The organism is Xanthomonas cannabis (assembly GCF_040616535.1).
GTDB classification, from domain to species: Bacteria; Pseudomonadota; Gammaproteobacteria; order Xanthomonadales; family Xanthomonadaceae; genus Xanthomonas; species Xanthomonas cannabis.
On the sequence record NZ_CP136580.1, the window covers coordinates 1,432,897 to 1,894,269 of the forward strand.

Here is a 461,373-nt window from a genome sequence, read left to right on the forward strand (position 1 = left end):
GCCATGCACGACGTTGACGAAGTCGTACACCACGCGCCGCTCGCAGCCCATGATCAGGTCGAGGTTGCGCAGACCGACGTCGAAGTCGATGACGGCCACCTTCTTGCCGCGCTTTGCCAGCCCGCAGGCCAGGCTCGCGCTGGTGGTGGTCTTGCCGACGCCGCCCTTGCCGGAGGTGACTACGATGATTTCAGCCAAAGGATTTCTCCGAATGTTTCTGTGGTTGGGCCGCGTCAATCAAGCGCAGCGATCTTGATCTGATCCTGCTCCAGCCAGACCTGGACGGCCTTGCCACGCAGGTCCATGGGAACATCGTCCAGCACCTTGTAGTGGCCAGCGATGGCGACCAGTTCGGCGTGGAAGTCGCGGCAGAAGATGCGCGCGTCCGGGTTGCCCTGCGCGCCGGCCAGAGCGCGGCCACGCAGGGTACCGTAGATATGGATGCTGCCGTCGGCGATGACCTCCGCCCCCGCACCCACCGTATTGAGGACGGTCAGGTCGCAGTTCTCCGCGTACAGCTGCTGGCCCGAACGCACCGCGGTGCGCTGCATGCGGCCCGGTGCCGGGCGCGCGGCGGGTGGTGCCGGTTCGGCGCGTGCGGGCGGCGGTGGCGGTGGCGGCGGGCTGACTGCAGTCGGCTCGTACTGCGCGCGGAACTTGGCCAGCAGCGGCACGCCGAGCTGCTGCGACAGCAGGTCGATCTCGCTGGTGCCGTAGGCCAGGGCCACCGGCAGCACGCCGGCATCGCGCAGGCCGTCCAGCAGTGCCTTGGCGGTGGCCACGTCCGGCACCTGCGACAACCCGCCAAAATCCAGGATCACCGCTGCGCGCCCGAACAGCTTGGGGGCACGGTTCACGCGTTCGCGCATTTCGCGCACCAGGCGCGGCACGTCCAAGGTACGTATGCGCAGGTTGGCAATACCCACCTGGCCGATCTTCAGTTCGCCGGCCTGCTCAAAATCCACATTCACGCTCGACACGCCTCAGGCCCCCGTCGGTTGATTGGCGGTGGCGGCATGACGCGGCCGGCCGACCCACGGCAGGTCCTCGGGCAGGTTGCCGCCATAGGTCTCCTTGACCCACGGATAGCTGCACATGTCCTTCAGCAGCATGCTGGCGCGCACATCCACGTCGGGCATGGTGTTCTGGCCCACTTCGCGGAAGCCGAAGCTGCCATGGAACAGCAACGCCGCATCCGCGCCATGGTCCAGGAACACCTCGCAGGCCAGTTGCGGGTAGCGCAGCTCGGTGTAGCTCTGCACATCGGCGTAGAACGCGCGGCCCACGCCACCACCGCGGCGGCGGCTGGCGACCACGATGCGGTCGATATAGAAGAATTCCGGATGACGGTCCCGGAACCAGGCGAAATTGCTGCTGTCGTGCGCACTGCCGCTACCGAACCCGACCAGGAACCCGGCCAGGTTGCCGTCGCGCTCGGCGACGCGGAAATATTCGGCCTGCGCATAGAACCGTTGCAGCTTGTTTGAATCCAGCGGCAGGATCGCCAGTCCGGCATTGTTGTTCAGGGCCAGGACGGAATCGAGCTCGTGCTCGCGCACGTCGCGGATGACGATCGACATTGGGACTCCGTGGGGTAACGCTCTCGATCCGAAATCGGATCTGCGTCGGATTATTACATGCGTGGCCTGAAGCGGCGACCCGGAGCGCACACCGCGATGGCGCGCGGCGTCCCCGCAGGCACGCGCACGCACGCCGGGATGCCGCGCAGGCACCGCCGTCGCCAGTCCGCGCACGCCGCCGATGACGTGCAGGCATGACTTCCGGCAAGAGGGCAGCGGCGCGGCTTGGCCCTAAGATGCGGACATGTTGGGATACCTCAGTCATACGCGCGTCCTGCGCTTCGCCGGCCTGTTCACCTGGGCCATGATCGCCATGCCGCTGGTGTACACGTATTGGCCGCCGGTCGAAGAGGGCGATCATCGCAGCGTGGCCGAGGCCCTGATCATGGCGGCCTTCTTCGTCGGCTTCGGCGCCAGCTACTTCTGGTTGACCCGCGGCCTGAGCAGTGGCGGCCACGCGCACTGGTACGACCGGCTACTGCTGTTGCTGCTGACGATCTGCGCCCTGGCGGTGAGTTATCTGAGCGGCACCGGCCTGGGCAGCATCCTGATGATGGTGGCGGCCGGGGTGATCCCGTGGCTGTTGCCGCTGCGGGTGGGCGTGCTGTGGCTGGTGCTGAGCCAGCTGGCGGTGTTGCCGGTGTTCTATTACCTGCGGGCGGACTTCACCCTGCTGGCCGCACTGATGCAGTCGCTGCTCTACGGCGGCTTTTCGATGTTCATCTTCGTCACCAGCCTGGTGGCCCGTCAGCAGACCGAAGCGCGCGAAGAACAGCGCCGGCTCAATGCCGAACTGCGCGCCACCCGCGCGCTGCTGGCCGAGAGCGCGCGCATCAACGAGCGCACCCGCATTTCGCGGGAATTGCACGATCTGCTGGGCCATCACCTCACCGCGCTGAGCCTGAATCTGGAAGTGGCCGGCCATATCACCGAGGGCCAGGCACAGGAGCACGTGCGCCAGGCGCATACCCTGGCCAAGCTGCTGCTCACCGACGTGCGCGAAGCGGTCAGCCAGCTGCGCGACAGCGGCGCCATCGACCTGGAGGCGGCGCTGCGCCCCCTGGTGACCCAAGTGCCCTCGCTGGACATCCACCTGGACATCGCCCAGCCGCTGACCCTGGACGACCCCGAGCGCGCCCACGTGCTGCTGCGCTGCACCCAGGAAATCATCACCAATGCGGTCCGCCACGCCGGCGCGCGCAATCTGTGGATCCAGGTGCGCCGCGACGCCGACAGCGTGCTGATCGACGCCCGCGACGACGGCCACGGCGCCGACACGGTCGCGCCCGGCAATGGCTTGCGCGGCATGCGAGAGCGGCTCAACCAGTATGGTGGGCAGCTGGAAATCCAAACCCGGCGGGGTGACGGCTTCGGCCTGCGCATCTCCGTTCCAGGCGCGCCGGCACTGATGCCGGCGGCCGTGACTCAAGGAGTGTTTTAGATGATCCGTGTGTGCCTGGTCGACGACCAAACCCTGGTACGCCAGGGCATCCGCTCGCTGCTGGCGCTGGACAACGGCATCGAGGTGGTGGCCGAGGCCTCGGACGGCAAGCAGGCGGTGGAGCAGATTCCGCAGATCCGGCCGGACGTGGTGCTGATGGACATGCGCATGCCGGTGATGTCCGGGCTGGAGGCCCTGCAGATGCTCTCGCGCAACGGCACGCTGCCGCCGACCATCATCCTGACCACCTTCGACGACGACCAGCTGGTACTGGCCGGGCTCAAGGCCGGCGCCAAGGGCTACCTGCTCAAAGACGTCTCGCTGGAACAGCTGGTAGGCGCCATCCGCACCGTGGCCGATGGCGGTTCGCTGGTGCAGCCGGCAGTGACCCAGCGCCTGCTCTCGGGCCTGGAGCATATGCGCAACGAGTTCGTCAGCCTGGACCGGCCCGATCCGCTCACCGACCGCGAGACCGAGATCCTGCGCCTGATGGCCAGCGGCTTTTCCAACAAGGAGATCGCCAACTCGCTGGGCGTGGCCGAAGGCACCATCAAGAATCACGTCTCCAACATCCTGTCCAAACTGGGCGTGCGCGACCGTACCCGCGCGGTGCTGAAGGCGTTCGAGCTGCAACTGGTCTGATCGTGACCGCTGCTGCCGCCTGCGTGCCGCAGGTCGTGGTCCGGTTGCCGCGGCGGCCCGTTCAGACGTGGTGCCGGCGCCCATCGGCGCCTGCAACGGGCACGGCATCACGCGCACGCAGCGCACGATGTGCATGATGGCTGCGCGCGCGGCGCAAACCCTTGCGCAGGCAGGGATTGCGCAGTTCCACCACGGCGTCGCGCGCGCTGGATGACACCGCAAGACCGCGCTACCCGTCGCACAACTGAACATCTTTCTCGAAGCCTGCTAGGATGGTGGCTTCGCTTCACTCAACCCGGCCGTGGGATCGGCCCCGGAGACCTCCTGAATGACCCGTATTATCGAGTTCCTGATCGCCTTGGGGATCGTGGCTGGCTTGTTTGTCGTGGTGGGCTTGGTGTTGCCCTCGGAGCGGCAGATGTCCGAGAGTGTTGAGACCAACCGCAGGATGACGATTGTTTACGACACCGTGAACAGCTTCCGTCGTTTCAAGGATTGGAACCCGCTTGTGCTGCGTGACCCGAAGATCCAGCTGAAGCTGGCCGGCCCGGAAGAGGGCAAGGGTGCACGCGTCGAGTACAGCTCTAACGAGGGCTATATCGGCAAGGGCAGCTGGGAAATCACCAACACCGTCAAGAACGAGCGTGTTGAGATCGCGATCGAAGATCCCACCAAGGGCTACGACAAGGTCACCCATTTCACCCTGGCGCCGACCGGCAAGAACAACAAGAACGTCAAGATCACCCAGGATTACAGCGTCAAGTACGGCTGGAACCTGTTCGGTCGCTACGCCGGCTTGTATGTCAGCCGTCACGTGGGCGATGACCTGAAGCTGGGTCTGTCGCGTCTGGCAACCGCCTTGGCCACCGTGCCGAACTTCGACTACCGCGCGCAGCTGGATGGCAAGCCGGTGTTGAGCGATCTCAAGATCGTCGATGTGCCCGCCGAGGACCTGCTGGTCGTCACCGCAGGCAACATCGATCGTGACAACGAGACGATCAAGAAGTCGATCAAGGACAACCAGGAGTGGATCAAGCGCGTCATGGACGCCAATGGTCTGGAAACTGCTGGCCCGGTGCGCATCGTCACCACCGACTTCGCCACCGACAAGTACGCCTTCGACGTCGTGCAGCCGGTCCGCAAGCGTGCCGGTGGCGCGCCGAAGGCCGACGCCAAGACAGACACCGCCAAGGCCGATGCCAAGAAGGACGACGCCGCAGCCGCTGCACCGGTCGATGCAACCCCGGTTGCCGCAACGGGCGAAGAGCTGAAGGTCAACATCCCGTCCGAGGCGCCGGTGAAGTACGAGCGCACCAAGGCGCACCGTTCCGCGTTTGCCACCTACGCAGGCCATATGGCCGGCCTGGATGCAGTGCGTAGCTCGCTGCGTGCCTGGGCTGCCACCAGTGGCAACGACGTGACCGAGCGTCCGTACGAGTCGTGGAAGGGCGGCGTGGACAAGTCCTTTACGCAGGACGGCACCTACGACGTCTACTGGGCCATCAAGTAATCGTCTCACCGCGATGATCTGATCCAGACAAAAACGCGCCGCAGTCCTGCGGCGCGTTTTTTTTTGCGCCATGGCGCTGCCAGGAAGTGTCCCCTTATGTCGTTGCTCGACCGTCGCAAGAAGCACCCCTCGTTACTGGCGTTCTGCGGCGGCCTGCTGGCCGCCACCGCGGTGGGCCTGTCTGCCTACGCCTCGCATGGCGTGTCCGATGCGCTGGTGCAGTCGCGGCTGCAACTGGCGTCCCTGTATGCCTTCGGGCACGGCGCGGTGCTCACCGTGCTTGGCGCCACCGACACGCGTGCACTGGCGCGGGTCGGGCTGTCGTTGTTGTTGCTCGGCACCGTCCTGTTTTCGGGCAGTCTGGTCGGCGGCGCGCTGCTGCATTGGCCGACCAGCCTGGCGCCCGTAGGCGGCATGAGCCTGATGCTGGGCTGGGTGGTGCTGGCCATCGGTGCGTTGAGGCGCTAAGCATGCCGCGCCATACCCGCGGCTTCGATGTGGAGATGGCGTTCGCGCACCTGAGCCGGCGCGATCGCGCCCTGGGTGCGTGGATGCGGCGTATCGGCCCGATCGCCCCGCAGCCGGGATGGCGCAAGTCGTTCGACCCGGTGGATGCGTTGGCGCGCGCCATCCTGTTCCAGCAACTCAGCGGCAAGGCGGCGTCCACCATCGTGGCACGGGTGGAGGCGGCGATCGGCTCGCCGCGCCTGCATGCGGACACCCTCGGTCGCGTGGACGATGCGGCATTGCGTGGCTGCGGTGTTTCCGGCAACAAGGCGTTGGCGTTGCGCGATCTGGTACGCCGCGCGTGCGACGGCCAGATACCCTCCTTGCGCAAGCTTGCTTTCATGGACGACGAGGCGATTGTCCAGGCACTGATTCCGGTGCGTGGCATCGGCCGCTGGACGGTGGAAATGATGCTGATGTTCCGCCTGGGCCGGCCGGATCTGCTGCCGATCGATGACCTGGGCGTGCGCAAGGGCGCCCAGCGCGTGGACAAGCAGGCGCAGATGCCGACGCCAAAGGAGCTGGCAACCCGTGGCGAACGTTGGGGCCCGTACCGCACCTATGCCGCGTTCTATCTGTGGAAGATCGCCGACTTCAGCGTGGCAGCCAAGGTGCCGACGCCGCGTTCGCAGGAGTGATCCATCGCGGCCACTGCGTCTTGCATGCCGCGTCTGTCAGGGAGCATGCCAACGCCAATGCCACGGCTCGTAGACGATGCCGTGCGGGTTGTCGCGTGGGTAGCTCAGGCGATAGCCGAAATCTGCCGCATGCTCGTTCAACCAGGCAAACGCCGCGGTGGTCTCAAACGACTCTTCGGCCGGTGGCTCGCCGGGGGTGCCGATATCCAGCGCGTCGCCGCTGTGGTGTTCGCTGAAACCGGGCGCGGCGTTGACTGCCAGGATCTGTTCCAGGGTAAGCCCACGCGCAAATTTGCGCTCGAAGATTCCCAGCTGGTAGTCGTGACTGCGGTAGCCGGAGATGGCATCCAGCACGATGTCCGTTCGCAGCGCTGCCGCGCGCATGTGGTGCCAGGCGCGCGCGGCGCCTGCGCTGAGCCAGAGCGGGCGGCCGAAGCGATCGCGCCCGGCAGATTGCAAGGTCGCCGGCTCGGCGATCAGCTGCAGGCCGGTTTGTTGCTGATAGCCGTCTGCATCCAGCCCGAGTCGGCCCAGGCGGCGCTGCAGGCCGTCGACCATCAGCGTCATGCCGTGCGGCGGTCGCGTGCGGGCAGTGGCGGCCTGCAGCCGGTCCAGCGCCTCGTCCAGCCCGGGCTCACGTGCCAACCGCGGTATCAGCGGCATGAGGCCCTGTGCCAGCTGCGCGGCCAGATAGCGTCCGTCGCGCTTGCGCCGCAGCAGCCAGTCGGCCTGCGCCAGCACGCGTGCATCGGCATTGCTGCGCGCGCGCAGCAAGGCGGTAGGCAGCAACTCGATGGCAGTGGTGTTGAGCAACGTGGTGAGGAGAGGGCGCATTGCGACAGGGTAGGGTGAAGTGGTGCGCGTCACCAGTGAGCACGAGCGCATGTGGTCAGCCTGGACTGCTCCAGGCGGGCGTATGACATGCGGTCGGCCGCCGCGGTGGCTGCAGCGCTGGGGTGCACTCAGGGCTGCCTCAGGCCATCTTGCCTGCAGATGCGAGGTGACGTCACTGCGCGCGCGTTCGTGCGACGACTCCCACGCGTCGTCAGTCGTCGGCTGTCCTGTCGCCCTGGGGCTTCGGTAGCCGCCCGGCCTTGCGCAGCGCATCGCGCAGCACGTACTCGATCTGCGCGTTGAGGCTGCGCAGTTCGTCGTCGGCCCAGCGCTGCGCGGCGGCCAGAACATCGGCATTGATGCGCAGCGGGTAGGCCTTCTTTTCGCTCATTCGCCGTTCCTGCGGCTGCCGTGCCGGCGCAGGTGCATGACCATCGACACGATCAGCGTGTTGACGCCGATGATCATGCCGATCACCACCGCGTAGATGCCGGCGCGGTTGTCGCCGGCCCAGTACAGGCATGCCGCGCCGACCAGGATCACCAGGCTGATCAACGCCCAGCGCAGGCCCAGGCCGCGCGCGCGGTCGTCGTCGTCCGCCCCGATCGAGGCGGCGATCGCCAGCGCGGGCAAGCCGGACAGCGCGACGACCAGTGGCACCATGACATTCATTGCATCACCTCAATACAAGGAGCCGGCATTGACCACCGGTTGGGTACCGCGATCAGAACACAACACGGTGAGCAGGTTGCTGACCATATGCGCCTTGCGCTCTTCGTCCAGCTGTACCACGCCGTTTTTCTGCAGCTCGGCCAGCGCCATCTCCACCATGCCGACCGCGCCGGCCACGATGCGGGTGCGTGCGGCGATCACCGCATTGGCCTGCTGGCGCTGCAGCATGGCCTGGGCGATTTCCGGCGCATAGGCCAGGTGGCTGATGCGTGCTTCGATCACGTCCACACCGGCCTGGGTGAGACGCTCGTCCAGATGCCGCTTGAGCTGCTCACTGATTTCGGCCGGGTGACTGCGCAGCGAGATCTGGCCGTCTTCGTGCTGGTCGTACGGGTAGCTGGTGGCCATGGCGCGCAGCGCTGCCTCGGACTGGATGTGCACGAAGCTCTCGTAGTCGTCCACGTTGTAGACGGCTTCGGAGGCATCCAGCACCTGCCACACGATCACCGCGGCGATCTCGATCGGGCTGCCGTCCAGTTCGTTGACCTTGAGCCGCCCGCTCTCGAAGTTGCGCACGCGCTGGCTGACGCGGCGCTTGGCGTAGAACGGCACATTCCAGCGCAGGCCGGCGTCCTTGACAGTGCCGACGTACTTGCCGAACAGGCTCAGTACCGCGGCCTGGTTGGGCTCCAGCGTGTACAGGCCGGCCAGCATGAAAATGCCCGCCGCCGCGACCGCTACTGCGGTGATGAACGCGCCCGGGGTGACGCTGCCGCTGGCCAGCATCGTAAACAAGGACCAAGCCGCACCGATGAGGCCGGCGCCTGCGACCAGGACGACGGGAATGCCGGGCAACGAACCGATCTGCTTCTCTTTCATGAGGACAAGTCCTTGTGGAGTGAGTAAAAGATATCAATTTGATATCAGTTCAGGCAAGGGCCATTTGTCGGCGCAGCCGTTGGCAGCCGTTAGAATGGCGGCCCCCTCGATCTGGACTGCGCTCATGACCACTTTCGGCACGCCATTGTCGCCTTCCGCCACCCGCGTGCTGTTGCTCGGCTCGGGCGAGTTGGGTAAGGAAGTGGCGATCGAATTGCAGCGCTTCGGGGTGGAAGTCATCGCCGCCGATCGCTACGCGAACGCGCCGGCGATGCAGGTGGCGCACCGCTCGCACGTGCTGGACATGCTCGATCCCGCCGCCTTGCGCGCGCTGATCGCCACCGAGCAGCCGCATCTGATCGTGCCGGAGATCGAGGCGATCCATACCGAGACCCTGGTGGCGCTGGAGCGCGACCAGGGCCAGAAGGTGATTCCGACCGCGCGTGCCGCACGCCTGACCATGGACCGCGAAGGCATCCGCCGGCTGGCTGCCGAAACGCTGGGCCTGCCGACCTCGCCGTACCGCTTCGTCGACACCGCCGCGGAATACCGCGAGGCGATTGCCGCGGTCGGTCTGCCGTGCGTGGTCAAGCCGGTGATGTCGTCCTCGGGCAAGGGCCAGAGCACCTTGCGCAGCGAAGCGGACATCGACGCGGCGTGGGAGTACGCGCAGACCGGCGGCCGTGCCGGTGCCGGGCGCTGCATCGTCGAAGGCTTCATCGATTTCGATTACGAGATCACCTTGCTGACCGTGCGGCATGCCGGCGGCACCTCGTTCTGCGACCCGATCGGCCACTGGCAGCAGGACGGCGACTACCGCGAAAGCTGGCAGCCGCAGCCGATGTCGGAAGCCGCATTGCGTCGCTCGCAGCAGATCGCAAAGGCCATCACCGACGACCTCGGTGGCTGGGGCCTGTTCGGCGTGGAGCTGTTCGTCAAGGGCGACGAGGTGTGGTTCAGCGAAGTGTCGCCGCGTCCGCACGACACCGGACTGGTCACGCTGGTCTCGCAGGAGCTCAGCGAATTCGCACTGCATGCGCGCGCGATTCTCGGCTTGCCGGTGGGCGCAGAAGACGGAGGCGTCATCCGTCAGAGCGGCCCGTCGGCCTCCTGCGCCTTGCTTGCGCACGGCCATGGCGTGCCGTTGTTCGACAACGTGGCCGACGCCCTGCGCGACCCGGATACCGCGCTACGCCTGTTCGGCAAGCCGCGCGTGGACGGTCACCGCCGTGTGGGCGTGACGCTTGCCCGCGCGGGCAGCATCGACGACGCACGCGAGAAGGCGCGCGTGGCGGCCGCTGCACTGTCGATCCAGTTGCAGGCCTGACGCGCTGCACGTCCGACGCAATGCAGCGCACCGCCGCATTGCGTCAACGTGCCAAAGCACCAAAGCATGGCGAGGTTCGTGCGCACGTCCAGGCGCGCTGCCCGTCGCTAGGTGATTGACCACCCTTGGTGACGCCACGTATGCATCACTGCAGGCCGAGCTGCGTCGCTCGGCACGGCTGGCAGCGCATACCCACGTCCTTTACTAGCCGAGCTCCACTGACGCAGCCGGACAGGGAACCCGCTCTTCCGACTCCCCAATCCCGATTCCCCAATCCCCGCTACCAACCCACATCCACCCACACCGCATGATGGTCGCTGCCATCGGCAATCGCCGCGTCGGCGGTGGTGCCGGCCGGCCAGAAGATGCCGCTGCCGACCAGGGTGAACTGGTGGGAGGGCAATACGTAGTCCAGGCGCATGGTGCCGGCCTGTGGGCCGAAGTCGCCGGTGACCTGGTGCGGGTCGCCGGTGTGCGCGATGCCGCGCGCGGCGTATTCGGCGGTCTTTTCTGCGCCACCTTCGCTGCGCGGTGTGGGGTACTGCAGGACGCGCGGGTGATGGATCAGTGCGCGGATCGCTTCGTGGCGGCCGGCGCCATCGATCGGATCGTTGTTCAGATCGCCCAGAATCACAAAGTGCGCATCCGCCGGCAGGCCGCCGCAGGTGCCCTTGTCGTCGCAGAGCCAGCGCGTGCTGTCGGCGGCGTTGTCCAGGTACGCGCGCCACAGCGCGAGCTCGTCGTGATTGCGCGCGGCATTGCGTTTTTCCGCGCCATCGAACACCGGCGGAGTGGGGTGCGACACCAGTGCATGCACCACGCCCTGTGGCATGCGAACCGGTACGTCCCAATGCGACTTGGACGACAGCCGCAGCTGCGCCCAGATTGCGTCGCTATAAAACGAGGTCCGCGTGGTCGGATCGATCGGCCGCAGCGCCCCCGGTAATGCACTCCATTTCAGCAACTGGAAACTGCGCACGGCCTGCGCATCGATCGGATAACGCGACAGCACCAGCATGCCGTATTGCCCCGGATGCAGGCCGAATCCCCAGGCATCGTTGCCGCGGTTGCGGCCATCGCCGCCGACGTTGCCACTGTTGTCCAGATCCAGCCCGCTCGGCACACCGGTGTTGACCGGCGCCAGATACCGATACGGATAACGCAGCGGCTCGCCGCCGCCGGGCTGGGCGACCTGCAGATAGCGTTGCTGGAACAGCTCGGCAGCGCGGTGGTCGGGGTCGAAATCGAACTCGTTGAGCAGCACCAGATCCGGGCGCACGCGCTGCAGCACGGCCGCAATCTTGCGCGCGTGCGCACTGTCGCCCTGCAGCTCACGGACCAGGCCGCCGGCCTCGTCGGAGTACAGCGAGGTGTTGTAGGTGGCGATGCGCAACTGCGCGGGCGATGCCTGGCCGGACGCAGTGTCGGCGGTGGCCGCCGGTGTGGCCGTGCGATGGGTACAGGCAGCGCAGAGTGCGGTCAGTGCGAGTAGCAGCAGTGGCTTGATCATTGCGCGATTGTCGCATGCTGGATGCGACAGGCCGATGTCGCCGCTGGCACGTCAGGGCGCTGGCGCAGTGGCCGGCAGGCCACGCCAGTGGCGGCCGTCGTAGGCTTCCAGCGCGCCGAACCGCCGCTTGTAGTTCATCTTTGCGTGGCCGTCGATCCAGTAGCCCAGATAGACATGCGCGCGTCGCTCGCGGCGTGCCCATTGAATCTGCTGCAGGATCGCCAGCGTGCCCAGGCTGCGCGCGGCCGCATCCGGCGCATAGAACGTGTACACCGCCGAGAGCGCGTGCTCGGTCACGTCGGTGACCGCGACGGCCAGCAGGCGCCCGGGCACATGCGCGACAGCCGGTTCGCGGATCTCAAGAAAGCGCCCGTGCGACCAACCGCCGATCAGGAACTGATCGAACTCGGTGGCGCCATGTTCGTCCATGCCGCCACCGGGATGACGGTGTTTGAGGTACTGGCGATAGAGCGCGAGTTGTTCTTCGGTGCGTTCGGCGGCCACCACGCGCACGACCAGGTCCTGATTGCGTGCCAGGCACCGGCGTTGGCTGCGGTCGGGACGAAAGGCATCCACCGCAATGCGCACCGGCACGCAGGCACGGCACCGTTCGCAATGCGGGCGGTAGACCAGATCGCCGGAGCGGCGGAAGCCCCATGCCAGGGCTTGCGGATAGATCGCACCCAGGCGCGGGTCGTGTGGGTCCAGCACCAGGTCGCGCGCTTGCCGGTCGGACCAATAGCCGCAGGCATGCTCGCCGGTCTGGAACAGGCGCAGGTCGTCGTGGGTGTCGGCATGGATGGCCATGTACGCAGGATAGCGCCTGTGTGTCGCAGCAGCGGCGACTGTCCGCCGGATGAATGCGCCCGCTGCCGGCGTCAACGCCTGCGGCGGTAGCTCGTTGATGTGGGTGTTGGTGGCAGCGCACGGCTGATCCGGATGCGCCACCCACGCGATGCGGCCCATGCAGGTGCCGCGTGTGGTTCCCACAAATCAGGAGTTTCTCATGACGTCCCGCAAACCTTTCCTCGCACTGGCCGTGCTGGCTGCGCTGTCCACCGGCGCGGTGTTCGCTGCCACTCCGCCGGCCACCGGCGATGCTTCGCGTCCTGGCAAGCTCGACAGCAATGGCGACGGCGTCATCGATCGCAGCGAAGCGGCCGCCGACCCGAAGCTGGCCGCGCAGTTCGATACGCTGGACACCAACAAGGACGGCAAGCTGTCGCGCGACGAGCGTCCACGTCATCGCGGCCCGGGGCGCGAGGGCCGTGGCGAATGGATGGCCAAGCTCGACACCAACAAGGACGGCCGCATCAGCCGCGAGGAGGCCAAGGCCGACCCGAAGCTTGCAGCACGCTTCGATCAGATGGACCTCAACAAGGATGGCTTTGTCGATCGTGCCGACCGCGAGCTACGCATGCAGCAACACCGCGATGCATGGTTCGCCAAGGCCGACACCGACAAGGACGGCAAGCTGAGCAAGGCCGAGTTCGATGCGGCCTCGAAGCTGCGCGGCGACCACGGCAAGCATGCGATGCCGGCCAAGCCTGCTGCGGGCAACTAAGCAGTAGTGCGCATCGATGCAGCGGCCGGCGCGTGACAGGCGCGGCGGTCGCTGCATCAGCAGCAACACGTAGCATCAAAACGTAACAAGGCGCCGATCGACCGCGCCCTCTCGCCTGGCGGGAGGGCGCTTGCGTTTGGGCTAGATGCGGGGCGCGGTTGCAACGATCAGTCGTGCTTCCAGGACGTGGGAACCGGATTGGAAACGGTGTTTTTCTCCAGCGTGTAGGTTCCGTTCTGCTGTGCGATCGCTTCGCCGGTGTCGACGATGGCGTTCTGGATGAAGACATTCTGCTTGTCGCCGCGCACGAAGGTCAGCTGATGGAACGCAGTCTTGTTGCCCCAGTCTTCCGAGGGCAGGGAGATGAAACGGATCGTGTAGGTCTGGTCGTCGAACGTCCCCTGCAGGACGTAAACCCCGTAATGGTTTTCCCCTTGCGAAATGATCTTGTACATGCCGTTGCTGAAATAATAGATTTCCGCATCGGGGAACGGTTTCTTCTCGTACATCTTGTTGTAGTGAAGCACCTGTTTGAAGGTCGGCGCTCCGAAACTCACCGACAGGGTCTTGCCATCGTGGGATGTCGTCAGTCCATCCGCGTGCGCGCTCATGCTGGCCATCATCAGCAGACTGGTGAAGAGACTTGCCTTCACTTCATTGCTCCGGGGTTTGGTCGAATTCTCCCTGCTTGTAGCAGCGTGGACGCTACCCGGTGGCCGCTGAAGTCGGATATGAACGCATCACTTCGGACCATGCGACGTTGCTGCCCGCGGCGTTCACCGTTGCAGGCAGGCAGGCAGGGCCGCAGCGTGCTTCAGTGTGCGTCGTCGATAACCATGTCGCCAAGCCTGCGTAACGCAAAGCCGGTGCTGCCGCCAGCGCGGGTGGATCCGCAGCCGCATGTCCTCGTCTCGGAACAGGTTGCAACTGCCGGTGCTGCGGTGACGTCACGCCAGCCTCAGAACATTCCCAGCTGCATGTAGTGCCGCACGATCGGCAGAATGACGGCCGCTGTGCTCACCACCATCGCGCCCGGACTGAACATGCAGCGGTACAACAGCGGTGCCTGCGTGGCTCCGCGCCTGCGCGCATCGCGTTCCAGCATGGGACGCATCACGCTTGGCAGGATGCGCAGGGATTGATAGTTGAGTACCGCCATGCCTGCGCACAGCGTCAGAACCGATGCCCACGCGCCCGCCTGCAGGTATTTCAGCACCAACGTGCTGCCGCACACCAGAGCCGAGGTCAGCGTGGTGATGTGCATGAAACGACGGATCGCTGCTGCCTCGCTGGCGGTCTGTGCGAAGCGCAGCAGGTACCAGTACGACCAGTACGTGCCGATCCCGGCAACCAGCGCCGCGCACGCAGCGAACAGTGTCGGCATGCCGAGCCAGAGGCTGAGCGCGCCGGCGGCGCCGCCCCCACCAAGCGCCGAGCCGCTTAACCCGCTCGCGCCTAGTTTGCCCGCGCCTCCGATACTCGTCAGCACAACCGCCGCGCTAGCCTTGCCCGGCGCGCCCAACAGGGTGGCCGAGGTCACCGCGGTGGCAAACGCCACACTCGGCGCGCTACCGCGTGCGAATTCGCCGAAGCGGCGCAGCAACTCGCTGCGCACGCTGGCACGGGCGCGCGACAGCCGTTTGCGTACCGCCGCGTCGCTGAGCCCGAGCAGCGCGGCAACCTGTTGCGAGCTCTGGCCTTCGCGGTAATACAGCAGCAGCGTTTCGCGGCTCTCTTCCGGCAGTGCAGAAATGATATCGAGCGCGGCGATCTCTTCTTCCACCTGTAGCAGCTGGTCGGCGGGTGAGGGCGCCGGGTCGGCTGCCATCGCGATGGCAAGCTCGGCGGCCTCGCCGCTGAGCGCACGATGGCGGTTGGCACGCAGCCAGTCGCGCGCCAGGTTGCGGGTGATCTGCCGAAGCCAGGGCAGAAAGCTTGCCGGCTGATGCAGCTGCGCCAACCGCTGCCAGGCACGCAGGAAGGCCTCCTGGGCGATGTCTTCGCTGGCTGCGATGTCGCGGGTGATCGCCAGCGCGATGGCAGTCACCGTGTTCTGGCAGGCGCCCACGATGCGCCCATACGCCTGCTGGCAGCCGGCCGCGGCGTTGGGCAGTTCGCGTTGCAACATCAGCTCCAGCGTGTTGGCGTTCATCGGCGCAATCCATGTCCTGTTGCCAGCATGACGCATGCCGGCAAGGGATGTGACTGGGCTGATGACGTGCGCGCGGCTATCCCGCCATCAATTGGGCGCGCCGCGCTCTGGTCGGCCGCGCTCAGCGCGCCGGCTGGATCCGCACACGCATTTCGTCGTCTGCTGCCGGTTGGGCGGCATCTGGCGCCGGCGCCTGTTGCGACGCCGGCTGTGCCGCCGGTGCCAGTGGCGCAGGCGCGCTGCGATGGCGCATCACCACCACCATGGCCACGGCGCCGATCACCAGCAGCAGCACCAGACGGATGCGCCAGGCCCAGCTGCGCGCACTGGCACTGGAGCCGTTTTCGCCATCGCGGAAGGTGTATTCCACGTTCGGCAGATCGCGGCGGGTGGTGTCGAGCAGGCGTGCATCGCGCAGCAGTTCGCGCGCACGCGGTTGGTCGTTGGCATGCACGATCCACACGGTGGGCTGTGCCTGCGCGTTGCTTTGCTCCAGATAGCTGAACTGGCCGCCGCGCTTGCTCTGGTACGAGCGGCCATTACTGAGACGGATCTCGATGCCCGCATCGCGCAACAGATTGGCGACGCCCTCGGCGGTTTCGATACGTTGACTGCTGAAGATCTTGCGCATGCTGGAAACCGCCGTTGGGTCCGGAACAGATGGCGCCACTGCTGCGCCGGTTCAAGGTGGAAAGGAATGCCGATCAACACTGCGACTGACGGTGCACGCAATGCAGGCGTGCGACAGCAGGTCCCGGTGGCAGTACGCCGGGGGGAGTGGGACGCACGTGGTCAGTGCACGGTCGCCCACCCACTCGGCGCGACGCAACGCTGCACGCCTAGCCCTTGGCCGGCACGGCAATCGCACTGCCATCGGGCACTACGCGGATCAGCCCCTCCTGCGTGGTGCTGGCCACCAGCACGCCATCGCGGGTGAAGAACTGCCCGCGCGCCAGGCCGCGGGAGCCTTGTGCGGTCGGGCTGTCCAGCGAATACAGCAGCCAGTCGTCGGTGCGGAACGGCCGATGGAACCACAGCGCGTGATCGAGCGAGGCCATCTGCACGTTGGGCGTGTAGTAGCTGATGCCGTGCGGAAACGTGGAGGTGCCCAGCAACTGAAAGTCCGACGCGTATGCAAGCAGCACCTGATGCAGCCCCACGTCGTCGCCGATCGGGTCGTTCAGCCGCAGCCACATCTGCTGGAACGGCGGGCGCTTGGGCGGCTTGAGTTCGTCGCGCGGAAACACGTGGCGAAATTCGAACGGGCCTCCGCGCGACAGCCAGCGCTGCACTTTCGGCGGCAGGTTCGCCAGCACCTCCGGTGCCAGCGGCGCGGCCGGTTCGATGTCTTCCGGTGGCGGCACCACCGGCATCGCCGACTGATGCTCGGCGCCGTCTTCGCGTTCCTGAAACGAGGCCGCGCAGAAAAAGATCACTTTGCCGTGCTGGATCGCGGTGACCCGGCGGACCGAAAAACTGCCGCCATCGCGGGTGCGGTCGACGTCGTAGACGATGGGGTGGTCGATATTGCCGGCACGCAGAAAATAGGCATGCAGCGAATGCGCCTGGCGCCCGTTGTCGACCGTGGCCTGCGCGGCCGACAGCGCCTGGCCCAGCACCTGTCCACCAAAGACGTATTTGGTGCCGATGTCGCGGCTCTGGCCGCGGAACAGGTTGTCCTCCAGGCGCTCCAGCGACAGCAGGCTGATCAGTTCGGAGACGACGGGTTCGGCGGTGGCGGACAAGGGGCTGGCCTGGGTGCGACGGACCGCGATTATAGCGGGCCGCTTCGTGGTCACCGCGGCGGTGGAAAGCTCAGCCCTTCTGCAGGCGCGCGACCAGCCCGTGCAGTGCGGCCTGTGCATCCGGGGCGTACCAGCCGTCGACGAACCGCTCCAGCTGGATCAGCTCCGGCGCCAGGGCCGCGCGCAGGTCGGCGCGGGCCACCGCGCGCGTGGCCAGCATCGGCTGACGCGGCAGCTGCTGCAGTTCGTGCAGCCAGGCCACCGCGCGTGCGGTGACCAGCTCGCCGTCGACCAGTTCATCCACCAGGCCGATCTGCACCGCCTGTTCGGCAGGCAGCAGCTGCCCGGCGATCAGCAGGCGCTCGGCACGGTGCGCGCCGACCACCCGGCGCAACAGCCGCTGGATGCCTTCTGGTGCGGCCAGGCCGACCTGCACTTCGTTCAAGCCGATCGTGTACGGCCTGGCGGTATCGGCGCTGCGTGCCATCACCCGGTAGTCGCAGCACAGCGCCAGCACGCAGCCGCCCGCCGGCGCATGCCCGCCGATCGCCGCAACCACCGGAATCCGGCTGTTGGCCAGCGCCTGCGCAGCCTCGAAGAATGCCGTCCAGCTAGCCAGCAACGCGGCGCGGTCGGTACCGTGCGCCAGCAGCTGCGGCACATCCATGCCACCGGAGAAGATCCGCTCGCTGCCCGACAGCACGATGCCGTCGGCCTCGTCGCCGGCCTGTTGCACCGCAGCGCTCAGTGCCTGGCACAGCGCACGATCCAGCGCATTGACCGGCGGGCGCGCCAGACGGATTTCGCGAACTCGGCCATGGTCTAAGATCTGGATGCTCATTCGGGGCTCCTGGAGGTCGGGTCATGATAGACGGCAGTCGAAGCAGGTGGCAGCTGCGTGCACGCGTGTGGCTTGGTGTGATGGCGCTGCTGGCCAGCGCGGGCGCTGCGGCGCAGTGCATGCCGGAGTTCAAGGACGGCTGGATCCGCATCCCGCCACCTGGCGGCATGGGTATGGCCGCGGGATTCGGGCAATTCCACAATGGCTGCACGCAACCGTTGACGATCACCGCGGCCACGAGCAGCGCCTTCGCCGACGTGTCGCTGCACGAGACCACGCAGAGCAATGGCGTCAGCCGCATGCGTGCGGTACCCGCGCTGGCCCTGCCCGCCGGCAAGACGGTGCCCCTGGCACCTGGCGGCCTGCATCTGATGTTGATGGAGGCACGCGCCCCGCTGCAGGAAGGCGCGCAGGTGCCGGTAACGTTCGCCTTGCAGGACGGTCGCCAGATCAAGGCCACGCTGCAGGCACGCAAGCGCGCGCCGGGCGGCTGAGGAGCGCGGCGGATCACGCCCGCGCAGCCGGCCTCGTCTTTCGCATGCACGCGCGTGCGGCGTTGCCGGGTCGCTTGGGCATGCGGCCTGCGGCCATGTGCAGCGGGATTGGCTCGTGCGGCACCACTGCCAGATAAAGCACGCGTCCATGAAAAACGGCGGCTCCCGCAAGAGCCGCCGTCGATAGCGTGATTGCCCAGGCCTGGCGGCGCGCTCGCTCAGGTGCTGGCGAGGCGTACCGCGTCCGGCAGCGGCGCACTCTTGCCGGTCTGCGTATCGATCCACACCACCACCACATTGCCATCGGAATACAGCACGCTGTCGTCCTTCTGGTCGAAGATGCGGTGCCCGATGGTGACGCTGCTGTTGCCCAGCCGCTCCACGAACAGCTCCACCGTGATGTCGTTGGGCCAGATCAGCGGCTGCTTGTAGTTGACGTTGGTGGCCGCGACCACCGGTGCGATGCGGTCGGTCATCGCCACGCCTTGCACGCCCAGCATCCAGCGCACGCGTGCCTCTTCCAGATAGGAAATGTACTTGGCGTTGTTGACGTGGCCCATGCTGTCCATGTCGCGCCAGCGCACGCTGATTGGAATGCGTGCCAGGATCTTGTGTTCGCTCATCAGCTTGCCTTCTTCTTCGCGGTTTTCTTGGTGGCGGACTTGGCGACCTTGGTCACCTTCTCCGGTTTGACCTTGCGCGGCGGGCGCGCATCCGGCTTGTTGGCCATCGCGGCCGGACGCGTCTCGCGCGCCTTCACCGACGGCAGCATCTTGGCCAGAAACTGGCCGGTGTAGGACGCCTCGTGCACGGCCACATCTTCCGGCGTACCGGAGACCAGGATGGTGCCGCCGCGATGGCCACCTTCCGGGCCCAGGTCCACGATCCAGTCCGCGGTCTTGATCACGTCCAGATTGTGTTCGATCACCACCACCGTATTGCCTTCGTCGCGCAGCTTGTGCAACACGCCGAGCAGGGCTTCGATATCGTGGAAGTGCAGGCCGGTGGTCGGTTCGTCCAGGATGTACAAGGTGCGCCCGGTATCGCGACGCGAAAGTTCCTTGGACAGCTTGACGCGTTGCGCTTCACCGCCGGAGAGCGTGGTCGCGCTCTGGCCCAGCTTGATGTAGCTCAGACCCACATCGACCAGCGTTTCCAGCTTGCGCGCGATCGACGGCACCGGCTCGAACAGGCGCAGCGCATCTTCCACGGTCATCTGCAGCACGTCGCTGATGTTGAACCCCTTGTAGCGGATCTCCAGCGTCTCGCGGTTATAGCGCTTGCCATGGCAGACATCGCAGGGCACGTAGACGTCGGGCAGGAAGTGCATCTCCACCTTGATCATGCCGTCGCCCTGGCAGGCCTCGCAGCGGCCGCCGCGCACGTTGAAGCTGAAACGCCCCGGCGAGTAGCCGCGCGCGCGCGCCTCGGGCACCTGCGCAAACAACTCGCGCAACGGGGTGAACATGCCGGTGTAGGTGGCCGGGTTGGAACGTGGCGTGCGACCGATCGGCGACTGGTCGATGTCCACCACCTTGTCGAACAGATCAAGATTTTCGACTTCGCGATGTGGCGCCACCACGTGCGAGGCACCGTTGATCTCGTTGGCCGCCAGCGTGAACAAGGTATCGTTGATCAGCGTCGACTTGCCCGAGCCGGACACGCCGGTGATGCAGGTCAGCAGCCCGGCCGGAATGTCCAGGTCGACATTTTTCAGGTTGTTGCCGGTCGCCCCGCGCAGATGCAGCATCATCTTCGGGTTGGGCTTGTGGCGCTGCTTGGGGATCTCGATGCGGCGCTTGCCCGACAGGTATTGGCCGGTCAGCGAGCGCGGCGATTTCAGGATGTCCTCCAGCGTGCCCTGCGCGCAGATCTCGCCGCCATGCACGCCGGCACCGGGGCCGATGTCCAGCACATGGTCGGCCAGGCGGATCGCATCTTCGTCATGTTCGACCACGATCACCGTGTTGCCCAGATCGCGCAGCCGCGTCAGCGTGCCGAGCAGGCGTTCGTTGTCGCGCTGGTGCAGGCCGATGGACGGCTCATCCAGCACGTACATCACGCCGACCAGGCCGGCACCGATCTGGCTGGCCAGACGGATGCGCTGCGCCTCGCCGCCGGACAAGGTGTCGGCCTTGCGTTCCAGGGTGAGGTAATCCAGGCCCACATCGACCAGGAAGCCCAGCCGCTCGCCGATCTCCTTGACGATCTTGGCCGCGATCTCGCCACGCCAGCCCGGCAGCGACAAACCGCGGAAAAAGTTCAGCGCTTCGTTGACCGGCAGCACCACCAGTTCGGGCAGCGGGCGATCGGCCACGAACACATTGCGCGCAGCACGATTCAAGCGCGTGCCGTTGCAGGCCGGGCAGGGTTGCTGGCTAACGTACTTGGTCAGTTCTTCGCGCACCGCCGGCGATTCGGTTTCGCGGTAGCGGCGTTCCAGGTTCGGCAGGATGCCCTCGAAGCGATGCTTGCGCGTGGTGCGCCCGCCCGCATCGGTGAAGTAGGTGAAGCTGATCACCTCATCGCCGCTGCCGAACAGCACCGCCTGGCGCACCTTGGCCGGCAGCGTGTTCCATACCGCGTCCACATCGAATTTGTAGTGCTTGGCCAGCGAGGCGATCAGCTGGAAGTAATAGGCATTGCGTCGATCCCAGCCGCGCACCGCACCGGCCGACAGCGACAGCTCCGGATGCACCACCACACGGTCCGGGTCGAAGAACTCGGCCACGCCCAGGCCATCGCAACTCGGGCAGGCGCCGACCGGTGCATTGAACGAGAACAGCCGCGGTTCCAGCTCCGGCAGCGAGTAATCGCACACCGGGCAGCTGTACTTGGACGAGAACAGGTGCGGTGCGGCCGCCGGGTCGTCCAGCGACTGCACCGCCACCATGCCTTCGCCCAGCTTGAGCGCGGTTTCGAAACTTTCCGCCAGGCGCTGCTTGATGTCTTCGCGCGGGCGAAAACGGTCGATCACCGCTTCGATGGTGTGTTTCTGGCGCAATGCCAGCGGCGGCACCGCATCGATTTCGTACAGTTCGCCGTCCACGCGCACGCGCACGAAGCCCTGCGCACGCAGTTGTTCGAACACCTGCGCATGCTCGCCCTTGCGGTCGCGGATCACCGGGGCCAGCAGCATGTAGCGCTGTTCCTGGTCCTGGGTGAGCATGTGGTCGACCATCTGGCTGACGGTCTGCGCTTCCAGCGGGAAGCCGTGGTCCGGGCAGCGCGGCTGGCCGACGCGCGCGTACAGCAGGCGCAGGTAGTCGTAGATCTCGGTGATGGTGCCGACGGTGGAGCGCGGGTTGTGCGAAGTCGATTTCTGTTCGATCGAAATCGCCGGGGACAGGCCTTCGATATGGTCCAGGTCCGGCTTTTCCATCACGCTCAGGAACTGGCGCGCATACGCCGACAGCGACTCGACGTAGCGGCGCTGGCCTTCTGCATAGATGGTGTCGAACGCCAGCGACGACTTGCCCGAACCGGACAGGCCGGTGATCACGATCAGTTTGTCGCGGGGCAGGTCGAGGTCGATGTTCTTGAGGTTGTGCGTCCGCGCGCCGCGGATGCGGATGAAATCCATCGCCATGGGGGATCCGATGTCGGGCCGGCGAACCGGCAGTGGTGCGAGCGTGCTCAGCAGGAATGAGTGGCAGTCGATCAGCCTACCCGCCGACCTAGGTGAGGGCAATTGCCCCAAATGCCAGTCTGCCGGGGCCGTTGTGGCGGCCGGATGATGCGTTCCACCAGGCCGATTCCGGCCGGCAGCGGCGGGCCGGCTTGCGGGTTGACCCGAAACCGGCTAGGCCAGTACAATTCCGCTCCTGTCTGCCCCATGGGCAAGTCAGGCGACCATAATAACTACAGAGGAACACCTGGTCATGTACGCAGTTCTGGTAACCGGCGGTAAGCAATACCGCGTCGCGCAGGGCGAAACGCTCCGCGTGGAAAAGCTCGAAGTCGAAGCTGGCAACGAGATCAAGTTCGACACCATCCTGATGCTGGGCGATGGCGACGGCATCAAGCTGGGCGATGCGCTGAAGGGCGCCTCGGTCACCGCCAAGGTCGTGGCCCATGGCCGCGCCGACAAGGTGCGCATCATCAAGTTCCGTCGCCGCAAGCACCACATGAAGCGTCAGGGACACCGTCAGCACTACACCGAAATCGAGATCACCGGCATCGCCGGTGGCGACAAGAAGTAAGGAGAACCAGTCATGGCACATAAAAAGGGCGTAGGTTCCTCGCGCAACGGTCGCGATTCCAACCCGAAGTACCTCGGCGTGAAGATCTTCGGTGGCCAGGCCATCGATGCCGGCAACATCATCGTGCGTCAGCGCGGCACCCAGTTCCATCCGGGCGCCGGCGTCGGCCTGGGCCGTGACCACACGCTGTTTGCGCTGGTCGACGGCAAGGTGGAGTTCTCCACCAAGGGCCCGAAGAAGCGTCGCACCGTCAGCGTGGTTGCCGAGGCGTAATCGCCCGCTCCATGCAGGCCAGTTCGCCCGGCAACACTGCCGGGCGAATGAGACGGAAAGCCCCGCTTTTGCGGGGTTTTGCGTTTGAGAGCCGGGAATCGGGATTCGGGATTGGGGATTCGCAAGAGCGGGTCCCTTGGCATCCTGGCGTTCCCATCCTTCCCTGCTGACGGCTCGCCATGGTTGCGTTGCCGCGTTGTCACCAATCCCAAATCACGAATCCCGAATCCCGAATCCCATGAAATTAGTCGACGAAGCAGAAATCCTGGTCACCGCCGGTAATGGCGGCAATGGCTGTGTCGGCTTTCGCCGCGAGAAGTTCATCCCGTTGGGCGGGCCCGATGGCGGTGATGGCGGGGCAGGCGGCAGCGTCTGGATCGTGGCCGACGAGAACGTCAACACCCTGGTCGACTTCCGTCATGAGCGCACCTTCAAGGCGCAGCGCGGCGAGAACGGCATGGGCCGCCAGGCCTATGGCAAGGGCGGCGAAGATCGCGTCATCGTGGTGCCGGTCGGCACCGTGGTGATCAACGTGCAGACCGATGAAATCATTGGCGACCTGGTCCAGCACGGCGATCGCCTGCTGGTGGCCAAGGGCGGCAAGGGCGGTCTGGGCAACATGCATTTCAAGAGCTCGGTCAACCGTGCGCCGCGCCAGTCCACCACCGGTGAAGAAGGCGAGGAGCGCCTGCTCAAGCTGGAGCTCAAGCTGCTGGCCGACGTTGGCCTGCTGGGCTTCCCGAATGCCGGCAAGAGCACGCTGATCCGTGCGGTGTCTTCGGCCACGCCGAAGGTGGCGGACTATCCGTTCACCACGCTGTATCCCAATCTGGGCGTGGTCAGTGTCGAGGCGTACCGCAGCTTCGTGATCGCGGACGTGCCCGGCCTGATCGAAGGCGCAGCCGATGGTGCCGGTCTGGGCACGCAGTTCCTGCGTCACCTGCAGCGCACCCGCCTGCTGCTGCATCTGGTGGACATGGCCCCGATGGATGGTGGGGTGGACGGTGTGTCGCCGGCCGACCAGGTGCGTACCCTCGAGCGCGAGCTCGAGCGGCATGATCCCGAGTTGCTGAAGAAGCCGCGCTGGCTGGTGCTCAACAAGGCCGACCTGATGTTCGAGGACGAGGCGCGCGCCGCTGCCGAGGCCATCGTGGCCGAGCTGGGCTGGACCGCGCCGTGGTACCTGGTCTCGGCGCTGGGCCGTGACGGTACGTTCCCGATCATGAAGGACGTCATGGCCTTCTTCGACCGCCAGCGCGAGGACGAGCTCGAGGCGCGCGATGCGGGCTGAGTGCGCACACGCACACACAAAAAACCCGGCCAAGGCCGGGTTTTTCTGTGCTACCGGAAGCCAGGCTTCCGGCAACGTCGCTGCCGATCGCTTACGCGGCCTTGATGGCCTTGATGCGTGCGGTCAGGCGGCTCTTGTGGCGTGCAGCCTTGTTCTTGTGGATCAGGCCGCGGGCGCTGAAACGGTCGAGGATCGGCTGTGCAACGGCGAAAGCAGCTTCGGCGCCTGCAGCATCGTTGGCGTCAAGGGCCTTGATCACCTTCTTGACGGCGGTGCGCAGCATCGAGCGCTGACCGGTGTTGCGCTCATTGCGCACAATGGTCTGCTTGGCGCGCTTCTTGGCGGACTTGATATTGGCCACGGTGGTGGTTTCCTGAAAAATCGGTGTGGTGGAAAAAGCAAGCGCGAAAGTATGATGGACCCAGATATGTACGTCAAGTCAGTTGTCAAGAGGCAGTCCCCATGAGCACCCCCCGCATGATGAGGGGCCTGCTCTCCTTCAGCAGCATGACCATGGTGTCGCGGGTGCTGGGGCTGGTGCGCGACCAGGTCATCACCACCACCTTCGGCAGCAACGCGGTGACCGATGCGTTCTGGGTGGCCTTCCGGGTTCCCAATTTCCTGCGGCGGCTATTTGCCGAAGGCTCCTTCGCCACCGCCTTCGTGCCGGTGTTCACTGAGGTCAAGGAAACCCGGCCGCATGCCGAGCTGCGCGAGCTGATGGCGCGCGTGGCCGGGACCCTCGGCGGCGTGCTGCTGCTGGTCACCGCGCTGGCGCTGATCTTCGCCCCGCAGCTGGCCACGCTGTTTTCCAGCGGGGTGGACACCGATCCGGCCAAGCATGGCCTGCTGGTGGATCTGTTCCGTCTGACCTTCCCGTTCCTGCTGTTCGTGTCGCTGACTGCGCTGGCGGGCGGGGCGCTGAACAGTTTCCAGAAGTTCGCCATGCCGGCGCTGACCCCGGTGATCCTCAACCTGTGCATGATCGCCGGGGCGGTGTGGCTGGCGCCGCGGATGGGTGGGACGCCGGAAAGGCAGATCCTCGCGCTGGGCTGGGCGGTGCTGGCGGCGGGCATGCTGCAGTTGCTGTTCCAGCTGCCTTCGCTGAAAGGCATCAACCTGTTGACCCTGCCGCGCTGGGGCTGGCGACATCCGGGTGTGCGCAAGGTGCTGACCCTGATGGTGCCGACCCTGTTCGGCTCTTCGATCGCGCAGATCAACCTGCTGCTGGACACCGTGATCGCCGCCAAGCTGACCGATGGCTCGCAGTCGTGGCTGTCGCTGGCCGACCGGTTCCTGGAACTGCCGTTGGGCGTCTTCGGCGTGGCGCTGGGCACGGTGATCCTGCCGGCGCTGGCGCGGCATCACGTCAAGACCGACCGCGCCGCGTTTTCCAGTGCGCTGGACTGGGGCTTCCGGACGACCTTGCTGATCGCAATGCCGGCCATGCTGGGGTTGTTGTTGCTGGCCGAGCCGCTGGTGGCAACGTTGTTCCAGTATCACAAATTCACCGCCTTCGACACCCGCATGACGGCCTTGTCGGTGTACGGCCTGAGCTTCGGCCTACCGGCGTACGCCATGCTCAAGGTGGTGCTGCCGGCGTTCTATGCGCGTCAGGACACCCGCACCCCGGTGCGCGCCGGCGTGGCGGCGTTGGTAGCCAATATGGTGTTCAACTTTGCGTTCCTGGCGGTGCTGTACCAGCTCATGGTGCCGCCCGAGCTCAAGGCGCAGGGCGTGATGCAGGCGCTGGGTAAGCAGCCCGGGCTACATCTGGCGCTGGGCATCGCCAGTGCGCTGTCGAGTTATCTCAACCTGGGGCTGCTGTGGTACTGGCTGGGCAAGTCCGGCGTGTATCAGCGCCGGCCGGGCTGGGGCGGCTATGTGATGCGTCTGCTGCTGGCGTGTGCGGCCATGGTGGCGGTGCTGTTGAGTTTGCTGTGGTGGCTGCCGTCGTTCACCGGAATGGACAAGTGGCAGCGGATCGGCTGGCTGGCGGTGCTGGTCGGCAGTGGCGGGCTGACCTACGTGGTGGCGCAGCTGGCGCTGGGCTTGCGGCTGCGGGATCTGCGCGAGGGCTGAGCCTGGATGTCGGATTTTGTGATGGGGGCAGGCAGGCCTTGCCGGCCTCTGGAATGGGGAACGGCATGGCAGCATGAAAGGCGGATTTGCCCCTTGTCCACGGTGACGGCCGGCGGATTGTCGGCCGCGGGCTGCTCGGCAGGTGCGTCCCAAAAGGTGGTGTGGCGCGTCATGCCCATTGGCGCTTGAGTGATCGGTGCGGGCCGTGCGGGTTGACAGGCACGGCTATACTTACAAGTTATGTATCAGCGAGGGTCGGCCGCCAAGCCGGCATCTGTTTGGATCGAGGAATGAGCAGGCTGTTTAGAGACGTCGAGGGCGGGACGCTGTTCCCGCACGGAAGCGTGGTCTGCATCGGCGCCTTCGATGGCCTGCACCTCGGGCATCGGGCATTGGTGCAGCACGCAGTTGACCGCGCGCGCGCGCTGGGCGTACCGGCAGTGGCGTTGAGCTTTGAGCCATTGCCGCGCGAGTTCTTCGCCCCGGCCGCACCGCCGCCGCGGCTTACCCTGGCGCGCGCCAAGATCGAAGGCTTGCTCGGCTTCGGCGCCGACAGCGTAGGCCTGATCCGTTTCGATGGCCGTCTGTCGGCGATGAGCGCCGAAGACTTCGTGCGGCTGGCGCTGGTGGGCCGGCTCTGCGCCCGCGAGGTGTGGATCGGCCCGGAATTCCGTTTCGGCCATCGCCGTGGCGGCGACATCGCCTTGTTGCGCACACTCGGCGAGCAGCACGGTTTTGCGGCCGGGGAGATTGCGCCGGTGCATCTGCATGGCGAGCGCATTTCCGCCACGCGCATCCGTGAATTATTGGTGGCAGGCGAGTTTGCGCACGCCGCCGATCTGCTTGGCCGCCCGTACGCCATCGGCGGGCGGGTGGTGCGCGGCAAGCAACTGGGTCGCACGTTGGGCTACCCCACCGCGAATCTGCGGTTTTCGCGCACGCCGGCGCTGTCGGGCATCTATGCCACCTGGGTGCACGGCGTGGCCGCGCAACCGTGGCCCTCGGTGTCCAGCTTCGGCACGCGGCCGACCGTGGCTGGCGTGGAGCCGCTGCTGGAAGCGCATCTGTTCGATTTCCAGGGCGATCTGTATGGCCGGCACATCGAAGTGGAATTCGTCGCCAAGCTGCGCGACGAAGAAAAGTTCGATGGTCTGGAAGCGCTGACCGTACAGATGCATCGCGATGCCGAACAGGCGCGCGCGGTGCTTCAGGGCAGCCCGTCGCGGATGCTGGTTGGCGCTGAACGCATGGGCGGCCTGCAGCAGGCACGCGATGTTTCCGTGCATGCCAAAAGCGGTCGCGCGCAAGGCGCTGTGGCGCCCGGTGCAGACCCCAATGACGCGAGTCCTTCGCAACAGCCCGCACATCCGAGTGCGGACTCCGATGATGCGAGTCCTTCGCAACAGCCCGCACGTCCCTGTGCGGACTCTTCAATGAAAGCAGCGCAACGGTAGATTCCTGTGACCCAAGACTACAAAGCCACTCTTCATCTGCCTGCGACGGACTTTCCGATGCGCGGCGACCTGCCCAAGCGCGAGCCGGCGATGCTGGACCGCTGGGAGCGCGAGGGTCTGTATGCGCAGCTGCGCGCGAACGCGGCCGGACGCCCGCTGTTCGTGCTGCACGATGGCCCGCCGTATGCCAACGGCCAGATCCATCTCGGTCACGCGGTCAACAAGATCCTCAAGGACATCATCGTCAAGTCGAAGTATCTGGCTGGCTTCGATGCGCCCTACATCCCGGGCTGGGACTGCCACGGCTTGCCGATCGAGATCGCGATCGAGAAAAAGTACGGCAAGGTCGGCGTGAAGCTGGACGCGGCGGAATTTCGTCAGAAGTGCCGCGAGTACGCGAGCGAGCAGATCGATCTGCAGCGCCGCGACTTCAAGCGCCTGGGCGTGGTGGGCGATTGGGACAACCCGTACAAGACCCTGGATTTCCGCTTCGAGGCCAACGAGCTGCGCGCGCTGGCCAGGATCATCGAGAACGGCCATCTGACCCGTGGCGTCAAGCCGGTGCACTGGTGCTTCGATTGCGGCTCGGCGCTGGCCGAGGCCGAGATCGAGTACGCCGACAAGGTCTCGCCGACGGTGGATATCGCCTATCCGGCGCGCGATCCGGGCGCTGTCGCCGCCGCATTCGGTGCGACGCTACTGGCGGGCGTGGGCGTGGCGGTGCCGATCTGGACCACCACGCCGTGGACGCTGCCGGCGTCGCTGGCGGTGAGCCTGGGTGCGGAACTGGATTACGTGCTGGTCGAAGGCCCGGCCGATCGCGGCCAGCCGCGTTGGCTGGTGATCGCCGAAGCGTTGGCGGCCAAGGCGCTGTCGCGCTACGGCGTGGACGAGGTGGTGGTGCACGGTCGCGCCAAGGGCGCGGCGCTGGATCAGATGCTGCTGAACCACCCGTTCTACGCCGAGCGCGAGATCCCGCTGCTGCTGGGCGACCATGTGTCGGCCGAGGACGGTACCGGCGCGGTGCACACCGCCCCAGGTCACGGCCAGGAGGACTACCAGGTCTCCAAGCAGTACGGGCTGCTGGAGCGCTACGGCGCTGCGCAGATCAATCCGGTGGACGGACGTGGCGTGTATCTGCCGTCGACCCCGCCGCTGGGCGACACCGTGCTGGCCGGGCTGCATATCTGGAAGGCCAACGAGATCATCATCGACGCGCTGCGCGACACCGGCGTGCTGCTGGCGGCCAGCAAGATGGAGCACAGCTATCCGCACTGCTGGCGCCACAAGACGCCGATCGCGTTCCGTGCCACGCCGCAGTGGTTCTTTTCGATGGAGCAGGCCAACCTGCGCGCTGACGCGCTCAAGGCGGTCGAACAGGTGACCTGGTACCCGGCCTGGGGACAGGCGCGTATTGCCGGCATGGTCGAAGGACGTCCGGACTGGACCATCTCGCGCCAGCGCACCTGGGGCGTGCCGATCGCCCTGTTCGTGCATCGCGAAACCGGCGAGCCGCACCCGCGCAGCACCGAGTTGCTTCGCCAGGTGGCCGACCGGGTGGAGCAGGGCGGTGTGGACGTGTGGTACACGCTGGATGCCGCCGAGCTGCTGGGCGACGAGGCCGCCGACTACGACAAGATCACCGACATCCTGGATGTGTGGTTCGACTCGGGCGTGACCCACGAGGCGGTGCTGGTGGACCGCGGCCTGCCCACGCCGGCCGACCTGTATCTGGAAGGCTCCGATCAGCACCGCGGCTGGTTCCAGTCCTCGCTGCTGACCGGCGTGGCGATGAATAAGGCAGCGCCGTACAAGCAGTGCCTGACCCACGGCTTCACCGTGGACGAGCACGGCCGCAAGATGTCAAAGTCGCTGGGCAACGGTATCGAGCCGCAGGACATCATGAAGACGCTGGGCGCGGACATCCTGCGCCTGTGGATCGCCTCGGCCGACTACAGCAACGAGATGTCGCTGTCGCAGGAGATCCTCAAGCGCAATGCCGATGCGTATCGCCGGCTGCGCAATACCGCGCGTTTCCTGCTGGGCAACCTGCATGGCTTCGACCCACTGCAGCATCTGGTGGCGCTGGACGACATGGTGTTGCTGGACCGCTGGATCGTGCATCGCGCGCATGAGCTGCAGGAAAAGATCATGGCTGCCTACGCGCGCTACGACTTCGCCGAAATCGTGCAGGCGCTGCTGAATTTCTGCAGCGTGGATCTGGGCTCGCTGTACCTGGACGTCACCAAGGACCGTCTGTACACGATGGCCGAAGAGTCGCGCGGCCGCCGGTCTGCGCAGAGTGCGATGTATCACGTGGCCGAAGCGTTCGTGCGCTGGGTCGCGCCGGTGCTCACCTTCACCGCCGAAGAGCTGTGGGCGTATCTGCCCGGCGAGCATGTCGGCAACGTGCTGTTCGCCACCTGGTATGACGGCCTGGCGCCGTTGCCGGCCGATGCCGCCTTGACCGGCGCGGACTTCGACAAGTTGCTGGCGCTGCGTGAGCAGGTGGCCAAGGTGCTGGAGCCGATGCGCGCAAACGGCGCGATCGGCGCGGCGCTGGAAGCGGAGATCACCGTGGCTGCCGATGCGCAGACCGCCGCGCGCTGGCAGCCGCTGGCCGATGAACTGCGCTTTTTGTTCATCAGTGGCGATGTCACCGTGACAGCGGCCAGCACCGACGACATCTTTGTCAGTGCACAGCCCACGACCAAGGCCAAGTGCGTGCGCTGCTGGCATCACCAGGCCAGCGTGGGCAGCGACCCGCGGCATCCCGAGCTGTGCAGCCGCTGCGTCAGCAACATCGAAGGCCCCGGCGAGGTGCGTCGCTGGTTCTAGCGTCGCGGGTTCTGATGTGTTGATTGCTTCTCCCGCAAGCGGGAGTCCGTTCCAATATCCCTTCTCCCGCAAGCGGGAGTCCGTTCCAATATCCCTTCTCCCGCAAGCGGGAGTCCGTTCCAATATCCCTTCTCCCGCAAGCGGGAGAAGGTGGCGCGCAGCGCCGGATGAGGGCATTGCTTCGCATCCGGCACTGCTTGCCGATTTGCCCGTCGGGCAGCTTCTTCCGAACCCGGAAGTAGCAACAGCTAAGGTGATTCGATGACCGCAAGACCCAAACCCTCCGCATTGATCTGGTTGCTGCTGTCGGCCGTGGTGATCGGGCTGGACCAGTGGAGCAAGGCCTGGGTGCTGTCCAGCCTGCCCGAGTACACCCCGGTGCCGGTCATCGAGGGTTTTTGGAACTGGTACCGCACCTATAACACCGGCGCGGCCTTCAGCTTTCTGAGCGATGCCGGCGGCTGGCAGCTGTGGTTCTTCACTGCGTTGGCGGTGGGTATCAGCGGCCTGCTGGCGTTCTGGCTGTCGCGCACCGCGCGCAACGAGTGGCGCAGCGCGCTGCCGTATGCGCTGGTGATCGGCGGAGCGATCGGCAATGTGATCGACCGGCTGATGCACGGCCATGTGGTCGATTTCATCCAGTGGTACATCGGCAGCCATACCTGGCCGTCGTTCAACATCGCCGATTCGGCGATCGTGGGGGGCGCGATCGGGATTGCCGTGTTCGGCCTGTTCGACAAGTCCGGCAAGCGGGAGCCGGGAATCGGGAATCGCCGCTGAAGTTCCCGCGGACCGGCGCTGCCCGGCTCCATTCCCCAATCGCCATTCCCGTAGAATGCACCGCATGGATGTCCTGCTCGCCAATCCCCGTGGTTTTTGTGCCGGCGTCGACCGCGCGATCGAGATCGTCAAGCGTGCGATCGAGACGCTGGGCGCGCCGATCTATGTGCGGCACGAGGTGGTGCACAACCGTTTCGTGGTCGACGACCTCAAGCAGCGCGGAGCGATCTTCGTCGAAGAACTGGACGAGGTGCCCGACAACGCCACGGTGATCTTCAGTGCGCACGGCGTCTCACAGGCTGTGCGCCAGGAGGCCGAGCGCCGTGGGCTCAAGGTGTTCGATGCCACCTGCCCGCTGGTGACCAAGGTGCATTTCGAGGTGGCGCGGCACTGCCGGGCCGGCCGCGACGTGGTGCTGATCGGCCATGCCGGGCATCCGGAAGTGGAAGGCACGATGGGGCAGTGGAGCCGTGAGCGTGGCACGGGCACTATCTATCTGGTCGAGGACATCGCGCAGGTGGCCACGCTCCACATCAACCAGCCGGAAAACCTGGCCTACACCACCCAGACCACGCTGTCGGTGGACGACACCATGGGCATCATCGAGGCCCTGCGCGCACGCTACCCGGCGATGCAGGGGCCCAGGCACGACGACATCTGTTACGCCACCCAGAACCGCCAGGACGCCGTGCGCGATCTGGCGCGCCAGTGCGACCTGGTGCTGGTGGTCGGTTCGCCCAACAGTTCCAACTCCAACCGGCTGAGCGAGCTGGCCCGGCGCGATGGCGTGGAGTCGTACCTGATCGACAATGCCAGCGAGATCGACCCGGCCTGGGTCGTCGGCAAACAGCATATCGGCCTGACTGCCGGTGCCTCCGCGCCGCAGGTGCTGGTCGACGGCGTGCTGGCCCGGTTGCGCGAGCTCGGTGCGGCAGGCGTGTCCGAACTGGAAGGCGAGCCGGAATCGATGGTGTTCGCGCTGCCCAAGGAACTGCGGCTGCGTCTGGTCAGTTGAGCGCGACGGACGCCGGCAGCATCTGCGATGGCGCGACAGGCGGCATCGATTGACCGGGCTGCGTCGTGCTCCTACAATGCACGGCTCGCCGGAATAGCTCAGTTGGTAGAGCGGCGCATTCGTAATGCGTAGGTCGTAGGTTCGATTCCTATTTCCGGCACCAACGCTTCAGCACTGGGTCGGCCCTTGGCCGGCCCAGTCGCGTTTTGGGACGGCGCTCAACTGGATGCGTCTTTCAACACCGCTTTTTTGGCACGGTTGCAGCGCTTCAGTAACGGCCACGGCCGCCCACTGCACCCGCGCGCTGCGCTGCGACAACATGTCGCACACTTTTGCGCGCATTAATTGCGGCAGATCATTGCCAATGGGTTTCGTGCAGGTGCAGCAAAGATTAAAATTGGCGCGCTAACCCGTGTCTTCGGTCTGCGCGGGCCCGCCTTCACCAGGAAGGGCAGTGTCGGACATCTCCCTTGCGGAGCGACGAACGAGGCTGGCGTTCCTTCGCACTTGGATCGACCGATGATTCCGCTGAAACATCTCGGGCGTTTACTTCGTCCAGGCCTGGTGTTGCCGTTCCTGCTGCTGGCAGGCTGCAACTCGGCCATCCTCAATCCGAAAGGCCAGATCGGCCACGACGAGAAGCAACTGCTGATCACCTCGGTGGTGCTGATGCTGATCGTGGTCATCCCGGTGATCGTGATGACGATTGCGTTCGCCTGGAAATATCGCGCGTCCAACACGAAGGCACGCTACGAGCCGGATTGGTCGCACTCCACCGCCATCGAAGTGGTGGTGTGGTCGATCCCGTGCGTGATCATCCTGGTATTGGCGGTGCTGACCTGGCGCTCCTCGCACGCACTGGACCCGTACCGGCCGCTGGATTCGGACGTCAAGCCGATCAACATCGAAGCGGTGTCGCTGGACTGGAAGTGGATGTTCATCTACCCGGACCAGAACATCGCCACCGTCAACGAGATCGCGTTCCCGGTGCACACGCCGCTGAACTTCAAGATCACCTCCGACACGGTGATGAACTCGTTCTTCATCCCGCACCTGGGCACCATGATCTACGCCATGGCGGGCATGGAAACCAAGCTGCATCTGGTGGCCAACGAGCCGGGCGAATACTTCGGCCTGTCGACCAACTACAGCGGTCACGGCTTCTCGAAGATGAGCTTCAAGGCGCATGCGGTCGATCAGGCCGGCTTCGAGGCGTGGGTGGCCAAGGTCAAGGCCTCGCCGACCGCGTTGAATGCTGCCGAGTACCAGGTGCTGGCCGCCAATCGCAACGACAAGGAACAGTATCCGGTCACCTACTACTCGTCGGTGCAGGACGGCATGTTCCGCTCGCTGGTCGACAAATACATGAATGGTCCGGGCCACAGCAAGGGTCATGGCGACCATGAGGCATCGGCTGCAGAGCCGGTCGCCATGTGCACTTCTGGAGACAAGTGATGCTAGGCAAACTTACGATCGAGGCAGTTCCGTACCACGAGCCGATCATCATGGTCGCGCTGGGTGGTGCAGGGCTGCTCGGCCTGCTCATCGCGGGCGCCATCACCAAGTACAAGCTGTGGGGCTACCTGTGGAAGGAGTGGTTCACCTCGGTGGATCACAAGCGCATTGGTGTGATGTACATCATCGTGGCGCTGGTCATGCTGCTGCGCGGCTTTGCCGACGCGGCCATGATGCGTACCCAGCAGGCGCTGGCAGGTAACGGCGGCGAAGGTGTGCTGCCGCCGCACCACTACGACCAGATCTTTACCGCGCATGGCGTGATCATGATCTTCTTCATGGCCATGCCGTTCATGACCGGCCTGTTGAACCTGATCGTGCCGCTGCAGATCGGCGCACGCGACGTGGCGTTCCCGTTCCTGAACTCGCTGAGCTTCTGGCTGTTCGTGGCCGGTGCGGCGCTGATCAACATCTCGCTGGGTGTCGGTGAATTCGCGCAGACCGGCTGGCTGGCGTATCCGCCATTGTCGGGGTTGGAATACAGTCCAGGGGTCGGTGTCGATTACTACATCTGGGCGTTGCAGGTGTCCGGGTTGGGCACGTTGCTGACCGGCATCAACTTCTTCGTGACGATCATGCGGATGCGCGCGCCGGGCATGACCCTGATGCGCATGCCGATCTTCACCTGGACCGCGCTGATCACCAACATCCTGATCATCGCCGCGTTCCCGATCCTGACCGTGGCGCTGGCGCTGCTGGGTGCCGACCGTTACCTGGGCACGCACTTCTTCACCAACGACGGTGGCGGCAACGCCATGATGTACGTCAACCTGATCTGGATCTGGGGTCACCCGGAGGTCTACATCCTGATCCTGCCGGCGTTCGGCATCTTCTCCGAGTTGATTGCGACTTATAGCCGCAAGCGGTTGTTCGGCTACACCTCGATGGTCTATGCCACCTCGTGCATCGGCGTGCTGTCGTTCGTGGTGTGGTTGCACCACTTCTTCACCATGGGCTCGGGTGCCAACGTCAATGCCTTCTTCGGCATCACGACGATGATCATCTCGATTCCGACCGGCGTGAAGATCTTCAACTGGCTGTTCACCATGTTCCGCGGTCGCGTGCACATGACCTCGCCTGTGCTGTGGACGATCGGCTTCATCATCACCTTCACCATCGGCGGCATGACCGGCGTGATGCTGGCGATTCCGGCCGTGGACTTCGTGCTGCACAACAGCCTGTTCCTGATCGCGCACTTCCATAACGTGATCATCGGCGGCGTGGTGTTCGGGTATCTGGCGGGCCTGACCTACTGGTTCCCGAAGGCGTTCGGCTTCAAGCTCAACGAGAAGATCGGCAAGGCGTCGTTCTGGTGCTGGATCATCGGTTTCTTCGTGGCCTTCATGCCGCTGTACGTGCTCGGCTTCATGGGCATGACCCGTCGCATGAACACCTACAACCATCCCGAGTGGGCGCCGTGGCTGTATGTCGCCGCGGTGGGTGCTGCGATCATCGGCCTGGGTATCTTCCTGAACCTGGTGCAGATCGGCTACAGCGTGTGGAAGCGCAAGGAGCACATGGATTACACGGGCGATCCGTGGGATGGCCGTACGCTGGAATGGGCCACCTCCTCGCCGCCGCCGTTCTACAACTTCGCCGTGCTGCCGCACATCGACGACCGCGACCAGTTCTGGGCCGACAAGCAGAACGGCAAGGGCTGGGTGCGTCCGTCCAAGTACGAGCCGATCCACATGCCGCGTAACACCGGTGCAGGCGTCTATATCGGTGCCTTCAGTGTGCTGCTGGGCTTCGGTCTGATCTGGCACATCTGGTGGCTGGCCATCATCGGCCTGGCGGGCATGATCGGCAGCTTCATTGCACGCACCTTCGATGACGACATCGACTACTGGGTGCCGGCCGATGAAGTGGAGCGCATCGAAAATGCACGCTTTGCCCTGCTCGAACAGCAACAGGCGGCGCAGGCCGCGAAGGTGGTATGACCATGGCTTCCTCGACCACGCTTGACCACGCCGCCCACGCGGGCGGCCACGATCACGGCCACGACGAGCATCACGACGGCGGTGGCAACACTGTCTTTGGGTTCTGGGTCTACCTGATGAGCGACTGCCTGCTGTTTGCGGGCCTGTTCGCCACCTATGCGGTGCTCTCGGGCGCCACGGTGGACGGGCCGACAGCCAAGGAGCTGTTCGACCTGAAGTTCGTGCTGGTGGAAACCTTCCTGCTGTTGTTCAGCAGCCTGAGCTTCGGCTTTGCGATGATCTCGGCGCACAAGCGCAGCATGACCGGCCTGTATGGCTGGCTGGGCGTCACCGCGCTGCTGGGTATCGGCTTCCTGTGCATGGAAGTGTGGGAGTTCAATCACCTGATCCATGAAGGTGCCGGCCCCGGTCGCAGTGCGTTCCTGTCCGCCTTCTTCACCCTGGTGGGCACGCACGGTCTGCACGTGGCCTCCGGCCTGCTGTGGATGGCGGTGCTGGTGATCCAGATCTCCAAGAACGGCCTGACCCCGCGCAACAGTACGCGTCTGGCCTGCCTGAGCCTGTTCTGGCACTTCCTGGACATCATCTGGATCGGTGTGTTCACCGTCGTCTATCTGCTGGGAGCGCTGTAATGGCCAATCACCACCACACCGATACTGCTGCCGATGCGCATGCCGGCGGCTTGAAGTCCTACCTGATCGGCTTCGTGATGGCCGTGATCCTCACCGTCATCCCGTTTGCGATGGTGATGAGCGGCGCCTTCTCCAAGGGCGTCACCATCGTCGTCATCTCGGTCATGGCCGCGGTGCAGATGCTGGTGCACATGGTGTATTTCCTGCATATGGACCGCACGCCCGAGCAGCGCTCCAACGTGCAGGTGGGCCTGTTCTCGCTGCTGATCATCGGCATCGTGATCGTCGGCTCGCTGTGGGTGCTGCACAACATGAACGTCAACATGATGCATTGAGACGGCACCACGCCGGATTGACGCACCGTTGAAGAAAAAGCCGCCAAGCGATTGGCGGTTTTTTTTATGCGTCAATCGCGCGCAACATGACCAATGGCATACGGGGAAGCACAGGCGGGCGCTTAGCATCGTGGGCTTGCCTGTTCCAGGTCCCTGCGGAGTTGCGATGAAGATGCCCACCCTGTTGTCCGTGTCGTTGCTGGCGGCACTGTCGTTGCCTGCGGCCGCGCAAACCGCACCGCCGCAGGACGTGCCGTTCGACGGCACCTTGAAGATCGACGTGGATGCCACCGATCTGGCGCACCGCATCTTCAAGGTCAAGACCACCATGCCGGCCAAGCCCGGCCCGATGACGTTGCTGTACCCGCAATGGATTCCCGGCAACCATTCGCCGACCGGCCCGATCGACAAGCTGGCCGGTCTGGTGATCAAGGTCGATGGCAAGGTGGTGCCATGGACGCGCGACCAGTTCGACGTCTACGCGTTCAAGGTGGACGTGCCGCAGGGCGCCACCGAGCTGACCGCCGAGTTCAAGTTCCTCTCGCCGCAGGCTCCCACCCAGGGCCGGGTGATGATGACCCCGGAAATGCTCAACCTGCAGTGGAACACCACGGCGCTGTATCCGGCCGGTTATTTCGCACGCAACATCAAGGCGCAGGCCAGCGTCACCTTGCCGGCCGGCTGGAGCTATGCCACCGCGCTGGAAACCGACCGCCGCGTGGGCGACACGGTGACCTTCAAGCCGATCGATTTCGACGACCTGGTCGATTCGCCGATGTTCGCCGGCAAGTACTACAAGCGCGTGGAGCTGAGCACCGGCGAACAGCCGGTCTATCTCAATGTGTTTGCCGACGAAGCCAAGTCGCTGGACGCCAAGCCCGAGCAGATCAAGGCGCATGCGGCGCTGGTGCAGCAGATGGACAAGCTCTACGGCGCGCGGCATTTCGATCATTACGAATTCCTGCTGGCGCTGACCAAAAAGCTGGGTGGCATCGGCCTGGAGCATCACCGTTCCAGCGAAAACAGCGGTGTGCCGACCTATTTCACCGAGTGGGACAAGAGCTGGACCGGACGCGACCTGCTCGCGCACGAATTCAACCATTCCTGGAACGGCAAGTACCGCCGTGGGGCCGACCTGGCCACGCCCAATTTCAACGTGCCAATGGGCGACAGCCTGCTGTGGTTGTACGAAGGCCAGACCCAGTTCTGGGGCGAAGTGATGGCTGCGCGGTCCGGCCTGTGGACGCAGGACCAGGCGCGCGACATGCTGGCCGGCGTGGCGGCCCAGTACGAGCGTGGTCGCCCCGGCATGGCCTGGCGCACGGTGCAGGACACCACCAACGATCCGACCATGTCGATGCGCCGCCCGAAGGCGTACCGCAACTATCAGATGAGCGAGGATTACTATTCCGGCGGCCAGATGATGTGGCTGGAAGTGGACAGCAAGCTGCGCGCGCTGACCAACAACAAGCGCTCCATCGACGACTTCGGCAAGGCGTTCTTCGGCATGAAGAATGGCGATTGGGACGTCAACCCGTACACCTTCGACGACATCGTGAGCACGCTCAACGGCATTGCACCGTACGACTGGGCGAGTCTGTTGCGCGAGCGCATGGACGGGCACGGCTCGTTGAATGGCGGCATCGAGGCCAATGGCTGGAAGCTGGTCTACAACGAAGAGCCGAACCTGGCGACCAAGGCCGACGAGAGCGACGACAAGGACGTCAGCCTGACCTATTCGCTTGGCCTGTCCTTGAAAGCCTCGGGCGATATCAGCGATGTGCTGTGGGACGGTCCTGCGTTCAATGCGGGCCTGATTACCGGCAACACCATCGTGGCGGTGAATGGCCGCGCTTTCAGCAGCGAGGTGATCAAGGACGCCATCAAGGCGGCCAAGGGCACCACCGCGCCGATCGAATTGCTGGTCAAGCGCCTGGACCGCTACGACACCGTGCGCCTCGATTATCACGGTGGGCTGTTGTACCCGCATCTGGAACGCATCGCCGGCAAGCCGGATCGCCTGAGCGAGTTGTACAAGCCGCGCTAAGTCATGCACTCCCACGGCGTTCCGCACCGTGGGAGTGGTGGAGCCGAAGCTGCCTGACTGCTCATACCGGTCAGGCAGTTTTTTTGCATTGATGCGTCGATGCGTCGATGTGATCCGGGACCGGCAGCAACGGGGCGCCGGCAAGCGCATGACCATCGTCTGCGCGCACGTCATTGCATAGCGCACCAGGCCGTCTTTGACTCTGACGATTCCCGATTCCCGATTCCCGAACGCGTGCGTCGCGCATGCTGAGACCGTCAGCCACTATCCTGTCGGTTCGAGAACAACAGGCAAGAGACGATGGCGAAGGCGAAAACGGCCTATGTCTGCGGCGAGTGCGGCGCCGAGTACACCAAGTGGCAGGGGCAGTGCACCGAGTGCGGTGTCTGGAATACGCTCAGCGAGATCGTGCTCGAAAGCGCCACGCCCGGCAGCAAGGCCTCGCCGGCGGCGTCGCGGCGCAGCGGCTGGGCCGGCAAGGCCGAGGCGCCCAAGATCATGGCGCTCAAGGACGTGCAGCAGACCGAGCAGGCGCGCGTGTCCACCGGCATCGGCGAGTTCGACCGGGTGCTGGGCGGCGGGCTGGTGGAAGGGGCGGTGGTGCTGATCGGCGGCGACCCGGGCATCGGCAAGTCGACGTTGCTGCTGCAGGCGCTGGCCAGCATGGCCAGCACGCTGCCGGTGCTGTACGTCACCGGCGAGGAGTCGCTGGCGCAGGTGGCCGGACGTGCGGTGCGCCTGGATCTGCCGCTGGAAGGGCTCAACGCCCTGGCCGAAACCGGCATCGAACATATCCTGCAGCACGCCAGCGTTGCGCGGCCCAAACTCATCGTGGCCGACTCGGTGCAGACGTTATGGACCGAGTCGCTGACTGCGGCGCCGGGCTCGGTGAGCCAGGTGCGCGAGAGTGCGGCGCGGCTGGTGCGCTTTGCCAAGGAGACCGGCACCGCCGTGTTCCTGGTGGGCCATGTCACCAAGGAGGGTGGCATTGCCGGCCCGCGCGTGCTCGAGCACATGGTCGATGCGGTGCTGTATTTCGAAGGCGAGAGCGGCAGCCGGTTCCGCTTGTTGCGCGCGTTCAAGAACCGCTTCGGTGCGGTGAACGAGCTGGGCGTGTTCGCGATGGGCGAGAAGGGCCTCAAGGAGGTCTCCAACCCGTCAGCGATTTTCCTGTCCGGCGGCAGCACCCAGCAGCCGGGCAGTTGCGTGATGGTCACCCGCGAAGGCACCCGGCCGTTGATGGTGGAAGTGCAGGCGCTGGTGGATGCATCCCCCTTGTCCAATCCGCGGCGGGTCGCCGTGGGGCTGGAGCAGAACCGCCTGGCGATGTTGCTGGCAGTGCTGCATCGGCACGGCGGCATCGTGGTGGGCGATCAGGACGTATTCGTCAACGTGGTGGGCGGTATTCGCGTGCAGGAAACCGCGGCCGACCTGCCGGTGCTGCTGGCGGTGCTGTCCTCGTTGCGCGACCGGCCGTTGTCCGAGAAGACCATCGCCTTTGGCGAAGTAGGCCTGTCGGGCGAGATCCGCCCGGTGCCCAACGGCGAGGACCGGTTGAAGGAGGCCGCCACCCACGGCTTCAAGCGCGCAATCGTGCCCCGGGCCAACGCGCCCAAGACCGCCAGCATCAAGGGCATGGAGATCATCGCGGTTGAGCGGCTGAGCCAGGCGCTGGAAGCGGCGGCGGAGTAGCGGCATTCCGCTTGATTCGTGCAGGCAGCCTGCACGAGGACAACCCGGTCGGCCCGTTGCCGGGCGGGGCACCGCGAGCAGCTGCAGCAGGCGGTTGCGCTGTCGCGAGACACCGAACGCCTTGCGAGCCCAGCCTGCCGGACAGTGCGCCGTCCCGGCAGAAGCGGCCTCTACCTAGGCTGCGACCGTCTGTCGGCTGGCCCGGTGTCATCCGCATCTGTGGGGACGGAAACCGTTTTCACCCGATGTGCGCTATGGCAACATGCGCGGCCGCTGCATCGAGCAGCGGATCACAAACACCGCTGACTGCCCGTACTGGAGAAACACAATGGAATGGATGTTGTTGCCGCTCAAGCGCTATGCCGACTTCGAAGGGCGTTCGCGTCGCAAGGAATATTGGATGTTCATGCTGTTGCAGGCGATCATCCTGGTCGTCCTGACCATCATGTTCGGTATTGCGGCAGCGGTCATGGGCGGCGACGGCAACCCCGGCCCGCTGGCGTGGCTGGTGTTCGCCATCATGATCATCGTGGTATTGGCGATGATGGTGCCGAGTATCGCGGTGACCGTGCGTCGCCTGCATGACCAGGACAAGTCGGGCTGGTTCTATCTGATCAGCTTCGTGCCGTACGTCGGAGGTCTTGTCGTGCTGGTCTTCATGTGCCTGGAAGGTACGCCCGGCCCGAATCAGTACGGCGAAAACCCGAAGCTGTAAGCAGCTGGTTCAAGCGTGATCGAACGATGGCGCAGGCATCCCCTGCGCCATCGTCGTTTACGCGGCCGGTTGTCTACGGCGCGGCGCGTGGCATGGGGCACGACCTCATCGGCAGCTTGCTCAGCAGGCGGCCGAATGATGCGCAGTGGTTGCACTCAGGCTCTTGCCTGGCAAAAGCGGATCCTTGTCTGATGAGGCAAGTTCCAGCTTGTATCCGTGCGAATACACGGTCCGGATACGTACCGCACCACTGTGATTGCACAGCTGCAGTTTCTTGCGCAGCTTGTAGATGTGCTGTTCCATCGTGCGGTCGGTGAATTCGGTGTGGCTACCCCAGACCGCCTTGGCCAACTGGCAGCGGCGGAAGCACACGCCAGGGCTGGAGAACAGGAGCCAGGCAATCGAAAATTCGCGCGAGGTCAGCACGATCGGCTTGCCATGCAGGTAGACGGTGTTCTCCTCGCGCACGAGTTGGTACGGGCCGACACTCAGTTGCTGGGCTTCCTGGCAGGCCTGGGGCGCCGGGCTAACCGCCAGCGCCGCGCGCACCTGCAACTCGTGCGAGTTGAATGGGAGCGCTAACACTTCCTGTGCGCCGGACTGGTACCAGGCCAGGATGTCGTTCGGGCAGTCGAACCGACCCAGTACGATCAGTGGCGTGGGATGGCCGCTGTGGCAGCGCTGCCAGGCCAGCACCGAGCTGTCGTCCGGGGCCACGCAAGTGGCGTCGAAGATCAGCAGCTCGCAGGGCGAATGCCGCAGCGTGCGCAAGAGCTCCAGTTCATCGGAAAACACCGCAACGTGGGGCGTCAGCGGGGCGAGGCTCGCATTGACCTGCGAGGCTAGGCGCGCGTCCTGCGTTAACAGGAAAGCCGATCCCTGCTTCCCGGAGGCGTTGCCGTGCATCAGCCGGCCTTCCCATACTGGCACGCAGACAGGCCATGTACTGAATGCCGGCAACGGGCGGTTGGCGCCATGATGAAACCCACATCTCTGGATAAGTGCATCGCCATACCATCGGGCTGCCGGGGGAAGGGTCTGACCGAGGTCGGACGAATGGTATGTACCATTCCAAAGGCAGAAAGTTTCACTGCTGCGCACTTTTCTTCGGGTTCGGGTAGGCGCGCTTTAACTTGCGCTCATGTATGCGTAACGCAGCTCTTACACACAGGGCATGCGCGATACGAAAGACGCATAGGCGCGCAGTTGGCCGTGCAATCCTGGCGGTTCCAGCTGCGCAGGTGGCTGAGCGGCCGCCATGGAATTGGTCGTGAGAGGTCTAGACCAGGGTATTGCGATTAGGACGCTCGCGCATCGCACTTGGAATAGGTTTGCGGGGTCGGTAACCAGAAAGTGACTTCGGTTATGAATGGCCGACGCGCGTGCGTTGAATGCTCTGGATCGTCACACGTGCCGATGCGTAGCGACAGCTAACCGCCCAAAATCCATGTCGAGGTGATGTGTTGGCAGACGTTGTGCAATGAGCGCGCAGGAAGTGGCGCCAACGTGTCTTCGATACACGCTCGAATCGGTTGCTATGTCCTGCGCTAGACATTCTCTGGCGTACGCAAACAACCGCGGCGCTTATGCAAAACGCACGGCAGGGCCGGTGGTGGACAGAGTGAGGTTTTTTGATTTTTGCGGTGCTCCTAGGTGAGAAATTCCATTGGATCCGCTGCATACAATCGTTTGCGCCAGCGAGAGCGGCGCGCTGTTGTCATTTGCTCATCCCCCTATGAGAGAGCCCGGCATGATCCTTTCCACCTACTTCGCAGCGATTTCTGCCCTGTCGTACGCAGATCGTCTTCCTACCTATACAAGCAGGATGCTGGTTGGTGCCTGGCCGCAAGGTCTGCAACATCTTCAACAACGCCGCGATGGACAGGCCGCGCCCGAGGGAGCCGACGATGAAGTCGCGCTGCTCGGTGCCAGTGGCGATGCGTTGTTGATCCTGGAGTACCAGGAAGAGGCCGAAGACGCCTACCGCCACGCCCTGAAGGCAATGCGTGGCCATCAGCGGCAACTGCGGCTGCTCTCCTGCCGCAATACCGCATGGTTGATGCTCAGCCAGCGCCGACTCAGCGCCGCACTGAACTGCTTCGCGCAGCTGGCGATGGATCGCGACACCCCCGCCTGCCTGGGCGGCGAGAGCCTGCTGGGCAAGGCGCTGACCCATTTCCACCTTGGCCAGAGCACGCTGGCACTGCAGACCCTGGAGCGGGCGCACGAGGTGCTGGCGGAGCTGGAAAGCGGAGCCTCGGACTGGCTGCGGATCACCACCGCGTTGCGGCTGGACATGATCGCGCAGCTGCGCATCCGCCGTGCCGACCGCATGAGCGACCACGTGTTCTGGCAGGCCACGCTGCGCCAGGAAGATGCCGCGCATGCGTTCGAGCCCAGCGAACTGCGGGCCTGCATTGCCGATCTGGCCGAGAGCATGCCGGTGCTTGCACAGCGCATGCGGCATGTCCGCAACCTGCTGCGGATTGCCGGCGGCGACACGTTCGGTTTCGACGCCCAGATCGATGCATTGCCGGCGGCGGCGAACGGCTGCCCGCCGTGCGCGCGGCAGGATGCGCAGGTGGAGCTGGCGCTGGCGGCGCTGGCGGTGGGCCGGGCCGATCTGGCCGAGCGTGCGCTGGCCGGTGCCGGGCGGCATCACGCGCCACGCTGGAATCTGGAGTACGAGTATTGCCAGGCCAAGATCAGCCAGGCGCTGGGTCGTACCGAACAGGCCTTGCTGCTGTACAACCGCTACGCGCTGGGTGCGGTGCAATGCCTGCGCAGCGAAGTGCAGGCGCCGCGGCTGCTGGAAAGCGGCACGCCTGCGCATGTGAGCGACGACATCTCCGCGCGGTTGCCGGCCAAGTACCGGCGCGCGTATAGCTACATGATCACCAACGCGCACCGCTCGGATCTGTCGATCAATGAAGTCGCCGCGCAGATCGGGGTGACCGGGCGCGCGCTGCAGCAGGCGTTCAAGTCGGCCACCGGGCTGTCGCCGACCCAGGTCCTGCGGCGTTACCGCATGCAGAGCATCCGCGACGAACTGCTGGCCGACGGCGGTTGCGGCAGCGTGCTGCAGGCAGCCAGCCGCTGGGGCGTTGGCAGTCGGTCAGCGCTGGCCAAGGGGTACCGCCAGCACTTCAACGAGGCGCCGATGGAGACCTTGCAGCGTTAGTCGACCCGGCCACGGCCCGGTGCGCATGCCGGGCCGTGGCGCGTCGTTTTCGATGACCGGAGACAGGCGCCGTTGGCTGTACGCACGGTAGGGCAGGAGCCGAAGTGAGACGTGCGTACAAGATGGCCAGCGGCTATCCTTGCCGGCTCGCACTGCCATCAGGAGGCGCGTCCGAGGACGGGCGTGGCCGCCAAGGAAACGACGACGATCATGCAAGATCCTATCTCCGAGGCGACGGACGCCTCACAGATCCGCCGCGCCGGCGTCGATCTCAATGGACTGATGTCCGTGCTCAGCAAGCATCTGTATTCCACGCCGGTGGTCGCGCTGCGCGAGCTGGTGCAGAACGCGCACGATTCGATTCTGCGCCGCCGCCTGGAGCAGCCTGATTGGCATGGCGAATCGCGCATCCATGTACAGGCCGATCCGGCGCAGGGCATCGTGCGCATCATCGATACCGGTGCCGGGCTCACCCAGCAGGAAATCCACGACTATCTAGCCACCGTCGGGGTGGGATACACCCGCGGGCTGCGTCAGGGCGGGCATGAAGACAGCGGTTTGATCGGCATGTTCGGGCTGGGGTTCTTGTCTGCCTTCGTGCTGGCACGGCGCGTCACCGTGCGCACCACCTCCTACCAGAGCCCGACGTTGGGCCATTGCTACATCTCCAGCAATGCCGAGCACTACACGGTGAGCCCGATTCCGGCGCGTGCCCAGGTGGGCACCGAGGTGGTGCTGGAACTGCATGAGCAATATCTGCCATTGGCGCAGCAGGGGCGGCTGCACGAGATCCTGTCGCGTTACTGCGCATTGCTGCGCGAGCCGATCTGGGTCGGCGCCGATGCGCAGCCGATCAATCCCGAGCCGCCGCCGTGGCGCACGCACGATGCGGTGCCGCTGCATCCGGTGCAGGCGTGGCGCCGGCAACGCGAGTTCGCGGCACGCTTCGAGCGCAACTTCGAACCGCTGTGCTGCATGCCGGTACGTGCCGACGATGGCAGCGATGCGGTGGGCCTGCTGTGGGTGCAGGACGGCGCAACCTATGGCACCAGCGACAACCGCAATCTGTCGGTGTTTTTGCGTGGCATGTTGCTGGACGACAATGCGCGCGAACTGCTGCCGCCGTGGGCGGGCTTCATCGGCGGGGTGATCGAATCCAACCGCCTGACCCCGACCGCAAGCCGCGAGGATCTGCAGCGCGACACGGTTTACAGCGCGGTGCAGCATGCCTTGTCCGAAGCCCTGGTGCAGGGGCTGGCGGAGGTGGCGCGCCAGCAACCGGAGGCGTGGCGCCGCATCCTGTTGCGGCACAACGAAGCGTTGCTCGGCGCGGCGCTGTGCGATGAGCGCCTGTTCGAACTGCTGCTGGAACACGTGCGCGTACCGACCTCGCAGGGCGACCTGCCGGCGCAGCAATTGCCGGCGCGTGGCGCGGTGCATGTGATCCTCGACAGCGACGGCGGTTTCGAGGAAATGCTGTTCCGTGCGATGGGCGTGCCGGTGGCCTATGGAAACCGCTATGCGGTGGTGCCGTTCCTGCGTCGCTGGGCGCAGGCCAAGGGGGTGCGGCTGGTCGAACTGGGCACCGAGCACGGCAACCGCCAGCTGTTCCATCTGGACACGTTGCCGGCCGACGAACTGGCGTGGCTGGAACAGCACCTGGGCGATGGCGAAGCGCTGGTGCCGGCGCGCTTCAGCCCCGAAGAACTGCCGCTGGTGGTGGTGCCCGACCGCGAGGCCGAGCTCAAACGCCGGCTGGAACAGGACGAAAACGACAAGCGGGTGTCCACCGCCGCATTGCGGCTGGCGCGCCAGTTCACCGCGCGCATCGAAGCACGCCAGACCCAGCGGCTGTATCTCAATCTGGACAATCCGGCGTTGCAGGCATTGCTGGCCGCGCAGCGCGCCGGCAACCGGCAGGCAGCGGTTGCCGCGCGCCTGCTGCGCTCGCTCAAGGTGATCGTGTCGGCACAGGGGCGCACGCAGCCGCCACCCGGCGGCGGCGCATCGGGCGGTCCGGATCTCAACCAGGCGTTCGGCGATCTTGCCGGGGCCGTGACGCAATTGCTGGCGCGCTGAGCGCCGCACTGAAGGACGCACGCGATGGAAATCTGGAACTGGGTGGAAAAGCTGCAGGACGACCTGGGCGACGCCGGGCAGCCGCAGAACGCGCAGCTGCTGACGCGCCTGACCGACCATATCTGCGATCTGCAGATCGAGCGCGCCGAGGCCCTGTTGCCCGAGGCGCGTGCGCTGGGCAAGACGCTCGCCAACCCGTGGCTGGAGGTGTTCGTCGGCCACTGGGAGATGCGCAACAGGGTCGGCAATCTGTGTGAGGGCGAGCGTGCGCTGGGCGATGCGGTGGCCTTGTTCGAGCGGGCGCACCGTGCCGATGCAGTGGAGTGCCCGCAATCGGTGTGCGTGACGCAGGATCTGGCGGCGTGCTACGCCAATATCGATGGCCCGGGCTGGGTGCAGGAGCGTATCGAGGTCTGCGACGAAACCCTGGGCCGCATCGACCCGAGCTGGTCGTGCTATCAGTGCCTGAGCTGCGAAAAGGCCGATGCCCTGCTCGACGACGGTCGCGGCGACGCTGCACTGGCGTACCTGGATCAACAATCGCAGACCATCGTTGCGCACGGCGGCGAGATCTTTGATGGCGTGCCGGACATGCGCATCTCGATCCTGCTGTCGCTGGGGCGTGCAGACGAGGCGCTGGCTCTGATCGAACAACGCGAACGCGACGCGGCGCGCGAAGGCGCGGAGTGGGCCAATTGCAGCCAGCCGCGTCGCTTGCAGAAGGCGCGCGCGCTGGCCATGTTGCATCGCGATGACGAAGCGATGGAGTCGCTGCTGCCGTGGCGCGAGGTGGCGCCGCGGTATCGCCTGCACTGGCTGCGCGCGGTGGCGGTGCTGGCCGCGCGCGCGCCTGCACGCAACACCTGGGATCTGGGCAGCCGCCTGCAGCTGATGCTCGATCATTACGCGCAGGTCGGTGCGCATCGCATTCTGATCGAGGCGGCCGAGCTGGCGATCGACCTGGCACTGCAGCGCGGCGCGGTGTGGACCGCGCGCCGGCATCTGGTTCTGGCACGCGCGCATGCGTCCAAGCTGCGCCAGGACCGTGGCGCGACGCAGGCGCTGGATGGCTGGGCCGCGCGTATCGAGGCGGCCTCCACCGGCGAGGCGCCACCGGTGCCAGCCGCGCAGTTGCTGGCGTGGTTGAACGCGCAGGGCGAGGAGGTGGTGCGTAATCCGGAACGCGAAGCGCAATGGCTGTTGCAGGCGGCCGCCGAGCGCCCCGACGACGCCGAATTGGTCGACACCGCGGCATCGGCGCTGAGCGCCTGCGCGGCGGACGAGCAGGCCATCGCGCTGCTGTGGTCTTTCGTGCAGCGGCATGCCGACCACGAAACCAGTCCGACCTTCCGCCTGATGAATTTATTGCTGGGCCGTGGCGACGATGCCGGTGTGCGCCGCCTGGCGCTGCTGTATCGCCCGCAGGTGCCGGTGGTGGCGTTGTGGTGCGAGGCACAACTGGCCCAGCGGCTGGCCGACTGGCCGGCGCTGGAGCAGGCCTGCATGGCGCTGCTGGAGCTTTCTCCGGGCTCGCATGGCGCGCGCGGATTGCTGGCGCGCATGTATCTCACCACCGGCCGTTTTACCGAGGCGGCCGCGGTGTATCGCCAGTTGATCGCGGTGCTGGAGGAGCCACGTTCGGCGTACTGGGACCACATGACCGCGGCCAGCGCCGCGCAGGACTGGGACGCGGTGCGGGCCTCGGCAGCGGCGATCGGCATGGAACTGAGCAGCACCAGCGGGGCGGTCGAGGAAGACTGGGGCTGGGTGATCGTGCGTTGCGTCGACGATGGCGAAGTGGCCGAGTACTACGCGCGCCGCACCGGCCCGGTGACGGCGCGCATCATCGAAAACGCGCCCGCGCACCGCCGCCAGCATGTGGGCGATTGGGTCGTGTTCGATGCCGAGTTGCTGTACCCGGCGCCCGAAGACGACGCCGAGCGCGAGCGCTTCGTGCCGACCTATGCGCAGGTGCACGTGCTGCAGACCGGCGGCTACGGCAGCAGCTGGCTGGTGGATGGTGTGGACCCGGGAGAAGAGGTGGTCGAGGCCTTGCGTGCCGACCTGGAGATGCGTGGATGGAAGCTGTGGCGGCATAGCCGCGCGGACTACCGCGTGGTCGACCCGGAACACCCGGAGGCGTTCGACCCGGAGGACCCCGCCTCGGGTCTGCCGGGGGTGTTGTTCACGGTGGCGCTTCCGGAAAACGTCTCGCCGCAGGAATTGCATCGCGTCTTGCGCTGTACGACCTCGCGCTGGTCGCACCCGATGTGCTGGCTGCGCCTGGCCGAGGCCTGCGATCAGGATCCGCGCCCGCATCTGGATGCGGTGGAGCGCTACGGGCTGTAAGGCAGTCCGTAGATAACACGCTGCGCATGCTGCGAGGCTGCGCATCCAGCGGCACCCTTGCCGAATGCCGACGATCAACTGTGTTTGCCGTAGTGCTCCAGCCAGTGCGCGCAGGAGGCCGGCAGCACCTACGACGGGCGCCCAGTGCCAGTGCCGCCGGAGACGGCCACTGCGGGTTGGCCAGGTGCGCGCGGCCGATCATCAGCAGTGCCATCTGCCCGTCGGCCGCCACCCGGTCTGCATTGTGCGGGTCGTGGATATTCCTGGACGAGGCAACCGGTAATTGCGCCTCGCGGCTGAGGCGTTCGGCGATCTGCGCCAACAGCGCCGGCCCCCACGGAATCTGCGCACTCGGCGTGCTGAAGCCCTTGCTCACATCCAGCAGGTCCAGGCCGCTGCGTTTGACGTTGCGGGTCGGCGCGATGGCCCGGCCAGCATCTGTTCGTCGCGGCTGTCGACGTCGGGACGCGCCGATGCAAAGGACGGATGCAGGCTGGTGCGGTTCGCACCCGATGCAGCAGGGCAGAGGCACGCCGCGGTCGCGGCGGCCCGCTCCGGTGGCCATCGATGCGCCGCGCCGGCGTTGTCTGCAGGCGTGGCCCGGCGCACGTTCGGTGGTGGCGCCGCAATGTCAAACTGCCGCGGTGGCGTCCTCTGACCGCTACAGATTTGCGTGCTGGTTGCCGAATCTGAATTGCTTTACTCTGCTGCGCATCGGCGTGGGGGCGCCGCGTCGGACAGGGCGCAGTCCAGCCCGCATGCCCAGCCTCTCTACTTTTTACTTTGGCGGGTGATCTCATGGTGGCACTGCAGCAGCGCTCGATCGACGCGATTCGTGACCAGGAAGCCGCGTTGCTGGCTGCCTGGCTGGGGTCGGGCCTTGGCAACGATGCGCGCATCTCGCGGCAGGATCTGCAGGCCCAGGGCGCGGACTTCCTGCGCTTGCTAGTGGCCTCGCTGAAGGACGACGGCAGCAGTCTCGACAGTGCCGAGTGGAGCGAGGTGCGGCGCTTCCTGGAGACGCTTTCGCGCGATCGCGCCACGCGCGGCTTCGATTCGCAGGAAACCGCCAACTTCATTTTCTCGCTCAAACGCGTGCTGTTCGAGCTGGTGCAGCGCGAATACGCCAGCACGCCGGACGACCTCGGGCAGCAGCTGTGGGCGCTGTCCGAACTGCTCGACCGCCTGGGCCTGTACACCGTCAAGGCGTTCCAGAAGACCCGCGAAGACATCATCGTGCGGCAGCAGGAAGAGATGCTGGAGCTGTCCACGCCGGTGGTGAAACTGTGGGAGGGCGTGCTGGCGCTGCCGATGATCGGCACGCTGGATTCGCAGCGCACCCAGGTGGTGATGGAATCGCTGTTGCAGCGCATCGTCGACACCGGTTCGGAAATCGCCATCATCGACATCACCGGCGTGCCCACCGTGGACACGCTGGTGGCGCAGCATCTGCTCAAGACCGTCACCGCAATCCGGTTGATGGGCGCCGATGCCATCATCAGCGGCGTGCGCCCGCAGATTGCGCAGACCATCGTGCACCTGGGGCTGGATCTGCAGGGCATCGTGACCAAGGCCAACCTGGCCGATGCGTTGGCGCTGGCGCTCAAGCGCACCGGCCTGACCGTCAGCAGGGCAGACTGACATGGAGCGCATCCCGATCCTGCGGATGGGCGACCTGTTGCTGGTCACCATCCAGGTGGACATGCACGACCAACTCGCGCTGCAACTGCAGGAAGACCTGTCGGAAAAGATCAGCGCCACCTCGGCGCGTGGCGTGCTGATCGACATCTCCGCACTGGATATCGTCGATTCGTTCATCGGCCGCATGATCAGCACCATCTCCGGGCTGGCCGCGCTGATGGGCGCCAGGACGGTGGTGGTCGGCATGCAGCCGGCGGTGGCGATCACCCTGGTCGAGCTGGGCCTGACCCTGCCTTCGGTGCGCACCGCGCTCGATGTCGAACGCGGCATGCGGCTGCTGCAACAACCCGACGCATCGTCATGAGCGCCGGCTCGCAACCGGTGCGCACCGAGCAGGATGTGGTGCTGGCGCGGCAGACCGTGCGCAAGCTGGTGGTGCAGTGTGGCCTGCGCCTGGTCGACCAGACCAAGCTGGTCACCGCCGCCAGCGAGCTGGCGCGCAATACGGTGATCTACGGCGGTGGCGGCGACATGGACTGGGCGGTGGTGGAAAGCGGCATCCGCAAGGGCGTGCAGCTGACCTTCCGCGACGACGGCCCGGGCATCCCCGATCTGGAACTTGCGCTCACCGATGGCTGGACCTCCGGCAGCGGACTGGGCCTGGGCCTGTCCGGCAGCCGGCGGTTGGTGGACGACTTCGTGTTGGACAGCGCTGCGGGGAAGGGCACGCGCATCACCATCACCAAATGGAAGTGAATGTTGCCGGCGCGCTCACCCAGGTCATCCGTGTCGAGGAAGTGACCCAGGTGGGACAGGTGCGCCGCGATGCGGTGGCGCTTGCCCAGGCCAGCGGATTCGGCCAGGACGCCTGTGGACGTGTCGCGCTGGTCGCCACCGAGCTGTGCACCAACCTGCTCAATCACGGCGGCGGCGGGCAACTGCACCTGTGCACCGTGGCCGGCCGCGGTGGCCTCGGCGTGGAGCTGTGTTCGATCGACCAGGGCCCGGGCTTCGTGCTCGCCGATTGTCTGCCTGACGGCTATTCCACCGGCAGCACACCGGGCAACGGCCTGGGCGCGGTGCAGCGGCATGCGGCGGTACTGGATGCGTATTCGGATGCCACCGGCGCGGTGGTGCTGGCGCGGGTGTATGCCGATGCGCAGGCCACGCCCGATCTGCCGTATGGCGCGATCCGGCTCCCGCTGCACACCGAAGTGGTGTGCGGGGATGGCTGGCACCTGGGCGTCGATGGGTCACGTGTGACGGTCACCATGATCGATGGTCTGGGCCATGGGCCGGGCGCGGCCGATGCCGCCGATGCCGGCACCCGGGTGGCGGCGACGGCCAGCGGTGAGCCCGGCGAGCGCATCGCGCGGCTGCATGCGGGCATGTGCGGCACCCGTGGCGGTGCGGCGGCGGTCATGCAGTTCGACGGCAGCAGCGGGCAGGTGCGCTTTGCCGGCGTCGGCAATCTCGGTGCAGCGCTCTGCGATGGCGATGGCGCGCGCGGCATGCCCTCGCATCCGGGCATCGTGGGGGTGCAATTTCGCAAGGCGCAGCCGTTCGATTTTCCGCAGGCCGCCGGCAAGTTGCTGGTGATGCACAGCGACGGCCTGCAATCGCGCTGGAACCTGCGCGACCACCCTGGGCTGTTGTCGCGCCATCCACGCATCATCGCCGCCGTGCTGTTGCGCGACTACGCGCGTGGCCGCGACGATGCCTGCGTTTTCGTCATGCGCCTGGGAGGCATGCAATGAATTCATCCGATGCGGCGTCGGGCCACGCGGCTGACACCGAACTGGCGAACTTGCGCCAGCAGAACCAGGCCCTGCGCGAGGAGCTGGAAGAAACCAACCAGGGCGTGCTGGCCCTGTATGCCGAGCTCGATCAGCAGGCCGAGCAACTGCGCGAAGTGTCCGAGCTCAAGAGCCGGTTCCTGTCGTACATGAGCCACGAATTCCGCACCCCGCTGGGCTCGATCCTGAGCATCACGCGGCTGCTGGAAGACGGCATGGACGGCCCGCTCAACGACGAACAACTCAAGCAGGTGCGCTTTGTCAGCGCGTCGGCGCGCGAGCTCACCGAGATGGTGGACGACCTGCTGGACCTGGCCAAGATCGAGGCCGGCCGCATCACCATTTCGCCGGGCTGGTTCGACCTGATGGACCTGTTCGCTGCGCTGCGCGGCATGTTTCGCCCGCTCACCGATGTCGGCACCACCACGCTGATTTTCGAAGATCCGCCGGTGCTGCCGATGCTCTATACCGACGACAAGAAGCTGGCGCAGATCCTGCGCAACTTCATTTCCAATGCGCTCAAGTTCACCCCGCAAGGCCATGTGCGCGTGCTGGCGCAGCTGGAAGGCGACAGCCACGTGCGCTTCAGCGTGCAGGACACGGGCATCGGCATTGCGCCCGAGCTTCACGACGCCTTGTTCGAAGATTTCGTACAGGTGGACTCGCCGCTGCAGAAGCGCCTGACCGGGACGGGGCTGGGGCTGTCGATCTGCAAGCGCTTCGCCGAGCTGCTGGGCGGCCGGGTGGGCATCAACAGCGTGGTCGGGCAGGGCTCGGAATTTTTCGTGGTGCTGCCGGTGACGCTGGCAGCGGAGAACGCAACGTGAGCAGCAGGCAGCACATTCTGGTCGTCGACGACAACGCGGTGACGCGGTATTCGGTGCGGCGCGTGCTCGAACACCATCGGTTCGTGGTCGAGGAGGCCGGCACCGGCGCCGAGGGTCTGGCCAAGCTGGCAGCGCAGTCGTTTGCCGGGGTGGTGCTGGACGTCAACCTTCCGGACATGAGCGGCTTCGACATCGTGCGCACCTTGCGCGCCGAGCCACGCACCGCGTTGCTGCCAGTGGTGCATGTGTCGGCCGCCTCGATCGCCACCGGCGACATGATCACCGGCCTGGATGCAGGTGCCGATGCGTACCTGATCCATCCGGTCGACCCCAATGTGCTGGTCGCCACCTTGCGTACGTTGTTGCGCGCGCGCAACGCCGAGGAGGCATTGCGGGTCAGCGAGGCACGCTTTCGCGAGATGTTCGAACACATCAGCGCGCCGATCGCGGTGGTCGATGCCAACCTGCAGACGCACGAACTCAATGCGGCCTTCCAGCGCCTGATCGGCAGCGCCACGCCGGGCGAGGCGATTCGTGCGGCCGGGCTGGATCAGGCGGCCACGGTGCAGGCGCTGACCACCGCACTGGCCCGGCGTGAGCGCTGGAGCGGCGCGGTGTCGCTCCTGCGCGAGGGCAAGCTGTGCGAGACCGAATGGCGGGTGTCGCCGTACCGCGAGCCGGACCTGGGCCTGCTGCTGGTGGAAGATGTCACCGAACAACGCCTGCGCGAGCGCGAACAGCGCCAGGAGCTGGATACCGCCACCACCGAACTGGCGCACCAGATCGCCGAGCGCCAGCGCACCGAAATCCAGCTGCTGCAGGCGCAGAAGATGGAAGCGCTGGGCAAGCTCACCGGCGGCATCGCGCACGACTTCAACAACCTGCTGACCAGCATCATTTCCGGCCTGGACATGATCCAGCTGGCGGTGGAATCCAACCGCATCGAGCGGGTGCCGCGGCTGGCCGAGATCGCCACCGGATCGGCGCACCGTGCAGCGGCACTGACCCAGCGCATGCTGGCGTTTGCGCGCAAGCAATCGCTGGATGCGCAACCGTTCGACGTCAACCTGCGGGTGCGCTCGCTGGAAGACATGCTGCACCGTTCCATCGGCGAGAACATCGCCTTGGAGCTGGAGCTGGCCGACGCCTCGCTGGTGGCGGTTGCCGATGCCAACCAGCTTGAGAACGTGGTGCTCAACCTGGTGATCAACGCCCGCGACGCACTCCAGGGGCGGGGCACCATCCGTGTGCAGACGGCCGCCTACACCGCGCACCAGGACCCCGAGCTGGAGGACGGCGAATACGTGGCGGTGAACGTCATCGACAACGGCAGCGGCATCGCGCCGGCCATCCTCAACCAGGTCTTCGAGCCGTTCTTCACCACCAAGCCGATCGGCGAAGGCACCGGGCTGGGCCTGTCGATGACCTACGGGTTTGCGCGCCAGTCCGGTGGCACCGCGCGGATCAGCAGTCAGGTCGGGCAGGGCACGACGGTGGCGTTGCTGCTGCCGCGGGGGCTGTCTGCAGGCGAGGTGGCACCGGCGCCGGCGCCGAGCACACCGCGCGCGCGCAACGAGCGCATCCTGCTGGTGGACGACACCGATGTGGTGCGCATGATGGTGAGCGAGGTGCTCAGCGACGCCGGGTATCAGGTGGTCGAAGCCCAAGATGCCACCGGTGCGTTGGAGCAGCTGCGCAGCGATGTGCCGATCGACCTGGTGGTGTCCGATGTCGGTCTGCCGGGCATGAACGGGCGCGACATGGCCGATGTGGCGCGCACGTTGCGGCCCGCGTTGCCGATCCTGTTCATCACCGGCTACGCCGAAAACGCAATCACCCGGCAGGAATTTCTGGCCGACGGCATGGCCCTGCTGCCCAAGCCATTCAGCCTCAACGACCTGCTCAACACGGTCGGGCAGATGCTCGACAGCAGCGCGCAGGCACGCACGTAGGGCGCAGCGGCGCGCGCCGGTGCGGTTGCCGCGGCCTCACCGCCAATGGCGCCGCAGCGCGACGGCGCGCTTGTGCGGCTCGCATGGCGTTGTGTCTGCCGCGGGCTGCGTAGTGGCAGGCAACCGCGATGCGCGTCTATCCAACGGCCCGGATCGCCAATCCCCCGTCGTCAGCAGTGACCGCCATCAGCGCGAATACGCATACGGCCCGAACGTGGCGCCCAGAAAGCTGCCGGCGGTCTGGGTGCTGAGCAGCGTGGCATCACCCTGCTCGAGCAGCGTCTGCCACTGGCCTGCGCCAACCGCGTAGTCCACATGCACCCGCGCGGCATCCAGCGTGACGCGCAGCTGCACCGGCTGGCTTGCATCGGGCAGCGGCGCGCGCGCCAGCACGGTTCCGGGGCCCGGGTCCGGCACGCCGGCGCGGCGATACAGCACGACCGCGGCAGCGGCGTCGTCGCGCACCAGCATGGCCGCCAGAAAGTGACTTTCCTTGGCGACCACTGCCAGACCTGCCTGTTCGCCGGCTGCCAGCGCGCTGCCATCCACGTGCGCGACCAGGGTGGCATGGTGATGCTGCAGGCGATGGCCCAGATAGGCCGGCTGACCGCGGCCAAGATCGCCCAGCGCCACGTTCGACGGCGTGATGCGCAGACCCTGCGGGCCAGGGAGATACCACGGCGTGGTCGGTGGGTGGATGGTCATCCATTGCATCGGCACGTGCGCATCCTGGAAGCGCTCGCTCCACTGCATCGGGCCACTTGTCGGCATGGTCTGCGTGCCTGCCGGCAAGGGCGGACGCGTGGCTACTGCCTGCACTGCGCTGCCATGCGGCAGCACCACCGGCCAGCCATCGCGCCATTGCACCGGCAGCAAAAAGGTTTCGCGGCCCAGGGCGTAGTGGTTGCCCTGGTACGGGCGCGTAGCCAGGAACACCGCCCACCATGAGCCGTCCTTGAGTTCGACGAACTGCGCGTGCCCGGCCGAGGTGATCGGCGCGTGGCGCGTTGGGTCCAGATCGCGCTGGGTCAGCACCGGATTGCCGCTCCAGGTTTCGTAGGGCCCGCTGATCTGGCGGCTCCGGTAGATCATCTGCGCGTGCTGCTCGCCGGTGCCGCCTTCGGCGGCGGTGAGGTAGTAATAGCCATCGCGGCGGAACAGGTGCGGGCCTTCGATATGTTCCGGATTGGTCGCCGGCTGGAAGCCGGAATCCACGATCACCTGGCGCGGGCCGACCAGTTTCATGCGCGCCAGATCCAGCTGCTGCAGCCAGATGGCGCGGTGCCCGTCGTAGCGCAGCTTGCCGGCGGGCACATCGTTGTTGACCAGCCAGGCGCTGCCGTCGTCATCGAAGAACAGCGAGGGGTCGATGCCCTTGGCATCCAGCCAGATGGGGTCTGACCATGGCCCGGCCGGGTCCTTGGCGGTGACCAGGAAATTGCCGCCATCGCAGTAAAAACAGGTATTGGCGATGTAGAAGGTGCCGTCGTGGTGACTGATGCTGGCGGCGAACAGGCCGCGGGTCAGTTCGTCGTTGCCGTAGTTGATCTGGGTCGGGCGATCGATGGCGTTGCCGATCTGGGTCCAGTGCACCAGGTCGCTACTCTTGAACACCGGCAGGCCGGGAAAGTAGCCGAACGTGGAGTTGACCAGATAGAAGTCGTTGCCGACCCGGATCGCGGACGGGTCCGGATGGAAGCCGGCCAGCACCGGATTGCGGTATTGCGCCTGGGTGGGCAACGGCCCGCCGTCGTCGCCCTGATAGTCCACCTGGGTGATCAGCGCGCTGCCCGCGTAGGCCAGCGGGCAACTCATGGCGGCCATCAGGCCCATCATCCATCCGACGCGTTTCAAGACAGTTCTCCGATGCTCAGCCCTGGCGCGGCGCCAGCCCGGCCAGCATGACAGCTCGCGACCGGGCGAGGCATGAGGGTGCGAGGTGCTGCGCGCGCGTGGCATGGCGTCCGCGACCGCACCGATCTGCGTCGGTGGACGTCTGCCACGCCGCTGCAACATTGCTGACATATCGTGCGCGCGGCGCCATGCTGCGCCTCCCTCCGGCATGCCCATGCCGAACGCACTCACTTCCGCGTCTCATCCCAAGGATCCTCCCGCATGTCGTTGTACTCGTCTGTCTCCCCGTCGCTGACGTCCGCCGCCCCGCATGCCGCTGCTCGCAGCACCGCTCCGCAGCGCACGCCGCTGGCGCGTGCCTGCGCCGGTCTGCTGCTGGCCTCGATGGCGGCCGCCGCATCGGCGCAGCAAGCGCCGAGCAGCCAGGGCGAGGGCAGCCCGACCGCTTTGGATGCCGTCACCGTCACCGCCGAGCACCGCGAGCAGAACCTGCAGGAGGTGCCGGTGTCGGTGGGCGTGGTGCAGGGCGCGGCGATGCGCGAGTACACCGCCGGTGGCGACGACACGCTGCTGGCGCTGTCCGGCCGCGTGCCGGGCTTCTATGCCGAGACCACCACCGGGCGCATCTTCCCGCGCTTCTATATCCGCGGCCTGGGCAATATCGACTTCTATCTCGGCGCCTCGCAGCCGGTGTCCATCATCCAGGACGACGTGGTGCTGGAGCACGTGGTGCTCAAGTCCAACCCGGTCTACGACGTGGACCAGGTCGAAGTGCTGCGCGGCCCGCAGGGCACTCTGTTCGGCCGCAATACCACCGCCGGCATCGTCAAGTTCGACACCGTCAAACCGGGCGATACCTATACCGGCCGTCTCGATGCCAGCTACGGCAGCTACAACACCGTGTCGCTGGACGGCGGTTTCGGTGGGCCGATCAACGACGTGCTGTCGTTCCGCGTGTCGGCCCTGTACCAGCACCGCGACGATTGGGTGGACAACACCTTTGCCGGCAGCAGCGCCGATGGCACGCGTACCCCGCGCAAGGACGCCATGGGCGGCTACAACGACCGCAACGTGCGCCTGCAGGTGCTGCTCAAGCCCAGCGAAGCGTTCTCGCTGCTGGGCTCGGTGCACACGCGCGACTACGACGGCACCTCCACGCTGTTCCTGCGCAACGCGGTCACCCGCGGCAGCGACAAGGTCGATGTGCCGCGCGACCGCGTGGCCTACGATGAAGCGCACGACAACCCGCAGGCCTATCAAACCGACGGCGGCTCGATCAAGGCAGTCTACGATTTCGGCGGCGTGTCGCTGACCTCCATCACCGCCTACGAAACCACCTCCGGCTTCAGCCGTGGCGACACCGATGGCGGCGCGGCTGCCAATTTCCCGGTCAACGGCGTGCCGAACGGGTTCGGCCAGTCGATGGGCCAGATCCGCGACCTGGACCAGTACACCCAGGAATTGCGCCTGGCCAGCGAGGGCGACGCTGCGCTGCAATGGCAGATGGGCGCGTTCTATTTCGATGGCCGCGACACCACCGATTTCTATCAGCGTGCCTTCTTCCTGCAGACCGCCGCGCGCAACCCGAACAACTGGGTGCGCCTGCGCAACACCAATACCTCATGGGCCGGTTTCGGCCAGCTCAGCTACAAGGCCACCGACGCGCTGACGCTCACCGCCGGTATCCGCCAGACCAAGGACACCAAGCAAACCCGCCTGCTCAAGACCGCCGACACCGCCGCCGGTGCGGTGACCTACCGTGGCCGCCGCGACGTGCGCATGTCCGACACCCAGCCCAGCTGGGACCTGAGCGCGATGTATGCAATCGACCCGCAGCTGAGCGTGTACGCACGCGTGGCACGCGGCTTCCGTGGTCCCACCATCCAGGGCCGCAGCGCGGTGTTCAATTCGGATTTCACCACCGCCGATTCGGAAACCATCCTGTCGTGGGAGGCCGGCATCAAGAGCAGCCTGTTCGACAATCGCCTGCGTTTGAATGTCAGCGGCTTCACCTACACCGTCGATGACATCCAGCTCAACGGCAACGACTCGGACGGCAATGGTGTGCTGTTCAATGCCGACAAGGCCAAGGCCTACGGTCTGGAAGCGGACCTGGACTGGCGCCCGATCTCCAACCTGTCGCTGACCGCCGGCCTGAGCCTGCTGCACAGCGAAATCAACGACAAGCGCGTGTTCGCGCAGGCCTGCGCGCTCAATGGCGTGGTGGTGTGCACGGTCAACGACCCCACTATCCGCGTGGGCGCCAACACCTTCGCGCAGATCGACGGCAACCCGCTGCCCAACGCGCCCAAGTACAACCTCAACCTGGCTGCGCGCTACGACATCCCCATGGGCAACGATGGCGCGTTCTTCGTGTCCACCGACTGGAACAAGCAGGGCGAGACCAGCTTCGTGCTGTACGACTCCACCGAGTTCCGCGCCGACGGCAACTTCGAAGGCGGCCTCAAGCTGGGTTACACCGGCGGCTACGGTGCGTGGGAAGTGGCGGCGTTTGCGCGCAACATCACCAACGAAAAGAACGTCAAGGGTGTGATCGAAAACTACATGGCGGCGGTGTACAACGAGCCGCGCATCGTGGGCGTGTCGGTCAACGTCAACTGGCAATAATGGGTTGACACGTTAAGTGCAGTCACTGCGGCGGATGCGTCGCAGTGATAGTTGCCGTGTGTCCATAGGCCAGCTGCGTGCATGCGCAGCTGGCCTTTTTGTTGGCTCATCGATTGCTCAGGACCGACCGCACCCAGCTGACGATCTGCGCACTGCTCACTGCGCCGGAATGCCGGCCGATCTCATGCCCGCCCTGGATGACCAGCAACGTGGGGATGCTGCGGATGCCAAAGCGCGTGCCCAGCGCCGGATGCAGGTCGGTGTCCACCTTGGCCAGCCGCACTTGTGGTTCCAGCGTGGCAGCGGCTGCGGCAAATTGCGGCGCCATGCTCAGGCACGGCCCGCACCACGGTGCCCAGAAATCCACCACCAGCGGCAGCGTGCTGCGTACCGCGTGCTTGTCGAAGTCGGCCGCCGACAGGGCGACCGGCGCGCGCTGGAATAGCGGCCGGTGGCAGCTGCCGCAGTTGGGTGCCTCGTGCAGGCGCGTGGCCGCCACGCGGTTCATCGCCGCGCAGCTGGGGCAGGCGATCAGAAGCGGTGCGTCGGTCATGCAGTGATCTCCGATGGTCAGGCAGTCCAGCGGCGGCGCCCTCGCGGCGCGCGCAACGGCGCACCGCCAGTGTACCGATCACGGCGCAGGCGCTTGTGTGCAACACCGCAGGCGAGCTGGCACCGCCGATGGCAGCATGCAGCTGGCATGCCGCCATCGCCCGGCATCACTCAGGCCGGTTGGCCCAAGGCCACTACCGGCACGAAGCCGCCATAGATCATGCGCTTGCCATCGAACGGCATCGGGTTGACGGCCGGGTCCATGCGCGGGTCGTCCATCATCTTGCGCATGCCGGCATCGCGGGTGGCCTTGTCCGGCCATTCGATCCACGAGAACACCACGGTTTCGTCGTCGGTGGCATCGACCGCACGCTGGAAGTCGGTCCATTGCCCCTGCTGGACGTCGTCGCCCCAGCACTCCACCACGCGCAGTGCGCCATATTCCATGATGATTGCATCGCCCATGCGGGCGTGCGCGATAAATGCATCCTTGTTCGCTCTGGGGACTGCAAGGACGAAACCATCCACATACGACATGACCACCTCCGCTGACATGACGCACAGCGTGCGCCTGATGATGACGAGACAGATCCTGATGCTGGAACGGGGGGCGGCAGGAGTGGGGCGGCGTCATGACGCCGGTGCGCTTGCTGGCGAGCATACGGCGCATTGCGCTGCCGAGCACTGCTCGCGCTCGCATAAGACGTGTGCAATGTCGAGCTCGCCCGGCGGGCGATTGCCTGCCAATCATTGCTGGATTTAGAAACGGATCAGTCCGCCAGCGGCAGCGCACAGCCGCGCGTCAGGCGGCCCGGCCGCCGTTGCCGCCGTCGACAAATGCATCAAGCGTGGAGCTGCGTTGGCCACGCGCGATGGTGCAGGCAAGCGCGGTTTTACCCAGCGCAACACCTGCTGCGCTCACGCCGCCAGGTTGTGCCGCCGCAGCCTGGCTTCGAACACCACGTCGCCGTCCTCGTTGCGGGCCTCCAGCGTGCCGCCGTGTGCCTTGACGAACTGATCGGCAATGAACAGCCCCAGGCCCAAGCCCTGGCTGGCGTGGAAACTCGCCTTGAACGGTTCGAACAGGCGCGGCATCAGGCTGTCGGGAATGTGCCCGGCATTGCGCACCGACAGCCGCACGACGTCGCGCTCGCGGCCGTCCAGATGCACCTGCACCGGGTGGCGGCCGCCGTGCAGCACCGCGTTGCCCACCAGATTGGAGACGACCTGCGCCAGCCGGTCGCCATCGCCGTCGCCGTCCAGGTCGCCCTCGGTGCGCAGGTCGATGGTGGTATGCGGGTTGGCCTGGGCCACCTCGCCGACCACGCTGTGCGCCACCTCGCCGAGATTGCAGGGACCGAACTGCATCGACAATCCATCGGTGCGCAGGCGCGAGAAATCTAGCAACTGTTCGACCATGCGCGCCATGCGCCGTGCGCTGTTTTCCAGGTGTTCGAGGGTGCGCGCCGCCGATCCGTCGGCATCCACGTCCAGGCTCAGCTTGTCGGCGCACAGCAGGATCACCGACAGCGGCGTGCGCAGGTCGTGGGTGAGCACCGCCATCATGGTTTCATTGAGGGTGAGCGCGCGTTCCAGCGAAGCATTGCGCGCCTTGAGCAGCCGCCGCTGCTGGTACAACTCGATGAACACGTTGACCTTGCTCAGGATCACATGCGGTTCGATCGGCTTGTGCAGGAAATCCACCGCGCCGGTCTCGTACCCCTGGAAGGCGCGCATCGGATCGTTCGGCGAGGCGGTCAGGAAAATGATCGGCACATGCCGGGTGCGCTGCGAACCGCGCATCAATTCTGCCAGCGAAAACCCGTCCATCTCCGGCATGTGCACATCGAGCAGTGCCAGCGCCACATCGTGTTCGAGCAGCAACTCCAGTGCCTGCGCACCGGACGATGCGCACAGCACCTGGATGCCGTCGCGCTGCAACAGCGCCTGCATCGCCACCAGGTTCTGCGGCACGTCATCGACGATCAACAGCTTGGCGGGTTCGTCGCTGTGTGCAGCAAGGCCGGTTGCGGTGAGGTTCATGGATGAAAGGTTTCCAGTCGGCTGCAGATCGCCTGCAGGGTCAGCACCGCATCGGCACCGGCGTGGGCAAGTGCAGAGGCGGGCATCAGCGGGGAGGCGGCATCGTCGGGCAGCTGAATCCAGGCGGTGCCGCCGGCCGCGCGCACGGCGGCCACACCGGCGCTGCCGTCGCTGCTGGCGCCGGTGAGCAGGATCGCCAGCAGGCGCTCGGCAAACACGTCGGCGGCCGATTCGAACAACGGGTCGATGGCCGGGCGCGAAAACAGCACCGGCGCATCCATCGACAGCGCCAGGCTGTCGCGGCTTTCCACCAGCAGATGGTAGTCGGGCGGGGCAATGGTGACCGTGCCGGGCAGCAAGGGTTGCTTGTCTTCGGCCTCGCGCACCGGTAGCGCGCAGCGCGCATCCAGCAGTTCGGCCACGTGGCTGGCGCGGTCGCGCGGCAGATGCAGCACCACCAGGACCGGCATCGGCAGGTTGCCGGGCAGGCGCGACAACAGCGCCTGCAACGCCATCACGCCGCCGGCGGATGCGCCGATCACCGTCGCCTCGAAGGGCGGATGCGCCGCTGCAGTGCTCATGCGGCCTTCCGGTACAGGCGCTGCTCGCGTGCGCAGGTCTCGAACGCCTGTGCATGCGCGCCGAACTGCAGCGACTCCTTGCTGCCCAGCCCGAGAAACCCGCGGTGCACCAGCGCATCGAAGAACAGGCCCACTGCGCGATCCTGCAGGCTGCGGTTGAAATAGATCAGCACATTGCGGCACGACACCAGATGCACTTCGGAAAACACCGTGTCGGTGGCCAGGCTGTGATCGGCGAAGACGATGTTGCGCTTCAGGCGGCGGTCGAACACCGCACCGTCGTAAGCGGTGGTGTAGTAATCCGACAGCGAGCCACGGCCGCCGGCCTCCAGGTAGTTGCGGCTGAACTGCGCGATGCGGTCGATGCCATAGGCGCCGGCCTCGGCCATGGTCAGCGCTTCCGGATTGATGTCGGTGGCATAGATCACCGCCCGCTCCAGCAAGCCTTCCTCGTGCAGCAGGATCGCCAGCGACCAGACTTCTTCGCCGGTGCTGCATCCGGCCACCCACAGCTTGATCGAGGGATAGGTGCGCAGGACCGGCACTGCATGCTCGCGCAGCACGCGGAAGTAGGCCGGGTCGCGGAACATTTCCGAGACCTGCACGGTGAAGAACTGCATCGCCTGGGCAAACGCATCCGGCTCGTGCAGCAGCCGGTGTTGCAGATCGGCCACCCGCTCGCATTCGAAGCGCGCCATTGCGTGACGCATGCGTCGCCGCAGCGACGACACCGCGTAGTCACGGAAGTCGTAGTGATAGCGCTGGTAGACCGCTTCCAGCAGCACGCGCAGCTCCAGGTCGAACAGCTCCACCGGAGTCATTGCCGCGAGCACCACACGCGGCACAGCGACACCAGCTTGTCCACGTCGATGGGCTTGGCGATGTAGTCGTTGGCACCGGCCTCCAGGCAGCGTTCGCGGTCGTCGGCCATCGCCTTGGCGGTCAGCGCGATGATCGGCAGGTCCTGCCACTGGCGGTTGGCGCGGATCTGCCGCATCGCGGTGATGCCATCCATCTCCGGCATCATGATGTCCATCAGCACCAGGTCCACGTCGTGCTTGGCCAGATGCTCCAATGCCTCGCGGCCATTGCGTGCGATCTGCAGCGTGACGCCCAGCGGTTCGAGCACGCTGGACAGCGCAAAGATGTTGCGCACATCGTCTTCGGCCAGCAATACGGTGGCGCCATCGAGTACTGCATCGCGGCGACGCGCCTCGCGCAGCAGCCGTTGCTGGTCGCTCGGCAGCGAGGCTTCCACGCTGTGCAGGAACAGCGTCACTTCGTCGAGCAGCCGCTCCGGCGACCGCACGCCCTTGATGATGATGCTCTTGGAATACCGGCGCAGGCGCTGTTCTTCGTCGCGCGTCAAGGCACGGCCGGTGTAGACGATCACCGGCGGAAAGGCGACTGCATCGTTGCCGGCCATGCGTTCCAGCAGGTCGTAGCCGCTGCCGTCCGGCAGGGCCAGGTCGGTCACCATGCAGTCGAAGGTGGAGCCGGCCAGCTGCTCCATCGCCTCGGCAATGCTGCCGACCGCAACGATGTCCAGCTGATCGCGCGCCAGCAGCAATTGCAGGTTCGCGCGCAGCGCGCTGTCGTCTTCGACGATCAGCAGGCGCCGCACCGCGCGCGCATTGGTTTCTTCCAGCTGGCGGATCGCACCGGCCAGCCGCTCGCGCGTGGCCGGCTTGATCAGATATCCCACCGCACCCAGCTCCAGTGCAATCTGGCTGCGCTCCAGCGCCGACACCACATGCACCGGGATATGGCGCGTGGCCGGGTCGCGCTTGAGGCGTTCGAGCACGCTCAGCCCGGAAGCGTCCGGCAGGCCGATGTCCAGCAGGATGCCGCTGGGGCGCAGTTCGCCGGCAAGGCGCAGCGCTTCTTCGGCATTGGGCGCGACCACGCAGTCGAAGTCCAGTTCATGCGCCAGATCGACCAGGGCCTGCGCAAACCGGGTCTCGTCTTCCACCGCCATGATCAGCCGCCCGGGGCGCGTACGCTGGTCGCGATCGTCGTCGGCACGTTGCAGCGGCGCGGCGCTGGGCGCGGGAATCGGCAGCGGCTGCGGCGGACTGGCGATGGCGACGGCCTCGTTGACACGCGCGGGCACGCGGGCGCCGTCGTGCGGGTGCCGCTGCGCCGTGGTGACGGGGGGCGATGCGGTGGCCGCGCCGGGTGCCTGGGCCGCAGTGCCGGTCTCTGCAGGCGCGCCGTCGACGGGCAGTTCCAGCGTGAAGCAGCTGCCGCGTCCCGGTTCGCTGTCCACCGCGATGCTGCCGCCCATGCGTTGCGCAAGATCGCGCGAGATCGACAGGCCCAGCCCGGTGCCGCCATAGCGCCGCCGCGTGCTGCCGTCGGCCTGACGGAATGCCTCGAAGATCACCTCGGTCTGTTCGCGCGCGATGCCGATACCGGTGTCGTTGACCTTGAACAGCACGCGCCCTGGCGCATGCGCCTGCACCGACAGGCTCACCGTGCCATGCTCGGTGAACTTGATTGCATTGGCCAGCAGGTTCTTGAGGATCTGCTGCAGACGTTGGTTGTCCACCACCAGCTGGGTCGGCGCACCGGCGTCGGCGCCGATCTCCAGGCTCAGGCCTTTTTGCCGTGCCAACGGTTCGAAGGTCTCGCGCAGCCGCTGCAGCACCGAACTGGTCGCCACGGTTTCATCGGCCAGCTCCACGTGCCCGGCTTCGATCTTGGACAGGTCCAGGATGTCGTTGATCAGCGCAAGCAGATCGTTGTTGGACGACAGGATCGCCTGGGCGTACTTGACCTGCTCGGTGCTGAGCGTGCCGTCCTTGTTGTCGGCCAGCAGCTTGGCCAGGATCAGTGCGCTATTGAGCGGGGTGCGCAGCTCATGCGACATGTTGGCCAGAAACTCGGACTTGTAGCGCGAGGCGGTGGACAACTCGTTGCTGTTGCGCACCAGCTGATTCTGCGCGATCAACAAGGCCTGTTTCTGTGCCTCCAGCGCCTGGGTGCGTTCTTCCAGCTGCACGTTGGTCTGTTCCAGCTCGGCCTGCTGTTGCTCCAGATCGCTCTGCGATTGCTGCAGGCTGCGGCTTTGTTCTTCCAGCTCTTCGTTGGCAACGCGCAGTTCTTCCTGCTGCGTCTGCAGCTCTTCGCTCTGGCGTTGGGTCTCTTCCAGCAAGGCCACCAGCTGCGCACGCAGCAGCGCGGTGCGCAGCGCCAGGCCGATGTTTTCACCGCAACGGGCAAGCAGCTCCTGTTCGCGCGAGCCGGCCGTCTGCGCGCCGGTGACGCGGCCCAGTTCCACCAGGCCGATCACGCGGCCGTCGGCGGTGACCGGCGCCAGCAGCAGTTCCGTGCATGCGCTCTGGCCCAGCCCGGAGGCAATCTGCAGATGCCCGGCCTCCACCCCACGCACCCGGCGCACCGTGCCACGCTGCAGCACCTCGCCCCATTGGCCGGCATTGGTCGGCAGGGTCTTGGGGATATCTGCCGGCAGCGCTGCGCCGCCGGTGAGCCGCAGGCGCTCGCCTTCGATGCGATACAGCGCGCCCACCTGCGCATCCAGCGTGTCGCACAGCGCGCGCAAGGCGGCGTCGGCCAGATCTTCCGGGCTTTGATCGCCGCGCAGGCTCGCCTCGACGGTGTTCTCGGCCTGCTGCAGCCACAGCGCGAATTCGGCCTGGCGCCGGGCACGGATTGCCTGCGTCACCACCAGCGCCATCGCCAGGAACGACACGCCACCGATGCTGCGGTTGATCGAGGAAAAACTTGAATTGGTGCTCGGCGGCGCCAGCTGGAACCCGATCGCCAACAGCACGCACGACAGCACACCCACCACCAGCGGCGCCTGCGGGCGATTCTGGAAAACGGTCACGCCCACGGCCATGAAATAGGTCAACCACACCGCATAACCCAGGGGCGTCACCAACTCCACGCCCAGGGTTCCCGCCATCAAGGCCCCCGCGATGACCCACACCCAGCGGTCGCGTGTGGTCGAGATGTTCTGCATGAGGCGCACGCACCGACGAAAGGGGGGGCGGTCATGGTATCCGATAAGTTTCACGCGCCAATCGCCGGGTTTTTGACGCTTTTGCGGCCGGGTTGGCTTGCACGCACCCTTCACGGCAACGTCACTAACGTCGCGCGTTTTTCCGGGAACCTCGCGCAAAATGGGTACGGAAACGGTCATCGACAACGCGGGCCCGCTGTCGCACGACAGCCGGCAGTGCCAGCTGTTGGTGCAGAGCGTTTCCGATTACGCCATCTACATGCTCGACATCGGTGGGTATGTTCGCAGCTGGAACCCGGGCGGGGAGCGAATCAAGGGCTATTCCGCCGCTGAAGTGCTCGGCTCGCATTTTTCGCGTTTCTATCTTCCCGAAGACGTGCAGCGCGACGAGCCCACCCGCAACCTGGAAATTGCCAAGCGCCAGGGGCGCCTTGCCGCCGAAGGCTGGCGTGTGCGCAAGGACGGCAGCCGTTTCTGGGCCAGCGTGGTGATCGAGCCGGTGCTGGAATTCGGCGTGCTGGTGGGGTTTGCCAAGATCACCCGTGACATCACCGAGCGCCACGAAGCGCAGCGCCTGCTGCAACATGCCCAGGAGGCCTTGTTGCACTCGCAGAAAACCGAGGCGCTGGGCCGGCTGACGCTGGGCATGGCGCACGACTTCAACAACCTGCTGACAGTGATGGTGACCAGCCTCGACCTGATCGCGCTGCGCGCCGGCGAGGATGCGCGCACCCGCATGTTGGTGGAGGCCGCACAGACCGCCGTGGATCGCGGCACCTTGCTGACGCGCCAGCTGCTTGCGTTTGCGCGCGGCCAGCGCCTGATTCCGGAACGTCACGCGGCCAACGCGGTGGTGACGCGCTCGCTGGAATTGTTGCGCCGTGCCTGCCCGGCCGGCGTCGGGTTGTCACTGACCTTCGCCGATGCGCTGCCGGATGTGCGCGTGGACCCCGGGCAGCTGGAAGCGGCCCTGCTCAATCTTGTCTTCAACAGCTGCGATGCAATGCCCGGCGGTGGCGCGATCGAGCTGACCACTGCCGCGCAACGGCGGGTGGCGCCCTCGGATCCGCACGGCGTGCCGCGTGCATACGTCGGCATCGCGGTGCGTGACGACGGCCCCGGCATGTCGGCGCAGGTGGCGCGTTGCGCCAGCGAGCCGTTTTTCACCACCAAGGACGTCGGCAAGGGCTCCGGCCTGGGATTGAGCCAGGTGTATGGCTTTGCTTCCCAATCCGGCGGCTTTGTCGAGCTTGACACCGCACCCGGGTGCGGCACCACCGTGACCCTGTTTCTTCCGGCCATCGAGGAGGCCGAGCATGACTGAATCCCTGCGCCTGTTGATGGTGGAAGATCAAGAAGAACTGCGCGAGTTGATCGGCGAGGCGCTGCGCGATGCCGGCATCAGTGTCGATACCGCCGACGACGGGCATGCTGCATTGCGCATGCTGCGCGACAGCGGCCCTTACGATGTGGTGTTCAGCGACATCCGCATGCCCAACGGCATGTCGGGTATCGAACTGAGCGAGCAGGTGGCGCAACTGCTGCCGGACGCGCGCGTCATCCTGGCTTCGGGCTTTGCCAAGGCGCAGCTGCCGCCACTGCCGCCGCACGTGGATTTCCTGCCCAAACCCTATCGCCTGCGTCAGCTCATCGACATGCTGAAGGGCGCTGCCGCCAACGCCTGAGCGCGTACGGCAGCGTTGCAGCGGCGGCTCAGCGACTCTGGTAGTAGACCTGGTCGATGGCGATCTCCACCGGCGCTGCCGGCGCATCGGCCGCCAGCATGAAGGGCTGTCTGACCGCCTGCAGGTCCAGGTCGTGGAATGCACCGAGCGGGATCGTGACCTCGTGCCAGGCACCATCGCGCACCACGCCGTACTGATTGCCACCGGGCGCAATGGCCACCCAGCTGTCGCCGAAGCTGGTGTTGATGCCGATCCTGAAGGGAGAGGCGGTCGTGGTCTTCACCTGCAGTTTGAGCGCGCCGCCCGCGTAGGCCGCCAGATTGCGGTAATCGCTCTGGATCCCCAACCCGTACCAGGCACCGGCGTTGGCACGGTAGGCCATCACGTTGCGGCCCTCGAACGGCGCCTGCGCGATCGGGGTGAGGTTGTTCCATAGGTACAGCTCGGCATCCTGGCCAAGGGTCAGTCGTGCGCTGGTGTCGGTCTGGTCGGTGAATACGCCGAAGCGTCCCGCCGGCGCGGCATGCTGGTTGCCCACGTACAGCTGCGCCCCGGGGTTTTGATACAGCCGGATGTAGTCCACTTCCATCTTTCCCGGCAGCGGCGCGGTCACTGCGGCCGGCGAGGTCACGCCGGTATAGGTACCTCCGACAGCGAGATTGAGCAGCAGGTAGTGCTGCTGATGGAACTCGTGCAACGAGGCGCCCTCGATATTGGAGATCGCAAATTCAAAATAGTGCTGGCCATCGATCGAAATACGGATGAATTGCGGGTCCCAGGTCATGCGATACACATGGAAATCGTTGTGCAGGTTCACCGGGCTGGTGTAGCTGGTGTCGTAATCGGCTTGCGAGCCGTTGTAGTCCCAGTGCACGGCCGCGCCGATGCGGCGGTTGGCGGTGCCGTTGGCGATCGCGGCAGCCATGCCGGCTTCCATCAGATCGATTTCACCGCGCCCGGGCCACACGCCGATCGTGCCCAGCATCCAGTAGGCCGGCCAGAGCCCGTTACCCACCACCGGCGTCTTGATGCGCGCTTCCAGCGTGCCGTACTGGAAGTGCATGCGGCCTTCGGTCTTGAGCCGCGCCGACGTGAACGGCATGCCGCCGAAGGCTTCGCGACGCGCTTCGATCACCAGCCGGCCATTTTCGATGCGCGCGTTGTCGGGGCGGCTGGTGTAGTACTGCATCTCGCCATTGCCCCAACCGCACAGGCCGATCTGACAGCCATTGCCGACATCGTAGGTCCACTTGCTGCCGTCGATGCCGGGCCCGTTGAAGTTGTCTTCCCACACCAGTGTCTGCGCATGCGCACCCGGTGTCAGGGCCATGCCCAGCACAACAGCGAACTGCATGGTGACGCTACGTAAGGCGCGCATGCGTGTCTCCAACGATGGACCGGATGGTCCGTGAAGGAGCGACGCTGCGCAGTGGCTACGTCGGAGTCAACGCAATTGAACGCGGCGTTTCAGTTCCGTGGTGTTCATTCCGGAATATTTCATCATTGGCATGACGCCGGTCGCAGATGGCGCCTGCGGCATGTTGCGTGGCAGCAGCGGACGGGAGTGGGCATGCGTGTTGCGTGCCGTCGCGCAGTCGTACGCCGAGCGATGGCAGGTACATCGTGTTGAAGCGGTTGCAAGCGCATGCGGGGCAGCCGTGCGCGCTGCCTTCGTCCAGGCACGCGATCGCCGCATGCGTTCGAGGCGACACCCCCGTGGCGATAGGCAAACAGCGCGGTGCGCCTCGTCAGTGCCCTGCGTGCACGGTCCAGGCCACCAGGCGGATCACCAGCGGCCGCACCACCAGCACGCAGCAGAACGCGGTAGGCATGGCGATGCGATAGGCATCGAGCGCGCGCCACACCAGGTCCGGCGTGGGCCCGGTGGTGATGCCGGTGATGACCAGGCACATCAGCAGCGCCATGATCGCGGCCATGTAGAACGCAAACACGAAGGGCGTGGCGCGCACGCCGAGCTTCCAGCGCGGGCGCACCATCGCAGACGAAGAGGGGGACGACGACATGGCAGGACCTCGGTTGCCGCACAGCGGCGGGATGGCCGAACTCTAGGGCAGCCGTGGCGCACGGGGTAGATCGCGTAAGCTTGCGGCTTACGTAAGTAAATCTTACGAATCGCGCCGCGATACTTGCTCAACTAATGAATATTCTTCAGTCGATTCGAAGCTTTGTCGGCACGGTCGATGCCGGCAGCATTGCCGGCGGGGCCAAGTTGCTTGGCGTCAGCCCTGCGGCGGTCAGCCAGAACATCGCGCGTCTGGAGCAGCACCTGGGCGTGCGTTTGCTGCATCGAACCACCCGCAGCCTGGCACTGACCGAGCGCGGTGCGGTGTACTTCGAGCAGGTGCGGCAGCTGGAGCGTGACCTGGAGCGTGCCCGGCAACTGGTGGCCGGCCCGCAGCAGGCACCGGCAGGCCGATTGCGCGTGGCCAGCACCGCCGCGTTCGCGCGTCACGTGCTGGCCCCGATGCTGCCGGCGCTGCGCCAGCAGTACCCGCAACTGGAGATCGAGCTGCTGTGCACCGACCGGGTGGTGCAGCACGCGCAGGAAAGCGTGGATGTCAGCCTGCGCATCGAGGCGCAACTGGAAGACGGCCTGGTGGCGCGCTGTATCGCGATGGTGCCGTTCGTGGTGTGCGCCGCGCCCGAGTATCTGGCCCGCTGCGGCACACCGACGCGGCCGGATGAGCTGAAGTATCACGACTGCCTGCTGCTGCGCTATCCGGCCGATGGCCGCTTCCTGCGCTGGAACTTCATACGCGACGGCGTGCGTTTCCAGCCGCAGCTTGGCCAGGCGCTGGTCAGCGACGACGTCGATGCGCTGGCCACCATGGCCGCTGCCGGTGGCGGCATCACGCGGCTGGCCGCATTCGTCGTGCAACCGTATCTGCAGCGCGGCCAGCTGCAGCAGCTGTTCACCCCCGACAGCGCCGACACCGGCCAGGCCGCACTCGAACCATTGCGCCTGTATCTGTGCGTGGCCGACCGCCGCGACTTCACCCCGAAGGTGCGCGCCTTCATGGAGCACGTACTGCAGCGCCTGCCACCGGACTGGCGGGTCACCGAGCCGGCATTGGCGCCGGGCTCGGCGTAGAACCGCAGCAGCGCAGCGACCAGCGGCGTTGCTCCAGGCATGCCGGAGGCCAACCCGGCACTTGCAGACGCCTCGACTGCGGCACGCCTGTCGAGCGATGCCATGCGCCGCGTCATTCCAGCCTGAGCATCACCACCGCATGCGCGGGCAGCGCCACCGTCAAGGCCTTGCCCTGCACGCGTGCACCGTTGAACGGCCTCGGCTCCACCACATGCGGCTGCGCGAAGCTGTTGTGCGCGGTGATCGCCGCCGCACTGAGGATCTGTCCTTCCACACGCCGCGGCGCAAGGCTTTGCACGTCCACGCTGACGTTGGCGGGTGCGGTGGCGTCCAGGTTGGTCAGCGCGACATACACATGGCCATCCTTTGCCTTGACTGCCGAGCCGTGCACCGCCGGCACCTGCGTATTGCCGTGGCGGTAGTGCGGTGTCTGCAACTGCAGCGGCAGGTGGGTGGCGTCCTGATAGGGCTTGTACAGGGCAAACACGTGGTAGGTCGGCGTCAGCACCATCTTGTCGCCATCGGTAAGAATCATCGCCTGCAACACGTTGACCATCTGCGCGATATTGGCCATGCGCACGCGCTCGGCGTGGTTGCTGAAGATGTCGATATTCAATGCCGCCACCAGGGCATCGCGCAGGCTGTTCTGCTGATGCAGGAATCCCGGGTTTGCGCCGGGCAGGCCGGCGTACCAGGTGCCCCATTCGTCGACCACCAGCGCCACCTTCTTGCCGGGGTCGTATTTGTCCATGATCGCGCTGTGCCTGGTGATCAATTCGTCCATCACCAGCGTGCGCGACAGCGTGTCGATCCAGGCGCTTTCGTCGAAATCGGTCGAGGAGGCGCGCGGCGGCCAGCCACCGGGCACCGTGTAGTAATGCAGGCTCAGGCCGTCCATCAGCGTGCCGGCGTCGCGCATCATCACCTCGGTCCAGTGATAGTCGTCGTTGTTGGGGCCGGGCGCGATCTTGCGCAGCGTCTGATTGGCCGGCGCCTTGACGAAGGTCTGGTAGCGCCGATACACGTCGGCGGCATATTCCACCCGCATGTTGCCGCCGCAACCCCACAGCTCGTTGCCCACGCCGAAGTAGGGCACCTGCCAGGGCGCATCGCGGCCGTTGGCGCGGCGCTCGCTGGCCAGGCTGGAGCGGGTGTCGGCGGTCATGTATTCGGTCCACTGCGCGATCTCGTCCGGCGCCGCATTGCCGACATTGCCGGCGATATAGGCCTGGGTGCCGAGCAGCTCGGTGAAGTCCATGAACTCATGGGTGCCGAAGCGATTGGACTCTTCCACGCCGCCCCAGTGCGTGTTGACGCGGATCGGGCGCCTGGCCGGCGCGCCGACACCGTCGCGCCAGTGGTATTCGTCGGCAAAGCAGCCGCCCGGCCAGCGGATGTTGGGCACCGCGATGGCCTTCAACGCCGCGAGCACGTCGTTGCGGTAGCCGCGCGTGTTGGGAATGGAGGCGTCCTCGCCCACCCACACGCCGCCATAGATGCCGGTACCCAGGTGTTCGGCAAACTGCCCGAACAGCTGCCGCGACACCTGTGCACCGGGTTGGTCCGCACGCAAGCTACCGGTCACCTCGACCTCGGCAGCGCAGGCGATGCAGGCACTGGTCGCCAGGGTGACGGCAACGAGCGCGGGCAGCAGCCGCCGGCGTGAGGTCTGCAACGCGAGGGAGATCCAATGCATCGGCGGGGCGCTCCTGTAGGGGGGGCGAGGTGTTGGCGCACTGCCGGCGCAGCCGCATGCCGGTAGCGTAGTGGCAGTGGTGGTGCTGTGTCGCTGCATCGCGTTCGCCGCTGGCGAATCCTGCCGCGCCCGCGCAATGCGGTGCGGCCTGGTCGTCGTTCGGCAGGCCAGGATGTGCGCAAGGGCATGGTCGGGGCGCGCGCGACGCGGCTATGCTCGCGGGCTTCCATCCGCAGTGGGGCGATTCATGCAGCGAGTGTTCGGGCAGTTGCCAGACGGTGTCGAGGTTCACGCGCTCAGCTTGCGCAGCGACGACGGGCTGGAGGCGGACGTCCTTACCTACGGCGGCATCCTGCACGCGCTGCGGCTGACCACCGCGCAGGGCGTGGTACCGCTGCTGCTGGGTCTGCCGGACCTGCCGGCCTACGCCGCCGATGGCGACAGCCTCAACATCCTGGTGGGCCGCTTCGGCAATCGTATCGGTGGTGCACGCTATACGTTGGACGGGGTGACCCATACGCTGGCCGCCAACGAGGGGCGCAACCAGTTGCACGGCGGCGAGCGCGGTTTCGGGCGGCGGGTCTGGACGGTACTGGAGCAGGCAACCGATCAGGTGCTGCTGGGCTACGACTCGCCCGACGGCGAAGAGGGCTACCCCGGCAACCTGCAGGTGCGCGCCCGGCTTGCGCTGCAGCAGCGCAGCCTGCATCTGGACTTCGAAGCCCGTTGCGATGCGGCCACGCCGTTGAACCTGACCCATCACCCGTATTTCAATCTGTCCGGCGACCCGCAGCGGCGTGCCGCAGCGCAGGTGCTGCGGGTGCCTGCCGACCGCTATCTCCCGGTGGACGCAGAATCCATCCCGACCGGGGAGATTGCGTCGGTGGCCGGCACACCGTTCGATTTCCGCGACCCCGCCGCGCTGGCCGAGCGGATCGACCCGGCGCATCCGCAGGTCGTGCTCGGCAAGGGCTACGACCAGTGTCTGGTGCTGGCGCCAGGCGCCGACCGGGTCGCCGAGCTGTACTCGCCGCACAGTGGCGTGGCCATGCGCATCCTCAGCGACGCGCCGGCGGTGCAGGTCTACGAGGGGCAGCATCTGGACGCGCATCATCCGGGCCTGGGCCGCGGGGTGTGCCTGGAACCGCAGAGCTACCCGGACGCCCCCAACCACGCCAACTTTCCTTCGACCATCCTGCGTCCCGGCGAGGTCCATCGCCGCCGCATCGTCTATCGCTTCGCCACGCCAGGCCCGGATCAGCCGTGGGAAGCGGTCAGCGCTGCACTCGATGGCTGAGCAGCGCTGACGGGTCCAGGCAGATGCCCTGGATCCGCCGACACACGCATTACGCAACCATCGGGCAGGCGTGACCGATGTCGAGGGACGGCACGGGTTCCGCGTCCTTGCGGCTCGTCCGTGCCGTCCGCGCACCGTGCACCCGCGCGCAACCGCGTGTCAGCCGACCGCCGGCGCGGCGTGCTGGCATCTGTCGGTTCGGGCCGAATCGCCGGGGTGATCTCTGGTCAGGCGCGGTACGACACACAGGCACCGGGCCTGCAGGACACAAGCGGCCGGCCACGTGCAGGACTCGCTGCATGGCAGGCAGCGCCCGCCTGCGCGATCAGCGCGGCCCCAGCACCAGTTCGATCACGAACTTGCTGCCGAAGAACGACAGCACCAGCAGCGCCATGGCGGTCAGCGTCCAGTGCACGGCCTTGGTGCCGCGCCAGCCATTACGCCAGCGGCCGACCAGCAGCGCGCCAAACACGATCCACGACAGGATGCTGAGCACGGTCTTGTGCAGCAATCGTTGCGCCAGGAAATCCTGCACGAACAGCAGCCCGGTCAGCAGGGTCAGGCTCAGCAATACGAAGCCGACGGTGATCGTGCGGAACAGCAGGGTTTCCAGTTCGGTCAACGGCGGCAGCGCGCGCAGCCAGGGATGGAAGTCGCGCCGCCGCAACGCCCGTTCCTGCAGCCACAACATGATGGCCAGCAGGGCGGCGATGCCCAGGGTGGCGTAGGCCAGCAGCGCCATCCAGGCGTGCAGTTCCAGCCGCCAGCCCAGGTCTGCGCTCGGCTCATGGCCGTAGGCGTGGTAACAGGCCAGCAGGATGGCCGACAACGGAAACACCACCACGCCCACCGCTGCCATGCGGCCGCGCCCGCCGAACACCGCGGTCAACGCCGCCATGCCCAGGCCGGTCAGCGACAGCGCGGCAAAGAAATGCATGTCCGGCCCGCCCGCGGTGCGGAACGCCACCAGCACGTGATAGCCGGCGTGCAGCGCAACTGCAGCCAGCGCCGGCGCCAACCAGCGCGCAGGGGCCTGGTTGCCATCGCGCAGCACCGCCCGGGTGAGCAGGGCGGCAGCCAGCAGGTACAGGGCGAACGCGATGAGAACGATTGTCATCGTGGAAGTTTCGCATATTGGTGGGGCGGGGATTCGGGAATCGGGATTCGGGAATCGGGAATCGGGAATCGGGAATCGGGAATCGGGAATCGGGAATGGGGAATGGGGAATGGGGAATGGGGAATGGGGAATGGGGAATGGGGAATGGGGAATGGGGAATGGGGAATGGGGAATGGGGAATGGGGAATTGGCAAAGCCGGGCCGGGGGCGTGGGGATAGGCGGGCAGGCAAGTGTGCTGGTTGGTAGCGAGTGGGTATGGGTAAGCCTGCCTGCGGGCGTGGCCGCTGACGTCGGGCTCTGCGGTGCTGCTGCCCTGGTTGCAGGGACTGCCGAGCGCCGGAGGGATTTGCCCTGGATTGGCTCGCTTCGGCCGGCGGTCGATTGGGGCGGGGCGTTGGCTGGTGCCGCTATAATCGGTGCCCGTTTCCCCTCACGCGGTCCTTTGCGCATGTTCGAGTCCCTTACCCAACGTCTCTCCGGCACCATGGAGCGCCTGCGCGGCCGCGGCCGCCTGACCGAGGAGAACATCCGCGAAGCCACCCGTGAAGTGCGCATCGCGCTGCTGGAAGCCGACGTCGCGCTGCCGGTGGTGCAGGCGCTGATCGAACGCATCAAGGTGCGCGCGGTGGGCCAGGAAGTGCTCAAGTCGCTGACCCCCGGCCAGGCGCTGATCAAGATCGTGCGCGACGAGCTCACCGCGGTCATGGGCGCGGCGGCGGCCGACCTCAACCTCAACGTGCCGGCACCGGCGATCATCATGATGGCCGGCCTGCAGGGTGCGGGCAAGACCACCACGGTCGGCAAGCTCGCCAAGCACCTGAAGGAAAAGCGCAAGAAAAAGGTCATGGTGGTCTCTGCCGACGTCTACCGCCCGGCTGCGATCGAGCAGCTCAAGACCCTGGCCGAGCAGGTCGGCGTGCTGTTCTTCCCGTCCGACGCCTCGCAGAAGCCGGTCGACATCGTGCGCGCCGCCATCAGCGACGCACGCAAGTCGTTTGCCGACGTGCTGCTGGTCGATACCGCCGGTCGCCTGGCGATCGATCAGGCGATGATGGACGAGATCAAGGCGCTGCACGCCGCGATCACCCCCACCGAAACCCTGTTCGTGGTCGATGCGATGACCGGCCAGGACGCCGCCAACACCGCCAAGGCCTTCGGCGAGGCGCTGCCGCTGACCGGCGTGGTGCTGACCAAGACCGACGGCGACGCCCGTGGCGGTGCCGCGCTGAGCGTGCGCTACATCACCGGCAAGCCGATCAAGTTCGTCGGTACCGGCGAAAAGACCGACGGCCTGGATGTGTTCCATCCCGATCGCGTCGCCAGCCGCATCCTGGACATGGGCGACGTGCTGTCGCTGGTGGAGCAGGTCGAGCACAGCGTCGATCAGGAAAAGGCCGCCAAGCTCGCTGCCAAGGTCGCCAAAGGCAAGAAGTTCGACCTCAACGACATGAAAGAGCAGCTCGAGCAGATGCAGAACATGGGCGGCATCCATGGGCTGATGGACAAGCTGCCGGGCATGGGTCAGATCCCGGACAACGTCAAGCAGCAGGTCACCGGCAAGGAAGTGCCGCGCATGATCGCCATCATCAATTCGATGACCAAGAAGGAGCGCCGCAACCCGGCGTTGCTCAATGGCTCGCGCCGTGCCCGCATCGCACGCGGCTCGGGCATGCAGCCGGCTGACGTCAACAAGCTGATGAAGCAGTACCAGCAGATGGAAAAGATGATGGGCAAGCTGGCCGGCGGCGGCATGAAGGGCCTGATGCGCAACATGAAGGGCATGATGGGTGCCATGGGCGGCCGCGGCGGCATGCCGTTCCGTTGAGCAACCTGCGCAGGTTGCGCGCGCTGTGAGCACATCCGCAGGCGCGCACTGCGTGCATCTGGCGCTGGCCCTCGTGCTGGCGTGGCAGCTAACGGCAGGGTGGGCGTTACTGCCGGCAAGCGTTGTGTTGTGGTTGTGTATCGCACTGGTGGTCGCAGGAATCGACCGCCTGTCTGGCGCCCGCCCGGTCGCAGCACCGGCGTCGACGCCCACCTCCCAAGCGCAGGGTGGCGGCACTGGCGGCGGCATCGGCGGTACGCCGGCCATCGCTCGCCTGCCGCGACGCAACGCAGCCGCAAAACGCGTCGTCGCGCAGAACGTGCACGACACGTCGGTGCGCCAGTGGCGGCGCCATATCATGGACGTGGCGCCATACGAAGAAGAACGCTACCCGCGGCAGGACATCTGCACCACGGTCGAGGTGTTCCTGCGTGCGGGCGACCATCTCGTGCTGGCGTTCCATCCTGCCAACGATGCTGCAGGTGTGGCCGCGTGGCGCTGCGATGTGTGGCACCCGGGTGGCACGCAATCGCAGTGGTGGGAGGTGCCCGCCGATGGCGAGGTGGACGTGCCGGTCACCCGCTCCGGGGTGTATTCGATCGGCATCGGCCAGGCCTATGGAACGTGCCCCGGCATGGTCGCGCTTTGGCTGCGCGTGCCCGAGCCGGATCGGCTGGCACTGCCGCTGCAGCCCACGTTCGGGTCGGCCATGCGATACGCGCGTCGCGACGACGGTGCGGCGGTGGTGCATCTCGAAGACGACGCACAGCTGCAGTCGCAGGCGCATCTGCCGTCAGTGCCCGTGCACGGCGCGCCCGCTGGCTCGATGTTGTTGTTCGCCAGTGCCGACGATGCCTGGGATGTGTCCGCAGGTTCCGATCCGGCATCGTCGTGGCGTGCCGACAACACCCATCTTTACCGTTACTTCCTGCGCCTGAGCCAGGGCGACGTGCTGACGCTGGAACTGGCCTGGGCCGGCGAGCACTTCGATCGCCCGTTGCCGTTGCCCGATCAATGCACCGGTCGCACGCAGGGCGAGGTGCGTGTGTTCAAGCTGGTGCGTGGGCCGGATCTGGTGCATGCATGGGCGAGCGCGGCACCGGCCGCCTGCATGCAGATGACCTGTCCTGTCGATGGCGATTACTGCCTGGAACTGCGGCTGTTCGGCCCGCCGGCATGGCGCCAGCAAGCCGTTGCTGCAGTTGTCGACCTGCGCGTGTGGGGTGATTACCTGCAGCGTCCTCGGAGCTTGCGTGCATTCGCGTTGCAGGATGTCTGGGTCGAAGACTGGTACCGGCAAGTGATGCCGGTGCCGGTGGATTGAGAGAACGAAGAACGAACCCCTGTGCTCGGCGCCACATGGGGCGGCCGGAGCTCGGTGCGGCATGTAGCAGCGGTATGCACCGGCAACTGCATGTCCACCTGATCACGGTTACCACGTTTGGTGGCCGCTCCAGACGCAACGTGCGGCATGCAGTGCATGCGCGAACTACCGTCTTGCGCGTGTCGGCATCCGCATCCGTCCATCGCGGTTACCATGCTCCGTCTCGTGGCCGCCGAGGTGGTGGATGACCAGATTCTCCAACGTCGATGCCTTCCAGCAACGCTTCGGCCTGCGCCTGCCGATCCTGCTCAGCCCCATGGCCGGCGCCTGTCCGGTGCCGTTGTCGGCAGCGGTCGCCAATGCCGGTGGCATGGGCGCGATGGGTGCGGTGCTGTCGCAGCCGCAGGACATCGTGACGTGGATGGCCGCCTTTCGTGAGGCAAGTGCCGGGCCTGCGCAAGTCAATCTGTGGATTCCCGATCCGGCGCCTGTCCGCGATGCCGCTGCCGAAGCGCGCCTGCGGGTGTTTCTTGCGCAGTGGGGGCCGCCAGTGCTGGAGGCAGCAGGCGATGCAATGCCAGCCGATTTCGACGCGCAATTCGATGCATTGCTGAACGCGTGCCCGGCGGTGGCCTCATCGATCATGGGTGTGTTCCGACCCGGCCAGGTTGCGCGCCTCAAGCATGCGGGCATCGCCTGGTTCGCCTGCGCCACCACGCTGGAAGAAGCACTGGCGGCGCAGGCAGCCGGGGCCGATGCCGTGGTCGCGCAAGGCGCCGAGGCCGGCGGTCACCGCGGCGCGTTCGATGCCAGCCGCGCCGCGCAGCAGATGACCGGGCTGTTTGCCCTGCTGCCGCGGCTGGTCGATGGCCTGGAGATCCCGGTCATCGCCGCGGGCGGGATTGCCGACGCGCGCGGCATTGCCGCGGCGCTGGCGCTGGGCGCCAGTGCAGTGCAGATCGGCACCGGTCTGCTGCGCACGCCCGAGGCTGCCTTGCCCGGCGCCTGGGCCGACGCATTGGCAGCCGCCGAGCCGGAACATACCCTGCCAACCCGCGCGTTTTCAGGTCGGTTGGGGCGGGCATTGCTCACCCCTTACGTGCGCGCCGCCACTGCTGCGGATGCGCCGCCGCCTGCGCCGTATCCGGTGCAGCGCGGCCTCACCGCTGCGATGCGCCAGGCAGCGGCGCGCGACAACCGTCTGGAGGCGATGCAGGCCTGGGCAGGCCAGTCGGCCTGGATGGCGCCGGCGCAGCCGGCCGCACAATTGGTCGTGCAGTGGTGGGAGCAGACGCAGGCACTGCTGTGTCGCTGATCTTCTGTAATGGCCAGGCGGCAACGGCGCAGCAACTCGGCGCAGCCGCCCTGATCAACTACGGGCACTTCACGACGCTGCAGGTGCGCAACGCCGCCGTGCGCGGGCTGGATCTGCATCTGCAACGCCTGCAACACGACAGTGCCGCCCTGTTCGGCGCACCGATCGATGTCTCACTGGTGCGCGCGTATCTGCGCGCGGCGTTGGCCAGTGCCGGTCGCGTGGATGCGAGCGTGCGCATCACCGTGTTTTCGCAGGCGTTCGCGCTGCGCGATCCATCGCGCCAGGTGGCGCTGGACGTATTGATTTCGCTATCGCCGGCTGCGCAACTGCCCGATGCCGCGCTGCGCGTGCACGCAGTCACCCATGTGCGCGAGCAGGCGCAGTGCAAGCACGTCGGCACCTTCGCGCTGTTGCATCTGCGTCGCCAGGCGATGGCTGCCGGCGTTGACGATGCGGTGTTGGTCGATCCCCAGGGCCATGTGCTGGAAGGGGCGTTCTGGAATGTCGGGTTCTGGCAGCAGGGCAGGGTGGTCTGGCCGGCCGGGCCGGCGCTGGACGGCACCCAGCAGCGGTTGTTGCAGGCCGGACTGCAGGCGCTCGGCATCGCGCAGACCTCCCGCCCGGTCGCCCTTGACGAGCTCGCCAGCTTCGACGGTGGTTTCAGCTGCAATGCGCGGGGGCAGCAGGCCATCGTGGCCATGGGCCCGGCGCAGTGGTCGGCCGCTGCCGCGCAGCTGCCGCTGCTGGAGCGGGCGCTGCAAACCCAGGCCTGGCAAGGGATCTGAGCAAAAATACCGGCTGGCTTGGCTTCGCTGAGGGAGCCCGCTATAATCGCCGGCTTACCGCGCCACTCTGGCGACTGGGCAACTCAGGAAAACGACACCATGGTCAAGATTCGACTGACCCGCGGCGGCGCCAAGAAGCGTCCGTTCTACCACATCATCGTGACCGACGTGCGCAGCGCGCGCGACGGCCGCAACATCGAGCGCGTGGGTTACTACAACCCGGTTGCGCAGGGCGCCGAACCGCGCGTCGTGCTCGATATCGCCCGCGTCGACCATTGGGTCGGCAACGGTGCACAGCTGACCGACAAGGTGCGTAACCTGTACCGCGAAGCGTCCAAGTCCCAGGCCGCTGCGGCCTGATCTTGAGGCCGGGCGTGTTTGCCCGGCCAGAGTCGACACAGATGAAGCCGACCGAGCGCCGCATCCTGTTAGGCAGGATTGTCGGCGCTTTTGGTGTCAAGGGTGAGCTGAAGCTCGAATCCTGGACCGAACCGCGCAGTGCGATCTTCCGGTATCAGCCGTGGGTCGTGCGCACGCCATCGGGGCAGGAGTCGGTCGTGAGCGGCGTACGGGGACGTGATCAGGGCAAGAATCTGATCGCGGTGTTCCCCGAGGTGACCGACCGCGACACCGTCGAGGCCATGCATGGCACCGAAATCTACGTTGCCCGCAGCGCCTTGCCGCCGCCCAAGCCCGACGAATACTACTGGGTGGATCTGGAAGGATTGCAGGTGGAAACCGTCGAGGGCGTCAAGCTCGGGACGGTGTCGCACCTGTTTTCCACCGGCTCCAACGATGTGGTGGTCGTGCGCGGCGATCGCGAGCGGATGATTCCGTTCGTGCTGCCGGAGTTCGTCAAATCGGTGGACTTCGAGGCCAATCTGATCGTGGTCGACTGGGACCCGGATTTCTGATCGAAGCGGTGCCCCGGCGCCGCTTTTGCTCTACCCATTCTCCATTCCCGATTCCCGATTCCCGTGCGCATCGACGTCATCAGCCTGTTCCCGGAGTTCATCGCGCAGTGCGCGGCGTTCGGCGTGGTCGGGCGGGCGCAGGAGCGCGGTCTGCTGGACCTGCAGGGCTGGAATCCGCGCGACCATGCGCAGGGCAACTACCGCCGCGTGGACGATCGTCCCTTCGGTGGCGGGCCCGGCATGGTGATGCTGATCGAGCCATTGCGGGCCTGTCTGGAGGCGGTGCAGGCCGCCGACGCGCGACCGGCGCCGGTGATCTATCTCAGCCCGCAGGGACGTCCGCTCACCCAGCCCCTCGCGCGCGAGCTGGCGCAGTTGCCGCGCATGGTCTTGCTGTGCGGGCGCTATGAAGGGGTGGACGAGCGTTTCCTGGCCAACGCGGTGGATATGGAAATCTCCATCGGCGACTACGTGTTGTCCGGTGGCGAGTTGGGCGCTGCAGTCCTTGTGGATGTGGTGACGCGGCTGCAGGACGGCGTGTTGAACGACGCCGAGTCTGCCGCGCAGGACAGTTTCGAAGGCCCGCAAGGCCTGCTGGACTGCCCGCACTACAGCCACCCGTCGGCGCATGCCTGGGGCGATGTGCCCGAGGTATTGCGCTCGGGCAACCATGGCGCGATTGCGCGCTGGCGCCGGCAGCAGTCGCTGGGCCGGACCTGGCTGCGTCGTCCCGATCTGCTGGACGAGGCAGGCCTGGACAAGCACGATCGTCGTCTCCTGGAGGAGTTTCGCCGCGAACTCACCCGGGGCGACGAGAAATAAGGGCGCACCCCTAGCCCTTGAAGAATTGATTGGGGTACAATATGCGGCTTGCTGGCCAGCCTTGCGTCTGGCCCTCTTACGAACCTCGAGCAATCGCCGTGCGGCGACTGCCGGTCCAATATCACCAGACACGCGGTGCCCACCATGAGCAAACTCAACAAGACCATCCTGGCTGACTTCGAAGCCGCCCAGATTCAGCGCAAGCTGCCGGAATTCAACCAGGGCGACACCGTTGTGGTGAACGTCAAGGTGAAGGAAGGCAACCGCGAGCGCGTGCAGGCCTATGAGGGCGTGGTGATCGGTACCAAGAATGCCGGCCTGAACTCCGCCTTCACCGTGCGCAAGATCTCGCACGGTTTCGGCGTTGAGCGCGTGTTCCAGACCCACAGCGCCATCATCGACTCGGTCGAAGTGAAGCGCCGCGGTAAGGTCCGCGCCGGCAAGCTGTACTACCTGCGTGGCCTGGAAGGCAAGGCTGCCCGCATCAAGGAAGATCTGGCCGCCGCTGCGCAGGCCAAGGCCGCTCGCCAGGCTGCTGCCAAGGCCGAGTAAGCCACACTGCTGGCAGGTCTCATCGATCTGCCACTGCCAAACGGCCGCCCTTGGGCGGCCGTTTGCGTTTGTGGAACCGGAATGGCGACAGCGCTCGAAATCGGCATGGTGCCACTCGCGCACTGCGGTTCTGGCCGCGATGCCCGCAGCCACCTGACAACCGCGCGCTACGTCTTGTTAGCCGTTCTCAAGTCGCAGCTCGAGGCCGGTCAATGCAGCGCATCGCCATCGATCACGTGGCTTGGCTGCGGTCGGCATGCGCGGATCAGCGTGCACGCATCAGCGCGAGCGTGTCCGGGTTGGCTCGGTGATCGGCTCGGCAATGGGGGCGGGGTCGGCAACCGGCGATGCCGGATGTGCGGGTACCTCGGCTGCCGCTGCCAGTACGGAAGGGTGGTTCGGCGTGGTCAGCATGCGCGCCTTGCGCCAGCCGCCCCAGCGGTAGTACGCCAGCGACAGCAGCATCGAACAGGTCGAACTGATCGGGAAGCTCCACCACACCGCGTCTGCGCCCAGATGCGGCAGCAGGATATTTGCGAGAGGCACGCGTACGCCCCACAGCGAAAACGCCAGAATCAACAGCGGTGGGATCACTGCACCGGTGGAGCGCACCACGCCCGACACCACAAAGCTGACGCCAAACAACAGGAACGACCAGATCGCGATGTGGTTGAGATGCCGCGCGATCTCCAGGGTGGCGCTGCCTTCGGGCAGGAACAGGGCCAGGGTCCAGCGGTCGAACAGGATCAACAGCACGATCAGCAGGCCCGTCATCAGGAAGTTGGCGGTGATGCCGGTACGGGCGACGGCATCCACCCGCGACCACAGGCCGGCACCCACGTTCTGGGCAGCCATGGTCGAACAGGCGGCGCCGACCGCCATTGCCGGCATCTGTACGTAGTTCCACAGCTGCAGCCCCGCACCGAACGCGGCGGCGGTGTCGGTGCCGAAGCCGTTGACCAGCGACAGCATCGCAATCATCGCCAGCGAGATCATCACCATCTGCAGGCCCATCGGTACGCCCTTGACGACGAGCGCGCGCAGGATGGCAGCATCGATCCGGAACAGATGCAGGTCGCGTCGTCCCAGCCACAGCACATGTTTTTTGTGCCGCAGATAGATCAGCAGGCCGGCCAATGCGACCACCTGTGCGATCAGCGTGGCCCAGGCCGCACCGGCAATGCCCAGCGCCGGAAACGGGCCGATGCCGAACAGCAGCAACGGGTTGAACACGATATCCAGCAGCACCGACAGCAACAGGAACCGGAACGGCGTGCGTGCATCGCCGGTGCCGCGCAGGGCCGCCGATAGAAAGGCGAACAGATACAGCGTCGGCATCGCCAGGAAGATCACGCGCAGATACTCCTCGGCCAGCGTCTGCGAGGCGGCGGGCGTACCCATCGCGGTAAGCAGATGCGGCGCCAGGAACCAGCCCAGCACGGCGATCAGCGCCGACAGTCCGCCAAAGAAGCTGGCACTGGTGCCCATGACCTTGCGGGCCTGGGCAATGTTGCGCGCGCCCATTGCCTGGCCGATCAGGATGGTGGACGCCATGCCGATACCGAAGACCGATCCGATCAGGAAGAACATGATGCTGTTGGCGTTGGCTGCCGCGGTCAGCGCCTCTTCGCCGAGGTAGCGGCCGATCCAGATCGCGTTGACCGAGCCGTTGAGCGACTGGGCGATATTGCCCGCCATGATCGGCAGTGCGAAGAGCAGCAGGTTCTTGCCGATCGGGCCTTCGGTCAGGACAGCGGATTTGGGCATCGCGGTTGTATCGGTATGCGGACGTTGCGCACCCTAGCATTGCGCGGGTGAGATCCAGTGCAGTGCTCGCGTTGCGTACGCACTTCGGTTGGGGGAGCTCCACATTTACCGCCAGCGATGCAGCCTTGGCCGGGGGGCTGTGCTGCTTCTCTCAGCTGCGCAGCCGCGGTGGCCCTCATCCGGCGCTGCGCGCCACCTTCTCCCGCAGGCGGGAGAAGGGGTGTGGCCGAGCGCTTGTTTGAACTGCAGTGCGTTGATTGAACCGTAATGGGCTTGTCTGAACTGCGGTGCGTTGCTTGAACCGTAATGGGGGTGTCTGAACTGCGGTGCGTTGCTTGAACCGTAATGGGGTTGTTTGAATTGCAGCGCGTTGTTGAACTGTCATAGGCTTGTTTGAACTGCAGTGCGTTGTTGAACTGTAATGGGCTTATTTGAACTGCAGTGCGTTGTTTGAACCGTAATGGACTTGTTTGAACTGCGGTGTGTTGTTTGAACCGTAATGGGCTTGTGTGATCTGTACCGCGCTGGCAGTCCTTCCTTCTCCCGCCTGCGGGGAAGGTGCCCGTAGGGCGGATGGGGGCGAGCGTCCAGCATCGAACTGGCGATCGACCCAGATGGCCGCGGCGACGGCCCAGCTTGAGTTCCGGGTGGCTGCCCAAACATCGGTTACCAGGCAGAGCGAGACAGCAAGACGCATGAATCCGGAGCTGGAACAGGGCACGACAGTCAGGCTGGACGTGTGGCTGTGGGCCGCGCGCTTTTTCAAGACGCGCAGCCTGGCCAAAAACGCGGTCGACACCGGCAAGGTGGACGTGGGCGGGCAGCGCCCCAAGCCCTCGCGCAGCCTGCGCTGCGGCGAGCATCTGCGTATCGACCGGGGCGGTGAAATCTTCGAGATCACGGTGGCCGGGCTCAGCGACGTACGCGGACCGGCGCCGGTGGCGCAGGCCCTGTACGTGGAGGGCGAGGCATCGCGCGAGGCGCGTGCACAGTGGCGGCTGCAACGTGCTGCCGAACGCACCGGTTACCGCGCGCCGGAGGGCAAGCCCGACAAGCGCGCACGCCGCTTGATCACTGCATTGGGCGATATCGACGCGCTCTAGCGGTCTGGCACCTTATCCCTGCCGTGCCCGATGGGTCCGCACGGCGACACATGGCCGCTGCAATCGGGAAGTCGCGCAAAAAAGGAATGCCCCGGTTGTCCGGGGCATTGTCTGGTTGCCAGGGCCTGAATCAGGCCGAACGATCCAGCGGTTTACGCCAGATCGAACCGATCCAGCTGCATCACCCTGGTCCAGGCGGCGACGAAGTCGTGCACGAACTTCTGCTGCGCATCGCCGCTTGCATAGACCTCGGCCACTGCACGCAGGATGGAGTTGGAGCCGAACACCAGATCCACGCGCGTGCCGGTCCACTTGAGCTCGCCGGTGGCGCGGTCGCGGCCTTCGTAGAGGTCCTTCGCTTCGGAGGTCGCCTTCCACTCGGTGCGCATGTCGAGCAGGTTGGCGAAGAAGTCGTTGCTCAACACGCCGGGACGGGTGGTGAAGACGCCATGCTGGGTGTCGCCGGCATTGGCGCCCAGCACGCGCAGGCCGCCGACCAGCACGGTCAACTCCGGTGCGGTGAGGGTAAGCAGCTGCGCCTTGTCGATCAGCAACGCTTCGGCCGGCACCGCGTAGTTGCGTTTGGCGAAATTGCGGAAGCCATCGGCCACCGGTTCGAGCACGGCAAACGACTCGACATCGGTCTGCTCCTGCGAGGCATCGGTGCGGCCCGGTGCGAACGGCACCGTGACACTGTGGCCGGCGGCCTGCGCCGCGTGTTCCACCGCGGCGTTGCCGGCCAGCACGATCAGGTCGGCGAGCGAGATCTTCTTGCCGCCCGATTGCGCGGCGTTGAAGTCGGCCTGGATGCGCTCCAGCGTGGCCAGCACCTTGGCCAGCTGCTCAGGCTGGTTGGCCTGCCAGTCCTTCTGCGGTGCCAGGCGGATGCGGGCGCCGTTGGCACCGCCGCGCTTGTCCGAGCCACGGAAGGTGGAGGCCGAGGCCCACGCGGTGGACACCAGCTGCGCCACGCTCAGGCCCGAGGCCAGGATGGTCTGCTTCAATGCGGCCGCATCCTGCGCGTCGACCAACGCGTGGTCCACCGCCGGTACCGGGTCCTGCCACAGCAATTCTTCGGCCGGCACGTCCGGGCCCAGGTAGCGCGAGCGCGGACCCATGTCGCGGTGGGTGAGCTTGAACCAGGCGCGTGCGAAGGCGTCGGCAAACTGCTCCGGGTGCTGATGGAAACGCCGCGAGATGGCTTCGTACGCAGGGTCGAAACGCAGTGCCAGGTCGGTGGTCAGCATGGTCGGGCGGTGCTTCTTCGATGCGTCGTGCGCATCGGGGATGATGGCCTCGGCGTTCTTGGCCACCCACTGGTGCGCGCCGGCCGGGCTCTTGCCCAGCTCCCACTCGAACTTGAACAGGTGGTCGAAGAAATCGTTGCTCCACTGCGCCGGGGTGGTGGTCCAGGTCACTTCCAGGCCGCTGGTGATGGTGTCGGCGCCCTTGCCGCTGCCGTAGCGGTTGTGCCAGCCCAGGCCCTGGCTTTCCAGTTCGCCGGCTTCCGGTTCGGCGCCGACGTTGTCGGCCGGGCCGGCACCGTGGGTCTTGCCGAAGGTGTGGCCACCGGCGATCAGGGCCACGGTCTCTTCGTCGTTCATGGCCATGCGCGCGAAGGTGTCGCGGATGTCGCGCGCGGCAGCGATCGGGTCGGGGTTGCCGTCCGGACCTTCCGGGTTGACGTAGATCAGGCCCATCTGCACGGCGGCCAGCGGGTTTTCCAGATCGCGCGTGTGCGGCACTTCGCTGTCGTCGTCCTTGACCAGCACGCCGTGCGCTTCGTCTACACCGGGCGAGCCGCGCGAATAGCGGTCGTCGCCACCCAGCCACTTGGTCTCGCGACCCCAATACAGGTCCTGGTCGGGTTCCCAGGTGTCTTCGCGGCCGCCGGCAAAGCCGAACGTCTTGAAGCCCATCGACTCCAGCGCGACGTTGCCGGTAAGAATCATCAGGTCGGCCCAGGAAATGGCCTGGCCATACTTCTGCTTGATCGGCCACAGCAGCCGGCGCGCCTTGTCCAGGCTGACGTTGTCCGGCCAGCTGTTGAGCGGCGCAAACCGCTGCTGACCACGGCCGCCGCCACCACGTCCGTCGCCGATGCGGTAGGTGCCGGCGCTATGCCAGGCCATGCGCACGAACAGCGGACCGTAATGGCCGAAGTCGGCCGGCCACCAGTCCTGCGAGTCGGTCATCAGCGCACACAGTTCCTGCTTGAGCGCCTGCAGGTCGATGCGCTTGAAGGCCTCGGCGTAATTGAACGTCTCGCCCAGCGGGTTGGACTTGTTCGAATGCTGGCTCAGCAGATCCACGCGCAGTTGCTTGGGCCACCAGTCACGGTTGGTGGTACCGGTACCGACGACAGCGTGGTTGAACGGGCACTTTGCTTCGGTGGTCATGGGATTTACCTGTGTGCGTGAGCACTTGGGGAGCGGCGTGCCGGTATGCCGGCACGTGCTGGTGGAATCGAGGTGGACGGCAGCGCCCTTGTCGTGGTCATTGATGATCACGACAGGGAAACAGTCGCCCGGCCGCTGGCGGACCCGCCGATGCTAGCGCCTGCTTGTGGCAGTCGAAACCGCCTGGCTGACGGGAAAGGCAATGGGCGGGCAGGCGCATCAGGCGGACTCATCATGGCGACGTTCGCACACGATAAAGCGCATCGATCATTTGGTGAATTCGAATTATTCGAACATATCGATAGCGTATTGCTATGGATAGCACGCCGGTGCTCGTCCGGCGTGCCCAGCGGCTACGGGTCGCTCAGCGCTTGCCGAATAGGCTGCCGCCCAGCTTCATGACATCGCCCAGGCCGAGCTGGCCATCGCCGTCCTGATCCAGCACGCTGGTCAACAGGCCACCGGCGCCGGCGTTGGTGCGCACCTGCTGATGTTCCTGGGCCAGCGCGGGGCCGAGCTGGCCGGCGGCCGCGGTATCGCCGCCCAGAAAGCGCTTGGCCAGATATGCCATCACGATGGGAGCGAGCAGCTGCAGCAGCTGGCTGGCCTTGCTGGTTTCCAGCCCGGTGGCCTGGCCCAGCCCGGCAGCGGCCTGTGGCGCCTTGTCGCCGAACAGATGGCCGACGATCCCGGCGCCATTGGCCGACGCGCCGCTGGCCGAACCGCCCAGCAGCGAACCCAGCAGGCTACCGATGTCCGGGCTGGCGGCGTGGTCGCGTTGCAGGGCGCCCAGCAAGGCATCGGTGCCGCCGGCCTGCTGGCTATTGCGGCCCAGCGCGCCCATCAACAGCGGCAGCGCGGTCTGCACGGCCGATTGCGCCTGCTCGGACGCAATGCCCAGGCGGCCGGCGAGTTGCTGCAGCTGCGGGCCCTGCAACTGCGCGGCGAGCTGATCGGTCAATGAGGCGGACGTGGTCATCGGAAGGTTCCTGTTGGACGAAGCGTTGCCGCAGGGTGCGCCCGTCGCGCCGACAGAGCAATCCATGCGGCATCGCGGCAGGTCAGCCGTTACGCACTGCACTTCTGCGGCCATCGATTCCTGCAGCGCGTTGCATCCGCAAGCGCAGCAAGCATCAGCCATGCAGCTCCGCTCTTACAAATCCCAAATCCCGACTCCCCAATCCCGGCACCTCAAATCAACGCCTTCAACCGATACAAGGCCTCCAGCGCCTGCTTGGGCGTGAGCTCGTCCGGATCCAGAGCCTGCAGCGCTTCCTGCGCGGCGGAAGAGGGCGCGGTGAACAGCCCGAACTGTTGCGGCGCATCCAGCGCGGCCGGCGCCATCTGCGCGCTATGGCTTTCGCCGCCGCGTTGTTCCAGCTCTGCCAGGCGACGTCGCGCCTGGGTGACTGCCGCCTTCGGCAGTCCGGCCAACGCGGCCACCTGCAAGCCAAAGCTGCGATTGGCCGGCCCATCCTTGACCGCATGCATGAACACCAGGCGCTCGCCGTGTTCGACCGCGTCCAGATGCACATTCGCAATACCGCTGGCCCCGCCGGCATGCGATTCGTCGGCCAGCGCGGTGAGTTCGAAATAATGCGTGGCAAACAGCGTGTAGCAGCGATTGGTATGCGCCAGGTGGCGCGCCACCGCGTCGGCCAGCGCCAGGCCATCATAGGTGGAGGTGCCGCGGCCGATCTCGTCCATCAGCACCAGCGAGTGCGGGGTGGCGTGATGCAGGATGTAGCTGGTTTCGGCCATTTCCACCATGAAGGTGGATTGCCCGCGTGCCAGGTCGTCGCCGGCACCAATGCGGGTGAGGATGCGGTCGATTGGCCCGATCACCGCGCGGCTGGCAGGCACGTAGCTGCCGATATGCGCCAACAGCACGATCAAGGCGTTCTGCCGCATGTAGGTCGACTTACCGCCCATGTTCGGGCCGGTGATGACCAGCATGCGGCGGTCGGCGTGCAGCTCCAGATCGTTGGGCTCGAACGGTTGGTCGCGCACCGCTTCCACCACCGGGTGACGGCCGCGTTCGATGCGCAGGCACGGCGCGCTGTCCAGCTCCGGCTGCGACCAGTCCAGTGCCTGCGCGCGTTCGGCGAACGCGGCCAGCACATCCAGTTCGCTCAATGCACCGGCGCAGCGCTTGAGGCCTTCCAGCTCGGTGCCGAGCGCATCCAGCAGGCCTTCGTACAGCAGTTTTTCGCGCGATAGCGAACGCTCGCGCGCGGACAGCACCTTGTCTTCGAAGCTCTTGAGTTCTTCGGTGATGTAGCGCTCGGCATTGGTCAGCGTCTGCCGGCGGCTGTAGTGCAACGGCGCCTTTTCCGCCTGGCCCTTGCTGATCTCGATGTAGTAGCCGTGCACGCGGTTGTAGCCGACCTTGAGCGTGGCAATGCCGCTGCTGGCGCGTTCGCGTTGTTCCAGGTCGATCAGGAATTGATCGGCATTGGTGGACAGGCGGCGCAGCTCATCCAGATCGGCGTCGTAACCGGTGGCGATGACGCCGCCGTCGCTGAGCTTGAGCGGGGGTTGCTCGGCCACGGCGCTGATCAACAGATGCGCGGTGGCATCGTGCTCGCCGAGTTCGGCAAACAAGGTCTGCAGTCGCGGCGAATCCAGCGGTGCCAGGATCGCGCGCACCTTCGGCAACAGTGCCAGGCCATCGCGCAGGGTGGAAAAGTCGCGCGGGCGCGCCGAACGCAACGCCACGCGGGTAAGGATGCGTTCCAGGTCGCCTAGTGCGCGGAAGGCCTCGCGCACGTCGACATCGGCGCCCGCGTCGATCAGGGTGCCGACCGCGTGGTGGCGCTGTACCAGCACTTCGCGCAGGCGCAGCGGACGGTGTAGCCAACGTCGCAGCAGGCGCCCGCCCATCGGCGTGACCGTGCTGTCCAGGACGCCGAGCAAGGTATTGCGGGTGTCGCCATCGACGCGCGTATCCAGCTCCAGATGCCGGCGCGTGGCCGCGTTCATCGAAATCGCTTCGCTGGCCACTTCCATCGCAATGGAGGTCAGGTGCGGCAGCCGCTGTTTCTGGGTCTCTTCGACATACCCCAGCAAGGCGCCGGCCGCAGCGGTGGCGCAGGGCTTGTCGTCGATGCCGAAGCCGGACAAATCGTGCAACTTGAAGAACGCCAGCAACTGGCGCCGGCCACTGTCGGCATCAAACAGCCACGGCGGCCGCCGCCGCACACCGATACGCCCGCGCAGGAATTCCGGCCAGTTGTCTTCATCGGGCACCAGCAGCTCGGCCGGCTCCAGGCGCGCGATCTCAGCTTCCAACGCATCCACGCTGTCCACTTCGTTGACCAGGAAGCGCCCGCCGGCCAGATCGGCCCAGGCCAGGCCGTAGCCCTGCTTGCTGCGCGAAATCGCCATCAACAAGGTGTCGCGGCGCTCGTCCAGCAGCGCCTCGTCGGTGACCGTACCGGGCGTGACGATACGCACCACCTTGCGCTCGACCAGCCCCTTGGCCAGCGCCGGGTCGCCGATCTGCTCGCAGATTGCCACCGACTCGCCCAACGCGACCAGCCGCGCCAGGTAGCCTTCATACGCATGCACCGGCACACCCGCCATCGGAATCGGTGCACCACCGGAGTTGCCGCGCTGGGTCAGGGTGATATCCAGCAGGCGCGCCGCCTTGCGCGCATCGTCGTAGAACAGCTCGTAGAAATCGCCCATGCGGAAGAACAGCAGCAGGTCGGGGTAGTCTGACTTGGCGGCGAAGAACTGCTTCATCAGCGGCGTGTGCTCGGGGGTTCCCGTGCCTTGCTTGGCTTTGTCTTTGGTGTCGGTGGTTTGCAATTACGTCTTCCGGAATCTGGCGCGGTGAGGGGCGGGCAGGTGGTGACCCGCGGTGCCGGTGGCAGGCGTGTGGCCGGGCGCTCCGCGCGGCGGCTGAGCTGGCTGGGTCAACGGCGGCGTGCAAGTTTAAGCCGAGCCGCCCGGGATCGCGATCCGGGCGCTTGCCCATGCGCCGGCGGCTCAGTTGTTGCGGGGGCGACGCGCTTCTGCCCGGCCCGGCGCAGCGGTGGCGATGCCGAGCGATCTGCTTCATCGCAGGCAGGGGGCGCGGCCGGCGGTGACGCTGTAAGCAAGCCGATCACCGCTGATGACAGAGGTACCAGCCGAGGCGGCGGCGGTTTGTTGGCGTCTTGCGACATGCTGCATCGGGCCTCGGATTCAGGCTGCGTGGCGGCTGGAGGTCATGCCCCCTGTTGAGATGACGTCCGACGGTGCTGATCAGCCTTGCCGTTATCATGCTGAAGGCCTTCGCCTGTCTTGGCAGGTGCCGCTCAGGATCCAGGGCCGAGCCACTCCACATCGCCGTGGCGGCGGCGGGGATAGAGTGCCCAGCCACTCATCACGTACGACACGCCGCATGGATAACCGACATCAGGAATGGATGCAGGCCGTCACCGACGCGCTCAGCGACCTGCTGGCCGCGCGCGTTGCGCAGGCCACGCTGCTGGAGGCCATGCTGGTCTCGCATCCGGATCCGGTCGCCTTGAGAAAGGCATGGGACGAGCTGTCGTCTCAGCGGATTGCCGTCGTTGCACAGAACAAGGCCGCCGCTGCGGTGGAGCGGCCGATGGATGGCTACACGCTGGACCAATTCCAGGCCTGGGAAGAAAAGTTTCGCCGCTATTTTCCGCGCGATGTGGATCTGGAATAAACGGAGGCGCGATCGCGCGTTCTTGCCGGCAACCAAAGAGTCGATGTGCGGTGCGCGCCTTCAAGGCGTGCGTGCTTCGATGATGAGAGCGCTGCACAAGCGGCAATATTCCTGAAGTCCGTTGGCGCATCTCCGGCCCACCAAGCTGGCCAGAGGCATCGGGCTGAAGGTCAGACGCCCCCCATCCGCCCTTCGGGCACCTTCCCCCGCAGGCGGGAGAAGGGACCGCGGTTGCGGTGTGCCATGCACTGGCGTGTCGCATCTCCGGCGGGGGTCACGCTGTAGTTGCCTTGCGCTTGGCAGAGCGCTGCAAGACACTGATCTCGTCGAGTGCTTTGCCATTGCCGGATCGCTTAAGCATGCTTCTGCGGCAGAAGATGACTGCAGCATCCCCGCTGCCGCGTGTGTCACCGGCCAGGCTGTTCCGCTGCCGGAGAGGGTGGCCCGATCAGCCAATGCAGTTGCTGAAAGGCGGCGGCCTGTGGGCTCCCGGCAAGTCAGTGTCAGCCAAAACAAGCAGATTACGGTCACTATTGAAGCCAATACTTGGCACATGTCAGTCCGCCCCAGCTGTCGTGCGGACGATGCTGATTGTCTTTGGACAGCCATTGCTTGTCCTGTTCGCGGAGCTCGCTTGGCATGCGGAAACAGCATGGACATGCGAGCACCAACGATACGGCGCAGGCCGAGGTCATCGGCCGCCAAGCCACGAATGCGCGCAGTTGCTGGCACGCGCGTCAACGCAATCTGTGCAGGGCCTGCGTGTATATGTGCCGTGCCTTGCACCCACGCGTGTCGCTTCAGGGTTGGAACTCTTTCGTCTTTGGAAAAGCTAAGATCGAAGCTTGTGCAATGTTGGAGGCGCCAATGATCGATCGTCGTACCTTTCTTGCCACGGGTGTGGCGGCCGCTGCCGCCAGCTTCAGTACATCAGCGGCCCGGATCGCGCAGACGCCGCGCGCCAACGGGCCGGTGCCGTGGGGCGCAGTGCCCAGCGCACGCCAGCTGCGGTGGCATCGGTGGGAGCAATACGCCTTCGTGCATTTTGCGATGAACACCTTCACCGACAAGGAATGGGGCTACGGCGACGAGGATCCGCGCAAGTTCGATCCCAGCGATTTTTCAGCCGATCAAATTGTCGCAGCAGCCAAGGCCGGCAATCTGAAAGGACTCATTTTCACGGCCAAACACCACGATGGTTTCTGTCTTTGGCCGACACGCCTGACCGAGCATTGCATTCGCAACTCGCCCTACAAGAATGGCAAGGGCGACATCGTCGGCGAAATGGCAGCGGCGTGCCGACGCGCTGGCCTGGCGTTCGGACTTTACCTCTCGCCCTGGGATCGCAACCACGCCGAGTATGGGCGCCCCGGCTATATCGACTATTTCCGCAAACAGATCGTCGAACTCTGCACCGGCTATGGCGACCTGTTCGAGTTCTGGTTCGACGGTGCCAATGGCGGTGACGGCTATTACGGTGGCGTACGCGAATCACGCAAGATCGACGCGCCGGCGTACTACAACTGGCCACGGATGATCGAGCTGGTGCACCAGTACCAACCAATGGCCTGCACCTTCGACCCACTCGGCGCCGATATCCGCTGGGGCGGCAACGAGGACGGCATCGCTGGCGATCCGAGCTGGCCGACCATGCCCAATGCCCCGTACACCCAGGAAAACGGCAATTCCGGCGTGCGCGGCGGGGCGCTGTGGTGGCCAGCTGAAACCAACACGTCGATCCGCCCGGGCTGGTTCTACCATGCCGATGAAGACGGCAAGGTGCGTAGCCCGGAAAACCTGGTGCGCTATTTCGACACCTCGGTTGCGCGCGGCACCAACATGAACCTCAATCTCCCGCCCGACCGACGCGGCCGCATTTCCGACCACGACGTGGCGGTGCTGCAGAGTTTCGGCGACGCCATTCGCGCCAGCTTCGCTATCGATCTGGCCAAGGGCGCCAAGGCCAGCGCCAGTGCGTCACGCGGTGACGGGTTCGAGCCGGCGCGCGTGCTCGACCGCCAGCCGGACAGCTACTGGTCTACGCCGGACGCGGTCACCACGCCAACGCTGACGCTGGAGCTGTCGGCAGTGCACAGCTTCGATCTGATCCGGCTACGCGAATACCTGCCGCTGGGCGTGCGCGTCACCCGCTTCGCAGTCGAGGCCGAGGCCGATGGGCAATGGCGGCGGCTGGCAGAAGCGCAGTGCATCGGTGCGCAGCGCATCTTGCGGCTGGATCGCCCGATCGCTGCGCGCCGGGTGCGCCTGGTCGTGCTTGAGGCCCCGGTGTGCCCGGCGATCAGCGAATTCGCGTTGTTCCGCGCGGTTGCGCCGGTGCCGGTCGCGCGGCCGACGGCGACCGCGCCGGACGTGCTGTCCAGCGCTGGCTGGCGCATCGTCGAGGCGAGCGCGCCAGGGGCGGATACGTTGCTGGACGACGATGCCAGCACGATCTGGATCACGCCAGCTCCCACCCAGGGTCACCCCGTGCAGGTGACCATCGACTTGGGTGCGCTGCGTCAGGTTGCCGGTTTCAGCCTCACGCCCTCGCGCACGGTCATGAACGGTGCGGCGCCGCCGAAAGGCTATCGCGCCGAAACCAGTGAAGATGGCCGGCAGTGGCAGCCCGCCGGTGCCGGCGAGCTGTCCAATATCGCCTATGCGCTCTCGACCCAGCGGTTGAACTTCCCCGAAGTCCGCCAGATCCGCTACCTGCGGCTGTCGTTCGCGGAAACCGCGGTGCCTGCCGAGCGACTGGCGATTGCGGGGATTGGTGCGTTTTCGCGTTTGCGATGAGGGCTTGCGATCCCTCGCGGCCGTGCGTTGCGGGGGAGGTGCGTTGCTATGGCTAGGCTGCTTCGCAGGCTCTAGATGCATCAGGCGAAGCGCTGGAGAGAGATCACGTATTCGCGTCACGCTGTGCCCTGAGTCTTGACCCTGCCCCCTATACATGCCCGCAGCATCTGCGACTAGGCGCGGATGGCATGTCGTTGCATGAGATTGAGTTAGGGCTCGCTCAGATAGTGAGGCTGTTGGCGACGATTGAGTAAACCTGCGTACGTTCAAAGAGGGAAGCCTGCGTTGACAGGCCCGTGCTTGCTGGACTAAGCAAGCACGGGCTTCTGCGGCTTCAGTACCTGCTCACGTAAAAAATTCACAGATTCGTCGCCGGGCCTTCAAAGAAGCCCTTAAATCTTTTCGTAATCACATGTCAGATTTTCAAATTCCGGGAGATAACCGTCCTTGGTAAATGTTCCGCCCGAGTATTCGCATTGAGATATCAGAAACTTGAAGCCTGCCCTTGCAGTATGACTCCAGTGCTGCGGGCAAGTGCCATCGTGATCGTAGCGATACGGTTTTCCACCCGTTGCCTTGAGCGTACCCCAGCGCTCACCCATTAAGACCGCTGCACGGCCCTTGAACCCGGGCTTAGGCTGACACTGCGTAGTTTCACTGCGTTCGTGACATGAGCTCCAGCTATAACCTTTGCTGCCGCTCAACGAGAACGGACCCCAGCCCCCGGGTGCTGGGAGCTCATAACCAACGCCCATATCAAACGATTGCTCGTAACACTGGCTGGTACCAGATGTTAGTGATACGACAACACATTCCCCGCCCCCGTTGTTGTAGCAAGAGGCCCATCGTGATGCATCGACGAACTCCGACTTCTGATTTTTCCCTAACCATCCTTGAAAGGAAGTTGTGAGTTCGGCTGCCTGCGCCATGCCGATAGTCGTGAGAGAGGCAAGAACGACTGGTAAAAACTTATTTCGGGAAAATGACATTCTTCAGTCCTCTGAAAATATTTTGGGTGGTACCGCTTGTATGGGATGGTGTGCGAGATAAAATAAAATAAGAGGCGCGGCAAAGGTTCCGCAAGTTCAACAGCCAACTGCAAAATTATTGGGCGAGTTTTATTGCATATGAAATTGCGCGGCACCAATTGGCCAGCGCTAGAATAAGATTAGTTAATATCTGGTGCGCATTGCTAGCGGCATGGAGCAATTACATCGAAGAGGGGTGGAGCATAATTCGATCATATTCTATTATTTATTGAATGAAGTGGCTGGTCGTCATCACGTGGGGCTGAATGTCGCGCCACATTTAGGCAGTGATTCTAGTGTGCTGATATTTCAGAATTCGATCTTGGTGGCCGAGTGAAATGGTTTTATTCGGTAAAGCTCGGTTTCATGCGGATATTCTTCTGTTCGCGAAGTGGTTCGTATGCTAAAATTTTCGATCTAAGAAAATATTTGAATTGCATTGAGTTGTGCTGTGGAGCGTCCGGTTGTGGATTATCTAGCTATGGCCTGATGCCATTACCTCGTTAAATCGCTCGCGTTCTTGGTTCGACGCCGACGGCCGAGCCACCACGTTTGTTAGCGCGGATCGGAGTGGGGGTGTCAACTCGACGTCACCACTGTTGATCGAGTCAAGCGTCTGCATGACCAGAGAGGTATTCGCTGCGTGTCCCAGGAAACCCACCGCTGCATCTGCGGCGCTCTCCGGTGATGAAAGCCGATAGATCTTTTGCGCCGCCAGACCGCGTACGACTTCTTCGCTGTTGCCGACTACAATTGAGTTCAACTGAGACACCGTATTTGATCGCAACTTGCCAGCGTCGGCGGAGTCATCCTTTTCGATCGTACCGATAAAGTTCAACGCAGCTACCGCTGTGCGCGTATCGGTACTGCGGTCGTTGAGGCTTGACACTGCGTTAGCTAGAACGCTTCGCGAGGCTTGACCCGGCATGTTCGAATAGGTCTCGTACATATGCGCATACAGACTCTTGTCTTTGCTATCCCAGATTCTGTTAGCTTCATCCAGGAGCATGGACCTGCCGTCATCGCTTAGCGCTAGCATGTTTCGCATGATGTCCCGATCCATTGCATCCTTGGCGGGCATCTGACTGTAGAATTCAGCAACAGCTTTTCTTGTCTCTGGATTGGCGTCAATGGCAGCTGATAATTGTGCGGCAAATGCACTGCGCTCCGCGCGAGACATCGGCGGGTCTGCATAGAAGCGAGAAAAGAAATTCTTCAGATGGGACTGAACATCCGCTGCCGTAAATGGCTTTGTGCCTTCATGCATGGTGAAGTCACTGTCGTATGACTGTCGAATTTCTGTTCTGGACTGACCGGCTTCACGATGGTTCGTGGCCTTGTGATGATTTTCAATGCTCCTGTTGTTACTTGCGCCGGCAGCTAGTGCCACAGTGCTTTGGGAGCTGTGCTGATATGAATAGACCGCTGCACTGATCAGTGCACTCCCAAGGATGACGATTGGGAGGCGCATAATTCTCTTTGACGTTGGATTATTCATGTCGTGATAGCGCGTCTGAATAGAATTTGTTGATTATTCACTTTTAGTGATCTAGTTGGACAAGGTGTGCATTCATGCGTTTCGCGTGGGGTTAGCGTACGTCCGTGGGGAGGTCCTTATAACTGCGCCGCATGGACAACTTTGATCAGTTAAGTTGAAGATGTCGGTTCAAGAGGAGTGGGAGCGACGATGATCTTCTTGTGTGTAAAGAATTTTTCCAACTATCAGTTGGATTTGAGTTAAATGATTGAGTATTTTACTGAAATGATGTAGCGCCATTATTTCGGGGTCTAAGCGACGCAGCTTTCGCGCCGAATATTAACTGGGTCAAGTGGATGCGCATTCTTACGTGCTGCGGTGTCGAGTAAGTTTGCAGGGGCGATTCGTTGTATGGCGTTAAAATACGGCCTGCCACGCCCGGTTAAATGTCATCGCATGACACAAGGGGTAACGTATAAAGATAAATGAGGTTACTGAAGTTATATCAATTCTATAACTGGAATATTATGAGGTCGCTGGTGTGATGTGCAGTACTGAACTCGGGAAGCGACCTTGTCTTGGCGAGACATATAAAAGTGAGAAATGCGATGTCATTCGCGTTTTTACGATGTATCGGAGGTTGTCTGGATCAATTTGGCAAAGCTTGGTATGCAGAATCGAACTATATCGGATGTGTAATCGGCATGTTCGCTCGAAAGTGGCTTAGATGCCGTGCATTGAAATGCAACCGTATGAAGTTTTCGGTTGGTGTGCATTTTTTTTGGAAGAATCTTCGCAACCTTTGTTCAAGGTGTCGGCGCCACTGAAATTTGCGCAGAAAGACCCCCGCATTTGCGGACAAGCCAGTGGGAATTACGAGCTGCCCCAATTCAGCGCATGGGCATTTCGGTGACGCGGATTGGCCGTACGGTGCTGGCGGCCATTCTCGGCCGTTAGCATCGTACGGCAGTCAGACCCCGTGCCCAGTTGCTGTCACGGTTCGCATCATGCAACCGACGCGCGTGGCTCAGCCGCTTCGATATTCACGCGCAAGGTGGCCGGTGCCAGGCCTGGCGCACTGGCTTGCAACACGATGTCACCAGCCGTGCGCGTGGTCTGCACCAGCGCCGCACACAGCCCATTGAACGCCTTGCGTTGCGGCGCCTTGTCGTCCTCGTGGCTGCTGGGGTCGCCGTTGCCGACGCCGATCAGGCGTGCGGGGCCGCGCACGGTGAACTGCACGTGGTTGTCGGCGGTTGGCACCAGGCGTCCTTGCGCATCGACGATTTCCACCTTCACCACGGCTACGTCTTCCGCATCTGCGCGCAGTGCTTCGCGGTCGCAACTCAGGCAGATCGCGGCCGGCTTGCCGGCGGTCTCTCGGCGTTCGCTGAGCACCAGCTTGCCTGCACGATAGCCACGCGCTTCGATCACGCCGGGCGCATAGGCCACGCGCCATTCAACGTGGCCATAGGCGGGCACCTGCTGCAGGCCCTGGCTGACGCCGTTGACCAGCAGTTCGACCGCTTCGAGATTGCTGTGGCACCAGACCTGTACGTGGCCGTTGTCGTCGGCTTGCAGCAGGCCGTCCCAGTTCCAGTGCGGGAACAGGTGCAGCACCGGCTCGCTGGTCCATTGCGCGCAGTAGTACCAGTAGTTGTCCTTGGGAAAGCCGCAGCTGTCGAGGACGCCGAACTGCGAGGCGACATTCGGCCAGCGGTTGTAGGGCGTGGGTTCGCCGCGGTAGTCGAAGCCGGTCCAGATGAAGCCGCCGGCGATGTACGGGCGCTGCGCGACATAGCTCCACCACGCTTCGGCGGTACTGGCCCACCAGGGGTGGTCGAGGTCGTAGGCGCGGGTGTAGCCGCGTTTGTCGTCGCGCTGGTAGTTGCCGCGCACCGACACGGTGCTGCCGGTTTCGCTGCCGTAGATTGGAATGTGCGGGTATTGGGCGTGGAAGCCGTCCATCTGGCTGGTGCGGTAATTGAAGCCCACCACATCGACCACCTGGCCGACGCCATCGCCGAAGCCCTTATCCATGGCAAAGGTGGTGGGGCGTGTGGGGTCGAGCTGGCGCACGCGTTGTTGCATGCGGGCGACGATACGTGCGCCGCGCTCCGTGACCTGTTGCGGTTCTTCATTGCCCAGCGACCACAGGATGACGCTGGGATGATTGCGGCCGCGCCGTACCATCGTCTCCAGTTCGCCCATGGCTTCGGGGTCGGTGGACATGCGCCGGGTTTCTTCGATCACGAACATGCCCAGCCGGTCGCACAGCGTGAGCAATTCCGGTGTGGCCGGATTGTGCGAGCTGCGGTAGGCGTTGCAGCCCATCGATTTGAGCTGGCGCAAGCGCCATTCGTGCAAGGCGTCCGGGATGGCGGTGCCGACGCCGGCATGGTCCTGGTGATTGTTGGTGCCGTGCAGCTTGAGCGGTGCGCCATTCAATAAAAAGCCGCGCTGCGCATCGAAGGCGATGCTGCGCACGCCGAACGGTGTGACCAATGCATCGACCGCTTTGCCATCGCTGTGCACGCTGGTAGTCAAACTATAGAGCTGCGGGGTGTCGATCGACCACAGCGCAGCCTGGCCGAGCGGCAGGGTCTGTTCGACGACCTGCACCTGGCCCGGCGCAACCGTGATGGTTGCGCTGGCTGCCTGGGCAACGGTGCGTCCATCCGGTGCGGTGATGCGCGCCTGCACCACGCATTGGCGTGGCGCTGTGCCGTCGTTGTGCACCTCGGTGGAGAGCTGCGCAGTGGCGTTGCCGTCCTGCACGGTGCTGCGCACGAACACGCCATCTTGCGGCAGATGCAGCGGGTCGGTCTTCTGCAGCCACAGGTGCCGGTAGATGCCGGCGCCTTCGTAAAACCAGCCCTCGCCCAGCGTGGCATCCACGCGAATGGCGATGATGTTGGGCTTCCCATAGTCGAGCACCTCGCTGAGGTCGACTTCGAAGCCACAGTAGCCGCTGGCATTGCGGCCGACGATATGGCCGTTGCAGAACACGATGCAGTCGCGGAACACACCGTCGAACACCAGGCAGATTCGCTTGCCCAGATCGCTTGCCGGAATCTGCAGCGTGCGCCGATACCAACCCACACTGTTTTCCGGGAAGCTTGTGCCCAGTGGCTTGTAGCCATGTGCGGCGGCCGGGTCTTCCTCGGTCATGGCGGCGGAGATCGGCTCCTGCCGAAATGGCAGGCTGACGGCCCAGTCGTGTGGCAGGTCTACCTGCTGCCAGGCACTGTCGTCGAACGCCAGTTGCGCGGCGGTGGCGGTGTCCTTGCCGGCCTTGGCGAAGCTGCGCTGAAAGGTGCCGAACTCGAAATCGCGCGATGCATCACTGGCGTGGCCCAGGTGGAAGCGCCAACCGAAGTCGAACAGCAGTCGCTCACGCGGCGCCAGCGCTGCATCGCCCAACGGCACAGGTGTTGGGGTGTCTTTTGCAGCGGCCGGGGCAGCCGTAGCGCCGGCAGACACCAGTGCACCGGCCGTGCCCACCGGCAATGCGGCGCTCATGCCACTGGCCAGCATGCCGCGCAGCAACTCACGCCGATTGATGCCACTCATGGTTGCGTCCTTTTGCCGGCTTCTGCGGAACGGTCTGGTGTACTCGCAGCATGTTCGCTTGCGTTGGGCTTACGCGACGCAGGCACACCGGTGTACGGGTGGCGCATGAAGTCGATCGCCGGCAGCACCTCGTTGCCGTGCTTGAAGTCGAAGAAGCTGGCGTTTTCCCATGACGAGCCGGTGCCCCAGCGCGTCTTGCAACTGCTGCTGGTCCATGCCGGTTCCCAATACACCACGCCGGCGCCACCGGTATCGATGACCAGTTGGGTGAGATCGACCATGTACTTCGCTTGGCCCTGCGGTGTGGCCGGGTAGCCGGCAATCAGCGAGTCTTCGCCGAGCAGGTTATGCGAGGTGTCGCCGGCGTCCAGCGTCCACGGATACGCGGTTTCCACGACCACCACATCGGCGTCGTAACGCCCGCGCAGGCGCTTGATGGTCTTGCCCAGCTGCGCCATCGATTGGGTGGACCACTTGCGGTAGTAGCTGATGCCGATCAGATCGAAATCGGTGACCCCGGCCTTGGTGGCCGCGGCAAACCACGGCTCCACATTTTCCGGCTGGGCGATATGCAGCATCACCCGCGGCTTGATGGCGGAGCGCGCGCTCATGTCGCGCACTGCCTTGATGCCGGCATTGAACAGCTTGGCGTTGCGCTGCCAGTTGATCGGGCGCTTCTTGTCCCACGGCGTGCTGTCCATCAGGTCGGAATTGCTTTCGTTGCCCACCTGCACCAGCTCCGGCATCAGGCCGGCGCGGTCGAGTGCGCTGAGCGTGTCGTAGGTGAAGCCGTAGAGCGTGCGCGCCAGCTCGTCGGTGTCGGTGATGCTGGCCCAGGCCTTGGGAATCAGCTGTTTTTCGCCGTCGGCCCAATCGTCGGAGTAGTGCAGGTCCAGCAACACCTGCATGCCTTGCGCGCGCGCACGCGCAATGGTTTTCTTGACGTCGGACAGGTCGCTGTATTTGGTCCAGCGCGCATCGTTCCACAGGCGCACCCGCACCAGGTTGGCGCCATGTGCGTGGAAAAGTTCGAACGGATCGGTGACCACGCCGTTCTCGCGGTATTGCACGCCGCATTCCTCCATCTCGTTGACGTAGGACAGGTCCGCGCCGAGATACAGCGTGGCCGGCGCCCGGCCGGCGTGTGCGGAGGTGGAAATGGCCAGCGCCAGTAGCGCGGGCGTCCAGAGACGGCGTGGTGAGCGCATGCAATTCCTCGACTGATAAACGTGGAGCAGGTGACAGCATGCCGCAGGCAACCGCGCTGCTGCACGGCCGCTGTGCAGAATCCAAACGTGGATTGCAGATTGCAGTCCACACTGCGGCTGCTGCTTTGTGCAGATGCGCGTTGATCGGATTGGCTGCGTTCAAGTGCTCGCAGCCGATCTGGCAACGCATAGGGTGGCCAACAAAACTTAGCGGTCGTCAGGCCGGTGCTGGCGGTGCGCTCAGCACCTCAGTGTACGAGCGGTATCTGCCGCACCGAACATCGAGCACCGAGCACGCCCGCCTTGCGGTGAGCGCCACTGTGTTGTTGACGGCGCTTAGAACCGGTAGGTCGCTTCCAGCTGGTAACGGCGGCCGAACACCTGGTAGCCGCCATCGTCCTGGTTGGCCAGACGATTGGGCTTGTTGTCGGTGTAGGCGCGCAGCGGCTCGTTGGTGAGATTGCCGGCCTGGAAGCGGAAGCCCAGCTGCTTGCTGTACTGCCAGTTCAGGCTCAGATCCACCGTGCCTTCGCTCTGCAGGCGTGCCAGGCGCGCGGCATTCCAGCCGTACACCACGGTGTAGGGGCTGTGGTACTTGTAACCCACACGCGCTTCGAAGGTGCCGTTGCTGTACCACAGGTCGAAGGTGCCGGTCTTGCGTGCCAGGCCGCTGAGCGGCAGCGGGTTGTCTTCGGGCGAGAATTCCTTGAGGTTGGAATCCACCAACGAGAAGTTGGAGTAGACGCCGAAATTTTCCATGTGCGGGATGAAATAGAACGGCGTCTGGAAGGTGAGTTCGACACCGTTGATATGGCCGCCGCCGCCATTGAAGGGCGCGCTGACCAGGTAATCCAGGCCGTTGATGATTTCGCGGTCGGTGCGGTAGCCGATGCTGGAATCCACTTCCTTGCGGTACACCGCCAACGCCGCCAAGGCTTCCTTATGGAAGTACCACTCGTAGGACACGTCGACCTGGGTGGCCTTGAAGGGGTCCAGCTGCGGGTTGCCGCCGCTGCCGGTGAGCTGGCCGACGGTGACGCTGGGGTCGTCCAGGCGACGGCCGGTGCGCAGCTCGTCCAGCGGCGGACGCGCGATGACCTTGGCCACCGCAAAGCGCAGGATGCGCTGGTCGTCGATCAGGAAATTGAGCGTGGCGCTGGGCAGGACGTCGGTGTATTCCTTGCTGTCGGTGCTGGGCTGGATGGTGCTGCCCACCGAATCGAAACCGTCGCTGGTGGTCTTGGTGTTGACCAGGCGCACGCCTACATTGCCGGTGACATCGGTACCGAACAGTTGCGAGCTGAAGACCGCCTTGGCGAAGGCTTCGCGCACATCTTCCTTGACGTTCCAATGGTCGAGCAGTTGTTCGTCGAGCGTGCCCGGATCGAAACCGCCAAAGCCCACCCGCGCGATCTCGGCCATGTTGCCGCCGGTCAGGGTGGGCACGTTCAAGTCGGGCATGGTGACCGGATAGATCAGGTCCTGGTATGCCGCGATCGGTTGATCGAATCCGGACTGGTTGCCGATGAAGCGGCGGTTCTGTTTTTCGCGTCGTGCCGCGCGCGCACCGAACTCCAGCGAATTGAACGGACCTGCGTCCACCGCGCGGCTGGCGTTGAGCGCCAGCGCGGCGATCTTGTCGCGCAGCGCCTGCGGCTCGGTCTGGCCGTTGATGCCCCACTCGGGCGTGTCCGAGCTGGTGCTGATGGTGGGAGTGACGCTGCGGCGGAAATCGAACGAAACGGTGTCCGGGTTGCTGCCGAAGCGCACGGCCTGCCAGGTGTTGTCGCGCTTGGCCTGCGAGAACGACAGGTCGCTGCCCAGCGTCCACACATCGCCGCTCCACTTGGCGTTCAAACCGCCGGCGGTCAGCGTCTTGACCTCGTTGTAGTGGCTGACCACATGGTCGACCTGCAGGTTGGAATTGGCCAGGGTGCCGGCCACCACGTCGCCATCGACGATGGTGTAGGAGGAGCCCGGCGTGGTGTACGGATTGGCGCCGGTCGAGAAGGTGCTGAAGGCCAGGCCGTTGAACCAGTTCTGCAACTGGTCTTCGTCGATCTCGATGCGCGAATACAGGCCGTCGAACTTGAGTTCGAAGTTGCCCGAGCGCCACTGCACGGTGCCCATCGCACCGGTGCGGGTCTGCTCGGTCAGCTTGAGCTGGTCGGCTGCGCCGAAAGGGGTGGGGTCCACGGTGCCGTCGCCATCCACATCGCGCGAGGTGGCGGCATCGGTATAGCCCCAGCTGCCGATCGAGGAGTTGGCGTTTTTCTGCTTCTGATACGTGGCGCCCAGCGCCACCGCCAGGTTGTCGTTGATCTTGTGCACCCAGCTGGCGCCGAGGCGGCTGCCCCACGGGTTGTAGCCGTCCACATCCTTGGCGTGGTCGTAGAACACCGGGCCGGCGGTGCCGACGAAGCCGGGGCCGGTGTAGTCGAGCGGACTGATGGTGGAGATGTCCACGGTGGCGGCCAGGCCGCCGGCGACCAGATCCGCCGACTGGGTCTTGTAGACCTTGACGGTGGAGACGATCTCGGTGGGAAACACTTCCCAGCGCACCGCGCGGTTGGGTTCGGAGGAGGCGATCTCGCGGCCGTTGACGGTGCCCATGGTCATGCGCGGGCCCAGGCCGCGCACGGTGGCCAGGCTTTCGTTGCCGCGGTCGCGGGTGCCGTTGACGCCGGGCAGGCGCACCAGCGCTTCGGCCACGGTGACATTGGGCATCTGTCCCATGTTGTCGGCCGAGATCACTTCCATGACGTGATCGGACATCTGCTTGGTCTGCACGGCCTGGTTGAGGCTGGCGCGCTGGCCGATCACGGTGATGTTGTCCAGGGTTACCGGCGCCTGGCCGCTGGCGGCGCTGCTGCTGCCGGTGGCTGGCGGCGCGGCAGGCGCGGTGTCCTGGGCCTGCGCACTGAAGGCGGTGGCCAGGACCAGGGCGATGGTGGTGCAGAGGACGTCGCGGACCGGCGTGCGGCGCAGGCGCCGGCTGGCCGAATGGCCGGTGTGGTGAACAGGCATCGGTTGATCCCTCCCAGGACAAAGTGACCGAATGAGTGGTGGTAGCTGCCGTGGCCCACCGGCGCCGACATGGGTCTGGCGCGGCCGAGCGGGCATGGCGGAGTGGTGCGGTGCGGTGTTACTGGAGCGTTGGTTGCTGTGGCGCTGCGGCGAACGATGTCGCGCTGGCGTCCCCTTGTCCTGCATGTGTCCGCTTCAGGGTAGAAGCGCGAGTCATTCCATTCCAATGAAGCATTTTGCGGCAGCTATCTCAGCTTGGAATGCTGCACTGCAGCGCTAGCGCTTGCTTGGTCACACTTCCGCGGTGGGTGCCGGTTCGGCCAGCCGAAGTTGCCCAGGGTGCCGCCTGGCACCGTGGTCTCGCCGCTACCGTGTGCTGGCGGCGAGCCGGGGCAGTGCAGGGAAGGCGCGCTGCACGCAATCGCTGCGCTCGCAGGTCAGGCAGCCCGGGCCGATCGGCACCGCATCGTCCACCGCGCCCAGATCCCAGCCGCGCGCATACACCAACTGGTCGGCATGGCGCAGGTCGCATCCCATCGCCAGTGCGAAGGTCTTGCGCGGGCGGCCATAGCCCGGCGCGCCGCTGCTGACCTGCCGCGCCAGCCAGAAATAGCGGCGTCCGTCGGGCATGCGCGCAATCTGGGTCAGGATGCGGTCGGGCTGGTTGAATGCCTCGTACACGATCCACAGCGGGCAGGCGCCGCCGACATGCGAGAAATGGAAGTCGGTGGCCGAGTGGCGCTTGGAGACATTGCCGGCCCGATCCACCCGCATGAAGAAGATCGGCAGCCCGGCCGCCCCCCGTCGCTGCAGGGTGCTGAGCCGATGGCACACCGCCTCGAAGCCGACCCCGAAGCGGTCCGCCAGCCATTCGATGTCGTAGCGCGAGCGCTGTGCGCTGTGCAGGAACTGGCTGTACGGCATCACCAGCGCGCCGGCGAAATAATTGGACAACCCGATGCGCGAGAGCGCGATGCGCTCGGCATCGGCGAAGCCGGCATCGGCAATGCGCGCGTCCAGCAACGGTGCGCATTCCAGCAATGCCAGCTGCGCGGCCATCTGGAAAGCCTGCTGGCCGGGGCGCAGATGCGCCGGCAGCCACAGCACGCGCGCCTGCGCATCCACGGCGCGCTTGTCGCTCTGCAGGTCGGTGGCCTCCTGCACGAGCAGGCCGTGGCGGTCGGCCAGCCGTTGGCGCAGCCGCAGCGGCAGGTTTTCCGGGGTCAGCCCCAGTTCGGCATACAGCGCCTCGGCATGTTCATCCAGCTCGGGCAGGTAGTTGTGCGCGCGGTTGAAGTAGTGGCGCACCTGTTCGCCGGGCGACAGCGAGGGCAGGGCGGCGTGCTCCACCCCGATCTGCACCTCCAGCGCAGCATTGCGCTCGAGCAGCTGCTGGTGGGCGCGATGCAGGTCCAGTAGCGCCTGCGCCACCTGCGGCAGGTTGCCGGTAAGCGCCCGCAGCTCGGCCGGCGACAGCGTATGGCCCAGGCTGCGCAGCGATTCGTCCAGCGGTTCGACCAGCGCGGCCGGGTCGTCCAGGTCCAGCAGGCCGTCCAGATCGCCCAGCGTGGCCTTGAGCCGCTGCTGGATCGCCAGGGTGAGCGGGCGCTGGTTGCGCTCGATCTGGTTGAGATAGCTCGGCGACAGCCCTAGCCGGCGCGCCAGCTCGGCCTGGGTCAGGCCGTGGCGCTGACGCAGCCGCTGCAGGCGCAGGCCAAGCTGGTGGCGTAACGGAGACTGCGACTGGGGCATTCGCAAGATTCGCAAAATTGTGCCGCCAGCTTAGCGCGATTAAGCAGATGCTGGCTGGGAATGCGAGTGCGCGCTGCGAACAATGCGAAGCACTGGGCCGTCCGGCCCGATGTCTTCTTCGAGCGAGCCTGCAATGAGCGAATCCGTCCCCCGCGTGTCCCTGTTGATCGACGGCGAGTTGGTGATCTCTGCCAGCGACCGTTGGCAGGACGTGGTCAATCCGGCCGACCAGTCGGTGCTGGCGCAGGTGCCGTTCGCCACCACCGCCGAAGTGGACGCGGCAGTGGCTGCGGCCAGCCGCGCCTTCACCAGCTGGCGCAAGACGCCGATCGGCACGCGCGCGCGCATCTTTCTGAAGTACCAGCAGCTGATCCGCGAGCACATGCCCGAGCTGGCCGCGCTGCTGAGCGCCGAGCAGGGCAAGACCCTGGCCGATGCCGAAGGCGATGTGTTCCGTGGGCTGGAAGTGGTGGAGCACGCCGCGGCGATCGGCAACCTGCAGCTGGGCGAGCTGGCCAACAACGTGGCCAATGGCGTGGATACCTACAGCCTGCTGCAGCCGTTGGGCGTGTGCGCGGGCATCACCCCGTTCAACTTCCCGGCGATGATTCCGCTGTGGATGTTCCCGATGGCCATCGCGACCGGCAACACCTTCGTGCTCAAGCCCTCCGAGCAGGACCCGATGGTGACCATGCGGCTGGTGGAACTTGCGCTGGAAGCCGGCATTCCCAAGGGCGTGCTCAACGTCGTGCATGGCGGCGAGGACGTGGTCAACGCGCTGTGCGATCACCCGGACATCAAGGCGCTGTCGTTCGTCGGCTCCACCAAGGTGGGCACGCACGTCTATCGCCGCGCCTCGCTGGCCGGCAAGCGCGTGCAATGCATGATGGGCGCCAAGAACCACGCCGTGGTGCTGCCGGACGCCAACCAGGAGCAGACCCTCAATGCGATGGTCGGTGCCGCATTTGGTGCTGCCGGCCAGCGCTGCATGGCGGCGTCCACGCTGGTGCTGGTGGGTGAAGCGCGCGCGTGGATCCCGCAGCTGGTGGCCAAGGCCAAGGGCTTGAAGATCGGCGCCGGCAACGCCCCGGGCACCGAGGTTGGCCCGCTGATTTCCTGCGCCGCGCGCGAGCGGGTGGAAGGCTTGATCGCCTCCGGCGTGGAGCAGGGCGCCACGCTGGAACTGGATGGTCGCGCCCCGAGCGTGCCGGGGTTCGAGCAGGGCAACTTTGTCGGCCCGACCATCTTCTCCGGCGTCAAACCCGGCATGCGCATCTACGACGAAGAAATCTTCGGACCGGTGCTGGTGATTCTGGAAGCCGCCACGCTGGACGAAGCCATCGCCTTGGTCAACGCCAATCCCAATGGCAACGGCACGGCATTGTTCACCCAATCCGGTGCGGCCGCGCGGCGTTTCCAGGAAGACATCGATGTGGGCCAGGTCGGCATCAACGTGCCGATTCCGGTGCCGGTGCCGCTGTTTTCGTTCACCGGCTCGCGCGCCTCCAAGCTCGGCGACCTGGGCCCGTACGGCAAACAGGTGGTGATGTTCTACACCCAGACCAAGACCGTGACTGCGCGCTGGTTCGACGACGAAACGCTGGGCCACGGCGTCAACACCACCATCTCTCTCAAGTGACCCGATCGCCATGAATGCAGCCATCCAGCTACACCCCAACGCGGCCGATCTGAACGACGAGCAGGAAGCCTTCCGCGCCGCCGCGCGCGACTTCGCCGACAAGGAACTTGCCCCGCATGCCGCGCAATGGGATGCGGAAGGCCACTTCCCGCGCGAGGCGATCGCCAAGGCCGCCGAACTCGGCTTTTGCGGCCTCTATACCGACGAAGGCGTGGGCGGCCTGGGCATGCGCCGGCTCGATGCGGCAGTGGTGTTCGAGGAACTGGCCACGGTCGATCCATCCACGTCGGCCTTCATCAGCATCCACAACATGGCCACCTGGCTGATTGCCAGCTACGGCACCGACGCGGTGCGCGCGCAGTGGGGCGAGGCGATGACCAGCGGCGCCAGGCTGGGCTCGTACTGCCTGACCGAACCGGGCAGCGGTTCGGATGCAGCGTCGCTCAAGACGCGTGCGCAGCGCGACGGCGACAGCTACGTGCTCAACGGCAGCAAAGCCTTCATTTCCGGCGCGGGCGCCACCGATGTCCTGGTGGTGATGGCGCGCACCGGCGACGACGGTGCCCGCGGCATCAGCGCGTTCGTGGTGCCGGCCGACGCGCCTGGCATCAGCTACGGCCGTAAGGAAGAAAAGATGGGCTGGAACAGCCAGCCCACGCGCGGCATCACCTTCACCGACGTGCGCGTCCCCGCCAGCCATCTGCTGGGCAAGGAAGGCGAGGGCTTCAAGATGGCGATGAAGGCCCTGGACGGCGGCCGCATCAATATCGCCGCCTGCTCGCTGGGGGCCGCGCAGGGCGCATTGGACGCCGCGCGTCGCTACATGGGCGAGCGCCGCCAGTTCGGCAAGAAACTGGCCGATTTCCAGGCGCTGCAGTTCAAGCTGGCCGACATGGCAACGCAACTGGTGGCCGCGCGGCAGATGGTGCACACCGCCGCACGCAAGCTCGATGCCGGCAGCCACGATGCCACGGTGTGGTGCGCGATGGCCAAGCGCTTCGCCACCGATGCCGGCTTTGCCATCTGCGACGACGCCCTGCAGATCCATGGTGGCTACGGCTACATCCGCGAATATCCGATCGAGCGCCTGCTGCGCGACAGCCGCGTGCATCGCATTCTGGAAGGCACGAACGAAGTGATGCGCATGATCGTGGCGCGTCACCTGCTCAACGGCGAGGAGGAACTGCGATGAGCGACTGGGAAGCACACGCCCATACCGGCTTGCAGATGCAGCGCGACGGCCATGTGGCCATCGTCACGCTCAGCAATCCACCGGCCAATACCTGGACCGTGCACAGCCTGGCGGCCTTGCGCGACCTGGTGCGCGCACTGGATGCCGACCGCAGCGTGTATGCGCTGGTCATCACCGGCGAAGGCGACAAGTTCTTCAGCGCCGGTGCCGACCTCAAGCAATTTGCCGATGGCGACAAGGCCAACGCGCGTGAAGCTGCGCGCCGCTTCGGCGAAGCCTTCGAAGCCTTGAGCGCCTTCCGCGGCGTCTCGATCGCCGCCATCAACGGCTATGCCATGGGCGGCGGACTGGAGTGCGCCTTGGCCTGCGATCTGCGCATCGCCGAGCAACACGCACAGCTCGCCTTGCCCGAAGCCAGCGTCGGCCTGCTGCCATGCGCAGGCGGCACCCAGAACCTGCCGCGTCTGGTGGGCGAGGGCTGGGCCAAGCGCATGATCCTGCTCGGCGAACGCATCGATGCCCCCACCGCGCACCGGATTGGATTGGTGGAGGAGGTGGTGGGCAAGGGCGAATCGCGCGCGCTGGCCCTCGCCTGGGCGCAGCGTGCCGGCAAGCAAAGCCCGGCCAGTGTGGCGGCCTGCAAGCGGCTGGTGCAGTCCACCCGCCACGGCACGCATGCTGCCGCACTGATTGCAGAGCGCGAAGCCTTCGTCGACCTGTTCGAGCACGCCGATCAAGCCGAAGGTGTTGCAGCATTCCTGGAAAAACGCGCACCGCAATGGAGCGCGCGGTGATGGTGGAGACCGGCACGGCTGACCAGGCACCGGTCCTGTTCGAGCAACGCGAGTGCACCGACGGGCATTGCATCGGCATTGCGACCTTGAACGCACCCAGGACGCTCAATGGCCTGTCGTTGCAGATGGTGCGTTTGCTCGACACCCAATTGCGTGCGTGGGCCGATGACGCTCGGATTGCTTGCGTCGTGTTGCGCGGCGCGGGCGAAAAGGCGCTGTGTGCCGGCGGCGATCTGCATGGCTTGTACCAGAGCATGCGCGCGCATCGCGACGCGGCACCCGACGCTGCGCTGCGACAGGCAAGGCCGCAGGACAATGCGCACGCCGCGGCATTCTTCGAAGAAGAGTATCGGCTGGACTATCGCATCCACACCTATCCCAAGCCGTTGCTGTGCTGGGGCCACGGCATCGTGATGGGCGGCGGCATCGGGCTGATGTCCGGCGCCAGTCATCGCGTGGTCACCGAGCGTTCGCGCTTGGCCATGCCCGAGATCAGTGTGGGTCTATTTCCCGATGTCGGCGGCAGCTGGCTGCTGCGCCGCGTGCCGCAGGGCGCCGGGCTGTTTCTGGCGCTCACCGGCGCGCCGCTCGACGCGAGCGACGCCATCTACGCCGGGCTGGCCGATGTACGCCTGGAGCACGCGCAGTATGCGGCGGTGCTGGATGCCTTGAGCGCACATGCATGGACAGGCCATGCCGACGACGATCGCCATCAACTCAGTGCGTTTCTGCACGGCATCGCCCAATCGATGGAGCCCGGTCCGCTGCAGCTTCATGCGCAGCTGATTGCAGACCTGGTGGCTGGCGAATCGCTGGAGCAGGTTGTTGCTGCCATCGTGGCCCTGCAAAGCGAAGATGCCTGGTTGCAGGCCGCGCGCAGCACCCTGGCGGCAGGTGCGCCAGGGTCGGCGCGGCTGGCGTGGGAGCTGCATCGTCATCCCGACACCGCGGCACTGGCCGACACGTTTCGCATCGAGTACGTGGTTGCGCTGCATGCCGCCGCGCACGGCGATTTTGCCGAAGGCATCCGCGCGCTGCTGATCGACAAGGACCGCCAGCCGCACTGGCAGCCGGCCACCTTGGGCGAGGCAGACGCGCAGTGGGCTGCCGGTTTTTTCACCGCACCCTGGTCGGCGGCGCAGCATCCGCTGGCAGATCTGCGTGCACGCCAGGCTTAGCCACCGCGTGTGCTGCAGGCTTGCCACCGCGCCTGCCGCAGTCATCGCCTGCGTCGCTCCGGCGCCGCGCGCCATCGCCCTGCCTGCGCGCAACCACCCCGTTTGATAGTTGCTCCCTCCTGGAGATCGCACAATGAGCAAGATCGCCTTTATCGGCCTGGGCAATATGGGCGGCCCGATGGCCGCCAACCTGATCAAGGCCGGGCACCAGTTGCGGGTATTCGATCTGCTGCAAGGCGCACTGGACGCCGCATCCGCCGCCGGGGCCCATGTCGCCGCCTCGGCGCTCGACACCCTGGCAGAGGCCGAGATCGTCATCTCCATGCTGCCCGCCAGCCGGCATGTCGAAGGGCTGTATCTGGGCGAGGGCGGCATCCTGGCGCAGATTCCGGCCGGAGCGCTGGTCATCGACTGCAGCACCATCGCACCGGTGTCCGCACGCAAGCTGGCCGACGCTGCGCGCGCGCGCGGGCTGGCGATGCTGGATGCGCCGGTCTCCGGTGGCACCGCCGGCGCCAGCGCCGGAACGCTGACCTTCATCGTTGGTGGCGATGCCGACGTCCTGGAACGCGCGCGCCCGGTGTTGCAGGCCATGGGCAAGAACATCTTCCACGTGGGCGACAACGGCGCCGGCCAGGTGGCCAAGCTCTGCAACAACATGGCCTTGGGCGTGATCATGGCGGCGACCGGCGAGGCGCTGGCGCTCGGCGTCGCACAGGGCCTGGACCCGGCAGTGCTGTCGCAGATGATGGCGGTCAGTACCGGCCGCAGCTGGGCCACCGAAGTCTGCAATCCGTGGCCGGGCGTGCTGCCCAACGCACCGGCATCGCGCGGCTACAGCGGCGGCTTCGGCAACGACCTCATGCTCAAGGATCTGGGCCTGGTGGCCGAATCTGCGGTGCAGGCCGGCGTGTCGATTCCGCTGGGTGAGCTGGCGCGCAACCTGTATGCCATGAACAGCCGCGCCGGCAACGGCGCGCTGGATTTTTCCAGCGTGGTCAAGCTGGTGGCCAAGGTGTAGACCGGTGCAGCCTCGCAACGCGTGATGCGGGGCGGCTGCATATCGGCAGGTGATGTCATCGCATCACCTGCAGGTGTAATAGTCTCCGCCAGCGCGCGCGCCTAAGGTGCGCGCATTGCATACGGCTAGCGCACCCATGGGACACGACCACAACCACGCCCCCACCGAGATCCGTCACGAAGCACCGTTGTGGTGGGCGCTCGGCCTGACAGCCACGTTCCTGGTGGCCGAAGTCATTGGCGCGTTCGTGTCCAACAGCCTGGCCTTGCTGTCGGATGCCGCGCACATGGCTACCGACACGCTCGGTTTGATGATCGCGTTGCTGGCGGTGCGCCTGAGCCGCCGCCCGGCGGATGCGCGCCGCACCTACGGCTATGTGCGACTCGAGGCCTTGGGTGCCCTGGTCAACGGCGCGCTGCTGTTTGGCGTGGGCGGCTACATCCTGTGGGAGGCCGCGCAACGCTTCCGCGCGCCACAGGACATTTCCTCCAACGGCATGCTGCTGATCGCCGGGATGGGCCTGGTGATCAATCTGATCGCGATGAAGCTGCTGCATGCCGGCAGCGGCGAAAGCCTCAACGTCAAGGGCGCCTATCTGGAAGTCTGGAGCGACATGCTCGGCTCGGTGGCGGTGATCATCGGCGCGCTGCTTATCCGCTGGACCGGCTGGCACTGGATCGACCCGGTGCTGGCCGTACTGATCGGCCTGTGGGTGCTGCCGCGCACCTGGGTGCTGCTGCGCGAAGCGATCAACGTCCTGCTCGAAGGCGTGCCCAAGGGCATCGACCTGGCCCAGGTCCGCGATGCCCTGACCAGCTACCCCGGCGTCGACGACGTGCACGACCTGCACATCTGGGCGCTGGCCTCCAGCACCCCGGCACTCACCGCACACGTGGTGGTGGGCGAGTCCACCGACCGCGACCGCCTGCGCGATGCACTGGGCACGCTGCTGCACGACCGCTTCGACATCGCCCACGTCACCTTGCAGGTGGAAAGCGGCGACTGTGGCACCGACCCCTGCGGGTCCCCGGCCAGCGCCCCGCAGCACGGGCATGCTGCGCATGCAGGGCATGACGCCGGACACCAGCATGGGCACTCGCATGGGCATGGTGGTCATCACCACCACTGAACGGCAGGCGCTCCGCGCCAGAGTCCGCAAGTCGCTGACGTCGCACCGCCTTGTCGGTGCCATTGGGCACGAGCTGCCCCCCAACCGGTTCGTGCACGAACACTGCCGGCGCACCATCGCACGGTACGCCATGCAGGCAGCGGCGGCAGGTTGGCGGACCACCGGCTGTCGGGTTGCAGCCCAGATCGTATGATCGGAGCTGGATGAGTCCGACAGGCGGCGGGTGACATGGCAGTGAATGTCGAGCAAATCAATGTGCAGATTGCCGATCTGATGCGGGAGGCGGGCGCCGCAGCATCAGCGGGCGACTGGCCGCAAGCCGAGCGGCTATGGGGACGGGTGCGGCAGCTGGCGCCCGATCATCCGCAGGCCTTGTATAGCCTGGGCGTGCATGCCTATCAGCGGGGCGACGCCCCGGCCGCGCTCGACTATCTGGTAGCTGCGCAGGCAAGCGCCCCGTCCGATCCGATGATCGTCTTGACCACCGCCGTGGTGAAGCAGGCGCTGGGAGACATTGATGGCGAGTGGGAGGCCATCGCCGCTGCCCTGGTACTGGACCCGTACTTTCTACCCGGGCTGCTGGCGAAGGGGGCATTTCTGGAAGCGCGTGGCCGCTCCCGTGCGGCGGCCGGTGTCTATCGGGACGCCTTGACCGTTGCGCCGCCGCAACCGCAATGGCCGGCGGTTCTGCGTCGCAAACTGGCACATGCCAGCCAGGTTGTGGAGCAGGACATGCTGGAGCTGGAAGCGCAGTTGCACGCCGCGCTGCAGGCCCCGCGCGCTGCAGTCGATGCCGCACTTCACGGGCGCTGGGATGAAGCCGCGGCTATTGCAAGTGGCCGCTGCCGCCCGTTCCACTCGCAATCCAACCGTCTGCACATTCCGCGTTTGCCTGCATTGCCCTTCCATGACCCGGCAGCGTTTCCGTGGATCGACGCAGTACAGAGGCAGACAAGCGTCATCATCAAGGAGTTGCAGGCAGTGATGGAAGCGGACTCGGGCGGATTTTCCCCCTACATCGCTTACGCGCCTGGTCAGCCAGTGAACCAGTGGAAGGCGCTCAACCATTCGCCCGCATGGAGCTCGTATCCGCTCTGGCAACACGGCCAGCCCGTCCCGGCGCATTTGCAGCGCTGTCCGGCAACTGCCGCTGCCCTGGCGTCGGTCGATACGGCGCAGATCGATGGTGTCTGTCCCAACGCGATGTTTTCCGTACTGGCGCCGCACACCGTGATTCCTCCGCATTGCGGTGAAACGAACGCGCGTCTGGTGGCGCATTTGCCATTGATCGTGCCGGATGGTTGCAGCTTCAGGGTAGGCCATGACTGGCGCCGCTGGGAGGTCGGACAGGTCATGGTGTTCGATGACTCGATCGAACATGAGGCACGCAACGACAGTGCGCAGGTGCGCGTGGTCCTGATCTTCGATGTGTGGAATCCATTGCTCAGCAATGAGGAGCGTGCAATGGTCAATGCCATGGAGGTGGCCATTGCACTGCATCGTGCGGGATGAGTACACGCCTGCCGGTGATCAGTCTTCGATTGCGACGCCTGCCTGCATGAGCGCGCGACGTAGCGGCGCAAGTTGCGCGGCGTAAGCGCGCCAGCGGCCTGACGCGTCCGCATGCAGCGGGCGGCGGACTTGCCAGTAGCTTGCAGTCCTGACCGCGTTCTGCGCCCGGTGAAACTGCAGGCATTCCGGCTCCCATGGCAGTTGCAGGAAGTCGAGCAGTGCGCGCAGGGTGGGCTCTGGCGCCGTGACGAATGCGTCGTAATCGAAGGTGTGGATGCTGTCCGGGTACAGCGCCAGCCAGTGGTGCATGAGTTGCGCATAGGCGCCGTAGAAGTGGCCGATGTCTTCCAGCCTGCCGGCATAGCTGAATTGCCGAGGATTGAGTTGGTGCATGAAGATCGACAGCCCGTTGTCCAGCGGGTGACGTCGTGTGTGCACGATCCTGGCGGAGGGAAAGAGCTGCTTGATCAAGCCGATCAGTTGAAAATTGTCCGGCCGCTTGTCAGTGAGATAGCGCAGCTGCGCGTGCTGCGGAACAGCCTGTGCAAGAAGGTGTTGATAGCGCTCCGCCAGTTGCGCCCTGGTCTGCGCAGACAGATCCTGCGCGGCCTGCGGAAACGGCGACAGCGCCTGAGCCACCAGCCGAGGCAATGCGTCCAGTTCGCCGCCGGCGGCAATGGACGGGTGACGCGACAAGACCTGTTCGAGCAAGGTTGACCCGGAGCGGAACATGCCGCAGATGAAGAGCGCGGACGGGGACTGCTGCGCAGGGAGCGGGGCGGCTTGCCCGGGCGTAGCGACGCAGACGGAAAACACCGCGGATATCTGGCGGAACCGCTGCTGGGTCTGCGCTGGATCGTAGCGCCCTGCGTGCGCATGCCCGTGCCGATTGGCTGCAGCCGCACACTCGAATGCGCGCTCGTGCAACCCAAGGCGATCGTATGCCTGGGCAAGCGCATGCAGGAGGGTAGATGCCAGCAGGCTGTCCTGCCCGGGTAGCGCGGCGGCTCGGACAAGGCTGGCCAGGCGCCGGTCCGAGGGATGTGTCGGTGGATCCAAGTGGAGTAAGCGCGCGGTTGCTTGCAGCTGAAGTGGGCGGGTCGACGCATCGGCATGGGCTGTCGCCAGAAGTCGGGAATACACCGCGATCGCCTGGTCGCGTTGTCCCAACTCTTCGTGGAGATTGCCCAGGTTGAGCAGCGCCGGCGGATAGTCGGGACGGCAGCGCAAGGCAAGCTCCAACTCATGCAACGCCAGGCTGTCCAGATGCAGCTGTTCACTCAGCACTGCGGCGCGATTGAGGTGGATCTGCTCGGGAGCCGCGGCGCCACAGGCCAGGGCCTGGCCATAGGCCTCGAGTGCGCCGTTCGCTTCGCCTGTCCGGCGCAGCAGATACCCCAGGTTGTACCAGGCATCGGCACAGCGGGGTTGGATGCTCAGCACGTGGCGGTACGCATCAATGGCCTGCTGCAGGTGCCCCTGCTGCAATAGCTGCGCAGCCTGCCGCAAAGAAATGTCCAATGCACGTTTCCAGGTGGTGGCCAGGCAAGAGAGTCTCCGCAGCTTAGGTTGCCGATGCCAGGTGTTCAATCATCGCCGACAAGGACAGGCCTGCTACGGTCCACCGAACGCAATTGCCTTGTATGCTCAGCCCTCGTCGACAGCAAAGGCGCGCGATGCCTACGTGGAAGTCATGGGGAGTGATGGCGCTGGTATGCGCGCCGGGCGCAATGGCGCAGGAGCCGACGACACACCCGTGTGCGTCGGTGCTCGATCCATTGCCACGCCTGGCCTGCTACGACGCCCGCTTTCCGCCATCGCCCGCGGTGCGTGCTGCCGATGCCAGCAGAGGTCTTCGGGAGTTTGGCCGCGACGCAGCGCGTGCATCGGTGATGCCGGTGGCAGCATCGCCTGCCCAGGTGAGCGCAACCGTAGCCTCGGTCGCGTATCAGGCCGATGGCACGCGCATTGTGGCATTGGACAGCCAACAGCGCTGGGCATTGACCGAGCCCACCAGCCGCGGTCATTTGGCCGATGGCGACAAAGTGGTAATCCGCAAAGCGGCGATGGGGAGCTATATGTTGGTCACTTCAGGCGGTGTCGCACTGCGTGCACGCCGCATCGATTGACCTGGCTGGGACCAGCTGCGTAACCGGGAGAGAGTGGATTGATCGAGGTGGAGCGACAAGCCGTCCTGCGTGACGGATATCAGCTGTTGCGTCAGGGACGCTACCGCGAAGCGGTCGAGTTCGCGGAGGGCGCTTGCGCAGGACATCCGGAAGATGCGCATCTGCTTGAGCTGGCCAGCGAGGCGTGGTTGGCGAACGGCGACCCGGACACGGCCGCCAAACGTATCGCGCGTGCCGCAGCAGTGGCCGTATCGCCGGTTCCGCTTCTCATCAAGCAGGGCACGCTGTTGGTGCAGCTTCGTCGCCGGCGTGAAGCCAGGCACGTCGCGCAGCAGGCGCAGGCGCTGTCAACGGCGGACGGGGCGGCACTCTGGCAGATCGGTACGCTGTATAGCGGGTGCCAGGACGTGGTTGCGGCACGCGACGCCTACCAGCAAGCGCTGGAGCTGCTTGGCGAGCAGCCGCGGCTGATGTACGACCTTGCGACGATGCAATTTTTCAGCGGTGCCTTCGATGCGGCCGACATGGTGCTCGAGCGGCTACTGCAACTGGTCCCCAATGCCGGCGATGCGCTGTACCTGCGCGCGTGCTTGCGACGACAGAACGCACAGTACAACCACCTGGACGATCTGCGTCACAGGCTGGCAGCAGTTTCTTTCGATCCTCCGGCCAGGGCGGCAGGCCTCTTTGCACTGTCCAAGGAACTGGAAGACCTGGGCCAGCACGAGGCATCGTTCCAGACATTGACCACCGCAGCGGCAAGCCAGCGTGCGACCCTGCATTACGACGTCGCAGCCGAATGCGCGCGTATCGCGCAAGTGCGTGACACCTATTCCCATAGCGCAATCCAGGCCCTGAACCCTGGGCAGGGCGGTGAGGGCGTCATCTTCATTGTCGGCTTGCCGCGATCGGGGACCACCCTGCTCGAGCGATTGCTCGTGCAACGCGGTGATGCCCGCTCGGCCGGGGAACTGATGGACTTCGGTGCGCTATTGGGGAATGCGACGTCGCGCGTGCTGGCGCGTAATCCGGACCTGACGCCCGCCCAGGCATCGTTGCAGATTGATTTTGCCGCGCTCGGCGGCGACTACCTGCGCGGCGCTCGTGAGGTTGTCCATGGGCACCCGGTACTGATCGACAAGATGCCGATCAATTATCTGTACTGCGGAATGATCGCAAAGGCACTTCCGCAGGCGCGCATCATGCATCTGGTCCGCGACCCGCTCGATACCTGCTACGCCATGTACAAAACCCTGTTCTATAACGCGTATCCGTTCTCTTACGCGCTCGACGAACTGGCAGAGTACTACCTGGCGTACCAGCAGACCATGCGTCACTGGCATGCGGTGTTGCCCGAAACGATTCTGGATGTGCATTACGAAGACCTTGTCCGTGATACGGACGAACAGACGGCCCGAGTACTGCGGTGGTGCGGGCTTACGCCGCGTGCGACCCCGCCCGAGTTGTCGGACGTGGCCTTTGTAACCGCCAGTGCGGCGCAGGTGCGCGGAGAGGTCCATCAGCGATCGGTGCATGGCTCACGTCGCCACCTTGCTGGGCTTGAGATGCTCGTCGATCGGCTCCGGGCAGCAGGCGTCGAGGTGCCCGGTGTCATGTAACGACGCCGGATGTTCGCGAGCATGGACGTCTGCTGAGCGGCAGCGTTTTGTGATGCCTGCACCGCTTTGGGGCTTGGTTGCACCGTTTCAGAGCATTGCTGAACAGGGGTTTAATTCTCTCTGGCATCGTCTTAACATCGGCTTGGCAGCGTTATTGAGGGCGCTCGTTCGTCCTCCCGCTAGTCAATGTGGCAGCGCCGTTGCTGCGCTCGCCTGCGTCGTCGCAGTGGCCCGCACATGCCGTTACGTCAGGCATGGCTTGCACTGCGCATTCCGTTCGTACTGTCGGAGAGAGAGATGAGATTGAAGACCACCAAGTTGCGCGATGCCATCAGGGCATCGCTCACGGTTGGCGCTGCCGCCCTGGCGTTTACAGGCACGGTGATGGCCCAGGAGCAGCCATCGTTGGATGCCAAGAGCCTGGATACGGTCAATGTCACCGGCACGCGTATCAAGAGCCAGACGATGACTGCCTCCAGCCCGGTGGCTGAAATCAACAAGGAAGAATTCCAGTACACCGGCTCGACCAAGGTCGAAGATCTGATCAACCAGTACCCGCAGCTCGCTGCAAGCTTCGACAACTTTGCCAACAATGGCTCGCAGGGATACGCCACAGTCGACCTGCGTGGGTTGGGTGCGCAGCGCACCCTGACCTTGGTCAACGGCAGGCGTATTCCCAAGGGCATCGGCGAGAGTCCGGATATCAGCATCATTCCCGCAGCGCTGGTGCGCCGCGTGGATATCCTCACCGGCGGTGCTTCTGCAGTGTATGGATCGGACGCAGTGGCCGGCGTGGTGAACTTTGTGCTGGACGACGAGTTCGACGGCGTCAGTGTCGAGATGGGCTACAACGCTTATCAGCACGACAACGGCAACAAGCTGATGCGCGGCCTGATGGATGATGCCGGCTACGATTATCCGACCGGCAATTCCGGCTTCGATGGCATTTCGCGCAACGTGGATCTGGCAATCGGCGGTAGCTTCGGCGAATCCGGCCATGCTACCGCATGGGCCACCTGGCGCGAAAACGATCCACTGCTGCAAGGGCAGCGCGACTATTCGGCCTGCGCGTTGAGCAATCGCGGCACCGCGTGTGGTGGCTCGGCCACAGCCGATCCGGCCAATTTCTATGTCGTTGCGCCGTCCGCTGGCGCGTTCTATGTGCAGCCATCCGCAGGCGGCACCTGGTCCCAGGTGGCCTCTCCCAATCTCTACAACTTTGCACCGTTGAATTATTACCAGCGGCCGGATACGCGTTACACGGCAGGCAGCAGCATCAAGTACGAAGTCAACGATCACTTCAAGCCCTACCTCGAAACGCTCTTCGTCAACCGCAAGAGCTCCACCCAGATCGCGCCATCGGGCGCCTTCTTCACCGATGTCAACGTCAACTGCGCCACCTCGGTGATCGGGAGCCTATGCAACGATGTGGGCATCACCGACGACGAGTTCACCGTCTACGTCGCCAAGCGCAACGTGGAAGGTGGTCCGCGTATCACTGAGTCGGACACCAATAGCTTCAGCATCACCGCCGGTGCGCAGGGCGATATCAACGACAACTGGTCCTATGACGCGTCCTTTACCTACAACCGCAGCACCACCAAGTCAGAGAACATCAACGACTTCGTGACAACCCGGGTACGCGATGCATTGCTCGGCTGCCAGCCGGGTTCGTTTGACGGCTGCGTCCCGTACAGCGTCTGGAACGACAGCGTGACTGCCGCAGAGGCACAGGCGCTGCAAGGCGTAGGCATCGTCAACTACGAAACCTCGATGCGAGTCTTCAATGCCTACGTCACCGGCAATTTCGGCTACAGCTTGCCGTGGGCCGGCGATAACCCCATCAGTGTTGTCGGCGGCGTGGAAACCCGTACCGAAACCTTCAAGCGGGTAGCAGACAGCAACATGCAGACCGGCAACTTCACCGGCCTGGGTGGCCCGACCTCCAACGTCTCGGGCGACATCGGTGTCAAGGAGCTGTTCCTGGAAGGTGCGGTGCCGCTGCTGGCCGATGCCGGTAGCCTGGACCACCTTGATATGCAGCTCGGTTATCGCTACTCGGACTATGACATTTCCGGCGGAGTAAGCACCTACAAGGCTGGTCTGGGCGCGACGTTTGTGGATGGCAAGTATCATCTGCGTGCCGGTTGGAACCGTGCGATCCGCGCTCCAAACGTCACCGAGCTCTATAACGAAAATACGATCGGGCTATGGAGCGGTAGCGACCCGTGTGCCGGCGCCAATCCAACATTCACCCAGGCCCAATGCGCCAATACCGGCGTGACCGCGGCGCAGTACGGTCGCGTGGCAGCTAACCCGGCAGGCCAGTACAACGAAATTGGAGGCGGCAATACATCGCTGCAGCCGGAGACGGCCAATACCTGGACAGTCGGTTTTGCTGCAAGCCCCATCAAGGGGCTGGACGTGAGCGTGGACTACTACGACATCAAGATCGACGATGCCATCCGTGCCATTGGCTCTTCCAATATCCTCACCGCATGCGGCGTGACCGGCAACGCAGACCTTTGTAGCCGCATCCGCCGCAACGCAACCACAGGCGACCTGTTCCGCGGCAGCGATGCAGACATCTCCGGTTTGATCTTCAATTCCCAGGATAATTTCGGTTCATTGCACTTCCAGGGTATCGATCTGACGGCGTCCTATGCGTGGAGTGTCGGCCCGGGGCGCCTGACTGCCAGCATGATGGGCAGCTACGCGCTCAAGCAGGAGTACGAGCCGGTTCCGGGCGTGCAGGAAGTGACCTACGACTGCGCCGGCGTGGTCAACGTGGCATGCAACAGTGCCGAGTGGCGCCATGTGCTGAGCACGCGCTACAGCTTCGACCGCTATACGGTCGGCCTGCGGTGGCGCTATATCGGTGAGCTGGATTACCAGAACACCGATGGGACACGTGGCACCACGGACGTGCGCCTGGTGAACCAGGACAACAAGGTGTCGGCCTACAACTACTTCGACCTCTCCGGCTCGGTGCAGTTGGGTGATTACGTCACCTGGACGCTGGGCATCAACAACATCGCCGACAAGGAACCGCCGCTGGTGGGCGGTAGCCTGACCTTCAACGGCAACTCGCTCGGTGGTTACGACCAGGCTGGCCGTTACTTCTTCACCAGCGTTGGCCTGCGTTTCTAAGAACGCGCACTGTGTTGGACACGACAACGGCGAGCCTTGGCTCGCCGTTGTCTTTTGCTGTCGGCAATCTGCGCGATCGATGCCTGGCGGCGCCTCGCGTCACTCAGCCCATTGGCAACACGTACGCCTCACGCCACCGCCTCCCGCAACACCGGCGAGTCCCAGCCCGGGCGCGGTGCGAAGCGTTCGCCGTAGCGCGCATGCAGCGCCTGCAGGCGTTCCAGCAGGGCGTCGGCGCCGACACTGCGGATGTGCTGGATCGGGCCGCCACGGAAGGGGGCGAAGCCGGTGCCGAAGATGACGCCGGCATCGAGCAGGTCCGCGTCGGCCACCACGCCGTCGTGCAGGCACGCCACCGCTTCGTTGAGCAGCGGCAGGATCAGCCGGTCTTCCAGGTCGGCCGGCACCGCATAGCCGCTGGCCACCTCGGGTTTGACCGCGCGCCCGTTTTCCCACTTGTACAGGCCCTGGCCGTCCTTCTTGCCGCGCTTGCCTGGCTCTACGGTCGCCAGTGCGGCCGGGATCGGCAGGTGCAGGAACGGCGCCAGCTCCGCGCCGACGCCGGCAGCCACATCCAGACCCACGGTGTCGATCAGTTCGATCGGCCCCATCGGCATGCCGAACTTGACCGCGGTCTTGTCCAGCACCGGGCCGGGAATGCCTTCGGCATACGCGGTGGCCGCTTCGAGCAGGTAGGGGAACAGCACCCGGTTGACCAGGAACCCCGGCGTGCCGGCCACCGGTACCGGAAACTTGTCCAGCGCCTTGCAGAACGCCGCCAGGCGCGCCACGTTGGCTGGGTCCAGACGATCGTGCTGCACGATTTCCACCAGCGGCATCATGGCCACGGGGTTGAAGTAATGCAGGCCGGCGAACTGCGCCGGGCGCTGGATATGACCACGCAACTCGGTGAGCGGAATCGAAGAAGTATTGGTCGTCAGCAATGCATCGGGCTTGAGCTGCGGTTCGATCGATTGATACAGCTCGCGCTTGGCCTGCGGGTTCTCGATGATCGCCTCGATCACCAGATCGGCTTGCGCCACGCCTGTGCCGGACAGGTCGCCGCGCAGGCGCGCCGCCACTGCCGGCCGCTTGCTTTCGTCCTTGACGCGCTTGGCGAACAGTTCGCCGCCACGGCCCAGTGCCGTATCGATGAAGCGCTGTTCGCGGTCCTGCAGCGTGACCTCGAAGCCCTTGTAAGCCGCCCACGCGGCGATATCGCCGCCCATCACGCCGGCGCCGATCACATGCACATGGCGAATCGGCGGCAGCGCGGCGGTGCCCGCCTCCTTGCCACCGAGTGCCTTCAGGCGTTCGGTGAGGAAGAAGATGCGGATCAGGTTGCGCGCGGCCGGGGTACTGGCGAGCTTGACCACAGCCTTGCGTTCGGCCGCAAGGCGCGCCTGGATACCGCTGCCACCGGCCCGTTCCCAGACGTTGATCAAGGCGTATGGCGCCGGGTAATGCTCCTTGCGCGCCTTGCGTGCGACCTGCTTGCGCATCTGCGGCGCCAGCAGCTTGCGGGCGAGCAAGGTATTGGTGGCCCACGCGGTGGCGCGCTGTTTGAGCGGCCGCGTGGTGCCGGCGAGTGCCAGCGCAGCGGCCACATCGACCAGCACGGCAGGCGCCGCGATCTTGTCCACCAGGCCCATCGCACGCGCGGCCTTGGCCGAGACGGTGCGCCCGGTCAGCATCAGATCCATCGCCGCCGGCGCACCGATCAGGCGTGGCAAGCGGGCGCTGCCGCCCCAGCCGGGAAAGATGCCGAGCTTGGTTTCCGGCAGGCCGATGCGCGTGCTGCCGTCATCGGAGGCCACGCGGTAGCGACACGCCAACGCAATCTCGGTACCGCCGCCCATGCAGAAGCCATGGATCGCCGCCACAGTGGGGCAGGGCAGCTCGGCCAGTTTCTGGAAGACCTGCTGGCCGCGATGGATCGCATCGTTGACCGTGCCCTTGCGATCGAATTCCTGGAATTCCTTCAGGTCGGCGCCGGCGATGAAGCCGTTGGCCTTGCCCGAGCGCAGCACCACGCCCTTGGGTGGCTCCAGCGCCAGCCGCTCGACCAGTGCGCCCAGTTCGAGCAGCACCTCCTGCGAAAATGCGTTGACCGGTGCGCCCTGGCGATCAAGGCTGAGCACGACCACGCCGTCCTCGCGCAGGTCGGCCTGCCAATGGCTGAATCGGAGCCCGTCGAAACCTGGAAGCATGCGTCTGGCCGTCCGGCAATAGAAGGAAAGGCCGTTATCATCCAGAGGTTGTTTCCTTCACGTCAAATACCCATCCCTGTCGACAGGACGGCATGCGCCTGGTTCCGGGCATCGCCAGCGGCGCATCGGTGCCGCTACCCTGATGCGTGACGGTCGTACGGATCGGTATGAACTTTTCCTTTCAATGGCGGTCTCATTGCCCGACTTCGGTGGGCTGACAGGAGTGCGGCCCGACATGGCCGAAGTCGATACACCTCAGGAGCTGGACCTGGAACTGGTCCGGCGTGTGCAGCGCGGCGAAAGCGCGGCGTTCGATGTGCTGGTGCGCAAATACCAGCATCGGATCGTCGCGTTGATCGGGCGCTACATCGCCGACTGGAGCGAATGCCAGGACGTGGCCCAGGACACCTTTGTGCGCGCGTACCGCGCGATCAACAGTTTCCGCGGCGACTCCCAGTTCTATACGTGGCTGCACCGCATTGCCGTCAACACCGCCAAGAACCATCTGGTGGCGCACAACCGCCGGCCGCCTACCGACGACATCGAGATCAGCGATGCCGAGCAGTTCGACGGGGCGACCCGGTTGCGCGACACCGACACCCCGGAGCGCGAATTGATGCGACAGGAGCTGGAACAAACGGTGATGCGTGCGGTCCAAGCGTTACCGGAAGAACTGCGGTCGGCCATCACCCTGCGCGAGGTGGAAGGGCTGAGTTACGAGGAAATCGCGCGAAAGATGGATTGCCCGATCGGAACGGTGCGCTCGCGCATCTTCCGGGCGCGTGAGGCCATCGACATCGAGCTGCGGCCTCTGCTGGAGACCGAAAGCGCTACCCGTGAGCGACACCGTGTATGAGCCATAACCCCGCCATGTCCACCACCGACAAGTTCGAACTTCACTATCGCCAGCAGCTGTCTGCGCTGGTCGACGGAGAATTGAGCGCAGACGAGTCGCGCTTCCTGTTGCGCCGTCTGGCCCACGACGAAGAGCTGGCCGGCTGCCACGAGCGCTGGCAACTGTGCGGCGACGTGCTGCGCGGTGCGGCCAGCGCGCCGGCACCGCTGGATTTTGCGGCGCGTGTGCGCACAGCCATCGCCGACGAACCCGCCCCCCGGCCGCAGCAGGCTGCCCGCCCGGCGGCGCGCTGGCGCTGGGGTGGTGGTGCGGCGATTGCGGCATCGGTTGCGGCCATCGCCCTGTTCATGGCGCGCGAGCGCCTGCCGGAGACGGTGCCGCCGGCATCCCGTGTGCCGGTGTACGCCACCACCGCGCAGCTGCCCGCCGCCGCCACGCCCCCGGCTTTGCCAAAGGCGCCGGCAACCCCGGACCCGGCTGGCCCGGGCGACGGCGGCGCGCTGGTTGCGGCGGTACCGGCGGCGGCGTTGGCGTCGACCCGGCGCGGCGCTGCCACCCGCAATCAGCAGGTCGCCCGTAGTGCGGCTGCGCGTCAGCAGCAGGCGCCGACCCGCATGGTGGCAGCGGCCCCGGCGGTGCCGGCGGTCGCGGCCCCGGCGGCGTCATCCAATCCGTTTACGCATCCGGACACCACGCTGCAGGCCCGTCCGTGGCCGCGCGCGGCGCTGTCCGGCGCCGGCGACAGCCCCCTCAACGCCAGTTTCAGCCAGAGCCGCCAGGTCCCGGCGTTCTACCCGTTCGAACCTGCGCCGCAGGCGACGGGTCACCCGGCGCCGAACCGGCCCCTGCCGGCACCGCTCCCGCAAGACTGATCCGGCGGCCGCTCTTCATCCTGTCGGCTCGCGTCCTTCCGTTATCTTGCCGGGCCCGCGTCATCACGCGGGTTCCGGCCCCTGTCGCCCTGCCATCGGAGGCAACTCGATGAACCACCGCATCCGCACCCAGATGTTCGGCCTGATCGCCATGACCTTGCCGCTGGCCGCCTGTGCCCAGCAGACGGCGTCCGCGCCGGCCGCCAAGGCCAGTGCGCCGATCGCCGCCAACCGCAGCACCACGCCGGCGCCGCAGCTGGTTGCCGGCCTGCCGGATTTCACCAACTTGGTCGAACAGGTCGGCCCGGGCGTGGTCAATATCGAAACCACCATCACCCGCAAGGACGCGATGGCACGGCAGCAGCGCAGCGGCCCGGGCGGTCGCGGCGGCGCGATGCCCGACGATGAGATGCCGGAGTTCTTCAAGCGTTTCTTCGGCCCGGATTTCCAGATGCCCGGTGGCCCGCGTCAGGGGCCGGGGCAGGGTGGTGGCGACGACGATGGCGGTATCGCCGGCAAGTCGATGGGCTCGGGCTTCATCATTTCTGCCGACGGCTATGTGCTGACCAATCACCACGTGGTCGATGGCGCCAGCGAGGTCACCGTCAAGCTGACCGACCGCCGCGAGTTCAAGGCCAAGGTGGTCGGCAGCGACGAGCAGTTCGACGTGGCGCTGCTCAAGATCGAGGCCAAGGGCCTGCCGACGGTGCGCCTGGGCGATTCCAACACGCTCAAGCCGGGCCAGTGGGTGGTGGCGATCGGCTCGCCATTCGGCCTGGACCACTCGGTCACCGCCGGCATCGTCAGCGCCACCGGGCGCAGCAACCCGTACGCCGATCAGCGCTATGTGCCCTTCATCCAGACCGACGTGGCGATCAACCAGGGCAACTCCGGCGGCCCGTTGCTCAACACCCGCGGCGAGGTGGTCGGTATCAACTCGCAGATCTTCTCGGCCTCGGGTGGCTACATGGGGATCAGCTTCGCGATCCCGATCGACCTGGCCTTCAGTGCGGCCGAGCAGATCAAGGCCACTGGCCGCGTGAGCCGCGGCATGCTGGGCGTGGCGGTCGGCCCGATCGATTCGCTCAAGGCGCAGGGACTCGGGTTGCCGGATACGCGCGGCGCGCTGGTCAACGACATTCCGGCAGGGAGTCCGGCCGCGAAGGCCGGGATCGAGGTGGGCGATGTGATCCGCTCGGTCAATGGCAAGCCGATCGAGGCCGCCAGCGATCTGCCGCCGATGATCGGCCTGATGGCGCCGGGTACCAAGGTGGCGCTCGATGTGCTGCGCGACGGCAAGCCGCGCCAGGTCACCGTCACCCTGGCCCCGTTGCAGGATGGCAGCGACAGTGCCGCACCGCGCTCCGCCGCCGAGGACGCCAAGCCGGAGGCCCCGGCCAGCGTGGCCTTGCTGGGCCTGCAGGTGGCTGATCTCACCGCCGCCGAACGCAACCGCCTGGGCCTGGACGCCGGCGAGGGCGTGCGGATTGCGGCAGTCACCGGTGCCGCAGCGCGCAGCACCCAGCCGCCGCTGTCGCCGGGACTGGTCATCGCGCGTGTCGGCCGCACCAAGGTCGGCAGCGTCGCCGAGCTCAATCGCGCCCTGTCCAGCTACAAGAAGGGCGACGTGGTCATGCTGCTGGTCACCGACGGCAAGGCGACGAGCTACGTGGCCTTGAAGGCCGGCGGCTAACAGAGGCCGGGATTGGTGATTTGGGATTCGGGATTGGCAGCAGCAGGTCCGCACGACACGGCCCGCCCTGCTTTTGCGATTCCCGAATCCCGATTCCCCAATCCCCGGCCCCAAGGGGGCCGAGCATGCGATAATGCTGCGTTACCCTGACGACGGCTGCGCCGGCGCCCACCTCAATGTCCTCTGATTCAATGCGGAATATCCGCAACTTCTCCATCATTGCCCACGTCGACCACGGCAAATCCACCCTGGCCGACCGGATCATCCAGCTGTGCGGCGGCCTGCAGGCGCGCGAGATGGAGGCCCAGGTGCTCGACTCCAACCCGATCGAGCGCGAACGCGGCATCACCATCAAGGCGCAGTCGGTGTCCTTGCCGTACACGGCAAAGGACGGGCAGACCTACCACCTGAACTTCATCGACACCCCCGGGCATGTGGACTTCTCCTATGAAGTCAGCCGCTCGCTGGCCGCCTGCGAAGGCGCGCTGCTGGTGGTGGATGCCGCGCAGGGCGTGGAAGCGCAGTCGGTGGCCAACTGCTATACCGCGGTGGAGCAGGGGCTGGAAGTGGTGCCGGTGCTCAACAAGATCGACCTGCCTACCGCCGATGTCGACCGCGCCAAGGCCGAGATCGAAGCGGTGATCGGCATCGACGCCGAAGACGCCGTGGCGGTCAGCGCCAAGACCGGCCTGAACATCGATCTGGTGCTGGAAGCGATCGTGCATCGCATCCCGCCGCCCAAGCCGCGCGATACCGACAAGCTGCAGGCGCTGATCATCGATTCCTGGTTCGACAACTACCTGGGCGTGGTCTCGCTGGTGCGCGTGATGCAGGGCGAGATCAAGCCGGGCAGCAAGATCCTGGTGATGTCCACCGGCCGCACCCATCTGGTCGACAAGGTCGGCGTGTTCACGCCCAAGCGCAAGGAACTGGCCGCACTGGGCGCCGGTGAAGTGGGTTGGATCAATGCCTCGATCAAGGACGTGCACGGCGCGCCGGTCGGCGACACCCTGACCCTGGCGGCCGATCCGGCACCGCATGCGCTGCCCGGTTTCCAGGAAATGCAGCCGCGCGTGTTCGCCGGCCTGTTCCCGGTCGACGCCGAGGATTACCCGGACCTACGCGAAGCGCTGGACAAGCTGCGCCTGAACGATGCGGCGCTGCGCTTCGAACCGGAAAGCTCCGAGGCGATGGGCTTTGGCTTCCGCTGCGGCTTCCTGGGCATGCTGCACATGGAAATCGTGCAGGAACGCCTGGAGCGCGAGTACAACCTGGACCTGATCAGCACCGCGCCAACCGTGGTGTATGAAGTACTCAAGACCGATGGCTCGATCATCAACATGGACAACCCGGCCAAGCTGCCGCAGTTGAACCTGGTGGAGGAAATCCGCGAGCCGATCATCCGCGCCAACGTGCTCACTCCCGAGGAGTACATCGGCAACATCATCAAGCTGTGCGAAGAAAAGCGCGGCACCCAGATCGGCATCAATTACCTGGGCAGCCAGGTGCAGATCAGCTACGAGCTGCCGATGGCCGAGGTGGTGCTGGATTTCTTCGACAAGCTCAAGTCGGTCAGCCGTGGCTACGCGTCGCTGGATTACCACTTCGTGCGGTTCGATGCCGGCCCGTTCGTGCGCGTGGACGTGCTGATCAATGGCGACAAGGTCGATGCGTTGTCACTGATCGTGCACCGCAGCCATGCCGACCGGCGCGGCCGCGAGCTGTGCGAAAAGATGAAGGATCTGATTCCGCGGCAGATGTTCGACGTCGCCATCCAGGCCGCCGTCGGCTCGCAGATCATCTCGCGCTCCACCGTCAAGGCGATGCGCAAGAACGTGTTGGCCAAGTGCTATGGTGGCGACGTTTCGCGCAAGAAAAAGCTGCTGGAAAAGCAGAAAGAAGGCAAGAAGCGCATGAAGCAGGTCGGCCGCGTGGAGATTCCGCAGGAGGCCTTCCTGGCTGTCTTGCAGATGGATAAGTAGCTGGGATTCGGGATTCGTGATTGGGGATTGGTAAAAGCATGCCGGCTCCTGAGTTTTTACGAATCTCCAATCTCCAATCCCGAATCCCGTTCCGAAGGAACATAAATGAAATGGTTTGAAATCATCCTGGTTGTGCTGACGCTGGGCTCCGGCTTCATCTGGCTGCTGGACAAGCTGTTCCTGGCCAAGCGCCGCGCGGCACGCGCCGGGCTGCTGGACAGCGAGCCGGCGATCATCGATTACTCGCGCGCCTTCTTCCCGGTGCTGGCGGTGGTGTTGATCCTGCGCAGCTTCGTGGCCGAGCCGTACAAGATTCCGTCCAGCTCGATGATGCCCAACCTGCTGATCGGCGATTTCATCCTGGTCAACAAGTTTGCCTACGGCTTCCGTCTGCCGATCACCAATACCAAGTTCATCCCGACCGGCGAGCCCAAGCGTGGCGACGTGGTGGTGTTCAAGCCGCCGCATGCGCCGGACCAGAACTGGATCAAGCGCGTGGTCGGCCTGCCGGGCGACAAGATCGGCTTCCACGGCGATACGCTGTACATCAACGACAAGCCGATGCGCTATACGGTCAAGGGCGAGTACATCGGCAAGGGCAAGGGGTCCGAGATGACCGGCACCACGCTGCTGGTGGAAGACCTGCCGGGCCGCACGCATACCGTGCTGGAGTGGGTGGACCGCAACATGCCGGCCGGCCAGGGCGACTGGACGGTGCCGGCAGACAGCTATTTCGTGATGGGGGACAATCGCGACAACAGCGAAGACAGCCGGTTCTGGACCCAGACGCATTTCCTGCCGGAAGCCAATCTGCGCGGTAAGGCGTTTTTGATCTGGCTCAATTGCGAAGGGTGGTTCTGCAAGGGGAGTTTCGATCCATCGCGGATCGGGACTGGAATCCAGTAAATGCACGCACGGCGTGCCGGGGGAAGCACAATGAAGCGCAAGCAAAGCGGTATGACGTTGACGTCGTTCGTGGTGGTGCTGGCGGTGGTCGGGTTCGGCCTGTACATCGGGATGAAGCTGTTTCCGATGTACCAGGAGTATTACTCGGTACGCACGGCGATGAAGGGTCTGGCCAAGGAGCCGGGCAGTGCCAACATGGACCCGTCCAAGCTGCAGGATCTGTTCTTTCGTCGCCTGTACATCAACTACTCGGAAAACGTCAAAAAGGAAGACGTCAAGTTCGAGCGTGTGGATGGCGGCTGGCGCATGAAGGTCAATTACGAAGTGCGTCGCGAGCTGATCGGCAATCTGGACATTGTCGGCAAGTTCGATACCTCGCAGGACATGACCGGACGTGGTGGCGAATAGAACCTTCCAGCGCGGTGATCCAATCGGCCATGCATTCGCCGATCCGGGTCTGCTCACCCAGGCGCTGCGCCATCGCAGTGCCGGGACGCCGCATAACGAGCGCCTGGAATTTCTCGGCGACGGCATCGTCAACCTGCTGATCGCCGAGGCGCTGTATCAGCGCTGGCCCAAGGCCGACGAAGGCGCATTGACGCGCGCGCGCGCCGAACTGGTGCGCGAAGGCGCCCTGGCCGTGATCGGGCGCACCCTGAATCTTGGCGAGCGGCTGACGCTTGGACCTGGCGAATTGAAGTCCGGCGGCCATCGCCGCGATTCGATCCTGGCCGACGCGGTCGAAGCGGTCGTGGCGGCCATCTATCTGGACTGCGGGTTCGAGCGTTGCCGCGCGGTGGTGCTGCCCTGGTTCGAATCATCGCTGGCGGCATTGCCGGTGGGCAAGGCAGAAAAAGACCCCAAGACCCGGTTGCAGGAATGGCTGCAGGCGCGGCAGCTGCCGCTGCCTAATTACGCGCTGATCAGCGAAACCGGCGACGAGCACGCCAAACAGTTCCATGTCGCCTGCATCCTGGAGCAGCCGATTGCCCGTGCCGAAGGCCAGGGCACGTCGCGCCGTCTTGCCGAACAACAGGCGGCGGCTACCGTCATCGCACAACTGGATTCAAACACGTGAGCGAACCCTCTTCCCACCGTAGCGGCAGCGTTGCCGTGATCGGCCGGCCCAATGTCGGCAAATCCACCCTGACCAATGCCCTGGTGGGCGCCAAGGTCAGCATCGTCTCCAATCGCCCGCAGACCACGCGGCACCGCCTGCTCGGGATTGCCACCTTCCCGGAGGGGCAGCTGGTGCTGGTCGACACGCCCGGATTGCACCGTGAGCAGAAGCGCGCGATGAACCGGGTGATGAACCGTGCCGCACGCGGCTCGCTCGAAGGCGTGGATGCCGCGGTGCTGGTGATCGAGGCCGGGCGGTGGGACGAGGAAGACACCCTGGCGTTCCGCGTGCTCAGCGATGCCGACGTGCCGGTGGTGCTGGTGGTCAACAAGGTCGACCGGCTCAAGGACAAGACCGCGCTTTTCCCGTTCCTGGCGCAGGTCAGCGAGGGCCGCACGTTTGCCGCCGTGCACCCGGTCTCCGCGCTCAAGCGCAAGGGCCTGGAGGCGCTGGTGAGCGACCTGCTCAAGCTGGTGCCCGAAGCCGAGGCGATGTTCGGCGAAGACGAAATCACCGACCGCAGCCAACGCTTCCTGGCCGGCGAGCTGGTGCGCGAACAGCTGATGCGTCAGTTGGGCGAAGAATTGCCGTATGCCACCACCGTGGAAATCGAGCGCTTTGCCGAAGACGGTGCGCTGCTGCGCATCGGTGCGGTGATCTGGGTCGAGCGCGAAGGCCAGAAGGCGATCGTGATCGGCAAGGGCGGTACCCGCCTGAAGGAAATCGGCGGCAAGGCGCGTTTGCAGATGGAGCGCCTGTTCGGTGCCAAGGTGTTCCTGGAAACCTGGGTGCGCGTGCGCGAAGGCTGGTCGGATGACGAGGCGGCGCTGAAGGCGTTCGGCTACGAATGAGGCCGGGAAGGCCGGGACCCGGGACCCGGGACCCGGAACTCGGGAAAGGCTGGGTCAGGCAGTTGGCCGGCATATTGCCGGGAAGACGTTTTTTCGCATTTTTCAGATTCGCGTGCTGCGCTGACGGCATTGGCTCGGCCCCTGATCGCCGCGCCGCGTTGCAGGTCGACGGCCGATCCGGCGCTTTTCCCGGGTCCCCGGTCCCGGGTCCCCAGTCCCGGCTTTCCCTTCCATGCTGATCGAACACGAACACGGCTTCGTCCTGCATGTGCGTGCCTGGCGCGAGACCAGCCTGCTGGTGGAAGTGCTGACCGAGCAGCACGGGCGGGTCGGGTTGCTGGCGCGTGGCGTGCAGGGGCCGCGCAAGCAGGCGCTGCGCGCGGCGCTGCAGCCGCTGCAGCTGATCCAGTTCACCGCCGTGCAGCGCGGCGAACTTGCGCAACTGCGCCAGGCCGAAGCGCTGGACACCGCGCCCCGTTTGGTCGGCGAGACCATGTTGGCCGGCTTCTATATCAGCGAGCTGCTGCTGCGGCTTGCGCCGCGCAACGATGCGGTCCCCGAGCTCTACGCGTGCTATGCGCAGGCACGCGCGCATCTGGCGGCCGGGCTGCCGCTGGCCTGGGGGCTGCGCCAGTTCGAACGTGATGTGCTGGACGGGCTGGGGTTCGGCTTCGATCTGCAGCACGACAGCGAGGGGCAGCCGATCGACCCGGCGGCGCGCTATCGGCTCGATCCCCAGGAAGGCGCCATGCGCGTGCTGAGCGAGCGCCTGGCACAGGATCGGCGCGAGACCGTGACCGGTGCGGCCTTGCTGGCGCTGGGCGAAGATACCCTGCCGGCGTCCGAGGATATGCCCGGCCTGCGGCGCAGCATGCGCAGCGTGCTGCTGCATCATCTGAACGGACGCGGGCTCAAATCCTGGGAAATGCTCGAGGATCTGGCGCGACGCCGCTGATCGGGACAGGGCGGGCATCGATGCACGACCTGGCCCGGCGGGGCCCTGCCATCGCGCCGCGCTGCATCGCCGATGTCGACCAGGCCAACGTCGCACTTCAGGCCAGCGCCCTGGGGTGCTCGCCACAAACGCAGGCGCAACTCAGTGCAGTAACGCCGCCACCGCCGCGTGGAACTGGGTCTGTGCGGCCCGCGATTGCGGGTCGCCGCGCAACAGCCGCACCGCTCCGGCAAGCCGGGCGGCCCCGACGAAGCCGCAACTGGCCTGCAGCCGATGCAGGTGATTGCGCAGCGCCTGCTCATCGCTGACGTTCAGCGCCGAGGTCACCGCATCCCGCGTGCCCGGCAGCTCCGCCAGGAACAATTCGCGCAAGGCGTTGAGATGATGCTGCTGCCCGTTGAGGGCGCTCAGTGCCGCGGCCTCGTCCCAGTCGCTGGCCGCGATGTCCACCACGCCGACCGGCGCAACGCTGTAGCGGCCGCGCGCCAGGCCGCGGCGCACCGCCTGCAACAGGCGTTCGGTGCTCAACGGCTTGACCAGCATTTCCAGAAATCCATCGGACTGCAGGCCGCGCTGCATCGCCATGTTGCCGTCGGCGGTGTGCGCCAGCGCGGGGACGTCCGGATGCAGCAGGCGCAGCGCCCGCAGCAGCCCGCTTCCGGTGCCATCGGGAAGATTGACGTCGATCAGCCACAGGTCGTGGCGATGGCCGCGCGCGCGATCCAGCGCCGAGGACAATGAATCGGCGCAATCCACCTGGGCCGGAAGGCCCTCCAGCGCAGCCTGCAGGAAGCCACGGCTGATCGGGTCGTCTTCCACCAACAAGAGTCGTGGATGGGGTTCCTGACGTGTCGCCATATTCATGCTGCCTCCTTGTCAGCGATGCCGCGTCCTGTGCTGCCGCGCGCACATGCAGTTTGCCTGTGTTTGCGGGGCGCCACAATTGCCGCGCCAGGCGGCGCGGCCTCCGTCGATCGCATCTGCGACAATACGCACCCTTTTTGCCCGCAGCTCGTCGCCACGTGGCCAGAACCCGAAACCGTTTCGACCGTACTCCCTTCCAGACCGCCATCACCGACCTGAGCCATGACGGGCGCGGCGTTGCGCGCCGCGACGGCGAGGGCGGCAAGGTCACCTTCATCAGCGGCGCCCTGCCCGGTGAGCTGGTGCGTGCCGAACCCACCGCGCGTAGCCGCCATTTCGACGAGGCCAAGACAGTGGAGGTGCTGGAAGCCTCCCCGCAGCGCGTGACCCCGCGCTGCCCGCATTTCGGTGTCTGTGCCGGCTGCGTGTTGCAGCATCTCGAGGAATCGCAGCAGATCGTGGCCAAGCAGCGGGTGCTGATGGACAATCTTGAACGCATCGGCCACGTCAGCCCGCAGACCGTGCTGCCTGCGCTCACCGGCGACAACTGGGGCTATCGCCGCAAGGGCCGTTTCTCGGTGCGCCGGGTCGAGAAGAAAGACAAGACCCTGGTCGGCTTCCGCGAGCTCGACCCACGTTTCGTGGCCGACCTGTCGGTCTGCTACACGGTGATCCCGCAGATCGGCGACAAGATCCCGCTGCTGGCTGCGCTGGTCGAGGGCATGGATGGCAAGCGCGATATTCCGCAGATCGAATTCATCGCCGGCGACGATGCGGTGGCCCTGACCATTCGCCACATGCAGCCGCTCAGCGAGCGCGACCAACAGGCCTGGGTGGCGTTCGCGCAGGAGCACGGCTTTGCGATCTTCCTGCAGCCCGGCGGCGTGGACAGTGTGCATCCGCTGTGGCCGCAAGAGGTGCCGCTGTCGTTTCGCCTGCCGCAGTGGGATGTGGAACTGGCCTTCCGTCCGCTGGATTTCATCCAGGTCAACGCCTCGCTCAATCAGAAGATGATCGCGCACGCGCTCGCACTGCTCGATGCCAGGCCCGATGACCGCGTGCTCGATCTGTTTTGTGGGTTGGGCAACTTCACCCTGCCGCTGGCGCGCACCGTGCGCGAGGTGGTCGGGGTGGAAGGCGATGCCGGGCTGGTCGCGCGCGCCAAGGACAATGCCCAGCGCAACGGCTTGCACAATGCGCAGTTCCATGCGGCCGACCTGACCCAGGACCAGCGCAGTGCGCCCTGGATGCGCCAGGGCTTCGACAAGCTGCTGCTGGACCCGCCGCGCTCCGGTGCGCTGGAAGTGCTGCAGCAATTGCCGCTGAAGAAGTTCGAACGCATCGTCTATGTCAGCTGCCACCCGGGCTCGCTGGCGCGCGACGCCGGTTATCTGGTCAACGAGCAAGGCTTCACGCTGGTGTCGGCCGGTGCGATGGACATGTTCCCGCATACCGCCCATGTGGAGAGCATTGCGGTGTTCGAGAAGCGGTGATTGGGGATTGGGCATTGGGGATTCGCAACGGCGAGTCGTGATGTGTCCTTTCGCTAATCGCTTACCCAAGCGTCAGATCGAAGCATTGCCCCTGGTACTGCGGGGTCTTGGCAAGAGCCCCACAGACACGCAGTGCGTTGCTTTAACCAATCCCCAATTCCAAATCCCGAATCCCATGCCTCTAGAAATCGAACGCAAGTTTCTTGTCTCCGGCGATGGGTGGCGTGCTGCCGCGCATGCGGTGATCCCGATGGCGCAGGGCTACATCAATGACCAGGCGGCGTTGCGTAGCGGGGCGCAGAATGCATCGGTGCGTGTGCGTGTGCAGGGCGAGGGTGCGTTCTTGAATCTGAAGTCGCGTGAGGTGGGGCATACCCGCCAGGAGTTCGAGTACCCGATTCCCCTCGCCGATGCGCGCGCGCTGCTGGACCTGTGCGTGGGCGGGCTGATCGACAAGCGCCGGCATCTGGTCGAGTACCAGGGCCATGTGTGGGAAGTGGACGAATTTCTCGGCGACAACGCCGGGCTGGTGGTGGCCGAGATCGAGCTCGCCAGCGCCGACGAAGCCTTTGCCAAGCCCGAGTGGATCGGTGCGGAAGTGACCGACGACACGCGGTACTACAATCTGGCGCTGGCATCGCATCCGTTTTCGCGCTGGGCCGGGTGATTCAGGAGCGGGGATTCGGGAGTCGGGATTCGGGATTCGTAAGGGCAGGGTGCGGCGCCGCGCTGATCGATGCTGTCCGGGCATTGCCCTCACTTCTTTCTAATTTCCGCTGCAGCGAATGGGCTTATGCTTTGCGAATCCCAAATGCCCAATCCCAAATCCCCGCGTATGCGCATCGATATCTGGTCCGACGTAGTCTGCCCCTGGTGCTGGATCGGCAAGCGCCGGTTTGAACAGGCCGTCGCAGCGCTGGGCGCAAGGGCGCCGGTGCTGGACATCCATTACCACGCCTTCGAGCTGGATCCGGACGCTGGCGCCGAGCCGGTACCGTTGCGCGACGCGCTGGCGCGCAAGTTCGGCGGGGTCGAGCGTGTCGAGCAGATGCTGGCGCAGACCCAGGCGACGGCGCGTGCGGAGGGCCTGCCGTTCGACTTCGGGCGCGGCCAGGTGCAGGTGAGTACGCTGCGTGCGCATCGACTGTTGTGGTTGGCCACGCACGAAGGCGATGTCGGTGCAGTGATGGAAGCGCTGTTTCATGCGCACTTTGCCGAAGGCCGCAATGTGGCGGCGACCGAGACCTTGCTGCGTGCCGGTGAGGCCGGCGGTCTTGCCGCCGCGCGTGTGCAGGCGATGCTCGACTCCGACGAAGGCACCGTCGAGGTCCAGGCGCAGCTGGCGCAGGCCCGTGCGCTGGGCATTCGCGCGGTGCCCAGTTTTGTGATCGACGGGCGCAGCCTGATCCAGGGCGCGCAGCCAGCCGAGAGCTTTGCGCAGGCCTTGTTGCAGTTGGCCGCCGAGTCGGTGCCGGTCGGCGGCCCCGACGCTTGCGGGCCGGATGGCTGCCCGGTCTGATCGACCGGTTGCGCGATGCCTCTGCCAGCCAATGACCAGACAGCCGGTCCGCACCGTCCGCTCACGATTGCGGTGATCGGCGCCGGCCTGGCCGGCCTTGCCTGCGCCGACGCCCTGCACGCTGCCGGCCATGCGGTCACGGTGTACGAGCAGGGCGACGCACCCGGCGGGCGCATGCGTGGCCACGCCGGCAACCGCTGGCAATGCGATACCGGGGCACAGTATTTCACCGCACGCGATCCGGCGTTTGCGGCGGTGGTTGACGCGTGGATGGGCGCTGGCGTTGCCGCGCGCTGGCCGGTGCGCATCGCAAGTTGGGATGGCGCAGAGCGGCGCCTGTCGCAGAGCGCGCTGACGCGTTTTGTCGGCGTGCCGGACATGGCCGCCCCGGCGCGCGCGCTTGCGGCGGGCCTGGATGTGCGCATGCACGCGAAGCTGCGCACGCTGCAACGCAGCGGGCAGGGCTGGGCGGTGGATGTGCAGGACGGCGCTGCGCCGCACGGCGTCGATACGCTGCTGCTCGCGTTTCCGGCGCCCGAAGCGGCGCTATGGCTGGCCGAAATTGCGCCCGCGCTGTGCGAGATTGCCTGCAGTGCGCGGATGCAGCCTGCGTGGGCGCTGGTGCTGCGCTTCGATGCACGCATCGATCCGGGCTATGACGCGTTGTTCGTCAATGCCGGGCCATTGCGTTGGGTGGCGCGCGATTCCAGCAAACCAGGGCGAGGCGGCCCGGAGACCTGGCTGCTGCACGCCACTGCCGAGTGGAGCCGGGCCCATCGCGATGCATCGTCGGCCGAGGTCATCGCGCACCTGTTGCCGGAATTGGCGGCGCTTGGCCTGCCGCTGCCGCACGCCTGCGATGCGTTTGGATGGACGGTCGCAAGTACCGAGCCGCCACTGCAGCTTGGCTGCGTGTGGGACGCGCAGCGTGGCATCGGCATCTGCGGTGACTGGTTGGCTGGCGGCAAGGTCGAAGGCGCCTGGCAAAGCGGAACTGCGCTGGCGCAGCAGGTCTGTGCGGGTCATGCTGCCGACCGTGCCGACGCGTGACTCGGGGCTGCGTCTGCGCAACAACGAGACACAGCGGCAGCGCGTCGCTTGCAGGGTTGGCGTACTGCGCGATACAGCGCGCGGTGCCATGGCGCATGGTTGAGCGCAGCGCCGGGCGATGCACGGGCCGCGCGCACCGGCAGGGGCTGTGCTGATGCCTGACGCCGCGCCGGCCTCTGCCGACAGCACCACACAGGCGCCCGCACATACGCTGCGGCTGATCCTGGGCGACCAGCTCAACCCGCAGCACAGCTGGTTCGCGACCCGCGACCCCGGTGTGGTCTACGTGCTGATGGAAGTGCGCGAGGAAACCGACTACGTGCTGCATCACGCGCAGAAGATCCTGGCGATCTTCGCGGCGATGCGCGCGTTTGCGGCCGGGCTGCGGCAAGCCGGGCATCGGGTGCGCCATGTTGCGATCGACAACCCAAGTAATCGGCAGTCCATCCCTGCCAATCTCGATGCGCTGATGGCGCACTACCGCGCCGGCCAGCTGGACTACCAGGCGCCGGACGAGTGGCGGCTGGATCAAGCGCTGCGGCAATGGAGTGCAGGCCGTGCGTTTGCCACGCGCATGGTCGACAGCGAGCATTTCTTGACCACGCGCGAGGAGGTCGCTGCATGCTTTGGTGCGGGCAGCCAGTGGCGCATGGAAGTGTTTTACCGCTACATGCGCCGCCGCCATCGCATCCTGCTCGACGCGGCCGGAGAGCCGCAGGGCGGGCGCTGGAATTTCGATCACGACAACCGCGCGCCGTGGCCGGGCGATCCGCCCGCGCCGCAGGACTGGCGTACAGCGCACGACCACCGCGCGTTGTGGCGCAGCATCGACGCTGCCGGTGTGCGCAGTTTCGGAGCGCCCAGCGCAGAGGCATTGCCCTGGCCACTGGATCGCAACGAAGCGCTGCAGCAGCTGGATGCCTTTATTGCGCAGGCGTTACCGGACTTCGGCCGCTACGAAGATGCGATGAGTACCCGCAGCCCGCGGCTGTTCCACTCGCTGCTGTCGTTCGCGCTCAACGTCAAGATGCTGCACCCGGCCGAGGTGATTGCGCGCGCCGAGGCGGCATGGCATCACGGGCAGGCACCCCTGGCATCGGTGGAAGGCTTCATCCGCCAGATCCTGGGCTGGCGCGAATACGTGCGCGGTGTGTACTGGTCGCAGATGCCCGAGTACGCCCACACCAATCGCCTGGATCAGCATGCGCCGCTGCCGCACTGGTTCTGGGATGGACAGGTCAGCATGCGCTGCCTGGCCGATGCGGTCGGCAACTCGCTGGCCAATGCGCACGCGCACCACATCCAGCGGCTGATGGTGATCGGCAATTTTGCGCTGCTGGCGGGGCTGGACCCGCAAGCGCTGCATCGCTGGTATCTGGGCGTGTATATCGATGCGTTCGAATGGGTGGAGCTGCCCAACACGGTGGGCATGAGCCAGTTTGCCGATGGCGGCCTGCTCGGCAGCAAGCCCTACATCAGTGGCGCGGCCTACATCGACCGCATGAGCGACTACTGCGCCGGGTGCGGGTATCAGCGCAAGGCACGTACCGGCCCCAAGGCCTGCCCGTACAACGCGTTGTACTGGGATTTCCTTGCGCGGCAGCGCCCGCTGCTGGGCGGCAACGAGCGCCTGGCGATGCCGTACCGGCAGCTCGATGGCATGGCACCCGAGGTGCTGGAGGGCATCCAGGCCCAGGCCGCGCATTGGCGGGCGCACCTGGACGTGCTCTGAAGCCGTTGCTGGGCCGGGCCAGGGCGCGGTCGCCGGGCGCTCTGCACCTGCGCTCAACGCGCGTCCCGGCCAGCCTGCCGATCCAACGCCCGCCTGAATGCGCGATCTGACGCTGCAACGCGCATCTGCGACAATGCCGCGCTGCGCCCTCGTGGCGCCTGGCCCGGGAGTCCCCCAACATGCTTCTGATCGGCGTTGCCGGTACCGAACTCAGCGCACAGGAACGCGACTGGCTGCAGCACGATGCGGTTGCCGGCGTGGTGCTGTTCACGCGCAACTTCGCCTCGCGCACGCAGGTGGCCGAGTTGTCGGCGTCCATCCGCGCCGCCGCGCCGCGCCCGGTGTTGATCTGCGTGGACCAGGAGGGCGGACGCGTGCAGCGGTTTCGCGAAGGCTTCAGCGCGCTGGCGCCGTTGCAAAGCTTCGGTGCGCAGTACGCGCAGGACCCCGAGGCTGCGCTGGCCGCCGCCCGCGCGCACGCGCAGCTGATGGCCAGCGAGGTGCGTGCCAGCGGCGTTGACCTGAGCTTTGCGCCGGTGGTGGACCTGGGCCGCGGCAACCGCGCCATCGGCGACCGCGCCTTCAGCGACGACCCGCAGATCGTGGCCGCCTTCACCCGTGCCTATGTGCAGGCGCTGCACGGCGCCGGCATGGCCGCCACGCTCAAGCATTTCCCCGGCCACGGCACGGTGCTGGAAGACACCCACGTCGACCACGCCAGCGACCCGCGACCGCTCGAAGTGCTGCAGGCGGAAGACCTGGTGCCGTTCGTGGCCGGGATCGAGGCCGGCGCCGACGCGGTGATGATGGCGCACGTGGTCTACCCGCAGGTCGCGCCGGAACCGGCAGGCTACTCGCCGCGCTGGATCGAGCAGATCCTGCGTGGGCAGCTGGGCTTCCGCGGCGTGGTGTTTTCCGACGACATCGGCATGGCCGCCTCGTTCAGTGCCGGCGGCGTGGCGGGCCGGGTGCATGCGCATCTGGATGCCGGCTGCGACGTGGTGCTGGTCTGCCACCCGGAGCTGGTCGACGAATCGCTGCAGGCCGTGCAGGGCCGCAACCTCAATACTGCAGCCCTGATCGGGCTGATCGGTCGTGGCGCGCTCGGCTGGGATGGCCTGCTGGCCGGCACCGATGCTTCCTTCAACACTCCTTCTGCCTCTTTCGGAACAATTGCCTGATGTCCACGCTCACCATTTCCCAGGCCCTGGCCCAAGCCGATCTGCTGGTCGACCGCCCGGCCATCGATGCCGCCGTGTCCACCATTGCCGACGCCATCGCGCGCGACTACGCCGGTGAAGTGCCGGTGTATCTCACCATCATGCACGGCGCGCTGCCGTTCTCCGGCCAGCTGGCGCTGGAACTCGGCGCACGTGGCCAGGACCTGCAGTTCGATTACCTGCACGCCACCCGCTACCGCGGCGAAACCGTTGGCGGCGAGCTGGTGTGGAAGCACCGTCCGGCCACCGCACTGTTCGGCCGCCGGGTCATCCTGGTCGACGATATCCTCGACGAGGGCTACACCCTGCAGGGCGTGCGCCAGTGGTGCCTGGAGCAGGGCGCCACCGACGTGCGCGTGGCGGTGCTGACCGTGAAGCGGCACGACCGCTGCGTGCCCGGCGTCACCGCCGACTACGTGGGAGTGGAAGTGGCAGACCGCTACGTGTTCGGTTTCGGCATGGACGTCAACGAGCAGCTGCGTGGCATTCCCGCCATCTACGCGATGAAGCAGTAATCCACGCGGCGTGGCCGGGCGTGTCGGCTGCGCTCGGGGCTCGAAGTAGCGCGCGGACGCGGCTCAACGCCGCGTGCCGTGTCTGGGGACGCGGAGATCGCAGTCCTGCATGTTCAATAGCGACACCGACAGCCTCGTCGGCGTCGTTCGTATTGGCCCGCCACTGCGCGGGCAACCTGGCGCGCGCCGCGCGCATCCACGTCCGTACGTAGCAGAGGTCGCCCATGTCCCCCAATTCCATCGCCCTGGCCGTCATCGGCGGCACCGGTGTCTACAAGCTCGCGCAGCTCGACGACGTGCAGACGCATGAGCTCGACACCCCGTATGGCGCACCGTCCGGGCCGATCCGTGTCGGCATGTTGCTCGGCCATCGCGTGGCGTTCCTGGCCCGGCACGGCGAGGGGCATTCGTTGCCGCCGCACAAGGTCAACTACCGCGCAAACATCGCTGCGCTGCAGCAAATCGGTGCCTCGCGCGTGCTTGCGCTCAACACGGTGGGCGGAATCACCGACCAGTTCGGGCCGCGCGTGCTGGCGTGCCCCGACCAACTGATCGACTACACCTGGGGCCGCATTTCCACCTTCTGCGAAGAGCCCGGCAGCGAAGTGCAGCATGTGGATTTCGGCCACCCGTATTCGCCCATGTTTCGCAGCAAGGTGATTGCCGCCGCCAAGGTGACCGGCGTCACGCTGGTGGCCGGTGGTTGCTATGGCGCGACGCAAGGACCACGGCTGGAAACGATTGCAGAGATCGCACGCATGCGCCGCGACGGTTGCGATCTGGTCGGCATGACCGGCATGCCCGAAGCGGGGTTGGCGCGCGAAAAAGGCCTGGAATATGCGTGTCTGGCGATCGTGGCCAACTGGGCGGCCGGCTGCGGCGACGCGCAGGAGATCACCATGGCCGAAGTGTTGGCCAACGTGGATGCCGCCTCGTCCGGCCTGCCGGAGCTGATTGGCGAACTTGCACGCGGGTGATTGTCATTGGGGAATAAGCTTTGCATACTCGGCGCGTACGCACCGCCGTACACCACCCATTAATTATTGCAAAGGTCTCGCATCACCATGCCGAACGGTACCGTCAAGTGGTTCAACGACGCCAAGGGATTTGGCTTCATCTCACCGGAGGACGGCAGCGCCGATGTCTTCGCGCACTTCTCCGCGATCAATTCCAAGGGCTTCCGCAGCCTGCAGGAAGGCCAGCGCGTCAGTTATGACGTGACCCAGGGCCCCAAGGGTGCCCAGGCTTCGAACATCACGCCGGTCGAGTAATCTGTCTCGATTGTGCGGTTGAAGAACCCCGCCACGGCGGGGTTTTTTTTGCGCCGTTGTGCGTGGGCAGCAATAACGAAACAGAGCAGGGACGATGCAACGAACATTACGGATTGCGGTGGTTGGCTACGGAACGGCGGGGCAGGCGCTGGCAGTGTTGCTGGGGGCCGATGGGCATCAACTGGAGGTGTTCGAGCGCGCCGCCGCGCCCGGGCCGGTGGGTGCAGGCTTTTTGCTGCAGCCCAGCGGCCTGCAGGTGCTCTGGAACATGGGCTTGCTGCCGCAGGCGCTTGCGCATGGCGCACCGGTGCGCCGCTTGTACGGCGACACGCCCTGCGGACGCGCAGTGATGGACATGCAGTACCGTGATCTGGATGCGCGCCTGATGGGTGTGGGCATGCAGCGCGGCGCCTTGTTTACGCTGCTGCGCGAGGCCTGGCCGCAGCACGCGCAACTGCATGTGGATACGCAGATCACCGCCATCGACCATGAGGGCGTGCGCGTGCAGGATCAACGCGGGCAATGGCACGGCCCTTTCGATCTGATCATCGCCGCCGATGGCTCGGCCTCCACCTTGCGCGCGCAGGCGCAGGGAACCCGGCTGGATCGGGTGTATCCATGGGGCGCGCTGTGGTGTCTGTTGCCGCGCGAGGACTGGCCGTTCGTGGACGAATTGCGCCAACGCTATATCGGCGCGCGCAAGATGATCGGCCTGCTGCCGGTGGGCACGCGTCCGGGCGACGACACCCCGCGACTGAGTTTTTTCTGGAGCCTGCCGTGCAGCGATTTCGTTGCCTGGGAACAACGCGGCATTGCCGCCTGGCGCGATGAGGTGGCGCAGATGTGGCCGGAAGCGCACGCGCGGCTTGCCACGGTGCAGGTGCATGGCGCACTGGCGCGGGCGAGCTATCGCGATGCGGTGGTGTCGCGCTGGCATCGCGGCCGCTTCGTGCTTGCCGGCGATGCGGCGCATGCGATGAGCCCGCAATTGGGGCAGGGCGTGAACATGGCCCTGCTCGACGCGCTGGCCATGCGCGATGCATTGCGTACGGGCAGCGATCTGGACGAGGCGTTGCAGCGGTATCAACGCGAACGCCAGGCGCATGTGGCGATCTATCACCGCTGGAGCCGCTGGCTGACGCCGTTGTTCCAGTCCGAACGCGACCTCTGGGCACAGGGCCGCGATCTGCTGCTGCGCCCGATGGGACGTGTGCCGGGCGGGCGCGGGCACATGCTGCGCGTGCTCAGCGGCACCCAGCATGGCTGGTTCGGCAAGTTGGCGTTGGCGCCGGAATTCGTCGAGGCGTTATCGCAACCAGTGGTGCATGCGGCCGACGACAAGGCGGAAGTGGCCGCAGCGTCGTAGCGTTGGCCGGCGCATTCGCGGCGCTGGCTAACGCACCGGCAGTGCCATCGCGTCGCCTTCCACACAGGCGACCAGGCGCTCGCCTTCGGTGAGCGTCGGCACGATGCCTGCGGTGAACTGCGAGAACGCCGGCAGGATGGTCACGCGCTCGCGCAACCAGAAGGCGGGCCAACGTCGCGACAGCCCCGGCAGCTTGGCCAGTGGATGCAGATGCCCGCACAGCACATGGCCGGCGGGGTGCGGCACTGGGTCGTGGCGCAGCACGAACGGGCCATCTTCGACCTGTTCGCCGGCCGCTTCGATCTGCAACCCGGCACCGGCCAGTGCGCGGTCGTGATTGCCGCGGATGGCGATCACCCGCAACGCGCAATGTTGCTCGCGCCATGCGCTCCAGCGCCGATGCCAGGCGGCGCGCGGTGCCGGGCCGTGCAGCAGGTCGCCCAGGATCCACAGCGCGTCGACCTGGCGCTGGGCAAGCAACCCATCCAGCCGCTCCAGATCGTGCGCGGTGCCGCCGGCCGGCAAGCCGATGCCGGCACGTCGAAAGACATCGGCCTTGCCCAGGTGCAGGTCGGCGATCAACAGCGCGCGCTGCGCCGGGCGGTACAAGGCACGTTCGCCGAGCAATTCCACGGTTTCGCCGGCCAGCTGCAGCTGCACGCTATCGCCCATGCTTGCGCTCCAGTTGTTCGGCAGCGCGCAACACGCGTGCTTTCCAGTCCTCGGTACTCAGCTGCCCACGCACGCGTTCGGCCCACAGCGGAAACGACAACGGGGTGAGGCTGCGCGGCTTGCACAGGCGCAATTCGCGGCGGGCGCAGTCCTCCAGCGCATGTGCCAGGCGGGCGAGTTCCAGCTGGCCTTCGAACACCTCGCGCTCGGCCTGTGCCAGCAACAGGTGATCCGGGTCGAAGCGCTGCAACACGTCGTACAGCAAGCCGCTGGAGGCCTGCAGCTGACGCAGGCTGCGCGGTGCACGCCCAGGCAACGAGGGCGACAACAAGCCGGCCACGCGCGCGATCTCGCGGAACTGCCGGCGTGCCAGCTCGCCCAGGTTGAGGCTGTCGCGCAGATCGTCGAACAGCGCTACCGGCGACAACAAGCTCTGCAGCACGTCGGCATCGATCTCCACATCCTGCGCCGGCGACAGCACAAAGCCATAGTCGTTGGCAGCGAAGCTGAAGGTATTGCGCTGACGCCGGCCCCAGCGCGCCGCCAGCAACGCGGCCAGCCCTTCGTTGACCTGCCGGCCGGCGAACGGGTACACGAATACATGCCGGCCATCGCGGGCCTTGATGCTTTCCACCAGCAGATGGTCCGGCCCCGGCAGCGAAGAGAGCGAGGCCTGCAGCTGCAATAGCGGCGCCAAGGCCTGCATCTCCGGTGCGTCGCCGGGGTCGGCGAATACCGCTTCCACTTCGCGCCCCAATGCCGACGACAGCGGCATGCGTCCGCCCATCCATTTGGGCACCACGCCGCTGCCGCCCTTGGCCACACGCACGTAGGCGGTCATGTCTTCCAGCCGCACCAGCTCCAGCAGGCGGCCGGCAAACTGGAAGCGGTCGCCGCGGCGCAGACGGCCGACGAACTGTTCTTCCACCGCGCCCAGCCGCCCGCCGCGCAGGAACTGCACGCGCACGCTGCCATCGCTGGTGATGGTGCCGATGGACAACCGGTGCCGAAGCGCCACACGCCGATCGATGACGCGATACACGCCGTCGTCGTCGCGCACCACCTTATGGAAATCCGGGTAGTGCGCCAGGGCGCTGCCACCTTGCACGATGAAATCCAGCACTGCGTTCCAGGTAGTTTTCTCCAGCGCAGCGAAGGCATCGGTGCCGCGCACTTCCTCGAATAACGCATCGGCCTGGAAGCCGCCGCCAAGGGCGAGGGTGACGCAGTGTTGCGCCAGCACATCCAGCGACAGGCGCGGCGGCGGCCGTGCTTCAATATGGCCGTGGGTGAGCGCGCGTCGGGCGGCGGCGTATTCCACCAGTTCCAGCGCATGCGAGGGCACGCACACTACGTGGCCTGATTCGCCGGGACGATGGCGTGCGCGCCCGGCGCGCTGCAGCAGCCGTGCAATGCCTTTGGGGCTACCGACCTGCAACACCTGATCCACCGCCGGAAAATCCACGCCCAGATCCAGGCTGGAGGTGGCCACCACGCAGCGCAGGCTGCCATCGGCCAGGCCGCGCTCGGCGGCCGCGCGTAGCGATGGATCCAGCGAGCCGTGATGCAGCGCGAGCGTGGCCAGGTCTTCGGGCCACACCGCGCTCAAGGCCTGATGCCATAACTCGGCCTGCGCACGCGTGTTGGTAAACACCAGGCTGGTGCGCTGCTGCATGATCTTTTGCAGCACGCGCGCCAGTTGTGCCAAACCAAGATGGCCCGCCCATGGGAACCGCTCGCCACTTTCCGGTAGCAGCGTTTCCAAGGTCATCGTGCGCGGTTTGACGCCCGATACCAGCGCTGCATCGGGCAGGTGCGGCAGCAGCACATCGCGCGCCTGCGGCAGATTGCCCAGCGTTGCCGACAGCCCCCAGATGCGCAGCTGCGGCGTCCATCCGCGCAAGCGCGCCAGACACAGTTGCAGCAGCACGCCGCGCTTGTTGCCGAGCAGCTCGTGCCACTCGTCGACGATCACGCAGCGCAGCGCCGACAGCTGCGGCGCGGTGTCCGGATACGACAGCAGCAAGGCCAGCGATTCGGGCGTGGTGACCAGCACGTCGAGCTTGCCGCTGCGTGCCAGCCGCTTGTCGCGCGCGCTGGCATCGCCGGTGCGCAGTCCCACTTGCCAATCCAGCCCCAGCGCTTCCACCGGTTCGCGCAATGCGCGCGCGGTGTCGGCGGCCAATGCCCGCAACGGCGTGATCCACAGCACCTGCAGATTGCGTTGCTGCTGGCGCCGCGCAGGTGCAGCAGGTTTGCCTTGTTTAAGCGGTAACTTGCGCCCGCGCGCAGCCAATGCGTCCAGCAATGGCCCGCCGAACGCCGCCAGCGTCTTGCCGCTGCCGGTGGGCGTGTGCAGCAAGCCGGACTCGCCATCGAGATAGCGCTTCCACACATCGCGTTGAAACGGCAACGGCGCCCAGCCGCGCTGCGCGAACCAGTCGCGCCACTGCTGCAATGGCGTGCCGCGTGCCTGCTGCGCCGCCGTCACCGCGCCAGGGCCTGCAGGCTGCTCAGGTGGTCGGCCTCTGACATCGGCTTGTCCTGCCGCCAGCGCAGGATGCGCGGGAAGCGCACCGCAATACCGGATTTGTGCCGTGCGCTGCGATTCACCGCTTCAAACCCCAGCTCGAACACATGATGCGCGGTGACCGCGCGCACCGGGCCGAACCGTTCGGTGGTGTTGGCACGAATCCAGCGGTCCAGCTGCAGGATTTCCTTGTCGTCCAGGCCCGAATAGGCCTTTGCGATCGGCACCAGCTGTCCCTCATGCCACAGCCCGAAAGTGTAGTCGGTATACAGCGTGCTGCGCCGGCCGTGGCCGGCTTGCGCGTACAACAACACCGCATCGATGGTGAGCGGGTCGATCTTCCACTTCCACCAGTCGCCACGTCGGCGCCCGGCCTGATACACCGAGTTGGCGCGCTTGAGCATCAGCCCTTCCACGCCGCGTTCGCGCGCTTCCATGCGTACCTGCGCTGCGGCCTGCCAATCGCTCACCTGCACCAGCGGCGAGGCGACGATGCGCGGGTCGGCGAGTGTGGCAAGCACGCCGTCCAGCAGTGCGCGTCGCTCCTGCAGCGGGCGCTCGCGCAGGTCTTCGCCGTCCAGTTCGAGCAGGTCGTAGGCGACCACGCGCGCCGGCGCGTCGGCCAGCGTCTTGGGGCCGGGCTTGAGCCGTTGGATGCGCGTCTGCAAGGCAGTGAACGGCATCGGCAAGGGCTGCTCCGGTTTCCAGGCCAATAGCTCGCCATCGATGACGGTGCCGTCGGGCAACTGCATCGCCGCGCGTTCGATCTCCGGAAAGCGCCCGTCCAGGCGCTCTTCGCCGCGCGACCACAGCGCTGCTTCGCCGGCGCGCCGGATCAGTTGCAGCCGGATGCCGTCCCACTTCCATTCCAGCAGCCAGTCGTCGATGGGTCCCAGCGTATCGACGGCCGTTTCGAGCGGTGAAGCAAGAAAGAACGGGTAGGGCTGCTGACGATCGCCGGGCAGTTCTTCGCTGGTCAGCAGATCGGCCAGATAGGTCGGATGCGGGCGCCAACTGCCGAGCATGCGCTGCGCGATGCGCGCGATGTCCACGCCTGACAGCTCCGCCAGCGCCTGCTGCACGAGCCGCTGCGACACGCCGACCCGCAACGCGCCGGTGAGCAGCTTGTTGAACACCAGCCGCTCGTCGAAGGCCAGGCTGCGCCAGGCCTGCACGATGCACGCCTTGCGCACGGCGACGTCCCGATTGGCGATCGGCAACAGCCGGTGTTCGATCCATTCCGCCAGCGGCAGGTCGGCCGCTTCGGTGTCCGGGTCGTCCAGCAACAGGGCCAGCGTTTCAGCCAGGTCGCCGACATGGTCGTAACTGTCGGCCACCAGCCAGTCGGCGATGCCGGCGGTGTCGGTGATCCATTCGCGTAATTCGCCGCTGCTGGCAATGCGCATGCGCGTACTGGCCACCTTGCCGCCGGCAAGCAGATACAGTGCCCAGGCCGCATCCAGCGGCGCGGCATCGCGGAAATAGGCGACCAGCGCCGCACGCTTGTCCAGCGTGCCGGTGCTGCGGTCCAGGGTGCGGTACAGCGCGGCAAAACGCTTCACGGCATTGCCTCTGCCGTGGCCTGTCTGTCGGCCGCGCGCAGTTCCAGCGCGCGTCGCGTGAATGCGGCCAGCGTGCGTGGGCGACGTTGCAGACGCGGCGGGCCCATGACCGCCGCCGGCACGCTGCGGCGCACACGAAATGCCAGTGCATGCCGGCCGAACGCAAGTGCGCCGCTCAGGCGAATGCGCACGCGCGCGCGTGTATACCGGCGTGCGGGCAAGGGGTTCATTCCTCGGCTCCAAAATCAGTGCGGAAGGCTTCGGCCGCAACGCCGCGCTCGCGCAGGTGCTGGATCAGCGCATCGGTGTTGCCGTGGGTGGCGATCACGCGGCGGGCGCCGGTGTCTTCGATGGTCCGCAGCAGGTCCGGCCAGTCGGCATGATCGGAGACCACGAAGCCGCGATCGTAATTGCGTCGCCTGCGATTGCCGCGAATGCGCATCCAGCCCGATGCGAATCCTTGTTGCGCGTGTCGGAAGCGGCGGATCCAGGAGCTGCCGGCCGCCGACGGCGGTGCCAGCACCAATTGCCCGGCATAGTCCGCGCCGCGCGCATGTTCGCTGACCGGTTGCGTGTCCAGCATCGCGATCCCGGCCTGGCGGTACACCGCTACGCCGGCCGCAATCGCGCCGTGCAGCAGTGCGGGCTGGGTGTCCCAGGCGCGCAGCTCGGCCAGCACGCGCTGCGCCTTGCCCAGTGCGTAGCAATACAGGATGGCAGCCTCGCCACGCTCGGCGCACTCGCGTCGCCAGGCCACGATATCGGCCGCCACATCGGCTGTGTCGGGCCAGCGATACACCGGCAAGCCGAACGTTGCCTCGGTGATGAAGGTGTCGCATGGCACCACTTCGAACGGCGCGCAGGTGGGATCGTGCTGGCGCTTGTAATCGCCGGAGGCCACCCAGACTTCACCATCCACTTCGATGCGCACCTGCGCCGACCCCAGCACGTGTCCGGCCGGATGCAGCGACACGCGTGCGCGTCCCAGCGTAAACGCCTCGCCATCGGCATGCGGGTGATAGACCTGTTCGCCAAGCCGCCATTGCAGGATCGGCAGGCTTTCGCGGGTGCAGTGGTATTCGCCCATGCCGCCACGGGCGTGATCGCCGTGGCCATGGGTGATCACCGCACGCGGCACCGGGCGCCAGGGATCGATATGGAAGTCGCCCTGCGGGCAATACAGCCCCTCGGGGCCAAGTACCACCAGATCACCGCGTGGGTTCGTGTCGTCGTTGCCGTTGCGCATGCGGCAACTCTGGCCAAGCCGGTGTGCAGATCCTGAGAATGGGAATGGCTGCATCGGCTGGGCAACAAGACGTGGTCGCGCTGCCAACTGCAGGGCCAGCGCTGGCGCGATGTCGGTGCACGTGGCGGGTGGATGCGGGCGCGGACCGGACGCGATGCCGCGCCTGCATTGCCAACGCACAATCGCCATGGCCGGTGCCGGCGATGGTGACGCGCTACCGCAAGCAGCCCGTCAATGCCGCGTACGCCGCCCGGGAGCGCGTACTGCCATCGCCTCCACGGCGAGCGTGAACCCACGCTCCTCACCGCCCTGCATTGCGCCTACGTCGACCACGTGGCGGCGGATCTCCTCGCCCTTGCCGTTACGCACCACCACGACCACGGTGTATTCCCACGGATCGCCGTCTGCGGGGTGGCGGATGGTGCCGTCGACCTTCAACGGCACGATCGGCGCCGGCTGCGCGTGCTGTGCAGCCGCCGAGTCGAAGCGCAGGTGGTGTTTGCAGGCAGGGCAGATGATCGCGCTTTCCAGGATCGTGGCCTTGCAATGCGGACAGCTGCGCGTGGCGCCGGGCGTGCCCGGGCGCGGTGCACTCATGTGGCGTCGGTGGTGTCGCCGCCCACGCTGGCCTTGGCGGCGGCTGACGGCTTGCTGCCGGCGTCTTCGCCCCAGCCGAAGTCGGCCTGGCCACGCATGCGGGCGCCGGAGGCGACGGTGAGGTTGCCGGCCTTGACGTCGCCGACCAGCACGCCGGACGTCTGCAGTTCCACCTGCGCGGCGGACTCGATATTGCCTTCCAGCTCGCCGGCGATGATGACCTTGTTGGCGCGCACGCCTCCCGTGAGCTTGGCGCCGCGTTCGATGGTGAGATCGCCCTTGACGTTGACGTCGCCCTTGAAGCGGCCGGCCAGACGCACGTGACCGGCGCCCTCGATCTTGCCTTCGATGCTGATGTCGGCGGCGATCAGCGATTCCTTCGCTTCGCCCTGACGCTGCGATGGCGCAGCGGCCGGCACGACGCTGGGCGCGGCGGCGGCGGCCGGCACCGGCGGGGTGGGGCCGGGGTCGGCATTGAACAGCCGGCCATCGGCGGCAGGCGCCTCCGGGGCTGCGGGAGCACCGTCTTTCTTGTTGGGACCTTGATCGCGCCACATCGACATCGGACTGCCTCGCTTCGGGGGTCTGGGCCGACTATCGCTGCGTCAATCGATCTTTTGTGTGACAGAGCGCGCAATCCGAGACCGACAGCGCGCCGCCCTGGCCCTGTGCGTCAATCCGGCCTGCTCGCTCCGGCGCCATGACGCTCGACCCGGTTACGTCCGCGATGCTTGGCGGCATACAGCGCCGCGTCGGCCTTCTGGATCAGGCTGGCGCCCAGTTCGCCGTCGACCGGGAAACTGGCCACACCGATGGACGCGGTGACGCGCGGCAACGCGCGTTGCCCATCGGTGACCGCCAATGCCGCGATCTGCGCGCGGATCTGCTCGGCTACGCGCCTGGCTTCCTCGCCATCGGCCTCGGGCAGGATCACGGTGAATTCTTCGCCACCGTAGCGGCAGGCCACATCTTCGGCGCGCAGACGGGTCAGCAGCAGCTCGCCCACCGCAGCCAGCAGCAGGTCGCCGCCGGCATGCCCCTGGCTGTCGTTGAACTGCTTGAAGTGGTCCACGTCCAGCATCAGCACCGACAGCGGCAGGCCGCGTCGCGCGCAACGGGCCAACTCATGACTGAGCGATTCTTCCAGATAGCGGCGGTTGTACAGCCCGGTCAGCGCATCGCGGATCGACTGCCGGCGCAGCGATTCGCGCAGGCGCAGGTTGCTCAGCGCCAGCGACAACTGCTCGGCCGCAGCCTCAGCGATCTCCAGGCGCGGCATCGGGCCCGGACCGGGCGAGGACAGAAACAAAAATCCCAGTTGGGTGCCTTGCGCCGACATCGGCAGGCAGGCGGTGGTGATCGGCGTCTGGCCACCCGGCTCCTCGATGTGCGCACACAACGCATCGCGGGCGAGGTCGTCGATGACATGCGGCTGGCCGCGGCGCAGCGCCCAGCATTCTTCCGGCAGCAGATGCGGTGCACTCTGCACCAGCGGCTCGCCCCAGTGACTGATCGCCTCGGCGCGATCCTGCGAGGCACGCAGCAGATACACGCTGCCGGCAACGCCCGGCAGCAGGCTGGCCAGCGTGCGGCTGGTGACCACCAACGCTTCTTCTGCGCTGATGCAGCTCTGCAGCAGCCCGGTGTAACGGCTCAGCAGGTTGAGATCGGCGGTACTGCGCTGCAGCGCGCCGACACTGTCGCCCAGTTCGCGATTGGCTTGCGCCGCCAGACGCTCGGCCTGCGCGCGATGGCGCAATTCGCGCATCAGCACCGCATACACGGTGCCGACCACCGCCAGGCCGAACGGAATGCCGGCCAACGCCAGCACCAGCAACAGGGTCGCGCTCTGCCGGCTGCTTTCGGCACGTTGCGCAAGCAGCTCCTGCTCGCGCTGCACCATCGTCAGCGCCTGCTCGCGGATGGCGCTGGTGGTGCGGAACGCGCTCTGGCGGATGCTCGCACGTGCCGGCTCCAGGCCGCCCTGCGCATAGACATCGAGCACCTGCTGGATCTGCCGCAGCCGCGCCTCCACCAACGCCTGCAGCTGGGTCAGGTGCTGCTCCTGCGACGGGTTGTCGACGATCAGCCGGCGCAGGTTGCCGAGCAGGATCGGCAGGCGCTCGACGCTGGTTTGATAGTCCAGCAGGTAGGCATCGTTGCCGGTGAGCAGGAAGCCGCGCTGCGCGGATTCGGCATCCAGCAGGCGTGCCTGGATCTCGTCGACTCGGCCGATCACTTCATGGGTGTGCGAGACCAGCGCCGCATCGGCCAGCGAACGCCGCGCACCGACAAAGATGCCGACGCCGATCACGATGAAGATCAGCGCAGAGAAGATCAGCGCCAGCTGGTTGCGGCGGCGCGAGGTAAAGAATGAGGGCATGCAGGATGCTAGCCTGCCGGCCTCGACAACACGAGCACAATCGCGGCGCAAGACGTGCGCGCCGGCACGAAAGTGAAGGCAGGCAGGCGACGCGATGTGCTGTGTTCACGGTGGCGGACAGCGGGGAGCTGCGTGTCCGCATGCCTGGTGCTGCGCGGTGTCAGCGGCATGCGCGTGCCGAGCGTGGCGCGTCCTGCGCCCACCGGGGCGGTGAGCGCAGGGGACAGATGCGGCTTGAGGCAGCTGACGAATCTACTGCGCAGTAGTCAGGCGGGTGCGGCCGGTGCGCGAAAGCGGTAGGTGCCGCGTGTACACCGATGCTCTATGCGGGCCGGCGATGCCTACCTGATAACTGCTCGTGGTCTTAGTGCTGCGGATGCTCGGCGTCGTGCTTGTCGGCGTTCTGCTCGGCCTTGTTGGCCATCTCGCGGGTCTTGTCGGCGGTTGCGTCTGCGGCATTGGCAGTCGCACGGCTGGCGTCGGCGGCCAGTTCGCGTGCGGCCACGCGGGCGTCGGCGGTGGCGGCCTTGGCCTGCACTGCGGCGCGGTCGGCGGCCTGTTCGGTGGCAGCTGCGGCATGCTTTGCGGCAGAGGCAGCGTCGCGGCGCGCCTGCTCCGCATCGGGGCCCTGACAGGCAGCAAGGGTGAGGGCGGCAATGGCGCTCAACGACAGCATGCGGATCGTCTTCATGAGGTGGTCCTGTTCCTGTTCCGGTGTTGGAGAGCGGAGCTTATGCAGGGCTCGATGCAGCCTGCGTCAAGGTGCGTCCCACGCCCGCGTCGCCGGACGACAGGGCCGGGAGCGCGGCCTCCAGGCCCTCGAGCGTCGAAGCAGGCGCGTTGCCCGGCAAATCGCGGGCAAAGAAAAAGCCGCTGGAAACCAGCGGCTTTTTCCGAACTCGCTTGGAGTCAAGAAGTGATTACTTCTTGGCTTCTTCGGCGGTGTCCTTAGCAGCTTCGGCGGTGTTTTCAGCCGTCTTGGCAGCGTCGGCAGCCTGCTCAGCAGCAGCGTCGGTCGCGGCGCCGGAAGCGGACTGGGCAGCGTCAGCAGCGGTGTCGGCCGAAGCAGCGGCGGTGTTGGCAGCAGCCTGAGCGGCGTCAGCCGACTGCGAGCCCGAGGCAGCAGCCTGGTCGGCAGCGGTCTGAGCGTCGGCAGCAGCTTCGTTAGCCGAAGCAGCAGCGTCCTGAGCCTGTTCCGGCTTCGAGCAAGCGGTCAGGGCCAGGCCCAGCGCCATTGCGATCAGCAGCTTGTTGATGGTCATTGTTTCAATCCTCGTCGTTAGATTAGGCAACGCGCTATTGCGCGCCCCCGACATGATGACGGCCACAAGACGAGTGTCAAGCGTACGCGCATTCAGCTTTGCAAAATCGACGTTAATACCAATTAAATCAATTCGATAGCGATAGCGGTCGCCTCGCCGCCACCGATGCACAGCGTCGCGATCCCGCGCTTGCCTCCGCGCGTGCGCAACGCGTTCACCAATGTCACTACCAGCCGCGCACCGGACGCGCCGATGGGATGGCCCAGCGCGCAGGCACCACCGTGCACGTTGACCTTGTCGTGCGCGATGCCCAGTTCCTTGATCGGCACCATCGGCACCACGGCGAAGGCTTCATTGATTTCAAACAGGTCCACGTCGTCCAGTTGCCAGCCGATCTTGCCGACCAACGACTGGATCGCCGACACCGGTGCGGTGGTGAACCACTCCGGTGCCTGCGAGTGGGTGACGTGGCCGACGATGCGCGCCAGCGGCGTCACGCCACGCTGTTGGGCATCGTCCGCGCGCATCAGCACCGTGATTGCCGCGCCGTCGGAAATGCTCGACGAACTGGCGGCGGTGACGGTGCCGTCCTTCTTGAAGGCCGGCTTCAGGGTCGGGATCTTGGCCACGTCGGACTTGCCCGGCTGCTCGTCGCTGTCGACGACCACCGCGCCCTTGCGCGTGGTCACCGTGAACGGAACGATTTCATCGGCGAATGCGCCGCTGCGCTGCGCCGCCTGCGCGCGTTCCACCGAGGCGATCGCGAAGGCGTCCTGGTCTGCGCGGCTGAAACCGAACTTTTCCGCCGTGGCCTCACCGAACACGCCCATGGCCTGGCCGTCGTAAGGGTTGGTCAACCCGTCCCAGGCCATGTGATCCACCGCCTGGAAGTTGCCGTAGCGGTTGCCGGTGCGCGAGTTGGGCAGCAGATGCGGCGCGTTGCTCATCGACTCCATGCCACCGGCCACCACGATGCTGGCCGAACCGGCCTTGATCAGGTCGTGCCCGAACATGATCGCCTTCATGCCCGAGCCGCACACCTTGTTGATGGTGGTGGCACCGGTGGACGTGGGGATGCCGGCGGCGATCGCGGCCTGCCGCGCAGGCGCCTGGCCGAGATTGGCCGGCAGCACGCAGCCAACGATGACTTCGGACACATCGGCCGGCGCGATCTGCGATTGCGCGAGCGCCGCTTCGATGGCGGCGGCGGCGAGCGTGGGTGCCGGCACACCATTGAATTGACCGAGAAACGAGCCGATGGCAGTGCGTTTGGCAGCAACGATGACGATGTCGGACATGAGCGGATACCGTTTAAAGTGAAACGATTATCTGCCTCGCGGCTGATTCGCGCCAGCAAGCTGAAGTGCGACGACAGCGGCGCGGCCGTGGTGTATATGATGCGGTCAGGGCCCGGGATGGGGCCCATCCATGGAATGGGTTCGGGGAGAACATACGCAATGAAGAAGAGAGACGTCGCCAGGACCGTCCTGGCCTCGGCGTTGGCTGTGGCGTTGACCGCCTGTGGCGGCGGCGGTGGCGGAGGCGGAATTCGTCCCACCACCCCCAGCGCACCGCCACCGACCTCGCCGCCGCCACCGCCACCCCCTACGTCGCCGCCACCGCCACCGCCGCCGGTGACTGCACCGACACCGGAGCCTGCGATCGACGCGCATCTGGCGTTGACCAACACGCGCGCTGCGCAGGCGCTGGGCTTTACCGGCGCCGGCTACCGCATCGGCGTGGTCGATAGCGGCATCAACGCCAATCATCCGGCCCTGCAGGGGCGCGTGAGCGACAGCTTCATCCACGTCGACCCACGGACCAACAACGTCGCGGTCGGCGACGTGGTGGGCCATGGCACGGCGGTGGCCGAGCTTGCCGCCGGGCGCGCGGTTGGCCAGTGGCCTGGCGGCATCGCTCCGGGCGCCGGCCTGGTCTCGGCGCGCATCATCAACGACCGCGCGCCGGTGGACGATGGCAGTGGCCAAGGCAACGAGCTCGATGGGCCGCTCGGCCTGGCACCGGTGCACGCCGATCTGATCGGTGCCGGCGTGCGCATCATGAATAATTCGTGGGGCGGTCTGTATTGGAACAATCCAGCGGTCACCAATCAGGTCGCGCAGGAATACCGCTCCTTCGTGATCGGCAACGACGGTCTGGTGGTGTTTGCCTCGGGGAACGAGTCGCGATCCCAGCCCTCCGATACCGCAGCGTTGCCCAGTCAGGTGGGTCCCAACGGGACGCTGCCGGCAGCGGATCTGGAGCGCGGCTGGCTGGTGGTCGGCGCGCTGGACACCGCCAATCCCACCCAGCTGGCGTCGTACTCCAATGCCTGTGGCGTGGCGATGCGGTATTGCCTGGTCGCACCGGGCACCTCGCTGTTCGTCGATCCGGACGCCACCGCCGGCAACGTCAGCTATTTCTACGGTAGCGGAACTTCGTTTGCCGCACCGCTGGTATCGGGCGCAGCGGCATTGGTATGGCAGGCGTTTCCGTACTTCACCAACGATCTGGTGCGGCAGACCTTGTTGGGCACAGCCACCGATCTAGGCGCGACAGGTGCCGATCCGGTGTTCGGTTACGGCCTGCTCAACGTGGGCAAGGCGGTGCTTGGGCCGGCGCGTTTCGACTGGGGCACGGTCGATATCACGGTCAACACGCTGCGGTCCACGTGGGCCAACGACATCAGTGGCGCTGGCGGCCTGACCAAGCGCGGTACCGGCACCTTGGTGCTGGGCAGCACGGCCAATACCTACACCGGCGACACCCAGGTGCTGGGCGGCACCCTGCAAACCGCCAGTCTGCAAAGTGCGCGCGTGGGCGTTGCCAATGGCGCCACGTTGATTGGCGCCGGCCGCATCGGCGGCGCGCTCGCCAACGCAGGCACCGTGCAGGTGAACAGTGCGGTGCTGACGGTCGACGGCAACTACACGCAGGCCAGCAACGGCCGTCTGGCCGTGAACGTGGGCGACCGCTTGAACGTGACCGGCACCGCGACCATTGCCGGCGATCTGCAACTGCTCGGCCGGCGTGCGTACGTGGCCGACAATACGACCTACGCGGTCCTGCAGGCGACCAATGGCTTGCAGGGTACCTTCGACACGGTCAGCGGCGGGCCGGCAGTGACGTTCCTGACGGCCACGCGCAGCTACGACGCCAACACCGCATTCGTGTCGCTGCAACGCATGGATGTCACCGCGGTTGCCGCATCGCTGGGTGCGATCGGCCCCGCGTCGATGGACGCTGCCATCCGCGTGGAGCAGGCTTTCCAGAAAGTGGACGCGCAGCTGTTGCAGGGCAGCGCCGGCATCAGCAGCGGCTTCATTCGCGCTGCGGCGGCGTTGCAGCAGGCACCCGATGCGAAGGCGGCAGCCGATTCGTTGCGCAGTCTGTCCGGGCATGCGCATGCGGCGTCTGCGGCAATGACCTTCGACACCATCGATCTGGGGCGGCGCGCCCTGGCATCGCACTTCGATGGTCTGTCGCAGCAACCGCGCATGCTGGGCACCTGGCAGCGTGCGCTGGGCGGGCCGGGCGAGGGCGGAGTGACCACGGCAGGATTTGCCACCTCCGGCTGGATGATGGGCAACGACCTGCGTCTGTCATCAGGCGCCGTGGCCGGGTTTGCGTTTGGCGAAACGCGTTCCAACAGTCTGGGGGATCTGGATGCTGCACGCGGCCGCGACCGGCAGGTGCAGGCGCAGCTCTATTGGGGGACGACACGGGGGCCGGCGTACACGCTGGGCCAGCTGGGCGTCGGCAGCGTCGACCGGCAGATCGAACGCAGCCTGCAACTGGGCGAAGAACGCAGCAGCGCCTTCAGCGATTACAGCGCCAGCTATCTCAGCGGCAATCTGGAAGCCGGCTATCGCCTGGGCCACGCAGCGGCGTCGTTGACACCTTACATGGGCCTGGACTACGTGCATTTGCGCAGCGAAGGCTTTCGCGAAAGTGGCGGCGATGGTTTCGGCCTGCGGGCCGATGCAAGCACCTCATCGCGCACCCAGATGCTGGCCGGCCTGCGCTCTGCCTACCGCTGGCGCGGCCTCCAGCTGGGCGGTTACGCCGAGTGGCAGCAGGCATTGAGCAGCCAGGGGCTGATGCTGGATGCCAGCTTCAATGGCGTCGAGGCGTGGGCCCCCTTGCGCGGCATGCAGCCGGCACGCTCGGGCGCTGTGTTCGGGCTTGCCGCCTCTGCGCCGTTGGGGCACCAGGGCCAGCTGCGTTTCGGGTACGACCAGCGGGTGGGCGAACGTGGCGACGACCGCGCGTTGAGCCTGAAGTACAGCGCCGATTTCTGATCGGTGTCTGCGGCGCCCGGGTGCAGTGCCCGGGCGCCGTGTGCGTGGCGGCGATCGCGGACGCGCGCAGACCGTCAGGCGCGGCCCGCCCGCCGGACGCGCTTATTCGCCGCGTAATTTGTGCAGGAAGCGCGGTGCGGTGCGGCCCAGCGGCAGTTTGAGTTTGCTGATGGCCTCGATGCGCGTTTCGGCCATCTGATCGGCCGCCTGCTGCGGCGACACGTCCAGCTTGGCCGACAGGTCGAAGACCTTTTCCAGGTTGTGATAGATGCTGCGGATCAGCCGCATGGCGCGTTCGCGGTTGTAGCCATCGATTTCCAGCGACACATTCATGACGCCGCCGGCATTGACCACATAATCCGGTGCATACAGGATGCCGCGCCTGTGCAGTTCCTGGCCGATGGCCGCGCTGGCGAGCTGATTGTTCGCGGTGCCGCAGATGATCTTGGCCTTGAGCTGCGGCAACGTGTCTTCGTTGATTGCGCCTTCCAGCGCGCAGGGGGCGAACACGTCGGCGGAGACCTGGTGGATTTCATCCGGGCGCACCGCCTCGGCGCCATATTCGGCCACCGCGCGATCCACCAGCGCCTGATTCAGATCGGCCACATAGAGTTTGGCGCCGCGTTCCTTGAGCAGCTTCACCAGCTCCATGCCGATGTGGCCCAGGCCCTGGATCGCGATGCTGGCCTTGCCCACTTCCTCATGGCCGAGCTTGCGATTGAGCGAGGCCATCAGTGCCTGCAGCGCGCCATAGGCGGTGAACGGTGCCGGGTCGCCGGAGCCGCGATGCACCTGATGCACGCCGGTGACGTACTCGCTCTCCAGGTAGATCTGCTCCATGTCGTTGACGTCGGTGCCGACGTCTTCGGAGGTGATGTAGCGCCCGCCCAAGGTGTCGACAAACCGGCCGAAGGCGCGAAACAGCGCCTCGCTCTTGTCGGTCTTGGGGTCGCCGATGATCACCGCCTTGCCGCCGCCCACGTTCAGGCCGGCCAGCGCGTTCTTGTAGGTCATGGTGCGGCTGAGCCGCAATGCATCCGTGAGCGCCGCCTCGCTAGTGGGATAGGGGCGCATGCGCACGCCGCCCAGGGCTGGGCCCAGCTGCGTACTGTGCAGGGCAATGATGGCTTTCAGACCGGCGTCGCGGTTGTGGCAGAAGATCACCTGCTCGTGGCCGGTGGTATCGAGGGTTTCGAAAAGCATCGAAGGCTCCGCGGGGCTGCGTGATGTGCCTTCCCTGAGGCCGGGCGTGGACCCGAGCGATGGGAAACAAAAAACGCGACGTCTGCAGACCCTGTCCGATCACGTCGCGCTGCAACATTTTAAACCACGTCGGCAGGGGGGCGTGCATGAATCTGTTCACCAATCCCGATAGCGCTGCTGCCGCATCCATAGCGTCCCCAGCCACTTGGTGCCGGCCACGACCGGCAGGCCGGCATGCAGCGAATCGGGATCGGGGCGGCCGTCGGCGTGCAGGTTGTCGAAGCACACCACCGAACCGGCGCGCGGTTGCACGCTGACGCCGGCAACCGGGAAATCGGTCTGACCACCTGCCTCGACCGCATTGAGATACACGCAGACGGTGCGCAGGCGATTGCCGGCCGCCGGGCGATCTGCCGCGACCCTGGCCGCGGGGAGATAGTCGCGATGCGCGCGATAATGCTCGCTTGGTGCATAACACAGCACCGACAGCGGCTCGGCGTGGGTCAGGGGCAGCTGCGCGCAGGCCGCCAGCCGTGCCTGCGCCACGCGGGCGGCGAAGTCTTCCAGCACCGGGTCCAGCGTGGCGCCGCGGCTGGTGCGTATCGGCGTGCGGTGCGTCAGCGCATCATCGGGGTCGACGACCTGGGAGGCACGCAGGTGCGGCTGCGCCAGCAGGATCAGCAAGCGGCACTCGTCGGCGGACAGCACGGCCGCATGCTCTTCGATCAGCGGGGCGGCATGACGGCGCGTCGGCATCGCGCGCGGGGTGAAGCGGACACGCTCGGGGCCGCTGTCGTCGGCACGGTCCGGTGGCGCAACGTGGACGGCCGGCAGTGCCGCGACGCCGACCTGCTGCAGCTGTTGCAGCAGGCGTGCGGCGGCCTCCGGCTGGGCCGGGACGCCCTCGCCACGCAGCAGTCGCTCGGCCAGCAGGGCGGCCGCAGGCGCATCGCCGGCCGCCGCTGCGCGCTCCAGCAGGCTGACGCAGCGCTGCTGCTGGTGCGGATGATCGATGCGGCCGTGAAGCACGGCCAGGGCCCGCAGGGCGGGCGGGTAGCCGGCCGCAGCGGCGGCGTGCAGGCGTGCGACTGCCTGCGGCCCCAGCGCAAGCGGATCGTTGGTGACGGCACACGTGGCCAACAGGTACCCCGCTTGTGCGGCGCCCTGGCGCTCGGCGGCTTCCCAATGCGTCAGCGCCTGCCGCAGATCCACTGCGCAGCCGATGCCGTAGGCCAGCAGGCGGCCGGCTTCGATCCGGGCGGTGACATCGCCTGCGGCCGCACCGTGTGCGTACCAGGCCAGGGCTTGCTCTGGCTGGCCGGCGCGGACCAGTGCCTGTGCCAAGGCATTCATGGCCGCCGGCTGCCGGCTGTGTGCAGCGAGGGTGAGCTGTGCGAGAGAGGATGCAGGCATGCCTGCATCCTAAGCCCACACCCGACACTGCGCGATCAGCCGCCCGCTTCCAGCGCCAGCTGGGTCAGATACAGGCGCAGGTCGAACTCCAGTTGGTGATAGTCCGATGTCATGTGGTTGCACAGTTGATAGAAGGCCTTGTTGTGATCGGCCTCCTTCAGGTGCGCCAATTCGTGGGCCACGATCATCTGCAGGAAGGGTTCGGGCGCGTCGCGGAATACCGAGGCGATGCGGATTTCACGGCTGGCCTTGAGCCGCCCGCCGTGCACGCGCGAGATGGCGGTGTGGGTGCCCAGCGCGTGCTTCACCACCTGCAGATGATTGTCGTACACGGCCTTGTGCAAGGTGGGCGACGAGCGCATGTAGCGCTCCTTCATCGCCTTGACGTAGTCGTACAGGTGACGATCGGTGCGGACCGTGTGCCGGTCGGGGTAACGTCGCGCCAGCACTGCGGCAAGCTTGTCCTGCGCTATCAGCGCGCGCACCTGATCCAGGACGGCGGGCGGATAACCGGCGAGATAACGAAGAGTGTCCATGGCCAATGCAGGCTGCGAGAACTCCATGATCGCGCATGCGGAGGATGCTGGCTAATCCGTGTCATTGGACTGTGGCGCGCAGCTCTCCAAACGCGGTGGATGGCAACCGGTGTCGCCCGGCAACGCGGGGTGCGCCGGGCAAAGGATGCAGCCGGCGTGATGGCTGCGATGGTGCTGCGGTCACGCGCGGTGATTCGCACGGCAGCGCTCTGGCCACGTCAACGCGCGGTCAATGGCGATCCGCACGCCCCCGCATCTGCGGGGCGCCGATACTGCGCAACGCAGCAATGTGGCAGCGTGTGTCATGCGTATTCACGAATGCGGCACGCCGGAATCGGTAGCGTGCAGCGCATGTTTTGCGGCGACGCGTCGCAAGCACATGATCGAACAACGGCGCTGTGCCGGATTAGGAGACGACAACATGATCAAGTGGGCCATTATTTTCGCCATCATCGGACTGATTGCCGGTGCGCTCGGTTTCGGCGGGATGGCAGGCGCTGCGATGGGAATTGCCAAGTTCCTGTTCTGGGCCGGCATCATCATTGCCATCGTGCTGTTTGTGCTGGGCATGACGATTGCCAAGAAGGTGACCTGACGCGCAACCCGCAGCCGGACGCCATGTGCCGTCGGCTGCAGTCACGCAAAGAGCGGCCATTGGCCGCTCTTTTTTTTGGGGCGAAACTCAACTGCAAGGATCACTGCCGGGCTCGACCTTCACGTGGCGATCGGTCAGACGCCGGTGTCGTCCGCTGTGGTGTGCAGCGCGATGTTCAATTGATCGATGGTCACGATCCAGTCGGCATCGTCGAGACGCTCTTCACGCAGCAACTGTGCCTGTGCCGGCGTCCAGAAAGGCGCTTCTTCCAGGCGCATGTCGCCCGGCAACGGCGAATGCTCGGCGATGAACGTGCGAATGCTGGCTTCATCGGACGGCAAGCCGAGCTGGGCGAACAGTTCGGAGAAGGGGTGGACCGGTTGTTCCATTGCAAATCCCTCGTAGGTGCGGATGACGGGTGCGGATGAATGAATGGTAGAGCACCTGGCTTGAGGACACTGTGCACGGCTGGCTTGGATTTGCCTGTGGCCATGACCATAGTGTCTGCCTGACCAGCGAGGCGAGACGACCATGGCAACCGGATGGGCGGGTGATGGGGCGGTGCAGGACCAGATCGATGCCACCGTCGAGGACGCGATCAAGCGTGCGCGGAGCCAGTTGCACCAGGGCCCGAGCCTGACCCACTGCGAGGAATGCGAGGCGCCGATTCCCGACGCGCGTCGCAAGGCAGTGCCTGGCGTGCATCTATGTGTGCAGTGCCAGCAAGCGCATGACCAGGAGCAGGGCGCGCTAAGTGGCTTCAACCGTCGTGGCAGCAAGGACAGCCAGCTGCGTTGAACCAGCGGCGTCGAAGCTGGACCGACGGGCGACCTGGTGTGCAATGGCCCGATGCGCTACAGCGCTGGATACGCAATGCACGCGCGGGAAAACTCCGGGAATGTGCGGAGCGCAGCTGCGTCTCCTGTGCTCAGTTGGCGTTGAAGCCGCTGCTCTCGCGCCAACGGCGCGTGGTGCGCTGGAAAAACAGGCTGTTGGGCACTTGCAGCACGCTGCCGGCATGGTCGCCGGTTTCTTCGAGCGTGGTGTAGATCACGTTGATGTCGATCACGCGGCCTTTCAGGCCGGGCTTGTCGCCGCCTTCCAGCAGCTCGATGTGATCGTGCAGGCGGAACGGACGCGTGGTGATGATCAGGAAGGTGCAGAAGATATTCGACAGCACGCTCCATGCAGCGAAGAACGCCACTGCGCCGACGGCCGCGAAGCTGGTGAAGGCGGTCCACAGCACGCCGGTGGAGACACCGAGGATATGCAATGAGATCAGGACGGCACTGAGCGAGATCACGAAGCTGCCCACACGCCGGATGCCGATCGTGATCTCGACAGGCACGTTGTAATGCGCGCACAGCCGCCGGAGCAGCTGTCGCAGCAGCAGCCGCGTCAACGCGGCAGCCGCCAGGATCAGGACGATGTTGATGGTGGGCACCGCAACCGCCAGCCATTCCGGATTCCAGTGCGGCAACAGGCTTCGGATCATTGCGGGCAAGGCGTCGGGCGCGGACATCACATCATGCGAAAGCAAAAGAGCCGCCATTGTAATGGTGCGCCCTGCGTGCACCAGATGCGTGGGATGAATGCATGCTTATCCGGCACTGCGGTGGGCGTGCCGCGTGAGATGTGAGCGGCGCTGGATGCGGATGTCTTCAGTGGCGACACATCGTTCGGTGGCTGCCAGGGCGACGGCCGGGCAACCGTGCAGGCAAAGCATCTGCCTGCGACGCTCGGCGCGGCGAACGATGGCATCACACTGAAATCGCACTCCGGGTCGATACGCCCCGATGACGCCAGGAGGCCGGAAACAAACGTGCCACCTTGCGGTGGCACGTCGGTTCAACACTTCAAGGCAACCCTTGCAGTCAGCTACCGGTCTGCACGCGCAGCGGCGGGCATCGACGGCAGCCTGTCTGCCGCTCAGCCGATCTTGTCGCCATCGTTGCGCGCGGGGCCGAAGTTGGTGGTGAGCACTTCGATCCGGCCGCCGGTCTTGCGGAACGCGGCGATGTCGGCAGCGATACGCTCACGACTGAGCGGCTGCGACTTGCCTTCGCTGCGAGCGATGCTGGGCTGGGATTTCTGCTTGGTCGCGGGACGTGCCATGTGGCCTCCTGTAGCGGGGAAGTGCAAGGACACCGCATGCGGCAAGGGTGGCGCGCGCGGAAGCGGTGTCGAGAGGTGCGAGTGCGTTCGGTGCGCAATCGCGGCGGCACGGCGGGCGTGCCTTGCAGACAAGACGGCGGGGCGTCAGGCAGCAACCGCGTATTATAGGCGCTAAGTACCGATTTGTGTTAATGCTCCGACGGACGGGCGTCGCCCGCCGCGGCCCAGGCCAGGCCCTGCACCACGCCGAAGGACGGATCGCCGTGCACCATGCGCGATTCCGGAAATGCCGCCGCCACCGTGTCGCGGATGTAGCCGGCACGCGACATGCCACCGGTGAGAAACAGCGTGGCCGGAGGCGTGGGCAGGTCGGCGCGCACCTGCGCCAGCAGTCCTGCCAGTTCCTGCAGGTAGTTCGAGGCGGACGCAACCAGTGCGCTGGCCTGCACGTCTACGTGCAGGGCGCGTTCGATGAATTCAAGCGACGCCTGGTGCTGGTCGAGCTCGCTGAGCGCGATCTTGCAGGCTTCCACGGCGCGATACAGGCGCGCGGTGTTGCCGGTGTCCTGCAGGGCCTGCAGGCGGGTGTCGAACGGGGCAGGGACGTCGCGGTACGTGTGCAGGCGGAATTCGCGTTGCCGGGTCATGTCCTGCACCATCGCCGCTTCCACGTAATGGTGCGCCGGAACGCGGGTGATGCCGCGGCCGAACAGCGGCATGTAGGCGGCCAGATTGAGCGCCAGATCGATATCGGTGCCGCCGCGCGCGATCCCCCAGGCGCGATGCACCTGCGGTGGTGCGCTGCCGCCCACGCTGGCATGGGCGATATCGGTGGTGCCGCCGCCGATGTCCACCACCACGGTGTCGTGCCGGGCGTCGTGGCTGACGTGGTAGTGCATGGCGGCCGCGGCGGGCTCTTCGAGAAAGTCCACGCTGTCGAACCCGGCGGCGATGGCCGCGGTCTGCAGGATTTCCAGCGCCTGCGCATTGCCTGCTTCGCCGATCGAACTGCGAAATTGCACCGGGCGGCCGATCACGGCACTGCGGATGGTGACGTCGAACTGGCGCGAGGCAGTGAGGCGGATGTGCTCCAGCACGTGCGTGGCGATGCCGGTGATGGTCTGGCGGGCACGCGGGTGCAGGTTGTAGCCCAGCATCGATTTGGGGCTTTGCACCAGATTGCCTTCGCCTTCCAGGAAGTACGCATCCAGCGCGTCGTCGCCGTAGACCGCGTTCTGCAGCAGCGCCGCCGAACTGCGTGGCTCGCGCACCTGTTCTTCCATCCATTGGCGACGCACGATGCGCAGCGCTTCGCGGCGCAGACTGTCCTGAGTCGGCGTGCGGCCGGCGGCGGTGGCGTCGCGGCGCGCGGAGTCGATCAGCCGCTCCATCTCGTATTCCAGCGCGGGCGTGAGGCTGAAATCCTCCGGGTCGCGCATGGTCTCGGGAAAGTACACCGTAGTGCGGAACTGCAAGGCGTCGCCGAAGCGCACCGGTTCCACCTGGCCATCGACGATTGCGGCGGCGGCGGAGTTGCTGGTACCGAAGTCGATGCCGAGTTTCATGCAGACAGGCCTTCAAAGCGGGCCGCGCACTTTACTACGGCCGCCGCAGCTGCCGTCCAGACCGGCGTGCCAGGCGGCGTGCCGGCCGATGCGCCGCGCGCCGCCTGGCACGCGACGCGCCGGCTCAGGCGGCGATGTCGTCGACGTGGCCCTGATTCAACTCATCGGTGGTGGCTTCGCGCACGTCCACTACTTCCACCGCAAAGTGCAGGGTCTGGCCGGCCAGCGGGTGATTGCCATCTACGGTGACCTGTTCCGGGCCGACCTCGGTGACGGTGACCAGCACCGGGCCCTGCTGGGTGCGGGCTTCGAACTGCACGCCCGGGACCACGTCCACATCGGTGGGGAAGGCCTCGCGCGGAACGTGCTGGATCAGCTGCTCGTGGCGCGGGCCGTAGCCTTGTTCGGGCGCCACGTCGGCGGTGAGTGTGTCGCCCACGCGCCGGCCGTCCAGCGCCTGCTCCAGGCCGGGCACGATGTTGCCGGCACCGTGCAGATAGCTCAACGGGGTGTCGGGAGTGGAGCGGTCCAGGACCTGGCCGCTGTCGTCGGAAAGGGTGTAGTGAATGGTCGCAACGCGACCCTGGCTGATTTCCATCGGAAACCTCCATGCGGGTGATCGAGGGGGAAGTGCATCGGCTGATTCACGATGCCAAGAGGTGCTGCACCCACACCGTAGGCAATCGCTCCGGATCATGCAACCGCTGCGGAACCTGCGGTTGGGCGAGGATCAGGTTCGCCGTCGTCGTGCATCGCTGTGGACGTGCGGCAGGCATTACGGGGTGAGGACCGACCCTGCTGCGGCCCGATGGAGAGTGCGGCAGCGGCCCCGGCCTGACGTTGACCGCGATTGCGCGGCACTCCGCTCACCGGCAACGCCGCTGATGTCGCGACCATTGCGGCACCTGTGGTGGCCGTAGCCCGTGCACGTGGTTGCCTACTCGGTCTGCGCGCCGCGTTCGATCTGCGCGCGACGTGCGCGCCAGGTTTCCGGTGTCTGCGGTTTGACGAACAACGCGGTGAGTTCAGGATGCTGGCGCTTGGCGGCGGCTTCGATGCGCCCCACACAGGCTTCGATCTGCGGCGTGCTGCGGCTGTCTTCGAATTCCGCGCTCAATGCGGCAACGACCTGGTTGGGGCCCATCTGCATGGTCAGCACGCCGTTGGCGGCGCGCACGTCCGGGTCGCTGGCGGCAATGCGCAGCAGCGAGTCGGTGACGTGCGCATGGGCCGGCTCGCCGATCAGTAGCCCCTTGGTCTCGCGCGCCAGCAGGAAAGCGGTAAAGGCCAGCACGCCGGCGATGCCGATCGATGCGATGCCGTCGAGTTCGGGCATGTCCAACAGCTGCGCGCCGGCCAGGCCGAGCAAGGCCATGAACAGGCCGATCAATGCGGCGCTGTCTTCCAGCAACACGGTAAAGGTGCTGGGGTCCTTGCTCTGGCGAAATGCTTCGAAGTAGCCCATGCGGCCCTTTTTTGCATGGAATTCGCGCAGTGCCACGATCCAGGAAATGCCTTCGAACACGATCGAAACGCCGAGCACGCAATACGCGATGAGATGACTCTTGGCCGGCTCGGGGTGACGCAGGTGCACGATGCCCTCGTACAACGACACGCCGGCACCCATCGCAAACACCAGCAACGCGACGATGAAACTCCAGAAATACAGTTCGCGCCCGTAGCCGAAGGGATGCGTCGGCGTGGGTGCCTGCGCAGCGCGACGTAGACCATAGAGCAGCAGCACCTCGTTGATGGTGTCCACCAGCGAATGCACGCCCTCGCTGAGCATGGCCGAGCTGCCGGAAATCCCGGCGGCAATGAACTTGGCCACCGCAATGGCCAGGTTGCCGGCCAACGCGACATAGACCACCAGGTGCGCGCCCTTGGGCTTGCCGGGGCGCTCTGCGGGACTGTCGGGATGGCCTGGCACGCCAGGCGCGTTGCCGGGCGCCGGGGCGGCTGGTGCGGCGCCTGGCGCGGGGTGGACTGGCTCGTTGGACACGCGCAACCTGCAGGGCATTCGATGAGCGCTGCACTATCGCGTCGCCGCCGTGCCGGATGCGTGATCGCGCGGCCGTGGCGCTACAATCCACGCCCGTTTCGATCAAGGAATCGCATGTCTACCGTTCCCGCCTGCCCGCAATGCGGCCAGGACAACACCTATGCCGACGGCGCCTTGTCGATCTGCGCGGACTGCGGTTTCGAATGGAGCGCAGCCGAGGTCGCCGCGAACACGACCGTGGTGCGCGACAGCAACGGCAATGTGCTGCAGGCCGGCGACACGGTGACGGTGATCAAGGATCTCAAGGTCAAGGGCTCGTCGATTCCGCTCAAGCAGGGCACGGTGATCCGCAATATCCGCCTGGTCGAGGACGACGCCGACCATATCGAAGGCAACTCGGAAAAGATCAAGGGCCTGGTGCTCAAGACCTGTTTTCTGCGTAAAGCCTGAGTCCGCTCCCGTAGGAGCGCGTCTGAGCGCGACAGGCACACCGATAACGCCTCATATCGCGCGAGCATGCGCCTGCGGTTCGTGCGCAGCCCGAGCCGCCCGGCGGCAAGACGCGCGTGACGCGCCTCAACGCGATGGCGGTACCGATCGCACCACGCCACGCGCCAGCGCGTCCTGCCAGGCTGGTACTGCGCCGGGTGTGGCGGCTCAATCGCGCGGGTAGACCGCCGCCACTGTGCAGCTTTGGCGCATGCGCGAAAACTTGCCGCCGCGCGAGGTGCTGAGGTCGCCTTGCTGGCCGGCGCCGACGCCTGCGCCGGCAATGCCGATTTCGTCGAGCACGTCGACCTTGTCGCCGGGGTTGCCGCAAATCGCATTCAGGCCCATGCCGGATACGAAGCGGATCGGCGGTGCGCCGCTGAGCTCGCGGCAGCTGTCCATCAATTCGACGCGATAATGGCGGTGCGCGCCGGGATGGCGCGGCGACACTTCCACCACCAGACCCTGCGCGTCCTCCGACCACGCCCGCACCATGCCGGGCTGGAAGCAATAGCTTGCGGAGCCGGCGAAGTTGCGACGACGTGCTTGCCGCACGCTCACGCCGTCCAGGGTGGGGATGCCGTCGGCCTGCCGCTGACGGGCCATGCTGGCGTAGTCGCGTGCACTGAGCGGGGCGACCTGGCTGATCGCGCACCGTTGCTGCCCGGTGCTGACGGATGCCTGCGCACCATTGCAGACCCAACCGTGCGGTGCGAGCACGGTGGCGTCTGCGTGCGCGGCCAGGCGCGGGCAGTCCTGTGCCAATTGCAGGCGGAACAGGCGGCCGCCGCGTTCGGCAACGGCCAGTGTCCGCGCATCGGTCTGATGCAGCTCGCTCACCTGGCGGGCATCCAGGCACTCGGGACCGGGCGCGGCAGGGCGCGGGGAGTGCGCCGCTGCGCCGCCCACCGTGCAGGCCATGATGCTGGTGCCGAGCAGGACCACAGGGAGCAGGCGCATCACGCACATCCTTGGCAATGAGATGGCTGCATCATGTGCTGGCGTCGGCGCCGTGACAATCGCCCGGCAGCGGGGCGCAGGCGTGTGCGCGATCAAGCCGGCACACGCAGGCAGGCCCTACCCGGCGTGGGCGCCGTATCGGCAAGCCGAGCTTGGCGAACCCTGCGCCACGCGTGGTGCGCACGTGCGCTACGGCGTGTCGGGCGGGTCCGAATCCAGCACCTGCAGCTTGCCGCCGGTGGTCTCCGGCAGGATGCGCTGGTCGGTGGCGACCAACACCACGCCCGGCGTCAGCAGCGGCAGCAGATTGGCCAGGAATGCCGGCGGCACCTGCAGGCGCGCAATGGTGCCGGCATCCAGCGGCTGGCCTGCCGCCGCAGCGCTGCCGGGAATGCCGATGCGCATCCAGTTGGGCATGCGATGACCGGGCAGGCCGGGAATGTCGCCCGGCAGGAAACCCTGGCCGACGATGAAGGCCTGCGTGCCCAGCGGCGCTGCACCAGAGGGTGCGTGCAAGGCCACCTGCGCGCGGCCGATCTCCACGCCATTGCGGTACACCACCAATTGCTGGTCGGTGCTGCTGATCAGCATCGAGATCGGGCCGGTGGGCGCCAGCGCCGGTTGCCAGGCAAATGCCTGGCCATTGGGGAGCGGCAATACGGGGCGCTCGGCGCCGGTGGTCGGGTCGATCGGGCTGAGCGCGCGTGGATGCACCACATCGTCGGCACTGACACCGGCCTGCGCGACCACCACCACCATGCCCATGTTGGAATTGTCGAACAGCAACCGGGCAAATTCCGATGGCAGATGCACGCAGCCATGCGACTCCGGGTAGCCCGGCAGGCCGCCGGCATGCAGCGCCACGCCGTCCCAGGTGAGCCGCTGTTGATACGGCATGGGTGCGGCGTTGTAGAGATTGGAGCGGTGGTCCTTGTCCTTCTGCAGGATGGTGAACACGCCGGTGGGGGTCTCGTGCCCGGGCTTGCCGGAGCTGATGGTGGACACGCCGATCAGGATGCCGTTGCGATACGCATAGGCGCGTTGCTCGGTGAGGCTGACGATGACGGCCATCGGGCCCCAGCCTTTACTGACACCGCCCCAGATCCATTCGCCCGGTTTGAGCTGGGCCGGCAGGGTATCGGCGGGACTGGACTGGCGCGCACCCCAGAACGGCACGGCCAGCGCCTGGCCACCGATCAGCAATGTGCAGAGCAGCGCAAATGGAAGAAGGCGGCGCATGGGCGTTCCAGGATCAGGGGCTGCCTGGATGCTAGCGGGGAGCGCTGTGCGCGTCATGTGGCGACGGCGCGCAAGCGACGTGCGAAGCGAACCTGTCGGTGCGGTCCATGCGGCCAACCGGCCACTGCGATGGATGCGGAAAGAGAGGTCTCAGGCAGTGCGTGGTGCGCGGACGCGACGCGCCACCGGCCGGCCATCGCCGCGCTGGATGCGGCAATGGCCGGCCAGTGTGCCTAGAGGATCACTCCGGCAGTGCGGGGTAGTCGGTGTAGCCCTTGGCGCCGCCGCCGTACATGGTGGCCTGATCGACCTCGGCCAGCGGTGCGTTCTCGCGCAGGCGACGCACCAGATCCGGGTTGGCGATGAAGGGGCGCCCGTAGGCGATCGCATCGGCATAGCCGCTGCTGATGGCCTGTTCGGACATGGCGCGGTCGTAGCCGTTGTTGGCGATCCAGGCACCGTCGAACTTGGCGCGCAGCGCCGCGTAATCGAAGGCGATGTTGTCGCGCGGGCCACCGGTGGCGCCTTCGATCACATGCACGAAGGCCAGGCCGCCGATCAGGTTCAGCCGCTCCACCGCACGTTCGAACAACGGCTGCGGGTTGGAGTCGTGCGCGCCATAGACCGGAGTGACCGGCGACAACCGCACGCCGGTGCGCTCGGCACCGATCTCGTCGGCAATGGCCTGCACCACTTCGACCAGCAGCCGGGTGCGGTTTTCGATATCGCCACCGTAGGCATCGGTGCGCTTGTTGGCGCTGTCACGCAGGAACTGGTCGAGCAGGTAGCCATTGGCGGCATGCACTTCCACGCCATCGAAACCGGCGTCGATCGCGTTGCGTGCGGCACGGCGGTAGTCCTCGATCAGCGCGGGGATTTCGTCCAGCGCCAGTGCGCGCGGTTCGGACACATCCTCGAAGCCGTTCTGGGTGTAGGTCTTGCCTTCGGCACGAATGGCGCTGGGCGCGACCGGTACTTCGCCGGGGGGCAGTACGCTGGTGTGCGACACGCGGCCGACATGCCACAGCTGGAGCACGATCTTGCCGCCACGGCGATGCACTTCATCGGTGACGGTGCGCCAGCCGGCGACCTGTTCCGGAGTGTGGATGCCGGGCGTGTCCAGATAGCCCTGGCCGAGCGGACTGATCTGCGTGCCTTCTGCCACGATCAGGCCGGCGGTGGCGCGCTGGCCGTAATACTCGGCGGCAAGCGGCGAGGGCACCTGCCCGGCACCGGCGCGGTTACGCGTCAGCGGCGCCATGATCACGCGGTTGGCAAGATCCAGCGCGCCCAGGCGCACCGGGGAGAACAACGGAGATTCAGTGGATTTGGACATCAGCAACCAGTGTTTGGGATCACACGCAAGGCGCGGCGCCACGACGATCGCGGTGCCCCACAGCGATGGTGGCGCGGCGGGCGGGATTCGAGCAGCGTCAGTAGGACACAGCGTCTTCTGCGGGCATCCAAGCCGAGCGAACCGTGACCCGCGAGGCCTTGGCGCGGCATCGCTGTGACGTGCGGCCTTTCGTCGAATGCTGCATTGCACAATAATAAGCTGCCCCGTCATTCTGGAGTCGGGCATGTCCGATACCGAGCTGTCCGCGCCGCGCGTGCCGCGCCGCGATTACGTGCTGATCCTGCTCGCGCTGGCGATGGGCGGCTTTGCGATCGGCATCAGCGAATTTTCCACCATGGGCCTGATGACGCAGATCGCGCAGGGCCTGCAGATCAGCGAACCGCAGGTTGGCCATGTCATCAGCGCCTATGCCTTGGGCGTGGTGGTCGGCGCACCGCTGCTGGCGATCCTGGGCGCGCGCTGGCCGCGACGCACCTTGCTGTTACTGCTGATGGTGTTCTACGCACTGGGCAACCTGGCCAGTGCGTTGGCGCCCAGCTACCACGCCATGTTGGTGTGCCGCTTCATCGCCGGCTTGCCGCATGGCGCGTATTTCGGCGTCGCCTCGCTGGTGGCAGCCTCGATCAGCCCGCCCAATCAGCGCGCCACCGCCGTCGGGCGCGTGCTGCTGGGGTTGAGCGTTGCGTTGCTGGTCGGCAACCCGCTGGCGACCTGGCTGGGGCAGGTCGTCAGCTGGCGTTGGTCGTATGCCTCGGTCTCGGTCATCGCGCTGGGAACGGTGGCCGCGGTGGCCGCGCTGTTGCCGCCCGCACCGGATGAGCCGCGCCAGCAGCCGCTGCGCGAGCTGCGTGCGTTCAATCGGGCGCAGGTGTGGCTGGCCCTGGCGATCGGAGCCGTCGGGTTTTCAGGCATGTTCTGCGTTTTCAGTTATCTGGCGCCGACCCTCACTGCCGTTACCGGCGTGGCACCGGCACGCATTCCGCTGGCCATGGCGGCGTTCGGCGTCGGCGGTGTGCTCGGCAGCATTGCCGGCGGTTGGTTGTTCGACCGGATGCAGTTCCGTGCGGTGCCGGTGCTGCTGGTGTGGTCGATCGTGGTCATGTTGACTTTTCCGTTGGCCGCGCATGCGGGGCAGTGGGTGTTCGTCTCCATCGTGGCAGTCGGCACGATGGGCGCGCTGGCGCCGGCCTTGCAGACGCGCCTGATGGACGTGGCGGCCGAGGCGCAGACGCTGGCAGCGGCCTCGAACCATGCCGCATTCAACACCGCCAATGCCCTGGGCCCCTGGCTGGGCGGCATGGCGATCACCGCTGGCTGGGGCTGGACATCCACCGGCTATGTCGGTGCAGCAACCGCGCTCGGCGGACTGTTGGTGTACGCATGTGCGGTGTGGCAGGAGCAGCGCCAGCGCAGCCTGGCGACCAACTGCTGAGCAAGTGCGCCGGGCGGCCGCACGCATCGCCCGGCGTGCACGGGCGCGCATCTCGATCGATGGCCTGCGCGTTGCGTGCTGCTGCATGCCATTCATCATCCCCGGCACTCGGCTGCACACAGACACGTGGCGAAGACCTCACTGCAGTGCCGTGCCTTGACGCGCGTGCTCGCTGTCGGAGCGGCGATGCCAACCGCGCACGCCAGCCGCATCCACAGCCAACTCACGGCACGCGCCCGAGACTGCGCGCTTGACCACAAGCGAGCAGGACCGCGCCATGACCGACTTCACGCCACCGCCGTGGAAGCGCCCCAATCCGACGTCCAAACGCGCCTCGACGCCACTGACGGACGCCCAGAAGGCAGCGGCAAAACAACGCGCCGAAGCAGCCGGGCGGCCGTACCCGAACCTGGTTGACAACATGTGGGCCAGCCGGCAACCGAAAGGGTCTTGATGCGCCGTTGGCATCGATGAATCGCGATTCATCGGCCGCACGAAGGCGTGAGGATGACGCCCACATTGCTCACATGTCGATTATGGGTGCGGGCCCAGGATGAGGCCGTACACAACGCAAGGCATCGCAATCAACGCATCGATTGCGCTTCTCCCCGAAAGCCGGCGCATTGCACCCCCGTGCAGCGCGGCCCATCCAACAAGGAGCGACACATGAGCATTCAGAGCAAGACCGAGCACAGCCTCAACGACCTCATCGCCATTTCCCGCGACGGCAAGGACTTCTACGACGAAGCGGCGTCCAAGGTGGGCGATGCAGAGCTTGCAACGTTGTTCCGCCGCATTGCCGGCGTCAAGACCGACATCGTGAGCAGCCTGAGCAGCGTGGTCACCTCGGTGGGCGGCACGCCGGAGCAGCACGGCACCATGGTCGGCAGCATGCAGCAGTTCTACGGCAAGGTGCGTGCAACGCTGGGCGACACCAAGTACGGCTACGTGGCCGAGCTGGAAGAATCGGAAGATCGCCTGCTGAAGGCATTCGACGAGACCATCGCCGATGCAGACACGCCGGCCGCCGCGCGCGATGCCGCACTGCGTCTGCTGCCGGAAGTGCGCGCATGTCACGACGTGATGCGTAACCGCAAGCACGCGATGAAGAGCGCCGCATAAGAGCGCGGCGCATCCGAAGTGCATCTGGATTGATGCAGCTCCGGAGTAAATCGATACAGGCGGGAAACGGGTGGCGCAAGCTGCCCGTTTCTTTTTGTGTCCGATGCGAAGCGACAATGCGACAACGTACGATGGCGGTTCCACGTCAGTATCGCGTTCCACGTTGAAGCCGATGGCAGGCGGCGTATTCGCCGCGCGTCGTGTCTGCTAGTATCCGCCGCCCTTCTTCACCCAGGCCTGCGCAGGCGGTCGTGGACTTACCCATGAAGCAGCAGTTTCTGTATTTGTCATCGGCCGAAGCGCAGTTGTCGCTCGGTCTGGGGGAAGAAAAGACGACCGAGCGGCTGTTCTTTGCGGTGATGGCCGATGCGGACACCGCCGAACGCGCGGGTCGTATCTGTGAGGGCCTGCTGCAAGGCGGGGTCGATGGAAAGCCGCTATCACGCGACCGCCTGCATGTGACCCTGCACCATCTCGGCGACTATGCCGGGGGTTTGCCGCCGTCGCTGGTCAGCCGTGCCAGCCAGGCCGCCGACCGTGTGGCCTTGCAGGCGTTCGAGGTCGAGTTCGACCGGGTCGGTACCTTCGGTGGACGGCGGTCGCAACTGCCTTGCGTGCTGCGCGGCGAAGAGCGCGTACGCGGCCTGTACGAGTTGCAGGGCGCGCTGGGCCGTCAGCTGGCGCATGTGGGCATTGCCGGCGATGCGCAGTACACGCCGCACATGACGCTGCTGTATTGCAATCAGACCGTGCCGCAACGGCGCTGCGACGCGCTCGCGTGGACCGTGCGCGAGTTTGCGCTGGTACGCAGCTTCCTCGGCCAGTCGCGCTACCAGTTCGAAGGACGCTGGCCACTGCGCTGAGCGCCTGTGTGTGGGACGCAGGCCCGGGTGCGGTAGCCTGCACGGATGGATACTTCAACGCCCCTGCCGTTGCACGCCGATCACCTGGCCGCGCTGGAGCAGGCCTATGCCACTCCGCCGCGCGCCTATCACCACTTCGGCCACGTGCGCGCGCTGCTGCAGCACTATGCCGAGGTCGCCAGCGGGCCGGGCTGGCAGCAGCCGGCCGAGGTGTGGCTGGCGGTGCTGTTCCACGATGCGGTGTATCAACCCGGGCGCAGCGACAACGAGGCGCAATCGGCGGCGTGGGCGCTGGAATGCAGTGCGCGCTGGTGGCCGCAGGCCGCCGTGGATCTGCAGCGCGTACAGGCGCTGATCTTGCTCACTGCGCGGCACGGCCAGCTCGAGCCGCAGGACGTTGACCAGGAGGCGGCGCTGTTTCTGGATTGCGATATGGCGATCCTGGCGGCGCCGGCAGACGTCTTCGATGCCTACGACCGGGCGATTGCCGAGGAGTACTGCGGCCATGTCCCCGCGCTGCTGTTCCGGCTTAATCGCCGCCGCTTCCTGGCCGGCCTGCTCAAGCGTCCGCGCATCTTTCTCAGCGACTATTTCCACGCGCGCCTGGATGCTGCCGCGCGGGCAAACCTGCGGCGGCGCCTGGGCCGCTGAACTGTCCGCAGCAGGCGGCTCGCATCAACCGGGCGCTGCAGGTGCGCACGCTACAATGGCCGCATGCACGAGCGCGCCGTTTCCACCGCCGATCCACGTCCTCAACCGCCACAGGCGCCGGCCCCCAACGAGTGCTGCGAAAGCGGTTGCCCGTTGTGCGTGCACGATCTGTATGCCGAGGAACTGGCCCGCTACCGCCAGGCGCTGGCCGCCTGGGAAGCCCGGCAACCGCCGCAGGCGCGATAAGCGAAGCGCCACGCTTCGCGATGCCGCCTGGAACGATTATCTTTGGACCACTTTCCGCGATGGTGCGACATGCGACGACTTGAAATGTGGGGCGCGCTCTGCGGCGCGGCGGTGTTGACGCTGTCGGGATTGGCCGCCGCGCAGGCGCCTGAGCCGGTCACTCATGGCCGTTTCGAGCAGGTGCCGGTGCTGATGCCCAAGGGCGAACCGCAACGGGTGGTGATCTGGTTCGCGGGCGCCGGCAATGCCGCAACGCGCCAGGCGCAGGTCGAGGCATTGCGCGACGACGGCGCGATGGTGGCGGTGGTGGATACCGCGCACCTCTACGCGGTGGTGCGCAAGGACGGCGGCGCCTGCGCGTTTTCGGTCGGCGACGTGGAGAATTTCTCCCGCTATGTGCAGGCCTTCTATCACATCCCCACCTATCGTCTGCCGCTGCTGGTCGGCGACGGCGAAGGCGCGGCGTTGGCCTATGCCATCGGCGCGCAGGCCAAGCCGCATGTGCTGGCCGGCGTGCTCACCGATGGCCTGTGCCCGGCGGCGGTATCCGACCAGGCGATCTGCCAGCCGGGCGTGCGCCCGGGCAGCAACACGCTGGTGCCGTCGCCGTTGCAGATTCCGTGGGTGCTTGCCGGCAGCCAGGACAAACGGTGCCCTGCGGCGGCCGAGGCGGCCTTCATCAAGCAGATTCCGCAGGCGCGCACCTTCACGCGCTCTGCCAAGGGCGACATCCTGCCGGGCCTGCGCGCTGCGGCGCGCTCGCTGGGCGAGCAGAAGGGCGTGGCGTTGCCGCCGCCGCCCGGTGGCCTGGCCGACCTGCCGGTGGTCGAGTTGCCGGCCAAGCCGGACGGCGACAGCGACGACGACACCTTCGTGATCTTCGTTTCCGGCGACGGCGGCTGGGCCGGGCTGGATGAAGAGGTGGCCGACGCGCTGGCCGCGCAGGGCATTCCGGTGGTTGGCCTGGATTCGCTGCGTTATTTCTGGACCGAGCGCACCCCGCAGGGCTTTGCCACGGATCTGGACCGCATCGCGCGGGTTTATGCGCAGCGCTGGCAGCGCAAGCGCGTGGTGCTGATCGGCTTCTCGCAAGGTGCCGATGTGTTGCCGGCGGCGATCAACAAGCTGCCCGCGCAGACCAGGCAAAACATTCGTATGACCGCGCTGTTGTCGGTGGGCAAGCTGGCCGACTACGAATTCCACGTCAGCAACTGGCTGGGTTCGGACGACGAGGGCCTGCCTATCGCGCCGGAGGTACAACGCCTGCCGGCCAGTACCACGGTCTGCATCTACGGCCAGGACGACGACGACGCGCTGTGCCCCAGCCTGCCGGCGCAGGCGGCCACGCGGGTGGCGCTGCCGGGCGATCACCATTTCAAGGGCGATTACGCGACCCTGGCCAAGGTGATCATGGAGCAGTTGCACGCGCTGTCGAAGCCGTAAAAGAGCAGGGCATCTGTGAGCTGGTTCGGCCCGACGCCGGGCCGACGCAGGCCAATAACCCGGTCGTCGTCGTTCGGTTCGGCCTCCGTCCAGCCTGGCAGGCCCTCGGCGTTTCTTTCCGCAACCGACACCAATCGCTGGTGCTTGCGCGCATGCCGGTGTGGGACCTTGAGCGGCATGGATGCCGCGCCGGAGCCTGCATGGACGGACTTGCGGCGTGCCCCACGCCGGTACGCGTGCAAGCGCCGGCAGCAGACCGAAGTATTCGCGTGGAATCCTAGATGTCGTGCACAAGATTGACCGGTGTGCGGGGTCGGCAGGTAGCGCGGCGCCGCATCCGGCGGCGGGACACGCCGTAAATCCATCCGTGGGGGCGGTGGCGGCATCCATGCCGCTCCACGGTCCCGCTCCCGGACGCGGCACCGCGCTCCCAAGATTGCCACCGCTGATCGGCAAGCAATGCCTTCAGGCACACGTGCAAGCGCCCGAAGCAGAGCGAGGCATCGCCTAACCGCAGGTATCGAGCGGCCTTACTCCTGCCGGCCCGGATCCACCGAGATCAAGCGGGTGACATCCAGCAATGCGGCCGGCAGATGCATGCCGCCAGGCGCCACCAGATAGCGCGGGCGCCAGGTCGGGGCGAACTTCGACTTGAAGCGACGCAGCCCGCTAAACCCGTAGAAGCGTTCGCCATGGCGTGCCACCAGGCTGGCGAAGCGGTTCCAGCGGCCGGCCAGGCGATGCTCGGCCAACCCGGACAATGGCGCCATGCCCAGCGAGAAGCGCTTGTAGCCGTTGGCCTGGCCCCACAGGAACAGCTCGATGAACAGGAAGTCCATCGTGCCCTTGGGGGCTTCGGCGCTGTGCCGCATCAGGTCCACCGACAGCTCGCCGCCGGCCGGCGCCCACCACACGTTGGCGAAGGCCACGATCCGGCCTTCCGCCTCGGCCATCGCCACCGGAAAACGGCGCAGGTAGTCGGCATCGAAGCTGCCCAGCGAAAAGCCCTTTTCTTCGCCGGCCTTTTCGTCCAGCCACTGCTCGGACACCTCGGCCAGGCGCGGCAACACCGCATCCACCTGGTCGGGCTGCAGCATGCGGAAGGTCAGGCCACTGCGCTTGCCGCGGTTCCAGGCCTGGCGCAGATCGGCGCGGTCACGGCCCTCCAGGGTGAAGTTCTCCAGCGGCACGATCGCCTCTTCGCCCAGCTTGACCAGGGTCATGCCCATGTCCAGGTAGCTCTGCCAGTATTTCTCGCCCACCTGATAGAACACCGGACGCAGGCCCATGTGGTCGGCCTCCTCGCGGAAACGCCAGATCAGTGCGCGCGCCACTTCGGGCGGGCCCACCGGGTCGCCCATCGAAATCAGCGACCCGCCATAGCGCTGCATCATCACGAAACCGCGGTTGCCCTCATCGAACAGGAACGCCTTGTCGCCGGTCAACGCCAGGCAGGCCTGGGTGTCGGTGCTGGTCTCCAGGATCGGCGCCAGCGCCTGCAGGGCCTGCGCATCGGCCGGCGGCATCGGCCGGCGCCCGCCGCGCAGCAACCGCGCCATGCCGAACATGATCACGCCCACGCACAGGATCAGCGCCGCGCGCAGCGCACGCGGTGCATTGGCCGAGGTGGCGAACTCCCACCACAGATCGTTGCTGTATTCGACGTGGCTGTAGACGAAGAACAGCAGCCAGAACGTGGCCACCAGCACCAGGCCCAGGTTGCTCAGCCAGCGCCAGGACCAGGCTTCGTCCAGCAGCGCGCCCTGGCGGTAGAACTCGCGGCGCGCCGCCCATAGCGCCAGCGCGGCCAGTGCGGCCGACAGCGACACCGAGATATGGCTGCCGCGCAGCAAGGCCAGCGGCGGCACCAGCACGCACACGCCCAGCGCCAGCATCCAGGCCGCGTGACTGCGGCGCTGCAGGCCCTGGCCGATCAGCAGCAGCATCATGCCGCCCAGGCTGACCAGCAGATGCGAGGTTTCGATCAGCGGCAATGGCGCCACTTCCTGGCGCGCGCGCGGGGTGGGCAGGGTGCCGTCGATCATCAGCGCCGCGCCCACCGCAAACACCGCCAGGGCCAGGATCTGCGGCAACCACGGGCGCAGCGCCTTCCACACTGTGCGTGCAGTACTGGCACTGGCGCGTACCGGTGCGCCCAGCCCCGAGGCGGCGGCCATGGCCACCGAAATCAGCAGCGGCACGATGTAGTAGGTGACGCGATACGCCAGCGCCGCGGCCAACACGGCGGCAGGCGTTACATGCGGCAGCAGCTTGAGCAGGCTCCACTCGAACACGCCCAGCCCGGCCGGCACGGTGGAGATCAGGCCGGCGACCACCGCCACCAGCCAGATACCGATGAAGCCGAAGTAGCCGGTGCCCGGGTCCGGCGGCAGCAGCACGTAGAACGCCGCAGCGGCCAGGCCCAGTTCGACCACGCTCAGGGCGGTCACGCCGAGCACGGTGGTGCGGTCGGGCAGCCAGAAGCGATGGCTGCGGATGCCGAATTCGCGGCCCTGTCTGCCCACCAGCACCAGCATGGCCACATACCCCACCAGCAAGGCGATGCCGGCGATGCGGATGGCGTCGGCGGTGATCGGCAAGGCGCGCGCGGCCGCTTCCGGTTCCAGCATCAGCGCCAGCCCGAGCAGGACCCAGGCGCCGAAGATGAAGCCCAGCGTGCTCATCAGTACCACCTGGCCGATCTCGGCCAGGGTCAGCCCGACGCTGCCATAGCCGCGCAGGCGCACGGCGCCGCCGGTGAGTGCGGCAAAGCCCAGGGTCTGGCCCACCGCGTGCGCCATGAAGGCGGTGATGCCCACCCGCGCCGGATGCAGCCGCTTGCCGGTGCGCTTGAGCCCCACCCAGTCAAAGCCCACCAGGCATGCGTAGCTGCTCAACCCCAGCAGCAGCGTCAGAGCGATCTGCCCCGCACCCAGCGCACGGAACGCCTGGCGGATCTGGCGATACCCATGGTCGGTGAACTGCGCCGACAGCGCATGCAGCGCCATCGCCAGGATGGCCAGGCTGATGATGACCGGCAGGGCGCGACGCCAACCGCTGGAAGGCGCTTCGGTAGACACGGGGGTATCCGTCATGAGGGCAACGGGATCTGCATAAGAGGGAAGGAAGACGCATGCACGAGATGTGCCGCGGGCGCGGTGGGTCTGCATGGGCCGGACGGTTGGAGAAGCATGCAGCGTGATCGCGTCAGTGCCGAAACAGGGTGAACGCACGGCGCGATCGGGCCGGCACCTGTCGGCACGGGCCGGCCGCGCGCATCATAGGCCAAAGGCACACGCAGGTGCCGCAGGGGACACAGATGCACTGCACCACAGTTGGAAGGCAGACAGGCTACTGATGGGCACTCCGGACCTTGGCGCGCCGGCAGCGCCCATGTCGGCGGCAACGTCGCTGCCGCCGCACTGGAGCGGCCAGGCCGGTGCGCTTGCCGCCGGCGCCGGCAGCGCCTTCATCGGCCTGGTGGTGCTGCTGCAATGGCTGCGCGACGACCTGTGGTGGATCGATGCGCAACTGAGCTCCTATCTGCATGGATCCTACGGCCTGCTGCTGCGCACCGCGTATTGCCTGCTGGCGGCGGCAATGGCGTGGCTGGCGGCGGGCGTTTACGCGGCACTGGCGCCGGTGGCACGCAGCCGCACGGTACTGGGCCTGTTCTGGTGTGCGGCGCTTGGCCTGTGCGCGGTGTCGATCGGCGACAGCTGGATGCCGCAGCTGGCGCCGGATGCGGCACCGATGGTGCACGTGCTGTCGGCGGACGCCACGTTCCTGTGCGTGATCGCTGCGGTCTTGCTGCAATCGTGGTATTTCCGCCGCGATCGGGCGTGGCGCGCGCATTTTGTCGGCGCATTCGCGTTGGGCTGGGCGGCGTTCGCGGCCTTGCTGTTCCATGTCACGGTCAGCGGCGCGCCGCTGGGCATCAGCCAAAAGATCGCCATCGTGCTGATCGTGGTCTGGATGGTGCGGGTCGGGCTGTGGCTGCGGCGCGTCGCGCGGGATGGGGCTGCACGCCTCGCGCATTCGCGGGACAATGGCCGGGTCCACCAACCGTAGGAAGTCAGAAATGCTGCAGCGATTCGATGCGGGTCCGCGTATGTCCGAGATGACCGTCCATGGCGGCGTGTGTTACCTGGCCGGCCAGATTGCCGAAGACACCAGCGAAGACATCACCGGGCAGACCCGCCAGGTGCTGGGCGAGATCGACAAGCTGCTGGCGCTGGCCGCCAGCGACAAGACCAAGATCCTGCGCGCCGAAATCTACCTGGCCGACATTGCCGACTTCGACGGCATGAACGCCGCCTGGGACGAGTGGGTGCCGCATGGCTTCACCCCGGCGCGTGCCACCGTCGAGGCCAGGTTGGCGCGGCCGGAATGGAAAGTGGAAATCGTGATCACCGCCGCGGCGGGCTGATCGCACGATTCGCCGCGGCGATCGAGCGGCTGCACGGGGCAAAGCGCCGCCCCGTGCACGGAAGTGCATGCACTGCGGTTCCGAGTGCGTGCCGCCTCCGATGCCTGCGACGCCAGCCATCACTGCACTGCCTGTCCCAACCGCCGCGGACGATCAGCGCTTGACGAAGCGGTAGTGCGCCACGCCCCATTCGCGGCCCTGGTCGTAGCCGAACAGTTCCGCGCAGGCCAGCCAGAACATGCGCCAGCGCTGCCACCACCGCTGCGCGTCGTCGCCATAGGTCTGGCGCAGCAACGGCATGATCTGGTCGCGGTGGCGGTCCTGGTTTTCCAGCCAGGCATTGGCGGTCTTTTCGTAATGCTCGCCCGACAGCACCCAGCGCTGTTCGATGACCACGTCCTGCTGAAAATGCAGCAGCGTATCGGCTGCCGGCATCAGCCCGCCGGTGAAGAAATGCCGCCCCATCCAGTTGTCTTCGCCGGCCACTTCGAACGGGTAGGCCAGATCGCGGTGGCAGAAGATATGCACGAACAACTTGCCGCCCGGCGCCAGCCAGCTGCCCACGCGTGCCAGCAGGTCGCGGTAATTGCGCATGTGCTCGAACATCTCCACCGAGACCACGCGGTCGAAGTTGCCGGGTGGCAGCGCCAGCGCGTTGACGTCGGCGGTGATCACCTGCACGTTGCCCAGGCCGCGGATGCGGCACTGCTCCAGGATATGCGCGCGCTGCGGGCGTGAGTTGGATACCGCCGTGATGGTGGCATTGGGGTAACGCTCGGCCATCCACAGGGTCAGCGAGCCCCAGCCGCAGCCCAGCTCCAGGATGCGCTGGCCGTCGGCCAGCTCGGCGCGCTCGCCGTACAGCGCCAGCATGCGTTCTTCGGCCGCATCCAGATCCGGCGTGCTCGCGTCCCAGTAGCAACTGCTGTACTTCAGCCGCTTGCCCAGGCACAGGGTGAAGAACTGCGGTGGCAATTCGTAGTGCTGGCGATTGGCCGCATCGGTTTCGATCGCGATGGCGCTGGCGCGCAGGCTGTCGATGAAGGCACGCTGGCGCTCGCCGTTGGCATCGGCATCGTTACCGCGCTCATCGCGCAGGCGCTGCGCACACAGACGGCGGATGCCGTAGCGCAATGCGGCGTCGGGCAGCACCCCCGATTCGGCCAGGCGGGTGGCAAAGGCTTCTTCGGGCAGCGAGGAGGGCGGGGCGGTGACGGTGGACATGCAACTCTCCAGGCAACTCAGGACGAAGGGGGAAGCGGGAAAAACGCACTGGTGGTGCGCTGGTAGTGCGCGTAGTCCTCGCCACGCGAGCGCAGTGCCTGCTGCTCGGTGTAGGGAATACCGGTGAAGCGATACAGGAACACGAACATCACCACCGGCCCGAGCGCGCACAGCGCCACCGGCCAGGGCCCGGCCCCGACCGCCAGCGCCAGATAGGCAAACCAGTGCACGAACTCGAAAAAATAATTGGGGTGGCGCGAGTAGCGCCACAGCCCCTTGCGGCAGGTGGTGCCGCGATTGGCCGGGTTGGCCTTGTGCGCCGACAGCTGCCGATCGGCCAGGGCCTCGCCACCCACGGCGATCAACCACACCACGATCGCGATACCGCTCCACACGCTCCAATGCGGCTCCGGATTGCTTGCTGCAGCCAGGAACGGCACCGCAAACAGCACCACCACCACCGCCTGCGCCAGGAAGAAGCCGAGAAACTTGGCCTGGTTGCCGTTCCAATGCTCACGCAATGCGCGGTAGCGGCCGTCTTCGTGCGGGTCGCCGAACACGCGCACACCCAGGTGCCAGGCCAGGCGCGCGCCCCAGACGCCGCCGAGCACCGCCACCAGCACGCGCGGCAACGGCGCGCCGTCGGCCATCCACGCGCAATAGGGCGCGGCCAGCGCCAGGCAGCCGGCCCACAACACATCCACCGGGCCGGCATTGCCGCTGCGGCGCTGCCACAGCCAGCCCAGCACCATCACCCCCGTGGCAAATAGCGCGACATGCAGCAGCGGCCAGGCAGTCATTGCAGTTCTCCGGTCGTGGTCTGCGGCAATGGTCGCGCCAGGCGCTGTGCATACAGCGACAACACGCCGCAGGCCAGGCCCCAGCCAACACTCAGCGCGAGCGTGGCATGCAGTTGCGGCGGCAACAGCTCCACCGCATGCCAGCTGCGTTGCGCCAGCCAGTACGACACCGGCCCGAACACCGCGCCGAGCAGCACCGCCAGCCATGTCCGCTGCATCACGCTGCGCAAGGAGTGGTTGAGCGTGAGCGCAAAGCCCAGCCACAACGCCAGGATCCACGGCGGCGCCAGCACGCTCCCGGGCCAGGGCGCGGCGTAACGCAGCCAGCCGCCGGCGGCCAGGGTGGTATCCAGCAACAGCCCCAGCGACAGGCCGGTGACCATCAACTGCACATCGCCTGCAGCGCGTCGCGACGGCCACAGCTGATAAAGGGCAAACAGCGCCAGCACCAGCAGCGTGGGCCACACCCGCGCATGCGCGGCGGCGCTGACGGCTACCAGCCACAGCACCTGCAGGCCGAGATAGTTGCCGAGTTGCTTCATGCGCCCGCAAGGCCTGGCACGAACTGCGGTGGACGTGCGCCGGGCTTGCTCAGCCACAGGTGCACGTCGCCGATCGAGCGCTCCAGAAAGCCGGCCTCGCAATAGGCCAGATAGAACTCCCACATGCGGATGAAGCGCTCGTCGTAGCCCAGCGCACGCACTTGCGGCAGTTGCCCCATGAAACGCTGCCGCCAGGCGCGCAAGGTCAGCGCATAGCTGGGGCCGATGTCTTCCAGGTTGAACAGCCGCAGGTCGCTGGCGCGTGCGATGGCTCCGGTCATCGCCGCCACCGACGGGATGAAGCTGCCGGGGAAGATGTGGCGCTTGATGAAGTCCACCGAATGCAACGCCTGCTTGTAGCGATGATCTTCGATGGTGATGGCCTGGATCAGCGCTTCGCCGTCGTCGGCCAGCAGGCTGCCGACCTTGGCGAAATAAGTGTCCAGATACTGGTGGCCGATCGCCTCGATCATCTCGATCGAAACCACGCGGTCGAAGCGGCCTTGCAGGTCGCGGTAGTCGCTCAGCAACACGGTGACCCGGTCGCCCAGGCCGGCATCGGCGATGCGTTGCGTGGCCAGGTCGAACTGCTCGCGCGAAATGGTGGTGGTGGTGACGCGACAGCCGTGCTCGCGCGCGGCATGCAGGGCAAAACCGCCCCAGCCGGTGCCGATCTCCACCACGTGATGCTGCGGACCCAGGCGCAGTTTCTGGCAGATGCGTTCGAGCTTACGGGTGGCGGCGCGTTCCAGGGCCGCCTCGCCCTGCGCTTCTTCGCCATCGACGAAGATCGCCGAGGAGTACATCAGGTTCTCATCCAGGAACAGCTTGAACAGCGGGTTGCCCAGGTCGTAATGCGCGGCGATGTTGCGGCGGCTGCCGCTGCGGGTGTTGCGGGCCAGCGCGTGCAGGCTGCGCATCGCCCAGCCACCGATGCGTGCGGTGCCGGTTTCCATTGCATCGAGCCGCGCGCGGTTGCGCAGCAGCAGGCGCATCAGCGCGACCAGGTCGTCGCACTGCCACTGGCCATCCATGTACGACTCGCCGGCGCCCACGCTGCCGTTGAGCGCAGCCTGGCGATAGAAGCCGGGGTCGATGACGCGCAACTGCATCTGCAGCGCCTGCGCGCCGCTAGCGTTGCCGAGCGTGGTGACGCCGTCGGCCTCGTGCAGGTGCAGTTGCCCGTCGCGCAGCTCGCCGAGTGTGGCCAGCAGGCGCTTGCGCAACAGGCGGTCCGTCCAGGAGGCCGCGCGCGGCGCAGCGGTATCGGGCAGGGACGTGGCGTTCATCGGGGATCTCGCACAGGCGGATGGGGATGGTCGTGGACCGGGTTGCCGCGCAGCCACAGGCGCAGTGCCTGCCAGTGGATGGCGACCACCACCTGCACGGTCATCAGGGGATAAGCGAACAAGGTGCGCGCCAGGGTGCGCGCAGTCAGGGGCTGGCGTTGCAGCACCAAGGTGGCATCGAAGCGACGCACCGGGCTGTTGTCGATGGCGCCTGAGGCATCGTCGTCGAGCGCATCCAGCACGTCCATGTGCACACGCAGCTGCGCATCCGGCACGCTGAAGCGCCAGTCGTAGCGATGCTGCATGCCCATGAACGGCGACACGTGGAAGCGCTTGTCGAAGCGCCATGCGTGCACATCGCGATGGGTACGCGCCTGTGCGACGGGCAGCACGTAGGTGTGCCGTTGTTGCCACGGCGTGTTGGTGATCTCCGCCACGATCCAGCGCAGTGCATCGTGGCGATCGAAGCAGTAATAGAAGCTCACCGGGTTGAACACATGCCCGAAGTAACGCAGATGCGTCAGCAGGCGGATCGCGCCCTCCGGGCGCTCGCCGGTGTGCGCGTGCACGCACGCACGCACCGCCTCGTCCAGCGGAATCTGCGGGTCGCCGAGATAATCGCTGCGGCGAAATTGCGCCAGATTGGCCCGGCCCACCGACCACAGCCAGCGGTGCGCAAACACCTGATCCAGCTCGGACAGGTCCAGGTACATCAGGAACAGGCGATAGCGGAAATCCAGCGGCTTGGGCACGAAGCGCCGATGCCGCACCCATCCGGTATAGACCGCGCTGCGCAGTGTGCCTGCCATGCTGGCGGAGCCGCTGTCCTCACCGGGAGGCAGCGGCACGGCCCCCTGGCCGGCTTCGCGCAGCAACTGCATCACCAGCTCACTCCCAGCGCGTGCGCCACGTCCGCGCCGCTGCGCAGGCCGTCTTCATGGAAGCCGAAGCCCCATGCGGCGCCGGCAAACCAGGTGTGCTGCACGCCCTGGATCTCGGCCTTGCGGCCCTGTGCCGCGAGTGCGGCCGCGTTCTGCACCGGGTGGCGATAGCGCATGCGTCGCAGCACCTTGTCCGGGTCGATGTCGTGATCGCGATTGAGGCTGACGATGAACGGCTGCGGCGATTCGATCGACTGCAGCGCGTTCATCCAGTAACTCACCGTGCAGGGTGCCTGCGGGTCGGCCGGTACGTGCGCATTCCACGCCGCCCAGGCACGCCGGTCGCGCGGCAGCACGCGGGCATCGGTGTGCAGCACGGTGTCGTTGTCCTGGTAGGTGATTCCGCCCAGGATCTGTAGCTCGGCATCGGTCGCGTCGCTGAGCAATGCCAGCGCATCGTCGGCGTGGCAGGCCAGGACCACTTCATCGAAGTGTTCCTGGCCGCGCGAGGACGTCACCACCACGCCATCGGGCGCGCGCCGGATCGCGTGCACCGGCGTGGAGAGCCGCTCCAGCACCTGCCAGCGCCGACGCAGCGCACGCACATAGCTGTTGGAGCCGCCGCGCACCACCTGCCATTGCGGCCGGCCGCTGATCTGCAGCATGTGATGGTTGGCCATGAAGCCGATCAGCTGGCCCATCGGAAATTCAAGGATGGTCTGCGACGGCGAGGACCACAGCGCCGATGCCATCGGCACCAGGTGCTGGTCGCGGAACGCTGCCGAGTAGCCATGCCGCTGCAGATACGCTCCCAGGGTGCTGAAGCGTTCCTCGCTGTGCAGTACCGCCGGTGCCTGGCGGTAGAACCGGCGCAGGTCGGCCAGCATGCCCCAGAAGCGCGGGCTGAGCAGGTTGCGGCGCTGGCAGAACAGCCCGTCCAGCGTGCCGGCGTTGTATTCCAGCCCGCTGCCGGCATCGTGCACCGAAAAACTCATCGTGGTCGGCTGGGCGGCCACGTCCAGTTCGGCAAACAGGCGGGTGAGCAACGGGTAGTGCTGCGGGTTGAACACGATGAAGCCGCTGTCCACCGCATAGCGCTGACCGTCCAGCTGGAGGTCATGCGTATGCGTGTGACCGCCCAGGTAATCCGCCGCCTCGAACAAGGTGACTTCGTAGCGACGCGACAACAGCCACGCGGCGCCCAGGCCGGCAATCCCGCTGCCGACCACGGCAATCTGGCCCTCGCTCATCGCGACACCCGCTGCGCGCGGCGGGTGAGCATGGCCGGCATCGGCTTGAGATCCCACACCAGCCCGACCCACGACATCGCCTTGAGGCCGTACCAGGTCATGTCGTACTCCCACCAGCGCATGCCTTGCCGCGCCGAGCCGGGGAAGAAATGGTGATTGTTGTGCCAACCTTCGCCGAAGGTGATCAGCGCCAGCAGCCAGTTGTTGCGGCTGTCGTCGCGGGTGTCGAAGCGGCGGCTGCCGAAGCGGTGCGCCAGCGAGTTGATGGTGAACGTTGCATGGAACAGCGCCACGGTGGAAATGGCGAACCCCCACACCAGCAGCTGCGGCCCGGTGGTCTGCAGCGCCGGCGCCGCATCGGCCAGCCAGTCGCCAAGCAGGTACAGCCCCAGCGCCAGCAGCACCGGCATCACGATGTCGAAGCGGTCGAGAAAGCGCAGCTCGGCAAACCGGCGCAGATCCGGGATCACCTCCCAGTCGGTGCGGAAATTGCGCGGGGTCAGGAACCAGCCGGTATGGCTCCACCAGAAGCCATGCTGGGCCGGCGAATGCGGGTCGCGGCCGGTGTCGGTATGCCGATGATGGTTGCGGTGATGCGCCGCCCACCACAGCGGCCCGCGCTGCACGCAGGTGGCGCCGATGGCCGCAAACACGAACTGCAGCACGCGCGAGGTCTTGAACGCGCGATGCGAGAAATAGCGGTGATAGAACCCGGTAAGGGCGAACATGCGCAGCGCATACAGCGCCAACGCCGTGCCGACCGCAAACCACGACGCGCCCACCCAGAACACCGCCAGGCAGGCCACATGCAGCGCAATGAAGGGCAGGGCACGCAGCCAGTCGATCCGGTCGGCGCGCGCCTCGTCCAGCGGCTCATCGGTTTGCGAATCCACCCAGCGGCGCAGGCTGCCGACACGGGACGCAACCCAGCCACGGCGCTGCGTGGATGGCGGCTGGGGCGGTGCAGCGCGAGGGTCGAGTTCAGTACTCGGCACGCATGAATCTCCATCGATAGTCGTGACCCTCTACGGAAACGGCCGGCCAATAGATGCACCAGCCCGCTTGATCGTCGCATGCATGGATGAGGCCCGGTTGGCTGCGCCAGGCAATCGCGCAACGCGCACACCAATGTGTGCGCCCAGTATCACCGACGCGGATGAGGCTGCTTGTGAAAGACGCTGCGCAGACGGGGACGCATGCCAAGCAGATCGGCCCGCCATACGCAGGCCGGACGGCCCCCTGTCGACGGGAGCCGGCGCAGGCCAATGCACTGCGAAGACGGGTGGCACCCACCTGCTGCGCACCGTCATGCGACGCGCAGCAGGTGGGTGCCACGATGGATCAGGGCGCCATTGCCAGCGTGCTGATGCCGCCCTTGGCGACCACGGTGCCGGTGGCCACGCCACCCGGCGCACCGCCCGGCGGCTCCAGCGTCACGGCCAGGATCGCCTCGTTGCTCAGCATGGGCATCAGCTGATCGGGAATCTGCGCGCGACGTGCGCGCTGGTCGTCGAAGGTGCCCATCGAATGCGCCTTGCCGTCGGGAGTGATCAGCCACAGCTCCGGCACCTTGTCGGCGGTGGCGGTGCGATCCAGTGGCGTCACGGTGATGGTGTGCTTGTCGGCATCCATCAGCGCCACATACCCCGGCCGGCCGTCCTCGGTGGCGAGGGTGGACGTCATGGCGATGCCGGTGGCCGGCGGCGGCGTGACTGCAGGCGGGGTGACCGGCGTCTGCACGACAGGGCCCGAGGTGGGTGGCGGCACCGGTGCCTGCGGCGTGCGCAAGGTCAGCAGTGCGAGCACGCAGACGGCCGCAGTGGCAACGCCACCGGCGCTGGCCCAGCGCCAGAACCGCACGTTGTTCCACAACGGCGCGACCGGCGCGGTGGTCATGGCCGGCGTTGCCGAAGGCACGGCACGTAGCGGGGTGTCGAAGCCCAGGCTCCGGCGCACCTGCGCCCAGACCTGGTCGGGGGGCGTCACCGCGGCGATTTCTTCCAGCAGTGGCGCCAGATGCGCCTGCCACTGCAGCACCGCCTGCGCGAATTGACCGTCGGTGGCAATGCGCTGTTCGGCTGCCAGGCGCTCTTCGGCGCTCAGCAGACCCAGTACGTATTCGCCGGCAAGCACGTCGCGCGGCGGTTCCTGGTCGATGGGAAAGGGCGTGCTCATCGTTCCAGACATGCCTTGAGTTTGGCCAGGCCGCGGCGGATCCAGCTCTTGACCGTGCCGATCGGTGTATCGGTGCGCGCGGCGAGTTCTTCGTAGGTGATGCCTTCGAAGAACGCGGTGCGGATCAATTCGCTGCGTGGCGGCTCGAGCTCGGCCAGGCAGTGGTCGATGCGCCGCCGCGTGCTGGCACGCTCGGTGCGCTCCAGCGGCGAGACATCGCCATCGCGCAGTTCACCTGCATCGTCCAGCGCCACGTTGCGGCGCTGCGGCGCGTTGGCGCGCAGGTGATCGATCGCCTTGTTGCGCGCGATCATCGCCAGCCAGGTCAGCCCGCGCGCACGGCTGGGGTCGAACTGGCCGGCCTTGTGCCAGATCAGCGTGAACACGTCCTGCAGCACCTCTTCGGCTTCGGCACGTTGCGGGATCATGCGCAGGCAGACCCCGAACAGTTTGGGCGAGGTCTGCCGGTACAGCGCTTCGAAGGCATGCCGGTCGCCGCCCGCGGTTGCGGTCAGCAGGCGTCCGGTTTCATCGTCGTCGTGGCCAGGAATGGCACTCATGCGGTCGGGCGTTGGGTAAGGTGGGGGCGATGCTACCGGACTGGGCAGGCGCTGTCTGTCACTTGCGCAGCCAGAGCAGCACGGCAGCGAGCAGCAGCAGGATCTCCACGCCGGCAAGCGCCACGGTAGGCGCGGAGACCGGCCACAGGCGCGCCAGCGAGACGCTGCGGAACAGCACGATGGGGACGTAGAAGGCCAGTGCGACCACCAGGCCGGTGCGTGGCTGGTCGATCCAGGCGAAATAGCCGAACAGGAACGCCATGCCCAGCTGCAGGCCGCCATAGATGACCAGATATTCCGACTGGCCGGCCGGCGACAGCTGCGTGTAGCCGACCGCGTTTGCGGTCTTGGTCGGGGAAAGCGTGCACCAGATCGCCAGGACGACGTAGAGCACTGCGTTGATCCAGAGATAGGCTTTTGCCATGACGGTGGTCCTGTACGAGGAATGGGTGCCCGGGCCGTTGTACGCAACGGCGTGTGGTCGGGCGTGAAGATGTGGCGCGTGTGGCTCACGGCGCCTCGCAGCTGCGGGCCAGCGCCTGCTCGCGCGCCTGGCGCAGCTCGTCATCGGTGCTGGCACGCGCAGCGGTGTCCGGGAAAACGATGCGCACCCGCGGGTAACGCCCCTGTGCATCGCGCAGGTTGCCGACGCCGCGGAATTCGAGCAGCCGTTTGTTGGCGATGGAATAGCGCACCTCCAGCGACGGCACCGCCGCGCCGTACCACGCATCGAGCGAAATGCGCAAACGCCGCTGGCCGCCGCTGTCGCCGATGCGTTCGACCTTGAACGCCAGCTGCCGCTGCAGGCTGGGCAAAACGAAGTCCACGCGCTGCGGGGCGCCGGCGAGTGCGTCCCAGTAGGTGCGCAGATACGCATCGAAGCCGGCATCGATCACGCGCTCGTCTTCGCCGGCCGGCAGTGGCGTGTGGCGTTCGGGCTTGCCGGGCTGCTGCTGGAACATTTCGCGCACGCCATCGCGCCGACGCACGCCTTCGCGATAGCCGTCGCGTCCATCGAGCAGGCTGAAGTCGGGCGCGGTGCCGCCGCCTTCGACCTGCTTGCGCGCAAAGGGTTGCCCGTTCGGGCAGCGATACAACACCAACCGGCCGCCGTCGTCGAGCAGCCAGTGCGATTCGCGATACCGCAGTGCGCCGTTGTCGGCATCGAAGGCATCGCCATCCACGCGCGTGACCGCTGCGGCCGACAGCGGTGCACTGCCCAGCACCAGCAGCAGCAACGGCGGGATCGGCCGGCAGTGTCTGGCCAGCGCGGCAACGGCAGCAGCAAATGGACGCATCGGTGGAATCCTCGATGGGAGTGCCTAGCAATACGGGCGCGGCCGCAGCACGGATGCGCCGGCGGGGTCAGGACGTTCCTGACTGCGTGTAGGACTGGGCCACCGGTCCGGCGCCGCGCCGGGTCGCGCGGCTGGGAGCGCGCAGGGCCAGTACCGGTGCGCAGGCCGATGCCTAGCCGGCGGCGTGCAGCACGATGCAATCCACCGGGCATGCCGGCAGACACAGCTCGCAACCGGTGCACAGCGGTGCGATCACCGTGTGCATGTGCTTGGCACCGCCGACGATGGCATCCACCGGGCAGGCCTGGATGCACTTGGTGCAGCCGATGCAATCGGCTTCCACGATCCAGGCCACTTGCGGCGGTTTGTGCGCGCCGCGGCTGCGATCGAAGGGGCGTGCCGGCACATCCAGCACCCGGGCCAGCGCACGTGCGCCGGCATCGCCGCCGGGCGGGCAATGGTCCACGCCGGCGCGCCCATCGGCCATGGCCTGCGCGTACGGGCGGCAGCCGTCGTAGCCGCACTGGCCGCACTGGGTCTGCGGCAGCAGGCGGTCGAGGCGTTCGACCAGATCGGGCGCAGGTGTGATCATTGCCGCATCAGTGCAGCGGATGGCCGCGAAACCAGCGCTGTTGCGCCAGTGCGAGCATGGGTTTGTCTTCGCGGCTGTCGCCATAGGCATGCACGCACGCATAGTGCGACAGATCGTAGCGCGCGCGGATCTGCGCGGCCTTGTACGGCCCGCAATCGCCCTCGGCATAGCGCCCGCTGAGGCGGCCGCCGTGGTGCTCCAGCCGGTTGCAGATCAGCGACAGCCCGTGTTGCGCGCACCACGGTTGCAGGTACAGATCCAGCGATGCCGACACCAGCACCACTTCGTGCCCCTGCGCCTGATGCCAGTCGATACGCTGCATCATCTCGGCACGCAACACGCCCGGGAGTGCGGTGCGCGCGTAATCGGCGCCATGCGCGACCATCTCGTCCAGCGCGCGGCCACTGAACACCAGGCGCGTCACGCGGGCGCGCAGGGCCGCTGCAGACACAATGCCCATGCGATAGCCAAGCACCCAGGGACCGACCTGCCACTTTGCCGCTGCCACCTGCGCCGGCGCCGCCACCTTGCGCAGAAAGCGCGCGTAGGTGTCGCAGGTGGTGATGGTGTGGTCGAAATCGAACAGGGCCAGGTGCATGGGGGGCTGGGATTTGGGATTGGGGATTCGTGGGAGTTGGGGCGAGAGTCGGTTCGGCAGCGAGAGTCGGTAGCGAGAGTCGGGGAGGGCGCCGTATTTCTCGGGCCAATCCGTTTTCCCTTCTCCCGGTGGGAGAAGGTGCCCCGCAGGGGCGGATGAGGGTACGGGCGAAGCCACGTGCAGTCTGGCAAGACGTCAGGGCTTCGCACCGTACCCTCACCCCAACCGCTCTCCCGGCGGGAGAGGGGCTTTCAACCCGGGACGTGTGGAGACGGGTTCGGCACTCGCCGTTGAAATCTCTCAGTGGTCAGATCCTGGAGATTCACCGGCATGTCTCGCAGACCAAATCAGGTGTCGCTTCTACGAATCCCCAATCTCCAATTCCCAATCCCGCTTCACCGCACCGGCATACCCGGCTGCGCGCCATCATCGGCATCCAGCAGCGCCAGTGCGCCGCCGTCGAAGCCGGCCGACAGGATCATGCCTTCGCTGATGCCGAAGCGCATCTTGCGTGGGGCCAGGTTGGCGATGAACACCACGCTGCGGCCGACCAGCGTTTCCGGTTCGCCGTAGCTGCCGCGGATGCCCGAGAAGATCTGGCGCTTGCCCAGCTCGCCGGCATCCAGTTCGAAGCGCAGCAGCTTGTCCGAGCCTTCCACGAATTCGCAGACCAGCACCTTGCCGATGCGCAGGTCGAGCTTGGCGAAATCGTCGATACCGATGAGGCCGGGATTGGGGATTGGGGATTCGGGATTCGCAGCGGCGGGCTTTGCGTCGGCCTTGGTTGATGCCGGCTTGGCGGTTGCAGCGGGTACAGCAGGTGCGGCGAGGGTGTCTTTGGAAGCGTCGGTCATGGCGTCGATCAGTTTGGGGTCGATACGGGTGAACAGGGCGGTGTAGGGCTGGATCGTATGCGCCGTCAGCGGGCGCTCGACGTCTTCCCAGCTGGTCATCGGCGCAGACAGAAACGCTTCGGCTTCGGCGCAGGTGCGCGGCAGGATCGGCTTGAGCGCAGCCACCAGGATGCGGAACAGGTTCAGGCCCTGCGTGCACACCGACTGCAACTGCGCATCCGCACCGTCCTGCTTGGCAATGACCCACGGCTTGGTGTCGTCGATGTACTTGTTGGCCTCGTCGGCCAACGCCATGGTCTGGCGGATTGCGCTGGCCGCATCGTTGCGTTCGTAGGCCTCGCGAATCGGTGCCAACGCCGCGACGAAACGTTCGTATTGCGCGGCATCGGGCAGCGCCTCGGCCAGCTTGCCGTCGAAGCGCTTGCCGATGAAGCCGGCGCAGCGGCTGGCCAGATTGACGAACTTGCCGACCAGGTCCGCATTCACCCGCGCGATGAAATCGCCCAGGTTGAGATCCAGGTCGTCCACCCCGCCGGAGGATTTGGCCGCGAAGTAATAACGCAGCGCCTCCGGCTCCAGGCCGACATCCAGGAACGTCCGCGCCATCACGAAGGTGCCGCGCGACTTGGACATCTTGGCGCCGTCCACGGTGAGATAGCCGTTGACGTGCAGGCGCGTGGGCGCGCGGTGGCCGGTGCCGTGCAGCACCGCCGGCCAGAACAGGCCGTGGAAATTGACGATGTCCTTGCCGATGAAGTGATGCAGCTCGGTCTGCGTGCCGGCCACCAGATGCGATTCGAAGTCTTCGCCCATCTGCGCGCACAGCGTCTTGAAGCTGCACAGATACCCGATCGGCGCATCCAGCCACACGTAGAAATACTTGCCCGGCTGGCCGGGGATCTGGAAGCCGAAATACGGCGCATCGCGCGAGATGTCCCAGGCGCGCAGGCCGCCTTCGGTGTCCAGCCATTCCTTGAGCTTGGCCTTGACGCCGGGCAGTGCCACGTCGCCGGCCAGCCACTCCCGCAGGAAGCCGTCAAAATGGCCCACTTCGAAGAAGAAATGCTCCGAATCACGCAGCTCCGGCGTGGCGCCGGAAATCACCGACTTGGGCTCTTTCAGCTCGGTCGGCGCATAGGTGGCGCCGCAGACTTCGCAGTTGTCGCCATACTGGTCGGCGCTGCCGCAATTGGGGCAGATGCCCTTGATGTAGCGGTCCGGCAGGAACATGCCCTTGGCCGGGTCGTAGAACTGCGCCACCGAGCGGCGGCTGATATGGCCGGCGGCCTCGAGCCTGGTGTAGAAGGCCTCGGTCAGCTCGCGATTGACCGGCGAATTGGTCGAGTCGTAATGGTCGAAGGTCACCCCAAACGCGGCGAAATCGCGCTCATGGCTGGCCTGGACGCTGGCGATGAAGGCTTCCGGGGTCACCCCGGCCTTCTCGGCGGCCAGCATGATCGGCGTGCCATGGGTGTCGTCGGCGCAGACGAACCAGGTCTTGTCGCCGCGCAGGCGGCGCGCGCGCACCCAGATATCGGCCTGGATATAGCCGACCAGATGGCCAAGATGCAGCGGGCCGTTGGCATACGGCAGGGCAGTGGTGACGAGTGCGGTGCGGGTCATGGCAGGCGTAATGCGGGGGACACGCGATTATCGCACTAGTCGGGAATGGAGATTCGGGAATCGGGAGTCGGGAATCGGGAATCGGGAATCGGGAATCGGGAAAGGTAGGATCAGGTCGCCAGTTCTGTTGAGGCGTGAAGCGTTCGGGGAGAAGTTCCTGATTGGGTATGGGGGACGGGCTTCGTTTTGGGCAACCGGTTGCTCATCGACGGAGTGCCTTGAGAGGCAATGGTCGCCTGCCACATCGCGCCGCACAGATCGACGAGCACAAAAAAAGGCGCCCCGAAGGGCGCCCGCTTTTACGATTCCCGATTCCCGATTCCCGATTCCCGATTCCCGGCTACTCACGCACCCAGGTCTGCGTGCGGCCCAGCGCTTCGATGCCCACATAGCCGCGCATCTGCAGCTTCTTGCCGCCTTCGGTCAGGGTGATCTTGGCCTTGTAGGTCTTGCCCTTGGCCGGATCGAGCACCGAACCGCCGTCCCACACGGCGGTGCCGTCGGCCTTGAGGCCCCACAGGATGGTCATGCCCTTGATCGGCTTGCCCTTGCGCTCGCCCTCGCACTTGTCGCAAAGCGGGTTCGGGCCCTTGGCCGACTGCAGGATCTCGACGACTTTGCCGCTGAGGGTGCCGTTGGCGGCCTGTTCGATCTGCACCACCGACTTGGGCTTGCCGGTTTCATCGTCGATGGTCTTCCAGCGACCGACCGGCGAGTCGGAGGCCTGGGCCAGCAGCGAGGCGGCGGCCAGCGGCAGGGCCACCAGCAGGGTCTTGAAGGTCTTGCGCATATGTCCCCTCCCAGGGATTGCTAGGGCCGCCGTCGGCGGCCTGATCGCGAATGTATACCGTGGAGTATGGTGTGGGAAAGACGCCCCGGAAGATGCGTTCATGCGCGGCCGCTGCACGGTGCGCCACTGCCCCGGCGTTCCGAACCACGCGCGCGCGACTATGGCGATGCCGCAGCCACGCCACGTTGCTGCGTCCATCACGGCCTGCTGCACCCGGCAGGTCAGTTGGCCAGCAGACTGATCCGTTTGCGGTTGTCGTCCGGCACCCGGTCGATCAGCTTGTTGTCGGGGTCGAACCCGGCTTCGATGGGCAGGGCGTCGACGGTCAAGGTGAAGCTGGGCGTTGCGCTGGTGATGTGCTGGCGTTGCAGCGCCAGCAGTGGCGCCGTAGCGTTCTTGCCAGAGGGCAGGCCGTAGATCGCCACTTCGATCCAGTCGTCCATCGGCACCGCATGTTCCTTGCCGCGGCCATCTGCCTGCATCTTGGCCGCCTGCGCCTGCACGGTCACATCGAAGCGTCCATCCGGGCGCTTGCGGGCCTGCGCGCTCACCACGCGGTTGTCGTAGAAGGTGATCCTTTCGAACAGGTCGGTGATCATTGCCTGCTGATCGGGGCGTGCCTCGGCACGAATGGCCTGCAGCAGCTCGGCGGAGGTGGTGTAAGGCGGCTGCTGAAATGCCTTGGCCTGCAAAAAACGCTGCAATGCGCGATTGAGCGCCTGCTCGCCGATTTCCTCACGCAGGCGATAGAACACCAGCGAACCCTTGCGGTAGTGGATGTACTGCTGGTTTTCCACCCGATACAACGGCAGCTCATCGATCGTTTCGCCGCTGCGTCCTTCCAGGTAACGGTCCAGCTCGTACTTGAGGAAGCGGCGCATGTGCGCGCGGCCGTATTCGCGCTCCATTACCATCAGCGCCGAGTACTGCGCCAGTGATTCGGACAGCATCGTGGCGCCTTGCACATTCGCACCGATCACCTGATGCGCCCACCATTGGTGCGCCACTTCATGCGCGGTGACGTAGAACACGTAGTCGATGTCGTTCTTGTCGCGCAGGTCGGCGATGAAGCCAATCGATTCGGAATAAGGAATGGTGTTGGCGAACGACTGCGCAAACCCCGCATAACCCGGGAACTCGATGATGCGCACCTGATGGTGCTGGTAAGGGGTGAAATTGGCTTCGTAATAGGCCAGCGACTTCTGCACGCCTTCGATCATGCGTTGCACGTTGTATGGGTGCTTGGGGTCGTAATAGATCTCGATTGGAATCTTCTTGTAGTAGGCCTTGCGCACCTGCCAGCGCGCCGACAGGTACGCATAGAAGTTGAGCATCGGGCGATCCATCACGTAGCGGAAGCAACGCCTGCCAGCCTGCTGGAACTCCTTCTGCAGATAGCCTGGCGCCAGTGCGATCTGATCCGGGGCAGTGCAGATGGTGCTGGCGAACTGCAGCCAGTCAGCATCGTTGCTGACATACGTGTTGGCGCGGGCAGCCTGGTCTTCCAGCTTGGGCATGCGCGTCGGTTCGCCCAGGCCACGCTTGCGGCGGTCGTTGCGGTCGGTGATCTCGGTTTGCGTGTTGTAGCCGAACCAGGGCAACGACCTGCTGTTGAAGAAAGTGCCGTTGGCGACCAGATCGGTCTGTGCCTGCGCGGCGGTAAGGCCATGCGGGTGCTGGTCCACGCGGAAGCGGAACATGCGCTCTTCGCCAGGTTGCAGCGGGTGCTGCAATCGATAGATGCGGTAGCCGGCCGGAATGTCATGTGTGATCAGCGTCTGCCCGCCCAGATCCACTGTCACCAGGCTACGGTCGCCGCTGCGGCCCTGCATGCCGACGTGCACCTCGCTGATCGGTACGCTGTGGGTATTGCGCACCGTCCAGGTGGCATCGATCACGGCCGACTGCGTTTCCGGATGCAGGTCGATGTGGTTGTCCACGGCGATGATGCGCGGCTGCGGCAGGTCTTTGTACTTACGGTATTCGCGCTCGTAACGTGCTTGCAGGTCCAGCTCTTGTTCCGGAGACAGGAAGCTGTTGTAGACGTTGGTGTTCCAGTACAGCCAGCCGCCGATTGCTGCAAAGCCGAGCAGGCTGATCGCCAGTGCCGCGCCGGTGGGGCCGCGCAGGCGCCGCAGCGCCACGCACGCACGTTGGCGCAGGCCATGGCCGATGCCACGCGGCCAGAACGCCGAGGACAGCAGCAACAGGGCCAGCAGGAACACGCCCCAATACGCCTGGAACCACAGCTGCCCGGGCAGGAAGTGGCCGAAGCCGTTCATGTCCGAATACGGTGCGTTGGGCCAGCTTCCGAAGTTGTACAGGTTCTGCGTGTAGTCGAGCAGCGACAATACCGATTGCCCGATCAACACCAGCATCAGCAATGCGTAGCCGACGAACTTGTTGTTGCTCAACACCTGTAGCACCAGGGCCATGCCACCCATCAGGACATACAGCACCGAGCCGAGCGCCAGGGTCTTGAGATACAGCAATGGCTCGATCGTGGTGTAGCCACGGCCGAGTTGCAGCACGATCGAGGTCAACGCGCCAGCGAACTGGAAGCTGGCGATCACGGCCAGCAAGGCGACGAACTTGCCGAGCAGCGGAACCCAATCCGGCACCGGCATGGCATCGGTGATGCCGTCGATGCGGTTGCAGCGTTCCTTCCACACCAGTTCGCCGGCATAGAACAGCACCACGATGATCAGCAGGAAGCTGTAGCTGTTCTGCAGTGCTTGCAGCATCAGCGAAGTGACCGGCAACACGGCGGTGCCGTAAAGGCGCGCATTGAACAACGCGGTCGGGATGAAGTTGGCCAGGCCCATCATGAGCAGCACCACGAACGGTGCGCTGCGCAGCACGCCCAGCGTATCGAAACGGATCTGGCGCAGCAGCTGCCGGAAGGCGGTGGTGGCCGCGAAGGCGGGCGTCACGGTGAGGCCGGTGGCGATCACGCGCACGCTGGCTGTTTGCGCGCTGGAAGATGCCGCAGGCGTCGTGCCGCGGCGACCACGCGTGTCGCTACGTTCGGTGCGGAACAGTGCGAAGGTCGCAGCGAACAGCAGCCCGCTCATGCCCAGCCACAGCGCGCGATTTGCGAGCAGGTAGCCGGCCAACGGAGGCAACTGCAGGTTGCGTTGTTCGGCCGACCAGTAGCGCAGCGTTTGCGATAGTGCGCGGATGCCGAGTGGGTCGGACAGGGTTGCAACCCAGACGTTGTCCAGATCGGCCAGCAGTGCACGGCTCACGCCATACAGCACGAAAAACACGATGACGCCGATGTAGACCCACAGGATGCTGCGCGTGGTGACCGCCAGCAGCGACAGCAGCGCGGTGGTCAACAGCAGGTTGGGCAGCACCAGCACCAGCAGCGACCACAGGTACGGCAGTAGCGAGACCGGCCCCAGCCGCGCCGGGTCGATCCAGGGCATGAATTGCGCTACGAACATGCCCAGCGCGATCACCAGATACATCACCGTGCCGGCGATCAGCGCCGCGCCGATGCGGCCGCACAGGTAATCGCGGCGACGCACCGGCGTGGAAAACACCAGCTCTGCGGTGCCCAGTTCGAAATCACGCAACAACGCATTGCTGACGAACAGCGCAGCCACCAGCAGGCCGAGCAGGCTGAAAATCGCCAGCACGCTGGCGATCACGGTCGGCGCGTTGCGCAGCACATTGCCGATGCCGCCACCGATCTGCACCGCATCGCTGACCAGCGCGGCAAAGGCCAGCAACGCGTACAGCGCGGCCAGCAGCCACAGGAAGGGCGAGCGCAGTTGTTCGCGCAGTTCGAAGCGCAGGAAGGCCAGGATCATGGCCGCGCTCCGTCAGGCAGCCAACGCGTGCTTGCGCAGGCGCTGGAAATAGACATCCTCAAGATCGGGAGCGACCTGTTCGAAACCTGGTTCCGGGCAGTCCGCACTGAACACGTGGATGACCGGATGGCCGGCGATCAGGCGCGTGGACAACACGGTGAAGCGTGCTTCGTAGTCGGGCAGGGTGCTCTTGCTGACCTGCTTGCGCCAGACCTGTTGCTTGAGCATGTCGATGGCGTCGGACGGCCGTCCTGTCAGCAACACCTGGCCCTTGTTCATGATGGCCATCGTCGGGCACAGGTCGGTGACGTCTTCGACGATGTGGGTGGACAGGATCACCACCACGTTCTCGCCGATTTCGGCCAGCAGATTCAAAAAGCGGTTGCGCTCTTCCGGATCCAGCCCCGCGGTGGGCTCGTCGACGATGACCAACTGCGGGTTGCCCAACAGCGCCTGCGCAATACCGAAGCGCTGGCGCATGCCGCCAGAGTAGGTGCCTAGCTTGCGCTTGCGCGCATCCCACAGATTGACCTGCTGCAACAGGCGCTCGACCACCTCCTTACGCTGTGCACGGTTGGTCAGCCCTTTCAGCACCGCGAAATGATCGAGCAAGTCCAGCGCGCTGACTTTCGGGTACACGCCGAAATCCTGCGGCAGATAGCCCAGCCGGCGCCGCAATAGGTCTTTTTGCTTGAGTACGTCGATACTGCTGCCGTCGGCGCCGGTCAGCGTCACGCTGCCCGAATCCGGCTCCTGCAGGGTGGCGAGCGTGCGCATCAGCGAGGACTTGCCGGCGCCGTTGGGGCCGAGCAACCCGAACATGCCGGGGGGAATGTCGAGCGTGACACCTTGCAGCGCATGCACGCCATTGGCGTAGGTCTTGGACAACGCGCGTATCTGCAGCATGGACGGTTCCTTTGCCCTGGGTACTGACGATCTTCACGGCGTTGCCGCATTGCCGCATGCGCCGGAAGTCATGCCACATTGACGCGCAGATTCAGGGGGTGTGACCGTACCCTGCAACCGGGCTGCGAGGTCCGCAGGTTCTAATCGACCTCGTACAACTCCAGCGGCAACGCATCCGGGTCGGCGAAGAAGGTGAAGCGGCGGCCGGTGTATTCGTCGATGCGGATGTCCTCGGTGGCCACGCCGTGCGCGTTGAGATGCGCGACCGCGCTGTCCAGATCTACGACGCGAAACGCCAGGTGGCGCAGCCCTTGTGCTTCCGGGCGGCTGGGGCGTGCCGGGGCAGCGGGGAACGAGAACAGCTCGATCTGCCCGCCATCAGGCAGCGCCAGATCCAGCTTCCACGAATCGCGCGCCTGCCGGTAATGCTCGTCGAGCACGCGCAGGCCCAGGATCCCGCAGTAGAACTGTTTGGAGCGCGCGTAGTCGCCAGCAATGATGGCCACATGGTGGATGCCGGCGAGCATCATGCCGCGCTCCGACGCATTGACGTTGACCAGCCGGGCAGTGCCGGCACGCTTGGCGGCGCCGGGCATGCAGATGGCAGGCGTGTGCCCGCGATGCAGGACGCAGCAGCGTCATCGCACGCAGGGGGCTGTGACATTCGCAGCGTTGTGGGCAAGCCCACAGCAAGCAGGCAGTGCGCGGATGTTTGCGCAGATGGAAGGTAATGGCGCGGCATGTCAGAGGACCAGCAGAAACCAGTCGGCAGCATAACCGCCCGAACGTTAGCCGCAGGCCCTGTTTCGCCGCTCGCCTGCGCATGGCTGTGGCCGTCTGCGTCCGTTGGGCAGGTTGGCCGATCGACAGCGGGCGGAAGTGATGCAGTGCGCCTGACGCAGCGCTTCGCGCGTGCACATCGGGGACCACCGCACGGCTGACTCGCGCACGGCGCCAGCACGGACATGCAGCGCCAACATCCTCCGCCTGGCAGGCCGATGTCAGGGGTTTGCCGATGGGCTGCACTGTCGACGCAACCGATGCTGGACACCGATGTCGTATCGGTGCGCGTTTGCGTTGCGCCGCCGGGGCATCGTCCTTCCATGCCAGGAACTTACCCATGCCCATTCTCGCGTTCCACCCGCCGCATCTCAAATCCATCTCCAAGGGCGTACATGTGATCCAGCACCCGGCCGACACGCTGCCCGGTCGCGATGCGATCGTCGCAGCCTTGCCGCGCACCGCGCAGGACACGCCGCAGTTGCAGTACGACACGGTGTGGATCGGCGGCGGCCACGGCAATGTGGACAACCACGGCGCTCCGACCCAGTTCAACGGCTGCAGCGATGTCGCCGTGTTCCAGCGCTTCATCGCGGATCTGGTCGCCATCGGCATCCGCACGCCGGCGCTGATCGTTGATACCTGTTTTTCGCTGGCCTCGCTGCCGCAGCTGGTCCCGCTGCTCACCGAGCACGGCGTGTTCGCCGGCTGGTCGGGCATCTGCAACAGCAGTCGCATCGAATCGCTGACATCGGGCCGCTTGCCTGCGTTGGTTGAGCAGCCCGAGACCGTGCTGGCCCAGTTGACCGCGGCCGCGTCCAGCCAGGTGGTCTACACCGCACACGACCGGGTACTGATCCGCTATGCACGGTTGACCGTGAGCGAGGGAGTGATGACTGCCTGCGATATCCGCGATGCCGAGGCAACTCTCGCGCGCGTGGGCAGGGCGACCTGGCAGGACAGGCCGCTGATCGCGGCCGAACAGTGCATTGAGGACCGCGCCGGGTTCATCGAACGCCTGCACCAACTCTGACCGGCCCGGCACCGCCGCCCATCCGCGCATCCACCCAACACAAGAGGACTGTCTCCATGACCACCTACACCAACAACGGCACCGGCACGTTCAGCAGTGCCAGCAGCAAGATCCGCAAGCATGTGCTCGACGACTACCTGACGGCGAAGATCGCCAACTATGTCGGCATCGGCCGCACGAAGGTCAACGACGATACAGTGATCCAAGTCCACGCCGACTATGCCAACAGCGAAGGCGTGATCGTGGGCATGGATCTGGTCAAAGGCCTGCGTGTGGACCTGCAACGGGCCCAGACCCACGACGGCAACACCTACGCGACCTGGCAGGTGCAGTGGGGCACCGGCAGCGACGGCAAAACCGGCGGTGCCTATGCCGGCGTGTTGATGCGCGTGGCGACCGACTTCACGTTCGCCGAGTTTCGCAACGCGATGCGCGAGAGCTTTGGCTATACACCGGGTGCCTACTGCCGGCTCGATCCCTGACCGGCACGGCGAACGTCCTGCCCTCGCGCTTCCTGCGCGAGATCTCGCGCGAACTGCTGCACAACATGCGGCCGAAGGTGCGCAGGTTTCGCGCAGCGCCTCATTGGGCGCGCCGCGCAGCATGCGGCACGGCATGATCGAGGCGCCGGCGATCACGCTCGGCGCCAACGTGCAGCATCCCCGGTTCGGCGGCGTGGTCATCGACGACCAAGACAGCGGCGCGCGTGCCCGCGTGCAGGCCTAGTTGGACCCGGCACGGCCAAGGGCGCGTCATACCTACAGGGCAGGCGTGTGCCCGCGATGCAGAGCGCAGCAAGGTCATCGCATGCACGGTGCTGTGGCATTGGAAGGTTCGTGGGCAGACCGGCCGCGCGCAGAGGTTTGCGCAGCTGGATGGTGATGATGCGGCAGGTCGAGGGCCTGCGGACACCAATTGGCGGCATCGCCGCCCGTCAGTCAGCCAGAGCGCATGGCTCACGGCTCGTCCGCACGCGGCTGTGCCCGCCTGCCTGCGCGTGGCAGGATACGGCTTCCCCCCGTCCAGATGCACCCATGCCCGAATCGTCGCCGACCACCGCACCGCAGTTCCAGCGCAGCATGCAGGTGCGTCATCTGGTGATGCTGTCGCTGGGCGGGGTGATCGGTACCGGGCTGTTTTTCAACACCGGTTACATCATCGCCAGCACCGGCGCGCTGGGCACGGTGATCGCGTATCTGATCGGCGCGCTGGTGGTGTACCTGGTGATGCAATGCCTGGGCGAACTGGCAGTGGCGATGCCGCAGACCGGCGCATTCCATGTGTATGCGGCGCGTTACCTGGGCCCGGCCACCGGCTACGTGGTGGCATGGTTGTACTGGCTGACCTGGACGGTGGCATTGGGATCGAGCCTGACCGCCGCGGCGTTCTGCATGCAGTACTGGTTTCCGCACAGCCCGGCATGGCCGTGGTGCCTGCTGTTCTGCGCGCTGATCTTCGGCTTGAACACGGTGTCGGCGCGCTGGTTTGCCGAGGGCGAATTCTGGTTTTCGTTGATCAAGGTGATCACCATCGTGGTGTTCATCGTGCTGGGTGGCGCGGCAGTGATTGGTGTGCTGCCGCTGGCCGATGGTTCGCCTGCACCGGGGCTGCGCCATCTGCGCGCCGACGGCTGGTTCCCGCAGGGCAGCTTGCCGGTCCTGATGACGATGGTGGCGGTGAACTTCGCGTTTTCCGGCACTGAATTGATCGGCGTGGCCGCCGGCGAAACCGCGCAGCCGGCACGCGCGATTCCGCTGGCGATCCGCACCACGCTGGTACGGCTGGTGGTGTTGTTCGTGGGCACGGTACTGGTGCTGGCCGCCTTGCTGCCGGCCGGGCAGGCAGCGGTGGAAAAAAGCCCGTTCGTGCGCGCGTTCGAATTGCTGGGCATTCCGTATGCGGCGGATATCTTGAATGCGGTGATCCTCACCGCGATCCTGTCGGCGGCCAATTCCGGCCTGTATGCAGCCGCGCGCATGCTGTGGTCGCTGGCCAACGAGGGCACCCTGCCGGCGGGCCTGGCGCGTTTGACACGCCGCGGCATCCCCTTGCGCGCGGTGTCGCTGAGCATGCTGGGCGGCTTGCTGGCGCTGCTCACCGGCGTGTATGCGGCCGATACCGTGTTCGTCGCCATTTCGGCGGTCTCCGGCTTTGCGGTGGTGGTGGTCTGGCTGAGCATCTGCGCTGCGCATTACCGGTTTCGCCGCCAGCTGCTGCGCGATGCGGTTGCGCTGGAGACGCTGGCCTACCGTGCGCCGTGGTATCCGTGGACGCCGATTCTGGGCTTTTTGCTGTGTCTGCTGGCCTGCCTCGGGCTGGCGTTCGATCCGCAGCAGCGCATCGCGCTGTACTGCGGCATTCCCTTTGTCGCGCTGTGTTATGGCGCCTACGCATTCACCCAATGGCTTGCGGCCCGGAGACTGCACCCATGACGATTCTTCCCCGCCAGCCGCGCGCCGATGCGCCTTTCAGCCAGGTCTTGCAGCACGACGGAGTCGTCCTGCTGGATGGCGCCCTGGCCACCGAACTGGAAAAGCGCGGCTGCGATCTCAACGATGCGCTGTGGTCGGCGCGCGTGCTGATGGAGCAGCCGGAGCTGATCTACCAGGTGCACCGCGATTATTTTGCTGCCGGCGCGCAGTGCGCCATCACTGCCAGTTACCAGGCCACGCCGTTGGGTTTTGCCGCGCGCGGCCTGGACCTGGCGCAGTCGCAGGCCCTGATCGCGCGCAGCGTGGCGCTGGCCGCACAGGCGCGCGCCGATCATCTGCAGGCGCAACCGCAGGACGCGCCGTTATGGGTGGCAGGGTCGGTCGGCCCGTACGGTGCCTATCTGGCCGATGGCTCGGAATATCGCGGCGACTACGTGCTGCCGCTGGCCCAAATGATGGACTTCCACCGTCCGCGCATCGCCGCGCTGGCCGCGGCCGGGGTGGACGTGCTGGCCTGCGAGACCCTGCCTTCGGCCAGCGAGATCGACGCCTTACGCCGGGTGCTGGAAGAATTTCCGCAGCTGCATGCATGGTTCTCGTTCACCCTGCGCGACGCAGCGCATCTGAGCGATGGCACGCCGTTGGCGCAGGTGGTGCCGGCATTGGATGCCAGCCCGCAGGTGGTGGCGGTGGGGATCAACTGCATTGCGCTGGACCAGGTCACGGCAGCGTTGCAGAGCCTGGCGGCGCTGACCACGCTGCCGTTGGTGGTCTACCCCAACTCCGGCGAACACTACGACGCCAGCGACAAGCGCTGGCACGCTGGCGATGCGCCGGCGTGCAGCCTGGCCGACCAGCACACGCAGTGGCTGGCCGCCGGTGCGCGCCTGATCGGCGGCTGTTGCCGCACCACGCCGCGCGACATCGCTACGCTGGCCGCGGCGCGGGCGACCGCCCGGGGCTGACGATGGTCACGGCGGCGGTGTGCCGTGGCCGCCGCCGCGGTGATCTGGCAGGCGTGTCGCGTTTGCCGGCGAGCGATGGCACGCCCGTTCCGGGGCGCGCGCGACAGGACTATGCCGCGCGTGTCTGCCTTAGCCCTTCTGGGTGGCGATCCAGCGCTGGATCTTCTCCTGCAGGATCTCCAGCGGCACCGAGCCGTCCTTGAGCACTTCGGTGTGGAAGGCGCGCACGTCGAAGCGCGGCCCCAGCTCGCGTTGGGCCTGTTCGCGCAGCTGCGCGATCTTCATCTCGCCCACCTTGTAGGCCAGCGCCTGGCCGGGGATGGCCATGTAGCGATCGACCTCGGCTTCGGCATCGGTGCGGCTCATCGCCGAGTTGTCCAGCATGTAGTCGATGGCCTGCGTGCGGGTCCAGCCCTTGCTGTGCAAGCCGGTATCGGCCACCAGACGGATCGAGCGCCACAACGCGTTCTGCAGGTAGCCGTAGTAGTTGTACGGGTCCTGATACAGCCCAAGCTCGCGCCCCAGCGATTCGGCGTACAGCCCCCAGCCTTCGATGTACGCGGTCTCGCCGCCCAGGCGGCGGAACTTGGGCAGGTCGGTCAGTTGCTGCTGCAGGCCCAGCTGGTAGTGATGGCCGGGGATCGCCTCGTGCAGGTACAGGCTCTCCGCTTCCCAGGTTTTGCGCGAGGGCAGGTCGGAGGTGTTGACGTAGAAGATGCCCGGCGTGCTGCCCGCGCTGCCGTTGGCGCTGGGGCGCATGTACGAGCCGCTGGCCGCCGACTGCGCACGCTGCGGTTCCACCGCCCGCACTTCCAGCTCCGGCATGCCCTGGACGGTGAACAGGCGCGGCACCGCGCCCTGCACGCGCCCCTGCAGGCCCCGGTAATACCCCAGCAGCTCGGTCTCGCTGCGGGAGCTGAAGCGCCTGTCGGTCTGCATGAACTTGTAGAACTTGGGCAGGTTGCCGCGGAACTTGACCTGCTTGGCCAGCGCCTGGATCTCGCCCTGCAGGCGCGCCACCTCGTCCAGCCCGATCTGGTGAATCTGCTCCGGGCTCAGCTCCGAAGTGGTGCTCTGGCGCACGTCGTAGGCGTACCAGGCCGCGCCGTTGGGCAGCGCCGCCAGGCCGTCGGTGTCGCGACAGGCCGGCAGGTATTCGGTGGCGATGAAGCCGCGCAGCGCGCGGTAGGCCGGCAGGATGCGCACCTCGATCAGCCGCTTGTATTCGGCGGTGAGGCGCTGCTTGTCGGCTTCGGGCATGTCGGCCGGCAGGTTGCGGATCGGCCCCCAGAACAGGCTGTCTTCGGCACTGCGCGCAATGATCGCATCCAGCTGCGGCAGCACTTTCTGCATCAGCACCTTGGGCTGCACCACCCCGGCCTGCATGCCGGCGCGCATGTTGGTGATGGCCTGGTCGAACAGGTCCGGGATGCCCAGCGCACGCCGCGACCAGTTGTCGTAATCCTTGACCGTCTTGAACGGCTGCGCGCCGGTGCCCGAGCCCAGCACCACGGCGATGCTGGCGATGTTGTAGAACTGGTTGATCGGCAGCATCCAGCTGGGGAACTGCTCGGCGGCCAGCGCACTGCGCGCATCGCGCACGAAGATCTGATAGCTCAGCAGGTCCTGGCCGCTCAGACCGTCCGGCCCAAGCGCCTCGGCCTTGCCCAGCCACAGCACGGTGAAATCGTGCGACTGCTGACGGAATGCCGGCGACAGGAAGTTGGGCAACTGGTCGTTGTAGCGGCTCTCGCCCTGGAAGGTGGCCTGCAGCGGGTTGAGCTTGAGCGAGGCGTCCCAGTACTGGTCGTAGAGCAGGTTGAGTTGCTGGGCCTTGGTCAGCACCACCGGGGCGACGACGGGCCGCGGGCGCGCCTTGGCTGCCTTGCTGCCCTTGGCGGTCCTGGAGCCCTTGGCCGCGGGTTTGGTGGTCTTCTTGGCTTTGCCCGCCTTCGCGCGCGTCTGCGTGGTCTGTGCCTTGGCGGTCTTCTTTTTGGCCGCATCGGCGGGCGCTGCCACTGGCAGGCTCAACACGGCGGCGAGGGCCAGCGACAGCAGGCGGGAAAAGCTGAGGGGCATTACCGGCTCCGGAAACAAGCGAGCGGGGAGCTTGCCCGATCCGCACGGTTACGGCCACCCATCGCGGTCATACCGCCTATCGGCAATTCATGCGGCGCACTGGCTGGACGCGGTTCCGCTTCGGATGATGCAGCGCGGCAATCGGCGGATGCCTTGCAGCGCCAGGGAAGCGCGCCACCCGGCAAGCCTTGCCGCTCAATCGGCCGCGGCTTCCTGGCGCAACTGTTCGGCCCGCTCGGCACCCAGGTAGGCGCCGATGCCGCGGCGCGCCAGATACAGCAGCGGGATCAGCAGGACGGCAAAGCCCATCTTGTACACATAGTTGAGCGTGCTCACCGCGAGGAACTGATCCATCGACCAGTGCTGGGGCCCGAGCACGAAGGCGATGTAGATCACCACGAAGCTGTCCACCAGCTGCGACACCGCAGTGGAGCCGGTGGCGCGCAGCCACACGTGCCGTTCGCCGGTGAGCTTGCGGATGCGATGGAACACCGACACGTCGATCAACTGGCCGACCAGGAACGCCACCAGCGAGCCGCCGATGGTCCACAGCCCTTGCCCGAACACCGCCGCAAAGGCGGCCTGATAGTCCGGCACGCCCTGGCTCTGCGCCGCGGTCACCCACCACCCGGCCGGTGCCAGTGCGATGGCCGCAAAGGCGAACACGAAGCCGTAGCCGATCAGCGCCACCGCCACCCACGAGATGAAACGCACCCCGCGGCTGCCGAAGAACTCGTTGATGGTGTCGGTCATGATGAACACCACCGGCCACAACAAGGTGCCGGCGGTGAAGCTCAGCGAGCCGCGTTGACCGAACAGGTTCCAGTTCAACGGCGCGATGCCCAGGGTGTCTTCCAGCGCGAAGATCTTGACGCCGATGAACTCGGCCAGTGCCGCGTTGACGCAGAAGAACGCGGCCAGCGCAATGAACAGGCGTACCGCACGATCGTCGAGGGTACGCGTGTGTGTCATGGTCTCAGCGGTCCGCCGTCCGGGTGAAGGGAACCGATTCGGGTGCCACTGCGCCGCCGGAAATGATGAAACTCATCGCCTGGTCCACGCTCCAGTCGGTGGGCGTGAGCAGTTCCACCGGCACGATTTCCAGATAGCCGGAGGTCGGGTTGGGCGTGGTCGGCACATACACCGCCGCCAGCTCGCGGCCAGTGCCCTGTTCCTTGATGACGCGGGTGACCAGGCCGACCGACTTCATGTCGCGATGCGGGAAGTCGATCAGCACCACGCGTTGGGTACTGCCCGGCTGGGTCTGCAGGATGTCGAGCAACTTGCGCGCGCTGTCGTAGACCACGCTGGCCAGCGGGATGCGCCGCATGATCGCCTCGAACCAGCGCAGCAGACGCTGGCCGATCACGCGCCGACTCAGGATGCCGACAAACAGGATCGCCGCCACCGTAGCGATCAGGGCAATGGTGTTCTGCACCCAGAGCGCCTTGATCCAGCCCAGGTTATCCGGGAACGAGGCGGCGATACGCTCGGACAGCGGCACCACCCACGGGCTGCTGATGCCCGAGAGCAGCGCGAACACGAACTTCACCACCACCCAGGTCAGCCAGACCGGCAGCAAGGTCAGCAACCCGGTGAGAAACACGCGTTGCAGGGAAGGGCGGGAATGCGGAGTGGGGGATTCGGACATCTGCATAGTGTAGGCATTCGGCCGCGTCCGGTGGAGGTGGGGCCGGGATTGGGGAGTGGGCATTCGGGATTTGTAAACGCGCTCACTCACTGTTGGACTGCCGCGATCGGTAATTGCTGCGGCAACTGCAACTGCAACTGCAACTGCTGGGGCAGGGGCAGGGGCAGTTGCAGTGTCAGTGGCGCCGGCAAGGCAAGGGCAAAGGCAAAGGCCGCTCCCTTCTCCCGCCGGGAGAAGGTGGCGCGTAGCGCCGGATGAGGGCACGACCGCCACTGATGTCCGCAACCCGGCCTTCCCAACTCCGCTGCCTGAAAACCGGCAGGCTGTCGCCAGCGTCCGCCGTCCTTGCCCGGACATTGCGCGTGCGTGTCGTTCAATCGGTTGCCGCTGCTTTTGCCTGCTGAAAGAACGCAATGCCGATACGTGGACGCGTCTTCGTCTACCCGTCGCGGTGCTGCGCCGATGGCACTAAGATGCGCAGCTTCCCAGGGATGGATGTGCACATGCTTGCCAAGTTCCTCAAGACCGCCTTGCTCGGTGTTTGCATCCTGCTTGCGGTAGTGGCGGCGCTGTATGCCGTCTCCCAACGTTGGCCCATTCCCGATGCACAGCGGCAGGCGCTGGCGCAGCTGCGTCAACCGCTGCCGCCGTTGCGTGGGGCCAATATGTTCGCGGCGCTCTGGTCGCTGTCCTACGCGGTTCCGGAAGCGCAGCGAGAGACCGTGCTGGCCCGGGACGTGGAACGCCTGAATCGGCTGCCGCGGCAGGCGCAGTTTCGCAGTGCCGTCGCGGACTATCCGCGCCTGCCAAGCTGGCCAGCCACCGCGCCAGCCCTGTGCAGTGCCAGCGCAGGCGGATGTTTACGGCAGGTGCGCGAACAACCGCAGGCCTATGCCGATGCGCTGGCCGCACAAGCGCCGATGCTGAGCAGGATGCGGGCATTGGCCAACTACACCGACTACCGCAGCCCGTTCCCGCCACGCGCCGATATGACCTTGCCCGAGCTGCCGCGGATGCCGCTGTCGATGACCGCCAGCGCACTGGATTTCGTCCAGGGGCGTACCACCCAGGCCTTGAGCGATGTCTGCACCAGCGCGCAGGTTGCCCGGGTGCTGCTGCGTAGCAGCGACAACCTGGCGGTCACGATGATCGGCGCGGCGATGCTGCGCGGTAACGCGCAGCTGTTTGCGGACATGCTGGCCGAGCTGCCTGCGCAGGCGCCGTTGCCCGCGCAGTGCGCCGCGGCGTTCGCACCGGCGGCGATGGAAGAGATTTCGCTGTGCAATGCGCTGCACGGCGAATCGCGCTTGGTGTTTTCGATGCTGCAGGACGCGTCCGTCCAGGATGGCGATCGCGACTGGCTGGATCGCATCTCACCACGGCTACTGGACCGCGAGCGCACCCAGGCGCTGCTGGCACCGACCTTTACTTGGGCCTGCAGCGCCCCGGTGCGGGCATTGCTGGCGCAGGATCAGGCGCTGCCGCCCGGCATGGTGGCAACGCCCGACACGGCCACGGTGGCCTGCGTGGCCAATGCCACCGGCTGTCTGTTGGTCAGCGCGGCGCGTCCGGACTATGCCAATTATCAGCACAAGCTGCAGGACACTGCCGCGGCAGTCCATACGGTGGCAGCCCTGCTGTGGTTGCGCGATCGCCCGGCCGATACACGGCCGCTTGCGCAGCGACTTGCCGAGCTGCCGCCTGCGCTGCGCGGACAGATGCGCCCGCTGCAGGCCGGCGGCGACGGCAAACATCTGACTATCGCTCGGTATGCCAGACGTGAGGACGGTGCCGGAGACGATCGCTGGCCACTGCCGGCCAGCCGGCTTGCCGAGCGCGCGAGCACTACGATCCAGTAGTGTCGCGACGCGTCAGTGGCGTGGTGCATCCTTCAGGTCGCTAGTGGAGCCTGTGAGGCCACGACCTGGTCCGTCAGCAGCGCCTCTGGAACTTCATGGCCGCGCCGGTGCGATCAGCACGGGATTGCGAGGCATGCGCGCCGCAGTCGTGGCACCCCACTGCAGTCAGCTGCGCTGAAAAGCAACATGCCGCGTCCCTGACAGGACGCGGCATGTCGATGTGTCGCTGTGCAGACGCGCAGCAATGACGCACACCGCATCGGTGCGCGCAGGCGTACCGCCGCGTGCTTAGAACCGGAAGTTCAACCAGCCCATCACGAAGGTCGAATCGCCATAACCGGCTCTTTCCAGCGCGGGTCCCGCCATCAGGTGCTCAGCGCGGAAGGTTACCGACCAGTTCGGGTCGATGTTCCAGGTGGCATTGACGCGCGGCATGGTGCCGATGCGGCGCTCGCCGGTGTTCTGCGTGCGTGCATAGGCGCGTGCCTGGTTGTTGTAGATCGCATCGCTGGTGGTCTGGCGCCACAGGGTTTCCCACTCCAGATTCACGGTGAGCTTGGAGGTGGGCGAGAAGGTGAAGGTCGGCGCAGCGGTGACCAGATTCACCGGACCGAAGAAGGTGGCCCAGCTGAAGTAGATCGTGTTGCCGTACAGGAAGTTGTTGTTGCGCAGCGTGCCGGTACCGGAGGTGCCGCCACCGCCGGAGGCGATTTCGCTATGGAACCCCAGACGCGGCTTCCAGCCGGTTTCGCGCAGCGACCAGGCATTGGAGGTGCTGGCCATGTAGGCACGCAGGTCGCGTCCGCCAAAACTGCCGCGCTGCACGGTCACGAACGAATCGGTGCGCAGCCTGCCCACGTTGCCCCACAGGCGCAGGCCGTAGTAATTGCGGTGCTCTTCGGCGGTCTGCCGGCCCCACACCTGATTGTCGTTGCGGAACTGATAGAAGAACGGTTCCAGGTACATGGGCTTGGCGGTCGGCAGGCGGTAGCCACCGACCACACCGCGGAAGTGCCGCGAGCGGTCGATACGGTCGTCGCCCAGGCCTTCGGTGCCATCCAGGTTGAAATTGAAGTCGAACACGTCGACACGCGTTTTTTCGCCGATCGCCCAGGCGCGCGCACCGTTGAAGGTGACGAAGATGTCGGTATTGTCGCGCAGCGCCATCAAGGTGGTGGGGCCATCGACGAAGACCTGACGGCCGACCCGCAAACCGGTGTCGGCGCTGCCGATGCGGCCTTTCACGTCGAAGAACACCTGCTGCAGGATGGCGTTGTTCTCCTGCGTGCCGGTCTTGGCGCCTTCGTTGCGCCCATCCAGGCTGCCGTGCGCCAGTTCCGTGTACAGACGGAAGTGTTCGCCCACGTGCAGGTCCGCGCCGAAGAACGCGCGCAGCAGATACTGCTGTTGCGAGTGGCTGCCGGGAATCAGCCCCGGGTTGGTGATGGTGTTGCTGCGCACGCGCAGCTCGTTGCTGAGCGAAACGTAGACATCGCCGTCTTCGCTGAGCGGGATGTACTTGAGCGGATCGAACGGGCTCTTGCGCTTGGACGTGTCTTTCAAATACGACCAGTCTTCGGCCCAGCGCACCTGCCACATGTTGCCGCCCTGCTTGGCGCCCCAGCCCTGGGCTTCCTGCGGATAGCCCTTTGCGGTGGCCGGCGCGGTGGTCACCGGCGCCTTGGCCGGCTCGGCAACGGCCTGCTCGGCGTTGGCCGGTGCCGGCTGCACCTGCGCCAGCGCCAGGCCCGGCAACGCCAACCCGATCGCAAGGCACAGGCGCCGTGTGGCACCAAAGGAAGTATCAGCCATGGCCGGCTGCGCCAAGCGTGTCAATTGCATCGTCTTGCCCCATCGAAAAATGAAAACCCCTGAGCGAAGCTTATCGGCACGGGGGGCGTTGACTGTAGTAAAGCCGTGCCGGAAACGCAGTAACCCAAAGGTTCTAAGCTCATGAACGCACTGGGGTTTGCGCAGGCGGGCGCTAGTGGGGCGGGGATTGGGGATTCGGCATTGGGGATTCGCAACGGCGGCGCTGCGTTTTGCGGTGGAGCTCGCTGCGATGCCGACACTGCTCAAACAAGCTGGCGACCACGGCTTTGTTTTTGTTTTGGCGAATCCCCAATGCCGAATCCCCAATCCCCGCCCATGACTACCGGCACATTCACTATAGCTAGGTTCTACATAGCATCACCTTCGACCTAGCGGAGATGGCCGATGAGCGAGCCGGATATCCACCTACGCAAATTTCAGAAGGAGCTGAGTGCGGGCACCGTGTCGCTGGCCTTGCTGGCCGTCCTGGCACAGGCCGACGAGCCGCTGTACGGCTATCTCATCGCCAAACGGCTGGAGCGGCTGGAAGGCGTGCTCAGCGGCAAGCAGAGCGCCTTGTATCCGGTACTGCGCAATCTGGAAGGGGCAGGGCTGTTGCAGAGCCATATCGAGCCATCCGCGTCTGGGCCGCCGCGCCGTTATTACCGCATTACCGACAGCGGGCGTGACTGCCTGCGCGACTGGACCGCCGCCTGGCGTGCCACCCGAGATTCCGTTGATTCAGTGCTGCAGGGGACCCACTCATGAATACAGTTGCGCAGTCACATCCGTTGCCAACCACCATTTCCGATTACCTGGCGCAGCTACGACAGGCGCTGGCGGGGGCCGACCCGGCGATGATCCAGGACGCGCTCTACGACGCCGAAGAATATCTGCGCGCCGAGCTTGCGGAACAGCACGGCAAGAGTGAGGCCGAGGTCATTGCAGGCGTGGCTGGCAGCTATGGCGCGCCAGAGGAAGTGGCCGAGATCTACCGCGAAACCGAAGTGACCGTGACCCGCGCGTTGCGTCCTCCGGCGCCGCCCAAACGCGCATCGTGGATTGCCAACTTCTTCGGTGTGGCAGCCGACCCGCGCACCTATGGCGCACTGTTCTACATGCTGCTGTCGCTGCTTACCGGCGTGTTTTATTTCACCTGGGTCGTCACTGGCGCGAGCCTGTCGATCGGGCTGCTGATCCTGATCATCGGCGTGCCATTGCTGGTGTTGTTCTTCGGCTCGGTACGGGTGTTGTCGCTGGTGGAAGGCCGCGTGGTCGAAACGCTGCTGGGCGTGCGCATGCCGCGTCGCCCGCAACATCCGGGCCTGCAGGGCAGTTGGCTGCAACGCATCGGCGCGATGTTCACCGACGTGCGCACCTGGAGCACGATGCTGTACTTCGTGTTGATGCTGCCGCTGGGCACTCTCTACTTCACCGTGTTTTGCACGCTGCTGTCGCTGTCGCTGGGGCTGGCCGCTTCACCGCTTGTCGTGTTGTTCGACAACACGGCCGTGCTGACCTGGGATGGCGTGGACATCACCGGTTCCTGGCTGACGTTGCCGTTGTTCGCGGTGGGCGTGCTGTTGTTGTTTGTCACGCTGCATCTGGCGCGTGCCTTCGGCAAGCTGCACGGCATGTTCGCCAAGCAGCTGTTGGTCAAGAGTGGTGAAACGGCTGCGTGACGCGCGCGAGCGCTGTATCAGCATGCACGGCATCGATGATGGCGTTTGCAGGCTGGCATTGCTTGGCGTGCTGTCGCACGTAGAACAGCTGGCAACACGTGGCGAGCAGTTATCGGTCGGGTGTGGGCAGCGCACAGGAGCCGGAGTGTGCGAGCGAGATATACCGTGCTGGCCGCGGGCCGCGCGCACCTGGCGGTTGATTAGCAGGTTTGCCGGGCGACCTCAGTGGCGATACAAAAAATCCCCGGCCGTGCCGGGGATTTTATTTTTTGGTTCAGGCGCGCTTGCCGCGCTTGCGGATCGGGGTCACGGTAGCCGGGTCGCGGCTGCCGACCGGGTCGGCATCGTAGCGGGCGATGAATTCGCGTACCTGCGGATACACCACTTCACGCCAACGACGGCCACTGAAAATGCCGTAGTGACCGGCGCCTTCCACCACCAGATGACGGCGATGCGCCGCATCGATGCCGGTGCATAGATCGTGTACCGCCTCGGTCTGGCCGAGGCCGGCGATGTCGTCCAGCTCGCCTTCGATGCTCAGCAGCGCGGTATTGCGGATCGCCGATGGCTTGACCAGTTGGCCATCCACTTTCCACTTGCCCTGCGGCAGCAAAAACTCCTGAAACACCACGCGAATGGTGTCCAGGTAATACTCTGCCGGCATGTCAAGCACAGCGTTGTATTCGTCGTAGAACTGCCGGTGTGCTTGCGCATCCTGCAGGTCGCCCTTGACCAGATCGGTGTAGAAATCCCAGTGCGACATGACGTGCCGGTTGGGGTTCATCGACAGAAAGCCGGCGTGTTGCAGGAAGCCCGGGTACACCTGGCGGCCATGGCCCGGATACGGGAACGGCACGGTGTGGATCAGGTTGTTCTGGAACCACTCGATGCCGTTTTCCGTGGCCAGGTTGTTGACCTGGGTAGGGCTGCGACGCGCATCGATCGGCCCGCCCATCATCACCAGCGAGCGCGGGGTGGGTTCGTCGTTGCTGGCCATCAGCGACACCGCCGCCAGTACCGGTACCGTGGGCTGGCACACGCTCACCACATGCAAGCGCTCGGCGCCGATATGGCGGATGAACTCCTGGATATAGGTGATGTAGTCCTCGAGCCGGAACGCGCCTGCTTCCAGCGGCACCATGCGCGCGTCCACCCAGTCGGTTACATAGACCTTGTGGTTACGCAGCAGGGTGCGCACGGTGTCGCGCAGCAGCGTGGCGTGGTGACCGGACAACGGCGCCACCACCAGCACGGCCGGTTGCTCCTTCATCTTGCCGATCAGCTCGACGTGGTCGCTGAAACGCTTGAAGCGCAGCAGCCGGCAGAACGGCTTGCTCAACACTTCGCGTTCGATGATCGGCAGCGAATGGCCATCGACCTCGACATCGTCCAGCGCCCAAGCAGGCTTTTCGTATTCCTTGCCCAGCCGATGGAACAGCTCGTTGCTGGCGGCCATGCGTTCGGCACCGGGAAGCGATGCCCACAGGCTGTCGGGATCGGAGAACATCTTGGCGTTCGCCTGGGCCTGATGCACCCAGGGGGCTAGCAGATTGCGGGTCAGCTCATGCAGTTGATAAAGCATTCCACCCATCCGTGCGGTTTTGCTGCCGCGCAGCATACCGGGTTTGGCGCATTTGCACCTTAATGGGGCTCCGGGCGGTTGAGGCTGTCATGGGAGCTATGGCAGACATAGGCTGCGTTATCTGCTGCTGTCTATGCTCGTTCGGATGGTGCGCACGGACGGGAGATCGCGCTAGGCGGCCGGATGACGTTAGAAGCGATGCGACCAGCGTGTAATCGACAGTCCTGTCGAAGTGCCTGCAGAAGCAAGCCCCTCTCCTGCGGGAGAGGGGTTGGGGTGAGGGTACGTGGCGAAGCCCTCGCGGACTCAAATACGACCGGCGATACACCAACCACGTCGAGCCTGGCACGTCATCGCAATCCGTTCCTGCGAGGCGCCTTCTCCCGGCCGCCGGCCGCCGCGAACACCTGCTCAGCTGCGCTCCAATGCAGACGTCTCTCCAGCCAATTGCGGCGACAACCAGCAGTGCGACCCGAGCGCAGTAAAGCCCACGCTGGCGAAGCGGCGCCGGTACCAGCGCGATGGCCGCGCCTGAAAACCGTCATGGTCGCCTTCGAACGCATCTTCTTCGGCAAAGGTTTCCAGAAACGCCACGCCTGCGCACATGTCGGCCAATCCGGGCAGGCCCTGATTGAATTCGCGCGTGGGCACGTAATGCAGGACATCCGAGCAGATCAGCAGGTCCACCGGTGCGCAGGGGCGCAGCCAGGCGAAGTCGCCGAAGCGGGCAGGGTGGATCTGGCGGCTACGGCCGTAGCGCCGGACGGCGTAGTCGCTGCTGTCAAAGCCCAGGTAGCTGAGCTTGGGCCGCAGCGCCAGCAAGGGCGCGCGCCATGCGGCTTCGCCGCAGCCGACATCCAGCACGCTGCGGATCGGGCGTTCCAGGTAGTACTCGGCCTGTGCGACCGCGAGTGCGACCTTGCGTCGCAGGCGGACGGGGTCGGCCAGCCCGGCATCGCGATACCAGCGGCGGAAATACTGGGCGTCGTACTGTTTCTGGTCTGACTGCTGCATGGGTTCAACTGCTTTCGCGCGCGCGGATGGGTGAAAATGCGGGCCATCCTACGCGAGCCAACGGAGCCAGCGCATGACCCTGTATTTGTGGATCAAGACCTTCCATCTGTTGTTCGTGATCGCCTGGATGGCGGCGGTGTTCTATCTGCCGCGCATCCTGGTCAACATCGCCGAAGCCGGCAGCGAATCTGCAGTGCGCGCACGCCTGGTGCTGATGGGCCGGCGGCTGTACAAATTCGGCCACAGCATGCTGGGGCTGGCGCTGCTGCTGGGCGCAGTGCTGTGGCAGGGCTACCGCGTGATTCCCGATTTCCCGACCATGGTGACCGGCGGTTGGCTGCACGCCAAGCTGTTCGCGGTTGCGTTGATCCTGGCGCACTACATCGTGGCCGGGCGCTGGCTGAAGGGCGTGGACCAGGGCCGTGCCGTCCCGAGCGGGCGTGCACTGCGCTTGTTCAACGAGGTGCCGGTGATCCTGCTGGTCGGTGTGATCTGGCTGGTGCTGGCCAAGCCGTTCTGAGCGGCGTTGCGTGCAAGGCGGCATGGCGTCGCCTCGTACGCAGGAGCCGAGGCTGATGTCGCCGCGATGCCGGCCTGAAACGTCAGCAGGATCACCATCCGGTAGGACGGACCACCGCTGCGCACCACGTGCACGCAGCAGGCCCGCTGCAACACGATCGAGCGCAGCAGCGACTCAGGTTGGCTGGGACGTCCTTTCGTGCAGCGGGTTGCGCGCGCTCCGGCCCGCGGAGCGCGAAGGTTCAGTGCCCCTCGTAGGCACCGTAGCTACGCAGGCGCTCGTAGCGCTGCTGCAGCAAGGTTTCCACCGGGATCTTTTCCAGCGCGTCCAGCTCGTTGAGCAGCACGGCTTTCAGGCGCTTGCCCATCTGCTCGGGATTGCGGTGCGCGCCGCCGGTGGGCTCGCGGATCACCTTGTCCACCAGGCCCAGGCCCTTCAGACGCTTGGCGGTGAGGCCGAGCTGTTCGGCGGCGTCCTTGGCCTTGGCCGCGTCCTTCCACAGGATCGAGGCGCAGCCTTCCGGCGAAATCACCGAATAGGTGCCGTATTCCAGCATCAGGGTGCGGTCGCCCACGCCGATCGCCAGCGCGCCACCGGAGCCGCCTTCGCCGATCACCGTGCAGATCACCGGGATCTTGAGTTCGGCCATTTCCAGCAGATTGCGCGCGATCGCCTCGGACTGGCCGCGCTCTTCCGCACCGATGCCCGGGTAGGCGCCGGGGGTGTCGATGAAGGTCAGCAGCGGCAGGCGGAAACGCTCGGCCAGCTTCATCAGGCGCAGCGCCTTGCGGTAGCCCTCCGGGCGCGGCATGCCGAAGTTGCGCGCCACCTTGGTCTTGGTGTCGCGGCCCTTCTGGTGCCCGATGATCACCACCGGGCGGCCGTCGATGCGGCCCAGGCCACCGACAATCGCCTTGTCGTCGGCATAGGCGCGGTCGCCGGCCAGTTCCTGGAATTCGTCGCAGATGGTGTTGATGTAGTCCAGCGTGTACGGGCGCTGCGGATGACGCGCCAGCTGCGAGACCTGCCAGGCAGACAGGTCACGGAAGATCTGCGCGGTACGCACGCGCAGCTTGTCGCGCAGGGCGCGGACTTCGGTTTCCACGTTGACTGCAGGCCCGGTACTGGCCTTGCGCAGTTCCTGGATCTTGGCTTCCAGATCGGCGATGGGTTGCTCGAAGTCGAGGTAGTTAGGATTCATGCAATGGCGTCGTCAACGTAAGGCGGGGAGTGTAGCTGAAGCGGTGTGGCTGGCCCGTACGGGGGCGTTGGGAGCGGAATCGGGAATGGAGAATCGGGAATCAGAGCAAGGTATCCGGGCCGCCACGCTTTTGCGATTCCCCATTCCCGATTCCCGATTCACTGCGCCCACGGCGGGCTGTACTTGATCTTCACCGTCCGCACCGCCGGGTCGGCGCGCAGGCTGTCCATCAACTGCTGGTCGATGCGCACCGAATGGGTGCCGTTGAGGTCGAGCATGCCGGCCACCCCGCCGCCGGGGGCGCGCAGCAGCAGGTCCAGGCGCAGGGGGGTCTTGCCGGGGCGGTGCTTGGCCAGTAGCGCGTCGATGCGCTTGAAGGCCTGCTTCTCGCGCAGGTCCAGGCGCAGCGACAGGCGCTGCGCGTGGTCGGCACAAATCTGCTCGTAGTCCCAGCACTGGCGGATGCGCAGGCTGTAGCCGCCGTTGAATTCGTCTTCGCGCAGGCCGCCCTTGACGATCAGGATGCGGTCGCGGGTGAGCAGGTGGCCGAACTCGGCCATCGCATCGGAGAACGCGCTGCATTCGACCCGGCCACGGCCGTCTTCGAGCTGCACGAACACCTGGCTGTCGCCCTTGCGGCGCACCCCGACCACCTGGCCGGCCAGGATCGCACTGACTTCCGGGCGCCAGGCGCGTTTTTCGCCGTCGCCGCCACCGCCACCGCCACGTTGTTGCGAGGCGAGGATCTTTTCCAGCGCGCCCAGGTCGCAACCGACCAGCTCGCGCACTTCTTTGCGGTGCGGGTCGAACGGGTGGCCGCTGAGATAGAAGCCCAGCGTTTCGCGCTCGCCGGTGAGCAGCTGGCCCAACGGCCATTCCTTGCTTTCGGGCAGGTCCAGGCGCATCGCCGGCGCGCTCGGGTCCGGCCCGCCGAACAGCGAGTTCTGCCCGGAGGCACGTTCGCGCGCCATCTGCTCGGTGGCCTTCATCACCTCAGGCAACTGCAGCATCAGCGAGGCGCGGTTCTTGCCCAGCCCGTCCATCGCGCCGGCATTGATCATCGCTTCCAGCGTGCGCCGGTTGAGCTTTGCGGTGCCCACGCGCGTGCAGAAATCCAGCAGCGTAGTGTACGGGCCGCCGCGCCGGCGTTCTTCGACGATGGCCTCGCACGCGCCCTGGCCCACGCCCTTGATCGCGCCCAGCCCGTATTGAATGGTGTCCGGGCTGGCGGCCTCGAACTGGTAGGCCGATTCGTTGACGCGCGGCGGCTTGACGGTGAGGCCGAGGTTGCGCACCTCATCCAGGAAGCCCACCACCTTGTCGGTGTTGTCCATGTCCGAGGACAGCGTGGCGGCCATGAACTCGGCCGGGTAATGCCGTTTCAGCCACGCAGTCTGGTAGCTGACCAACGCGTACGCGGCGGCGTGCGATTTGTTGAAACCGTAGCCGGCGAACTTCTCCATCAAATCGAAGATTTCGTCGGCCTTGGCCGCGCTCACGCCGCCCTTGGCTGCACCTTCGCGGAAGATTTCGCGGTGCTTGGCCATTTCGGCCGGCACCTTTTTGCCCATCGCGCGACGCAGCAGGTCGGCGCCGCCCAGCGAATAATCGCCGACGATCTGCGCCATCTGCATCACCTGCTCCTGGTACACCATGATGCCGTAGGTGTCTTTCAGGATGACTTCGGTGCGCGGATCGGGATACACGATCTCCTGCTGGCCATGCTTGCGCGCGTTGAAGTCAGGGATCAGGTCCATCGGGCCGGGGCGATACAGCGACACCAGCGCGATCAGGTCTTCGAAGCGGTCAGGGCGCGCGTCCTTGAGCAGGCGGCGCATGCCCGAGGATTCGAACTGGAACACCGCACCGGTATTGCCCGAGGCGAACACGCCCTTGTAGGTGGGCACGTCGTCCAGCGGAATGGTGGTGATGTCGACCGGGTCGATGCCGGCGCGCGCATGGCGCACATTGATCGCCTTGACCGCCCAATCGATGATGGTCAGCGTGCGCAGGCCGAGGAAGTCGAACTTCACCAGGCCCACCGCTTCGACGTCGTCCTTGTCGAACTGGGTCACCGGGTTCTTGCCGCGGCCGTCTTCGTCGTGTTCGGCGAACAGCGGGCAGAACTCGGAGAGCGGCTCGGGCGCGATCACCACGCCGCCGGCGTGCTTGCCGGCGTTGCGGGTGAGGTCTTCGAGCTGGCGCGCCAGATCCATCAGGTCGCGCACATCGTCTTCGACCTGGTAGCGCTGGATCAGGTCCGGCGAGGCCATCTCCGAATCCTTGCCTTCGCCCATCGCATCCTTGAGCGTGATGCCCAGGATGTTGGGGATCAGCTTGGCGACGCTATCCACCAGACCGTAGGTGAAGCCAAGCACGCGCCCGGCATCGCGCACCACCGCCTTGGCGGCCATGGTGCCGTAGGTGATGATCTGGCTGACGCGCTCGCGGCCGTACTTGCGCGCCACGTAGTCGATGACTTCGTCGCGGCGGTCCATGCAGAAGTCGATGTCGAAGTCGGGCATCGACACGCGCTCGGGGTTCAAGAAGCGCTCGAACAGCAGGTTGTACGGCAGCGGGTCCAGGTCGGTGATCTGCAGCGCCCAGGCCACCAGCGAACCGGCACCGGAACCGCGCCCCGGGCCAATCGGAATGCCCTGGTTCTTTCCCCACTGGATGAAGTCGGCCACGATCAGGAAGTAGCCGGGGAAGCCCATCTTGATGATGGTGTCCAGCTCGAATTCGAGCCGGTCCACGTAGTCCTGGCGGGTCTTGCCCGGTGCGATCGGGCTTTTCTCCAGGCGTGCGGCCAGACCGTCGCGCGACTGGCTGCGGATCCAGCTGTCCAGCGTCTCGTCGTCCGGCACCGGATAGGCGGGCAGGAAGTAGGTGCCCAGGCGCATCTCGATGTTGCAGCGCTGCGCCAGCGCCAGCGTGTTGTCGATTGCGTCGGGGATGTCGGCGAACAGCGCCGCCATCTCCTCGCTGGACTTCATGTACTGCTGGTCGCTGTAGTCGCGCGGGCGCTTGGGGTCGTCGAGCACGCGGCCCGACGAAATGCACACGCGCGCTTCGTGCGCGTTGAAGTCGCTGGCGTACAAAAAACGCACATCGTTGCTGGCGACTACCGGCAGCCCGCGCACGCCGGCGGCATGCAGCGCGAACTGGTTGAAGCGTTCCTCGCCCTCGCGCCCGGTGCGGGTCAGTTCCAGGTGCAGGCCGTCGCCGAACACGCGCTGCCAGTCGGCCAGCTGCTGCTCGGCAAGATCCGCGCGGCCCTCGTTGAACAGGCGCCCGGCCAGGCTGTCGCGGCCGGCCAGCGCGAACAGGTTGGCGTGCCCGGCCTGCAGCCATTCCGGATGGATCGCCACGCCGCCTTCGGGGCGGTGGCCTTCCATCCAGGCGCGCGTCAGCAGCCGCGACAGGCTCAGGTAGCCTTCGCGGTCGCGGCACAGCAGGGTCATGCGCCACGGTGTCATGTCCGGGGTGGCGATCATCACGTCGGCGCCGGCGATCGGCTTGATGCCCACGCCTTCTGCAGCCTTGTAGAACTTGACCAGGGCGAACAGGTTGTTGAGGTCGGTGACTGCCAACGCGGGCATGTCGAGCTCGACCGCCCGGCTCAGCAGGTTGGCCTGCTTGGCCTTTTTCGGGTCAGCCTGATCCGGTTTCTCGGGCACACGGATGGTGGAATCCGCCAGCGAGAACTCGGTGTGGACGTGCAGATGGACGAAGCGGGAAGTGGACATGCGAGACCGGAATAATGCGCGGTCAGGGTACCGGCGGGGGCGAAGGCGAACAAGGCTTGACAGGTGGGCGGCGGGACCCGGGACCCGGGACCGGGGACCCGGAACAGCGGTGGATCACCTGGTTGAAAGCCCGCGCCTCGCTTCCTGCACGGGCGGTGGGGCGCCGGTCCGTGCCTAGACGGCGCCGGCGTGTTGCACGATCCGCAGCTGTTCCGGGTCCCCGGTCCCGGGTCCCGGGTCCCGGCCTTCCAGCGCCAACCGCACCGGCGCAAAGCTGCGCCGATGCTGCGGGCAGGGCCCGTGGCTCTGCAGCGCGGCCAGATGGATCGGAGTGCTGTAGCCCTTGTGCTGGTCGAAGCGGTATTCCGGGTGTTGCGCGTGCAATTCGTGCATCAGGCGGTCGCGGGTGACCTTGGCCACGATCGAGGCCGCCATGATGGCGCGGTCGATGGCATCCCCGCCAATCAGTGCCTCGGCGGGGCAGGGCAGCCCCTTGGGCACCCGGTTGCCGTCGATGCGCGCAAATCCGGCCACGTGCGCCACACCTTCCACCGCGCGGCGCATGCCGAGCATGGTCGCCTGGTAGATATTGATGCGGTCGATCTCTTCGCTGTCGATCAACACCACCGACCAGGCCAGCGCCCGGTCGACGATGCGCGCATACAGCTGCTCGCGCCGTTCGGCGGTGAGCTGCTTGGAATCGTCCAGCCCGTTGATGCGCGGCTTGCCGGGGTCGAACACCACCGCCGCCACCGCGACGGGACCAGCGAGCGGACCGCGGCCGGCTTCGTCGACGCCGGCGGTCAAGCGGGAATCGGGAAGCGGGAATCGGGAATCGTGGAAGAGCGCATCCTGCGTCGTCGGAACGACAATCGCACCGTGGGAGCGTGAGCGCTTCATGGCCCGGCTCCTGCCGATTCCCGATTCCCGATTCCCAATTCCGGCTGCGTCAGCAGCCCCGCTACCGCATCGGCCGCGCGCGCCGAGGCGTCGCGGCGCAGTTCGGCGTGCAGGGCCAGGTAGCGCGGTTGCAAGGCGGCGACCTTCTCAGGGTGTTTGAACCAGTCCAGCAGGGCGACGCACAGCCGCTCGGGCGTGCAGTCATCCTGCATCAGCTCCGGGGCCAGGTCGTCGTTGGCCAGGATGTTGGGCAGCGCGTAGCGGTTGACCTTGAGCAGGCCCAGCGTCTTGACGATGCGGTAGGTGAGCGGGGCCACCTTGTAGCCGACCACCATCGGGCGCTTGACCAGCATGGCTTCCAGTGTGGCGGTGCCAGAGGCCAGCAGCACCACGTCGGCGGCCAGCATCGCGGTGCGCGCCTGGCCGTCGAGCAGGTGCGAGCGCAGCACCGGCAGCGACGAACGCGAAAGCTGCTCAGCCAGCACTTGCTTGCAGCCCGGATTGGCCGCGGGCACCAGCACGTGCAGGTTGTGCAGATGCTCGGAGACCAGCCAGGCGGCCTGGAAAAAGGTGTCGCCGAGCCGGCTGATCTCGCCATGCCGGCTGCCCGGCAACACGGCCAGCACGGTGCTGGAGGCGGAGATGCCGAGCTTGGCGCGCGCGGCCTCGCGGTCGGCCTGGTAGGCGATGTCGTCGGCCATCGGGTGGCCGACGAAGCGCGCATCCACGCCGTGCCTGGCGTAGATCGGCGGCTCCATCGGGAACAGGCACAGCACCAGATCGGCACTGACGCCGATCTTCTCGGCGCGCTTCTCGCGCCACGCCCACACCGAGGGGCTGACGTAATGCACGGTCTTGATGCCGCGCTGCTTGAGCCAGCGCTCCACCGGCAGATTGAAATCCGGCGCATCGATGCCGATGAATACATCCGGCTTCCACGCCAGCACGCGCTCGCGGAACGCGCTGCGCAGCTTGAGCAGGCGCGGCAGATGGCGCAGCACTTCGGTCAGGCCCATCACCGCCAGCTCGCTGGCATCGAACCAGGTCTGGCACCCGACGCCACGCATCGCATCGCCACCGATGCCGACAAATTCGGCAGTCGGATAGCGCAGCCGCAACTGCTCGATCAGCCCCGCACCGAGGATGTCGCCGGAGGCTTCGCCGGCGATCAACGCGATACGGGGTGCGCGCTCGCGCGCACCGGGAATCGGGAGTGGGGAATTGGGAATCGGTAGCGCAGTCGGAACGCTGCCGACTGACGCGCCGTTGCGCTGCCCGTCCACGATTCCCGACTCCCGATTCCCGATTCCCGTCATCGCAACAACGGCCGTTCTGCCGCGTCGATGAACTCGAGCATCCCGCGCACGTCGTCGCTGCTCTTGGCCTGTTCGGCCAGCTGCAGTTTGGCGTCGGCCAGCGGCAGGCCGGCCACGTACAGCGTGCGGTAGGCACGCTTGATCGCGGTGATGCGTTCGGCGTCGAAGCCGCGGCGCTTGAGCCCTTCGCTGTTGATGCCGCGCGGGCGGCCCAGCGATTCGCTGCCGACCATGGTGAACGGCGGCACGTCGCCGTTGGTCAGCGCGCCCATGCCCAGGAAGGCGTGCGCACCGATGCGGCAGAACTGATGCGCGCCGGCAAAGCCGCTGATGATCACGTAGTCGCCCACGGTGACGTGGCCGGCCAGGGTGGTGTTGTTGGAGAACACGCAGTGGTTGCCGACATGGCAATCGTGCGCCACGTGGGTATAGGCCAGCATCCAGTTGTCGTTGCCGACCACGGTGATGCCGCCGCCGCCGCCGGTGCCGCGGTTGATGGTGACGAACTCGCGGATCACGTTGCCGTCGCCGATCACCAGCTCGGTGCGTTCGCCGGCGTACTTCTTGTCCTGCGGCTCGCCGCCGATGGCCGCATGCCCGATGAAGCGGTTGTTGCGGCCGATCCGGGTTGGGCCATGGATCGAGCAATGCGGCCCCACTTCGGTGCCGGCGCCGATCTCCACGTCCGCGCCGATCAGCGAGAACGCGCCGACGCGCACATCGCTGGCCAGCTGCGCCGAGGGATCGATGACGGCGGTGGGATGAATCAAGGGTGCTTGATCACGCATCGTGTCTCACCTCCAAAAACGGATTATTCCTTGGCGCCGGCGCACATGACTTCGGCACTGGCCACGATTTCGCCGTTGACCTTGGCCTCGCCGTAATAGCATCCCATGTTGCGGATCAGGCGCTTCATCTGCACCTCCAGGATCAGCACATCGCCCGGCACCACCTGCTTGTTGAAGCGCGCGTTGTCGACCTTGACCATGTAGAACAGCTTGGACAGCGCATCGCGCCCCAGGCCGAGCTGGGTCATCACGCCGCCGGCCTGCGCCAGCGCTTCGATGATCAACACGCCCGGCATCACCGGCCGGGTCGGGAAGTGGCCCTGAAAGAACGGCTCGTTGATGCTGACGTTCTTCTGCCCGACGATGCGCTTGGCCTCCAGGTCCAGCTCGATGACCCGGTCGATCAGCAGGAACGGGTAGCGGTGCGGAATCAGCGTCTGGATCTGGTTGACGTCGATCGGCAGCTCGTAAACGGGGTGACTCATGCGTTCTCCTTGCCCACAGCCAGGATGCGCCTTGCCAGCGCATCGAGCTGTTTGAAGCGCGCGGCATTCTTGCGCCACGTGCGATTGTCGGTGAGAGGGGTGCCGGACGAATACTCGCCCGGCTCGTGAATGGAATTGCGCACCACCGACTTGCCGGTGATCACCACCTTGTCGCAGATCTCCAGGTGGCCGACCACGCCGACGTGCCCGCCGAGCAGGCAGTAGCGGCCGATCTTGGCGCTGCCGGCAATGCCGGTGCAGCCGGCAATCGCGCTGTGCGCGCCGATGCGGCAGTTGTGCGCGATCTGCACCAGGTTATCCACGCGTACGTCTTCTTCCAGCACGGTGTCTTCCAGTGCGCCGCGGTCGATGCAGGTGTTGGCGCCGATCTCGCAATCGTCGCCGATCACCACCCCACCAAGCTGCGGCACCTTGATCCAGTGGCCGGCATCCATCGCCAGGCCGAAGCCGTCGGCGCCGATCACCGCGCCGGGGTGGATCCGCACGCGCTTGCCCAGCCGCACGCGGGTGACCAGGGTGACCCGGGCCAGCAGCTCGCTGCCCTCGTCCACCACGCAGTCCTCGCCGATGATGCTACCGGTGCCGATCACGCAGCCATCGCCCACGCGGCTGCGCGCACCGATGCTGACGAACGGGCCGACATGGGCACCCGGAGAAACCTGCGCGGTGGGGTCGATCACTGCCGACGCATGGATGCCGGGCGCGCGCACCGGCGCCACGTCGAACAGCGCGGCGATCTTGGCGAATGCGGTGTACGGGTCCTTGGCGACCAGGGCGGTGCCCTTGGCTGCCTCGGCATCGTCGGCGCGCACCACCACCACTGCGGCCTGGGTCTCGGCCAGCTGCGGGCGATAGCGCGGGTTGGACAGGAAGCTCAGCTGCCCCGCGCCTGCATGGGCCAGGGTGGCGACACCGGTGACTTCGGTGGTGCCGTCGCCGACGACGGTCAAGCCAAACTGTTCGGCAATCGCACTGGCGGTCAAGTGCATCAGGGTGAACCTCGCGTAAACATTAAGTGGCTGTTTTTACGAAAAAAAAACCTGACCAAAGAGTCGCCAAACAAGCGGGCGTATCTCTTCGCAGGTCGCAATCGTGCGGCGAACCTAGGAAGAAGCATATGAAAACTGCCCTCTCCATTGTCGGAAGCCTGCTCCTGCTTGGCGCCGTGACCACCGCATCGGCCGATGACTTCGCCGATCAGCGTGCCCAGGCGCATAGCTTCTGGGATCAGCAAATTGCCTGCGTCGATGCGTCCGACTGGAGCGCCACCTACACCTGCCTGAGCACCGTTTGGGATAGCTACCGCTAAAAACTGCGCAGGATCCAGCGGTTCCTAAACAAACAATGGCGGCCCGAGATATCGGGCCGCCATTGTTGTGCTCACGTCTCTTAGAACTGGCCGCCGAAGGTGAACTGCAGGCGCTCGATCTCGTCGTTGTCTTCCTTCTTCAGCGGGAATGCGTAGCTGATCGAGATGGGGCCGACCGGGGCGCGCCACAACAGCGCCACACCGGTGGAGGCGCGCAGCTCATTGGCCTTGAAGTTGTCGACGCCGCTGTAGACGTTACCGAAATCGAAGAACGCCGAAACGCGGGCCGACGGGCTGTCGAACAGCTTCGGGAAATACATTTCCACCGAGCCGACGGTCTTGAACGAGCCACCCAGCGGCTGACCGCGATTGAAGCCGTTGATCGGCTCCGAACGCGGGCCCAAGGTATTGTCTTCAAAGCCGCGCACCGAGTTGGTACCGCCGGCGTAGAAGTTCTCGTAGAACGGCAGGCCGGTCGCGGTGATGGTGCGCGAGGTGCCATTGGGGCCTGCCACCACGCGGGTACTGTCATTGCCATAGCTGTCGCCGTAGCCCAGCTCGAAGCGGGTGTTCAACACCAGCGCCGGAATGATCGGCCAGTAGTTCGAGATCTGGTAATTGAGCTTGTAATACTCGACCGTCGAGCCAGGCAGGGTGGTTTCCAGGCCCACGCGCTGGTACAGGCCGCGCGTCGGCATGAAGAAGTCGTTGCGGGTGTCGCGCGCCCAGCCCAACTCCGTACGCCAGGCGTGGAAGGTGCGCGTGCCGATTGCATCGATGTAATCGACGATGGCCTGCGGCGTGGTGCCGGGGAAGGTGGTGATCTGGTTGCTGTCGATGCCGACCATCGCCGAGACGGTATCGTTCTCGGTGATCGGCACGCCGAACACCACCTGCGCCGAGCCGTTCTTGCTGTTGAACTGCGCCGTGTTGAAGTCCGAGTAGTCCAGCGAACGCCATGACAGGTTGTAGCCCAGCGACACGCCGTCATCGGTAAAGAACGGGTTGGTATACGAGAACGCATAACGCTGCTGGAAGGTGCTGCGCGACGCTTCCACTGCCACACGATTACCACCGCCCAGGAAGTTGTTCTGCGACAACTGCACCGAGGTGGTCACACCGAAGGCCTGCGAGAAGCCCAGGCCGAACACGAAGCTGCCCGAGGTGGTTTCCTTGACGTCATAGATCACGTCGACCTGGTCGTTGCTGCCGGGCACCGCGGGGGTTTCCACGTTCACCGACTCGAAGTAGCCCAGGCGCTGCAGACGGATCTTGGAACGGTCGATCGCCGCCTGCGAGTACCAGGTGTTTTCGAACTGGCGCATCTCGCGGCGCAAGACTTCGTCCGAGGTGCGGCTATTGCCCTTGTAGAGGATGCGGCGCACGGTCACGCGCGGGCCGGGCACCACCTGCAGGTTCACCGCAACGGTGCGGTCCTCGCGGTTCGGGGTCGGGATCGGATTGACCTTGGCGAACGCGTAGCCGACGTTGCTGAGCGTGTTGGTGATCGCATCGGAGGTGTATTCGAGCAGCGCGCGCGAGAAGATGTCGCCGGCCTTGGGGATCACCAGGCGCTCGATGTCGGCCTGCGGCAGCACGGTATCGCCGGTCACCTTGATTTCGGAAATCTTGTACTGCTCGCCCTCGGTGACGCCGGCGCTGACGAACATGTCGCGCTTGTCGGGGCTGATCGACACCTGGGTGGAGTCGATGCTGAAGTCCACATAGCCGCGGTCCAGGTACCAGGAATTGAGCTTTTCCAGGTCGCCGGACATCTTTTCCTTGGAGTACTGGTCGTCGCGGCGGTACCACGAGGCCCAGTTGTGCTCCTTGGACTCCCAGTTCTCCAGGATGTCCTCGTTGGCGAACTTTTCCGTACCGATCAGGTTGACGTGGCGGATCTTGGCCGCCTTGCCTTCCTTGATCGCGATGGCCACATCGACGCGGTTGCGGTCCAGCGGGCTCACCGTTGGGGTGATCTCGACGTTGTACTTGCCGCGGTTGTTGTACTGGCGGGTCAGTTCCTGGGTCACGCGGTCCAGGCTCAGGCGGTCGAAGGTGCCGCCCTCGGTCAGGCCGATGTCGCCCAGGCCCTTGAGCAGCTCTTCGGACTTGATGTCCTTGTTGCCGGTCACGGTGAGCTTGTTGATCGCCGGGCGCTCCTTGACCGTGATCACCAGGATGTTGCCCTGGCGGTCCAGCTGCACGTCCTCGAAGAAGCCGGTGCGGTACAACGCACGGATCGAGTCGGCCACCTTGGCATCGTCCACGGTGTCGCCGCGGTTCACCGGCAGATAGGTGAACACGGTGCCCGAAGCGATGCGCTGCAGGCCGTCGACGCGGATGTCGCTGGCAACGAACGGCTCGGCGGCCAGGGCAACGGCTGGCAGGCTGAGGCCGGCGGCAAGAGCGAGGGCAAGCAGGCGGCGAGTGGGAAGACGCGTCATGTCACATCCGGTTGGAGTCGATTTCAGGTGTTGCTGGGTGCCGGCGTATGACGACGACAACAGGCGGAAAGAGTGGAGCAGTTTCATCGTGGAACCAGGCCAAGGATGTCGTTGTAGAACGCCAGTCCCATCAGCCCGGCCAGGACCGCCAGGCCGACGTATTGCCCGGCAATCATGGCCCGTTCGCTGATCGGGCTGCCCTTGACCAACTCAATAAGGTAATACAGCAGATGCCCACCGTCCAAGATCGGGATGGGCATCAGGTTGATGATCGCAAGGCTCAGCGACAGCAGGCCAAGGAAATACAGGAACCAGTCGAGCCCGCGTTCGGCCGAGGCATTGGCGGCGCGCGCGATGGTGACCGGGCCGGAGATGTTCTTGACCGAGGCCTGGCCGGTCAGCATGCGCTTCATCATGCCCAGCGAATCGGCGGTCATCCGGCCGGTTTCGCGGATCGCGGCCGGCACCGCGGCAAACAGGCCGTACTGCTGGCGGCTGTCGTACGCCGGGGCGGGCGCGGCGGCCGGGCGGATACCGATCATCCACTGGCCCTGCGGCGACTTGCGCGGGGCGATCTCCAGCGCCAGGCGGTCTTCGCCCTGTTCGCCCTTGCGCGCTACCTCGATCATGCCCTGGCCGCCGTGCTCACCCAGCGCCTGCACCTGCGGAATGATGTCCTCGGCCGAGCGGATCGGCTGACCGTCGATGGCCACGATGCGGTCGCCCGGCTTGAGCAGGCCATCGGCCACCGAGCCCTTGACCACCTCGGCGATCACCGGCGGCTGCAGCATGAACTGCCAGCCGATCCCGGCCAGCGAGGCCACGCGGCGTTCGTCGAAGCCGACCGGCAGCTGCGACAGGCGCAAGGTGTGCTCGCTGTTGCCGGCGCCCTCGGTGGCGGTGAGTATCTGGATGTCGCGCCGGTCCATTGCCGCGGTGGTGAGCTGCATGCTGGCATCGCTCCAGCTGCTCACGCCGCGGCCATCTATGCGCACGATACGCTCGCCCGGGGTCAGCCCGGCCTCGGCGGCCAGGCCGTCGACGCGGCCGACGGTGGCCGAATAATCCTGCTTGCCGACCACGAACATCGCCCACAGCATCGCCATGCACAGCAGGAGGTTGGCGATCGGGCCGGCGGCCACAATGGCGATGCGCTGCCACACGGTCTTGCGATTGAATGCCTGATCCTGCTCGGCCGGGTGCACGTCGCCTTCGCGCTCGTCGAGCATCTTGACGTAGCCGCCCAGCGGAATGGCCGCCACCACGAACTCGGTACCGTGCCGGTCGCGACGCATCCACAGCGGCTTGCCGAAGCCCACGGAGAACCGCAGCACCTTGACGCCACACCGGCGTGCGACCCAGAAGTGGCCGAATTCGTGGAAGGTCACCAGCACACCCAGGCTGACGATCATCCACCAGACCGAACCGATGAAATCACCCATGGATGCAACTCGGTTGCGTGGTTCGATCAGGCATGAAGGGCGTGGTGGGCGAGGGCGCGTTCGGTGATCTGCCGTGCTTGCGCGTCGGCAGAAAGGAGGGTGTCGAGGGTGTCGGCATTGTGCCGCGGAAGCGTTGTCAGCGTTTGTTCGACCAACGCTGGGATCGCTAGGAAACCTATCCGGCCCTGAAGAAACGCTGAAACAGCCACTTCGTTGGCCGCGTTCAGGATGGCCGGGGCGGTTCCGCCAGCACGCAAGGCCTCCCAGGCCAGCCGCAGGCAGGGGAAGGCCGCAGTGTCGGGGGCTTCGAAATCCAGCCGGCCCTGCTGCAGCAGGTCCAGCCCCGCCACCCCGGAGTCGACCCGCTCCGGCCAGGCCAGACCGACGGCCAGGGTGGTGCGCATGTCCGGCAGGCCAAGCTGGGCCAGGGTGGAGCCGTCGACGAACTCGACCAGCGAATGCACCAGGCTCTGCGGGTGCACCAGTACATCGATCTGCCCGCCGGGCAGTCCGAACAGGTGGTGCGCCTCGATGACTTCCAGGCCCTTGTTCATCAGCGTGGCCGAATCCACCGAGATCTTCGGCCCCATCGACCACTTCGGGTGGGCCACCGCCTGCGCAGGCGTCACGGCCGATAGCGCAGTGCGGTCCCAGCCCCGGAACGGGCCGCCAGAGGCGGTGAGGATCACCCGGCGTACGCCGCGGCTGGCATCGCACGAGCGCAGGCACTGGAAGATGGCGCTGTGCTCGCTATCGATCGGGATGATTTCAGCGCCGGCGGCAGCAGCGGTGCGGGTCAGCAGTTCGCCGGCCAGCACGAGCGATTCCTTGTTGGCCAGCAGCAGGCGCTTGCCGGCGCGCGCGGCTGCCAGGGTCGAGGGCAGGCCGGCGGCGCCGACGATGGCCGCCACCACGGTATCGCAGGCATCGCTGCCGGCCAGTGCGTCCAGCGCTGCGGTGCCGGCATGCGCCTGGGTAGCCAGGCCGGCGGCGCGCAGGCCGTCGCGCAGTAGCGGGTACAGCGCCTGGTCGGCGATCACCGCATGCGCGGGCCGGTGCGTGGCGCACAGCGCCAGCAGGGCATCGACCTGGCTGCCGGCCGACAGCACGCTGGCGCGCAGCCGGTCCGGATGGCGGGCGATGACGTCCAGGGCCGACGTGCCGATCGAGCCGGTCGCACCGAAGACGGCGACCTGGCGGGGAGAAGAGCCAGCCATGCTTAGAATCCGAGAATTTCCTTGCCGAGTGCGAACACCGGCAGGGCGGCGAGCACGCCATCGATACGATCCAGCACGCCGCCGTGGCCCGGGATCACCGTGCCCGAGTCCTTGGCGCCGGCATGGCGCTTGAGCAGGCTCTCGAACAGGTCGCCCAGCACCGAGGCCAGCACCGCGACGGCCGCAACCAGCACCAGCTGCGGCACATGCGCCAGGGTCAATCCGGCCAGCCAGCCGAACGCGCAGGCCACCGCGATACCGGCGACCATGCCGCCGAGCAGCCCTTCGATGGTCTTGTTGGGGCTGATGCGCGGCGCCAGCTTGTGCTTGCCGAACGCGCGCCCGGCGAAATACGCGCCCGAGTCGGCCGCCCAGACCATGGTCAGCGCGGTCAGCAGCCACAGGTTGCCCTTGTCCGGGTTGGCATGCAGCAACACCAGTGCGGCCCAGGCCGGCAGTACCGCCAGGGTGCCGGCGGCCAGTTTGAGCGCGCGTGCCTGGCCGTTGCCGTGATCGGCACCAAAGGTGAAGAAGCGCAGCCACAGCAGCGCCAGCACCCACCACACCACGCCCACCAGGGCGGCGATCTGGAACAGCACCATGGAGCCGGCCGAAGCCCACACCATCAGTACCATCAGCAGCAGGTTGAGCATCAGCAGCACGGTGCGCGGCAGGCTGTCGTCGATGCCGGAGAGCTTGAGCCATTCCCACAGCCCGGTCAGGAACAGCACCGCCGCCAGCGCCGCCAGCCACTGCGTGGGCAGCAGCACGATCGCGCAGATGGCGAGCGGCGCCATGATCAACGCGGCAATCACGCGGGTCTTGGTCATGCGGAGGAAGTCTCCGTCGCCTTCTCGGCGATCTGGGCGCTGGTCAGGCCGAAGCGACGTTCGCGCCCGGCGTAATCATCCAGCGCCTGCTGCAGGACGCCGGCATCGAACTCCGGCCACAGGGTTTCGGTGAACCACAGCTCGGTGTAGGCCAGCTGCCACAGCAGGAAATTGCTGATGCGGGTATCACCGCCGGTTCGGATGAACAGATCCGGCGCCGGCAGGTCGGCCAGGGCCACCCGGCTGGCGAGCAGGGCTTCGTCGATCTGCTGCGGTTGCAGGCGACCGGCGGCCACCTCTTCGGCCAGTGCGCGGGCAGCCGCAGCGATGTCCTGGCGGCCGCCGTAGCTGGCCGCGATGCTCAGCACCAGCCGCGCGTTGCCGGCGGTGCTGCGTTCGGCTGCCGCCATGCGGTCGCGCAACGGGGCGGCGAAGCGGCTGCGCTCGCCGATGAAACGCACCTGCACGCCGCGTCGCTGCAATTCGTCGACCTCGCGGTCCAGCGCGTGCAGGAACAGCTTCATCAGCGCATCCACTTCTTCCTGCGGGCGGCCCCAGTTTTCACTGGAGAATGCGAACAGGGTCAGCGCGCTGACGCCTTTTTCCAGGCAGAAATCGATGGTGCGGTTGACCGCCCGCGCACCGGCGCGATGGCCGATCATGCGCGGACGTCGCCGACGCTGCGCCCAACGCCCGTTGCCATCCATGATGATGGCAATGTGGCGCGGTATCGCGTCGGAGGAAGGGACTGGATGCATGGCAGGCGATGCCACGATCAGACCGTCATCAATTCCTGTTCCTTGCCCTTGACGACCTCATCCACGTCCTTGATGGCCTTGTCGGTCAGTTTCTGGATGTCCTCTTCGGCGCTGCGGGCCTCGTCTTCGGTGACGGCCTTGTCCTTGAGCAGATCCTTGACCTGCTGGTTGGCATCGCGGCGGATATTGCGGATCGCCACCTTGCTGTCTTCGCCTTCGCCATGCACCGACTTGCTGAGTTCCTTGCGGCGCTCCTCGGTCAGCGGCGGCAGGTTCAGGCGGATCACGGTGCCCACCACGGTCGGGGTCAGGCCCAGATCCGAGGCATAGATGGCTTTTTCCACGTCCTTGATCATGCCCTTGTCGAACAGGCTGATGACCAGCGAGCGGCCTTCGGAGACGCTGATGCTGGCGACCTGATTCAGGGGCGTGTCGATGCCGTAGGCCTTGACCTTGATACCGTCCAGCAGCGCCGGCGAGGCACGGCCGGTGCGGATGGTGGTGAGGGAATGGCGCAGAGCATCGATGCTCTTGGTCATGCGCGTCTGCGCGTCTTGTTTGATCTGGGTGAGCATCGCCGGAATCCGTGTGGAGCTGAATCCGGGGATTATAGCCGGGACTGGGGTTTCACGACTCGCAGGCCGTCAGGACCCGTGCAGCCGGTTCACTTGCCGCCCTGTTCCAGCCGGGCGTGCGGGGTGAAGATCGCTGCGCAGCGCTCGGCCATGCGCTCTTGCGATTCCCCAATCCCGATTCCCGATTCCCGACCTCAGCTACGGCCCTGCACCAGCGTGCCGATCTGCTCGCCGCGCAGGATGCGCAGCAGCACACCGGGCTCGCTCATGCCAAAGATGCGCAGCGGCAGGTCGCTGTCGCGTGCCAGTGCGAAGGCCGCGGTGTCCATCACTTCCAGGCCCTGCAGGATGACTTCGTCGTAGGTCAGGCTGTCGTAGCGCACCGCATCGGTGTGCTTCTTCGGGTCCTTGTCGTAGACGCCGTCGACCTTGGTTGCCTTGAGCAGCAGGTCGGCGCCGATCTCGATCGCGCGCAGCGCCGCGCCGGAGTCGGTGGTGAAAAACGGGTTGCCGGTGCCGGCAGCGAAGATCGCGATGCGTCCCTTTTCCAGGTGACGCATGGCGCGGCGGCGGATGAAGTCTTCGCAGACATCGTTGATCTTGATCGCGCTCATCACGCGCACCTTGGCGCCGAGCTTCTCCAGCGCATCCTGCATCGCCAGCGCATTGATCACCGTGGCCAGCATGCCCATGTGATCGCCGGTGACGCGGTCCATGCCGCTGGCGGCCAGACCGGCGCCGCGGAAGATGTTGCCGCCGCCGATGACCAGCGCGACCTGCGCACCGGCCTGCTGGGCTTCGATCACTTCATGGGCCAGGCGATTGATGACCTTGGGGTCGATGCCGTAGTCCCCGTCTCCCATCAGCGCCTCCCCGGAAAGTTTGAGAAGGATGCGGCGATAGGAAAGTTCGGACATGGGGGAGGCCTCGGGGGTAGGGGACGGCAAACGCCGGCAATTCTAGCGGAAGCCTGTCCCCGGGCGTGGTAAAAATTCCTTTGTCGGTGGCGACGTGACGCGTTGCTCAGTGTGCGCGCGGGTTGGGCGGCGTCGGTACATCGGTCGCATCGTAGGCGGTGACACGGTTGCGGCCGCGATGCTTGGAGCGATACAGCGTGCTGTCGGCGGCCTGCAGCAGGTGCTCGATGCTTTCGAACTGACGCTCGATACCGCCGTGCGTGGCCAGGCCTGCAGAGAAGGTGATATGCAACGGGCCGCCCTGCAATTGCGCCATCGGCGTGCGCGCAGTCTCGGCAAGAATGCGCTCGATCACCATCAGCGCCGCGTCGGCCGGTGTGTTGGGCAGGATCACGAGGAATTCTTCGCCACCGTAGCGCGCCACCAGATCGCTGGTGCGCACCATGCGTTGCAGTGTCTGCGCAAAATTGCGCAACACCTCATCGCCAACCAGATGGCCATGCGCATCGTTGACGCGCTTGAAGTCGTCCAGGTCGATGAAGGCGATCGACAGCGGCCAGCTCTGCCGCGAGGCCAGTTCGAACTCATGCGTCAGCGCGGTGCCGAGCTGATGGCGGTTGAACACGCCGGTCAATGCATCGCGGCTGGCCTGTTCGGCCAGATGGCGCATGCGGTTTTCCGATTCGTCGGCATGCCGGCGCGCTTCGGCCACGTCCTGCAATTCGCGCAGGCTGCGCAGCATCGCCAGTTCGCGCGCCTGCTCGAAGATCATCTGGATGTGCTCGGGTTGCGGCACGCGGATGTCGAACAGCGCTTCCAGCTCGGGCAGCGATTCGGCGATGCGTTCGATCACTTTCTCGAAGCGCTCGGCATCCAGTTCCAGGATGTCCTGGGCCTGGCGCTGCGCGCGTTCGGTGGCGGTGACGGCGCTTGCGGAGAGCCAGATGTCGGCCAGCCGCCCGGACAGCGCGACGCAGGCCATGAATGGCTCCAGGCTCGCCGGTTCGTCCTCGCTCTGCGCGATCGCATTCTGCAGATAGGGCGGCAATTGCCATTGATGCGCGAGCCAGGCGCCCACCTCGGCATGGGTGGCACCCAGGTGTTCGCGCTCGGCATCCAGTAGCGATGCATTGTCCGGCGCCTGGTCCAGTAGTGGCCCGTACAGCTCGGGCGCGCCTTGCAGCAGCGCCAGCTTGCCGATGTCCTGCAGCAGGCCGGCCAGCATCAATTCTTCGGGCTTGCGGATGCCATAGGCCTGGCCCAGGATGCGGCTGGCCAGCGCGCACAATCCGGCGCGACGCCAGATGTGCTCATGCAGGGGATGGGCGGTGAAGGTGTTGCGCACGCCGTGCACCATCGAAAAGCCCAACGCCAGACTCAAGGTGGCATTGAGTCCGAGCATGGTCAGCGCCTGGCCCAGGTTGTCGACGCGGCGGCGGCTGGCGTAGAGCGGCGAGTTGGCCACGCGCAGCATGCGTGCACTCAAGGCCATGTCCATGCCGATGACATTCGCCGTGGTGGTCATGTCCACGTCCGGGTCCTGCGCCAGTTCGATCACGCGCAGCGCGACGCCAGGCGGCGATGGCAGGTTGCGGCAGTAGTGCAGGGCGGCCTGAAGATCTGGTTGCATGAGTCATCGCCGACGGTGATCGCAAGCATACAGCTGCGTTCGTTGAGTAGGGCACGCCATGCCCCGCCATCACCGCGCTGCATGCGCGATGGGTGTCGAGAGCCTGGTCGGTATCTGGATTTAGCGGCACCCCGCAACCGATCTGTAGCGTCGAGCACGGTTCGCCGCGTGCCGGATGTGTTTGCTTCAGGTTCGGGCGCTGGGCCTGTCGTGCGGCAAGGACGGGCACAAAACGGGCACAAAAAAAGCCGCGGCATGCCGCGGCTCCTTCTGCAGTGTGGCGAAGATCAGGCCAGGCCGGCCTGCTTCATCACTTCGGCGGCGTAGTCTTCCACCACCTTCTCGATGCCCTCGCCAACGGCCAGGCGCTGGAAGCCGATCACGTCCGCACCGGCGGCCTTGACGGCCTGCTCGACGGTCTGATCGGTGTTCAGCACGTACGGCTGGCCGTACAGCGTGACTTCGTTGACGATCTTGCTGATCTTGCCGCTGATGATCTTTTCCAGGATCTCGGCCGGCTTGGACTTGTCCTTTTCGGACATCTTGGCCAGTTCGATTTCCTTTTCCTTGGCGACGAATTCGGCCGGAACGTCGGACGCCTTGACGTGCGGCGGGTTCATCGCAGCGATGTGCATAGCGATGCCGCGTGCCAGCTCGATGTCGCCACCCTTCAGCTCGACCAGCACGCCGATGCGGCCGCCGTGCACGTAGGCCGCGACGTTGTTGGCGCTGTCGATGCGGACCAGGCGACGCACCTGCAGGTTCTCGCCGACCTTGGCGATGACTGCGGCGCGACGCTCTTCGATGGTCTCGCCGCTGTCGAGCTTGACGCTCTTGAGCGCCTCGGCATCGGCAGCGTCCGAGTTCAGTGCGGCATTGGCCACGACCTCGGTGAAGGCCAGGAAGTTCTCGTCCTTGGCGACGAAGTCGGTCTCGGAGTTGACTTCGACCAGCACGGCCTTGCCGCCGGCCTGTGCGGTGGCGATGCGGCCTTCGGCGGCAACGCGGTCGGCCTTCTTGTCAGCCTTGGCCAGACCCGACTTGCGCAGCCATTCGGCAGCGGCGTCGATGTCGCCAGCGTTTTCGACGAGTGCCTTCTTGCACTCCATCATGCCGGCGCCGGTGCGCTCGCGCAGTTCCTTGACCAGGGAAGCAGTGATTTCCACGGGATTACCTCATTGGACGAATGCGTGCGGCGGAAAGGATTCCGCCAGTAGGAGACGGTGCAGCGTGCTGGCCGCCCCCGTTGTGTCTTCAGTGGCCCGTACGACGGGTCGCGATGGACCCGCCGGGGCTGCGGCCGCACAGCATGGTGCGGCCGCATTGCATGCCGGTTACTCGGCAGCGGCGGCGTCAGCCTTCTTGTCGCCCTTCTTGGCCGGAGCGCGACGGCCCTTGCCTTCGTCGCCGGCATCGGCCGAGAACTCTTCTTCGCGGACCGAAGCCGAGTTCGGCGCAGCAGCCTTGCCTTCCAGCACGGCATCGGCGGCGGCGCGTGCGTACAGCTGCACGGCGCGGATGGCGTCGTCGTTACCCGGGATGGCGTAGTCGACCAGGGCCGGATCGTAGTTGGTGTCGACCACGGCGATCACCGGGATGCCGAGCTTCTTGGCTTCCTTGATGGCGATGTCTTCATGGCCGATGTCGATCACGAAGATCGCGTCGGGCAGGCGGTTCATTTCCTTGATGCCGCCCAGCGAGGCGTCCAGCTTTTCGCGCTCGCGACGCAGGCCCAGCACTTCGTGCTTGACCAGCTTTTCGAACGTGCCATCGGTCTCGGCCGCTTCCAGTTCCTTCAGGCGGGCAACCGACTGCTTGACGGTGCGGAAGTTGGTCAGCGTGCCGCCCAGCCAGCGCTGGGTCATGAACGGCATGTTGCAACGCTCGGCTTCTTCCTTGATGGACTCGCGCGCGCTGCGCTTGGTGCCCAGGAACAGCACGGTGCCACGCTTCTGCGCGATCGAGGAGAGGAAGTTCATCGCGTCGTTGAAGAGCGGAACGGTCTTCTCGAGGTTGATGATGTGGATCTTGCCGCGCGCGCCGAAGATGTAAGGCGCCATCTTGGGGTTCCAGTAGCGGGTCTGGTGGCCGAAATGGACGCCGGCTTCCAGCATCTGGCGCATGGTGACTTGGGGCATTGAAGTAACTCCGTAAGAGCGGAATCGCCGTGCGCGGCCTTGACTTTTAGAGTCCGCGCATGGGTATGCGGACTGTTGCGAGGGACTCGCATCAAACGCACAAGATTCCGGGGTTGGGCTTCCCTGTTGCCTCCGCGACGAACCCCTTGTGAGGGCACCCCGGCGCGGATGGCGGCAGCAGGTGTGGATTCGTCGGTGACGTCCGACGTGAACGACGCAATGCGTGAGAGACGCAAAACAGCCGGCGGAGTATAGCCGGCTGGGTGGCGTGGTGCAATTGGTATGGTTCTGAGGCAGCTGACAGTGATCGCTGGGGGATTCGGGAGTCGGGATTAGAGATTGGTTTAGAGCGGATTGCGAATGAAATGAACGGTCGTGCCGCACATGCCGAAGGACGGCGAGGCCAGTGACGCTTTTGCGAATCCCCAATCCCGAATTTCCAATCCCAGCCCTCAGGGCTCCAGCGTCAGCGTGCTCTCGATATCGCTGTTGACGCGTGCCACGAAGCGGCCGGTACCGGGGAGCAGGCTGGCCGGCAGCGCCCATTGCCGGGTCTGGCCTGGCAGCACATAGCCGGCCAGGTCGTCACGAATGCTGCGGCGGGTGCCGCCGGCATCGATGAAGGCCAGGTCGGCTAGGCGTGCGTGACTGAGCCCGGCATTGTGCACGCGCAGCGTCCTCTCGCCGCCCTGGCCGGTCAGCGAGACCTGCAGGCGCGGATGCCCGCTTCCCGGTTCGCTGGGCAGCGCGAATACCGGGGTGGAGTACCGCAGCAGCTCGGTCTCCTGGCCGGTGGCGTGCTGGGTCACCACCAGGCGGTAGCTGTCTTCTGTGGTCGCGGGGCTGGGGCCGAGGCGGATCACCCGCAACAACTGCCGGCCTTGCGGCGGGATATCGAACTGGCTGGGGCTGACGGTGGCGCCCAGGGCCGGTTCCAGCACCTCGCGATCGCCTTGCTGGCGCCATCGGTAGAGCCTGGCATCGGCGCGCCACGGGTGGGCGTCCTGGTTGTAAAGCCAGACGGCGGTCTGATCGGTGTCGGCCGGGATGTGCGCGGTGGTCGGTGCGATGGCGATTTCGGCGCCGACGGCGCTGCCGCTGGTTGTCAGGACAGCCAGGCTCAGCACCAGCCAGACCCGACGGAAGCAGGACGTGGCCATGGTCAAAACGCAATGGTGGTGATGCGCGCCGCGCCGCTGGGCGCAGGCCCGGCGAGGGCACTGGCGTCCTGGCCGGTGCTGGCAAGCGGCGGCCTCCCGGCGCTCGGCGCTGGTTGGGCGATCGCGACCGGGGTGCCGCGCGAGCAGCTGGCGCGGGGCGGTGTGGTGCGCAGCTCGCAACCGCTGAGCACGCGCAGGCCGATGTGCAGGGTGGAGTTTTCAGGGCCGCGGTTGCCTGCCGCGCTCGCGATGGAGGCGCTGCAAGCGAGGGCAAGCAAAAGCACGCACTTCGGCAAGGTGACCGTCATCATGAAGGCAATCGTTTGCAGCGGAGACGTAACAGATAGCGACGTGCCCCAAACGAACTTTATTAACTGTCAATAAGTGATCGAGACTGTCACCGTGTCGTTGTAGGCACCTGAGATAGGCAGCTGCGGAGCCGGGGCGCGTCCGTAGACGGTGACGGTCTGTGCCACCCCGTTGCCGGTGCCGGCCAGGGTGTCGACCCCGATGGTGGTGCCCCAGCGGCTGCTGCGGCCGGGGTCCTTGTAGAGCTCGTAAGTGATGTAGTTGGCGCTGCTGGCGTGGCGCATGCGGCGGGTGCTGCCACTGGCGTTGACGCCGACATCCAGGCCGATGTTCCAGGCGGTGCGGTTGGTGCAGGCCAGGCTGATGGTGGAGCTGCGGTCGATGGCGGTGGCGATGCTGCCGGCGATGCTGCCGAAATCCAGGTCGGTGGTGACATAGGTATTGCAGCGCGCCGGGACGCTGGCCGACGCGGTGAAGGGGAATGCATTGCTGGCGGTCTTGGCGCCGCTGCCGCCGGTGGTGCAATTGGCCGGAACCGGCGGGACGCCAATGATGCTTTCGTTGTAGGCGTAGCGCAGCACGGTATCGGCACCGCCAAAGTTGCTGGTGTGATTGCCGGTCGACAGGATCTGGTTGGCGGGAATGCGCCCGTACAGCGTGATGCTGGTCGTCTGCGAGCCGCCGGTGATCACCGGAACGCCGTACGACAGCGTCAACAGGCCCGGCGACGGGCTTGCCGACCCGGTGGCTCCCCAGACCTGGGTGCGTGCGGCGTCCTTGTAGATCTGGAAGTCCAGGCTGTCGCCGGTGGCGTTGAGCATGCGGCGCGGGGCATACAGCCCATTGCTCGCGCTACCCGGGCCAAGATCCAGGCACAGGCTCACCTGCGCATACCCCAGAACGCTGAGCGCGGCGGTCGCACACGTGACGTTGAGCGTGGCGACCGCATCGGTCGTGCCATTGGCCGCGACATTGCCGAAGGCCATGGGCGTTCCCAGCGTGACCGTGCAGGTGGTGTCGGCGCGCGCGTGCTGGCTCGGTGCCAGCCACAGGCTGCAGAGCGCCAATGCAAGCAGGAGTGGCCAGCGCATCGTTGGTGTCATGGCGCGGGCTCTGTCTTACAGCGCAGCGGGCCGACCCGCGGAATGCCGCCGGCCTCGGCCGGGTACGCGAACTGCGCCACGCAACGGCCCTGCGGCAGATCGACCAGGATGCGGTTGTCGGCCTGCAGATTGTCCAAATAGGTTTCGCCGTCGTAGCCGACCACCACGCGTTCGGCGTTCCCCTCGCGCTGCGCCACGCTGCCCACCGGCAATGCAGCGCCATTGGCATCGTGCAGGACGATCACCGCAGCGCGCACGCGGGTGATGCCGAAGCGCACGGCCACACCGGACTGCTGGCGCGGGGTCACCGTGGTGTCGACGCGGTCCACGCGCAGCTCCGCGGGCAGGTTCAAGGTGTCGATCGACAACTGATTGCGCTGCCACGACTGCAGGGGCGTCACCAGCAAGGTGCCGCGTGCATCGGTGACACCGATCAGGCGGTTTTCCAGCCGGACCGGAATGCCGGCCTGGCCGTCGGTGGAGACCACCGCAAACGCATCCTGGACGTCGCGCGCCGCAAAGCTCCGTCCATCCATCCACACCAGGCTGCCGCTGGCGCTGGCATAGCCGAAGGTGCCGCCATCCTGGCTGGCCGCACCGAAGTTGTAGCGGCCGACCCGGTTCAGCCAGCCCAGTTCGGCCAGCCCGCCACTGGCATCGTCGCCGGCGCGTGCCTGCAGCCGCCAGCCAATGCCGCCCTGGTCGCCGTCGCCGGGCAGCGGCTGGCTGACATCGGCGACAAAGCCGGTGCGGTTGCCATTGCGCTGCATCGAGGCACTGGCCTGGCGCAACTGGCCGAAGGTGGTCGACAGTGACAGATACAGGCTGCGATCGCTGCGCTCGTCCAGATTCTGGTTGCCGGACAGGTTGGCGGCCCAGTTGCGCCCGAAGCTGCGCGACCAGAACACGCTGGCGTAGCGCGAGGTGTCGCCTTGCGGGTAGCTCAGGCGCACGTAGCTGGTGCCCAGCGAACCGATCGGGTCGACATTGATGCCGAACGCGGCGCGGTCGCTGACGCGCGCCGGCAGGCTGCCCTGCAGCGCCCCCAGGTCGCGGTAGTCGCCGTGGGTACGCTGGGTGCCCAGGTTGACGTTGAAGCGCCGGTTGTTCCAGGCGTAGCCCAGCACGTACTGTCCGCCGCGCAGGTCATGCATCCGGCTGTGGGCGTAGGCAGCGTTGACCACCCCGCCTGCACCCAGCAACCACACTCCGCCCGCGCCGGCATTGATCACGCCGCCGCCGGCTTCGGCATGCGCCTCGACGGTGAAATCGTCGCGCACTCCCTTGCGCAACGTGGCGCTGGCGATCGGCTGCGAGGCATAGGAAAACGAGCGCACCCCGTAGTCGCGACGCAGGTGGCCGATGCCGGCCGACCATTCGGAAATGCCGCGCGCCAGCAGTTGCGGCGTGCCGTAAAACGCGAAATTCAGCTGGCGCACGCGACCGAAGGCGTCGGTCACCACGATCTGCGCCTGGCCGGTGCCGCTGATGCCCGGTTGCGCGGCCAGCTGGAACGGACCGGCCGGCACCTGGCCGCTGTATTGACGCAGGCCATCGACGTAGAGCTCCACCGTGGAAGGCACCGCTGCTTCGCCCAGAAAACTGGGCGTCGGCGTCAGCACGCGATACGGCTGCAGCGCGTAATTGCGGCCGATCTGCACGCCCCCCAGCCGCAGCGAGCGGCTCCAGTCGACGAAGCCGCTGTAGAAGTCGCCCACCGTCAGGCTGGTGGCGCTATCGGGGAAATCCATCTGCCAGGCGCTGTCCAGACGCACCGCTTCACTGCGCCAGCGCTCGTCCTGCGGGCGGTCGTAGGCCAGAAACACCGCCGTGGTGTCGAACATGCCGCGGCCGATGCCGAAGCCACGCAGTTCGGTCGCCAGCGACACGTTGCTGGCACCGGTGGTGCGCGTGGCATACAGGTCGTAGTTGAGCAGGGCGCCGGGCGATGCAGTGGCGCTGGGCGGGGCGGCTTCTTCGGGCTTGAGCACGGTGGTGGACAGCGCCAGCTGTGCCACCGGCACCTGCAGCGCGAGCCGCTGCAGGGCGGCGTCGTAGCGCACTTCCACGTCGGGCAGGCGATCCAGATCGACCGACTGACCCGGCGCGCGGTCGGCCAGGATGAAGCCGAGCTTGCGCAATGTGTCCACCGAGGCCCGCAGATGGCCGTCGACCAGCTCGAACGGCGTCAGGCCGCGCTCGGCCTGATTCAGGGTGACCTCCAGATACAGCGTCTGCGGCTGCCCGGTGGCGGGTTGTGCGGTCTGGTCGGGCAAGGCGTCGATCTCGGCGAGGTCGCCGGCCGTCGCATCTGCCCACCCGGTGGCGGCCGCCAGCAGCGTCATCGCCAGCCGGGCCACATCACGGCGCTGTCGGCGCGGCCAACAGGGTACGTTCGTCAGCCTCACCATTGATCCTTGCGATGATGGCGCCGCGGGCGAACTGGGCCAGCGGTGCGCCCAGCGACCAGCGCATGGTCTGCCCCGGCAGCACATAGCCGACCAGCCCGTTCAAGGCGGTCTTGGTGGCGCCGTCGACCCGGTGCTGCAGATCGGCGATCTGTGCATGCCCGCTGCCGGTATTGCTGATCTGGATCTGCGCAGTGCCGTCGCTGCCGGCCACCACCTGCGCGCTCAGGGTCGGGGTGGGCGCGGCCTTGCCGGGCGGCAGCACGAAGATTGGTACCGAGTAGCGCAGCACGAACTGCATGCCCTTGCGGTCGGCATCGGCGCTGGGCAGTTCGTCGACGATGATGCGGTAGCAGGCTTCCTGGCTGCCGGGTGCGGGCCCGGCACGGATCACCCGGATCAACTGGCGCTCGCCGGCGGCCAGGGTGCGCATCGGCGGGCTGATCAGCAGCTCCTGGGTCGGGGCGAGCTGGTCCTGGCCCTCGCGCTGGGTCCAGCGGTAGGCGCGGGTCTGCACCTGTACCGGCGCGCCGCCACTATTGCTCAGCCACAGCCCATCGGCGCTCTGTTCGGCGCTCAGGGTCAGCGAGGTCGGGGCCAGCTGCAGGCTGGCCGCCTGCGCGGCGGGCAGCATCCAGGCACTGCCCAGCAACAGGCTCAGGGCCAGTCCGGTCAGGACCAGCCGTGCGCGCACAGGAAACCGCAGGGCTGACAAGGGCATGCGTGGTCTCAATAGACGATCGTGGCGGTGATCGTGTCCAGGTAACTACCGGTGGCGGCATTGGCGACCGACGGATTGGTCACGCGGCCGTAGACCGGATAGACCTGGTTGAGGCCGGTGGCGGTCCGGCTCAGGGTGTTGGTGCCGGTGGTGCTGCCCCACACCGAGCTGCGCGCCAGGTCCTGGTAGAGCTGGTAGGAAATGAAGTTGTTGGTGGTCACCAGCGGGTCGGCGTTCTTCATCCGGCGGGTGGTCACGTCATTGGCGGTGCCGGCGTTGCTGCCTGCGCTCAGCGCGATGTTGTAGGGGGTCAGTGCGGTGCACTGGGCGGTCACGCTGCCGTTGGCGTCGACATTGGCGGTCGAGGTGGACAGCACCGAGCCGAAGTCGACGTCCGTGGCAGAGGCGGCAGTGATCGTGCAGGCCTTGGTCACGGCGATCTTGACGTTGAAAGTGGTGGTGTCTGCAGCAGTCGCCATACCGATGGTCGAGAGCAGGCCGAAGGACAGCAGGACAGGGCGGACAGTACGCATGGACATTTCCTTGACCGGTCGGGTCAGCAGTGACGCGACAACATGTCGCCCTCCCTGCAATGCATCAGCTGTGCCAAACATAACGGCGATTGCGCCGGCTATCCAGCTGTTTTCGAAGGCCGATCTGACGAATGTGCGATGTCCTGCGGATGACTCCGTTCACGCCAACTTTGACGCGTTCGGGACTGCGTCACACATGAATGGGCGGGCGGCGGCGGTTTTCTGTTGCCCTGTCCGTTTGTGCGACGGCAATGCGTCTTGAAAAAAGCCGGGCATGGGTCGTTCAGATTCAGCCCGGATCGGCGATAATCCGGGCCATGAGCGTCAATCTGAAAACCAAAGAAGAAATCGAACTGATGCGTATCGCCGGCCGACTGGCCGCCGAGGTGCTCGATATCGTGGGCCCGCACGTCAAGCCAGGCGTCACCACGGCCGAGCTGGACCGCATCTGCCATGACCATATCGTCAATGTGCAGGGAACCATTCCTGCCAATGTCGGCTATCGCGGCTTCCCGAAGAGCGTGTGTACCTCGGTCAACAACGTGATCTGTCACGGCATCCCGAGCGCGGCCAAGGTCCTGAAGGATGGCGACATCGTCAATATCGATGTCACCGTCATCAAGGACGGCTGGCATGGCGACACCAGCCGCATGTACTACGTGGGCACTCCCTCGGTGATGGCCAAGCGCCTGGTGGACACCACTTACGAAGCCATGTGGCGCGGCATCCGCGCGGTCAAGCCGGGTGCGACGCTGGGCGATGTGGGCCATGCGATCCAGAAGTTCGCCGAGGCCGAGCGCTTCAGCGTGGTGCGCGACTATTGCGGCCATGGCATCGGCAAGGTCTATCACGACGAACCGCAGGTGATGCATTACGGCCGTCCGGGCGAAGGACTGGTGCTCAAGCCGGGCATGACCTTCACCATCGAGCCGATGATCAACGAAGGCACCTACCACCATAAGACCTTGCCCGATGGCTGGACCGTGGTCACCAAGGACCGCAAGCTGTCCGCGCAGTGGGAGCACATGGTGGCGGTGACCGAGGACGGCGTGGATGTGCTGACGCTGTCGGCCAACTCTCCCGCGCCGGTATGACGGCCACGCCGGCGGATCGACCCGACCCGGGCGTCGCCGGCGACGCGGACTGGGCCGCGCAGGCCCGTCCGCTGCTGGTGCACGCCGACATGCGGCTGTGCAAACGCTTCGATCAGGGCGAGCCGATCGAGCGGCTGGTGGCGCTGCGCGCACGCGCCGTCGATCAACTGATGCGCAATGCCTGGACGCGCTGCATTCCAGCCGACAGTGGCCTGTCGCTGCACGCGGTCGGCGGCTACGGGCGCGGTGAGTTGTTCCCGCGCTCGGACGTGGATGTACTGGTGCTGGGCGACACCGCTGCGCAGCAAGACCACGAGCAGGCGCTGGCGCGACTGTTCGCGCTGTTGTGGGATGTGGGCCTGCCGATCAGTCATGCGGTGCGCTCGCCTGCGCAGTGCACGGCTGCAGCGGTCGATCAGACCGTGCTCACCGCGCTGATCGAATCGCGCGCACTGGTGGCCGATGGCGCGGCGCGCGCGGCGCTGGCAGCGGCCATCGCGCCGCAACAGGTGTGGTCGCCACGCGATTTCTTCCAGGCCAAGCGCGAGGAGCTGCTGGCACGGCACGAGCGCTTCGGCGATACCGCCGACAACCTCGAACCCGACATCAAGGATGGCCCGGGTGGTCTACGCGACCTGCAGACCCTGGGCTGGATGGCGTTGCGCGCGTTCGGAGTGAAGGATCTGGACGCGCTGGTCGGGCTGGGGCATGTGGGCCTGGACGAAGCGGCGGCGCTGCGGCGCGAGCGCGAGGAACTGGCGCGGCTGCGCTTTGGCCTGCATATCGTCTCCAACCGGCCCGAGGAACGCCTGCGTTTCGATTACCAGAAGACCCTGGCGCACCGGCTGGGATTTGCCGACGACCCGGAAAGCCTGGGCGTCGAAAAGATGATGCAGCGCTTCTACCGCAGCGCGGCGCTGATCCGCCGCATCAGCGACCGGCTGCTGCAGCGTTTCGAAGAGCAGTTCGATGGCGAAGCGGTGCCGGAGCCGATCGGCGACGGGTTCAGCCTGCGCCGTGGCTATCTTGCCGCCGATGCGCAGACCTGGCCGGACGGCGACGTGCTGCAGATCTTTGCGCTGTTTGCGCAATGGGCGGCGCATCGCGAGGTGCGCGGGCTGCATTCGTTGACCGCGCGTGCGCTGGCCGAGGTCCTGCACGAGCTGCCGGCCTACGAGGTGGCCGATGCGACGGCACGCGAGCGTTTCATGGCGCTGCTGCGCGGCCCGCGTGCGGTGGAAACGCTCAATCGCATGGCGCGGCTGGGCGTGCTCGGGCAGTGGCTTCCGGCGTTTGCCAGCGTCTCCGGGCGCATGCAGTTCGACCTGTTCCATGTCTACACGGTGGATCAGCACACCTTGATGGTGCTGCGGAACATCGCGCTGTTTGCGGCCGGCCGTGCCGATGAGCGTTTTTCGATCACCCACGAAGTCTGGCCGCGCCTGCGCAAGCCCGAGCTGCTGCTGCTGGCCGGCCTGTTCCATGACATTGCCAAGGGTCGTGGCGGCGATCATTCTGAACTGGGCGCGGTCGACGCACGTGCGTTCTGCCTGGCGCATCGCCTGAGCGAAGGCGATACCGAGCTGGTGACCTGGCTGGTGGAGCAGCACCTGCGCATGTCGGTCACTGCGCAAAAGCAGGACATCTCCGACCCGGAGGTGATCCATCGCTTCGCCACGCTGGTGGGGACGCGTGAGCGGCTGGATTATCTGTACCTGTTGACCTGCGCCGACATCGCCGGCACCAGCCCCAAGCTGTGGAATGCGTGGAAGGACCGGCTGCTGGCAGACCTGTACTTTGCGGCGCGCCGCGCCTTGCGCGAAGGCCTGGAGCATCCGCCGCCGCGCGAGGAGCGTCTGCGCGAAGCGCGCGACTCCGCGCGCGCGCTGATGCAGGCGCAAGGGCACGACGATGCCACCATCGACCGCCAGTTTGCCGGCATGCCGGACGAAAACTTCCTGCGCTTCCGCCCCGAGCAACTGGCCTGGCAGGCCGCATCGCTGATTGAAGTGGAGATCGGCCAGACCCTGGTCAAGGCGCGCCGTGCGGTGCCGGACAACGACGCGCTGGAAGTGTTCGTGTACTCGCCCGACCGCGATGGCCTGTTTGCGGCGATCGTGGCCACGCTGGACCGCAAGGGCTATGGCATCCACCGCGCCCGCGTGCTGGACGCACCGCACGATGCGATCTTCGACGTGTTCGAAGTGCTGCCGCAGGAGAGTTTTGCCGACGGCGACCCGCAGCGGCTTGCTGCGGTGCTGCGCCAGGTGCTTGCCGGCGATCTGCAGAAAGTGCGCCCATCGCGGCGCGCAGTGCCGCGCCAGTTGCGGCATTTCCGTTTTGCCCCGCGCGTGGAATTCAGCGAAAGCGCCGGCGGCCGGCGCACCCGCATCAGTCTGGTCGCCCCCGATCGCCCCGGCCTGCTGGCCGATGTCGCGCATGTCCTGCGCATCCAGCACCTGCGCGTGCACGACGCGCGTATCGCCACGTTTGGCGAGCGTGCCGAAGATCAGTTCCAGATCACCGACGAGCACGATCGCCCGTTGTCCGAATCCGCCCGGCAGGCGCTGCGCGATGCGCTGTGCGCCTGTCTCGATCCCGCCTAGTCCGTCCGGAGACCCCCATGGCCACCCCCAAGAAGACCACGCGCAAGCCCGGCGCCGCCACCACCGCCAGCAAGCGTGCAGCCACGCCTGCCGGCAAACCCGCCAAGGCCGCTGCGGCGGCCAGCGCCAAGCCGCCGGCAAGCGCCGCCGCCAGGCGCGATGCCAAGACGGCCGTTGCCAGGAAAGCGCCGGCAAAGAAAGTTGCCAGTGCTGCGCGTGTGGCCAAGCAGGCCACCCGCGTGGTCTCGGCACCGGCCGCCAGGGCCGCAGCAGCCAAGAAGTTGCCGATCGCCGAGCAGGCCGTACAGCACGCAACAGCGCATGTGAGCAAGGACGAATTGAAGCTCGGTATTGAAAGCGCCTTCGAGCGCCGCGCCAGCCTGACGGTGGACGAGATCGAGGGCTCCACGCGTGCGATCGTCACGCGTGTGATCAACGGACTGGAAAGCGGCGAATTCCGCGTTGCCGAGCCGGACGGGCAGGGCGGCTGGACGGTCAACGAGTGGTTGAAGAAAGCCGTGCTGCTGTATTTCCGCGTCAACGAGATGGCGGTGATCGATGCGCAGCCGGCGCCGTTCTGGGACAAGGTGGAATCACGTTTCGCCGATTTCCACGAAGCCGACTTCCGCAAGGCCGGCGTGCGCGTGGTGCCGGGTGCGGTGGCGCGCCGCGGAAGCTATTTCGGCAAGGACGTGGTGCTGATGCCGAGCTTCACCAACATCGGCGCCTACGTGGGCGAAGGCACCATGGTCGATACCTGGGCCACGGTGGGGTCGTGCGCGCAGATCGGCGCGCACTGCCATCTGTCCGGCGGCGCCGGCATCGGCGGCGTGCTCGAACCGCTGCAGGCCAGCCCCACCATCATCGAAGATCACTGCTTCATCGGTGCGCGCTCGGAAGTGGTGGAAGGCGTGGTCATCGGCCATCACAGCGTGATCGGCATGGGCGTGTTCATCAGCCAGAGCACGCGCATCTACAATCGTGCCACCGGCGAGATTTCCTACGGCTACGTGCCGCCGTACAGCGTGGTGGTGTCCGGCCAGCTGCCGTCCAAGGACGGCTCGCACTCGTTGTACTGCGCGGTGATCGTCAAGCAGGTGGATGCGAAAACGCGCAGCAAGACCAGCGTGAATGAATTGCTGCGCGGGCTGGCGGATTGATCCATCGTGCATCGGGACGAGGCCTGCGAGTTGCTCGCGCGCTGGACGCGTGCTTCCCTTCTCCCACCGGGAGAAGGTGGCGCGAAGCGCCGGATGAGGGTAGGAGCGAAGCCTGACGCGCGTTCTGTACGAGACTTCGCCCGCACCCTCACCCCAACCCCTCTCCCGGTGGGAGAGGGAGTTTGCAAGCTGCTCGCGCTATGGGAGGGGAGGTGTGCTTCCCTTCTCCCACCGGGAGAAGGTGGCGCGAAGCGCCGGATGAGGGTAGGAGCGAAGCCTGATGCGCGTTCTGTACAAGGCTTCGCCCGTACCTCACCCCAACCCCTCTCCCGCAAGGAGAGGGGCGTTATAGGCCGATTTTCCGGGATACAGATGACGACGCTCTACGGATTGAAGAACTGCGACACCTGCAAGAAGGCCACCAAGTGGCTGGACCGCTTCAATGTCGCCTATACGTTTGTGGACTACCGGGATAACACGCCGTCGCCGGAGACGCTGCTGGAATGGGCAGGCAAGGCGGGTGGATTCGAGGCCTTGATCAACAAGTCCTCCACCACCTGGCGGCAGTTGCCCGACAACAAGAAGACGCCCGGTTCGGATGCGGAGTGGAAGCTGCTGCTGCGCGAATACCCGCAGCTAATCCGTCGCCCGCTGGTGATGACCGACGACGGCGAGTTGAGTCAGGGCTTCTCCGATAACGGCTTCAAGAAGCGGTTCGGCATCGGCTGAGCGACTGCGGTTCCGACGGCGATGCCGGAGCGTGCTGCCGCTGGTGTCGTTGCTGCCATTGGTTCGCCGATCGCCAGTTCGTCCATCCGCTCGGCAAGCCGGTCGAGGTGGCGTTGGCATGGCTTCCGGCAGCAAGGTAGTCCGACCCCGCGACTGCGACCGCGATCGAACCACACCGATCGATGCAAATCCGCTCCATTCCATCAACGCCGCTGATGCGGCTCCACTGCGGTGACGTTTCATGAGCGATGTGCTGGACCTGACCTGTGACCTCATTGCACGTGCCTCCGTAACGCCGGTGGATGCCGGATGTCAGGCACTGATCGCGCGGCGCCTGGGCGCGGCCGGATTCGCCTGCGAGCACCTGCGCCTGGGCGAGGTCGACAACCTGTGGGCCACGCATGGCAGCGGCGCGCCGGTGCTGGTCCTGCTCGGCCATACCGATGTGGTGCCGCCGGGCCCGCGCGAGGCATGGACCAGTGATCCGTTCGCGCCGCAGATCCGTGACGGCGTGCTGTACGGCCGTGGCGCGGCGGACATGAAAGGCAGCGTCGCGGCATTTGCAATCGCCGCAGAGCAGTTCGTTGCCGCTCATCCCGGGCATCCCGGCACGCTGGCAGTGTTGCTGACGTCCGATGAAGAGGGCGATGCCATCGACGGCGTGCGCCATGTCGCACGGCTGTTCGCCGAGCGCGGCCAGCAGATCGATTGGTGCATCACCGGCGAACCGTCGTCCACTGAGCGATTGGGCGATCTGCTGCGCGTGGGACGGCGCGGCAGTTTGTCCGGCATGTTGAGCGTGCGCGGTATTCAGGGGCATGTGGCGTATCCGCACAAAGCGCGCAACCCGATCCACCAGGCCGCACCTGCGCTGGCCGAACTAGTGGCGCGGCAGTGGGACGAGGGCTTTGAAAGCTTCCCGCCGACCAGCCTGCAACTCTCCAACATCCACGCCGGCACCGGTGCCAACAACGTGATCCCCGGCGAGCTGCAAGTGGCCTTCAACCTGCGCTACACACCGCACTGGGATGCGCCGCGGCTGGAAGCGGAGATCACTGCATTGCTGGACCGGCATGCGCTGGATTACACGCTGCAGTGGCATCGCAGCGGCGAACCGTTCTACACCCCGGAAGGCCGCCTGCGCAGCGTTGCGCGCGCGGTGCTGGGCGAGTTCGCCGGTGCGCCGCCAGAAGAGAGCACCGGCGGCGGCACCTCCGACGCGCGCTTCATCGCGCCGCTGGGCGCGCAGTGCATCGAAGTGGGGCCGGTGAACGCGTCCATCCATCAGGTGGACGAGCACGTTCGCGTTGCCGACCTGGAAGCCTTGCCTGCGTTGTATCGCACGCTGATCGAGCGCTTGTTGAGCGCATGAGGTGTCGGCGTCGGACCGTCGTTGCCGCTGAAACAGTTGCGCCAGCGAAAACGAACGGTTAGCGTCGACGCCATGGTCATCCACCTCGCCAACGTCAATAACGCCAACCGCAACACGCTGCGCGCGAATAATCGTGCGCGGCCGATGCGGGTCTGCGACTAGGCGAAGTTCACCCAAACGCCCAGGAATCAGAAAACCCGCATCGGCCGATGCGGGTTTTTTTTATGGGTGTCATTTTGTGCAGCACGCGTGTCCACCGGCCACCAATCCCGCAGTTCATCAGGAGTTTTCCATGTGTTCCATCTTCGGTATTTTCGGGCTGCAACCCGGTGACGATCTGCAGGCGCTACGCCGGCAGGCTCTGGAATGTTCGCAGCGTCAGCGCCATCGTGGCCCTGACTGGAGCGGCGTGTATGTCGATGGCGGTGCGATCCTGGTGCACGAGCGCCTGGCCATCGTCGACCCGGCCGGCGGCGCACAGCCGTTGCTTTCCGAAGATGGGCAACTGGTGTTGGCGGTGAATGGCGAAATCTACAACCATCGCGAAATCAAGCAGGAACTGCAGCAGGCCTACGCGTTCCAGACCGGCTCCGATTGCGAAGTGATCAATGCGCTGTATCGCGAAGATGCGCCGGCGTCCTATCTCAATCGCCTCAACGGCATCTTTGCCTTTGCGTTGTGGGACAAGGCCGCCGGCCGCGTGATCATTGCGCGTGATCCGATCGGAGTGGTGCCGCTGTACTGGGGCCACGACCGCGAGGGTCGCCTGCGGGTGGCGTCGGAACTGAAGTCGCTGGTGGACGACTGCGCCGACGCCGCGCAATTTCCGCCGGGGCACTGGTACGACAGCGCCACCGGCGAACTGAGCCGTTACTACGAGCGTGCCTGGCGCGAATACGCTGAAGTGGAAGGCGTGCAGGTGCAGCTGCAGGAATTGCGCGAAGCCTTCGAGCGTGCCGTGCACCGCCAGCTGATGACCGATGTGCCGTACGGCGTGCTGCTGTCCGGCGGCCTGGACTCGTCATTGGTCGCAGCCGTGGCTGCGCGTTATGCACGCCACCGCATCGAAGAAAACGACACCACCGAAGCATGGTGGCCGCGGCTGCATTCGTTTGCGATCGGCTTGAAGGGGTCGCCCGATCTTGCCGCCGCAGAAGTCGCGGCGGCGGCGCTGGGCACCGTGCACCACGGCTTCGAATACACCTTCGAAGAGGGGCTGGATGCGTTGCCGGAAGTGATTCGCCATATCGAGACCTACGACGTCACCACCATCCGGGCATCGACGCCGATGTTCCTGCTGGCGCGGCGGATCAAGGCGATGGGCGTCAAGATGGTGCTGTCGGGCGAAGGCAGCGACGAAATCTTCGGTGGCTACCTGTATTTCCACAAGGCACCCAATGCGCGCGAGTTCCACGAAGAACTGGTGCGCAAGCTCGATGCACTGAACAACTACGATTGCCTGCGTGCCAACAAGTCGATGATGGCCTGGGGCGTGGAGCCGCGGGTGCCGTTCCTGGACCGCGAGTTCCTGGATGTGGCCATGCGCATGGACGCCAGCTTCAAGATGATCGACAAGACCAGCACGGGCGCCACGCGCATGGAAAAGGGCGTGTTGCGCGAGGCCTTTGCCGGCTATCTGCCCGAATCGATCCTGTGGCGGCAGAAGGAGCAATTCAGCGACGGCGTCGGCTACGGCTGGATCGACGGGCTCAAGGAGCACGCCGCCTCGCACGTCAGCGACCGCGAACTGGCTGCGGCCGGCAAGCGCTTCCCGGTCAATCCGCCGCAGACCAAGGAAGCGTATTTCTATCGCAGTGTGTTCGAGCAGTTCTTCCCGAGCCAGGCGGCGGCGGAGACGGTGCCCGGCGGCAAGTCGATTGCCTGCTCGTCGCCCACCGCGATTGCCTGGGATGCGAGTTTTGCCGCGATGGCCGACCCATCCGGCCGGGCGATCGCAGGCGTGCACGCACAGGCGCTGGCCTCCTGAGGCAGTGGGCTTGCAGCGGCCGGCACGCGCCAACGCGCGGCCGGCCGCCTTGTCTTATTGCTCGTGGCGCACGCAATAACCGTAGCGTTGCGGCTCGATATCCACGCCGGCCACATCGGCCTGGTTGTTACGCCACAGGTTGGGCTTGAAGTCGGCCGCCGTGCAATTGGCCGCGCGGTCCACGCCGATGGTGTAGGTGAACGGCGTATTGGAGAAGCGATTGTTCTCGAACACGTTGTCCTGGCTCATGCTGTTGTCCCAGCACAGGATTTCCGGCGTGCGATAGCGGATGGCGCAGGCGAGGAATACGCCGGCGACCTTGTTGCCGTCGAACTGGTTGTTGCTGAAGCGATTGCGCCGCGCATCGGACAGGTAGATGCCCTGGCTGCCATTGCGCTCGAAGCGGTTGTTGCGGATCTCGCTGTCTTCCAGATGCTCGGTGGTCAGGCCTGCAGCCACATTGTCGTGGATGTAGTTGTTGACCATGGTCACCTTGGCGGTGCGGTTGAACGACACGCCATCCCAGATGGCGCCGGAGACATCGTTGTTTTCGATGGTGATCTCGCGGGTGTCGTACTCGCTCAGCAGGCAGGCACTGCGGCACTTGTTGACCTGCAGACCGGCGAGCCGGATGCCCTGGCCGGAGCGCACCACCACCGCGCTGTTGCTCAGGTACGGGCGCTCGGGCATGAACTCCTTGTCGCCGGTGCTGGCCACGATCTGCATGTCTTCGATGCTGACGTTGCGGATCACCCCGGTGGGCTGCTGGTTTTCGTAGTCGCCTACCACCAGCACAGGTTGTTGCACGCCGTCGGCCATGCGCAGCACCGTGCCCGGACCCTTGCCGCGCAGGGTCAGGTTGCCACGATGGATCGACACCAGGCCGTTGAGCGGAAATTCGCCTTTTTCCAGGCACAGCACGGCCGGCGTGTCGCCCAGCGGCAGTTTGTCGATGGCTTTTTGCAGATCCTGCCCCGGCTTCACCTTGGCGGTGCAACTGGCCACCGGCGCGGCAGGCGGGCCCGGAGTGGTTGGTGGCGCGGCCGAACAGGCGGCCGAGAACAGCAGGGGCAACAGGGCGGAAACGGAGCGGGCAAGCTGAGGCATGCGGATTCCGGTCAGTGAGGGGAGGAGGGCGATGTGCGGTAGCTCTCTACCGATCGCGACGGCCTCTAGTGTGTCCCACCGAACGTTAAGTTCCAGCCCATGCATGCCCGCGCGATTCGGCGCAGGTTCATTGCGCGGCCATCGCCACCGCCGCAACCGTGCGTTGTTGCACAGTTGCCATCGCCACACGCAGACGCGTGGCAGCGATGGCGATGGCACGAGCTGAATTACAGGATCCGCACTCTGCACTCCGCACGCATGCAGCAGTGCGCACCACTGCAAGCGGCGATCAGAAGCTGTAGGCCAGTTGCGCATAGATGCGTCGCGGCTCGCCCGGGAAGTGGCCGCCGCGCGCATTGAAGCCGCTCACCGCGTACACCTTGTCGAACAGGTTCTTGACGTTGATCTGCAGCTTCCATGCGTCCCACTGCGTCTGCCAGCTGATGTCGTAGATGGCGTACGGTTTGACCCGTTGGCCTTCGAGGCTGACCCGCTCGCCCACGTAGTCGGCGCCGAACGCGACCGCCGAGCGCCATGCCGGCAGGTCGTAGCGGGTCCATAGCCCGAAGGTGTTGCGTGGTGCGTTGGCAAAGCGATCGCCGGAGGCATTGGTGATGCCATTGGTCCCCGCGTCCAGCACGCGGGCATCGTTGTACGCATAGGTCAGGTTGAGCACCCAACGCTCGGTAAGGTCGGCCAGCAGGTCCACCTCCAGCCCTTCGCTGCGCACCAGTCCGAGTGCAGACAGCTGATTGACCCCATCGACGACGGCTCCATTGGCCTGCACGATGTTGCTGCGTTCGATGCGATACAGCGCGGTGTTGAGGGTCAACCCACCATCGTTGAGCGCGGTTTTCAGGCCAAGCTCCCACTGCGTGCTGCGTTCCGGATCGAATGGCCCGCCCACGCTGGCATCCTGATTGGCCGCATCCTGCGGCAGGAAACCGCTGGCATAACTGGCGTAGGCATTGACGCCATCGCGCAGCACCACGGTGCTGCCCACGCGCCAGCTGAGGTCGTTGCCGGTGACACGCGAATCGTCCAGCAGGTTGTCGTCCTTGAAGCCGTCCCAGCGCACGCCGGCCATTGCATGCCAGCGCGGCGTCAGCGTGAGTTCGTCCTGCAGATACGCGCCATAACGCTGGCTGCGCGTGCTGGTGGCGCGCCAGGGCAGTGTGTCCAGCCCGTAGTCGTAGAAGCCGCTGCGCCCGTACACCGGGTTGAACAGATCGATACCCGGCACCGGCCCGCGCACGCGCCCGGTATCGGCGGTGTTGGCGGTCTGTGCACGGAAATCGGCATCCAGACGGTAGTAATCGGCGCCCATCAGCAGCTTGTGTTCGATCGCGCCGGTGCTGGTGCGGAACACCGCGTTGACGTTGCTGGAAATCGCATCGTTGTCGCGGTACTGGTTGCGCAACTGGCGCGTCATCCACTCGGCCGTACCGTCGCGATCGCGGTCGATCAGGCCCATCGGCTCGTGATAGATCTGATGTTCGTCGTTCTTGAACCAGCGCACCGCCATGTCCACGTCCCACGCGCTGGACGGCGCAAACCGGTACTGCGCGAACGCCACCTTGGCGCGCATGTCCAGAAAGTCGGTGGGTTCGTTGTGGTTCCAGCGGCGGTCGGTGAGGAAGTTGCCATCGTCATCCACCGGCACCCCGCGCAGGCGGTTGCCGCCCAGGTTCTGGGTGATGTCGGTGTACTGCAGGGTGAGCTCGCCGGTGTCGCCGATATCGAAGGCCACCGACGCATCGCCGATCTGGCTTTGACTGTCGGTGTTCCAGCGAAAGCCGTCCTCGCCATCGGCATAGGTGCCGACGCGGTAGCGGATGCGGCCGTCGGCGCGCGCGGGGCCGGTGGCTTCGAACGAGGCGGCGCCGAAGGACTGATTGCCCACCTGCAACTCGATCCGGCGCTGCGCCTGATGCGCCGGCTTGCGGGTGACATAGTTGATGACGCCGCCCGGCTCGCCGCCGCCATACAGCGCGCCCGCCGGACCCTTGAGCACCTCCACGCGTTCGATGTTGAACAGCTGCGGCACCGAGAAGCCGGCGTACGGGTCGCCGCGCAGTCCGTCGTAGAGCACGTTTTCCTGGCGGAAACCGCGCAAGGTCACGCCGGCATAGCTGAAGAAACTGATGCCGCTGATGCTGCGATACAGATCGGTGATCTGACGCGCGGCCTGGTCGTCGATCAACTCGCGCGGCAGGACCTGCACCGATTGCGGCACCAGTGCCAGCGGTGTATCGGTCCGCGTGGCCACGGCGGCGTCGTCGGATTTGTAGAGGGTCTGCGCGCGGCCGACGACATTCACGCCATCCAGCTCGGTCAAGGCCGGAGGGGTGCTGTGTTGAGCGAAAGCAGGCAGGGCAGGCAGGGCGAGCGCAGCGGTGAGCGCGGTGACAAGGAGCGTGGGGCGCATTGGTTGCTAATGGGAATGGTTATCAAATGCATCTTAGCACGATGTGATCTGCCAATTGCAGAGGTCGCTGTGGAGGGGCGAAATGTGTGGGCGTGGTTGTGTGATTTGTTTGTGTGCGTGTGCGTGCGCGGATGCAGTCACGCGAGCTGCGAGCTGCGAAGGCAGAAGGCAGAAGGCAGAAGACAGAAGACGTAAGGGAGGAGACAGAAAGCAGAAAGCACAAGGCATGACTGCACGAGGACATGAGGACCAGGTCGAGGGCATAGCCTTCCTTCTCCCGCCGGGACGTTGTCCTCCTTCATGGGGGGAGAAGGTGCCCGAAGAGCGGATGAGGGTACGTGCGAAGCCACGTGTCGTTGCGTCTGCACGAGCACGTTGAGTGACGCACTAACAGCGGCGTCGATTGCTCTGCAGCATTGCTTGACGCGCCGTACCCTCACCCCAGCCCCTCTCCCGACGGGAGCGGGGCTTTGCAGCGCGGTGAGGTTTTGCGATTGTTCTGCTCGTGTGCGTTTGAGCGCTCTCGATGCAAGGGGCATTGCAGCCAACGGGCGTGCAGCATTGCGTAATGCGCCGTACCCTCACCCCAACCCCGCTCCGCACCCGGCCCGCGCTGGCGGCGCGGGAGCTCCAGGCACGCGCCTGTGCGCGCAAGCAATGCCTCATCGCCTCGCCGGGGAGCGGCTTCAGAACATGGCGGTCATGCCCGCATTCCCTTCTCCCACCGGGAGAAGGTGCCCGAAGGGCGGATGAGGGTGCGGTGCCGCGGGATGGTGCCGGTTGCGGGACTCGCGTCGGCTCTGGCTGATCCATAGGATGAAGCCCGTACCCTCACCCCAACCCCTCTCCCGACGGGAGAGGGGCTTCGCATGGCGGCGATGCTTGATGGTTCTTGTTTTTTTCCGTATCCGCTATGCAGCAGCGTTGCAGGCGCTTTTACTGCGGATGCAATTGCAGCGTGTAGCGCGTGGCAGTGGGCAGAAAAGGTGTGGGTCGTCCATGCACCCAATCGTCGTGGCCCGCGCCCCAGAACGGTGACAGCGGGTGGCCGCTCTGGCCGCCGGGCATGTGTACGATGCCGTCCTGTTCGTGCCCGGGAGAGACCACCATGCGCTCGGAGGCGCCGAAAGCCGGGCCTTGCACGCGTGGCATGTCGCGGTCGCCCGGCAGCTGGTCCGGTGGCATGCAGAGCCAGCGGCTGGCCAGCGCCGGCAACGCGCGGGCGATTGGATGGCAGATGGCAGCGGTGTTGCGCTCGCCCCAGGTGCGCTTGCCCAGTGGTTCGCCGGGCGCTGCCTGTGCGGCCAGCTCACGCTGCGCGCTACGGGCGGCGTCGCCAAGCAACTGGTCCCAGCTCGCACAGCTTGGTGGCAGCAGATGCGCCGGGCGCTGTTGCAGAAGCGGCCACACGACGCCTTCCAGTTGCGCGCGACGTGGCGGCAGAAAGTCATTGCCAAGCGCAGCTTTCCCGGGGGCAAGCAGGCCGGCTTCCACCGCAGCGATGGTGTTGCCGCGGAACTCGCGCACGATACGGTAGCTGGCCGAATCGGTGGAGGCATGGCCACTCCACCGCCGCGTTGCGACTTCGATTTGCTGCAAGGCCGGGTCGTTGCTGTGTGCGACCACGCCGCGTAGCACCTGCCACCAACGTGTCAGCAACACCGCGCGATCGTCCAGCTGGATCGCCAGCAGATCGCGCTCGGTGAAGCGCTGCCTGGCGAACAGGGCGTCGCGGATCTGCTGGGCACGTGCGCCCAGGTCGTAGCCGGCATTGCCCAGCGTGGCCAGTTGCTGCGCGTCGACAACCCGGCTGTTGGCGGTCCAGAGCCGATGCGAGGGCGGGTCGATCAGCGCGGGCGCTGCGTCGCTGCGCAGCGGCCACGGTGTGCAAGCGGCCGGCGGCGTGGTCGTCGGCGCTGGCGCGGCGGTCTGTGGCGAGGTTGCAAGGTCGGCGATGCCGGTCGGGCTGCAGCCGGGGTTGCGTGCAGGGCGCGCGCCGATCAGTCGCCAGCCGATGCGCCCGCTGCGGTCGGCGACCACCAGGTTCTGCGCGGGAATGCCGGAGCGGTCCGCTACCGCGAAGGCGTCCTGCAGGTCGCGTGCGCGGCTCATCTGCGCAAAGTCCAGGCGGATGGCGCCGGGCAACTGCGCGGCCCAGCGCAGCGCCAGCACGCTGCCATCTGCATTTTCGTGCAGGATCGGCCCCCATGCCGCTTCGCGCACCTCAAAGCGCACCGGTGCCACGCCGGCGACGCGGATCGTTTCGACATGCGTCGTCAGTGCCTGCGGGTGATCCGGCGTCGCCGGCGCGAGACGCGCGAAGTCGGCGGTGTCGATGTAGCTGTTGGTGAAGGCCCAGGCCACGTGGCCATTGCTGCCGACCACCACCGCCGGCAGGCCGGGCAGGGTGAAGCCGGTGACATCCACCTTGCCATCGGCTGCGGCCGTGTCGGGGTAGCGCAGCCGCGCGCGGAACCAGATGTTGGGCGCGCGCAGGCCCAGGTGCATGTCGTCGGCCACGATGGCGCGGCCGTCGGCGGTCAGGCGGCCATCCACTGCAAAATTGTTGCTGCCCGGCGTGGGCTGCTCGGCCTGCGGCGCGGCGGGTGGATGCGGCAGGCGGCGCAGATCCAGCGTCGCCGCATCCGGCAGCACCGCATCGCCCTGTGCGGGGCCGGACAGCGGCGCGTCCCAGCTGGAACCCTGGTGATCGAGCAAGGCCGCCAGTGCCGGTGGCACCACCGCGCGCAGACGCGCGACGGCCAGTTCGGTCTGGTTGTCGCTGTCCTGCAGGTCGGCGTACATCGCCATGCCGGTCAGGATCGAATCCTCCAGGGTCCAGGCACGCGGCGTCTGGCGCAGCAGCAGGTACGGCCAGGGGCGCACCGGCAGCGCGGTCAGCCCCGCGTTCACACCGTCGGTATATGCCTGCAGCGCGGCACGCTCGCTGCCGGCTGCAATCTGCAGGCTGGCCTGCACGCGTGCGCGCAGCCGGTGGACGCGGTTGCGCTTGTCCAGGTCCACCGCCTTGGCGCCGAACAACTCCGACAGCTCGCCGGCGGGCGCACGGCGCATCAGGTCCATCTCGAAATAGCGCTCCTGAGCATGCACGTAGCCGAGTGCGCGCATCGCATCGATCTGGCTGGCCGCATCCAGCGTGACCACGCCGTTCCGGTCGCGCTGGACGCGCACTGGCGCGTGCAGCCCGGCCAGAGCGGTGCTGCCATCCAGCTGTGGCAGGCTGCCGCGCAGCAGCAGATACAGGGCCACGCCGGCTGCCAGGGCCAGCACCACGATTGCCAGTGTCAGCCGGCCCAGCCATTTGCGCATTTTCATGTCCCTGAGTGTGGATTGCTGACAGGCCGCGATGCGGTGGCGGCGGGCTGCGCAGCGCGGGGATCGCCGATCCGCAGGCCGGCCGCGCCCGTCTTGCGGCATGCACCGTCCATCTGGTCGCCACTGTCGAGTGTGCCTGCGGCGCATGACCGCGATGGGTCTGGCCGCAAGCGCAACTGAAAGTGATTCCGATTAGATCATTGCCCGCCGGCTTAGGGCACCATGCGCGCATTGCGTCACTGGAGCACAGCATGAAAGGCCATCCCGAAGTCGTCGAATACCTCAAACAGCTGCTACGCGGCGAACTGGCGGCACGCGACCAGTATTTCCTGCACTCGCGCCGCTACGAGGATCAGGGCCTGATGGCGCTGTACGAGCGCATCAATCATGAAATGGAAGAGGAAACCGAGCACGCCGATGCGTTGCTGCGGCGCATCCTGTTCCTGGAAGGCGACCCGGACATGCGACCGGCCGAGTTTGCGCCGGGCAAGACGGTGGTGGAGATGCTCGAGCGCGATCTGGTCGTCGAATACGAAGTGCGCGCAGCATTGGCTGCCGGCATGAAGCTGTGCGAAGAGCACGGCGACTATGTCAGCCGCGACGTGCTGCTCAAGCAGCTGCAGGACACCGAAGAAGACCATGCCTGGTGGCTGGAACAGCAGCTCGGCCTGATCAAGCGGATCGGCCTGGAGTTGTACCAGACCTCGAAGATCGACAAGGGCCCTGTGGCCGGTTGATCGCCACGGCTGCAGGAACGCGCGGTGCAAGGCCGCGCGCAGCAGCCAGCGTGTGATGCGGCCAGGCGCGTGCCTGGCCGGCCGCCATCAGCCGCGTTGCAGGCGATAGACGACGGTGGACAGCGCGGTGACGCCATCGGCGCGAAAGCGCGGCTCCTGATCGAGGATGTCGCGCCGTTCCAGCACTTCCACCTGCCAGTTGGTGTCCAGCAACGCGTGTACCTGCGCGGCGCCCACCGAAAACGGCGGACCGGCTTTCTCGGCTTGCGGATACTCCAGCGTGATCAGCAGGCCGCGGCAGTCTGCCGGCAGGCGCGCGTACGTCGTATCCAGATAGCGTTGACGCAGGTCCTCCGGTAACGCGACCAGCGCTGCGCGGTCGTACACCGCCCCGCAGTCGGCGAGCAGGCTCGCCTCCAGGGCAAATGCATCGCCGCAAATGATCTCGATGGGACCGGCGACAAAATGCTCGCCGGCAGCGCTGATGCGACGCTGCGGTTGCAGGCCCGCTTCGTCGAAAAACTGCACCACTGCCAGCGGCGACAATTCCACGCCCAGCACCCGATGGCCTTGTGCGGCCAGCCAGTGCATGTCCATCGTCTTGCCGCATAGCGGCACCAGTACGCGGGTGTCAGTGGGCACCTGCAGCTTGGGCCAGTGCTTGCGCAGCAGGGGCATGACCTCCTGCTGGTGGAAGCCGATCTGTCCGTGCTGCCAGCGTTGCAGCCAGAAGTCTGTGTCCATGGAAACGTCGTGTCCTTGCGCGGCATGCGCAGCGCGCGCCGCTCGATTGATATGTCGATTACAGCGTTGGCACTACAGCTGACGCAGCTCGATCAGCCAACGCAGCGGCGCCGATCGCACCGCCGCGCAGGCATATGGCGAAGCCGCGTTACTGCACTTCCAACCGCGCCTCGGTCGCCTGAGGCGACCGCAGTCCCAGCCGCGCCGCTGCGCGCCGGATGGGTGAACACCCGTTACTGCACTTCCAACCCGCGCCTCAGTCGCCTGAGGCGCCCGCAGTTCCAGCCGCGCCGCTGCGCGCCGGATGGGTGAACAACCGTTACTGCACGTCCAGCCCGCGCCTCGGTCGCCTAAGGCGCCCGCAGTCCCAGCCGCGCCGCTGCGCGCCGGATGGGTGAACCCCCGTTACTGCACTTCCAGCCCATCCACCTTCTGCCACCCACGCGGCAACAAGGACCCACGACTAGCACGCGCGCCCACATACGTGTCCAGATCCTTGAACGACAGGCTCATGGTGCGGGCGCCGCTGCGCACCAGCAGGGTATTGCCCGGAGCGACCGCCACCACCGCCACTACACGCTCGGTGCCGAGCTTGGCCTTGGGGATCTCGATGATCTTGTTGCCCTTGCCCTTGTCCAGCTCGGGCACCTCGGTCGCCGGCACCGCCAGCAGGTTGCCGGCGCTGGTCACCGCGACAATCCGGTCGGTCTGCGGGTTGTTCACCTGCGCCGGCGTCAGCACGTGCGAGCCGGCGGTGAGGTTGAGCATCGCCTTGCCGGCCTTGTTGCGGCCGGTGAGGTTTTCGAAGCGGGTGACGAAACCGTAGCCGTGCGAGGACGCCAGCACGAAGCGGGTGGCGTTGTCGGCACTGGCCATGACCTGGAACGCGGCGCCAGAGGCCGGCGAGAAGCGCCCGGTCAGCGGTTCGCCATTGCCACGCGCGGAGGGCAGGGTGTGCACGGCGGTGGAATAGGCGCGGCCATCGGAATCCAGGAATGCCACCTGGTGGGTGCTGCGGCTGCGCACCGCCGCCCGCAGGCCATCGCCTTCGCGATACGACATGCCGGCCGGATCGACCTCGTGGCCCTTGGCGGCGCGCACCCAGCCCTTTTCCGACAGCACCACGGTCATCGGTTCGCTGGCGACCATCTCGGTTTCGTCGATGGCCTGCGCGGCGCCACGCTGCACCAGCGGCGAACGGCGCGCATCGCCGAACTTCTTGGCGTCGGCAGTGAGTTCGTCCTTGATCAGCTTCTTGAGCTTGGGCTTGCTGTCCAGGATGGCCATGATCTGCGCGCGTTCCTTGGCGAGGGCTTCCTGCTCACCGCGGATCTTCATTTCTTCCAGGCGCGCCAGCTGGCGCAGCTTGGTTTCCAGGATGTATTCGGCCTGTTCCTCGCTCAGCGCGAAGCGCGCGATCAGCACCGGCTTGGGTTCGTCTTCGCTACGGACGATGCGGATCACTTCGTCCAGGTTGAGGAAGGCGATCAACAGGCCTTCCAACAGGTGCAGACGGCGCTCGACCTTTTGCAGGCGATGGTTGAGGCGGCGGGTGACCGTGTCGCTGCGGAAGGTCAGCCATTCGCTCAGCAGGTGCTTGAGGTTCTTGACCTGCGGACGGCCATCCAGGCCGATCACGTTGAGGTTGACGCGGTAGCTGCGTTCCAGATCGGTGGTGACGAACAGGTGGCCCATCAGCTGTTCGGCATCCACGCGATTGGAGCGCGGCACCAGCACCACCCGCACCGGGCTGGTGTGGTCGGATTCGTCGCGGATGTCCTCCAGCCATGGCAGCTTCTTGGCGCGCATCTGCTGGGCGATCTGTTCGATCACCTTGGACGGCGACACCTGGTACGGCAGCGCGTCGATGACGATGTTGGCGTGTTCTTTCTTGTAGGTGGCACGTGCGCGCACGCTGCCGTGGCCGGTTTCGTAGATGTTTCGCAGATCGGCGGCCGGGGTAATGATTTCCGCGGTGGTCGGGTAGTCCGGGCCCAGCACGTGCTCGCACAGGTCGGCGACGCTGGCATCGGGGTCGTCGAGCAGGCGCAGCAGCGCGCTGACGATCTCGTTGAGATTATGCGGCGGCACGTCGGTGGCCATGCCGACCGCAATGCCGGTGGTGCCGTTGAGCAGCAGGTGCGGCAGGCGCGCCGGCAACCAGGTGGGTTCTTCCAGGGTGCCGTCGAAGTTGGCCGCCCAGTCGGTGGTGCCCTGGCTGATTTCGCCCAGCAGCACTTCGGCAATCGGGGTCAGCTTGGATTCGGTATAGCGCATCGCCGCGAACGACTTGGGGTCGTCGGTCGAGCCGAAGTTGCCCTGACCTTCGATCAGCGGGTAACGGTACGAGAACGGCTGGGCCATCAGCACCAGTGCCTCGTAGCAGGCGCTGTCGCCATGCGGGTGGTACTTACCAATCACATCGCCCACGGTGCGCGCGGATTTCTTCGGCTTGGCGGCGGCATTCAGGCCCAGCTCGCTCATGGCGAAGATGATGCGCCGCTGCACCGGCTTCAGGCCATCGCCCAGGAATGGCAGGGCGCGGTCGAGCACCACGTACATCGAATAGTCGAGATAGGCGCGTTCGGCGTACTCGCGCAGCGGCAGCTGTTCGAAGCCGTGGAAGGTGGGGCGGGTCAGATCGGTCATGTAAAGCCAGGTCCTGCGAAAGAGGAACCCGCACCAGGGCGCGGACTCGAAGAGCGCCGATTATCCGGATGCGGCGGGGGATGCCAAGCCGCGCGCATGGCCGGCGGCCAGATAACGGGTGGGCGGGGCGCCGAAATGGCGGTGGAACACACTGACGAAGGCGCTGGGACCGCTATAGCCCAGCTGGTCGGCCACCTGCGCCACCGGGCTGCCCTGGCTGAGCCGGCGCAGGCCTTCGGCCAGCCGCGCCTGCTGCCGCCATTGCGCAAAACTCAGGCCGGTCTCGGCACGGAAATGCCGGCTCAGGCTGCGCGGCGATAGCCCGCCCCAGTCGGCCCAGGCTTCGAGCGGGCGCGGGTCGGCCGGGGTGTCGAGCAGCTGGCGGGCGATGCGCAGCAGCCGGCGGTCGGCCGGCATGGGCAGGTGCAGGTGGTCGATCTGCACCTGGCACAGTTCGTCCAGCAGCACCGCGGCCAGCCGTTGCTGGGCAGCGTCCAGCGGCTGATCCAGCGGCCAGCTGGCGGCACGCATGATCGCTTCGCGTGCCAGCCCAGTCAGGCGGATCACGCCGCCCTGTGCGGGCAGGGCATGGCAGGCATCGGGCCGCACCACCACGCCCCAGCCGCGCATCGGCCCGGCCAGCTCCACGGTGTGCTGCCGGCCGGGCGGCATCCAGCCGGCGCAGCCGGGTGGCAGCGACAGCGTGCCCTGTTCGGTGTGCACGGTGAGCACCCCCTGTTCGACAAACATCAGCTGGCCGCGCACGTGGGAATGCCAGGCGGTTTCCGGTGCCCACACCGCACGCAGGTCGGCCAGGAACGCGATCAGCACTGGCCCGTGTGCCCACTCGAAACTGGCCCGGATGCCGGGTGGCAGGGCATCGATTGTGGTTGGCGGGTTTTCGATAGTCATTGGCGCAATTGTATTAGCGGGCCAGCAATCGCGGCGCGTATCGTGGCGATCCTTGAGCGCGGTTTAATACCGCATAAGATATTTGCGTTGACAAATATATTTTTCGGAACAAAATGTCTGGCATGGACCTATCGCCCACCGCCTCGCCGTCGTTCGGCCTGCTGTTGCGCCAGGTGCGCGACGCGCTGATGCGCCAACTCGACGCCGAGATGAAGGGCGAGCTGCCCGACTTCGGCTTCAGCCACTACGTGGGGCTGAAGGTCCTGGCAGTGCGTTCGCCCTGTACGGCCAACGAACTGGCGCTGGCCCTGGACCAGACCCCGAGCGCGGTCACCCGCCTGCTCGACAAGCTCGAAGCGCTCGGCGCGGTACGGCGCGAGCCGCATGCGCAGGACCGCCGCGCGCTGCAGATCGTCATGACCGACCAAGGTCTGGCGCTGTGGGAGCGGCTGCGCGCGCGTGGCGAGCGTGCCATCGAGCACGGCCTGCGCGACCTGTCGGCGCCCGAGCGCGAGCAACTCACCTCTCTTCTCATCCGTGTCCGCGATGCACTCAACTCATGAACGCTGCTAGCTCCCTTCTCCAGACGCTGCGCCCGCGCTCGACGCGCCTGGCGCGGCCGCTTGTCCTCACCGCGCTGAGCCTGGCGCTGGCTGCATGTGCCAGCAGCCGTGGCCTGGCGCCGCAAGGCACCGTGCTGCAGCCCGGCGACGTGCATGCCGAGCGCACTCTGACGCAGGCCGGGCTGAGTTCCGCCGCATGGCCGGCCAGCGACTGGTGGCGCGCGCTCGGCGATGCGCAGCTGGATGCCCTGATTGCCGAAGGCCTGCAGCACAGCCCCAGCCTTGCCGCAGCCGATGCGCGGCTGCGGCAGGCGCAGGCGCGCATCGGTTCGGCCCAGGCCGACCGTGGCCCCAGCCTGTCGGTGTCCGGCGGCTATACCGGGTTGCAGTTGCCCGAATCGATGGTCGGCGAGGAACTGGGCGGCAGTTACGGCGGCAGCGCGCAGGTGGTGCTGGATTTCCGTTATGGCGTGGATCTGTGGGGCGGCAAGCGCAGCGCCTGGGAAGCAGCGGTGGACCAGGCACATGCGGCCGAGGTGGATGCACAGGCCGCGCGCCTGAACCTGTCCGCAGCGATCGCCGAAGGCTACGCGCAGCTTGCCTATGCCTGGAGCCTGCACGACGTGGCCAACGACGAGCTGGGCCGCGCGCAGAAGACCCTGGAGCTTACCCGGCAACGCCGCAGCACCGGCATCGATAGCGAGCTGCAGGTGCGCCAGGCGCAGGCGCGCGTGCCGGCCGCGCAGCAGCAGGTGCAATCCGCGCAGCAGCAGATCGACGAGGCGCGCACTGCGCTGGCCGCGTTGGTCGGGCAGGGGCCGGATCGCGGGCTGGACATCGCACGGCCTGCCATCGCCGCATCGATCGCCATGCAGCTGCCGAGCAACCTGCCGGCCGATCTACTGGGCCGTCGCCCCGACGTAGTGGCGGCGCGCTGGCGCGTGGAGGCCGCCGACAAGGACATCGCGGTCGCCAAGACGCGCTTCTATCCCAGCCTCAACCTCACCGCGCTGGGGGGGGCGGTCAACCCGGATATCGGCAAGCTGCTGGAAAGCGGCTCGGTGTTCGGATTGGTGGCGCCGGCATTGAGCCTGCCGATCTTCGACGGCGGCAAGCTGCGCGCCAATCTGGCCGGCAGCGATGCGCAGTACGACCTGGCCGTGGCCGATTACAACCAGAAGGTGATTGCCGCGCTGCGCGAAGTGGCCGACCAGGTCAACGCGGTGCGCTCGCTGCAGCAGCGCGTGCAGGCGCAGGACGAGGCCGTGCAGACGGTCAACGCCGCGTTCGGGTTGGCGCAGCAGCGTTACCGCGCCGGCATCGGCAGCTATCTGGAAGTGCTCAGCGTGCAGGAGCAGTTGCTCGTCGCACGCCAGCGCATGGCCGGGCTGCAGTCGCAACAACTCCTGGCCTCGGTGAGGTTGCAGCGTGCGCTGGGCGGCGGATTCACGCCGGAGCCCGCACGCGACACCGCACGCACCGCGACCACCTCCGCACAACCGAATTCCTGAGACAGCGACGATGAGCCAGAGCACTCCAACTTCTTCCCAACCCGCGCCGGCTGCGCCCAGCAAGCGCCGTGCGGCGCTGCGCATCGTGGCCATTCTGGTGATCGTGGCGATCATCGGTCTGGTGGCGTGGTACTTCCTGGTCGGCCGTTGGCACGAAGACACCGACGACGCCTACGTGCAGGGCAACCAGGTGCAGATCACCCCGATGGTGGGCGGCACCGTGGTGAGCATCGGCGCCGAAGACGGCATGCGCGTGGAGCGCGGCCAGTTGCTGGTGCAGCTGGACCCGGCCGATACCGCCGTGGCACTGCAGCAGGCCGAAGCCAACCTGGCCAAGACCGTGCGCCAGGTGCGCGGTCTGTACCGCAGCGTGGAAGGTGCGCAGGCCGAAGTGTCTGCGCGCGAAGTGACGCTGCGCAGCGCCCGTGCCGACTTTGCGCGACGCAGGAATCTGGCCGCCAGCGGTGCCATTTCCAACGAAGAACTGGCGCATGCCCGCGAAGAACTGGCGGCTGCCGAGGCCGCGGTGAGCGGCTCGCGCGAGAGCTTCGAGCGTAATCGCGCGCTGGTGGACGACAGCGACCTGGCCAGCCAGCCGGACGTGCAGACCGCCGCAGCGCAGGTGCGCCAGGCCTATCTCAACCACGCACGTACCGGCGTGGTGGCACCGGTGTCCGGTTATGTCGCGCGGCGTTCGGCGCAGGTTGGCCAGCGCGTGCAGCCCGGCAGCGTGCTGATGGCGGTGGTGCCGCTGGAGCAGGTGTGGGTGGAAGCCAACTTCAAGGAAACCCAGCTCAAGCACATGCGCCTGGGCCAGGAAGTGGAACTGCACTCGGATCTGTACGGCGGTGGCGTGGACTACACCGGCCGCATTGAAAGCCTGGGCCTGGGCACCGGCAGCGCGTTCTCGCTGTTGCCGGCGCAGAACGCCAGCGGCAACTGGATCAAGATCGTGCAGCGCGTGCCGGTGCGCATTGCGGTGGACAGCAAGCAGTTGGCGGGCAATCCATTGCGCATCGGCCTGTCGATGAAGGTCGAGGTCAATCTGCACGACCAGCAGGGCAGCGTGCTGCCGACCAAGCCTGCGACCGGCGCGGTGTTCTCCACCGACGTGTATGCCCAGCAGTTGCAGGCTGCCGACGCCGACATCCATCGCATCATTCAGGACAACCTGCCGTCGCAGGCTGCCACCAAGGCGGGCTGAGCCACCATGTCTTCGCAAGCTCCCACCGCGCCCGGCGGCCCGGCGGCGCCTGCGCCCGCTGCCGGCTTTCGCCCGGCCAGCGTGGCGCTGTGCACCGTGGGCCTGGCCATGGCCTCGTTCATGCAGGTGCTGGACACCACCATCGCCAACGTCTCGCTGCCGACCATCGCCGGCAATCTCGGCGCCAGTTCGCAGCAGGCCACCTGGGTCATCACCTCGTTCGCGGTCAGCACCGCGATCGCCTTGCCGCTGACCGGCTGGCTGAGCCGTCGGTTTGGCGAGACCAAATTGTTCGTGTGGTCCACGCTGGCCTTCACCATCGCCTCGCTGCTGTGCGGCCTGGCGCAGAGCATGGGCATGCTGGTGGTGTCGCGTGCGCTGCAGGGCTTCGTGGCCGGGCCGATGTACCCGATCACCCAGAGCCTGCTGGTGTCGATCTACCCACGCGAAAAACGCGGGCAGGCGCTCGCCTTGTTGGCCATGATCACCGTGGTGGCGCCGATCGCCGGGCCAATCCTCGGCGGCTGGATCACCGACAACTACAGCTGGGAATGGATCTTCCTGATCAACGTGCCGCTGGGCATCATCGCCAGCAGTATCGTGGGCTCGCAGTTGCGCAATCGCCCCGAGCAACTCGAAAAGCCGCGCATGGACTACATCGGCCTGATCCTGCTGGTGGTCGGCGTGGGTGCGCTGCAGCTGGTGCTGGATCTGGGCAATGACGAAGACTGGTTCTCGTCCGACAAGATCGTGGTGCTGGCCTGCGTCGCTGCGGTGGCGCTGGTGGTGTTCGTGATCTGGGAACTCACCGACAAGGACCCCATCGTCGACCTCAAGCTGTTCCGGCATCGCAACTTCCGCGCCGGCACGCTGGCCATGGTGGTGGCGTATGCGGCGTTCTTCAGCGTCAGCCTGCTGATCCCGCAATGGCTGCAACGCGACATGGGCTACACCGCGATCTGGGCCGGCCTGGCCACCGCGCCGATCGGCATCCTGCCGGTATTGATGACGCCGTTCGTGGGCAAGTATGCGTTGCGTTTCGACTTGCGCATGCTGGCGACCATCGCCTTTGTCTTCATGTCGTTCACCAGCTTCTTCCGCTCCAACTTCAACCTGCAGGTGGACTTCGGCCACGTCGCGACCATTCAGCTGGTGATGGGCGTGGGCGTCGCGTTGTTCTTCATGCCGGTGCTGCAGATCCTGCTGTCGGATCTGGATGGGCGCGAGATTGCTGCGGGCTCCGGCCTGGCGACATTTCTGCGCACGCTGGGCGGCAGCTTCGCCGCATCGTTGACCACCTATTTATGGGCACGCCGCACCCAGGTGCACCACGCGCATATCACCGAACACATCTCGGTCTACACGCCGGGCATGCAGGAGCAGGTCACCGCAATGGGGCAGGGCGACCTGCAACGCGGCGCGGCCTCGCTCAACAACATGATCAACCACCAGGCCTCGCAGATGGGCTTCAACGACATCTTCTACCTGCTCGGCTGGACCTTCCTGGCGATCATCTTCTTCCTGTGGCTGGCCAAGCCGCCGTTCGGTGCGGGTGCCGGCGGCGCGGCAGCGGCTGGTGGGCACTGAGCGCTGAGCGCGGCAGCGGGTTGAGCATGAAAAACCCCGCTGAAATGCGGGGTTTTTCTTCGTTCGGGATTTAGCCAGGTTGGCCGACTGTCGCAGCGCCAAGCAGTTCGATGCGATGCATGACCTGACGCAGGCCTTGGCAAATGAAGACCTCGCAACACTGATGCCCGAAACGCAAAAAACCCCGCCGAGACGAGGTTTTTTACGATCTACCGTGAGTCGTGGTGCCCAGGAGAGGACTCGAACCTCCACGAAGTTGCCCCCGCTAGCACCTGAAGCTAGTGCGTCTACCAATTCCGCCACCTGGGCGACTCAGGGGGCGAATTGTGCAAGCTGCGCGCGTGGCTGTCAACGCATCTTTTGCAAAATTTTAGCGTCGCTTGCGATGCGCGTGACCAGGGCGGCGGCGGGGCGGCGGATGCGGGCAGCATGCGTCCGCCGCGGGGCCGCTCACGGCAACTGCGTGGCCTGCAGGGCGACCTCCACGCTTTGCACCGGTTCGCTGGCCGAACGTGCCAGCTGCACACGATACGCGCCCGCCGCGATGTTCCAGCGGCGCGCCTTGGCATCGAAGTCGGCCAAGGTCTTGGGCTCGGCCACCACCTGCACGCTGCGCTTTTCGCCCGGCTTGAGCGTGAGCTTCTGCCAGCCGATCAGGCGCAGCGGGGTGGCGTGGCCGTCGGGCAGGGTGACGTAGAGCTGCGGCACCGCGGCGCCTTCGCGCGGGCCGATGTTTTCCACCTCGAAGCTGGCGGTGAGCTGGCTGCCGTTGGCGTCCACGCGCAGCCCGCCCATGCGGAACTGGGTGTACGACAGCCCGTGGCCGAACGGGTAGCGCGGGGTGAGATTGCGTGCGGCGAACCACTTGTAGCCGACGTTGGCGCCTTCGATGGCGTAGTCGATGCTGTCTTCGCCCGGCTTGGCCGGCTTGAAGCCCAGGCCCGGAATCGAGGGGCGCGGCAGCTGCGATTCGTCCACCGGCCAGGTCACCGGCAGGTGGCCGGACGGGTTCACCGCGCCGGTCAGCAGGTTGGCGATCGCCTCGCCGCCACCGATGCCCGGGTACCACGCCTGCAGCACCGCCGGCACGCGCTCGGCCCACGGCATGCGCACCGGTCCGTTGGTTTCCAGCACCACGGTGGTCTTGGGGTTGGCCTTGGCCACCGCTTCGATCAAGGCGTCCTGGTTGTCGGGCAGGCGCATGTCCGGCAGATCCACCGATTCGGCGGCCCACTGGGTGGCGAACACGATCGCCACATCGGCAGCCTTGGCCGCGCGTGCGGCAGCTGCACGGTCCTTGCCGTCCAGGTAATCGATCTGCGCATTCGGCAACGCGGCGCGCAGCGCCTGCAACGGCGACGACGGGTGGATGATCACCGGGCCGGGCCACGTGGTCGGCGTGATGCCCGGTACCGCGTTGCCGCCGTTGATGGTGTAGTCCACGCGCGAGGAGCCGCCGCCGGACATCACGCCCTTGTCGGCGTAGCCGCCGATCACGGCAATGCGGCGCACGTCCCTGGACAGCGGCAAGGTGGCCTGCTCGTTACGCAGCAACACGCTGCCTTCCTCGGCCACATGCTGCGCAGCCAAGAGACCGGCCTTGCCGTCGATCGGCTGGCGCTGGGTCGGGTGATCGAAGGCGCCATGCGCGAACAGGCTGCGCAGCACGCGCTTGACCATGTCGTCGAAACGCGCACGCGGCACCACGCCGGCCGACACCGCCATGCGCAACGGCGCGTCGAAGAACACCGCCGCGTCGAACACTTCGCCGGCCGATTGCTGATCCAGCCCGGCCAACGCCGCCTTGGATCCGCTATGCACGCCGCCCCAGTCGGACATCACGTAACCGGGGTATTTCCATTCCTGCTTGAGTACCTGGTTGAGCAGGTAATCGTGCTCGCAGCCGTAGATGCCGTTGATCTTGTTGTACGAACACATCACCGAGGCCGGGTCGCCGACCTTCAGCGCGATCTCGAAGGCCAGCAGATCCGACTCGTGCATCGCCTGCTCGCCGATATCGGCGCTGTGGAAGTTGCGCCGCGTTTCCATGTCGTTGAGCGCGTAGTGCTTCATCGTCGACAACACATGTTCGCTCTGCACGCCGCGGATCGACTCGCCGACCATGGTGCCGGCCAGCAACGGATCTTCGCCGGCGTATTCGAAATTGCGCCCGTTGCGCGGGTCGCGCTGCAGATTGACGCTGCCGGCCAGCAACACGTTGAAGCCCTGCTGCCAGGATTCGCGGCCCATGGTCTTGCCACCGGCATACGCCAGTTGCGGGTTCCAGCTCGATGCCGTGGACGGGCCCGATGGCATCGCGGTAGCGAAGTCGCCCTTGCGGATGCCCCCCGGGTTGGTCACGCCGACACCGGCATCGGCCAGCTGCTGCGCGGGGATGCCCAGGCGCGGAACGCCGGGCACGTAACCGGCCGAGCCCAGCGCGCCTTCGGGCTTGGGAATCTTGTCCGTACCCAGGCCGAAGTAGCTGCGCAACATCTGAAATTTTTCGTCGTCGGTCATCTGCGCCAGCAAGCGGTCGGCGCGCTGGTCCGCAGTCAATGCGGTGTCCATCCACGGCTGCGACGACGGTGCGCCTTGTGCGACTGCCAGCGGTGCAGCCAGGGCAATGCCCAGGCCCATGACTACCGCCAGGACCAGGGGGCGCGGGCGGTTCTGGCGATGTGTAAACGTTTTCATATCGAGCTGTGGCACGGGGTGTCCTTGTAGTGCTGGGTCGTAACGAACGTGTGGGCACCGAAGTGCCCGAATCGGGTGGACGCGGCTATGCCGCGCTGCCGCCGCCGGAATCGGCGTGGCGGTTAGAAGCCGGTCTGCGCGGTGCGCAGGACCGGGTAGAGCTGGTAGCGCTCATCCCACGAAGAATGGCGCTTGGCGAAGAATTCCAGCCGTGCCTGCGGATCCTTGGCAAAGTCCGGGTCGCTGGCGATGCGCTGTTCGAATTGCGCCTTCAATGCGGCATCGTTGGCGAGCATGTTGCGCGCCACCTCTTCGGCGACATAGGCTTCCATGTATTCCTTGCGCTCGAACGCGGTGTTGAAAAAGCCCCACTGCAGCAGCGAATCCGGCGCCTGCGGTTCCAGCATCGCCATCACCAGGCGCGCCTTGGGTTGGGCGATCGGCACGAACAGCGAGCCGGCCGGCACGGCGCGGGTTTCATCGCGCCACTGCCCACTGACCTGCAGGTTTTGATGGCCTTCGTTGGAACGCGCTGCAGCGCTGGCCTTGTCGGCGCGGAAGGTTTGCACCTGGCGCGTGGCCGCACTGCCGATGGTCATGAAGTCGATGCCGTGCAGGCGCAGTTTTTCGCCCACCAGGGCCGCTTGCGCGGCCGGCACCAGATAGCCGCCACGCGGCGCATCCACCACCACATCGGGCGTGATCTGGTCGCGCAGCGGCACTTTCCAGATTTGCGGTGTGCGCTCGTCGTAGTGCGTCATCAACGCGCCGGAGATCGGCGACGGCGTGCGTGTGTATGCATAGCCGCGAAACGCGACCGTGCGCGCCTGCGGGCCGGCCGCAAAGCTCAACGGCTCGGATGTGCCAGCCAGCTGCATGGCGCGTTGGTCGGCAGCCAGTGCATCGGCGCGCCACTGCGTGCCATTGCGTGCAGTCTGCTGCAGCACCGACACGATGGCATTGCGGGTCACCCGCACGCGTGTGGGGTAGTCCTTCCACGAATGCGTTTCCACCAGCATGCCGAAGCGGTTGCGCAGCAGGAAATACCCGTGCGAGAAGCGTGGCGGCGAGACATCGTCGGCAAAGCCGGAGGCAGGGTCGTCTTCGTGTACGAAGGAGGGGTAGTAGGGCAGTGGCAGCGAGCCCTGTTTTTTCAGATCCGCCAGTACTGCGTCGCGCCAGCGCGTGCCGTCGCGCTGCAAGGTCGCATCGCCGGCATGCACCGGCTCCACCTGCACCGACACGTCGTGCTCGAACTTGGCGCCATCGGTGACGTGCAGGTCCACATACATCAGCGGGTCCCACTGCTGCACCAGGCGCAGCATGGCCTGCATCTCGGGCGCGTCGGCCTTGACGTAATCGCGGTTGAGATTGAGGTTCTGCGCGGTGGTGCGCCAGCCCATCTGTTCGGGGCCGCGTTGATTGGGCCGGTTCCAGGCGCCAAAGCGCTCATGACCATCGACGTTGAACACCGGCACGAATACCCACACCAGTTTGTCGAGCACGCCTTTGCCGGCCTTGCCGTCGAGCAATTCGCGCAATGCCAGGAAGCCCGCGTCCTTGCCATCGATCTCGCCGGCGTGGATGCCGCCCTGGATCAACACCACCGGCAGCTTGCGCTGCACGGCCGATTGCGCGTCGAGCGCGCCACTGGTGGAGACGACCAGGGCCTTCATCGGCCGGCCTTCCGGCGTGGTGCCGAACTGGATGCAGCGCACCGCCTGCGGGCAGCGCTGCGCAAACGCATCGCACAGCGCGATGACTTCGTCATAGCGGCCGGTCTGCACGAAGCCGCTGCGCTCGGCCTGCGTGGTCAGCGGCGCGGCGGCAAGCGCGGCAGGGGTGGAAGTCAGCAGCAACAGGCTCAGGGCCAGGCGGGTGAAGCGGGGCATCCAGCGGTCCAGTGTTCCAGGAAAACGTTTGCAATGTAGCCGAGCCGAGCGGGCAGGCCAATCTGCACTGCGGCATGGGCGGCGGCCAGCAGCGAGCGCGAGCGCCCGGTCGGCGCTGCTTTTCGCTGCGCCTCCATGCGCAATGCACAGGCGTTTGATGACATCGAACGCACCAGTGTCCTGCGCATCGGCCGTGCGGTGCGCTGTGCACGGCAGGACCGCATGGCCGGCGACGTCCTGGCGCCGGTACGATAGCGCCTGTCTACCGCTCGACCGGACCGCCTTTGACCACCTCCACCTTGCCGGGCCCTACCGCCGGTGCGCGCCTGCCGCGCCAGATTCCTTTCATCATCGGCAACGAAGCCTGCGAGCGTTTCAGCTTCTACGGGATGCGCAACATCCTGGTGCAGTTCCTGATCACCTCACTGCTGCTGCAGGAGGTTGGCGCGCCGGGCCGCGAGGCCGAAGCCAAGCACATCCTGCACAGCTTCATGATCGGGGTGTATTTCTTCCCGCTGCTGGGGGGCTGGCTGGCCGATCGCTTCTTCGGCAAATACAACACCATCCTGTGGTTCAGCCTGGTGTACTGCGCCGGGCATGCCTGTCTTGCGGCGTTCGAAGGCAGCCGCAGCGGGTTCTTTGTCGGGCTGGGCTTGATCGCGCTGGGCGCGGGCGGCATCAAGCCGCTGGTGGCCTCGTTCATGGGCGACCAGTTCGACCAGTCCAACAAGCACCTGGCCAAGGTGGTGTTCGATGCCTTTTACTGGATCATCAATTTCGGCTCGCTGTTCGCCTCGCTGCTGATTCCGTTGGCCTTGAAAAATCTTGGCCCGTCCTGGGCGTTCGGCATCCCCGGCATCCTGATGTTCGTGGCCACGCTGGTGTTCTGGCTGGGCCGCAGCCGCTACGTGCGGGTGCCGCTGCCGCCGAAAGATCCGCACGGGTTTGGCGCGGTGGTGCGGACGGCGTTGCTGGCACGCGCGCCGGGGCAGGGGCGGCCCGGCCTGGTGCTGGCCGTCCTTTCGGTGGTGGCTGCACTGGCCTGCCTGGCGCTGGTGGCCCCGCTGGGCATCGTGATCTGCCTGTGCATGGCGCTGGTGCTGCTGCTGGCCGGGATCGGCGGCGGTACCTGGTGGCAACTGGAGCGTGCACGCGGCACGCATCCGGACGCGGCCGTGGAAGGTGTGCGTGCCTTGCTGCGCGTGCTGGTGATCTTCGCGCTGGTGACGCCGTTCTTTTCCCTGTTCGACCAGAAGGCGTCCACCTGGGTGCTGCAGGGACGGGAGATGACCATGCCGGCCTGGTTCACCGCCTCGCAGATGCAGGCGCTCAACCCGTTGCTGGTGATGCTGCTGATTCCCTTCAACAACCTGGTGCTGTACCCGCTGCTGCGCCGTGGCGGCTGGGAGCCGACGCCGTTGCGTCGCATGACCAGCGGCATTGCCTTCAGTGGCGTGGCGTGGATTGCGGTCGGGGCGATCCAGGTGGTCATGGACGGCGGCGAGCCGATGCACATCGCCTGGCAGATCCTGCCCTATGCCTTGCTCACCTTCGGTGAGGTGCTGGTGTCAGCCACCGGCATCGAGTTCGCCTACAGCCAGGCACCGGCATCGATGAAGGGCGTGGTGATGAGTTTCTGGTATCTCACCACCACCGTCGGCAACCTGTGGGTGCTGCTATCGAACGTGGCGGTGCGCAACGCGACGGTGACCTCGCATATCGCCGATACTGGGCTCAGCGAGGCGGCATTCCTGATGTTCTTCTTCGCAGCGTTTGCGTTTCTGGCGGCGCTGGCCTTCGGCCTGTACGCGCGCCGTTATCGCATGGTCGACAATTACCGCTCTGCCTGAGGTCTGCATGATTACCCTGATCCTGATCGCCATCACCGGCATCGTCTCGTGGATGGCGTTCAACAACCGCAAGCTGGCCGACCGGCTGATCCTGTGGCCGCCGGCGCTGGACAAGAACCGGCAGTACGACCGGCTGGTGACCTACGGTTTCATTCATGCCGACCTGGGTCACCTGGTCTTCAACATGATCACGCTGTTCTTTTTCGGCCGGGTGATCGAGAACGTGATGACACAGCTGACCGGCAGCGTGCTGACCTATCCGCTGTTCTATCTGGCTGCGTTGGTGGTGTCGATCCTGCCCAGCTATCTGAAGAACCAGCACAACCCCAACTATTTGAGCCTGGGTGCGTCCGGTGCGGTGTCGGCGGTGTTGTTCGCCTTCATCCTGCTGCAGCCGTGGACGATCATCCTGGTGCTGTTCATTCCGGCACCGGCGATCATCTATGCGGTGTTCTATGTGGGCTACAGCCTGTGGATGGACCGCCGCGGCGGCGACCGCATCAACCACAGCGCGCATCTGGCCGGCGCGGCATTCGGGGTGATGTTCATGCTGATCATGGAGCCGCGTGTGTGGCAGGTCTTTCTGGAGCAGCTGTCCAATCCGCGCTTTGGCTGAGTGTCCGCCGGCGGCAGCGAGGCGTCCGCCAGGCAGCGATGGCCACGCACGTTGCAGCGGTGCCAATCGGCGGGTCCTGCAGACTGCGCCAGGGCCGGCACGATGGCGGCGCCAGCCCCGGCAGATGCAGCGACGCCGGCTTCAGGCCGCGTTGCGTTCCTGATCGGTGGTGCTGCCGAGCGCTGCACCCGAGGTCGCGCCATAGGCCTGCTGCAGGCGCTGGTAGACGGTATCGTTGAGTTGGGCGAAATCGGGGTTGTGGGTGTCGCCGGTGATGGCGAATTGGAACAGGCCCTCGAGCAACGAGCTGTCGCTGTCTGCGGTGTGTCCGGCCGAATCGTTGTGCATGCGGTGACTCCTCGTAGGTAAGAGGGAGCTGGCCATGCCGGAGACCGGTTGCAGCGAGCGCCTTCGAGTCAGCTATCGGCGTTGCCTGAGCGAACTTGAGAACAGGTCTGCCAGGCTGCGCGGGCGGTCACAGCGTGGGTTCATTTTCACGCAGGCGCGGCGTCGCGCTGGTCACACTTGGCAAACACTCACTGCCAGGCGCAGACCACGATGGAGGCAGCGACAGTGCACGCCGTACACGAACCGAGTCAGCAGCACTTCGTCGTAGACACCGATGGACAACGTGCCGAGCTGATCTATGACCGCGACGGTGCGCGCATGACCATCACACACACGCTGGTGCCGGACGCGATCGCAGGGCGAGGAATTGCCGCCACGCTGGTCGAGGCCGCTTTGAACTTCGCGCGCGAGCACGGGCTGACGGTGGTGCCGGCTTGCAGCTACGCCGCGGCGTACGTCCGCCGGCATCAACAATTTCAGGATCTGCTGGCCTGAGTGCCGGCAGCAGATGGTTCGATCAGGGGAGCAGGTGGGAATGGGGCGGTTGCTTGCAGTGAATGGTGTACGGGGCCTGCTGGTGCTGGCGCTGTTGGCGGGTTGTACCCAGCGCGAACCCGCCACGCCCGAACTCGCAGAACCGGCGGCCGATGCGGCCGCGAGCGCAACGCCGGCGCAGGAGCCTTTGCTGGTGCAGAGCGGCCCGCTGGAAGATGTGATCGAGCAAACGCCTGCCTACATGGTGGGCATCAGCTACCCGCGCGGGCTGGATGCGTACCCGGAACTGACCGCACTGATCCGCAACTATGCAAATGCCGCCCGCGGCGAGTTGATGGAGGCGGTGTCCGGCTTGGGTAACGACAAGCCTGCAGCGCCTTACGAGTTGTCGCTGGCTTTCGAAACGCTCGTGCAGACGGCCGATCTGATCGTCGTCTCCGCCGATGGCAGCCGCTACACCGGCGGCGCACATGGCGACCCCCTGGTGGCCCGCTTCGTGTGGTTGGTCAAGGAGCGCAGACAATTGACGGCGCAGGCCATGGTTCCCGATCCGGCGGGCTGGGAGAAGATCGGCCGCGACGTCGCCGCGCAGCTGCATGCCGCCGCAACCCAGCGCGTGGAAGCCGATCGTGTACCGGTGGAAGAACAGGCCGAGCAGGTGGCCTCTGCCGATCGCATGATTGCCGAGGGCACTGCCGCGCAGGTGGACAACTTCGCGCAGTTCGTGCCGGTGTTGAATGCCACCGGGCAGATCGCTGCAGTGCGCTTCGTGTTTCCGCCGTATCAGGTCGGCCCCTATTCGGATGGCACACAGACGGCCGAGGTGGCTGCATCCACACTCTTGCCGTGGGTCGCGCCGGAATATGCACATCTTTTCGCTCACTGAGCCGTTGCCCTGCAACCGATGTGATTGAATGGCCTGGCCATTCAGTAATGTAATCAAACGGGTGATATGAGCAGTTTCGATCAAACCGCGAACCGCGTGGACCACACCTGCGCGCGCTATCCAGCCTTTCCGCGGGAGCCGGCTGTCCTGGTGAGGTTGATCAAGCATCTCTACAAGCGTCTGCACACGCAGAGTTGCGTGCGGCTCAAGCCCTATGGGATCAGTCCGCCGGAGTACGAGATCCTGATGATGTTGTACGGCACGCCGGAGCAGGCGATCACGCCGACCGAAGTGGCCGAGGCGGCCAGCGAAAAGCCTGCCAACATCACGCGCCTGACCGACCAGCTGTGCGAGAAGGGATTGATCGCGCGCGGCAGCAGCCCGGACGATCGACGCAAGATCGTGCTGACCCTGCAGCCGGCAGGCCTGGTGCTGATCGAAAGCCTGCTGCCCGACGCATGTACGTTGTTGCATGCAGAAACCGCAGGCATGAGCGAACCCGAACAGGTACGCCTGGAAAAGCTGTTGAAGAAGTTGCTCGATGGAGTGGACGCAGTCGAGCTCTGATCAGGCAGCGTAGCGTTCGCACCCGACATCGCCTGAAACGACAACGCCGCCCGGATCGCTCCGGGCGGCGTCGTTGCCTATGCAGCGGCCATTACGGCTTGGACTGCGGCGCGTCCGGGGTGGCGCCATCGCCGCCTTGCGCGCTCAGGCCACGCTTTTCGAGCAGTGGCTCGATCTGCGGTGCATGGCCGGCAAAGTTCTGGAACAGCTCCATCGCATCCACGCTGCCGCCGCGCGAGAGCAGGGTCTTGCGGAAGCGATCGCCGTTGGCGCGGCTCAGCCCGCCGTGCTGCTTGAACCACTGCTGGGTGTTGGCATCGAGCACTTCCGACCAGATGTAGGCGTAATAGCCGGCCGCGTAACCGCCCATGATGTGGCTGAAATACGGGGTCTTGTAACGCGGCGGCACCGGCGCGTAGGCGATGCCGTCCTGCTGCAGGGCCTTGGCTTCGAACGCCATCACGCCTGCGGCATCGGGCACGTCGCTGGCGCTGACCTGGTGCCAGTTCTGGTCCAGCATTGCCGCACCCAGATACTCGGTGGTGGCAAAGCCCTGGTTGAACTTGGACGCGGCGATCACCTTGTCCAGCAGCGCCTGCGGCATCGGCGTGCCGTTCTGATAATGCTTGGCGTAGTTCTTCAGGATCGACGGCTCGTCGGCCCACATCTCGTTGACCTGCGAGGGGAACTCGACGAAGTCGCGCGGCACGCTGGTGCCGGAGAAATACGGGTATTTGACGTCGGAGAACATGCCGTGCAGCGCATGCCCGAACTCATGGAACATCGTGGTCACCTCGTCCCAGGTCAGCAGGGTCGGCTGGCCGGCCGGCGGCTTAGGAATGTTGAGGTGGTTGGCCACCACCGGCTTGAACCCGGTCAGCTCGGACTGCGACACGTAGGAGTTCATCCAGGCGCCACCACGCTTGGATTCGCGCGCATACATGTCGGCAATGAAGATCGCCAGCTGCTTGCCGTCCGCGTCGAACACATCGTAGACAGTGATGTCGTCGCGGTAGGTCGGCAGATCGGTGCGCTGCTTGAAGGTCAGGCCGTATTCCTGGTTGGCCGCATAGAACACGCCGTTTTCCAGCACGTTCTTCAGCTCGAAATACGGCTTGAGCTGCGACTCGTCGAAGTTGTACTTGGCCTGGCGCACCTTCTCGCTGTAGTAGGCCCAATCCCAGGCTTCCAGTTTGAACGTCGGCTTGCGCGCGGCCTTTTGTTCCTTGTCGATCATCGCCTGCAGATCGGCGGCTTCGCGCTTGGCGTTGGCCACTGCGGCCGGTGCCAGCTTGCCGAGCATCGCGTTGACCGCTTCGGGCGTCTTGGCGGTCTGGTTTTCCAGCGAATAGGCGGCATACGTGGGGAAGCCGAGCAGCTTGGCCTTGTCGGCACGCAGCTTCATGATGCGCGACACCAGCGCGGTGTTGTCGTACTGGCCGCCATGGCTGCCGCGCGACACCGACGCGTCGTAGATCTTCTTGCGCAGCTCGCGGTTCTTCAACTGGGTCAGCGGTGGCTGGCCGGTGGTGTTGAGCAGGGCGATCACATACTTGCCTTCGAGCTTGCGCGCCTTGGCGGCTTCGGCGGCAGCGGCAATCTGCTCATCGGACAGCCCGTCGAGCTGCTTGACGTCATCGACGACCACCGCAGCGGCATTCACCTCGGCCAGCACGTTCTGGCTGAAGGTGGTGCCCAGGTTGGCCAGCTCGGCGTTCATCGCCTTGAGCGTGGTCTTGTCCGCGTCCGACAGCTTGGCGCCATCGCGCACGAAATCGCTGTAGTACTTCTCGACCAGGCGCACGCCTTGCGCGTCCAGGCCCAGCTTGGCGCGTTGGTCGTACAGGGTCTGGATACGCGCGAACAGCTTGCCGTTGAGCGAAATCGCATCGCGGTGCGCAGCGAACTTCGCCGAATAATCGGCCTGCAACTTCTTGCGTGCGTCGTTGGTGTCGGCACCGACCAGGTTGAAGAACACCGTGGTGGCGCGGTCGAGCGTGGCGCCGCTCTTTTCCAGCGCGATGATGGTGTTGTCGAAGCTCGGCTTGGCTTTCTGGTTGGCGATCTTGTCCACTTCCTTCAGTTGCTCGGCCATGCCGGCATCGAAGGCGGGTGCGAAGTCGCTGTCGGTGATCTTGTCGAACTGCGGGTAATGCAGCGGCAGCGTGCTGTCGGCAAAGAAGGGGTTGGCCTGGGTGGCGGCCTGGGTGGCGGCCTGCGTGGTGGCGGGGGCGGCGATGCTGTAGGACGGCATGGCAAGTCCCAGGGAAGCGGCCAGGGCAAAGGCGAGGCGGGTGGTCAAGAGGGTGGCTCCAAAGTGCGAACCGCCGAGGCTACCCCAGCCGGGCAGGACAGGCGTGTGACAAAAGGCATGGCCGGCAGGGCCATTGCGCAATCACGGACGGACGCGGCCGGGTTGAGCCCGCTGGCCAGTCGACGTGATGGCGGGTTCGCTGCCTGGTTGGCGCCGCCGGACCGCGCTCGCCTGGGCGCGATGCGGGGGCGGCAATCAGCATGCACGCGCCGCAACGCGGTGCGGACCTGTGCTGGTCCGGCGATGACGTGCTGGGGGCTGTGTTCGCTCGCCGGGGTTGTCTGGCGTGGCTGCTCGGCGCCGAGGCGGATCTGCTGAAAGGCCGACACATGTGGACGGCCCCGCCATCGCGGCGCCGTGCTTCGCACTTGCACGCAAGCCTCAGCCTGCCGTGCCGCTGCCGTGCTGTACAGCCACAGCTGCGCTACGCTGCCGCTTCCCTGCGCATCCGAGCACGCCATGAGCGACCTTGCCACGTTTGAATTCACCGACCTGGACGGTCGCACCCAATCGATGCGCGACTACGTCGGCAGCGTGGTGCTGGTGGTCAATGTCGCATCCAAATGTGGGTTTACCCCGCAGTACGCGGGCTTGCAGGCGCTGTGGCAGCGGTATCGCGAACGTGGGTTGGTGGTGATCGGCTTTCCATGCGATCAGTTCGGGCATCAGGAACCTGGCGATGCGGCGCAGATCCGCCAGTTTTGTTCGCTGGATTACGCAGTGGATTTTCCGCTGTCGTCGAAGATCGAGGTCAACGGCAACGGCGCGCATCCGCTGTGGCAATGGCTCAAGCGCGAACAACGCGGCGTGCTCGGTTCCGAGGCGGTCAAGTGGAATTTCACCAAGTTCCTGATCGGCCGCGACGGCCACGTGCTGGAGCGCTATGCGCCAACCACCAAGCCGGAGGCCCTGGCTGCGGACATCGAGCGCGCGTTAGTTGAATCGTAGGAGCGCACCTGGGCGCGACGAGGCATTACCGGGAACGCTTCATCGCGCCCGGGTGCGCTCCTACGACAGTGCATGCCGGCGTCGCGGCTGCGTAAACGCCGCATCGCGCTGACGTCTCACGCGCGTCGCATCACTTCTCGACGAACGCGCGCTCGAACACGTAATGCCCCGGCGTACCGATGCGCGGCGAGGTCTGGAAACCGCGGGCGTCCAGCAGGGTACGCAGATCGGCCAGCATCTGCGGGCTGCCGCAGATCATGAAGCGGTCGTTGGCCGGATCCAGGGTCGGCAGGCCCAGGGTCTGCTGCATGCGGCCATCGGCCATCAGCTCGGTCAGGCGGCCCTGGTTGGCAAAGGTTTCGCGGGTCACCGCCGGGTAGTACAGCAGCTTGTCGCGCAGCAGGTCGCCAAGGAATTCGTGCTGCGGCAGCTCGCGTTCGAAGTAATCGCGATAGGCCAGATCCTGCACGAAGCGCACGCCCTGGGTCAGGATCACCTTGTCGAAACGCTCGTAGGTTTCCGGGTCCTTGATGATCGACAGCCACGGCGCCAGGCCGGTGCCGGTGCCCAGCAGGTACAGGTTGCGGCCAGGATGCAGGTCGCTGATCAGCAGCGTGCCGGTGGGCTTCTTGCCGACCAGCACCTTATCGCCCGGCTGGATGTGCTGCAGGCGCGAGGTCAACGGGCCGTCCGGCACCTTGATGCTGAAGAACTCCAGATGTTCTTCCCAATTGGCGCTGGCGATCGAATACGCACGCAACAGCGGGCGCGTTTCGGTCTCCAGCCCGATCATCACGAACTGCCCGTTCTCGAAACGGAAACCGGCATCGCGGGTGGTGGTGAAGCTGAAGTAGGCATCAGTCCAGTGACGGACCTCAAGCACCGTTTCGGCGCCGAAAGCGGAAGACATACCGGTAAGTGTCGTGGAAGGAGTACCTGGCAATTCTACCTCAAGCCAGCCAAATGAGAGAGGCTCTCATTTGGCTGGCCGGGATTCGGGAGTCGGGATTGGGGATTCGCAAGAGCAGATCCTGGGTTCTGGATGCAGCGGGGCTCGCGGATGAACCGGCAGCTCTTACCAATCCCCAATCCCGAATGCCCAATCCCGAAAATCACCGGTACCCCGCCGCCTGCAGCTCGAACAGCTCCGCATAACGTCCGCCCTGCGCCATCAGCTCGGCATGGGTGCCGGCCGCTTCGATGCGGCCCGCGGCCAGCACCAGGATGCGGTCGGCCATGCGCACGCTGGAAAAGCGGTGCGAGATCAGTACCGCGGTGCGGTTGTCCGACAGTTCCTTGAAGCGCTGGAACACCTCGAACTCGCTGCGCGCATCCAGTGCGGCGGTCGGTTCGTCCAGAATCATCAGCTGCGCGTCGCGCATGTAGGCGCGCGCAATCGCGATCTTCTGCCACTGGCCCCCGGACAGGTCCACGCTGTTCTTGAAACGGCGTCCGATCAGCTGCTCGTAGCGCTCGGGCAGGCTGTCGATCAGCTCGCCGGCCATCGCGCGCTGCGCAGCCGCACGGATGCGCGGCGCATCATCCATTGCCTCGACCTGACCCACGCCGATGTTCTCGCCCACGCTCAGGTGATAGCGCACGAAATCCTGGAAGATCACCCCCAGGTTGGCGCGCACATCGTCCAGGTCGTAGTCGCGCAGGTCCTGGCCATCGAGCAGGATGCGGCCCTCGTCGGGGTCGTACAGCCGCGCCAGCAGCTTGACCAGGGTGGTCTTGCCGGCGCCGTTCTCGCCGACCAGGGCCAGCACTTCGCCGGCACGCAATTCGAAATTCAGATGCCGCACCGTCCACTGCTCGGCGTCCGGGTAGCGGAAGCCCACGTCCTCGAACACGAAGCCCTGGCGGATCGGGCGCGGCACCGGCAAGGCGTTCGGGCGCGAGCGGATCTCCGGCACGATGTTGAAGAACGAGTACAGATCGTCCAGATACAGGGCCTGGCCGGCGACCTGCGAAAAGCCGATCAGCAAGCCTTCCAGCAACTGCCGCAGGCGCAGGAAGCTGCCGGCCAGAAAGGTCAGGTCGCCGATGCTGAAATCGCCGCGCACCGTGCGCCAGGCGATGTAGCCATAGGCCATGTAGTAGCCCAGCGTGCCCAGCGCTGCCAGCAGCGCACCCCACAACGCACGCTTGCGCGCCAGTGCGCGGTTGGCCTGGAAGAACTTGTCGGCCAGCCGACGGTAGCGCGCGATCAGGAAGCGGTGCAGGTTGAGGATCTTGACTTCCTTGGCCGTCTCCACGCTGGCGCCGACCTGGCGCAGGTAATCGAGCTGGCGCCGCTCCGGCGTCCACTGGAAGTTGAGCGAATAGCCCAGCGCATTGAAGTGCGCCTCGCCAATGAAGGCCGGGATCAGTGCCACCGCCAGCAGCACGATCAACCACGGCGCATACACCACCAGGCCCACCGCCAGGCTGATCACGGTGATGGCGTCCTGCACCTGGCCGAACAACTGGCTCATCAGGTTCATGCGGTTCATGGTCTGGCGCCGCGCCCGATCCAGCTTGTCCTGCCGGTCGGGGTCTTCGAAATCCTCCAGATCCAGCTGCGCGGCGTGCTCCATCAGGCGCACGCTGGCGGCGTTGTTGAACAATTCCGACAGCAGCGCATCGGCGTAGCCGACCAACCGGCCGAGCAGGTCCGAGCCGACCGCCAGTGCCAGTTCCAGCGCCAGCAGTTCCAGCAGGCGATTCAGACGGCCGCTGCCCAAGGCCTGGGCGAACGACTCGAATGCCGGCGGCTGGCCGACCAGGTGGATTGCCTCGTCGATGATCAATTTGCCGATGTACAGCGTCGCCACCGGCATCAACGCGCGCAGCACGCGCAGGCCGATGCTGCTGGCACTCAGCCAGCGGCTGGTCTGCCAGATCTGGCGCAGGAAGGGCGGGAGATTGCGCAGCGCATCCAGGCGTTCGCGCAGGGTAGGGCCGGTACGGGGAGCGGGCGCAGTGGCGCCGGAACGGGAAGCTGACATCGCGCTAGTGTGCCGCGCGCGACGTGGGCGCGGGGTGTTGGGCAATCGGGCAGGGAGGCAGCGCCTGCAGGAGAGACGTACCCATCGGGGTGCCGAGATTGCCGCCAGCCGCTGCCCGGCGATAGTCGGCCCGCCTGCCGACTGCCATCATCAGTGGCCCCGCGGCGTGCTCTGCGCGCCATCCGCTGCATCGGTCAATCGCAGCGATAGACGCCGTGCCCGGACGCGCCTGCGGTTTGCTCTAAAATGCCCGGATTGCCCCCGCCAGCCGTAGAGCCAGCCGTGACCTCGATCAAGCAGGAAGACCTCATCCAGTCCGTCGCCGATGCGCTGCAGTACATCAGCTACTACCACCCGGTCGACTACATCAAGAATCTGTCCGCCGCCTACGAGCGCGAAGAATCGCCGGCCGCCAAGGACGCCATCGCGCAGATCCTGATCAATTCGCGCATGTGCGCCGAAGGCCACCGCCCGATCTGCCAGGACACCGGCATCGTCACCGTGTTCCTGGAAATCGGCATGAACGTACGCTGGGACGACGCCACCATGGGCGTGGAAGACATGGTCAATGAAGGCGTGCGCCGCGCCTACAACCACCCCGACAACAAGCTGCGCGCCAGCGTGCTGGCCGACCCGGCCGGCAAGCGTACCAATACCAAAGACAACACCCCGGCCGTGGTCAACACCAAGATCGTGCCCGGCCACCATGTCGAGGTGATCGTCGCGGCCAAGGGCGGCGGTTCGGAGGCCAAGAGCAAGTTCGCCATGCTCAATCCGTCCGATTCCATCGTCGATTGGGTGCTCAAGACCGTGCCGACCATGGGCGCCGGCTGGTGCCCGCCGGGCATGCTGGGCATCGGCATCGGCGGCACCGCCGAAAAGGCCATGCTGCTGGCCAAGGAAGCCTTGATGGAGCCGATCGACATCGTCGACCTGCAGGCGCGTGGCGCCTCCAACCGCGCCGAAGAGCTGCGCCTGGAATTGTACGAAAAGGTCAACGCGCTCGGCATCGGCGCGCAGGGCCTGGGCGGCCTGACCACCGTGCTGGACATCAAGGTCAAGGATTACCCGACCCATGCCGCCAACCTGCCGGTGGCGCTGATCCCCAACTGCGCGGCCACCCGCCACGCGCATTTCACCCTGGACGGCAGCGGCCCGGTGATGCTGGACCCGCCGTCGCTGGAAGACTGGCCCAAGCTCACCTACAACCCGACCAATGCGCGCCGGGTGAACCTGGACACCATCACCCGCGAAGAGGTCGCCAGCTTCAAGCCGGGCGAGGTGATCCTGCTCAACGGCAAGCTGCTGACCGGCCGCGACGCCGCGCACAAGCGCATGATCGACATGCTCAACCGCGGCGAATCGCTGCCGGTGGATTTCACCAACCGCTTCATCTACTACGTCGGCCCGGTCGACCCGGTGCGCGACGAAGTGGTGGGCCCGGCCGGCCCGACCACCGCCACCCGCATGGACAAGTTCACCCGCCAGATGCTCGAACAGACCGGGTTGCTGGGCATGGTCGGCAAGTCCGAGCGTGGCGATGCGGCCATCGATGCGATCCGCGACAACAAGGCCGTGTACCTGATGGCGGTCGGTGGTTCGGCGTATCTGGTGTCAAAGGCGATCAAGGCCGCGCGCGTGCTCGCGTTCGAAGACCTCGGCATGGAGGCGATCTACGAGTTCGAAGTCAAGGACATGCCGGTCACCGTCGCGGTGGATTCCAGCGGCGAGTCGGTGCACAAGACCGGCCCGCGGCTATGGCAGTCGCGGATCGGCAAGATTCCGGTCGTGGTCGAGTAAGCACCGCCAGGAAGCGGCCATGCGCACCGCATTGCCGCTTCCGCCGGTATGCCCCCGCATGGGGCTGACTGTCGTTGCGAACATGTGTGTGTAACGCTGCGTTCGCATCGATGCGAACGCAGCGGGCATGAAGCGGATTCGCCATCACCGCAGGCGTACCGCCAGGCCGGAAGCGGCTATGCTCGACCTTCGATTGCCGATGTCCAGGGAGAACAGGAATGCTCCGACGTCTGTGCCTGATCATGGCGCTGTGCGCCAATGTTGACGCAGCCGCGCAGCAAAAGGCCGCGCCCACGGTGCTGTTTCCTTTGGGCAACTACTCGCCGCCGCCCACCGCACCGGCGCCGTTCGCCGAACCCACGCCACTCGAACCGAGCGCGACCTCGACACGCTTCAGCGGGCCGACGGCGGGCGAACGCTGCATCACCCAGTGCAACGACAGTGCCAGGCAGTGTCGTGCCAACCGCCCAAGCGAGAGCAGCTGCCGCGCGTCGATAGCGCCACGGGGAAAGCGCTGCGACGACGCGCAAAACCCGGCGCAGCGGGCCAACTGCATGGCGCAGGTCTTCGATTGCAGCCAGCAGAGCGACGACAGCCGCTGCGAACCGCGCAAGCTTGCCTGCCTGCGTGCCTGTACCGACAACAGCGGCCAATGAACATCGCAGGCGGCTGTCGTGTGCGTGTGGACGGCGCGCAGGTGTCGCCTCGAATGGACCAATCGCACCGACGGCGGACGCCGGCAACGCCTGCCCGATGATCGCCCCTTCGTTTCGTGACCTCAGCTGACCTCATCTCACCCGGGAATCCGCATGACCACCACGCTGTACCACACCCCCAGCACCGCCGCCCTGGTCGTGCATTGGCTGCTGATCGAACTGGATGTTGCCCACGTGCTGCATCCACTGGATTTCGAGCGCGGCGAGCATAAACAAGCCGGTTACCTGGCACTCAATCCCGCCGGCGTGGTGCCGACCCTGGTGCTGGATGGACAGGTCCTGACCGAGGCGGCAGCGATCGTGCTGCACCTGGCCGACCTTTATCCGCAGGCCGGGCTGGCACCGCCGGTGGGCACCCCGGAGCGTGCGGCCTACTACAAGTGGATGTTCTTCTGCGCCAACACCCTGCAGCCGGCCTACCGCGCCTGGTTCTACCCGCACGAACCGGCCGGCGCCGCCCACACCGACAGCGCGCAGGCACAGGCGCGCGAGAAGGTGGAAACCGCCTGGGCCCAGGTCGATGCGCATCTGCAGGCGGGCGGGCCTTATCTGCTCGGGAACACGCTGTCGGCTGCCGATTTCATGCTGACCATGATGATGCGCTGGTCGCGCAACATGCCGCGGCCGAGCGACACCTGGCCGGCCCTCAAAGCGCATGCGCAGCGTATGAAGGCGCGCCCCGCGTTTCAGGAAACCTATCGCCGCGAGGGCCTGGCGGACTGGACCTGAACCGGCGGCACGCGGCTGCGAACTCCGGTGCGCATAACCCCGGCCGGAGCGGTTCTGTCATGCTTGCCACATAGTACGATCGCGACACCAACCAGAGAGCAGGGGCTCGTCCATGTCGCATTCCGCATCCCGTCGAAAATTGCTGCAGGGCGCTTGTTGCGCACCGATCGCCGCCGCTGCCGGCTCGCTCCCGTTCGCGGTGCGCGCGGCGCCATCGAAAAAGACCGACCTGACCGCCGAGCAGGCACTGCAGGTCCTGCGCGACGGCAATGCCGCCTTCGTCGAGAACCGCCCCAAGAAGGTGATCTCCGACAGCAAGCGCCGGCTGGAGCTGGCCTTGGGCCAGACCCCGTTCGTGATCCTGGTGTCGTGCTCGGACTCGCGGGTTCCGCCGGAGCTGCTGTTCGGCCGTGGGCTCGGTGAAATGTTCATCGTCCGCAATGCCGGTAACACCGTGGACACCACCGCGCTGGGCTCGATCGAATACGCAGTGAGCCAGCTGGGCGTACCGCTGGTGGTGGTGATGGGGCACGAGAGCTGCGGCGCCGTGGCAGCAGCGGTATCGGTAGTGGAGCAGAACGCATTCTTCCCGGGTGCCATCGGCGCCATGATCGAGCCCATCGTCCCGGCGGTGTTGACCGCCAAGAGCAAGGGTAGCGATGATCTGCTGGGCGCGTCGGTGAAGGCCAACGTCAAGCGCACCGTCGATCGCCTGCGCGCTGCCTCCGAACCTGCGTTGCTCGAACCCCTGCGCGCCGGTGCCTGCAAGGTCGTGGGTGCCTATTACACGCTGAAAGACGGCAAGGTGGATTTCTTCGACGTCTGAGCCGCCGGCCTGTCATCGGCAATGCATGACTGCGCCATGCAGACGCAAAAAAGCCGGCAGCAATGCCGGCTTTTTGCGTTGCGCTTTGCGCCTGCGACAGGCTGCAGCCGCGCGGCCCTGCATTCAATTGCGTGCGGTGCGCCGGCCGGGCGCACCGCCAGGCCTCAGAACCACTCCAGCAACGACACGCCCAGGCCGATGTAGGTGGCCTTGTGGTTGTAGTCGATCAGGCTTTCGCCGTAGCCGTCGAACACCTGCACATGGCCACGCAGCAGGTTGGTGATCGGAAAGCCGTAATCCAGCTGCACCGAACCGTGCGAACGATCGCCGCCGCGCAGCGAATGGCGTGCGATCAAGGCGAACTCGTGGCCGTCCTTGTTGTAGACCAGGGTGGCATCGCCACGGCCCATGTAATCCTCGATGTCGGGATTATTGTCGTCGGCGCGGTCTTCCTTGATGCGGAACCACGGGCGCAGGCTGAGTGCCCAGTTCTCGCGATCCAGCCCGAAATTGAGGATCACCCGGTTCCAGGAGCGCGACAGCGGATCGGCGCGCCCGTTGGACATGTGATTGAGGCTGATGCCGCTCATGCGGCCTTTCCAGCCGAAGATGCTGTAGTTGTTGCGAAACACCAGCATCGCTTCGGGTTCGTAATTGGTTTCGCGGAACGGGCGCGAGGCATCGGAGTTGTAGGCCTGCCAGCGCGAGCTCTGGGTGTACCCCATCCAGATGTCCCCATTGTCGCCAAACAGGTCTTCGGCCACCTTGGTCTTGAAGCTGAGCTGGAACTTCAGCTCGGCGCTGTCCAGCTGTTGCGGCGTATTGACCGAGTTGGCCGGGTTGGGCGACTGCGGGGTGCGGTTGCTGTCGCTGGTCCAGAATGCCGGCAGCAGATAGACCGGCTTGTAGCCGCGCAACTGAAACGTGCCCAGCTTGGAATCCTTGGCCAGCTCCCAGCGGCGGTCCAGCAGCGAGCCACGCCCGGCATTGGCAACGGCTTCTTCCTTGGACGGGTCCTGGCCATCGGCACGGAAGAAATCGCCCACCCGGCTGAGCTTGCGGGCGTCATCCGGCTTGTCGGCCTGCTTGGCCAGTTGCGCTGCGGCATCTGCCTCCTGCACGGCCTGCGGGGTATGGCCCAGGGCCTGGTCGTAGCAGGCCAGGCGCGCCGCGTCCGAGGTCACCGAGGTGCAGGCCTGCGGCGAAGCCGGTTGCGGGGCGATTTCCTGCGCCTGCGCCAGCGGCGCAGCGGCCAGAGCAATCAGCATCAAGGGGCGGGTGCGGTGCTTGGACATAGTCAGTCGGGCCGAGGTGTTGCGCCGGGCAGGCGCAGAGATATGTAGCTTAATGGTCGCGTCTGCATACGCGATGTGTACACGGCAATAACATTCGTCGGTGCGATGTGGGCAACGCACGCGGTGTTGCGTCTTGCCACGATGCCTGGGCACGCCGCCACGGTCGGATGGACGCCGGCAGTGGGCAGCGCGGCTGCCAGCACGGCGCTTGCCAGGCATGTCATCGCCGCAGCCGGTCAGGCGTGGCAAATGCGCGTTTGCCGAACCGCTGCAGCAATCGCCAGGCGCTAGAAGAACCAGGCGATCGCAAACACGCCGAGCATGCAAAGCCCCAGTGCCAGCTTGGTCGCCGTGCCGAGCATGATGCCCAGCCAGGTCCCGATGCCGACCTTGGTGGCCTGGCCGCTCTTGCGGGTCTGGTAGTACTCGCCAAGCCAGGCCCCGGCAAAGGGCCCGACGAACAACCCGATCGGCATGAAGAAGATGCCGGCGATAGCGCCGATCACCGAGCCCCACAGCGCCGTCTTGCTGGCGCCCACGCGCTGGGCACCATAGGCGGTCGCCAGGAAATCGATCAGGAACGAGCCGGCCGTGATCAAACCCAGGATCACCAGCGCAATCCACCCCACATGGGTGAAGCCATCGGCCCAGGCGGCGACCAGCAGCCCGGCAAATACCAGCGGCAGGCCGGGCAGGGCGGGCAGGATCACCCCGGCCAGGCCGATCAGCACGAGCGCTCCGGCCAACACGTAATAGACGACGGTGGTGTCCATGATGGTTAAGAAATATCCTATTTCAGGCTTGACAAAAATGCGCAAGGGGTGCTTGAAAATTCGTTTTGCGTGGGTTAAGTTGCAGCCGCTGCTGTTTGCAAAGGTCACCGTGAATCGTGGCCTGATGCGGTAGATCGTTCGATCCGCTACATCCATGTACCTCGCTTCCTCCTTGCAATCACAGCCACCACCGCCAGTCCATCACAGTGTCGTAGGGAGTCAGTCGAGATGTCCAACATCGAACGCGAGAATGGTGTCGTGAAGTGGTTCAACGATGCCAAGGGCTTTGGGTTCATCAGCCGCGAAAATGGCGAGGACGTGTTCGTCCATTTCCGCGCGATCCAGATCCAGGGCTTCAAGAGTCTCAAGGAGGGGCAGAAGGTCAGCTTCACCGTCGTGCAGGGCCAGAAAGGTCTGCAGGCCGACGCGGTGCAGGTGGTCTAAGCGCCGCAGCGTGCCAGCACGTGGCACAGACAGCAGAAAGGCCCGTCACCGGGCCTTTCTGCTGTCTGCGGCCTGGAGACCTGCGCCGGTCAGCGCAGCACCACGCGGCCGTTGACCACGCGCACGTAGGCGTTTTCGCGGACACCCGCCAGATCGCGCTGGTTCACCACGATCACCCGGCCATCGTCCATGCGCACCTGCACGTCGAAGCTGTCGCTGGTGACGTTGTTCTGGATGGCGTTGCCGGCAAGCGCGCCGGCGGCGGCACCGGCCACGGCTGAAACGTTCTTGTTGCCCTTGCTGCCGCCGGTTTCCTTGGAAATCTGGCGGCCGGCGACGGCACCGACGATGCCGCCAAGCACGGCACCGGTGCCGGTCGGCGCGGTGCGGGTCGGGCCCACCTCGTCGATGCGGGTGACGATGCCGCAATCCACGCAGCGCGGCGCCGGCTGCGAATAGCCCTGGTCGTAACCGCGGTCGCCGCGATAGCTGCCGTACTGGGGCTGGGAGGTGGCGCAGCCGACCAGGGTTGCGGTTGCAGCCAGGCCGATAACGAGCAGTCGGGTCTTCATGAGGTGTCTCCGGATGGTTCTGAAGGCGGTCGGGGCCGCGGCGATGTCATCCTGGGATGGTCCAGGTGAACAGTCTGCCAACTGGATCACTCCAGGCTTAACGAAACCCGAGCGCCCTCTTCATCGGAAGTCACGGTGACAGGCCTCGCAGGCATCGGCGATGTGCGGTCCCGATTCCGCAACTGCCGCGCAGTCGGTGGCCGGCGCGGGTTGCACGCGGTCCAGCGTCGCGCGCAGCGCGTCGGCATGTTCGACGAAGCGGCGGTCCTCGCCGAGGTTCGCGAATGCGGGCTCAAGTTCGTCGGCAAGCAGGCGTAGCGAGCGCAGCCGCGCGCGTTGCTGCGCCAGGGTGCAGGTTGCAGTGGGCGGTGCTTGCAGGGCGCGCAGTTGGTAGGCCATGACCTGCATCAGGCTGTCCGGGACCGGGTCGCGCCTGGCCTGCAGCACACGCGCCACCATCACCGTGGCCACCAGTCCGATCAATCCCCCCAGGACCAGCATGAAGCCGTAACGCGCCGTGCGCGATTGATTGGCAGGGGAGTCGGTCATGACGCGTGCTCCGGCAGCGAGGTCTGGCGTTGGGCGGACGCGCGGTGGATGGCGCGCGTAAAATAGGGCGATGAAAGCACAATGGCGTGAACGCTTTGCCGGTATCGACCGGCTATACGGGGTCGGCACGGTAGAGCGCCTGGCCGCCTGTCGCGTGGCGGTGGTCGGCATGGGCGGGGTGGGCTCGTGGGTGGTGGAAGCGCTGGCGCGGACCGGCGTCGGCCACATCCGCCTGATCGATGCCGACGACCTGTGCGTGTCCAATACCAACCGGCAATTGCCGGCGCTGGCCGGGCAGTACGGGCGCAACAAGGCGCGCGCGATGGCCGAGCGTTGCATGGCGATCAACCCGGAGATCGAGGCCGATGCGGTGGAGGCGTTTCTCACTGCCGGCAATATCGAAACGCTGCTGGGCGATGGGTTCGATCTGGTGATCGATGCCTGCGACAGTTTCCGGGTCAAGGTGGAAACCATCGCCTGGTGCCGCCGACGCAAGCTGCCGTTGCTGACCGTCGGCGCCGCCGGCGGGCGTACCGATCCCACCCTGGTGCGCGTGCGCGATGTCTCGCGGACCGAACACGATGCGATGCTGGCGCTGATCCGCAAGAAGCTGCGCAGCGAGTTCAATTTCCCCAAGAATGCGCAGCGCTACTTCGGCGTGCCGGCGGTGTACTCGCTGGAAAACGTCAAGTACCCGCAAGCCGACGGCAGCGTGTGCGGGATTCGCCCCCAGCTCGATGCCGACGCCACCCTCAAGCTGGACTGCGGCGCCGGGCTGGGCGCGGCTACCCACATCACCGGCACCTTCGCATTCGTGGCGGTGGGCAAGGCGTTGGAGATGTTGCTCAAGCCCAGGACCACCACGTCCACGCCGGTGGCCGAGGCTGCGGCGGCGCCGTGAGCATCACCCGCGCTGCGGCAGTGCGCTGCGCGGACCAGGCCAGGCCGGCAAACCGAACAGGCGGCACGCGTTGGCCGTGGTCTGCTCGGCAATGACGGCGGCCTCTTCGCCCCGCAGCTGCGCGATGCAGTCCAGCACCGTGCGCAGCAATGCCGGCTCGTTGCGCTGGCCGCGGATGCTGGCGTCGGGCTGATCCGGTGCGTCGGTTTCCAGCAGCAGCTGTTGCAGCGGCATGCGTGCGGCAAGGCCGCGCAGGCGATTGGCGCGCGGGTAGGTGACCGGGCCGCCCAGGCCGATCAGGAAATCCAGCTTCCATAACTGCTGCGCCTGCTCGGGGCTGCCGGCAAAGCTGTGCACCACGCCACGTAGGCCACCGACTGCCTTGATGCGGGCGATGACTTCTTCGGTGGCCCGGCGTGCATGCACGATCACCGGCAGGTCGAAGCGCTTGGCCAGGCGTAATTGCCCATCGAAATAGTCGCGTTGCGCGCCTGCGTCCAGGCCGTCCAGATAGAAATCCAGACCGCACTCACCGATGGCGCAGGGGCGCTCGCGCGTGATCCACTCGGCCAGCAGCTCTAGATGGTCGGGCTGGTGCTGGTCGAGAAAGATCGGGTGCAGGCCGTAGGCCGGATGCAGTCCCGGCGCCTGGGAACAGACCTCGCGCAGGCCCGGCCAGCTGGCGGCAGTGATCGCCGGCACCACCTGCTGCAGGATGCCGGCCGCGCGTGCGCGCGCAATCACCTCGGCGCGGTCGTGATCGAATTCGCTCGCGTCCAGATGGCAGTGGCTGTCGATCAACTGCATCAGTCGCGGCGCACCGATGCCGGCAGCGGCGCCTTCCGGGTTTTCCAGTTCGCCAGCAGCAGCGTGGTCAGCCCGAACAGCAGTTCGTCCACAAATGGCACGACATCCGGCACCAGCACATCCACCACGAACAGCGTGGCTGCCAGCTTGAACAACGTGGGATAGCGCAGCTTGGCCGCCCATTCCAGGGTGCGTGCAGTGAGAGGATTTCGCATGCGAGAGCTCCGCCTGTTAGAAGTGCATGAAGTAACCGCTAGCTGAACTTAACCGAGCCGTTCATGAGCGAGGGCGTTTTCGTTCAGGGTTCACATGCTGGAATCACGCCGTCAACAACGCGGTGCGTCCGCAGGGAGCTGGTTATGAAGAGCAATACGACAACTATACTGGTCGCTGCTGGTGCCTTGCTGGTTGGAGGCGTGGCTACGGCCGCCTTCATGAATAATCGCCCGTCGTCGGGCGACTTTGTGGCGAATGGCCAGCCGGCGCCGCGCGGTCTGGAATACGCCGACGTGGTTCGGGTCGCCCCGATCACCCAGCGCGAGCCGCAGTACGCTCAGGTCATCAACAGCAACGCCATCCGCGAAACCACCACCAGCTCTTCGCCGCGCGAAGTGTGCCGCGACGTCGTGGTGCAGGAGCGCCTGCCCGAGCGCGATGGCAATGTCGGCGGCACTGTGGCCGGCGCGGTCATCGGTGGCCTGATCGGTAACCAGGTCGGTGGCGGCAACGGCCGCAAGCTGGCCACGGCCGCAGGTGCGGTGGGCGGCGGCTTCATCGGCAACCGCGTGGACCGTAACCATGTCGGCGGCCGCGTAGTGGATCGTACCGAGCGCCAGTGCCACACCGAAAATGCCAACTCCTCGTCGTCGCGCGTGGTGGGCTATGACGTGACCTACCGCAATGCCGATGGCACCACCGGCACCATGCGGATGGACAACAAGCCGGGCGAGCGCATTTCGCTGGGCGATGCCGACAACGTGGTGGCCTACGACGTGACGTATCGCTACGACGGGTTCGAAAAGACCGTGCGCATGAACGACAAGCCGGCGAGCGATCGCCTCGCGGTAGTCGATGGTCAGTTGGTGACCCAGACCGCCTCGACCGCGGGAGATGCGGGCATCCGTCAGGACGGCATGAGCAGCCGCCAGTGATGGGCTGAGCCTACTGCGTCAACAAGAGCCGGCATCGCCGGCTCTTTTTTTGCCCGCGCCCATGCGCACGAGGCCGCGTGCGCCCGGCAACTGACGGATACTTGCCCTAACTCCCTGCTTGGAAGCGGCGATGCCGGTGCGTGCCGATGATCTGTTTGATGTGCGTGCGCTGCTCACCGACGACGAGCGGGCGGTGCAGGATGCGGTGGCGCGCTTCACCGACAACCGCGTGCTGCCGGCCATCGGCGATGCCTTCGACGCCGCGCGGTTTCCACGCGAGTGGGTGCCGGAATTGGCGGGCCTGGGCGTGCTGGGCGCCAGCCTGCCGGTGGACGATGGCGGTGCGGGCCTGGGCGCGGTGGCGTATGGGCTGATCTGCCAGGAACTGGAGCGTGGCGACAGCGGGGTGCGCAGTTTTGTCAGCGTGCAGTCCTCGCTGTGCATGTATCCGATCCATGCCTATGGCAGCGAGCCGCAACGCCGGCGCTGGCTGCCGGAGATGGCCGCCGGCCGGGTGATCGGCTGCTTCGGGCTGAGCGAGGCGCAAGGTGGTTCGGACCCGGCCGCCATGACCACGCGCGTGGTGCGCGAGGGCGACGGCTGGCGCTTGAACGGTGCCAAGCTGTGGATCACCAACGGCAGCATTGCCGGCCTGGCCGTCATCTGGGCGCAGACCGATGATGGTGTGTGCGGGTTTCTGGTGGAGACCGACAGCCCCGGTTTCGGCGCGCAAGACATCTCGCACAAGATGAGCCTGCGTGCGTCGGTCACGTCGGCGTTGTTTCTGGACAACGTGTTCGTGCCAGAACCCATGCGGCTACCGAACGCGGCCGGCCTCAAGGCGCCGCTGGGCTGCCTCAACCAGGCCCGCTACGGCATCGCCTGGGGCGCGATCGGCGCGGCGGTGGCCTGCCTGCGCGAGGCGCTGGCCTACAGCGGCGAGCGCATCCTGTTCGGCCGGCCCCTGGCGGCCACCCAGAGCGCGCAGATCAAGCTGGCCGACATGGCGCGGCGCATTGCCACCGCCCAGTTGCTGGCGTTGCAGTTGGGGCGGCTGAAGGACGCCGGCACCGTGCGACCGGAGCAGATCTCGCTGGCAAAGTGGAATAATTGCCGCATGGCGCTGGACGTGGCGCGCGAATGCCGCGAGCTGCTGGGCGCGGCCGGCATCACCACCGAGCATGCGGCGATCCGGCATGCGCTGAACCTGGAATCGGTGATCACCTACGAGGGCACCGAAACCGTGCATCAGCTGGTGGTGGGGCGTGCGTTGACGGGGCTCAATGCGTTTTGACGAGGAGCGTGTGTTGATCGGCAAGGATGGGGTGGGACGCCTGCGTGGCGTGGTCTGGATGGTGTGGGTGTGGTGTGCGATTAGCGCCGGGGCGGCCGTACCGGCGCAGGCCAGCGAGGCGCCCACGATGGCGCCGGTGCCGGTATGGGTGGTGGCCGATGCGGTGCCCGAGCATGTGCCGGGCGCGAGCGGGCTGCGCTATGAGCTGGTGTCCGACCAGGTCGATCTCACCGGACGCGCGCCGCGCGCCTACCGGCGATTGAGCTACACGGTGCAACGTGCCAAGAGCCTGGACGAGGCCGGCCAGATTTCCGTCGACTATCAGCCGCAGTACCAGACGCTGGAACTCAACAGCCTGGACGTGTGGCGCGACGGCAAGCGCATCGACATGCGCGGCCGGGCCCACTACGCGCGCCTGCGCCGCGAAAGCGGGCTGGAAGATGGCCTGATCGATGGCGCGTTGACCCTGTCGATCACCCTGCCGGATCTGCGCGTGGGGGACCGGGTCGATTATGGCGTGACCATCACCGGCAGCAATCCGGTCTTCGGCAAGGGCTATCACGACGTATTCGATGCACGCTATGGGGTGCCGCTGGGCGAACGTCGGGTCCGCGTGCGTTACCCCGCCGCGATGGCGTTGCAGTGGCGCATCAGCGCGCCAGGCTTCAGCCGAAACGTCAGCACCGCGGACGGGGTCACGCTGTTGAACATCGGCGCACGCACGATCGCCGCCGTGCAGCCGGAAAAGGACGCTCCCGACGATGTCGACCCGTACGGGTTGATCGAGATCTCCACCGCCGGCAACTGGGCGGCGGTCGCGGCGTGGGCGGCGCAGCTGTATCCGGATGCATTCAAGGACGCGCAGGTGGCCGCCGGCATGGCGCAGAGCCTGCGGCTGCGCAGCGACGATCCACAGGGCGCGTTGCTGCGCGCGGTGGCATTCGCGCAGGGCGAGATCCGTTACGTCGGGCTGGACATGGGCGAGAACTCGCACGCCCCGCATGCGCCGGAAGTGACCTTGCGCAACCGCTATGGCGATTGCAAGGACAAGGCGACCTTGTTGATTGCGCTGCTGCAGTTGGCCGGCATCCGCGCCGAGCCGGTGCTGGTCAGCAGCGACAAGGGCGGCTCGCTGGACCAGCGCCTGCCCAGTCCGTACGCGTTCAACCATGTGGTGGTGCGTGCGCATCTGCCCCAGGGCGAGATCTGGGTGGATGCCACGCGTGACCGCGAGGACGGTGCGCTTGCGCAGCGCCGGCCGCTGCCGTTCGTGCGCGGATTGCCGGTGCTGGCCGGGCAGGACGCCCTGGTGGCGGTGCCGGCGCCCATGCCGACGTTGCCGCAGGTCGAAGTGGTCGAGGACGTGGTGGTATCGCTGCGCAAGCCGCAGCGCGTGGCGCGCTTTGCGGTGGACACCATCTACCGGCAGGGGCGCGGGGAGCAGGTGGCGTCGGGTTTCGAAACCAATGGTGCGCCCGCTGTGGGCGAGCACTATCTGGAGTTCATGCAGCACTACTACACCGCGCTGACCCAGGTGAGCGAGCCGACCATCGACGCTGCCGACGCGCTGAACGTGCGTACCCACGAAATCTATCGGCTGGAATGGCCGGCCAGGGAAGGCGACGAGCTCGGCTTCCCGTTGTTCCAGCTCGGCGAGTGGATGCAGGCCTTGCCCGCGCAGGCGCGCAAGAGCCCGTTGGCGCTGGGTGGACCGCAGCTGGCACGGCAGACCGTGCGCGTGCAGGCCGACCCGGCGGTGACCGTGGAGAGCGACACGCAGATCGTGGCCAACCCCTGGTTCCGCTTCTCGCGCACGATCGCAGTGCGGGATGACCGCCTGGTCATCGTGGGCGAATGGCAGCGGTTTACCGATCGCATTCCCGCCGGGGAGGTGGCACGTGCATCGGCCGACATGGAGCGTGCGCGCGACCTGCTGTACTTCAATCACGATCTCAAGCCGCGGCGGCGCTCGCAGCCACCGGACTGGCGTGCGCTGGGCGAACCGTTGGCCGGGCTGCTGGCGCTCATCGTGCTGGTATTGGCATGCCTGCCGTGGTGGCGTGCTGGCGGATTGGGCGGGATGCTGTTCAACCCGCATGGCACGGCGCAACGCATGCCGCAACAAGGCCGGTTGCGCATGAGCGCGTGGGCCGTGTTCGTCGTGACCGCGCTGGTGTCGACGTGGATGTGGCTGCACGCGCTGCCGTGGTGGATGCAGCTGGCGGGCATCGTCGCCGTCGGTGCGCTGCTGCCGCTGGGCTGCGTGCTGCTCACGTTGCTGTTGCGCTGGATGGGCAGCGCTGCGCGTTTCGATCGCCTGCTGCCGGTGATGGCCGGCAGTGTCCTGCCATGGTTGGTGTGCGTGCTCGCCGCGCTGGTGGCGCTCAAGGGCAGAGTGGGGTTGCTGCGCACCGGGGCCAGCGACCCGGCCGGCATGGCGCAGCTGTCGGTGTGCGTGCTGCTGCTGATGCTCGGGGCGGTGTGGTGGTCGATCAGCGCAATCCAGTCGGTGGCCGGCACGACCGGCTGTGCGCGCAGCCGCGCGTTCGGTGCCTGGGCGTTGACGCTGTCGCTGCTGGGCGTGCTGCTGGCGGTGCTGGGGGTGCCGGTCGCCATCGTGGCGATGGGCTGAGGCGGGATGCGGCCCACATCGGCTGCAGGCTCCTGCGCTGGCAGCGCGCACTCCGCCGGCGATGGCCGGCCAGTACCCTGCGCAGGGCTTTGCAAAGCCGCAAAGGGCTGTGACACTGCCAGCCCCTCGTTGTTGCCGCGGAGCCAGTGTGATGTCGACCGTGCGTCCCCCGTTGACCGTGCATGGCATGTCCAGCTCCGGTAATTGCTACAAGGTGCGTCTGCTGCTGGAGCAGCTGGGCAGCCGGTATCACTGGGTCGAAGTGGACAGCGTGGCCGGGCAGAGCCGCACGCCCGAGTACCTGTCCAAGAACCCCAACGGCAAGGTGCCGCTGGTGGAGCGCGACGACGGCCGCGTGCTCACCGAATCCAACGCGATCCTGTTCTGGCTGGCCGAAGGCACGCCGTACCTGCCCACCGATGCCTGGCAGCGCGCGCAGGCCCTGAGCTGGATGTTCTTCGAGCAGTACAGCCATGAGCCGTACGTGGCGGTGGCGCGTTTCATCAGCCTGTGGACCCCGCGCGATGCGTCGCGCCGCGCGGAACTGCCGCAGCTGCGCGCGCGCGGCGAACAGGCCCTGGCGGTGATGGAACAGCACCTGCAGCAGCACGCCTGGTTCACCGGCGCCGACTACGGCATAGCCGACATCGCCTTGTTTGCCTACACCCATTGCGCGGCAGATGGCGGCTTCGATCTGGAGCGTTGGCCGGCGATCGGTGCCTGGCTGCAACGCGTGCAGGCGCTGCCCGGATTCGTGCCGATGCCGACCCCTGCGGCGGTGGCGGCATGAGCGGCGCACGCTGCGTGCGGGTGGCCGGTTCTGCTGCAGCCAATTGCGGAGCAGGTGGGGGCGGGCAGGGCGCTGGATCGGCACCCGCGCACTCGCGCCAAGGCCGGCACGCCGTCAGTGCGCGGTGTGCCGGCGCTTCTCGCCCGGCCACCGTCATGTCGCAGGGGCGCTGAGGATGTGCGGATTGGCAGGATTGCTGCTGGCCTCGCCGCGCCTGCACGGCGAGCAGCTCGATGCGCTGGTGCGCCCCATGGGCGCGGCCGTGCGTCATCGCGGCCCCGACGATGCCGGCACCTGGTGCGATGCGCAGGCCGGCGTAGCGCTGGCACACCAGCGGCTGAGCATCCTGGATCTGTCGCCGCTGGGACATCAGCCGATGCGCTCGGCCGACGGCCGCTATGTGCTGGCCTACAACGGCGAGGTCTACAACTTCGCGCAGTTGCGCGCGGCACTGGCGGCGCTGGGGCATCGTTTCCGCGGTCATTCCGATACCGAGGTGCTGTTGGCGGCGGTGGTGGAGTGGGGCCTGGACGACACCTTGTCCCGCTGCAACGGCATGTTCGCCATTGCGCTGTGGGACGAGCGCGACAACTGCCTGTTTCTTGCACGCGACCGGGTGGGCAAAAAGCCCCTGTACTACGGCTGGGCCGGCGACACCCTGGTGTTCGGTTCCGAACTCAAGGCGTTGTGGCAGCACCCGGATTTCGACAATGGCGTCGATCGCAACGCGCTGACCTTGCTGCTGCGTCTGGGCTATATCCCGGCCCCGGCCTGCATCCACGAGCACACCTTCAAGCTGATGCCCGGCCGGGTGCTGCGCATGGACGCGCAGACCGTGGCGGCGGGCGCTGCCGCGCACCGGCCCGACCAGGCGCAGCAGCCGTTCTGGAATGCGCGCGAAGCGATGCAGCGCGCGCTGGCAGCGCCGTTCACCGGCACCGATGCGCAGGCCGAAGAGCAACTGGACAGCGTGTTGCGCGATGCGGTGGCGCTGCGCATGGTGGCCGACGTGCCGGTGGGCGTGTTCCTGTCCGGCGGCACCGATTCGTCGATCGTGACCGCGATGATGCAGGCGCAGAGCGCCCAGCCGGTCCACACCTTCAGCATTGGGTTCGAAGGCTCGCATCACGACGAGGCGCCGCTGGCGCGCGAAGTGGCCACCCATCTGCATACCGACCACACCGAGCTGTATGTCAGCGGCGCCGACGCGCTGGCGGTGGTGCCGACCTTGCCGGACATGTTCGACGAACCGTTTGCCGATGCCTCGCAGGTGCCGACCGCGCTGGTGGCGCGCCTGGCGCGCGGTGGGGTGACGGTGGCGCTGTCCGGCGACGGGGGCGACGAACTGTTCTTCGGCTACGGCCGCTACCAGCGCGCGCTGCGCAACTGGCGCATGCACGGCCTGGTGCCGGGCCCGCTGCGCCGGCTGATGGCGGTGGCGGCGCGCAGCAACGGCGAGTCCTCGCGCACCGGCGGGCTGGCCGCGCTGGTGGCCGAGGCCGGCGCGCGTGGCATCGGCGACATCTACCGCAACCGCATCTCGCGTTGGCGCGATCCGGCCGCAGTGGTGCTGGGCGCCACCGAGCCGGACAGTTTCTACAGCCTGGCCGACCCGCTGCACGGCTCGGGCACGCCGGCCGACGCGATGATGCTGGCCGATTTTGCCGCCTACCTGCCCGACGATCTGTTGTGCAAGGTGGATCGCACCACCATGGCGGTGGGGCTGGAAGCGCGCGCGCCGTTGCTGGACTGGCGCGTGGCCGAGTTCGCCTGGTCGTTGCCGTTGTCGCTCAAGTACCGCGATGGCGTCAGCAAGTACCTGCTCAAGCGCGTGCTGTGCCGCTACCTGCCCGACCCGATGGTGTACCGCGGCAAGCGCGGCTTCGGCGCGCCGGTCAGTGCGTGGTTGCGCGGCGATCTGCACGGCTGGGCGGACGATCTGCTGGCGCATGGCACGCTGGAGCGCGAGGGCGTGTTTGCCGCCGATACCGTGGCCGGGCTCTGGCGCGCCTTCAACGGCGGCGAGCGCAAATGGCATACGCACCTGTGGACGGTGCTGATGTTCCAGGCATGGCAGGCGCATTGGCGCGCGCAGCGGGCGGCGCTGAGCCGCTGAGGCGGCGCGGGCGTTTCACCGGGTGTGCGCGTCGGGCTGACTAGAGTCGGGCGCTGGTTTCCCCAATGGAGCGTTCCCATGAGCAAGTTCACCATCGCCGTCCTCGTCGGCAGCCTGCGCGCAGCGTCGTACAACCGTCAGCTGGCACGCGCGCTGGAGCATCTGGCCGGCGACAAGGCAGTGTTCGAGTACGTGGAAATCGGGGATATCCCGTTGTACAACCAGGATCGCGATGGCGATTTCCCGGCCGAAGGCACGCGCCTGAAACAGCAGATCCGCGCCGCCGATGCGGTGTTGTTCGTGACCCCCGAATACAACCGCTCGATCCCCGGCGTGCTCAAGAACGCGCTGGACACCGGCTCGCGCCCGTATGGCGACAGCGCGTTTTCCGGCAAGCCGGCAGCGGTGGTCGGCATCTCGGTCGGCGCTATCGGCACCGCCACCGCTCAGCAGCACCTGCGCAACGTGCTGGCCTACCTGAACATGCATGTGCTCGGCCAGCCGGAGGTGTTCCTGCAGTACAAGGACGGCCTGTTCGGACCGGACGACCAGCTCGCCAACGCCGACAGCCGCGCGTTCCTGCAGGGTTTCATCGACGCCTTCCTGGGCCTGATCGAGCGCACCAAGCGCTGAGTTGACCACAGCGATTCCCGGCCCGGCCCAGGCCTGCCGGACGGGCCGGGGGCATGCCGCAAACCCAGGCGGGGCGGGCGTCTCGGCCGCTGCGACAGCGGTGGCGTACAACGCTGATGCACCGGCTGTCCACCAGTTATCCACAGAGTTGTGCATGGTCGTCGGCGCTGCCGATGACTATGCTTCCTGCCCTCGTCTCCCCGCGTCAGGTCTGTTCGTCCATGTCTGCTCGTCCTGGTTTCCGTTCCAAGCGCAATCGCGATCGCGACGACGACGATTACGATCGTCCCGAGCCGCGTCTGGACCAGCTGCGGGTACCGCCGCATTCGGTCGAGGCCGAACAGGCGGTGCTGGGCGGGCTGATGCTGGCGCCGGACGCATTCGACCGGGTCAACGACCAGCTCACCGAAAACGACTTCTACCGGCGCGATCACCGGCTGATCTACCGCGCCATCCGCGAATTGAACGAGAAGGACCGCCCGTTCGATGCGGTGACCCTGGGCGAGTGGTTCGAGTCGCAGGGCAAGCTGGAGCAGGTGGGCGATGGCGCCTACCTGATCGAGCTGGCCAGCACCACGCCGTCGGCGGCCAACATCGCCGCCTATGCGGAAATCGTGCGCGACAAGGCGGTGCTGCGGCAGCTGATCGAGGTGGGGACCACCATCGTCAACGATGGCTTCCAGCCGGAAGGCCGCGAGAGCGTGGAATTACTGTCGGCCGCGGAAAAAGCGGTGTTCAAGATCGCCGAAGCCGGCGCGCGCGGCCGCACCGATTTCGTCGCGATGCCGGGCGCCCTGAAGGATGCCTTCGAAGAGCTGCGCAACCGGTTTGAAAACGGCGGCAACATCACCGGCCTTCCCACTGGCTACACCGATTTCGACGCGATGACCGCCGGCCTGCAGCCGACCGACCTGATCATCCTGGCGGCACGTCCGGCCATGGGCAAGACCACCTTTGCGCTGAACATCGCCGAATACGCCGCGATCAAATCCAAGAAGGGCGTGGCGGTCTTTTCGATGGAAATGTCGGCCTCGCAGCTGGCGATGCGCCTGATCTCGTCGAACGGCCGCATCAATGCGCAGCGTCTGCGCACCGGCGCGCTGGAAGACGAGGACTGGGCGCGCGTGACCGGCGCGATCAAGATGCTGAAGGAAACCAAGATCTTCATCGACGACACGCCTGGCGTGTCGCCGGAGGTGCTGCGGTCCAAGTGCCGCCGGCTCAAGCGCGAACACGATCTGGGCCTGATCGTGATCGACTACCTGCAGCTGATGTCGGTGCCGGGCAACAGCGAGAACCGTGCAACGGAGATCTCGGAAATCTCACGTGGACTCAAGGGCCTGGCCAAGGAACTCAACGTGCCGGTGATCGCGCTGTCGCAGCTCAACCGCTCGCTGGAAACGCGCACCGACAAGCGCCCGGTGATGGCCGACCTGCGCGAGTCGGGCGCCATCGAGCAGGACGCGGACATGATCGTCTTCATCTACCGCGACGATTACTACAACAAGGAAAATTCGCCGGACAAGGGCCTGGCCGAGATCATCATCGGCAAGCACCGCGGCGGGCCGACCGGTGCGTGCAAGCTCAAGTTCTTCGGCGAATACACCCGCTTCGACAATCTGGCGCACGACTCGGTGGGCAGCTTCGAGTAACGGCCGCGCGGCCGGTGCCCGTGCGCGTGGAGGGTGTTGGACGGCGGTGGCGCGGCATGCCCCGCGTCGCCCGCTACGCGCGGGCGCGTGATGGTGGCGATGTCGCTGCGCTGGCACTTGCGCAGCGATTGCGGCGCGCGGTCTGCCGGTACGCATGCGCAGCACGCTGATCGGCATGCCGGCAGTGAACGCCGCCCGGCATCGCGCCATCGTTGCGTTTGCTGGCTTATGCTGCGCAGCCTCACCGCCGCTGCCGAGTCCGCATGTCATACGCCATCGTCTGGTTCCGTCGCGATCTGCGCCTGGAGGACAACCCGGCCCTGCGTGCCGCACTCGATGCCGGGCACCAGCCGATCCCGCTGTATATCGATGCGCCGCACGAAGAAGGCGAATGGACACCCGGTGCGGCCTCGCGCAGCTGGCGGCATCACTCGCTCGCAGCGCTGGAGGCATCGTTGCGCGCGTTGGGCAGTGGGCTGGTCGTGCGGACCGGCAGCAGCGAGCAGGTGCTGGGGGAGGTGATCGCCCAGACCGGTGCGGTGGCGGTGTACTGGAACCGCAAATACGAACCGGCAACCCAGTCGCGCGATGCGCAGATCAAGCGCAACCTGCGCGAGCGCGGCATCGAGGTGCAGAGCTGCAATGCATCGTTGTTGTTCGAGCCATGGCAGCTCTCCACGCAGCAGGGCGGGCCGTACAAGGTGTTCACCCCGTTCTGGCGCAATGCGCTGACACAGCTGCAGCTGCCGGCCGCGGTGGCGGCGCCGCGTAGCCTGCCGCCATTGCCGGCAACGCTGCCGTCCGTTGCGCTGGAGTCGCTGGCGCTGCGCCCGGACGTGAAGTGGGACACCGGCTTCTGGGAGCACTGGCAGCCTGGCGAGGCGGGCGCGCACGAAATGCTGGAGATCTTCATCGACGGCGCGCTCAACGGGTATCGCGACAATCGCGACCGACCCGATCGTGTCGGTACCTCGCAGCTATCGCCGCATCTGCACTTCGGCGAGATCGCGCCGTGGCGGATTGCCGGCACCCTGGAAGCGCATCGCAACGCGCGCAACGGTGCCGAAATCGATGGCTACATCCGCCAGTTGGGTTGGCGCGATTTTGCGTATCACCTGCTGCATCATTTCCCGGACACCACCAACCGGAATCTCAATCCGCGTTTCGAAGGCTTCGCGTGGGCAAAGGCGGATCCGGTGGTCCTGCAGGCCTGGCAACGTGGCCGCACCGGCATTCCGATCGTCGATGCCGGCATGCGGCAACTCTGGCACACCGGCTGGATGCACAACCGCGTCCGCATGATCGTGGCCAGCCTGCTGTGCAAGCATCTGCGCGTGCACTGGGTCGAAGGCGCGCGTTGGTTCTGGGACACGCTGGTGGATGCAGACCTGGCCAACAACACCATGGGGTGGCAATGGGTCGCCGGCACCGGCGCCGATGCCGCGCCGTATTTCCGCGTGTTCAATCCGGTGACGCAAGCAGAAAAGTTCGATCCGCAAGCGGCCTACATCACCCGCTGGGTGCCCGAGCTCGGCAAGCTTGCAGTGAAGGAACGCTTCGCTCCGTGGCTGCATCCGCTGTCGCTGGCGCGGCTTGCGCCGGAGTATCCGCGATCGCCCATCATCGGGCTGGCCGAAGGACGTGACGCCGCACTGGCGGCGTATGCAAAAACGCGCGGCTGACGACTGACGACAGCAATGCATTTTGGCCCGCGTGCCGATGCAATGTGGCGCTTTTCAAGTACGCCACGCGTCATCCTGGTGCTGCTGCACGGCCGGTGGGCCGGCACGCAACGACTGCGTTGCCATGATGCGCGCGAGAAAACGTTTTCCTGAATGGACAACCCGCTGCGCGTCGTCGTCGCCCACTTTCATCATGCGCCAGTCGCGTTGGTCTGTTTATCCTCGCGCACACGATTGAGCGCCGGATGGTCCGGCGATAGGAGAACACCATGTCCCCAGCAGCCACCAAGAGCCTCGCCGTTGCACTGGCCAGCGCCATCGCGCTGTCAGCCTGCGCGACCGGCGGCTCGTATGTGCAGCGCGATCAATACGGCGAGCAGACGCAACAGCAGAACCGCACCGGCCGCAATGCGCTGATCGGTACCGCCATCGGTGTGGCTGCAGGTCTGCTTACCGGCGACAGCGCCACCGAGCGTCGCCAGCATGCCATGGTCGGTGCCGGCATCGGCGCGCTGAGTGGTGCAGCAGTCGGCCAGTACCAGGACCGCCAGGAACGCGCACTGCGCGAGCGCACCGCCAATACCGGTATCGAAGTGCAGCGTCAGGGCGACAACATCACCTTGAACCTGCCCGACGGGATCACCTTCGACTTCGGCAAGTCCGCGTTGAAGCCGCAGTTCTACAGCGCGCTCAACGGGGTCGCGTCCACGCTGCGCGAGTACAACCAGACCATGGTGGAAGTGGTTGGGCACACCGACAGCGTCGGTAGCGATGCGGTCAACCAGCGCTTGTCCGAAGAACGCGCCGGTGCCGTGGCGCAATACCTGACCGCGCAGGGCGTGCAGCGCGAGCGCATGGAAACCATGGGGGCCGGCAAGCGTTACCCGATTGCCGACAACAGCACCGATGCCGGCCGCGCACAGAACCGTCGCGTCGAGATTCGCCTGATCCCGTTGCGTGCCGAAGGCGCTGCCAGCAATACGGGCATGCGTTGAGGCTGATGCAGTGAATCGTGGTTGGTCGATTTGACTGGCCCGCGATGTATTGAAAACAGGCCGCGGAAGCGGCCTGTTTTTTGCACTGCATGTCTAATTGTCAAAAGCGGCTGATCTGCGTGTTGGCTGCAAGGCCCTTGCCCGCGCATCATCGCGGGACACGCTGCAAGTACGTCCTTTATAAGCTCTGGCGCGGCATCCATGCCGCTCAAGGTCTCGAGACGGTGGGCTGGCAAGGACCAGTCGAGATGGTCGGTCTGCAGGATTTTCAATAAAACAGCCAGCCAACTCTCTGGTGCGGTGTCCTCGCCGATTGCGGGACCGTTGGCGGCATGGATGCCGCCACCGAGCCCCCATGGACGGGTTAACGGCGTGTCCCGCGAGCGGTGAGGGCACCGCGCACTCGACGTCTTTGCGTTTGCTGCAGGGCCCTTGCCCGCCCACCATCGCAGGACACGCCGTGAATCCGTCCCTGGAGGCTCTGGCGCGGCATCCATGCCGCTCAAGGTCCCGCGACGGTGGGCGGGCAAGGACCAGTCGAGTTGGTCGGTGCGTAGAGCTTAAAAAACACCAGCCGACTGCCTGGCGAGGGCACCGCGCACTCGACTAACCAAGCTTCTGATCTAGATAGTCCGGGACCTGTGTTGCTCAACGGCTTGGCGCTACATCGCTTTGATGCAACACGCACCGGCATTCAACCATCGCTCGCAGACGTACCCTCATCCGCCTTTTGGGCACCTTCTCCTGAGTGGGAGAAGGATTACTCCATTGAGCGACTGCTTGAAGCGATCTTAGGCCGTGACGTTTTCCAGAATGCGCTTGCCCTCGGCGCGTAGTTCCGCTTCTGCGCCCACTTCGACTTTCGCGTCGTTGTCGGCTTTTTGCGCGGCCAGACGGGCAGGGCACTGCGCCATCATGTAGTCCGCGTCGAAGTTCATCCGCGTCACCAGAAAGTCCACGAATGCACGCACCTTCGGCGACACCAATCGACCGCCGGCGAACACGGCATTGAAGTCCACCTCCGGCCCGGTCCATCCGGCCAGCACGCGGCGCACCAGGCCCGTTTGCACGAATGGCTTGGCCATCACATCGCCGGTCAGCAACAAGCCTTCGCCGCACAGTACTGCGCCGTTGAGCGCAGCCGGGTCGTTGGCCACCATCAGCGGATTGACCGGGAAGTCGCGCACATCGCTGCCGTCGCTGAGCGACCAAAAAAAGCGGTTGTTGTGCACGTTGCGGTTCTTGCGCAGCGCCAGCGTGCGATGGAATTGCAGCTCGTCCGGATGCAGTGGCTCGCCATACCGCTCGATGTAGGACGGGCTGGCGAACACCTGCGTGCGCAGGCTGCCCAGCTTGCGCGCGACCAGGTTCGAATCGGGCAGCGCACCCACACGCAGCGCCAGATCGGCTTCGCCGCCGATCAGGTCCAGCTTCTCGTTGCCCAGATGCATGTCCAGCTGGATTTCCGGATATTGCGCGTGGAATTCACCCAGCAATGGCGCGATCCAGGTGATGCCCAGCGAATACGGCACGGTGAAACGCAACCAGCCGCGCGGGCCCGATTGCAGTTGCCCCACCGCGCTTTCGGCTTCTTCCAGCTCGCGCGCGATGCGCTGGCAATGCTCGTGGTACACCGAGCCGGCTTCGGTCAGGCCGATGCGACGCGTGGTCCGGTGCAGCAGGCGCGCACCCAGGCGCGTTTCCAGTTCCTGCACCTTGCGGCTCACGGTGGTCTTGGGCAGGCCAAGTGCGTTGGCGGCGGCAATGAAGCTGCCCTGTTCGACCACCTTGACGAAGATCAGGGTGTCGTTGAGATCGTGTGTCATGGGACTGCCTTCCGAGGGTCAGGAGGGATTAGACCGCTTGCGGGACGATTATTCCCCTAAATCCGGACTAATCAAGTGCTGCTTTGAGGCCTAGCTTATGCGGCATCCCCTCCATGCAGGAGCACGGCCATGTGGTTGTGTGATGTCTTCGGTTTGTCTTCCGCGTCCCGCAACGCCATCGAAAGCGCTTTCGATCCGGTGGTTTCCTCGGCAAAAAGCCAGCGCGCCAGCGTTTCGCGTGCATTTGCCGCATCGCCGAAACGGCAGGCCGGCGGGGCGCCCGCGCGGCGGACTGGACTGCCGGCGCGCTGGGCACAGCGTGGAATTGTCCCGATGTCGGGAGTGAAAGTCCCATGACCGGGATGGTCCAATCCGAGACGGCGGTCATAGGCGGTGCGGGCAGCGTGGGCGCGGGCATCGTCGCCGCGCTGCTCGACGCCGGCATGCCGGTGCTGGTGATTGGACGTGATGCCGCAAAGCTGGCGGCGCTGCGTGCCGAGCATGGCGATTCGCCGTTGCTGGATACCTTGCGCGGCTCGGTCGCCGACGATGCGTCCGCGCTGGCCCTGGCCACCGAGCTGGCCCAGCGCCCACGTCCGCTGGGCGCAGTGATCGCCAGCCTGGGTAGCCCGCCCAAGGCCGGGCGCCTGCTGGACCGGCCGGTGGCGGCATTGCGCCGTCGCTTGGAGCGCGACGTGCTGCCGCATCTGGCTGCTGCCCGCCACCTGCTGCCGCTGCTGGCCGAGGCCGACGGTGGCGGCCGCTATCTGTTGCTCGGCAGCCCCTGCGCGCTGCGTGCCTGGTCGGCGCATGGCGACCGCTCGGTCGCCGCCTCCGCCACCCGCATGCTGGCCCAGGTGCTGCATGAAGAAGCCAAGCCGCTGGGCGTGCGTGTGCACCTGCTCTCGGTCGAGCAACCGGTGTGTACGCCCGGCCGCGCCAAGGAGGCCTGTCCGGAATGGATTCGCGCCGTGGATGTCGGGCGCGCCGCCGTCTCCCTGATCGCCGGGCCCGGCCAGCCCGGACAACCCATCGTGACCGTCAGCCGTCGTCTGCCCTCCGCCCCGTCGGTGGACCGGCTGGCCGGTCTGCATTTGCCTATCCCCACTCGAGAGATGTCTCCATGACCCCGAACGCCACCCCGTTCCGTTTCCCCATGCGTCCCGTGCTGACGGCCGCCGTGCTCGCGGTGGTGCTTGCCGCCTGTGGCGGCGGCGCTGCGCAGACCGGCGCACCGCCACCGCCCAGCGTCAGTGTCGCCCCGGTGCTGATCAAGGAAATCAGCCAGTGGGACGAATTCAGCGGCCGGATCGAGCCGGTGGAAAGCGTCGAGCTGCGTCCGCGCGTGTCCGGCTACATCGACAAGGTCAACTACACCGAAGGTGCGGAAGTGAAGAAGGGCGATGTGCTCTTCAGCATCGACGACCGTAGCTACCGCGCCGATTTCGCCCGCGCCAATGCCGCGCTGGTGCGGGCCCGCACCCAGGCCACGCTGGCGCGCAGCGAAGCCGCGCGTGCACGCAAACTCTCCGACCAGCAGGCCATTTCCACCGAAACCTGGGAGCAGCGCCGCGCCGCCGCCGATCAGGCCGATGCCGACCTGCTGGCCGCCCAGGCCGCGGTGGACACCGCCAGGCTCAACCTGGACTGGAGCCGCGTGCGTGCGCCGATCGACGGCCGCGCCGGGCGGGCGATGGTCACCGCCGGCAACCTGGTCACCGCCGGCGACAGCGCCAGCGTGCTGACCACGCTGGTGTCGCTGGACAAGGTGTTTGTCTATTTCGATGCCGACGAAGGCACCTTCCTGCGCTATTCGCAGATGGCCCGCAACGGCGAGCGTCCGGACGAACGCGGTGGTCAATTGCCGGTGCGCATCGGCCTGGTCGGCGAGCAGGGCTTTCCGCACGAAGGGCGGGTGGATTTCCTGGACAACCAGGTGACCCGCAGCACCGGCACCATCCGCGTGCGTGCGGTGCTGGACAACGCGCAGCGGCAGTTCACGCCGGGCCTGTACGCCCATGTGCAGCTGCTGGGCAGCGGCCAGTTCAAGGCCATGCTGGTGGACGAAAAGGCCGTGCTGACCGACCAGGACCGCAAGTACGTCTACGTGGTCGACAAGGACGGCAAGGCGCAGCGGCGCGATGTGGAGCTCGGCCGCACTGCCGATGGTCTGCGCATCGTGCGCAAGGGCCTGGCGGCCGGTGACCGTGTCGTGGTCGACGGCGTGCAGAAGATCTTCATGCCCGGCATGCCGGTCGATGCCAAGGCCGTGGCCATGGCACCGGCGCCGGCAGCGGACAAACGCACCGCTTCGAACTGATTCATCGCTGCAGCGCAGCCCATGAACGCCGGCCTTTCCATCTGGCCGGCTCGGGGCCGCCGTGCCGCGCCGCCACCCGGCGGCAACCTCTTCCAGGACCACCCCAATGGACTTTTCCCGTTTTTTCATCGACCGGCCGATCTTTGCCGCGGTGCTGTCGATCATCATCTTTGCGGCCGGCCTGATCGCCATGCCGCTGTTGCCGATCAGCGAATACCCAGAAGTGGTACCGCCGAGCGTGCAGGTGCGCGCGGTGTATCCGGGCGCCAATCCCAAGGTCATCGCCGAGACCGTCGCCACGCCGCTTGAGGAAGCCATCAACGGCGTTGAAAACATGATGTACATGAAGTCGGTGGCCGGCTCGGACGGCGTGCTGATGGTCACCGTGACCTTCAAGCCGGGCACCGACCCGGACCAGGCGCAGGTGCAGGTGCAGAACCGCGTCAGCCAGGCGCAGGCGCGTCTGCCCGAAGACGTGCGCCGCCAGGGCGTGACCACGCAGAAGCAGTCGCCCACGCTGACCATGGTGGTGCATCTGACCTCGCCCAAGGGCAAGTACGACTCGCTGTACCTGAGCAACTACGCCACCCTGAAGGTCAAGGACGAGTTGTCGCGCCTGCCTGGCGTGGGCCAGATCCGCGTGTTCGGTGCCGGCGATTACGCCATGCGCATCTGGTTGAACCCGGACAAGGTGGCCGCGCGCGGCCTGACCGCCAGCGATGTGGTTGCCGCCATCCGCGAGCAGAACGTGCAGGTTTCCGCCGGCCAGCTCGGTGCCGAGCCGATGCCCAACAAGAGCGATTTCCTGCTCTCGATCAATGCGCAGGGTCGCCTCACCACCGAAGAAGAGTTCGGCAACATCGTCATCCGCAGCGGCAACAGCGGCGAGATCGTGCGGCTGAGCGATGTGGCGCGACTGGAACTGGGCGCCGGCAACTACACCCTGCGCTCGCAGCTGGACAACCAGAACGCGGTGGGCATGGGCGTGTTCCAGTCGCCCGGTGCCAACGCGATCGAACTGTCGGACGCGGTACGCGCCAAGATGGCCGAGCTGGAAAAGCAGTTCCCGCAGGACATGGCCTGGTCGGCGGCCTATGACCCCACCGTGTTCGTACGTGACTCGATCAGCGCAGTGGTGCACACCTTGCTGGAAGCGGTGCTGCTGGTGGTGCTGGTGGTGATCCTGTTCCTGCAGACCTGGCGTGCGTCGATCATTCCGTTGCTGGCGGTGCCGGTGTCGGTGGTCGGTACGTTTGCCGCGCTGTATCTGCTCGGCTTTTCGATCAATACGCTGAGCCTGTTCGGGCTGGTGCTGGCGATCGGCATCGTGGTCGACGACGCGATCGTGGTGGTGGAAAACGTCGAGCGCAATATCGAAGAAGGGCTGAGCCCGTTGGCCGCTGCGCACCAGGCGATGCGCGAAGTGTCCGGGCCGATCATCGCCATCGCGCTGGTGCTGTGCGCGGTGTTCGTGCCGATGGCGTTCCTGTCGGGCGTGACCGGCCAGTTCTACAAGCAGTTCGCGGTGACCATCGCCATTTCCACGGTGATTTCGGCGATCAACTCGCTGACCCTGTCGCCGGCACTGGCGGCCATGCTACTCAAGGCGCACGACGCGCCGAAGGACGGCCCGTCGCGATTGATCGACCGTCTGTTCGGCTGGGTGTTCCGTCCGTTCAACCGCTTTTTCAATAGCAGCTCGCACAAGTACCAGGGCGCGGTGTCGCGCACCCTGAGCAAGCGCGGCGCAGTGTTCATGGTATATCTGCTGCTGCTGGTCGGCACCGGTTTCATGTTCAAGCTGGTGCCGGGCGGATTCATTCCGACCCAGGACAAGTTGTACCTGATTGCCGGTACCAAACTGCCGGAAGGCGCCTCGCTGGAACGCACCAACGAAGTGATCCGTCAGATCAGCCAGATCGCGATGCAGACCGAAGGCGTGGATCACACCATCGCGTTCCCCGGCCTGAATCCGCTGCAGTTCACCAACACGCCCAACACCGGCACGGTGTTCATCACGCTCAAGCCGTTCAGTCAGCGCAGCCGCAGCGCGGTGCAGATCAACGCCGAGCTCAATGCACGCATCAGCCAGATCCAGCAGGGCTTTGCGTTCGCCTTCATGCCGCCGCCGATCCTGGGGTTGGGCCAGGGCTCGGGCTACTCGCTCTACATCCAGGACCGTGCGGGTCTGGGCTATGGCCAGCTGCAGAGCGCGGTCAACGCGATGTCCGGTGCGATCTCGCAGACGCCGGGCATGCAGTTCCCGATCGGTACCTACCAGGCCAACGTGCCGCAGCTCGATGCCAAGGTCGACCGCGACAAGGCCAAGGCGCAGGGCGTGCCGCTGACCAACCTGTTCGACACGCTGCAGACCTACCTGGGCTCGTCGTACATCAACGACTTCAATCGCTTCGGTCGCACCTATCAGGTGATCGCCCAGGCCGATGGACAGTTCCGCGACAGCGTCGAAGACATCGCCAACCTGCGTACCCGTAACGCCAATGGCGAAATGGTGCCGATCGGCAGCATGGTCACGCTGGGCCAGACCTACGGCCCGGACCCGGTGATCCGCTACAACGGCTACCCGGCCGCCGACCTCATCGGCGAAGCGGACCCGCGCGTGCTCTCGTCCACCGAAGCGATGCAGAAGCTGGCCGGCATGGCACCGCAGGTGTTGCCCAACGGCATGAACATCGAGTGGACCGACCTGAGTTATCAGCAGTCCACGCAGGGCAACTCGGCGTTGATCGTGTTCCCGATGGCGGTGCTGCTGGCGTTCCTGGTGCTGGCCGCGTTGTACGAAAGCTGGACCTTGCCGCTGGCGGTGATCCTGATCGTGCCGATGACTTTGCTGTCTGCCTTGTTCGGTGTGTGGCTGACCGGTGGCGACAACAACGTGTTCGTGCAGGTGGGTCTGGTGGTGTTGATGGGCCTGGCGTGCAAGAACGCGATCCTGATCGTGGAGTTCGCTCGCGAACTCGAAATGCACGGCAAGGGCATCGTGGAAGCCGCACTGGAAGCCTGCCGCCTGCGTCTGCGCCCGATCGTGATGACCTCCATCGCCTTCATCGCCGGCACCGTGCCGCTGGTGTTCGGCCATGGTGCCGGCGCCGAAGTGCGCTCGGTCACCGGCATCACCGTGTTCGCCGGCATGTTGGGTGTGACCCTGTTCGGTCTGTTCCTGACCCCGGTGTTTTATGTGGCACTGCGCAAGTGGGTGACCCGTCGCGGTCCCGCTGCACCGGCTGCCGTTTCGCATGACGCCGTCAAGGCGTAAGCCCGTCACTTCCCCCAATTAAAGAGGATTCACCACATGAGCAACACCAAGATCGCACTGGTCACCGGCGCTACCCGCGGTATCGGCCTGGAAACCGTTCGGCAACTGGCCCAGGCCGGCGTGCACACGCTGCTGGCCGGCCGCAAGCGCGACGACGCCGTCGCCGCCGCGCTCAAGCTGCAGGCCGAAGGCCTGCCGGTGGAAGCGATTCAACTGGACGTCAACGACGACATCAGCATCGCCGCTGCCGTCGGCACGGTGGAGCAGCGCCATGGCCATCTGGATATTCTGGTCAACAACGCCGGCATCATGGTCGAAGACATCCAGCGCAAGCCCTCCGAGCAGAGCCTGGATGCGTGGAAGCGGACCTTCGACACCAACCTGTTCGCGGTGGTCGGCGTGACCAAGGCGTTCCTGCCGTTGCTGCGTCGTTCGCTGGCTGGGCGCATCGTCAACGTGTCGAGCATCCTCGGCTCGTTGACCTTGCACAGCCAGCCCGGCTCGCCGATCTATGACTTCAAGGTGCCGGCCTACAACGCCTCCAAGAGCGCGTTGAACAGCTGGACCGTGCATCTGGCCTACGAACTGCGCGACACCCCGATCAAGGTCAACACCGTGCATCCGGGCTACGTCAAGACCGACATGAACGGTGGCGGCGGCGAGATCGAGGTGGAGCAGGGCGCGCACAGCAGCGTGCAGATGGCACTGCTGGACGCGCATGGCGCCACCGGCAGCTACACCCACCTGGGAGAGACCTTGCCATGGTAAGAACATTGCTCGGCGCGGCACTGGCCGCGCTGGTGCTCAGCGGTTGCGCGGTCGGGCCGGATTACCGGCCCGACCCACCCGCCTCGGTGACGCTGCAGGGCGCGCAGGACGCGGCCTTCAGCGCCGAATCGCCGGTCGGCAACTGGTGGTCGCAATTCGACGACCCGGTGCTGGAACAACTGGTGCGCGATGCGCTGTTCGCCAACCATGACCTGCGCGTTGCGGTGTCGCGGGTGAAGCAGGCACGCGCGGTGTTTGTGGAGCGCCGTCTCGACCAGGCCCCGCACATCACCGCACAAGGCAGCTTCGATCGCCGCGAGCAGCAGCAGGTGATCGCGGGCAACCAGCGCTTCCTCACCGAGCAGACCACGCTCGGTCTGGATGCGGCCTGGGAACTGGACCTGTTCGGTCGCCAGCGTCGCGCGTCGGAAGCCGCACGTGCCGATCTGGATGCGGAGCAGGCCAACCTGCAGGACGTGCAGGTCACTGTCGCCGCGGAAGTGGCGCGCAATTACTTCGAATTGCGCGGCACCCAGAAGCAGCTCGACGTCTCCAAGCGCACCCTGACCAATCTGCGCGACACCCAGAAACTCACGCAGACGCGCTGGGACCTGGGCGCCGGCAGCGAGCTGGATGTGCAGAGCAGCCTGGCGCGGTTGAAGGCGATCGAAGCGGATATTCCGTTGCTGGAAACCGCCGAAGCGCAGTACCGCCATCGTCTGGCGGTGTTGCTGGGGCAACAGCCCGATGCGCTGGATGCCACCCTGGTGGCACGCAGCATGCCAGCGTTCGCACGCCCGTTGCCGCTGGGCGACACCGCCGGCCTGCTGCGTCAGCGTCCGGATGTGCGTAGCGCCGAACGCCGGCTGGCCGCGGCCACCGCGCAGGTCGGTGTGGCCACGGCGGATCTGTTCCCGCGCATCAGCGTGAGTGGATTTGTTGGCTTCCTGTCCGGCGATGCGGCCAGGTTGACCGAGGGCAACGCCAAGGCCTGGTCGATCACCCCGTCGATCAGCTGGGCGGCGTTCGACTTCGGCACCGTGCGCGCGCGCCTGCGTGCGAGCAAGGCGCAGGCCGAGGGCGCGTTGGCGCAGTACCAGCAGGCCGTCCTGCTGGCACTGGAAGACACCGAAAACGCCTTGATCGGGTACGGCCGCCAGCAGGCACGTCTGGCGATCGTCGTGGAGCAGGCCAACGCCGCGCGGCGAGCGGAGCAGCTGGCGCAGATCCGCTATCGCGAGGGCTCGGAGGACTTTCTCACCCTGCTGGATGCACAGCGCACCCAGCTGGCGGCGGACGATGCCCTGGCGCGCGCCGAGGCGGCCGTCAATGTCGGTGTGGTCGGGGTGTACAAGGCGCTTGGCGGCTGGAAGCAGGGCGAAGCGCCCGCCGCTCCGGTGGCGATGGTCAAGCGTTGATGGACGGGCGGCGGCCAGTGGGCCGCCCTGTCGCGACCGCAGTGGGGCATCCCGCTCAGGGGGGCGCCATCGGCAGGCAGATGGCGCGCGTGCCGCCGCCCGGGTTGGCGGGCGCTGTGCTCAGTCGGCCACCCGCACGCTGTCGCGGCCACTGTTCTTGGCCAGATACAGCGCCGCATCGGCGCGCGAAAACCAGTCCTGCCAGTGGGTCTCGCCATCGTGGCGCGCGGCCCCCAGCGACACCGTGATCCGCCCGCCCGGGCCACGCAGTCCGTTACGGATCACCTTGCGCAAACGCTCGGTAGCCGCTTCCAGTTCGGCCAGCGAGCCGGCACGCAGCAGCACCACGAACTCTTCGCCACCGAAGCGGAAGACCTGATGTGGCTCGCGCACTTCGTAGCGCAGGATGGTCGCCAGGTCCGACAGCGCCGCATCGCCGGCGGCGTGCCCGTAGAGATCGTTGACCTCCTTGAAATGATCCAGGTCGAGAATGATCAGGCTGTTCAGCCGCTCCTGCGGCTGGCGCTGGTCGATCTGGTGGGAGAGCGCGCGTTCGAGCATGCGTCGGTTGGGCAACCCGGTCAGCGCGTCCAGCGAGGCCAATTCTTCCAGATGCACGCGGTCGTCCTGCATGCGCAACGAGAACGCATAGCCCACCGCCAGCGTCACCAGCGTCACCACCACCGTCGACACGCCCTGGCCGGGGCTGACGATCAGGCCGGGCAAGAACAATAGCGCTGCCATCAACGGCAGGCTCAGCAACACCGCGCGTTGTGGCCCGCACAAGAAATAATTGGTTGCCAGCACCGGAAACAGCCAGGGCAGGGCACCGTCGCCCCCGGTCCAGCAGGCCACCAGGCAGCCGGCGACATTGATCGACGCCAGCCAGACGCCGCCGGTGCCGGTGCGTTCGGCATCGCGCATCTGCCAGCCGCGCCAGATCGCCAGCACGCCCACGACCGCGGTGATCAGGCACGCAACCACCTGGCCGGTCATGGCCAGGTACACCGCATAGAGGCAAAGCAACAGCGCAGTGATTGGCCCAAGCATCTTGACGATGCCGAGGCGGAAATCCCGCCGCAGGTGGAGGATCACATGGAAGGTTCTGTAGGAGTCGGCACCATTATCGGCCCGGCCCTGCCAAAGTTGAGTATGCGAACACCACCGCAATGGGTAGGAAAATGAAGCGTTGCACGGCAGGGCTTCGCACATTCTTGACGGCCTTGCCGCAACCGTATGGCCTTTGTCGTTGGAGTCCGCCATGCCTAGCCGCGAAGAGCTCGATACCCGCCTGGATGCACTGCAGGACGAACTGCCACACTTGGCTGCCGACCACGATGCGGACTTCGACTACCTGGATTTTCAGGCGCGCGCTGAAGCGTTGCTGCGCAGTGCCGAGCCCGAGGATGCGGCGTATGTCCGCACCCGCGTCGACGGCATGCTGGCGGGCGCCGGGCTGATTCCGACCGATGAAGACGGGCACGCCTGTCGCTGAGGCTGCGCCGTAGTAGCGGGTACGCTGCGCCTGGAGTTGCTGCGGGGTGCGAGCAGGGAGCCTGCCACCAGCTGGCGTGTCGCCAGTCGCTATAACTTATGACGAATAGTTCCAGCAGGATCGGCCACCGGTCTTCCATCACCACTTGGCAGCGCTGGGCTGATCACCGCTGCCGAGCAGCTGTATCGCTCAGGGCAGCGGGGCCAGCCCTGCACGTGCGAGCGCCGCGGCGCCCACCACCTGATTGCGTCCGGCCTGCTTGGCCCGATACAGCGCCTCGTCTGCGCGCCGCAGCAGTTGCGCGGCGTTGCCCGCATGCTCGGGAAAGCTCGCCACACCGAACGATGCAGTGATCTTCGGCAGCGACACGCCATCGGCCATCACCTGCAGGGCCTCGATGCCGGCACGCAGCTTCTCGGCCATCATGCACGCCACCGGCAGGTCAGCCTCGGGGAGGATGATCGTCAATTCCTCGCCGCCGTAGCGGCAGCAGATGTCTTCGCCGCGCGTCTGCGCCAGCAACAGCTCGCCGATCGCCGCCAGCACCCGATCGCCGCCGCTGTGGCCGTGCAGGTCGTTGAACCGCTTGAAATGGTCCACATCCAGCATCAGCACCGAGAGCGGTTGCACCCGGCGTGTGCAGCGAGCCAGTTCGTGGTTGAGCGCTTCTTCCAGATAGCGTCGGTTGTACAGGCCGGTGAGCGGGTCGCGGATCGACTGCTGGCGCAGCGTCTCGCGCAGACGCAGGCTGTGCAGCACCAGCGAGAGCTGTTCGGCCGCCGCTTCGGCCACCGTCAACGTGGCCAGGCCGCCAGGGTCGTCGCTGCGCAGTGCCAGCATGCCCAACTGTGTGCCCTGGGCCGACAACGGAATGCACACCGTGCTGGCATGCGCCGGAAGATTGGCGTCGGCGTGGCGGCACAGCATGCCGGCGCTGGCGTCATCCACCACATGGGTACGGTCGCGACGCAGCGCCCAGCAGGTGTCCGGCGCAATGCTCGGGCTGTCGCCGTCGGCCATTGCGCCCCAGGCCACCACCTGCTCGGCGCGATCGCGCGATGCGCGCAGCAGGTAGACCGCCCCTGCGGCGCCGGGAATCAGTGGCGCGATCGTGCGTGCGGTGATTTCCAGCGCTTCTTCGGCGTCACGGCAGTTCTGCAGCAGGCCCGAATACCGCGCCAGCGCTTCCAGGCCGGCAGACGTGCGCTCCAGGGCCGCGAACGATTCCACCAGACGCTCGCTGGTATGGCTGGCAGCGTCTTCGGCATGCACCCGCCGCTGCAGCTCGCGCGCCAGCAGGCGGTAGGCCAGCAGCATCACCAGCAGCCCGCTGACGATACCGATCACGGTCATGCGCAGCACCCACTGCGCGCTGCTGGTGTTGGCCTCGGTGCGTTTGACCAGCTCATGGCGTTCCAGCTCGGTCATGGTCTGCACCTGCCGCCGCAGGGCCGCGGAGGTCTGGAACACGCCCCGCGCGATCGACCCGCGCGCGCCATCCAGTCCATGCGCGCGATAGCTGTGCAGCAGGTCGTTGATCTGCACCAATCGCTTGTCCACCAGCTGCCCCAGCGCACGCGCGTTGCGCCTCTGCACCGGGTTGTCCTGGACCAGGGCATCCAGCCGCACGATGCGCTCGGGCAGGCGCCCGATCGCATCGGCGTAGACCCCCAGAAATGCCTCGTTGTCGGTGAGCACGTAGCCGCGCACCGACGACTCTGCCGACAGCAGGCCCGCCTGGATCTCGTCGATGCCGGCCAACACCTCCTGCGTATGCGTCACCCAGCCGGCATCGGACAGCGAACGCTGGGTGGTGAAGTAACCGCCCACTCCGATCAGGACGAAGATGGCCCCGCCGAGCAGCAAGGCTCCGGCGGCACGGCGTTTTGCTTTTTTGGTCAACACCGTGTTCCCCAACACCGATGGTCTGGTTGAGTCCGATGCAAGCCGCGTGCCCAGGTGGGGCAGTCAGCTGGCAGACGGGGCAGCACTCGTCGCCGCCACGTCGTGCCGGTATGCTCGTGACGAATCGTCGAGCCGAGCACACATTGGTCATTTTTCTTGGACGCTACCAGTTGACCTGCCACGCATCGCGCAGTGGCGATGCCGCCGAGTCCTGGAGCGCGGACTGGAACATCGAGCAGATCGGCACCGGCAAGGCGAGCGGCGAGCTCGCAGGCGCCAGGCTGTCGCCGACATTCCCGGACCACCGCAGCGCCATGTCGGCCGCCCGCGTCGCCGGCATGGTGACGCTGGAAGCCATGCACGCCGAAGCACAGCGGCAGCTCGAATACCCCTGAGCGGCTATCGCCTCGATCCTGCTCACGGCTGGTGCTCCGCCGCATGTTGAGGGTGCCGCTGTCTTCCTGCTGCTGAGCGGAGGGCTTCTCCCGCAAGTGTCGTTGCGCGAGTTGGACCAACCGACTGAGCGCACGCGTCGCGGCTGCCGGCATCGTCACGCTGGCACGCAGTTTGCGTCGGTTGCCGCAGGGCGCTGGGGAGCGTCGTCGGAGCAATGCAGTGGAAGAGCCCAACAAGAGCGCCCTGGTCCTGCTGCAGCAGGAAGCCACCGAACTGCTCGCGCTGTTCGATCAACTCCGCGGTGAGGCGGCTCTGGATACGGACATCGAACCCTGCCCGCAGCCGCGCAGCACGGGCACCGAACCGACGGTGCGCGTCACTAACTGACACGCCTGGTGGCGAACTGTTCACCGCGGCGTCCCGCCTGCTACGCAAACGCATCGAACGCCCATGAAAAAGGCCGGGAACCCTTCATGGAAGGATTCCCGGCCTTGGTCGGTCGTCTTAGGACCGTGGTGTGGTGGAGGTGGGCGGAGCCTGTAAACGCCCTCAGATAACCCCTTGAACCTAAAGAAATTTGGGTCCAACAGATGTGCCTGCTTTGATACCTCGAATGATACCTCGAAATGGGGGGAGAAGATGCGCCCAGATGCCGCGAGGTGAGTAGACAATTCGACCGGCTCAGCAGACATCAGGTTTTTCCTACGACCCAACCGGCCAAATTGGTGGCACACTCGGGTGAATTGCCAAGGCGGAGCCTTGGGACACGGAGTCTGTGGCGTCATCCAGGGGGAGAGACGTTGGCTACATTTACGATCTATTTGCTGCGTGAGTCTGTCAAAACGGCACGAGATGCTGTCATCGATGGTGCCAAAGAACATCCCATTGAAGATGGGCTTTCAAAATATGGACAGCTGTTCGTCAAAGACACAAAGCCTAAGCCACCCAAATGGGCTGAGCTGTTCGAAAGCTACATCGATAAAAAGCTTCTTGGGACCGTCCAGTCCTCTTCGGCAGCTTTTATAATTCCAGTCGATCAGCGTCTTTTTGCCCTAACTTTTGGACAAGGGCGTTTCTTGCTTCATCCGGATGCCTATGAAGAACGGTTCGGATTGATCGTAACGCTCAATTCAATTAATTCCGATGCGCTGCGAAGCATTGATAAGCGGGCATTTGTCGAAGACCAAAATAGCAGAGTCCAAACAGCACAAGCCGCGTCAGCGTTAAGTTTTGGAGTTGATATCGAACGCGATTTAGTTCGCGGCATTGTGGGTCGCCCAGTGGATTTCAGACTTGGGAGAAGGTTGGCCGGTGCTGATGCTTTAACCGTCACCTCTGACGTCAGAGTTCCTGGCCTCAGAGCTTTATTGCGGCGTTATCTCAAAAAATTCGAGTCCAAAGACTACCAAGCCAATTTCCCGTGGATTGACCAAGTCCGCCAGCTGATCCCCAAAGGAACAATTGCCACCAAGTTAGATGCCATGCTTGTCGATAAAGTAAAAGAAGCTTGGCACAACAACGGTGTTGTTGATGGTTGCTGGCTGGCAGTTCCCGATATTGTGGATTGGGAAAAGGTCGATGGGTTTAAATTCACAAGCGCAAAGGGAGAGGGTGTTTGGAGTGATCTACGTTTTCGGGCTCTGATTGCTGCGCATCCTGGCGAAGAGCCTAGTCTTTCTTTTCTCCGTAAACATTATGCGATGTCTGTTGATGAAGACGAAAAAACAATGGACAGATGGGCGCTTTATCGCTGCATTCATTGTGAAATTGATGATGATGGGAAGTCTTACATTCTTTCAGCTGGGCGCTGGTTTGAAGTTGACAAAGACTTTGTAAGCGCAGTAGAGAGTTCCTTTAAAGACATCGCGAAATATCCCGGCTCTCTACCTGTCTATAATCATGAAGACGAAGGGCAATACAACGAGTCCGCAGTGGCTGGAAGTGGTGGCCGCTGGTGTCTGATGGATAAAAAGATGCTCCGCGTCGGAGGAATTCACGACAAGGTCGAGTTTTGCGATCTCTATGGCAGTGGAGAAATCATCCATGTCAAGCATTACGGAAGTTCTGCTGTCCTAGCCCATTTGTTCAATCAGGGCCTTGTATCTGGTGAACTACTTCGTTCGCATGAGCCGTATGTTTCCCTCGCGAACAAAGAGCTTTTAATGACTCACCAGCTTCCGCTAGATCCTGCTGGTGAGAAGTTCTCTGTTCGGGATGTAGCACCATACACCATTGTTTTTGCAATCATTAGCCAGTCGAATAAGCCAGACCTCCACCTACCTTTTTTTGCAAAGGTGATCCTCAAAAGCGTTCATGCAAGGCTAGTTGAGCTGGGATATGCAAATGTGATGTTAGCCAAGGTGGATTGCAGCACTGGTGTTTCCAGTGCAAAGGTCAAGCCTACTCCAATAAGAAAGAGGCGTGCCAAGCGATCCAGTCTACGTCGTGCAGGATAATGCTGTGAAAGAAGTAATCACTTGTGAGTTATTACGCTCGGGTTTAATTTATTTTCTACTTTCAGCCCTATCCAAAAACGACGCCATTCCATCCGCAAGGCTCTTTCGACCAGGAGCGGCGGAGGCACTTTTAGATATTTTAGCCTGAGCAGCAGTGACGTTTACAATAATTTTAGGTAAATTACTCTCAGAGAGGGCTATTTTAAAATCGTCCATTGAAGCGTAGCCCATTTTAGCAGCAAGAAAGTCTGTTGTTGCGCCCGCTACTAAGTCAGCGAGTTGAAGCCCTGGATGGTTCTTAGAGTCTTCAAATGAGAGGCTTGATACTCTAAGAGGAAGATCCATTTCTCGGCCGGGATAGCCAAAATTCGTTGGCGTTGCATCCGAATCCATTAGTAAACGAAGCATGTCCTCCTGTTTCCTAAGTGGTTTTGAAACATCATGGATAACGCTGAACCGATTAGGAGTTCGCATCATCAGATGGGAAACAAGCAAAACAAAGCTATCGACCGCAGGATCAAAGGCTGTATTGCTCTCGAACACTTGAAGACGTTCTTCAAGTGTTCCGAGGCCGGTAAGTAAAAATTTCTTGATGCTGAATCTTGGATTCTCGAACTGAACTATATCTAACAAGACTCTGTAAAATTTGTCATAGTATTCGGTGGAGTGATGAAGTAATGCATTGCCGAAAGCCCGAAGAAATTCATCCCATCTACTATCAGGGAATGCGTGGGGGCCAGCATAATGGAGCATCGCGGCTAAATTTGCGGCCATATCGTTGGCATACATGTCAATGCCATCTTTATGAAGCGAGGGTTCGATTATTTTATCTACGAACTGAGCGACAATAGTGAATCTTTTGTCCACTGCTGATACCAAAAAATTTTCTTGTGAGATAATATCCAGGTTTAGAAAGTCGATAACGGATTTTCTTCCGGATGCAGAATGTTTGAGTTTTGAATATTTTACTTCTGCCTGACTTTGCCTAAGCAAAGGCGGTGTCAGAGCTTTTGCACTGTCGGGACTAAGGGTTGTGCAGGCTAGCGCAAATATAGGCTGAGCTTGGTGTAAGAAATCCGCACCTGTGTTGCCAGATTCATCGAAAAAAGCGGTATTAATCATGGGCTCCACTAAATATTCAGAAATTAAAATTTAGATTTAGTATAATCAGGTCAAATCTTTAATGAATTTGGGTTCTACATGGACAGTATGGCAGCGTTTTTGGTAAGCCGGCCTGCCAATTTGGGCAACAACGCTCCAAACGGAATTGGCAGGTAGACCTGACTTACAGTATCATTTTTGAAATTGCTATGGACGAAATTTTTTGCCTTACCGCTGTTAAAATGAGTGGTGCAATCAATTTTGAATACTTTTTAATCACACTGGATATCAGCAAATGATTAAGCAAACCCTCGATTCAATTGCCTCAGCCAAAGCCAAGCTTGCGGAAGAGCTAAGAAAGTTGGAAGAGCAAGAGGCCAATCTGCTGCAAGAAGAAGCAGCGAACGCTTTTCAGGAAGTGTCAGATCTGCTGAGCCGCTTCGGCCAGCACTTTACCGCCAAGCAGAAAGCAGATCTCGCAGCTCAGCTTGGAGCTTCTGCTGGCGGACCTGGCCGTCCGAAGAAAGCAGCCGGCACTCGTAAGGAAGTGGCTCCCAAGTATTGGCTTCCCCACACGCAAGAAACTTGGTCTGGTCGTGGTAGGACCCCACGTGCTTTTGCAGCTTACGAAGGATCGGCGGCTTATAAAGAATGGAAGGCAAAGCATCCGGACGAAAAATTCCCGAAGTTTCCGGGATAACGAAGAGCCCCGCATCGCGGGGCTATTTTTTGAAGCATTTTCTGTCGGATAGCGCTTTTGCAAATTGCCCTGGCGTATAGATCGGGATCTCAATGCCGGGATTGAACTTGGCAAGTGTCTCCGCACACGCGCGTAACTCGGGCGGGCATTCGTTCCGATCAATATACGACTGCAAGCCCGGAACCAGAACACTTTCTGACGCAGAACCGATCACCTTGTGTCCGGTCAACGCCGCGATTTGAACTGCTCCGACTTTCTCACGAGTCAAATTTGTGGCGAAGGTGTGTCGGAAAATATGAGATCCGATGCCCGTCTTAAACCCTCGTTTTTTCAGATATCGGCCAAACTGTTGAACCATCGCGCTCCCGTAACCCTTCATGTATGCCTCGCCATCGTAGACTGAAATTGTAAGCGGCAGATGCGGGAATAAGCGGTCTTGCCCCGTGGATTTGACCTCATTGACGTAAGTAAGAATGCCGGCGTCGAGAAGCGGTTGAGCAATAGGGATGACTCGAATTGACGAAGTGTTTTTAATGCGCTGATCTTTGGTCGTCACGCGGAAACAAAAACAAGAAATGCCGTCGATGGTGACAATGTCTGAGATTTTAAGCTGTGCAATTTCGCCTGCTCTGGCACCGCTATAAAGCGCGATCATCGGTGCCCACCATCGGTGGGGCATATCCTTGCTCCATTTGGTGTAGGGTTCTAATTCGAAAATGCGGGCTAGGTCATCTCTGCTGAGAGGTCGGCGAGTTTTGACCAATGTCGAGGTATCCACCTCAACAGCAATGCCTTTCGCGGGTGAGCGTTCAATGTGTTCGGCATCAAGCTGCATATTGAAAAAGGCATTAATCCGCTTAACGTGATTGTTGTAGGTTGCAGCGTTTATGGATGAATGCTTTTCCTTTCTGCCTATTTCCAGAATTTCCTGGAAGCTTAAATATTTGTAGGCTTTTTTTCGCCTGGCATTTTTGGGCCAAAACTTATAGCTGTCCAACGCGGCACGAATATCGGTGTCTGTGACTGACGCTATTTGTTTATCGCCAATGGCCGCAAGCATGACACCAAGCGTTTGCTCATTGGATTGAATGTGTGTGAGCGTCATTTTTGTCCGTTTCAGATCGGAGATATATCCCGTGATCTCATCCGAAAGCATGCGCACTTTGAGAGTTGGCTTTTCTTCGCTGTAATCAGACTTCTTGCGCCTAGCTCTTCGCGTGAGCGTTTTCAGCACTTTGTCAAAGCACTCGGCTGCATCTACCCCCTCAACAATAATCTCACCGATGACGGTATTTCCGAGGGGCAAATTTCTAATGATGCATCTGCAAGATGTGCTTTGTTTTGTATGATCGGGCATGGAGTTTCCTTCTGCACCCGACACTAACGTCGAGCAGATGGCTGTCAATACCCATGTCGAAAACACTATTTTTGATGCAGTTTGTTTTGTTGCGCTAAATTTAAAATCCCCAGCAGTGTAAGGAGTCGCGAACAATGTTATATAAGTGGGTTAGATTTGTTGCGCTGTTCAATCACTTTGAAGTGAGAGCGTTCAAGAGCACGCTTAGCTCTTTATCGCTAATCAGGCCATCGACATAAAGCTGGGAGAGGTGCTTCACGCGCTTAGGCGGGCGGACCTTATTGGCTTTGAGGACTTGATAAGTTGTTTCTACCATTTTAGTGCGGAACGCGCGCTCTTCTTCGTCAAGAAGAGGCTCGGCGAGGTGATAATCAGTCGATGTTGTTTTTTTACCCATGCCACATTTATAATCGGGAATCAACTTCAGTCAAGGTGATTCCTGAGCCAGTATAAGAATCGCGGGGAAGCAGCACGCCCAACCTGATTCTTATGGATTAGGTATCATTTACGGCCCTCTACGGAGCTTTCAGATCTTGGATACCCCGCGCTCCCTTTATCAATTTCTTGAAGCTGCTTCCGATTGCGCAAAAGACGCAATTCAATCGAATGCAAGCGCCGTAAGGCGATGCGCTGAGCTGGACGCCTTCATTGAGAAGTCAGCAGCAGCTCGTTTGCAAGTGCCCATTGCGGCCCTTCTGCGGTTGAGTGCCAGAGGCATGTTCTGTGCATCGGTCAACACTGCTCTCATTGGATACCGTGCAGCGATCTTCCCTACTCTCAGAGCGTGTCTTGAAGCAGCCTGCTACGCACAAGTTATCGAACAGAAGCCAGAGCTTGGCGATGTGTGGGCTAAACGGCATCGAGACCAGGATGCTCGAAAAAGGTGCCGCGCTGAGTTTAGCGATGCAGTCAAGAAAACATGCAAGCGTTTCGGTAAGTTGATGCCAGAAAGTGCAGGTCTCATCACTGACATGTATGACTCAATGATCGATGACGGTGCTCATCCTAATGTCAGATCCATCATTCCTTCCATCAAAATGGAGGAAACAAACACACATTTTGAGGTTGGGCTGGGGCTAGTTTTGCCTAGTAGAGTTGAGACTTCACTCTTCTGCTGCTTTGAGATCGGTCTTTTTACATCATGGCTTATGACCGACTTGGATAAGATAGATGAGAATTTTTGGATCGAGGCTGCAAACTTGAACAAAATGAAGAACGAGTGGGAGAAGGAAATCCTAGCCGGCCGTGCGAGTTGACGACCTTGTTCAAATTAAAAGAAAGGCCCCGGCTGGGGCCAAATTTTTAATGCGTCAAATTAAATTAAAGCTTCAAGCCTTCATTGACGGCTTGTCGAATAAGCTCATACCACTTGTCCATCTCGCGCTCATTTCCAAAATGGATCGTCCAATTCGGGTGGTCGATGTCCCGGACATTCACAGTAATCGTTCCCTCATGCTTCGATCGGTGCCAATGCTTATCCCAGGAACGAACATCCGAGAACTGATAAGCCTTGGAAGCGCTGACCATTTTAAATTTAATGGACGAGCGGGCTGTGGAAATCGCGATGCCAGTGCGCTTGTTGAAATGGGTCCGCTGATAATTTTCCTTAAAGGCCGCACGCTCACCGTGCAGCTTCAAGGCCACCACAGATCCAATCACAATAAAAAGGGCACCACCAACCAACAGGAGAAGGAGGAAAGTCCAGACAGTCATCGAAGTTCCAAGGCGGAGGGGATACCAATGAGAAGAGGATTACTGGATGCGGCCAGTGACCTTCCAAACTCCGCCAATTTCCGAAAAGGTGTAGACGCCGTCCATCTCATGGCCGAACTTTCGTCCCATGGCTGTGACTTCCGCACTCACATCGCAGGCATAGCTTGGGGCGCCTTCTGCCTTCGTGCACTTGCCACTCTTGAAGTCTTCAATCCTGGCGTCGTCACTGCCGTTGTCTTTTACATATTGCAAGAACGCATGCTCTCTCTCCGTCTGAGCTGGACCGCCTCCTGAGCAGGCTGCCAGCCCGGCAATGAGCAGGATGATGAGTGCGACACGAAGCTTCGACATGGTTGGGTCCTTTGCCTTGGTTGGGTGCAGCCACGAGGGTTGCAACGAAGCAAAAGATACGCTAAACGTAAGATACGGGCAACGTAATTTACGAGCAACGTAGCTTACGTTCATCCTTGGGGCATGACCTCTCCCAACGCCCGCAGTGTTCGTGTCGTCTTCGCCGCCCGCATGAAAAAGCGGAGGAAGACGCTTCGGCTCAGTCAGAAGGCCTTAGGAGTGCTCATGGGACTACCAGAAGATGTCGCAGGCGTTCGAATAAATCGATATGAGCGGGCAGTGCATGAGTGCGACAGTGAGACCGCTCAAAAGATGGCTGACGCCCTTGGGGTCTCGCTTGCTTATCTCTACGCAGAGACAGAGGAACTAGCAGAACTCATTCAGGAGTTCATGCAGCTTCCCACCAAAGACCAGCACGCGCTTTTGGCTGATATCAAGTCTCGCTCTAAGACCAATCGAGTGCGTTAACTGGCACAAAGTTTGTCGGTGAAAGACGTGATCGATGTAAGGGTTTTCTGATAATTATCAGATTTCCACTATTTATGTGACGCACGTCACTTCATCTTCGGTTTTTGCCTTGATCTGACATAGTTGTCAGGGCATCTTGCTTGGGCTCCGTCAGTGCGTCTAAATTTTATGGATGGAAATTTTGAGTTAGCGCCCCTTGATTTGGCTTTTGCGCCACTTCCAGGACGACGCGATGCGCCTAATGCTTCTGTTTGGCTCGATGCATCGTTTTCGGTCTATACGCCAGCGTTGTTAGAGCCGCCACTTCGAACCTATGAAAAAATAGGGGATTACCAGCGGTTTGAGTCAGATGCTCAATGCGTTGGCTACCTTTCAGCTCTGTCTTCTCGGTTAGTTCATGTATGCAGAGGAACCTGGAAGTTCTCTGCCATTCCTGATTTGAGGGCAAGTCGCCACGCGGCGTTAGCCATCAATGCATCTCTCAGGGCAGGGCTTCCAGATACGCATGGTGTTTTAAACTGGTCATTAAATTTGGCCAAAAATTTAGGCAATAGCCAAGTCAGAAGTCGCACAGATAATGCATGGGTCGGTGGAAAGAAACCGTCAGAAGCCTGGCTTGTTTTACCGCAGGCAGATCAACTGCCTTATCTTCTGAGAAACCTCGAAGATTTGCTACAAGGAAAGATCGCCCAGCCGATCAACTGTGCTTTTTTCGAAGCCATTGCGTATCAGATGATCTGCATCCATCCACTTAGTGATACTAATGGACGGGTAACCCGCACTCTCCTGATAAATCTGGCGGGACGCTATCGAAATCTTTATCCGCTCTATATTGCGCATTGCCTGAGCTTTGCTAAACAGCGAACAGGTCAAACCTGGATGCAGGCATCTTCGACTGCCACAAGCCTAGACCTCAGCAATTCAGAGATGTGGTTGGATCAAATTAATTTGATCTTGCAGAAAATTTCCGATTTGGCGGCGGCTGGTTTGGATCCAAGAGTGTTGTGGTCACTTCTTTCATACGGATATGCATCCGAAGACACGCTATGTGCTGGCAAAAATGCATGCAGTCCAGCACTTGCTGCAAAAATTATGAAGCGCCCACCGACGCTATTAGAACAGGAACAGGGGATATTTTACTCAGCCGAGCTTGAAATCCTGATCATCGGAATTGATCGCTCTATTAATAAGGATAGTTATGAAATTGAATGAGTCGCAAGATGGCAAGCCCAAGCAGCTCAAAGCTGCGATCAGGCGAACCATTTATCTGACCTTGGTGCTAGCAGGGGTTGCCAGCGTCTTATCGCCATTGGCAACAGCCTCCGATACTGAGGGGACCACGACAATGCCGCCTGTCGAAGTCCCGCCTCCCTACATCCCGCCACCGATTGAAAATCCGCCACCGCCTTACTATCCAGATCCGGGTGACGGTGGTGGTGGCGATGGCGGCGGTGGTGGCGGTAGTGGGGAGGATCCAGAAGTGGTTTGCGCAAACCTGAGGGCAACCAAGCCTGCGATGTGCCCCAACCCAATACCGCTTCCATCTGGCGCGACCTACGCCCAAGACAAATTGCCCGGGGCTAGCATTAATGGAAAATCTACTGTGCTGATGGCTATTGGCTATTCGCAAGGTAGAGCATTTGGCCCCAATGGAACGACCGCTGCACCCAATGTTACGGCAGCATGGCTGATGGACTTTGTTTTAAACAAACAGACGGAAAATTATGCAAATCCCGGCATGTCTTTTAAGGACGCGACCAAGATTTTTCGAGAGGATATAAAGCAAGTTTGCGAGTTGGAAAGTATTGAGTCTAGCAAGTATCGGATCCCTGGCCAGTTGACCGTTCCTGAGTATTATTGTTTCGAAATCATGAAGGCGCTTGATATTGAAGCAGACGACCAGATGAATTTTGTGCAGTTTTTCATCGATTGGTCCAAGCGCTATGCAGTTAATCTTGAAAGCTATGTGCCAGGAGCAGTGATAAGCTCAGGAAGCTTGGATAACTCAATCGGGGTAAAATGGAAAGTCACATCTGCTGACGGTGCATGCTCAGCATGGTGGACTAACTTCCAGCAGAATCAGTGCAGTCTATAATGGATAGAACTATGAAAGCAAAAATGATCTTGTCCATGGCACTGCTTTCCGGCGCGCTTGCTGCGTGTGGAAAAGCCGACAAGCCAGCGGAAGACGCCAATACAGCGTCTTCGCAGGCTGAAACTTCTGCGACGGCAAACGCTGAGCACAGCGCAGCTGCGATTGGAGCGGAGCAAAAGGCAAAGTTAGCAACGCCTAGCGGCGTGCAAGATGCTAAGCAGTATTTGTGTCAAGGTGGCGGGAGTGCCTGCAAGGCAAGTGGCCCGCTGGTGGCTAACTCGGATGCCGAGGCAAAGTGGCTTTTGTCTAACGGCTATCCGACTGAGGCCGAACTTGCACGACTGGACAAACTGTCTTTGGATCAGCTGAAAGCAGAGTCGCAGGCAGGCAACAAGGCCGCAACTGTCATCTATGGAAAGAAGACGGCAACGAGTGGCCACTTCCAAGAAGGGCTTGGTATTTTAAGGAATGCGGCATCTGCTGGAAACTTGTATTCGTATTATGGACTGTCGGATATCTATGCCAGCGAAACAAAAGATAAAAATCTGATCGATAGTGCCGCGTATCTACGCTTGGCTTATCTGTTGGGCGATGGCAAAGCGTCTGCTGACATTGCATTAAGGGGGTTGAGTAGTGTTGAAAGTGTTGCTGCCGATGAGCGCGCAGCCTCGCTTTACAAAACATTCTCTAAGTATCAACGTCCATCCCCGAGGCCGATTGAGTAAGATTTAGCATTTGCAAATAGATGAGGAGGATTTTCCTCCTCATCTATCGCTTTATTCAAGTGTCGATGCGTTTCTACTGGCTGGTGCCTAGCTGGCGTTCTTCAAGAAGGTCTCTAAGTTTATTTGCAGAAATCAACTCTCTACATATGGTATAGAAGAGCCAGGCGCACCATAGCAAGACCGGGAATGCAAACAGTGACGCACGTTTTTGCTTAGGCACTTCTTTCGCTAAATGTGATTTAAGGACAGGGTCTTTCCACACCTCGCAAAGGATTTTAAGATCTCTCGGGTCGAATGTGGGCGGGATGACTTGTTTGTCGGCAGTGTTTTTGCACTGTTCGATAGTCAAAGTGTCGCTCCTGCTTGAAAAAAGCCCTGTCGTTTTTGCCTCAGTTTCTGAAATATATAAATCGGTCCCTGTCTCTTTCAAGCTAACCAATAAGCTATCTTTTGTTGCAATCACACCCAAGACGACAGCAAGACAAATAGATGCTGCCAGAGGGATGAATGGAAGAATCACCCACCACTTAGAGTGAACTCGCTTCGGGTGGATGACATGGCTTTTGAGGTCAAATGCCCAGCCGGCATGCCCAATGAGTTTTAGTGGAATATTGTGCAAATCCGAAAAGCCGATGAGAGCCTTAGCGTCTTTGAGCGTTTGGACGCGAATTTGATGTGCCATTCGAAATCCAGCGAGTGCGGAGTGATCCGCCAAATTCTTCCGAATGACTTCGTCTTCAATGTCGTCTTTGCTGATAAATAATCGCAGCACACGGGTGTTGATAGGATGGAGAGAGCCCGAGCGCCAGCATGCAAAGACGGCTGCCGAAAGAAAAGCAATGATAGAGCCAGCAGCGATCTCGCCCGTTAAAAATTTAAGCCATTCCATTTTTTGTAGCTGCCTTCTGGTTGTGATTGACGGTCTTTGTTTGCCGTTTGCTTGCGGCATTTAGGATAACATTATACCTAGTCCGTACAGGTTTTGTTCATATTCGCTTGATCACGGGCGCTGGCCATCTCCGCCCTGCAAAATATGTTTTAATTTCACACCTGATATTCCCTTGAAGAAATACCTAAAAAAGACAAGGTCAAGGGCCCACATATGGTTATTTGCTCCGCAAAAACCGTGGGCATCGCTTTCGCGATGAAATGCCGCTGCTTGCGCATCGAGTAGGCCTAGAAGCTCTGCTTAGAAATGACACAAACCCCGTGATTTATCTCTCAAAAACGGGTCCAGTGGTTTGATCTGGACAAACGAGAGTTTAGCCATTTTGTTATTCCCACTATCAACCAATCTCAACCGGGAAATTAATGGCAATTTATCATGTCAGCATCAAATCGTTTAGTCGTGGAAAAGGTCAATCATCAGTCGCAGCGGCTGCTTATCGTGCAGGGATCAATCTGCGGGATACAACTCACAAAACGACGCACAAATATGAGAAGAGGTCAGGCGTTGTTTCACAACAAATGCTTGCGCCCGAAGGAGCACCGAGGTGGTGTCTCGATGTTCGAAGCTTCTGGGATATTAATGAGCAACAAGAAACCAGAGCAAATGCTCGGGTGGCGAGAGAAGTCGAAGTTTCGTTACCTAACAGTCTAGACGCTCCACAGCGCAGAATGCTTGCGGTCGCACTTGGTCAGCTTCTTGTCGAGCGCTATCAAGCGGCTGTGCTGGTTGCTGTTCACTCACCTGGTCGAAGAGGGGACCAGCGCAATCATCATGTGCATCTACTCATCTCTGCCAGGAAAGTAGACGCCAACGGTCTGGGGGAGCGGGCTTGTGCTGAGTTCGACGCAAGGCAGGGAGCAGGGGCAACGGAGATTAAAGTTCTCCGTGGAGAGATCGCATCAGTGATCAATGCGCATCTCATCATGGCCGGCGTTGAAGCACGAGTGGACCACCGAACACTGAGAGCCCAAGCGCAAGATGCGTTCAAGCAAGGCGATTTTGAAAAAGCCAGAGCACTCACCAGAGCACCTAAAAAGCGCATCTCGCGGGGAGAGTTCTTCCAAGCCAAGCGCCACGCCAAAGCCGTGTCTTTTGGTGAAAAGGTGACATCAGCAGATCGACGCTTTGCTCAAATTTTAAAAGAGTGCCAGGCATCTCGCGAAGGTCGTCTAATCCATGATGTGCCTGCCGGCCACAGTCATGAAGCAGCGCTTCGTGATCGAGCAAGAGAGAAAGGACAGGTGATACGCCCAGAGTTCCGTAGACACTCAAGACCCTCGTTGCGCATAGCGCCGTTCAAACTCTACAGGGGACAGGTCACCAGTTGAACCGTGGCGGCGGTTGGGGTTGTAGAACATCTCGATGTAGTCGAATACCTCGGCGCGTGCGGCGTCCTTAGTGGGATAAATCCGTCGCCTGATCCGCTCGCGTTTGAGCAGGCCGAAGAAGCTCTCCACGGGTGCGTTGTCGTGGCAGTTGCCACGCCGACTCATGCTGCACACCAAGCCATGGGACGCCAGGAAACTCTGCCAGTCATCGCTGGTGTAGACAGACCCTTGGTCCGAGTGAACCAGGCAACCAGCGTTGGGTTTGCGCCGCCACACCGCAGACAACAAGGCCTGCACGACCAACTCGGTGTCGGCCCGATCGCGCATCGCCCAGCCGACGACCTGCCTGGAAAACAGATCGATCACCACAGCCAGGTACATCCAGCCTTCGTGCGTGCGAATGAAGGTGAAATCACTCGCCCAGGCCATGTCCGGCTCAGTCACGTCGAACTGTCGGTCCAGCAGGTTGGCCGCCGCCTTGCACGGCATTCCGCCATGGAAGCGCGGTTTGCGACCATAGCCTACCTGGGCACGCAATCCCGCGGCGCGCATCAATCGATGCACACGATGGCGACTGCAACGCTCACCCAGATCGCGTAGGTCCTTGGCGATCTTGCGATGCCCATACACACTGCCGCTGGCCAGCCAGTGGTGCTTGATTAGTCCAAACAACCGATCATCTTCCTTGGCGCGCTCACTGTCGGGCGCCTTTAGCCACGCGTAGTATCCAGCCCGGTTCACCCGCAACACCCGGCACATCGCACACACCCTGAACTCCCCGCAGTGGGCTTGCATGAAGGCGTACTTTGCCTTTACCCCTTGGCAAAGTACGCGGCGGCCTTTTTTAGGATGTCGCGCTCCTCGGTCACTCGACGCAACTCGGCCTTCAGGCGCCGAACCTCGGCGCTCTGGTCCACCTCGGCGCGCTGTACCACGCCGGGCTTGCCGAACTTGCGCAACCAGGCGTACAGGCTGTGCGTCGTGACACCCACCCGCTCGGCGACTTCTGCCACCTTGAACCCACGATCAGTCACTTGCCGGACCGCCTCGATCTTGAACTCATCCGTATACCGCTTGCTGCTCATAGACACCTCCGAATCGACCATTTTCCATGGCCATGAGATGTCTAGGAAACCCTGGGCGTATCAAGGGGAGCTTTGTTCCGCAAGAGAATCGTCGCTTCGATGACCAACTGTATCCTCATGGCCAAAGGCCAAGTCAGCAGGTTCTAAACCGCATCCATATTCGATACAGCCCATTGACCAGACAAGCCAGTAAAGTCACACGCTTGGCGAGAGCGACCGGAAAAGATGCAGAGGTTTTAAATCAACAAGCAGAACTGATTGAGCAATGGTTGGAAGCTCAGCATGAGATTGCGAAGCAAGCCTTGGATGTCCTCAATAGTCTTCCGGGTATCCAGATTGAAGAGTGCTTTAACCAAGCGTATGACGCTTTGATGTGCCGGAGAGTGGATCATTATGCGACCAAGCCATTTCTGTTCGAGGATACGGAGCAGTTGGGTAGATCCATGCTGCGATACGCACGCATGCTTGTGAGTCCCTACCGTGCGCAGTGTGATTATCTCGCTGCAAAAGCCAAACTTGCGGATTTTGAAAGTGAGACACCAACGGCTGAGTCGACTCTGGCTGCACGTCAAGCTCAGAAAGCAAAGCATATGGTCTCAAAGCGAGTGATGAAGCTAAGGGAGTGGCGAATTAAGAAAGCACGAGGTGCCATGAATGACGCGAGAGAAAGTTTCGAGAAAAACTTCAAGATTGATTTGCCAATCGCGGTTAGTCCGCGCCAGGATCCAGCGGACGAGATCTTAAAGCCTAGCGAGTCCGGCCAGTGGCAACTTAGGTTTAAGCCACCGAGATTGTGAGGATATATGTTAATGAGATTGGCGAGGCAGGAATACCTCGCCAATCAGTTCTGGGTTGTGGCCCAGGAGCTTGACACACTCGTATTGCGGCCTAGTTTCAAGGGGGGCTGTGGAGCGGTTTATGAAAAAAAACAAGTGCGAAGAGATTATATGGAGGGCTGCGTTTGTCCGCGCCTTGTCAATGTATGAGCTAAAGATCTCAATAGGTTTAGCTGATGAAGCGCTGGCATATTATTTAGATCGTTGGAGTGGTCTGGATATGAATAATGAAGATATGGGTGGTCTTTCACGCGAGGAGTATGCAGCTTTTTTGAAAGCAGCTGATGAGTCTGAGAGAAGAGTTTCCAGTGGCTTCTATTGAAATTTTACTTTTCTTCTTATAGCCAGGGCTTCTGACAGTGGCCTCAAATGGGGGTGTGCATTTCCAATTGGTTCGGCATAAAATGATGTCCCATTCTTGATTTGGAGATCAGTGCGTGGCGCAGACTCAGATGAATAGCTGTTAATCATTTTCTTCAGCTGGTCTGTATGGAAAACTTCTTGGAAGATAGTCCCGCTGTCGGACATTACTAACGCATGCATTTTGAAACTTTTATTGCCGCATAGCCAGTTAATATAACCTTGAAAATCTTCGAGGTCTAGCCCAGTGTCAATGAAGAACCTCTGTTCTTCTCCTTGTGTATCCTTAAATTTTTTGATCACCTTGGCGGAATTTTCTTGGATCATTGCAGGGGTGAAATAAGGGGCGTTTGAGAAAATAGAGGGGCCTTCCGTATTTTCTTGGTAATTGGCGATGTAAGCTAAGTCGAATGTTTTAAGGTATCCAGAGATTTTATCCAACAACGATTGTTCGTAGTCCATTTTATGCAATGGCCCCGAATTGAAACCGCCTTTATCGTTTGCGCCAATTAGATAGGGCTTAATGGCGAAGTCTTTCTTTACTGGATCCCAATATAAAAAATGGTGACATCCAAGCGAGTTGTAAATTTCGTTAGGGCATGAAATGGCCATTGAGTAGAAATCGATTTCACCCTGTCTCGGCTCAAGGTTTTGGATTTCCGATAGTTTTTGGGCAAGCGCCATGTATGCGCGCTTCGGATTAGGACGTGTGACAGTAACTTCCTTAGCTTCTGCTGGCGCATCCTCAATTGCACCATTGGACTCGATAGATGCTTTTATCTCTTTGGTTGTTATCGTGGCTTTCCATTCCTCATTTATTGTTTCACTAGTTGACTTTACTTCAAATAAATAAAGTCGTTCACCAAATTTAACCTTCGCATCACCAGCATAAGATTCAGTGGTTCCTTCCAAACTGATAAAGAAGTCAGGAAATTGATTGCGGGCGATCCCGACCTTCCATTGCCAGTCTCTAAAAGCGATCACCACAGAGCTTTCCGCAAGACGTGCCATGTTATAAGCCTCGATTCTGAGCAGCGAATTAGGGTCTGCTCCACCATGTGGAGCGATAGAGCTTCTTAACTTCGTCTAGCGGTGCAGTTTTCCAATTGCATTCCTCCCACATGCTTTGTCCATCGTGCGCAATTTTCCCATCTTGGGCCAGCGCGTCGTAGACGGGCTTAGTCATAAAGGAAGTTAGGCGGTCTTGCCTGATGGCTGCAAGCTTTGCCGCGATATTTGGACTACGACCCACCCAAATGAGATCGTTATTGTCTCGTATACCTGATCGAGTGACGAGAACTTCGCTCTTATCAATACCTACGGCGTGCTTCAATCGATAGCCGCCTTCTGCAAGTGATGGATACTGGGCTTCAATCTTTGGTCGCAGAATATGGATAACGGCGTAATTGATTTGGAGTGCCGTAAGTGCTGCCTTGGTATGCATTCTTTCGCCTAGAAACACCCCCATTACGCGATCACCGTCGAAGCTCCTAATGTCGCCACCGTTATAGCGAATAATGCGGCAAGCGGCCGACAAAAATGCCTTAATGACCTTTGATGCAACTTGACGATTAAAATTTGATGCTAGAAGCGTTGAATCCGCGAGGTCAGCATACAGCATTACGGGGGTAAGCTTTACGCCTCCTCCTGCCAACAGAACGGTTCCTGTAGTAGGCACAACCGAACCATCTCTAAGGCTCCATTGCTGATTTAAAATCCGATCTGTCTCGTTGGTCAAATCATCAACAATTGCCATTCTTATTTAAACTCCGTGAGAGACATTAGGGTGACCGCCCAGGGCAGAACAGCCCATGCCATGTAGATATAAGAGCTTTTGAGGCGATCGAACTTCATCGTCAATATTTTAGAATTTCTCCATGCTTGACCAAGGTAGTCTTCTGCCAAAGCTTCGGCTGATGTCTCTCGATATGCTTTGAGAAATTCTGTTTCGCTTTTCTTCTGAATTTCTCTGAAAAAGACGATTGATGCGTGTCCTCCTTCCAGGTTTGGAAAGGAGCCACGATAGAGCTGCACAAAACTTGCGATGAGCAACATGCCAAAGATTGCTGCTCCGCAAATCGAGATCAAGGTCGGCTTGTCGGTGGCGACGACCTTTGTCGATAGGACTCCAAGCATCGCTAGGTCGATGCCTAAGACGACGGAAAGCTTCGTGTCTACTCGACTGAAAAAGCCAAGCACAAGATTGAGTTGGCTTTGAGCTGCTGAAAGTTTAGCTGACGGCTCCATCCTGGATCTGGTCCCAAAGTTGAGAGGAATGATAATTTTCTATTGGTTTAGGTTGCACTCAGTCGCAACCAATCAGTGATGCCGCAAAAATAATCGTGTGTGCTCAATCGAGTCTCCAACCAGTTCTATTTTTTACCGCAACTGCCTCCTGCTTTGCAATCTTCCGTCGCCGTTCCATGTGGCGAACCTGTTTAAACGAAAGATCAAATTGCTTAGGCTGATAGGCTGGCAAATCAAGCGGTGGACCAAACTTTTCCAAGGCTTGCAAACGGGCTGGGACCGTGGGCGGATCAACATAATGTTTAAGCCCCGGTGGGAGCGTCAGATCATGCCCTGTGATCTGCTGAGCTGTCATCACCGAAACGCCATGCTCATTGATCAACGAGTTGGACAAGGTATGGCGGAAGCAGTGGAAGCTTTTAAGTCGTTGCGTTAATCCACATTTCTTGGCGTAGGTCCGGAATTGGTCGCCCAATGCATCCCCATAGCCATGTTCACTGTGATACGGCAGATGTGGAAACAGTCTGTCAAAGCCAGCTGCCTTGACCTCATCGCGATAGACCAAAATTCCTGCTTCAATCAATGCTGAGGGAAGCGGCACAAAGCGGGAAGAATGTGGATTTTTCAATCGCTGATCGGCTCGTGCTGCACGAATGTGGATCCCCCAACATCCTCCGACTTGATCAAGATCATCCACATAAAGTTGCGCAACTTCATTGATGCGGGCGCCTGTGGTTAATCCCAACAAAGTGCCGAACCAGCGATGGGGATACTTCGAAGCCCACATTTTAAATTTTGAAGGCTCGAACAAGGCATTGAGTTCTTCTTTGGAAAATGGATTGCGGCTCGGCTCATCGGTGGTTGCCTTCGATCGATTAATAATAGCCTTATGAGGGGCTTTGCTAATCAGATCTTCGCTGGCCAACGCATTAAAAAATGCAGCCAAACGATCTCGATGCTTTTCCTTCGTGCGCATTCCAAGTTTGGCGTAACTGCCTTTTTTGGCTTTCTTCAAAATGTCAGCGGGAGCCAATCCTGCAAACTCTGCCTTCTTGCTCGCATTGCTGGGGTAGTGCTCGATGGCTTCAAGGAAGCTCCGCACATCATCGGCCTTGTAGTCTTCAACAGGCTTGTCGCCGACCAACGCAACGAACAGCCCCAAGCTGTATTCGGTGTCGAAGATGTTGGTCGCACTTCGCCCAACGCGCTTCATCTCACGAACATGGATGGCTGCGCGTTCAGAAAACAACGGCCCGGCCTTCTTCCTCACTTCGGTGGAAGAGGGCAGCGGGAGATTTTTCAACGCTTCGAGCAGCCGAGCATGGTCTTCGGCTCCGTCAGCAGACAGTTCCATCCCACCCACCTTGATGGTGTAGGGCTGAGCTTCGTTGCCTTGCAATGCGGCCAAAGCCTGGCTCAGCAAATCGTCCTTCATGCTGCTTGCTCCCTGCCGCATCTGACCGAATGCTTCCGAGAGTGCCACAGCAGTTCGTGCCACGGCCAGACGGGCGGCATCACCCAGGGACAAGCGAACGGGACGGACAAGATAGCGCGCGCCAATGATGGCTTGCAGGTCGGTCGGGACGAAGAAGCGCACATAGAGCCCAGCAGGGCGGCGCAGAAAATAAGGCTTCGGCACGGGGTTTGATACCTCGTTTGATACCTAACGCAGGCTCAAACTGAACATCAAACCCCGGGCCTAACCTTCGCAGAATCAAGCATTTACTGCTCTTTTCCGCGATCAGATGGTGGAGGTGGGCGGAATCGAACCGCCGTCCGGAAGCACTCCATCCCCGGCACTACATGCTTATCCCTCCGTTAGATCTCGTTCCCAGGCAGCACGGCGGGCAAAGCGCACCTGGAAACCAGCCTGCTTGATCTAGCCGGCAGCTGACAGGCAGCCACTACCGGCGGTTCCGTGATAATGACCCTACATCTACGAGCACGGGCACAAGTAGGTTCGGGGGTTCGCCTTAGGCGGCTGTAGAACTAACAACTAAAGCCAATTAAGCGGCGATAGCGTAGTCCGAACCGTAGTTGTCGTCGTTGGCAACTAAAAGTTTGCTGCTGGATTAACGAGGAAAGCTGCCCCCTCGGCATGCGCCAAGCGACTTCGCGACCCCCGTCGAAACCAGTGCACCCCCGGGGAAAGCATCAAACGCTGACCACACCAGTGTAGGGATCGGCGCGCCCTGTCACAAGTGTTGAGATGGGCTGCGCTTACAGTGGCTTCAGGCGGTACCGAACCGAACAGTCTGCAAGCGAAGGAGCGAAGCGATGGCGACAGGCAAGCCCCCACGTTCACGCACGCGGCGCGCCATGTCGCGCACGGCCGGCGACACCGAACCCGCACCGTCGCGCCAGCGAGTGCAACGCACCCGGCAGGCGAATGAACCGGCTGTCGCCGCCACGCGCGTGCAGGGCAAGGCGCGCACCGTGATCTATATCCATGGCATCGGTAACAAGCCGCCGGCCGAGGTGTTGCGGTGCCAGTGGGACAAGGCGCTGTTCGGGCGGCCGATGGGGGAGCGCACCCGGCTTGCGTACTGGGTCAATCGCGAGCGCTATCCGGTTGCTGAGCCGGGCACTTGCGATGCACGCGATGTGGGGCCGGCGCTCAACCAGGGCGTGCAACGCGCATTGAGCACGCTGGGGGTGGTGCCGGGCGAGCAGGATCTGCACCTGCTTGCAGACGCCCTGGCGCAGGGCGAACAGGAGCGGTCGGATCTGCATCGCCTGCTCGACGAGCTGGATGGCAAAAGCGGCGCGGGCAGCGTGCAGGCCAAGGGGCCGGTCGATGCGGTCAATCGGGTCCTGCTGCGGCTGATCTCCGCAGCGCTGCTGCAGGATGTGCATGACTTTTTTTTCGTACCGGCGCGTGCCGCATTGATGCGCGACAGCCTGGTGCAGCGGTTGCGCTCGGGCGGCGGGCCGTTTGTGGTGGTCGCCCATAGCCAGGGCTCGATGATTGCCTACGACGTGTTGCGGCAACTGCGCGCCGCCGACTGCGAGGTGACGCTATTTTTAACCCTGGGATCGCCGCTTGGGTTGCCGCAGGTGCGCAGCATGTTCAAGCGCTGGACCGGCACCCGCAAGCTGCCGTTTCCCGACTGCGTCCAGCAGTGGATCAACGTGGCCGAAACGCGCGACCCGATCGCGCTGGACCCGGATCTCACCGATGACATCGCCAATGCCAAGGGACGTTTTGACAACCTGGCCGGCGCGCGGCTGAATCCGGACTGGCAGCACAACGCCCACTCGGGCTCGGGCTATCTGTCGATCCCGCAGGTGCGCGCTGCCGTGCGTCAGGCGGTTGGCGTCGGCTTCGATCAACCGGTGTCCAACGCGGTGTTGATCAAGGATCTCAGTGAGCAGCTCGAAGCGCATGGCCCCGACCATCGGCACGAGGTACTGATCGAGCTGGATCGGCGGCTGTCGGGGCACGACCCGGGCAGCGTGCGTGCGCTGCTGCTGCGCCAGCTGCGTGAGACCGCCGCACGCAGCACCGGCCTGACAGGCGATGCCCTGGATGAAGCGATCGAACTGGAAGATGGCCTGCAGCGGTTCGTCTCGGCCCGGTTGACCCGTTTCGAAATCGAATCGCTGCAGGACCGCTATCGCGCATTGGGCTTTCGCCGGGTGTGGCGTGATGCCGGCAAGCGCGCGCTGATTCACGTCTCCGGCAACGTGCTGCACGCCGATGCCGCGCGCACGGCGTATCGCGCGCGCGGGCAGGAGATCGGCTGGGCAGTCCTGGATACCGGCATCGCGGCCGGGCATCCGCATTTCTTCGCCAAGGGGCAGCGCGACAACGTGGTGGCGCAATGGGATTGCACGCGGCGCGGCGCGCCCAGGCAACTGACGCGCGCCGATGGCGAAGCGTTCACCCGGCTCGATCGGCATGGGCACGGCACGCACATTGCCGGCATCATCGCCGGCCGGTGTCAGGCGGTGATTGCCGATGCGCACGGCATGCCCGGTCGCCCGCTCGAGTTTGCAGGCATGGCGCCGGACGCCCGGCTGTATGGTTTCAAGGTGCTCGACGATGCCGGCAACGGCCGCGATTCGTGGATGATCAAGGCGGTGCAGCAGGTGGCCGCGATCAACGAACGCGCTGGCGAACTGGTCATCCACGGTGTCAATCTGAGCCTGGGCGGCTATTTCGACCCGGAAAGCTACGGCTGCGGTTTTACGCCGCTATGCAACGAGCTGCGGCGGTTATGGCGGCAAGGCGTGCTGGTGGTGGTGGCCGCCGGTAACGAAGGGCTGGCGTGGTTGATGGGCAAGGATGGCGATGCCTATCCGGCCAACATGGACCTGTCGATCAGCGATCCGGGAAATCTGGAAGACGCCATCGTGGTGGGCTCGGTGCACAAGAGCAGCCCGCACAACTATGGCGTGTCGTATTTCTCTTCGCGCGGGCCCACCGCCGATGGCCGCGGCAAACCCGACGTGGTGGCCCCGGGCGAAAAGATCGTCTCGGCCTACTACGACTTCGACCCGAAAGACCCGGCCAGCCTGATGGTGGAAATGAGCGGCACCAGCATGGCCGCACCGCATGTCTCGGGCGTGCTGGCCGGGTTTTTATCGGCGCGCCGCGAGTTCATCGGCTTCCCCGACCGGGTCAAGCAACTGCTGCTGGACACCAGCACCGACCTGCAGCGCGACCGCTACGTACAGGGCAGGGGAGTGCCGAATTTGATGCGCATGCTTGGAAAGACGTGAATCGCGAGTTGGGAATCGGGAATCGGGAATCGGGGATCGTAAAAGCGTGCCTGGTCGTGCGATGCGGCAGCTAGACTCGCGGCAAGTCAGAAGCAGCCCCCGCTGTTGCGATTCCCAATTCCCAATTCCCGATTCCCGGCACCTCAGGCATCACGATTATGCCGGCGCATCACGCGCTGCTTGTCGCGTTGCCAGTCGCGGTCCTTGGCGGCGTCGCGCTTGTCGTGATTCTGCTTGCCCTTGGCCAGGGCAATTTCCAGCTTGACCTTGTTGCTGCTCCAGTACAGCGCGGTGGGCACCAGGGTATAGCCCTCGCGCTCGACGCGGGTAAGCACCTTGTCGATCTCGGCCCGGTGCAGCAGCAGTTTGCGGTCGCGTCGTTCCACCGGCACCGTGTGCGTGGAGGCCTGGATCAACGGGGTGATCTGGGCGCCGATCAGGTAGATCTCGCCGGAACGGACATACGCGTAACCGTCGACGATGTTGGCGCGGCCGGCGCGGATCGCCTTGATCTCCCAGCCCTGCAGCGCCAGACCGGCTTCGTAGCGTTCTTCCAGGTGGTATTCGTGGCGCGCACGCTTGTTCAGGGCGATGGTTTTCGTGGCCTTCGCGCCGTTTGCTTTATCCTTGGATGGTTTCTTGCTCATGCCGCCATTGTCGCCGATTCGGTGTCGTCAAACGATCTTCCGTCTTTCACAAGTTAGCGAATGCCTATCATCCGTCGCAGCGCCCTGGTCGAACACAGCGCCTCCCGCATGTTTGATCTGGTCAATGATGTCGCCGCCTATCCGCGCCGCTTCGGCTGGTGCGACGCTGCCCACGTGCTCGAGCAGGACGATGCGCACATCGTGGCGCGCCTGGATCTGGGCTTGGGCTCGTTCCGTACCTGGTTCACCACCGAGAACATTCTCGAACGCCCCGAGCGCATCGTGATGCATCTGCGCGACGGGCCGTTCAAGCGCCTGGAAGGCCTGTGGGAATTTCAGGCCCTGGGCGAGAACGCGTGCAAGGTCAGCCTGACCCTCGAAGTGGAGACCAGCTCGCGTCTGCTGGGCCCGGCGCTGGCGCTGGGCTTCCAGGGTCTGGCCGATCGCATGGTCAACGACTTCGTGCGCGTCGCCGACCGCGACGACGTATGACGGTGCAGGTCGAGGTCGTCCTGGCCTGGCCTGACCGCTACAGCAGCGTGCAGCTGGAGGTGCCGCAGGGCACGACGGTTGCCGAGGCGGTGGCCTCCTCCGGGCTGACGCGGGACTGCACGCCCGCCGCGCTGGCGATTCACGGTGTGGTGGTGCGGCCGGAGCAGGCACTGTGCGCGGGCGACCGGATCGAATTGCTCAGGCCGCTGCTGCTGGACCCCAAGGAAGCGCGTCGTCGACGGGCTGCGCCCGACCGGAAGAGCGGATCCGGCACGTAGTTGCACGGTTGTCCCTCGTCGTCAGGCGAAGTGTTGTTGAGCGAACTGTTCCGCACAGATGGAACAAAAAAACCGGCATCACTGGCCGGTTTTCAAGGCGCTGCATAGGGCCGGGCAATCGCCCGACCTGCAACCGGGCCATCAACGGCCGCGTTGCTTCTTCTTGTCGCGGGCCAGGTTGCGGCCGAACTGCTTGGGCGCGGACTTGGCCAGCTGCTCGTCCTGCGACGGGAAATAATCGCCTTCCCAACGCGTCACCTGATCGTTCTCGAAGAACACGGTGAAATTCTTGACTTCGGTATGCGCCAGGCGGTCGACGCGCTGGGTGGACGTGTAGTCCCAACGCTGCGCATGGAACGGGTCGGGAATGGACGGCGTCCCCAGCAACGCGCTGACCTGCTGCTTGCTCTGGCCTACCTGCAGTTGCTCCACGGCGTTCTGCTTGATCAGGTTGCCCTGGTAGATCGGCTGCTTGTAGATGATGCCGCAGCCAGCGGTGGAAAGAGCAATGGCGGCGACCAGCAGGAGATTGCGCATCGGGGAGTAAGTGCTGAGGAAATCACGCCGATGATACACTCCCGCCGGTCGCCGCGACCCGTTTGATGGCAGCTGGCGCTAAATCGCCAATGAACGGAGAACATATGGAAACCCACGACCTGCGCAAAGTCGGGCTCAAGGTGACCCATCCGCGCATGCGGATCCTGGAGTTGCTCGAACAGAAGAGCAACCAGCATCACCTCAGCGCAGAAGACATCTACCGGCAGCTGCTCGATCACGGCGACGAGATCGGGCTGGCCACGGTGTACCGCGTGCTGACGCAGTTCGAAGCCGCCGGCCTGGTGCTCAAGCACAATTTCGAGGGCGGGCAGGCCGTATACGAGCTCGATCGCGGCGGCCACCACGACCATATGGTCGATGTGGATACCGGCCACGTGATCGAGTTCGAAAGCGAAGAGATCGAAGCGCTGCAGCGCCAGATTGCAGCCAAGCACGGCTACGAGCTGGAAGAGCATTCGCTGGTGCTGTACGTGCGCAAGAAGCGTCCGCGCTGAACCCGGCGTATCGCAGGGGCGAATGACAAGGCGGCTTCGGCCGCCTTGTGCGTTGTGGGGTGTGTTGGTGGATTTGATGGACGGGCTTGCCCCCATCCGCCCTTCGGGCACCTTCCCCCGCGGGCGGGGGAAGGGAGCAGGTGGGTGGTCAGTTGCGGTGCAACCGGCAGATCGCGCGTAGCCAGGCATCCCTTCTCCCGCTGGCGGGAGAAGGTGGCGCGCAGCGCCGGATGAGGGGCGACACCGTGTACGGCTGTCGCGCCTGTCGTGGTCGCGTCGCCGCGATGTCGCCCCCATCCGCCCTTCGGGCACCTTCCCCCGCAGGCGGGAGAAGGGAGTAGGTGGGTCGTCAGTTGCCGTGCAACCGGCAGATCACGTGCAGCCAGGCATCCCTTCTCCCGCTGGCGGGAGAAGGTGGCGCGCAGCGCCGGATGAGGGGCGACACCGTGTACGGCTGTCGCGCCTGTCGTGGTCGTGTTGCGGCGATGTCGCCTCCATCCGTCCTTCGGGCGCCTTCCCCCGCAGGCGGGGGAAGGGAGCCTCGTCAGCGGAGCAAGGGCGTCTTGCTGACGAGGGTAGGGAGTCTCCTCAGTGGAAAGGAACTCTCGCAAGCGCGCGACGGTCGTGCTGCCACGCGTCATCACTGCCGCCGCCTTCGCACCGGCGTGGCGGCACCACGCGCGCTGCCGGCCCCGATCAGGCGCTCTGCAACAGCTTGCGGGCAGCCGCACGGGCTTCCTTGCTCACTTCCACGCCGCCGAGCATGCGCGCCAGTTCTTCCTGGCGGGCCTGCGGGCCGAGCAGTTCGACCGCGCTCTGGGTCATGCCGTCCACCGGTGCCTTGCTGACCCGGTAATGCGCGTGGCCCTTGGCCGCAACCTGCGGCAGGTGGGTCACGCACAGCACCTGGCGTTCTTCGCCCAGGGCGCGCAGCTTTTGCCCGACGATATCGGCCACCGCGCCGCCGATGCCCGAATCCACTTCGTCGAACACCATGGTCGGCACGCTGTCCAGGCCGAGCGCGGCCACCTCGATGGCCAGCGAGATACGCGATAGCTCGCCGCCGGAGGCGACCTTGCGCAGGGCGCGCGGCGGTTGCCCGGCGTTGGCGGCTACCAGGAATTCCACCCGCTCGGCGCCGTTGGGGTCCGGCCGGGCGCTGTCGTGTGGCTGCAGCTGGATCAGGAATTGCCCACCGCCCATGCCCAGTTCGCCGATCAGGGTGGTGGTGGCGGCCGACAGGGCCTCGGCGGCGCTCTGGCGGCTTGCGCTGAGCACGCTGGCCGCACTGCGCCAGACGCCGGTGGCAGTGTCGATGTGCTTGTCCAGCTGCTGCAGGCGCTCGTCGGCGCCGCGCAGGCTCTCCACCTCGGCGCTCAGGTGGTCGCGGTGGGCGGCCAGCTCGTCCGGGGCAACGCGATGTTTGCGCGCCAGGTCGTGCAGCCGGCCTAGGCGGCGTTCCATGGCCTCGAACTGGGCCGGGTCGGCGTCCAGGTCGTCGCGCACGCGGTCGAGCAGGGCCAGTGCCTCTTCGATCTGGATCACGGCGCTGTCCAGCAGTGCGTCCACCTCACCCAGGCGCGGTTCGTGCTCGGCCACGCGGGCCAGATCGTGTCGACTGTCCTGCAACAGGCCCAGCGCGCTGGCGCCGTCGTCGCCGTTGAGCTGTTGGGCCACGCTGTCGCAGGCGCCGATCAGCGCGGTTGCATGGGCCTGGCGGCGGTGATTGACGTCCAGGGCGGCGATCGCGGCCGGGTCCAGGTCCTCGCGTTCCAGTTCGGCAAGTTGGTGCTCGAGGAAGCCGATGCGGTCGGAGACATCGCCCTGCGCCGACAGCGCGTCGCGCTCGTCCAGCAGTGCCTGCCAGCGCTGGCTGGCCTGGCGCACCTGCTCGCGCTGGGCGCTGTTGCGGGCATAGGCGTCGAGCAGGGCGAGCTGGCTGTGGCGGGCCATCAGGGCCTGGTGTTCGTGCTGGCCATGGATTTCCACCAGCCGGGAGGCCAGCTCGGCCAGTTGCGAGGAGGTGACCGGGCGGCCGTTGATCCAGGCACGCGAGCCGCCGTCGGCGCGGATGATCCGGCGCAGCTGGCACTGGGCATCGTCATCCAGTTCGTTGTCGGCCAGCCAGGCCAGGCCGGGGTGCTCGGCCGGCAGCTGGAATTCGGCCGACAGTTCGGCGCGGTCGGCGCCGTGGCGCACCACGCCGCTGTCGGCGCGCAGGCCGGACAGAAAGCCCAGCGCGTCCACCATCAGCGACTTGCCGGCGCCGGTTTCGCCCGACACCACGGTCATGCCCGGCCCGAATTCCAGTTCGGTGGCACGGACAACGGCGAAATCCTTGATCGAGAGGTGTCTGAGCATGGGGTCGAGTGTGAACGCTTTGGGGAAGCTTAGGGTGGGAGGGGCAGACGGGGAATCAGGCGCTTGCCATCCCCGGGGCCAGACATTATCTATGCCCAGTCTCACCGGATGATCCCATGCGCGCGTCCCAGTCCCCAATGCTCGATCCCCGCGCCCGCCAGTTGCTGCGCACGCTGATTGCGCGCTATATCCGCGACGGCGAGCCCGTGGGGTCCAAGACCCTGGCCCAGCATGCCGGGCTGGATGTCAGCCCGGCCACCATCCGCAACATTCTTGCCGACCTGGAAGACGTGGGCTTGCTCAGCTCCCCGCACACCTCGGCCGGGCGCATTCCGACTGCACATGGCTACCGGGTCTTCGTTGACAGCCTGGTGCAGATGCAGCCGCCCGGCGAAGACGAAGTGCGCCGCCTGCGCGCGGAGCTGGCCAGCGGCAACGGCACCCAATCGTTGCTGGGCAGCGCCTCGCAGATGCTGTCGGCGATGAGTCACTTCGTCGGGGTGGTCAGTGCGCCGCGGCGCGAGCAGTTTGCGTTCCGGCATATCGATTTCGTGGCGCTGGACGCGCGCCGGGTGCTGGCGATCCTGGTGTTTGCCGACAACGAGGTGCAGAACCGGGTGATCGAGCCGCGCCGCGCCTACGAGCCCGCCGAGCTGGAACGGGTGGCCAATTACCTCAATGCGCAGTTCGCCGGGCGCGCGCTGTCGGACATCCGCGTCAGCCTGCTGCGCGAGCTGCGCATGGCCAAGAGCGAGATGGAGCAGCTGCTGGCGCACAGCGTGGACCTGGCCAGCGAGGCGCTGGTGCCGGCCGATGCCGACGACATGGTGATGGCCGGGCAGACCCGCCTGATGGGCGTGCAGGACCTGTCGGACCTGGACCGGCTGCGCGAGCTGTTCGAGGCCTTCGCCAGCAAGCGCGAGATCCTGCAGTTGCTCGAACGCACCATCCAGGCGCCGGGCGTGCGCATCTTCATCGGCGAGGAAACCGGCATGGTGTCGCTGGACGATGTCTCGCTGGTCACCGCGCCATACACCGCCAACGGCCAGGTGCTGGGCGTGCTGGGCGTGATCGGTCCCAAACGCATGGCCTATGACCGGGTGATTCCGCTGGTGCAGACCGCCGCCGAGGTGCTGGGCGCGGCCATGGAGCCGCCCGGCGCGCGATAACCGGCGGCGATCGGCGCGATTGTTTGCTTGAAACGCGCGCGAGCGCCCACATACGGGGTGACGTTGGGGCGGGCGTTCCGCTTGCCCGGGAACTGCACATGAACCAAGACCACCCCGAATTCGACTCCGAAGACCTGTCCCAGAACCCACCCGAGACCGATCCGCTCAAGGCCGAGATCGAGTCGCTGCGCAGCGAGATCGCGTTGGTCAAGGCCGACGCCCTGCGCGAGCGCGCCGACCTGGAAAACCAGCGCAAGCGCATCGCCCGCGATGTCGAGAACGCCCGCAAGTTCGCCAACGAGAAGCTGCTGGGCGAGCTGCTGCCGGTGTTCGACAGCCTGGACGCCGGGTTGACCGCCGCCGGCAGCGAGCCCAGCCCGCTGCGCGATGGCCTGGACATGACCTACAAGCAATTGCTCAAGGTCGCTGCCGACAATGGCCTGACCCTGCTCGACCCGGTCGGCCAGCCGTTCAACCCCGACCAGCACCAGGCGATCAGCCAGGGCGAGGCCGAAGGCATCGCGCCCGGCCACATCGTGCAGGTGTTCCAGAAGGGCTACCTGCTCAACGACCGCCTGCTGCGTCCGGCCCTGGTGGTCGTGGCCAAGCACGACTGACCGGCAGCGCCCGGCTGAACTGCCAGGCGCGCCGGTGAAACACAGATGCGCACGGATGGCTTGAACACCTGCGCACCACCCCCACATCTCAGCCAGACCCGGCGTCGCCGGACACAGCTACAGAATCATCAGGAGCGTATCCATGGGCAAGATCATTGGTATTGACCTCGGCACCACGAACTCGTGCGTGGCGATCATGGACGGCGGCAAGGCCCGCGTCATCGAAAATTCCGAGGGCGACCGCACCACGCCCTCGATCGTCGCCTACACCAAGGACGGCGAAGTGCTGGTCGGTGCCTCGGCCAAGCGCCAGGCGGTGACCAACCCGAAGAACACCTTCTACGCAGTGAAGCGCCTGATCGGCCGCAAGTTCACCGACGGCGAAGTGCAGAAGGACATCTCGCACGTGCCGTACGGCATCCTGGCGCACGACAACGGCGATGCCTGGGTGCAGACCAGCGATGGCAAGCGCATGGCGCCGCAGGAAATCTCCGCGCGCGTGCTGGAAAAGATGAAGAAGACCGCCGAAGACTTCCTCGGCGAGAAGGTCACCGAAGCGGTCATCACCGTGCCGGCGTATTTCAACGACAGCCAGCGTCAGGCCACCAAGGACGCCGGCCGCATCGCCGGTCTGGACGTCAAGCGCATCATCAACGAGCCGACTGCGGCAGCGCTGGCCTATGGCCTGGACAAGAACGGCGGCGACCGCAAGATTGCCGTGTACGACCTGGGCGGCGGTACCTTCGACGTCTCGATCATTGAAATTGCCGAAGTCGATGGCGAGAAGCAGTTCGAAGTGCTGGCCACCAACGGCGACACCTTCCTGGGCGGCGAAGACTTCGACAACCGCGTCATCGAGTACCTGGTCGACGAATTCAACAAGGACCAGGGCATCGACCTGCGCAAGGATCCGTTGGCGCTGCAGCGCCTGAAGGACGCCGCAGAGCGCGCCAAGATCGAGTTGTCGTCCAGCCAGCAGACCGAAGTGAACCTGCCGTACGTCACTGCCGACGCCTCGGGCCCGAAGCACCTCAACATCAAGTTGACCCGTGCCAAGCTCGAAGCGCTGGTGGAAGACCTGGTCAAGAAGTCGATCGAGCCGTGCCGCACCGCGTTGAACGACGCCGGGCTGCGCGCCAGCGACATCAACGAAGTGATCCTGGTCGGTGGTCAGACCCGCATGCCGAAGGTGCAGCAGGCGGTTGCCGATTTCTTCGGCAAGGAACCGCGCAAGGACGTCAACCCGGACGAAGCCGTGGCCGTGGGCGCGGCGATCCAGGGCGGCGTGCTGGCCGGCGACGTCAAGGACGTGCTGCTGCTGGACGTGACCCCGCTGTCGCTGGGTATCGAAACCATGGGCGGCGTGTTCACCAAGATCATCGAAAAGAACACCACCATCCCGACCAAGGCGTCGCAGACCTTCTCCACCGCCGAAGACAACCAGTCGGCCGTGACCGTGCATGTGTTGCAGGGTGAGCGCGAACAGGCCCGCTTCAACAAGTCGCTGGCCAAGTTCGACCTGTCCGGCATCGAGCCGGCGCCGCGCGGCATGCCGCAGGTGGAGGTGTCCTTCGACATCGATGCCAACGGCATCCTGCACGTGTCGGCCAAGGACAAGAAGACTAACAAGGAACAGAAGGTCGAGATCAAGGCCGGTTCGGGCCTGTCGGACGAAGAGATCCAGCGCATGGTCGCCGACGCGGAAGCCAACCGCGAAGAAGACAAGAAGTTCCAGGAGCTGGTGCAGACCCGCAACCAGGCCGATGGCCTGATCCACGCCACCCGCACCGCGATCACCGAGCATGGCAGCAAGGTCGGTGGCGATGTGATCGGCAAGGTGGAAGCGGCGCTGTCGGATCTGGAAACCGCCATGAAGGGCGACGACAAGGCGCAGATCGAAGCGCGCAGCAAGACGCTGGAAGAAGCCGGCCAGTCGCTGTACGCCGCGGCTGCCGCAGCAGAGCAGGGCGGCAACGCCGATGCGGCCAACGGCAATGCGCAGGCCTCCAAGGCCGCCGACGACGTGGTGGACGCCGAGTTCACCGAGGTCAAGGACGACAAGAAGTAAGCCGTGATTTGGGAGTCGGGAGTGGGGATTCGCACGCCGCCGTGCGGGTGAGTCCCCACCCCGATATCCTCTACGCGTCGCGTCGCCAGGGCGGAACAGCACATGCTGTCCGCTTTCGCGTTTCAACGAATCTCAAATCACGAATCCCGAATCCCGGCTTATGAGCAAACGCGATTATTACGAAGTGCTGGGCGTGGCCCGTGGCGCCAGCGACGAAGAGCTGAAGAAGGCGTATCGGCGTTGTGCAATGAAGCACCACCCGGACCGCAACCCCGGCGACGCTGCTGCCGAAGCGGCGTTCAAGGAATGCAAGGAAGCCTACGAAGTGCTGTCCGATGGCAATAAGCGTCGTGCCTATGACGCGCACGGCCATGCGGCGTTCGAGCACGGCATGGGCGGTGGTGGCGGGCCTGGTGGCCCGGACATGGGAGATATCTTTGGCGATATCTTCGGCAATATTTTTGGCGGTGGCGCCGCCGGTCCGCGCGCTGCGCGACGTGGTGCCGACGTCGGTTACGTCCTGGAACTGGATCTGGAAGAAGCCGTCGCCGGCATCGAGCGACGCATCGAGATCCCAACCCTGATCGAGTGCACGCCATGCCATGGCAGCGGCTCGGAAGACGGCAAGGTCGAGACCTGTGGTACCTGCCATGGACGCGGCCAGGTCCGCATCCAGCGCGGCATCTTCGCGATGCAGCAGAGCTGCCCGCATTGCGACGGGCGCGGCACGTTGATCCAGAACCCGTGCAAGACCTGCCACGGGGCAGGGCGCGTGGAAGAGGACAAGGTGCTGTCGATCAAGGTGCCGGCCGGCGTGGATACCGGCGACCGGATTCGTCTGGCAGGCGAGGGCGAGGCCGGTCCGGCCGGTACACCGCCGGGCGATCTGTATGTGGAAGTGCGCGTGCGTGAGCATGCGATCTTCCAGCGCGATGGCGACGACCTGCACTGCGAAGTGCCGATCCGCATCTCGCAGGCGGCGCTCGGCGATACCGTCCGCGTGGCGACCCTGGGCGGCGAGGCGGAAATTCGCATCCCGGCCGAAACCCAGACCGGCAAGCTGTTCCGCCTGCGCGGCAAGGGCGTGCGCTCGGTGCGCAGCCGCAGCGAAGGCGATCTGTATTGCCGCGTGGTGGTGGAAACCCCGGTCAACCTCACCGCCGATCAACGTGAGCTGCTGCAACAGTTCGAGGCCACGTTCACCGGTGAGGATGCGCGCAAGCATTCGCCCAAGTCGGCCACCTTCATCGATGGCGTCAAGGGTTTCTGGGACCGTATGACGTCGTAAGCGACGTCTGTCTCGCGGGGAGCGACAGGAGACGCCATGCGTCTCCCTTCTCGCGGCAAGACCTCATTCCTTCTCCCATCGGGAGAAGGTGCCCGAAGGGCGGATGAGGGCGAGCCTGCAGGGCATCCGTAGCTCGCGGTCGATGACGCAATCGTGTCCTCTGCACTGCCAGAACGCGGCAGAAAAACGATCTTCCTTCTCCCAACGGGAGAAGGTGCCCGAAGGGCGGATGAGGGTGCGCATGCACGGCATCCGTCGCTCGCGGTCGATGACGTAATCGTGTCCTTCGCAACGCCAGAAAACGGCAGAAAAACGATCTTCCTTCTCCCATCGGGAGAAGGTGCCCGAAGGGCGGATGAGGGTGAGCCTGCAGGGGCATCAGCCGCTCGTCCCTCAATCGATGGCCAAACGTGGCAGCCACTCACCTCGCATTACCATGGACACGCCAGGCGCGGTCGTGGCAACGCTCAACGGCGTTCGGTATGGCAATGCATCGAGCAGCTGCCATCTCGTGCCATCCCTACACGCCGGATCACACTGATCCACTACCCGCATATCCGCTCACGCGTTGCGGAGGATAATGGCGTCATCTCTACGAAGACGGCCACCCCATGAGCGATGCAACCGACAGCCACCTCGTCCACGGTCGCCGCCAGCGCCCCGACGGTCCTTCGCCGATCGATGTGATCTCGGTGCAGTCGCAACTGGTCTACGGGCACGCCGGAAATAGCGCTGCGGTGCCGCCGCTGCGCGCGCTGGGGCTGCGTGTGGCCGAAGTGCCGACGACGCTGCTGAGCAATGCGCCGTTTTACGCCACGTTGCGCGGCCGCATCCTGCCGGCGGACTGGCTGGCCGACCTCCTGCTCGGCGCCACCGAACGCGGCCTGCCGCAGCGTGCACGCATATTGGTGTCCGGCTATTTCGGCAGCCTGGCCAACGGCCAAGCCTTCGCCGATTGGCTGGAGCAGACCTTTCCGCAGGCGCCGCAGCTGCGTTATTGCCTGGACCCGGTGATTGGCGACACGCACACCGGTCCCTACGTCGAACCGGGACTGGAGCGCGTCTTTGCCGAACGCCTGCTGCCGCACGCCTGGCTGGTGACGCCCAATGCCTTCGAACTGGGGCGTTTGACCGGCATGCCCAGCCTGGAGCAGGGCGATGCCATCGCCGCCGCACGTGCCTTGCTGGCACGCGGGCCGCAGTGGGTGCTCGCCCACAGTGTGGCCGGTGCAGCAGGCGAGCTGGTCACCCTGGCGGTCAGCACGGAAGCGGTCTATCGCTGGGCCAGCCCGCATCTGCCGGTGGACGTGGCCGGCACCGGCGATGTGCTGATGGCCTTGCTGATCGGCTTGTTGCTGCGCGATGTACCGTTCGAGCAGGCGGTGGGCCATGCGCTCAGTGGCGTGCACAGCGCACTGGAAGCGACTTTGGCCGCGGGGTACGAAGAGTTCGACGTGCTGGCTGCCGCGCCGGCTGCGCTTGCGGCATCGCCGCGTTTTGCCGTCGAGCGCCTGGCATGATTCCCCAGCCGGTCGTCGGCATCGTCGGCATTGCCGGCGCGTACGGACGCTGGCTGGCGCAGTTCCTGCGCACGCGCATGCAGCTGGAAGTGATCGGCTTCGATCCTGCCGACAGTGGCGGCATCGACGAAGCCACCCTGGCGCAGCGGGCGGACGTGCTGATTTTTTCCGCGCCCATTCGCCACACCGCCGCCTTGATCGAGCGCTATGTCGCGCTTGCCGGCGCGCGCGCGGCATCGCAGCTGTGGATGGATGTCACCTCGATCAAGCAGGCGCCGGTGGCGGCGATGCTGGCATCGCCGGCCGAGGTGGTCGGCCTGCATCCGATGACTGCGCCACCCAAGTCGCCCACGCTGAAGGGGCGGGTGATGGTGGTATGCGAAGCGCGCCTGCAGCGCTGGTCCACGTGGGTACAGGCCTTGTGCACGGCCCTGCAGGCCGAATGCGTCTACGCCACGCCCGAGCACCATGACCGGGTAATGGCGCTGGTGCAGGCGATGGTGCATGCCACCCATCTGGCACAGGCCGGCACCTTGCGCGATTACGCGCCGCTGCTGGGCCAGTTGCAGACCTTGATGCCGTATCGCTCGGCATCGTTCGAGCTGGACACGGCGGTGATCGCGCGCATTCTCTCGCTCAACCCCGCGATCTACGAAGACATCCAGTTCGGCAACCCGTACGTGGGCGAAATGCTCGACCGCTTGGTTTTGCAGCTGCAACAGCTGCGTGCACTCGTCGCGCAGGGCGACGATGCCGCACGCGTGCAGTTCCGGGCCCGGTTCCTGTACGACAACGCGCAGGCCCTGCAACACGACGCGTTGGCCGCCGGCAACTACACCTACGAACGGGTGGGCTATCTGCTGGCAGATCTCACCGAGCCGTTGACCCTGAGCGTGTACCTGCCGGAAGACCAGCCTGGTTCGCTGCGCGCGCTGTTGCATGTGTTCGAGCAGCATGGGGTGAATCTGTCGTCGATCCATTCCTCGCGTACGCCGGTGGGCGAGTTGCACTTCCGGATCGGCTTCGAGCCCGACAGCGACCGGGTGGCGCTCACCCAGGCCGCGAGCGAGATCGACCGCAGTGGCATCGGGCGCGTGTTGGAACGGTCGGATCGCGCCATCGGTTGAAGCACTGTCGGTTCACGGTCCGACGTTTGTGGCAATCACCGTAGCGCACTCGAGCGTGCACATGCGCCGCGCAGTTGTTCGGTGCGCTAAGACAGCGCCTACGCGAGGTAACAGGGGCCGGCAACGGTTTCATCCACACAGGGTGTGGATGAATGCTGCACAAGCATGTGGATAACCGGGCGCAGCCCTTGCACAGCAAGGGCTGCCGGTTGGCTGGTCAAAAAATGATCAACACCGTCTCAAGGCATGGAAAGCTGCAGCTCGCCGCCTTCGGTCACGAAACGCTGGCCTTGCCGCTGCAGATGGCGGCCATCGGGCAGCTCATACCGCGGCGCGGCGTGCGTTTCGGATGTGGATGCGTGCTCGTCGCGGAACTCGATGATGACGTACGGCTCGCCATCTGCACCAATCGCGGGAAATTGCCGGAAAGACATAGGCACCTCCGAAAGAGTCGAGGGTTGCAATGCGGATCATCGGCCCGCACCACCAGCGCGTGCTGGCATGCCGAGCATGCGTAGCCACGTGTTACCCAGGCGTCATTGCGCAATCCGGTGACGGCGGGAAGGTCGAGCCCGCTGGGCGCGCTGCTATGTCATGCGCGCGCGGCAACGCTGCAGCGGACGATGTGCACCTTCACACCACCGCCGGTCGCGGCAATGACGCGGGACCGCCAATAGCGATGGCGCGGAAACTGGGTGTCTGCAGCACGCGGCTATGCGGGCGCTTGCCAAGGCCGCGCACACAATCGCTTGCGCGAAAGAACCTCAAGACCCGGGTGGGCAGGGGCGCCATGCAGTGCCTGGCGCCCCTGCCAAAGCGCCACGCGTCAACGGCTCAGTTGCAGCGCGTCCCGGTCGGCCGTTGCCGCGGCCAGTTCGGCGCGTGCCGACGCGATGCGCGCCTGCGCATCGATCAGGCGCACGCGCGCGTCGTTGGCGGTTTCCTCGCGCTGATTGACCAGGAAGAAATCGCCCGAGCCCAGCTCGAAGCGGCGTCGCTCCGCGGCAGCGAGGCGGTCGGCCAGGCCGCGTTCTTCGTCGGCGATCTTGGCCAGGCGCTCGGCGGCATTGAGCGAGATGACGATGGATTCCACCTCCACCGAGATCTGGTCGCGCAGGAAACGGCTGCGTTGGTCCAGCGACTCGATCTCGGCGCGCGCTTCGGCCACGCGGCCCTTGGCGGAGCGATTTTCCAACGGCACGCTGAAACGGAACCCGATGATCGCATCGGTCTGCGAGCGGTTGGGGCCACCCACGCCCGGGTCGCCCAGATCCTTGCTGACCTCGAAACTGACATCCAGCCGTGGCTTCAGATCGTTCTGCGCCAGCATCAGTCGTGCGGTGGCCTGATCGATGCGGGTCAGCACGGCGCGGTAATCCGGGCGTTCCACCGGCGCGGTGATCTTGCTGGCACCGGCCAGCCCTTCCAGCGCGGAGGTGTCGGCCGGCAGACGCTCGGTGGAGACGATCAGCGGCATGCCGGCCTCGTCGCGCAGATACAGCGACAACGCGTTGGCGGCGTTGGCAAAGTCCTGCTCCGAGCGCACCACCAGGGCGCGACGGCGAACCAGGTTCTGGTCGTTCTCGGTCAGCAGGATGGTTGGGCGCGCGCCCAGCGTGACCTGCCGCGAAATCGCGTTGCGTCGCCGCTCGGCCAACTCCAGCAGGTCCTTGTAGGCGCGCAACTTCAGCCCGGCTGCCACCCAGCTCTGGTAGGCATCCACGGCGCGGCGCTGCACGCCGATCGCCACCATTTCAGCTTCGTACTGGGCCACATCGATGTCGGCGCTGGCGACGCTGCGACGGGTGCGGCGTTCGTCGACCACGCGGTCGCGCAGCAAGGCATACAGCGCCCCGACCTTCACTTCGCCGCCGCGGTCGGTATAGGACTTGTCTTCGTAGACAGGAAACGACCCACGCGACGAGCGGTAGCCACCGTAGTAATAGCCGCCGTTGTTCTCGAACGGCCGCTTGACGCCGGTTTCGATGGTGCTGCCGTCGTAATAGCCGGCCTCGCGTGAGCGGCCCTCGATATCGAACACGGTGTCGAACGCACCGTCGGCGGAGATGCCCTTGCCTTCGGCCTGGCGCACCTTTGCCAGCGCTTCGACGATCTGCGGTGCGGAACGGGCAGACGATTGCAGCACCTCGTCCAGGCTCAGCGGCGCGGCCTGGGCGAATGCCGCACCGGGGCACAGTGCGATCAGCAGGACAAGCAGACGGTGCCTCATTTCTTGCCCGTCTCCTCGTCTTCGGACTTGGAGGCGGCGGGCTTGGCCTTGCCATCCTCCTGCGTGGTCGCGGCGGGGCGGCGGCCAAATTCCAGCGGGAAGTTGTTGAGCTGGCGCCACAGTTCGTAGCCCACCCGCACCGTTTCGCCCTGCACCCAGCCGCGCACCTTGCCGCCCTGGCGGGCGAATTCCTGCGCCGGCCATGCCGGTTTGCCAGGCTGCGGTTCGACCAGGATGCGGAACAGGCCGTCGGGCGCGGCGTTGGGGTCGATGGCGCGCACGCGGCCGTCGAACATGCCGTGCGCCACCGACGGCCAGCCGCTGAACTGGATCGCCGGCCAGCCTTCGAACTCCAGCCGCACCGGGCGGCCGGGACGGATCAGCGGCACATCGCGGCCGTCGATATACAGCTCCACCGCGCGCTCCACGCGCTCCGGCGCGATCACCGCCAGCACCGTGCCGGGCGAGACCATGGCGCTGCCGCTGGCGGCGTTGAGTTGCTGCACGCGGCCATCGCGCGGCGCGCGCACCAGCTGCGCGGACTGGCGGTTCAACTGGATGTCGATGCGGGTCAGCTTGGCGCGCGACTCGGCCAGCTTGGCGTCGGCCTCGGCCACCTTGATCTGGGTCAGCTCGTAGTCGCGGCGGCCGGCCAGCCCTTCGTCCAGCAACTGCTTGCTGCGCGCGACATCAATGCTGGCAACCGCGCGTGACTGCTGGATGGCGGTGATCTCCGCCGCCACCTGCGCGCGCTCGCTGGCCAGGCGGGCGAGCAGATCCGGGTCCAGGTCGCCGACGCGGGCGATCGGGTCGCCCTTGGACACATGCTGGCCATCGTGCACGTACCAGCGCTCGACCCGGCCGGGCACGAAGGCGGTGACCTGTTGCTGGCGATCGCCGGGATCGAGCGAGACCACCTGGCCCTTGCCGCTGGCAGTCTGCACCCAGGGGGCGAACGCCAGGATGGACGCAGCGATGGCAACGCCGATCAGCAGCATCCACGCCAGCACCTTGGCGATGCTGGGCGGCCGCATGGACGCCAGGGTAGGGAAGTGCGCGATCCGGTCAGGGGCGTGCTGCATTGTCTGCCTCCTGGGTGGATGCGATCAGTTCGGCGCGGGTGGCGTAACGTTGCTGGCGCTCGGGCTCCAGCCGGAACCAGCCATCCAGGGTGATGTCCTCCGGCCGGCCGGTGCACAGCAGGACGGTGGTTCCGGCCTCCTTCAAGCGGCGCAGCACCCGGGTCAGGCGCTCGGCGGGCAACAGGTCGTACAGCTGCGACAACATCAGCACGCGCGGGCGCACCAGCAGCGCATTGGCCAGCTTCAGCGCCATCACCTCGCCGATCCACAGCGGGAAGCCGGAAGCAGCAAGCCGGGTGTCCAGGCCCTGCGGCAGCGCGGCGATGCGCGCGCGCAGCCCCACCGTGTCGATGGCTTCGAGCATCGCTTCGGACGTCACATCGGCCGAGGCCATCGCCAGGTATTCGCGGATGGTGACCTCCACGATGGTCGGGCGATCGAGCACGGTCACTTCCGAACGCAGCAGGTACATGTCGAAGGTGGCCATGTCGGCGCCGCCCACCATCACCAGGCCGCGATCGGGTACCACGTGCCGCTTGAGCACCATCGCCAGCAAGCGCTCGGCGCCGCCGTCGGCCAGCGTCACCAGCTGCTCGCCGGCGTCCAGGGCGAAATCGAACCGCGCCCCTTCGATCACCACGCCATCCAGCCGCACCGCGCTGTTGCCGGGCGTCTTGCCGGCCGCGGCCACCGCGCGTTCCTGGGGGATGGCGTACAGCAACGACAGTTCTTCTGCGCTGGCGACCAGGTCGTAAAACACGTCCAGGTACGAGCCCAGCTGCGCAATGCCGTAGAACACTGCGCTGAGGATCAGCTCGGCCGCCACCAGCTGGCCGATCGACAATTCGCCGCGCAGGATCAGGCTGCCGCCCAGCGCCAGCAGCGCCGCGCTGGCCACCGCATAGGTCAGCAGGAACGCCACGGTCTGGGTGAAGGTGTAGCGGAAATGACGCCGATGCTGTGCGACGTAGGCAGCGGTGACCGCCTCGGAGCGGTCCATCGCGAAATTGAGGTGGCGGCTGGATTTGTAGAAACCGTTGGAGCCGCCGACGCTTTCCAGCCAGTGCGCGGCATTGTGCTTGGCGTGGCTCAGCTCGACCGCGGTGCGGATCGAGCCGCGCGACCAGATCATCCAGATCGAGAAGATGGTGAGCAGCAGCAACGCGTTGAAGCCCAGGAAAAACGGGTGGTAGAAGCTGGTGACGATCAGGCCCACCGCCGATTGCAGCACGATGGTGAAGGCGCCGACCGCCAGGCTGGGCACGGCCTTCTGCACCACCACCAGATCGAAGTAGCGGTTGAACACGTCGCCACGGTTCTGGTCGGCGAAGAACGGGTTCTGCGCGTGCACCGCACGCACGGTGATCTCGGCCACCACCCGCGCGAACAGGCGGCGCTCGAACAACGCCATCATCCACACCCGCATGGCGCTCAGGCAGGTCACCAGCAGCAGCAACCCCAGCAACAGGCCCGACAGCGTCCACAGCGGGGTGGGCAGCGCGGTGTTGGCAACGCTGTTGATCAGCAACTGCACCGAGATGGGCGTGGCCAGCGACAGCAAGCTGATCGCAACGCCGTACACCATGGCAAGACGCACATACGGCATGTCCGGCCCGACGATTTCCGCCAGCCAGCCCACCGCTTCCCGCCATCCGATCCGCTTGGCCGCCATTCGCTATCCGTTGATGAGTTCAGTAAAACATTGACGAGTTGCCGGCCCTGGAACAAGGCCGCAGCGCTTATTCAGCGCATAGGATTTTCCTATGCGGCTACGGCACGCAGCAGATCGGCGATCAAACCGAAGGCGGGCGCGCGACCGGCACCCTGCCGCCAGAGCAAACCGATCTCCCTATAGTAGCGCCCGCCTTTGACCGGCCGAACCACCACGTCGTCGCCTTCGCGGATTTCCTGGCGTACGTACAGGTCCGGGAGCAATGCAAGGCCCATGCCCATGCCGGCCATCTGGCGGATCGCATCCAGACTGGTGCCTTCGTAATCGCGCAGGACATGGGCACCGACCTCCATCGCAATGGCGGCCACCTGTTCGGCCAGGCGGTACTCCGGCATCAGGGTGAGCAGGTTGGCGCCGCACAGGTCGGCCGGGGTGATCCAGCGCTTGCTGCGCAGCGGGTGATCGGCGGCCATGGTGACGTGCAGCGGTTCGCGGAACAGCCGCTCGCTGTGCAGGCTGCGTCCGGCCACCGGCAATTGCGCCAGGATCAGGTCGTGCACGCCGTTGGCCAGGTCGCTGGCCAGCACCGTCGGCAGACCCTCGCGCACATGCACGCGCAGCGCCGGGTGCTCGCGGTGCAGGCGCGCGACCAGGCTGGGCATCAGATAGGCGCCCAGGGTCGGCGAGACACCGAGGCGGATGGTGCCGATCAACGGGTCGGCCGAGGTGGCGCGCACTTCCTCCAGATCGGTGACGTCGAGCAGGATGCTGCGCGCGCGGTCGAGCAGGTCGCGGCCCAGCGGGGTCAGGATGGCCGGCACGCCGCGCTCGAACAGCGGCGCACCGATGATGGTTTCCAGTGCACGGATCTGCTGCGACAGCGACGGCTGCGAGACGCCCATCTGGTCGGCGGCACGGGTGAAGCTGCCGGTATCGGCCAGCGCGACGAAATAACTGAGCTGGCGGAGGGTGGTCTTGGGGCGGGGCATGGGCACGTCGGTCGGGGCAGTTTGCCCGGGGGCGCTGCGCCGGCTCGGCCGACACGCATCGCCCCACGGGTCGGGATCAAGCCGGGGTCATTGATCGATGAACTGCAAGCGCGCCAGCTCGGCATACAGGCCACCTTCGGCGATCAGCTGCGCATGCGTGCCCTGTGCCACGATGCGGCCGGCATCCATGACCACGATGCGGTCGGCCTTGAGCACGGTGGCCAGGCGGTGCGCGATGACCAGGGTAGTGCGGCCCTGCATCAGCCGGTCCAGTGCCTGTTGCACGGCGCGCTCGCTCTGCGCGTCCAGTGCGCTGGTGGCCTCGTCCAGCAACAGGATCGGCGCGTCCTTGAGCAGCGCACGCGCGATCGCCACGCGTTGCTGCTGGCCACCGGACAGACGCGTGCCACGCTCACCGAGTTCGCTGGCGTAGCCCTGCGGCAGTGCCTGCAGGAAGCCATCGGCCTCCGCAGCGGTGGCCGCGGCTTCCACGTCGGCGGCGCTGGCCTCCAGGCGGCCGTAGCGGATGTTGTCGGCTGCACTGGCAGCAAACAGGGTGGGTTGCTGCGGGACCAGGGCGATGTGTTCGCGCAGCCGCACCGGGTCGGTCTGGCGCAGGTCCACCCCGTCGATGCGCACGCTGCCACTGGCGGGGTCATGGAAGCGCAGCAGCATCGACAGCACGGTGCTCTTGCCGGCTCCCGAGGGACCGACCAGGGCTACGGTTTCGCCGGGGCTGACCTGCAGGTCGAAGCCATCCAGCGCCGGCGCGTCGGGACGCTGCGGGTAATGGAACACCACCTGGTCGAAATGGATCGCGCCACGCAGGGGGTGCGGCAGCGGCGTGGGCACGGGCGGCGCCACGATCGCCGGTTGTTCTTCGAGCAGTTCGCCGACCCGGCCCATGCCGCCGGCAGCACGTTGCAACTCATTCCAGACCTCGGCCAGCGCGCCGACCGAGCCGCCACCAATCAAGGCATACAGCACGAACTGCCCCAGCGTGCCCGGCGTCATGCGCCCGGCCACCACGTCGTGCGCGCCCAGCCACAGCACCGCGACGATGGCGCCGAAGATCAGCACGATCGCCACCGCCGTGACGCCGGCCTGGGTGCGGATCCGCAGCCGGGCGGTGTCGATGGCGGCAAACAGCGCCTGGCTGAAGCGCTGGCTTTCGTAGCGCTCGCGCGCATGCGCCTGCACGGTGCGCACTGCGCCCAGCGTTTCGGCCGCCAGGGTATTGGCATCGGCCACGCGGTCCTGGCTGGCACGCGAGATCTTCTGCAGCCGGCGTGCGCCCAGCACGATCGGCAGCACCGCCAGCGGAATGCCGATCAGGGTGAAGCCGGCCAGGCGCGGGCTGGTGACGAACAACATCACCATGCTGCCGATCACCGTCACCGAGCTGCGCAGCGCCACCGACATGGTGGTGCCGATCAGCCCACGCAGCAGCTCGCTGTCTGCCGACAGCCGCGACACCAGCTCGCCGCTGCGGCTGCGGTCGTGAAACCCGGCATCCAGTCCGATCAGGTGCGCGTACAGCCGCCCGCGCAGGTCGGCGACTACCTTTTCGCCCAGCAGTGAAACGAAGTAGAAGCGCGCCGCCGTGGCCAACGCCAGCACCACCGCCACTGCAAACAGCAGCGCGAATGCCTGGTTGATCTGTGCGCCACCGGAGAAGCCGTGGTCGATCATGCGCTTGACCGCGGCCGGCAGGCTCAGCGTGGCCGCCGACGACACCGCCAGCGCAATCAGCCATGCCGCGAACAGGCCGCGCTGGCGTTGCACGAATGGCCACAAGGTGCGCAGGCTGCCAAGCTTCCGCAACGGACTGGGCCTGGCGGCTGGCTGATTCATGCGGTTTCCGGAAGTGAGAGATGGACACGATTGCGAGTGGCGTCGCATAGGCGCGTTTTCAAGCCGGCAAGCTGATCTGCAGGCAGTTGCACGCGCAGCGCTGCGCCTGTCGCGTCGAACTGTTCGTCCAGTTTGTCGGCGTGGAAGGCGGCAAGCGCGGCGTGCACCAGGCCCAGATCGTCGAACTGGCAGTGCAGGTCGAGCAGCGTGACTGCGATCAACGGCCGCCGTGTTGCCAGGCGCAGGCATTCGGCAGCGGTACCACCGTAGGCGCGGACCAGTCCTCCGGCACCAAGCTTGATGCCGCCATACCAGCGCGTGACGATCACCACCACCCGATCGAATCCCTGGCCGTCGATGGCCGCCAGGATCGGCCGGCCGGCAGTGCCGCTGGGCTCGCCATCGTCGCTGGAGCGGTAATCCTGCCCAAAGCGATAGGCCCAGCAGTTGTGCGTGGCATCGGGCGTGGAGACGCGCTGCACAATCTCCAGCGCCTGGGCCGCAGTGTCGAGCGCACAGGCATGGGCCAGAAAGCGGCTGTGCTTGATGTCCAGGCTGTGGTGCGCGTCAGCGGCAAGGGTATCGAGCATCGCTGCCATTCTAAGCGAGGCAGCGATGCCGGTTGCCGCAGTCATGGTGGCCGACTGGCAGACCCTGGCTGTCGGATTGGCGCCGCGGCCGCGGGGCGCAGTCATGGCGGATTGAATGGTGCCGAGCGATCTCACCCTCGGTGGATCGGCGAGTTGACGCGGGTGCCGGCCAGTTTCACCGCACGTCGTCGCAGGCACGGCGCGCGATGAACCAGGTGAGCTTGAAGTGTCGTCGACTACACCAGCGTCGCGCGACGCTTTTCGTCGATCCACTTGGACGCCTGCGCCGGCGTGTAGTGCTGCATCCACTCCAGCATCTGCTCGATATCGGCGCCGTACCACAGGTCGGTGCGCTGATCCGGGTGCAGGAACCGTTCTTCCACCATGCGATCGATCATGCCGATCAGCGGCGCATAGAAATTTTCGATATCCAGGAACGCGCAGGGCTTGTTGCCGATGCCGAGCTGGCGCCAGGTCAGCATTTCGAAAATCTCTTCCATGGTGCCGAAACCGCCGGGCAGGGCGACGAAGGCATCGGACAGCTCGAACATGCGCATCTTGCGCTCGTGCATCGAGCCGACGATCTCAAGCTCGGTCAGTCCGCGGTGCGCCACTTCCCAGTCGGCCAGCTGCTTGGGGATCACCCCTGTGACCTGGCCGCCGGCGGCGAGTACCGCGTTGGCCACCGTGCCCATCAGGCCGACGTTGCCACCGCCGTAAACCAACCGCAGGCCTTGCTCGGCGATGCGCGTGCCCAGGGCGGTGGCGCGTTCGGCATAGGCCGGTTTGTTACCGGCGTTGGAACCGCAGTAGACGCAGATGCTTTTCATGGGATTCGGGAATGGGGAGTGGGGAATTGGGAATGGTTAAAGCAAGAGCAAAAGCGGAAGCCGGAACGCATGACGCCGGACCTAGGTCCGGCGTCAGCACAAGAGTGAGCAAGGGAGCGCTTCTACGATTCCCGATTCCCCACTCCCGATTCCCGGCCTCAGTTCGCCTTATGGATCGCGCGCTTGCTCACGGCCATCGCGGCATCGTGAATCGCCTCGGACAGGGTCGGATGCGCGTGGCAGATGCGGGCCAGATCATCCGCCGAGCCATTGAACTCCATCGTCAGCACACCTTCGTGCACCAGCTCGGACACACCCACGCCCACCAGATGCATGCCCAGCACGCGGTCGGTCTCGGCATCGGCAATCACCTTGACGAAGCCGGCCGGCTCGCCCATGGCGACCGCACGCCCGATTGCCGCGAACGGGAAGCTGCCAGCCTTGTAGGCGACACCTTCGTCCTTGAGCTGCTGCTCGGTCTTGCCGACCCAGGCAATCTCCGGTTCGGTGTAGATGACCCACGGAATGGTGTCGAAGTTGACGTGGCCCGGCAGGCCGGCGATCAGTTCGGCCACCGCAATGCCTTCTTCGAAACCCTTGTGCGCCAGCATCGGGCCACGCACGCAGTCGCCGATCGCCCACACGCCGTCCACGCCGGTGTGGCAATGCCCGTCGACCTCGATCTGGCCACGGTCGGTGACCTTGACCCCGGTGCCGTCGGCCAGCAGGTTCTTGGTCGCGGCCTTGCGGCCCACGGCCACCAGCAGCTTGTCCACGGTCAGGGTCTGCTCGCCCGCGGCGTCGGTGTAGCTGAGCACCACCTGCTTGGCATCGCCGCTGCCGGTGATCTCGGTCTTGCTGACCTTGGCGCCGAGCTTGATGTCCAGGCCCTGCTTCTTGAATTCCTTCAACGCGGTCTTGGCCACTTCGGCATCGGCCAGCGACAGGAAGTCGGGCAGCGCTTCGAGGATGGTGACCTCGGCGCCCAGGCGCTTCCACACGCTGCCCAGCTCCAGGCCGATGACGCCAGCGCCGATGACGGCCAGACGCTTGGGAACGGCGGTGAAATCCAGGCCGCCGACGTTGTCGACGATGGTGTCGCCGTCGAACTTGGCGAACGGCAGTTCGATCGATTCCGAACCGGCCGCCAGGATCACGTTGGTGCCCTTCAGCTCGATTTCGCCGCCTTCGTGCTGGGTCACCTTGACGATATTGCCCGGCTGCAGCTGGCCGAAGCCGTAGTACGGGGTGATCTTGTTGGCCTTGAACAGCATCGCGATGCCGCCGGTGAACTGCTTCACGATCTTGTCCTTGCGGCCGATCATGGTGGGCACGTCCATCTTGGCGTCGTTGAAGCTGATGCCGTGGTCGCCGAACAGGTGGCCCATGTTCCAGAACTGGCGCGAAGAATCCAGCAGCGCCTTGGACGGGATGCAGCCCACGCGCAGGCAGGTACCGCCCAGGGCGGGCTTGCCGTCCTTGCCGAGTGCGGCGTCGATGCAGGCGACCTTCATGCCCAGCTGGGCCGCGCGGATGGCGGCGTGATAACCGGCCGGACCGGCACCGATGACGACGACGTCGAATTGTTCGCTCATTTCATTTGCTCACGGGAATGGGGAATAGGGAATGGGGAATCGCAACAGCGCATGCGCCTGTCGCGTGCCATCCAGGTCCAGGCGGGAATGGAGCGGGCGGTGGGCGCTTGTCCCATTCCCGACTCTCCATTCCCGATTCCCGGCTCTTAAAGGCCGAACAGCATGCGGCCCGGGTTTTCCAGCTGGTTCTTGATGTCGACCAGGAACTGCACCGAGTCCTTGCCGTCGATGATGCGGTGGTCGTAGGACAGTGCCAGATACATCATCGGCGCGATCACGACCTGGCCGTTCTCGGCGATCGGACGTTCCTTGATCGCGTGCATGCCCAGGATGGCGCTCTGCGGCGGGTTGATGATCGGGGTGGACAGCAGCGAGCCGAAGGTGCCGCCATTGGTGATGGTGAAGGTGCCGCCCTGCAGATCGTCCAGGCCCAGCTTGCCGGCGCGCGCCTTGGCGGCGTAATCGGCGATGCCCTGTTCGACCTCTGCAAACGACTGGCGCTCGACGTTACGCAGCACCGGCGTGACCAGGCCCTTGTCGGTGGAGACGGCAATCGAGATGTCGCTGTAGCCGTGATAGATGATGTCGTCGCCGTCGATCGAGGCGTTGACCAGCGGGAAGCGCTGCAGCGCGTTGGCGGCGGCCTTGACGAAGAAGCTCATGAAACCGAGCTTGATGCCGTGCGCCTTCTGGAACTCGTCCTGCAGCTCCTTGCGTGCGGCCGACACCTTGGCCAGGTTGACCTCGTTGAAGGTAGTCAGCATCGCGGTGGAGTTCTTCGACTCCATCAGGCGCTTGGCGATGGTCTTGCGCACGCGGGTCATCGCCACGCGCTCTTCCGGACGGGCGCCCGAGGCCTTGCCCACGCCGCCGGCCTTGGCGAAGTTGACGATGTCTTCCTTGGTCACCGCGCCGCGACGGCCGGTGCCCTCGACCTGCGACGGATCCACGCCCTGGGTGATCGCGGCAAAGCGTGCACCCGGCGGCAGCGAATCTGCAGCGGACTTGGACGCCGGTGCAGGTGCCGCGGCAGCAGCCGGGGCCGGCGCAGCAGCAGGCACTGCCGCAGCGGCCGGTGCATCGGCCTTCTTCTCTTCGGCCGGTGCAGCCGCAGCCACGGCGCCTTCTTCGATGATCGCCAGAATCTGGTTGCTGGTGACCGTGCTGCCGGTCTCGAACTTGATTTCCTTCAACACGCCGTCGACCGGCGAAGGAACTTCCAACACGACCTTGTCGGTTTCCAGGTCGACCAGATTCTCGTCGCGCTTGACCGCTTCACCGGCCTTCTTGTGCCAGCTGGCGATGGTGGCGTCGGAAACGGATTCGGGCAGTACCGGAACTTTGACTTCGGTGGCCATTCGGGGAGCGTCCTAGGGTTTTCGTTCTTTGGGGAAGGAGTTATTCAGCGACTTGGTCGTTGAACGGATTGAGCAACGCATCGGCGACCAGCTTCTGCTGTTCGGCGATGTGGTCGGCCATGTGGCCGGCGGCAGGCGAGGGCGAACGGGCGCGGCCGGCGTAATGCAGGCTCTGGCCACCGGCCAGGCAGAAGTTCAGGTGATGGCGGATCTGGTACCACGCACCCTGGTTCTGCGGTTCTTCCTGGCACCACACCACGTCGGTGGCATTGGCATAGCCCTTGAGCTCGGCTGCCAGCTGCGCCCGCGGGAACGGGTACAGCTGCTCGATACGCACGATGGCGACATCGTCCTGGCCACGCTTGGTCTGGTCTTCGAGCAGGTCGTAATAGACCTTGCCCGAGCACAACACCACGCGCTTGACCTTGGCCGCGTCGGCCTTGGCATCCGGGATCAGATGCTGGAACTGCCCGTCGGCCAGTTCTTCCAGGCTGGACACCGCCAGCTTGTGGCGCAGCAGCGACTTGGGCGTCATCACCACCAGCGGCTTGCGGGTGGTCATGCGCATCTGGCGACGGATCATGTGGAAGCACTGCGCCGGCGTGGTCGGCACGCAGACCAGCATGTTCTCCAGCGCGCACAGTTGCAGGAAGCGCTCCAGACGCGCAGAGCTGTGCTCCGGGCCTTGCCCTTCGTAACCATGCGGCAGGAACAGCGACAGGCCCGCGATACGGCCCCACTTGGCTTCGCCGGCGGCGATGAACTGGTCGATCACCACCTGCGCGCCGTTGGCGAAGTCGCCGAACTGCGCTTCCCAGATGCACAGCGCATTCGGGTCGGTGGTGGAATAGCCGTACTCGAAGCCCATCACCGCTTCTTCGCTGAGCAGCGAATCGATGATGGTGGCGTCTTCCGGGTTCTCGACCAGCTGGCGCAGCGGCAGATAGTAGTTGTCGTTCTTCTGGTCATGCAGGATCGCGTGTCGGTGGAAGAACGTGCCACGACCAGCATCCTGGCCCACCAGGCGCAGCTTGTGGCCTTCGGCCAGCAAGGTGGCGTAGGCGAGGTTTTCGGCAAAGCCCCAGTCGCCGAGCTGATCGCCAGCGGCCATCTTGACGCGGTCGTCGTAGATCTTGGCAACGCGGGCGTGCAGCTCCACGCCCTCGGGGATGGTGGTGATCAGCTTGGCCAGACGGTCCAGCTGATCGCGCTTGACGCGCGTGTCCACCGGATCGGCGGCGGTGCCGACCAGATACTTGGACCAATCGATGGCGAATTCGTCCGGCTTGCGCTTGGCCAGTTCGGTGGTGTACTCGCCCGAATCCAGCTTGTTGCGGTAGCCGTCCACCAGCGCCTTGGCCTCGTCGGCGCTCAGCACGCCCTCGCTTTCCAGCTTGGCGGCGTAGAGCTCGCGGGTGGTCTTGTGCTTGCGGATGGTCTGGTACATCACCGGCTGGGTCGCTGCCGGCTCGTCGGCTTCGTTATGGCCCCAGCGGCGGTAGCAGACCAGGTCGATGACCACGTCCTTCTTGAACTGCTGGCGGAATTCGTAGGCCAGCTTGGACACGAACATCACCGCGTCCGGGTCGTCGCCGTTCACGTGGAAGACCGGCGCGCCGATCATCTTGGCGACGTCCGTGCAGTACAGCGTGGAGCGGGCGTCGTCGCGGGTACTGGTGGTGAAGCCGATCTGGTTGTTGACGACAATGTGCACCGTGCCGCCGACCGCGAAACCGCGTGCCTGCGACATCTGGAACAGCTCCATCACCACGCCCTGGCCGGCAAACGCGGCATCGCCGTGGATCAGGATCGGCAGCACGCTCTTGCGCTCGGCATCGCCGAAACGCTCCTGGCGGGAGCGCACGCTGCCCACCACGACCGGGTCGACGATTTCCAGGTGCGAGGGATTGAACGCCAGCGCCAGATGCACCTGCTTGTCGGTGCCGACGGCGATGTCGGCCGAGAAGCCCATGTGGTACTTGACGTCGCCGGTGTGCGCGCGGTCGTCATGGGCATGCTCGAACTTGCCTTCGAATTCGTCGAACAGCTTGCGCGGGTTCTTGCCCAGCGTATTGACCAGCACGTTGAGGCGGCCGCGGTGGGCCATGCCGATCACGATGTCCTTGACCTGATCGTTGCCGGACTGGCGAATGATCTCGTCCATCATCGGAATCAGCGAGTCGCCGCCTTCCAGCGAAAAACGCTTCTGGCCGACGTACTTGGTGTGCAGGTAGCGCTCCAGGCCTTCGGCGGCGGTGAGCCGCTCCAGGGTGCGCTTGCGGCTGGCCGCATCGCCGGCAATCCGGCCGCCCGCATCTTCCAGGCGCCGGTAAATCCACTGGCGCTGGTCGAACTCCTGGATGTGCATGAACTCTGCGCCGATGGTGCTGGCGTAGGTCGCCTTCAGGCGGGCCAGCAGATCCTTCAGCTTCATCCGCGGCTGGCCGCCGACGCCACCGGTGCTGAACTCGCTGTCCATGTCCGCCTGCGAGAGGCTGTGGAACGGCAGGTCCAGATCGGGCGGGTTGACCGGCGGGGTGAGCCCGAGCGGATCGAGCTGTGCGCCCAGGTGACCGCGCGCACGGTAGGCAGTGATCAAGCGGCCGACATTGCGCTCGCGCTCGTCGCTGGCGCCCGCGCCGGTCCCGGCATGGGCGGCCTGCTTGGAGGCGCTGAGGATGTGGGCAATGGCCGCCGAGTGCGGCACATCACCGGCATCGCGACCATTGAAGCCGTCGAAATAACTCTTCCACTTCGGATCGACACTGTCCGGGGCGACGAGGTACTGCTCGTACAGATCCTCGATATAGGCGGCGTTGCCGCCGGCGAGCTGCGATGACTGCGCGAACTGCTTTAGGAGATTATCCACGATGGTAAGTCGGGTCTGCTGTGGGGATGACTGTTCGGAAGCGGCAGGGCGAGATGCCCTATCGGTCGGTATCGAATCTCGAAAAATTATACCCCCTTGCGCTGGTGAGGGGGCGTCTGCGAGCTGACCGGCCGGGTAGACCAATCGGCATCGCGCCTACGTGGCAAGGGCGTTGCGGCGTCAGATGCCGAGTGCGCGCGGCTCGTTCCAGAGCGCGCTGCGCTCCCATATCTGCGCGAATTCGCGCTCCAGCTGGCGACTGCGGGCCGCGCCGGACAGCCAGGTTTCGCCGTCGTCGAAACGATGGCCTGTTGGACGAAAGTAGTAGGCGTCATCGCCGACCACATATGCCGATGCATAACTGGTATCGACAGGATCGCTGACGGCGCGGAACCGGAACACGCTGGGCAGGCGCTGGGCCAGACGCAACATCGCGCTGCTGCTGGCCGCGGCGCTGGCGGTGTCCTGCACCAGCACCTGCACGCGCTTGTCGTGGCGTGCAGTGGCGAAGCGTCGCAGTGCATCCAGTACCCCGGGATTGTCGAACAGGGGCGGGTCCAGGGCGCGGGTGTAGATCAGCAATTGCCGCCGCGCGCTGCACAGCAGGCCGGTGGTGGCGGCCAGGGCCGCACCGAGGGTATCCACCGCCATGGGGCCGTCGAGCCGGCGATGGACCGGCGTGCCGGGTGGATCGACGGCATCGGCGCTGCCGTCGGGTGACAGGTTGGCAGGGCCGTCGGGAAGAAAGCCCTGGCGTGCGAAGGCCGCCCCGGCGTTTGCAGTCACACGGGCCTGCAGGCTGGGCCAGCCACGCTGGGCGGCGCTGGCCACGGCGGCGGCAAGCAGTTGATCCGACAGGCCGCAGCGGCGCCAGTCCGGCACCAAGCCGAGCCGGTCGACGCGCCGGTCCGGGGTCAGCCGGACCGAGGCGACCAGTTGGCCCTCCTCGGTGCGCGCGGCCAGGTGCAGGCTGAGCGGGTCCAGCGCGTCCCACTCGGCCCCGGCCGAAGCGCCCGGGGCCGCGCCGCAGGCCAGGCGCAGCGTACGCAGGGCGGCGGCGTCGGTGGCCGGGTCCAGCGAAACGATCTGTGGCCTGCCGTGTGGGCTCATGGGCGAGGAGAGCTGCCTTGGTCTTCGTCGATGTCCGAGGCATCTTCGTCGTCGTCCCCGTTCTCGTCCTCGCCGAGCTCCGCTTCGGCGGAATCGACGCGCTCTTCCGGGGTATCCGCGTCGTCAGCGACCTCCTCGACATCCGCAGCGTCGTCGATGGCATCGTCGGCGTCCACGGTATCGGCATCGTCATGCGCGTCGTCGTGATCGGCCGACACGCTCAGCGCTGCTGCCTGCGCGTCCTCGATGTCCTCGTGCGTATCCTCATGGGCGCGCTGGTAATGGCCCTGGGCCAGCAGCTCCAGCACTACCTCGCGGCCGCGTCCCGTCAGCTGGCCGTACAGCGCGCCATCGACTTCCTCGGCGGCCGCCAGGCGTGCGGCGTCCTTGGCGGAGAGCGCAAATTCCAGGCCGCTGCAGAACAGCGTGGCGCCGCGCTTTGCGCGCCGCCAGGCCAAGCGCGACCACGGGTGGCGGTACAGCACCACGCCTTCGTCCAGGGCCTGTTCCACCGCTTCGCGCGGGATCGGCTCGGGCGCGGGCACCACGTCGCCGGAGGCGCGGTAGGTGGTCATGAACCGGCCGAACCAGTCGCCCAGGCGGTCCGGGTCGTTCATGCGCAGCGCGTTGAGCGCGGCGACCACGCGGTTCATCGCGGTGACGTCGATCTCGTACGGGTCGGTCGGCACCTTGAGGTCTTCATCGTGGTAACGCACCGCTTCGTCGGCATCGGCGATCAAGGTGTCCAGGTAATCGCCGATCAGCTCGGCCGAGGACGGGGCGCGGGTGCCGATGGAGAACGTCAGGCAGGCGTCTTCGGCCACACCGTGATGCGGGACCAGCGGCGGCAGATACAGCATGTCGCCCGGGCCCAGCACCCACTCGTGGGTGGGCTTGAACTCGCGCAGCAGCTTGAGGTCGACATCGTCACGGAACGCGAGCGGCGTGGGCTTGCGGCCCTGCGAGGTGCGTGCGTCGATCTGCCAGCGGCGCTGGCCCTGGCCCTGCAGCAGGAACACGTCGTAATGGTCGACATGCGCGCCGACCGAGCCACCGGTGGCGGCGAAGCTGATCATGATGTCGTCGATGCGCCAGCGCGGCAGGAAGCGGAAGTGCTCCAGCAGTGCGCGCACGTCGGCGTCCCACTTGTCCACGTCCTGCACCAGCAGGGTCCAGTCATGGTCGGGCAGGCCCGGGAAGTCGGTTTCCTGGAATGGGCCGGTGCGCACGTCCCAGCCGTCGGTGGCGCGGTCGTGGCTGATCAGGCGTGCCAGCACGCCGTCTTCGCAGGCCAGGCCGGCCAGATCTTCCGGCTGCAGCGGCGAGGCGAAGTCCGCGAAGGCATTGCGGATCAGCAGCGGGTGCTTGTGCCAGTAATTGCGCAGAAAGCGCTCCACCGGCATGCCCAACGGCTGACCCGGGCGGGCCTGGACTTCGATGACGGGAGGGGTTGCCTTGCGTGCAGCCATGTGGGGTTCCTTGCAGGGTATCGATGGAAGACTGGGGCGCGGGCAGGGCCGGCGCGAATGCCGCTATTGTCCGATGCTTGCGCCGGATCTGCACCTGCGCGCTAGGGCGGCAACAGGCAAGGCTTCAGGGAGGTGGTGATTCGGCCTGTGCGGTGCGGATGACTGTGGTCGGCTGTACAACGCTGCGGCGCCATGCAGCCCGCACGGAGATCGGCGCCCGCCGTGTTGTGACGCAAGGGCGGGTGTCCGATGGCACATGAGCGCGCCGCATCAGGAGCCCGATACTGGGTCACCGCAGCGGGGTATGCGCTGCTTTCGACAAAGGACTGACCGATGCGTCGTTGGACAGCGGGTGCGCTGTTGCTGACCGCCATGCTGAGCATCAGCGGCGCGGTGCAGGCAGCGGAAGAGAAGGGGTGGTTCGGTCTGAGTTTTGCCGTGGAAAGCGAGGGGTTTTCGTTCAACCCCACCCTCACGTCGGTCAAGATCGATGGCATCAAGCCGGCATCGCCGGCCGCCGCGGCCGGTCTGCAGGTAGGCGATGCAATCGTGTCGGCGCAGGGCGTCCCGGTGGCAGGCAGCAAGGCCGATGTGCTGAAAGCGGCGGTCACTCGCAAGGTCGGCGAAACCTTGCGGTTCGTGATCGTGCGGGGCGCTGCCAAGCCGCGTGAAGTGACCCTGGTGGCGGCGCGGCGGCCCTGATCGGCCGGCGCCGATCGCTATGCTCACGCAATTCGCGCTGGAATGCAGCGCCTGGGTGTCTCGCCGATCGGCTTGATGCTGTGGCAGCAAGGGCACCTGCATGACATCACCACTGGTCGGCAGTGTGGCCCAGGCGGCTGCGCGTGCTGCACCGGCAACCACGTGCAGCGCGGCTTACATCACTTTGTTGCCGCTGCCGCGATCATCCAGGCTGGGCTTGCTGGACGGATTGACGGTGTTGTCGTTGCCGGAAAACCGCACCTGCTTCACGTCGTGCGCCAGCACCAGGTTCTTGTTGCCCTGGATGTCGACGCTGTCGACATTGGTCAGATTGAGCGTGTTGTCGTGGCCGATCACGCTGAGCTCGCCCAGCTGCGCATTGAGCACGGTGAAGTTGCTGCCTTCCACGCGAATGGCGCGGGCCTTGTCCAGATTCATTGCGCCGCGCGAGGCGGTGATGGTGACCGTGCCGCAGTCGCCGTGCAGGATCCACTCGCTGTCGTTACGGGTCAGCCGCACGTCCTTGCCGCCGCAATCGGCGCCGCTGGCCGGATCGGTCAGCGTGGACGACATGGCCGACATGGCCTGGCCGGCGGGGCCCTCGGCGCCGCAGCCACTCAAGGCGGCCATGCCGGTCAATGCAAACAGCACAGGGGTAATCCGGACTGCGCGCATGGGAAATCCTTTGCTTGGATGAGGCCGGCACCATACCAGCCGCGATGCGGCAGGCCGTCGACGCCGCTCTTGCAACCGGCGCCAAGGCATGCGCCGGTTGCGCGGCTGGCGAGCGCGGCCGGCGCCGCCGCCGGACTACGGTCGCGTCCGGCTGTTGCCATCACGCCGGTCCCGCAGGCGATCAGACCGCGCGTGCCAGCTGCTCGGCCAGGCCGGTGTAGCCGCCCGGGGTGAGCGCACGCAGGCGCTGCTTGTCGTCTTCCGGCAGCTGCAGGCTTTCCACGAACGCCTGCATCGAGGCGGCAGTGATGCCCTGGCCACGCGTCAGTGCCTTCAATTGCTCGTACGGGTTAGGCAGGCCGTGGCGGCGCATCACCGTCTGCACGGCTTCGGCCAGCACTTCCCAGGCCGCGTCGAGGTCGGCATCCAGGCGCTCGGGATTGACGGTCAGCTTGCCCAGGCCCTTGGCCAGCGAATCCAGCGCCACCTGGGTGTGGCCGAACGCGGTGCCCAGTGCACGCAGGACGGTGGAATCGGTGAGGTCGCGCTGCCAGCGGCTGATCGGCAACTTGGCCGAGAAGTGCTCGAACAGTGCGTTGGCGATGCCGAAATTGCCTTCGGCATTTTCGAAGTCGATCGGGTTGACCTTGTGCGGCATCGTGGACGAGCCGACTTCGCCTTCCTTGAGCTTCTGCTTGAAATAGCCCAGCGAGATGTAGCCCCAGATGTCGCGCGACAGGTCGATCAGGATGGTGTTGGCGCGGCGGCTGGCGTCGCCGATTTCGGCCACGTTGTCGTGCGGCTCGATCTGGGTGGTGTACGGGTTGAACACCAGGCCCAGGCTCTCGACGAAGCGCTGCGCGAATTCGGCCCAATCCAGCTGCGGATACGACACCAGGTGCGCGTTGTAGTTGCCGACCGCGCCGTTGATCTTGCCGGTCAGTTCCACGGCGGCAATCTGCCTGCGCTGGCGCTCCAGGCGCGCGACCACATTGGCGATTTCCTTGCCAAGCGTGGTCGGCGATGCGGTCTGGCCGTGCGTGCGCGAGAGCATCGGCTGGGCAGCCTGGGCATGCGCCAGCGTGCGCAGCGAGGCGGCGATGCCGTCGAGCGCGGGCAGCAGGACCTCGCGGCGCGCCTGCTCCAGCATCAGGCCGTAGCTGAGGTTGTTGATGTCCTCGCTGGTGCAGGCAAAGTGCACGAATTCCAGCGCCGGGCCCAGCTCGGCGTCGCCGGCGAGCTGTTCCTTGATGAAGTACTCCACCGCCTTGACGTCGTGGTTGGTGGTGCGCTCGATCTCCTTGACCCGCGCGGCGTGCGTCACGCTGAAATCGTCGGCCAGCGCACGCAGGCGCTGGCTGGCGGCGGCGGAAAACGGCGCCAGCTCGGCGATGCCCGGCTCGGCGGCCAGGGCCAGCAGCCACTCGATCTCCACCTTCACCCGCGCCCTGATCAGGCCGTATTCGGAAAAGATCGGGCGCAGCGCGTCCACTTTGGAGGCATAGCGGCCGTCGAGCGGGGACAGGGCGAGCAGGGCGGAATCCGACATGGGCAGGGGCACTGGGAAGCTGGCGGGGCCGGTATTCTACGCCGCCCCGGCGCCGGCTTCGCCCACCGGCCGCACCGTCACTGCCTGGATGCGGTGGCCGGCCATGCGCCGCACGGTCAGCGCGTGGCCGTCCAGCTCCAGGGTTTCGCCTTCTTCGGGCAGCCGCTGCAGCTGATGCACGATCAGCCCGCCGACCGAATTGACATGGTCCGGAGCGCTCAGGTCCTGGCCGAGCAGGCGTTCCAGGCGGAAGATCGAGGTGCTGCCGGCCACCAGCAGCGAGCCGTCCTGACCGCGCACCGGCGCGTCGCGCACCACATGGCGGTGCTCGTCCTCGATCTCGCCGACCACCACCTCCAACAGGTCTTCCAGGGTGAAGAAGCCCAGGATGCGGCCTTCGTCTTCCACGCAAAGCGCCAGATGGGTGGTGCCGGTGCGGAACTGCTCCAGCGCGCTGGGGATCGGGGTTTCCAGGGGTAGCAGCGCCGGTGGGCGCAGCAGCGGGCGCAGATCGTCCAGGTCCTGGCCGCGCGCCATCGCCACCAGCAGATCCTTGGTGTACAGGATGCCCAGCACCTGCTCGCCATCGGCGTCGAACCAGGGGTAGCGGCTGTAGCGCGATTCGCTGAATTCGGCGAGTACCGCCTCCAGTGTCATGCCTTCGCGCAGGCTGCGCAGGTGCTCGCGCGGGCGCATCAGGTCGCCGGCCACCAAATCCGGCAGGTCCAGCGCATGGCTCATTAGGGCCAACCCATGGTCCGGCGTGGGCGCGTTGGGGTCCTGGCGTCCCACGATCAGTTTCAGTTCTTCGCGCGAATAGCGGTGCGATTGATGCTCCACATCGCCCCAGCCCAGCAGCCGCAACAATCGGTTGGCGCTGGTATTGAGCAGCCAGATCGCCGGAAACATGACCCAGTAGAAGACGTACAGTGGCGCTGCGGTCCACAGCGACATGCGCTCCGGGCGCCGGATCGCCATGGTCTTTGGGGCGAGCTCGCCCAGCACGATGTGCAGGAAGGAAATCAGGCTGAAGGCGATGGCCAGGGCGGTGAACTGCGCCGCCTCGGGCGACATGCCCAACATATCGAACACCGGCGCCAGCAGATGCGCGAAGGCCGGCTCGCCGACCCAGCCCAGCCCGAGCGAGGCCAGGGTGATGCCGAGCTGGCAGGCCGACAGGTACGCATCCAGATGCGCATGCACGCCCAGCAGCAGGCGGCCGCGCCACCCGTTGGTCTGCGCCAGGCCAACGGCCTGGGTATGACGCAGCTTGACCAGCGCAAACTCGGCAGCAACGAAAAATCCGTTCAACAGCACCAGCAACAGCGCGACGAATAGCAGCAGCACGTTAGCGAGCATGTTCGCCTCCGCATGCTGCGGCGCCGCTGCGTGCCGGCGTCAACCGATGGGCGTGCACCGTGGTGGGCGATGTCGCAAAAAAGAACGCAGGGCCTGCGTGTCTACAGTCAGGGTCGTCGCCCATGGCAGCGTGGTACCTCGTGTGGATCGATGCTCAGTCTAGTGCACGTGTTGCGATGACACCGTCGCAACGTTGCCAGCGGGTATCGTAGTGGGCCTCGCCAGCGTGGGTGCGCCCGCGGCCAGCCATTGCGTCACCACCACCACTACGTGCGGAGAGTGCAGATGAGCGAACGTTTCAGGACCGAACACGACAGCATGGGGCAATTGCAGGTGCCCGCAGATGCGTTGTGGGGCGCGCAGACCCAGCGTGCGGTACAGAATTTCCCGGTGTCCGGCCAGCCGATGCCGCGCGGTTTCATTCGCGCGCTGGGGCTGATCAAGGCCGCTGCCGCAGGCGTCAATGCCGACCTCGGGCTGTTGCCGAAGTCGATCGGCAAGACCGTACAGGATGCGGCATTGCAGGTGGCCGATGGCACGCACGATGCGCAGTTTCCGATCGATGTGTACCAGACCGGCTCGGGTACCTCGTCCAACATGAATGCCAACGAGGTGATCGCCACACTGGCCACGCGCGCCGGCAAGGATGCGGTGCATCCCAACGACCACGTCAATCTTGGCCAGAGTTCCAACGATGTGATCCCCACTGCCATCCGCGTCTCTGCGTTGCTTGCGGTGCAAGACCATCTGCAGCCGGCACTCAAGCACCTGCGCAAGACCATCGACAAGCGCGCCAAATCGCTGGACAAGATCGTCAAGACCGGGCGCACGCACTTGATGGATGCGATGCCGCTGACGTTCGGGCAGGAATTCGGCACCTGGTCGGCGCAGCTGAGTTCGGCGCAGGAGCGCATTGACGATGCGCTCAAGCGGTTGCGGCGGCTGCCGCTGGGCGGCACCGCGATCGGCACCGGCATCAATGCCGATCCGCGTTTCGGCGGCAAGGTGGCCAAGGCCTTGTCGAGCCTGAGCGGGGCCAAGTTTGAAAGTGCGCAGAACAAGTTCGAAGGCCTGGCCGCGCAGGACGATGCGGTGGAGTTGTCGGGCCAGCTCAATGCACTGGCCGTTGCACTCATCAAGATCGCCAACGACCTGCGCTGGATGAATGCCGGCCCGTTGGCGGGCCTGGGCGAGATCGAATTGCCGGCGTTGCAGCCCGGCAGCTCGATCATGCCCGGCAAGGTCAATCCGGTGATTCCCGAGGCCACGGTCATGGCATGCGCGCAGGTCATCGGCCACCACACCGCGATCACCGTGGCCGGGCAGACCGGCAATTTCCAGTTGAACGTGACCTTGCCGCTGATCGCCTACAACCTGCTGGATTCGATCACCTTGTTGGGCAACGTCGCGCGCCTGCTGGCCGATAGCGCCATCGCCGGATTGAAGGTGCGCCAGGAGCGCGTGCGCGAGGCACTGGACCGCAATCCGATCCTGGTGACCGCGCTCAACCCGATCATCGGCTACGAGAAGGCCGCCGCGATCGCCAAACGTGCCTACAAGGAACAGCGCCCGGTGCTGGACGTGGCGCTGGAAGACAGCGGGCTCGGCGAAGCGGATCTGCGCCGTTTGCTGGATCCGGCCGCGCTGACGCGTGGTGGCATCCAGGCCGGCAGCAGTGGTGGCGGTGGCTGACCACTGAACGCGTGTGCATATGTAGGAGCGCACCTGGGCGCGATGAAGCCTTCCCGATAAAGCTTCATCGCGCACCAGTGCGCTCCTACACGGTCTCGCGCCAATCCACGGCTTTGCGCGGACTTGGCCGGCGACTCAGTGCCGCTCGGCCTGGATGTTGCCAAAGCTTTCGCGATACGGCTGCAGCGACGGAATCTCATCCAGCAATTGGATGCTGAGCGTCTGGATCTCGGGTGTGGCGGTCAGCTTGATCGACTTGTATTCCGGGTCCGGGCCGGCGTCGTTGACCGCCTGCTGGCGCAGCATCTGCAGGTGCCCGAACAGCAGTTGCAGCTTGGCGCGGGTCGGCTCCTTCTGCGGTAGCGCGATATCGTCGATCTTGAGGGTGCCGTCCGGGGTGATCTCCGCGTTGGCGGCAGGCGGGCGACGGATCATCACCGACTGCGTGGTGATGGCGACGCGCGGCTTGCCACGTTCGGCACGCCGGGACGACTGATCGCCGCAGGCGGCGAGTGTGCACAGCAACAGCGCCATGCAGAGCATCACGAACTTGTTCATGGGATCGGTGGGTCGAGAGGAGCGCACTAGTGTAATCCCGCCGCGGTCAGTGTAATCCCGCCGCGGTCTACGGGTGCCGGCGCGGGTGGTCGGCAGAGCTGACAAAACGTCGCAGGTGTGCGCCAACCAGCGGTTGCAACACGATCATCGTGCGCCGCTGACCCATTGCATGTTCACCCGTGCGCAGGGTGCCGGCCAGTGGCTGCGGCGATGTCCGACCAGTCCGATGCAGTGGCCGCAAGCACGACGGCGACCGCCACGGAGCCGAGCCGCTGCCTCAATCCGCACGCCGCGCTCAATCGCGGCAGTCGGCAACATCCTTCTGGGTGAGATTGGCATAGGGGCCAAATTCGGGCACGGCACTGGCTGCGGCATCCTGCGCGCCGCGTAGCGTGTCCAGCTGATCGCAGATCAGCCTGGCCTTCTGTTTGAAGGTCTCCGCTTCGGCTTCGATCTTGTCGCCGATCTGGTCCGTGTTGCCGCTCAGCACGCCTTTGAGCGCTTCACCGGCGGCATGCGCGCCGAATGCCGCGCCCTGCGTACCGATATCGATGCCCTTGGCAGCAACGCCCTGGATCTGTGCGTAGTAATTGCGCATCGCCTGATGCTGCATGTCGTTCAAGTTCACCGCCTTGCCGTCGATGCTGAGCGCACCGTCGGCACTGATGGTCGCCGCCGGCAAGCCGCTGCGCTTGAGCGTCACGCTCTTGCCGTTGAAGGTCACGCCGCCGCCGCTGTCGTTCTCGCCCGACACCACCACCTTCGGCTCGGACTTGCCGCAGCCCACCAGCAGCACGCTGGCCATTACCGTAGAAATAAGCAGTTTCATAAGCTATCCCCCAAATGAAGAGTTACCTGTCCGCCGGCACACGCATGGCGCCGCCCACATCGCTGGCACTGATGTCGCCGCTGCCCTTGCGCGCAAGGCTCACATCGCCACTGACCTTGCGCACATGGATCGAGCCGGAGCTGACCGCCTCGACCCGAACGCTTCCCCGCACGTCCTCGATCTCCATCTCGCCCGACCCCACGGTGCCGACGGTGACGTTGCCTTCCACGTCGCGCAGTTTGACGTCGCCGGAGCCGACCGTACGGACGTCGGTTGCGCCATGGATCTGCTTTGCCTTCAGATCGCCCGAGCCCACCGCCAGCACACGCAGCGCACCGATATCCTCCAGCTCGATGTCGCCGGAGCCCACCTTGGCGGTGACACGTCCCTTGCTGCGGCGGACGGTCATATCGCCCGAACCGACATCGGCGCTGACGGATGCGGCACCGCTGATCTCGGCATCACCGGAGCCCACATCGAACTGCACCAGCACAGTGTTCGGCACGCTGCCGCGCAGGTCCAGATACGAATAGTTTTCGCCGATGGACATGCGGATCAGGCGGTCTTCGGCCAGGGTCACCACCAGCTTGTCGCCAACCCGCTTCTGGGTCACGGTCAGGTGCTTGAGCAGCTCGGCCTTGGCCGCACAGGCGCGGCCTTGCAGGCGTCCGCCGGTACCGGGCGCGGCGTCCAGACGCAGGTCGTTGGAACCGACTTCGAACAACACCGTCTTCACTCCCGCCAGTTGCAGCTCCAGGCTGCGCGGCTCGGAGTACTTGCATTGCTCTTCGGCAGCCGCGGCGCCGGGCAATGCGAACAGAAGGGCCAGGGTCAGGGGCAGGCGCATGGAATGTCCTTCAGGCTTCGGAGCGCCGGCGGCGCAGGTAGATGGAGGCGACGATCAGGGCCACACCGATGGCGGCGCCGATCCAGATGTCGGCATTGCCGTAGACGCGTGCGCTGTCGGTGTGCTGCAGGGCCCACTGCACCAGGTCGCTGGGGTTCTGCATGGCGCTGCTGTCCAGATTGCCGCTGACCGCACGCGGCGACCAGGTGCCGGGCAGCACGCTGAGCAGGCCGCGGTAGCCGACGATGTACCAGATCCAGCCGATCGGCAGCGACACGCCGGGCATCGCCGCAAGGATGCTCAGCATCACGCAGGCCAGCAGCGGGAACAGCACCGCCCACAGGAACGGCTTGCTCGAGGCCCAGGCCGAGCAGAACATCAGCCAGCCGATGGTGGGCAACGACCACAGCAGGCTCATCGGCACGGTTTTGAGCAGCAACCAAAGTAGCGCGAACGGATGCGAGTGCGTGGCCATGGCCCAGGGGCTGGGCGCACCGGCGATCAACGCGCCGCCGATGGCGATCAGCCACAGCGCCAGCCCCACCACCAGACCGATCGCAATGGCGATCAGCGGCGCCAGCAACAGCGCCCAGGCGGCCTTGGACAGCACGGTCTGCACGTCGGAGACCGGCAGCGATTTCCAGAACAGCACGCTGCGGTCGCGGCGGTCGTCGTACAGGCTGCCCAGCGCATAGAAGAACACCACGAAGGCCAGTACCACCGAGGCGATGCCGATCCCGCCCAGCAGCAGGCCGTCGCCCACCTGGCCCAGGGTGCGGGTGTACTCGGCCATGTCGTCCAGGTTGACGCTGTCGCCGACCATGTTGCGGCGCGCGGTGATCGCACCGATCACCGCGCCCAGCAGCGCGAAGAACACTGCAATGCCGCCGGTGATCAGCTGCGCCCACACGAAGCCGCCACGGTGTTCCCAGTATTCGCGTTTGAGCAGCCAGCCGAAGGTGCGGGCAGGCGATGCGTGGTTGGTCATGACATTCATGCGTAGGTCCCCTTCATGACGGCAACAAACAGGTCGGCCAGGCCGGGATTGCGGGTCTCGCCGAAGTGGGCGAGCTGCGCTTTGGGCACGCCGTCGAACAACATCACCGTCTTGCCGAAGGGCAGGGCGCGTTCGTCGATCGGCGTCAGTGTTCGCGCGGCATCGAGGTGCTCGGCACCGACCAGCACTTCGGTGTAGCGCCGCGCCACGTCCTCCATGTCGGCGGTCAGCACGATGCGGCCGTCGCGGATGAACATCACATCGGTAAGGATGTGTTCGATCTCCTCGACCTGGTGCGTGGTCACGATGATGGTCTTCTGCTCGTCGAAGTAATCCTCCAGCAGGCGCTGGTAGAACTGCTTGCGGTAGAGGATGTCCAGGCCCAGGGTGGGCTCGTCCAGCACCAGGATGCGCGCGTCGATGGCCATCACCAGCGCCAGGTGCAACTGCACGATCATGCCCTTGGACAATTCGCGCACCCGCGATTTGCGGTTGAGCTGGGTGTTGGCCAGGAAGCGCTCGCACTTTGCGCGATCGAAGCGCGGATGCACGCCGGCCACGAAGTCGATCGCCTCGCCAACCCGCAGCCAGCGCGGCAGCACCGCCACGTCGGCGATGAAGCAGACCTCGTTCATCAGCGCGTTGCGCTGGGTGCGCGGGTCCAGGCCCAGCACGCGCAGCTCGCCGTCGAAGTCGGTCAGGCCCAGTACCGCCTTCAGTGCAGTGGTCTTGCCGGCACCGTTGGGGCCGATCAGGCCGACGATGCGGCCGGCGGCGATGGTGAAGCTGGTGTTGTCCAGCGCCAGGCGATGTTTGTAGGCCTTGCGCAGGCCGCGGGCGTCGACGACATGGTCGGTGGAGACGGCGGTCATGGTGTTTTCCCCTGTGGCAACAGATCGTCGATGGACAGGCCCAGGCGCTGGATGCGTTCCAGCACCGCCGGCCATTCTTCATTCAAGAAACGCTCGCGTTCGCTGCCGCGCAGCTTCTGTGCGGCTTCCGGGGTCATGAACATGCCCAGGCCGCGGCGTTTTTCCACCAGGTTCTCGTCGGCCAGTTCCTGATAGGCGCGCGAGACGGTGATCGGATTCAACTGATAGTCCGCCGCCACCTGGCGCACCGAGGGCAGGGCATCGCCCGGCTTGAGGATTCCATCGAGCATCATGGCAATGACCCGTTCCTTGAGTTGGCGGTAGATGGGAGCGCCGTCGCTCCATTGGATGTCGTTCATGATCAGCTCCGTGGGCGCAGAACCTGCGCGAAGGAGAAATAGGGCATCGACAGCGAGGCACGCGGATGCCGGCCAGGCCGGGTGCGTGCTTCGGGGGGAGTTGTCGCGTTTTCCGTAACCGCTTCCGACACGCCATAATCGGCGCCGGACTCCGTCACCTGACTGGAAGCGGCTCCCAGCCAACCAATGGCAAACAGGGTGCTGCCGAACAGCAACAGCGGAACTGGTCGCGTGACACGTGTGCTGTTCATGCTTTCCCCCTGCGTTGGATGACTGGTGTTGTATTCAACTATAACACCGACACGCAGGCAGTCAACCATCTGTCACACCCAACTGATGGCACCCCGCCAGATTCGGGATGCCGATCCCTCGCCGAGGTCTTGCCCATGTTGCTGAAACGTCTGTTAGTGATTGTATTTTCTGGATTTTTCGCGGGCTCGGCGCTGGCCGCCGGCGCTGCGCTGCTGGATCTGGACTACCGCCCGCTCGCCGGAAAGGCCCCAATCAACCTGAACCGTAGTTACGGCGGCAAGGTAGTGATGGTGGTCAACACCGCCAGCAAGTGCGGCTACACCCCGCAGTACGAAGGCCTGGAAGCGCTCAACAAGCGCTACGCCAGCCGTGGATTTGCGGTGCTGGGCTTTCCGTCCAACGATTTTCAGGGGCAGGAGCCCGGATCCGAGAAACAGATCCAGGAATTCTGCACGCTGACTTATGGCGTCAAGTTCCCGATGTTCGAGAAGGTGCATGTGCTTGGCAAGGAGGCCACGCCGTTGTACCAGCGGCTGACCCAGGCGACGGGCGTGGCGCCGGGGTGGAACTTCCACAAGTATCTGATTGGTCGCGATGGGCGCGTGGTGGCGCAGTTCCCCAGCAAGATCAAACCGGACGATCCGCGCGTTGTGGCGGCGATCGAACGCGAGCTCAATGCGCCCTCGCGCTGAGCACGGCTCTCGCAACGCCGCGCGCGCATGCGACAATGCGTGTTCAGCGCCGTCGGCGGCGTGTCTTTTCACTTTCGGGAAGTGCATCGAATGAAGATGGGAAAGCGCGGCGCGGCGGCGTCGCTACTGATGGTGGCAATGGCGGCTTCGGTGCCGGCGATGTCGCAGCAACCGGCCGCAGCGGCCACCAAGGAGAAGCCAGTTTTGAATGCATCATCTGAGAAAAGCACGCGCGACAACGTCAGCTACGCCATCGGGATGGACGTGGCCCGCTCGTTCGAGCCGATCGCCCAGGACATCGATCTGAGCGCCATGCAACGCGCCATCGAAAATGCGTTCAAGGGTGGCAAGCCGCTGTTGTCCGACGAGCAGACCCAGGCCACCGATACCGCCCTGCGCACCGCGCTGGCGGCCCGTAACGGCCAGCAGGTGCCGGGCATGGCGCCGGGTTCCGCGCCGGCTGCCCCGTCCAAGGAAAACGTCGGCCTGATGCTCGGCGATCGTGCAGTTGGTCCGTCGCTGGCCGGCATCAAGGACGAGATCGACCTGTCGATCCTGATGGAAGCGGTGCGTACCGTGTTCGCCAAGGGCACCACACGCCTGACCCAGCAGGAAGCGGCCGCCACCATGCAGGCGTTCGCCTCGGCCAAGCAGGGCGCTGCCGGTGCCAAGAATCGCGAAGAAGGCAATGCCTTCCTTGCCAAGAACAAGACCGAGAAGGGCGTGATCACCACCGCATCCGGCCTGCAGTACATGGTGCTGCGCCAGGGCAGCGGCGAGCGTCCGATGCGGACCAACAAGGTGCGCGTCAATTACGAAGGCAAGCTGCTCAATGGCCAGGTGTTCGATAGTTCCTACCAGCGCGGCCAGCCGGCCGAGTTCGGTCTGGATCAGGTCATTCCCGGTTGGACCGAGGGCGTTGCGTTGATGCCGGTCGGTTCGAAATATCGTTTCTGGATTCCATCCAACCTGGCCTATGGCCCGAACGGGACGCAGGGTGGGCCGATCGGACCGGACGCAACCTTGACGTTCGATGTCGAACTGATGGGCATCCTTCCCTGATCTTTCGCAGGACTTCCGCCCCCATGCGCGTTGCGATTTCTGGCACCGGCGACGTTGGTCCAACACCGATGACATGCGTGCTGCGTCCAGCTATTGCCTGATAGCGCAGCCGTCGAAAGCCGCTGCCACCGTGCGAGCCTCCGACCCGGAGGCCACTCGTGAAGCTAGGCGCATCTTCGGCGGGCGCGATGACCTGACCTTCTGCGACGGAGCGTTCGCGGTACCGGAAGGCGCCGACGCATTGGTTCTGGTCACCGGGTGGAAGCAGCTCCGCAGCCCGGACTTCGGCAAGATCAGGCAGGCAGTGAAGGACGAGGTCGTGTTCGACGGCCGCAACCTGTATGACCGGCAAGAGACCGACGCCGCTGGTCTGGCTTACTACGCTATCGGACGAGGCCGTTCGTTACATGCATGAGCAACTCTCGCCGCGCGACCAGGACCTGGAAGCGCGATTGGTGGAACTGGAAACGCGCCTCTCCTTTCAGGAGCAGGCGCTCAACGAACTGAGTGAAGCGCTCGCGGACGCCCGCTTGACCGGCGCCCGCAATGCCGAACTGATCCGCCACCTGCTCGAAGATCTGGGCAAGGTGCGCTCCACGTTGTTTGCCGATGCGGCGGATGAACCGCCGCCTCCGCACTATTAATTGCAGATTGCCGCCGCCATGAGCGATACCCTACGTGACCAGCTGCTTGGCCTGGGCTTCAAGTCCGCGCCCAAGCCAGAACGCAAACCCGACGCGCGGCCTGCCGCGCGTCCGCACGGCAAGGGCGGCAAGCCCGCACCCGGCGGCCACCGGCCGGATGGCCAGGGCAGGGGGCCTCAGCGGTCGTCTGCCGCCGCGGCCACCGATGGCAGCGGCGAACCCAAGCACGGAGGCAGGCCCGATCGTCGTAACGACGGCCGGCCGGCGGGGTCGCCACGTCCGACGCAGGCCGACGCAGGCCGGCGCGGTCCCAGGCCGCCGCGCACGCGCGAAGACATCGATCTGGCCAAGGCCTATGCGATCCGGGCGCAGCGCGAGAAGGACGAACGCATCGAAGCCGAGCGTATCAAGCAGGAAGAAGCACGCCTGCGCCGCGAAGCCAAGGCTAAGCTGGAAGAACTGCTCAAGGACAAGGGACTGAATCACGCCGATGCCGATATTGCCCGGCATTTTCCGTACGGCGGCAAGATCAAGCGCATCTATGTCACCGCCGACCAGCTCAAGGCACTCAACGCAGGCGAGCTCGGCGTGCTGCAGCTCAACGGGCGCTATCTGCTGGTGACGGCCGAAGTGCTGGCCGAAGCCGAGGCGGTGTTCGCGCCATCGGTCGCCCTGAAGGTGGACCCGAACGCACCTGCGGGCGAGGATCCCTATGCCGATCCCAAGTACCAGGTGCCTGACGATCTGGTCTGGTAAGACGGCATCACGCGGCTGTTTTGCAAGGGCACCTGAGGGTGCCCTTGTCGTTGGCGGGCGAGCTCGCCAATGGTTGTGACTGGGCAGGGCGGCGGGATGCTGACCCACCGGATCGGGCTTGCCCGCCGGCCTGGCGATCGTCAGTGCCGGAGCAGTTGCTCGTTGACGTCACCGCGTGTCGGCTAGTGCGCCTGTTGTAGCTGTCGCCGCAGCGTGCTGTTTTGCCGCGCCGCGGCCTGCCACGCGTACAACGCTGGCTGCGCCGCTGGCGAGAGCGGCGCGGTATACAAACCGGTCACGGCCGGCGCGGCACCATGCGCGCCGTTGCTGGTCGACGCAGCCATCCCGATGATTGCTGCGTTGTCGCTCACTTCCTGCCGATGGTGCCGCCCATGTCCGTGTTTTCTGTTCCCGTGCAATCGCGTGCCGATGCACCGTCGGTGCCGGCCTCTTCCTTCGTGAGCGAGCGGTTGCAGCTGCGCGCAGGGCGACCTCTGCTGTTGGCCGGGTCGCTGCTGGTGTTGTGCCTGAGCAGCCGGCCGGCCGCGGCGCAGGCGGAGGATCCACCGGCGTTCGACCGGCCCGGCATCCCGTTTGCCGCCGAGGTGTTGCAGCCCGGCGCATTCGCCTGGGAGCAGGGTTTGCCGGATGCGAGCACCGATCGCACCGATGGCCAGCGGACCACGCTGTATACCGCCGACACCGTGCTGCGTCTGGGCCTGTCGCAACAGGTGGAGCTGCAACTGGGCAGCGACAGTTACAACTGGCAGCACGGGGGCGGCCAACGCGTGCGCGGCGGTGGCGATAGCCACATCGGCTTGAAGGTGGCCCTGCCATCGCGCTCCGACAGTTTTCACTGGGCGGCGCTGGGCACCTACAGCGTCCCGACGGGCAGCCCTGCCTTCAGCGACGGCTATGCCCGCGAACTCGGCGTCACCGCCTCCTGGGACCTCGCGCAGCAGCGTGCGTTTGCGCTGTACGTCAACTACGCGCGCGACGACGAGGGCCACACCTGGACCTTTGCGCCTAATTACACGTTTTTTTCTGGCGAGCATTTCAGCAGCTACGTCGAAGCCGGGTTCGATACCGGCAGCGAGCATTCGCGCGTGGCGGGTGCGGGCGGCGCCTGGCAACTGCCGCACGCGATGCAGCTGGATGTCTCGGTGCTGCGCGGGTTGACCTCGAAGAGCCCGGACTGGCAGGGCGGGATTGGCTTATCGATCGCGTTTCAGTAACGACTATGGGTAGGCCAGGGCGTCTGCGTCGCGGTGCCCGACGACGCTAGCCGCGCGCTGCGTGGCTGCCAGTGGTGGCCCGGAGGATCGTGGCGGCGTCGCAATGCAGGGATGCATTCTCGAGCTGGCAGTGGCAGTGGCAGTGGCAGAGGCGGTGGCGGTCACGGGCAAAAAGTTTTAGATGCCAGGTGGGTGCAGGGCGAAGATGGCGTCACGTTGGCGGCAGCCGCTCTTGCAGCAAGGAGCCGTGCGCTGCTTGATCGCCCCGACCGACCAGTCGGCACGCACTGAGTGGACTATCCCGCCTGATTTGCTGCACTGCCGCATGCATTGGGAACAAGGAAAAGGCCTAATTGGATCGATCCAATGAACGCTACGGGCATGCGCATTTTTCTCAACGCCAGGTCTGCAACTTGACGCGTGCCACGCCTACATCCGCAATGGAAGAGGACGGCGACGCGCGCCGTCTGCGCCGTGGCGCAGTGACGTTGCGCGATATCGCGGTCGCCATCGGCGTGTCGCGTGCCACCGTCTCGCTGGTACTGCGCGGCAGCCCCTTGGTGCATGCGAGCACGCGGGCACGTGTCGAGGCCGAGCTGGATCGACAGAACTATGTGTACAACCGCGCCGCAGCCAATCTGCGCCGGCGCACCTCGTCCAGCATCGCGTTGGTCATCAACGACCTGTCCAATCCATTTTTTGCCGAGTTCGCCGCAGGCGTCGATGAAGCGCTGGGCGCGGCCGGCTATGTGACGCTGCTGGGCAGCACCGGTGAATCGACGCAGCGCCAGCAGGCGGTGCTGACCTCGTTGATGGAGCACACGCCGGCCGGAATCATCCTGTCGCCAGCCGAAGGCAGCCAGGCGCAGGCTCTGACCCAGGTGCTCGGCCGCCAGCGCAACGTCGTGCTGTTCAACCGTGAAGTGGAGGGTGCCGGTTGGGATCTGCTGGCGCTCGACAACGAGCAGGGCGCGTTTCTGGCCTGCACGCACCTCATCGCGCAAGGTCACCGGCACATCGTGTTCTTCGGTGGCCATGCCGAATCCAGTTCGTGCCGTCAGCGCCGTGCCGGCTATACGCGTGCAATGACGGATGCGGGGCTGGCCGTGCAGTACGTCGAGTCGGCACCCAATCGCCAGGATGCCGCGCTGTGTGGCGCACGCATGTTGGGCAGCGCGGGCCAGCGCGTGAGTGCGGCGGTCTGCTACAACGACAGCGTGGCGCTGGGCCTGATGGCCGCGCTGGCGATGCAGGGCCGTGTGCCCGGCCGCGATTTTGCGGTGACCGGCTTCGACGATATCGCCGAAGCCGCGTTGTTCACCCCGGCCCTGACCACGCTGGCCGCCGATCCGCGCGCGCGTGGCCGGCAGGCCGCGCAACTGGTGCTGCAGCGTATCGGCAGCCCTGAACTGGCGGCGCAACGGCTCACCGCCGCCGTCGCCTTGAAGATCCGTGCAAGCAGTGCATGCGCGCCGACCGCAGCGCCTGCGCCGTAATGCGCAAGCATTCCCCCAACCGTTCCCCCACCAAGGCCTCAGGCCGCTGACCAGGCAACTCCTATGGTTTCCCTTTCCACGCAATCCACTGTGCCAAGCGGCAACAAGGCGCCCGTCAACAACGGCGTCGCGTTGTCGGTGGTCACCACGATCTTCTTCATGTGGGGCTTTCTCACCTGCCTCAACGACATCCTGATCCCGCATCTCAAAGCGGTGTTCGAGCTCAACTTCGCCCAGGCGATGCTGGTGCAGTTCACCTTCTTCGGTGCGTATTTCCTGATGTCGCTGCCGGCCGGTTGGCTGGTGAACCGGTTGGGCTACAAGCAGGGCATCGTGGCCGGGCTGGCAGTGGCGGCGGTCGGCGCACTGGGCTTCTGGCCGGCGGCGGAGTTGCGTGTCTACGGCGCCTTCCTGGGCGCGCTGTTCGTGCTGGCGACCGGCATCACCATCCTGCAGGTGGCGGCCAATCCGTATGTCGCATTGCTGGGTCCGGAGCGCAGTGCGTCCAGCCGGCTGACCCTGGCGCAGGCGCTCAATTCACTGGGTACCGCGATCGCGCCGTTGCTGGGCGGTTGGTTGATCCTGTCCAACACGGTGATGAGCAGCGATGCGCTCAAGGCGCTGCCGGAGGCCGAGCAGCTGGCCTATCGCGTGCAGGAAGCGCAGGCAGTGCAGGGCCCGTACATCGGCCTGGGCGTGGTGCTGTTCCTGCTGGCGATCTTCGTGTTCCTGTTCCGCCTGCCGGCATTGACCGACGCTGGCGCGCAGAAGGAAGAAAGCAAGCATTCGCTGCTGGATGCGCTGCGCCACCCGCATGTGCGCTTCGGTGTGCTGGCGATCTTCTTCTATGTTGGTGCGGAAGTGGCGATCGGCAGCTTGATGGTCAATTACTTCTCGTTGCCGGAGATCGGCGGTTTCACCGAGCGCGAAGCGACCAAGTACGTCTCGGCCTACTGGACGCTGGCGATGATCGGCCGTTTCATCGGCTCGGCACTGCTGGCCAAACTGTCGCCCCGCGTCCTGTTGTCGGCGTTCGCAGCGATCAACGCACTGCTGCTGGGCGCCACCATGGTCAGCGGCGGCATGCTGGCGGTGTACGCACTGGTGGCGATCGGCCTGTTCAACTCGATCATGTTCCCGACCATCTTCACCCTGGGCATCGAGCGCCTCGGCCCGCTGACCGGGCGGGCGTCGAGCCTGTTGATCATGGCCATTGTCGGCGGTGCGATCGTGCCGTATCTGCAGGGCCTGCTCGCAGACCGGATCGGCCTGCATGAGTCGTTCGTGCTGCCGCTGGTGTGCTACCTGTACATCGTGTTCTACGGTATCTGGGGCTCGCGTCTGCGTGGCGCATTGGCGGAGGCGCACGCATGAGCGCTGCCAAGAACCAGGTGATCTGCTTTGGCGAGGCCCTGATCGACATGCTGGCGCTGCCACAGGCTGGCAGCGACGACGCGCGCACGTTTGCGCAATATGCGGGCGGCGCACCGGCCAACGTGGCTGTCGCTGTCGCCAAGCTCGGCGGTGCGTCCCATTTTGTCGGCATGCTTGGGCGCGACATGTTCGGCGACTTCCTGCTGCAGAGCCTGCAGCAGGCCGGTGTAGCCACTGGCGGCATCGTGCGCACCGATCAGGCCAAGACGGCGCTGGCGTTCGTCGCGTTGGACGAGGCGGGCGAGCGCAGTTTCAGTTTCTACCGGCCGCCTGCAGCGGATCTGCTGTTCCGTCCCGAACATTTTGCTGCCGATGGCTTCGCGCAGGCGGCGGTGCTGCATGTCTGCTCCAACAGCATGACCGAGCCGGAGATTGCGCAATGCACGCTGGACGGCATGCGCCGCGCGCGCGCCGATGGCGCCATCGTCAGCCTCGATCTCAACCTGCGCCCGATGCTGTGGCCGCAGGACGTGAACCCGGCGCCGGTATTGTGGGAGGCGTTGGCTCTGGCCGATGTGGTCAAGCTCTCGCGCGAAGAGCTCGACTATCTGGCCGGCACGCTGGACGGCGATGCCAGCGCAGTGACGCAGAAGCTGTGGCAGGGCAACGCGACCTGGCTGCTGGTCACCGATGGTGGCGGCCCGGTGCACTGGCAGACCCGTACCGATTCCGGCCAGGTGCCGGCGTTCACCGTCCAGGTGCGCGATAGCACTGCTGCGGGCGATGCGTTCGTGGGTGGGCTGCTCTTCCAGCTGGCTGCGCGCGGCACCACGCTGGCGCAATTGTGCGGCGATACCTCGGCGATGACCGAGGTGATCCGGTTTGCTGCCGCCGTCGGCGCATTGGCGGTCACGCGCAAGGGTGCGTTCGCCGCAATGCCCGGCATTGATGACGTCTATTCTCTGATCCAGGAACAAGCATGAGCCCGTTGCCCGCATCCCCCGCACCCGATTTCCGCTCGGCCGATGTCCTGCGCCAGCACATCGCCGACACCATGGCGTTCTACCACCCGCGCGCGATCGACCCGGCCGGTGGCTTTTTTCAGTATTTTCGCGATGACGGCTCCATCTACGACGCCGGCCACCGGCATCTGGTGAGTAGCACGCGCTTCGTCTTCAATTACGCGATGGCCTACCGCGAGTTCGGCAACGCCGAGTACCTGGAAGCGGTGCACCACGGCCTGGATTACCTGCGCAACGTGCATCGCAATGCGGCGACCGGCGGTTATGCCTGGACGCTGCGCGATGGCGTGGTGGAAGACGACATGAACCACTGCTACGGCGTTGCGTTCGTGCTGCTGGCGTATTCGTGCGGGCTGAAGGCCGGCATCGCCGAAGCCCGCACGTGGATGGACGAAACCTGGCAGCTGCTGGAGAAACACTTCTGGGAGCCGGAATTTGGTTTATACCGCGATGAAGCGGACGCCCAATTCAACTTCACCACGTATCGCGGCCAGAACGCCAACATGCATATGTGCGAGGCGATGATCGCCGCGTATGAGGCCAGTGGCGAGCAACGTTATCTCGACCGTGCGCTGCAGTTGGCCGACAACATGACGCGCCGTCAGGCCGCCAAGGCCGATGGCCTGGTATGGGAGCACTACGACCCGCAGTGGAACATCGATTGGGACTACAACCGCGATGACCCCAAGCACCTGTTCCGCCCCTGGGGCTTCCAGCCAGGCCATCAGACCGAATGGGCCAAGCTGCTGATGCTGCTGGACCGCTACGCGCCGGCCGACTGGTTGTTGCCGACCGCGCAACATCTGTTCGATGTGGCGGTGGAACGCTCCTGGGATGCCCAACGCGGCGGGCTGTATTACGGCTTCGCACCGGACGGGCAGGTCTGCGACGACGACAAGTACTTCTGGGTGCAGGCCGAATCGCTCGCTGCCGCCGCATTACTGGCCCAGCGCAGTGGCGAGGATCGCTACTGGCAGTGGTACGACAAGCTGTGGGACTACGCCTGGAAGCACATGATCGATCACCGCTACGGCGCGTGGTATCGCATCCTGGACGCGGACAACCGCAAGTACAGCGACGAGAAGAGCCCGGCCGGCAAGACCGATTACCACACCATGGGCGCATGCCACGAAGTGTTGAACGTGCTGCGGCCAACAGCTTGATGCTGGTGTAATCCGGCAGCGCGGTCGAAGGTTGGCGGCTGCACCGTAGGAGCGCACCCGGGCGCGACAGGGCTTTACTGGTAACGCCCTGTCGCACCCGGGCGCGCTCTTACGGTGTTTGCGGCGGCCCTTACTCCGGGTCGTAATCCAGGTTCGATGCCAGCCAGCGTTCGGCCAAGGCCAGCGTGATCCCCTTGCGCTTGGCGTAGTCGGCGACCTGTTCCTTGCCCAGGCGCCCGACCACGAAATACTGGCTCTTGGGATGGCTGAAGTAATAGCCGGACACCGCGGCGGTAGGCAGCATCGCGAAACTTTCGGTCAGCGTCATCGTGGTGTTCTGCTCTGCATCGAGCAGGTCGAACAGCGTGCGTTTTTCGCTGTGTTCCGGGCAGGCAGGGTAACCGGGGGCAGGACGAATGCCGCGATAGCGCTCGGCGATCAAGGCGTCGTTGTCCAGGCTCTCGTCGTCCGCGTAGCCCCAGAACTCAGTGCGCACCCGCTGATGCAAGCGTTCTGCCAGTGCTTCGGCCAGGCGATCGGCCAGCGCCTTGAGCAGGATCGAATTGTAGTCGTCGTGCGCGGCTTCAAAGCGGGCCACATGCGGGTCGATGCCGATGCCCGCGGTGACCGCGAAGGCCCCGATCCAGTCCTGCACACCGCTGTCCTCGGGCGCGATGAAATCGGCCAGGCAGAAATCCGGGCGGTCGATGGGTTTGTCGACTTGCTGGCGCAAAAAATGCAGGGAATGGGGAATGGAGAATCGGGAATGGTCGAGCGCGGGAGCATCGCTTTGCGATTCCCGACTCCCGATTCCCGATTCCGCCGCTTCGGTCAGGACGACGACGTCATCGCCCACGCTATTGGCCGGCCATAGCCCAAACACGGCTTTCGCCGTCAGCCACTTCTCGTCGACGATCTGCTTGAGCATGCGGCGTGCGTCGCGATACAGCTCGCTGGCCTGGGTGCCGACGATCTCGTCGCTGAGGATGGCCGGGAACTTGCCGGCCAGCTCCCAGGCCTGGAAGAACGGGGTCCAGTCGATCAGCTCGACCAACTCCTGCAGCGGGTAGTCGTCGAAGACGTGCAGGCCCGGCTGGCGTGGCGCGGGCGGCACGTAGCTGTCCCATCCGCCATCGAAGCGTTGCGCACGCGCCTTTTCCAGCGACACCAGTCGCTTGGCATCGCCACGGTTGCGATGGCGGGCACGGATCTCGGCGTAGTCGGCGTCGTTGGCGGCCACGAACGCCTGACGCAGGTCGCGCGAGATCAGCGATTGCGCAACGCCGACCGCACGCGAGGCATCTTTGACCCACACGGTGGGCGCGGTGTAGTGCGGGTCGATCTTCAGCGCGGTATGCGCGCGCGAGGTGGTGGCACCGCCGATCAGGAGCGGGATCTCGAACCCCTGGCGCTGCATCTCGCGCGCCACATGCGACATCTCTTCCAGCGACGGCGTGATCAGGCCCGACAGGCCGATCAGGTCGGCATTTTCTGCGCGTGCACGATCCAGGATCACCTGCGCCGACACCATCACGCCCAGGTCCACCACATCGAAGTTGTTGCAGGCCAACACCACTCCGACAATGTTCTTGCCGATGTCGTGCACATCGCCCTTGACGGTGGCCATGATGATCTTGCCATTGGACCTGCCGACATCGCCGGTGCGCAGTTTTTCCGCTTCGATGTAGGGCAACAGATACGCCACGGCCTTTTTCATCACGCGTGCGGACTTGACCACCTGCGGCAGGAACATCTTGCCTGCGCCGAACAGGTCGCCGACCACGTTCATGCCGTCCATCAGCGGGCCTTCGATCACATCCAGCGGGCGGGTGGACTGCTGACGCGCTTCTTCGGTATCGGTGTCCACGTACGCATCGATGCCGTGTACCAATGCATGCGCCAGGCGCGCGCGTACCGGCTTGTCGCGCCAGGCCAGGTCCTCGGCTTTCGCCGCACCCTTGGTGCCCTTGTAACGCTCGGCGATCTCCAGCAGGCGCTCGGTGCCGTCCTTGCGCCGGTTGAGGATCACATCCTCCACGCGCTCGCGTAGCTCAGGGTCCAGATCGTCGTAGATCGGCATGCCGCCCGCGTTGACGATGCCCATGTCCATGCCGGCCTTGATCGCATGGAACAGGAACACCGAGTGGATAGCCTGGCGCACGCTTTCGTTGCCGCGGAACGAGAACGACACATTCGACACGCCGCCGGAGATATGGCAGTGCGGCAAGGTGCGTTTGATTTCACGGGTGGCTTCGATGAAGTCCACTGCGTAGTTGTCGTGTTCTTCGATGCCGGTGGCGACGGCAAAGATGTTCGGGTCGAAGATGATGTCTTCCGGCGGGAAGCCGACCTGCTCGGTCAGCATCTTGTAGGCACGCGTGCAGATTGCCACCTTGCGTGCGCAGGTGTCCGCCTGACCCACCTCATCGAAGGCCATCACCACTGCGGCGGCGCCATAGCGCAGCACCTTGCGTGCCTGCTCGATGAAGACCGCTTCGCCCTCCTTGAGCGAGATCGAATTGACCACGCTCTTGCCTTGCAGGCATTTCAGGCCCGCTTCGATCACCGTCCACTTGGACGAATCGACCATCACCGGGATGCGCGCGATATCCGGTTCGGACATGATCAGATTGAGAAAGCGGGTCATCGCCTTCTCGGAATCGATCAGGCCCTCGTCCATGTTGACGTCGAGGATCTGCGCACCATTGGCCACCTGCTGGCGCGCCACTTCCACCGCTTCTTCGTAGCGCTCTTCCTTGATCAGCTTGCGGAACTGGGCGCTACCGGTGACGTTGGTGCGCTCGCCGACGTTGATAAACAGCAGGTCCGGGGTGATGACCAGCGGTTCCAGGCCGGACAGGCGGGTGTAGCGGGGAGTGCTCATGCACGGCTCTGCTGGAGGTTGGCGCCGCGATCAGTCTGGGTGTGTTGGTGTTCGTGACCAAATGAGGGGGCGCGATGGAATGCGGCCCTCATCCGGCGCTGCGCGCCACCTTCTCCCGCAGGCGGGAGAAGGGGACGGCGCTGCGCCTGGAGTGTCTCCGTACCAAGCCACGCCATGCTGTGTCCTTCTCCCGCCTGCGGGAGAAGGTGCCCGAAGGGCGGATGAGGGCACGCCTGCCGCATCACGCCGCCAGCTCCTGCGCGCCAGGCAATTGCCGCGGTGGCAGATCGGCCACCGCTTCGGCGATGGCGCGGATGTGATCGGGCGAGGTGCCGCAGCAGCCGCCGACCAGATTGAGCAGGCCGGCCTGCGCGAATTCGCGCAAGGTGTGCGCCATCTCTTCCGGCGTTTCGTCGTACTCGCCGAACGCATTCGGCAAGCCGGCATTGGGGTGCGCGCTGACGTAGGCATCGGCAATCCGCGCCAGCGTCTCCACATGCGGGCGCAGGTCCTTCGCGCCGAGCGCGCAGTTCAGGCCCACCGACAACGGCCGCCCATGCGCAACCGACGCATAAAACGCCTCGGCCGTCTGGCCGGACAAGGTGCGGCCGGAGGCGTCGGTGATGGTGCCGGAGATCATCACCGGCAAGCGCCCGCCGCGTGCTTCGAAGACTTCCTCGATCGCGTACAGCGCGGCCTTGGCATTGAGCGTGTCGAAGATGGTTTCCACCATCAGCGTGTCGGCGCCGCCGTCGATCAGGCCTTCGATCGCCTCGCGGTAGGTCTGCCGCAGCGCATCGAAGCTGGTATTGCGATACCCGGGGTCGTTGACGTCCGGGCTGATCGACGCGGTGCGGCTGGTGGGGCCGAGCACGCCGATGACAAAGCGCGGCTTGTGCGGTGTCAGCGCCTCGACGGCATCGCAGCATGCGCGCGCCACCTGCGCGCCGGCCTTGTTCAATTCGTACACCAGATGTTCCAGGTGATAGTCGGCCTGGCTCACCGAGGTGGCGTTGAAGGTGTTGGTTTCCAGCAGGTCGGCGCCGGCGTCCAGATAGGCGCGGTGAATGCCGGCAATGATCTCCGGGCGCGTCAGCAGCAGGAGATCATTGTTGCCTTTCAGGTCATGCCCTTCCGGCGCGTGCGCGTGATCGCATCCCGGGCCATGCACGTGCGCGCTGTCGTAGCCGTCGGCAAAACGCGTGCCGCGGTAATCCGGTTCCTGCAGGTCGTGGCGCTGGATCATGGTGCCCATCGCGCCGTCGATGATGAGGATGCGCGCGCGCAATGCGGCCGTGAGCGAGGCAGCGCGCTCGGGGTGCAGCCACGGCAATGCAAACGGGATTGGGGATTCGGAATTGGGGATTCGCGCGTGCGTCATGGCCCCGTTCTCCTCGCCGCAGTGTCGTTGTTTTCCACCAATCCCGAATCCCGAATCCCGATTCCCGGCTTCACCGCAATCAACGAGATCACCTCGAAATGCGGCGGACGTTTTTCGCGCGTCACCGTCTCCAGGCTGGACACCTCCAGGTCGGCCTTCTCGACGAACCTGCGCAGTTCCTTGGCGGCAAAACCGAGATTGACGTGGCCGTAGGCATGCACTGCGGCGCGATGTTCGTGCTTGGCCAGGCTGCACAGCAGCAGGCGGCCGCCGGGGCGCAGCACGCGCGCCGATTCGGCCACCGCTTGCGCAGGCTTTGCGGCGTAGGTGAGTGCATGCATCAGCACCACCAGGTCGAAGCTGGCATCGGGGAACGGCAGCGCATGCATGTCGCCCTCGCGCACTTCCACGTTGCGCAGCTTGCGCAGGCGTTCGCTGGCGGCGGCGACCACGCGGGCGCTGGTGTCGATGCAGATGTAGCGGGTGGCGTGCGGGGCCACCAGTTCGGCCAGTACGCCGTCGCCGGAAGCGATGTCCAGCACGTCGCCGGTTTCCAGCAGGGGCAGGGCGGTGCGCGCCAGTGCCTCCCAGGTGCGGCCGGGCGAGTAGTGGCGCTCCATGTCACCGGCGACCGAATCGGCCCAGTTCTGGTCGGCGGCGCGGTTGGCCAGCACCGCTGCCACGCGCTCGGCGTCCTGGCGCAGCAGCGGATCGTCGCTGCCGGTGCTCAGCGCCAGCCACAGCGCCCGTTGCGCCGGGTCCAGCGACACTTCGTCGAAGCGGTAGTACGCCGACACGCCGGCGCGGCGGTCGCGCACCAGCCCGGCTTCCTTGAGCTTGGCAAGGTGGGTGGACACGCGCGGCTGGGCCAGTCGGGTAATGGCCGACAGCTCGGCCACGGTGAGTTCTTCCTGTTCCAGCAAGGCCAGCAGGCGGACTCGGGTAGCGTCGGCGAATACTTTCAGGCGGGCCGACCAGTCTTCCAGATCCATGAATATCTCTATATCGCGATATGGAGATATTTTCGGCCGGGCAAGGTGTGGGGTCAACTACATACGCATGCGAATGGTTGTGGCTACAATGGTCGCTCAGCCAATACCCGGGAGGGGTCGAACGTGGATTTCAGCTTTACCGAAGAACAACTGATGATCCAGGACGTGGCCCGCCGGATCGCCCAGGAAAAGATCGCCCCCAGCGCCGAGCAGTTCGACCGCAGCGGCGAATTCCCGCTGGAAAACATCCAACTGCTGGGTGAGAACGGCCTGATGGGCATCGAGGTACCGGCCGAGTACGGCGGCGCCGGCATGGACCCGATCAGCTACGCACTGGCGATGATCGAAATTGCCGCCGCCGACGGTGCGCACTCCACCATCATGTCGGTCAACAATTCGCTGTTCTGCACCGGCATCCTGAAGAACGGCACCGAGGCGCAGAAGCAGCTGTACGTGCGCGCGATTGCCGAAGGCACGCACATCGGTGCCTTCGCGCTGACCGAGCCGCAGTCTGGTTCGGATGCCTCGGCGATGCGTTGCCGCGCGGTCAGGCAGGCCGATGGCAGCTTCGTCATCAATGGTAAGAAGAGCTGGATCACCTCCGGCCCGGTGGCCAGGTACATCGTGCTGTTCGCGGTGACCGAACCGGACAAGGGCTCGCGCGGCATCACCGCGTTCATGGTCGATACCGAGCGTGCCGGCTTTCACCGCGGCAAGACCGAGCCCAAGCTCGGCATTCGCGCCTCGGCCACCTGCGAGATCGAGTTCGCCGACTACGTCGCGCAGCCTGACGAGGTGCTGGGCCAGGAGGGAGCGGGCTTCAAGACCGCGATGAGCGTGCTCGATGCCGGGCGTATCGGGATCGCGTCGCAGGCCGTGGGCATCGCGCGCGCCGCCTATGAAGCCACGCTGGCGTATGCGAAGGAGCGTAAGGCCTTCGGCGCGGCGATCGGCACTTTCCAGATGACCCAGGCCAAGATTGCCGACATGAAGTGCAAGCTGGATGCAGCCTTGTTGCTGACGCTGCGCGCGGCCTGGCTCAAGGGGCAGGGCAAGTCATTCGGCACCGAAGCGGCGGTCGCCAAGCTCACCGCCTCCGAGGCAGCGATGTGGATCACCCACCAGGCCGTGCAGATTCACGGCGGCATGGGGTATTCCAAGGAAATGCCGCTGGAGCGCTACTTCCGCGATGCCAAGATCACCGAAATCTACGAAGGCACCTCGGAGATCCAGCGTCTGGTGATCGCACGCAGCGAAACCGGCCTGCGCTGAGCGGCCGGTTCCGGCAGCGCGCCGCCGGTTGCCGACTCCATTGGCCCGAGGTGCGCAGCGCTCGATCCAGTGCTTGATTTAGGCGATTGCTTCCCACTGCCAGGTAGGAGCGCGCTCGCGCGCGATGAAGCGTTATCGATAACGCTTCATCGCGCGCAAGCGCGCTCCTACGCCAACGTGAGCGGTCTGCGATCAGAGATGTGTCGTGCCAGTGGCCTGGCGTCGACACATCACAAGCACTCGCAGCCTTACATGGCGGTGGCTGTGTCCACGCTTGTGGTGCGCGGCGCGCGCGGATCACAATCGTGGCTTCTCCAGCCTCTGGTGCGCGCATGCTCCGGTCCTTGCACGCTGTGTTTCCTCGCCTTTCGCTATCCGCCATCGCGCCCGCACTGGTGTGTTGGGGGCTGCTGCTGGTCTGCCCCGCGGCGAGCGCGCAGACGCCGCCGCCGTCGATCATCCCCACCGATCGCCTGCAGGAGCCCTGGTGGGCGCAGCGGCATGCGCAGGTGCTGGAGCAGGTCAGGCAGCATCCGGAAACCAAGCTGCTACTGGTCGGCGACTCGATCACCCAGAACTACGAAAAATCCAAGGCGCCGGACGAAGACTTCCAGCCGACCTGGCAGACCTTCTACGGCAGCCGCGGCGCGCTCAATCTGGGCTTCAGCGGTGACGGCACCGAAAACGTGCTGTGGCGGCTGGCCAATGGCGAAGTCGACGGGCTGCAGCCCAAGGTCGCGCTGGTGCTGATCGGCACCAACAACACCGGCCATCTCGGCCAGGGCGCGGAGCAGGCTCAGCTCGGCATCGATGCGGTGGTTGCCGCGCTCGAACAGAAGCTGCCGCGTACCCACATCCTGTTGTTGAGTGTGCTGCCCAGCGGGGTTTCTGCGGAAAAATCGCGTCGCGACGCCCAGGTCAACCAGGGTCTGGCAGTGCGTTACGGCGACAACCCGCGTGTGACCTACCTGGATGTGAGCGCGGTGTTTCAACGTGCCGGCACGCTGCGCACCGAGCTGTTCTACGACACGCGCTTCCATCCTGCCGCCGGTGCCCTGCATCCGGACACCCAGGGCCAACGCATGCTGGCCGAGGCGATCGAACCCACGCTGGCGCGGCTGTTGGGGGAGGCGCCGGTCAAGCCGGTGGCCGAGCTCGGCCGCGACGTGGCGACCTCGCTGCTGCCGGTCGATTGGCTGGAACAGGACTCCTACGACTGGTACGCACGCCACCATGCCGCACTGGCTGCCGCGCGTACGCTCAAGCCGGAGGTGGTGATGATCGGTGATTCGATCACCCACTTCTGGGCGGGCCCGCCGCAAGCCACGCGCGTCAGCGGGCCGGCGTCGTGGCAGTGGTTGTATGGCAAGCGGCCGGTGCTCAACCTGGGCTTCGGCTGGGATCGCACCCAGAACGTGTTGTGGCGTATCCGCCAGGGCGAACTCGACGGCCTGGATCCGCGCTGGGTGGTTGTGCATATCGGCACCAACAACCTCACCGGCACCGCGCAATCGCGCGCCAGCACGCCTGCCGAGGCAGCACAAGGCGTCGAAGCGGTGGTGGGCGAAGTGCGCCGTCGTCTACCCAACAGCAAGCTCATCCTGATGGCCATCATGCCGCGTGGCCGCTCTGCCGGCGACCCGCAGCGTGCTCCGATTGCCGAAACCAACCGCTTGCTGCGCACGCGGTATGCCAGTGACCCGGCGGTGCGCCTGGTCGATATCGGCCCACAGCTGCTGCAGCCCGACGGCAGCCTGCCCGACGCCCTGATGCCCGACGGCACCCATCCCAGCGAGGCCGGCTACCGGATCTGGGCACAGGCACTGCGCGCGGCGGGGGTGACAGCGGTTCCGTGATCGGACGAGCGGCAGCTGGCGCGCTGCGGGCGTTGCCGGCGTTGACGCGGATGGCGGCAGCGGGCGTGAACGATCGCCCGCGGTGACGTGCCGGTTGAGTGGTTGCGCTGCGCAAGGTGATTGCGATGACCTGGTCAACCGCGGTGCCGGGCCTCAGAACAGCGAGCGGCGCGGCAGCGACCAGGGCCCGGCGTTTTCCGTGGCCCAGAAACCAGAAGACCCCCGATCGCTCGGAGGTCTTTTTAAACTGGTGCCCAGAAGAGGACTCGAACCTCCACGAAGTTGCCCCCGCTAGCACCTGAAGCTAGTGCGTCTACCAATTCCGCCACCTGGGCAGGTGAGCCGCGAATTTTGCAGACTCGCGGCGGGCTTGTCAACAACTTGCCTGCATCGATTGCCATGGACGGGCCGCCGTTGCCGCCCACGTCAGGACCGCAAGGGGTACCATTAGGGCAATGACAAAGAAAAACACTCCAGATTCCGATCGGCCGAGTCGCCGCAAATCCACCGGCGCAGCCGACTCCAGCACCGCCGAACAGCAGAAGTTGCCAGGCTGGATGCCGGACTTCCTGGTTCGCGCTGCCGCCGGTGCATCGACCAAGGCCGCCAACAAGCGCGCTGCCGATAAAGCCTCCGGCGTAGCCTCGCAGCCGTCGGACGCGCTGCCCATGCCGGCGGCTCCCCGCGCACCGCATCCGCGCAAGAGCGGGCCTGCCGCGCCGCTGCCGGAACGTTTCCAGAACGAGGCCGCCCAGCAGAAAGAAGTCCAGGCCGGCAATGCCGGGTTCAAGGACCCGCATGCCGATCGTGAGGCGCTGCGCTACGCCGAGCCCATTGCCAGCCGCGAGGCCATCCTGCAGTTGCTCGATGCCTGCGACGGCCCGCAGACCGCTGAAGAGATCGCCGACAAGCTCAACCTGAGCGATCGCATCGACGCGCTGGGCAAGCGCCTGGCCGCAATGGTGCGCGAGGCGCAGCTGGTGCAGAACCGCCGTGGCGGCTACGCGCCGGTGCAGCAGACCAGCCTGATTGCCGGTGTGGTGATCGCCAATCCGGAAGGCTTCGGCTTCCTCAAACCGGACGAGGGCGGCGACGATCTGTTCCTGCCGCCGTTCGAGATGCGCAAGGTCATGCACGGCGACCGCGCGCTGGCCAACGTCACCGGCATCGACCGCCGCGGCCGTCGCGAAGGCGCGATTGCGCGCGTGCTCGAGCGCGGCATGTCGCGCATGCTCGGGCGTTTTTTCTACGAACATGGCGTGGCGTACGTCGACCCGGACGACAAGCGCATCCAGCGCAACGTGCAGATCGCGCCGGATGGTATCGGCGAGGCGCGCGAAGGGCAGTTGGTGGTGTGCGAGCTGATCGCGCCGCCGGACGCGCGCCGCCCGGCGATCGGCAAGATCATCGCGGTGCTCGGCGACAAGCTCACCCCGTCGCTGGTGGTGGAAATGGCCATCCACGGCCATGAGCTGCCGCACGAATTTCCGCAGGAAGTGCTGGACGAAGCGGCCGCCGTGCCGTTGGTGGTCGAGCCGCAGATGATCGGCGGGCGGGTGGATCTGCGGCAGATGCCGCTGGTCACCATCGATGGCGAGGATGCCAAGGACTTCGACGACGCGGTGTATTGCGAACCCAATGCCGACGGCTTCCGTCTGGTGGTGGCGATCGCCGACGTGTCCAACTATGTGCGTCCTGGCACGCCGCTGGACGACGAGGCGCAAAAACGCGCCACCTCGGTGTACTTCCCGGGATTCGTGGTGCCGATGCTGCCGGAGACATTGTCCAACGGCATCTGCTCGCTGATGCCCAAGGTCGACCGCATGTGCTTCGTCTGCGACATGCAGGTGGGGCGCGATGGCGAGGTGACCGGCTCGCGGTTCTACGAAGCGGTGATGAACTCGCACGCACGCCTGACCTATAACCAGGTTTGGAAGGCGGTCGGCGAAGACGACGCCGATACCAAGGCCTTCATCGGCCCGTTGCTGCCGCAGGTGCAGCGCCTGCATCAGCTGTACCGCGTGCTGTCCAAGGCCCGCACGCAGCGCGGCGCGATCGAGTTCGAAACCTCCGAAGTACGCTTCGTGCTCGACAACACCGGTGAGGTGACCCAGGCCGGCATGCTGGTGCGCAACGATGCGCACAAGCTGATCGAAGAGTGCATGATCGCCGCCAACGTCGAGGCGGCGCGCTATCTGCTGAGCATGCATGTGCCCGCGCCGTATCGCGTGCATGAGCGCCCGCCGGAGAGCAAATTCGAAGACCTGCTGGAGTTCCTCAAGGAGTTCCAGCTCAGCCTGCCGGCGTGGAGCAAGGTGCGCCCGGGCGACTACACCAAGCTGCTCAAGAAGGTGCGCGCGCGCCCGGACGCGGCGTTGCTGGAGTCGGTGCTGCTGCGCAGCCAGAGCCTGGCGGTGTATTCGCCGGAGAACAACGGTCACTTCGGTCTGGCGTTGGAGGCGTACGCGCACTTCACCTCGCCGATCCGCCGTTACCCCGATCTGCTGGTGCACCGCGCGATCAAGCATGCCTTGACCGGGGCCAGCCCGGACAAGTTCATCTACGCCCCGCGGCAGATGTCGGCGCTGGCGCTGCAGTGCTCCGAACGCGGACGCCGTGCCGACGAAGCCGAGCGCGAAGTGGATGAGCGGTATCGCGCCGCCTGGATGGAAAAGCACGTCGGTGGCCAGTTCGACGGCGTCATCAGTGGCGTGACCGGTTTTGGTCTGTTCGTGGAATTGACCCAGTCCAAGGTCAATGGCCTGGTGCACGTCACCCAGTTGCCGCAGGACTATTACCAGTTCGACCCGATCCGCAAGACGCTCAGCGGCGAGCGCCGCGGCCGCGAGTTCCGCCTGGGCGATCCGGTACGCGTGCTGGTGCTCAAGGCCAGCATGGAAGAGCGCAAGATCGACTTCCGTCTGGCCGAGGATGGCGCAGCACCCGAAGCGCCGCTGCCGCCACGCGAGAAACCGGCCAAGCGCAGGAAAAAGGCCAATTGAAGTCGGCGTTGCGGGCGGTCAAGTGGGCCGCTCGCAAGGTGCCGACGCGGTAGTGCAGGCTGGTGGCTCGCGGCGAGCGCTGGGGCTGCCGTGACATCCGTTGCAAGCTGACAAGCGGGGCGCAGGATGAACAGCTCTTCCGAATACAGCGGTGGTTGCCAATGCGGCGCCGTGCGTTTCCACGTGCGCGGCGTGCTCGACGACGCGTCGATCTGCCATTGCCGGATGTGCCAGAAAGCCTTCGGGGCGTATTACGCGCCATTGGTGTCGGTGCGCGGCAGCGCGTTCCGCTGGACCCGCGGCGAGCCCAAGCGCTTCGCCTCATCGTCGATGGTACAGCGCGGTTTCTGCGCCGATTGCGGCACGCCGCTGACCTATGAAGCACCCGACGGCGTGGCGATCGCAGCCGGCGCATTCGACACGCCGGAGCGGTTGCCTCCGCACATTCAGTACGGCCTGGAGCGCAAGCTGCCGTTTGTCGATGCGTTGGCGCAGTTGCCGACACGACGCACGGAAGATGATGCCGCCGCAGAAGCATTCCAGGCTTCGCTGGTCTCGCGGCAGCATCCGGACCACGACACCGAGCGGTGGCCGGTGTAAGTAACGGCCCAAGGTCAACTTGCATCCAGGTGCCATTCCACGTTGCCGGCAACGTGGCGCGGTTCGCTGCCAGTCGTTGGCACTGCGCGAGCTGCAAACCTTGCAAGGACATGCGGAGCACCGATGTGTTGGCGTGCCGTAGCCAACCCGCCGCAACGGTTGCCGAGCCTTCCGTTGCGGGGGGCAGGGGCGCGGCTCACCAGTAACAGCTGCGGCAGCGCGACAGTCAACAGCCATCACCGTGGTTCGCGCTGCGGCAGACGTGCAGGGGTTGATGTAGTTGCCCTCCGCGTGTTGTCGCCAGCCTCGCGCCACCGCAACCGGCATCAGCGGCATCGCCGCCCGGCGTTTGGCCATCGTGTGCAGGCGATCCACGTCCGGCCGTGACGTGGCAGGCCGCAGGCCCTACCATTCCCCCACATTTCTTCGTATGCCCGCGCAATGAGCAAGCAGAACCAGTGGATCGTCGGCGTCAACGCTGTCGCCTCGTCCGTCGAGAACGACGCCGACAATGTGCGCGAGGTCTTGATCGAGGCCGGCAGCAAGAACCCGCGCCTGACCGAGATCGAGGAACAGGCGCGCCGCAAGGGCATCGACGTGCGCCGGGTCAATACCCAGGCGTTGGACGGCGTGGGTGGGCAGGTCCGTCACCAGGGGGTGGCGGCACGCTACGCCGCCGCGCGCCTGTGGGCCGAGAACGAGCTGGAAGGGCTGGTCGAAGCGGCGCAGGGGCGTGCGCTGGTGCTGGTGCTCGATGGTGTGCAGGACCCGCATAACCTGGGCGCCTGCCTGCGCAGCGCCGCGGCAGCCGGTGTCACTGCGGTGGTCATCCCCAAGGACAAGTCGGCTACGGTGAACGCCACCGTGCGCAAGACCTCGGCCGGCGCTGCCGACCGCATTCCGGTGGTGGCGGTGACCAACCTGGCGCGCTGCCTGCGCGATCTGCAGAAGCAGGGCGTGTGGCTGTACGGATTGGCGGGCGAGGCCGATGCTTCGTTGTACAGCGTGGACCTGCGCGGCAATGTCGGGCTGGTGCTCGGTGGCGAGGCCGATGGCCTGCGCCGTCTCACCCGCGAGCACTGCGATGGCCTGGTCAAGATTCCGATGCCGGGCGATATCGAGAGCCTGAACGTGTCGGTGGCAGCCGGCGTGACCCTGTTCGAGGCCGTGCGCCAGCGGCTGGGCGCCTGAAGGCAAGCGGCAAGGTGAGCCAACGGCACCCTGTGGCTTCTGCCGCAATCGCTGCCGGCGGCAGCTGACACCATCGCGTAGCTGCGTGGTCCGACGCCGCGATCTGCGCAGATTGCGGCGTTCCCGTGACTGGCGCAGCGACAAAGGAGGCGCGGCAACGCCGTCATAGCAGGCGTTTCGGCACCAGGCCGGTGACCCGCTCAGCGCGCCGGGCGCTTTTTGCCTACCATATCGTCAGTAAACGGTATGTCATGTCTGATGAATCTTGGGGTGGGCGCCCGCGGCAAGGGCGAGAACGGGGACGCCGACCTGGCGTCGGCACGACGGTATTGCCAGTGGCGGCACTGGCTTGGTGTCGGCCTCTGCCTGTTGTTCGCAGTGTCTTGTGCCGCAGCGATCGCCGCGCCGGCCGGCACGGCGTCCTTGCGCAACTACGCGATCGACAGCTGGAGTTCGCGCAACGGCCTGCCGCACAACTCGCTGCGCGACATCGCCCAGACCCGCGACGGTTATCTGTGGTTCGCCACCTGGGAAGGCCTGGTGCGCTACAACGGCCTGGAATTCAGTGTGATCGATCGCAGCACGCGTCCGGGGCTACCCGATAACGGCGTCGGTGCGCTGTATGTGGATCGCGATGGCGCGCTCTGGCTCAGCGATGCGCGCGGCAATCTGGTGCGTCACGGTGCCGACGGGCAGTGGCGGCAATGGCAACGCACGGGGCAATGGCCGCAGGCGCTGATCCATGCGATGACGATGGATCCGGATGGCCGCATGTGGCTGTTGTTCGAAGGCCATGGGCTGGGATGTCTGTGGCCGGGTGGACGCTTCGACTATTTCCCGCCGCGTGACGGCGTGCCGCTGCAGAGCAGTTTTCCGCGCATGCTGTTCGACGGCCAGGGCCGCTTGTTGATCGGCACGCTGGATGGCTTGATCTATCGCGAGCCGGATGGACGCATGCACCGCGCGCCGGCGGCCTTCGGTCTGCCGCCGGGCCTGGCGTGGCCTTATCGCGCGCCGGACGGCACGGTGTGGGTGGTTGCCGGCGAGCAGCTGTTCCGCCTGCACGACGAGCGGGCAGTGCTGGTGCACCGGCTGCCGGGGCAGGGCCATTTCACCGCGATGCTGCAGGACCGCAATGGCGACCTCTGGCTGGGCAGCGAAAACCAGGGCCTGCTGCGGATCGGCAGTCATGGCGTGGAGCATCTGGCAGCAGGCCGCAGTCTGCCCACCGGGCGGATCGTCAGCCTGCGCGAAGATGCCGAAGGCAGCATCTGGGTGGGTGCCAACGGTGGCCTGTTTCGGCTACGCGAGACCTTGTTCAGCAGCTACAGCCAGCGCGATGGGCTGAGCGGCGACTATGCGCGCGCGGTGCTGGAAGACCGCGATGGCAGCCTGTGGATCGCCAGTACCGCTGGTCTGGACCGCATGCTGCCAGATGGCCGCGTCGTGCCGGTGCCGGTTGCCACGCCGTCGGGGCGGCGGCTGTCGGTGCTCAGCCTGGCGCTGGACCGGCACGGCGACCTGTGGGTCGGGACCTACGCCGACGGGGTCTTCGTGCTGCGCGATGGTCGCGTCTTACGGCATTACGGCGACGCCGAAGGCATTCCCAGCGGCCATATCCGGGCCATCGCGGTCGATGCGCGGGATGTGGTGTGGCTGGCGACGCAACGCGGCGTCGTGCGATTGGTGGAGGGCAAGCGCGTACCGGTGACGGTCCAGGGCCTGCCCGACGGCGTGGTGACCGCGTTGGCCAGTATCGATGGCGCGCTGTGGATCGGATCGGTCGATGGCGCGGCAGTGTTGCGCGACGGCATGCTGCGGCAACTGGACCTGGAACGCCTGGGCGGCGCGCGCAGCGTGTTCGGCTTTCAGTCCATTGGCGATGCGGTGTGGATCTCCACCGATCGCGGCCTGTACCGCGCACGCGGCGGCAGCCTCGCACGCGTGGGTCTGGAGCAGGGCATGCCGGTGGACACGGTGTTTCAGCTCGTCGAGGACCGCGTCGGCAACGCCTGGATCAGCAGCAACCGTGGCATGTTGCGGACCGGATTTGCCGCGCTCGATGCAGTTGCCGATGGGCACGGCACGCTCGCCATCGAGCGTTATGGCGAGATCGATGGCATGGGCAATGCGCAGGTCAACGGCAGTTCCGGCCCAAGCATGATCGAACGTGCGGACGGGTCGGTCTGGGTGGTCACCGCTGGTGGCGTGAGCACGGTCGATCCCGCGCGCCTGCAGCGGTTTCGCGAACGTCGCCCGCCGCCGGCGTTGATCGAAAGCGTGCAACAGGATGGCCGCCCGCTGGCATGGCGCCAGCAGGCGCAACTGCCTGGCGGTTACCGGCTCAATGTCTCCTATGTGGGCATGAGCTTTCTGCTGTCCGAGCGCATCGAATACCGCACCCGTCTGGACGGCCTGGACAATGTCTGGATCGCGCGCGGCCGGCAGCGCAGCGTGGAATTCATCGGCCTGCCGCCGGGCCACTACACCTTGCGTGTGGCCGCACGTCACCCGGGCGGCGCGTGGAGCCCGCAGGAGGCGCGCTGGACTTTCGACGTGCTGCCGCTGTGGTGGCAGCGCCACGATGTGCGTATTGGTGCGGCGCTGGGCGCGATTCTAGTGCTGACCCTGCTGTACCGGGTGCTGTTGCATCGCTACAAGACCCACAACGCGCGCCTGGCCGAACTGGTGCGCAAGCGCACCCAGGATTTGCAGATGCAGGCCCAGCGTCTGCTGCAGGCCAATCAGGAAAAGAGCGAATTGCTGACCCGCCTGCGCATCAAGTCCGACGTGTTCGAGCGCCAGGCGCACGAGGATGTACTGACCGGGTTGCCCAACCGCCGCCACTTCGACGAAGCACTGGCGCGCGACATCAGCCGCGCACGGCGCAGCGGGCGTCCATTGGTGCTGGCGATCCTGGATATCGATCATTTCAAGCGCATCAACGACCGGCATTCGCATGCCAGTGGCGATGCGGTGCTACACGAGGTGGGTGCATTGCTCACCGCCGCCGCACGCGCCTCGGATCTGCCCGCCCGTCTTGGTGGCGAAGAGTTTGCGCTGTTGCTGGCCGACACCGCATTGCACGATGCACAGGCGCTGTGCGAACGCATTCGCACGCGCTTCCATGCGCGCAGCGACTGGGGTGGCGTGGAAGGGCTGCAGGTGACCTTCAGTGCCGGGCTGACCGCACTGCGCGATGACGACACCGGCTCATCGTTGATGCAACGCGCCGACCAGGCGCTTTACCAGGCCAAGAGCGCGGGGCGCGACCAGATCTGGGTGGGTTAGAGGCCGGGATTGGGGATTGGGTATTGGGGCTTCGTGAGGCGCTGCGTCGGCGCTTCTGTGTCGCGGGCGGAAGACCTGAGCCTTGCAGGGAGCGAGGCCTCCCATCCGACGGCGAGTGCATGCCTGCATGAGACGCCGCGAACTGCATGTCGGCAACTGGTCGTAGCGCAAGCGGGAACGATCGCGCAGCCCGAGGACGGCGCGCTCCTGCCAATCCCGAATCCCGAATCCCGAATCCCGACCTAAACAGGCCCCGGCCAGGCATTGGCAATCGTGCAGAACAGCCGCGCGGTCTGCTCGGTGTCGTAGACCGCGCTGTGTGCATCGGCCGTGTTCCAGTCCAGACCCGCAGCCTGCGCGGCACGCGCCAGCACGGTCTGGCCATACGCCACGCCGGCCAGCGTCACCGTATCGAACACGCTGAAAGGATGAAACGGATTGCGTTTATGCCCCACGCGCGCCACTGCCGCGTTGAGGAAATTCAGATCGAAATGCGCGTTGTGGCCGACCAGGATCGCGCGCTGGCAGCCGTACCTCTTCACCGCGGCGCGTACCGGGGCGAAGACGTGGTCCAAGGCGTCCTTTTCCTGCTTGGCGAAGCGGAAGGGATGGTCGAGCACGATGCCGGTGATTTCCAGCGACTTGGGGTCGATCTCCAGCCCGGGCGCCGGCACCAGATGCGCGCTGGCGGTCTGCCCCGGGAAGAAGCGGCCCTCGTCGTCCATTTCGATCGGCACGCAGGCAATTTCCAGCAAGGCGTGCCGGTTCCAGTCGAAGCCGCCGGTCTCCACGTCCACCACGACAGGCAGATAGCCGCGGAAGCGCCGCGACATGGGCAGGATGGCGCGGGCAGGCTGTGGGTCGACCGGTTCGTTCATCCGCATAGCCTAGCAGGTCACACCCCGGGGCTCGACGGCGCGAGGCGCGCCTTGCGTGCGCCTTTGGTCTGGCGCGTCGGCGACTGGCCTGCCATTGCAGCTCACAAGGCGTTCCGGCAGCTGCCGCCAGCAAGTGGCCGCTGCCGCGCAGCGCCGCCAGCGCTCAGATGACGCCCGTACTGCTGGTGTCGTCACGCTTGAGGCGTGGCGGCAACGGCTGTTCGCCATGCACCAGAAACCAGACGTTTTCCGCGATATTGGTGGCGTGGTCGCCGATGCGTTCCAGGTTCTTGGCCATGAACAGCAGATGCGTGCACGGGGTGATGTTGCGCGGGTCTTCCATCATGTAGGTCAGCAACTCGCGGAACAGCGCGGTGTACTGTGCATCCAGCCGTGCGTCTTCGTCGCGCACGCGGATCGCGGCATTGGCGTCCTTGTCGCGGTACGCCTGCACCGCCGCGCGCACCGCATCGGCCGCCATCTGCCCGAGCGCGCGCAACCCCACCGTCTGCGGCAGCGGTGGCGCCGAGTTCAGCGCGATCGAGCGCTTGGCCACGTTGGCCGCGTAATCGCCGATGCGTTCGATATCGGCCGGGATGCGCAGGCCGGCCAGGATCTCGCGCAGGTCGCGCGCCATCGGCCCGCGCAATGCCAGCCGCATCACGTCGTGGCTGATGGCATGTTCCAGCGCGTCGATCGCCTCGTCGTTGACCACGATGCGGTGTGCGGCGTGGTCGTCGCGCCGTTCCACCACGTCCAGCGCCGCCTCCAGCTGCGCCACCGCCGTGTCGCCCATGCGCACGATCTCGGCGACAAGACGGTGCTGCTCCTCGTCGTAGCTTTTGACGATATGGTCGTTGAGGTGCTGGTTCATCGTGATCTCGATTACATGGCCGTGGTGGATGTCTGCCACCCTGTCGAATGCGCCGGGCACGGCAGGTGACGGAGCTGCTTCAATGCGGGCGTTACGGTGCGTCGCCTTGCATCACCCGAACCGGCCGGTGATGTAGTCCTCGGTCTGCTGCTTGGAGGGCTGCGAAAAAATGGTCTCGGTGCGGTCGTGCTCGATCAGGTCGCCCAGATACATGAAGGCGGTGTAGTCGGACACGCGAGCGGCCTGCTGCATGTTGTGGGTGACGATCACGATGGTGTAGTCGCGCTTGAGCTCTTCCACCAGTTGCTCGATACGGCTGGTGGAGATCGGATCCAGCGCCGAGGTCGGTTCGTCCAGCAGCAGCACGTCCGGGCGCAATGCCACCGCGCGTGCGATGCACAGGCGCTGCTGCTGGCCGCCGGACAACCCCAGCGCGCTCTGTCCCAGCTTGTCCTTGACCTCGTCCCACAGCGCGCCCTGGCGCAACGCCTGCTCGACGCGGTCCTGCATGTCGGCCTTTGACAGTTTTTCGTGGTGGCGGATGCCGTAGGCCACGTTCTCGAAGATGGTCATCGGGAACGGCACCGGCTTCTGGAACACCATGCCCACCTTGCTGCGCAGGCGGTTCATCGGGTACTTCGGCGACAGGATGTTTTCGTTGTCCAGCAGCACCTCGCCGCGCGCTTCCATCTTCGGGTACAGCGCGTAGATGCGGTTGAAGATGCGCAGCAGGGTCGATTTGCCGCAGCCGGAAGGGCCGATCAGCGCGGTGACGCGCTTTTCCGGGATTTCGATGTTGATGCCCTTCAACGCGTGATACTTGTCGTAATAGAAATCCAGATTGCGTGCGGCCACCTTCACCGGCGCCTGCGCCGTTGGCGCCCCCTTTGCGGCCGGAACAGCGATGCGGTGCATCGGCGTGGCGTTTTGGAGATCGTTCATGTCGGGTGTCCGGAAAGATAGGTCAGTCATTGGAAATCTTGTTGCGCAGTAGCAGGGCACGTGCGCCCAGGCTCACCAACAACACGAACACGGTCAGCACCAGCGCACCGGACCAGGCCAGGGTCTGCCAGGATTCGTACGGGCTGCCGGCAAACTGGTTCATGATCACCGGCACGCTGGCCATCGGCTGGAAGATGTTGCTGTTCCAGTACTGATTGCCGAAGGCGGTGAACAGCAGCGGTGCGGTTTCGCCGCTGATGCGCGCCAGCGCCAGCAACACGCCGGTGACGATGCCGGCCGAGGCGCTGCGATACAGCACCTGCACGGTCACCTTCCACTGCGGAATGCCCAGCGACAATGCCGCTTCGCGCATCTGCGCCGGCACCAGTCGCAGCATTTCGTCGGTGGTGCGTACCACCACCGGCAGCACGATGAAGGCCAGCGACAGGGCGCCGGCAAACGCTGAAAACCGCCCGCCGGTCTGCATCACGTACAAGGTGTAGACGAACAGGCCCAGCACGATCGACGGCGCCGAGAGCAGGATGTCGTTGACGAAACGCACCACGATGCCAGCCTTGCGCGCATTGCCGTACTCGGCCAGCCAGGTGCCGGCGGCCACGCCCAGCGGGGTGCCGATCGCCAGCGCCAGCCCGCACATCACCGCACTGCCGAAGAAGGCATTGAGCAAGCCACCTTCCTGCATCGGCGGCGGCGTCATCTTGGTAAACAGGTTGAGGTCGATGCCCGGCACGCCCTTGGACAACAGCGTCCACAGGATCCAGGCCAGAAAGAACAGACCGAACAACGCAGTGACGCACGACAGCAGCAACGCAATCGCGTTGGTCACCCGGCGACGGTTGTAGAGGGATTGCGACACCGAAGACGCAGACATCAGTTGCCCTCCCGACGCGACAGCTGCATCAGCATGAAGCGTGCAATGGCCAGCACGATGAAAGTCACGATGAACAACACGAAGCCCAGCAACAACAGGGCCGAACGATAGGTTTCGGTAGCCTCGCCGAAGTCATTGGCGATCAACGCGGCGATGGTGGTGCCCGGTTCCAGCAGCGAGGGCGACAGGCGCACCGTGTTGCCGACCACGAAGGCCACCGCCATGGTTTCGCCCAGCGCACGGCCCAGTCCCAGGAACACGCCGCCGATCACCGCCGAGCGGGTGTAGGGCAGCACGATGTCCCAGCTCACCTCCCACTTGGTGGAGCCCAGCGCGTATGCCGATTCCTTCAGGCGCGTGGGCACGGTCAGGAATACTTCGCGCATCACCGAGGAAATGAAGGGAATCACCATGATCGCCAGCACGAAGCCGGCCGTCAGCAGGCCGATGCCCAGCGGAGGGCCCTGAAACAACGGGCCGATCAGCGGCAGCGTGCCCAGGTGGTCGTTGAGCCATGGTGTGACGTGTTCGGTCATCACCGGCACCAGCACGAACAGGCCCCACATGCCGTAGATGATCGACGGGATGCCGGCCAGCAGTTCGATGGCGGTGCCCACCGGGCCACGCAACCAACGCGGTGCCACTTCGGTCAGGAAGAACGCGATACCGAAACTCACAGGTACCGCAATCAGCATCGCGATGACTGCGGTGACCAGGGTGCCGTAGATCGGCGCCAGCGCACCGTATTTGTTTTCGACCGGATTCCAGTCGGCCGAATAGAAGAAACTCAGGCCCTGCATCTGCAAGGCATGGCGTCCGCCCCACAGCATCGACAGTGCCGCGCTGCCGAGCGCCAACAGGACGAAAACGACCGTAGCGGCCAGCGCAAGCTTGAACAGGCGATCGGCGCGCGCATCGCGCAGGTCGCGGCCGCGGGGTGCGGTCATCGCTTCGGGAAGTGCGGTGGCATTCATTCGATTGAACTCGTCACCCGCGCAGTGCGGGAGCGTGAGACAGCAGGAACGGCGAGGCGCCGTCAGGCACCTCGCCGCCGCGCAGCCCGCCATGCAGGCGGGATGCAGGCATTACTTGAACTCGCTGCCCCAATAGGCCTGGATCTGCTTCACCAGCTCCGGCGGCAACGGCACGTAATGCAGTTCGCTGGCCTGGGTCTGGCCGTTTTCCAGCGCCCATTTGAAGAAGTCCAGGGTCGCCTTGCTGCGCGCAGCATCCTTGGCCTGCTTGTGCATCAGCATGAAGTTGGTGGCGGTGATCGGCCACGCCTTCTCGCCGGGTGCATTGGTGATCACCAGGTTGAAGTCGCGGGCGTTGGCCCAGTCGGCGCTGGCGGCTGCGGCGGCGAAGCTGTCGGCATTGGGTTCGACCCACTGGCCGGCGGCGTTCTGCAGCGAGGTGTACGGCATCTTGTTCTGCAGCGCATAGGCCAGTTCGACATAGCCGATCGAGCCCTTGATCTGCTGCACGTACGAGGCCACGCCTTCATTGCCCTTGCCACCCACGCCACCCGGCCATTGCACGGAGGTGCCTTCGCCGACCTTGCTCTTCCACTCCGGGTTGACCTTGGACAGGTAGTTGGAGAAGTTGAAGGTGGTGCCCGAACCATCCGAACGATGAACCAGGTTGATCTTGGCGGCCGGCAAGGTGACGCCCGGGTTGGCCGCGACAATGGCCTTGTCGTTCCACATCGTGACCTTGCCCAGGAAGATGTCGCCCAGCAGCGCGCCGGTCAGGCGCAGCTTGCCCGGGGCGATGCCTTCCAGATTGACCACCGGCACCACGCCGCCGATCGCGGACGGGAACTGGCCCAGGCCGGCCTGCTGCAGCTCGGCGCTGTCCAGCGGCTTGTCGGTCGAACCGAAATCCACCGTGCCGGCCTTGATCTGGGCAATGCCGCCGCCGGAGCCGATCGACTGGTAGTTCACCTTGTTGCCGGTGGCGGCGTTGTAGTCGGCCGACCACTTGGACACCAGCGGGTAGATGAAGGAAGCGCCGGCGCCGGAGATTTCAGCGCCCTTGCTGTCGCTGGCAGCGGCGCCTGCGGTCGGCGCGCCCTTGGCGGCATCGCCGGACTGCGCGTCCTTGCCCGGCGAGCATGCGGCCAGGGCAAGGGCGATGGTGAGGGACAGGGCGGTCAGGCTGGCCGACTGCAATTTCATGGAAGCTCCGAGGCTGGATTGGCCGGGTGTCCGGCAGACCACGCTATGAAATGATGTTTTTGTTACACGTGCATGACAGTGCCTTCTGGCCAACGCATCACAAAAAAAGACGCGGACCACGGAGGGCATCGCACCCTCCGGGATCCGCGTCCCGGTCCCGACGCCGGGGAGAGAGACGGCGCCGTTCCTGTGACAGGTTGTTGCCTTGCTCAGTAGTCTGGCGAGCGATGGGACTGCTGCCCGCCGATGCCTTGGCTGCGCTTAGCGGGGCAGGGTCTTGGCCCAATAGGCCTCGATCTGGCTCACCAGGCTGTCCGGCAGCGGCACATAGTCCAGTTGCTTGGCCTGTGCGTCGCCCTTGCTGTAGACCCAGCGGAAGAACTCCAGCGTGTTCTTCAGGCCGGCCGGATTCTTCGGCTTCTTCTGCACCAGGATGAAGTTGGTCGCCGTGATCGGCCAGGCGTTGTCGCCCGCGGCATTGGTCATCACCAGGTAGAAATCCTTGGAGGTGGCCCAGTCGGCGCTGTTGGCGGCAGCGGCGAAGGTTTCATCGGACGGCTGCACGAACTTGCCGGCGGCGTTCTTCATCGCGGTGTAGGCCATCTTGTTCTGCAGCGCATACGACAGCTCGACATAGCCGATGCCGCCCTTGATCTGCTTCACGTACGCGGCCACACCCTCGTTGCCCTTGCCGCCGATGCCGGTCGGCCACTGCACCGCGGTGCCTTCGCCGACCTTGCCCTTCCAGTCGGCATTGACCTTGGACAGGTAATTGGTGAAGTTGAAGCTGGTGCCCGAACCATCGGAGCGATGCACCACGGTGATCTTGCCGTCCGGCAGCTTCACGCCTGGATTCAGCGCGGCGATCGCCGGGTCGTTCCAGGTGCTGACCTTGCCCAGGAAGATGTCGCCCAGGGTCTTGCCGTCCAGCTTGAGCGCACCGGCAGCGATGCCCGGTACGTTGACCACCGGCACCACGCCGCCGATCACCGACGGGAACTGTGCCAGCCCGGCAGCGGCCAGTTCTTCCGGCTTGAGCGGGGCGTCGGAAGAGCCGAAATCCACGCTGGCCGCCTTGATCTGGGCAATGCCGCCGCCCGAACCGATCGATTGATAGTTGACCTGCTTCTTGGTGGCGGCGTTGTAGTCGGCCGACCACTTGGACATCACCGGGTAAATGAACGACGCACCGGCGCCGGTGACATCGGCGGCCTGGGCACACAGTGCCAGCGACGCGGCGAGCATGCCGACGGCCAGGCGGGTCTTGAAGGAGTGGATCACGGAACAGCTCCAGATAGGGTAGGGATCGGGACGTCCCGCGGTCGTGCCATTGCAGTGCAGGGGCATGACCGCGCGATGTCGGGTAAATGACAGGCAGGTGACGCGGGCGTGCGATGGCACGCGGGGTCGGGCGGGGCAACCAGGTGGCGCCCTGCGGGCTCTGGCGAGCCGCCTGGCGCCCGGCGCGGTCGCAGGCTTACCAATAGAACTGCGCGCGCGCCTCGATGATCGACGGGTTGTCGTCCACCAGTCCGCGCGTGGCGCTGCTGTAACGGGTGCTTTCCACCTTGGCGTAGTCGAGCGCCAGCTTGAAGTTGGAGCGCCAGTACCAGTTGGCACCGATCGTCCACACATCCATCTTGCCGCCCAGCACGCCGTCCACGAACGGGGTGTTGCCGTTGGCAATCAGATGGCCATCGTTGAGGTCGAGGGTGTCGTAGCGCACCGCCAGCTGCCACATGCCCGACGCCGGTTCGTTGGGCAGCGGGGTGGTGGGCACGCCGGCCTTGTAGCCCCACGTCTCGCCGGTGATGTTCCAGACGCCGCTGACGTACCAGCCATCACTCTTGTAGTCCTGCGCGTTGGTGCCGATACGCTTGGCGGTTTCCTGGAAATATTCGCTCTGCAGCTTGAACGGCCCGGTGATCCACATCGCCTCGGCCCCCGCCACGCCCACGCGGTCCACATTGGTGATGGCGCCGCTGTCGATCAGGCGGATCGTGGTCAGGTCGGCATCCGGGCGCGCGCGCAGGCGCAGGGTGTCATCGTCGGTGTCGTACCCGAGGTAGCTGAGGCCGAAGTGCAGCACGTTGCCGGTTTCGTTGATCGGCGCCCAGGTGCCGCGCGCGCCATAGCCGCTGCCGTGGGCCTGGTTGCGGGTCAGCTCACGGCCGAACGCACTGGCCGTCACGCTCCAGTTGTTGTCGCCCATGCCGTAGGCCACGCCCAGGCGGCGCGAAATGCCATACGTATTGGTCACCGACGCCTTGGAGACGAAGTCGTTGTTCTTGGTGCTGGACAGTTCTTCCAGGCTGTTGGGCTGCTTGAACTGGCCCACCTGCAGGTAGTTGTTGGCGTTGCCGCCAAACTTGTACTTGATGTTGTTGTCCAGGAACCGCCCGGTGCTGCGGATGGTGGTGCCGCGGATGGTGACGTCCTTCAGCACGCTCGGGTCGTACCCGGCCACCCATTCGAAATTGCCCGGGCCCTTGCCCTTGAGCACCAGCTCGGCGCGGCGGATGCTGAATTCGGAATTGTCGCCATTGGCACCGATTGGACCGTTGAGGTCCTGCACATCGTTGTGAAACCAGTTGCCGTCGGCCTGGACCAGGCCTTCCAGCGAGATCTCCGAGCCACCGATCACGTCGATGGCGATCTCCGCGTGGGCGGCAGGCGCCGTCAGCACCAGCAGCACCGCGGAGCCAAGCAGGGAGGGAGCGAATTTCATATGTGCCTTGCGACCTGGGAAAGTGGGCGCAGGCTATGGCGTGAAAGTTGCGTTAATGTGACAAAACAACAGAAACGTAATAAACCATTTTTGTCAGCAAAGACAATAATTTACGCGCACTTTGATTGTGTCAGCGTGTGTCAAATAGCTGGGGGTGGTCGCGATTGTGACAGTGCCCCGGAAACCTTGGTTTCACACACTTTTGCCCCTCCCGGGCCAGGCGACCTGAACCGTAGCCGTGACCGGATGAACATATATGTCAGCTTGTGCAACGCACCACTTGCGCTGCCCGGTCCTTAATTGTTAGTTTCGAGGCCATGTTTCCTCGATTCCTCCAAACGCTGTTGGTCTGCCTGCTCGCGCTCACGGCGTGGTCGGCGGCCAACGCACACACGCGCATCCACGATGCGTTGGTGGGCGATGGTTTGGCGGTGATGGTGGATGCTGGCGAAGAACGCGATGCAGCAGAAGATCCGCAGGACGATGGCGATACGCAAAGCCAAGTCGATACACAGCCTGCAGACGATATCCCCTTGCTCTCCCAAGCTTGGCCGATGCTGGCGCGGTATTCCCCCTCGTGGCACGCGCATCATGCGCCGGCAAATCAAAAACGCGACCTGATCCCGCAACTGCGTCCTCCAAACGCACTGCTTGGCTGATCCCCGTTGTCGCTGCACCCGGCGCTTCCTGCGTCGGATTTCCGATTGATTTGTTTGTCTTTGCAATTCGCGGTTTGCGCCGCGGACGGCTATCCGTTGCCCAGAGGAATCTCCCATGGAAAGTTTGCTAGAAGGTTTTCGCCATTTCCGTAAGGAAGTGTATCCGCGCCAGAGTGCGCGCTTTCAGGAACTGGCAGGCGGCCAGAGCCCGCACACGCTGTTCATTACCTGCGCCGATTCGCGCGTCATGCCGGAGCTGATCTTCTCCGCGCAACCCGGTGAACTGTTCGTCTATCGCAATATCGGTAACGTGGTGCCGCCGTACTCGCAGCATGTCAGTGGCGTGGTGGCGGCGATCGAGTACGCCATCGCCGTGCTGGGCGTGCGTCACATCGTGATCTGTGGTCATACTGATTGCGGCGCGATGAAGGCGGTGCTCAAGCCGGAATCGCTGGAAGACGTCCCGTCCGTGGCGGCGTGGCTCAAGCACACCGATGCGGCGCGTCACGTCACCGCGCATCACGGGCACGATCCGCACAGCCAGGAAGCGCTGAGCTGCATGACCGAAGAAAACGTGGTCTCGCAGCTGGACCATCTGCGCACGCAGCCGGTGGTGGCCGCGCGCCTGGCCGCAGGCACCTTGCGCATCCACGGCTGGATCTACGACATCGCCCACGGCGAGATCCGCGCCTTCGATGCCGAGAAGGGTGGCTTCCGTCCGTTGCTGGCCGAAAGCACCCCCGAAGCCACTCCGCGTCCGCGACTGCAGCAAGTCGTCCGCGCTGAACTCGCTTGACGGAGTCGATCATGAACACATCAGGTATCGGCGGATATTTCCGTCAGGGGCTGTTCGGGCGTGATTTGTTGTCGTCCGTGGTGGTCTTTCTTGTCGCGCTGCCGTTGTGCATGGGTATTGCGATCGCGTCCGGAATGCCGCCGGCCACAGGTCTGATCACCGGCATCATCGGTGGGTTGGTCGTTGGCTTTCTGGCGGGCTCTCCCTTGCAGGTGAGCGGTCCGGCCGCCGGCCTGGCTGTGTTGGTGTTCGAACTGGTGCGAGAGCACGGCGCAGCCGCGCTCGGCCCGGTGATCCTGGTGGCCGGTGCCATCCAGCTGGTCGCCGGTCTGTGCCGTGCGGGTGTGTGGTTCCGGATGACGTCGCCGGCCGTGGTGGCCGGCATGTTGTCGGGCATCGGCATCCTGATCGTGGCTTCGCAGGCACACGTGTTGATGGACGCCGCGCCCAAGGCGCGTGGTCTGGAAAACTTCGCTGCACTGCCGGCCGTGTTGTGGCAGGCCATCAGCGAGGGCACCGGCCGTACCGCATTGTTGGTGGGTCTGGCCACGATCGGCATCATCCTGGCCTGGGACAAGCTGCGTCCGCAGCGTCTGCGCTTCCTGCCGGGGGCGTTGATCGCGGTGGTGGCGGTGACGGCAACGGTGCAGTTGCAAGGCTTGAACGTCAACAAGGTCGACGTGCCGACCAACCTGTTCTCTGCGATCAGCATCCCCAGCCTTTCCGACATCTTTGGCGTGTTCAACCACACGTTGCTGGTGTCGGCGGTGACTTTCGCCTTCATCGCCAGCGCCGAAACGCTGCTGTCGGCGGCGGCGGTGGATCGCATGCATCAGGGTGCACGCACGCAGTACGACCGTGAGCTGGCGGCGCAGGGTGTGGGCAATATGCTGTGCGGCTTCCTGGGCGCACTGCCGATGACCGGCGTGATCGTGCGCAGTGCGGCCAACGTGCAGGCTGGTGCTGCCACGCGTGCGTCGACCATCCTGCATGGCGGTTGGCTGCTGGTGTTCGCGATGCTGTTGCCGTGGCTGCTGCGGATGACGCCGGTGGCGTGTCTGGCCGGCATCCTGGTCTACACGGGCGTGAAGATGATCAAGATCGGGCAGGTCAAGGAGCTTGCGACCTACGGTCGTGGCACTGCGGCGATCTACCTGGCGACCACCTTTGCGATCGTGGCGACCGACCTGTTGACCGGCGTGTTGATCGGCTTCGGCCTGTCGCTGTTCCGTCTTGCGCTGCATTCCTCGCGTCTGAAGGTCGAAGTGCGCGAGCACGCTGACAAGAAGGACGAAATGCACCTGACCCTGCAGGGCTCGGCCACCTTCCTGAAGGTGCCGGCCATGGCGCGGACGCTGGAAAGCGTGCCGCCGAACACCGCGCTGCACCTGGACGTGGCCAAGCTGCATCACGTCGACCACGCCTGCATCGAGTTGCTGCGCGACTGGAGCCGGAATGCGGCTTCGCGTGGCTGCGAGCTGGTGGTGGACTGGAAGGAGCTGGACCGGCGCGTCGAAGGTCAACCGACCGTTGACAGCGTGTTGGTCGACAAGCGCGTCGAGCAAGCCAAGGCTGCATAACCTGCTGTACCTGCCCGGCGTACGCGCCGGGCGACCCTCTATCGTGACCGGATGATGCATGGCGCCGAAAGACGCATCATCCGGTCGCGATTTTTTTTGAGCCGGGATTGGGGAATCGGGAATCGGGAATCGGGAATCGGGAATCGGGAATCGGAAATCGGAAATCGGAAATCGGAAATCGGGAATCGGAAATCGGAAATCGGAAATCGGAAATCGGAAATCGGAAAAGCTTGCGGCCGTGCGTTTACAGCGTGGGGGATCAAGCTCTCTGTCGCGCCGCTGCTTTGCTGCAGCCTTGCTCCGATGCTGCGGCTGCATCAGCTCCTGGTTTTTGCAGGACCCTCCGGGGCTGCCTGGGTCTTGTCGCGATAGCGGCATAGATCGTGGATTACGCAGCCGGGGCAGTCGGGTTTGCGTGCCTTGCAGACGTAGCGGCCGTGCAGGATCAGCCAGTGATGCGCGTCGTGGAGAAACTCGGCAGGAATCACCTTGACCAATTTGTCTTCGACGGCGCGTACGTCCTTGCCTGGCGCAAGGCCGGTGCGGTTGGAGACGCGAAAGATATGCGTGTCCACGGCCATGGCGGGCTCGCCGAACGCGGTGTTGAGCACCACGTTTGCGGTCTTGCGGCCGACGCCGGGCAGCGCTTCGAGCGCGGCGCGGTCGTGCGGCACTTCGCCGCCGTAGCGCTCGAGCAGAATGCGGCAGGTCGCGATGACATTCTTTGCCTTGGCGTTGAATAGCCCGATGGTGGCGATGTAACGCTTCAGGCCTTCTTCGCCAAGATCCAGAATGTCGCGCGGTGTGTTGGCTACCGGATACAGCTTGCGGGTGGCCTTGTTGACGCCGACATCGGTGGCTTGCGCCGACAGCAGTACGGCGATCAATAACTCGAACGGGGTGGTGTATTCCAGCTCGGTGGTCGGGTGCGGATTAAGTTCGCGCAGGCGCTCGAACATCTCCTGTATTTCGGGCTTGCGCATGCTGCTGCCGCGGCGTGCCGGCGGGGTTGCCTGCGTCGCATTCATGGCTGCGCTCCGCCGGCGGCTTTTGCCTTGGCGCGCGCCAGGATGGCAGCGGCCAGCGGCGGCAATGCCGGTGCTGCCGGCTGGCTGGGCGCCGGGGCGGGCGCCCTGCGTGCATCGCGTTCGGCGGCGCGGCGTTGCAGGCGCGCGGTACGTGCGCGATAGCGCTCACGTGCCGCCCAGGCATCGCGCAAGCGCCGTTGTGCGGCCAGCAACGTGGCGCACACCTGCGCGCAGTTGGCGTCCAGGGCGTCGTGCTGCGGGTCGGGCAGGTACGCCATCAAGCCGAGCGCCAGCGCACGGTCGAGATCGTCGGCCACCACACAATCGAACAACTGCAAGGGCAACGGACGCGGTGCCGGGATGGGGTCGAGCGTCATGGCGATGTCAGCGGTTGCTGAAGTGGGCAGCGCGCTTGTCGAGAAAAGCGCGGGTTCCTTCGCGCATGTCCTCGCTGGCAAACAACAGCGCAAATTGCGCGGTTTCCAGTTGCAGGCCTTCTTCCATCCCGCATTCTCCGCCGAACACCACCGCGTCAAGGATGCCGCGCAATGCCAGCGGTGCGGCGGTGGCCAGCCGCTGCGCCAGTGCCAGGGTTTCGTCCTGCAAGGCGTCCGGCTCGACCACCCGGTTGACCAGCCCGAGCTGCAGCGCACGCGCTGCATCGATCGGCTGGCCGAGCAGGCACAGCTCCAGCGCTGCAGCGCGTCCGGTCAGGCGCAGCAGGCGCTGGGTGCCGCCGAAGCCGGGGATCAGGCCGAGATTGATTTCCGGTTGCCCGAGCCGTGCGGTCGCTGCGGCAATGCGCAGGTGGCAGGCCATGGCCAGCTCCAGGCCGCCGCCGAGCGCAAACCCGTTGACCATGGCGATCACCGGCTTGGGCATGCGTTCGATGCGGCGCATCAACTGCTGCCCGACCAGCGAAAACGCACGGCCTTCCATGGCCGACAGCGCACTCATCTCGGCGATGTCCGCGCCGGCCACGAACGATTTGGGGCCGGCACCGGTGAGGATCACCACGCGCACATCGTCGGCGCTCGCAGCGTCTGCGAAGGCCTGATCCAGCGCCAGCATGGTGTCGCGGTTCAAGGCGTTCAGCTTGTCCGGGCGATTGACCGTAATGGTCCGGACACTGGCGTGGTCGGCGATCAGAATGACGTGGTTGGACATCGAAAACCCTTGAGAACGTAAAAAAAAAGTAAATGCGGAACTTCCGAAAGCCTTGCTGGTCCTAGCTTTCGTGATAAGTAGCGGTTCGGTATCGCGGCCGCTATCCTAGCGCGTCATCTCAGGCGGCAGACCCGTCCTGTGCCACCACCCTGGAGAATTGTTTGATGAAGTTGCGTTCTATCGCGGTCGCTGTGGCGGCCCTGGCCCTGACGGGCAATGCACTGGCCCAGGACACGACGTCCGAAAAGGGCAAGTTGAGCTATTACTTCGGTTACGACTACGGCAATAACCTTGCCGAGCTTACCGGTCGCGGCGAGCAGCTCGACATCAACTCGGTGGTAAAGGGTCTGCAGGACGCCTATGCCAAAAAGCAGCCGGCGATCACCGCCGACCAGCTGAAGCCGGCTGTCGAAGCGTTCCAGAAGCGTGAGCAGGGCCGTGCACAGCAGGCCAAGGCCGAGTACGACAAGGCCGCTGCCGCCAACAAGACCAAGAGCGATGCGTTCCTGGCCAAGAACAAGAGCACCGCTGGCGTGCAGACGCTGCCGAGCGGCGTGCAGTACCGCGTGATCGAAGCCGGCAAGGGTGCCAAGCCGACCCAGGCCAGCACCGTGCAGCTGGAAGTGGCCGGTCCGTATCCTTTCGGCGACCGCGAGAAGGCGCGCCCGGCGCAGCAGATCCCGGCCATCAAGGTCAGCGAAGTCGAAATGAAGGCCATGCGCGAAACGCTGCTGCAGATGCCGTCCGGCTCGAAGTGGGAAGTGACGTTGCCGCCGGAGCAGGCCTATGGCGCCGATCCGCGCACGCCGTTCCCGCCGAACGTGGCAGTGCAGTTCGAGATCAAGCTGGTCAGCGTCAAGTAACTGCGTTTGCTGTTGCACTGACAACGCCGGCCATCAGGCCGGCGTTGTCGTTTTTGGCCCGGCCAAGGTGCCTGAAGAGATCGATGAACGTCCCACACCGCGTCTGCAGCAGCAAACGATGAGCGCCACCGACGCGGCCGATGGGTCTCTGCCCAGTCCATGTATCGGTGTATGTTCGTTGGACGCGCAATCGCACTGTGTCGGCTGCCTGCGCAGCCTGGATGAAATCGCCCGCTGGATGAGCATGAGTGACGTCGAACGCCAGGAGTTGCTGCACACGGTTTTGCCGGCACGTGAGCTGGTTGCCGCGTTGCCCGAGTACGCGCAGTTGCGACGCGCGCTGTACCCGTTGGATACCGCGCCCGCCGGGCCGGGCTGGAATCACGCCGAACTGATCGATCTGAGCGAAGGAGGCGCGTCTGCCGAAGCGGCGGTGCTGTGCGGCCTGGTGCCACGCGCGCAGGGCACGACAGTGCTGCTGACCCGGCGCACCGACAGCCTGCGCCATCATGCCGGGCAGGTCAGTTTCCCGGGGGGGCGGATGGAGCCGTCCGATGCCGACGCGGCCGCGGCCGCATTGCGCGAAAGTTGCGAGGAAATCGCCCTCGGCGCGCAGCAGGTGCACGCGCTGGGCTATCTGGACCCATTCCTGACCGTGAGCGGATTCCGGGTGACGCCGGTGGTGGCCGTGGTCGACCCTGCCTTTGTCGCGGTGCCGCAGCCGGACGAGGTGGCCGAGGTCTTCGAAGTGCCGCTGGCTTACCTGATGGACCCGGACAATCTGCGCAGCGTGGAGCTGGAATTTCGCGGGCGCCCACGCCGCGTGCTCGAATACGACTGGCCCGGGCAGCGCATCTGGGGCGCCACCGCGGCCATTCTTCTCAATCTTCGTCGTCGCCTGGAGCAGGTTGCATGAGTGTCGATCCGAACTGGACCACGTTGGTGGACGTCAGCACGCTGGCGGGCACGTTGGCGCACCCGCAGGTGCGCGTGCTGGATGCGCGCGCCGCGCCACCGACTGCCCCGGACCCGGAGGCCGCACGCAAGGCGTATGCGCAAGGGCATTTGCCCGGCGCGTTTCATGCCGATCTGGACCACGACCTGGCCGACCTGTCGCGTTCCGGTCAGGGACGGCATCCGTTGCCGCATGCTGCCGATTTCGCCCGCCGTCTGGGCGGGTGGGGCATCGATCCGGCGAGCCAGGTGGTGGTCTACGACGCGGGCGACGGCAGCATGGCGGCCGCGCGCGCGTGGTGGATGCTGCGCCTGATGGGACATCGGCGCGTGGCGGTGCTCGATGGCGGGCTGGCTGCGTGGCGCGCTGCCGGTTTGCCGGAAACCGGCGAGCAGCCGGAGCTGCACGAGGGGCCTGCGTACCCGGGTAGCTTCGACAGCGCTGCCGTGGTCGACGCCGAGCACATCCTGGCGCGGCTGGGGCAGGCGCCGGGATGGCTGCTGGACGCGCGCGCGGGCGAGCGCTTTCGCGGCGAGCTGGAGCCGATCGATCCGGTGGCCGGCCACGTGCCGGGCGCGGTGAGTCGTCCGTTGGGGCTGAGCCTGCGCGATGGCCGCTTCAAGCCGGCCGAGGAACTGCATGCGGAACTGTCTGCGCTGCTGGGCGCGTACCGGCCCGAGCAGGCGGTGGTGATGTGCGGCTCCGGCGTGACGGCCTGCCACCTGCTGCTGGCGCTTGAAGTGGCCGGGCTGCCCGGTGCGCGGGTGTACGCCGGTTCCTGGAGCGGTTGGCTGCAGGATCGCTCGCGTCCGGTCGCGACCGCTGCCTGATGCATGCACAATGACCGCAGGAATGGTGGTCTGTGGGGACGCAGGCTTGCTGCGCGGAGCGCAGTTTCTTGCAGGGTGGGTGGCGACATGCGGGTGCAGTTGCAGGCCGGCGCCTTGTGCGTCGCAGTGATGTCGATGACGGCGTGCTCGGCGGGTTCGACTGCCGACACCAACGGTGTGCGGGGCGCCAGCCGTGCCGAGGACGATGGGCAGCAGGTCTATCAGGTCGCTCTGGAGCAGGCACGTGCGCAGCGTCTGGCACGGTTGCGGGCGCCGGATGGTTGGCTGAGCTATACCGGCTCCGGCCGCGTCCGTGCGGGCCGGTACCAGGTGGGCAGCGATCCGCGCAGTGACCTGGTGTTGCCAGCCGGTCCTGTGCACCTGGGCCAGCTGAGCCTGGACGCCGCCGGCCACGTGCGCTTCGAGGCGGCCGCCGGCGCAGGCGTGAAGCTGCACGGTCGGCCGGTCGATGAGGTCAGCCTGGAGCCGGAGCGCGTCGATCAGCCGGGCGACCGCCTGGACGTGGACAACCGGCAGTTCTACCTGGTGCAGACCGGCGCGTTGTTCGGCTGGCGGTTTCGCGACCCGGCGGCGCCCGTAGTGGCCCGGTTCCAGGGCTTCGACTATTTTCCGATCGATCCGCACTGGCGTGTTCAGGCGCGCTGGCAGCCGTATGCCACGCCGCGGACCGTGACCTTGCTGACCTCGATCGGAACGCCAGTGACCGTGTCCGTGCCAGGCGAGGCGGTGTTCGAGCGCAATGGGCAGACCTATCGCCTGCAGCCGATCGCGCAGGAGGACGGCAGCGGGCTGTTTTTCCTGTTTGCCGATCGCACCAGCGGCAAGGAGAGCTACGGCGGCGCGCGCTATCTGTTTACCGCGCTGCCGCGCGATGGCCATGTGTTGCTGGATTTCAATCTCGCGGAAAACCCGCCCTGCGCGGTGACGCCGCATGTGGTCTGCCCGATCGCGCCGCCGGAAAACCGGCTCGCCGTGGCCGTCAATGCGGGCGAAAAAACCTATCGTGCTCCGGAGCCGTGAGGCGCCGCTGACGCGTTGCTCCAGCGCCGGGCGTGCGGTCAACGCAGGCTGTGCGACCAGCCAACGGCTGCATGGATGCGTGACCACGGAAACAACGGGCCGGGGTCGAGCTTGCGCTGGATCTTGCGGGCCGGGTCGTCACTGGCCGCTTCCTGCGTGGTATCCAGCTCCTGATGTCCGGCGATGCGGCGCACCGATGGTAGCTGCTGCTGCAGCCACTGCAGCAAGGTGATGAGTGCGCCGATCTGCGGCTCCGGGTACGCCTCGCTCATCAGTTGATGGCGCGAGTCGAGCCAGTGCGGATAGCGGCCTCGGTTGACCAGTTCGATGCCAAGTGTGTGCGGGTTGTGGCCGCGCACATGATGGGCGACGCGCTCCAGCGCGACGTACTGCTGGATGCTGCCGTTGCGGTCGATGTAGTAATGCCCGCTGTTGCCGGTGCCGCTGTCGTAGAGCACGCGCTCGCCGTAGTCGCGCGCCATCGCCATGTCCGGCAGTTCGGTGCAGTGGATGACCACCATGTCGATGTGGCCGAGCGGGCGCCGCGCCAGTCGCGATTCGTAGGGCAACGGCGCGTAGGTGATCGGCGGCGACGGCAGGACGGCATCGGACATGTGGCGAATGCTAGCATTCGACGATGGCCTTGAATCCCGACAGCCCCCTGGGCAAATTGATGGCGACGCTGCCGCAGACCGGTCAGGTGACCTGGATCGGCGTGCGTCCTGCGCGTGATGTGGACATGCTGGAGGTGGACGCCGCGCAGGCCACTACCGGTATTGGCTTGGTGGGCGACCGCTACAAGGGCGGCAGCGGCAAGCGGGGCGTGACCCTGATCCAGGCCGAGCACCTGCCGGTGATTGCGGCGCTGGCAGGGCATGCGCAGATCGCACCGGCCACGCTGCGACGCAACCTGGTGGTGTCCGGCATCCCGCTGATCGCGTTGAGAGGGCGGCGCTTTTGCATCGGCGAGGTCGAGCTGGAAGGCACCGATCCCTGCGACCCGTGCTCGCGCATGGAAGACGCGCTGGGTGCTGGCGGCTACAACGCGATGCGCGGACATGGCGGCTTGTGCGCCCGCATCCTGCGCGGCGGCGTGCTGCGCATCGGCGATACGGTGCAGGCGCTATGAGCCGCGGGCACTGCATCCTCGCGCATGGGTTCGAGAGCGGTCCCGATGCCTTGAAGGTCACCGCGTTGGCCGAGGTGGCCGAACGTCTCGGATGGACCCACGAGCGGCCGGATTTCACCGATCTGGATGCGCGCCGCGATCTGGGCCAGCTGGGCGATGTGCGCGGGCGTCTGCAACGGTTGCTGGACATCGCGCGTGCTGCGGCCGACAAGGGCCCGGTGGTGCTGGCAGGGTCCAGCCTGGGGTCGTATATCGCCGCGCAGGTCTCGCTGCAGGTGCCCACGCGTGCGCTGTTCCTGATGGTGCCGCCGACCAGAATGGGGCCGTTGCCGGCGCTGGATGCGGCGGCGGTTCCGATTTCGATCGTGCATGCCTGGCACGATGAACTGATTCCCGCCGCCGAGGTGATCGCCTGGGCACAGGCACGCGCCGCGCGGCTGTTGCTGGTCGACGACGGACATCGCCTGGCATCGCATGTCGACGCGTCGGCACGCGCGTTTGCCGAACTGCTGCAGAGCCTGTGATGCGCCATCTCGGGCACCTGCGTCGCCGGAGAACCGGGCAATAAGCATTCTGATCCGCGAAGCGTCCGAGGGCGATGCTGCGGCCATCGAGATCCTGACGATGGTGGCATTCATGCGCGACGAGCACAGCCGCCATGACGAACAGCACGTGATCGCTGCACTGCGCGAGGACGGCGCGCTGGCGTTGTCGCTGGTGGCCGACCATGACGGCTATGTGGTGGGGCACCTGGCGGTGTCGCCGGTGGCCTTGTCCGATGGATCCTCTGGCTGGTTTGCGCTGGGGCCACTGGCCGTTGGCCCGGGCCATCAGCGCCAGGGGCTGGGCACGCGCCTGGTGCGCGCCGCCCTGGCGAGCTTGCGCGAGCGTGGTGCGGCCGGCTGCGTGGTCGACGGCGAGCCCGGCTTCTTCCGTCGTTTCGGATTCGCCGTCGAGCCGGGCCTGGGCATGCCGGATGTGCCGGCATCCGTATTGCAGGCGCTGGCGTTCGGCGACCGGCTGGTGCCGCTGGCCGATGTGACCTACCACCCGGCATTCGGGCTGGGTTGAGCCGTGCGCGTGGCTTGCCCGGAGCCTTTCCGCGCAGCCTGTGGTTCCCGTTCGTTCGCCGGCATCCTGCATCGCCCTGGGCACCGTCGCGGCTTGCGTCAGCCGTCATCATGGTCGATCGATCGCGATGAACGCTAGACGAGGTGAACGATGCAAGATGACCAGCAAACGGTGTCGCCGCAGGCGCGCCTGATTTCGCACGCGGGCGACCTGCCGCAGGACGATGCGACCCTGCTCACCGCGATCAAGGCGCGACTTGGTCAGGACCCGGCGCGGCCTGCGGCGGACGTGGAGCGCCTGCTGCAGTTGCTCGATGCGCTATGGGCGGTGGAGCTGGGCCGGTTCCTGCTCCGCAACTGCGGGCTGGATGCCTATTGGACCCATCAAGTGGTAACGCACCAGCCAGGCAGTCTGGCGCCGGACACCACGCCGGCGCTGGAATACGCCCTGTTCGAGACACTCCCGGCCGTGCTCGCCACGCGCGAGCGGTTCGGCATTTTCCGTGCGCAGTTGCAGGCCTTGCTGCAGCCTGGCATGACGCTGGCCTCGGTCCCCTGCGGCTGGATGGGCGACCTGCTGAGCCTGGACTACCGGCAGTGTCCGGAGGTGCAGTTGCTTGGCATCGACCTGGACCCGCAGGCGCTGGAAGGTGCTTTGCAACTGGCGCGCCGGCACGGGTTGGAAGGGCAGTTGTCGCTACGGCTGGAAGACGCCTGGACGCAGGGCGATGCCAATAGCGTGGACGTGCTGACCAGTAACGGACTCAATCTCTACGAACCGGACGACGCACGCGTGATCGCGTTGTATGGCGCGTTCTTCCACAAGCTGCGGCCGGGCGGCACGTTGCTGACCAGTTTCCTGACGCCCCCCCCCAGCCTGTGCGCGCAGTCGCCATGGCAGATGGCATTGATCGACCCGGCGGCGCTGGCACTGCAGAGCCAGATCTTCGTCGACATCGTGCAGGCGCGCTGGGCATCGTTCCGTACACACGCGCAAACGCGTGCGCAACTGGAGAGCGCGGGCTTTACCGACATCCGTTTCATCGAGGATCGCGCCAGCCTCTTTCCCACCGTCATCGCGCACAAGCCTGCCCACGGCTGAGCGGGGCGGCCGCAGGCCTGCACGCCTGCGGCACCGACGGTAGGGGGCTGGTGCGCGGGGCCGGCGTTGGGCGGTGTGCCGCTGCCAGACCCATGCAATCCATGCGTGGCGGGGGATTGGGCCGGGTTGCAGGCAGTGCCGGACGGCGATCGCGGCCCTGGTGGCGGTGGCGTTTGCTGGTGGCCGCTGGCGCGCTGGTGAACCGTGCGGCGGGCGAAGCGGCCGGCGGGGGTGGTAATGCCGGCCCCGATGGCCGACCATTTGCGCCCGTCCACGGCCACGGCATTGCCCCTACGGGCGCCGGCCCGCCGTGCTGCTCCCACGCTCGCCGCCGCGGCCAGCGTCTTTATCGATACCTGCCTACGTGAAATTCTTCGCATCCTGTGCCAAGGGCCTGGAATACCTGCTTGCCGACGAGCTGCTCGCGCTCGGTGCCAGCAAGGCCACCGCCACCATCTCCGGCGTCAACGTCGAAGGCGAACTGCGCGATGCGCAGCGCGCCGTGTTGTGGTCGCGCCTGGCCAGCCGCGTGCTGTGGCCGCTGAGCGAGTTCGATTGCCCGGACGAAGACGCGCTGTACGCCGGCGTGGCCGAGCTGCCATGGGACGAGCACCTGTCGGTGGGGCACACGCTGTCGGTGGACGCGCATGTGTCCGGTACCGCCATCACCCATGCCCGCTACGCGGCGCAGCGCATCAAGGACGCGGTGGTGGACACCATGCGCCGGCAGGGCCTGGAGCGCCCGTCGGTGGATGTGGAAAGCCCGGACCTGCGCCTGAACCTGTCGCTGCGCAAGGGCCGCGCCACCATTTCGGTGGACCTGGGCGGCGGCCCGCTGCATCGACGCGGCTGGCGCATGGCGCAGAACGAGGCGCCATTGAAGGAAAACCTGGCTGCGGCGGTGCTGATGCGCGCAGGCTGGACGCGCGCCTATGCCGATGGCGGCGGCCTGCTGGACCCGATGTGCGGCAGCGGCACGCTGCTGATCGAAGGCACACTGATGGCCGCCGACGTCGCGCCGGGTCTGCAGCGCTATGGCAGCGATGTGCCTAGCCGTTGGCGCGGTTTCGATCGCGAGACCTGGCAACAGCTGGTCAGCGAAGCGCGCGAACGCGACAGCGTCGGCCGCGCTGCGCTCAGGCAGGTGATCCACGGCAGCGACATGGACCCGCACGCGATCCGCGCCGCGAAAGAGAATGCGCAAGTGGCCGGTGTGGCCGAGGCGATCTGGTTCGGCGTGCGTGAGGTGGGCGAGTTGCAGACCCCGCCGCAGGCCACCGGCGTGGTGGTGTGCAATCCGCCCTATGACGAGCGCCTGGCAGCCGATGCAGCGTTGTACCGCAGGCTCGGCGATACCCTGCAGCGTGTCGTGCCGCAATGGCGGGCCAGCCTGCTGTGCGGCAATGCCGAGCTGGCGTATGCCACCGGCCTGCGCGCAGCCAAGAAGTACCAGCTTTTCAATGGCGCGATCGAGTGCGCGCTGATCGTCTGCGACCCGATCGCGGTGCCGCGGCGCACCCCGCTGGCGGCGCCGACCGCGCTCAGCGAAGGCGCACAGATGGTGGCCAACCGCTTGCGCAAGAACCTGCAGAAATTCAAGAAATGGCGCGCGCGCGAAGGCATCGAATGCTTCCGTGCCTACGACGCCGACCTGCCGGAATATTCCGCTGCCATCGACGTGTACCAGCAAGCCGATGGCGACCGCCGCATCTTCCTGCATGTGCAGGAATACGCAGCGCCTGCAACGATCCCGGAAGCCGATGTACGCCGTCGTCTCAATGAATTGCTGGCTGCCGCGCGCGAGGTCTTCGAGGTGCCGGCCGAGCGCGTGGCGCTGAAGTCGCGCGAGCGCGGCAAGGGCGGCAGCAAGTACGGCCGGTTCGAACAGCGCAACGAAATCGTCCACGTGCGCGAACACGGCGCGTTGCTGCGGGTGAACCTGTTCGATTATCTGGATACCGGGCTGTTTCTGGACCATCGCCCGCTGCGCGGCACCATGGCGCAGCAGTCCAAGGGACGCCGTTTCCTTAATTTGTTCTGCTACACCGGCGTGGCCAGCGTGGAAGCGGCGGTGGCCGGCGCGGCCTCCACCACCAGCGTGGATCTGTCCGCCACCTATCTGCAGTGGTGCGCCGATAATCTTGCGTTGAACGGCCAGGCCGGCAGCAAGCACAAGCTGGTGCAGGCCGATGCATTGACGTGGCTGGAAGCCGAGCGCGCGCATTTCGATGTGATTTTTTGCGACCCGCCGACCTTTTCCAATTCCGCACGCGCCGAGGACTTCGACATCCAGCGCGAGCATGTGCGCCTGCTGCGCGCGGCGGTGGCGCGTCTGGCGCCGGGCGGCGTGCTGTATTTCTCCAACAACTTCCGCCGCTTCAAGCTGGACGAAGACGCGGTGGCCGAGTTTGCGCAGTGCGAGGAGATCAGCCCGCGCACCATCGACCCGGACTTCGAGCGGCATGCACGCATCCATCGCGCATGGCGGTTGACGGCCTGAGGCGTGCCGTGATGGGTGGTGGGCGCGGTGCCCGCGGCAAGAGGCGCAGCGGCGGCGACGCACGCGAGGGCAGGGGGGCATGGCAACAAGCCCAGCACAGGGCTGCGGTATGCTGATTCGCATGCTTTGGAGTCGACAATGACCGCACCACCCCGCATCGCCTTTCTGGCCAGCCCCACCGAGCCCGCGGCCAACGCGCGCGCGCGCCTGGTGCAGCGCTATGGCGATCATCCGCTGGAGACGGCCGATGTCGTCTGCGCCCTGGGCGGCGACGGCTTCATGCTGCAGACACTGCATCGCCACGGCGCCGCCGACAAGCCGGTGTTCGGCATGAAGCTGGGGTCGGTCGGGTTCCTGATGAACCAATATCGCGACGATGAAGACGACTTACTGGCCCGTCTGCAACGTGCCGAGCCGGCGCATCTGCGGCCGCTGGAAATGCTGGTGCAGACCGAATCCGGCAGCAGCGCCGGGTCGCTGGCGTACAACGAAGTCTCGCTGTTGCGGCAGACCCGCCAGGCCGCGCATCTGAGCGTGGATCTGAACGGCCAGACCCGCATCGCCGAGCTGATCGGCGACGGGGTGATGGTGGCCACACCGGCCGGCAGCACCGCCTACAACTACTCGGCACATGGGCCGATCCTGCCGCTGGGCTCGCATACGCTGGCACTGACGCCGATCGCGCCGTACCGCCCGCGCCGCTGGCGCGGCGCCATCCTCAAGGCCGATACCGAAGTGCGTTTTCGCGTGCTTGATCCGTACAAGCGCCCGGTCAGCGTCACCGCCGATTCGCACGAGATCCGCGACGTGGTGGAAGTGACCATCCGTGAATCCACCGAGCGCCGGGTCACGTTGCTGTTCGATCCGGAACACAACCTGGAAGAGCGCATCTTCAGCGAGCAGTTTGCGGTGTGAGGGGCGGGGATTGGGCATTGGGGATTCGGGATTGGCAACGGCGGGAGCCGCGCACGCTGGCCACCTGCGAGCACGTCGACGCGTTACGATGCGGCTCGCGCCATCGTGTTTCTGATCTCAAATCCGCACGCGCTGCTGCTCACCAATCCCGATTCCCGAATCCCGGCTCCCGGCACCCAAATGGCTGACAACTCCCCCAGGCTCCTGACCGTCGCGGTGACCTCGCGCGCGCTGTTCGATCTTGAAGAAGGTCATGCCCTGTTCGAGGCCAGCGGGGTGGAGGCGTATTCGGCGTTCCAGCGCGAGCACGAAGACGACATCCTGCAACCGGGCGTGGCGTTCCCCGTGGTGCGCAAGCTGCTGGCGCTCAATCACGATGTGCCCGAGGAGACCCCGCGGGTGGAAGTGATCCTGTTGTCGCGCAACTCCGCCGATACCGGTTTGCGCATCTTCAACTCGATCCAGCACTACAACCTGGGCATCGTGCGCGCCACCTTCACCTCCGGCGAGCCGACCTGGCCGTATGTGAAGCCGTTTGGCACCGATCTGTTCCTGTCGGCCAATCCGGAATCGGTGCGGCGCGCGCTCACCCATGGCATCGCCGCAGCGACCATCATGCCGCGTGCGCCGGGTGAGCGTGCCGAGGCGGCTGCGGCCATCGTGGACAACGACGAGAGCCGCCTGTCCACCCAGCTGCGTATCGCCTTCGATGGCGATGCGGTGATCTTTGGCGACGAGAGCGAGCGCATTTCCCGCGAGCAGGGTGTCGAGGCATTCGGGCGGCACGAGCGCGAGCGTGCCCGCGAGCCGCTATCGGTCGGGCCGTTCCGCAACTTTCTCTCTGCGCTGCATACGCTGCAGGCAGCGTTTCCGGCTGGCGAGTCGTCGCCGATCCGCACCGCGCTGGTCACCGCGCGCTCTGCACCGGCGCATGAGCGGGTGATCCGCACGCTGCGCGAATGGGGCGTGCGGCTGGACGAGGCGCTGTTTCTGGGCGGGCGGCACAAGGGGCCGTTCCTGGAAGCCTTCGGTGCAGACATCTTCTTCGACGACTCGCAACACAACATCGACAGCGCACGCCAGCATCAGCACGTGGCAGCCGGCCATGTGCCGCACGGCGTGGCCAACGATCCGCCGGGCGCATGAGCGCCCCGCCGCAGCCGCCCGGACGCGCTGCGCTGCGCCTTCGCTGGCGCACCCTGGAGCTGTGCTTCGACGAGCAGACGGTCCAGACACGCATGTCGCGCTGGGCGCCGTATCGGTTGATGCTGCCGTATACGCGCAGCATGTTGGCGGCGTTGTGGCTGCAGCCGCGGCCCGAGCGCATCGGCGTGATCGGTGTGGGCGGCGGTGCGCAGGTAAAGTTCTGCCATCGGTATCTGCGCAACACGCGCATTGAGGCGGTGGAAGCCGATGCGCAGGTGCTGGCGCTGCGCGATGCGTTCGCGCTGCCGCGCGACGATGCGCGGCTGGAGATCAGCCTGGGCGATGGCGCGCAGTGGATCGGCCCGCGTGCCGGTCGCTATGACCTGTTGCTGCTGGATGCCTACGACACCGACGGGATTCCGCCGGCCTTGTGCACGCCGGAGTTCTACGCGCAGTGCCGCGCGGCACTGACCCCTGACGGCGTGCTGGCGTTCAACCTGTACGACGTGCCCATCGCCGGGCACCTGGCGCAGCTGCGTTCGCTATTCGACGGTCTGGTGCTGGCGTTGCCCGAGCCGGACCTGCGCAATCAGGTGGTGTTTGCCTGGAACCGCCGACATACCCCGGCAATCCCGGAACAGGCCCTGGCGCAGTTGCCGTGGGCAGCACGCCGGCAGCTACGACCTTCTATGCTGCGGCTGCAGGCGGCATGGACCGAGCGCGCCTGGCGGTTTGCGTAAGGCATCAGCCTGCGTGGTGCGCCAAGCGGGGATGGCGGCAGCCACGCGGCACGCGTCCGCTAACTGCATGCACGATGTTGCAGACCATCGGTGCAGCGTGTCGACCAGCGCTTGCTCGCGCGCCCGGTCGTCCGCATCCGTACGCAACACCTATGGCGCGGGCGAACCGTCTTGGTCGCCGAGCGGTAGCTGGATGTCGGTCAGCCGCCAGCGCAGGCCCTGGCGGGTGAGCACGAACACCACCGGTGCGCCGGTGGCGGTGTACGTGGTGGCGGTGAAGCGACGGGTGGATTCGAAGCGTTGCGTCGCGCCCTGCAGCGGGCGGGCAGGAGCCGGCGCGGCATAGGTGTCGGCGCTGACGGTGTCGCCGATGACGCGGTTCCACACGCTGTGGCCCTGCAGCAGCGCACCGATACCCAAGGGCGTGATCAAGGTATCCACGCCAGCGCCGCTGATGCCGCTGGCCAACCGCAGCGCAACACCGCCCAACAGGCTCGACTGCGCGCTGCTGCCGGCCTGGCGGATCAGGTAATCGTCCAGTTGCGCCTTGAGGTTGACGCGCAGGCTGGGGAAATCGACATGGCGATCCAGCTGCCCGGCATCGCGGTCGGCGACCGCCTGACTGATGCCGCGGATGGCCAGGTACGGCCCTGCCACCACGTAGCCGGCCAGCAAGGCGACGATCAGCAAGGGCAATAACCACCAGCGTTTTTTCATCGTTCGCACTCCGTTGCCAGGGACGGCGGTGGTTGCCTGCACTCTGCGGCAAATGGTCGGCACGCGCTGATCGACTGCAGCGCATCACCCAGCGGTGGCGCTGCGTGCGCTGTCAAAATTCCAGATCCAGCGCGGCGCACAGGTAATCGACAAACGGCGCCAATGTCACCAGATCGGCCTCGATGGTCTGACGCAGGCGCGGCCCGGTCATCAGCGCATCGTCCAGGTGGCGCAGATACGCCCAGTTGCGATGCTTGAGATCGTCGATGAACTCGAAATCGGCTGGAAAACCGCGCGGTGCACGGACCAGTTTTTCACTGTCGTCCAACGCAAACTTGCGACGCAGCTTGGGTGCGTACGCGGCGGCTTTCCAGCTGCCGGGGTTTTCGAAGATGAACTGGCGCAGCTTGCGTTGCGTGTCCGGCTCCGGGTGCCACAGCCCCGCACCGACGAAACTCTCGCCCGGCTGCAGGTGGATGTAGAACGACGGCGCAGGAACCTGGCGGCGGCGCTCATGAAACAGGCGCGCGCCCTGCCAGTTCTTGTACGGCGATTTGTCGTTGGAAAAACGCGCATCGCGATAGATGCGAAACAGCGAGCCGCCCTGGGTCTTGGGATCGGCACGATAGTGCTCGCTGACTTGCGCCAACGCCGGCTGCAGGTCGGTGATCAGCTGCAGAAACGGCTGGCGCACGTGCGCTTCGTACTGGTGCCGATGGTCGTTGAACCAGGTCTTGTCGTTGTGGCGGGCCAGGGCACGCAGGAATTTGAAGCTGGCGTCGGAAAAGTAGGTGGTCATAGCGTGCGTTGGAGGTCCGAACCCCAGGCGGCGAGCTGGTCGAGTAGGGCTTGCTTGGTAGCATCGTCGGGGTGAGCGAGCCGTAAATCCGCAATCTGCGCGTCATACTGCTCCAGGGTGACTTCGCCCAACCCGCGGTCTTCCAGCAGGCGCTGGCGACGGTACACGTTCCAGCGGTCGTGTTCTTCGGGCGACAACGTCTGCGGCCAGTTGCGCGCACGGTAGCGGAACAGCAGTTCGACCAGGCGCGGATCGCGGAAACGCGCTTCCAGAGCGCCCAGCTCGTCTGGCGCACTGGCGCGCACCTGGGCCAGCAAGCGCTTGTCGCCCTCGGCCAGAAAGCCGTCGTAGAGCGAGGCGTCGGCATCGTTGACCGCTGCGGCAGCGGCGCGCTCATTGCCGTAGACCTGGCGTACCTTTTCGGCGAGCGCGGGCCCCAGCTCGCGCAGCCGTGCGGCCTTGGCCATGACCACGTCGCGGTCCACGCCCAGGCGCTGGAAGTCCGCTGCGCGCAGGTGCTGCCAGGACACCAGTGCCGGCGATTTGTTCAGATGCACTTCTTTCAGCGGAATGCGTTGCTCGCCCTCGGGCAGATCCGCGGCGCGGATATACAGCCGGTCGGCAATCTCGTCGGGGCTCAGGCGCAGCAGCACCTCCGGGTCGCCGTCCAGATCGAACACGATCACCCGGCTGTCGATGCGCGGATGCCGCGTCAGCGGCAACACTGCGGCGGCGCACAGGCGCGAGGCCGGGTAGCGCTGCGATACATGCAGCACCGGCTCCATCGCAATCACGTCGAGCAGGGTGGCGGCAAAGCGCTTGTCGCGCAGGCGCAAGGCGTAGTCCCACAGCTTGGGCTGATGCTGCTGAAATTTGCGCGCCATGCCGATGGTGGCGTACACGTCGGACAGTGCTTCGTGCGCATCCCCTTCGCGCACGGCATTGGCGTCGGCCAGATGCTCCAGCTTGAACGAAGTGGCGCCATCTTCGCGCTGCGGCCAGGCGATGCCATCCGGGCGCAGTGCGTGCACCAGGCGCAGCACGTCGAGCAGATCCCACCGCGAATTGCCGCCGCGCCATTCCCGCTCATAGGGATCGTAGAAATTGCGGAACAGGCCACAGCGCACGAACTCGTCGTCGAAGCGGATCGAGTTGTAGCCCAGCGTGCAGGTCTGCGGCCGGCTCATCTGCTCGGCGATGCGTGCAAATGCCTCGGCTTCGCTCACGCCCTCGCGCAACGCATGCTGCGGGGTGATGCCGGTGACCATGGTGGCGTACGGGGAGGGCAGCAGATCGTCGGCCGGTTTCACGAAGAAGCTGATCGGTTCTTCGATCACCCGCAGCTGCGCGTCGGTGCGCACCGCCGCGAACTGCGCGATGCGGGTGCGGCGCGGGTCCTGGCCGAAGGTTTCCAGGTCGTAGAAGAGAAAGCTGTCAGGCATGCGGGTGCAAGATCCAGATGCGCAGCGCACGGCGTACGCGCTGCCGGTGCCGCCTAGTATCCCCCATCGCAGCACTGGCACGCTGAGGCGCGGCTGTGCGGCGGGTTGGCGCACGTGAGTGGTGCGCGCGTGCAGTGGCGCGGTGGGCCGGCGATCTGCTTCGACTAGCCGACTGGCGCGCGCAGGGCAGCTGCAGCTGTCTCGCAGCTGCCGACAGCGACGCCGGAGAGATCAGCCAAGACCCGGATGACGCCACGGCATGGCCTGCAGCGCGGGCAGTGATGCCGTGGGGCACTACCGTCGCAGACGTCAGTGCGCGCCCTCCAGCGGCTCCAGGCGCGCGTGCACTCTGGTTTCCAGCGCAGCCCAGTCGATGCGCGACAGATCGCTGTGACCGCGCGTGGCATCGACCAGGATCTCGCGCTGGATTTCGCTGCGCGCCAGTGCGATCGAGTAGCGCGTGCGCAGGAAGGTCACCATGGTGTAGTGCGGCACGAAGCGGGTGGGCCAGCGCGCTTGCAATTGCTGTTCGAGTTCGCGCTGCAGCAGGAACTGCGCGTCGCCCACGCGGTCGCGCATCTCCAGATAGTTGTCCAGCGCCATTTGCTGGATTGCCGCGGCATCGTCGCGGCGTGCGGCCTCGAAGGCGGCAAATGCGCTGCCGATGTCGTCGTGCGCGTCCATCTGTTCGGCCAGCGCCACGCAGTCTTCGAACGCACAGTTCATGCCCTGGCCGTGGAACGGCACCATCGCATGTGCGGCATCGCCGATCAGCAAGGCGCGGTTGTCCAGATGCCAGCGGTCCAGGGTCAGGGTGCCGAGCAGGCCGGGCGGATGTTCTTCCCAGTGCTCCTGGAGCTGCGGAATCAGCGGCAAGGCGTCCGGGAAGTCGCGCGCAAACAGCGCGTGCGCTTCTTCGCCGGTGCGGGTGGTGGCAAAGCTGGGCTCGCCGGCGTTGGGCAAAAACAAGGTCACGGTGAAGGTGCCGCCGTCGTTGGGCAGCGCAATGCACATGTAGCGCCCACGCGGCCAGATGTGCAGTGCGTTGCGCTCGATGCGGAAGCCGCCACCGGGCAGCGGCGGGATTTCCAGCTCCTTGTAGGAGTGATCCAGGAACTCGATGCGCTCGCCCAACGGCGATTTGCGCTGCATGGCCGCGCGCAGCGCCGAGCCGGCGCCATCGCTGCCGATCAGGCTCTGGAAGTGGATCTCGTGCGGCTGATCGTCGCGGTCGTCGATGAAGCGCGCGTACCCGGCATCGAAATCGACCGTGTGCAGGCGACGGTAGAAGTGCACGGTGGCGCCGGCCTGTTCGGCCAGATCCAGCAAGGCCACGTTCAAGGCGGCGCGATGGATCGACCAGATCACTTCGCTGTCGTCGCGGCCATAGCGCTGCAGCTGCGGTTCCCCGTTGACCGGGTGCACCATGCGCCCGCGCATCATCACCGCCTTGGCCATCACCGCGTCTTCTGCGCCGGCCTGGCGCAGTGCGTGGCGGCCGCGTTCGGCCAGGGCCAGGTTGATCGAGCGGCCGGACTCGTAGCCCTTGATGCGCGGATCGCCGCGGCGTTCGTAGACGGTGACCTGCCAGCCGCGGCGCGACAGCAGGATGGCCAGCAGGCAACCGGCCAGGCCGGCGCCGATCAGGGTCAGGGAGCGGGGGGAGACTGGGCTCAATGCAATATCCGGCGGCGGCCGGACGCAGCGCCGGCGAAGAGGGGGAGACAGCGACTGGCAAGGGCGGCCGCCCGGGCATCAGCCGTGGGCGGGCTGGGAGTGTACGTGGGCCGCTGCCGGCTCCGCGTCGCGGCCCCCAGGCCCGGTGACCTTGCAGTCAGCGTGTTGCGCTCAGGCGGCGGCCCAGGTTTCCACCTGTTCCACGAAGGTGTGCAGGTCGACGAAGCGGTTGTACAGCGGCACCGGCGCAATGCGGATCACGTCCGGTTCGCGCCAGTCGCCCAGCACGCCGGCGGCATGCAGATGCTCGAATAGCGCGCGCCCCTGCGCGCGGCCGCCTTTCACCCGCAGCGACAGCTGGCAGCCGCGCTGCGCAGCGTGCGCGGGGGTGACGATCTGCAGCACCTGCGCCAGGCGCGCGTGGATCAGCTGTTCCAGATGGCCGGTGAGCTGCTCGGATTTGGCGCGGAGCGCGGCCATGCCGGCCTGGTCGAACAGGTCCAGCGATGCACGCAGCGGCGCCAGCGCCAGTACCGGCGGATTGCTCAGCTGCCAGCCTTCGGCGCCCGGCGCAGGCACGAACTGCGGATCCATGCGGAAACGGGTCTGCTGCTCGTGTCCCCACCAACCGGCCATGCGCGGCAGGTTGCTGGTGGCGTGGCGCGCATGCACGAAGCACCCACCCACCGCGCCCGGCCCGGCATTGAGATATTTGTAGTGGCACCACACCGCGAAATCGACGCCATCGTCGTGCAGGGTGAGCGGGATATTGCCCACCGCATGCGCCAGATCGAAACCCACCGCCGCGCCCTGCGCCCGCGCCAGCCGCGCGATCTCGCCCAGATCGAACGCCTGCCCGGTGCGGTACTGGATGCCCGGCCACAGCACCAGCGCCAGCCGCGGGCCGTGCTGTGCGATCGCCGCGGCAATGGCCGCCATCGACACCGTGCCATTGGGTTCGTCGGCCTCCACCTCGATCAGCTGCGTGGCCGGGTCCAGCCCATGCAGGTGCAGTTGCGACTCCACTGCGTGGCGGTCGGACGGGAACGCGCCGGCTTCGATCAGGATCGCGCCGCGCTCGGGCGTGGGGCGATAGAAGCTGGCCATCATCAGATGCAGGTTGACGCTGAGGGTGTTCATCGCCACCACTTCGCCGGGCAGCGCGCCGACCACGCGCGCCAGGCCGTCGCGCACCAGCTGGTGATAGGTGAGCCATTGGGTGGGACCGGTGAAGTGGCCTTCCACGGCAAGCGCGCCCCACTGATCGAGTACCTCGCTGACCATTGCACGGGCCTGTCGCGGTTGCAGGCCCAGCGAATTGCCGACGAAGTAGGTCTGGTCCTGGCCGTGGTGCTGCGGAAACACGAACGCCTCGCGCAGGTTGCGCAGCGGGTCGGCGGCGTCCAGTGCCGCAGCGTGGGAACGGGACAGCGGGTCGGTGGTCATCGGGCATGCAACGCTCTGGAACGATGCGGCAGTTTACCCGCCGGCACCGCGCGCGCCGTCATGCACGCCCGCTGTCTCGGCCGGGGCCGGTCGGGCAGGCCGCAGCAGGTGGGTGAGGGTGCCGATGCTGTCGGTGACGCGGTCGATGGTGTCGGCAAGCGCGGCGATGCCGGGCGTGCCGTCCGGCACGCGGCCAGCGCATCGGAAAGCTTGCGCTCGGCGCTGCGCAAGGTGGCCGCGGCCGGCGTGCCGCCATCGACCAGACAGTCGATCAATTCCGCCAGCGCCTGGTCGGCGTGGTCGGCAAAGGCGGGCAACGCGTCCAGCGCGGGCAACTGGTGGCCATCGCGCAGCACTGCCTCCAGCAGCAAGGTGGCGCGGATCAGCCGGTTGCCGTTGGCCAGCAGCGATTCGGCAAGCTTGAGTTCCTGCAGGTTGCGGCGGCTGCGTGGCTCTCCACGCAGCCGCTCGATCGAGGCCTGCGCATTGGTACGTGCCACGCGCGCGGCGGCGCGGCTGTCGCCCAGGTGGTCCATCCGGCCCAGCAGCAGGTTGCGCAGATGCTCGCGGTAGGCAGTGAGCAGGTGAGCCAATGAACTGCGGATATGCCGACGCTCGCGCGTGGGCCACAGCGCGTAGGCGACCAGGGCCAGCGCACTGCCGGCCACGGTGGCCTGCAAACGTGCAACGACCGCCTCGCCGGGCGTCACCCCTTCGAACGACAGCAGCAGCACCAGCATGCCGGTGAGGAAGGCCACGCCGATGCCGTAATTCACCTGGGTCAACAAGCGAAAGCCCAGGCAGAACAGTGCCAGCAAGGCCATGCGGACGCTGGCCCCATCCATCGCCAGATGGGCAAGCAGCGTGGCGACCAACAGGCCGACGAAGGTGCCCGCCACGCGCAGCGCGCCAAAGCTGAAGGTGCCGCCGAAATCCGGCTTCAGCACGATGGCGGTGGTCATCGGAATCCAGAACCCATGCGGGATCTGCTGCCAGCGCTGGAACGCGATCGCCAGGGCCAGGCACACGCCGCAACGCAGCGCATGCCGACACGCCACCGACGACAGATCCAGGTTTGCGCGCAGGGTGGCCCAGGTGGCGGCCGGGCGCAGCGCTGCCGGCAGGCGTGCTTCGGCCAGTTGCGCCTGGATCTCGCCACGGCTGCTGGCCCAGTGGGCATTGCGGATCAGCGCGCGCAACTGGCCGCCGAGGCCCTGCGCGCGGGCGACCGCCACGCGCACCAGCCGGCGCTCGCGGGTATCGGCGTTGTCGTGTTGGACCTGCGCCAGCGCAGCGATCAGGTCGTCGAAGCCGGTCATCGATGCGTTGGCCGCCACCGGGTCTTCGCCCACCGTCATCGCGTGGGCCAGCTGTTCCAGCACGATCGCACTGCGTTCGAGCACCCGCTCGATGGCCGGGCGTGCCTGCGATTCGGTCAGGCGGGTGTCGGCATCGGCCAGCGACAGCAGCTCCAGCCGCACGCGTTCGCACAGCTCGGCGATGATGCGAAAACTCTGCACTGCAATCGCACGCGAACGATGTTCGCCATGCAGCATCACCATCGCATCCAGCACTTCCTGCGTGGCCGGCGGTGCAGCGCTGGCTTCCGGGCGCTGGCGGGCGATGCCGGCCAGCTGGCGCATCAGCTCGGCCAGCGCGAACCGCTCCGGGCGATAGCGTTGCAGCGGCCAGGCCGCCAGCGCCAGCAACACCTGCAACAGGCCGCCGGCAAAGATCAGCGCCGCCACGCCCGGCGCTTGCGCGGCAGGCAGGCGCATATCCGCGCTGACCACCAGCAGGATCATGCTGGTCAGGCCCACCCGTGCCGCCACCGGGCCAAGCGCCACCAGCAGGCCACCGCCCAGGCCGAGCAACAAACCGGCCAGCACCAGCGCCGGCGTGTTGTGACCGACCCACACGCCAAGCAAGGCCGCCAGGCCGGCCGCCAGTGCCGCCATCAGCATGCGCTGCAGGCGCGCGCGGTAGGGGCCGGGCTGGTCGGAGAACATGGTGTTGAGCGCGCCGCTGCACACGGCCAGCCCGGCCGCGACATGCCCGGTGGCCACGCCGATCGCCAGCGGCAGCACCACCGCGGCGGTGTTGCGCAGGGCCACGCGCAGCGGCACATCGCGCGGTTTGAGGTCGATCAGGGTGCGCAGCATGGTGGCTGTTTCCGTGCAGCGGCCCGGTGCATCGCTTGCGCGCGATCGCTGCGCGCATACGGCCACGCGCGAAACGCGCTGCGCCGGATCGGGCAGGTCATGGCAGTTCTCCTGTCAGGCAGCGGGCAGGAAGAACCTGCCGGCCACGCCCATCGTCGCAGCGCTGCAGCATCATCGCGGTATGCGCAGGCAACGCCGAGTGCCCCGGCAACAGCAAACCTTGCACAGGCAATCAACCGCATCGCACTCCACGTGCTCGCCGCAATGGCATGCCATCGTCCCCTCAGGCCTCGACTGCGGCATAGCGCTCGGGCGCAGGGTGCAGGTGCCCGCACTGGGTGCAGGTGCGCAAGGCCAACGAGCGATAGAAATGATCGAATACCGGCGGAAAATCGGTTTCGATGTTGTCTAACGGAAACATCGCCTCGTAGAGCTTGTGATTGCACTGCGGGCAATACCACTGCAGGCCGTCCTGTTCGTGCGGCAGGCGCTCGCGTTCGATGACCAGGCCGATCGAGCCGGCGGCACGTTGCGGCGAATGCGGCACCTTCGGCGGCAGCAGAAAGATTTCGCCGGCGCGGATCGGGATGTCGCGTTGGACGCCCTCGTCCTGCACCTTCAGCACCATCTCGCCCTCGAGCTGGAAGAACCACTCCGGGCCTTCGTCGTAGTGATAGTCGGCGCGCGCGTTCGGCCCGCCGACGATCATGATGATGAAGCCGTCCTGCTGGATGCACTTGTTGCCGACCGGCGGCTTGAGCAGGTGGCGGTGTTGCTCGATCCAGGCATGCAGGTTGATCGGCGGGACCAGCATCGACGTTCCTCGGCAAAGAAGACGTCCAGCATAGCCAACCTATGGCGCCGGTGGGTGGCGCAGTGGCTGGCGCGATCGCGAAGGCGAGGTCCCAGCTGCCGCTGCGCAGAGCCGGCACGCACCACTGAGACCATGCCGGTTCCGGACGCCTTGTCCGGACGCGTGCGACGACTGCTCCTTGCGTCGCCGTGAACGCGTCCGGTTGGGCCTCAGCGTTCTTCGTGATCGGCCTGGATCTGCGCCAGTGCGGCGTCGTAACGCTCCTGCAGCAGCGCCGGGCGGTCGATGGACATGCCCAGGTCGTGCGCATGCCCGTCGCGCAGGCTGTACACCCAGCCATGCACGCACAGTGCCTGGCCGCGCTCCCAGGCATCGCGCACGATGGTGGTGCGGCAGACATTGACCACCTGTTCCAGCACGTTGAGCTCGCACAGGCGCGCGTGCTGCACCGGCAGATCACCGGCATCGTGCAGGCAGGCCTCGTGCTTGTCGGCCACATCGGTGACGTGACGGATCCAGTTGTCCACCAGGCCCATGCGCTTCTGGGTGAGGCTGGCAAACACGCCACCGCAACCGTAGTGGCCCACCACCAGGATGTGCTTGACCTTGAGCACGTCCACCGCGAACTGGATCACCGACAGGCAGTTCAAATCGGTATGCACCACCACGTTGGCGATGTTGCGATGGACGAACACCTCGCCCGGCGCCATGTCGATGATCTGGTTGGCCGGCACGCGCGAGTCAGAGCAGCCGATCCACAGGTATTCGGGCGTCTGCTGGGTGGACAGTTTGGAAAAGAATTCCGGGTCTTCGCGGCGGATACGCTCGGACCAGGCACGGTTGTTGTCTAGCAGATGGTTGAGCTCGTTCATGGGGGCAGTATTCCAGAAAACGCGGTCTTGGTGGCCCCTGCCGGGACCCGGAATGAATCAGCTTTCAGGCACCGTAGTATCGGTGAACGGCCGATGTCCGGCTATTGCACCGATGCGGAAACTGGCGCCACCGATCAATTCGACAGGTGGCGCCGATGGCTGACTTCAACGTGTTTTTTCCGACCCTGCTCAAGCACGAAGGCGGCTTCGTCAACGATCCCGCCGATCCGGGTGGGGCCACCAACAAGGGCATCACGCTGCTGACCTTCAAGGCCTGCGCCCAGAACCTGCTGGGCGTGGAGCCAAGCCTGGCGAACCTGCGTGCCCTGACGGATGCCCAGGCCGGGGTCATTTACAAGGCGCAGTACTGGGACCGGCTGCGCGCCGACCAGATCGCACTGCAGCCGCTGGCCAACATCCTGTTCGATTTCTATGTCAACGCCGGCGGCAACGCGATCAAGCTGCTGCAGACCGTGCTCAATGCGCAGACCGGCGGCGCGCTGGTGGCGGACGGGCGGATGGGACCGGCGACTTTCGCCGCACTGGCATCCAGCAACCAGCAGGACCTCTATGCACGCTACAAGGCCGGCCGCAGGGACTACTACCAGCGACTGGTCGCCGCGCGACCTGCGCTTGGCAGGTTCCTCAAGGGATGGCTGGCTCGCGTGGATAGCTTTCCCGACGCGGTCTGAGCCAGTACCGGCCCAGCGACATCTCCGACCAACGAGCCCAACATGGCGCAAATCTCCCTCAATGATCTGATCGAAGCGCTGGCCGGGGCGGTCATCGACGCCCAGGACCGGATCGAACAGCACCAGATGGCCAATCTGGGCGCGTTCTTCGACGAGGACAATCGTCCCAGAAGCGTTCTGATCCGCTTGCCGTCGCAGCATCCGGAAGCGGGCGAGAACGACGAAGACCTGTATCGCGCACCGCTGTTGCCGCTGGTGTCGTCCAACGTCCTGCGTATCAAGGATGTCGAGATCAGCTTCGATGCGCAACTCGGCGAGCTCAGCGAACTGGACGAAGCAGCGTTACCGGCGTCGCTGGCGGTTCCAGCCGCCGTCGATGACTGGCATCCCAAGCCGCCGGCGCTGCCCGGCCAGATCGGCATCGACCTTGGCTCCAACGCAAAAAGTGCGCGGCACAGTGCAGTACATGTCGTGTTGCGCGTGGAAGGCAGCGAGCCGACCGAAGGCGTGGCACGTCTCATCAATCGCCTTGCGCAGTCGCAAGGCGTGTTCAAGACGGTCAAGGGAGATTGATTCCCGCCGTCGTCGATTCTTCTAAACAATCACTCTTCAGGAGAGCACCATGAGCGATATTGTCAATATGTCCGACCAATTCAAGGGCCTGCCGATGGCGGACCTGATCGGCGCCCCGTTACGTGCAGCCTGCGATGCGCAGGTCATGCTGGCCCGCGCCACCGCCGACTTCATCAAGGTCATCGGTTTCCTGCCGCCGACCGACCCGGCTACCGATCCCAACGGAAACGGCGGCACGCGGACCGCGCAGTTCAAGTTCAAACGCCCGGTCGAAGACCCCAGCGGTGTCGGGATGGCCGAGGAGGAAGTCGAGATCGTTGTGCCGCTGCTGACCTTGGTCAATGTTCCCAATTTGAGCATTCAGACCGTGGACGTGACCTTCGACATGGAAGTCAAATCCTCGTTCTCGGAAAAGGAAGCCGAAGACAAGAGCCTCAAGGTGGATCTGGAGGCAAGCGTCGGCTGGGGCGTGTTCAAGGCCAAGGTCAACGTGCAGGGATCGGTGTCCAGCCACAAGGAAAACACGCGCTCTTCGGATAACTCGGCCAAGTATCACGTCGCATTGCACGCCGAAGATCGCGGTACCCCTGAAGGGCTGTCGCGCGTGCTCGACATCCTGCAGACCGCCGCAGCGCCACGCAAAGTCTCAGCGCCTGTGCAGGTACCGTAAGCGGCGCTGCTGAGTCCTACACCTGTCTATCACCCGAGTCGTTGCCGATGATCGATTTGTCAGAAGTGAGCTACATCAAGCGCATCGTCGTCGGCAGCGACAACCCGGCAAAGATGCAGACCGCTGAGCAGGTCGAGGCCGCGCAGCAACTGCTCAATCGCTGCCTCAGCGAAGCGCCCAAGGGAGCGATTCTCGGGATCGAGAAGAGCTTCAATATCCTGCAGCTGGGCGAGCACCAGGTGGTGCTGCAATGGTTGTGCTACCACGTTGGGTTCAAGCGCAAGCCGATCTGGCTGACGGAGTCGTAGATGGCACACGCGAGCTATTCCTTGGACGCCTTCGTGGAGTTGCTCGACCAGGCCGTCCGGCGAGCGCAACTGCGCTGCCACCAGCGCCACGCCGCACTGGTGGACGCTGCGGTGGCCGCCTGCGGTATGCAGGTTCGCTGCGTGGATGATGAAAGAGCGGCGCAGGGCGAAATGGAAACCATGCTGTCCATTCCAGTCTGCCAGTTGCGCGCGCTGCGGCTATCGCAAATCAGTGAGTTTTCGTTGACGCTGGAAGTGCAGATAGAGGCGGTCACGCACAGCGACGGTGCTCCCGGACTGGCGCTGCGTCTTGCGCGGCCACGCAGCCGTACGTCAGGCCACACGCTGAAAATCGGCTATCAGGGCAGCGAGTGTCCGCGTGGCGTGCTCTGGTTCGATGGCGTCGCGCTCAAGGAATGGACGCTTCATCCGTTCGTGGACGTGCCACCGTCCGACTGCGGAGCGGTGCCGTGAGATTGCTGCTGTCAGACGCCGATGCCCGCGCGCTCGCCGAGCGGCTGGGAACCGATATGGCCACCTTGCATGCAGATCTCTGTCGGCAGTCCCGGCGCAAGCCGCGATCCATCTTCATCATCTGCCTGGTTGTTGTTCTGGTCATCGCTACGCTCGGTCTGCTGATTGGCAGCGTGATCGATCTTTCCACTGTTTCCAATTTCTTATCGGAGCTTTTTCATGTCTGGTCAACATCGTCATCAACATCACATTTTGCGCATCACCTCGGCACTGGCCTTGTGTCTGTCGCTGACTACAGCACAGGCAGCTCCCGCTGAGGGGATTCCGGCCGGTGACTGGCGCGGCATCCTGTCCACCGGCGGCAGCGCAGGCCCGGTCTACGTCCGTCTGAGTGCGCGCGCGGCTGGAGCCGAGGGTACCCAGGTAGCGGATCTTCGATTCGGGCCTCCCTACAATTGCGCGCTCGAGTTACGAGCGCAGCCGGACGGTTACGCGTTGCAGTCGCGCAATGGCGGCAAGTTTTGCGAGGCGCTGACCGGCGGTCTTGCCCAACTCCAGGTGGCCGATGGGGGCGCGCCTGGGATGCAGCTCACGTTGTCTGGCAGCGCCTCGCCGTTCGTCGTCGCCCTGGATCAAGGCAATGCCGGATTGGCCGAAGCCGGGCGCTGGCGCGCGGCGGGCCTGATGTCTGCACAGCTGGAAATCGTGGCGACCACCGTTCGTCCGGGAGATGTGCTCGGTCGCCTGCGTTACGGTGCCCCGCGCGATTGCCAAGTGGAATTGCGCTATGCCGGACGTGCGGCAGGCGTGTTGAATGCCTGGGTCATGGCCAACGATAGGGGCTATTGCCGTCAGCTCAGTGATGCCCAGGCCAGTCTGCAGGTTCGTGCTGATGGCAGTGCCGAGCTTGCACTGCTGTTGAAAGGTCAGCGGGATACGACGCTGTTCCAGCGGATGCCTTGAGGTGTGGTAACTGCGTATCTGCCAGCAAGGACGTCATCTATGTGGAAGCGAGCCAGCAGGCGCGCCGGCCTACGGCGACGCGCAGTGGCCCAGCCCATCCCGCCGGCAGAATTCGGCGGGCCGGCATTTTGCAGCGTACTCGAACAACTGGAGCTTGAATGCCGGGCGATGGTGTCCTATGCACTGAAGCAAGGGATGGCAATGTCTCCCGATCTGCCCGGCCGGCTGGCAGAGCTGCGCGTGATGCCTGGCGCCTCCTTGCACGGCGAATCCGGCGCGCGCGAATTGGCCGGTCTGCACCGGCAGCTGGTGCGTGCGATCCACCCGGCAACGCCGCAGGCGGTTGTGCTGATCGAGCGCGAGCGCCTACGCGGTGGCTGGCTGCGCTGGCTCGGGCCGATTCCATTGATCCGCACCTTGACCTTGACCTCGGTCGGTTGTCTGGCTTCAGTGGTCGGACTGGCGATGTCCAGCCTTGTGAACGCGCACAACATCACGCTGGGCTTCCTCGATTCCTCGGGGAGTACGCTGGGCTGGAATGTAATGTTCATCCTGGCCTGCGCCGGACTCGGTGCAGCGTTTTCTGCCTTGTTCCAAGCCCATCGTTACGTTGCCGACGCAACATACGATCCGCGCTTCGATTCCTCCTATGCGGCGCGCATGATCCTTGGTCTCATCGCCGGCCTGATCCTGGTGGAGTTGCTGCCGGAGAATCTCTTCGCTGAAAGCAGCCTGGGCGCGTTCGGAAAGCCCGCACTGGCGATGATGGGCGGCTTCTCGGCAAGCGCGGTGTACCGCCTGCTGCAACGCATGGTCGAGGTCATGGAAACGGTCGTGCGCGGCGATTCCGGCCAACAAGCCGCTGCCGCCATCCAGTCGCAGCGTGCGTCGGCCGAATCCGAAAGCATCCGCGCGCGTGGCGAACTTGCTGCAGGTCTACTGGACCTGCAGCGTGAGATGCAGGCGGACCCGCGTCTGGATCAGGTGCGCCAGCAACTGACCGGCCTTGCCAGGCAGATGATGTCCGACGATTCGTAATCGTTCGCTCGTGAGATGCGGTAAGGCGGGCGGGCTTTTTATGCCGGCCGTAAGCAGAAACGCGTTTGGCAGAGTCTGCAGAGCAGCAGTTGGCAGCACGCTTTCGCGTCGTGCGGCATGGCTCGCTTCGGCTTCGGCGCAAATTGCCTAACACGCTTCAGGCAGGTGCACCCGTCATGGTGTCTCAGCGACGTCGGCATCGTTATCGATATCAGCATCCGATGCTCGCCAAATCAGTTCAAGACCGATGGCCCGGCGGTGAGCGTGTGACAAGCTCGCTCAAGTGCTCCTGCCGAGCATCTGCCGATTCGCTGCAGCGCGCCGCTTGAAAGCCGCTGCACATCGCGGTCCCCATTCGTGCACCAGAGGGTATGATGAAGACACGTATCGTCGTTGCTGCCGATCGCACCATCCTCGTGGAAGGGATGGTCGCTTTGCTGCAAAAGGTTCCGGGATTCGAAGTGGTAGGGCATGCGGAAGACGGGCTGGCATGTCTTCAGATCGCCGCAAGAGAACTGCCTGATATCGTCCTGGTGGATGTCTTGCTCCCCGGGCTCAATGGTATCGATCTGACGCGGCGCTTGATGCAGCGCAGCCCCAGTAGCCGGGCAATCTGTATCGCTCCGTCCGATGCCTGTATGCAGGCCAGCGCAGTCTTCGAAGCTGGCGCCAAAGCATATCTGGCGCGAACCAGCCGTTTCGCCGAATTGCTGCGTGCGATTCAATGCGTCACCCAGGATCAGACCTATATCAGTCCGCAGATGTCGCGTTCACTGATCGCAGGGCTGCGTCGACCCGCCAAGGCCGATTCTGCCTACACCCGACTGACCTCACGCGAGCGCGAGATCGTGCAGCTCTATTCGGAGGGCCTGTCCACCAGGCAGATCGCTACCCGCTTGCACCTGAGCGTGAAAACGGTGGGAACGCATCGCGAAAACTGCATGTTGAAGCTCAATATCCAAAGCATCGCTCAGCTGACCCGTTATGCGATCGCGCAGGGCCTTTCTTCGCTCGAAGCAGCAATCGACGGGAGTGGTGGGCCGCCCGATGCATGCGTAGCGCAACACATGCGCCGTGCCGGCTGAGGCATCCCAGCAACGCACAGCGGCACACCGGCCGTATGGACGCTGGTACAAGCACGCAGGTGCTAGGCGATGGCTTATGCACATCAGCATCCCGGTGACCGATGCACCACCACCGCAGCGTGTACAGCGCTAGCGCATGCTGATCAGGTTGTGAGCGTGGAGCGGGGGCGATGTCTGGCGCAGTGAGGTAGTGGTGCGACGACCCGCAGGTAGCTCGATTCCGGTGTCGCCCGAGGTACGGCCGACGCGTCCCAACCGTCTGGTGATCAGCCTTCGAGAGTGCGACCGCTGCCGTCTCAGCGCGTCGTATTGGCGTCCATGGCCGCCTGCATCAATGCTGCGACCGCTTGCGAGGCTTGGTTGGGTTGCTGCGCAAGGAATTCGCTGACACTGCGATGATTGGCAGCAGGGTGGTTCTGGCTGAGCTTGAAGGTGAGCTCGATACGGCTGGGCACGAAACGGAAGCCCACCAGACCGCGCAATTGCCGGCGATGGCTGTCGCGCGCCATTTCGAACTGCCAGTCGCTGCCGATGCGGTGTTCGAAGTGCGCGCTCATGCGCCCGATCAGGTCGCCCAGCGCCTGCTCGTCGTCCACCCGGCTGCAATGCCCATGCAGATGCGCCACCGCGTAGTTCCAGGTCGGTACGCGCGCGGCGGTTTCCTTGTCTGGATACCAGGTGGGCGACACATAGGCGTGCTGGCCGTGCACCACGATCACCGCCTCGCCAGGTGCGCGCGCCTGCGGGTTGGGGCGTGCCCAATGACCTTCGATGGTGATGTCCTCGCCATCGCGCCGGTACAGCACCGGCAGGTGCGAGATGGCCGGTTGCCTGTCTTCGTCCTGGCTGATCAGGGTGACGAACGCGTCGCGCGCCAGCAGCCAGTCCAGCAGTGCCAGATCGGTCTGTGCAAATGCGCGCGGGGCGTACATCTCAGGCGCGGCCGCCCATGCTGATGACCATGCGTTCGCGCAGGTCGGCATCGTCGTCGCCTTGCGGTGGCGAGATCTCGTGCAGCGAGAAACCGCGGATCAGCGCGTCTTCTTCGTCCAGCCCGTCCAGCGCGACGAACTCGGCATCGAACAGCGCCGCGCGTGCACTGTCTTCGCTGTCGTAGGCCAGTGTCTTGCCATCGCTGTCCAGCACCTCGGCGGTGCCGGCATCCTTGATGCGCAGGCGTGCCCAGATCAGGGTGCGACCAATGGTAGCCAGCCACCATTGGTCGTGGCCGGTGGAGGTGTCGCGGTCGTCGAGCTCGATAGTCATGGCATTACCTTGGAAAGCAGCCCGAGCAGGGCTGCCATGCCCAGGCCGAAAAAGATGGTCAGCAGCGACAGCCATGCGGGCGTCGCCAGGCCGGATAGGGCACCGTCGCGGTGGCTGCGGTAGCGGCGCGCCAGCAACCAGCGCAACGCCACGGGGCTGATGAAAGCCGGGTCGCCGAAGCTGGCCAATGCCTCGGGATGGCGGTCGCGCATATGCACCAGGGTCAGTGGCCAAAAAATCAGCAGTGCCGTCAAACCCGCGACGGCGACACCCACGAAACACAGTGCGAAGAACAGCGTCATGTGGCCACCAGCAGGAGTGCGAGTTTGGGAAGCGCTGCGCCGACCACCAGCGCAGCAATGGTCCACCACAACGGCCGCACGGCATGGCCGACAGCCTTGCGCGCCGTATCGGCCTGCCACCACGCGCCCGGGTTCGGGTGAGTAGACGCCAGCTGCGCCAGCCGCAGGCCGCGCGCCCCGGCAATGCCGGCACTCAGCAATGCCACCAGAAAGGCCAGCAATTGCAGCGTGGGGGCGACCAGCAGACTCACCTCAGAACTCCGCGCTGCCTGGCGCGCGCGGATAGGGGATGGCGTCGCGGATGTTGCTCAGCCCGCACACGTACACCACCAGCCGTTCGAAGCCCAGGCCGAAACCGGCATGCGGCACCGAGCCATAGCGACGGAAATCGCGGTACCAGCTGTAGTGCTCCTTATCCAGCCCGAACTGCGCCATGCGCGCATCCAGCACGTCCAGGCGCTCCTCGCGCTGGCTGCCGCCGATGATCTCGCCGATGCCCGGCGCCAGCACGTCCATCGCCGAGACGGTCTTGCCGTCGTCGTTCAAGCGCATGTAGAACGCCTTGATGTGCTCGGGATAATTGGTCACCACCACCGGACGGCCGATGTGTTCTTCGGTGAGCCAGCGCTCGTGCTCGGTCTGCAGGTCCAGGCCCCATTCCACCGGGAAGTCGAACTTCTTGCCGGAGTTCTGCAGCAGCTTCACCGCATCGGTGTAGTCGATCTGCTCGAACGGCGCATTGATGAAGGCCTCCAGCTTGCTGATCGCGTTCTTGTCCACGCGCTCGGCCAGGAACGCCAGATCGTCGCCACGCTCGTCCAGCACCGCGCGGAACAGGTACTTGAGGAACTGCTCGGCCAGACGTGCATCCTCGGCCAGATCGGCGAAGGCGATTTCCGGCTCGATCATCCAGAACTCGGCCAGATGACGCGTGGTGTGGCTGTTCTCCGCGCGGAAGGTCGGGCCGAAGGTGTACACCTTGCTCAGCGCCAGGCAGTACGCCTCCACGTTGAGCTGGCCGGACACGGTGAGAAAGGTTTCCTTGCCGAAGAAGTCGCGGCTGAAATCCACATTGCCGGCGGCATCGCGCGGCAGGTTGACCATGTCCAGCGTGGAAACGCGGAACATCTGCCCGGCGCCTTCGGCGTCGGAGGTGGTGATGATCGGGGTGCTGATCCAGTTGAAGCCGTTCTGATGGAAGAACCGGTGCACCGCCTGCGCCAGACAGTTGCGGATGCGGGTGACCGCGCCGAACAGGTTGGTGCGCGGGCGAAGGTGCGCCACTTCACGCAGGAACTCCGGCGTCATCGGCTTGGGCTGGATGGGGTAGGTGAGCGGGTCCTCGACCCAGCCGACGATCTCCACGCCGCTGGCCTGGATCTCGAACGACTGCCCCTTGCCCTGCGACTTCACCAGCACGCCCTTGGCAATCAGCGAGCAGCCACTGGTCAGGCGCTTGATCTCGTCGAAATTGGGCAGGGTGTCGTTGGCCACCACCTGGATCGGAGCGAAGCACGAACCATCGGTCACGTTGATGAAGGCCAGTCCGGCAGATCCGCGCAAGGTGCGCACCCACCCCCGTACCGTGACTTCGCCGCCTTCGGGGAGCTTGCCCGCAAGCGCATGTTCAACGCTGACCACCGTCATGACTTTTCCTCGCCGTAGCGACCTTGAATGGCCTGCGAGTTTACTGGCTGCGGACGCGCCGGCGCGAGCACCTGAACACGTTACGTCATGCTGCGCTTGTCGCAGGCGCGCGCTGCCCCCATGTGTTGCGGACGCCATCGCCCAGCGTGCCGCCGGGGTGTGGCGGTCTCGCTATACTTGTCACCACTGTTTTGGAGTGTCCCATGGCCATCAGCCTCACCCCCGCCGCGCTGGAGCGCGTGCAGCGTTTCGTGCAGCAGACCCCGGGTGCGCTGGGCCTGCGCTTTGGCGTGACCAAGACCGGCTGTTCCGGCTGGGGCCACATCACTGACCTGGCGCGCGAAAAGCGCGATGACGACGCGGTATTCGAGCAGGGCGGGGTGCATATCTTCGTTGACCCGGTCAGCCTGCCGCTGGTCGATGGCACCTGTATCGACTTCGGCAAGCACGGGCTGAGCGAGACCTTCACCTTTAGCAACCCCAATGCCACCGCCGAGTGCGGTTGTGGGGAGAGCTTTACCACCGCAGACGAGCACCGCTGACTGATCTCCCTTCTCCCGTCGGGAGAAGGTGCCCCGAAGGGGCGGATGAGGGTACGTGCGAAGCCTCATGCAGTTGAACGGCGCGAGTGGCTTCGCCCCGTACCCTCACCCCACCCCTCTCCCGCGGGGAGAGGGGCTTTAGCGCCTGCAAGGACGCCACGTCCGAAGCTAGCTGCCGGCGAGGTCCGGTTGCAGCTAAGCATCTGAACTGCCATACTTTCCTGCTTCCTGCCCGGTTCCAGGTGGGATCCCTTGCTCCACCGGCCGCTTGCGCGGACTTCCCGGGGAGCTGTCCGGCCCACGTGGCCACATCCGAAAGGTAAAACAACATGAGTCGTCATTACGAAGTCGTGTTCCTGGTCCATCCGGACCAGAGCGAGCAGGTCCCGGCCATGATCGAGCGCTACAAGTCGCTGATCGAGGGTGGTAACGGCACCATCCACCGTCTGGAAGACTGGGGCCGTCGTCAGCTGGCCTACCCGATCCAGAACCTGGTGAAGGCGCACTACGTGCTGCTCAACATCGAAGTCGACCAGGCCGTGCTGAGCGAGCTGGTGGAAAGCTTCCGCTTCAACGATGCGGTGCTGCGTCACCTGGTCGTCAAGCGCGATGGCCCGGACACCGAGCAGTCGCTGATCATGAAGAGCAAGGACGAGAAGGGCGACAAGCCCGAGCGTAGCGAGCGTCGTCGTCGTGACGATGAAGAGGGCGAAGCCCCCGCTGCCACCGATACCGACGGCGACAACGCCGAAGCCGCTTAAGGAGCGCTGTCATGTCCAAGTTCTTCCGTCGTCGCAAGTTCTGCAAGTTCACCGCCGAGGGCGTCAAAGAGATCGACTACAAGGATCTCAACACCCTGCGCCAGTACCTCACCGAGAACGGCAAGATCGTGCCGAGCCGCGTGACCGGTACCAAGT

The 461,373-nt window shown here is 65.3% G+C and carries 403 protein-coding genes, 3 tRNA genes, 3 other RNA genes and 5 pseudogenes (2 of these 414 cut by a window edge); 209 read left to right on the forward strand and 205 right to left on the reverse strand.

Translation table 11 applies throughout. The annotated features are described in order from the left end of the window. The 3 genes in view from minD to RZV17_RS06140 are tightly spaced (at most 35 nt apart) and all read right to left on the reverse strand, a layout consistent with a single transcriptional unit that may run on beyond the window. A protein-coding gene (minD, locus tag RZV17_RS06130) for a septum site-determining protein MinD (RefSeq protein ID WP_012444318.1) crosses the window boundary here: on the reverse strand, positions 1-198 show its 5' end (the start). It extends 612 nt beyond the left edge of the window; only the first 198 of its 810 coding nucleotides appear in the window; its start codon is at positions 196-198; its stop codon lies off the left edge, out of view. A gap of 35 nt (positions 199-233) precedes the next feature. Then, complete coding sequence (gene minC, locus RZV17_RS06135; RefSeq protein ID WP_039409811.1) at positions 234-980, reverse strand: septum site-determining protein MinC; 747 nt, start codon at positions 978-980, stop codon at positions 234-236. A gap of 3 nt (positions 981-983) precedes the next feature. After that, a complete protein-coding gene (locus RZV17_RS06140; RefSeq protein WP_039409814.1) occupies positions 984-1,580 on the reverse strand; it encodes a GNAT family N-acetyltransferase in 597 nt (198 codons plus the stop codon). A 244-nt stretch (positions 1,581-1,824) separates the two neighbouring features. Here RZV17_RS06140 and RZV17_RS06145 point away from each other — a divergent pair, with 244 nt between their 5' ends. The 5 genes from RZV17_RS06145 (at position 1,825) to RZV17_RS06165 (ending at position 6,318) form a co-directional block, all read left to right on the forward strand. After that, complete coding sequence (locus RZV17_RS06145) at positions 1,825-3,021, forward strand: sensor histidine kinase (RefSeq protein ID WP_228313777.1); 1,197 nt, start codon at positions 1,825-1,827, stop codon at positions 3,019-3,021. Next, on the forward strand, positions 3,022-3,663 hold the full coding sequence (locus RZV17_RS06150; protein ID WP_039409820.1) for a response regulator transcription factor: 642 nt from the start codon (positions 3,022-3,024) through the stop codon (positions 3,661-3,663). A 328-nt stretch (positions 3,664-3,991) separates the two neighbouring features. Further along, positions 3,992-5,173: an SRPBCC family protein gene (locus RZV17_RS06155; RefSeq protein WP_047695951.1), complete on the forward strand. Its 1,182-nt coding sequence runs from the start codon at positions 3,992-3,994 to the stop codon at positions 5,171-5,173. 96 nt (positions 5,174-5,269) lie between these two features. Beyond that, the gene (locus RZV17_RS06160) at positions 5,270-5,641 is read left to right on the forward strand and encodes a DUF423 domain-containing protein (RefSeq protein WP_047695953.1); all 372 of its coding nucleotides are present in this window, start codon (positions 5,270-5,272) and stop codon (positions 5,639-5,641) included. A gap of 2 nt (positions 5,642-5,643) precedes the next feature. Further along, complete coding sequence (locus tag RZV17_RS06165; RefSeq protein ID WP_355607960.1) at positions 5,644-6,318, forward strand: DNA-3-methyladenine glycosylase; 675 nt, start codon at positions 5,644-5,646, stop codon at positions 6,316-6,318. A gap of 36 nt (positions 6,319-6,354) precedes the next feature. Here RZV17_RS06165 and RZV17_RS06170 read toward each other — a convergent pair whose 3' ends face one another. From RZV17_RS06170 to RZV17_RS06185, 4 genes are all read right to left on the reverse strand, one after another. Next, positions 6,355-7,152: a M15 family metallopeptidase gene (locus tag RZV17_RS06170; RefSeq protein WP_355607963.1), complete on the reverse strand. Its 798-nt coding sequence runs from the start codon at positions 7,150-7,152 to the stop codon at positions 6,355-6,357. A 211-nt stretch (positions 7,153-7,363) separates the two neighbouring features. Beyond that, entirely contained in the window at positions 7,364-7,543 is a 180-nt protein-coding gene (locus RZV17_RS06175; RefSeq protein ID WP_047695959.1) for a hypothetical protein, read from the reverse strand. Then, positions 7,540-7,824, reverse strand: coding sequence for a hypothetical protein (locus RZV17_RS06180; RefSeq protein WP_039409835.1), 285 nt, complete (start codon positions 7,822-7,824; stop codon positions 7,540-7,542). The genes RZV17_RS06175 and RZV17_RS06180 overlap by 4 nt, the downstream gene beginning before the upstream one ends. 9 nt (positions 7,825-7,833) lie before the next feature. Further along, positions 7,834-8,703, reverse strand: a complete 870-nt coding sequence (locus RZV17_RS06185) for an SPFH domain-containing protein (protein ID WP_355607966.1) — start codon at positions 8,701-8,703, stop codon at positions 7,834-7,836. Between the two features lie 124 nt (positions 8,704-8,827). Here RZV17_RS06185 and purT point away from each other — a divergent pair, with 124 nt between their 5' ends. Beyond that, positions 8,828-10,030, forward strand: a complete 1,203-nt coding sequence (gene purT / locus RZV17_RS06190) for a formate-dependent phosphoribosylglycinamide formyltransferase (protein ID WP_355607969.1) — start codon at positions 8,828-8,830, stop codon at positions 10,028-10,030. A gap of 280 nt (positions 10,031-10,310) precedes the next feature. Here purT and RZV17_RS06195 read toward each other — a convergent pair whose 3' ends face one another. Next, a complete protein-coding gene (locus tag RZV17_RS06195) occupies positions 10,311-11,540 on the reverse strand; it encodes an endonuclease/exonuclease/phosphatase family protein (protein WP_355607971.1) in 1,230 nt (409 codons plus the stop codon). Positions 11,541-11,591: 51 nt separating this feature from the next. Next, on the reverse strand, positions 11,592-12,506 hold the full coding sequence (locus RZV17_RS06200) for an arginyltransferase (RefSeq protein ID WP_355607974.1): 915 nt from the start codon (positions 12,504-12,506) through the stop codon (positions 11,592-11,594). 40 nt (positions 12,507-12,546) lie between these two features. Between RZV17_RS06200 and RZV17_RS06205 the strand changes: the two genes are divergently transcribed. Further along, positions 12,547-13,104, forward strand: coding sequence for an EF-hand domain-containing protein (locus tag RZV17_RS06205; RefSeq protein WP_355607977.1), 558 nt, complete (start codon positions 12,547-12,549; stop codon positions 13,102-13,104). Between the two features lie 167 nt (positions 13,105-13,271). Here the strand turns inward: RZV17_RS06205 and RZV17_RS06210 are convergent, their stop codons facing one another. The 5 genes from RZV17_RS06210 to RZV17_RS06230 form a co-directional block, all read right to left on the reverse strand. Then, positions 13,272-13,757, reverse strand: coding sequence for a hypothetical protein (locus RZV17_RS06210; protein WP_184369646.1), 486 nt, complete (start codon positions 13,755-13,757; stop codon positions 13,272-13,274). 305 nt (positions 13,758-14,062) lie between these two features. Then, positions 14,063-15,256, reverse strand: coding sequence for a sigma-70 family RNA polymerase sigma factor (locus RZV17_RS06215; protein ID WP_355607980.1), 1,194 nt, complete (start codon positions 15,254-15,256; stop codon positions 14,063-14,065). A gap of 121 nt (positions 15,257-15,377) precedes the next feature. Beyond that, positions 15,378-15,887: a putative signal transducing protein gene (locus RZV17_RS06220; protein WP_047695967.1), complete on the reverse strand. Its 510-nt coding sequence runs from the start codon at positions 15,885-15,887 to the stop codon at positions 15,378-15,380. A gap of 208 nt (positions 15,888-16,095) precedes the next feature. After that, positions 16,096-17,001, reverse strand: coding sequence for an acyl-CoA thioesterase II (gene tesB, locus RZV17_RS06225; protein ID WP_104580995.1), 906 nt, complete (start codon positions 16,999-17,001; stop codon positions 16,096-16,098). A 70-nt stretch (positions 17,002-17,071) separates the two neighbouring features. After that, positions 17,072-17,842, reverse strand: a complete 771-nt coding sequence (locus tag RZV17_RS06230; protein WP_047695971.1) for an enoyl-CoA hydratase/isomerase family protein — start codon at positions 17,840-17,842, stop codon at positions 17,072-17,074. A 65-nt stretch (positions 17,843-17,907) separates the two neighbouring features. On the opposite strand from RZV17_RS06230, the gene RZV17_RS06235 reads away from it, so the two are divergent. Then, entirely contained in the window at positions 17,908-18,336 is a 429-nt protein-coding gene (locus RZV17_RS06235) for a copper chaperone PCu(A)C (protein WP_355609212.1), read from the forward strand. Between the two features lie 218 nt (positions 18,337-18,554). On the opposite strand, the gene RZV17_RS06240 is transcribed toward RZV17_RS06235, so the two are convergent. Beyond that, positions 18,555-18,959 carry a thioesterase family protein gene (locus RZV17_RS06240; protein WP_047695975.1) on the reverse strand — a complete coding sequence of 135 codons (405 nt, stop codon included), beginning with the start codon at positions 18,957-18,959 and terminating at the stop codon, positions 18,555-18,557. Further along, entirely contained in the window at positions 18,959-21,925 is a 2,967-nt protein-coding gene (gene uvrA / locus RZV17_RS06245; protein WP_228333193.1) for an excinuclease ABC subunit UvrA, read from the reverse strand. Before uvrA ends, RZV17_RS06240 begins: the two co-directional genes overlap by 1 nt. 292 nt (positions 21,926-22,217) lie before the next feature. Between uvrA and rplU the strand changes: the two genes are divergently transcribed. The 3 genes from rplU to obgE all read left to right on the forward strand — a co-directional run bounded on the left by rplU (position 22,218) and on the right by obgE (position 24,102). Next, on the forward strand, positions 22,218-22,538 hold the full coding sequence (rplU, locus tag RZV17_RS06250; RefSeq protein ID WP_355607985.1) for a 50S ribosomal protein L21: 321 nt from the start codon (positions 22,218-22,220) through the stop codon (positions 22,536-22,538). A gap of 12 nt (positions 22,539-22,550) precedes the next feature. Beyond that, entirely contained in the window at positions 22,551-22,811 is a 261-nt protein-coding gene (rpmA, locus tag RZV17_RS06255; protein ID WP_003484326.1) for a 50S ribosomal protein L27, read from the forward strand. A 238-nt stretch (positions 22,812-23,049) separates the two neighbouring features. Beyond that, positions 23,050-24,102: a GTPase ObgE gene (gene obgE / locus RZV17_RS06260; RefSeq protein WP_039409562.1), complete on the forward strand. Its 1,053-nt coding sequence runs from the start codon at positions 23,050-23,052 to the stop codon at positions 24,100-24,102. A 91-nt stretch (positions 24,103-24,193) separates the two neighbouring features. Here the strand turns inward: obgE and rpsT are convergent, their stop codons facing one another. After that, positions 24,194-24,463, reverse strand: coding sequence for a 30S ribosomal protein S20 (gene rpsT, locus RZV17_RS06265; protein WP_003484323.1), 270 nt, complete (start codon positions 24,461-24,463; stop codon positions 24,194-24,196). Between the two features lie 116 nt (positions 24,464-24,579). Between rpsT and murJ the strand changes: the two genes are divergently transcribed. The 13 genes from murJ (at position 24,580) to RZV17_RS06330 (ending at position 41,147) form a co-directional block, all read left to right on the forward strand. Then, complete coding sequence (gene murJ, locus RZV17_RS06270) at positions 24,580-26,184, forward strand: murein biosynthesis integral membrane protein MurJ (RefSeq protein WP_355609215.1); 1,605 nt, start codon at positions 24,580-24,582, stop codon at positions 26,182-26,184. Between the two features lie 290 nt (positions 26,185-26,474). After that, positions 26,475-27,638 carry a bifunctional riboflavin kinase/FAD synthetase gene (locus tag RZV17_RS06275; protein ID WP_355607988.1) on the forward strand — a complete coding sequence of 388 codons (1,164 nt, stop codon included), beginning with the start codon at positions 26,475-26,477 and terminating at the stop codon, positions 27,636-27,638. Between the two features lie 6 nt (positions 27,639-27,644). Then, entirely contained in the window at positions 27,645-30,476 is a 2,832-nt protein-coding gene (gene ileS, locus RZV17_RS06280) for an isoleucine--tRNA ligase (protein ID WP_355607991.1), read from the forward strand. Between the two features lie 261 nt (positions 30,477-30,737). Then, complete coding sequence (gene lspA, locus RZV17_RS06285) at positions 30,738-31,256, forward strand: signal peptidase II (RefSeq protein WP_039409539.1); 519 nt, start codon at positions 30,738-30,740, stop codon at positions 31,254-31,256. A gap of 64 nt (positions 31,257-31,320) precedes the next feature. Then, positions 31,321-32,271 carry a 4-hydroxy-3-methylbut-2-enyl diphosphate reductase gene (ispH, locus tag RZV17_RS06290; RefSeq protein ID WP_104581001.1) on the forward strand — a complete coding sequence of 317 codons (951 nt, stop codon included), beginning with the start codon at positions 31,321-31,323 and terminating at the stop codon, positions 32,269-32,271. 87 nt (positions 32,272-32,358) lie between these two features. Beyond that, positions 32,359-32,434, forward strand: a tRNA-Thr gene (locus RZV17_RS06295). A 356-nt stretch (positions 32,435-32,790) separates the two neighbouring features. Next, on the forward strand, positions 32,791-33,726 hold the full coding sequence (gene cyoA / locus RZV17_RS06300; protein WP_039409537.1) for a ubiquinol oxidase subunit II: 936 nt from the start codon (positions 32,791-32,793) through the stop codon (positions 33,724-33,726). Beyond that, positions 33,726-35,726, forward strand: coding sequence for a cytochrome o ubiquinol oxidase subunit I (cyoB, locus tag RZV17_RS06305; RefSeq protein ID WP_355607995.1), 2,001 nt, complete (start codon positions 33,726-33,728; stop codon positions 35,724-35,726). Before cyoA ends, cyoB begins: the two co-directional genes overlap by 1 nt. Next, a complete protein-coding gene (cyoC, locus tag RZV17_RS06310; RefSeq protein WP_355607998.1) occupies positions 35,723-36,358 on the forward strand; it encodes a cytochrome o ubiquinol oxidase subunit III in 636 nt (211 codons plus the stop codon). Before cyoB ends, cyoC begins: the two co-directional genes overlap by 4 nt. Next, a complete protein-coding gene (gene cyoD / locus RZV17_RS06315; RefSeq protein WP_003484294.1) occupies positions 36,358-36,693 on the forward strand; it encodes a cytochrome o ubiquinol oxidase subunit IV in 336 nt (111 codons plus the stop codon). Before cyoC ends, cyoD begins: the two co-directional genes overlap by 1 nt. Positions 36,694-36,859: 166 nt before the next feature. Further along, the gene (locus RZV17_RS06320; RefSeq protein ID WP_355608001.1) at positions 36,860-38,740 is read left to right on the forward strand and encodes a tetratricopeptide repeat protein; all 1,881 of its coding nucleotides are present in this window, start codon (positions 36,860-36,862) and stop codon (positions 38,738-38,740) included. Positions 38,741-39,040: 300 nt separating this feature from the next. Then, entirely contained in the window at positions 39,041-40,432 is a 1,392-nt protein-coding gene (gene radA, locus RZV17_RS06325) for a DNA repair protein RadA (protein WP_179454801.1), read from the forward strand. Positions 40,433-40,760: 328 nt separating this feature from the next. Then, a complete protein-coding gene (locus RZV17_RS06330; RefSeq protein WP_047695990.1) occupies positions 40,761-41,147 on the forward strand; it encodes a DUF805 domain-containing protein in 387 nt (128 codons plus the stop codon). A gap of 120 nt (positions 41,148-41,267) precedes the next feature. Here RZV17_RS06330 and RZV17_RS06335 read toward each other — a convergent pair whose 3' ends face one another. Continuing rightward, positions 41,268-42,053 (reverse strand): response regulator transcription factor, encoded by a 786-nt coding sequence (locus RZV17_RS06335; RefSeq protein ID WP_355608005.1) that lies wholly within the window; start codon positions 42,051-42,053, stop codon positions 41,268-41,270. A gap of 919 nt (positions 42,054-42,972) precedes the next feature. Here RZV17_RS06335 and RZV17_RS06340 point away from each other — a divergent pair. The 9 genes from RZV17_RS06340 (at position 42,973) to RZV17_RS06380 (ending at position 54,972) form a co-directional block, all read left to right on the forward strand. Then, positions 42,973-44,328, forward strand: coding sequence for a helix-turn-helix transcriptional regulator (locus RZV17_RS06340; protein WP_355609218.1), 1,356 nt, complete (start codon positions 42,973-42,975; stop codon positions 44,326-44,328). Between the two features lie 210 nt (positions 44,329-44,538). Beyond that, complete coding sequence (locus tag RZV17_RS06345; protein ID WP_355608008.1) at positions 44,539-46,407, forward strand: ATP-binding protein; 1,869 nt, start codon at positions 44,539-44,541, stop codon at positions 46,405-46,407. A 24-nt stretch (positions 46,408-46,431) separates the two neighbouring features. Then, entirely contained in the window at positions 46,432-48,756 is a 2,325-nt protein-coding gene (locus RZV17_RS06350) for a hypothetical protein (RefSeq protein ID WP_355608011.1), read from the forward strand. 798 nt (positions 48,757-49,554) lie between these two features. Beyond that, the gene (locus tag RZV17_RS06355; protein ID WP_184439862.1) at positions 49,555-50,397 is read left to right on the forward strand and encodes an STAS domain-containing protein; all 843 of its coding nucleotides are present in this window, start codon (positions 49,555-49,557) and stop codon (positions 50,395-50,397) included. Between the two features lies 1 nt (position 50,398). Further along, a complete protein-coding gene (locus RZV17_RS06360) occupies positions 50,399-50,761 on the forward strand; it encodes an STAS domain-containing protein (protein ID WP_047695998.1) in 363 nt (120 codons plus the stop codon). Beyond that, positions 50,758-51,153 carry an ATP-binding protein gene (locus RZV17_RS06365; RefSeq protein WP_039410100.1) on the forward strand — a complete coding sequence of 132 codons (396 nt, stop codon included), beginning with the start codon at positions 50,758-50,760 and terminating at the stop codon, positions 51,151-51,153. Before RZV17_RS06360 ends, RZV17_RS06365 begins: the two co-directional genes overlap by 4 nt. Further along, on the forward strand, positions 51,144-52,154 hold the full coding sequence (locus RZV17_RS06370) for an ATP-binding protein (protein WP_355608015.1): 1,011 nt from the start codon (positions 51,144-51,146) through the stop codon (positions 52,152-52,154). The genes RZV17_RS06365 and RZV17_RS06370 overlap by 10 nt, the downstream gene beginning before the upstream one ends. Next, a complete protein-coding gene (locus RZV17_RS06375) occupies positions 52,151-53,020 on the forward strand; it encodes an ATP-binding protein (protein WP_355608018.1) in 870 nt (289 codons plus the stop codon). Before RZV17_RS06370 ends, RZV17_RS06375 begins: the two co-directional genes overlap by 4 nt. Further along, on the forward strand, positions 53,017-54,972 hold the full coding sequence (locus RZV17_RS06380) for a response regulator (protein WP_355608021.1): 1,956 nt from the start codon (positions 53,017-53,019) through the stop codon (positions 54,970-54,972). Before RZV17_RS06375 ends, RZV17_RS06380 begins: the two co-directional genes overlap by 4 nt. Positions 54,973-55,158: 186 nt before the next feature. Here RZV17_RS06380 and RZV17_RS06385 read toward each other — a convergent pair whose 3' ends face one another. Then, positions 55,159-56,808, reverse strand: a complete 1,650-nt coding sequence (locus RZV17_RS06385) for a glycoside hydrolase family 43 protein (RefSeq protein WP_355609221.1) — start codon at positions 56,806-56,808, stop codon at positions 55,159-55,161. A 279-nt stretch (positions 56,809-57,087) separates the two neighbouring features. Here RZV17_RS06385 and RZV17_RS06390 point away from each other — a divergent pair, with 279 nt between their 5' ends. Then, positions 57,088-59,454: a TonB-dependent receptor domain-containing protein gene (locus tag RZV17_RS06390; RefSeq protein ID WP_166751311.1), complete on the forward strand. Its 2,367-nt coding sequence runs from the start codon at positions 57,088-57,090 to the stop codon at positions 59,452-59,454. A 106-nt stretch (positions 59,455-59,560) separates the two neighbouring features. On the opposite strand, the gene trxC is transcribed toward RZV17_RS06390, so the two are convergent. From trxC to RZV17_RS06420, 6 genes are all read right to left on the reverse strand, one after another. Beyond that, entirely contained in the window at positions 59,561-60,007 is a 447-nt protein-coding gene (gene trxC / locus RZV17_RS06395; RefSeq protein ID WP_047696008.1) for a thioredoxin TrxC, read from the reverse strand. A 170-nt stretch (positions 60,008-60,177) separates the two neighbouring features. Next, complete coding sequence (locus RZV17_RS06400) at positions 60,178-60,543, reverse strand: DUF1428 domain-containing protein (protein ID WP_039410146.1); 366 nt, start codon at positions 60,541-60,543, stop codon at positions 60,178-60,180. A gap of 381 nt (positions 60,544-60,924) precedes the next feature. Further along, positions 60,925-62,049: a hybrid sensor histidine kinase/response regulator gene (locus tag RZV17_RS06405; RefSeq protein ID WP_179454791.1), complete on the reverse strand. Its 1,125-nt coding sequence runs from the start codon at positions 62,047-62,049 to the stop codon at positions 60,925-60,927. Then, entirely contained in the window at positions 62,046-62,630 is a 585-nt protein-coding gene (locus tag RZV17_RS06410) for a chemotaxis protein CheB (protein WP_355608027.1), read from the reverse strand. The genes RZV17_RS06405 and RZV17_RS06410 overlap by 4 nt, the downstream gene beginning before the upstream one ends. Continuing rightward, positions 62,627-63,475 (reverse strand): protein-glutamate O-methyltransferase CheR, encoded by an 849-nt coding sequence (locus RZV17_RS06415; protein WP_179454789.1) that lies wholly within the window; start codon positions 63,473-63,475, stop codon positions 62,627-62,629. Before RZV17_RS06415 ends, RZV17_RS06410 begins: the two co-directional genes overlap by 4 nt. Next, positions 63,448-66,618: a response regulator gene (locus tag RZV17_RS06420; RefSeq protein WP_355608030.1), complete on the reverse strand. Its 3,171-nt coding sequence runs from the start codon at positions 66,616-66,618 to the stop codon at positions 63,448-63,450. The genes RZV17_RS06415 and RZV17_RS06420 overlap by 28 nt, the downstream gene beginning before the upstream one ends. A gap of 160 nt (positions 66,619-66,778) precedes the next feature. Here RZV17_RS06420 and RZV17_RS06425 point away from each other — a divergent pair, with 160 nt between their 5' ends. Together RZV17_RS06425 and RZV17_RS06430 are read left to right on the forward strand one after the other, a co-directional pair. Beyond that, positions 66,779-67,942, forward strand: coding sequence for a PAS domain-containing sensor histidine kinase (locus tag RZV17_RS06425; RefSeq protein WP_104581013.1), 1,164 nt, complete (start codon positions 66,779-66,781; stop codon positions 67,940-67,942). After that, positions 67,935-68,303, forward strand: coding sequence for a response regulator (locus tag RZV17_RS06430; protein ID WP_047696016.1), 369 nt, complete (start codon positions 67,935-67,937; stop codon positions 68,301-68,303). Before RZV17_RS06425 ends, RZV17_RS06430 begins: the two co-directional genes overlap by 8 nt. A gap of 28 nt (positions 68,304-68,331) precedes the next feature. Here the strand turns inward: RZV17_RS06430 and RZV17_RS06435 are convergent, their stop codons facing one another. Both RZV17_RS06435 and RZV17_RS06440 read right to left on the reverse strand, forming a co-directional pair. Next, positions 68,332-69,681 carry a glycoside hydrolase family 16 protein gene (locus tag RZV17_RS06435; RefSeq protein WP_355608033.1) on the reverse strand — a complete coding sequence of 450 codons (1,350 nt, stop codon included), beginning with the start codon at positions 69,679-69,681 and terminating at the stop codon, positions 68,332-68,334. A gap of 370 nt (positions 69,682-70,051) precedes the next feature. Further along, on the reverse strand, positions 70,052-70,327 hold the full coding sequence (locus tag RZV17_RS06440) for a DUF2798 domain-containing protein (protein WP_184385660.1): 276 nt from the start codon (positions 70,325-70,327) through the stop codon (positions 70,052-70,054). Between the two features lie 134 nt (positions 70,328-70,461). Here RZV17_RS06440 and RZV17_RS06445 point away from each other — a divergent pair, with 134 nt between their 5' ends. Further along, entirely contained in the window at positions 70,462-71,415 is a 954-nt protein-coding gene (locus RZV17_RS06445; RefSeq protein ID WP_355608037.1) for a LysR family transcriptional regulator, read from the forward strand. A gap of 112 nt (positions 71,416-71,527) precedes the next feature. Here RZV17_RS06445 and RZV17_RS06450 read toward each other — a convergent pair whose 3' ends face one another. Further along, on the reverse strand, positions 71,528-73,111 hold the full coding sequence (locus RZV17_RS06450; RefSeq protein WP_355608040.1) for an alpha-L-arabinofuranosidase C-terminal domain-containing protein: 1,584 nt from the start codon (positions 73,109-73,111) through the stop codon (positions 71,528-71,530). 247 nt (positions 73,112-73,358) lie between these two features. On the opposite strand from RZV17_RS06450, the gene RZV17_RS06455 reads away from it, so the two are divergent. Further along, entirely contained in the window at positions 73,359-74,408 is a 1,050-nt protein-coding gene (locus tag RZV17_RS06455; protein ID WP_355608042.1) for an aldose epimerase family protein, read from the forward strand. Positions 74,409-74,733: 325 nt separating this feature from the next. On the opposite strand, the gene ccsA is transcribed toward RZV17_RS06455, so the two are convergent. Further along, on the reverse strand, positions 74,734-75,525 hold the full coding sequence (gene ccsA / locus RZV17_RS06460) for an inner membrane protein YpjD (protein WP_047696025.1): 792 nt from the start codon (positions 75,523-75,525) through the stop codon (positions 74,734-74,736). A gap of 449 nt (positions 75,526-75,974) precedes the next feature. On the opposite strand from ccsA, the gene ffh reads away from it, so the two are divergent. The 9 genes from ffh to RZV17_RS06505 all read left to right on the forward strand — a co-directional run bounded on the left by ffh (position 75,975) and on the right by RZV17_RS06505 (position 83,249). Then, positions 75,975-77,351 carry a signal recognition particle protein gene (gene ffh, locus RZV17_RS06465; RefSeq protein ID WP_355608045.1) on the forward strand — a complete coding sequence of 459 codons (1,377 nt, stop codon included), beginning with the start codon at positions 75,975-75,977 and terminating at the stop codon, positions 77,349-77,351. A gap of 25 nt (positions 77,352-77,376) precedes the next feature. Then, positions 77,377-78,675, forward strand: a complete 1,299-nt coding sequence (locus RZV17_RS06470; RefSeq protein WP_355608048.1) for a hypothetical protein — start codon at positions 77,377-77,379, stop codon at positions 78,673-78,675. A gap of 244 nt (positions 78,676-78,919) precedes the next feature. After that, positions 78,920-79,990, forward strand: coding sequence for a nitronate monooxygenase (locus tag RZV17_RS06475; RefSeq protein WP_355608051.1), 1,071 nt, complete (start codon positions 78,920-78,922; stop codon positions 79,988-79,990). Further along, a complete protein-coding gene (locus tag RZV17_RS06480; protein WP_355608054.1) occupies positions 79,981-80,778 on the forward strand; it encodes an aminotransferase class IV family protein in 798 nt (265 codons plus the stop codon). The genes RZV17_RS06475 and RZV17_RS06480 overlap by 10 nt, the downstream gene beginning before the upstream one ends. Before the next feature lie 99 nt (positions 80,779-80,877). Then, on the forward strand, positions 80,878-81,138 hold the full coding sequence (rpsP, locus tag RZV17_RS06485) for a 30S ribosomal protein S16 (protein WP_039414145.1): 261 nt from the start codon (positions 80,878-80,880) through the stop codon (positions 81,136-81,138). Positions 81,139-81,179: 41 nt separating this feature from the next. Beyond that, positions 81,180-81,692 carry a ribosome maturation factor RimM gene (gene rimM, locus RZV17_RS06490; protein ID WP_184386865.1) on the forward strand — a complete coding sequence of 171 codons (513 nt, stop codon included), beginning with the start codon at positions 81,180-81,182 and terminating at the stop codon, positions 81,690-81,692. 63 nt (positions 81,693-81,755) lie between these two features. Beyond that, on the forward strand, positions 81,756-82,514 hold the full coding sequence (trmD, locus tag RZV17_RS06495; RefSeq protein ID WP_039566185.1) for a tRNA (guanosine(37)-N1)-methyltransferase TrmD: 759 nt from the start codon (positions 81,756-81,758) through the stop codon (positions 82,512-82,514). A gap of 144 nt (positions 82,515-82,658) precedes the next feature. Further along, the gene (rplS, locus tag RZV17_RS06500) at positions 82,659-83,066 is read left to right on the forward strand and encodes a 50S ribosomal protein L19 (RefSeq protein ID WP_005989873.1); all 408 of its coding nucleotides are present in this window, start codon (positions 82,659-82,661) and stop codon (positions 83,064-83,066) included. Between the two features lie 105 nt (positions 83,067-83,171). Then, positions 83,172-83,249, forward strand: a non-coding RNA gene (locus RZV17_RS06505) — sX9 sRNA. 96 nt (positions 83,250-83,345) lie between these two features. Here RZV17_RS06505 and RZV17_RS06510 read toward each other — a convergent pair. After that, a complete protein-coding gene (locus RZV17_RS06510) occupies positions 83,346-84,833 on the reverse strand; it encodes an MATE family efflux transporter (protein WP_355608059.1) in 1,488 nt (495 codons plus the stop codon). A gap of 695 nt (positions 84,834-85,528) precedes the next feature. Here RZV17_RS06510 and RZV17_RS06515 point away from each other — a divergent pair. Continuing rightward, positions 85,529-85,936, forward strand: coding sequence for an RNA-binding S4 domain-containing protein (locus RZV17_RS06515; RefSeq protein ID WP_104581022.1), 408 nt, complete (start codon positions 85,529-85,531; stop codon positions 85,934-85,936). 152 nt (positions 85,937-86,088) lie between these two features. On the opposite strand, the gene katG is transcribed toward RZV17_RS06515, so the two are convergent. The 3 genes from katG to mutS form a co-directional block, all read right to left on the reverse strand. Continuing rightward, entirely contained in the window at positions 86,089-88,335 is a 2,247-nt protein-coding gene (gene katG / locus RZV17_RS06520; RefSeq protein ID WP_355608063.1) for a catalase/peroxidase HPI, read from the reverse strand. A gap of 364 nt (positions 88,336-88,699) precedes the next feature. Next, positions 88,700-89,314 carry a DUF937 domain-containing protein gene (locus tag RZV17_RS06525; protein ID WP_047694285.1) on the reverse strand — a complete coding sequence of 205 codons (615 nt, stop codon included), beginning with the start codon at positions 89,312-89,314 and terminating at the stop codon, positions 88,700-88,702. Positions 89,315-89,526: 212 nt separating this feature from the next. Continuing rightward, positions 89,527-92,082: a DNA mismatch repair protein MutS gene (gene mutS, locus RZV17_RS06530; protein ID WP_355609224.1), complete on the reverse strand. Its 2,556-nt coding sequence runs from the start codon at positions 92,080-92,082 to the stop codon at positions 89,527-89,529. Between the two features lie 643 nt (positions 92,083-92,725). Here mutS and RZV17_RS06535 point away from each other — a divergent pair. After that, the gene (locus RZV17_RS06535; protein ID WP_052077005.1) at positions 92,726-93,019 is read left to right on the forward strand and encodes a hypothetical protein; all 294 of its coding nucleotides are present in this window, start codon (positions 92,726-92,728) and stop codon (positions 93,017-93,019) included. Positions 93,020-93,886: 867 nt separating this feature from the next. Next, positions 93,887-95,815, forward strand: a complete 1,929-nt coding sequence (locus RZV17_RS06540) for an alpha-L-fucosidase (RefSeq protein ID WP_355608068.1) — start codon at positions 93,887-93,889, stop codon at positions 95,813-95,815. Positions 95,816-96,207: 392 nt separating this feature from the next. On the opposite strand, the gene RZV17_RS06545 is transcribed toward RZV17_RS06540, so the two are convergent. The 6 genes from RZV17_RS06545 to RZV17_RS06570 all read right to left on the reverse strand — a co-directional run bounded on the left by RZV17_RS06545 (position 96,208) and on the right by RZV17_RS06570 (position 107,880). Further along, positions 96,208-96,804: a hypothetical protein gene (locus RZV17_RS06545; protein ID WP_184369730.1), complete on the reverse strand. Its 597-nt coding sequence runs from the start codon at positions 96,802-96,804 to the stop codon at positions 96,208-96,210. A 514-nt stretch (positions 96,805-97,318) separates the two neighbouring features. Then, a complete protein-coding gene (locus RZV17_RS06550) occupies positions 97,319-98,341 on the reverse strand; it encodes a hypothetical protein (RefSeq protein ID WP_355608072.1) in 1,023 nt (340 codons plus the stop codon). A gap of 984 nt (positions 98,342-99,325) precedes the next feature. After that, entirely contained in the window at positions 99,326-101,893 is a 2,568-nt protein-coding gene (gene galA / locus RZV17_RS06555) for a beta-galactosidase GalA (protein ID WP_355608075.1), read from the reverse strand. Then, positions 101,890-103,101, reverse strand: a complete 1,212-nt coding sequence (locus RZV17_RS06560) for an arabinogalactan endo-1,4-beta-galactosidase (protein WP_355608078.1) — start codon at positions 103,099-103,101, stop codon at positions 101,890-101,892. The genes galA and RZV17_RS06560 overlap by 4 nt, the downstream gene beginning before the upstream one ends. Before the next feature lie 336 nt (positions 103,102-103,437). Next, a complete protein-coding gene (locus RZV17_RS06565; protein WP_355608081.1) occupies positions 103,438-106,128 on the reverse strand; it encodes a TonB-dependent receptor in 2,691 nt (896 codons plus the stop codon). A gap of 366 nt (positions 106,129-106,494) precedes the next feature. Further along, positions 106,495-107,880, reverse strand: coding sequence for a short-chain fatty acyl-CoA regulator family protein (locus RZV17_RS06570; protein WP_355608083.1), 1,386 nt, complete (start codon positions 107,878-107,880; stop codon positions 106,495-106,497). A gap of 133 nt (positions 107,881-108,013) precedes the next feature. Here RZV17_RS06570 and RZV17_RS06575 point away from each other — a divergent pair, with 133 nt between their 5' ends. The 7 genes from RZV17_RS06575 (at position 108,014) to RZV17_RS06605 (ending at position 116,345) form a co-directional block, all read left to right on the forward strand. Then, on the forward strand, positions 108,014-109,519 hold the full coding sequence (locus RZV17_RS06575) for a CoA-acylating methylmalonate-semialdehyde dehydrogenase (protein ID WP_355608086.1): 1,506 nt from the start codon (positions 108,014-108,016) through the stop codon (positions 109,517-109,519). A gap of 10 nt (positions 109,520-109,529) precedes the next feature. After that, a complete protein-coding gene (locus tag RZV17_RS06580) occupies positions 109,530-110,711 on the forward strand; it encodes an acyl-CoA dehydrogenase family protein (protein WP_355608089.1) in 1,182 nt (393 codons plus the stop codon). Next, on the forward strand, positions 110,708-111,505 hold the full coding sequence (locus tag RZV17_RS06585; protein WP_184439918.1) for an enoyl-CoA hydratase: 798 nt from the start codon (positions 110,708-110,710) through the stop codon (positions 111,503-111,505). The genes RZV17_RS06580 and RZV17_RS06585 overlap by 4 nt, the downstream gene beginning before the upstream one ends. Then, complete coding sequence (locus tag RZV17_RS06590) at positions 111,490-112,683, forward strand: enoyl-CoA hydratase/isomerase family protein (RefSeq protein WP_355608092.1); 1,194 nt, start codon at positions 111,490-111,492, stop codon at positions 112,681-112,683. The genes RZV17_RS06585 and RZV17_RS06590 overlap by 16 nt, the downstream gene beginning before the upstream one ends. A 133-nt stretch (positions 112,684-112,816) precedes the next feature. Next, on the forward strand, positions 112,817-113,704 hold the full coding sequence (gene mmsB, locus RZV17_RS06595; RefSeq protein ID WP_355608095.1) for a 3-hydroxyisobutyrate dehydrogenase: 888 nt from the start codon (positions 112,817-112,819) through the stop codon (positions 113,702-113,704). Positions 113,705-113,840: 136 nt separating this feature from the next. Beyond that, positions 113,841-114,833, forward strand: a complete 993-nt coding sequence (locus tag RZV17_RS06600) for a cation diffusion facilitator family transporter (protein WP_355608098.1) — start codon at positions 113,841-113,843, stop codon at positions 114,831-114,833. A 228-nt stretch (positions 114,834-115,061) separates the two neighbouring features. After that, on the forward strand, positions 115,062-116,345 hold the full coding sequence (locus RZV17_RS06605; protein ID WP_355608101.1) for an aspartyl/asparaginyl beta-hydroxylase domain-containing protein: 1,284 nt from the start codon (positions 115,062-115,064) through the stop codon (positions 116,343-116,345). A gap of 18 nt (positions 116,346-116,363) precedes the next feature. Here RZV17_RS06605 and RZV17_RS06610 read toward each other — a convergent pair whose 3' ends face one another. Next, complete coding sequence (locus RZV17_RS06610; protein WP_355608103.1) at positions 116,364-117,866, reverse strand: sulfotransferase; 1,503 nt, start codon at positions 117,864-117,866, stop codon at positions 116,364-116,366. A 212-nt stretch (positions 117,867-118,078) separates the two neighbouring features. Here RZV17_RS06610 and RZV17_RS06615 point away from each other — a divergent pair. From RZV17_RS06615 to RZV17_RS06625, 3 genes and pseudogenes are all read left to right on the forward strand, one after another. Beyond that, positions 118,079-118,474, forward strand: a pseudogene (locus tag RZV17_RS06615) (hypothetical protein); the annotation flags it as partial. 38 nt (positions 118,475-118,512) lie between these two features. After that, positions 118,513-120,093: a sulfotransferase gene (locus tag RZV17_RS06620; RefSeq protein WP_355608106.1), complete on the forward strand. Its 1,581-nt coding sequence runs from the start codon at positions 118,513-118,515 to the stop codon at positions 120,091-120,093. 297 nt (positions 120,094-120,390) lie between these two features. Next, complete coding sequence (locus RZV17_RS06625) at positions 120,391-123,243, forward strand: TonB-dependent receptor (protein ID WP_355608109.1); 2,853 nt, start codon at positions 120,391-120,393, stop codon at positions 123,241-123,243. 128 nt (positions 123,244-123,371) lie between these two features. Here RZV17_RS06625 and RZV17_RS06630 read toward each other — a convergent pair whose 3' ends face one another. Further along, positions 123,372-125,453 carry a 3-hydroxyacyl-CoA dehydrogenase NAD-binding domain-containing protein gene (locus RZV17_RS06630; protein ID WP_047694308.1) on the reverse strand — a complete coding sequence of 694 codons (2,082 nt, stop codon included), beginning with the start codon at positions 125,451-125,453 and terminating at the stop codon, positions 123,372-123,374. Between the two features lie 235 nt (positions 125,454-125,688). Between RZV17_RS06630 and rpoE the strand changes: the two genes are divergently transcribed. From rpoE to recO, 9 genes are all read left to right on the forward strand, one after another. Then, positions 125,689-126,309 carry an RNA polymerase sigma factor RpoE gene (rpoE, locus tag RZV17_RS06635; RefSeq protein ID WP_039406677.1) on the forward strand — a complete coding sequence of 207 codons (621 nt, stop codon included), beginning with the start codon at positions 125,689-125,691 and terminating at the stop codon, positions 126,307-126,309. Further along, a complete protein-coding gene (locus tag RZV17_RS06640; protein WP_355608112.1) occupies positions 126,306-127,181 on the forward strand; it encodes a sigma-E factor negative regulatory protein in 876 nt (291 codons plus the stop codon). Before rpoE ends, RZV17_RS06640 begins: the two co-directional genes overlap by 4 nt. 109 nt (positions 127,182-127,290) lie before the next feature. Further along, positions 127,291-128,874: a DegQ family serine endoprotease gene (locus RZV17_RS06645; RefSeq protein ID WP_355608115.1), complete on the forward strand. Its 1,584-nt coding sequence runs from the start codon at positions 127,291-127,293 to the stop codon at positions 128,872-128,874. Positions 128,875-129,065: 191 nt separating this feature from the next. Continuing rightward, complete coding sequence (gene lepA / locus RZV17_RS06650) at positions 129,066-130,856, forward strand: translation elongation factor 4 (protein WP_047694313.1); 1,791 nt, start codon at positions 129,066-129,068, stop codon at positions 130,854-130,856. A gap of 105 nt (positions 130,857-130,961) precedes the next feature. Then, positions 130,962-131,762: a signal peptidase I gene (lepB, locus tag RZV17_RS06655; RefSeq protein WP_047694315.1), complete on the forward strand. Its 801-nt coding sequence runs from the start codon at positions 130,962-130,964 to the stop codon at positions 131,760-131,762. Next, on the forward strand, positions 131,763-132,170 hold the full coding sequence (locus tag RZV17_RS06660) for a DUF4845 domain-containing protein (protein WP_081419377.1): 408 nt from the start codon (positions 131,763-131,765) through the stop codon (positions 132,168-132,170). It begins immediately after the preceding gene. Next, positions 132,160-132,840, forward strand: coding sequence for a ribonuclease III (gene rnc, locus RZV17_RS06665; protein ID WP_123137475.1), 681 nt, complete (start codon positions 132,160-132,162; stop codon positions 132,838-132,840). The genes RZV17_RS06660 and rnc overlap by 11 nt, the downstream gene beginning before the upstream one ends. Further along, positions 132,837-133,733 carry a GTPase Era gene (gene era, locus RZV17_RS06670; protein ID WP_047694318.1) on the forward strand — a complete coding sequence of 299 codons (897 nt, stop codon included), beginning with the start codon at positions 132,837-132,839 and terminating at the stop codon, positions 133,731-133,733. Before rnc ends, era begins: the two co-directional genes overlap by 4 nt. Positions 133,734-133,965: 232 nt before the next feature. Next, entirely contained in the window at positions 133,966-134,688 is a 723-nt protein-coding gene (gene recO / locus RZV17_RS06675) for a DNA repair protein RecO (protein ID WP_355608118.1), read from the forward strand. 141 nt (positions 134,689-134,829) lie between these two features. Here recO and RZV17_RS06680 read toward each other — a convergent pair whose 3' ends face one another. Continuing rightward, a complete protein-coding gene (locus RZV17_RS06680; protein ID WP_039406654.1) occupies positions 134,830-135,552 on the reverse strand; it encodes a response regulator in 723 nt (240 codons plus the stop codon). 158 nt (positions 135,553-135,710) lie between these two features. Here RZV17_RS06680 and rlmD point away from each other — a divergent pair, with 158 nt between their 5' ends. The 10 genes from rlmD (at position 135,711) to RZV17_RS06730 (ending at position 145,718) form a co-directional block, all read left to right on the forward strand. Then, positions 135,711-137,045, forward strand: a complete 1,335-nt coding sequence (rlmD, locus tag RZV17_RS06685) for a 23S rRNA (uracil(1939)-C(5))-methyltransferase RlmD (protein WP_355608122.1) — start codon at positions 135,711-135,713, stop codon at positions 137,043-137,045. Between the two features lie 175 nt (positions 137,046-137,220). Beyond that, the gene (locus RZV17_RS06690; protein WP_047694324.1) at positions 137,221-137,712 is read left to right on the forward strand and encodes a CYTH domain-containing protein; all 492 of its coding nucleotides are present in this window, start codon (positions 137,221-137,223) and stop codon (positions 137,710-137,712) included. Between the two features lie 168 nt (positions 137,713-137,880). Further along, positions 137,881-138,564, forward strand: coding sequence for a DsbA family oxidoreductase (locus RZV17_RS06695; protein ID WP_123137393.1), 684 nt, complete (start codon positions 137,881-137,883; stop codon positions 138,562-138,564). A gap of 15 nt (positions 138,565-138,579) precedes the next feature. Then, positions 138,580-139,614, forward strand: a complete 1,035-nt coding sequence (locus RZV17_RS06700; RefSeq protein WP_355608125.1) for an FAD-dependent oxidoreductase — start codon at positions 138,580-138,582, stop codon at positions 139,612-139,614. Positions 139,615-139,768: 154 nt separating this feature from the next. Beyond that, entirely contained in the window at positions 139,769-141,346 is a 1,578-nt protein-coding gene (locus RZV17_RS06705) for a cryptochrome/photolyase family protein (RefSeq protein ID WP_355608128.1), read from the forward strand. A gap of 179 nt (positions 141,347-141,525) precedes the next feature. Next, a complete protein-coding gene (gene nagZ / locus RZV17_RS06710) occupies positions 141,526-142,527 on the forward strand; it encodes a beta-N-acetylhexosaminidase (protein ID WP_179454722.1) in 1,002 nt (333 codons plus the stop codon). Continuing rightward, on the forward strand, positions 142,527-143,081 hold the full coding sequence (locus tag RZV17_RS06715) for a hypoxanthine-guanine phosphoribosyltransferase (protein WP_039406636.1): 555 nt from the start codon (positions 142,527-142,529) through the stop codon (positions 143,079-143,081). Before nagZ ends, RZV17_RS06715 begins: the two co-directional genes overlap by 1 nt. A 224-nt stretch (positions 143,082-143,305) precedes the next feature. After that, complete coding sequence (locus tag RZV17_RS06720; protein ID WP_047694332.1) at positions 143,306-144,058, forward strand: S-methyl-5'-thioinosine phosphorylase; 753 nt, start codon at positions 143,306-143,308, stop codon at positions 144,056-144,058. 87 nt (positions 144,059-144,145) lie between these two features. Then, entirely contained in the window at positions 144,146-144,352 is a 207-nt protein-coding gene (locus RZV17_RS06725) for a cold-shock protein (RefSeq protein ID WP_003488188.1), read from the forward strand. A gap of 94 nt (positions 144,353-144,446) precedes the next feature. Then, on the forward strand, positions 144,447-145,718 hold the full coding sequence (locus tag RZV17_RS06730; RefSeq protein WP_355608133.1) for an NAD(P)/FAD-dependent oxidoreductase: 1,272 nt from the start codon (positions 144,447-144,449) through the stop codon (positions 145,716-145,718). A 27-nt stretch (positions 145,719-145,745) separates the two neighbouring features. Here the strand turns inward: RZV17_RS06730 and pdeM are convergent, their stop codons facing one another. The 11 genes from pdeM to RZV17_RS06785 form a co-directional block, all read right to left on the reverse strand. Continuing rightward, entirely contained in the window at positions 145,746-146,390 is a 645-nt protein-coding gene (pdeM, locus tag RZV17_RS06735; RefSeq protein ID WP_355608136.1) for a ligase-associated DNA damage response endonuclease PdeM, read from the reverse strand. Next, positions 146,380-148,881 carry a ligase-associated DNA damage response DEXH box helicase gene (locus tag RZV17_RS06740; RefSeq protein WP_355608139.1) on the reverse strand — a complete coding sequence of 834 codons (2,502 nt, stop codon included), beginning with the start codon at positions 148,879-148,881 and terminating at the stop codon, positions 146,380-146,382. Before RZV17_RS06740 ends, pdeM begins: the two co-directional genes overlap by 11 nt. Next, on the reverse strand, positions 148,878-150,482 hold the full coding sequence (locus RZV17_RS06745) for an ATP-dependent DNA ligase (RefSeq protein ID WP_355608142.1): 1,605 nt from the start codon (positions 150,480-150,482) through the stop codon (positions 148,878-148,880). Before RZV17_RS06745 ends, RZV17_RS06740 begins: the two co-directional genes overlap by 4 nt. Next, positions 150,479-150,712: a hypothetical protein gene (locus tag RZV17_RS06750; protein ID WP_104581053.1), complete on the reverse strand. Its 234-nt coding sequence runs from the start codon at positions 150,710-150,712 to the stop codon at positions 150,479-150,481. Before RZV17_RS06750 ends, RZV17_RS06745 begins: the two co-directional genes overlap by 4 nt. Next, positions 150,709-151,728, reverse strand: a complete 1,020-nt coding sequence (locus RZV17_RS06755) for a ligase-associated DNA damage response exonuclease (protein WP_047694345.1) — start codon at positions 151,726-151,728, stop codon at positions 150,709-150,711. Before RZV17_RS06755 ends, RZV17_RS06750 begins: the two co-directional genes overlap by 4 nt. A gap of 231 nt (positions 151,729-151,959) precedes the next feature. Further along, positions 151,960-152,325 carry a hypothetical protein gene (locus RZV17_RS06760; protein ID WP_104581054.1) on the reverse strand — a complete coding sequence of 122 codons (366 nt, stop codon included), beginning with the start codon at positions 152,323-152,325 and terminating at the stop codon, positions 151,960-151,962. Further along, positions 152,322-152,888, reverse strand: coding sequence for a polymer-forming cytoskeletal protein (locus RZV17_RS06765; RefSeq protein ID WP_355608146.1), 567 nt, complete (start codon positions 152,886-152,888; stop codon positions 152,322-152,324). Before RZV17_RS06765 ends, RZV17_RS06760 begins: the two co-directional genes overlap by 4 nt. A gap of 110 nt (positions 152,889-152,998) precedes the next feature. Then, positions 152,999-154,708: a diguanylate cyclase gene (locus tag RZV17_RS06770; RefSeq protein ID WP_184374028.1), complete on the reverse strand. Its 1,710-nt coding sequence runs from the start codon at positions 154,706-154,708 to the stop codon at positions 152,999-153,001. 364 nt (positions 154,709-155,072) lie between these two features. Beyond that, complete coding sequence (locus RZV17_RS06775; protein WP_047694353.1) at positions 155,073-155,399, reverse strand: hypothetical protein; 327 nt, start codon at positions 155,397-155,399, stop codon at positions 155,073-155,075. Positions 155,400-155,628: 229 nt separating this feature from the next. Further along, positions 155,629-155,970 (reverse strand): hypothetical protein, encoded by a 342-nt coding sequence (locus RZV17_RS06780; RefSeq protein ID WP_039406586.1) that lies wholly within the window; start codon positions 155,968-155,970, stop codon positions 155,629-155,631. A gap of 122 nt (positions 155,971-156,092) precedes the next feature. Then, positions 156,093-157,268, reverse strand: a complete 1,176-nt coding sequence (locus tag RZV17_RS06785; protein ID WP_039406584.1) for a thiolase family protein — start codon at positions 157,266-157,268, stop codon at positions 156,093-156,095. A gap of 159 nt (positions 157,269-157,427) precedes the next feature. Here RZV17_RS06785 and RZV17_RS06790 point away from each other — a divergent pair, with 159 nt between their 5' ends. Continuing rightward, entirely contained in the window at positions 157,428-160,271 is a 2,844-nt protein-coding gene (locus tag RZV17_RS06790) for a S8 family serine peptidase (RefSeq protein ID WP_355608150.1), read from the forward strand. A 102-nt stretch (positions 160,272-160,373) separates the two neighbouring features. Here the strand turns inward: RZV17_RS06790 and RZV17_RS06795 are convergent, their stop codons facing one another. The 3 genes from RZV17_RS06795 to RZV17_RS06805 form a co-directional block, all read right to left on the reverse strand. Beyond that, entirely contained in the window at positions 160,374-161,474 is a 1,101-nt protein-coding gene (locus RZV17_RS06795; protein WP_355608153.1) for a Glu/Leu/Phe/Val dehydrogenase dimerization domain-containing protein, read from the reverse strand. Positions 161,475-161,630: 156 nt separating this feature from the next. Beyond that, on the reverse strand, positions 161,631-162,887 hold the full coding sequence (locus RZV17_RS06800) for a 2OG-Fe(II) oxygenase (RefSeq protein WP_355608156.1): 1,257 nt from the start codon (positions 162,885-162,887) through the stop codon (positions 161,631-161,633). Between the two features lie 35 nt (positions 162,888-162,922). Then, positions 162,923-163,450 (reverse strand): M48 family metallopeptidase, encoded by a 528-nt coding sequence (locus RZV17_RS06805; RefSeq protein WP_047693730.1) that lies wholly within the window; start codon positions 163,448-163,450, stop codon positions 162,923-162,925. Positions 163,451-163,844: 394 nt separating this feature from the next. Here RZV17_RS06805 and RZV17_RS06810 point away from each other — a divergent pair, with 394 nt between their 5' ends. Continuing rightward, on the forward strand, positions 163,845-164,018 hold the full coding sequence (locus RZV17_RS06810) for a DUF1328 domain-containing protein (RefSeq protein ID WP_003489471.1): 174 nt from the start codon (positions 163,845-163,847) through the stop codon (positions 164,016-164,018). 134 nt (positions 164,019-164,152) lie between these two features. On the opposite strand, the gene RZV17_RS06815 is transcribed toward RZV17_RS06810, so the two are convergent. Beyond that, positions 164,153-164,407 (reverse strand): DUF2789 domain-containing protein, encoded by a 255-nt coding sequence (locus RZV17_RS06815; RefSeq protein ID WP_047693727.1) that lies wholly within the window; start codon positions 164,405-164,407, stop codon positions 164,153-164,155. A gap of 142 nt (positions 164,408-164,549) precedes the next feature. Between RZV17_RS06815 and RZV17_RS06820 the strand changes: the two genes are divergently transcribed. Continuing rightward, positions 164,550-164,816, forward strand: coding sequence for a DksA/TraR family C4-type zinc finger protein (locus tag RZV17_RS06820; protein ID WP_047693724.1), 267 nt, complete (start codon positions 164,550-164,552; stop codon positions 164,814-164,816). A gap of 130 nt (positions 164,817-164,946) precedes the next feature. Here the strand turns inward: RZV17_RS06820 and RZV17_RS06825 are convergent, their stop codons facing one another. The 5 genes from RZV17_RS06825 to RZV17_RS06845 form a co-directional block, all read right to left on the reverse strand. After that, complete coding sequence (locus tag RZV17_RS06825) at positions 164,947-165,540, reverse strand: mechanosensitive ion channel family protein (protein ID WP_184439968.1); 594 nt, start codon at positions 165,538-165,540, stop codon at positions 164,947-164,949. A gap of 407 nt (positions 165,541-165,947) precedes the next feature. Continuing rightward, positions 165,948-166,133 (reverse strand): hypothetical protein, encoded by a 186-nt coding sequence (locus tag RZV17_RS06830; RefSeq protein ID WP_029221706.1) that lies wholly within the window; start codon positions 166,131-166,133, stop codon positions 165,948-165,950. Positions 166,134-166,321: 188 nt separating this feature from the next. Next, positions 166,322-167,698 carry an Hsp70 family protein gene (locus RZV17_RS06835; protein ID WP_104581568.1) on the reverse strand — a complete coding sequence of 459 codons (1,377 nt, stop codon included), beginning with the start codon at positions 167,696-167,698 and terminating at the stop codon, positions 166,322-166,324. A 124-nt stretch (positions 167,699-167,822) separates the two neighbouring features. Further along, the gene (locus tag RZV17_RS06840) at positions 167,823-168,296 is read right to left on the reverse strand and encodes a peptidylprolyl isomerase (RefSeq protein WP_047693718.1); all 474 of its coding nucleotides are present in this window, start codon (positions 168,294-168,296) and stop codon (positions 167,823-167,825) included. A gap of 339 nt (positions 168,297-168,635) precedes the next feature. After that, positions 168,636-169,718 carry a cation diffusion facilitator family transporter gene (locus RZV17_RS06845; RefSeq protein WP_355608160.1) on the reverse strand — a complete coding sequence of 361 codons (1,083 nt, stop codon included), beginning with the start codon at positions 169,716-169,718 and terminating at the stop codon, positions 168,636-168,638. Between the two features lie 96 nt (positions 169,719-169,814). On the opposite strand from RZV17_RS06845, the gene RZV17_RS06850 reads away from it, so the two are divergent. After that, positions 169,815-170,150: a zinc ribbon domain-containing protein YjdM gene (locus tag RZV17_RS06850; protein WP_355608163.1), complete on the forward strand. Its 336-nt coding sequence runs from the start codon at positions 169,815-169,817 to the stop codon at positions 170,148-170,150. A 207-nt stretch (positions 170,151-170,357) separates the two neighbouring features. Here the strand turns inward: RZV17_RS06850 and RZV17_RS06855 are convergent, their stop codons facing one another. The 3 genes from RZV17_RS06855 to RZV17_RS06865 form a co-directional block, all read right to left on the reverse strand. Next, positions 170,358-171,158: a hypothetical protein gene (locus RZV17_RS06855; RefSeq protein WP_355608166.1), complete on the reverse strand. Its 801-nt coding sequence runs from the start codon at positions 171,156-171,158 to the stop codon at positions 170,358-170,360. Positions 171,159-171,338: 180 nt separating this feature from the next. Further along, positions 171,339-172,388, reverse strand: coding sequence for a L,D-transpeptidase (locus tag RZV17_RS06860; protein WP_355608169.1), 1,050 nt, complete (start codon positions 172,386-172,388; stop codon positions 171,339-171,341). A gap of 241 nt (positions 172,389-172,629) precedes the next feature. Then, positions 172,630-173,724: an alkene reductase gene (locus tag RZV17_RS06865; RefSeq protein WP_047693712.1), complete on the reverse strand. Its 1,095-nt coding sequence runs from the start codon at positions 173,722-173,724 to the stop codon at positions 172,630-172,632. A 244-nt stretch (positions 173,725-173,968) separates the two neighbouring features. On the opposite strand from RZV17_RS06865, the gene RZV17_RS06870 reads away from it, so the two are divergent. From RZV17_RS06870 to RZV17_RS06900, 7 genes are all read left to right on the forward strand, one after another. Then, complete coding sequence (locus tag RZV17_RS06870; protein ID WP_179454698.1) at positions 173,969-175,177, forward strand: MFS transporter; 1,209 nt, start codon at positions 173,969-173,971, stop codon at positions 175,175-175,177. A gap of 277 nt (positions 175,178-175,454) precedes the next feature. Then, on the forward strand, positions 175,455-175,631 hold the full coding sequence (locus RZV17_RS06875; RefSeq protein WP_104581608.1) for a hypothetical protein: 177 nt from the start codon (positions 175,455-175,457) through the stop codon (positions 175,629-175,631). A 212-nt stretch (positions 175,632-175,843) separates the two neighbouring features. Continuing rightward, positions 175,844-176,299, forward strand: coding sequence for a PA2169 family four-helix-bundle protein (locus RZV17_RS06880; RefSeq protein ID WP_047693704.1), 456 nt, complete (start codon positions 175,844-175,846; stop codon positions 176,297-176,299). 263 nt (positions 176,300-176,562) lie between these two features. Further along, positions 176,563-177,162, forward strand: a complete 600-nt coding sequence (gene thpR, locus RZV17_RS06885) for an RNA 2',3'-cyclic phosphodiesterase (protein ID WP_355608174.1) — start codon at positions 176,563-176,565, stop codon at positions 177,160-177,162. A 45-nt stretch (positions 177,163-177,207) separates the two neighbouring features. Further along, complete coding sequence (locus tag RZV17_RS06890; RefSeq protein ID WP_355608177.1) at positions 177,208-177,813, forward strand: hypothetical protein; 606 nt, start codon at positions 177,208-177,210, stop codon at positions 177,811-177,813. Between the two features lie 63 nt (positions 177,814-177,876). Then, a complete protein-coding gene (locus tag RZV17_RS06895; protein ID WP_047693696.1) occupies positions 177,877-178,059 on the forward strand; it encodes an oxidoreductase-like domain-containing protein in 183 nt (60 codons plus the stop codon). Between the two features lie 69 nt (positions 178,060-178,128). Then, the gene (locus RZV17_RS06900; protein WP_184369821.1) at positions 178,129-179,502 is read left to right on the forward strand and encodes a virulence factor; all 1,374 of its coding nucleotides are present in this window, start codon (positions 178,129-178,131) and stop codon (positions 179,500-179,502) included. A gap of 530 nt (positions 179,503-180,032) precedes the next feature. Here RZV17_RS06900 and mprF read toward each other — a convergent pair. Continuing rightward, positions 180,033-182,597 carry a bifunctional lysylphosphatidylglycerol flippase/synthetase MprF gene (mprF, locus tag RZV17_RS06905; protein ID WP_355608180.1) on the reverse strand — a complete coding sequence of 855 codons (2,565 nt, stop codon included), beginning with the start codon at positions 182,595-182,597 and terminating at the stop codon, positions 180,033-180,035. Between the two features lie 298 nt (positions 182,598-182,895). Between mprF and RZV17_RS06910 the strand changes: the two genes are divergently transcribed. After that, positions 182,896-183,573, forward strand: coding sequence for a DUF998 domain-containing protein (locus tag RZV17_RS06910; RefSeq protein WP_355608183.1), 678 nt, complete (start codon positions 182,896-182,898; stop codon positions 183,571-183,573). Positions 183,574-183,583: 10 nt separating this feature from the next. Next, positions 183,584-183,931: a RidA family protein gene (locus RZV17_RS06915; RefSeq protein WP_039412318.1), complete on the forward strand. Its 348-nt coding sequence runs from the start codon at positions 183,584-183,586 to the stop codon at positions 183,929-183,931. 153 nt (positions 183,932-184,084) lie between these two features. Here the strand turns inward: RZV17_RS06915 and RZV17_RS06920 are convergent, their stop codons facing one another. The 18 genes from RZV17_RS06920 to RZV17_RS07005 form a co-directional block, all read right to left on the reverse strand. Next, the gene (locus RZV17_RS06920) at positions 184,085-185,155 is read right to left on the reverse strand and encodes a cyclopropane-fatty-acyl-phospholipid synthase family protein (protein ID WP_166743317.1); all 1,071 of its coding nucleotides are present in this window, start codon (positions 185,153-185,155) and stop codon (positions 184,085-184,087) included. Between the two features lie 17 nt (positions 185,156-185,172). Next, positions 185,173-185,955, reverse strand: coding sequence for a DUF1295 domain-containing protein (locus RZV17_RS06925; protein WP_166750600.1), 783 nt, complete (start codon positions 185,953-185,955; stop codon positions 185,173-185,175). Then, entirely contained in the window at positions 185,952-186,497 is a 546-nt protein-coding gene (locus RZV17_RS06930; protein WP_355608186.1) for a DUF2878 domain-containing protein, read from the reverse strand. The genes RZV17_RS06925 and RZV17_RS06930 overlap by 4 nt, the downstream gene beginning before the upstream one ends. Beyond that, positions 186,494-187,786 carry a class I SAM-dependent methyltransferase gene (locus RZV17_RS06935; protein WP_355608189.1) on the reverse strand — a complete coding sequence of 431 codons (1,293 nt, stop codon included), beginning with the start codon at positions 187,784-187,786 and terminating at the stop codon, positions 186,494-186,496. The genes RZV17_RS06930 and RZV17_RS06935 overlap by 4 nt, the downstream gene beginning before the upstream one ends. Continuing rightward, complete coding sequence (locus RZV17_RS06940) at positions 187,783-188,667, reverse strand: DUF1365 domain-containing protein (protein ID WP_355609229.1); 885 nt, start codon at positions 188,665-188,667, stop codon at positions 187,783-187,785. Before RZV17_RS06940 ends, RZV17_RS06935 begins: the two co-directional genes overlap by 4 nt. Beyond that, entirely contained in the window at positions 188,667-189,917 is a 1,251-nt protein-coding gene (locus RZV17_RS06945; RefSeq protein WP_355608192.1) for an FAD-dependent oxidoreductase, read from the reverse strand. Before RZV17_RS06945 ends, RZV17_RS06940 begins: the two co-directional genes overlap by 1 nt. Continuing rightward, positions 189,914-190,912 carry an acyl-CoA desaturase gene (locus tag RZV17_RS06950; protein WP_166778154.1) on the reverse strand — a complete coding sequence of 333 codons (999 nt, stop codon included), beginning with the start codon at positions 190,910-190,912 and terminating at the stop codon, positions 189,914-189,916. The genes RZV17_RS06945 and RZV17_RS06950 overlap by 4 nt, the downstream gene beginning before the upstream one ends. Positions 190,913-191,258: 346 nt before the next feature. Then, complete coding sequence (locus RZV17_RS06955) at positions 191,259-192,092, reverse strand: anti-sigma factor domain-containing protein (RefSeq protein ID WP_184374047.1); 834 nt, start codon at positions 192,090-192,092, stop codon at positions 191,259-191,261. Next, a complete protein-coding gene (locus RZV17_RS06960; protein WP_039412353.1) occupies positions 192,089-192,652 on the reverse strand; it encodes a sigma-70 family RNA polymerase sigma factor in 564 nt (187 codons plus the stop codon). Before RZV17_RS06960 ends, RZV17_RS06955 begins: the two co-directional genes overlap by 4 nt. Positions 192,653-192,710: 58 nt before the next feature. Beyond that, positions 192,711-193,076 (reverse strand): DUF4345 family protein, encoded by a 366-nt coding sequence (locus RZV17_RS06965; RefSeq protein ID WP_166751363.1) that lies wholly within the window; start codon positions 193,074-193,076, stop codon positions 192,711-192,713. An 85-nt stretch (positions 193,077-193,161) separates the two neighbouring features. Then, the gene (locus tag RZV17_RS06970; RefSeq protein WP_184374048.1) at positions 193,162-193,950 is read right to left on the reverse strand and encodes a hypothetical protein; all 789 of its coding nucleotides are present in this window, start codon (positions 193,948-193,950) and stop codon (positions 193,162-193,164) included. 172 nt (positions 193,951-194,122) lie between these two features. Next, positions 194,123-194,542 (reverse strand): Rnf electron transport complex subunit RnfB, encoded by a 420-nt coding sequence (gene rnfB / locus RZV17_RS06975; RefSeq protein ID WP_081422320.1) that lies wholly within the window; start codon positions 194,540-194,542, stop codon positions 194,123-194,125. 7 nt (positions 194,543-194,549) lie between these two features. Further along, positions 194,550-195,140, reverse strand: coding sequence for an HAD family hydrolase (locus RZV17_RS06980; RefSeq protein ID WP_047693667.1), 591 nt, complete (start codon positions 195,138-195,140; stop codon positions 194,550-194,552). A gap of 395 nt (positions 195,141-195,535) precedes the next feature. Beyond that, a complete protein-coding gene (gene metG, locus RZV17_RS06985) occupies positions 195,536-197,617 on the reverse strand; it encodes a methionine--tRNA ligase (protein ID WP_355608197.1) in 2,082 nt (693 codons plus the stop codon). A gap of 340 nt (positions 197,618-197,957) precedes the next feature. Continuing rightward, entirely contained in the window at positions 197,958-198,407 is a 450-nt protein-coding gene (locus RZV17_RS06990; RefSeq protein ID WP_047693663.1) for a DUF2147 domain-containing protein, read from the reverse strand. Positions 198,408-198,628: 221 nt separating this feature from the next. Then, positions 198,629-202,225: a M1 family aminopeptidase gene (locus RZV17_RS06995; protein WP_355608201.1), complete on the reverse strand. Its 3,597-nt coding sequence runs from the start codon at positions 202,223-202,225 to the stop codon at positions 198,629-198,631. A 12-nt stretch (positions 202,226-202,237) separates the two neighbouring features. Then, positions 202,238-203,131: an ABC transporter ATP-binding protein gene (locus RZV17_RS07000; RefSeq protein WP_355608204.1), complete on the reverse strand. Its 894-nt coding sequence runs from the start codon at positions 203,129-203,131 to the stop codon at positions 202,238-202,240. Positions 203,132-203,271: 140 nt separating this feature from the next. Continuing rightward, entirely contained in the window at positions 203,272-203,661 is a 390-nt protein-coding gene (locus tag RZV17_RS07005) for a VOC family protein (protein ID WP_355609232.1), read from the reverse strand. Positions 203,662-204,251: 590 nt separating this feature from the next. On the opposite strand from RZV17_RS07005, the gene RZV17_RS07010 reads away from it, so the two are divergent. The 5 genes and pseudogenes from RZV17_RS07010 to mmuM all read left to right on the forward strand — a co-directional run bounded on the left by RZV17_RS07010 (position 204,252) and on the right by mmuM (position 208,341). Then, positions 204,252-204,944 carry a hypothetical protein gene (locus RZV17_RS07010; protein WP_355608207.1) on the forward strand — a complete coding sequence of 231 codons (693 nt, stop codon included), beginning with the start codon at positions 204,252-204,254 and terminating at the stop codon, positions 204,942-204,944. A gap of 56 nt (positions 204,945-205,000) precedes the next feature. Next, positions 205,001-205,426 (forward strand): hypothetical protein, encoded by a 426-nt coding sequence (locus RZV17_RS07015; RefSeq protein ID WP_166750610.1) that lies wholly within the window; start codon positions 205,001-205,003, stop codon positions 205,424-205,426. A 17-nt stretch (positions 205,427-205,443) separates the two neighbouring features. After that, positions 205,444-205,670 (forward strand): annotated as a pseudogene (uvrD, locus tag RZV17_RS07020) (DNA helicase II); the annotation flags it as partial. Between the two features lie 308 nt (positions 205,671-205,978). Further along, the gene (mmuP, locus tag RZV17_RS07025; RefSeq protein WP_355608210.1) at positions 205,979-207,376 is read left to right on the forward strand and encodes an S-methylmethionine permease; all 1,398 of its coding nucleotides are present in this window, start codon (positions 205,979-205,981) and stop codon (positions 207,374-207,376) included. Further along, complete coding sequence (gene mmuM / locus RZV17_RS07030) at positions 207,373-208,341, forward strand: homocysteine S-methyltransferase (protein ID WP_104581589.1); 969 nt, start codon at positions 207,373-207,375, stop codon at positions 208,339-208,341. Before mmuP ends, mmuM begins: the two co-directional genes overlap by 4 nt. A 129-nt stretch (positions 208,342-208,470) precedes the next feature. Here mmuM and RZV17_RS07035 read toward each other — a convergent pair whose 3' ends face one another. From RZV17_RS07035 to RZV17_RS07045, 3 genes are all read right to left on the reverse strand, one after another. After that, on the reverse strand, positions 208,471-210,420 hold the full coding sequence (locus tag RZV17_RS07035) for a DUF885 family protein (RefSeq protein ID WP_355608214.1): 1,950 nt from the start codon (positions 210,418-210,420) through the stop codon (positions 208,471-208,473). A 195-nt stretch (positions 210,421-210,615) separates the two neighbouring features. After that, positions 210,616-211,392: a queuosine precursor transporter gene (locus tag RZV17_RS07040; protein WP_166743303.1), complete on the reverse strand. Its 777-nt coding sequence runs from the start codon at positions 211,390-211,392 to the stop codon at positions 210,616-210,618. 4 nt (positions 211,393-211,396) lie between these two features. Then, complete coding sequence (locus tag RZV17_RS07045) at positions 211,397-212,071, reverse strand: DUF502 domain-containing protein (protein ID WP_039409647.1); 675 nt, start codon at positions 212,069-212,071, stop codon at positions 211,397-211,399. A gap of 491 nt (positions 212,072-212,562) precedes the next feature. Between RZV17_RS07045 and RZV17_RS07050 the strand changes: the two genes are divergently transcribed. Beyond that, positions 212,563-213,930: a hypothetical protein gene (locus RZV17_RS07050; RefSeq protein WP_355609235.1), complete on the forward strand. Its 1,368-nt coding sequence runs from the start codon at positions 212,563-212,565 to the stop codon at positions 213,928-213,930. A gap of 288 nt (positions 213,931-214,218) precedes the next feature. On the opposite strand, the gene RZV17_RS07055 is transcribed toward RZV17_RS07050, so the two are convergent. Next, on the reverse strand, positions 214,219-215,772 hold the full coding sequence (locus RZV17_RS07055) for an alginate export family protein (RefSeq protein ID WP_355608218.1): 1,554 nt from the start codon (positions 215,770-215,772) through the stop codon (positions 214,219-214,221). 375 nt (positions 215,773-216,147) lie between these two features. Between RZV17_RS07055 and RZV17_RS07060 the strand changes: the two genes are divergently transcribed. Both RZV17_RS07060 and RZV17_RS07065 read left to right on the forward strand, forming a co-directional pair. Next, complete coding sequence (locus tag RZV17_RS07060; protein ID WP_104581592.1) at positions 216,148-216,510, forward strand: PadR family transcriptional regulator; 363 nt, start codon at positions 216,148-216,150, stop codon at positions 216,508-216,510. After that, positions 216,507-217,424 carry a sensor domain-containing protein gene (locus RZV17_RS07065; RefSeq protein WP_355608221.1) on the forward strand — a complete coding sequence of 306 codons (918 nt, stop codon included), beginning with the start codon at positions 216,507-216,509 and terminating at the stop codon, positions 217,422-217,424. The genes RZV17_RS07060 and RZV17_RS07065 overlap by 4 nt, the downstream gene beginning before the upstream one ends. Positions 217,425-217,510: 86 nt before the next feature. Here the strand turns inward: RZV17_RS07065 and RZV17_RS07070 are convergent. The 3 genes from RZV17_RS07070 to RZV17_RS07080 all read right to left on the reverse strand — a co-directional run bounded on the left by RZV17_RS07070 (position 217,511) and on the right by RZV17_RS07080 (position 220,020). Next, a non-coding RNA gene (locus tag RZV17_RS07070) (sX9 sRNA) lies at positions 217,511-217,586 on the reverse strand. A 112-nt stretch (positions 217,587-217,698) separates the two neighbouring features. Next, a complete protein-coding gene (locus tag RZV17_RS07075; protein WP_184369851.1) occupies positions 217,699-219,042 on the reverse strand; it encodes a polyhydroxyalkanoate depolymerase in 1,344 nt (447 codons plus the stop codon). A 375-nt stretch (positions 219,043-219,417) separates the two neighbouring features. Continuing rightward, complete coding sequence (locus RZV17_RS07080; RefSeq protein ID WP_355608223.1) at positions 219,418-220,020, reverse strand: class I SAM-dependent methyltransferase; 603 nt, start codon at positions 220,018-220,020, stop codon at positions 219,418-219,420. A gap of 73 nt (positions 220,021-220,093) precedes the next feature. Between RZV17_RS07080 and RZV17_RS07085 the strand changes: the two genes are divergently transcribed. Next, positions 220,094-220,540 (forward strand): CopD family protein, encoded by a 447-nt coding sequence (locus RZV17_RS07085; RefSeq protein ID WP_039409600.1) that lies wholly within the window; start codon positions 220,094-220,096, stop codon positions 220,538-220,540. Positions 220,541-220,781: 241 nt separating this feature from the next. On the opposite strand, the gene RZV17_RS07090 is transcribed toward RZV17_RS07085, so the two are convergent. The 7 genes from RZV17_RS07090 to lpxD form a co-directional block, all read right to left on the reverse strand. Next, complete coding sequence (locus RZV17_RS07090) at positions 220,782-221,741, reverse strand: acetyl-CoA carboxylase carboxyltransferase subunit alpha (protein ID WP_047693638.1); 960 nt, start codon at positions 221,739-221,741, stop codon at positions 220,782-220,784. A gap of 158 nt (positions 221,742-221,899) precedes the next feature. Beyond that, a complete protein-coding gene (dnaE, locus tag RZV17_RS07095; RefSeq protein ID WP_355608228.1) occupies positions 221,900-225,490 on the reverse strand; it encodes a DNA polymerase III subunit alpha in 3,591 nt (1,196 codons plus the stop codon). Positions 225,491-225,664: 174 nt separating this feature from the next. Then, complete coding sequence (locus tag RZV17_RS07100) at positions 225,665-226,390, reverse strand: ribonuclease HII (protein WP_355608231.1); 726 nt, start codon at positions 226,388-226,390, stop codon at positions 225,665-225,667. Further along, positions 226,387-227,673 (reverse strand): lipid-A-disaccharide synthase, encoded by a 1,287-nt coding sequence (lpxB, locus tag RZV17_RS07105; protein WP_355586387.1) that lies wholly within the window; start codon positions 227,671-227,673, stop codon positions 226,387-226,389. The genes RZV17_RS07100 and lpxB overlap by 4 nt, the downstream gene beginning before the upstream one ends. A gap of 29 nt (positions 227,674-227,702) precedes the next feature. After that, a complete protein-coding gene (gene lpxA, locus RZV17_RS07110; protein WP_166743297.1) occupies positions 227,703-228,494 on the reverse strand; it encodes an acyl-ACP--UDP-N-acetylglucosamine O-acyltransferase in 792 nt (263 codons plus the stop codon). Positions 228,495-228,517: 23 nt separating this feature from the next. Then, positions 228,518-228,979: a 3-hydroxyacyl-ACP dehydratase FabZ gene (gene fabZ / locus RZV17_RS07115; protein ID WP_039415369.1), complete on the reverse strand. Its 462-nt coding sequence runs from the start codon at positions 228,977-228,979 to the stop codon at positions 228,518-228,520. Beyond that, positions 228,976-229,989 carry a UDP-3-O-(3-hydroxymyristoyl)glucosamine N-acyltransferase gene (lpxD, locus tag RZV17_RS07120; protein WP_166750622.1) on the reverse strand — a complete coding sequence of 338 codons (1,014 nt, stop codon included), beginning with the start codon at positions 229,987-229,989 and terminating at the stop codon, positions 228,976-228,978. Before lpxD ends, fabZ begins: the two co-directional genes overlap by 4 nt. Before the next feature lie 128 nt (positions 229,990-230,117). Here lpxD and RZV17_RS07125 point away from each other — a divergent pair, with 128 nt between their 5' ends. Then, positions 230,118-230,309: a hypothetical protein gene (locus tag RZV17_RS07125; protein ID WP_166743295.1), complete on the forward strand. Its 192-nt coding sequence runs from the start codon at positions 230,118-230,120 to the stop codon at positions 230,307-230,309. Between the two features lie 80 nt (positions 230,310-230,389). On the opposite strand, the gene bamA is transcribed toward RZV17_RS07125, so the two are convergent. The 16 genes from bamA to RZV17_RS07205 all read right to left on the reverse strand — a co-directional run bounded on the left by bamA (position 230,390) and on the right by RZV17_RS07205 (position 248,524). Next, the gene (gene bamA, locus RZV17_RS07130) at positions 230,390-232,756 is read right to left on the reverse strand and encodes an outer membrane protein assembly factor BamA (RefSeq protein ID WP_047693624.1); all 2,367 of its coding nucleotides are present in this window, start codon (positions 232,754-232,756) and stop codon (positions 230,390-230,392) included. Positions 232,757-232,839: 83 nt separating this feature from the next. Next, positions 232,840-234,198 (reverse strand): RIP metalloprotease RseP, encoded by a 1,359-nt coding sequence (gene rseP, locus RZV17_RS07135; protein WP_166751382.1) that lies wholly within the window; start codon positions 234,196-234,198, stop codon positions 232,840-232,842. A gap of 26 nt (positions 234,199-234,224) precedes the next feature. Then, positions 234,225-235,415: a 1-deoxy-D-xylulose-5-phosphate reductoisomerase gene (locus RZV17_RS07140; RefSeq protein ID WP_179454654.1), complete on the reverse strand. Its 1,191-nt coding sequence runs from the start codon at positions 235,413-235,415 to the stop codon at positions 234,225-234,227. A 2-nt stretch (positions 235,416-235,417) separates the two neighbouring features. Further along, entirely contained in the window at positions 235,418-236,245 is an 828-nt protein-coding gene (locus RZV17_RS07145) for a phosphatidate cytidylyltransferase (RefSeq protein ID WP_047693617.1), read from the reverse strand. Then, the gene (gene uppS / locus RZV17_RS07150) at positions 236,242-237,003 is read right to left on the reverse strand and encodes a polyprenyl diphosphate synthase (protein WP_166743292.1); all 762 of its coding nucleotides are present in this window, start codon (positions 237,001-237,003) and stop codon (positions 236,242-236,244) included. Before uppS ends, RZV17_RS07145 begins: the two co-directional genes overlap by 4 nt. A 17-nt stretch (positions 237,004-237,020) precedes the next feature. After that, positions 237,021-237,578, reverse strand: a complete 558-nt coding sequence (gene frr / locus RZV17_RS07155) for a ribosome recycling factor (protein ID WP_355608235.1) — start codon at positions 237,576-237,578, stop codon at positions 237,021-237,023. A 194-nt stretch (positions 237,579-237,772) separates the two neighbouring features. Continuing rightward, the gene (pyrH, locus tag RZV17_RS07160) at positions 237,773-238,495 is read right to left on the reverse strand and encodes a UMP kinase (protein WP_039412029.1); all 723 of its coding nucleotides are present in this window, start codon (positions 238,493-238,495) and stop codon (positions 237,773-237,775) included. Between the two features lie 106 nt (positions 238,496-238,601). Then, the gene (locus RZV17_RS07165) at positions 238,602-240,125 is read right to left on the reverse strand and encodes a GGDEF domain-containing protein (protein ID WP_039412032.1); all 1,524 of its coding nucleotides are present in this window, start codon (positions 240,123-240,125) and stop codon (positions 238,602-238,604) included. A 287-nt stretch (positions 240,126-240,412) separates the two neighbouring features. After that, complete coding sequence (gene tsf / locus RZV17_RS07170; protein WP_047693613.1) at positions 240,413-241,291, reverse strand: translation elongation factor Ts; 879 nt, start codon at positions 241,289-241,291, stop codon at positions 240,413-240,415. Between the two features lie 168 nt (positions 241,292-241,459). Beyond that, complete coding sequence (gene rpsB, locus RZV17_RS07175; protein WP_047693612.1) at positions 241,460-242,263, reverse strand: 30S ribosomal protein S2; 804 nt, start codon at positions 242,261-242,263, stop codon at positions 241,460-241,462. 452 nt (positions 242,264-242,715) lie between these two features. Beyond that, positions 242,716-243,423, reverse strand: coding sequence for a fimbria/pilus periplasmic chaperone (locus tag RZV17_RS07180; protein WP_355608238.1), 708 nt, complete (start codon positions 243,421-243,423; stop codon positions 242,716-242,718). A gap of 2 nt (positions 243,424-243,425) precedes the next feature. After that, positions 243,426-243,734 (reverse strand): hypothetical protein, encoded by a 309-nt coding sequence (locus RZV17_RS07185; RefSeq protein ID WP_260178809.1) that lies wholly within the window; start codon positions 243,732-243,734, stop codon positions 243,426-243,428. A 66-nt stretch (positions 243,735-243,800) separates the two neighbouring features. Beyond that, positions 243,801-244,835 (reverse strand): spore coat U domain-containing protein, encoded by a 1,035-nt coding sequence (locus RZV17_RS07190; protein WP_355608242.1) that lies wholly within the window; start codon positions 244,833-244,835, stop codon positions 243,801-243,803. Further along, entirely contained in the window at positions 244,832-247,180 is a 2,349-nt protein-coding gene (locus tag RZV17_RS07195) for a fimbria/pilus outer membrane usher protein (protein ID WP_355608245.1), read from the reverse strand. Before RZV17_RS07195 ends, RZV17_RS07190 begins: the two co-directional genes overlap by 4 nt. Positions 247,181-247,196: 16 nt before the next feature. Next, positions 247,197-247,964, reverse strand: coding sequence for a fimbria/pilus periplasmic chaperone (locus RZV17_RS07200; RefSeq protein ID WP_355608248.1), 768 nt, complete (start codon positions 247,962-247,964; stop codon positions 247,197-247,199). Positions 247,965-247,972: 8 nt separating this feature from the next. Further along, positions 247,973-248,524 carry a spore coat U domain-containing protein gene (locus tag RZV17_RS07205; RefSeq protein ID WP_179455047.1) on the reverse strand — a complete coding sequence of 184 codons (552 nt, stop codon included), beginning with the start codon at positions 248,522-248,524 and terminating at the stop codon, positions 247,973-247,975. Between the two features lie 290 nt (positions 248,525-248,814). Between RZV17_RS07205 and map the strand changes: the two genes are divergently transcribed. The 7 genes from map (at position 248,815) to asnB (RZV17_RS07240) (ending at position 257,445) form a co-directional block, all read left to right on the forward strand. Next, entirely contained in the window at positions 248,815-249,591 is a 777-nt protein-coding gene (gene map, locus RZV17_RS07210; RefSeq protein WP_039410342.1) for a type I methionyl aminopeptidase, read from the forward strand. After that, positions 249,588-252,197, forward strand: a complete 2,610-nt coding sequence (locus tag RZV17_RS07215) for a [protein-PII] uridylyltransferase (protein ID WP_166750629.1) — start codon at positions 249,588-249,590, stop codon at positions 252,195-252,197. The genes map and RZV17_RS07215 overlap by 4 nt, the downstream gene beginning before the upstream one ends. Positions 252,198-252,214: 17 nt before the next feature. Further along, entirely contained in the window at positions 252,215-253,357 is a 1,143-nt protein-coding gene (gene dapD / locus RZV17_RS07220) for a 2,3,4,5-tetrahydropyridine-2,6-dicarboxylate N-succinyltransferase (protein ID WP_355608252.1), read from the forward strand. 372 nt (positions 253,358-253,729) lie between these two features. Beyond that, positions 253,730-254,086: an arsenate reductase gene (locus RZV17_RS07225; RefSeq protein ID WP_104579993.1), complete on the forward strand. Its 357-nt coding sequence runs from the start codon at positions 253,730-253,732 to the stop codon at positions 254,084-254,086. Positions 254,087-254,327: 241 nt separating this feature from the next. Beyond that, on the forward strand, positions 254,328-255,458 hold the full coding sequence (dapE, locus tag RZV17_RS07230) for a succinyl-diaminopimelate desuccinylase (protein WP_184369892.1): 1,131 nt from the start codon (positions 254,328-254,330) through the stop codon (positions 255,456-255,458). A 21-nt stretch (positions 255,459-255,479) separates the two neighbouring features. Then, positions 255,480-255,620, forward strand: coding sequence for a hypothetical protein (locus tag RZV17_RS07235; RefSeq protein WP_158255441.1), 141 nt, complete (start codon positions 255,480-255,482; stop codon positions 255,618-255,620). Between the two features lie 130 nt (positions 255,621-255,750). Then, positions 255,751-257,445, forward strand: a complete 1,695-nt coding sequence (gene asnB / locus RZV17_RS07240) for an asparagine synthase B (protein ID WP_166743284.1) — start codon at positions 255,751-255,753, stop codon at positions 257,443-257,445. Positions 257,446-257,499: 54 nt separating this feature from the next. Here the strand turns inward: asnB (RZV17_RS07240) and hpaM are convergent, their stop codons facing one another. The 3 genes from hpaM to RZV17_RS07255 form a co-directional block, all read right to left on the reverse strand. Next, positions 257,500-258,552: a type III secretion-associated outer membrane-bound protein HpaM gene (hpaM, locus tag RZV17_RS07245; protein WP_039410325.1), complete on the reverse strand. Its 1,053-nt coding sequence runs from the start codon at positions 258,550-258,552 to the stop codon at positions 257,500-257,502. Between the two features lie 289 nt (positions 258,553-258,841). Continuing rightward, a complete protein-coding gene (locus RZV17_RS07250) occupies positions 258,842-260,980 on the reverse strand; it encodes a TonB-dependent receptor (RefSeq protein ID WP_355608258.1) in 2,139 nt (712 codons plus the stop codon). A gap of 936 nt (positions 260,981-261,916) precedes the next feature. Next, a complete protein-coding gene (locus tag RZV17_RS07255; protein ID WP_355609237.1) occupies positions 261,917-264,310 on the reverse strand; it encodes a penicillin acylase family protein in 2,394 nt (797 codons plus the stop codon). Positions 264,311-264,567: 257 nt separating this feature from the next. Between RZV17_RS07255 and bfr the strand changes: the two genes are divergently transcribed. Next, positions 264,568-265,053 carry a bacterioferritin gene (gene bfr, locus RZV17_RS07260; RefSeq protein ID WP_068838502.1) on the forward strand — a complete coding sequence of 162 codons (486 nt, stop codon included), beginning with the start codon at positions 264,568-264,570 and terminating at the stop codon, positions 265,051-265,053. 87 nt (positions 265,054-265,140) lie between these two features. Here the strand turns inward: bfr and RZV17_RS07265 are convergent, their stop codons facing one another. The 3 genes from RZV17_RS07265 to RZV17_RS07275 all read right to left on the reverse strand — a co-directional run bounded on the left by RZV17_RS07265 (position 265,141) and on the right by RZV17_RS07275 (position 269,358). Beyond that, positions 265,141-265,797, reverse strand: a complete 657-nt coding sequence (locus RZV17_RS07265) for a thiopurine S-methyltransferase (protein WP_355608261.1) — start codon at positions 265,795-265,797, stop codon at positions 265,141-265,143. A gap of 405 nt (positions 265,798-266,202) precedes the next feature. Next, positions 266,203-268,446, reverse strand: a complete 2,244-nt coding sequence (gene parC, locus RZV17_RS07270) for a DNA topoisomerase IV subunit A (RefSeq protein ID WP_355608264.1) — start codon at positions 268,444-268,446, stop codon at positions 266,203-266,205. Positions 268,447-268,506: 60 nt separating this feature from the next. Beyond that, a complete protein-coding gene (locus RZV17_RS07275) occupies positions 268,507-269,358 on the reverse strand; it encodes a helix-turn-helix transcriptional regulator (RefSeq protein WP_355608267.1) in 852 nt (283 codons plus the stop codon). 122 nt (positions 269,359-269,480) lie between these two features. On the opposite strand from RZV17_RS07275, the gene RZV17_RS07280 reads away from it, so the two are divergent. From RZV17_RS07280 to RZV17_RS07295, 4 genes are read left to right on the forward strand one after another with little or no spacing between them, the layout of a single operon-like run. Further along, on the forward strand, positions 269,481-269,921 hold the full coding sequence (locus RZV17_RS07280) for a MarR family transcriptional regulator (RefSeq protein ID WP_355608270.1): 441 nt from the start codon (positions 269,481-269,483) through the stop codon (positions 269,919-269,921). Next, complete coding sequence (locus RZV17_RS07285; RefSeq protein WP_355608272.1) at positions 269,918-271,432, forward strand: AdeC/AdeK/OprM family multidrug efflux complex outer membrane factor; 1,515 nt, start codon at positions 269,918-269,920, stop codon at positions 271,430-271,432. The genes RZV17_RS07280 and RZV17_RS07285 overlap by 4 nt, the downstream gene beginning before the upstream one ends. 10 nt (positions 271,433-271,442) lie before the next feature. Further along, a complete protein-coding gene (locus tag RZV17_RS07290) occupies positions 271,443-272,636 on the forward strand; it encodes an efflux RND transporter periplasmic adaptor subunit (protein WP_039410301.1) in 1,194 nt (397 codons plus the stop codon). 6 nt (positions 272,637-272,642) lie between these two features. Further along, positions 272,643-274,223, forward strand: a complete 1,581-nt coding sequence (locus RZV17_RS07295; RefSeq protein WP_047693582.1) for a DHA2 family efflux MFS transporter permease subunit — start codon at positions 272,643-272,645, stop codon at positions 274,221-274,223. A 222-nt stretch (positions 274,224-274,445) separates the two neighbouring features. Here RZV17_RS07295 and RZV17_RS07300 read toward each other — a convergent pair. The 3 genes from RZV17_RS07300 to RZV17_RS07310 all read right to left on the reverse strand — a co-directional run bounded on the left by RZV17_RS07300 (position 274,446) and on the right by RZV17_RS07310 (position 278,812). Continuing rightward, positions 274,446-274,532, reverse strand: a tRNA-Leu gene (locus tag RZV17_RS07300). Positions 274,533-274,673: 141 nt separating this feature from the next. Then, on the reverse strand, positions 274,674-276,863 hold the full coding sequence (locus RZV17_RS07305; protein WP_355609240.1) for a glycoside hydrolase family 3 C-terminal domain-containing protein: 2,190 nt from the start codon (positions 276,861-276,863) through the stop codon (positions 274,674-274,676). Between the two features lie 179 nt (positions 276,864-277,042). Then, positions 277,043-278,812, reverse strand: coding sequence for a M14 family metallopeptidase (locus tag RZV17_RS07310; protein WP_355608275.1), 1,770 nt, complete (start codon positions 278,810-278,812; stop codon positions 277,043-277,045). 284 nt (positions 278,813-279,096) lie between these two features. Between RZV17_RS07310 and RZV17_RS07315 the strand changes: the two genes are divergently transcribed. Together RZV17_RS07315 and RZV17_RS07320 are read left to right on the forward strand one after the other, a co-directional pair. Then, on the forward strand, positions 279,097-280,662 hold the full coding sequence (locus RZV17_RS07315) for an oligopeptide:H+ symporter (protein ID WP_166743275.1): 1,566 nt from the start codon (positions 279,097-279,099) through the stop codon (positions 280,660-280,662). A gap of 7 nt (positions 280,663-280,669) precedes the next feature. After that, positions 280,670-281,278: a rhomboid family intramembrane serine protease gene (locus tag RZV17_RS07320; protein WP_039414461.1), complete on the forward strand. Its 609-nt coding sequence runs from the start codon at positions 280,670-280,672 to the stop codon at positions 281,276-281,278. A gap of 141 nt (positions 281,279-281,419) precedes the next feature. On the opposite strand, the gene RZV17_RS07325 is transcribed toward RZV17_RS07320, so the two are convergent. Then, entirely contained in the window at positions 281,420-281,626 is a 207-nt protein-coding gene (locus RZV17_RS07325) for a hypothetical protein (RefSeq protein WP_104579981.1), read from the reverse strand. 210 nt (positions 281,627-281,836) lie between these two features. Between RZV17_RS07325 and RZV17_RS07330 the strand changes: the two genes are divergently transcribed. The 3 genes from RZV17_RS07330 to RZV17_RS07340 all read left to right on the forward strand — a co-directional run bounded on the left by RZV17_RS07330 (position 281,837) and on the right by RZV17_RS07340 (position 283,574). Continuing rightward, positions 281,837-282,121, forward strand: coding sequence for a GNAT family N-acetyltransferase (locus RZV17_RS07330; protein ID WP_166750639.1), 285 nt, complete (start codon positions 281,837-281,839; stop codon positions 282,119-282,121). A 40-nt stretch (positions 282,122-282,161) separates the two neighbouring features. After that, positions 282,162-283,007, forward strand: a complete 846-nt coding sequence (locus RZV17_RS07335) for a hypothetical protein (protein ID WP_355608278.1) — start codon at positions 282,162-282,164, stop codon at positions 283,005-283,007. 66 nt (positions 283,008-283,073) lie between these two features. Continuing rightward, on the forward strand, positions 283,074-283,574 hold the full coding sequence (locus RZV17_RS07340) for a MarR family winged helix-turn-helix transcriptional regulator (RefSeq protein WP_184440076.1): 501 nt from the start codon (positions 283,074-283,076) through the stop codon (positions 283,572-283,574). Between the two features lie 91 nt (positions 283,575-283,665). On the opposite strand, the gene RZV17_RS07345 is transcribed toward RZV17_RS07340, so the two are convergent. Further along, positions 283,666-285,876: a M3 family metallopeptidase gene (locus RZV17_RS07345; RefSeq protein ID WP_355608282.1), complete on the reverse strand. Its 2,211-nt coding sequence runs from the start codon at positions 285,874-285,876 to the stop codon at positions 283,666-283,668. A gap of 471 nt (positions 285,877-286,347) precedes the next feature. Between RZV17_RS07345 and RZV17_RS07350 the strand changes: the two genes are divergently transcribed. After that, on the forward strand, positions 286,348-286,836 hold the full coding sequence (locus tag RZV17_RS07350; RefSeq protein WP_355608285.1) for a glutathione peroxidase: 489 nt from the start codon (positions 286,348-286,350) through the stop codon (positions 286,834-286,836). A 130-nt stretch (positions 286,837-286,966) separates the two neighbouring features. Here RZV17_RS07350 and RZV17_RS07355 read toward each other — a convergent pair whose 3' ends face one another. Then, positions 286,967-287,746 carry a ferredoxin--NADP reductase gene (locus RZV17_RS07355; protein WP_039414483.1) on the reverse strand — a complete coding sequence of 260 codons (780 nt, stop codon included), beginning with the start codon at positions 287,744-287,746 and terminating at the stop codon, positions 286,967-286,969. Between the two features lie 202 nt (positions 287,747-287,948). Continuing rightward, positions 287,949-289,826, reverse strand: a complete 1,878-nt coding sequence (locus RZV17_RS07360) for an ABC transporter ATP-binding protein (protein WP_184385113.1) — start codon at positions 289,824-289,826, stop codon at positions 287,949-287,951. Between the two features lie 282 nt (positions 289,827-290,108). Here RZV17_RS07360 and RZV17_RS07365 point away from each other — a divergent pair, with 282 nt between their 5' ends. From RZV17_RS07365 to RZV17_RS07380, 4 genes are all read left to right on the forward strand, one after another. Continuing rightward, entirely contained in the window at positions 290,109-291,626 is a 1,518-nt protein-coding gene (locus RZV17_RS07365; protein WP_355608288.1) for a fumarate hydratase, read from the forward strand. Between the two features lie 242 nt (positions 291,627-291,868). Beyond that, the gene (locus RZV17_RS07370) at positions 291,869-292,282 is read left to right on the forward strand and encodes a hypothetical protein (RefSeq protein ID WP_355608290.1); all 414 of its coding nucleotides are present in this window, start codon (positions 291,869-291,871) and stop codon (positions 292,280-292,282) included. 153 nt (positions 292,283-292,435) lie between these two features. Further along, on the forward strand, positions 292,436-293,071 hold the full coding sequence (locus RZV17_RS07375) for a glutathione S-transferase family protein (RefSeq protein ID WP_355608293.1): 636 nt from the start codon (positions 292,436-292,438) through the stop codon (positions 293,069-293,071). A 112-nt stretch (positions 293,072-293,183) separates the two neighbouring features. Then, positions 293,184-293,897, forward strand: a complete 714-nt coding sequence (locus RZV17_RS07380; protein WP_355608295.1) for a carbonic anhydrase — start codon at positions 293,184-293,186, stop codon at positions 293,895-293,897. 164 nt (positions 293,898-294,061) lie between these two features. Here the strand turns inward: RZV17_RS07380 and RZV17_RS07385 are convergent, their stop codons facing one another. Continuing rightward, positions 294,062-295,192: a phospholipase A gene (locus RZV17_RS07385; RefSeq protein WP_047693564.1), complete on the reverse strand. Its 1,131-nt coding sequence runs from the start codon at positions 295,190-295,192 to the stop codon at positions 294,062-294,064. Positions 295,193-295,479: 287 nt separating this feature from the next. Further along, positions 295,480-295,965, reverse strand: coding sequence for a DUF456 domain-containing protein (locus tag RZV17_RS07390; RefSeq protein ID WP_184440083.1), 486 nt, complete (start codon positions 295,963-295,965; stop codon positions 295,480-295,482). Positions 295,966-296,193: 228 nt separating this feature from the next. On the opposite strand from RZV17_RS07390, the gene RZV17_RS07395 reads away from it, so the two are divergent. Then, complete coding sequence (locus RZV17_RS07395) at positions 296,194-296,409, forward strand: cold-shock protein (RefSeq protein ID WP_003483561.1); 216 nt, start codon at positions 296,194-296,196, stop codon at positions 296,407-296,409. An 89-nt stretch (positions 296,410-296,498) separates the two neighbouring features. On the opposite strand, the gene RZV17_RS07400 is transcribed toward RZV17_RS07395, so the two are convergent. Further along, on the reverse strand, positions 296,499-296,981 hold the full coding sequence (locus RZV17_RS07400) for a glycine zipper 2TM domain-containing protein (protein ID WP_047693562.1): 483 nt from the start codon (positions 296,979-296,981) through the stop codon (positions 296,499-296,501). Positions 296,982-297,101: 120 nt separating this feature from the next. Next, the gene (locus RZV17_RS07405) at positions 297,102-297,530 is read right to left on the reverse strand and encodes a hypothetical protein (RefSeq protein ID WP_355608298.1); all 429 of its coding nucleotides are present in this window, start codon (positions 297,528-297,530) and stop codon (positions 297,102-297,104) included. Positions 297,531-297,600: 70 nt separating this feature from the next. On the opposite strand from RZV17_RS07405, the gene RZV17_RS07410 reads away from it, so the two are divergent. Then, complete coding sequence (locus RZV17_RS07410) at positions 297,601-298,431, forward strand: ThiF family adenylyltransferase (RefSeq protein ID WP_104579970.1); 831 nt, start codon at positions 297,601-297,603, stop codon at positions 298,429-298,431. Between the two features lie 3 nt (positions 298,432-298,434). Here the strand turns inward: RZV17_RS07410 and RZV17_RS07415 are convergent, their stop codons facing one another. Both RZV17_RS07415 and RZV17_RS07420 read right to left on the reverse strand, forming a co-directional pair. Continuing rightward, positions 298,435-299,238, reverse strand: a complete 804-nt coding sequence (locus tag RZV17_RS07415; RefSeq protein ID WP_166752658.1) for a TatD family hydrolase — start codon at positions 299,236-299,238, stop codon at positions 298,435-298,437. Further along, on the reverse strand, positions 299,238-299,453 hold the full coding sequence (locus RZV17_RS07420; RefSeq protein ID WP_184440089.1) for a DUF6116 family protein: 216 nt from the start codon (positions 299,451-299,453) through the stop codon (positions 299,238-299,240). The genes RZV17_RS07415 and RZV17_RS07420 overlap by 1 nt, the downstream gene beginning before the upstream one ends. A gap of 144 nt (positions 299,454-299,597) precedes the next feature. On the opposite strand from RZV17_RS07420, the gene RZV17_RS07425 reads away from it, so the two are divergent. The 9 genes from RZV17_RS07425 to RZV17_RS07465 all read left to right on the forward strand — a co-directional run bounded on the left by RZV17_RS07425 (position 299,598) and on the right by RZV17_RS07465 (position 312,183). Beyond that, entirely contained in the window at positions 299,598-300,389 is a 792-nt protein-coding gene (locus RZV17_RS07425) for a glycine zipper 2TM domain-containing protein (RefSeq protein WP_047693557.1), read from the forward strand. A 118-nt stretch (positions 300,390-300,507) separates the two neighbouring features. After that, positions 300,508-301,683 carry an acyl-CoA dehydrogenase family protein gene (locus tag RZV17_RS07430; RefSeq protein WP_355608303.1) on the forward strand — a complete coding sequence of 392 codons (1,176 nt, stop codon included), beginning with the start codon at positions 300,508-300,510 and terminating at the stop codon, positions 301,681-301,683. 58 nt (positions 301,684-301,741) lie between these two features. Beyond that, complete coding sequence (locus RZV17_RS07435; protein WP_355609244.1) at positions 301,742-304,315, forward strand: DUF3857 domain-containing protein; 2,574 nt, start codon at positions 301,742-301,744, stop codon at positions 304,313-304,315. 151 nt (positions 304,316-304,466) lie between these two features. Continuing rightward, positions 304,467-305,105, forward strand: coding sequence for a glutathione S-transferase family protein (locus RZV17_RS07440; protein WP_355608306.1), 639 nt, complete (start codon positions 304,467-304,469; stop codon positions 305,103-305,105). 175 nt (positions 305,106-305,280) lie between these two features. Beyond that, positions 305,281-307,221: an asparagine synthase (glutamine-hydrolyzing) gene (asnB, locus tag RZV17_RS07445; protein WP_355608309.1), complete on the forward strand. Its 1,941-nt coding sequence runs from the start codon at positions 305,281-305,283 to the stop codon at positions 307,219-307,221. A 78-nt stretch (positions 307,222-307,299) separates the two neighbouring features. Then, a complete protein-coding gene (locus RZV17_RS07450; RefSeq protein ID WP_166743261.1) occupies positions 307,300-307,854 on the forward strand; it encodes an NADPH-dependent FMN reductase in 555 nt (184 codons plus the stop codon). Between the two features lie 221 nt (positions 307,855-308,075). Beyond that, positions 308,076-309,506, forward strand: coding sequence for a replicative DNA helicase (locus tag RZV17_RS07455; protein WP_039403345.1), 1,431 nt, complete (start codon positions 308,076-308,078; stop codon positions 309,504-309,506). Between the two features lie 263 nt (positions 309,507-309,769). Then, positions 309,770-311,188: a deoxyribodipyrimidine photo-lyase gene (locus tag RZV17_RS07460; protein ID WP_355608312.1), complete on the forward strand. Its 1,419-nt coding sequence runs from the start codon at positions 309,770-309,772 to the stop codon at positions 311,186-311,188. Between the two features lie 269 nt (positions 311,189-311,457). Then, complete coding sequence (locus RZV17_RS07465; RefSeq protein ID WP_039403338.1) at positions 311,458-312,183, forward strand: OmpA family protein; 726 nt, start codon at positions 311,458-311,460, stop codon at positions 312,181-312,183. Between the two features lie 791 nt (positions 312,184-312,974). On the opposite strand, the gene RZV17_RS07470 is transcribed toward RZV17_RS07465, so the two are convergent. Continuing rightward, positions 312,975-314,009 (reverse strand): LysR family transcriptional regulator, encoded by a 1,035-nt coding sequence (locus tag RZV17_RS07470; protein WP_047696769.1) that lies wholly within the window; start codon positions 314,007-314,009, stop codon positions 312,975-312,977. A 129-nt stretch (positions 314,010-314,138) separates the two neighbouring features. Between RZV17_RS07470 and RZV17_RS07475 the strand changes: the two genes are divergently transcribed. The 6 genes from RZV17_RS07475 (at position 314,139) to RZV17_RS07500 (ending at position 321,792) form a co-directional block, all read left to right on the forward strand. Continuing rightward, the gene (locus tag RZV17_RS07475; RefSeq protein WP_184385124.1) at positions 314,139-314,366 is read left to right on the forward strand and encodes a hypothetical protein; all 228 of its coding nucleotides are present in this window, start codon (positions 314,139-314,141) and stop codon (positions 314,364-314,366) included. Further along, positions 314,363-315,136, forward strand: a complete 774-nt coding sequence (locus RZV17_RS07480) for an SDR family oxidoreductase (protein ID WP_355608316.1) — start codon at positions 314,363-314,365, stop codon at positions 315,134-315,136. Before RZV17_RS07475 ends, RZV17_RS07480 begins: the two co-directional genes overlap by 4 nt. Then, positions 315,133-316,329: an efflux RND transporter periplasmic adaptor subunit gene (locus tag RZV17_RS07485; protein WP_184386964.1), complete on the forward strand. Its 1,197-nt coding sequence runs from the start codon at positions 315,133-315,135 to the stop codon at positions 316,327-316,329. The genes RZV17_RS07480 and RZV17_RS07485 overlap by 4 nt, the downstream gene beginning before the upstream one ends. 106 nt (positions 316,330-316,435) lie before the next feature. Further along, entirely contained in the window at positions 316,436-319,606 is a 3,171-nt protein-coding gene (locus tag RZV17_RS07490; protein WP_047696763.1) for an efflux RND transporter permease subunit, read from the forward strand. Positions 319,607-319,642: 36 nt separating this feature from the next. Next, the gene (locus RZV17_RS07495; RefSeq protein WP_166743256.1) at positions 319,643-320,374 is read left to right on the forward strand and encodes an SDR family oxidoreductase; all 732 of its coding nucleotides are present in this window, start codon (positions 319,643-319,645) and stop codon (positions 320,372-320,374) included. Further along, complete coding sequence (locus RZV17_RS07500) at positions 320,368-321,792, forward strand: efflux transporter outer membrane subunit (RefSeq protein ID WP_184442060.1); 1,425 nt, start codon at positions 320,368-320,370, stop codon at positions 321,790-321,792. Before RZV17_RS07495 ends, RZV17_RS07500 begins: the two co-directional genes overlap by 7 nt. Positions 321,793-321,912: 120 nt before the next feature. On the opposite strand, the gene RZV17_RS07505 is transcribed toward RZV17_RS07500, so the two are convergent. Next, complete coding sequence (locus RZV17_RS07505) at positions 321,913-322,887, reverse strand: GGDEF domain-containing protein (RefSeq protein WP_184442062.1); 975 nt, start codon at positions 322,885-322,887, stop codon at positions 321,913-321,915. Between the two features lie 94 nt (positions 322,888-322,981). Between RZV17_RS07505 and RZV17_RS07510 the strand changes: the two genes are divergently transcribed. After that, the gene (locus RZV17_RS07510) at positions 322,982-323,287 is read left to right on the forward strand and encodes a hypothetical protein (protein ID WP_355608322.1); all 306 of its coding nucleotides are present in this window, start codon (positions 322,982-322,984) and stop codon (positions 323,285-323,287) included. A gap of 189 nt (positions 323,288-323,476) precedes the next feature. Here RZV17_RS07510 and RZV17_RS07515 read toward each other — a convergent pair whose 3' ends face one another. Then, positions 323,477-325,192, reverse strand: a complete 1,716-nt coding sequence (locus RZV17_RS07515) for a diguanylate cyclase (RefSeq protein WP_355608325.1) — start codon at positions 325,190-325,192, stop codon at positions 323,477-323,479. Between the two features lie 143 nt (positions 325,193-325,335). On the opposite strand from RZV17_RS07515, the gene RZV17_RS07520 reads away from it, so the two are divergent. The 3 genes from RZV17_RS07520 (at position 325,336) to RZV17_RS07530 (ending at position 328,044) form a co-directional block, all read left to right on the forward strand. Beyond that, positions 325,336-325,587: a hypothetical protein gene (locus RZV17_RS07520; protein ID WP_355609247.1), complete on the forward strand. Its 252-nt coding sequence runs from the start codon at positions 325,336-325,338 to the stop codon at positions 325,585-325,587. Positions 325,588-325,807: 220 nt separating this feature from the next. Next, complete coding sequence (locus tag RZV17_RS07525; RefSeq protein WP_186005767.1) at positions 325,808-325,975, forward strand: hypothetical protein; 168 nt, start codon at positions 325,808-325,810, stop codon at positions 325,973-325,975. Positions 325,976-326,388: 413 nt separating this feature from the next. Beyond that, positions 326,389-328,044 carry a DUF6119 family protein gene (locus RZV17_RS07530; RefSeq protein WP_179454584.1) on the forward strand — a complete coding sequence of 552 codons (1,656 nt, stop codon included), beginning with the start codon at positions 326,389-326,391 and terminating at the stop codon, positions 328,042-328,044. A 48-nt stretch (positions 328,045-328,092) separates the two neighbouring features. On the opposite strand, the gene RZV17_RS07535 is transcribed toward RZV17_RS07530, so the two are convergent. Next, positions 328,093-329,166, reverse strand: a complete 1,074-nt coding sequence (locus RZV17_RS07535; protein WP_355608329.1) for a DUF3800 domain-containing protein — start codon at positions 329,164-329,166, stop codon at positions 328,093-328,095. 274 nt (positions 329,167-329,440) lie between these two features. Between RZV17_RS07535 and RZV17_RS07540 the strand changes: the two genes are divergently transcribed. Then, the gene (locus RZV17_RS07540; RefSeq protein WP_076036043.1) at positions 329,441-329,845 is read left to right on the forward strand and encodes an H-NS family nucleoid-associated regulatory protein; all 405 of its coding nucleotides are present in this window, start codon (positions 329,441-329,443) and stop codon (positions 329,843-329,845) included. Between the two features lie 22 nt (positions 329,846-329,867). Here RZV17_RS07540 and RZV17_RS07545 read toward each other — a convergent pair whose 3' ends face one another. Next, complete coding sequence (locus RZV17_RS07545) at positions 329,868-331,202, reverse strand: site-specific integrase (RefSeq protein ID WP_249058835.1); 1,335 nt, start codon at positions 331,200-331,202, stop codon at positions 329,868-329,870. Positions 331,203-331,374: 172 nt separating this feature from the next. Next, entirely contained in the window at positions 331,375-331,599 is a 225-nt protein-coding gene (locus tag RZV17_RS07550; RefSeq protein WP_088056792.1) for a hypothetical protein, read from the reverse strand. Positions 331,600-331,735: 136 nt separating this feature from the next. On the opposite strand from RZV17_RS07550, the gene RZV17_RS07555 reads away from it, so the two are divergent. Continuing rightward, on the forward strand, positions 331,736-332,458 hold the full coding sequence (locus RZV17_RS07555; RefSeq protein WP_179454580.1) for a hypothetical protein: 723 nt from the start codon (positions 331,736-331,738) through the stop codon (positions 332,456-332,458). Between the two features lie 64 nt (positions 332,459-332,522). Here the strand turns inward: RZV17_RS07555 and RZV17_RS07560 are convergent, their stop codons facing one another. After that, the gene (locus RZV17_RS07560; protein ID WP_249058838.1) at positions 332,523-332,915 is read right to left on the reverse strand and encodes a hypothetical protein; all 393 of its coding nucleotides are present in this window, start codon (positions 332,913-332,915) and stop codon (positions 332,523-332,525) included. A gap of 39 nt (positions 332,916-332,954) precedes the next feature. Next, positions 332,955-333,266, reverse strand: coding sequence for a hypothetical protein (locus RZV17_RS07565; RefSeq protein WP_179454576.1), 312 nt, complete (start codon positions 333,264-333,266; stop codon positions 332,955-332,957). A gap of 171 nt (positions 333,267-333,437) precedes the next feature. Here RZV17_RS07565 and RZV17_RS07570 point away from each other — a divergent pair, with 171 nt between their 5' ends. From RZV17_RS07570 to RZV17_RS07585, 4 genes are all read left to right on the forward strand, one after another. Then, on the forward strand, positions 333,438-333,734 hold the full coding sequence (locus RZV17_RS07570) for a helix-turn-helix domain-containing protein (RefSeq protein WP_179455041.1): 297 nt from the start codon (positions 333,438-333,440) through the stop codon (positions 333,732-333,734). A 153-nt stretch (positions 333,735-333,887) separates the two neighbouring features. Next, positions 333,888-334,946: a Fic family protein gene (locus RZV17_RS07575; protein WP_355608337.1), complete on the forward strand. Its 1,059-nt coding sequence runs from the start codon at positions 333,888-333,890 to the stop codon at positions 334,944-334,946. Further along, positions 334,933-335,829: a hypothetical protein gene (locus tag RZV17_RS07580; RefSeq protein WP_249058846.1), complete on the forward strand. Its 897-nt coding sequence runs from the start codon at positions 334,933-334,935 to the stop codon at positions 335,827-335,829. Before RZV17_RS07575 ends, RZV17_RS07580 begins: the two co-directional genes overlap by 14 nt. Positions 335,830-335,840: 11 nt before the next feature. Further along, positions 335,841-336,554, forward strand: a complete 714-nt coding sequence (locus RZV17_RS07585; RefSeq protein WP_179454574.1) for a hypothetical protein — start codon at positions 335,841-335,843, stop codon at positions 336,552-336,554. A 73-nt stretch (positions 336,555-336,627) separates the two neighbouring features. On the opposite strand, the gene RZV17_RS07590 is transcribed toward RZV17_RS07585, so the two are convergent. After that, complete coding sequence (locus tag RZV17_RS07590) at positions 336,628-337,503, reverse strand: DUF6216 family protein (protein ID WP_355608342.1); 876 nt, start codon at positions 337,501-337,503, stop codon at positions 336,628-336,630. 362 nt (positions 337,504-337,865) lie between these two features. On the opposite strand from RZV17_RS07590, the gene RZV17_RS07595 reads away from it, so the two are divergent. After that, entirely contained in the window at positions 337,866-338,831 is a 966-nt protein-coding gene (locus RZV17_RS07595; RefSeq protein ID WP_355608345.1) for a MobA/MobL family protein, read from the forward strand. On the opposite strand, the gene RZV17_RS07600 is transcribed toward RZV17_RS07595, so the two are convergent. After that, positions 338,772-339,916 (reverse strand): IS3 family transposase gene (locus RZV17_RS07600; protein ID WP_355604652.1). Its coding sequence is split into 2 segments (ribosomal slippage): positions 338,772-339,679 and positions 339,679-339,916, totalling 1,146 coding nucleotides; the frame shifts between segments, so codons are not numbered across the junction. The genes RZV17_RS07595 and RZV17_RS07600 overlap by 60 nt on opposite strands. 173 nt (positions 339,917-340,089) lie before the next feature. Between RZV17_RS07600 and RZV17_RS07605 the strand changes: the two genes are divergently transcribed. After that, on the forward strand, positions 340,090-340,713 hold the full coding sequence (locus tag RZV17_RS07605) for a plasmid mobilization protein (RefSeq protein WP_355608348.1): 624 nt from the start codon (positions 340,090-340,092) through the stop codon (positions 340,711-340,713). 121 nt (positions 340,714-340,834) lie between these two features. Further along, positions 340,835-341,074 (forward strand): hypothetical protein, encoded by a 240-nt coding sequence (locus RZV17_RS07610; RefSeq protein ID WP_179454570.1) that lies wholly within the window; start codon positions 340,835-340,837, stop codon positions 341,072-341,074. Here RZV17_RS07610 and RZV17_RS07615 read toward each other — a convergent pair. The 5 genes from RZV17_RS07615 to ssrA all read right to left on the reverse strand — a co-directional run bounded on the left by RZV17_RS07615 (position 341,068) and on the right by ssrA (position 345,503). Beyond that, complete coding sequence (locus tag RZV17_RS07615) at positions 341,068-342,123, reverse strand: hypothetical protein (RefSeq protein WP_355608352.1); 1,056 nt, start codon at positions 342,121-342,123, stop codon at positions 341,068-341,070. The genes RZV17_RS07610 and RZV17_RS07615 overlap by 7 nt on opposite strands. Positions 342,124-342,151: 28 nt before the next feature. Further along, on the reverse strand, positions 342,152-342,868 hold the full coding sequence (locus RZV17_RS07620) for a hypothetical protein (protein WP_355608355.1): 717 nt from the start codon (positions 342,866-342,868) through the stop codon (positions 342,152-342,154). Positions 342,869-342,870: 2 nt separating this feature from the next. After that, entirely contained in the window at positions 342,871-343,359 is a 489-nt protein-coding gene (locus RZV17_RS07625) for a Pycsar system effector family protein (RefSeq protein ID WP_179454565.1), read from the reverse strand. A gap of 103 nt (positions 343,360-343,462) precedes the next feature. Then, positions 343,463-344,998, reverse strand: a complete 1,536-nt coding sequence (locus RZV17_RS07630) for a site-specific integrase (RefSeq protein WP_179454563.1) — start codon at positions 344,996-344,998, stop codon at positions 343,463-343,465. 107 nt (positions 344,999-345,105) lie between these two features. After that, positions 345,106-345,503: a transfer-messenger RNA gene (gene ssrA / locus RZV17_RS07635) on the reverse strand. A 133-nt stretch (positions 345,504-345,636) separates the two neighbouring features. Here ssrA and RZV17_RS07640 point away from each other — a divergent pair. Then, entirely contained in the window at positions 345,637-348,084 is a 2,448-nt protein-coding gene (locus RZV17_RS07640; protein ID WP_355608359.1) for a S8 family peptidase, read from the forward strand. Positions 348,085-348,227: 143 nt separating this feature from the next. Here the strand turns inward: RZV17_RS07640 and smpB are convergent, their stop codons facing one another. After that, positions 348,228-348,731, reverse strand: coding sequence for an SsrA-binding protein SmpB (gene smpB, locus RZV17_RS07645; RefSeq protein ID WP_005988385.1), 504 nt, complete (start codon positions 348,729-348,731; stop codon positions 348,228-348,230). A gap of 60 nt (positions 348,732-348,791) precedes the next feature. Between smpB and RZV17_RS07650 the strand changes: the two genes are divergently transcribed. Next, on the forward strand, positions 348,792-349,223 hold the full coding sequence (locus tag RZV17_RS07650) for a type II toxin-antitoxin system RatA family toxin (RefSeq protein ID WP_047696743.1): 432 nt from the start codon (positions 348,792-348,794) through the stop codon (positions 349,221-349,223). Then, entirely contained in the window at positions 349,220-349,501 is a 282-nt protein-coding gene (locus RZV17_RS07655) for an RnfH family protein (RefSeq protein ID WP_047696742.1), read from the forward strand. Before RZV17_RS07650 ends, RZV17_RS07655 begins: the two co-directional genes overlap by 4 nt. 141 nt (positions 349,502-349,642) lie before the next feature. Here the strand turns inward: RZV17_RS07655 and bamE are convergent, their stop codons facing one another. Further along, positions 349,643-350,038: an outer membrane protein assembly factor BamE gene (gene bamE / locus RZV17_RS07660; protein WP_039403293.1), complete on the reverse strand. Its 396-nt coding sequence runs from the start codon at positions 350,036-350,038 to the stop codon at positions 349,643-349,645. A gap of 104 nt (positions 350,039-350,142) precedes the next feature. Between bamE and fur the strand changes: the two genes are divergently transcribed. Continuing rightward, complete coding sequence (gene fur, locus RZV17_RS07665) at positions 350,143-350,553, forward strand: ferric iron uptake transcriptional regulator (protein WP_005988392.1); 411 nt, start codon at positions 350,143-350,145, stop codon at positions 350,551-350,553. Positions 350,554-351,249: 696 nt separating this feature from the next. Here the strand turns inward: fur and recN are convergent. After that, complete coding sequence (recN, locus tag RZV17_RS07670) at positions 351,250-352,914, reverse strand: DNA repair protein RecN (RefSeq protein ID WP_039403283.1); 1,665 nt, start codon at positions 352,912-352,914, stop codon at positions 351,250-351,252. A 137-nt stretch (positions 352,915-353,051) separates the two neighbouring features. Here recN and hrcA point away from each other — a divergent pair, with 137 nt between their 5' ends. The 4 genes from hrcA (at position 353,052) to dnaJ (ending at position 358,056) form a co-directional block, all read left to right on the forward strand. Continuing rightward, positions 353,052-354,083, forward strand: a complete 1,032-nt coding sequence (gene hrcA / locus RZV17_RS07675) for a heat-inducible transcriptional repressor HrcA (protein WP_039403282.1) — start codon at positions 353,052-353,054, stop codon at positions 354,081-354,083. A 98-nt stretch (positions 354,084-354,181) separates the two neighbouring features. Continuing rightward, the gene (grpE, locus tag RZV17_RS07680; RefSeq protein ID WP_047696740.1) at positions 354,182-354,700 is read left to right on the forward strand and encodes a nucleotide exchange factor GrpE; all 519 of its coding nucleotides are present in this window, start codon (positions 354,182-354,184) and stop codon (positions 354,698-354,700) included. 142 nt (positions 354,701-354,842) lie between these two features. Then, positions 354,843-356,768: a molecular chaperone DnaK gene (gene dnaK / locus RZV17_RS07685; RefSeq protein WP_355608364.1), complete on the forward strand. Its 1,926-nt coding sequence runs from the start codon at positions 354,843-354,845 to the stop codon at positions 356,766-356,768. A gap of 160 nt (positions 356,769-356,928) precedes the next feature. Continuing rightward, on the forward strand, positions 356,929-358,056 hold the full coding sequence (gene dnaJ, locus RZV17_RS07690; RefSeq protein WP_047696736.1) for a molecular chaperone DnaJ: 1,128 nt from the start codon (positions 356,929-356,931) through the stop codon (positions 358,054-358,056). Between the two features lie 63 nt (positions 358,057-358,119). Here the strand turns inward: dnaJ and RZV17_RS07695 are convergent, their stop codons facing one another. Then, positions 358,120-358,299 (reverse strand): hypothetical protein, encoded by a 180-nt coding sequence (locus RZV17_RS07695; RefSeq protein WP_355608367.1) that lies wholly within the window; start codon positions 358,297-358,299, stop codon positions 358,120-358,122. 368 nt (positions 358,300-358,667) lie between these two features. Here RZV17_RS07695 and pdxY point away from each other — a divergent pair, with 368 nt between their 5' ends. Next, complete coding sequence (gene pdxY, locus RZV17_RS07700) at positions 358,668-359,576, forward strand: pyridoxal kinase (RefSeq protein ID WP_355608370.1); 909 nt, start codon at positions 358,668-358,670, stop codon at positions 359,574-359,576. After that, complete coding sequence (locus RZV17_RS07705) at positions 359,573-360,703, forward strand: prephenate dehydrogenase (protein ID WP_355608373.1); 1,131 nt, start codon at positions 359,573-359,575, stop codon at positions 360,701-360,703. The genes pdxY and RZV17_RS07705 overlap by 4 nt, the downstream gene beginning before the upstream one ends. 239 nt (positions 360,704-360,942) lie before the next feature. Here RZV17_RS07705 and RZV17_RS07710 read toward each other — a convergent pair whose 3' ends face one another. From RZV17_RS07710 to RZV17_RS07770, 13 genes are all read right to left on the reverse strand, one after another. Continuing rightward, the gene (locus RZV17_RS07710; protein WP_166743246.1) at positions 360,943-361,137 is read right to left on the reverse strand and encodes a hypothetical protein; all 195 of its coding nucleotides are present in this window, start codon (positions 361,135-361,137) and stop codon (positions 360,943-360,945) included. Positions 361,138-361,529: 392 nt separating this feature from the next. Then, a complete protein-coding gene (locus RZV17_RS07715; protein ID WP_355608377.1) occupies positions 361,530-362,933 on the reverse strand; it encodes a TolC family protein in 1,404 nt (467 codons plus the stop codon). Further along, positions 362,930-364,015: an efflux RND transporter periplasmic adaptor subunit gene (locus tag RZV17_RS07720; protein WP_039403259.1), complete on the reverse strand. Its 1,086-nt coding sequence runs from the start codon at positions 364,013-364,015 to the stop codon at positions 362,930-362,932. Before RZV17_RS07720 ends, RZV17_RS07715 begins: the two co-directional genes overlap by 4 nt. After that, positions 363,999-365,687, reverse strand: coding sequence for an ABC transporter ATP-binding protein (locus RZV17_RS07725; protein ID WP_047696729.1), 1,689 nt, complete (start codon positions 365,685-365,687; stop codon positions 363,999-364,001). Before RZV17_RS07725 ends, RZV17_RS07720 begins: the two co-directional genes overlap by 17 nt. An 89-nt stretch (positions 365,688-365,776) precedes the next feature. Beyond that, the gene (locus RZV17_RS07730) at positions 365,777-366,676 is read right to left on the reverse strand and encodes a hydrogen peroxide-inducible genes activator (RefSeq protein ID WP_104580012.1); all 900 of its coding nucleotides are present in this window, start codon (positions 366,674-366,676) and stop codon (positions 365,777-365,779) included. Positions 366,677-366,763: 87 nt separating this feature from the next. Further along, positions 366,764-368,530, reverse strand: a complete 1,767-nt coding sequence (locus tag RZV17_RS07735) for an ABC transporter transmembrane domain-containing protein (RefSeq protein ID WP_166750373.1) — start codon at positions 368,528-368,530, stop codon at positions 366,764-366,766. Next, positions 368,527-369,129 carry a YigZ family protein gene (locus RZV17_RS07740; RefSeq protein ID WP_166752727.1) on the reverse strand — a complete coding sequence of 201 codons (603 nt, stop codon included), beginning with the start codon at positions 369,127-369,129 and terminating at the stop codon, positions 368,527-368,529. The genes RZV17_RS07735 and RZV17_RS07740 overlap by 4 nt, the downstream gene beginning before the upstream one ends. A gap of 227 nt (positions 369,130-369,356) precedes the next feature. Beyond that, positions 369,357-369,950: a TIGR00730 family Rossman fold protein gene (locus RZV17_RS07745; RefSeq protein WP_039403243.1), complete on the reverse strand. Its 594-nt coding sequence runs from the start codon at positions 369,948-369,950 to the stop codon at positions 369,357-369,359. 158 nt (positions 369,951-370,108) lie between these two features. After that, on the reverse strand, positions 370,109-371,545 hold the full coding sequence (lpdA, locus tag RZV17_RS07750; RefSeq protein WP_355608383.1) for a dihydrolipoyl dehydrogenase: 1,437 nt from the start codon (positions 371,543-371,545) through the stop codon (positions 370,109-370,111). Between the two features lie 146 nt (positions 371,546-371,691). Beyond that, a complete protein-coding gene (gene sucB, locus RZV17_RS07755; protein ID WP_355608386.1) occupies positions 371,692-372,903 on the reverse strand; it encodes a dihydrolipoyllysine-residue succinyltransferase in 1,212 nt (403 codons plus the stop codon). Positions 372,904-372,943: 40 nt separating this feature from the next. Next, positions 372,944-375,772: a 2-oxoglutarate dehydrogenase E1 component gene (locus tag RZV17_RS07760; RefSeq protein WP_047696717.1), complete on the reverse strand. Its 2,829-nt coding sequence runs from the start codon at positions 375,770-375,772 to the stop codon at positions 372,944-372,946. Between the two features lie 180 nt (positions 375,773-375,952). Beyond that, positions 375,953-376,882, reverse strand: a complete 930-nt coding sequence (locus RZV17_RS07765; protein ID WP_355608390.1) for a GNAT family N-acetyltransferase — start codon at positions 376,880-376,882, stop codon at positions 375,953-375,955. Next, on the reverse strand, positions 376,879-378,351 hold the full coding sequence (locus RZV17_RS07770) for a cupin domain-containing protein (protein ID WP_355608393.1): 1,473 nt from the start codon (positions 378,349-378,351) through the stop codon (positions 376,879-376,881). Before RZV17_RS07770 ends, RZV17_RS07765 begins: the two co-directional genes overlap by 4 nt. A gap of 333 nt (positions 378,352-378,684) precedes the next feature. Here RZV17_RS07770 and RZV17_RS07775 point away from each other — a divergent pair, with 333 nt between their 5' ends. Then, the gene (locus RZV17_RS07775; RefSeq protein WP_081422588.1) at positions 378,685-379,053 is read left to right on the forward strand and encodes a PDZ domain-containing protein; all 369 of its coding nucleotides are present in this window, start codon (positions 378,685-378,687) and stop codon (positions 379,051-379,053) included. Between the two features lie 174 nt (positions 379,054-379,227). Here the strand turns inward: RZV17_RS07775 and RZV17_RS07780 are convergent, their stop codons facing one another. The 3 genes from RZV17_RS07780 to RZV17_RS07790 all read right to left on the reverse strand — a co-directional run bounded on the left by RZV17_RS07780 (position 379,228) and on the right by RZV17_RS07790 (position 382,636). Beyond that, positions 379,228-379,728, reverse strand: coding sequence for a DUF3060 domain-containing protein (locus RZV17_RS07780; protein ID WP_355608397.1), 501 nt, complete (start codon positions 379,726-379,728; stop codon positions 379,228-379,230). Between the two features lie 181 nt (positions 379,729-379,909). Next, the gene (purB, locus tag RZV17_RS07785; protein WP_166743239.1) at positions 379,910-381,277 is read right to left on the reverse strand and encodes an adenylosuccinate lyase; all 1,368 of its coding nucleotides are present in this window, start codon (positions 381,275-381,277) and stop codon (positions 379,910-379,912) included. Positions 381,278-381,313: 36 nt separating this feature from the next. Continuing rightward, positions 381,314-382,636, reverse strand: coding sequence for a hemolysin family protein (locus RZV17_RS07790; protein ID WP_355608400.1), 1,323 nt, complete (start codon positions 382,634-382,636; stop codon positions 381,314-381,316). A 285-nt stretch (positions 382,637-382,921) separates the two neighbouring features. Between RZV17_RS07790 and RZV17_RS07795 the strand changes: the two genes are divergently transcribed. Beyond that, positions 382,922-384,328, forward strand: a complete 1,407-nt coding sequence (locus RZV17_RS07795) for a class II fumarate hydratase (protein WP_179454542.1) — start codon at positions 382,922-382,924, stop codon at positions 384,326-384,328. Between the two features lie 135 nt (positions 384,329-384,463). On the opposite strand, the gene RZV17_RS07800 is transcribed toward RZV17_RS07795, so the two are convergent. The 7 genes from RZV17_RS07800 to RZV17_RS07830 form a co-directional block, all read right to left on the reverse strand. Continuing rightward, on the reverse strand, positions 384,464-384,886 hold the full coding sequence (locus RZV17_RS07800; protein ID WP_166750380.1) for a hypothetical protein: 423 nt from the start codon (positions 384,884-384,886) through the stop codon (positions 384,464-384,466). Positions 384,887-385,181: 295 nt separating this feature from the next. Beyond that, a complete protein-coding gene (locus RZV17_RS07805; protein WP_166743236.1) occupies positions 385,182-385,715 on the reverse strand; it encodes a DUF2884 family protein in 534 nt (177 codons plus the stop codon). A 22-nt stretch (positions 385,716-385,737) separates the two neighbouring features. Next, positions 385,738-386,562, reverse strand: a complete 825-nt coding sequence (locus RZV17_RS07810; protein WP_355608406.1) for a DUF4097 family beta strand repeat-containing protein — start codon at positions 386,560-386,562, stop codon at positions 385,738-385,740. 10 nt (positions 386,563-386,572) lie between these two features. Then, positions 386,573-387,559, reverse strand: a complete 987-nt coding sequence (locus RZV17_RS07815; RefSeq protein WP_184369978.1) for an ABC transporter permease — start codon at positions 387,557-387,559, stop codon at positions 386,573-386,575. Further along, positions 387,556-388,431 carry an ABC transporter ATP-binding protein gene (locus RZV17_RS07820; protein ID WP_355608410.1) on the reverse strand — a complete coding sequence of 292 codons (876 nt, stop codon included), beginning with the start codon at positions 388,429-388,431 and terminating at the stop codon, positions 387,556-387,558. Before RZV17_RS07820 ends, RZV17_RS07815 begins: the two co-directional genes overlap by 4 nt. Beyond that, positions 388,428-388,790, reverse strand: coding sequence for a GntR family transcriptional regulator (locus RZV17_RS07825; RefSeq protein WP_003483692.1), 363 nt, complete (start codon positions 388,788-388,790; stop codon positions 388,428-388,430). Before RZV17_RS07825 ends, RZV17_RS07820 begins: the two co-directional genes overlap by 4 nt. Positions 388,791-388,792: 2 nt before the next feature. Beyond that, positions 388,793-389,041 (reverse strand): hypothetical protein, encoded by a 249-nt coding sequence (locus RZV17_RS07830; protein ID WP_081422587.1) that lies wholly within the window; start codon positions 389,039-389,041, stop codon positions 388,793-388,795. 135 nt (positions 389,042-389,176) lie between these two features. Here RZV17_RS07830 and RZV17_RS07835 point away from each other — a divergent pair, with 135 nt between their 5' ends. The 10 genes and pseudogenes from RZV17_RS07835 (at position 389,177) to RZV17_RS07880 (ending at position 398,486) form a co-directional block, all read left to right on the forward strand. Then, complete coding sequence (locus RZV17_RS07835) at positions 389,177-389,734, forward strand: glutathione peroxidase (RefSeq protein WP_166743234.1); 558 nt, start codon at positions 389,177-389,179, stop codon at positions 389,732-389,734. A gap of 90 nt (positions 389,735-389,824) precedes the next feature. Continuing rightward, positions 389,825-390,796, forward strand: a complete 972-nt coding sequence (locus RZV17_RS07840) for an FKBP-type peptidyl-prolyl cis-trans isomerase (RefSeq protein WP_039403181.1) — start codon at positions 389,825-389,827, stop codon at positions 390,794-390,796. Between the two features lie 61 nt (positions 390,797-390,857). Further along, positions 390,858-391,211, forward strand: a pseudogene (locus RZV17_RS07845) (UDP binding domain-containing protein); the annotation flags it as partial. Beyond that, positions 391,204-391,440 carry a SlyX family protein gene (locus RZV17_RS07850; protein WP_039403175.1) on the forward strand — a complete coding sequence of 79 codons (237 nt, stop codon included), beginning with the start codon at positions 391,204-391,206 and terminating at the stop codon, positions 391,438-391,440. The pseudogene RZV17_RS07845 and the gene RZV17_RS07850, both read left to right, overlap by 8 nt. 18 nt (positions 391,441-391,458) lie before the next feature. Then, a complete protein-coding gene (locus RZV17_RS07855) occupies positions 391,459-392,196 on the forward strand; it encodes a DUF2058 family protein (protein WP_355608415.1) in 738 nt (245 codons plus the stop codon). Between the two features lie 380 nt (positions 392,197-392,576). Then, a complete protein-coding gene (locus RZV17_RS07860; protein WP_355609252.1) occupies positions 392,577-393,431 on the forward strand; it encodes a transporter in 855 nt (284 codons plus the stop codon). A 440-nt stretch (positions 393,432-393,871) separates the two neighbouring features. After that, a complete protein-coding gene (locus tag RZV17_RS07865) occupies positions 393,872-394,927 on the forward strand; it encodes a LacI family DNA-binding transcriptional regulator (protein ID WP_355609255.1) in 1,056 nt (351 codons plus the stop codon). 63 nt (positions 394,928-394,990) lie between these two features. Further along, positions 394,991-396,301, forward strand: coding sequence for an L-fucose:H+ symporter permease (fucP, locus tag RZV17_RS07870; RefSeq protein ID WP_047696685.1), 1,311 nt, complete (start codon positions 394,991-394,993; stop codon positions 396,299-396,301). After that, a complete protein-coding gene (locus RZV17_RS07875; RefSeq protein WP_047696683.1) occupies positions 396,298-397,284 on the forward strand; it encodes a carbohydrate kinase in 987 nt (328 codons plus the stop codon). Before fucP ends, RZV17_RS07875 begins: the two co-directional genes overlap by 4 nt. Further along, a complete protein-coding gene (locus RZV17_RS07880) occupies positions 397,281-398,486 on the forward strand; it encodes an AGE family epimerase/isomerase (RefSeq protein ID WP_104580025.1) in 1,206 nt (401 codons plus the stop codon). Before RZV17_RS07875 ends, RZV17_RS07880 begins: the two co-directional genes overlap by 4 nt. Positions 398,487-398,616: 130 nt before the next feature. On the opposite strand, the gene metH is transcribed toward RZV17_RS07880, so the two are convergent. The 3 genes from metH to RZV17_RS07895 form a co-directional block, all read right to left on the reverse strand. Then, a complete protein-coding gene (gene metH, locus RZV17_RS07885; RefSeq protein ID WP_355608421.1) occupies positions 398,617-401,370 on the reverse strand; it encodes a methionine synthase in 2,754 nt (917 codons plus the stop codon). Between the two features lie 241 nt (positions 401,371-401,611). Next, positions 401,612-402,751, reverse strand: coding sequence for a homocysteine S-methyltransferase family protein (locus RZV17_RS07890; RefSeq protein WP_104580028.1), 1,140 nt, complete (start codon positions 402,749-402,751; stop codon positions 401,612-401,614). Beyond that, the gene (locus RZV17_RS07895) at positions 402,748-403,743 is read right to left on the reverse strand and encodes a metalloregulator ArsR/SmtB family transcription factor (protein ID WP_179456884.1); all 996 of its coding nucleotides are present in this window, start codon (positions 403,741-403,743) and stop codon (positions 402,748-402,750) included. Before RZV17_RS07895 ends, RZV17_RS07890 begins: the two co-directional genes overlap by 4 nt. A 123-nt stretch (positions 403,744-403,866) precedes the next feature. On the opposite strand from RZV17_RS07895, the gene RZV17_RS07900 reads away from it, so the two are divergent. Then, positions 403,867-405,015 carry an acyl-CoA dehydrogenase family protein gene (locus RZV17_RS07900; protein ID WP_184386988.1) on the forward strand — a complete coding sequence of 383 codons (1,149 nt, stop codon included), beginning with the start codon at positions 403,867-403,869 and terminating at the stop codon, positions 405,013-405,015. 332 nt (positions 405,016-405,347) lie between these two features. Beyond that, positions 405,348-406,871 (forward strand): platelet-activating factor acetylhydrolase IB subunit, encoded by a 1,524-nt coding sequence (locus RZV17_RS07905; RefSeq protein WP_355608427.1) that lies wholly within the window; start codon positions 405,348-405,350, stop codon positions 406,869-406,871. Between the two features lie 248 nt (positions 406,872-407,119). Here the strand turns inward: RZV17_RS07905 and RZV17_RS07910 are convergent. Further along, positions 407,120-407,206 (reverse strand) — tRNA-Leu (locus tag RZV17_RS07910). Between the two features lie 120 nt (positions 407,207-407,326). Here RZV17_RS07910 and rnr point away from each other — a divergent pair. From rnr to RZV17_RS07930, 4 genes are all read left to right on the forward strand, one after another. Next, positions 407,327-409,873: a ribonuclease R gene (rnr, locus tag RZV17_RS07915; RefSeq protein ID WP_355608430.1), complete on the forward strand. Its 2,547-nt coding sequence runs from the start codon at positions 407,327-407,329 to the stop codon at positions 409,871-409,873. 126 nt (positions 409,874-409,999) lie between these two features. Then, positions 410,000-410,473 (forward strand): GFA family protein, encoded by a 474-nt coding sequence (locus tag RZV17_RS07920; protein ID WP_104580031.1) that lies wholly within the window; start codon positions 410,000-410,002, stop codon positions 410,471-410,473. Between the two features lie 441 nt (positions 410,474-410,914). Next, positions 410,915-411,664, forward strand: a complete 750-nt coding sequence (gene rlmB, locus RZV17_RS07925) for a 23S rRNA (guanosine(2251)-2'-O)-methyltransferase RlmB (protein WP_355608435.1) — start codon at positions 410,915-410,917, stop codon at positions 411,662-411,664. 258 nt (positions 411,665-411,922) lie between these two features. Continuing rightward, positions 411,923-414,955, forward strand: coding sequence for a diguanylate cyclase domain-containing protein (locus tag RZV17_RS07930; protein WP_355608438.1), 3,033 nt, complete (start codon positions 411,923-411,925; stop codon positions 414,953-414,955). Between the two features lie 242 nt (positions 414,956-415,197). On the opposite strand, the gene rnt is transcribed toward RZV17_RS07930, so the two are convergent. The 8 genes from rnt to RZV17_RS07970 form a co-directional block, all read right to left on the reverse strand. Then, a complete protein-coding gene (rnt, locus tag RZV17_RS07935; RefSeq protein WP_081422584.1) occupies positions 415,198-415,839 on the reverse strand; it encodes a ribonuclease T in 642 nt (213 codons plus the stop codon). Positions 415,840-415,996: 157 nt separating this feature from the next. Beyond that, positions 415,997-416,707 carry a phosphate signaling complex protein PhoU gene (gene phoU, locus RZV17_RS07940; protein ID WP_039412869.1) on the reverse strand — a complete coding sequence of 237 codons (711 nt, stop codon included), beginning with the start codon at positions 416,705-416,707 and terminating at the stop codon, positions 415,997-415,999. A gap of 111 nt (positions 416,708-416,818) precedes the next feature. Continuing rightward, positions 416,819-417,649 carry a phosphate ABC transporter ATP-binding protein PstB gene (pstB, locus tag RZV17_RS07945; RefSeq protein WP_039412872.1) on the reverse strand — a complete coding sequence of 277 codons (831 nt, stop codon included), beginning with the start codon at positions 417,647-417,649 and terminating at the stop codon, positions 416,819-416,821. Between the two features lie 22 nt (positions 417,650-417,671). Beyond that, positions 417,672-418,541, reverse strand: coding sequence for a phosphate ABC transporter permease PstA (gene pstA / locus RZV17_RS07950; protein ID WP_039412875.1), 870 nt, complete (start codon positions 418,539-418,541; stop codon positions 417,672-417,674). Next, the gene (gene pstC, locus RZV17_RS07955) at positions 418,541-419,515 is read right to left on the reverse strand and encodes a phosphate ABC transporter permease subunit PstC (protein ID WP_355608444.1); all 975 of its coding nucleotides are present in this window, start codon (positions 419,513-419,515) and stop codon (positions 418,541-418,543) included. Before pstC ends, pstA begins: the two co-directional genes overlap by 1 nt. Before the next feature lie 111 nt (positions 419,516-419,626). Beyond that, entirely contained in the window at positions 419,627-420,718 is a 1,092-nt protein-coding gene (pstS, locus tag RZV17_RS07960) for a phosphate ABC transporter substrate-binding protein PstS (RefSeq protein WP_047696662.1), read from the reverse strand. 261 nt (positions 420,719-420,979) lie between these two features. Further along, positions 420,980-421,999, reverse strand: coding sequence for a phosphate ABC transporter substrate-binding protein PstS (gene pstS, locus RZV17_RS07965; protein WP_047696781.1), 1,020 nt, complete (start codon positions 421,997-421,999; stop codon positions 420,980-420,982). 196 nt (positions 422,000-422,195) lie between these two features. Then, on the reverse strand, positions 422,196-423,446 hold the full coding sequence (locus RZV17_RS07970) for an OprO/OprP family phosphate-selective porin (protein WP_355608449.1): 1,251 nt from the start codon (positions 423,444-423,446) through the stop codon (positions 422,196-422,198). A 317-nt stretch (positions 423,447-423,763) separates the two neighbouring features. Between RZV17_RS07970 and RZV17_RS07975 the strand changes: the two genes are divergently transcribed. The 3 genes from RZV17_RS07975 to RZV17_RS07985 all read left to right on the forward strand — a co-directional run bounded on the left by RZV17_RS07975 (position 423,764) and on the right by RZV17_RS07985 (position 426,481). Continuing rightward, positions 423,764-424,105 (forward strand): hypothetical protein, encoded by a 342-nt coding sequence (locus RZV17_RS07975; protein ID WP_047696658.1) that lies wholly within the window; start codon positions 423,764-423,766, stop codon positions 424,103-424,105. A 115-nt stretch (positions 424,106-424,220) separates the two neighbouring features. After that, entirely contained in the window at positions 424,221-424,901 is a 681-nt protein-coding gene (locus RZV17_RS07980; protein WP_047696657.1) for a carbonic anhydrase, read from the forward strand. Between the two features lie 11 nt (positions 424,902-424,912). After that, positions 424,913-426,481, forward strand: coding sequence for a SulP family inorganic anion transporter (locus RZV17_RS07985; protein ID WP_104580037.1), 1,569 nt, complete (start codon positions 424,913-424,915; stop codon positions 426,479-426,481). 317 nt (positions 426,482-426,798) lie between these two features. Here RZV17_RS07985 and nth read toward each other — a convergent pair whose 3' ends face one another. From nth to RZV17_RS08000, 3 genes are read right to left on the reverse strand one after another with little or no spacing between them, the layout of a single operon-like run. Further along, complete coding sequence (gene nth / locus RZV17_RS07990) at positions 426,799-427,509, reverse strand: endonuclease III (protein ID WP_355608454.1); 711 nt, start codon at positions 427,507-427,509, stop codon at positions 426,799-426,801. After that, positions 427,506-427,886, reverse strand: a complete 381-nt coding sequence (locus RZV17_RS07995; RefSeq protein ID WP_047696651.1) for a hypothetical protein — start codon at positions 427,884-427,886, stop codon at positions 427,506-427,508. The genes nth and RZV17_RS07995 overlap by 4 nt, the downstream gene beginning before the upstream one ends. Positions 427,887-427,893: 7 nt before the next feature. After that, positions 427,894-428,676, reverse strand: coding sequence for an enoyl-CoA hydratase/isomerase family protein (locus RZV17_RS08000; RefSeq protein ID WP_047696649.1), 783 nt, complete (start codon positions 428,674-428,676; stop codon positions 427,894-427,896). Positions 428,677-428,840: 164 nt separating this feature from the next. Here RZV17_RS08000 and RZV17_RS08005 point away from each other — a divergent pair, with 164 nt between their 5' ends. From RZV17_RS08005 to RZV17_RS08020, 4 genes are all read left to right on the forward strand, one after another. Further along, the gene (locus RZV17_RS08005; RefSeq protein ID WP_047696647.1) at positions 428,841-429,539 is read left to right on the forward strand and encodes an FKBP-type peptidyl-prolyl cis-trans isomerase; all 699 of its coding nucleotides are present in this window, start codon (positions 428,841-428,843) and stop codon (positions 429,537-429,539) included. Between the two features lie 118 nt (positions 429,540-429,657). Continuing rightward, positions 429,658-430,455, forward strand: coding sequence for a CoA pyrophosphatase (locus RZV17_RS08010; protein WP_166752704.1), 798 nt, complete (start codon positions 429,658-429,660; stop codon positions 430,453-430,455). Then, positions 430,452-431,324, forward strand: a complete 873-nt coding sequence (locus RZV17_RS08015) for a sulfurtransferase (RefSeq protein WP_355608458.1) — start codon at positions 430,452-430,454, stop codon at positions 431,322-431,324. Before RZV17_RS08010 ends, RZV17_RS08015 begins: the two co-directional genes overlap by 4 nt. Positions 431,325-431,411: 87 nt before the next feature. Then, complete coding sequence (locus RZV17_RS08020; protein ID WP_355608460.1) at positions 431,412-432,365, forward strand: DUF1684 domain-containing protein; 954 nt, start codon at positions 431,412-431,414, stop codon at positions 432,363-432,365. A 38-nt stretch (positions 432,366-432,403) separates the two neighbouring features. Here RZV17_RS08020 and RZV17_RS08025 read toward each other — a convergent pair whose 3' ends face one another. Further along, complete coding sequence (locus tag RZV17_RS08025) at positions 432,404-432,979, reverse strand: N-acetylmuramoyl-L-alanine amidase (protein WP_047696644.1); 576 nt, start codon at positions 432,977-432,979, stop codon at positions 432,404-432,406. 23 nt (positions 432,980-433,002) lie between these two features. Between RZV17_RS08025 and RZV17_RS08030 the strand changes: the two genes are divergently transcribed. The 9 genes and pseudogenes from RZV17_RS08030 (at position 433,003) to RZV17_RS08070 (ending at position 440,967) form a co-directional block, all read left to right on the forward strand. Continuing rightward, positions 433,003-433,494: an MOSC domain-containing protein gene (locus RZV17_RS08030; protein ID WP_184374112.1), complete on the forward strand. Its 492-nt coding sequence runs from the start codon at positions 433,003-433,005 to the stop codon at positions 433,492-433,494. After that, positions 433,491-434,018, forward strand: a complete 528-nt coding sequence (locus RZV17_RS08035) for an alpha/beta hydrolase (RefSeq protein WP_047696642.1) — start codon at positions 433,491-433,493, stop codon at positions 434,016-434,018. Before RZV17_RS08030 ends, RZV17_RS08035 begins: the two co-directional genes overlap by 4 nt. 40 nt (positions 434,019-434,058) lie before the next feature. Continuing rightward, positions 434,059-434,565 (forward strand): GNAT family N-acetyltransferase, encoded by a 507-nt coding sequence (locus RZV17_RS08040; RefSeq protein ID WP_047696640.1) that lies wholly within the window; start codon positions 434,059-434,061, stop codon positions 434,563-434,565. A 150-nt stretch (positions 434,566-434,715) separates the two neighbouring features. Then, positions 434,716-435,666 (forward strand): cyclopropane-fatty-acyl-phospholipid synthase family protein, encoded by a 951-nt coding sequence (locus RZV17_RS08045; protein WP_047696638.1) that lies wholly within the window; start codon positions 434,716-434,718, stop codon positions 435,664-435,666. Positions 435,667-435,845: 179 nt separating this feature from the next. Continuing rightward, positions 435,846-436,034: pseudogene (locus tag RZV17_RS08050) on the forward strand (hypothetical protein). Next, positions 436,031-438,166: a bifunctional 23S rRNA (guanine(2069)-N(7))-methyltransferase RlmK/23S rRNA (guanine(2445)-N(2))-methyltransferase RlmL gene (rlmKL, locus tag RZV17_RS08055; protein ID WP_355608465.1), complete on the forward strand. Its 2,136-nt coding sequence runs from the start codon at positions 436,031-436,033 to the stop codon at positions 438,164-438,166. Before RZV17_RS08050 ends, rlmKL begins: the two are co-directional and overlap by 4 nt. A 138-nt stretch (positions 438,167-438,304) precedes the next feature. Next, on the forward strand, positions 438,305-439,081 hold the full coding sequence (locus RZV17_RS08060; protein WP_039412455.1) for an NAD kinase: 777 nt from the start codon (positions 438,305-438,307) through the stop codon (positions 439,079-439,081). A 180-nt stretch (positions 439,082-439,261) separates the two neighbouring features. Beyond that, on the forward strand, positions 439,262-440,227 hold the full coding sequence (locus RZV17_RS08065) for a 5'-nucleotidase (RefSeq protein ID WP_047696635.1): 966 nt from the start codon (positions 439,262-439,264) through the stop codon (positions 440,225-440,227). Further along, the gene (locus RZV17_RS08070) at positions 440,224-440,967 is read left to right on the forward strand and encodes a transferase (RefSeq protein WP_355608470.1); all 744 of its coding nucleotides are present in this window, start codon (positions 440,224-440,226) and stop codon (positions 440,965-440,967) included. The genes RZV17_RS08065 and RZV17_RS08070 overlap by 4 nt, the downstream gene beginning before the upstream one ends. A 150-nt stretch (positions 440,968-441,117) precedes the next feature. On the opposite strand, the gene RZV17_RS08075 is transcribed toward RZV17_RS08070, so the two are convergent. The 8 genes and pseudogenes from RZV17_RS08075 to can form a co-directional block, all read right to left on the reverse strand. After that, positions 441,118-441,684 carry a DUF2939 domain-containing protein gene (locus RZV17_RS08075; RefSeq protein ID WP_355608473.1) on the reverse strand — a complete coding sequence of 189 codons (567 nt, stop codon included), beginning with the start codon at positions 441,682-441,684 and terminating at the stop codon, positions 441,118-441,120. Between the two features lie 112 nt (positions 441,685-441,796). Then, on the reverse strand, positions 441,797-442,483 hold the full coding sequence (locus tag RZV17_RS08080; protein WP_039412460.1) for a DUF2461 domain-containing protein: 687 nt from the start codon (positions 442,481-442,483) through the stop codon (positions 441,797-441,799). Continuing rightward, complete coding sequence (sbcB, locus tag RZV17_RS08085) at positions 442,480-443,925, reverse strand: exodeoxyribonuclease I (RefSeq protein ID WP_166750407.1); 1,446 nt, start codon at positions 443,923-443,925, stop codon at positions 442,480-442,482. Before sbcB ends, RZV17_RS08080 begins: the two co-directional genes overlap by 4 nt. A 309-nt stretch (positions 443,926-444,234) precedes the next feature. Then, the gene (locus RZV17_RS08090; RefSeq protein ID WP_355608477.1) at positions 444,235-445,602 is read right to left on the reverse strand and encodes an NAD(P)/FAD-dependent oxidoreductase; all 1,368 of its coding nucleotides are present in this window, start codon (positions 445,600-445,602) and stop codon (positions 444,235-444,237) included. Between the two features lie 171 nt (positions 445,603-445,773). Further along, positions 445,774-447,048, reverse strand: coding sequence for a kynureninase (gene kynU / locus RZV17_RS08095; protein ID WP_355608480.1), 1,275 nt, complete (start codon positions 447,046-447,048; stop codon positions 445,774-445,776). Between the two features lie 33 nt (positions 447,049-447,081). Continuing rightward, a pseudogene (locus RZV17_RS08100) lies at positions 447,082-449,210 on the reverse strand (FUSC family protein). A gap of 283 nt (positions 449,211-449,493) precedes the next feature. Beyond that, positions 449,494-450,024, reverse strand: a complete 531-nt coding sequence (locus RZV17_RS08105) for a 3-hydroxyanthranilate 3,4-dioxygenase (protein ID WP_355608483.1) — start codon at positions 450,022-450,024, stop codon at positions 449,494-449,496. Positions 450,025-450,233: 209 nt separating this feature from the next. Further along, positions 450,234-450,896 carry a carbonate dehydratase gene (can, locus tag RZV17_RS08110; RefSeq protein WP_355608486.1) on the reverse strand — a complete coding sequence of 221 codons (663 nt, stop codon included), beginning with the start codon at positions 450,894-450,896 and terminating at the stop codon, positions 450,234-450,236. A 155-nt stretch (positions 450,897-451,051) separates the two neighbouring features. Here can and RZV17_RS08115 point away from each other — a divergent pair, with 155 nt between their 5' ends. From RZV17_RS08115 to RZV17_RS08135, 5 genes are read left to right on the forward strand one after another with little or no spacing between them, the layout of a single operon-like run. Further along, a complete protein-coding gene (locus RZV17_RS08115) occupies positions 451,052-451,588 on the forward strand; it encodes a glycoside hydrolase family 108 protein (protein ID WP_104580052.1) in 537 nt (178 codons plus the stop codon). 42 nt (positions 451,589-451,630) lie between these two features. Then, complete coding sequence (locus tag RZV17_RS08120) at positions 451,631-452,161, forward strand: DUF2589 domain-containing protein (RefSeq protein ID WP_039520615.1); 531 nt, start codon at positions 451,631-451,633, stop codon at positions 452,159-452,161. Positions 452,162-452,210: 49 nt separating this feature from the next. Continuing rightward, entirely contained in the window at positions 452,211-452,831 is a 621-nt protein-coding gene (locus RZV17_RS08125; protein WP_123137381.1) for a DUF2589 domain-containing protein, read from the forward strand. 47 nt (positions 452,832-452,878) lie between these two features. Then, complete coding sequence (locus RZV17_RS08130) at positions 452,879-453,139, forward strand: hypothetical protein (protein WP_047696614.1); 261 nt, start codon at positions 452,879-452,881, stop codon at positions 453,137-453,139. After that, a complete protein-coding gene (locus RZV17_RS08135) occupies positions 453,140-453,613 on the forward strand; it encodes a hypothetical protein (RefSeq protein WP_047696612.1) in 474 nt (157 codons plus the stop codon). Positions 453,614-453,624: 11 nt separating this feature from the next. Here the strand turns inward: RZV17_RS08135 and RZV17_RS08140 are convergent, their stop codons facing one another. After that, complete coding sequence (locus RZV17_RS08140) at positions 453,625-453,813, reverse strand: hypothetical protein (RefSeq protein ID WP_244875184.1); 189 nt, start codon at positions 453,811-453,813, stop codon at positions 453,625-453,627. 52 nt (positions 453,814-453,865) lie between these two features. Here RZV17_RS08140 and RZV17_RS08145 point away from each other — a divergent pair, with 52 nt between their 5' ends. The 3 genes from RZV17_RS08145 to RZV17_RS08155 all read left to right on the forward strand — a co-directional run bounded on the left by RZV17_RS08145 (position 453,866) and on the right by RZV17_RS08155 (position 456,699). Continuing rightward, on the forward strand, positions 453,866-454,576 hold the full coding sequence (locus RZV17_RS08145; RefSeq protein ID WP_184370605.1) for a hypothetical protein: 711 nt from the start codon (positions 453,866-453,868) through the stop codon (positions 454,574-454,576). 168 nt (positions 454,577-454,744) lie between these two features. Next, the gene (locus RZV17_RS08150) at positions 454,745-455,614 is read left to right on the forward strand and encodes a hypothetical protein (RefSeq protein WP_166743408.1); all 870 of its coding nucleotides are present in this window, start codon (positions 454,745-454,747) and stop codon (positions 455,612-455,614) included. Positions 455,615-455,985: 371 nt separating this feature from the next. Next, complete coding sequence (locus RZV17_RS08155; RefSeq protein WP_052077077.1) at positions 455,986-456,699, forward strand: response regulator transcription factor; 714 nt, start codon at positions 455,986-455,988, stop codon at positions 456,697-456,699. A gap of 296 nt (positions 456,700-456,995) precedes the next feature. On the opposite strand, the gene RZV17_RS08160 is transcribed toward RZV17_RS08155, so the two are convergent. Genes RZV17_RS08160 through asnS form a run of 5 tightly spaced genes read right to left on the reverse strand, consistent with a single transcriptional unit; the run spans position 456,996 to position 459,914 of the window. Further along, the gene (locus RZV17_RS08160) at positions 456,996-457,631 is read right to left on the reverse strand and encodes an FMN-binding negative transcriptional regulator (RefSeq protein WP_355608494.1); all 636 of its coding nucleotides are present in this window, start codon (positions 457,629-457,631) and stop codon (positions 456,996-456,998) included. Position 457,632: 1 nt separating this feature from the next. After that, entirely contained in the window at positions 457,633-457,965 is a 333-nt protein-coding gene (locus RZV17_RS08165) for a hypothetical protein (protein ID WP_039411430.1), read from the reverse strand. After that, positions 457,962-458,267: a hypothetical protein gene (locus RZV17_RS08170; RefSeq protein ID WP_047696604.1), complete on the reverse strand. Its 306-nt coding sequence runs from the start codon at positions 458,265-458,267 to the stop codon at positions 457,962-457,964. Before RZV17_RS08170 ends, RZV17_RS08165 begins: the two co-directional genes overlap by 4 nt. After that, positions 458,264-458,518, reverse strand: a complete 255-nt coding sequence (locus RZV17_RS08175) for a hypothetical protein (protein WP_047696598.1) — start codon at positions 458,516-458,518, stop codon at positions 458,264-458,266. The genes RZV17_RS08170 and RZV17_RS08175 overlap by 4 nt, the downstream gene beginning before the upstream one ends. A gap of 1 nt (position 458,519) precedes the next feature. Continuing rightward, positions 458,520-459,914 (reverse strand): asparagine--tRNA ligase, encoded by a 1,395-nt coding sequence (gene asnS / locus RZV17_RS08180; RefSeq protein WP_355608499.1) that lies wholly within the window; start codon positions 459,912-459,914, stop codon positions 458,520-458,522. 203 nt (positions 459,915-460,117) lie between these two features. Here asnS and RZV17_RS08185 point away from each other — a divergent pair, with 203 nt between their 5' ends. The 3 genes from RZV17_RS08185 to rpsR form a co-directional block, all read left to right on the forward strand. Next, positions 460,118-460,456, forward strand: a complete 339-nt coding sequence (locus RZV17_RS08185) for an iron-sulfur cluster assembly accessory protein (RefSeq protein WP_047696593.1) — start codon at positions 460,118-460,120, stop codon at positions 460,454-460,456. A gap of 329 nt (positions 460,457-460,785) precedes the next feature. After that, positions 460,786-461,217 (forward strand): 30S ribosomal protein S6, encoded by a 432-nt coding sequence (rpsF, locus tag RZV17_RS08190; RefSeq protein WP_039411444.1) that lies wholly within the window; start codon positions 460,786-460,788, stop codon positions 461,215-461,217. A gap of 11 nt (positions 461,218-461,228) precedes the next feature. Next, positions 461,229-461,373, forward strand: the 5' portion of a protein-coding gene (gene rpsR, locus RZV17_RS08195; RefSeq protein ID WP_005991243.1) for a 30S ribosomal protein S18. Its footprint extends 86 nt past the window's final position; the window shows 145 of its 231 coding nt (coding positions 1-145); it begins with the start codon at positions 461,229-461,231; the stop codon falls past the right edge of the window.

Bases quoted from the DNA above. Each gene is read 5' to 3' on its own strand.
- RZV17_RS06140 (WP_039409814.1), bottom strand. From the start codon at position 1,580: ATGTCGATCGTCATCCGCGACGTGCGCGAGCACGAGCTCGATTCCGTC.
- RZV17_RS06145 (WP_228313777.1), top strand. From the start codon at position 1,825: ATGTTGGGATACCTCAGTCATACGCGCGTCCTGCGCTTCGCCGGCCTG.
- RZV17_RS06150 (WP_039409820.1), top strand. From the start codon at position 3,022: ATGATCCGTGTGTGCCTGGTCGACGACCAAACCCTGGTACGCCAGGGC.
- RZV17_RS06155 (WP_047695951.1), top strand. From the start codon at position 3,992: ATGACCCGTATTATCGAGTTCCTGATCGCCTTGGGGATCGTGGCTGGC.
- RZV17_RS06160 (WP_047695953.1), top strand. From the start codon at position 5,270: ATGTCGTTGCTCGACCGTCGCAAGAAGCACCCCTCGTTACTGGCGTTC.
- RZV17_RS06165 (WP_355607960.1), top strand. From the start codon at position 5,644: ATGCCGCGCCATACCCGCGGCTTCGATGTGGAGATGGCGTTCGCGCAC.
- RZV17_RS06170 (WP_355607963.1), bottom strand. From the start codon at position 7,152: ATGCGCCCTCTCCTCACCACGTTGCTCAACACCACTGCCATCGAGTTG.
- RZV17_RS06175 (WP_047695959.1), bottom strand. From the start codon at position 7,543: ATGAGCGAAAAGAAGGCCTACCCGCTGCGCATCAATGCCGATGTTCTG.
- RZV17_RS06180 (WP_039409835.1), bottom strand. From the start codon at position 7,824: ATGAATGTCATGGTGCCACTGGTCGTCGCGCTGTCCGGCTTGCCCGCG.
- RZV17_RS06185 (WP_355607966.1), bottom strand. From the start codon at position 8,703: ATGAAAGAGAAGCAGATCGGTTCGTTGCCCGGCATTCCCGTCGTCCTG.
- purT (WP_355607969.1), top strand. From the start codon at position 8,828: ATGACCACTTTCGGCACGCCATTGTCGCCTTCCGCCACCCGCGTGCTG.
- RZV17_RS06195 (WP_355607971.1), bottom strand. From the start codon at position 11,540: ATGATCAAGCCACTGCTGCTACTCGCACTGACCGCACTCTGCGCTGCC.
- RZV17_RS06200 (WP_355607974.1), bottom strand. From the start codon at position 12,506: ATGGGCCGCATCGCGTGGGTGGCGCATCCGGATCAGCCGTGCGCTGCC.
- RZV17_RS06205 (WP_355607977.1), top strand. From the start codon at position 12,547: ATGACGTCCCGCAAACCTTTCCTCGCACTGGCCGTGCTGGCTGCGCTG.
- RZV17_RS06215 (WP_355607980.1), bottom strand. From the start codon at position 15,256: ATGAACGCCAACACGCTGGAGCTGATGTTGCAACGCGAACTGCCCAAC.
- RZV17_RS06220 (WP_047695967.1), bottom strand. From the start codon at position 15,887: ATGCGCAAGATCTTCAGCAGTCAACGTATCGAAACCGCCGAGGGCGTC.
- RZV17_RS06230 (WP_047695971.1), bottom strand. From the start codon at position 17,842: ATGAGCATCCAGATCTTAGACCATGGCCGAGTTCGCGAAATCCGTCTG.
- RZV17_RS06240 (WP_047695975.1), bottom strand. From the start codon at position 18,959: ATGAGCGAACACAAGATCCTGGCACGCATTCCAATCAGCGTGCGCTGG.
- uvrA (WP_228333193.1), bottom strand. From the start codon at position 21,925: ATGGCGATGGATTTCATCCGCATCCGCGGCGCGCGGACGCACAACCTC.
- rplU (WP_355607985.1), top strand. From the start codon at position 22,218: ATGTACGCAGTTCTGGTAACCGGCGGTAAGCAATACCGCGTCGCGCAG.
- rpmA (WP_003484326.1), top strand. From the start codon at position 22,551: ATGGCACATAAAAAGGGCGTAGGTTCCTCGCGCAACGGTCGCGATTCC.
- obgE (WP_039409562.1), top strand. From the start codon at position 23,050: ATGAAATTAGTCGACGAAGCAGAAATCCTGGTCACCGCCGGTAATGGC.
- murJ (WP_355609215.1), top strand. From the start codon at position 24,580: ATGATGAGGGGCCTGCTCTCCTTCAGCAGCATGACCATGGTGTCGCGG.
- RZV17_RS06275 (WP_355607988.1), top strand. From the start codon at position 26,475: ATGAGCAGGCTGTTTAGAGACGTCGAGGGCGGGACGCTGTTCCCGCAC.
- lspA (WP_039409539.1), top strand. From the start codon at position 30,738: ATGACCGCAAGACCCAAACCCTCCGCATTGATCTGGTTGCTGCTGTCG.
- ispH (WP_104581001.1), top strand. From the start codon at position 31,321: ATGGATGTCCTGCTCGCCAATCCCCGTGGTTTTTGTGCCGGCGTCGAC.
- cyoA (WP_039409537.1), top strand. From the start codon at position 32,791: ATGATTCCGCTGAAACATCTCGGGCGTTTACTTCGTCCAGGCCTGGTG.
- cyoB (WP_355607995.1), top strand. From the start codon at position 33,726: ATGCTAGGCAAACTTACGATCGAGGCAGTTCCGTACCACGAGCCGATC.
- cyoC (WP_355607998.1), top strand. From the start codon at position 35,723: ATGACCATGGCTTCCTCGACCACGCTTGACCACGCCGCCCACGCGGGC.
- cyoD (WP_003484294.1), top strand. From the start codon at position 36,358: ATGGCCAATCACCACCACACCGATACTGCTGCCGATGCGCATGCCGGC.
- RZV17_RS06320 (WP_355608001.1), top strand. From the start codon at position 36,860: ATGAAGATGCCCACCCTGTTGTCCGTGTCGTTGCTGGCGGCACTGTCG.
- radA (WP_179454801.1), top strand. From the start codon at position 39,041: ATGGCGAAGGCGAAAACGGCCTATGTCTGCGGCGAGTGCGGCGCCGAG.
- RZV17_RS06330 (WP_047695990.1), top strand. From the start codon at position 40,761: ATGGAATGGATGTTGTTGCCGCTCAAGCGCTATGCCGACTTCGAAGGG.
- RZV17_RS06335 (WP_355608005.1), bottom strand. From the start codon at position 42,053: ATGCACGGCAACGCCTCCGGGAAGCAGGGATCGGCTTTCCTGTTAACG.
- RZV17_RS06340 (WP_355609218.1), top strand. From the start codon at position 42,973: ATGCTGGTTGGTGCCTGGCCGCAAGGTCTGCAACATCTTCAACAACGC.
- RZV17_RS06345 (WP_355608008.1), top strand. From the start codon at position 44,539: ATGCAAGATCCTATCTCCGAGGCGACGGACGCCTCACAGATCCGCCGC.
- RZV17_RS06350 (WP_355608011.1), top strand. From the start codon at position 46,432: ATGGAAATCTGGAACTGGGTGGAAAAGCTGCAGGACGACCTGGGCGAC.
- RZV17_RS06355 (WP_184439862.1), top strand. From the start codon at position 49,555: ATGGTGGCACTGCAGCAGCGCTCGATCGACGCGATTCGTGACCAGGAA.
- RZV17_RS06360 (WP_047695998.1), top strand. From the start codon at position 50,399: ATGGAGCGCATCCCGATCCTGCGGATGGGCGACCTGTTGCTGGTCACC.
- RZV17_RS06365 (WP_039410100.1), top strand. From the start codon at position 50,758: ATGAGCGCCGGCTCGCAACCGGTGCGCACCGAGCAGGATGTGGTGCTG.
- RZV17_RS06370 (WP_355608015.1), top strand. From the start codon at position 51,144: ATGGAAGTGAATGTTGCCGGCGCGCTCACCCAGGTCATCCGTGTCGAG.
- RZV17_RS06375 (WP_355608018.1), top strand. From the start codon at position 52,151: ATGAATTCATCCGATGCGGCGTCGGGCCACGCGGCTGACACCGAACTG.
- RZV17_RS06385 (WP_355609221.1), bottom strand. From the start codon at position 56,808: ATGATGGGCCTGATGGCCGCCATGAGTTGCCCGCTGGCCTACGCGGGC.
- RZV17_RS06390 (WP_166751311.1), top strand. From the start codon at position 57,088: ATGTCGTTGTACTCGTCTGTCTCCCCGTCGCTGACGTCCGCCGCCCCG.
- trxC (WP_047696008.1), bottom strand. From the start codon at position 60,007: ATGACCGACGCACCGCTTCTGATCGCCTGCCCCAGCTGCGCGGCGATG.
- RZV17_RS06400 (WP_039410146.1), bottom strand. From the start codon at position 60,543: ATGTCGTATGTGGATGGTTTCGTCCTTGCAGTCCCCAGAGCGAACAAG.
- RZV17_RS06405 (WP_179454791.1), bottom strand. From the start codon at position 62,049: ATGAACCTCACCGCAACCGGCCTTGCTGCACACAGCGACGAACCCGCC.
- RZV17_RS06410 (WP_355608027.1), bottom strand. From the start codon at position 62,630: ATGAGCACTGCAGCGGCGCATCCGCCCTTCGAGGCGACGGTGATCGGC.
- RZV17_RS06420 (WP_355608030.1), bottom strand. From the start codon at position 66,618: ATGCAGAACATCTCGACCACACGCGACCGCTGGGTGTGGGTCATCGCG.
- RZV17_RS06425 (WP_104581013.1), top strand. From the start codon at position 66,779: ATGGGTACGGAAACGGTCATCGACAACGCGGGCCCGCTGTCGCACGAC.
- RZV17_RS06430 (WP_047696016.1), top strand. From the start codon at position 67,935: ATGACTGAATCCCTGCGCCTGTTGATGGTGGAAGATCAAGAAGAACTG.
- RZV17_RS06435 (WP_355608033.1), bottom strand. From the start codon at position 69,681: ATGCGCGCCTTACGTAGCGTCACCATGCAGTTCGCTGTTGTGCTGGGC.
- RZV17_RS06440 (WP_184385660.1), bottom strand. From the start codon at position 70,327: ATGTCGTCGTCCCCCTCTTCGTCTGCGATGGTGCGCCCGCGCTGGAAG.
- RZV17_RS06445 (WP_355608037.1), top strand. From the start codon at position 70,462: ATGAATATTCTTCAGTCGATTCGAAGCTTTGTCGGCACGGTCGATGCC.
- RZV17_RS06450 (WP_355608040.1), bottom strand. From the start codon at position 73,111: ATGCATTGGATCTCCCTCGCGTTGCAGACCTCACGCCGGCGGCTGCTG.
- RZV17_RS06455 (WP_355608042.1), top strand. From the start codon at position 73,359: ATGCAGCGAGTGTTCGGGCAGTTGCCAGACGGTGTCGAGGTTCACGCG.
- ccsA (WP_047696025.1), bottom strand. From the start codon at position 75,525: ATGACAATCGTTCTCATCGCGTTCGCCCTGTACCTGCTGGCTGCCGCC.
- ffh (WP_355608045.1), top strand. From the start codon at position 75,975: ATGTTCGAGTCCCTTACCCAACGTCTCTCCGGCACCATGGAGCGCCTG.
- RZV17_RS06475 (WP_355608051.1), top strand. From the start codon at position 78,920: ATGACCAGATTCTCCAACGTCGATGCCTTCCAGCAACGCTTCGGCCTG.
- rpsP (WP_039414145.1), top strand. From the start codon at position 80,878: ATGGTCAAGATTCGACTGACCCGCGGCGGCGCCAAGAAGCGTCCGTTC.
- rimM (WP_184386865.1), top strand. From the start codon at position 81,180: ATGAAGCCGACCGAGCGCCGCATCCTGTTAGGCAGGATTGTCGGCGCT.
- rplS (WP_005989873.1), top strand. From the start codon at position 82,659: ATGAGCAAACTCAACAAGACCATCCTGGCTGACTTCGAAGCCGCCCAG.
- RZV17_RS06510 (WP_355608059.1), bottom strand. From the start codon at position 84,833: ATGCCCAAATCCGCTGTCCTGACCGAAGGCCCGATCGGCAAGAACCTG.
- RZV17_RS06515 (WP_104581022.1), top strand. From the start codon at position 85,529: ATGAATCCGGAGCTGGAACAGGGCACGACAGTCAGGCTGGACGTGTGG.
- katG (WP_355608063.1), bottom strand. From the start codon at position 88,335: ATGACCACCGAAGCAAAGTGCCCGTTCAACCACGCTGTCGTCGGTACC.
- RZV17_RS06525 (WP_047694285.1), bottom strand. From the start codon at position 89,314: ATGACCACGTCCGCCTCATTGACCGATCAGCTCGCCGCGCAGTTGCAG.
- mutS (WP_355609224.1), bottom strand. From the start codon at position 92,082: ATGAAGCAGTTCTTCGCCGCCAAGTCAGACTACCCCGACCTGCTGCTG.
- RZV17_RS06535 (WP_052077005.1), top strand. From the start codon at position 92,726: ATGGATAACCGACATCAGGAATGGATGCAGGCCGTCACCGACGCGCTC.
- RZV17_RS06540 (WP_355608068.1), top strand. From the start codon at position 93,887: ATGATCGATCGTCGTACCTTTCTTGCCACGGGTGTGGCGGCCGCTGCC.
- RZV17_RS06545 (WP_184369730.1), bottom strand. From the start codon at position 96,804: ATGTCATTTTCCCGAAATAAGTTTTTACCAGTCGTTCTTGCCTCTCTC.
- RZV17_RS06550 (WP_355608072.1), bottom strand. From the start codon at position 98,341: ATGAATAATCCAACGTCAAAGAGAATTATGCGCCTCCCAATCGTCATC.
- galA (WP_355608075.1), bottom strand. From the start codon at position 101,893: ATGAGTGGCATCAATCGGCGTGAGTTGCTGCGCGGCATGCTGGCCAGT.
- RZV17_RS06560 (WP_355608078.1), bottom strand. From the start codon at position 103,101: ATGCGCTCACCACGCCGTCTCTGGACGCCCGCGCTACTGGCGCTGGCC.
- RZV17_RS06565 (WP_355608081.1), bottom strand. From the start codon at position 106,128: ATGCCTGTTCACCACACCGGCCATTCGGCCAGCCGGCGCCTGCGCCGC.
- RZV17_RS06570 (WP_355608083.1), bottom strand. From the start codon at position 107,880: ATGCCCCAGTCGCAGTCTCCGTTACGCCACCAGCTTGGCCTGCGCCTG.
- RZV17_RS06575 (WP_355608086.1), top strand. From the start codon at position 108,014: ATGAGCGAATCCGTCCCCCGCGTGTCCCTGTTGATCGACGGCGAGTTG.
- RZV17_RS06580 (WP_355608089.1), top strand. From the start codon at position 109,530: ATGAATGCAGCCATCCAGCTACACCCCAACGCGGCCGATCTGAACGAC.
- RZV17_RS06585 (WP_184439918.1), top strand. From the start codon at position 110,708: ATGAGCGACTGGGAAGCACACGCCCATACCGGCTTGCAGATGCAGCGC.
- RZV17_RS06590 (WP_355608092.1), top strand. From the start codon at position 111,490: ATGGAGCGCGCGGTGATGGTGGAGACCGGCACGGCTGACCAGGCACCG.
- mmsB (WP_355608095.1), top strand. From the start codon at position 112,817: ATGAGCAAGATCGCCTTTATCGGCCTGGGCAATATGGGCGGCCCGATG.
- RZV17_RS06600 (WP_355608098.1), top strand. From the start codon at position 113,841: ATGGGACACGACCACAACCACGCCCCCACCGAGATCCGTCACGAAGCA.
- RZV17_RS06605 (WP_355608101.1), top strand. From the start codon at position 115,062: ATGGCAGTGAATGTCGAGCAAATCAATGTGCAGATTGCCGATCTGATG.
- RZV17_RS06625 (WP_355608109.1), top strand. From the start codon at position 120,391: ATGAGATTGAAGACCACCAAGTTGCGCGATGCCATCAGGGCATCGCTC.
- RZV17_RS06630 (WP_047694308.1), bottom strand. From the start codon at position 125,453: ATGCTTCCAGGTTTCGACGGGCTCCGATTCAGCCATTGGCAGGCCGAC.
- rpoE (WP_039406677.1), top strand. From the start codon at position 125,689: ATGGCCGAAGTCGATACACCTCAGGAGCTGGACCTGGAACTGGTCCGG.
- RZV17_RS06640 (WP_355608112.1), top strand. From the start codon at position 126,306: ATGAGCCATAACCCCGCCATGTCCACCACCGACAAGTTCGAACTTCAC.
- RZV17_RS06645 (WP_355608115.1), top strand. From the start codon at position 127,291: ATGAACCACCGCATCCGCACCCAGATGTTCGGCCTGATCGCCATGACC.
- lepA (WP_047694313.1), top strand. From the start codon at position 129,066: ATGCGGAATATCCGCAACTTCTCCATCATTGCCCACGTCGACCACGGC.
- lepB (WP_047694315.1), top strand. From the start codon at position 130,962: ATGAAATGGTTTGAAATCATCCTGGTTGTGCTGACGCTGGGCTCCGGC.
- RZV17_RS06660 (WP_081419377.1), top strand. From the start codon at position 131,763: ATGCACGCACGGCGTGCCGGGGGAAGCACAATGAAGCGCAAGCAAAGC.
- recO (WP_355608118.1), top strand. From the start codon at position 133,966: ATGCTGATCGAACACGAACACGGCTTCGTCCTGCATGTGCGTGCCTGG.
- RZV17_RS06680 (WP_039406654.1), bottom strand. From the start codon at position 135,552: ATGAATATGGCGACACGTCAGGAACCCCATCCACGACTCTTGTTGGTG.
- RZV17_RS06690 (WP_047694324.1), top strand. From the start codon at position 137,221: ATGCCTCTAGAAATCGAACGCAAGTTTCTTGTCTCCGGCGATGGGTGG.
- RZV17_RS06695 (WP_123137393.1), top strand. From the start codon at position 137,881: ATGCGCATCGATATCTGGTCCGACGTAGTCTGCCCCTGGTGCTGGATC.
- RZV17_RS06700 (WP_355608125.1), top strand. From the start codon at position 138,580: ATGCCTCTGCCAGCCAATGACCAGACAGCCGGTCCGCACCGTCCGCTC.
- RZV17_RS06705 (WP_355608128.1), top strand. From the start codon at position 139,769: ATGCCTGACGCCGCGCCGGCCTCTGCCGACAGCACCACACAGGCGCCC.
- nagZ (WP_179454722.1), top strand. From the start codon at position 141,526: ATGCTTCTGATCGGCGTTGCCGGTACCGAACTCAGCGCACAGGAACGC.
- RZV17_RS06715 (WP_039406636.1), top strand. From the start codon at position 142,527: ATGTCCACGCTCACCATTTCCCAGGCCCTGGCCCAAGCCGATCTGCTG.
- RZV17_RS06720 (WP_047694332.1), top strand. From the start codon at position 143,306: ATGTCCCCCAATTCCATCGCCCTGGCCGTCATCGGCGGCACCGGTGTC.
- RZV17_RS06725 (WP_003488188.1), top strand. From the start codon at position 144,146: ATGCCGAACGGTACCGTCAAGTGGTTCAACGACGCCAAGGGATTTGGC.
- RZV17_RS06730 (WP_355608133.1), top strand. From the start codon at position 144,447: ATGCAACGAACATTACGGATTGCGGTGGTTGGCTACGGAACGGCGGGG.
- pdeM (WP_355608136.1), bottom strand. From the start codon at position 146,390: ATGGGCGATAGCGTGCAGCTGCAGCTGGCCGGCGAAACCGTGGAATTG.
- RZV17_RS06750 (WP_104581053.1), bottom strand. From the start codon at position 150,712: ATGAACCCCTTGCCCGCACGCCGGTATACACGCGCGCGCGTGCGCATT.
- RZV17_RS06755 (WP_047694345.1), bottom strand. From the start codon at position 151,728: ATGCGCAACGGCAACGACGACACGAACCCACGCGGTGATCTGGTGGTA.
- RZV17_RS06760 (WP_104581054.1), bottom strand. From the start codon at position 152,325: ATGAGTGCACCGCGCCCGGGCACGCCCGGCGCCACGCGCAGCTGTCCG.
- RZV17_RS06765 (WP_355608146.1), bottom strand. From the start codon at position 152,888: ATGTCGATGTGGCGCGATCAAGGTCCCAACAAGAAAGACGGTGCTCCC.
- RZV17_RS06770 (WP_184374028.1), bottom strand. From the start codon at position 154,708: ATGCCCTCATTCTTTACCTCGCGCCGCCGCAACCAGCTGGCGCTGATC.
- RZV17_RS06775 (WP_047694353.1), bottom strand. From the start codon at position 155,399: ATGAAGACGATCCGCATGCTGTCGTTGAGCGCCATTGCCGCCCTCACC.
- RZV17_RS06780 (WP_039406586.1), bottom strand. From the start codon at position 155,970: ATGACCATCAACAAGCTGCTGATCGCAATGGCGCTGGGCCTGGCCCTG.
- RZV17_RS06785 (WP_039406584.1), bottom strand. From the start codon at position 157,268: ATGTCCGACATCGTCATCGTTGCTGCCAAACGCACTGCCATCGGCTCG.
- RZV17_RS06790 (WP_355608150.1), top strand. From the start codon at position 157,428: ATGAAGAAGAGAGACGTCGCCAGGACCGTCCTGGCCTCGGCGTTGGCT.
- RZV17_RS06795 (WP_355608153.1), bottom strand. From the start codon at position 161,474: ATGCTTTTCGAAACCCTCGATACCACCGGCCACGAGCAGGTGATCTTC.
- RZV17_RS06800 (WP_355608156.1), bottom strand. From the start codon at position 162,887: ATGCCTGCATCCTCTCTCGCACAGCTCACCCTCGCTGCACACAGCCGG.
- RZV17_RS06805 (WP_047693730.1), bottom strand. From the start codon at position 163,450: ATGGAGTTCTCGCAGCCTGCATTGGCCATGGACACTCTTCGTTATCTC.
- RZV17_RS06810 (WP_003489471.1), top strand. From the start codon at position 163,845: ATGATCAAGTGGGCCATTATTTTCGCCATCATCGGACTGATTGCCGGT.
- RZV17_RS06815 (WP_047693727.1), bottom strand. From the start codon at position 164,407: ATGGAACAACCGGTCCACCCCTTCTCCGAACTGTTCGCCCAGCTCGGC.
- RZV17_RS06820 (WP_047693724.1), top strand. From the start codon at position 164,550: ATGGCAACCGGATGGGCGGGTGATGGGGCGGTGCAGGACCAGATCGAT.
- RZV17_RS06825 (WP_184439968.1), bottom strand. From the start codon at position 165,540: ATGTCCGCGCCCGACGCCTTGCCCGCAATGATCCGAAGCCTGTTGCCG.
- RZV17_RS06830 (WP_029221706.1), bottom strand. From the start codon at position 166,133: ATGGCACGTCCCGCGACCAAGCAGAAATCCCAGCCCAGCATCGCTCGC.
- RZV17_RS06835 (WP_104581568.1), bottom strand. From the start codon at position 167,698: ATGAAACTCGGCATCGACTTCGGTACCAGCAACTCCGCCGCCGCCGCA.
- RZV17_RS06840 (WP_047693718.1), bottom strand. From the start codon at position 168,296: ATGGAAATCAGCCAGGGTCGCGTTGCGACCATTCACTACACCCTTTCC.
- RZV17_RS06845 (WP_355608160.1), bottom strand. From the start codon at position 169,718: ATGCCCTGCAGGTTGCGCGTGTCCAACGAGCCAGTCCACCCCGCGCCA.
- RZV17_RS06850 (WP_355608163.1), top strand. From the start codon at position 169,815: ATGTCTACCGTTCCCGCCTGCCCGCAATGCGGCCAGGACAACACCTAT.
- RZV17_RS06855 (WP_355608166.1), bottom strand. From the start codon at position 171,158: ATGTGCGTGATGCGCCTGCTCCCTGTGGTCCTGCTCGGCACCAGCATC.
- RZV17_RS06860 (WP_355608169.1), bottom strand. From the start codon at position 172,388: ATGCGCCGCCTTCTTCCATTTGCGCTGCTCTGCACATTGCTGATCGGT.
- RZV17_RS06865 (WP_047693712.1), bottom strand. From the start codon at position 173,724: ATGTCCAAATCCACTGAATCTCCGTTGTTCTCCCCGGTGCGCCTGGGC.
- RZV17_RS06870 (WP_179454698.1), top strand. From the start codon at position 173,969: ATGTCCGATACCGAGCTGTCCGCGCCGCGCGTGCCGCGCCGCGATTAC.
- RZV17_RS06875 (WP_104581608.1), top strand. From the start codon at position 175,455: ATGACCGACTTCACGCCACCGCCGTGGAAGCGCCCCAATCCGACGTCC.
- RZV17_RS06880 (WP_047693704.1), top strand. From the start codon at position 175,844: ATGAGCATTCAGAGCAAGACCGAGCACAGCCTCAACGACCTCATCGCC.
- thpR (WP_355608174.1), top strand. From the start codon at position 176,563: ATGAAGCAGCAGTTTCTGTATTTGTCATCGGCCGAAGCGCAGTTGTCG.
- RZV17_RS06890 (WP_355608177.1), top strand. From the start codon at position 177,208: ATGGATACTTCAACGCCCCTGCCGTTGCACGCCGATCACCTGGCCGCG.
- RZV17_RS06895 (WP_047693696.1), top strand. From the start codon at position 177,877: ATGCACGAGCGCGCCGTTTCCACCGCCGATCCACGTCCTCAACCGCCA.
- RZV17_RS06900 (WP_184369821.1), top strand. From the start codon at position 178,129: ATGCGACGACTTGAAATGTGGGGCGCGCTCTGCGGCGCGGCGGTGTTG.
- mprF (WP_355608180.1), bottom strand. From the start codon at position 182,597: ATGACGGATACCCCCGTGTCTACCGAAGCGCCTTCCAGCGGTTGGCGT.
- RZV17_RS06910 (WP_355608183.1), top strand. From the start codon at position 182,896: ATGTCGGCGGCAACGTCGCTGCCGCCGCACTGGAGCGGCCAGGCCGGT.
- RZV17_RS06915 (WP_039412318.1), top strand. From the start codon at position 183,584: ATGCTGCAGCGATTCGATGCGGGTCCGCGTATGTCCGAGATGACCGTC.
- RZV17_RS06920 (WP_166743317.1), bottom strand. From the start codon at position 185,155: ATGTCCACCGTCACCGCCCCGCCCTCCTCGCTGCCCGAAGAAGCCTTT.
- RZV17_RS06925 (WP_166750600.1), bottom strand. From the start codon at position 185,955: ATGACTGCCTGGCCGCTGCTGCATGTCGCGCTATTTGCCACGGGGGTG.
- RZV17_RS06930 (WP_355608186.1), bottom strand. From the start codon at position 186,497: ATGAAGCAACTCGGCAACTATCTCGGCCTGCAGGTGCTGTGGCTGGTA.
- RZV17_RS06935 (WP_355608189.1), bottom strand. From the start codon at position 187,786: ATGAACGCCACGTCCCTGCCCGATACCGCTGCGCCGCGCGCGGCCTCC.
- RZV17_RS06940 (WP_355609229.1), bottom strand. From the start codon at position 188,667: ATGCAGTTGCTGCGCGAAGCCGGCCAGGGGGCCGTGCCGCTGCCTCCC.
- RZV17_RS06945 (WP_355608192.1), bottom strand. From the start codon at position 189,917: ATGAGCGAGGGCCAGATTGCCGTGGTCGGCAGCGGGATTGCCGGCCTG.
- RZV17_RS06955 (WP_184374047.1), bottom strand. From the start codon at position 192,092: ATGAGCACGCCCTTTCCCATCGACCAGGAACCGCCGCGCGACGTGCTT.
- RZV17_RS06960 (WP_039412353.1), bottom strand. From the start codon at position 192,652: ATGAGTGCCATTCCTGGCCACGACGACGATGAAACCGGACGCCTGCTG.
- RZV17_RS06965 (WP_166751363.1), bottom strand. From the start codon at position 193,076: ATGGCAAAAGCCTATCTCTGGATCAACGCAGTGCTCTACGTCGTCCTG.
- RZV17_RS06970 (WP_184374048.1), bottom strand. From the start codon at position 193,950: ATGCGTCCATTTGCTGCTGCCGTTGCCGCGCTGGCCAGACACTGCCGG.
- rnfB (WP_081422320.1), bottom strand. From the start codon at position 194,542: ATGATCACACCTGCGCCCGATCTGGTCGAACGCCTCGACCGCCTGCTG.
- RZV17_RS06980 (WP_047693667.1), bottom strand. From the start codon at position 195,140: ATGCACCTGGCCCTGTTCGATTTCGACCACACCATCACCACCTGCGAC.
- metG (WP_355608197.1), bottom strand. From the start codon at position 197,617: ATGACCCGCACCGCACTCGTCACCACTGCCCTGCCGTATGCCAACGGC.
- RZV17_RS06990 (WP_047693663.1), bottom strand. From the start codon at position 198,407: ATGCGCAAGACCTTCAAGACCCTGCTGGTGGCCCTGCCGCTGGCCGCC.
- RZV17_RS06995 (WP_355608201.1), bottom strand. From the start codon at position 202,225: ATGATCCTGGCCTTCCTGCGCTTCGAACTGCGCGAACAACTGCGCTCG.
- RZV17_RS07000 (WP_355608204.1), bottom strand. From the start codon at position 203,131: ATGCTGCAGATACGCGCGTTGTCCAAGACCTACGCCAATGGCGTGCAT.
- RZV17_RS07005 (WP_355609232.1), bottom strand. From the start codon at position 203,661: ATGATGCTCGCCGGCATCCACCATGTGGCCATCATTGCTGGCGACTAC.
- RZV17_RS07010 (WP_355608207.1), top strand. From the start codon at position 204,252: ATGCCCATTCTCGCGTTCCACCCGCCGCATCTCAAATCCATCTCCAAG.
- RZV17_RS07015 (WP_166750610.1), top strand. From the start codon at position 205,001: ATGACCACCTACACCAACAACGGCACCGGCACGTTCAGCAGTGCCAGC.
- mmuP (WP_355608210.1), top strand. From the start codon at position 205,979: ATGCCCGAATCGTCGCCGACCACCGCACCGCAGTTCCAGCGCAGCATG.
- mmuM (WP_104581589.1), top strand. From the start codon at position 207,373: ATGACGATTCTTCCCCGCCAGCCGCGCGCCGATGCGCCTTTCAGCCAG.
- RZV17_RS07035 (WP_355608214.1), bottom strand. From the start codon at position 210,420: ATGCCCCTCAGCTTTTCCCGCCTGCTGTCGCTGGCCCTCGCCGCCGTG.
- RZV17_RS07040 (WP_166743303.1), bottom strand. From the start codon at position 211,392: ATGACACACACGCGTACCCTCGACGATCGTGCGGTACGCCTGTTCATT.
- RZV17_RS07045 (WP_039409647.1), bottom strand. From the start codon at position 212,071: ATGTCCGAATCCCCCACTCCGCATTCCCGCCCTTCCCTGCAACGCGTG.
- RZV17_RS07050 (WP_355609235.1), top strand. From the start codon at position 212,563: ATGGATGTGCACATGCTTGCCAAGTTCCTCAAGACCGCCTTGCTCGGT.
- RZV17_RS07055 (WP_355608218.1), bottom strand. From the start codon at position 215,772: ATGCAATTGACACGCTTGGCGCAGCCGGCCATGGCTGATACTTCCTTT.
- RZV17_RS07060 (WP_104581592.1), top strand. From the start codon at position 216,148: ATGAGCGAGCCGGATATCCACCTACGCAAATTTCAGAAGGAGCTGAGT.
- RZV17_RS07065 (WP_355608221.1), top strand. From the start codon at position 216,507: ATGAATACAGTTGCGCAGTCACATCCGTTGCCAACCACCATTTCCGAT.
- RZV17_RS07075 (WP_184369851.1), bottom strand. From the start codon at position 219,042: ATGCTGCGCGGCAGCAAAACCGCACGGATGGGTGGAATGCTTTATCAA.
- RZV17_RS07080 (WP_355608223.1), bottom strand. From the start codon at position 220,020: ATGCAGCAGTCAGACCAGAAACAGTACGACGCCCAGTATTTCCGCCGC.
- RZV17_RS07085 (WP_039409600.1), top strand. From the start codon at position 220,094: ATGACCCTGTATTTGTGGATCAAGACCTTCCATCTGTTGTTCGTGATC.
- RZV17_RS07090 (WP_047693638.1), bottom strand. From the start codon at position 221,741: ATGAATCCTAACTACCTCGACTTCGAGCAACCCATCGCCGATCTGGAA.
- dnaE (WP_355608228.1), bottom strand. From the start codon at position 225,490: ATGTCCACTTCCCGCTTCGTCCATCTGCACGTCCACACCGAGTTCTCG.
- RZV17_RS07100 (WP_355608231.1), bottom strand. From the start codon at position 226,390: ATGAAGCGCTCACGCTCCCACGGTGCGATTGTCGTTCCGACGACGCAG.
- lpxA (WP_166743297.1), bottom strand. From the start codon at position 228,494: ATGCGTGATCAAGCACCCTTGATTCATCCCACCGCCGTCATCGATCCC.
- fabZ (WP_039415369.1), bottom strand. From the start codon at position 228,979: ATGAGTCACCCCGTTTACGAGCTGCCGATCGACGTCAACCAGATCCAG.
- lpxD (WP_166750622.1), bottom strand. From the start codon at position 229,989: ATGCACTTGACCGCCAGTGCGATTGCCGAACAGTTTGGCTTGACCGTC.
- RZV17_RS07125 (WP_166743295.1), top strand. From the start codon at position 230,118: ATGAAAACTGCCCTCTCCATTGTCGGAAGCCTGCTCCTGCTTGGCGCC.
- bamA (WP_047693624.1), bottom strand. From the start codon at position 232,756: ATGACGCGTCTTCCCACTCGCCGCCTGCTTGCCCTCGCTCTTGCCGCC.
- rseP (WP_166751382.1), bottom strand. From the start codon at position 234,198: ATGGGTGATTTCATCGGTTCGGTCTGGTGGATGATCGTCAGCCTGGGT.
- RZV17_RS07140 (WP_179454654.1), bottom strand. From the start codon at position 235,415: ATGGCTGGCTCTTCTCCCCGCCAGGTCGCCGTCTTCGGTGCGACCGGC.
- RZV17_RS07145 (WP_047693617.1), bottom strand. From the start codon at position 236,245: ATGACCAAGACCCGCGTGATTGCCGCGTTGATCATGGCGCCGCTCGCC.
- uppS (WP_166743292.1), bottom strand. From the start codon at position 237,003: ATGCATCCAGTCCCTTCCTCCGACGCGATACCGCGCCACATTGCCATC.
- frr (WP_355608235.1), bottom strand. From the start codon at position 237,578: ATGCTCACCCAGATCAAACAAGACGCGCAGACGCGCATGACCAAGAGC.
- pyrH (WP_039412029.1), bottom strand. From the start codon at position 238,495: ATGTCCGAACTTTCCTATCGCCGCATCCTTCTCAAACTTTCCGGGGAG.
- RZV17_RS07165 (WP_039412032.1), bottom strand. From the start codon at position 240,125: ATGCAACCAGATCTTCAGGCCGCCCTGCACTACTGCCGCAACCTGCCA.
- rpsB (WP_047693612.1), bottom strand. From the start codon at position 242,263: ATGCCCCAAGTCACCATGCGCCAGATGCTGGAAGCCGGCGTCCATTTC.
- RZV17_RS07180 (WP_355608238.1), bottom strand. From the start codon at position 243,423: ATGGCCACGTCCTGCTTCCGTCGGGTCTGGCTGGTGCTGAGCCTGGCT.
- RZV17_RS07185 (WP_260178809.1), bottom strand. From the start codon at position 243,734: ATGATGACGGTCACCTTGCCGAAGTGCGTGCTTTTGCTTGCCCTCGCT.
- RZV17_RS07190 (WP_355608242.1), bottom strand. From the start codon at position 244,835: ATGACACCAACGATGCGCTGGCCACTCCTGCTTGCATTGGCGCTCTGC.
- RZV17_RS07195 (WP_355608245.1), bottom strand. From the start codon at position 247,180: ATGACGCTGCTGGCGGCCGCCACCGGGTGGGCAGATGCGACGGCCGGC.
- RZV17_RS07200 (WP_355608248.1), bottom strand. From the start codon at position 247,964: ATGCCCTTGTCAGCCCTGCGGTTTCCTGTGCGCGCACGGCTGGTCCTG.
- map (WP_039410342.1), top strand. From the start codon at position 248,815: ATGAGCGTCAATCTGAAAACCAAAGAAGAAATCGAACTGATGCGTATC.
- RZV17_RS07215 (WP_166750629.1), top strand. From the start codon at position 249,588: ATGACGGCCACGCCGGCGGATCGACCCGACCCGGGCGTCGCCGGCGAC.
- dapD (WP_355608252.1), top strand. From the start codon at position 252,215: ATGGCCACCCCCAAGAAGACCACGCGCAAGCCCGGCGCCGCCACCACC.
- RZV17_RS07225 (WP_104579993.1), top strand. From the start codon at position 253,730: ATGACGACGCTCTACGGATTGAAGAACTGCGACACCTGCAAGAAGGCC.
- dapE (WP_184369892.1), top strand. From the start codon at position 254,328: ATGAGCGATGTGCTGGACCTGACCTGTGACCTCATTGCACGTGCCTCC.
- asnB (WP_166743284.1), top strand. From the start codon at position 255,751: ATGTGTTCCATCTTCGGTATTTTCGGGCTGCAACCCGGTGACGATCTG.
- hpaM (WP_039410325.1), bottom strand. From the start codon at position 258,552: ATGCCTCAGCTTGCCCGCTCCGTTTCCGCCCTGTTGCCCCTGCTGTTC.
- RZV17_RS07250 (WP_355608258.1), bottom strand. From the start codon at position 260,980: ATGCGCCCCACGCTCCTTGTCACCGCGCTCACCGCTGCGCTCGCCCTG.
- RZV17_RS07255 (WP_355609237.1), bottom strand. From the start codon at position 264,310: ATGCGCAAATGGCTGGGCCGGCTGACACTGGCAATCGTGGTGCTGGCC.
- bfr (WP_068838502.1), top strand. From the start codon at position 264,568: ATGAAAGGCCATCCCGAAGTCGTCGAATACCTCAAACAGCTGCTACGC.
- RZV17_RS07265 (WP_355608261.1), bottom strand. From the start codon at position 265,797: ATGGACACAGACTTCTGGCTGCAACGCTGGCAGCACGGACAGATCGGC.
- parC (WP_355608264.1), bottom strand. From the start codon at position 268,446: ATGACCGATCTGACCCGCCCCACCTTCCACGGCTTCGAACAGCTGCCG.
- RZV17_RS07275 (WP_355608267.1), bottom strand. From the start codon at position 269,358: ATGACTATCGAAAACCCGCCAACCACAATCGATGCCCTGCCACCCGGC.
- RZV17_RS07280 (WP_355608270.1), top strand. From the start codon at position 269,481: ATGGACCTATCGCCCACCGCCTCGCCGTCGTTCGGCCTGCTGTTGCGC.
- RZV17_RS07285 (WP_355608272.1), top strand. From the start codon at position 269,918: ATGAACGCTGCTAGCTCCCTTCTCCAGACGCTGCGCCCGCGCTCGACG.
- RZV17_RS07290 (WP_039410301.1), top strand. From the start codon at position 271,443: ATGAGCCAGAGCACTCCAACTTCTTCCCAACCCGCGCCGGCTGCGCCC.
- RZV17_RS07295 (WP_047693582.1), top strand. From the start codon at position 272,643: ATGTCTTCGCAAGCTCCCACCGCGCCCGGCGGCCCGGCGGCGCCTGCG.
- RZV17_RS07305 (WP_355609240.1), bottom strand. From the start codon at position 276,863: ATGGGCCTGGGCATTGCCCTGGCTGCACCGCTGGCAGTCGCACAAGGC.
- RZV17_RS07310 (WP_355608275.1), bottom strand. From the start codon at position 278,812: ATGCCCCGCTTCACCCGCCTGGCCCTGAGCCTGTTGCTGCTGACTTCC.
- RZV17_RS07320 (WP_039414461.1), top strand. From the start codon at position 280,670: ATGATTACCCTGATCCTGATCGCCATCACCGGCATCGTCTCGTGGATG.
- RZV17_RS07325 (WP_104579981.1), bottom strand. From the start codon at position 281,626: ATGCACAACGATTCGGCCGGACACACCGCAGACAGCGACAGCTCGTTG.
- RZV17_RS07330 (WP_166750639.1), top strand. From the start codon at position 281,837: ATGGAGGCAGCGACAGTGCACGCCGTACACGAACCGAGTCAGCAGCAC.
- RZV17_RS07335 (WP_355608278.1), top strand. From the start codon at position 282,162: ATGGGGCGGTTGCTTGCAGTGAATGGTGTACGGGGCCTGCTGGTGCTG.
- RZV17_RS07340 (WP_184440076.1), top strand. From the start codon at position 283,074: ATGAGCAGTTTCGATCAAACCGCGAACCGCGTGGACCACACCTGCGCG.
- RZV17_RS07350 (WP_355608285.1), top strand. From the start codon at position 286,348: ATGAGCGACCTTGCCACGTTTGAATTCACCGACCTGGACGGTCGCACC.
- RZV17_RS07355 (WP_039414483.1), bottom strand. From the start codon at position 287,746: ATGTCTTCCGCTTTCGGCGCCGAAACGGTGCTTGAGGTCCGTCACTGG.
- RZV17_RS07360 (WP_184385113.1), bottom strand. From the start codon at position 289,826: ATGTCAGCTTCCCGTTCCGGCGCCACTGCGCCCGCTCCCCGTACCGGC.
- RZV17_RS07370 (WP_355608290.1), top strand. From the start codon at position 291,869: ATGGCGCTGTGCGCCAATGTTGACGCAGCCGCGCAGCAAAAGGCCGCG.
- RZV17_RS07375 (WP_355608293.1), top strand. From the start codon at position 292,436: ATGACCACCACGCTGTACCACACCCCCAGCACCGCCGCCCTGGTCGTG.
- RZV17_RS07380 (WP_355608295.1), top strand. From the start codon at position 293,184: ATGTCGCATTCCGCATCCCGTCGAAAATTGCTGCAGGGCGCTTGTTGC.
- RZV17_RS07385 (WP_047693564.1), bottom strand. From the start codon at position 295,192: ATGTCCAAGCACCGCACCCGCCCCTTGATGCTGATTGCTCTGGCCGCT.
- RZV17_RS07390 (WP_184440083.1), bottom strand. From the start codon at position 295,965: ATGGACACCACCGTCGTCTATTACGTGTTGGCCGGAGCGCTCGTGCTG.
- RZV17_RS07395 (WP_003483561.1), top strand. From the start codon at position 296,194: ATGTCCAACATCGAACGCGAGAATGGTGTCGTGAAGTGGTTCAACGAT.
- RZV17_RS07400 (WP_047693562.1), bottom strand. From the start codon at position 296,981: ATGAAGACCCGACTGCTCGTTATCGGCCTGGCTGCAACCGCAACCCTG.
- RZV17_RS07405 (WP_355608298.1), bottom strand. From the start codon at position 297,530: ATGACCGACTCCCCTGCCAATCAATCGCGCACGGCGCGTTACGGCTTC.
- RZV17_RS07410 (WP_104579970.1), top strand. From the start codon at position 297,601: ATGAAAGCACAATGGCGTGAACGCTTTGCCGGTATCGACCGGCTATAC.
- RZV17_RS07415 (WP_166752658.1), bottom strand. From the start codon at position 299,238: ATGCAGTTGATCGACAGCCACTGCCATCTGGACGCGAGCGAATTCGAT.
- RZV17_RS07420 (WP_184440089.1), bottom strand. From the start codon at position 299,453: ATGCGAAATCCTCTCACTGCACGCACCCTGGAATGGGCGGCCAAGCTG.
- RZV17_RS07425 (WP_047693557.1), top strand. From the start codon at position 299,598: ATGAAGAGCAATACGACAACTATACTGGTCGCTGCTGGTGCCTTGCTG.
- RZV17_RS07435 (WP_355609244.1), top strand. From the start codon at position 301,742: ATGGTGTGGGTGTGGTGTGCGATTAGCGCCGGGGCGGCCGTACCGGCG.
- RZV17_RS07440 (WP_355608306.1), top strand. From the start codon at position 304,467: ATGTCGACCGTGCGTCCCCCGTTGACCGTGCATGGCATGTCCAGCTCC.
- asnB (WP_355608309.1), top strand. From the start codon at position 305,281: ATGTGCGGATTGGCAGGATTGCTGCTGGCCTCGCCGCGCCTGCACGGC.
- RZV17_RS07450 (WP_166743261.1), top strand. From the start codon at position 307,300: ATGAGCAAGTTCACCATCGCCGTCCTCGTCGGCAGCCTGCGCGCAGCG.
- RZV17_RS07455 (WP_039403345.1), top strand. From the start codon at position 308,076: ATGTCTGCTCGTCCTGGTTTCCGTTCCAAGCGCAATCGCGATCGCGAC.
- RZV17_RS07460 (WP_355608312.1), top strand. From the start codon at position 309,770: ATGTCATACGCCATCGTCTGGTTCCGTCGCGATCTGCGCCTGGAGGAC.
- RZV17_RS07465 (WP_039403338.1), top strand. From the start codon at position 311,458: ATGTCCCCAGCAGCCACCAAGAGCCTCGCCGTTGCACTGGCCAGCGCC.
- RZV17_RS07470 (WP_047696769.1), bottom strand. From the start codon at position 314,009: ATGACACACGATCTCAACGACACCCTGATCTTCGTCAAGGTGGTCGAA.
- RZV17_RS07475 (WP_184385124.1), top strand. From the start codon at position 314,139: ATGTGGTTGTGTGATGTCTTCGGTTTGTCTTCCGCGTCCCGCAACGCC.
- RZV17_RS07480 (WP_355608316.1), top strand. From the start codon at position 314,363: ATGACCGGGATGGTCCAATCCGAGACGGCGGTCATAGGCGGTGCGGGC.
- RZV17_RS07485 (WP_184386964.1), top strand. From the start codon at position 315,133: ATGACCCCGAACGCCACCCCGTTCCGTTTCCCCATGCGTCCCGTGCTG.
- RZV17_RS07490 (WP_047696763.1), top strand. From the start codon at position 316,436: ATGGACTTTTCCCGTTTTTTCATCGACCGGCCGATCTTTGCCGCGGTG.
- RZV17_RS07495 (WP_166743256.1), top strand. From the start codon at position 319,643: ATGAGCAACACCAAGATCGCACTGGTCACCGGCGCTACCCGCGGTATC.
- RZV17_RS07500 (WP_184442060.1), top strand. From the start codon at position 320,368: ATGGTAAGAACATTGCTCGGCGCGGCACTGGCCGCGCTGGTGCTCAGC.
- RZV17_RS07535 (WP_355608329.1), bottom strand. From the start codon at position 329,166: ATGATTAATACCGCTTTTTTCGATGAATCTGGCAACACAGGTGCGGAT.
- RZV17_RS07540 (WP_076036043.1), top strand. From the start codon at position 329,441: ATGATTAAGCAAACCCTCGATTCAATTGCCTCAGCCAAAGCCAAGCTT.
- RZV17_RS07545 (WP_249058835.1), bottom strand. From the start codon at position 331,202: ATGCCCGATCATACAAAACAAAGCACATCTTGCAGATGCATCATTAGA.
- RZV17_RS07550 (WP_088056792.1), bottom strand. From the start codon at position 331,599: ATGGGTAAAAAAACAACATCGACTGATTATCACCTCGCCGAGCCTCTT.
- RZV17_RS07560 (WP_249058838.1), bottom strand. From the start codon at position 332,915: ATGACTGTCTGGACTTTCCTCCTTCTCCTGTTGGTTGGTGGTGCCCTT.
- RZV17_RS07565 (WP_179454576.1), bottom strand. From the start codon at position 333,266: ATGTCGAAGCTTCGTGTCGCACTCATCATCCTGCTCATTGCCGGGCTG.
- RZV17_RS07570 (WP_179455041.1), top strand. From the start codon at position 333,438: ATGAAAAAGCGGAGGAAGACGCTTCGGCTCAGTCAGAAGGCCTTAGGA.
- RZV17_RS07580 (WP_249058846.1), top strand. From the start codon at position 334,933: ATGAAATTGAATGAGTCGCAAGATGGCAAGCCCAAGCAGCTCAAAGCT.
- RZV17_RS07585 (WP_179454574.1), top strand. From the start codon at position 335,841: ATGAAAGCAAAAATGATCTTGTCCATGGCACTGCTTTCCGGCGCGCTT.
- RZV17_RS07590 (WP_355608342.1), bottom strand. From the start codon at position 337,503: ATGCCGCAAGCAAACGGCAAACAAAGACCGTCAATCACAACCAGAAGG.
- RZV17_RS07595 (WP_355608345.1), top strand. From the start codon at position 337,866: ATGGCAATTTATCATGTCAGCATCAAATCGTTTAGTCGTGGAAAAGGT.
- RZV17_RS07610 (WP_179454570.1), top strand. From the start codon at position 340,835: ATGAAAAAAAACAAGTGCGAAGAGATTATATGGAGGGCTGCGTTTGTC.
- RZV17_RS07615 (WP_355608352.1), bottom strand. From the start codon at position 342,123: ATGGCACGTCTTGCGGAAAGCTCTGTGGTGATCGCTTTTAGAGACTGG.
- RZV17_RS07620 (WP_355608355.1), bottom strand. From the start codon at position 342,868: ATGGCAATTGTTGATGATTTGACCAACGAGACAGATCGGATTTTAAAT.
- RZV17_RS07625 (WP_179454565.1), bottom strand. From the start codon at position 343,359: ATGGAGCCGTCAGCTAAACTTTCAGCAGCTCAAAGCCAACTCAATCTT.
- RZV17_RS07640 (WP_355608359.1), top strand. From the start codon at position 345,637: ATGGCGACAGGCAAGCCCCCACGTTCACGCACGCGGCGCGCCATGTCG.
- smpB (WP_005988385.1), bottom strand. From the start codon at position 348,731: ATGAGCAAGAAACCATCCAAGGATAAAGCAAACGGCGCGAAGGCCACG.
- RZV17_RS07650 (WP_047696743.1), top strand. From the start codon at position 348,792: ATGCCTATCATCCGTCGCAGCGCCCTGGTCGAACACAGCGCCTCCCGC.
- RZV17_RS07655 (WP_047696742.1), top strand. From the start codon at position 349,220: ATGACGGTGCAGGTCGAGGTCGTCCTGGCCTGGCCTGACCGCTACAGC.
- bamE (WP_039403293.1), bottom strand. From the start codon at position 350,038: ATGCGCAATCTCCTGCTGGTCGCCGCCATTGCTCTTTCCACCGCTGGC.
- fur (WP_005988392.1), top strand. From the start codon at position 350,143: ATGGAAACCCACGACCTGCGCAAAGTCGGGCTCAAGGTGACCCATCCG.
- recN (WP_039403283.1), bottom strand. From the start codon at position 352,914: ATGCTCAGACACCTCTCGATCAAGGATTTCGCCGTTGTCCGTGCCACC.
- hrcA (WP_039403282.1), top strand. From the start codon at position 353,052: ATGCTCGATCCCCGCGCCCGCCAGTTGCTGCGCACGCTGATTGCGCGC.
- grpE (WP_047696740.1), top strand. From the start codon at position 354,182: ATGAACCAAGACCACCCCGAATTCGACTCCGAAGACCTGTCCCAGAAC.
- dnaK (WP_355608364.1), top strand. From the start codon at position 354,843: ATGGGCAAGATCATTGGTATTGACCTCGGCACCACGAACTCGTGCGTG.
- dnaJ (WP_047696736.1), top strand. From the start codon at position 356,929: ATGAGCAAACGCGATTATTACGAAGTGCTGGGCGTGGCCCGTGGCGCC.
- RZV17_RS07695 (WP_355608367.1), bottom strand. From the start codon at position 358,299: ATGCGCACCCTCATCCGCCCTTCGGGCACCTTCTCCCGTTGGGAGAAG.
- pdxY (WP_355608370.1), top strand. From the start codon at position 358,668: ATGAGCGATGCAACCGACAGCCACCTCGTCCACGGTCGCCGCCAGCGC.
- RZV17_RS07705 (WP_355608373.1), top strand. From the start codon at position 359,573: ATGATTCCCCAGCCGGTCGTCGGCATCGTCGGCATTGCCGGCGCGTAC.
- RZV17_RS07710 (WP_166743246.1), bottom strand. From the start codon at position 361,137: ATGTCTTTCCGGCAATTTCCCGCGATTGGTGCAGATGGCGAGCCGTAC.
- RZV17_RS07715 (WP_355608377.1), bottom strand. From the start codon at position 362,933: ATGAGGCACCGTCTGCTTGTCCTGCTGATCGCACTGTGCCCCGGTGCG.
- RZV17_RS07720 (WP_039403259.1), bottom strand. From the start codon at position 364,015: ATGCAGCACGCCCCTGACCGGATCGCGCACTTCCCTACCCTGGCGTCC.
- RZV17_RS07725 (WP_047696729.1), bottom strand. From the start codon at position 365,687: ATGGCGGCCAAGCGGATCGGATGGCGGGAAGCGGTGGGCTGGCTGGCG.
- RZV17_RS07730 (WP_104580012.1), bottom strand. From the start codon at position 366,676: ATGCCCCGCCCCAAGACCACCCTCCGCCAGCTCAGTTATTTCGTCGCG.
- RZV17_RS07735 (WP_166750373.1), bottom strand. From the start codon at position 368,530: ATGAATCAGCCAGCCGCCAGGCCCAGTCCGTTGCGGAAGCTTGGCAGC.
- RZV17_RS07740 (WP_166752727.1), bottom strand. From the start codon at position 369,129: ATGGCAGCGATGCTCGATACCCTTGCCGCTGACGCGCACCACAGCCTG.
- RZV17_RS07745 (WP_039403243.1), bottom strand. From the start codon at position 369,950: ATGAAAAGCATCTGCGTCTACTGCGGTTCCAACGCCGGTAACAAACCG.
- lpdA (WP_355608383.1), bottom strand. From the start codon at position 371,545: ATGAGCGAACAATTCGACGTCGTCGTCATCGGTGCCGGTCCGGCCGGT.
- sucB (WP_355608386.1), bottom strand. From the start codon at position 372,903: ATGGCCACCGAAGTCAAAGTTCCGGTACTGCCCGAATCCGTTTCCGAC.
- RZV17_RS07765 (WP_355608390.1), bottom strand. From the start codon at position 376,882: ATGAGCCCACACGGCAGGCCACAGATCGTTTCGCTGGACCCGGCCACC.
- RZV17_RS07770 (WP_355608393.1), bottom strand. From the start codon at position 378,351: ATGGCTGCACGCAAGGCAACCCCTCCCGTCATCGAAGTCCAGGCCCGC.
- RZV17_RS07775 (WP_081422588.1), top strand. From the start codon at position 378,685: ATGCGTCGTTGGACAGCGGGTGCGCTGTTGCTGACCGCCATGCTGAGC.
- RZV17_RS07780 (WP_355608397.1), bottom strand. From the start codon at position 379,728: ATGCGCGCAGTCCGGATTACCCCTGTGCTGTTTGCATTGACCGGCATG.
- purB (WP_166743239.1), bottom strand. From the start codon at position 381,277: ATGTCGGATTCCGCCCTGCTCGCCCTGTCCCCGCTCGACGGCCGCTAT.
- RZV17_RS07790 (WP_355608400.1), bottom strand. From the start codon at position 382,636: ATGCTCGCTAACGTGCTGCTGCTATTCGTCGCGCTGTTGCTGGTGCTG.
- RZV17_RS07795 (WP_179454542.1), top strand. From the start codon at position 382,922: ATGAGCGAACGTTTCAGGACCGAACACGACAGCATGGGGCAATTGCAG.
- RZV17_RS07800 (WP_166750380.1), bottom strand. From the start codon at position 384,886: ATGAACAAGTTCGTGATGCTCTGCATGGCGCTGTTGCTGTGCACACTC.
- RZV17_RS07805 (WP_166743236.1), bottom strand. From the start codon at position 385,715: ATGAAACTGCTTATTTCTACGGTAATGGCCAGCGTGCTGCTGGTGGGC.
- RZV17_RS07810 (WP_355608406.1), bottom strand. From the start codon at position 386,562: ATGCGCCTGCCCCTGACCCTGGCCCTTCTGTTCGCATTGCCCGGCGCC.
- RZV17_RS07815 (WP_184369978.1), bottom strand. From the start codon at position 387,559: ATGAATGTCATGACCAACCACGCATCGCCTGCCCGCACCTTCGGCTGG.
- RZV17_RS07820 (WP_355608410.1), bottom strand. From the start codon at position 388,431: ATGACCGCCGTCTCCACCGACCATGTCGTCGACGCCCGCGGCCTGCGC.
- RZV17_RS07825 (WP_003483692.1), bottom strand. From the start codon at position 388,790: ATGAACGACATCCAATGGAGCGACGGCGCTCCCATCTACCGCCAACTC.
- RZV17_RS07830 (WP_081422587.1), bottom strand. From the start codon at position 389,041: ATGAACAGCACACGTGTCACGCGACCAGTTCCGCTGTTGCTGTTCGGC.
- RZV17_RS07835 (WP_166743234.1), top strand. From the start codon at position 389,177: ATGTTGCTGAAACGTCTGTTAGTGATTGTATTTTCTGGATTTTTCGCG.
- RZV17_RS07840 (WP_039403181.1), top strand. From the start codon at position 389,825: ATGAAGATGGGAAAGCGCGGCGCGGCGGCGTCGCTACTGATGGTGGCA.
- RZV17_RS07850 (WP_039403175.1), top strand. From the start codon at position 391,204: ATGCATGAGCAACTCTCGCCGCGCGACCAGGACCTGGAAGCGCGATTG.
- RZV17_RS07855 (WP_355608415.1), top strand. From the start codon at position 391,459: ATGAGCGATACCCTACGTGACCAGCTGCTTGGCCTGGGCTTCAAGTCC.
- RZV17_RS07860 (WP_355609252.1), top strand. From the start codon at position 392,577: ATGGTGCCGCCCATGTCCGTGTTTTCTGTTCCCGTGCAATCGCGTGCC.
- RZV17_RS07865 (WP_355609255.1), top strand. From the start codon at position 393,872: ATGGAAGAGGACGGCGACGCGCGCCGTCTGCGCCGTGGCGCAGTGACG.
- fucP (WP_047696685.1), top strand. From the start codon at position 394,991: ATGGTTTCCCTTTCCACGCAATCCACTGTGCCAAGCGGCAACAAGGCG.
- RZV17_RS07875 (WP_047696683.1), top strand. From the start codon at position 396,298: ATGAGCGCTGCCAAGAACCAGGTGATCTGCTTTGGCGAGGCCCTGATC.
- RZV17_RS07880 (WP_104580025.1), top strand. From the start codon at position 397,281: ATGAGCCCGTTGCCCGCATCCCCCGCACCCGATTTCCGCTCGGCCGAT.
- metH (WP_355608421.1), bottom strand. From the start codon at position 401,370: ATGAGCACTCCCCGCTACACCCGCCTGTCCGGCCTGGAACCGCTGGTC.
- RZV17_RS07890 (WP_104580028.1), bottom strand. From the start codon at position 402,751: ATGACGCACGCGCGAATCCCCAATTCCGAATCCCCAATCCCGTTTGCA.
- RZV17_RS07895 (WP_179456884.1), bottom strand. From the start codon at position 403,743: ATGGATCTGGAAGACTGGTCGGCCCGCCTGAAAGTATTCGCCGACGCT.
- RZV17_RS07905 (WP_355608427.1), top strand. From the start codon at position 405,348: ATGCTCCGGTCCTTGCACGCTGTGTTTCCTCGCCTTTCGCTATCCGCC.
- rnr (WP_355608430.1), top strand. From the start codon at position 407,327: ATGACAAAGAAAAACACTCCAGATTCCGATCGGCCGAGTCGCCGCAAA.
- RZV17_RS07920 (WP_104580031.1), top strand. From the start codon at position 410,000: ATGAACAGCTCTTCCGAATACAGCGGTGGTTGCCAATGCGGCGCCGTG.
- rlmB (WP_355608435.1), top strand. From the start codon at position 410,915: ATGAGCAAGCAGAACCAGTGGATCGTCGGCGTCAACGCTGTCGCCTCG.
- RZV17_RS07930 (WP_355608438.1), top strand. From the start codon at position 411,923: ATGAATCTTGGGGTGGGCGCCCGCGGCAAGGGCGAGAACGGGGACGCC.
- rnt (WP_081422584.1), bottom strand. From the start codon at position 415,839: ATGCGGATGAACGAACCGGTCGACCCACAGCCTGCCCGCGCCATCCTG.
- phoU (WP_039412869.1), bottom strand. From the start codon at position 416,707: ATGAACCAGCACCTCAACGACCATATCGTCAAAAGCTACGACGAGGAG.
- pstB (WP_039412872.1), bottom strand. From the start codon at position 417,649: ATGAACGATCTCCAAAACGCCACGCCGATGCACCGCATCGCTGTTCCG.
- pstA (WP_039412875.1), bottom strand. From the start codon at position 418,541: ATGTCTGCGTCTTCGGTGTCGCAATCCCTCTACAACCGTCGCCGGGTG.
- pstC (WP_355608444.1), bottom strand. From the start codon at position 419,515: ATGAATGCCACCGCACTTCCCGAAGCGATGACCGCACCCCGCGGCCGC.
- pstS (WP_047696662.1), bottom strand. From the start codon at position 420,718: ATGAAATTGCAGTCGGCCAGCCTGACCGCCCTGTCCCTCACCATCGCC.
- RZV17_RS07970 (WP_355608449.1), bottom strand. From the start codon at position 423,446: ATGAAATTCGCTCCCTCCCTGCTTGGCTCCGCGGTGCTGCTGGTGCTG.
- RZV17_RS07975 (WP_047696658.1), top strand. From the start codon at position 423,764: ATGTTTCCTCGATTCCTCCAAACGCTGTTGGTCTGCCTGCTCGCGCTC.
- RZV17_RS07980 (WP_047696657.1), top strand. From the start codon at position 424,221: ATGGAAAGTTTGCTAGAAGGTTTTCGCCATTTCCGTAAGGAAGTGTAT.
- RZV17_RS07985 (WP_104580037.1), top strand. From the start codon at position 424,913: ATGAACACATCAGGTATCGGCGGATATTTCCGTCAGGGGCTGTTCGGG.
- nth (WP_355608454.1), bottom strand. From the start codon at position 427,509: ATGAATGCGACGCAGGCAACCCCGCCGGCACGCCGCGGCAGCAGCATG.
- RZV17_RS07995 (WP_047696651.1), bottom strand. From the start codon at position 427,886: ATGACGCTCGACCCCATCCCGGCACCGCGTCCGTTGCCCTTGCAGTTG.
- RZV17_RS08000 (WP_047696649.1), bottom strand. From the start codon at position 428,676: ATGTCCAACCACGTCATTCTGATCGCCGACCACGCCAGTGTCCGGACC.
- RZV17_RS08005 (WP_047696647.1), top strand. From the start codon at position 428,841: ATGAAGTTGCGTTCTATCGCGGTCGCTGTGGCGGCCCTGGCCCTGACG.
- RZV17_RS08010 (WP_166752704.1), top strand. From the start codon at position 429,658: ATGAGCGCCACCGACGCGGCCGATGGGTCTCTGCCCAGTCCATGTATC.
- RZV17_RS08015 (WP_355608458.1), top strand. From the start codon at position 430,452: ATGAGTGTCGATCCGAACTGGACCACGTTGGTGGACGTCAGCACGCTG.
- RZV17_RS08020 (WP_355608460.1), top strand. From the start codon at position 431,412: ATGCGGGTGCAGTTGCAGGCCGGCGCCTTGTGCGTCGCAGTGATGTCG.
- RZV17_RS08025 (WP_047696644.1), bottom strand. From the start codon at position 432,979: ATGTCCGATGCCGTCCTGCCGTCGCCGCCGATCACCTACGCGCCGTTG.
- RZV17_RS08030 (WP_184374112.1), top strand. From the start codon at position 433,003: ATGGCCTTGAATCCCGACAGCCCCCTGGGCAAATTGATGGCGACGCTG.
- RZV17_RS08035 (WP_047696642.1), top strand. From the start codon at position 433,491: ATGAGCCGCGGGCACTGCATCCTCGCGCATGGGTTCGAGAGCGGTCCC.
- RZV17_RS08045 (WP_047696638.1), top strand. From the start codon at position 434,716: ATGCAAGATGACCAGCAAACGGTGTCGCCGCAGGCGCGCCTGATTTCG.
- RZV17_RS08060 (WP_039412455.1), top strand. From the start codon at position 438,305: ATGACCGCACCACCCCGCATCGCCTTTCTGGCCAGCCCCACCGAGCCC.
- RZV17_RS08065 (WP_047696635.1), top strand. From the start codon at position 439,262: ATGGCTGACAACTCCCCCAGGCTCCTGACCGTCGCGGTGACCTCGCGC.
- RZV17_RS08070 (WP_355608470.1), top strand. From the start codon at position 440,224: ATGAGCGCCCCGCCGCAGCCGCCCGGACGCGCTGCGCTGCGCCTTCGC.
- RZV17_RS08075 (WP_355608473.1), bottom strand. From the start codon at position 441,684: ATGAAAAAACGCTGGTGGTTATTGCCCTTGCTGATCGTCGCCTTGCTG.
- RZV17_RS08080 (WP_039412460.1), bottom strand. From the start codon at position 442,483: ATGACCACCTACTTTTCCGACGCCAGCTTCAAATTCCTGCGTGCCCTG.
- sbcB (WP_166750407.1), bottom strand. From the start codon at position 443,925: ATGCCTGACAGCTTTCTCTTCTACGACCTGGAAACCTTCGGCCAGGAC.
- kynU (WP_355608480.1), bottom strand. From the start codon at position 447,048: ATGACCACCGACCCGCTGTCCCGTTCCCACGCTGCGGCACTGGACGCC.
- RZV17_RS08105 (WP_355608483.1), bottom strand. From the start codon at position 450,024: ATGCTGGTCCCGCCGATCAACCTGCATGCCTGGATCGAGCAACACCGC.
- can (WP_355608486.1), bottom strand. From the start codon at position 450,896: ATGAACGAGCTCAACCATCTGCTAGACAACAACCGTGCCTGGTCCGAG.
- RZV17_RS08115 (WP_104580052.1), top strand. From the start codon at position 451,052: ATGGCTGACTTCAACGTGTTTTTTCCGACCCTGCTCAAGCACGAAGGC.
- RZV17_RS08120 (WP_039520615.1), top strand. From the start codon at position 451,631: ATGGCGCAAATCTCCCTCAATGATCTGATCGAAGCGCTGGCCGGGGCG.
- RZV17_RS08125 (WP_123137381.1), top strand. From the start codon at position 452,211: ATGAGCGATATTGTCAATATGTCCGACCAATTCAAGGGCCTGCCGATG.
- RZV17_RS08130 (WP_047696614.1), top strand. From the start codon at position 452,879: ATGATCGATTTGTCAGAAGTGAGCTACATCAAGCGCATCGTCGTCGGC.
- RZV17_RS08135 (WP_047696612.1), top strand. From the start codon at position 453,140: ATGGCACACGCGAGCTATTCCTTGGACGCCTTCGTGGAGTTGCTCGAC.
- RZV17_RS08150 (WP_166743408.1), top strand. From the start codon at position 454,745: ATGGTGTCCTATGCACTGAAGCAAGGGATGGCAATGTCTCCCGATCTG.
- RZV17_RS08155 (WP_052077077.1), top strand. From the start codon at position 455,986: ATGATGAAGACACGTATCGTCGTTGCTGCCGATCGCACCATCCTCGTG.
- RZV17_RS08160 (WP_355608494.1), bottom strand. From the start codon at position 457,631: ATGTACGCCCCGCGCGCATTTGCACAGACCGATCTGGCACTGCTGGAC.
- RZV17_RS08165 (WP_039411430.1), bottom strand. From the start codon at position 457,965: ATGACTATCGAGCTCGACGACCGCGACACCTCCACCGGCCACGACCAA.
- RZV17_RS08170 (WP_047696604.1), bottom strand. From the start codon at position 458,267: ATGACGCTGTTCTTCGCACTGTGTTTCGTGGGTGTCGCCGTCGCGGGT.
- asnS (WP_355608499.1), bottom strand. From the start codon at position 459,914: ATGACGGTGGTCAGCGTTGAACATGCGCTTGCGGGCAAGCTCCCCGAA.
- RZV17_RS08185 (WP_047696593.1), top strand. From the start codon at position 460,118: ATGGCCATCAGCCTCACCCCCGCCGCGCTGGAGCGCGTGCAGCGTTTC.
- rpsF (WP_039411444.1), top strand. From the start codon at position 460,786: ATGAGTCGTCATTACGAAGTCGTGTTCCTGGTCCATCCGGACCAGAGC.